Annotated in this window: 427 protein-coding genes, 2 tRNA genes, 1 other RNA gene, 8 pseudogenes and 3 CRISPR repeat arrays (2 of these 441 running past the window's edge); of the genes and pseudogenes, 267 read left to right on the top strand and 171 right to left on the bottom strand. The window is 71.7% G+C overall.

Translation table 11 applies throughout. The annotated features are described in order from the left end of the window. Positions 1 to 158, top strand: the 3' portion of a protein-coding gene (locus O7627_RS28820; RefSeq protein ID WP_278096597.1) for a hypothetical protein. 664 nt of this gene lie to the left of the window's left edge; the window shows 158 of its 822 coding nt (coding positions 665-822); the start codon falls outside the window, past its left edge; it ends in the stop codon at positions 156 to 158. Positions 159 to 184: 26 nt separating this feature from the next. Here O7627_RS28820 and O7627_RS28815 read toward each other — a convergent pair whose 3' ends face one another. Next, entirely contained in the window at positions 185 to 424 is a 240-nt protein-coding gene (locus tag O7627_RS28815) for an exodeoxyribonuclease VII small subunit (protein WP_278096596.1), read from the bottom strand. Between the two features lie 117 nt (positions 425 to 541). Continuing rightward, complete coding sequence (gene xseA, locus O7627_RS28810; protein WP_278096595.1) at positions 542 to 1,768, bottom strand: exodeoxyribonuclease VII large subunit; 1,227 nt, start codon at positions 1,766 to 1,768, stop codon at positions 542 to 544. A gap of 44 nt (positions 1,769 to 1,812) precedes the next feature. Here xseA and O7627_RS28805 point away from each other — a divergent pair, with 44 nt between their 5' ends. Further along, positions 1,813 to 2,832: a 4-hydroxy-3-methylbut-2-enyl diphosphate reductase gene (locus O7627_RS28805; protein WP_278096594.1), complete on the top strand. Its 1,020-nt coding sequence runs from the start codon at positions 1,813 to 1,815 to the stop codon at positions 2,830 to 2,832. After that, positions 2,829 to 3,275: a hypothetical protein gene (locus tag O7627_RS28800; protein ID WP_278096593.1), complete on the top strand. Its 447-nt coding sequence runs from the start codon at positions 2,829 to 2,831 to the stop codon at positions 3,273 to 3,275. Before O7627_RS28805 ends, O7627_RS28800 begins: the two co-directional genes overlap by 4 nt. Positions 3,276 to 3,362: 87 nt before the next feature. Here O7627_RS28800 and O7627_RS28795 read toward each other — a convergent pair whose 3' ends face one another. Further along, the gene (locus O7627_RS28795) at positions 3,363 to 6,626 is read right to left on the bottom strand and encodes a S8 family serine peptidase (protein ID WP_278096592.1); all 3,264 of its coding nucleotides are present in this window, start codon (positions 6,624 to 6,626) and stop codon (positions 3,363 to 3,365) included. Between the two features lie 165 nt (positions 6,627 to 6,791). Then, the gene (locus tag O7627_RS28790) at positions 6,792 to 7,973 is read right to left on the bottom strand and encodes a DNA recombination protein RmuC (protein WP_278096591.1); all 1,182 of its coding nucleotides are present in this window, start codon (positions 7,971 to 7,973) and stop codon (positions 6,792 to 6,794) included. A gap of 53 nt (positions 7,974 to 8,026) precedes the next feature. Between O7627_RS28790 and O7627_RS28785 the strand changes: the two genes are divergently transcribed. From O7627_RS28785 to O7627_RS28775, 3 genes are all read left to right on the top strand, one after another. Next, a complete protein-coding gene (locus tag O7627_RS28785) occupies positions 8,027 to 8,764 on the top strand; it encodes a hypothetical protein (RefSeq protein ID WP_278096590.1) in 738 nt (245 codons plus the stop codon). A gap of 46 nt (positions 8,765 to 8,810) precedes the next feature. Next, complete coding sequence (locus tag O7627_RS28780; protein WP_278096589.1) at positions 8,811 to 9,011, top strand: hypothetical protein; 201 nt, start codon at positions 8,811 to 8,813, stop codon at positions 9,009 to 9,011. 203 nt (positions 9,012 to 9,214) lie between these two features. Next, positions 9,215 to 9,865 (top strand): hypothetical protein, encoded by a 651-nt coding sequence (locus O7627_RS28775; RefSeq protein WP_278096588.1) that lies wholly within the window; start codon positions 9,215 to 9,217, stop codon positions 9,863 to 9,865. 27 nt (positions 9,866 to 9,892) lie between these two features. On the opposite strand, the gene O7627_RS28770 is transcribed toward O7627_RS28775, so the two are convergent. Continuing rightward, entirely contained in the window at positions 9,893 to 10,612 is a 720-nt protein-coding gene (locus O7627_RS28770; RefSeq protein WP_278096587.1) for a GntR family transcriptional regulator, read from the bottom strand. Positions 10,613 to 10,738: 126 nt separating this feature from the next. On the opposite strand from O7627_RS28770, the gene O7627_RS28765 reads away from it, so the two are divergent. The 6 genes from O7627_RS28765 to O7627_RS28740 are packed head-to-tail and all read left to right on the top strand — an operon-like array spanning position 10,739 to position 16,326. Next, complete coding sequence (locus tag O7627_RS28765) at positions 10,739 to 12,025, top strand: ABC transporter substrate-binding protein (RefSeq protein ID WP_278096586.1); 1,287 nt, start codon at positions 10,739 to 10,741, stop codon at positions 12,023 to 12,025. Next, positions 12,015 to 12,920 (top strand): sugar ABC transporter permease, encoded by a 906-nt coding sequence (locus tag O7627_RS28760; protein WP_278096585.1) that lies wholly within the window; start codon positions 12,015 to 12,017, stop codon positions 12,918 to 12,920. Before O7627_RS28765 ends, O7627_RS28760 begins: the two co-directional genes overlap by 11 nt. Next, positions 12,913 to 13,734, top strand: coding sequence for a carbohydrate ABC transporter permease (locus O7627_RS28755; protein ID WP_278096584.1), 822 nt, complete (start codon positions 12,913 to 12,915; stop codon positions 13,732 to 13,734). Before O7627_RS28760 ends, O7627_RS28755 begins: the two co-directional genes overlap by 8 nt. A gap of 32 nt (positions 13,735 to 13,766) precedes the next feature. After that, the gene (locus O7627_RS28750) at positions 13,767 to 14,705 is read left to right on the top strand and encodes a DUF4434 domain-containing protein (protein WP_278096583.1); all 939 of its coding nucleotides are present in this window, start codon (positions 13,767 to 13,769) and stop codon (positions 14,703 to 14,705) included. Further along, positions 14,702 to 15,400, top strand: coding sequence for a putative N-acetylmannosamine-6-phosphate 2-epimerase (locus tag O7627_RS28745; RefSeq protein WP_278096582.1), 699 nt, complete (start codon positions 14,702 to 14,704; stop codon positions 15,398 to 15,400). The genes O7627_RS28750 and O7627_RS28745 overlap by 4 nt, the downstream gene beginning before the upstream one ends. Then, on the top strand, positions 15,400 to 16,326 hold the full coding sequence (locus tag O7627_RS28740; protein WP_278096581.1) for an ROK family protein: 927 nt from the start codon (positions 15,400 to 15,402) through the stop codon (positions 16,324 to 16,326). The genes O7627_RS28745 and O7627_RS28740 overlap by 1 nt, the downstream gene beginning before the upstream one ends. Before the next feature lie 111 nt (positions 16,327 to 16,437). On the opposite strand, the gene O7627_RS28735 is transcribed toward O7627_RS28740, so the two are convergent. The 5 genes and pseudogenes from O7627_RS28735 to O7627_RS28715 form a co-directional block, all read right to left on the bottom strand. After that, positions 16,438 to 18,006, bottom strand: a complete 1,569-nt coding sequence (locus O7627_RS28735) for a trypsin-like serine protease (protein ID WP_278096580.1) — start codon at positions 18,004 to 18,006, stop codon at positions 16,438 to 16,440. A gap of 77 nt (positions 18,007 to 18,083) precedes the next feature. Next, positions 18,084 to 19,946, bottom strand: coding sequence for an ABC transporter ATP-binding protein (locus O7627_RS28730; RefSeq protein WP_278096579.1), 1,863 nt, complete (start codon positions 19,944 to 19,946; stop codon positions 18,084 to 18,086). Next, entirely contained in the window at positions 19,946 to 21,703 is a 1,758-nt protein-coding gene (locus O7627_RS28725; protein WP_278098473.1) for an ABC transporter ATP-binding protein, read from the bottom strand. Before O7627_RS28725 ends, O7627_RS28730 begins: the two co-directional genes overlap by 1 nt. 143 nt (positions 21,704 to 21,846) lie before the next feature. Beyond that, complete coding sequence (locus tag O7627_RS28720) at positions 21,847 to 22,350, bottom strand: methylated-DNA--[protein]-cysteine S-methyltransferase (protein WP_278096578.1); 504 nt, start codon at positions 22,348 to 22,350, stop codon at positions 21,847 to 21,849. A gap of 152 nt (positions 22,351 to 22,502) precedes the next feature. Continuing rightward, a pseudogene (locus O7627_RS28715) lies at positions 22,503 to 23,963 on the bottom strand (AlkA N-terminal domain-containing protein); the annotation flags it as partial. A 79-nt stretch (positions 23,964 to 24,042) separates the two neighbouring features. On the opposite strand from O7627_RS28715, the gene ychF reads away from it, so the two are divergent. After that, entirely contained in the window at positions 24,043 to 25,128 is a 1,086-nt protein-coding gene (ychF, locus tag O7627_RS28710) for a redox-regulated ATPase YchF (RefSeq protein WP_278096577.1), read from the top strand. 86 nt (positions 25,129 to 25,214) lie between these two features. Here ychF and O7627_RS28705 read toward each other — a convergent pair whose 3' ends face one another. After that, on the bottom strand, positions 25,215 to 25,406 hold the full coding sequence (locus O7627_RS28705) for a hypothetical protein (RefSeq protein ID WP_278096576.1): 192 nt from the start codon (positions 25,404 to 25,406) through the stop codon (positions 25,215 to 25,217). A gap of 267 nt (positions 25,407 to 25,673) precedes the next feature. Between O7627_RS28705 and O7627_RS28700 the strand changes: the two genes are divergently transcribed. Further along, positions 25,674 to 25,919 carry a winged helix-turn-helix domain-containing protein gene (locus O7627_RS28700; protein WP_278096575.1) on the top strand — a complete coding sequence of 82 codons (246 nt, stop codon included), beginning with the start codon at positions 25,674 to 25,676 and terminating at the stop codon, positions 25,917 to 25,919. A gap of 102 nt (positions 25,920 to 26,021) precedes the next feature. Here the strand turns inward: O7627_RS28700 and O7627_RS28695 are convergent, their stop codons facing one another. Both O7627_RS28695 and O7627_RS28690 read right to left on the bottom strand, forming a co-directional pair. After that, positions 26,022 to 26,603, bottom strand: a complete 582-nt coding sequence (locus tag O7627_RS28695) for a Uma2 family endonuclease (RefSeq protein ID WP_278096574.1) — start codon at positions 26,601 to 26,603, stop codon at positions 26,022 to 26,024. A 134-nt stretch (positions 26,604 to 26,737) separates the two neighbouring features. After that, complete coding sequence (locus tag O7627_RS28690; RefSeq protein WP_278096573.1) at positions 26,738 to 27,316, bottom strand: hypothetical protein; 579 nt, start codon at positions 27,314 to 27,316, stop codon at positions 26,738 to 26,740. Between O7627_RS28690 and O7627_RS28685 the strand changes: the two genes are divergently transcribed. Next, a complete protein-coding gene (locus tag O7627_RS28685; protein ID WP_347404684.1) occupies positions 27,315 to 29,930 on the top strand; it encodes a helix-turn-helix domain-containing protein in 2,616 nt (871 codons plus the stop codon). The genes O7627_RS28690 and O7627_RS28685 overlap by 2 nt on opposite strands. Before the next feature lie 55 nt (positions 29,931 to 29,985). Here the strand turns inward: O7627_RS28685 and O7627_RS28680 are convergent, their stop codons facing one another. Further along, complete coding sequence (locus O7627_RS28680; RefSeq protein ID WP_278096571.1) at positions 29,986 to 31,491, bottom strand: cellulose binding domain-containing protein; 1,506 nt, start codon at positions 31,489 to 31,491, stop codon at positions 29,986 to 29,988. A 110-nt stretch (positions 31,492 to 31,601) separates the two neighbouring features. Here O7627_RS28680 and O7627_RS28675 point away from each other — a divergent pair, with 110 nt between their 5' ends. Continuing rightward, on the top strand, positions 31,602 to 33,050 hold the full coding sequence (locus tag O7627_RS28675; RefSeq protein ID WP_278096570.1) for a nitrilase-related carbon-nitrogen hydrolase: 1,449 nt from the start codon (positions 31,602 to 31,604) through the stop codon (positions 33,048 to 33,050). A 330-nt stretch (positions 33,051 to 33,380) separates the two neighbouring features. Here the strand turns inward: O7627_RS28675 and O7627_RS28670 are convergent, their stop codons facing one another. From O7627_RS28670 to O7627_RS28655, 4 genes are all read right to left on the bottom strand, one after another. Beyond that, complete coding sequence (locus O7627_RS28670) at positions 33,381 to 33,674, bottom strand: hypothetical protein (RefSeq protein ID WP_278096569.1); 294 nt, start codon at positions 33,672 to 33,674, stop codon at positions 33,381 to 33,383. After that, a complete protein-coding gene (locus O7627_RS28665) occupies positions 33,667 to 34,257 on the bottom strand; it encodes a type II toxin-antitoxin system antitoxin SocA domain-containing protein (protein WP_278096568.1) in 591 nt (196 codons plus the stop codon). Before O7627_RS28665 ends, O7627_RS28670 begins: the two co-directional genes overlap by 8 nt. Before the next feature lie 146 nt (positions 34,258 to 34,403). Beyond that, positions 34,404 to 34,769, bottom strand: a complete 366-nt coding sequence (locus O7627_RS28660; RefSeq protein ID WP_278096567.1) for a PH domain-containing protein — start codon at positions 34,767 to 34,769, stop codon at positions 34,404 to 34,406. Positions 34,770 to 34,807: 38 nt separating this feature from the next. Continuing rightward, positions 34,808 to 35,119: a 4a-hydroxytetrahydrobiopterin dehydratase gene (locus O7627_RS28655; protein ID WP_278096566.1), complete on the bottom strand. Its 312-nt coding sequence runs from the start codon at positions 35,117 to 35,119 to the stop codon at positions 34,808 to 34,810. Positions 35,120 to 35,302: 183 nt separating this feature from the next. Between O7627_RS28655 and O7627_RS28650 the strand changes: the two genes are divergently transcribed. Further along, complete coding sequence (locus O7627_RS28650) at positions 35,303 to 35,758, top strand: (deoxy)nucleoside triphosphate pyrophosphohydrolase (protein ID WP_347404683.1); 456 nt, start codon at positions 35,303 to 35,305, stop codon at positions 35,756 to 35,758. 19 nt (positions 35,759 to 35,777) lie between these two features. On the opposite strand, the gene O7627_RS28645 is transcribed toward O7627_RS28650, so the two are convergent. From O7627_RS28645 to O7627_RS28620, 6 genes are all read right to left on the bottom strand, one after another. After that, on the bottom strand, positions 35,778 to 36,866 hold the full coding sequence (locus O7627_RS28645) for a succinate dehydrogenase/fumarate reductase iron-sulfur subunit (protein WP_278096565.1): 1,089 nt from the start codon (positions 36,864 to 36,866) through the stop codon (positions 35,778 to 35,780). Then, positions 36,866 to 38,785 (bottom strand): fumarate reductase/succinate dehydrogenase flavoprotein subunit, encoded by a 1,920-nt coding sequence (locus O7627_RS28640; RefSeq protein ID WP_278096564.1) that lies wholly within the window; start codon positions 38,783 to 38,785, stop codon positions 36,866 to 36,868. The genes O7627_RS28645 and O7627_RS28640 overlap by 1 nt, the downstream gene beginning before the upstream one ends. Positions 38,786 to 38,794: 9 nt before the next feature. Next, complete coding sequence (locus O7627_RS28635; RefSeq protein ID WP_278096563.1) at positions 38,795 to 39,619, bottom strand: hypothetical protein; 825 nt, start codon at positions 39,617 to 39,619, stop codon at positions 38,795 to 38,797. Positions 39,620 to 39,903: 284 nt separating this feature from the next. Beyond that, the gene (locus O7627_RS28630) at positions 39,904 to 40,539 is read right to left on the bottom strand and encodes a hypothetical protein (protein ID WP_278096562.1); all 636 of its coding nucleotides are present in this window, start codon (positions 40,537 to 40,539) and stop codon (positions 39,904 to 39,906) included. Positions 40,540 to 40,584: 45 nt separating this feature from the next. After that, complete coding sequence (locus O7627_RS28625; RefSeq protein WP_278096561.1) at positions 40,585 to 41,973, bottom strand: metallopeptidase TldD-related protein; 1,389 nt, start codon at positions 41,971 to 41,973, stop codon at positions 40,585 to 40,587. Then, positions 41,970 to 43,436 carry a TldD/PmbA family protein gene (locus O7627_RS28620; RefSeq protein ID WP_278096560.1) on the bottom strand — a complete coding sequence of 489 codons (1,467 nt, stop codon included), beginning with the start codon at positions 43,434 to 43,436 and terminating at the stop codon, positions 41,970 to 41,972. Before O7627_RS28620 ends, O7627_RS28625 begins: the two co-directional genes overlap by 4 nt. Positions 43,437 to 43,606: 170 nt before the next feature. On the opposite strand from O7627_RS28620, the gene O7627_RS28615 reads away from it, so the two are divergent. The 5 genes from O7627_RS28615 (at position 43,607) to O7627_RS28595 (ending at position 49,469) form a co-directional block, all read left to right on the top strand. Beyond that, positions 43,607 to 44,611, top strand: coding sequence for an ABC transporter ATP-binding protein (locus O7627_RS28615; RefSeq protein ID WP_278098471.1), 1,005 nt, complete (start codon positions 43,607 to 43,609; stop codon positions 44,609 to 44,611). After that, positions 44,608 to 45,612 (top strand): ABC transporter ATP-binding protein, encoded by a 1,005-nt coding sequence (locus O7627_RS28610; protein ID WP_278096559.1) that lies wholly within the window; start codon positions 44,608 to 44,610, stop codon positions 45,610 to 45,612. Before O7627_RS28615 ends, O7627_RS28610 begins: the two co-directional genes overlap by 4 nt. Next, positions 45,609 to 46,628: an ABC transporter permease gene (locus tag O7627_RS28605; protein ID WP_278096558.1), complete on the top strand. Its 1,020-nt coding sequence runs from the start codon at positions 45,609 to 45,611 to the stop codon at positions 46,626 to 46,628. Before O7627_RS28610 ends, O7627_RS28605 begins: the two co-directional genes overlap by 4 nt. Beyond that, positions 46,585 to 47,634, top strand: coding sequence for an ABC transporter permease (locus O7627_RS28600; protein WP_347404682.1), 1,050 nt, complete (start codon positions 46,585 to 46,587; stop codon positions 47,632 to 47,634). The genes O7627_RS28605 and O7627_RS28600 overlap by 44 nt, the downstream gene beginning before the upstream one ends. Positions 47,635 to 47,702: 68 nt before the next feature. Then, a complete protein-coding gene (locus O7627_RS28595; protein WP_278096557.1) occupies positions 47,703 to 49,469 on the top strand; it encodes an ABC transporter substrate-binding protein in 1,767 nt (588 codons plus the stop codon). A 10-nt stretch (positions 49,470 to 49,479) separates the two neighbouring features. Here the strand turns inward: O7627_RS28595 and O7627_RS28590 are convergent, their stop codons facing one another. Then, positions 49,480 to 51,651, bottom strand: coding sequence for a prolyl oligopeptidase family serine peptidase (locus O7627_RS28590; RefSeq protein WP_278096556.1), 2,172 nt, complete (start codon positions 51,649 to 51,651; stop codon positions 49,480 to 49,482). A 194-nt stretch (positions 51,652 to 51,845) separates the two neighbouring features. Here O7627_RS28590 and mshB point away from each other — a divergent pair, with 194 nt between their 5' ends. The 3 genes from mshB (at position 51,846) to O7627_RS28575 (ending at position 53,959) form a co-directional block, all read left to right on the top strand. Further along, positions 51,846 to 52,796 carry an N-acetyl-1-D-myo-inositol-2-amino-2-deoxy-alpha-D-glucopyranoside deacetylase gene (gene mshB, locus O7627_RS28585; protein WP_278098469.1) on the top strand — a complete coding sequence of 317 codons (951 nt, stop codon included), beginning with the start codon at positions 51,846 to 51,848 and terminating at the stop codon, positions 52,794 to 52,796. Between the two features lie 107 nt (positions 52,797 to 52,903). After that, positions 52,904 to 53,371, top strand: coding sequence for a hypothetical protein (locus tag O7627_RS28580; protein WP_278096555.1), 468 nt, complete (start codon positions 52,904 to 52,906; stop codon positions 53,369 to 53,371). A gap of 123 nt (positions 53,372 to 53,494) precedes the next feature. Beyond that, positions 53,495 to 53,959, top strand: coding sequence for a hypothetical protein (locus O7627_RS28575; protein WP_278096554.1), 465 nt, complete (start codon positions 53,495 to 53,497; stop codon positions 53,957 to 53,959). Positions 53,960 to 53,978: 19 nt separating this feature from the next. Here O7627_RS28575 and O7627_RS28570 read toward each other — a convergent pair whose 3' ends face one another. Further along, positions 53,979 to 54,998: a GNAT family N-acetyltransferase gene (locus O7627_RS28570; protein WP_278096553.1), complete on the bottom strand. Its 1,020-nt coding sequence runs from the start codon at positions 54,996 to 54,998 to the stop codon at positions 53,979 to 53,981. 80 nt (positions 54,999 to 55,078) lie between these two features. Between O7627_RS28570 and fdxA the strand changes: the two genes are divergently transcribed. The 5 genes from fdxA (at position 55,079) to O7627_RS28545 (ending at position 61,243) form a co-directional block, all read left to right on the top strand. Continuing rightward, complete coding sequence (fdxA, locus tag O7627_RS28565; protein ID WP_278096552.1) at positions 55,079 to 55,405, top strand: ferredoxin; 327 nt, start codon at positions 55,079 to 55,081, stop codon at positions 55,403 to 55,405. A 5-nt stretch (positions 55,406 to 55,410) separates the two neighbouring features. After that, a complete protein-coding gene (dapC, locus tag O7627_RS28560) occupies positions 55,411 to 56,502 on the top strand; it encodes a succinyldiaminopimelate transaminase (protein ID WP_278096551.1) in 1,092 nt (363 codons plus the stop codon). Between the two features lie 24 nt (positions 56,503 to 56,526). Further along, entirely contained in the window at positions 56,527 to 57,177 is a 651-nt protein-coding gene (locus O7627_RS28555) for an SIMPL domain-containing protein (protein WP_278096550.1), read from the top strand. Further along, entirely contained in the window at positions 57,174 to 57,839 is a 666-nt protein-coding gene (locus tag O7627_RS28550) for a nucleoside/nucleotide kinase family protein (protein WP_278098468.1), read from the top strand. The genes O7627_RS28555 and O7627_RS28550 overlap by 4 nt, the downstream gene beginning before the upstream one ends. A 128-nt stretch (positions 57,840 to 57,967) precedes the next feature. Then, complete coding sequence (locus tag O7627_RS28545) at positions 57,968 to 61,243, top strand: EAL domain-containing protein (RefSeq protein ID WP_278096549.1); 3,276 nt, start codon at positions 57,968 to 57,970, stop codon at positions 61,241 to 61,243. Positions 61,244 to 61,336: 93 nt separating this feature from the next. Here the strand turns inward: O7627_RS28545 and O7627_RS28540 are convergent, their stop codons facing one another. Next, entirely contained in the window at positions 61,337 to 62,065 is a 729-nt protein-coding gene (locus tag O7627_RS28540) for an SDR family oxidoreductase (protein WP_278096548.1), read from the bottom strand. Positions 62,066 to 62,154: 89 nt separating this feature from the next. Between O7627_RS28540 and O7627_RS28535 the strand changes: the two genes are divergently transcribed. Further along, positions 62,155 to 62,727 carry a TetR/AcrR family transcriptional regulator gene (locus O7627_RS28535; protein ID WP_278096547.1) on the top strand — a complete coding sequence of 191 codons (573 nt, stop codon included), beginning with the start codon at positions 62,155 to 62,157 and terminating at the stop codon, positions 62,725 to 62,727. A 24-nt stretch (positions 62,728 to 62,751) separates the two neighbouring features. Here O7627_RS28535 and O7627_RS28530 read toward each other — a convergent pair whose 3' ends face one another. From O7627_RS28530 to dapD, 8 genes are all read right to left on the bottom strand, one after another. Continuing rightward, entirely contained in the window at positions 62,752 to 63,648 is an 897-nt protein-coding gene (locus O7627_RS28530; RefSeq protein ID WP_278096546.1) for a hypothetical protein, read from the bottom strand. Positions 63,649 to 63,847: 199 nt separating this feature from the next. Next, positions 63,848 to 64,051, bottom strand: a complete 204-nt coding sequence (locus O7627_RS28525) for a DUF397 domain-containing protein (protein WP_278096545.1) — start codon at positions 64,049 to 64,051, stop codon at positions 63,848 to 63,850. A gap of 15 nt (positions 64,052 to 64,066) precedes the next feature. Then, positions 64,067 to 64,951 (bottom strand): helix-turn-helix transcriptional regulator, encoded by an 885-nt coding sequence (locus O7627_RS28520; RefSeq protein ID WP_278096544.1) that lies wholly within the window; start codon positions 64,949 to 64,951, stop codon positions 64,067 to 64,069. 115 nt (positions 64,952 to 65,066) lie between these two features. Beyond that, a complete protein-coding gene (locus O7627_RS28515; protein ID WP_278096543.1) occupies positions 65,067 to 65,480 on the bottom strand; it encodes a hypothetical protein in 414 nt (137 codons plus the stop codon). Next, a complete protein-coding gene (locus O7627_RS28510; RefSeq protein ID WP_278096542.1) occupies positions 65,477 to 65,740 on the bottom strand; it encodes a hypothetical protein in 264 nt (87 codons plus the stop codon). The genes O7627_RS28515 and O7627_RS28510 overlap by 4 nt, the downstream gene beginning before the upstream one ends. Positions 65,741 to 65,750: 10 nt before the next feature. After that, positions 65,751 to 66,317, bottom strand: coding sequence for a GNAT family N-acetyltransferase (locus O7627_RS28505; RefSeq protein WP_278096541.1), 567 nt, complete (start codon positions 66,315 to 66,317; stop codon positions 65,751 to 65,753). A 40-nt stretch (positions 66,318 to 66,357) separates the two neighbouring features. Beyond that, complete coding sequence (locus O7627_RS28500; protein WP_278096540.1) at positions 66,358 to 66,960, bottom strand: sugar O-acetyltransferase; 603 nt, start codon at positions 66,958 to 66,960, stop codon at positions 66,358 to 66,360. A gap of 7 nt (positions 66,961 to 66,967) precedes the next feature. Continuing rightward, positions 66,968 to 67,927 carry a 2,3,4,5-tetrahydropyridine-2,6-dicarboxylate N-succinyltransferase gene (dapD, locus tag O7627_RS28495; protein ID WP_278096539.1) on the bottom strand — a complete coding sequence of 320 codons (960 nt, stop codon included), beginning with the start codon at positions 67,925 to 67,927 and terminating at the stop codon, positions 66,968 to 66,970. Between the two features lie 49 nt (positions 67,928 to 67,976). Here dapD and dapE point away from each other — a divergent pair, with 49 nt between their 5' ends. Further along, complete coding sequence (gene dapE / locus O7627_RS28490; RefSeq protein ID WP_278096538.1) at positions 67,977 to 69,050, top strand: succinyl-diaminopimelate desuccinylase; 1,074 nt, start codon at positions 67,977 to 67,979, stop codon at positions 69,048 to 69,050. 91 nt (positions 69,051 to 69,141) lie between these two features. Here dapE and O7627_RS28485 read toward each other — a convergent pair whose 3' ends face one another. Further along, complete coding sequence (locus tag O7627_RS28485; protein ID WP_278096537.1) at positions 69,142 to 69,312, bottom strand: hypothetical protein; 171 nt, start codon at positions 69,310 to 69,312, stop codon at positions 69,142 to 69,144. Positions 69,313 to 69,486: 174 nt separating this feature from the next. Between O7627_RS28485 and O7627_RS28480 the strand changes: the two genes are divergently transcribed. From O7627_RS28480 to O7627_RS28455, 6 genes are all read left to right on the top strand, one after another. Beyond that, a complete protein-coding gene (locus tag O7627_RS28480) occupies positions 69,487 to 70,413 on the top strand; it encodes a TIGR00730 family Rossman fold protein (protein WP_278096536.1) in 927 nt (308 codons plus the stop codon). A gap of 22 nt (positions 70,414 to 70,435) precedes the next feature. Next, the gene (locus O7627_RS28475; RefSeq protein ID WP_278096535.1) at positions 70,436 to 70,981 is read left to right on the top strand and encodes a TIGR00730 family Rossman fold protein; all 546 of its coding nucleotides are present in this window, start codon (positions 70,436 to 70,438) and stop codon (positions 70,979 to 70,981) included. A gap of 123 nt (positions 70,982 to 71,104) precedes the next feature. Continuing rightward, positions 71,105 to 74,893 (top strand): ATP-dependent DNA helicase, encoded by a 3,789-nt coding sequence (locus tag O7627_RS28470; RefSeq protein WP_278096534.1) that lies wholly within the window; start codon positions 71,105 to 71,107, stop codon positions 74,891 to 74,893. After that, entirely contained in the window at positions 74,890 to 78,288 is a 3,399-nt protein-coding gene (locus tag O7627_RS28465) for a UvrD-helicase domain-containing protein (protein WP_278096533.1), read from the top strand. Before O7627_RS28470 ends, O7627_RS28465 begins: the two co-directional genes overlap by 4 nt. A gap of 242 nt (positions 78,289 to 78,530) precedes the next feature. Further along, positions 78,531 to 78,734 carry a cold-shock protein gene (locus O7627_RS28460; protein ID WP_007464836.1) on the top strand — a complete coding sequence of 68 codons (204 nt, stop codon included), beginning with the start codon at positions 78,531 to 78,533 and terminating at the stop codon, positions 78,732 to 78,734. Positions 78,735 to 78,996: 262 nt separating this feature from the next. Then, positions 78,997 to 80,265, top strand: a complete 1,269-nt coding sequence (locus O7627_RS28455; RefSeq protein WP_278098467.1) for a DEAD/DEAH box helicase — start codon at positions 78,997 to 78,999, stop codon at positions 80,263 to 80,265. A gap of 100 nt (positions 80,266 to 80,365) precedes the next feature. Here the strand turns inward: O7627_RS28455 and O7627_RS28450 are convergent, their stop codons facing one another. Beyond that, positions 80,366 to 80,767 (bottom strand): pilus assembly protein CpaE, encoded by a 402-nt coding sequence (locus O7627_RS28450; RefSeq protein ID WP_278096532.1) that lies wholly within the window; start codon positions 80,765 to 80,767, stop codon positions 80,366 to 80,368. A gap of 302 nt (positions 80,768 to 81,069) precedes the next feature. On the opposite strand from O7627_RS28450, the gene O7627_RS28445 reads away from it, so the two are divergent. The 5 genes from O7627_RS28445 to nudC all read left to right on the top strand — a co-directional run bounded on the left by O7627_RS28445 (position 81,070) and on the right by nudC (position 85,923). Next, positions 81,070 to 81,273, top strand: coding sequence for a hypothetical protein (locus O7627_RS28445; RefSeq protein ID WP_278096531.1), 204 nt, complete (start codon positions 81,070 to 81,072; stop codon positions 81,271 to 81,273). A 38-nt stretch (positions 81,274 to 81,311) separates the two neighbouring features. Continuing rightward, positions 81,312 to 82,229, top strand: a complete 918-nt coding sequence (locus O7627_RS28440; protein ID WP_278096530.1) for a hypothetical protein — start codon at positions 81,312 to 81,314, stop codon at positions 82,227 to 82,229. 87 nt (positions 82,230 to 82,316) lie between these two features. Then, positions 82,317 to 83,627, top strand: a complete 1,311-nt coding sequence (locus O7627_RS28435; protein ID WP_278096529.1) for a pitrilysin family protein — start codon at positions 82,317 to 82,319, stop codon at positions 83,625 to 83,627. Next, positions 83,624 to 84,967, top strand: coding sequence for a pitrilysin family protein (locus O7627_RS28430; protein WP_278096528.1), 1,344 nt, complete (start codon positions 83,624 to 83,626; stop codon positions 84,965 to 84,967). Before O7627_RS28435 ends, O7627_RS28430 begins: the two co-directional genes overlap by 4 nt. Then, a complete protein-coding gene (nudC, locus tag O7627_RS28425; protein WP_278096527.1) occupies positions 84,964 to 85,923 on the top strand; it encodes an NAD(+) diphosphatase in 960 nt (319 codons plus the stop codon). The genes O7627_RS28430 and nudC overlap by 4 nt, the downstream gene beginning before the upstream one ends. Positions 85,924 to 86,041: 118 nt before the next feature. On the opposite strand, the gene O7627_RS28420 is transcribed toward nudC, so the two are convergent. The 3 genes from O7627_RS28420 to O7627_RS28410 form a co-directional block, all read right to left on the bottom strand. Next, entirely contained in the window at positions 86,042 to 86,305 is a 264-nt protein-coding gene (locus O7627_RS28420) for a hypothetical protein (protein ID WP_278096526.1), read from the bottom strand. A 200-nt stretch (positions 86,306 to 86,505) separates the two neighbouring features. After that, positions 86,506 to 86,751, bottom strand: a complete 246-nt coding sequence (locus O7627_RS28415) for a DUF397 domain-containing protein (protein ID WP_278096525.1) — start codon at positions 86,749 to 86,751, stop codon at positions 86,506 to 86,508. Next, complete coding sequence (locus O7627_RS28410) at positions 86,748 to 87,779, bottom strand: helix-turn-helix transcriptional regulator (RefSeq protein WP_278096524.1); 1,032 nt, start codon at positions 87,777 to 87,779, stop codon at positions 86,748 to 86,750. The genes O7627_RS28415 and O7627_RS28410 overlap by 4 nt, the downstream gene beginning before the upstream one ends. Positions 87,780 to 87,932: 153 nt before the next feature. On the opposite strand from O7627_RS28410, the gene O7627_RS28405 reads away from it, so the two are divergent. Continuing rightward, the gene (locus O7627_RS28405) at positions 87,933 to 89,249 is read left to right on the top strand and encodes an MFS transporter (RefSeq protein ID WP_278096523.1); all 1,317 of its coding nucleotides are present in this window, start codon (positions 87,933 to 87,935) and stop codon (positions 89,247 to 89,249) included. Here O7627_RS28405 and O7627_RS28400 read toward each other — a convergent pair. Further along, complete coding sequence (locus tag O7627_RS28400) at positions 89,215 to 89,460, bottom strand: mycoredoxin (RefSeq protein WP_278096522.1); 246 nt, start codon at positions 89,458 to 89,460, stop codon at positions 89,215 to 89,217. The two genes, O7627_RS28405 and O7627_RS28400, sit on opposite strands and share 35 nt — an antisense overlap. 101 nt (positions 89,461 to 89,561) lie before the next feature. On the opposite strand from O7627_RS28400, the gene O7627_RS28395 reads away from it, so the two are divergent. The 3 genes from O7627_RS28395 (at position 89,562) to O7627_RS28385 (ending at position 92,678) form a co-directional block, all read left to right on the top strand. After that, complete coding sequence (locus O7627_RS28395; protein ID WP_278096521.1) at positions 89,562 to 91,784, top strand: ATP-dependent DNA helicase UvrD2; 2,223 nt, start codon at positions 89,562 to 89,564, stop codon at positions 91,782 to 91,784. A 93-nt stretch (positions 91,785 to 91,877) separates the two neighbouring features. Then, complete coding sequence (locus O7627_RS28390) at positions 91,878 to 92,135, top strand: hypothetical protein (RefSeq protein ID WP_278096520.1); 258 nt, start codon at positions 91,878 to 91,880, stop codon at positions 92,133 to 92,135. Positions 92,136 to 92,294: 159 nt separating this feature from the next. After that, positions 92,295 to 92,678 carry a WhiB family transcriptional regulator gene (locus O7627_RS28385; protein ID WP_278096519.1) on the top strand — a complete coding sequence of 128 codons (384 nt, stop codon included), beginning with the start codon at positions 92,295 to 92,297 and terminating at the stop codon, positions 92,676 to 92,678. 332 nt (positions 92,679 to 93,010) lie between these two features. Here O7627_RS28385 and O7627_RS28380 read toward each other — a convergent pair whose 3' ends face one another. From O7627_RS28380 to O7627_RS28365, 4 genes are all read right to left on the bottom strand, one after another. Next, entirely contained in the window at positions 93,011 to 94,366 is a 1,356-nt protein-coding gene (locus O7627_RS28380) for an AarF/ABC1/UbiB kinase family protein (RefSeq protein ID WP_278096518.1), read from the bottom strand. 182 nt (positions 94,367 to 94,548) lie between these two features. After that, complete coding sequence (locus O7627_RS28375) at positions 94,549 to 95,658, bottom strand: hypothetical protein (RefSeq protein ID WP_278096517.1); 1,110 nt, start codon at positions 95,656 to 95,658, stop codon at positions 94,549 to 94,551. 194 nt (positions 95,659 to 95,852) lie between these two features. Beyond that, positions 95,853 to 96,020 (bottom strand): DUF5679 domain-containing protein, encoded by a 168-nt coding sequence (locus O7627_RS28370; protein WP_012014940.1) that lies wholly within the window; start codon positions 96,018 to 96,020, stop codon positions 95,853 to 95,855. 149 nt (positions 96,021 to 96,169) lie between these two features. After that, complete coding sequence (locus tag O7627_RS28365) at positions 96,170 to 96,481, bottom strand: hypothetical protein (protein WP_278096516.1); 312 nt, start codon at positions 96,479 to 96,481, stop codon at positions 96,170 to 96,172. A 142-nt stretch (positions 96,482 to 96,623) separates the two neighbouring features. Between O7627_RS28365 and O7627_RS28360 the strand changes: the two genes are divergently transcribed. Next, a complete protein-coding gene (locus tag O7627_RS28360) occupies positions 96,624 to 97,148 on the top strand; it encodes a M48 family metallopeptidase (RefSeq protein ID WP_278096515.1) in 525 nt (174 codons plus the stop codon). 33 nt (positions 97,149 to 97,181) lie between these two features. Next, positions 97,182 to 97,778, top strand: a complete 597-nt coding sequence (locus O7627_RS28355) for a hypothetical protein (RefSeq protein ID WP_278096514.1) — start codon at positions 97,182 to 97,184, stop codon at positions 97,776 to 97,778. A gap of 2 nt (positions 97,779 to 97,780) precedes the next feature. Here the strand turns inward: O7627_RS28355 and O7627_RS28350 are convergent, their stop codons facing one another. Continuing rightward, positions 97,781 to 98,998 (bottom strand): zinc-dependent metalloprotease, encoded by a 1,218-nt coding sequence (locus O7627_RS28350; protein ID WP_278098466.1) that lies wholly within the window; start codon positions 98,996 to 98,998, stop codon positions 97,781 to 97,783. A gap of 214 nt (positions 98,999 to 99,212) precedes the next feature. On the opposite strand from O7627_RS28350, the gene O7627_RS28345 reads away from it, so the two are divergent. The 5 genes from O7627_RS28345 (at position 99,213) to O7627_RS28325 (ending at position 105,014) form a co-directional block, all read left to right on the top strand. Then, positions 99,213 to 100,226 (top strand): PDZ domain-containing protein, encoded by a 1,014-nt coding sequence (locus tag O7627_RS28345; RefSeq protein ID WP_278096513.1) that lies wholly within the window; start codon positions 99,213 to 99,215, stop codon positions 100,224 to 100,226. Between the two features lie 129 nt (positions 100,227 to 100,355). Then, positions 100,356 to 103,346: a UPF0182 family protein gene (locus tag O7627_RS28340; protein ID WP_278096512.1), complete on the top strand. Its 2,991-nt coding sequence runs from the start codon at positions 100,356 to 100,358 to the stop codon at positions 103,344 to 103,346. A 166-nt stretch (positions 103,347 to 103,512) separates the two neighbouring features. Next, positions 103,513 to 103,589: transfer RNA gene (locus O7627_RS28335), tRNA-Met, on the top strand. A gap of 229 nt (positions 103,590 to 103,818) precedes the next feature. After that, entirely contained in the window at positions 103,819 to 104,697 is an 879-nt protein-coding gene (locus O7627_RS28330) for a helix-turn-helix transcriptional regulator (RefSeq protein ID WP_278096511.1), read from the top strand. Positions 104,698 to 104,768: 71 nt separating this feature from the next. Further along, on the top strand, positions 104,769 to 105,014 hold the full coding sequence (locus tag O7627_RS28325) for a hypothetical protein (RefSeq protein WP_278096510.1): 246 nt from the start codon (positions 104,769 to 104,771) through the stop codon (positions 105,012 to 105,014). A gap of 24 nt (positions 105,015 to 105,038) precedes the next feature. Here O7627_RS28325 and O7627_RS28320 read toward each other — a convergent pair whose 3' ends face one another. After that, positions 105,039 to 106,361, bottom strand: a complete 1,323-nt coding sequence (locus tag O7627_RS28320; protein ID WP_278096509.1) for an extracellular solute-binding protein — start codon at positions 106,359 to 106,361, stop codon at positions 105,039 to 105,041. A 126-nt stretch (positions 106,362 to 106,487) separates the two neighbouring features. On the opposite strand from O7627_RS28320, the gene O7627_RS28315 reads away from it, so the two are divergent. Next, entirely contained in the window at positions 106,488 to 107,318 is an 831-nt protein-coding gene (locus tag O7627_RS28315; RefSeq protein ID WP_278096508.1) for a phosphoribosylaminoimidazolesuccinocarboxamide synthase, read from the top strand. A 58-nt stretch (positions 107,319 to 107,376) separates the two neighbouring features. Here the strand turns inward: O7627_RS28315 and O7627_RS28310 are convergent, their stop codons facing one another. From O7627_RS28310 to O7627_RS28300, 3 genes are read right to left on the bottom strand one after another with little or no spacing between them, the layout of a single operon-like run. After that, the gene (locus O7627_RS28310) at positions 107,377 to 107,742 is read right to left on the bottom strand and encodes a PIN domain-containing protein (protein WP_278096507.1); all 366 of its coding nucleotides are present in this window, start codon (positions 107,740 to 107,742) and stop codon (positions 107,377 to 107,379) included. A gap of 45 nt (positions 107,743 to 107,787) precedes the next feature. Beyond that, a complete protein-coding gene (locus O7627_RS28305; protein WP_278096506.1) occupies positions 107,788 to 107,934 on the bottom strand; it encodes a hypothetical protein in 147 nt (48 codons plus the stop codon). Positions 107,935 to 107,938: 4 nt separating this feature from the next. Continuing rightward, entirely contained in the window at positions 107,939 to 108,415 is a 477-nt protein-coding gene (locus O7627_RS28300; RefSeq protein WP_278096505.1) for an excisionase family DNA-binding protein, read from the bottom strand. Positions 108,416 to 108,493: 78 nt separating this feature from the next. On the opposite strand from O7627_RS28300, the pseudogene O7627_RS28295 reads away from it, so the two are divergent. After that, positions 108,494 to 108,796 (top strand): annotated as a pseudogene (locus O7627_RS28295) (phosphoribosylaminoimidazolesuccinocarboxamide synthase); the annotation flags it as partial. Positions 108,797 to 108,854: 58 nt separating this feature from the next. Here O7627_RS28295 and O7627_RS28290 read toward each other — a convergent pair. Further along, the gene (locus O7627_RS28290) at positions 108,855 to 109,034 is read right to left on the bottom strand and encodes a hypothetical protein (RefSeq protein ID WP_278096504.1); all 180 of its coding nucleotides are present in this window, start codon (positions 109,032 to 109,034) and stop codon (positions 108,855 to 108,857) included. A gap of 310 nt (positions 109,035 to 109,344) precedes the next feature. Between O7627_RS28290 and O7627_RS28285 the strand changes: the two genes are divergently transcribed. Further along, a complete protein-coding gene (locus O7627_RS28285; protein WP_278096503.1) occupies positions 109,345 to 110,442 on the top strand; it encodes a hypothetical protein in 1,098 nt (365 codons plus the stop codon). A 61-nt stretch (positions 110,443 to 110,503) separates the two neighbouring features. Here O7627_RS28285 and O7627_RS28280 read toward each other — a convergent pair whose 3' ends face one another. From O7627_RS28280 to O7627_RS28260, 5 genes are read right to left on the bottom strand one after another with little or no spacing between them, the layout of a single operon-like run. Further along, entirely contained in the window at positions 110,504 to 110,932 is a 429-nt protein-coding gene (locus O7627_RS28280; protein ID WP_278096502.1) for a nitroreductase family deazaflavin-dependent oxidoreductase, read from the bottom strand. A 20-nt stretch (positions 110,933 to 110,952) separates the two neighbouring features. Beyond that, positions 110,953 to 112,071 (bottom strand): AAA family ATPase, encoded by a 1,119-nt coding sequence (locus O7627_RS28275; RefSeq protein WP_278096501.1) that lies wholly within the window; start codon positions 112,069 to 112,071, stop codon positions 110,953 to 110,955. A gap of 27 nt (positions 112,072 to 112,098) precedes the next feature. After that, positions 112,099 to 112,755, bottom strand: coding sequence for a nicotinamide riboside transporter PnuC (gene pnuC, locus O7627_RS28270; protein WP_278096500.1), 657 nt, complete (start codon positions 112,753 to 112,755; stop codon positions 112,099 to 112,101). 3 nt (positions 112,756 to 112,758) lie between these two features. Next, positions 112,759 to 114,249: a glycerol kinase GlpK gene (glpK, locus tag O7627_RS28265; protein ID WP_278096499.1), complete on the bottom strand. Its 1,491-nt coding sequence runs from the start codon at positions 114,247 to 114,249 to the stop codon at positions 112,759 to 112,761. 26 nt (positions 114,250 to 114,275) lie between these two features. Further along, positions 114,276 to 114,746, bottom strand: coding sequence for an ATP-binding protein (locus O7627_RS28260; protein ID WP_278096498.1), 471 nt, complete (start codon positions 114,744 to 114,746; stop codon positions 114,276 to 114,278). A gap of 57 nt (positions 114,747 to 114,803) precedes the next feature. Between O7627_RS28260 and O7627_RS28255 the strand changes: the two genes are divergently transcribed. Beyond that, entirely contained in the window at positions 114,804 to 116,075 is a 1,272-nt protein-coding gene (locus O7627_RS28255) for a DUF5931 domain-containing protein (protein WP_278096497.1), read from the top strand. A 115-nt stretch (positions 116,076 to 116,190) separates the two neighbouring features. Further along, positions 116,191 to 116,826, top strand: coding sequence for a response regulator transcription factor (locus tag O7627_RS28250; protein WP_278098465.1), 636 nt, complete (start codon positions 116,191 to 116,193; stop codon positions 116,824 to 116,826). Between the two features lie 10 nt (positions 116,827 to 116,836). On the opposite strand, the gene O7627_RS28245 is transcribed toward O7627_RS28250, so the two are convergent. Together O7627_RS28245 and O7627_RS28240 are read right to left on the bottom strand one after the other, a co-directional pair. Continuing rightward, complete coding sequence (locus O7627_RS28245; RefSeq protein ID WP_278096496.1) at positions 116,837 to 117,427, bottom strand: DUF5709 domain-containing protein; 591 nt, start codon at positions 117,425 to 117,427, stop codon at positions 116,837 to 116,839. A 37-nt stretch (positions 117,428 to 117,464) separates the two neighbouring features. Continuing rightward, positions 117,465 to 118,136 (bottom strand): ATP-binding protein, encoded by a 672-nt coding sequence (locus tag O7627_RS28240; protein ID WP_278096495.1) that lies wholly within the window; start codon positions 118,134 to 118,136, stop codon positions 117,465 to 117,467. A 258-nt stretch (positions 118,137 to 118,394) separates the two neighbouring features. On the opposite strand from O7627_RS28240, the gene O7627_RS28235 reads away from it, so the two are divergent. Then, positions 118,395 to 119,675: a glycosyltransferase gene (locus O7627_RS28235; RefSeq protein ID WP_278096494.1), complete on the top strand. Its 1,281-nt coding sequence runs from the start codon at positions 118,395 to 118,397 to the stop codon at positions 119,673 to 119,675. Here O7627_RS28235 and O7627_RS28230 read toward each other — a convergent pair. The 4 genes from O7627_RS28230 to aroA form a co-directional block, all read right to left on the bottom strand. Beyond that, on the bottom strand, positions 119,594 to 120,556 hold the full coding sequence (locus tag O7627_RS28230) for a hypothetical protein (RefSeq protein WP_347404722.1): 963 nt from the start codon (positions 120,554 to 120,556) through the stop codon (positions 119,594 to 119,596). The two genes, O7627_RS28235 and O7627_RS28230, sit on opposite strands and share 82 nt — an antisense overlap. Before the next feature lie 75 nt (positions 120,557 to 120,631). Then, a complete protein-coding gene (gene hisN / locus O7627_RS28225) occupies positions 120,632 to 121,423 on the bottom strand; it encodes a histidinol-phosphatase (RefSeq protein ID WP_278096493.1) in 792 nt (263 codons plus the stop codon). 46 nt (positions 121,424 to 121,469) lie between these two features. Then, entirely contained in the window at positions 121,470 to 122,396 is a 927-nt protein-coding gene (rsgA, locus tag O7627_RS28220) for a ribosome small subunit-dependent GTPase A (protein ID WP_278098464.1), read from the bottom strand. 169 nt (positions 122,397 to 122,565) lie between these two features. Continuing rightward, on the bottom strand, positions 122,566 to 123,876 hold the full coding sequence (gene aroA / locus O7627_RS28215; protein ID WP_278096492.1) for a 3-phosphoshikimate 1-carboxyvinyltransferase: 1,311 nt from the start codon (positions 123,874 to 123,876) through the stop codon (positions 122,566 to 122,568). A gap of 100 nt (positions 123,877 to 123,976) precedes the next feature. Here aroA and O7627_RS28210 point away from each other — a divergent pair, with 100 nt between their 5' ends. The 7 genes and pseudogenes from O7627_RS28210 to O7627_RS28180 form a co-directional block, all read left to right on the top strand. Beyond that, the gene (locus O7627_RS28210) at positions 123,977 to 124,696 is read left to right on the top strand and encodes an SOS response-associated peptidase (protein WP_278096491.1); all 720 of its coding nucleotides are present in this window, start codon (positions 123,977 to 123,979) and stop codon (positions 124,694 to 124,696) included. Between the two features lie 194 nt (positions 124,697 to 124,890). Continuing rightward, positions 124,891 to 125,292: a WhiB family transcriptional regulator gene (locus O7627_RS28205; protein WP_278096490.1), complete on the top strand. Its 402-nt coding sequence runs from the start codon at positions 124,891 to 124,893 to the stop codon at positions 125,290 to 125,292. 125 nt (positions 125,293 to 125,417) lie between these two features. After that, on the top strand, positions 125,418 to 126,047 hold the full coding sequence (locus O7627_RS28200) for an alpha/beta family hydrolase (RefSeq protein WP_278096489.1): 630 nt from the start codon (positions 125,418 to 125,420) through the stop codon (positions 126,045 to 126,047). A 509-nt stretch (positions 126,048 to 126,556) separates the two neighbouring features. Beyond that, positions 126,557 to 127,195 (top strand): annotated as a pseudogene (locus tag O7627_RS28195) (sigma-70 family RNA polymerase sigma factor); the annotation flags it as partial. 6 nt (positions 127,196 to 127,201) lie between these two features. Further along, positions 127,202 to 127,486: a mycothiol system anti-sigma-R factor gene (gene rsrA, locus O7627_RS28190; RefSeq protein ID WP_278096488.1), complete on the top strand. Its 285-nt coding sequence runs from the start codon at positions 127,202 to 127,204 to the stop codon at positions 127,484 to 127,486. A 272-nt stretch (positions 127,487 to 127,758) separates the two neighbouring features. After that, positions 127,759 to 127,974: a biotin/lipoyl-binding carrier protein gene (locus tag O7627_RS28185; RefSeq protein ID WP_278096487.1), complete on the top strand. Its 216-nt coding sequence runs from the start codon at positions 127,759 to 127,761 to the stop codon at positions 127,972 to 127,974. Continuing rightward, a pseudogene (locus O7627_RS28180) lies at positions 127,971 to 128,480 on the top strand (GNAT family N-acetyltransferase); the annotation flags it as partial. The gene O7627_RS28185 and the pseudogene O7627_RS28180, both read left to right, overlap by 4 nt. On the opposite strand, the gene O7627_RS28175 reads toward O7627_RS28180, so the two are convergent. After that, positions 128,476 to 129,051: a TetR/AcrR family transcriptional regulator gene (locus O7627_RS28175; RefSeq protein ID WP_278096486.1), complete on the bottom strand. Its 576-nt coding sequence runs from the start codon at positions 129,049 to 129,051 to the stop codon at positions 128,476 to 128,478. The pseudogene O7627_RS28180 and the gene O7627_RS28175 sit on opposite strands and share 5 nt — an antisense overlap. Positions 129,052 to 129,166: 115 nt before the next feature. On the opposite strand from O7627_RS28175, the gene O7627_RS28170 reads away from it, so the two are divergent. After that, positions 129,167 to 130,753 carry an MDR family MFS transporter gene (locus O7627_RS28170; RefSeq protein ID WP_278096485.1) on the top strand — a complete coding sequence of 529 codons (1,587 nt, stop codon included), beginning with the start codon at positions 129,167 to 129,169 and terminating at the stop codon, positions 130,751 to 130,753. Positions 130,754 to 130,767: 14 nt separating this feature from the next. On the opposite strand, the gene O7627_RS28165 is transcribed toward O7627_RS28170, so the two are convergent. Then, on the bottom strand, positions 130,768 to 132,606 hold the full coding sequence (locus tag O7627_RS28165; RefSeq protein ID WP_278096484.1) for a tetratricopeptide repeat protein: 1,839 nt from the start codon (positions 132,604 to 132,606) through the stop codon (positions 130,768 to 130,770). Positions 132,607 to 132,758: 152 nt separating this feature from the next. Between O7627_RS28165 and O7627_RS28160 the strand changes: the two genes are divergently transcribed. Beyond that, complete coding sequence (locus tag O7627_RS28160; RefSeq protein WP_278096483.1) at positions 132,759 to 134,309, top strand: PAS domain-containing sensor histidine kinase; 1,551 nt, start codon at positions 132,759 to 132,761, stop codon at positions 134,307 to 134,309. Between the two features lie 54 nt (positions 134,310 to 134,363). Here the strand turns inward: O7627_RS28160 and O7627_RS28155 are convergent, their stop codons facing one another. Continuing rightward, entirely contained in the window at positions 134,364 to 135,761 is a 1,398-nt protein-coding gene (locus O7627_RS28155; RefSeq protein WP_278098463.1) for a glycosyltransferase family 39 protein, read from the bottom strand. Between the two features lie 430 nt (positions 135,762 to 136,191). On the opposite strand from O7627_RS28155, the gene O7627_RS28150 reads away from it, so the two are divergent. From O7627_RS28150 to O7627_RS28135, 4 genes are read left to right on the top strand one after another with little or no spacing between them, the layout of a single operon-like run. Further along, the gene (locus O7627_RS28150; RefSeq protein ID WP_278096482.1) at positions 136,192 to 137,880 is read left to right on the top strand and encodes a nitrite/sulfite reductase; all 1,689 of its coding nucleotides are present in this window, start codon (positions 136,192 to 136,194) and stop codon (positions 137,878 to 137,880) included. After that, positions 137,877 to 138,035, top strand: coding sequence for a hypothetical protein (locus tag O7627_RS28145; protein ID WP_278096481.1), 159 nt, complete (start codon positions 137,877 to 137,879; stop codon positions 138,033 to 138,035). The genes O7627_RS28150 and O7627_RS28145 overlap by 4 nt, the downstream gene beginning before the upstream one ends. Continuing rightward, a complete protein-coding gene (locus tag O7627_RS28140; protein WP_278096480.1) occupies positions 138,032 to 138,805 on the top strand; it encodes a phosphoadenylyl-sulfate reductase in 774 nt (257 codons plus the stop codon). Before O7627_RS28145 ends, O7627_RS28140 begins: the two co-directional genes overlap by 4 nt. Then, on the top strand, positions 138,787 to 139,611 hold the full coding sequence (locus O7627_RS28135; protein WP_278096479.1) for a CbiX/SirB N-terminal domain-containing protein: 825 nt from the start codon (positions 138,787 to 138,789) through the stop codon (positions 139,609 to 139,611). The genes O7627_RS28140 and O7627_RS28135 overlap by 19 nt, the downstream gene beginning before the upstream one ends. Positions 139,612 to 139,740: 129 nt before the next feature. Here the strand turns inward: O7627_RS28135 and O7627_RS28130 are convergent, their stop codons facing one another. Both O7627_RS28130 and O7627_RS28125 read right to left on the bottom strand, forming a co-directional pair. After that, positions 139,741 to 139,998 carry a WhiB family transcriptional regulator gene (locus tag O7627_RS28130; protein WP_278096478.1) on the bottom strand — a complete coding sequence of 86 codons (258 nt, stop codon included), beginning with the start codon at positions 139,996 to 139,998 and terminating at the stop codon, positions 139,741 to 139,743. 428 nt (positions 139,999 to 140,426) lie between these two features. After that, positions 140,427 to 141,377 (bottom strand): diacylglycerol kinase family protein, encoded by a 951-nt coding sequence (locus O7627_RS28125; protein WP_278096477.1) that lies wholly within the window; start codon positions 141,375 to 141,377, stop codon positions 140,427 to 140,429. Here O7627_RS28125 and O7627_RS28120 point away from each other — a divergent pair. Next, positions 141,376 to 141,822, top strand: coding sequence for a hypothetical protein (locus tag O7627_RS28120; protein WP_278096476.1), 447 nt, complete (start codon positions 141,376 to 141,378; stop codon positions 141,820 to 141,822). The genes O7627_RS28125 and O7627_RS28120 overlap by 2 nt on opposite strands. 12 nt (positions 141,823 to 141,834) lie before the next feature. Here the strand turns inward: O7627_RS28120 and O7627_RS28115 are convergent, their stop codons facing one another. Continuing rightward, complete coding sequence (locus tag O7627_RS28115) at positions 141,835 to 142,242, bottom strand: ATP-binding protein (protein WP_278096475.1); 408 nt, start codon at positions 142,240 to 142,242, stop codon at positions 141,835 to 141,837. Between the two features lie 99 nt (positions 142,243 to 142,341). Further along, positions 142,342 to 142,749 carry a superoxide dismutase, Ni gene (sodN, locus tag O7627_RS28110; RefSeq protein WP_278096474.1) on the bottom strand — a complete coding sequence of 136 codons (408 nt, stop codon included), beginning with the start codon at positions 142,747 to 142,749 and terminating at the stop codon, positions 142,342 to 142,344. 83 nt (positions 142,750 to 142,832) lie between these two features. Here sodN and O7627_RS28105 point away from each other — a divergent pair, with 83 nt between their 5' ends. The 4 genes from O7627_RS28105 (at position 142,833) to O7627_RS28090 (ending at position 147,230) form a co-directional block, all read left to right on the top strand. After that, complete coding sequence (locus O7627_RS28105) at positions 142,833 to 143,186, top strand: S24/S26 family peptidase (protein ID WP_278096473.1); 354 nt, start codon at positions 142,833 to 142,835, stop codon at positions 143,184 to 143,186. Positions 143,187 to 143,326: 140 nt separating this feature from the next. Continuing rightward, positions 143,327 to 144,505, top strand: coding sequence for an NADP-dependent malic enzyme (locus O7627_RS28100; protein WP_278096472.1), 1,179 nt, complete (start codon positions 143,327 to 143,329; stop codon positions 144,503 to 144,505). Between the two features lie 148 nt (positions 144,506 to 144,653). Then, positions 144,654 to 145,607, top strand: a complete 954-nt coding sequence (locus O7627_RS28095; protein WP_278096471.1) for a zinc-binding dehydrogenase — start codon at positions 144,654 to 144,656, stop codon at positions 145,605 to 145,607. 366 nt (positions 145,608 to 145,973) lie between these two features. Continuing rightward, entirely contained in the window at positions 145,974 to 147,230 is a 1,257-nt protein-coding gene (locus O7627_RS28090; RefSeq protein ID WP_278096470.1) for a hypothetical protein, read from the top strand. A gap of 93 nt (positions 147,231 to 147,323) precedes the next feature. Here the strand turns inward: O7627_RS28090 and O7627_RS28085 are convergent, their stop codons facing one another. Continuing rightward, positions 147,324 to 148,301, bottom strand: coding sequence for a chlorophyllase (locus tag O7627_RS28085; protein WP_278096469.1), 978 nt, complete (start codon positions 148,299 to 148,301; stop codon positions 147,324 to 147,326). A 76-nt stretch (positions 148,302 to 148,377) separates the two neighbouring features. On the opposite strand from O7627_RS28085, the gene O7627_RS28080 reads away from it, so the two are divergent. Beyond that, positions 148,378 to 148,548 (top strand): hypothetical protein, encoded by a 171-nt coding sequence (locus tag O7627_RS28080; protein ID WP_278096468.1) that lies wholly within the window; start codon positions 148,378 to 148,380, stop codon positions 148,546 to 148,548. A gap of 57 nt (positions 148,549 to 148,605) precedes the next feature. Here O7627_RS28080 and O7627_RS28075 read toward each other — a convergent pair whose 3' ends face one another. The 7 genes from O7627_RS28075 to O7627_RS28045 form a co-directional block, all read right to left on the bottom strand. Next, positions 148,606 to 149,745, bottom strand: a complete 1,140-nt coding sequence (locus tag O7627_RS28075; RefSeq protein ID WP_278096467.1) for an acetate kinase — start codon at positions 149,743 to 149,745, stop codon at positions 148,606 to 148,608. Next, complete coding sequence (pta, locus tag O7627_RS28070; protein WP_278096466.1) at positions 149,742 to 151,814, bottom strand: phosphate acetyltransferase; 2,073 nt, start codon at positions 151,812 to 151,814, stop codon at positions 149,742 to 149,744. Before pta ends, O7627_RS28075 begins: the two co-directional genes overlap by 4 nt. Before the next feature lie 52 nt (positions 151,815 to 151,866). Then, positions 151,867 to 152,046 carry a DUF6104 family protein gene (locus O7627_RS28065; RefSeq protein WP_278096465.1) on the bottom strand — a complete coding sequence of 60 codons (180 nt, stop codon included), beginning with the start codon at positions 152,044 to 152,046 and terminating at the stop codon, positions 151,867 to 151,869. Positions 152,047 to 152,066: 20 nt separating this feature from the next. Then, entirely contained in the window at positions 152,067 to 155,948 is a 3,882-nt protein-coding gene (locus O7627_RS28060) for a multifunctional oxoglutarate decarboxylase/oxoglutarate dehydrogenase thiamine pyrophosphate-binding subunit/dihydrolipoyllysine-residue succinyltransferase subunit (RefSeq protein ID WP_278096464.1), read from the bottom strand. A gap of 221 nt (positions 155,949 to 156,169) precedes the next feature. Next, positions 156,170 to 157,006 (bottom strand): ABC transporter permease, encoded by an 837-nt coding sequence (locus O7627_RS28055; protein WP_278096463.1) that lies wholly within the window; start codon positions 157,004 to 157,006, stop codon positions 156,170 to 156,172. Further along, positions 157,003 to 157,941, bottom strand: coding sequence for an ATP-binding cassette domain-containing protein (locus O7627_RS28050; RefSeq protein ID WP_278096462.1), 939 nt, complete (start codon positions 157,939 to 157,941; stop codon positions 157,003 to 157,005). The genes O7627_RS28055 and O7627_RS28050 overlap by 4 nt, the downstream gene beginning before the upstream one ends. A 94-nt stretch (positions 157,942 to 158,035) precedes the next feature. Further along, the gene (locus tag O7627_RS28045; protein ID WP_278096461.1) at positions 158,036 to 158,761 is read right to left on the bottom strand and encodes a hypothetical protein; all 726 of its coding nucleotides are present in this window, start codon (positions 158,759 to 158,761) and stop codon (positions 158,036 to 158,038) included. Between the two features lie 125 nt (positions 158,762 to 158,886). Between O7627_RS28045 and O7627_RS28040 the strand changes: the two genes are divergently transcribed. From O7627_RS28040 to O7627_RS27990, 11 genes are all read left to right on the top strand, one after another. Further along, on the top strand, positions 158,887 to 159,690 hold the full coding sequence (locus tag O7627_RS28040) for a GNAT family N-acyltransferase (protein WP_278096460.1): 804 nt from the start codon (positions 158,887 to 158,889) through the stop codon (positions 159,688 to 159,690). Between the two features lie 233 nt (positions 159,691 to 159,923). Beyond that, a complete protein-coding gene (locus tag O7627_RS28035; RefSeq protein ID WP_347404721.1) occupies positions 159,924 to 160,823 on the top strand; it encodes a lysophospholipid acyltransferase family protein in 900 nt (299 codons plus the stop codon). 77 nt (positions 160,824 to 160,900) lie between these two features. Further along, positions 160,901 to 161,602 carry a response regulator transcription factor gene (locus O7627_RS28030; protein ID WP_278096458.1) on the top strand — a complete coding sequence of 234 codons (702 nt, stop codon included), beginning with the start codon at positions 160,901 to 160,903 and terminating at the stop codon, positions 161,600 to 161,602. Positions 161,603 to 161,610: 8 nt separating this feature from the next. Next, positions 161,611 to 163,161, top strand: a complete 1,551-nt coding sequence (locus O7627_RS28025) for a HAMP domain-containing sensor histidine kinase (protein WP_278096457.1) — start codon at positions 161,611 to 161,613, stop codon at positions 163,159 to 163,161. A gap of 63 nt (positions 163,162 to 163,224) precedes the next feature. Continuing rightward, on the top strand, positions 163,225 to 164,871 hold the full coding sequence (locus tag O7627_RS28020) for a trypsin-like peptidase domain-containing protein (RefSeq protein ID WP_278096456.1): 1,647 nt from the start codon (positions 163,225 to 163,227) through the stop codon (positions 164,869 to 164,871). Between the two features lie 273 nt (positions 164,872 to 165,144). Then, the gene (locus O7627_RS28015) at positions 165,145 to 166,236 is read left to right on the top strand and encodes a glycosyltransferase family 4 protein (RefSeq protein WP_278098462.1); all 1,092 of its coding nucleotides are present in this window, start codon (positions 165,145 to 165,147) and stop codon (positions 166,234 to 166,236) included. A 164-nt stretch (positions 166,237 to 166,400) separates the two neighbouring features. Next, positions 166,401 to 169,892 carry a cyclic nucleotide-binding protein gene (locus O7627_RS28010; RefSeq protein ID WP_278096455.1) on the top strand — a complete coding sequence of 1,164 codons (3,492 nt, stop codon included), beginning with the start codon at positions 166,401 to 166,403 and terminating at the stop codon, positions 169,890 to 169,892. 11 nt (positions 169,893 to 169,903) lie between these two features. Then, entirely contained in the window at positions 169,904 to 170,119 is a 216-nt protein-coding gene (locus tag O7627_RS28005; RefSeq protein ID WP_278096454.1) for a hypothetical protein, read from the top strand. Between the two features lie 76 nt (positions 170,120 to 170,195). Then, a complete protein-coding gene (locus O7627_RS28000) occupies positions 170,196 to 171,203 on the top strand; it encodes a hypothetical protein (protein WP_278096453.1) in 1,008 nt (335 codons plus the stop codon). Positions 171,204 to 171,249: 46 nt separating this feature from the next. Then, positions 171,250 to 172,572, top strand: a complete 1,323-nt coding sequence (locus O7627_RS27995) for an ABC transporter ATP-binding protein (protein ID WP_278096452.1) — start codon at positions 171,250 to 171,252, stop codon at positions 172,570 to 172,572. 120 nt (positions 172,573 to 172,692) lie between these two features. After that, a complete protein-coding gene (locus O7627_RS27990; protein WP_278096451.1) occupies positions 172,693 to 174,225 on the top strand; it encodes a cellulose binding domain-containing protein in 1,533 nt (510 codons plus the stop codon). 58 nt (positions 174,226 to 174,283) lie between these two features. On the opposite strand, the gene O7627_RS27985 is transcribed toward O7627_RS27990, so the two are convergent. Next, on the bottom strand, positions 174,284 to 175,975 hold the full coding sequence (locus O7627_RS27985) for a serine/threonine-protein kinase (RefSeq protein WP_278096450.1): 1,692 nt from the start codon (positions 175,973 to 175,975) through the stop codon (positions 174,284 to 174,286). A gap of 413 nt (positions 175,976 to 176,388) precedes the next feature. Here O7627_RS27985 and O7627_RS27980 point away from each other — a divergent pair, with 413 nt between their 5' ends. From O7627_RS27980 to O7627_RS27950, 7 genes are all read left to right on the top strand, one after another. Then, complete coding sequence (locus tag O7627_RS27980) at positions 176,389 to 177,225, top strand: patatin-like phospholipase family protein (protein ID WP_278098461.1); 837 nt, start codon at positions 176,389 to 176,391, stop codon at positions 177,223 to 177,225. Next, a complete protein-coding gene (locus tag O7627_RS27975; RefSeq protein ID WP_278096449.1) occupies positions 177,225 to 178,229 on the top strand; it encodes a 1-acyl-sn-glycerol-3-phosphate acyltransferase in 1,005 nt (334 codons plus the stop codon). Before O7627_RS27980 ends, O7627_RS27975 begins: the two co-directional genes overlap by 1 nt. A gap of 27 nt (positions 178,230 to 178,256) precedes the next feature. After that, positions 178,257 to 178,577: a divalent-cation tolerance protein CutA gene (cutA, locus tag O7627_RS27970; RefSeq protein ID WP_278096448.1), complete on the top strand. Its 321-nt coding sequence runs from the start codon at positions 178,257 to 178,259 to the stop codon at positions 178,575 to 178,577. Positions 178,578 to 178,647: 70 nt separating this feature from the next. Then, positions 178,648 to 182,436: a hypothetical protein gene (locus O7627_RS27965; protein WP_278096447.1), complete on the top strand. Its 3,789-nt coding sequence runs from the start codon at positions 178,648 to 178,650 to the stop codon at positions 182,434 to 182,436. 235 nt (positions 182,437 to 182,671) lie between these two features. Then, positions 182,672 to 183,721, top strand: a complete 1,050-nt coding sequence (locus tag O7627_RS27960) for an acyl-CoA desaturase (protein WP_278096446.1) — start codon at positions 182,672 to 182,674, stop codon at positions 183,719 to 183,721. A gap of 91 nt (positions 183,722 to 183,812) precedes the next feature. Further along, entirely contained in the window at positions 183,813 to 184,106 is a 294-nt protein-coding gene (locus tag O7627_RS27955; RefSeq protein WP_278096445.1) for a 4a-hydroxytetrahydrobiopterin dehydratase, read from the top strand. Continuing rightward, positions 184,103 to 185,251, top strand: coding sequence for an FHA domain-containing protein (locus O7627_RS27950; protein ID WP_278096444.1), 1,149 nt, complete (start codon positions 184,103 to 184,105; stop codon positions 185,249 to 185,251). The genes O7627_RS27955 and O7627_RS27950 overlap by 4 nt, the downstream gene beginning before the upstream one ends. 69 nt (positions 185,252 to 185,320) lie before the next feature. On the opposite strand, the gene O7627_RS27945 is transcribed toward O7627_RS27950, so the two are convergent. Both O7627_RS27945 and cofD read right to left on the bottom strand, forming a co-directional pair. After that, on the bottom strand, positions 185,321 to 186,499 hold the full coding sequence (locus tag O7627_RS27945) for a coenzyme F420-0:L-glutamate ligase (RefSeq protein WP_278096443.1): 1,179 nt from the start codon (positions 186,497 to 186,499) through the stop codon (positions 185,321 to 185,323). Next, the gene (gene cofD / locus O7627_RS27940) at positions 186,496 to 187,488 is read right to left on the bottom strand and encodes a 2-phospho-L-lactate transferase (RefSeq protein ID WP_278096442.1); all 993 of its coding nucleotides are present in this window, start codon (positions 187,486 to 187,488) and stop codon (positions 186,496 to 186,498) included. Before cofD ends, O7627_RS27945 begins: the two co-directional genes overlap by 4 nt. Positions 187,489 to 187,587: 99 nt before the next feature. Here cofD and O7627_RS27935 point away from each other — a divergent pair, with 99 nt between their 5' ends. The 6 genes from O7627_RS27935 to O7627_RS27910 all read left to right on the top strand — a co-directional run bounded on the left by O7627_RS27935 (position 187,588) and on the right by O7627_RS27910 (position 194,552). After that, positions 187,588 to 188,835, top strand: coding sequence for a hypothetical protein (locus O7627_RS27935; RefSeq protein WP_278096441.1), 1,248 nt, complete (start codon positions 187,588 to 187,590; stop codon positions 188,833 to 188,835). A 123-nt stretch (positions 188,836 to 188,958) separates the two neighbouring features. Next, positions 188,959 to 191,571, top strand: a complete 2,613-nt coding sequence (locus tag O7627_RS27930) for a bifunctional FO biosynthesis protein CofGH (RefSeq protein ID WP_278096440.1) — start codon at positions 188,959 to 188,961, stop codon at positions 191,569 to 191,571. Between the two features lie 184 nt (positions 191,572 to 191,755). Next, a complete protein-coding gene (locus tag O7627_RS27925; RefSeq protein ID WP_278096439.1) occupies positions 191,756 to 192,046 on the top strand; it encodes a hypothetical protein in 291 nt (96 codons plus the stop codon). Between the two features lie 36 nt (positions 192,047 to 192,082). Then, positions 192,083 to 193,471, top strand: coding sequence for a DUF4331 domain-containing protein (locus O7627_RS27920; RefSeq protein ID WP_278096438.1), 1,389 nt, complete (start codon positions 192,083 to 192,085; stop codon positions 193,469 to 193,471). Positions 193,472 to 193,481: 10 nt separating this feature from the next. Then, a complete protein-coding gene (locus O7627_RS27915; protein WP_278096437.1) occupies positions 193,482 to 193,808 on the top strand; it encodes a phospholipase in 327 nt (108 codons plus the stop codon). Between the two features lie 486 nt (positions 193,809 to 194,294). Continuing rightward, positions 194,295 to 194,552 carry a WhiB family transcriptional regulator gene (locus tag O7627_RS27910; protein WP_278096436.1) on the top strand — a complete coding sequence of 86 codons (258 nt, stop codon included), beginning with the start codon at positions 194,295 to 194,297 and terminating at the stop codon, positions 194,550 to 194,552. Between the two features lie 112 nt (positions 194,553 to 194,664). Here the strand turns inward: O7627_RS27910 and O7627_RS27905 are convergent, their stop codons facing one another. Then, the gene (locus tag O7627_RS27905) at positions 194,665 to 195,114 is read right to left on the bottom strand and encodes a metallopeptidase family protein (protein WP_278096435.1); all 450 of its coding nucleotides are present in this window, start codon (positions 195,112 to 195,114) and stop codon (positions 194,665 to 194,667) included. 200 nt (positions 195,115 to 195,314) lie between these two features. Between O7627_RS27905 and O7627_RS27900 the strand changes: the two genes are divergently transcribed. From O7627_RS27900 to O7627_RS27890, 3 genes are all read left to right on the top strand, one after another. Next, complete coding sequence (locus O7627_RS27900) at positions 195,315 to 195,680, top strand: DUF3499 domain-containing protein (RefSeq protein WP_278096434.1); 366 nt, start codon at positions 195,315 to 195,317, stop codon at positions 195,678 to 195,680. 711 nt (positions 195,681 to 196,391) lie between these two features. Next, positions 196,392 to 197,159, top strand: coding sequence for a Scr1 family TA system antitoxin-like transcriptional regulator (locus tag O7627_RS27895; RefSeq protein WP_278096433.1), 768 nt, complete (start codon positions 196,392 to 196,394; stop codon positions 197,157 to 197,159). Further along, positions 197,150 to 197,350 carry a DUF397 domain-containing protein gene (locus O7627_RS27890; RefSeq protein ID WP_278096432.1) on the top strand — a complete coding sequence of 67 codons (201 nt, stop codon included), beginning with the start codon at positions 197,150 to 197,152 and terminating at the stop codon, positions 197,348 to 197,350. Before O7627_RS27895 ends, O7627_RS27890 begins: the two co-directional genes overlap by 10 nt. A gap of 40 nt (positions 197,351 to 197,390) precedes the next feature. Here the strand turns inward: O7627_RS27890 and O7627_RS27885 are convergent, their stop codons facing one another. The 3 genes from O7627_RS27885 to O7627_RS27875 all read right to left on the bottom strand — a co-directional run bounded on the left by O7627_RS27885 (position 197,391) and on the right by O7627_RS27875 (position 199,252). After that, positions 197,391 to 197,633 (bottom strand): hypothetical protein, encoded by a 243-nt coding sequence (locus tag O7627_RS27885; RefSeq protein ID WP_278096431.1) that lies wholly within the window; start codon positions 197,631 to 197,633, stop codon positions 197,391 to 197,393. Positions 197,634 to 197,721: 88 nt separating this feature from the next. Next, positions 197,722 to 198,324, bottom strand: coding sequence for a hypothetical protein (locus O7627_RS27880; protein ID WP_278096430.1), 603 nt, complete (start codon positions 198,322 to 198,324; stop codon positions 197,722 to 197,724). A 19-nt stretch (positions 198,325 to 198,343) separates the two neighbouring features. After that, a complete protein-coding gene (locus O7627_RS27875; RefSeq protein WP_278096429.1) occupies positions 198,344 to 199,252 on the bottom strand; it encodes an SPFH domain-containing protein in 909 nt (302 codons plus the stop codon). 238 nt (positions 199,253 to 199,490) lie between these two features. On the opposite strand from O7627_RS27875, the gene O7627_RS27870 reads away from it, so the two are divergent. The 18 genes from O7627_RS27870 (at position 199,491) to O7627_RS27785 (ending at position 220,838) form a co-directional block, all read left to right on the top strand. Next, the gene (locus tag O7627_RS27870; protein WP_278096428.1) at positions 199,491 to 202,139 is read left to right on the top strand and encodes a hypothetical protein; all 2,649 of its coding nucleotides are present in this window, start codon (positions 199,491 to 199,493) and stop codon (positions 202,137 to 202,139) included. 5 nt (positions 202,140 to 202,144) lie between these two features. Next, complete coding sequence (locus O7627_RS27865) at positions 202,145 to 202,852, top strand: hypothetical protein (protein ID WP_278096427.1); 708 nt, start codon at positions 202,145 to 202,147, stop codon at positions 202,850 to 202,852. Between the two features lie 157 nt (positions 202,853 to 203,009). Further along, positions 203,010 to 204,095, top strand: a complete 1,086-nt coding sequence (locus O7627_RS27860; RefSeq protein WP_278096426.1) for a sialidase family protein — start codon at positions 203,010 to 203,012, stop codon at positions 204,093 to 204,095. Positions 204,096 to 204,099: 4 nt separating this feature from the next. After that, complete coding sequence (locus O7627_RS27855) at positions 204,100 to 204,372, top strand: MoaD/ThiS family protein (protein ID WP_278096425.1); 273 nt, start codon at positions 204,100 to 204,102, stop codon at positions 204,370 to 204,372. A 36-nt stretch (positions 204,373 to 204,408) separates the two neighbouring features. Then, positions 204,409 to 205,893 (top strand): aldehyde dehydrogenase family protein, encoded by a 1,485-nt coding sequence (locus O7627_RS27850; protein ID WP_278096424.1) that lies wholly within the window; start codon positions 204,409 to 204,411, stop codon positions 205,891 to 205,893. 18 nt (positions 205,894 to 205,911) lie between these two features. Continuing rightward, complete coding sequence (locus O7627_RS27845; RefSeq protein ID WP_278096423.1) at positions 205,912 to 206,703, top strand: hypothetical protein; 792 nt, start codon at positions 205,912 to 205,914, stop codon at positions 206,701 to 206,703. A 119-nt stretch (positions 206,704 to 206,822) separates the two neighbouring features. Further along, complete coding sequence (locus O7627_RS27840) at positions 206,823 to 208,205, top strand: phosphomannomutase/phosphoglucomutase (protein WP_278096422.1); 1,383 nt, start codon at positions 206,823 to 206,825, stop codon at positions 208,203 to 208,205. A gap of 52 nt (positions 208,206 to 208,257) precedes the next feature. After that, entirely contained in the window at positions 208,258 to 208,446 is a 189-nt protein-coding gene (locus O7627_RS27835) for a Trm112 family protein (RefSeq protein ID WP_278096421.1), read from the top strand. Positions 208,447 to 208,501: 55 nt separating this feature from the next. After that, a complete protein-coding gene (locus O7627_RS27830; protein ID WP_278096420.1) occupies positions 208,502 to 209,704 on the top strand; it encodes an SIS domain-containing protein in 1,203 nt (400 codons plus the stop codon). Further along, on the top strand, positions 209,701 to 210,627 hold the full coding sequence (locus O7627_RS27825) for a cation diffusion facilitator family transporter (protein ID WP_278096419.1): 927 nt from the start codon (positions 209,701 to 209,703) through the stop codon (positions 210,625 to 210,627). Before O7627_RS27830 ends, O7627_RS27825 begins: the two co-directional genes overlap by 4 nt. 1 nt (position 210,628) lies before the next feature. Further along, a complete protein-coding gene (manA, locus tag O7627_RS27820) occupies positions 210,629 to 211,846 on the top strand; it encodes a mannose-6-phosphate isomerase, class I (RefSeq protein ID WP_278096418.1) in 1,218 nt (405 codons plus the stop codon). Positions 211,847 to 212,143: 297 nt separating this feature from the next. Further along, entirely contained in the window at positions 212,144 to 213,643 is a 1,500-nt protein-coding gene (gene ahcY, locus O7627_RS27815) for an adenosylhomocysteinase (RefSeq protein ID WP_278096417.1), read from the top strand. A 216-nt stretch (positions 213,644 to 213,859) separates the two neighbouring features. After that, a complete protein-coding gene (gene mtrA / locus O7627_RS27810) occupies positions 213,860 to 214,549 on the top strand; it encodes an MtrAB system response regulator MtrA (RefSeq protein WP_278096416.1) in 690 nt (229 codons plus the stop codon). Positions 214,550 to 214,661: 112 nt separating this feature from the next. Beyond that, positions 214,662 to 216,404: an MtrAB system histidine kinase MtrB gene (mtrB, locus tag O7627_RS27805; protein ID WP_278098460.1), complete on the top strand. Its 1,743-nt coding sequence runs from the start codon at positions 214,662 to 214,664 to the stop codon at positions 216,402 to 216,404. Continuing rightward, positions 216,404 to 218,245 carry an LpqB family beta-propeller domain-containing protein gene (locus tag O7627_RS27800; RefSeq protein WP_278096415.1) on the top strand — a complete coding sequence of 614 codons (1,842 nt, stop codon included), beginning with the start codon at positions 216,404 to 216,406 and terminating at the stop codon, positions 218,243 to 218,245. The genes mtrB and O7627_RS27800 overlap by 1 nt, the downstream gene beginning before the upstream one ends. A 5-nt stretch (positions 218,246 to 218,250) precedes the next feature. Next, complete coding sequence (locus O7627_RS27795) at positions 218,251 to 219,000, top strand: ComF family protein (RefSeq protein ID WP_278096414.1); 750 nt, start codon at positions 218,251 to 218,253, stop codon at positions 218,998 to 219,000. A 333-nt stretch (positions 219,001 to 219,333) separates the two neighbouring features. Beyond that, positions 219,334 to 220,023 carry a ribosome-associated translation inhibitor RaiA gene (raiA, locus tag O7627_RS27790; protein ID WP_278096413.1) on the top strand — a complete coding sequence of 230 codons (690 nt, stop codon included), beginning with the start codon at positions 219,334 to 219,336 and terminating at the stop codon, positions 220,021 to 220,023. Between the two features lie 587 nt (positions 220,024 to 220,610). Further along, positions 220,611 to 220,838 carry a winged helix-turn-helix domain-containing protein gene (locus O7627_RS27785; RefSeq protein ID WP_278096412.1) on the top strand — a complete coding sequence of 76 codons (228 nt, stop codon included), beginning with the start codon at positions 220,611 to 220,613 and terminating at the stop codon, positions 220,836 to 220,838. A gap of 69 nt (positions 220,839 to 220,907) precedes the next feature. Here O7627_RS27785 and O7627_RS27780 read toward each other — a convergent pair whose 3' ends face one another. Together O7627_RS27780 and O7627_RS27775 are read right to left on the bottom strand one after the other, a co-directional pair. Continuing rightward, on the bottom strand, positions 220,908 to 222,020 hold the full coding sequence (locus O7627_RS27780; RefSeq protein WP_278096411.1) for a GNAT family N-acetyltransferase: 1,113 nt from the start codon (positions 222,018 to 222,020) through the stop codon (positions 220,908 to 220,910). A 71-nt stretch (positions 222,021 to 222,091) separates the two neighbouring features. Further along, entirely contained in the window at positions 222,092 to 223,495 is a 1,404-nt protein-coding gene (locus tag O7627_RS27775) for a GNAT family N-acetyltransferase (RefSeq protein ID WP_278096410.1), read from the bottom strand. Positions 223,496 to 223,666: 171 nt separating this feature from the next. Here O7627_RS27775 and secA point away from each other — a divergent pair, with 171 nt between their 5' ends. Continuing rightward, positions 223,667 to 226,528, top strand: coding sequence for a preprotein translocase subunit SecA (gene secA, locus O7627_RS27770; protein ID WP_278096409.1), 2,862 nt, complete (start codon positions 223,667 to 223,669; stop codon positions 226,526 to 226,528). A gap of 170 nt (positions 226,529 to 226,698) precedes the next feature. On the opposite strand, the gene O7627_RS27765 is transcribed toward secA, so the two are convergent. The 3 genes from O7627_RS27765 to O7627_RS27755 form a co-directional block, all read right to left on the bottom strand. Continuing rightward, entirely contained in the window at positions 226,699 to 227,523 is an 825-nt protein-coding gene (locus O7627_RS27765) for an Rv3235 family protein (protein WP_278096408.1), read from the bottom strand. Between the two features lie 223 nt (positions 227,524 to 227,746). Continuing rightward, the gene (locus O7627_RS27760) at positions 227,747 to 227,980 is read right to left on the bottom strand and encodes a helix-turn-helix domain-containing protein (RefSeq protein WP_278096407.1); all 234 of its coding nucleotides are present in this window, start codon (positions 227,978 to 227,980) and stop codon (positions 227,747 to 227,749) included. Between the two features lie 79 nt (positions 227,981 to 228,059). Then, positions 228,060 to 228,539 carry an Lrp/AsnC family transcriptional regulator gene (locus O7627_RS27755; protein ID WP_278096406.1) on the bottom strand — a complete coding sequence of 160 codons (480 nt, stop codon included), beginning with the start codon at positions 228,537 to 228,539 and terminating at the stop codon, positions 228,060 to 228,062. A gap of 93 nt (positions 228,540 to 228,632) precedes the next feature. Between O7627_RS27755 and O7627_RS27750 the strand changes: the two genes are divergently transcribed. Next, positions 228,633 to 229,121: a rhodanese-like domain-containing protein gene (locus O7627_RS27750; RefSeq protein ID WP_278096405.1), complete on the top strand. Its 489-nt coding sequence runs from the start codon at positions 228,633 to 228,635 to the stop codon at positions 229,119 to 229,121. Positions 229,122 to 229,273: 152 nt separating this feature from the next. Then, complete coding sequence (locus tag O7627_RS27745) at positions 229,274 to 229,774, top strand: hypothetical protein (protein WP_278096404.1); 501 nt, start codon at positions 229,274 to 229,276, stop codon at positions 229,772 to 229,774. On the opposite strand, the gene O7627_RS27740 is transcribed toward O7627_RS27745, so the two are convergent. Next, a complete protein-coding gene (locus tag O7627_RS27740) occupies positions 229,726 to 231,072 on the bottom strand; it encodes a hypothetical protein (RefSeq protein ID WP_278096403.1) in 1,347 nt (448 codons plus the stop codon). The genes O7627_RS27745 and O7627_RS27740 overlap by 49 nt on opposite strands. 253 nt (positions 231,073 to 231,325) lie before the next feature. On the opposite strand from O7627_RS27740, the gene pruA reads away from it, so the two are divergent. The 9 genes from pruA to O7627_RS27695 all read left to right on the top strand — a co-directional run bounded on the left by pruA (position 231,326) and on the right by O7627_RS27695 (position 240,624). After that, entirely contained in the window at positions 231,326 to 232,954 is a 1,629-nt protein-coding gene (gene pruA / locus O7627_RS27735) for an L-glutamate gamma-semialdehyde dehydrogenase (RefSeq protein ID WP_278096402.1), read from the top strand. A gap of 114 nt (positions 232,955 to 233,068) precedes the next feature. Next, positions 233,069 to 234,592, top strand: a complete 1,524-nt coding sequence (locus O7627_RS27730; RefSeq protein ID WP_278096401.1) for a serine/threonine-protein kinase — start codon at positions 233,069 to 233,071, stop codon at positions 234,590 to 234,592. 265 nt (positions 234,593 to 234,857) lie between these two features. Continuing rightward, positions 234,858 to 235,373, top strand: a complete 516-nt coding sequence (locus O7627_RS27725) for a helix-turn-helix transcriptional regulator (RefSeq protein WP_278096400.1) — start codon at positions 234,858 to 234,860, stop codon at positions 235,371 to 235,373. A gap of 177 nt (positions 235,374 to 235,550) precedes the next feature. Further along, complete coding sequence (gene prfB / locus O7627_RS27720; RefSeq protein ID WP_278096399.1) at positions 235,551 to 236,666, top strand: peptide chain release factor 2; 1,116 nt, start codon at positions 235,551 to 235,553, stop codon at positions 236,664 to 236,666. Positions 236,667 to 236,874: 208 nt separating this feature from the next. Then, the gene (gene ftsE / locus O7627_RS27715; RefSeq protein ID WP_278096398.1) at positions 236,875 to 237,555 is read left to right on the top strand and encodes a cell division ATP-binding protein FtsE; all 681 of its coding nucleotides are present in this window, start codon (positions 236,875 to 236,877) and stop codon (positions 237,553 to 237,555) included. Positions 237,556 to 237,639: 84 nt separating this feature from the next. Continuing rightward, positions 237,640 to 238,515, top strand: coding sequence for a permease-like cell division protein FtsX (gene ftsX / locus O7627_RS27710; protein ID WP_278096397.1), 876 nt, complete (start codon positions 237,640 to 237,642; stop codon positions 238,513 to 238,515). 110 nt (positions 238,516 to 238,625) lie between these two features. Next, positions 238,626 to 239,102 (top strand): SsrA-binding protein SmpB, encoded by a 477-nt coding sequence (gene smpB / locus O7627_RS27705; RefSeq protein WP_278096396.1) that lies wholly within the window; start codon positions 238,626 to 238,628, stop codon positions 239,100 to 239,102. Between the two features lie 85 nt (positions 239,103 to 239,187). Beyond that, positions 239,188 to 239,563: a transfer-messenger RNA gene (gene ssrA, locus O7627_RS27700) on the top strand. Positions 239,564 to 239,670: 107 nt separating this feature from the next. Next, positions 239,671 to 240,624 carry a hypothetical protein gene (locus O7627_RS27695; protein WP_278096395.1) on the top strand — a complete coding sequence of 318 codons (954 nt, stop codon included), beginning with the start codon at positions 239,671 to 239,673 and terminating at the stop codon, positions 240,622 to 240,624. 10 nt (positions 240,625 to 240,634) lie between these two features. Here the strand turns inward: O7627_RS27695 and O7627_RS27690 are convergent, their stop codons facing one another. Further along, complete coding sequence (locus O7627_RS27690; RefSeq protein ID WP_278096394.1) at positions 240,635 to 241,438, bottom strand: S-methyl-5'-thioadenosine phosphorylase; 804 nt, start codon at positions 241,436 to 241,438, stop codon at positions 240,635 to 240,637. Positions 241,439 to 241,670: 232 nt separating this feature from the next. Between O7627_RS27690 and O7627_RS27685 the strand changes: the two genes are divergently transcribed. From O7627_RS27685 to O7627_RS27660, 6 genes are all read left to right on the top strand, one after another. Continuing rightward, positions 241,671 to 242,225: a YqgE/AlgH family protein gene (locus tag O7627_RS27685; protein WP_278098459.1), complete on the top strand. Its 555-nt coding sequence runs from the start codon at positions 241,671 to 241,673 to the stop codon at positions 242,223 to 242,225. A gap of 383 nt (positions 242,226 to 242,608) precedes the next feature. Then, positions 242,609 to 242,884, top strand: coding sequence for a BON domain-containing protein (locus O7627_RS27680; protein ID WP_278096393.1), 276 nt, complete (start codon positions 242,609 to 242,611; stop codon positions 242,882 to 242,884). 96 nt (positions 242,885 to 242,980) lie between these two features. After that, on the top strand, positions 242,981 to 243,496 hold the full coding sequence (locus O7627_RS27675; RefSeq protein ID WP_278096392.1) for a YetF domain-containing protein: 516 nt from the start codon (positions 242,981 to 242,983) through the stop codon (positions 243,494 to 243,496). Positions 243,497 to 243,661: 165 nt separating this feature from the next. Continuing rightward, on the top strand, positions 243,662 to 244,096 hold the full coding sequence (locus tag O7627_RS27670; RefSeq protein WP_278096391.1) for a ChaB family protein: 435 nt from the start codon (positions 243,662 to 243,664) through the stop codon (positions 244,094 to 244,096). 289 nt (positions 244,097 to 244,385) lie between these two features. Beyond that, positions 244,386 to 244,458, top strand: a tRNA-Ala gene (locus O7627_RS27665). 447 nt (positions 244,459 to 244,905) lie between these two features. After that, complete coding sequence (locus tag O7627_RS27660) at positions 244,906 to 246,045, top strand: site-specific integrase (protein WP_278096390.1); 1,140 nt, start codon at positions 244,906 to 244,908, stop codon at positions 246,043 to 246,045. Positions 246,046 to 246,155: 110 nt separating this feature from the next. Here the strand turns inward: O7627_RS27660 and O7627_RS27655 are convergent, their stop codons facing one another. Together O7627_RS27655 and O7627_RS27650 are read right to left on the bottom strand one after the other, a co-directional pair. Further along, entirely contained in the window at positions 246,156 to 247,259 is a 1,104-nt protein-coding gene (locus tag O7627_RS27655; protein WP_278098458.1) for a relaxase/mobilization nuclease domain-containing protein, read from the bottom strand. Positions 247,260 to 247,558: 299 nt separating this feature from the next. Then, on the bottom strand, positions 247,559 to 247,993 hold the full coding sequence (locus O7627_RS27650; protein ID WP_278096389.1) for a hypothetical protein: 435 nt from the start codon (positions 247,991 to 247,993) through the stop codon (positions 247,559 to 247,561). Positions 247,994 to 248,298: 305 nt separating this feature from the next. On the opposite strand from O7627_RS27650, the gene O7627_RS27645 reads away from it, so the two are divergent. The 4 genes from O7627_RS27645 to O7627_RS27630 are packed head-to-tail and all read left to right on the top strand — an operon-like array spanning position 248,299 to position 250,141. Beyond that, a complete protein-coding gene (locus O7627_RS27645) occupies positions 248,299 to 248,538 on the top strand; it encodes a hypothetical protein (RefSeq protein WP_278096388.1) in 240 nt (79 codons plus the stop codon). A gap of 16 nt (positions 248,539 to 248,554) precedes the next feature. Further along, positions 248,555 to 248,827, top strand: a complete 273-nt coding sequence (locus tag O7627_RS27640; RefSeq protein ID WP_278096387.1) for a hypothetical protein — start codon at positions 248,555 to 248,557, stop codon at positions 248,825 to 248,827. Beyond that, the gene (locus O7627_RS27635; RefSeq protein ID WP_278096386.1) at positions 248,827 to 249,135 is read left to right on the top strand and encodes a hypothetical protein; all 309 of its coding nucleotides are present in this window, start codon (positions 248,827 to 248,829) and stop codon (positions 249,133 to 249,135) included. The genes O7627_RS27640 and O7627_RS27635 overlap by 1 nt, the downstream gene beginning before the upstream one ends. A 49-nt stretch (positions 249,136 to 249,184) precedes the next feature. Then, positions 249,185 to 250,141: a hypothetical protein gene (locus tag O7627_RS27630; protein WP_278096385.1), complete on the top strand. Its 957-nt coding sequence runs from the start codon at positions 249,185 to 249,187 to the stop codon at positions 250,139 to 250,141. Between the two features lie 216 nt (positions 250,142 to 250,357). On the opposite strand, the gene O7627_RS27625 is transcribed toward O7627_RS27630, so the two are convergent. The 3 genes from O7627_RS27625 to O7627_RS27615 all read right to left on the bottom strand — a co-directional run bounded on the left by O7627_RS27625 (position 250,358) and on the right by O7627_RS27615 (position 252,576). Further along, on the bottom strand, positions 250,358 to 251,650 hold the full coding sequence (locus O7627_RS27625; RefSeq protein ID WP_278096384.1) for a hypothetical protein: 1,293 nt from the start codon (positions 251,648 to 251,650) through the stop codon (positions 250,358 to 250,360). After that, positions 251,650 to 252,234 carry a sigma-70 family RNA polymerase sigma factor gene (locus O7627_RS27620; RefSeq protein WP_278096383.1) on the bottom strand — a complete coding sequence of 195 codons (585 nt, stop codon included), beginning with the start codon at positions 252,232 to 252,234 and terminating at the stop codon, positions 251,650 to 251,652. The genes O7627_RS27625 and O7627_RS27620 overlap by 1 nt, the downstream gene beginning before the upstream one ends. 132 nt (positions 252,235 to 252,366) lie before the next feature. After that, on the bottom strand, positions 252,367 to 252,576 hold the full coding sequence (locus O7627_RS27615) for a hypothetical protein (RefSeq protein ID WP_278096382.1): 210 nt from the start codon (positions 252,574 to 252,576) through the stop codon (positions 252,367 to 252,369). A gap of 439 nt (positions 252,577 to 253,015) precedes the next feature. Here O7627_RS27615 and O7627_RS27610 point away from each other — a divergent pair, with 439 nt between their 5' ends. From O7627_RS27610 to O7627_RS27600, 3 genes are all read left to right on the top strand, one after another. Next, complete coding sequence (locus O7627_RS27610; protein WP_278096381.1) at positions 253,016 to 253,678, top strand: hypothetical protein; 663 nt, start codon at positions 253,016 to 253,018, stop codon at positions 253,676 to 253,678. A 112-nt stretch (positions 253,679 to 253,790) separates the two neighbouring features. Continuing rightward, on the top strand, positions 253,791 to 255,533 hold the full coding sequence (locus O7627_RS27605) for a P-loop NTPase fold protein (protein ID WP_278096380.1): 1,743 nt from the start codon (positions 253,791 to 253,793) through the stop codon (positions 255,531 to 255,533). Positions 255,534 to 256,052: 519 nt separating this feature from the next. Beyond that, positions 256,053 to 256,568 carry a hypothetical protein gene (locus O7627_RS27600; protein WP_278096379.1) on the top strand — a complete coding sequence of 172 codons (516 nt, stop codon included), beginning with the start codon at positions 256,053 to 256,055 and terminating at the stop codon, positions 256,566 to 256,568. Positions 256,569 to 256,575: 7 nt separating this feature from the next. On the opposite strand, the gene O7627_RS27595 is transcribed toward O7627_RS27600, so the two are convergent. Then, entirely contained in the window at positions 256,576 to 257,334 is a 759-nt protein-coding gene (locus tag O7627_RS27595) for a transposase family protein (protein WP_278094068.1), read from the bottom strand. Positions 257,335 to 258,269: 935 nt separating this feature from the next. Here O7627_RS27595 and O7627_RS27590 point away from each other — a divergent pair. Continuing rightward, positions 258,270 to 258,398: a hypothetical protein gene (locus tag O7627_RS27590; protein WP_278096378.1), complete on the top strand. Its 129-nt coding sequence runs from the start codon at positions 258,270 to 258,272 to the stop codon at positions 258,396 to 258,398. Between the two features lie 252 nt (positions 258,399 to 258,650). Continuing rightward, the gene (locus tag O7627_RS27585) at positions 258,651 to 258,881 is read left to right on the top strand and encodes a helix-turn-helix domain-containing protein (RefSeq protein ID WP_278096377.1); all 231 of its coding nucleotides are present in this window, start codon (positions 258,651 to 258,653) and stop codon (positions 258,879 to 258,881) included. Positions 258,882 to 260,301: 1,420 nt separating this feature from the next. On the opposite strand, the gene O7627_RS27580 is transcribed toward O7627_RS27585, so the two are convergent. The 4 genes from O7627_RS27580 to O7627_RS27565 all read right to left on the bottom strand — a co-directional run bounded on the left by O7627_RS27580 (position 260,302) and on the right by O7627_RS27565 (position 263,595). Continuing rightward, the gene (locus tag O7627_RS27580) at positions 260,302 to 260,796 is read right to left on the bottom strand and encodes a hypothetical protein (RefSeq protein ID WP_278096376.1); all 495 of its coding nucleotides are present in this window, start codon (positions 260,794 to 260,796) and stop codon (positions 260,302 to 260,304) included. 745 nt (positions 260,797 to 261,541) lie between these two features. Beyond that, a complete protein-coding gene (locus tag O7627_RS27575) occupies positions 261,542 to 262,141 on the bottom strand; it encodes a hypothetical protein (protein ID WP_278096375.1) in 600 nt (199 codons plus the stop codon). A gap of 345 nt (positions 262,142 to 262,486) precedes the next feature. Continuing rightward, positions 262,487 to 262,750, bottom strand: coding sequence for a DUF1883 domain-containing protein (locus tag O7627_RS27570; RefSeq protein ID WP_278096374.1), 264 nt, complete (start codon positions 262,748 to 262,750; stop codon positions 262,487 to 262,489). Between the two features lie 323 nt (positions 262,751 to 263,073). Then, positions 263,074 to 263,595 (bottom strand): hypothetical protein, encoded by a 522-nt coding sequence (locus O7627_RS27565; RefSeq protein ID WP_278096373.1) that lies wholly within the window; start codon positions 263,593 to 263,595, stop codon positions 263,074 to 263,076. A 201-nt stretch (positions 263,596 to 263,796) separates the two neighbouring features. On the opposite strand from O7627_RS27565, the gene O7627_RS27560 reads away from it, so the two are divergent. From O7627_RS27560 to O7627_RS27550, 3 genes are read left to right on the top strand one after another with little or no spacing between them, the layout of a single operon-like run. Continuing rightward, positions 263,797 to 264,744: a hypothetical protein gene (locus tag O7627_RS27560; RefSeq protein WP_278096372.1), complete on the top strand. Its 948-nt coding sequence runs from the start codon at positions 263,797 to 263,799 to the stop codon at positions 264,742 to 264,744. Further along, positions 264,741 to 265,322 (top strand): DUF4913 domain-containing protein, encoded by a 582-nt coding sequence (locus tag O7627_RS27555; RefSeq protein ID WP_278096371.1) that lies wholly within the window; start codon positions 264,741 to 264,743, stop codon positions 265,320 to 265,322. The genes O7627_RS27560 and O7627_RS27555 overlap by 4 nt, the downstream gene beginning before the upstream one ends. Further along, positions 265,315 to 265,635, top strand: coding sequence for a hypothetical protein (locus tag O7627_RS27550; RefSeq protein WP_278096370.1), 321 nt, complete (start codon positions 265,315 to 265,317; stop codon positions 265,633 to 265,635). The genes O7627_RS27555 and O7627_RS27550 overlap by 8 nt, the downstream gene beginning before the upstream one ends. Positions 265,636 to 265,724: 89 nt before the next feature. Here O7627_RS27550 and O7627_RS27545 read toward each other — a convergent pair whose 3' ends face one another. From O7627_RS27545 to O7627_RS27515, 7 genes are all read right to left on the bottom strand, one after another. Then, positions 265,725 to 267,800, bottom strand: a complete 2,076-nt coding sequence (locus O7627_RS27545; protein ID WP_278096369.1) for a toprim domain-containing protein — start codon at positions 267,798 to 267,800, stop codon at positions 265,725 to 265,727. Positions 267,801 to 267,959: 159 nt separating this feature from the next. Further along, complete coding sequence (locus O7627_RS27540) at positions 267,960 to 269,786, bottom strand: type IV secretory system conjugative DNA transfer family protein (RefSeq protein ID WP_278096368.1); 1,827 nt, start codon at positions 269,784 to 269,786, stop codon at positions 267,960 to 267,962. Next, on the bottom strand, positions 269,783 to 271,231 hold the full coding sequence (locus O7627_RS27535) for a hypothetical protein (RefSeq protein WP_278096367.1): 1,449 nt from the start codon (positions 271,229 to 271,231) through the stop codon (positions 269,783 to 269,785). Before O7627_RS27535 ends, O7627_RS27540 begins: the two co-directional genes overlap by 4 nt. A 29-nt stretch (positions 271,232 to 271,260) precedes the next feature. Beyond that, positions 271,261 to 272,757, bottom strand: a complete 1,497-nt coding sequence (locus O7627_RS27530) for an SCO6880 family protein (RefSeq protein ID WP_278096366.1) — start codon at positions 272,755 to 272,757, stop codon at positions 271,261 to 271,263. After that, a complete protein-coding gene (locus O7627_RS27525) occupies positions 272,754 to 274,037 on the bottom strand; it encodes a hypothetical protein (protein ID WP_278096365.1) in 1,284 nt (427 codons plus the stop codon). The genes O7627_RS27530 and O7627_RS27525 overlap by 4 nt, the downstream gene beginning before the upstream one ends. A 2-nt stretch (positions 274,038 to 274,039) precedes the next feature. Continuing rightward, positions 274,040 to 274,816, bottom strand: a complete 777-nt coding sequence (locus O7627_RS27520; RefSeq protein ID WP_278096364.1) for a hypothetical protein — start codon at positions 274,814 to 274,816, stop codon at positions 274,040 to 274,042. Beyond that, positions 274,813 to 275,133, bottom strand: coding sequence for a hypothetical protein (locus tag O7627_RS27515; RefSeq protein ID WP_278096363.1), 321 nt, complete (start codon positions 275,131 to 275,133; stop codon positions 274,813 to 274,815). Before O7627_RS27515 ends, O7627_RS27520 begins: the two co-directional genes overlap by 4 nt. Before the next feature lie 192 nt (positions 275,134 to 275,325). On the opposite strand from O7627_RS27515, the gene O7627_RS27510 reads away from it, so the two are divergent. The 9 genes from O7627_RS27510 to O7627_RS27470 all read left to right on the top strand — a co-directional run bounded on the left by O7627_RS27510 (position 275,326) and on the right by O7627_RS27470 (position 285,195). After that, a complete protein-coding gene (locus tag O7627_RS27510; protein WP_278096362.1) occupies positions 275,326 to 275,871 on the top strand; it encodes a hypothetical protein in 546 nt (181 codons plus the stop codon). Between the two features lie 5 nt (positions 275,872 to 275,876). Further along, positions 275,877 to 276,998 carry a M23 family metallopeptidase gene (locus O7627_RS27505; RefSeq protein WP_278096361.1) on the top strand — a complete coding sequence of 374 codons (1,122 nt, stop codon included), beginning with the start codon at positions 275,877 to 275,879 and terminating at the stop codon, positions 276,996 to 276,998. A gap of 527 nt (positions 276,999 to 277,525) precedes the next feature. Further along, positions 277,526 to 278,179 (top strand): hypothetical protein, encoded by a 654-nt coding sequence (locus O7627_RS27500; protein ID WP_278096360.1) that lies wholly within the window; start codon positions 277,526 to 277,528, stop codon positions 278,177 to 278,179. A 325-nt stretch (positions 278,180 to 278,504) separates the two neighbouring features. Continuing rightward, a complete protein-coding gene (locus O7627_RS27495; protein ID WP_278096359.1) occupies positions 278,505 to 279,374 on the top strand; it encodes a hypothetical protein in 870 nt (289 codons plus the stop codon). 152 nt (positions 279,375 to 279,526) lie between these two features. After that, positions 279,527 to 280,666, top strand: coding sequence for a hypothetical protein (locus O7627_RS27490; RefSeq protein WP_278096358.1), 1,140 nt, complete (start codon positions 279,527 to 279,529; stop codon positions 280,664 to 280,666). A 339-nt stretch (positions 280,667 to 281,005) separates the two neighbouring features. Beyond that, positions 281,006 to 281,764: a transposase family protein gene (locus O7627_RS27485; protein ID WP_278094068.1), complete on the top strand. Its 759-nt coding sequence runs from the start codon at positions 281,006 to 281,008 to the stop codon at positions 281,762 to 281,764. Between the two features lie 287 nt (positions 281,765 to 282,051). Continuing rightward, positions 282,052 to 283,290 (top strand): IS701 family transposase, encoded by a 1,239-nt coding sequence (locus O7627_RS27480; RefSeq protein ID WP_278093545.1) that lies wholly within the window; start codon positions 282,052 to 282,054, stop codon positions 283,288 to 283,290. A 305-nt stretch (positions 283,291 to 283,595) separates the two neighbouring features. Beyond that, positions 283,596 to 284,222 carry a hypothetical protein gene (locus O7627_RS27475; RefSeq protein ID WP_278096357.1) on the top strand — a complete coding sequence of 209 codons (627 nt, stop codon included), beginning with the start codon at positions 283,596 to 283,598 and terminating at the stop codon, positions 284,220 to 284,222. A gap of 280 nt (positions 284,223 to 284,502) precedes the next feature. After that, positions 284,503 to 285,195: a hypothetical protein gene (locus O7627_RS27470; RefSeq protein ID WP_278096356.1), complete on the top strand. Its 693-nt coding sequence runs from the start codon at positions 284,503 to 284,505 to the stop codon at positions 285,193 to 285,195. 19 nt (positions 285,196 to 285,214) lie between these two features. On the opposite strand, the gene O7627_RS27465 is transcribed toward O7627_RS27470, so the two are convergent. Both O7627_RS27465 and O7627_RS27460 read right to left on the bottom strand, forming a co-directional pair. Beyond that, a complete protein-coding gene (locus tag O7627_RS27465; RefSeq protein WP_278096355.1) occupies positions 285,215 to 285,511 on the bottom strand; it encodes a hypothetical protein in 297 nt (98 codons plus the stop codon). A gap of 225 nt (positions 285,512 to 285,736) precedes the next feature. Continuing rightward, positions 285,737 to 287,038, bottom strand: a complete 1,302-nt coding sequence (locus O7627_RS27460; RefSeq protein WP_278091974.1) for an IS701 family transposase — start codon at positions 287,036 to 287,038, stop codon at positions 285,737 to 285,739. A 423-nt stretch (positions 287,039 to 287,461) separates the two neighbouring features. Between O7627_RS27460 and O7627_RS27455 the strand changes: the two genes are divergently transcribed. The 15 genes and pseudogenes from O7627_RS27455 to O7627_RS37220 form a co-directional block, all read left to right on the top strand. Further along, positions 287,462 to 288,004, top strand: coding sequence for a hypothetical protein (locus O7627_RS27455; RefSeq protein WP_278096354.1), 543 nt, complete (start codon positions 287,462 to 287,464; stop codon positions 288,002 to 288,004). Next, entirely contained in the window at positions 287,998 to 288,912 is a 915-nt protein-coding gene (locus tag O7627_RS27450) for a hypothetical protein (protein ID WP_278096353.1), read from the top strand. The genes O7627_RS27455 and O7627_RS27450 overlap by 7 nt, the downstream gene beginning before the upstream one ends. Then, entirely contained in the window at positions 288,909 to 289,574 is a 666-nt protein-coding gene (locus O7627_RS27445; protein ID WP_278096352.1) for an SAF domain-containing protein, read from the top strand. Before O7627_RS27450 ends, O7627_RS27445 begins: the two co-directional genes overlap by 4 nt. A gap of 43 nt (positions 289,575 to 289,617) precedes the next feature. Beyond that, positions 289,618 to 290,388, top strand: coding sequence for a ParA family protein (locus O7627_RS27440; protein ID WP_278096351.1), 771 nt, complete (start codon positions 289,618 to 289,620; stop codon positions 290,386 to 290,388). After that, positions 290,375 to 291,949, top strand: coding sequence for a CpaF/VirB11 family protein (locus O7627_RS27435; protein WP_278096350.1), 1,575 nt, complete (start codon positions 290,375 to 290,377; stop codon positions 291,947 to 291,949). Before O7627_RS27440 ends, O7627_RS27435 begins: the two co-directional genes overlap by 14 nt. Then, a complete protein-coding gene (locus tag O7627_RS27430) occupies positions 291,946 to 292,842 on the top strand; it encodes a type II secretion system F family protein (RefSeq protein WP_278096349.1) in 897 nt (298 codons plus the stop codon). Before O7627_RS27435 ends, O7627_RS27430 begins: the two co-directional genes overlap by 4 nt. After that, positions 292,839 to 293,717: a type II secretion system F family protein gene (locus O7627_RS27425; protein ID WP_278096348.1), complete on the top strand. Its 879-nt coding sequence runs from the start codon at positions 292,839 to 292,841 to the stop codon at positions 293,715 to 293,717. Before O7627_RS27430 ends, O7627_RS27425 begins: the two co-directional genes overlap by 4 nt. 45 nt (positions 293,718 to 293,762) lie before the next feature. Next, complete coding sequence (locus O7627_RS27420) at positions 293,763 to 293,933, top strand: hypothetical protein (protein WP_278096347.1); 171 nt, start codon at positions 293,763 to 293,765, stop codon at positions 293,931 to 293,933. Continuing rightward, positions 293,930 to 294,352 (top strand): TadE family protein, encoded by a 423-nt coding sequence (locus O7627_RS27415; protein ID WP_278096346.1) that lies wholly within the window; start codon positions 293,930 to 293,932, stop codon positions 294,350 to 294,352. The genes O7627_RS27420 and O7627_RS27415 overlap by 4 nt, the downstream gene beginning before the upstream one ends. Then, positions 294,349 to 294,771 (top strand): TadE/TadG family type IV pilus assembly protein, encoded by a 423-nt coding sequence (locus tag O7627_RS27410; RefSeq protein WP_278096345.1) that lies wholly within the window; start codon positions 294,349 to 294,351, stop codon positions 294,769 to 294,771. The genes O7627_RS27415 and O7627_RS27410 overlap by 4 nt, the downstream gene beginning before the upstream one ends. Further along, positions 294,768 to 295,199, top strand: coding sequence for a pilus assembly protein TadG-related protein (locus O7627_RS27405; protein WP_278096344.1), 432 nt, complete (start codon positions 294,768 to 294,770; stop codon positions 295,197 to 295,199). Before O7627_RS27410 ends, O7627_RS27405 begins: the two co-directional genes overlap by 4 nt. A gap of 6 nt (positions 295,200 to 295,205) precedes the next feature. Beyond that, complete coding sequence (locus tag O7627_RS27400) at positions 295,206 to 298,229, top strand: peptidoglycan-binding protein (RefSeq protein ID WP_278096343.1); 3,024 nt, start codon at positions 295,206 to 295,208, stop codon at positions 298,227 to 298,229. 17 nt (positions 298,230 to 298,246) lie between these two features. Continuing rightward, positions 298,247 to 298,666: a hypothetical protein gene (locus O7627_RS27395; protein ID WP_278096342.1), complete on the top strand. Its 420-nt coding sequence runs from the start codon at positions 298,247 to 298,249 to the stop codon at positions 298,664 to 298,666. Beyond that, complete coding sequence (locus O7627_RS27390; RefSeq protein ID WP_278096341.1) at positions 298,663 to 300,078, top strand: hypothetical protein; 1,416 nt, start codon at positions 298,663 to 298,665, stop codon at positions 300,076 to 300,078. Before O7627_RS27395 ends, O7627_RS27390 begins: the two co-directional genes overlap by 4 nt. A gap of 1,180 nt (positions 300,079 to 301,258) precedes the next feature. Next, a pseudogene (locus O7627_RS37220) lies at positions 301,259 to 301,553 on the top strand (single-stranded DNA-binding protein); the annotation flags it as partial. A 253-nt stretch (positions 301,554 to 301,806) separates the two neighbouring features. Here O7627_RS37220 and O7627_RS27380 read toward each other — a convergent pair. Further along, entirely contained in the window at positions 301,807 to 302,979 is a 1,173-nt protein-coding gene (locus O7627_RS27380; RefSeq protein ID WP_278096339.1) for a helix-turn-helix transcriptional regulator, read from the bottom strand. After that, positions 302,976 to 303,512: a flavoprotein gene (locus O7627_RS27375; RefSeq protein ID WP_278096338.1), complete on the bottom strand. Its 537-nt coding sequence runs from the start codon at positions 303,510 to 303,512 to the stop codon at positions 302,976 to 302,978. The genes O7627_RS27380 and O7627_RS27375 overlap by 4 nt, the downstream gene beginning before the upstream one ends. A gap of 461 nt (positions 303,513 to 303,973) precedes the next feature. Between O7627_RS27375 and O7627_RS27370 the strand changes: the two genes are divergently transcribed. The 9 genes from O7627_RS27370 to O7627_RS27330 all read left to right on the top strand — a co-directional run bounded on the left by O7627_RS27370 (position 303,974) and on the right by O7627_RS27330 (position 314,034). Continuing rightward, a complete protein-coding gene (locus O7627_RS27370; RefSeq protein ID WP_278096337.1) occupies positions 303,974 to 304,153 on the top strand; it encodes a hypothetical protein in 180 nt (59 codons plus the stop codon). 45 nt (positions 304,154 to 304,198) lie between these two features. Further along, positions 304,199 to 304,822: a GPP34 family phosphoprotein gene (locus O7627_RS27365; protein WP_278096336.1), complete on the top strand. Its 624-nt coding sequence runs from the start codon at positions 304,199 to 304,201 to the stop codon at positions 304,820 to 304,822. A gap of 23 nt (positions 304,823 to 304,845) precedes the next feature. Further along, on the top strand, positions 304,846 to 306,351 hold the full coding sequence (locus tag O7627_RS27360; protein WP_278096335.1) for an APC family permease: 1,506 nt from the start codon (positions 304,846 to 304,848) through the stop codon (positions 306,349 to 306,351). A 93-nt stretch (positions 306,352 to 306,444) separates the two neighbouring features. Beyond that, on the top strand, positions 306,445 to 306,672 hold the full coding sequence (locus tag O7627_RS27355; protein WP_278096334.1) for a helix-turn-helix domain-containing protein: 228 nt from the start codon (positions 306,445 to 306,447) through the stop codon (positions 306,670 to 306,672). Beyond that, complete coding sequence (locus O7627_RS27350; RefSeq protein WP_278096333.1) at positions 306,669 to 308,462, top strand: glycoside hydrolase family 3 N-terminal domain-containing protein; 1,794 nt, start codon at positions 306,669 to 306,671, stop codon at positions 308,460 to 308,462. The genes O7627_RS27355 and O7627_RS27350 overlap by 4 nt, the downstream gene beginning before the upstream one ends. Beyond that, positions 308,459 to 309,523 carry an Ldh family oxidoreductase gene (locus tag O7627_RS27345; protein ID WP_278096332.1) on the top strand — a complete coding sequence of 355 codons (1,065 nt, stop codon included), beginning with the start codon at positions 308,459 to 308,461 and terminating at the stop codon, positions 309,521 to 309,523. The genes O7627_RS27350 and O7627_RS27345 overlap by 4 nt, the downstream gene beginning before the upstream one ends. Positions 309,524 to 309,547: 24 nt before the next feature. Further along, positions 309,548 to 311,122 carry a hypothetical protein gene (locus O7627_RS27340; RefSeq protein ID WP_278096331.1) on the top strand — a complete coding sequence of 525 codons (1,575 nt, stop codon included), beginning with the start codon at positions 309,548 to 309,550 and terminating at the stop codon, positions 311,120 to 311,122. After that, a complete protein-coding gene (locus O7627_RS27335) occupies positions 311,119 to 313,107 on the top strand; it encodes a hypothetical protein (protein ID WP_278096330.1) in 1,989 nt (662 codons plus the stop codon). The genes O7627_RS27340 and O7627_RS27335 overlap by 4 nt, the downstream gene beginning before the upstream one ends. 84 nt (positions 313,108 to 313,191) lie before the next feature. Then, entirely contained in the window at positions 313,192 to 314,034 is an 843-nt protein-coding gene (locus O7627_RS27330) for a sugar phosphate nucleotidyltransferase (RefSeq protein WP_278096329.1), read from the top strand. Positions 314,035 to 314,346: 312 nt separating this feature from the next. Further along, positions 314,347 to 314,750: a CRISPR direct-repeat array (repeat unit 36 nt; unit sequence GCCGCAGCTCCCGTCGGAGCTGCCCTTCATTGAGGG). Between the two features lie 496 nt (positions 314,751 to 315,246). On the opposite strand, the gene O7627_RS27325 is transcribed toward O7627_RS27330, so the two are convergent. Then, complete coding sequence (locus O7627_RS27325) at positions 315,247 to 317,451, bottom strand: tetratricopeptide repeat protein (protein WP_278096328.1); 2,205 nt, start codon at positions 317,449 to 317,451, stop codon at positions 315,247 to 315,249. A gap of 599 nt (positions 317,452 to 318,050) precedes the next feature. Here O7627_RS27325 and cas7u point away from each other — a divergent pair. The 8 genes and pseudogenes from cas7u (at position 318,051) to cas2 (ending at position 326,501) form a co-directional block, all read left to right on the top strand. Further along, entirely contained in the window at positions 318,051 to 319,286 is a 1,236-nt protein-coding gene (gene cas7u / locus O7627_RS27320; RefSeq protein ID WP_278096327.1) for a type I-U CRISPR-associated RAMP protein Csb1/Cas7u, read from the top strand. Next, complete coding sequence (gene csb2 / locus O7627_RS27315; RefSeq protein ID WP_278096326.1) at positions 319,283 to 320,800, top strand: type I-U CRISPR-associated protein Csb2; 1,518 nt, start codon at positions 319,283 to 319,285, stop codon at positions 320,798 to 320,800. The genes cas7u and csb2 overlap by 4 nt, the downstream gene beginning before the upstream one ends. After that, positions 320,797 to 323,568, top strand: coding sequence for a type I-U CRISPR-associated helicase/endonuclease Cas3 (cas3u, locus tag O7627_RS27310; RefSeq protein ID WP_278096325.1), 2,772 nt, complete (start codon positions 320,797 to 320,799; stop codon positions 323,566 to 323,568). Before csb2 ends, cas3u begins: the two co-directional genes overlap by 4 nt. Then, entirely contained in the window at positions 323,565 to 324,611 is a 1,047-nt protein-coding gene (locus tag O7627_RS27305; protein ID WP_278096324.1) for a hypothetical protein, read from the top strand. The genes cas3u and O7627_RS27305 overlap by 4 nt, the downstream gene beginning before the upstream one ends. An 89-nt stretch (positions 324,612 to 324,700) precedes the next feature. Then, positions 324,701 to 325,576, top strand: coding sequence for a CRISPR-associated endonuclease Cas1 (locus O7627_RS27300; protein WP_347404681.1), 876 nt, complete (start codon positions 324,701 to 324,703; stop codon positions 325,574 to 325,576). Continuing rightward, a pseudogene (locus tag O7627_RS27295) lies at positions 325,527 to 325,703 on the top strand (CRISPR-associated endonuclease Cas1); the annotation flags it as partial. The gene O7627_RS27300 and the pseudogene O7627_RS27295, both read left to right, overlap by 50 nt. A gap of 85 nt (positions 325,704 to 325,788) precedes the next feature. Next, complete coding sequence (cas1, locus tag O7627_RS27290) at positions 325,789 to 326,202, top strand: CRISPR-associated endonuclease Cas1 (RefSeq protein WP_347404720.1); 414 nt, start codon at positions 325,789 to 325,791, stop codon at positions 326,200 to 326,202. Then, entirely contained in the window at positions 326,199 to 326,501 is a 303-nt protein-coding gene (cas2, locus tag O7627_RS27285; protein WP_278098456.1) for a CRISPR-associated endonuclease Cas2, read from the top strand. The genes cas1 and cas2 overlap by 4 nt, the downstream gene beginning before the upstream one ends. A gap of 184 nt (positions 326,502 to 326,685) precedes the next feature. Beyond that, positions 326,686 to 327,975: direct repeats of the CRISPR family, unit length 36 nt; unit sequence GCCGCAGCTCCCGACGGAGCTGCCCTTCATTGAGGC. A gap of 125 nt (positions 327,976 to 328,100) precedes the next feature. Here the strand turns inward: cas2 and O7627_RS27280 are convergent. Then, positions 328,101 to 328,538: a pentapeptide repeat-containing protein gene (locus O7627_RS27280; protein ID WP_278098455.1), complete on the bottom strand. Its 438-nt coding sequence runs from the start codon at positions 328,536 to 328,538 to the stop codon at positions 328,101 to 328,103. A gap of 670 nt (positions 328,539 to 329,208) precedes the next feature. On the opposite strand from O7627_RS27280, the gene O7627_RS27275 reads away from it, so the two are divergent. Together O7627_RS27275 and O7627_RS27270 are read left to right on the top strand one after the other, a co-directional pair. Beyond that, a complete protein-coding gene (locus tag O7627_RS27275; RefSeq protein WP_278096322.1) occupies positions 329,209 to 330,225 on the top strand; it encodes a hypothetical protein in 1,017 nt (338 codons plus the stop codon). A gap of 280 nt (positions 330,226 to 330,505) precedes the next feature. Then, positions 330,506 to 331,279: a hypothetical protein gene (locus tag O7627_RS27270; protein WP_278096321.1), complete on the top strand. Its 774-nt coding sequence runs from the start codon at positions 330,506 to 330,508 to the stop codon at positions 331,277 to 331,279. Between the two features lie 121 nt (positions 331,280 to 331,400). Next, positions 331,401 to 331,939: a CRISPR direct-repeat array (repeat unit 36 nt; unit sequence GCCGCAGCTCCCGACGGAGCTGCCCTTCATTGAGGC). Positions 331,940 to 332,522: 583 nt separating this feature from the next. Here the strand turns inward: O7627_RS27270 and O7627_RS27265 are convergent. Beyond that, complete coding sequence (locus O7627_RS27265) at positions 332,523 to 333,305, bottom strand: methyltransferase domain-containing protein (RefSeq protein ID WP_278096320.1); 783 nt, start codon at positions 333,303 to 333,305, stop codon at positions 332,523 to 332,525. Beyond that, complete coding sequence (locus O7627_RS27260; protein WP_278096319.1) at positions 333,306 to 333,713, bottom strand: hypothetical protein; 408 nt, start codon at positions 333,711 to 333,713, stop codon at positions 333,306 to 333,308. A gap of 157 nt (positions 333,714 to 333,870) precedes the next feature. Between O7627_RS27260 and O7627_RS27255 the strand changes: the two genes are divergently transcribed. Beyond that, positions 333,871 to 334,344, top strand: coding sequence for an SDR family NAD(P)-dependent oxidoreductase (locus tag O7627_RS27255; RefSeq protein ID WP_278096318.1), 474 nt, complete (start codon positions 333,871 to 333,873; stop codon positions 334,342 to 334,344). A 61-nt stretch (positions 334,345 to 334,405) separates the two neighbouring features. Here O7627_RS27255 and O7627_RS27250 read toward each other — a convergent pair whose 3' ends face one another. Next, complete coding sequence (locus O7627_RS27250) at positions 334,406 to 334,792, bottom strand: VOC family protein (RefSeq protein ID WP_347404719.1); 387 nt, start codon at positions 334,790 to 334,792, stop codon at positions 334,406 to 334,408. Here O7627_RS27250 and O7627_RS27245 point away from each other — a divergent pair. The 14 genes from O7627_RS27245 (at position 334,775) to O7627_RS27180 (ending at position 347,867) form a co-directional block, all read left to right on the top strand. Then, the gene (locus tag O7627_RS27245) at positions 334,775 to 335,011 is read left to right on the top strand and encodes a hypothetical protein (protein ID WP_347404680.1); all 237 of its coding nucleotides are present in this window, start codon (positions 334,775 to 334,777) and stop codon (positions 335,009 to 335,011) included. The genes O7627_RS27250 and O7627_RS27245 overlap by 18 nt on opposite strands. Positions 335,012 to 335,204: 193 nt before the next feature. Beyond that, positions 335,205 to 336,008 carry a TIGR02452 family protein gene (locus O7627_RS27240; protein WP_278096317.1) on the top strand — a complete coding sequence of 268 codons (804 nt, stop codon included), beginning with the start codon at positions 335,205 to 335,207 and terminating at the stop codon, positions 336,006 to 336,008. A 217-nt stretch (positions 336,009 to 336,225) separates the two neighbouring features. Continuing rightward, positions 336,226 to 336,975, top strand: coding sequence for a class I SAM-dependent methyltransferase (locus O7627_RS27235; protein WP_278096316.1), 750 nt, complete (start codon positions 336,226 to 336,228; stop codon positions 336,973 to 336,975). 120 nt (positions 336,976 to 337,095) lie between these two features. After that, positions 337,096 to 337,332, top strand: coding sequence for a 50S ribosomal protein L28 (rpmB, locus tag O7627_RS27230; RefSeq protein WP_278096315.1), 237 nt, complete (start codon positions 337,096 to 337,098; stop codon positions 337,330 to 337,332). Beyond that, on the top strand, positions 337,332 to 337,499 hold the full coding sequence (rpmG, locus tag O7627_RS27225; RefSeq protein WP_278096314.1) for a 50S ribosomal protein L33: 168 nt from the start codon (positions 337,332 to 337,334) through the stop codon (positions 337,497 to 337,499). The genes rpmB and rpmG overlap by 1 nt, the downstream gene beginning before the upstream one ends. 71 nt (positions 337,500 to 337,570) lie before the next feature. Beyond that, complete coding sequence (locus O7627_RS27220; RefSeq protein ID WP_278096313.1) at positions 337,571 to 339,046, top strand: choice-of-anchor M domain-containing protein; 1,476 nt, start codon at positions 337,571 to 337,573, stop codon at positions 339,044 to 339,046. 163 nt (positions 339,047 to 339,209) lie between these two features. Beyond that, positions 339,210 to 340,322 carry a DUF916 domain-containing protein gene (locus O7627_RS27215; protein ID WP_278098453.1) on the top strand — a complete coding sequence of 371 codons (1,113 nt, stop codon included), beginning with the start codon at positions 339,210 to 339,212 and terminating at the stop codon, positions 340,320 to 340,322. Positions 340,323 to 340,425: 103 nt separating this feature from the next. Beyond that, positions 340,426 to 342,048, top strand: a complete 1,623-nt coding sequence (locus O7627_RS27210) for a TIGR03773 family transporter-associated surface protein (protein ID WP_278096312.1) — start codon at positions 340,426 to 340,428, stop codon at positions 342,046 to 342,048. 36 nt (positions 342,049 to 342,084) lie between these two features. Next, the gene (locus O7627_RS27205; RefSeq protein ID WP_278096311.1) at positions 342,085 to 342,750 is read left to right on the top strand and encodes a choice-of-anchor M domain-containing protein; all 666 of its coding nucleotides are present in this window, start codon (positions 342,085 to 342,087) and stop codon (positions 342,748 to 342,750) included. A 5-nt stretch (positions 342,751 to 342,755) separates the two neighbouring features. Then, positions 342,756 to 343,400, top strand: a complete 645-nt coding sequence (locus O7627_RS27200) for a choice-of-anchor M domain-containing protein (RefSeq protein WP_278098452.1) — start codon at positions 342,756 to 342,758, stop codon at positions 343,398 to 343,400. Positions 343,401 to 343,712: 312 nt separating this feature from the next. Continuing rightward, positions 343,713 to 345,248: an anchored repeat ABC transporter, substrate-binding protein gene (locus O7627_RS27195; RefSeq protein ID WP_278098451.1), complete on the top strand. Its 1,536-nt coding sequence runs from the start codon at positions 343,713 to 343,715 to the stop codon at positions 345,246 to 345,248. A 56-nt stretch (positions 345,249 to 345,304) separates the two neighbouring features. Then, the gene (locus O7627_RS27190) at positions 345,305 to 346,198 is read left to right on the top strand and encodes a choice-of-anchor M domain-containing protein (RefSeq protein WP_278098450.1); all 894 of its coding nucleotides are present in this window, start codon (positions 345,305 to 345,307) and stop codon (positions 346,196 to 346,198) included. Then, the gene (locus O7627_RS27185) at positions 346,195 to 346,938 is read left to right on the top strand and encodes an anchored repeat-type ABC transporter ATP-binding subunit (RefSeq protein ID WP_278096310.1); all 744 of its coding nucleotides are present in this window, start codon (positions 346,195 to 346,197) and stop codon (positions 346,936 to 346,938) included. The genes O7627_RS27190 and O7627_RS27185 overlap by 4 nt, the downstream gene beginning before the upstream one ends. Beyond that, the gene (locus tag O7627_RS27180) at positions 346,938 to 347,867 is read left to right on the top strand and encodes an anchored repeat-type ABC transporter permease subunit (protein WP_347404679.1); all 930 of its coding nucleotides are present in this window, start codon (positions 346,938 to 346,940) and stop codon (positions 347,865 to 347,867) included. Before O7627_RS27185 ends, O7627_RS27180 begins: the two co-directional genes overlap by 1 nt. On the opposite strand, the gene O7627_RS27175 is transcribed toward O7627_RS27180, so the two are convergent. Further along, positions 347,857 to 348,420, bottom strand: coding sequence for a winged helix-turn-helix domain-containing protein (locus O7627_RS27175; protein ID WP_278096309.1), 564 nt, complete (start codon positions 348,418 to 348,420; stop codon positions 347,857 to 347,859). The two genes, O7627_RS27180 and O7627_RS27175, sit on opposite strands and share 11 nt — an antisense overlap. A gap of 182 nt (positions 348,421 to 348,602) precedes the next feature. Here O7627_RS27175 and O7627_RS27170 point away from each other — a divergent pair, with 182 nt between their 5' ends. Together O7627_RS27170 and O7627_RS27165 are read left to right on the top strand one after the other, a co-directional pair. Further along, a complete protein-coding gene (locus O7627_RS27170) occupies positions 348,603 to 349,841 on the top strand; it encodes a GTP-binding protein (RefSeq protein WP_278096308.1) in 1,239 nt (412 codons plus the stop codon). Positions 349,842 to 349,954: 113 nt separating this feature from the next. Continuing rightward, positions 349,955 to 350,182 (top strand): annotated as a pseudogene (locus O7627_RS27165) (methyltransferase domain-containing protein); the annotation flags it as partial. Positions 350,183 to 350,192: 10 nt separating this feature from the next. On the opposite strand, the gene O7627_RS27160 reads toward O7627_RS27165, so the two are convergent. The 10 genes from O7627_RS27160 to O7627_RS27115 all read right to left on the bottom strand — a co-directional run bounded on the left by O7627_RS27160 (position 350,193) and on the right by O7627_RS27115 (position 358,545). Next, positions 350,193 to 350,615 (bottom strand): Fur family transcriptional regulator, encoded by a 423-nt coding sequence (locus O7627_RS27160; RefSeq protein ID WP_278096307.1) that lies wholly within the window; start codon positions 350,613 to 350,615, stop codon positions 350,193 to 350,195. 82 nt (positions 350,616 to 350,697) lie between these two features. Then, positions 350,698 to 350,958, bottom strand: a complete 261-nt coding sequence (locus O7627_RS27155) for a type B 50S ribosomal protein L31 (RefSeq protein WP_278096306.1) — start codon at positions 350,956 to 350,958, stop codon at positions 350,698 to 350,700. Continuing rightward, on the bottom strand, positions 350,955 to 352,247 hold the full coding sequence (locus tag O7627_RS27150; protein ID WP_278096305.1) for a GTP-binding protein: 1,293 nt from the start codon (positions 352,245 to 352,247) through the stop codon (positions 350,955 to 350,957). Before O7627_RS27150 ends, O7627_RS27155 begins: the two co-directional genes overlap by 4 nt. A gap of 80 nt (positions 352,248 to 352,327) precedes the next feature. Beyond that, positions 352,328 to 352,957 carry a response regulator transcription factor gene (locus O7627_RS27145; RefSeq protein WP_278096304.1) on the bottom strand — a complete coding sequence of 210 codons (630 nt, stop codon included), beginning with the start codon at positions 352,955 to 352,957 and terminating at the stop codon, positions 352,328 to 352,330. Then, positions 352,954 to 354,234, bottom strand: coding sequence for a sensor histidine kinase (locus O7627_RS27140; protein ID WP_278096303.1), 1,281 nt, complete (start codon positions 354,232 to 354,234; stop codon positions 352,954 to 352,956). Before O7627_RS27140 ends, O7627_RS27145 begins: the two co-directional genes overlap by 4 nt. Positions 354,235 to 354,237: 3 nt before the next feature. Beyond that, positions 354,238 to 354,978 (bottom strand): ABC transporter permease, encoded by a 741-nt coding sequence (locus O7627_RS27135; RefSeq protein WP_278096302.1) that lies wholly within the window; start codon positions 354,976 to 354,978, stop codon positions 354,238 to 354,240. Between the two features lie 10 nt (positions 354,979 to 354,988). Next, on the bottom strand, positions 354,989 to 355,897 hold the full coding sequence (locus O7627_RS27130; protein ID WP_278096301.1) for an ABC transporter ATP-binding protein: 909 nt from the start codon (positions 355,895 to 355,897) through the stop codon (positions 354,989 to 354,991). A 121-nt stretch (positions 355,898 to 356,018) separates the two neighbouring features. Then, entirely contained in the window at positions 356,019 to 356,603 is a 585-nt protein-coding gene (locus O7627_RS27125; RefSeq protein ID WP_278096300.1) for a copper resistance CopC family protein, read from the bottom strand. A 110-nt stretch (positions 356,604 to 356,713) separates the two neighbouring features. Beyond that, complete coding sequence (locus tag O7627_RS27120) at positions 356,714 to 357,934, bottom strand: Dyp-type peroxidase (RefSeq protein WP_278098449.1); 1,221 nt, start codon at positions 357,932 to 357,934, stop codon at positions 356,714 to 356,716. Between the two features lie 23 nt (positions 357,935 to 357,957). Then, complete coding sequence (locus O7627_RS27115) at positions 357,958 to 358,545, bottom strand: copper chaperone PCu(A)C (RefSeq protein ID WP_278096299.1); 588 nt, start codon at positions 358,543 to 358,545, stop codon at positions 357,958 to 357,960. 199 nt (positions 358,546 to 358,744) lie between these two features. On the opposite strand from O7627_RS27115, the gene O7627_RS27110 reads away from it, so the two are divergent. The 5 genes from O7627_RS27110 to O7627_RS27090 all read left to right on the top strand — a co-directional run bounded on the left by O7627_RS27110 (position 358,745) and on the right by O7627_RS27090 (position 364,469). Next, complete coding sequence (locus O7627_RS27110; RefSeq protein ID WP_278096298.1) at positions 358,745 to 359,896, top strand: histidine kinase; 1,152 nt, start codon at positions 358,745 to 358,747, stop codon at positions 359,894 to 359,896. After that, positions 359,893 to 360,495, top strand: a complete 603-nt coding sequence (locus O7627_RS27105) for a response regulator transcription factor (RefSeq protein ID WP_278096297.1) — start codon at positions 359,893 to 359,895, stop codon at positions 360,493 to 360,495. The genes O7627_RS27110 and O7627_RS27105 overlap by 4 nt, the downstream gene beginning before the upstream one ends. A gap of 140 nt (positions 360,496 to 360,635) precedes the next feature. Continuing rightward, complete coding sequence (locus tag O7627_RS27100) at positions 360,636 to 361,442, top strand: SAM-dependent methyltransferase (protein WP_278096296.1); 807 nt, start codon at positions 360,636 to 360,638, stop codon at positions 361,440 to 361,442. Beyond that, a complete protein-coding gene (locus O7627_RS27095; protein ID WP_278096295.1) occupies positions 361,439 to 363,226 on the top strand; it encodes a bifunctional diguanylate cyclase/phosphodiesterase in 1,788 nt (595 codons plus the stop codon). Before O7627_RS27100 ends, O7627_RS27095 begins: the two co-directional genes overlap by 4 nt. Before the next feature lie 175 nt (positions 363,227 to 363,401). Beyond that, positions 363,402 to 364,469 (top strand): lytic polysaccharide monooxygenase, encoded by a 1,068-nt coding sequence (locus tag O7627_RS27090; protein ID WP_278096294.1) that lies wholly within the window; start codon positions 363,402 to 363,404, stop codon positions 364,467 to 364,469. A 73-nt stretch (positions 364,470 to 364,542) separates the two neighbouring features. Here O7627_RS27090 and O7627_RS27085 read toward each other — a convergent pair whose 3' ends face one another. Continuing rightward, positions 364,543 to 365,475 carry a DMT family transporter gene (locus O7627_RS27085; protein ID WP_278096293.1) on the bottom strand — a complete coding sequence of 311 codons (933 nt, stop codon included), beginning with the start codon at positions 365,473 to 365,475 and terminating at the stop codon, positions 364,543 to 364,545. Here O7627_RS27085 and O7627_RS27080 point away from each other — a divergent pair. Together O7627_RS27080 and O7627_RS27075 are read left to right on the top strand one after the other, a co-directional pair. Then, entirely contained in the window at positions 365,474 to 366,895 is a 1,422-nt protein-coding gene (locus tag O7627_RS27080) for a PLP-dependent aminotransferase family protein (RefSeq protein ID WP_278096292.1), read from the top strand. The genes O7627_RS27085 and O7627_RS27080 overlap by 2 nt on opposite strands. A gap of 56 nt (positions 366,896 to 366,951) precedes the next feature. After that, a complete protein-coding gene (locus O7627_RS27075) occupies positions 366,952 to 367,173 on the top strand; it encodes a DUF2188 domain-containing protein (RefSeq protein ID WP_278096291.1) in 222 nt (73 codons plus the stop codon). A 99-nt stretch (positions 367,174 to 367,272) separates the two neighbouring features. On the opposite strand, the gene O7627_RS27070 is transcribed toward O7627_RS27075, so the two are convergent. Together O7627_RS27070 and O7627_RS27065 are read right to left on the bottom strand one after the other, a co-directional pair. Beyond that, a complete protein-coding gene (locus O7627_RS27070; protein WP_278096290.1) occupies positions 367,273 to 369,642 on the bottom strand; it encodes a hypothetical protein in 2,370 nt (789 codons plus the stop codon). A gap of 142 nt (positions 369,643 to 369,784) precedes the next feature. Further along, positions 369,785 to 370,375, bottom strand: coding sequence for a helix-turn-helix domain-containing protein (locus O7627_RS27065; RefSeq protein WP_278096289.1), 591 nt, complete (start codon positions 370,373 to 370,375; stop codon positions 369,785 to 369,787). 38 nt (positions 370,376 to 370,413) lie between these two features. Here O7627_RS27065 and O7627_RS27060 point away from each other — a divergent pair, with 38 nt between their 5' ends. Next, on the top strand, positions 370,414 to 370,839 hold the full coding sequence (locus tag O7627_RS27060; protein ID WP_278096288.1) for an SRPBCC family protein: 426 nt from the start codon (positions 370,414 to 370,416) through the stop codon (positions 370,837 to 370,839). A 104-nt stretch (positions 370,840 to 370,943) separates the two neighbouring features. Here O7627_RS27060 and O7627_RS27055 read toward each other — a convergent pair whose 3' ends face one another. Further along, a complete protein-coding gene (locus tag O7627_RS27055; protein WP_278096287.1) occupies positions 370,944 to 371,663 on the bottom strand; it encodes a DUF4190 domain-containing protein in 720 nt (239 codons plus the stop codon). 316 nt (positions 371,664 to 371,979) lie between these two features. On the opposite strand from O7627_RS27055, the gene O7627_RS27050 reads away from it, so the two are divergent. Next, positions 371,980 to 372,942, top strand: coding sequence for an alpha/beta hydrolase (locus O7627_RS27050; protein WP_278096286.1), 963 nt, complete (start codon positions 371,980 to 371,982; stop codon positions 372,940 to 372,942). Between the two features lie 73 nt (positions 372,943 to 373,015). Here O7627_RS27050 and O7627_RS27045 read toward each other — a convergent pair whose 3' ends face one another. Both O7627_RS27045 and O7627_RS27040 read right to left on the bottom strand, forming a co-directional pair. After that, positions 373,016 to 373,639, bottom strand: a complete 624-nt coding sequence (locus O7627_RS27045) for a QsdR family transcriptional regulator (RefSeq protein WP_278096285.1) — start codon at positions 373,637 to 373,639, stop codon at positions 373,016 to 373,018. Between the two features lie 104 nt (positions 373,640 to 373,743). Continuing rightward, complete coding sequence (locus tag O7627_RS27040; protein ID WP_278096284.1) at positions 373,744 to 374,394, bottom strand: DUF4360 domain-containing protein; 651 nt, start codon at positions 374,392 to 374,394, stop codon at positions 373,744 to 373,746. Positions 374,395 to 374,873: 479 nt separating this feature from the next. Here O7627_RS27040 and O7627_RS27035 point away from each other — a divergent pair, with 479 nt between their 5' ends. Further along, positions 374,874 to 375,530, top strand: a complete 657-nt coding sequence (locus tag O7627_RS27035) for a DUF4360 domain-containing protein (RefSeq protein ID WP_278096283.1) — start codon at positions 374,874 to 374,876, stop codon at positions 375,528 to 375,530. Positions 375,531 to 375,620: 90 nt separating this feature from the next. Here O7627_RS27035 and O7627_RS27030 read toward each other — a convergent pair whose 3' ends face one another. Further along, complete coding sequence (locus tag O7627_RS27030) at positions 375,621 to 376,169, bottom strand: sigma-70 family RNA polymerase sigma factor (RefSeq protein ID WP_278096282.1); 549 nt, start codon at positions 376,167 to 376,169, stop codon at positions 375,621 to 375,623. A gap of 66 nt (positions 376,170 to 376,235) precedes the next feature. Between O7627_RS27030 and O7627_RS27025 the strand changes: the two genes are divergently transcribed. Then, complete coding sequence (locus O7627_RS27025; protein ID WP_278096281.1) at positions 376,236 to 377,651, top strand: serine/threonine-protein kinase; 1,416 nt, start codon at positions 376,236 to 376,238, stop codon at positions 377,649 to 377,651. A gap of 55 nt (positions 377,652 to 377,706) precedes the next feature. On the opposite strand, the gene O7627_RS27020 is transcribed toward O7627_RS27025, so the two are convergent. Beyond that, complete coding sequence (locus O7627_RS27020) at positions 377,707 to 378,387, bottom strand: hypothetical protein (protein ID WP_278096280.1); 681 nt, start codon at positions 378,385 to 378,387, stop codon at positions 377,707 to 377,709. 152 nt (positions 378,388 to 378,539) lie between these two features. On the opposite strand from O7627_RS27020, the gene O7627_RS27015 reads away from it, so the two are divergent. Then, positions 378,540 to 380,294 carry a phospholipid carrier-dependent glycosyltransferase gene (locus O7627_RS27015; RefSeq protein ID WP_278096279.1) on the top strand — a complete coding sequence of 585 codons (1,755 nt, stop codon included), beginning with the start codon at positions 378,540 to 378,542 and terminating at the stop codon, positions 380,292 to 380,294. Between the two features lie 82 nt (positions 380,295 to 380,376). Here O7627_RS27015 and O7627_RS27010 read toward each other — a convergent pair whose 3' ends face one another. From O7627_RS27010 to O7627_RS26990, 5 genes are all read right to left on the bottom strand, one after another. After that, the gene (locus O7627_RS27010) at positions 380,377 to 381,027 is read right to left on the bottom strand and encodes a DUF4360 domain-containing protein (protein WP_278096278.1); all 651 of its coding nucleotides are present in this window, start codon (positions 381,025 to 381,027) and stop codon (positions 380,377 to 380,379) included. Between the two features lie 76 nt (positions 381,028 to 381,103). Then, complete coding sequence (locus O7627_RS27005) at positions 381,104 to 381,736, bottom strand: hypothetical protein (protein ID WP_278096277.1); 633 nt, start codon at positions 381,734 to 381,736, stop codon at positions 381,104 to 381,106. A 90-nt stretch (positions 381,737 to 381,826) separates the two neighbouring features. Further along, complete coding sequence (locus O7627_RS27000) at positions 381,827 to 382,315, bottom strand: MarR family transcriptional regulator (RefSeq protein ID WP_278096276.1); 489 nt, start codon at positions 382,313 to 382,315, stop codon at positions 381,827 to 381,829. An 8-nt stretch (positions 382,316 to 382,323) separates the two neighbouring features. Further along, positions 382,324 to 383,571 (bottom strand): NAD(P)/FAD-dependent oxidoreductase, encoded by a 1,248-nt coding sequence (locus O7627_RS26995; RefSeq protein ID WP_278096275.1) that lies wholly within the window; start codon positions 383,569 to 383,571, stop codon positions 382,324 to 382,326. A 77-nt stretch (positions 383,572 to 383,648) separates the two neighbouring features. After that, positions 383,649 to 384,623 (bottom strand): WYL domain-containing protein, encoded by a 975-nt coding sequence (locus O7627_RS26990; RefSeq protein ID WP_278096274.1) that lies wholly within the window; start codon positions 384,621 to 384,623, stop codon positions 383,649 to 383,651. Positions 384,624 to 384,729: 106 nt separating this feature from the next. On the opposite strand from O7627_RS26990, the gene O7627_RS26985 reads away from it, so the two are divergent. The 3 genes and pseudogenes from O7627_RS26985 to O7627_RS26975 form a co-directional block, all read left to right on the top strand. Further along, entirely contained in the window at positions 384,730 to 385,191 is a 462-nt protein-coding gene (locus O7627_RS26985) for a VOC family protein (protein ID WP_278096273.1), read from the top strand. 375 nt (positions 385,192 to 385,566) lie between these two features. Then, positions 385,567 to 385,800: a hypothetical protein gene (locus tag O7627_RS26980; RefSeq protein ID WP_278096272.1), complete on the top strand. Its 234-nt coding sequence runs from the start codon at positions 385,567 to 385,569 to the stop codon at positions 385,798 to 385,800. A 13-nt stretch (positions 385,801 to 385,813) separates the two neighbouring features. Then, positions 385,814 to 386,032: pseudogene (locus O7627_RS26975) on the top strand (NUDIX domain-containing protein); the annotation flags it as partial. On the opposite strand, the gene O7627_RS26970 reads toward O7627_RS26975, so the two are convergent. Then, positions 386,031 to 386,654 carry an NUDIX domain-containing protein gene (locus tag O7627_RS26970; RefSeq protein WP_278096271.1) on the bottom strand — a complete coding sequence of 208 codons (624 nt, stop codon included), beginning with the start codon at positions 386,652 to 386,654 and terminating at the stop codon, positions 386,031 to 386,033. The pseudogene O7627_RS26975 and the gene O7627_RS26970 overlap by 2 nt on opposite strands. A gap of 245 nt (positions 386,655 to 386,899) precedes the next feature. Here O7627_RS26970 and O7627_RS26965 point away from each other — a divergent pair, with 245 nt between their 5' ends. After that, entirely contained in the window at positions 386,900 to 387,202 is a 303-nt protein-coding gene (locus tag O7627_RS26965; RefSeq protein WP_278096270.1) for a hypothetical protein, read from the top strand. 107 nt (positions 387,203 to 387,309) lie between these two features. Here O7627_RS26965 and O7627_RS26960 read toward each other — a convergent pair whose 3' ends face one another. Then, on the bottom strand, positions 387,310 to 388,554 hold the full coding sequence (locus tag O7627_RS26960) for an MFS transporter (RefSeq protein ID WP_278096269.1): 1,245 nt from the start codon (positions 388,552 to 388,554) through the stop codon (positions 387,310 to 387,312). 214 nt (positions 388,555 to 388,768) lie between these two features. Beyond that, on the bottom strand, positions 388,769 to 389,377 hold the full coding sequence (locus O7627_RS26955) for a TetR/AcrR family transcriptional regulator (protein WP_278096268.1): 609 nt from the start codon (positions 389,375 to 389,377) through the stop codon (positions 388,769 to 388,771). Positions 389,378 to 389,500: 123 nt separating this feature from the next. Here O7627_RS26955 and O7627_RS26950 point away from each other — a divergent pair, with 123 nt between their 5' ends. Further along, positions 389,501 to 390,187 (top strand): SDR family NAD(P)-dependent oxidoreductase, encoded by a 687-nt coding sequence (locus O7627_RS26950; protein ID WP_278096267.1) that lies wholly within the window; start codon positions 389,501 to 389,503, stop codon positions 390,185 to 390,187. 254 nt (positions 390,188 to 390,441) lie between these two features. Here O7627_RS26950 and O7627_RS26945 read toward each other — a convergent pair whose 3' ends face one another. From O7627_RS26945 to O7627_RS26935, 3 genes are all read right to left on the bottom strand, one after another. Then, positions 390,442 to 390,879: a hypothetical protein gene (locus O7627_RS26945; protein ID WP_278096266.1), complete on the bottom strand. Its 438-nt coding sequence runs from the start codon at positions 390,877 to 390,879 to the stop codon at positions 390,442 to 390,444. Then, on the bottom strand, positions 390,876 to 391,559 hold the full coding sequence (locus O7627_RS26940; RefSeq protein ID WP_278096265.1) for a DUF433 domain-containing protein: 684 nt from the start codon (positions 391,557 to 391,559) through the stop codon (positions 390,876 to 390,878). The genes O7627_RS26945 and O7627_RS26940 overlap by 4 nt, the downstream gene beginning before the upstream one ends. Before the next feature lie 62 nt (positions 391,560 to 391,621). Beyond that, positions 391,622 to 391,945, bottom strand: a complete 324-nt coding sequence (locus O7627_RS26935; protein WP_278096264.1) for a hypothetical protein — start codon at positions 391,943 to 391,945, stop codon at positions 391,622 to 391,624. Between the two features lie 181 nt (positions 391,946 to 392,126). Here O7627_RS26935 and O7627_RS26930 point away from each other — a divergent pair, with 181 nt between their 5' ends. From O7627_RS26930 to O7627_RS26895, 8 genes are all read left to right on the top strand, one after another. Continuing rightward, the gene (locus O7627_RS26930; RefSeq protein WP_278096263.1) at positions 392,127 to 392,987 is read left to right on the top strand and encodes a helix-turn-helix transcriptional regulator; all 861 of its coding nucleotides are present in this window, start codon (positions 392,127 to 392,129) and stop codon (positions 392,985 to 392,987) included. After that, a complete protein-coding gene (locus O7627_RS26925; protein WP_278096262.1) occupies positions 392,984 to 393,193 on the top strand; it encodes a DUF397 domain-containing protein in 210 nt (69 codons plus the stop codon). The genes O7627_RS26930 and O7627_RS26925 overlap by 4 nt, the downstream gene beginning before the upstream one ends. Positions 393,194 to 393,534: 341 nt before the next feature. Further along, positions 393,535 to 394,242 (top strand): Crp/Fnr family transcriptional regulator, encoded by a 708-nt coding sequence (locus O7627_RS26920; protein WP_278096261.1) that lies wholly within the window; start codon positions 393,535 to 393,537, stop codon positions 394,240 to 394,242. A gap of 29 nt (positions 394,243 to 394,271) precedes the next feature. Continuing rightward, complete coding sequence (locus O7627_RS26915) at positions 394,272 to 395,063, top strand: hypothetical protein (RefSeq protein ID WP_278096260.1); 792 nt, start codon at positions 394,272 to 394,274, stop codon at positions 395,061 to 395,063. Beyond that, complete coding sequence (locus O7627_RS26910; RefSeq protein WP_278096259.1) at positions 395,060 to 397,093, top strand: hypothetical protein; 2,034 nt, start codon at positions 395,060 to 395,062, stop codon at positions 397,091 to 397,093. The genes O7627_RS26915 and O7627_RS26910 overlap by 4 nt, the downstream gene beginning before the upstream one ends. Further along, complete coding sequence (locus O7627_RS26905) at positions 397,090 to 397,764, top strand: hypothetical protein (RefSeq protein WP_278096258.1); 675 nt, start codon at positions 397,090 to 397,092, stop codon at positions 397,762 to 397,764. Before O7627_RS26910 ends, O7627_RS26905 begins: the two co-directional genes overlap by 4 nt. Beyond that, complete coding sequence (locus O7627_RS26900; RefSeq protein WP_278096257.1) at positions 397,761 to 398,219, top strand: Pycsar system effector family protein; 459 nt, start codon at positions 397,761 to 397,763, stop codon at positions 398,217 to 398,219. The genes O7627_RS26905 and O7627_RS26900 overlap by 4 nt, the downstream gene beginning before the upstream one ends. Position 398,220: 1 nt before the next feature. After that, on the top strand, positions 398,221 to 398,364 hold the full coding sequence (locus O7627_RS26895; RefSeq protein ID WP_278096256.1) for a hypothetical protein: 144 nt from the start codon (positions 398,221 to 398,223) through the stop codon (positions 398,362 to 398,364). A gap of 425 nt (positions 398,365 to 398,789) precedes the next feature. Here the strand turns inward: O7627_RS26895 and O7627_RS26890 are convergent, their stop codons facing one another. Both O7627_RS26890 and O7627_RS26885 read right to left on the bottom strand, forming a co-directional pair. Then, complete coding sequence (locus O7627_RS26890; protein ID WP_278096255.1) at positions 398,790 to 398,990, bottom strand: hypothetical protein; 201 nt, start codon at positions 398,988 to 398,990, stop codon at positions 398,790 to 398,792. 198 nt (positions 398,991 to 399,188) lie between these two features. Beyond that, the gene (locus O7627_RS26885; RefSeq protein WP_278096254.1) at positions 399,189 to 399,836 is read right to left on the bottom strand and encodes a hypothetical protein; all 648 of its coding nucleotides are present in this window, start codon (positions 399,834 to 399,836) and stop codon (positions 399,189 to 399,191) included. Positions 399,837 to 400,002: 166 nt separating this feature from the next. Here O7627_RS26885 and O7627_RS26880 point away from each other — a divergent pair, with 166 nt between their 5' ends. Both O7627_RS26880 and O7627_RS26875 read left to right on the top strand, forming a co-directional pair. Further along, a complete protein-coding gene (locus O7627_RS26880) occupies positions 400,003 to 400,761 on the top strand; it encodes a helix-turn-helix domain-containing protein (RefSeq protein WP_278098448.1) in 759 nt (252 codons plus the stop codon). A gap of 197 nt (positions 400,762 to 400,958) precedes the next feature. After that, positions 400,959 to 401,891, top strand: a complete 933-nt coding sequence (locus O7627_RS26875) for an alpha/beta hydrolase (protein WP_347404718.1) — start codon at positions 400,959 to 400,961, stop codon at positions 401,889 to 401,891. On the opposite strand, the gene O7627_RS26870 is transcribed toward O7627_RS26875, so the two are convergent. Together O7627_RS26870 and O7627_RS26865 are read right to left on the bottom strand one after the other, a co-directional pair. Continuing rightward, a complete protein-coding gene (locus tag O7627_RS26870) occupies positions 401,859 to 402,584 on the bottom strand; it encodes a glycoside hydrolase family 11 protein (RefSeq protein WP_278096252.1) in 726 nt (241 codons plus the stop codon). The two genes, O7627_RS26875 and O7627_RS26870, sit on opposite strands and share 33 nt — an antisense overlap. A gap of 61 nt (positions 402,585 to 402,645) precedes the next feature. Then, complete coding sequence (locus O7627_RS26865) at positions 402,646 to 403,635, bottom strand: saccharopine dehydrogenase (RefSeq protein WP_278096251.1); 990 nt, start codon at positions 403,633 to 403,635, stop codon at positions 402,646 to 402,648. Positions 403,636 to 403,705: 70 nt separating this feature from the next. Here O7627_RS26865 and O7627_RS26860 point away from each other — a divergent pair, with 70 nt between their 5' ends. Continuing rightward, positions 403,706 to 404,647, top strand: coding sequence for a helix-turn-helix domain-containing protein (locus O7627_RS26860; protein WP_278096250.1), 942 nt, complete (start codon positions 403,706 to 403,708; stop codon positions 404,645 to 404,647). Positions 404,648 to 404,701: 54 nt separating this feature from the next. Then, positions 404,702 to 405,103 carry a hypothetical protein gene (locus O7627_RS26855; protein WP_278096249.1) on the top strand — a complete coding sequence of 134 codons (402 nt, stop codon included), beginning with the start codon at positions 404,702 to 404,704 and terminating at the stop codon, positions 405,101 to 405,103. A gap of 66 nt (positions 405,104 to 405,169) precedes the next feature. Here O7627_RS26855 and O7627_RS26850 read toward each other — a convergent pair whose 3' ends face one another. After that, positions 405,170 to 406,087, bottom strand: coding sequence for an NmrA family NAD(P)-binding protein (locus tag O7627_RS26850; protein WP_278096248.1), 918 nt, complete (start codon positions 406,085 to 406,087; stop codon positions 405,170 to 405,172). Then, the gene (locus tag O7627_RS26845; protein ID WP_347404678.1) at positions 406,084 to 406,815 is read right to left on the bottom strand and encodes a hypothetical protein; all 732 of its coding nucleotides are present in this window, start codon (positions 406,813 to 406,815) and stop codon (positions 406,084 to 406,086) included. Before O7627_RS26845 ends, O7627_RS26850 begins: the two co-directional genes overlap by 4 nt. 173 nt (positions 406,816 to 406,988) lie before the next feature. Here O7627_RS26845 and O7627_RS26840 point away from each other — a divergent pair, with 173 nt between their 5' ends. After that, positions 406,989 to 407,999: a DUF5954 family protein gene (locus O7627_RS26840; RefSeq protein ID WP_278096246.1), complete on the top strand. Its 1,011-nt coding sequence runs from the start codon at positions 406,989 to 406,991 to the stop codon at positions 407,997 to 407,999. Positions 408,000 to 408,040: 41 nt separating this feature from the next. On the opposite strand, the gene O7627_RS26835 is transcribed toward O7627_RS26840, so the two are convergent. Beyond that, positions 408,041 to 408,541, bottom strand: coding sequence for a hypothetical protein (locus O7627_RS26835; protein ID WP_278096245.1), 501 nt, complete (start codon positions 408,539 to 408,541; stop codon positions 408,041 to 408,043). A 356-nt stretch (positions 408,542 to 408,897) separates the two neighbouring features. Continuing rightward, on the bottom strand, positions 408,898 to 410,652 hold the full coding sequence (locus tag O7627_RS26830) for a helix-turn-helix domain-containing protein (RefSeq protein WP_278096244.1): 1,755 nt from the start codon (positions 410,650 to 410,652) through the stop codon (positions 408,898 to 408,900). 1,219 nt (positions 410,653 to 411,871) lie between these two features. On the opposite strand from O7627_RS26830, the gene O7627_RS26825 reads away from it, so the two are divergent. From O7627_RS26825 to O7627_RS26810, 4 genes are all read left to right on the top strand, one after another. After that, complete coding sequence (locus O7627_RS26825; RefSeq protein WP_278096243.1) at positions 411,872 to 412,330, top strand: cold shock domain-containing protein; 459 nt, start codon at positions 411,872 to 411,874, stop codon at positions 412,328 to 412,330. Positions 412,331 to 412,504: 174 nt separating this feature from the next. Then, the gene (locus tag O7627_RS26820) at positions 412,505 to 414,832 is read left to right on the top strand and encodes a rhamnogalacturonan lyase (RefSeq protein ID WP_278096242.1); all 2,328 of its coding nucleotides are present in this window, start codon (positions 412,505 to 412,507) and stop codon (positions 414,830 to 414,832) included. Between the two features lie 197 nt (positions 414,833 to 415,029). Continuing rightward, positions 415,030 to 416,133: a CapA family protein gene (locus O7627_RS26815; RefSeq protein ID WP_278096241.1), complete on the top strand. Its 1,104-nt coding sequence runs from the start codon at positions 415,030 to 415,032 to the stop codon at positions 416,131 to 416,133. A gap of 186 nt (positions 416,134 to 416,319) precedes the next feature. Then, entirely contained in the window at positions 416,320 to 416,562 is a 243-nt protein-coding gene (locus O7627_RS26810) for an ATP-binding protein (RefSeq protein ID WP_278098447.1), read from the top strand. A 29-nt stretch (positions 416,563 to 416,591) separates the two neighbouring features. Here O7627_RS26810 and O7627_RS26805 read toward each other — a convergent pair whose 3' ends face one another. Both O7627_RS26805 and O7627_RS26800 read right to left on the bottom strand, forming a co-directional pair. After that, the gene (locus tag O7627_RS26805; protein ID WP_278096240.1) at positions 416,592 to 417,683 is read right to left on the bottom strand and encodes a hypothetical protein; all 1,092 of its coding nucleotides are present in this window, start codon (positions 417,681 to 417,683) and stop codon (positions 416,592 to 416,594) included. Between the two features lie 28 nt (positions 417,684 to 417,711). Beyond that, on the bottom strand, positions 417,712 to 418,806 hold the full coding sequence (locus O7627_RS26800) for an LLM class flavin-dependent oxidoreductase (protein ID WP_278096239.1): 1,095 nt from the start codon (positions 418,804 to 418,806) through the stop codon (positions 417,712 to 417,714). A 114-nt stretch (positions 418,807 to 418,920) separates the two neighbouring features. Between O7627_RS26800 and O7627_RS26795 the strand changes: the two genes are divergently transcribed. Then, positions 418,921 to 420,198, top strand: a complete 1,278-nt coding sequence (locus O7627_RS26795; RefSeq protein WP_278096238.1) for a histidine kinase — start codon at positions 418,921 to 418,923, stop codon at positions 420,196 to 420,198. Next, a complete protein-coding gene (locus tag O7627_RS26790) occupies positions 420,195 to 420,863 on the top strand; it encodes a response regulator transcription factor (RefSeq protein WP_278096237.1) in 669 nt (222 codons plus the stop codon). The genes O7627_RS26795 and O7627_RS26790 overlap by 4 nt, the downstream gene beginning before the upstream one ends. Here the strand turns inward: O7627_RS26790 and O7627_RS26785 are convergent. Beyond that, positions 420,860 to 421,345: a dCMP deaminase gene (locus O7627_RS26785; protein WP_278096236.1), complete on the bottom strand. Its 486-nt coding sequence runs from the start codon at positions 421,343 to 421,345 to the stop codon at positions 420,860 to 420,862. The genes O7627_RS26790 and O7627_RS26785 overlap by 4 nt on opposite strands. A gap of 159 nt (positions 421,346 to 421,504) precedes the next feature. Here O7627_RS26785 and O7627_RS26780 point away from each other — a divergent pair, with 159 nt between their 5' ends. The 3 genes from O7627_RS26780 to O7627_RS26770 all read left to right on the top strand — a co-directional run bounded on the left by O7627_RS26780 (position 421,505) and on the right by O7627_RS26770 (position 426,300). Continuing rightward, positions 421,505 to 422,593 carry a hypothetical protein gene (locus O7627_RS26780; protein WP_278096235.1) on the top strand — a complete coding sequence of 363 codons (1,089 nt, stop codon included), beginning with the start codon at positions 421,505 to 421,507 and terminating at the stop codon, positions 422,591 to 422,593. A 171-nt stretch (positions 422,594 to 422,764) separates the two neighbouring features. Then, positions 422,765 to 424,312 (top strand): sigma 54-interacting transcriptional regulator, encoded by a 1,548-nt coding sequence (locus tag O7627_RS26775; RefSeq protein WP_278096234.1) that lies wholly within the window; start codon positions 422,765 to 422,767, stop codon positions 424,310 to 424,312. A gap of 2 nt (positions 424,313 to 424,314) precedes the next feature. Next, complete coding sequence (locus tag O7627_RS26770) at positions 424,315 to 426,300, top strand: hypothetical protein (RefSeq protein WP_278096233.1); 1,986 nt, start codon at positions 424,315 to 424,317, stop codon at positions 426,298 to 426,300. Positions 426,301 to 426,322: 22 nt separating this feature from the next. On the opposite strand, the gene O7627_RS26765 is transcribed toward O7627_RS26770, so the two are convergent. Together O7627_RS26765 and O7627_RS26760 are read right to left on the bottom strand one after the other, a co-directional pair. Next, positions 426,323 to 426,691: a VOC family protein gene (locus O7627_RS26765; RefSeq protein ID WP_278096232.1), complete on the bottom strand. Its 369-nt coding sequence runs from the start codon at positions 426,689 to 426,691 to the stop codon at positions 426,323 to 426,325. Positions 426,692 to 426,735: 44 nt separating this feature from the next. Beyond that, entirely contained in the window at positions 426,736 to 427,563 is an 828-nt protein-coding gene (locus O7627_RS26760) for an SAM-dependent methyltransferase (RefSeq protein ID WP_278096231.1), read from the bottom strand. 225 nt (positions 427,564 to 427,788) lie between these two features. Between O7627_RS26760 and O7627_RS26755 the strand changes: the two genes are divergently transcribed. Then, positions 427,789 to 429,366, top strand: a complete 1,578-nt coding sequence (locus tag O7627_RS26755) for a PQQ-dependent sugar dehydrogenase (RefSeq protein ID WP_278096230.1) — start codon at positions 427,789 to 427,791, stop codon at positions 429,364 to 429,366. Between the two features lie 130 nt (positions 429,367 to 429,496). Here O7627_RS26755 and O7627_RS26750 read toward each other — a convergent pair whose 3' ends face one another. Continuing rightward, entirely contained in the window at positions 429,497 to 430,285 is a 789-nt protein-coding gene (locus O7627_RS26750) for an RICIN domain-containing protein (protein WP_278096229.1), read from the bottom strand. Between the two features lie 143 nt (positions 430,286 to 430,428). On the opposite strand from O7627_RS26750, the gene O7627_RS26745 reads away from it, so the two are divergent. The 5 genes from O7627_RS26745 to O7627_RS26725 all read left to right on the top strand — a co-directional run bounded on the left by O7627_RS26745 (position 430,429) and on the right by O7627_RS26725 (position 437,563). Next, a complete protein-coding gene (locus O7627_RS26745; protein WP_278096228.1) occupies positions 430,429 to 430,833 on the top strand; it encodes a hypothetical protein in 405 nt (134 codons plus the stop codon). Further along, complete coding sequence (gene groEL, locus O7627_RS26740; protein ID WP_278096227.1) at positions 430,823 to 433,192, top strand: chaperonin GroEL; 2,370 nt, start codon at positions 430,823 to 430,825, stop codon at positions 433,190 to 433,192. The genes O7627_RS26745 and groEL overlap by 11 nt, the downstream gene beginning before the upstream one ends. 425 nt (positions 433,193 to 433,617) lie before the next feature. Beyond that, on the top strand, positions 433,618 to 434,472 hold the full coding sequence (locus O7627_RS26735) for a hypothetical protein (RefSeq protein ID WP_278096226.1): 855 nt from the start codon (positions 433,618 to 433,620) through the stop codon (positions 434,470 to 434,472). Further along, on the top strand, positions 434,469 to 436,757 hold the full coding sequence (locus tag O7627_RS26730; protein ID WP_278096225.1) for an EAL domain-containing protein: 2,289 nt from the start codon (positions 434,469 to 434,471) through the stop codon (positions 436,755 to 436,757). Before O7627_RS26735 ends, O7627_RS26730 begins: the two co-directional genes overlap by 4 nt. A gap of 155 nt (positions 436,758 to 436,912) precedes the next feature. Then, entirely contained in the window at positions 436,913 to 437,563 is a 651-nt protein-coding gene (locus tag O7627_RS26725) for a hypothetical protein (RefSeq protein WP_278096224.1), read from the top strand. Between the two features lie 16 nt (positions 437,564 to 437,579). On the opposite strand, the gene O7627_RS26720 is transcribed toward O7627_RS26725, so the two are convergent. Further along, positions 437,580 to 438,377, bottom strand: coding sequence for a potassium channel family protein (locus O7627_RS26720; protein WP_278096223.1), 798 nt, complete (start codon positions 438,375 to 438,377; stop codon positions 437,580 to 437,582). A gap of 190 nt (positions 438,378 to 438,567) precedes the next feature. Between O7627_RS26720 and O7627_RS26715 the strand changes: the two genes are divergently transcribed. From O7627_RS26715 to O7627_RS26705, 3 genes are all read left to right on the top strand, one after another. Continuing rightward, positions 438,568 to 440,013: an amidase gene (locus O7627_RS26715; protein ID WP_278096222.1), complete on the top strand. Its 1,446-nt coding sequence runs from the start codon at positions 438,568 to 438,570 to the stop codon at positions 440,011 to 440,013. A gap of 90 nt (positions 440,014 to 440,103) precedes the next feature. Continuing rightward, complete coding sequence (locus tag O7627_RS26710) at positions 440,104 to 440,403, top strand: hypothetical protein (RefSeq protein ID WP_278098446.1); 300 nt, start codon at positions 440,104 to 440,106, stop codon at positions 440,401 to 440,403. Positions 440,404 to 440,464: 61 nt separating this feature from the next. After that, entirely contained in the window at positions 440,465 to 440,845 is a 381-nt protein-coding gene (locus O7627_RS26705) for a DUF5130 family protein (RefSeq protein WP_278098445.1), read from the top strand. A gap of 79 nt (positions 440,846 to 440,924) precedes the next feature. Here O7627_RS26705 and O7627_RS26700 read toward each other — a convergent pair whose 3' ends face one another. Together O7627_RS26700 and pepN are read right to left on the bottom strand one after the other, a co-directional pair. Then, complete coding sequence (locus O7627_RS26700) at positions 440,925 to 441,488, bottom strand: Uma2 family endonuclease (RefSeq protein WP_278096221.1); 564 nt, start codon at positions 441,486 to 441,488, stop codon at positions 440,925 to 440,927. A gap of 69 nt (positions 441,489 to 441,557) precedes the next feature. Further along, entirely contained in the window at positions 441,558 to 444,149 is a 2,592-nt protein-coding gene (gene pepN, locus O7627_RS26695; protein WP_278096220.1) for an aminopeptidase N, read from the bottom strand. A gap of 207 nt (positions 444,150 to 444,356) precedes the next feature. Between pepN and O7627_RS26690 the strand changes: the two genes are divergently transcribed. The 3 genes from O7627_RS26690 (at position 444,357) to O7627_RS26680 (ending at position 446,931) form a co-directional block, all read left to right on the top strand. Next, the gene (locus tag O7627_RS26690; RefSeq protein WP_278096219.1) at positions 444,357 to 444,980 is read left to right on the top strand and encodes a DsbA family protein; all 624 of its coding nucleotides are present in this window, start codon (positions 444,357 to 444,359) and stop codon (positions 444,978 to 444,980) included. 178 nt (positions 444,981 to 445,158) lie between these two features. Next, the gene (locus O7627_RS26685) at positions 445,159 to 446,394 is read left to right on the top strand and encodes a DUF1015 family protein (protein WP_278096218.1); all 1,236 of its coding nucleotides are present in this window, start codon (positions 445,159 to 445,161) and stop codon (positions 446,392 to 446,394) included. 69 nt (positions 446,395 to 446,463) lie between these two features. Then, positions 446,464 to 446,931 (top strand): ribose-5-phosphate isomerase, encoded by a 468-nt coding sequence (locus O7627_RS26680; RefSeq protein ID WP_278096217.1) that lies wholly within the window; start codon positions 446,464 to 446,466, stop codon positions 446,929 to 446,931. 19 nt (positions 446,932 to 446,950) lie between these two features. Here O7627_RS26680 and O7627_RS26675 read toward each other — a convergent pair whose 3' ends face one another. Both O7627_RS26675 and O7627_RS26670 read right to left on the bottom strand, forming a co-directional pair. Beyond that, on the bottom strand, positions 446,951 to 447,196 hold the full coding sequence (locus tag O7627_RS26675; RefSeq protein ID WP_347404677.1) for a hypothetical protein: 246 nt from the start codon (positions 447,194 to 447,196) through the stop codon (positions 446,951 to 446,953). Positions 447,197 to 447,572: 376 nt separating this feature from the next. After that, positions 447,573 to 448,799: a GNAT family N-acetyltransferase gene (locus tag O7627_RS26670; RefSeq protein ID WP_278096216.1), complete on the bottom strand. Its 1,227-nt coding sequence runs from the start codon at positions 448,797 to 448,799 to the stop codon at positions 447,573 to 447,575. A 112-nt stretch (positions 448,800 to 448,911) separates the two neighbouring features. Here O7627_RS26670 and O7627_RS26665 point away from each other — a divergent pair, with 112 nt between their 5' ends. Beyond that, on the top strand, positions 448,912 to 449,571 hold the full coding sequence (locus tag O7627_RS26665; RefSeq protein ID WP_278096215.1) for a hypothetical protein: 660 nt from the start codon (positions 448,912 to 448,914) through the stop codon (positions 449,569 to 449,571). Positions 449,572 to 449,592: 21 nt separating this feature from the next. Here O7627_RS26665 and O7627_RS26660 read toward each other — a convergent pair whose 3' ends face one another. From O7627_RS26660 to O7627_RS26640, 5 genes are all read right to left on the bottom strand, one after another. Then, positions 449,593 to 450,519 (bottom strand): acetamidase/formamidase family protein, encoded by a 927-nt coding sequence (locus tag O7627_RS26660; RefSeq protein WP_278096214.1) that lies wholly within the window; start codon positions 450,517 to 450,519, stop codon positions 449,593 to 449,595. Positions 450,520 to 450,569: 50 nt separating this feature from the next. After that, positions 450,570 to 451,226 carry an acVLRF1 family peptidyl-tRNA hydrolase gene (locus tag O7627_RS26655; protein ID WP_278096213.1) on the bottom strand — a complete coding sequence of 219 codons (657 nt, stop codon included), beginning with the start codon at positions 451,224 to 451,226 and terminating at the stop codon, positions 450,570 to 450,572. 24 nt (positions 451,227 to 451,250) lie between these two features. Beyond that, complete coding sequence (locus tag O7627_RS26650; RefSeq protein ID WP_278096212.1) at positions 451,251 to 452,078, bottom strand: carbohydrate ABC transporter permease; 828 nt, start codon at positions 452,076 to 452,078, stop codon at positions 451,251 to 451,253. Beyond that, the gene (locus O7627_RS26645) at positions 452,075 to 452,998 is read right to left on the bottom strand and encodes a sugar ABC transporter permease (protein ID WP_278096211.1); all 924 of its coding nucleotides are present in this window, start codon (positions 452,996 to 452,998) and stop codon (positions 452,075 to 452,077) included. Before O7627_RS26645 ends, O7627_RS26650 begins: the two co-directional genes overlap by 4 nt. Before the next feature lie 73 nt (positions 452,999 to 453,071). Continuing rightward, the gene (locus O7627_RS26640) at positions 453,072 to 454,361 is read right to left on the bottom strand and encodes an extracellular solute-binding protein (protein WP_278096210.1); all 1,290 of its coding nucleotides are present in this window, start codon (positions 454,359 to 454,361) and stop codon (positions 453,072 to 453,074) included. A 286-nt stretch (positions 454,362 to 454,647) separates the two neighbouring features. On the opposite strand from O7627_RS26640, the gene O7627_RS26635 reads away from it, so the two are divergent. Continuing rightward, positions 454,648 to 454,693: the 5' portion of a glycoside hydrolase family 43 protein gene (locus tag O7627_RS26635; RefSeq protein WP_278096209.1), read on the top strand. Its footprint extends 1,619 nt past the window's final position; the window shows 46 of its 1,665 coding nt (coding positions 1-46); its start codon is at positions 454,648 to 454,650; the stop codon falls past the right edge of the window.

Below are 454,693 nucleotides of genomic sequence, written 5' to 3'. Positions count from 1 at the left end.
GGCTCACCGAACTGGCACTGCAGATCCCCGCCGCCGGCGGGAGCGAGGCCCGCGAGTTGAAGGTCACCTACGGGTACGACGAGGCGGCGCCGGCCCAGGCGCCGCCGGCCAGCGAGGTCGTCGAGGCGACCGACGACATGTACGAGATGTTCGAGTAGCCGCGAGCGCGGGCTGGCCGGGCAGGTCAGCCCGCCGAAGATCGGTCGCGCGCCTGCCGGGCCGCGTCGAGGCGGTCGCGGGCGCCGTCCAGCCAGCCCTGGCAGATCTCGGCCAGCCGCTCGCCGCGTTCCCACAGCGCCAGCGACTCCTCCAGTGACGTACCGCCGGCCTCCAGCCGCTCGACCACCGACGCCAGCTCGGCCCGGGCCTGCTCGTAGCTGGGCCGCTCGTCGTCCGGTCCGGCACCGTTGCGCTTGTCAGTCATAGCCTCTCGCCACTCGTCGGGGTTTCATCTCAGCACACCGCAGCGGCCCGCCCGTGCGGGCCCGCCGGGCGGCGGTCGCGGGCCGTCGCCAGCCGGCTGCTGACCGCCGGCGGACGATCAGCCGTCCACCGTGACAGAGATCTCGCCGGCGCCGAGGCGTACCCGCAGCGGGTCGCCGCCGCCCACCTCGTCGGCCGCCCGCACCACGTGGCCGTCGGCGCGCCGCACGATGGCGTACCCGCGGTCCAGGGTCGCGGCCGGCGACAGCGCGCGGAGCCGGGCCACCGTGTGGCGCAGCTCACCGGCGGCGGTGGCCAGCCGGTGGTCCAGGCAGCGGGTGGCCCGGTCCCGCAGTGCCACCAGGTCGGAGGCCCGCTGGTCGAGCATCACCTCGGGGCGGGCCAGCACCGGACGGGACCGGATCGCGTCGATCCGGTGGGACTCGCGGTCGAGCAGGCCGAGCACCGCCCGGTCGAGCCGGTGCCGGGCCTGCCGGATCAGCTGGATCTCCTCGGCCAGATCCGGCACGATCCGCTTGGCCGCGTCGGTCGGGGTGGAGGCGCGCAGGTCGGCCACGTAGTCGACGAGCGGCGCGTCGGTCTCGTGCCCGATCGCGCTCACCACCGGCGTACGGCAGGCGAAGACCGCCCGGCACAGCGCCTCGTCGGAGAAGGGCAGCAGGTCCTCGATGCCGCCGCCGCCGCGGGCCAGCACGATCACGTCGACCGCCGGGTCGGCGTCCAGCACCTTCAACGCGTCGATGATCTGGGGTACGGCGGTCGGCCCCTGCACGGCGACGTTCACCGTCCGGAAGTCGACCGCCGGCCAGCGGCGCCGGGCGTTGGTGAGCACATCCCGCTCGGCCGCCGACGCCCGGCCGGTGATCAGGCCGACCCGGTTCGGCAGGAACGGCGGGCGGCGCTTGCGCGCCCGGTCGAACAACCCCTCGGCGGCGAGCAGCTTCTTGAGCTTCTCCAGCCGGGCCAGCAGCTCGCCGAGCCCGACCTGCCGGATCTCGTCCGCGCGCAGGCTCAGCGTGCCCCGGGCCGGATAGAACTCGGGCTTCGCGCGGACCACCACCCGGGCCCCCTCGGCCAACTCCGGAGCCCCGAGGTCCAGCACGTCACGGTTGGTGGTGACGGTGAGGCTCAGGTCGGCGGACGGGTCACGCAGAGTGAGAAAGACGGTGGCCGCGCCGGGGCGACGGCTGATCTGGGCCACCTGGCCGTCCACCCAGACCCAGCCGAGCTTGGCGATCCAGGCGCTGATCTTCCGGCTGACCACCCGCACCGGCCACGGCTCGTCCGAGCTGCTCCGCTGCCCTTCCACCCCTGCCTCGGCCACCCGCACACCCTATGGCCTGCCGGGGCGCGACGTAGACTGGCCGGGTGATCGAGGCTGAGGCGACAACCCCGACCCGTAAGCGCGTACTGCTGGCGAATCCCCGTGGCTACTGCGCCGGTGTGGACCGCGCCGTGCAGACCGTGGAGGAGGCGCTCAAGCTCTACGGCTCGCCGATCTACGTGCGCAAGCAGATCGTGCACAACAAGCACGTGGTGTCGACGCTGGAACGGCGGGGCGCGATCTTCGTCGAGGAGAACGAGGAGGTGCCCGAGGGGGCCACCGTGGTCTTCTCGGCGCACGGCGTCGCGCCGGAGGTCCACGAGCAGGCCCGCGAGCGGTCGCTGCGGGCCATCGACGCCACCTGCCCGCTGGTCACCAAGGTGCATCACGAGGCGCGCCGGTTCGCCGCCGACGACTACGACATCCTGCTCATCGGCCACGAGGGCCACGAGGAGGTGATCGGCACCTCCGGTGAGGCGCCGGCCCACATCCAACTGGTGGACGGGCCGGAGGACGCCGACAGGGTGACCGTCCGGGACCCGTCGAAGGTGGTGTGGTTGTCGCAGACCACGCTCTCGGTCGACGAGACGATGGAGACCGTGGCGCGGCTCAAGCGCCGGCTGCCGCTGCTGCAGTCGCCGCCGAGCGACGACATCTGCTACGCCACCCAGAACCGCCAGCACGTGGTCAAGGAGATCGCCCCCGACTGCGACGTGGTGCTCGTCGTCGGCTCGCGCAACTCGTCCAACTCGGTGCGCCTGGTCGAGGTGGCGCTCGACGCCGGAGCGCGCGCCGGTTACCTGATCGACTACGCCTCGGAGATCGCCGACGAGTGGCTGGAAGGTGCCACCACGGTCGGGCTGACCTCCGGCGCGAGCGTCCCCGACGACCTGGTGACCGAGGTGCTCGACCACCTCGCCGCGCGCGGGTTCGCCGACGTCAACGTGATCACCACCGCCGACGAGAAGCTCACCTTCGCGCTGCCGCCGGAGCTGCGGCGCGACATGAAGGCCGCCGTGGCGGCCGGGAACGGCTCGGCCGGCCCTCGCGTCGAAGGAGTATGAGAAAGTTCCGGATCGCCGCCGCGACCCTGCTCACCTGCCTGGCCCTGGCCGGCTGCGGAGCGCGGGACGCCGGCCAGGAGCCGGACGAGCCGGGAGGAACCGTGACGTCGCCCGCCGAACCGACCAATCCCTCCGTTCCCGGCGTCCCGACCGCTCCCGGTGACCCGCCGGTCGTGCCGCCCACGGCGGGGCCCGGCAAGTCGCTGACCCCCGGTCCACCCGGCGCGGTCAGGCCCAGCGGCACCATCACGATCAGCGGCACCATCGTCGCCGGAGTCGAGGTCGGCTGCCTGCTGCTCAACGACTACCTGCTGGTCGGCGGCGACAAGACGCTGCTGCGCTCCGGCGCCCGGGTGACCGTCACCGGCGAGCTCCAGCCGGACCTGATGACCACCTGCCAGCAGGGCACCCCGCTCCTGGTACGCAGCGCCCGACCCGCCTGAGTCCCCCACGACCGGAGCCCGCCCCCCGAAGGGGACGGGCTCCGCCTGTTCTCACTGCTCAGTGGGCTTCAGCCCACCGAGCCCGTTTCAGCTCACCGAACCGATCAGGACGTTGCCGCGGCCGACGATCGCGCCCTCGTCGGTCACGACGACCATCTCGCCGAAGAGCTGCCGGCCGGCGGCCGGTGCGGCCTCGGCGGTGACCGAGCCGCTGACGGTGGCGGTGGCCCCGTTGGCGAGCGTCACCGACGTAGCCGGGACCGAGACCGAGCCGAGCGCCGCCGAGTAGAACACGTCCCGGTAGTCGTACTCGGTGGTGCCGGCCGGCACGGAGTAGCCGTCCACCTCGATGGTGTAGACGCCCGGCACCGGGTTGACAAGCGAGACCGACTCCTCCGAGTCGCCGTCGGCGGACTGCCCGACCAGCACGCCGCTGCGCCGGACGAAGAGGTCCAGGTCGGCGGCGAGGTCGCTGGTGTTGCCGATCGCGACGTCCAGCCTGGTGGCACCCTCCGGCACGGTCACCTCGTAGGTCTGCACCTCGTGGTTGCCGATCGTCGGCCGGTCCACCGCCGCGCTGCCGAGCGGACCGCCCTGCCCGGTGACGGTGACCGGACCGAAGGTGTTGGTCAGCTTCCAGGTGACCGGGGTGGGTTCACCCGCGGTGACGCTGGGCAGCTCCACCACGGCCGGCTCGACCTTGACGCCCTGCACCCGGGCGGTCAACTCGAACGGGTTCCCCAACGCCGGCGAGGTACGCCGCGACTCCACCTGGATCTCCCAGACCCCGGGCAGCGGGTTCTGGTAGTCCCGCTCCTGCGGCTTGCAGCCGGCCGGGTCGGAGAAGTTGGTGTAGCAGACCAGGCTGGAGGTGCTCTCCATCGGAACGCCGTACGGGTTGTAGGCGATGAACCGGGTGTGCGAGCCGGTGGCGATGCCGGAGAGGTTGACCTGCAACGCCGAGGCGCCCTCGGGCACCGTGACGAAGAAGGACTTGAACGAGTTGCGGTCCACGTTGCCGGTGGTGCTGAACGCGTACCCCGGGGCCTTGGCGTCGGTGGAGACGATGACCGTGTTCAGGAACTCGAAGTCGACCGCCGGGGTGTTCGGGTCGTCCACCCGCAGGATCGCGCTGTGCACGCCCGCGTCCGCCCGGACCTTCACCGGCACGGTGACGGTCTCGTTGAGCTGCAGGCCGACCTGCTGCCGGATCGAGGTGAAGGCGCCGTCGTTGCCGACCAACTCCAGGTCGTGGATGATCCGGCCGGCCGGGCCGCTGGTCCGGGTCAGCTTGACCTGGTAGGTCTTCGCCTGCCCGGCCCGCTGGCCGCCCTCGGCCGCCGGGCACCGGTTGTAGACGCCGGTACCCCGGTTGGGGGTGGCGAGGAACTCGGAGATCGCGGTGCAGACCGGCGCGTCGACCGTGTAGGCGCGGGTCTCCACCCCGACGCGCAGCAGCTGCCAGGCGCCGTTGACGTTGAAACGGCCGTTGCCCTGGCCGTGCGCGGGCACGCCGTCGATCCACCGGGCCGAGCTGTAGATGGCCCGGCGCAGTGCGGCCGGCGAGACGCCCCGGTCGGTGGCCTTGGCCGCCGAGAGCAGCAGCGCGGCCGCCCCGGTCGCCTGCGGCGAGGACATCGAGGTGCCGTTCTGCATCTGGTAGCCGGGCGCCAGCGGGTAGCCGGCCTCGGGAACCGGGTTGCCCGCCATCCACAGCGGCGTGGTCGAGATGGCGGCACCCGGAGCCGTGATGTTCGGCTTGAAGCCGCCGTCCTCGCGCGGCCCCCGGGACGAGAAGTTGAACAGGTTGTAGCGCTCCCGCACCGTCGAGCCGTAGTTGGCCTGCCAGGTGTCCTTGCTGACCGCGGCGGCGACGCTGACCACGTCGGAGGCGACCGACGGGTCACCGACGGAGTTGACACCCGGACCGGAGTTGCCGGCCGAGATGAACAGCTGTACGCCGTAGTCGTTGATCAGCCGGTTGTAGAGCTGGGCGCGGGCGTTGTTGCCGTCGTTCAGGGCCGGCAGGCCGCCGATCGACATGTTCACCACGTCGACGCCGCGGTTGACGACCAGCTCGACCATGCCGTCGGTGAGCGCGGCGGCGGTGCAGCCGCCGCCCCACGAGCAGGCGCGGGCGGAGACCAGCTTGGCACCCGGCGCGGCGCCGTCGAAGACGCTGTTGCCGAACATGTCGTTGGCGGCGGTGATGCCGGCGACGTGCGAGCCGTGCGCGCTCTCCACGATGCCGATGTTGACGAAGTCGGCGGTCTGCCCGACGTACTGCCCGCCGTACGGGCTCAGGTCCACGTCCTCGCGGTACTCGACGACGAACGGCATCTGCTCGCGTACGGCGGTGGCGGTGTTGTCGGTGCCGAAGTGGCCCACGTCGAAGCGCTCGCCGTACGGGCGCATGACGGCGTCGTCGGTGAAGTCGCGGTTGAGGTTGGCGTCCACCCGGATGTCACCGTTGGCCGGGTTGTAGAGGATGCCGAACCGGTCGGTGGTGTCACCGTCCCGGTTGACGTCGCCGCTGGGCGCACTGGCCCCGGTGATGGACTCGGAGAACTGGTTGACCCGCCAGGTGCCGGCCGGGGCGGTCCAGGTGGCGCCGGAGTACGTGAAGGTGGGGCCGGTGACCTCGGTGAGCATCGCCCGCCAGGTGCCGTCGTTGTCGAAGATCGGGTCGGTGGCGGTGAACCAGTCGACGATCTTGCGCTCACCGGTGGTGGTGGTCTGCAGCGCCGGGTGGTCCAGGTCGACGCCGGAGTCCATGATGCCGATCGTCACGCCCCGGCCGTCCCACTCGGGGTGGGCCGTCTTGAAGGCGACCGCCCCGGTCTCGTGCGTCGGCAGGTACGGGTTGACGGCCGGGGTGTCCGGGCCGGGCGCGGCCGCGGCGGCGGTGGAGCGGGCGGCGCCGGTCGACTCCGGCTCGGGGTCCGGCAGCGGGATCGACTCGTCCAGGTCGATCGCGGCCACGCCGGGCAGCTTGGCGGCCCGGACGACGGACCCGGTCGGCACCTGGGCGCGGACGTAACCGACCTCGTTCACCTGCCGGGCGATCTGGCCACCCAGCTTGCGCAGCTCGGCGGCGACGTCGGCGGTCTCGCCCTTGTCGGTGGCGACGATGAGCATGACCTCCTTCTCGCCCTCGGCCTCGGCCTCGGCGAGCAGTTCGAGGTCGTGCGAGCCCAACGTGTCGGCAGGGGTCTCCTTGAGCACGTCGGCCTCGGTCGACGGGTTGGCGCTCGCGGTGGCGCCGCCCGTCACGGTCATGGCGCCGGCCGCCACGACGGACGCGAGGAGCGCGGCGGAGGTACGCCGGCTCCAGATGCGGGGTCTACTCACGTTCTCGTCCTCCGAGAGAACAGGGCCCTGGTGGTAGGGCACGGTGATCGGAATCCTTCGCGTTACGAATGAGGCTGTCGATACCGAAGTGGCCCTTGTGACCTGCCCGTGACCTGGCGGCGCCCGTCTCCCGCCCGTCTTCTGCCCGTTTTCCGCCGGCTCCGGTCAGGAACCGGCTGCCGGCGAGCCGGTGACCGGCGGCGGATCGGTGGGTGCGAGCAGCTCGGGTGCCTGCGGCTGGCGGGGGGCCAGCTCCACCTGGGCGGGCGCCGGCAGCTCGTCGTCGGAGACCCCCAGCTCGGCGAGGCGCCGGGCGCTGACCAGCACCCGGGCCTCCAGCGAGCCGACCGCCCGGTTGTACGCGGTGACCGCCGCGCCGAGCGATCCACCCAGCTTGGAGACGTGGTCCCCGAGGGTGGCCAGCCGGCCGTACAGCTCCCGGGCCAGCTCGTGCACGGCCAGCGCGTTGCGGGCCAGCGCCTCCTGCCGCCACGCGTACGCGACGGTGCGCAGCAGGGCAACCAGGGTGGCCGGGGTGGCCAGCACGATGTTGCGGGCGAAGGCGTACTCCAGCAGCGTCGGGTCGCGCTGCAACGCCACGTCGAGGAACGGGTCGGCGGGCACGAAGAGCACCACGAACTCCGGCGTCTGCGCGAACGCCGACCAGTACGACTTGGCGGCCAGCCCGTCCACATGGGCGCGCAGGTGCCGGGCGTGCGCGTCCAGATGACCGTCCCGGGTCCGCTCGTCGCGGGCCTCCATCGCGGTCAGGTAGGCGTCGAACGGCGCCTTCGCGTCGACCACCACCGTCCGCCCGCCCTGCAGCCGCACCACCAGGTCGGGCCGGACGGTCTGCCGGTCGGTGGCGGCGGTGACCTGCTCGTCGAAGTCGCAGTGCTCCAGCATGCCGGCGGCCTCGATGATGCGGCGCAGCTGGTGCTCGCCCCACCGTCCCCGAACCTGCGGCGCCCGCAGCGCGGCCACCAGTTGCTTGGTCTCGGTACGCAGCTCGCCGGAGACCGCGCTCATCGAACGGACCTGCTCGCGCAGCTCGGCGTACGCGTCCACCCGGTCGTGTTCCAGCTCGGCCACCCGCTGCTCGTAGCGGCGCAGCGTCTCGTGCAGCGGGGCCACCGCGCGGGCCACCGCCTCCTGGGACTGGGCCGTCGCCTCGTAGCTCAGCGCCCGCATCGACTGCTCCAGCCGGCCCTCGCCGTCCCGGGTGGCGGTGAGCGTCGCGTCCAGCCGGGCGATCTCGGCCGCCGCCCGGGCGCGGGCGGCGAGCCACCCCACCGCGCCGCCGGCGACCAGGCAGACGACCACCACGGCCAGCGTCGCGACATCCATCCCGGCAGCATGCCAAACGGGTACCCGAGCCAGGGGTGGGTACCGTTCGTGTCATGAGAGGGATTTGGTTTCTGCTGCTCGTGGCGCTGCTGATCGCCGGCTTCGTCTGGTGGCGGCGGGAGAGCGCGGCCCGGCGCGAGCGCGAACTGGCCGACGCCCGGGCCGAGGCCACCCGCTGGTACGAGCGGCTCGGCGGCCAGGTGATGAACCTGCACGGCGACGAGCCGGCGGTCCGGCAGGCGCTCGCCGACGCGGGGGAGCGGTACACCGCGGCCGGCAGCCAGCTGGAACAGGCCCGCACCGCGAAGCAGTACGAACTGGCCCGGGAGACCGCCCTGGAAGGGCTGACCTACATCCGGGCGGCCCGCACGGCGCTCGGCATCGACCCCGGTCCCGAGCTGCCGCAGCTCGCCGCCGCCCGGGGAGCCGGCGCGTTGACCATGGAACGCGAGGTGAACGTCCAGGGGCAGACCTTCCGGGCCGGCCCGCAGCCGGGCGCCGGCACGCCCTACTACTACCCCGGTGGCCGGATGCAGGGCCGGCCGGTGCCGGCCGGCTGGTATTCCACGCCCTGGTGGAAGACCGGCCTGGCGGCCGGCGCCGGGGTGATCGGCGGGATGCTGATCGCCGACGCTCTCTTCTCCCCGGCGTTCGGCGACCCCGGCTACGACGCCGGCTACGCCGACGGAATGGACGCGGGCGACGGCGGTGCCGACGGCTTCGACGACGGCGGCGGTGACTTTGGCGGGGGCGATTTCGGCGGCGGCGATTTCGGGGGCGGCGACTTCTGATCTGGGGAACCCGGCGGGCTGGCGAGGGCTTCCTACCCTTCAAGGCATGCCAGCGGAATTGATAATTGTCGTCATCATCGGCCTGGTGCTCGTGAGCGTGCTGTTCGGAGTCCGGGTGAGTCGACGCAACCGCCGCCGGGGCCGTCGCGGCAGTGGGTACCCGGGTTCGGGCGGCGACTCGGGCGGCGGCTTCTGGGGCGGCGGCGACAGCGACGGTGGGGACGGCGGCGGTGGCGGCGGCGACTGAGTTGGCTGTCGGCCCTGCGCGCCGGCCGGACGCCCGGGCGACCGGGCCAGCCGTCGCCGGGGGCACCCGCCGTCGCCCGGTTCGGGGCGTACGGCATGCTGTCCGCGCGTCCGGTTACCCGGAAGGGCGACGGTAGGGCTGGCGGGATGGTCGGCCGCGGCCGCACGGGGCAGAGTCTGGGGAGTGAGCACGGAGACGGCGTGGTGAGCACCGACCTTGGCCGGCTGCCCCCGGGCGGGCTCGGCACCGGCACCGCCTGGCTGGGCAGCGTCGCGGTCGCCGGCCTGGCGGTCGCCGCCATCACCATCACCGCCCAGTCGGTCGACCGGTTCCACTGGTGGGCCGGGTTCGTCCTGGTCCCCGGCGCCCTGATCGCGGCCAGCGGCGGGCCGCTGCTGGTCCGCGGCGGCGGCCGGGCCTTCGCCGGGTACGTGGTGGCCTGCCTCGGCGGACTCGTCTTCGCCGTGGGCGCGCTGCTGATGTTCGGGGCGATGGCCTGGGGCTGGCCGTTCATGATCACGCTGCCGGCCCTGGCGGTGGCCGGCACCTACCTGTGGCACCTGGCCCATCCGCTCGTCCGCGGCCTGCACCGGACCATCGCCATGCTGGCCCTGAGCGGCGCCGCCCTCGGCGTGACGCTGCAGCTGATCAACGCCGACTGGCTCGACTTCGGCGAGGTGGCCTGGTGGGGCGGGTTCATGATGCTCGCCGGAGTCATCGTCTTCGGCAACGCGGTCGAGCTGACCCGGCACCGCATCGCCTACCGGCTGCAGGCGATCACCCTGCTGCTCGGACCCGCCGTGATCACCTTCCTGATCGGCCTGCGCTTCCTGCGCGGCGACTGGCCGTACTGAGGGCGGCCCGGGCTCCTCGTTCTCCATCTACTGGGTGCCGTTGGTCGGGCGGACCACCTCGATCTGGAAGGCGTAGCGGTCGCCCCGGTAGGTCGAGGTGGCCCGTTCCACCGGCCGGTCCCGTTGGTCGTAGGTCGTCCGCTCGACCAGCAGGGCCGGACTGAACGGGGGCACCTGCAGCAGGCCGGCCGTCTCCTCCTCCAGGACCGTGGCCCGAATGGACTGTTCGGCCCGCACGAGTCGAATGTGGTAGAGGTCCCGGAGCAGGTCGTAGAGCGAGCCGTCGAACGGCTGGTCCAGCAGCCCCGGAACGACGGCGGCGGACAGGTAGGTGTGCTCGACGCACATCGGCACCCCGTCGGCGGTGCGGACCCGCTCCAGGTGCACGACCTCGTGTGATGGGCTAAGCCCCAGCGCGAAGCCGACGCTCGCGCCGGCCGGCACCGACTCGGCGGTGCGCAGGTGGGACCCGGGCTGCAGGCCGCGACGGCGCATGTCGTCGCTGAACGAGGTGAGCTCGATGCTCTTCGTGATGGCGGGTCGAGCAACGAAGGTGCCCGCGCCGCGCACCCGGTAGACCAGCCGCTCGTTTTCCAGGCGTTCGAGTGCCTGGCGCACGGTCATCCGACTCACGCCGAACTCCTGGGCCAGATCGCGCTCGGTGGGCAACCGCTCGTGCGGGGCGAGCTGCCGCTCGATGAGGTTCTGCAGATGGCTGCGGAGCTGTTCGTGCTTGGTCGCGGTCATCTGAGGTGTCAGCTCCAGAGGGGTCGCTGGTCTAAACCAAAATGATACTAGCGCTCCTTCGTCTGCCGATCTACGCTACCGGGACCAACAATTGGACTAGACCAAAGATGATCTTTGGAGGTGCATGTGAGACGGGAAGCTTTCCGGCGGGTGGCCGCCGCGGCCATGGCCGGCGCGCTCGCCACGGTGCTCGGCGCCTGTAGCGGGTCGGACAGCGGGGACGACAAGGTCGAGGTGGTCTTCTCCTACCTGTGGGCCGGCGAGGAGGCGGCCGCGCTGGAGCGGGTCATCGCGGACTTCAACGCCAGCCAGGACGAGATCAGGGTCCGGGGTGTCTCCAACCCTGACTTCCAGAAGCAGCTGACGTCGATGTCCGGCGCGGAGGGCAGCTTCGACATCTCCGACCACTTCGGCAACGGCGTCGGGGCCTGGGCCAGCAAGGGCATCCTCGCCCCGCTGGACGACTTCATCGCCGCCGACGGGTTCGACACCGCCGACTTCGTCCCCGCGGCGATGTCCCAGATGAGGTACGAGGGCAAGACGTACTCGATGCCGATCGCGCTGCACGCGCAGATGCTGCTGTACAACAAGAAGCTCTACGCCGAGGCCGGTCTCGACGGGCCGCCGGTCACCACCGAGGAGTGGGCGGAGCAGATCGCCAAGCTCACCAAGCGTGGTGCCGACGGCACGATCACCCAGCTCGGCTACGCCAACGCCGAGATCAACACCTCGTTCACCACGCTCGGCTTCATGTTCGGCGGTGCCTGGGACGACCAGTCCGGCCGACCCACCCCAGCCGACCCCGGCAACGTCGCCGGTCTGGAGTTCTACACCGACAACATCCCCGGCGAGTACGGCGTGGAGGAGGTCCGCAAGTTCACCTCGGGCTTCGGCGAGTACGCCTCCGCACAGAACCCGTTCTACGTCGACAAGGTCGCCACGATGATCGACGGCGAGTGGCAGTCGGTGTTCATCGACAAGTTCGCGCCCAACCTGGAGTGGGGCGTGGCGCCGTTGCCGTACCCGTCGGACCGGCCGGGCCTCGCCGGCACGACCCAGGTGACCACCAGCACGCTGTTCATCCCGCGCAACGCCAAGCACCCCGAGGAGGCGTGGGAGTTCATGAAGTACCTGCTGTCCGAGGATGCCATGGTCCAGTTCACCCTGGCGCTGGGCAACCTGCCGGCCCGTACGTCGTTGCTCGACGACTCGCGGTACAACTCGCTCCCGCAGTTCTCGACCTGGCTCGACGCACTCCGTAGCCCGAACGCCAAGTCGCTGGCCAGCATGCCGTGGTCCGCCGAGTACACCAGCGACCTCGGTCAGGCGTTCGACGACATCGCCGAGCAACGCTCGTCGCCCGCCCAGGGCCTCGCCGCCGTGGCAGAGAAGGCGACCTCTTATGCACCGTAGGTCCACCAGCTCGCGACGCCAGCTCCGGCTGGGGCTGGCGTTCGCGAGTCCATGGCTGCTGGGCTTCGCCGCACTGGTCCTCGGGCCGATCGTCGCGTCGGGGTACTACAGCTTCACCGACTTCAACCTGTTCCAGTCGCCGACCTACGTCGGCATCGACAACTACCGGGCACTGGCCGCTGACGACAGGTTCGCCACGGCACTGTTCAACACGCTGTACCTGACCGTCGTCGGCGTGCCGCTGGCGCTGGGGCTGTCGTTGGTGTTCGCGCTGGCGCTGAACACCCGGGTACGCGGACTGCCGTTGTACCGCGCCATCGTCTACCTGCCGACGATCGTCCCGATCGTGGTCAGCGTGTACGTCTGGCGCTGGCTGCTCAACGCGCAGTACGGGTACTTCAACCGGATCCTCGGCCTGTTGCACCTACCGCAGCCGAGCTGGCTGGAGGACCCGGCGTTCACCAAGCCCGCGGTCGTGCTCATCGGGCTGTGGATGGTCGGCGGCACGACCGTCATCTACCTGGCCGCGCTCAAGGACGTGCCGAGCGAGACCTACGAGGCGGCGCTCGTCGACGGGGCGGGGCCGTGGCAGCGGTTCCGCGCGGTGACCTGGCCGGCGATCAGCCCGGTGACGCTGTTCCAGCTCATCGTCGGGCTCATCACCAGCCTGCAGCTGTTCACCCAGCCCTACCTGCTGGCGCAGACCCGACTCAACGCCGCCGCCGGCGGTCCCGACGACTCACTGCTGACCTACGGGATGTACGTGTACCAGAACGCCTTCGTGTTCCTGAAGATGGGCTACGCCTCGGCCCTGGCCTGGGTGCTGTTCCTGATCACGCTCGCCTTCACGGCGGTGCTGATGCTCACCTCCCGCCGGTGGGTGCACTATGGATAGACAGGCCCGCGCTGCCGGCCGCTACGCCCTCGTCTGGGCGATCGCGCTCGGCATGCTGTTCCCGTTCATGATCATGCTGGGCACCGCCCTGAAACCACCGGACGAGGTGTTCTCGCTGCCGCCCCGGGTGCTGCCCGAGCAGTGGGAGTTCGGCAACTTCGAGGCGGCCCTGTCGGCGATGCCGTTCTGGCGCTACCTCGGCAACACCCTGCTGGTGTCCGGGCTCTGCGTGCTCGGCAGCCTGATCTCGTGTCCGCTGGTGGCGTACTCGTTGGCGAAGCTGCACTGGCCCGGCCGCAACCTCCTGTTGGCGCTCGTCCTCGGCTCGATGATGCTGCCCCCACAGGTGACCCTCGTCCCGCTGTACCTGCTGTGGAACAAGATCGGTCTGGTCGGCACCTACTTCCCGCTCATCGTGCCCAGCTTCCTCGGCACCCCCTTCCTCATCTTCATGCTCCGCCAGTTCCTCGTCGGGATCCCGGACGCGCTGCTCGACGCCGCCCGGATCGACGGCGCCTCGGAGCTTCGGGTGTACTGGCGGATCGTCCTCCCGCTGGCCCGGCCCGCGCTCGCCACCGTGGCGGTGTTCCAGTTCGTGTGGACCTGGACGGATTTCCTCAACCCGCTCATCTACCTGAGCGACAGCAGCCAGTACACGCTCTCGATCGGGTTGTACGCGTTCTTCTCCGAGCGCGGCGTCGACTGGGGTCCGCTGATGGCGGCCAGCGTCATGTTCACGCTGCCCGCACTGATCATCTTCCTGCTCGGCCAGCGTTACTTCGTCGAGGGCATCGCGACGAAGGGCCTGAAGTGACAGGAATCCTGCAAACCGCGAAAGGAACGTCCATGCCGTACCAGGCGATCAGCGGCACCTTCCTCGACGAGATAAGCGTCGACATTCCGTCCCAGAACTGGGGCGAACGGGAGTGGGCCCGCGAGTTCGACACGTTCGTCGCCGCCGGGATCGACACCGTCGTGCTGATCCGGCTCGGCCTGGGCGAGCGGCTGGCCTGCCCGAGCCGGGCGGTCAGCGACCGGATGCCCGCGCTGCCCGTCCACGTCGACCTGGTCCGGCTCTTCCTCGACCTCGCCGCCGAACGGAACATCGACTTTTTCCTCGGCCTCTACGACTCGCACCATCACTGGTACCGCTACGACTGGCAGACCGAGGTCGAGGTCAACCTCGCCGTCATCGACGAGGTGTGGGACCGCTACGGCGGGTCCCCGGCGCTGCGCGGCTGGTACCTGCCGCACGAGACGACCGACACCAGCCTGCGCATCCTCGACATCAACACCACCCTCGCGGCCCGGCTGCGCGAGGTCAGCGACCTGCCGATCCTCGTCTCGCCGTTCTTCCACGGCCGCGCCGACATGGCCACCAGCACCGACCCCCGCCAGCGGCCCCGCTCGCCCGAGGAGCACGTGCGGATCTGGGAGGAGATCTTCCAGCGGTACGCCGGGCTCGTCGACTTCTGCGCCTTCCAGGACGGCACCGTGGAGCTGGCCCGGTCGGCCGAGTACTTCGCCGCCACCGCGGAGGCCGCGAGCCGGCACGGGATCGTCTCGTGGGCCAACATCGAGACCTTCGACCGGGACATGCCGATCCGGTTCCCCCCGACCGACTGGCGCAAGCTCGCCCACAAGCTGGACGCCGTCCAGCCGTACGTCGAGAAAATCATCACCTTCGAGTTCTCCCACTTTCTCAGCCCCAACTCGGTGTGGCCGGCGGCCCGCAACCTCTACGACCGCTACGGCGAGTTCCTGACCAGCAGGGGTGCCCGATGAGTGCGCCGGCTGGCGCCGTGACCGCGATCGCCGGCGGCCTGGTGGTCTCCTGTCAGGCGCCCGAGGGGCATCCGCTGCGGACGCCGGCGGTCATCGCCCGGCTCGCCGCCTGCGCGGCCCTCGGCGGTGCCGCCGCGGTGCGCGTCAACCACCCTGACGACGTGCGCGCCGTGAAGTCCGCCGTGGCCCTGCCGGTGATCGGGCTGCACAAGGTACGGGCCGCCGACCGCGACCTCATCACCCCACGCTGGGATCTCGCCGCGGATCTCGCCGCGGCCGGCGCCGACATCGTCGCCGTCGAGGCCACCGGCCGGGGTGAACTGCCGATCGGCGAGTTCGTCGCGCGCATCCACGGGCAGCTCGGACTGCCCGTCATGGCGGACGTGGCGACCCTCGTCCAGGGCACCGCGGCCTGGGCGGCCGGAGCTGATCTGGTGGCCACGACGCTGTCCGGGTACACCGAGGACAGCCCGCGTCAGTCGGCACCGGACCTCGCCCTCGTCGCGGCGCTCACCGCCGCCGGTGTTCGGACCGTCGCCGAGGGGCGGCTCGGCACCGCCGACCAGGTGCGCGCCGCGTTCGCCTCCGGCGCGTTCGCGGCCGTGGTGGGAACGGCGATCACCGATCCGGTCGCGCTGACCCGCGGCCTCGCCGCGGCCGTCCCGCGCGCCGTCAGCCCGGTCGGGCAGGGCTGATGGACGGTGCCACGATCGGCCTCGACATCGGGGGGACGAAGATCGCCGCCGCGCTCGTCGGCGCCGACGGCACCGTCGGGCCGGTGCGTCGCGCGCCGACCCCGGCCACCCGGGGCCCGGACGCGGTGGTCGCCGCAGCCGTCGACCTGGCGGACCGGGTGCGGCGGGAGGCGGCGGAGGCACCGGTGGCGTGCGGGGTGGGTACCGCCGGCGCCGTCGATGCGACCGGCCGCATCACGCACGCCACCGACACCCTGCCCGGCTGGCCGGGCACCGAACTGCGGGCCGTGCTCGCCGCCGCGCTCGACCTGCCGGTGGTGGTGGCCAACGACGTGCAGGCGATGGCGGCCGGCGAGGCGTGGCACGGCGCCGCCGCCGAGGCGCGCGACGCGCTCGTCGTCGCCGCCGGCACCGGCATCGGCGGCGCGATCGTGATCGGCGGCGAGGTGATCGTGGGCCGGCACGGCTTCGCCGGCAGCGTCGGCCACCTGCCGGCCACCCGGCGCCTCGGCCGGCGCTGCGGCTGCGGCGCCACCGACCACGTCGAGGCGTACGCGGCCGGACCGGCGATCGCCGCCGAGTACGCGGCCCGGACGGGCCGTGCCGCGGCCCCACCGCTGGAGGCGGTCGCGGCGGCGGCCGCCGCCGGCGACCAGGTGGCGGTGCAGGTGATCGACGCGGCGGCCCGGGTACTGGGCGACGGCCTGGCCGCCGCCGCGAACCTGCTCGATCCCGAGGTGGTGGTCCTCGGCGGCGGCGTCCTCGGGCTCGGTGAACCGTTCGTCACCGCGGTCGGCGCCGCACTGCGCGCGGCGGCGCTGCCCGGGGTGGACGGGTTGCCGGTGCGCACCGCCCGGCTCGGCGCCGCCGCCGTGCTGGCCGGCGCCGCACTGCTCGCGCGCCGCGCCGTGGCGGGCGCCGGGTGACGTACGCTGGGATCGAGGTCAGCCCGCGGAGCCGGACCCGCGAGGTTCACCTGGCCATGATCAGAAAATGGCGTTGAGGACGAGCTCGGCGGCGGGGTCGGCGGTGCGGTTTCAGCCGCGCGGCGGCGGGGGGAGCCGGGGCGGGCTGGTGGCCAGCTTCAGGTCGAGCGCGCCCCCGGTACGCGAGTTGGCCCGGTCGAGGATCGCCGAGACCGGCACGTACTGGTTCTGCTCGGCGGCGTTGGTGCAGGCCCCGGAGCCGGGGTCACCGTTGGAGAGGATGCCCAGCGCCTTGCCGTCGGCCTCGGTGAACAGCGGCCCGCCGCTGTCGCCGAACCGGGCGCAGATCCGCACGTTGATGGTGCTGGTGACGCTGTTGACGGTGCCGCAGCGGGTGCCGGGGGTGTAGCCGGCGCCGGCGCCGGAGTCGATGTACTGCTCACCGGCGGCCGGGGTGTAGCCGGAGCCGGTGGCGCAGACCACCCAGCCGACCTGCACCTGGGCCGGCGGCACCAGCCCGGTGATCCGGATGGTCTTGCCGCGGGTCGCACCCGGCGGCCAGTAGTTGACCGTCGCGTCCGACCAGGTCGGCTTCCGGCCCGGCGTGGTCGGGAACCAGAAGCCCTCCGCGCCGGCCTGGAACGGCATGATCGCGTAGTCGTTCGGGAACGCGTTCTCGGCGAGGCCGGCGTTGGTGTCCTCGATCGTCACCGGCCGCCGTGGGCCGAGGTACTGGTGCCACAGCTCGTTGCGGTGGGTGTGCCGGGCGCCGATCACGCAGTGTCCGGCGGTGAGCAGGTAGCGGGCGCCGGTGCTGCCGGAGCGGAGGTTGAAGCCGCTGGTGCAGCCGCCGACGGTGCCGTCGTTGCGGGGGACGTCGAGCCGGATCCCGCCGCGCATCGGCGGCTGATCGCAGTAGCGCGGGTCGCACGCCTTCGGCACCGCACCGGCGGCCACCCGGGGCCGGGTCGTCACCGGCACCCCGGCGGCGGCGATGGCGCCGGCCAGCCGGGCGTCCCCGGCCGGCACCGCGTCGCCGGTGAGCACCACCAGGGTGTTGCCGGGCTGGTCCACCACCACGTCGGTGCCGGCCAGCGCACCCAGGGTCGCCGCCAGCTCGGTCGCCGCGGAGTTGAGCCGGCTCAGCGGGTGGGTCACCGGCACCACCCGGAGGTGGTCGGCGTCGGGCAGGTCGGCGAGCGCCGGCCGGATCCGCTCCGCGTCGGTCGCCGCGATGGTGAGCACACCGCCGGCGGTCTGGTCCAGCCACATGCCGCCGTACTCGGCGGGGAACTGCCGGGCCAGCCGGTCGGCCAGCTCACCGGCGGTCTGCTGCAGGGCGAGTCGGCGGGCGGCCTCGTCGGCCGGCACCCCGTACCGCTGGCGCAGGTGGGTGATCGAGGCCGGGGCGGCGGCGGCCACCTCGGCCGGGTCCGGGGCGGCCAGCGGTTCGACGCGGGCCGGTTCGCCGGCCGGTGGCGCGGGCGCCGGGGTGTCCGCCCCGGCGGCCGGGTCGCCGGCCGGGTCGGCGGTTGACGCGCCGGCCAGCGACCCGCTGGCGCCGGTGAAGGTGGCCACCGGCGTCTCCGGCCGGTCGGCGGCGGCGGCGTACACCGTCACCCCGAGTACGCAGGCGGCGGCGGTCAGGCCGGCGATCAGGATGCGACGTCTTCTGGGCACGTCATGTCCTCCCCGTGAGGCGAAGCGGCGGGTGGTCCGGGACCGGACCGGCTTCCATCGACCGCCGCCGACGGAGTCTAGACCAGCGAGTCCCGCCACTGTTGATGCAGCGCCGCGTACCGGCCGCCCGCGCTGGTCAGGGCCGCGGGGGTGCCGTCCTCGACGATTCGGCCACCGTCGAGCACCAGCACCCGGTCCGCGATCTCCACCGTGGAGAGCCGGTGCGCGATGACGAGCGCGGTCCGGTCGGCCAGGATGGTCCGCAGCGCCCGCTGCACCAGCCGTTCGCTCGGAATGTCCAGGGACGAGGTCGCCTCGTCGAGAATCAGCACCGTCGGGTCGGCCAGGAACGCCCGCGCGAACGCCACCAGTTGGCGCTGGCCGGCCGAGAGCCGGCAGCCGCGTCGGTGCACGTCGGTCCCGTATCCCTCGGGCAGGGCGTCGATGAAATCGTGCGCGCCGATGGCGCGGGCGGCGGCCACCACCTCGGCGTCGGTGGCGTCCGGGCGGCCGAACCGGATGTTGTCGGCGACGGTGCCGCTGAAGAGGTGGTTCTCCTGGGTCACCACCACCACCGCGCGGCGCAGCTCCGGGTCGGCGACCCGCCGCAGGTCCACCCCACCGAGCGTGACCGCCCCGGCCGTCGGGTCGTAGAAGCGGGCGACCAGCTTGGCCAGCGTCGACTTGCCGGCCCCGGTCGCGCCGACCAGCGCCACCGTCTGCCCGGCCGGGATCCGCAGGTCGAGGCCGGGCAGCACCACGGTGCCGTCCCGGTAGCCGAAGCTGACCGAGCGGAACTCGACGGTGCCGCGGTCCGACCCGTCGGGCAGCGGCGTGGGCCGCTCCGGCTCCGCCACCGAAGGCCGCTCGTCGAGTACGCCGGTGAGCTTCTCCAACGCCGCGGTGGCCGACTGCAGCGCGTTGTAGAACTGGCTCAGATCCTGCATCGGCTCGAAGAACCGCCGCAGGTAGAGCAGGAACGCGGCCAGCACGCCGACCTCGGCGTGCCCGTCCAGCACCCGCAGGCCGCCGTAGGTGAGCACCACCGCGATCGTCACGTTGCCGATCACCTTGATCGCCGGCGAGTAGACGGCGATCAGCCGGAACGCCCGCAGGTTGGCCCGCCGGTAGTCGTCGTTCACCGCGTTGAAGATCTGCTGGTTGCGCCGTTCCCGCCGGAACGCCTGCACCGCGCGGATGCCGCCCAGCGACTCCACGAAGTGGACGATCACCAGCGAGACCGCCTCCCGGGTCCGGCGGTAGGCGTACCCGGAGGCGCGGGCGAACCAGCGCGACAACAGCAGCAGGAACGGGAACGCCAGCAGGGTCACCAGGGCCAGCGGCGGGTCCAGCCAGAGCAGGATGCCGGCCACCGAGGCGATGGAGAGCACCGCCAGCACCAGGTCGTCCAGGCCGCCGTCGACCAGTTCGGCGATCGAGTCCATGTCGCTGGTGAGCCGGGCCACCACCCGGCCGGAGGTGTAACGCTCGTGGAAGCCGACGGAGAGTCGCAGGAAGTGCTGGTAGACCCGCTGCCGCAGGTCGAACAGGATCGCCTGGCCGATCCGGCTGGAGAGGGTGAGGAAGCCGCGTTTGCCGGCGTACTCCAGCAGCGTGGCGCCGGCGAAGGCGGCGCCGATGCCGATCAGCAGGGTCGGGTCGCCGGCCGCCAGCGGCTCGATCGCCCGGTCGATGCCGAGCATGACCAGGTACGGGCCGGCCATCCCGGCCGCGTTCTGCAGCAGCAGCAGGGCCACGGCCACCGCGAGCAGCCGGCGGTGCGGCCGGACCAGCGAGCCGAGCAGCCCTCGGCTGCGGGTCCGCAGCCGGGCGATGGCGGCCAGCGTCTCGCTCTCCGCGGCGGTGCGGTCGGCCTCCGGGTCGACCGCCCGCCCGCGCCAGCGGGCCAGGTCGAGCGCGCTCGGTGGCGGCCGGGTCATCAGGACCGGACCAGGCCGAGACCGGGCGCGGCGTCGACGCCGGCCGCCGGCTCGGTCGCGGTGGCGGCCAGAATCATCCGGTACGCGGGCACCGTCGCCAGCAGTTCGGAGTGGGTGCCGACGGCGGTCACCCGGCCGCCGTCGAGCAGCGCGACCCGATCGGCGAGTGCGACCGTCGACGGCCGGTGCACCACCACCAGCGCGGTGGTTCCGCGCAGCACCCGGGCCAGCGCGCGCTCCACAAGCGCCTCGGTGTGTACGTCGAGGGCCGACAGCGGGTCGTCGAGGACCAGCAGCCGGGGCCGGCCGAGCACCGCCCGGGCCAGGGCGAGCCGCTGCCGCTGGCCGCCGGAGAGGGAGAGCCCCTGTTCCCCGATCCGGGTGGCGAGCCCCCAGGGCAGGTCGTGCACGAAGTCGGCCTGCGCGACGGTGAGGGCGGCCCGGACGTCCTGTTCGTCGGCGTCCGGCCGGCCCAGGGTCAGGTTCTCCCAGACCGACATGGAGAAGAGGGTGGGTTCCTCGAACGCCACGCCGACCACCTGCCGCAGCGAGGCCAGTTGCAGGTCGCGGATGTCCTGGCCGTCGAGGGTGACCCGCCCGCCGGTGACGTCGTGCAGCCGGGGGACCAGCGAGAGCAGGCTGGTCTTGCCGCTGCCGGTGGCGCCGACCACCGCCATCGTCTCGCCGGGCCGCAGCTCCAGGTCGACGCCGCGCAGCACCGGGGTGGGGGATCCCGGATAGCTGAAGGTGACCCCCTCGAACCGTAGGTGTCCCCGGACCGCCGACCGGCACACCGGGACGGCGCCGGGTCGATCCATGATGGACGGCTCGGTGTCGAGCACCTCGTAGATCCGGTCGGCGGCCGTCTTCGCCTCCTGGGCGTGGGCGATGATCCAGCCCAGCGACTCGATCGGCCAGATCAGCATCAGCTGCAGCGTCACGAACGCCACCAGCTCGCCGATGGTGAGCGCGCCCCGGGCGGCGGCGACCGTGCCGGCCACCAGCACGGCCACCAGGGTCAGGTTCGGCACCAGGTCGAACTGGGCCGACGCCCCGGCCAGCAGCCGGCCCTTGCCGACCGCCGTGTCGTGCAGCCGGCGGGTGCCGGCCCGGAAGCTGGTCGCCATCAACGGCTGCCGGCCGTACGCCTTGACCGTCCGCACCCCGCGCGCCGACTCCTCCACCAGCGTGGCCACGTCACCCTGCTCGTCCTGGACCCGCCGCGAGACGGCCAGGTACGCGCGGGTGAACCGGCGGCTGACCAGGAACAGCGGCAACGAGCTGGCCGCCACCAGCAGCCCGAGCTGCCAGTGCAGCCCGATCAGCAGGGCGATCACCGCCAGGTAGGTGGCGAGGTTGACGATCAGGAACATCAGCCCGAACGACAGGAACCGGCGCAGCACCGACAGGTCACTCGTCACCCGGGAGAGCAGTTGACCGGACTGCCAGCGGTCGTGGAAGGAGACCGGCAGCTGCTGCAGGTGGGCGTAGAGGTCCTCCCGGATGCTGGCCTCCAGCCCGACCGCCGAGGACGACTGGACCCAGCGCCGGACGAAGATAAGTGCCGCCTCGGCGAGGCCGAGCAGCAGCGCGAGCCCGCCGAGGCGGAGCAGCCCGCCCGGGTCACGGTTCGCGACCGGCCCGTCGACCACCTCCCGGATGACCATCGGCACGGCGAGGCCGGCGCCGGTGGCGGCGAACGCGGCGGCCAGCAGCCAGGCGAGCTGGCCGGCGTACGGCCGGACGTAACGGCGCAGCCGCCAGAGACTGTTGCCGGCCCGCCGGTCGGGTCGGTGCCGGTCGGTTCCCGGGCGGGGGGCGTCGACACCGTCCGGGGGCACTACTCGAAGGTATCGGCAAATCTTGATACGGGAAGAGTCGGCTTCCCGTCACCTGCCGGTCACCGGCGTTCGTGTCCGAGAAGCCATTTCTTCACCTCCAGCCCCCACCGGTAGCCGCCGAGCCCGCCGTCGGTGCGGACCACCCGGTGGCAGGGGACGAAGAGCGCCACGGCGTTGCGGGCGCACGCCGCGGCGGCGGCCCGGATCGCGGCGGGCCGGCCGGCCAGCTCGGCGAAGCCGGTGTAGGTGACGGGTTCGCCCGCCTTCACCCCGCGCAGCACCTGCCAGGCGTGCGGCAGGAACACGCCCCCGGTGCGCTGGGCGACCGGGACCTCGTCGATGGCGGCCAGGTCGCCGTCGAGGTAGCGCCGGACGGCGTCGCTGACCGGACCCAACTCCGGCCGGGTCCGCACCGGCCCGCGCAGGTCCGGGTGGACCAGGGTCAGCAGCGGCTCCACCTCGGCGGTGAAACCGGCGGCCCGGACCGCCCCGTCCGGGCCGGCGACCACGGTCAGCGGGCCGGCGGGCGTATCTGTGGTGCTGGCGTAGAGGGTGTCGGTCACCGGTTTCTCCATCTGTTTCGGCGGGTCGGGTCGTTCTCGTGGGTCGGGTCGGTCTCGTGCGTCGGGTCGTTCTCGTGGGTCGGGTCGGTCTCGTGCGTCGGGTCGGTCTGGTGCCCCGGGTCGGTTTCGTGCGCAGTGGCGGGTGGCGCCCCCGCCGTCCAGAGCCGGATCACCGCGTACGAGCGCCAGGGGCGCCAGCGGGCGGCGTATCCGGTCAGGGCCGCCGGGTCGTCGGGCAGGCCGAGCGCCGCCGCCCCCCGGCGCACCGCTAGGTCGGTGCCGAGGAACACGTCCGGGTCGCCGGCTCCGCGCATCGCCACGTAACCGGCCGTCCAGGCGCCGATCCCGGGCAGTGCCGTGAGCCGGCGGACCAGCTCCTGCCGGTCGGTGCCCGGGTCCAGGTCGAGCGAGCCGTCGGCGACCGCGCGGGCCAGCGCCCGCAGCGTCTCCCGCCGGGCGACCGGCATCCCGAACGCCTCGTCCGGCAACCCGAGCAGGTCGTCGGCCGACGGAAACGCCCGCAGCCCGCCGGCAGCCGGCCCGGGGCACGGCGCGCCGTCGGCGTCGCCGGGCGGGTCGGTTGCGGCGGCGAGGCGGGACAGGACGGTGCGGGCGGCGGAGACCGAGATCTGCTGGCCGACCACGGCCCGGACCGCCATCTCGAAGCCGTCGACCGCGCGCGGGACGCGTACCCCCGGGTCTTTGGCGACCGGGACGGCGAGTGCCGGGTCGGCGGCGAGGGTGGCGTCGATGGCCTCGGGGTCGGCGTCCAGGTCCAGCAGTCGGCGGCTGCGGGCCACCGCCGGCGCCAGGTCGCGCAGGTCGGTCAGGTGCAGCGTCGCGGCGACGTGGCCGGGCAGCGGGGTGAGCGTGATCTCGGCCGGCCCGTGCGGCAGCCGCAGCCCGCGCCGGTAGGTGCCGCCGTCGACCTGCTCGACGCCGGGTATGGCCCGCAGCGCCAGGAAGTCCAGCAGCGCGCCGGTGTGCAGCGGCGGCCGGTAGGCGAGCCGGAGGCTCACCACGCCCGCGCCGACTGGCCGGTCCGCGCGGCGGTGCGCGGCCGCGCGCAGCTCGGACGGGGTGGTCGCGAAGACCTCGCGGAGCGTGTCGTTGAACTGTCGGACGCTGCCGAACCCGGCCGCGAACGCGATCTCCGCCAGCCCCAGCTCGGTCGTCTCCACCAGGATCCGGGCGGTCTGCGCCCGCTGGGCCCGGGCCAGCGCGAGCGGACCCGCGCCGAGCTGCGCGGTGAGCATCCGGTGCAGGTGCCGTTCGGTGTAACCCAGCCGGGCGGCCAGCCCGGGCACCCCGTCGCGGTCCACCACCCCGTCGGCGATCAGCCGCATCGCCCGGCCGACCGCGTCGGCCCGCACGTCCCAGTCCGGCGACCCGGGTGCGGCGTCCGGTCGGCACCGCCGGCAGGCCCGCAGCCCGGCGCGCTGGGCGGCGGCCGCCGACGGGAAGAACCGGACATTGGCCCGCTTCGGGGTCAACGCCGGACAGGACGGCCGGCAGTAGATCCCGGTCGAGGTCACGCCGGTGTAGAACTGGCCGTCGAACCGTTGGTCCCGGCTGTCGACGGCCCGGTAGCACCGCTCGAAATCTAACTCCACGGGTTCGATGGTGCCCCCTGCGCCGCCGATTGACTGGCGGAAATCGGACCTCGCCGCCCGGCGCGTAAGCTGGCCTCCCGTGAGCCTTTCCATCGGCATCGTCGGCCTGCCCAACGTCGGCAAGAGCACCCTGTTCAACGCGCTGACCAAGAACCAGGTGCTCGCCGCGAACTATCCGTTCGCCACCATCGAGCCCAACGTCGGGGTGGTCGGCCTGCCGGACGAGCGGCTGCACAAACTCGCCGAGATCTTCGACTCGCAGAAGGTGCTGCCGGCGCCGGTCTCGTTCGTCGACATCGCCGGCCTGGTCCGGGGCGCCTCCAAGGGCCAGGGCCGGGGCAACGCGTTCCTGGCCAACATCCGCGACGCGGCCGCCATCTGCCAGGTGGTGCGGGCCTTCTCCGACCCGAATGTGGTGCACGTCGACGGCAAGGTGTCCCCGGCCGACGACATCGAGACGATCAACACCGAGCTGATCCTGGCCGACCTGCAGACCGTCGAGAAGGCGCTGCCCCGGCTGGAGAAGGAGGCCAAGCTTCGCAAGGACCGGGCCCCCGTCGTCACCGCCGCCAAGGCCGCCGGCGAGCTGCTGAACACCGGCGTCACCCTGTACGCCGGAGCGGCCGCCGCCGGCATCGAGCTGGCCGACCTGCGCGAGCTGCACCTGCTCACCACCAAACCCTTCCTCTACGTCTTCAACGTCGACGAGGACGAGCTGGCCAACCCCGATTTCCTCGACGAGCTGCGGGCCCTGGTCGCCCCGGCCGAGGCGGTCTTCATGGACGCCAAGGTCGAGTCCGAGCTGATCGATCTGCCCGCCGACGAGGCCCGGGAGCTGCTGGAGTCGATCGGGCAGGCCGAGCCGGGGCTGGACCAGTTGATCCGGGTCGGGTTCCGCACCCTCGGGCTGCAGACGTACCTGACCGCCGGGCCGAAGGAGGCGCGGGCCTGGACCATTCCGGTCGGGGCGACCGCCCCGGAGGCCGCCGGGGTGATCCACTCCGACTTCCAGCGCGGCTTCATCAAGGCCGAGATCGTCTCGTACGACGACCTGGTCGCGGCCGGCTCGATGGCGGCGGCCAAGGCGGCCGGCCGGGTCCGCATCGAGGGCAAGGACTACGTGATGCGCGACGGCGACGTGGTGGAGTTCAGATTCAACGTCTGATCCGGCGGGACCGACGAGGCGGAGCCGGCGGCGGAGCCCTTGAGCGTGTCGCGCAAGGGCTCCGCCGCGCCTACCAGATGAATGGGTCAGTCCTGGCAGTCGTTCGATTCGTACACATACAGCGCCGTCGAACCTTCTCCCCGGTCAAGATCGGAGAGGGTCAGCCGCCGCACGGGAACCGTCAGCCGTTGTCCGGTCCAGCCGCTACCGGCGTCAAACCACACCTCGACTGTTTCCGTTCTTGGCAGCTCACGCGGACCGACCGCGAGGACCGTCACGAGGCACACCTCCCGTTCGCGGCAGTGGTACCCGTGCTGGGCGGGTGGAGCGCCAACAGCCGGCTGGGCGCCGGCTTGTCCGGTGGGACAGGGAAACTGTTCATCGGGTCGGACCTCCCATGTCCGATCAAGGCCCCGGGTTGGCGTGTCCGCGCCGCTCGGGGCCGCCATCTAGCCCGACATTACCGCCGACCGGCCTAGGTTGCCTAGGGTGCCCTGGGTGCCGTTATTGCCGTAGGTGCTCGTTCTGCATCCGATGATGAAGCCATGACGGCAGAGATCGACCCGATGTCGCCGGTACCGCGGTACCGGCAGCTCTCGGCGATCCTGCGTGCGGCGATCGAGGCCGGGGAGTACCCGCCGGGTAGCCGGCTCCCGTCCGAGAAGACCCTCACTCAGACCCACGGAGTAGCCAGGGAGACCGCCTCGAAAGCGATGGACGCGCTGGCGGCCGACGGCTTGGCGGTCATGGTGCCCGGCATCGGGTGGCACGTCCCGCTTGAAAGTTCTTGACTAGCGTGGACAGCAGGCCGTGCTGGTTGAGAGTTCGATGGCATGATCGACCCGTGGTCGCCGCGCTCATTCGCTGAACAGTTGGCCGACGCGCGTTGACGGTCAGCGTTTGCGGGCCGGAAGCAGCCTGTTCAGGTCGAGCTTGATCGCGAACGGTGTAGGACTGCGCAGCTCGTGGCGGTGGATCCCGGCGGGCGCATACAACCGGGTGGGGCCGTCGAGTTCATAGGTGTGGACGACCGGCAGCCCGTCCTCTTCCTCGACGCGCCAGTAGTTCGCGATTCCGGCCTCAGCGTACTTGCGTAGCTTGACTGCCCGATCGCGGTGCGCCGACTCCGGCGAGACCACTTCGACAACCATGAGCACCTGGTCGGGCGTGTAGTAGGTGCGGTCCGGAGCGTAGGGCGCCGTGGTGACAAGAAGGTCTGGCTCGGGACGATTTCGATTGTCCAGTCGGATCGTCATCTCCCGCTCGACTTCAATGCCTGCCGGCGCCTGTTCCGAGAGGGAGAGCACCAGTGCGGTGACGAGCCGGGCATGCCAGGCCCGCTGGGGGGACATCATGAAGACGAGGGCTCCATCGATCAACTCGGTGTGACGCGGCGCTTCGGGAAGGTGGTCGAGGTCGTCGGCGAACCACCCCTCAACGCGGGGCGGGTGCATCCACTCGGGCACCGCGGTCATGTTGTCACCGTAGCATTGAGTAAACGTTGGCCTGGACCATCGCGCTGCCGGGGAAGCGAAGATCAAATGATGAAAACGGCTGTGGTGGAGGGCTATGGCGGCCCTTTTCATCATTTGATCTTGGAGATCTGCGCTCAGGTGGTGGCGAGGCGGTCGGCCAGGTCGGCGGCGAAGGCGTGGACCTGTTCGTCGGAGCTGTCCTGTAGCGGGTAGACCACGACGCCTACCACCAGGTTGCTCACCCGGAAGAAGACGTCCCGGTTGCGGACGTACGCCTCCTCGCCGATGCCCGGCAGCGGCTGGAAGCTGGTCCCGAGGTCCTTGAGTAGGCGGCTGGCCGCATCCGGCGCGTCCTCGCGCCGCGGCGTCGCGACGTACAACTGGATGTTGATCTTCGGGTGTGGGATGTAGTCCGGGTGGTCCGGCGGATACAACAACTCGCAGTTGTTGGCCCCGGTCTGCTTGGCGTCGTAGTCCGTCCCGAGCAGCGGCAGGCTGGCCTCCACGGTCGCGCAGGCCGGCGGCTCGGCGGCGAACCGGCCGTCCTCGTGGAAGCCCCCGGCCAGATAGGTGACCGCCACCGCCGTCAGCAGGACGAACAGCAGCGCGGCCGCGATCAGGATCGGCATCCGGCGCCGCCGACGGCGGGCCGGGGTCGACCCGCTGACCTCGGCAGGTAGGTCGGAGACTCGCGCCTGACTCCGGGAATCCATGGCCGTGAACTATAGCCCGCCGGATGGCTCCCGGATCCCGGTGACTCGTCACGGATTGGCCATGGTGGTACTCACACTCCGTACGCAACAGATACCGGTTCCGGTCTGCGGCATGCGAGCATTGACACCGTTACGTGAGTGCGTGCGTCGGGGTGGTTGGGGGAGCATGCCCACAGGTCAGGTGCAGCGTGACCAGTTCGGAGATCTACTCAGGACCCTCCGGTTGGAGCGGAGGCTGACCCAGGAGGAGCTTGCCGAAGCGGCCGGCTCCAGCGTCCGCGGCATCCGGGAAATGGAACGGGGACGGGTACGCAGCCCGCAACGGCGCACCGTGGCACTGCTCGCCGACGCCCTGCGGTTGGTCGGGGCAGACCGCGACCGCTTCGTCGAACTGGCCCGGGTGGACCGGGACCGCTCCATAGAACCGGCCAGGGCGGACCGGGACCGCGCCGAGTCGACCAGCGGGGACCGGCAACCGAACGACCGGGCGGCTGTCGCCGTACCCGGGGAACTGCCGGCCGCCGTCCCGGACCTGGCGGGGCGGTCGGAGATCCTGGAACTGCTCGCCACGCTGGCCGCGAAGATCACGGCCGGGCGGACCGACACCGCCTCGGTGGTGGTGCTGCACGGCCCGCCCGGGATCGGCAAGACCAGCCTCGCCGTCACGGCCGGACAGCGGGTCAGCCCGGCCTTCACCGGCGGGCAGCTCTTCGTCGACCTGCAGGGTGCCGCGCCGGACGGACCCCTCGACCCGGCCGAGGCGCTGGCCGCGATGCTGCGGTCGCTCGGGGTCCCGGAGAACCGGATACCGGTGTCGCCGGCCGACCGGGGCGGCCTGTTCCGCACCCTGACCCGGGACCGGTCGCTGCTGGTGGTGCTGGACAACGCCGCCGACGAGGCCCAGATCCGCCCGCTGCTGCCGGCCGGGCGGGGCTGCCTGGCGCTCGTCACCAGCCGGCGCCCACTCGCCGGACTCGCCGGTACGGTCCGCCAACAGCTCGACCTGCTCACCCCGGCGGCCGGACGGCTGCTGCTGGCCGCGATCGTCGGGACCGACCGGGTCACCGCCGAACCGGCCGCCGCCGACCAGATCGTCAAGCTCTGCGGCCGGCTGCCGCTGGCCGTCCGGATCGCCGGCAACCGGCTCGCCAGCCGGCCACAGTGGTCGGTCCAGTGGCTGGCGGACCTGCTGCGCGACCAGCGTCGCCGGCTCACCGTGCTGACCGCCGGAGACCTGGGGGTGCGGGCCGCGTTCGAGGTGTCGTACCGGCAGTTGGAGCCGGTGGCCGCCGGGGTGTTCCGGCGGGCCTCGCTGATTCCCGGCACCGACTTCGAACCCGCGCTGGTCGCCGCCGTCGCCGGCACCGACACCGAGACCGCCGCGGCGGCTCTGGAGGAGCTGGTCGAGGCCGGCATCCTGCTCACCCTGGGGGACCGGTACCAGTTCCACGACCTGGTCCGGCTCTACGCCCAGGAACGCCTCGACGTCGAGGAACAACCGGCCTGCCGGGCGGTGGCGCACGACCAGATGGTCGGCTGGCTGCTGCGGCGTACCCGGCAGGCCGGGGCGATGTTCGAACCGGTCGCCTGCCGGGCCGACTGCCCGTTCGACGACGACCGGGCGGCGGCACACTGGCTGGACCGGGAATCGGCCAACTGGTTGGCGGCGCTTCGCGACGCGGCCCGACGCGGCCGGCACGCCGAGGTCGTCGCGGTCGCCCGCGCCCTGCACTGGTACTCCGACGCGAACACCCACCGGCACTCCTGGGACGAGATCTTCTCGCTGGGGGTGTCCGCCGCGCAGGCCGTCGGCAGCCCGCGCGACGAAGCCGTACTCCTGAATTTTCTGGGTTGGGCCCGGTATTTCTGCCGGGACCGCAACGCCGACGGGCTGGCCGCACTGGACCGGGCGCTGGAGCTGGCCCGGCGGATCGGGGACCGCCGGGAGGAGGCGTGGGCGCTCACCTACTCCGCCGCGATCCTCATCCGGACCGGCCGCGCCGGCTCCGCCATCGACCACTGCCGCCGGGCCGTGGGGCTCTTCCGCGAGATCGGGTACGCCCTCGGCGAGTACGGCGCGGTGAGCATGCAGGGCGGCGCGCTCGCCGCGCTCGGGCGGTTCGCCGAGGCGGCCGAACTGCACCGTGAGGTGTTGGCGTTCTACTGCCGAGGCAACGGCCTCAGCCGCACCGGCGCGGCGGTGGCCCAGGCCGGCGCGATGATGTCGCTCGGCGCCGCCCTGGCCGGGCTGGGCCGCTGGCGGGAAGCCGCCGACGAGTACACCCGCGCCCGGCTGATCTTCAACCGGTGCGGCGCGACGTTCAGCGAGGCAACCGCAACCCACCGGTACGGCCTCGCACTGCAGGCGTTGGGCGAGGCCGGCGCGGCGGCCGAGGCGCTGCGCGAGGCGCTGGCGTTGTTCTCCGCACTCTCCTGCCCGTGGTGGGAGGCGCAGACCCTGCACGGGCTCGCCGCGCTGGCCGGCGCGGATCCGGGCCGGGTGACCGACGCCCGGCTGCTGCTCCGGCAGGCGCTCGACCGGTGCGGCGAGCTGGACGCCCCGGAGGTCCGGACGCTGCGGGCCACCCTCTGGCGGGAACTCGCCGAGTCCTGACCGGACAGACCGGGCCCCGTCGCAGACGCGAGGGACCCGGTGCGGGTGGAGAGGGTCAGTTGCAGACGGTGCCGTTGAGGGTGAACGGTGCCGGCGAAGCCGGGGAGCCGTTCGCCGTGAAGCCGAAGCTGACGGCGCCGCCGGTCGGGATGGCGGCGTTGTAGTTCTCGTTGCCGACGGTCACCGCCGAGCCGGTCTGCTGGAATACCCCGTTCCAGTGGCCCTGGATGGTCTGACCGCCAGGGAAGGCCCAACCCAGCGACCAGCCGTTGATGGCCGGGCCGTCGTTGTAGACGGTGACACTTGCGGTGTAGCCGGTGCTCCACGAGTCGGTCACCACGAAGGAGACCCGGCAGGAGCTGGCGATCGCCGTCGCCGGCACGATGTCGCCGTAGTCGTCGCGGGCGGTGGCGAAGTCCTGGAACCCGAAGCCCGGGCCGAGTGAGCGGGTGGTGGTGCCGGCCGCGAGCACGGTGCCGTCGGCGTTGACGGCGTAGACCGGGCCGCCGCTGTCGCCGCCCCGGGCCGACTCATCGCCGTCGAGCTGGGTGGCCTCGACCAGGTCCTCGAAGTCGGTGTAGTGGTAGTCGACCCGCAGGTTGCAGATCGGGCCGCCGAGCACGCCGGCCGAGGTGTAGCCGGACTGGCACAGCAGCTGGCCGGGGTAGACCTCGGTCCAGCCGACCACCTGGGCGCGGACCTCGTCGTGCTGACCGCCGACGTAGATGTGGTCGCCGGGCGCCGACGTGCCGATGAGCATCGTGTCGTGGTCGTCGTTGCTGGCGACCGCGTACCCGACGAGCGTCCCGCTGTTGGTTGTCGAGTTCCAGCCGACGTGCCAGGGCGAGCCGACCGCCCCGCAGTGCTCGGCGGTGAGAACGTAGCCCGCGCCGGTGCTCAGGTTGCGGACGCCGAAGCCGGCGGTGCAGCCGGGAGTGGTGAAACCGATCCCCGACCCGCCGTCGAACGGCGCCGCGTCGTCGGCCCGCGACCGCTCGACCATCCGGTCGCTCTCGACGATCGTGGTACGCACAGCGGTGGCCGGCAGCTTCGGCAGCTTCGCGCCGGCGGTGTCGTCGACGGCGACCTCGATCCCGGCGCCGTCGGTGCGCAGCCGGACCGCGTGGCTGGCGTCCGCCGGGTCGGCGTCCACCAGCGGGCTGAGCTTGGCCGCCGCCCTGCGCAGCTCGGCGCGGGAGTAGGTCGCCTCGGCCACCTCGACGGGCGCGGTGCGCCGGGCGGCGTTCACGGCCGCGGCGATGTCGGCGGGCAGTGCACCCTTCCACCAGAGGGTGACGTGGTCATCGACCAGACCGATGCCGGCATAGCCGCGGACCGGCGCGCTGTCCACGGCGGTGCGGATGACGTTCGCCGCGTCGACCAAGGGGACCTGGGCGACCATCTGCTCCACGGTCGGCGCCGGGATGACGTCGAGGATGGACCCGGCAGCCTCCGGTTGCGCGGATTCCGCGTACGCCGGAGCGGGGCCGACGAACGCCATCGAGCCGACCAGGCCGCCCGCGACCATCGCACGGCTGATCACTTTCCAGAGTGGTGTCATGGCTATGAGTCAAGCGACGGCGGAGTTGCGGGGACAGGCAGGACGTCCGGCAGGAGTCATTCTGCCGGCGGTCCTGCCGGCCGGCGGCCTGCGTGGGTTAGGTTCGCCCGATGTCCGCTGTGGAGATGGCCGTTACCGGCATCGGCGTGGCGCTGTTGTCCGGCGCGTGCTTTCACCGGGGCACCGGCCTGCGGCCGGTGCCGCTGGCGACCTGGGCGGCACCGCTTCCCCTGCTGGTGTACGCCCCCAGAGCATCGTGGCAGCTGGCGGTCGGAGTGGCGGCGGTCGCGTGGCTGGTCGGCCAGCTCGGCCTCTGGTCGTACTTCACCAAGGACCTGCGCGTTCCGCGCCCACTGGTCGCCGCCCACATCTCGGGTGGGGCGCTGCTGGTCGCCGCCGTCGTCGGCCTGACCCGGGTCCACCTGGTCGACGGCCAGTTGCTGGCGGCAGCGTGGGCGCTGCCGCTGGCCTGGGCGGCGATGGAGTTCCTGGTGTCGGTGAAGTCGCCGCACGGCGCCTGGTGGAGCATCGCCTACTCGCAGGCCGACCGGCCGGGGGTGGTCGGTGTCGCCGCGTTGACCGGAGTGTGGGGCGTGTCCGCGCTTGTCGTAACGCCGGCCGCGGCGGTGGCCGCCGCCATCGCACCGGTCGGCACGTTCGGTCAACGGCTCGCCGCGCTACTGGTCGGGACGATTCTGCCGTTGGTGGCGTACGGGTACGGGCGGACGCGACGAGCCCGCGTCGGTGCCGGTGCTCCGGTGCGGGTCGGGCTGGCGGTCGTCCCGCAGGCCGGGCTGCCGGTGCCGATCGAGTCGGCCGAGGGCGCGGCACTGCTCACCGGCTACGTCGGGCTGGTGCGCCGGCTGGCCGGTCGGGGCGTGCAGGCTGTCGTCCTGCCCGAGGCGGTCTTCGTCATCGCGGAGTCCGGGTTCACCGACGGGCTCCGGCCGCTCGGTGCGGTGGCGGCGGAACTTGGCGTACCGGTGGTGGTCGGGGCGGTCCGGCACGGTGGCCCGGACGGTTCGGCGAACGTCGCCGCGGTCCTGCGGGACGCGGGAGGTCCGCCCGAGTGCTACGCGAAGCGGCATCTGCTGCCGGGCCTGGAGGCGGCGTACCGGCCGGGGCGCAAATCGCTGTTCGTGTCGGTCGGTGCCGCCCGGGCCGGCGTCGCCGTCTGCAAGGACCTCGACTTCGCTCCGCTGGTCCGGTCGTACCGGCGGGGCGGGGCGGGGCTACTGCTTGCGCCGGCCTGGGATTTCGAGAGAGACGATTGGCTGCACAGCCGGATGGCCGTGCTGCGCGGCGTCGAGTCGGGCATCCCGGTGGCCCGCGCGGCGCGCGGTGGTCGGGCCACCGTCAGCGACGCCTTCGGCCGGATCGTCGCGGAGGTCTCCACCGTGCCGGCCGATGCCGATGCCGGAGAGGGTGTCGCCATCGACGCGGCGGTGACACCGGCCGCCGGCCAGACCAACTACGCGCGATTCGGCGACTGGTTCGCCTGGTCCTGCCTGGTCGCGACAATCCTGCTGGCCGTCCCGATAGACAGAATCACAACCTGAGGTACGCCGGAGTCCGCCTGCCGTCTGGTTGCCGAACGAGCTCAGGTCAGATGCGCCGCACCACCGGGTCCAGAACCTCGACCAGAAGCTTCGTGTCGGCGGTCAACAGATTAGCCCGGCAGGCCCGGATGTTGTCCTCCTGGCTGAGCTCTGACCAGTCGAGATGGAATCCGGCTGCGGCGGCGAGCTGTCGGAGGAACGCGCGCAGGGTCCTGCCGTTCCCCTCGCGAAACGGGTGTCTGGCGTTCAGCTCCCCGTAGTAGTAGGCGAGCGACTGGACGAAGGCGGATCGGTTATATCCGATAAGCCGGCCGTCGTTGGCGAGCCCGGTCAGGACGGCGCTCGCCTCGTCGTCGACAAAGCGCCAGTGGCAGAGCGGGATCCTGGCTTGGAAATGTCCACCCGCCGGGTCTCACCTGCCCAGTCGTAGACATCCCCGAACAGGGCGCCGTGGAAGGACTTGAGGTGTTGCAGGTTGTAGTCGCCTGGGATGGTCTCTCGCGAGACCTCCACCTCACGGACGCTGACGATCCTCGCTTCGAGGGCGGCAAGCCGCTCCGGCTCGCGGATACCTAGCTTGTTGCGCAGGCAGTCGGTGCCCGGCCAGGAGTAGGGGTCAGACACCGTTGGAGCGAGCGATTTCGTCGGCGATCAACTGGTCGGCGCTGATGACGCCCGAGGCGACGTCTCTGAGGCGGTCCTGCCACTCGACGTCCAGATCGACGCCTTCCAGGGCTGCGCTAGCCGTGGCCAGTGTGACAGCCGACTCCGCGCCGACACGCTGGCGGGAGTAGTACGTGGCCATGATGTCCCGGCGGATCTCGTTGGTCGAGTTGGCGCTGTCCGGCAGGTCGGCGCGGGCCGCACGCCACGGCAACTCATGGTGCGTCATGTCGGAGAGTTCGGTGGCGGAGTAGGCGCCGTACTTCGTGGCCACCCATTCGACGGTCGCTCGGGCCTCGTCGTTGAGTCGGGACGCCTGGCCGTTCGGCCATGCGGCGATCTTGTACTGCTGGCGATGCAGACGGTACAGCGCGGGCACGACGGGTCCCTCCCGCCACGCTTGGATCTGTTCGTCGTAGAGGACATGCTCAAATTTGACGAGATGCCAACACTGGCAGTAGTACACGAGCTTCTCCAGCTTCATCGCCGTCATCTCGCCCAGCCGATCGATCAGCGCGGCGGCGACATCGTGCACCGAAACCATCTGGCACCCCCTCTCCAGTCACTCTAGATCCGCATCGTCGACCTGCCGTGCGGTTGCCCCTGGCGTGACGTGGCGGTTTGCTGCCCATCCTAGCGGATCCGGAAGAAGCAATCGAACTTATGTTCGATTGCTGACTTCGGTGGCGTTCACGAGATGTAGTGGAGGATGACGTTATGTACGTGGTGGCTCTTCTGGTCGCCGCGGAACTCGACCTCGTAGGTGTGGGTGCCGACGTGGATGGCGATGGCGCCGGTGGAGAAGAACGAGCCGCCCCACGACTTGTTGCTGACCACGCTCACGCTGGTGATCTTCGAGTACGGGATGCTGGTGATGGCGAACTTCTTGCCGACGAACGACTTGTCCTGGATGATCACCCGGCGGTTGGTGAGGCCGATGAAGCCGGTGCCGGTGCCGATCGCGTCGTAGACCGCGATCACCTGCTCGCCGTCGAGCAGACCGCTCTGGATCTGCTGGTACTGCTCCCGCCGGTCGTACGTGACGTTGTTGGCCATGATCCCGAGGGTAGAGAGTGCCCGCTACCGGCGCCCGGTCACTGGGCGCCGGTGACCGCGCGGTACGCGTCCTCGATCCGGGCGGCAAGGGTGACCTCGCGCTCCGTGATCCCGGTGCCGTCCCGACAGCCGACCCGGACCTGGGTGTGCCCGTCAAGGCGGCGGATCTCGGGTCGCAGATGCAACGCATCAGCGACGACCTTGATACGTTCCGTGAGTGCGGCGTGCTGGGAGTCGTCCAGGGTGAGCGTGCGCTTTATCTGGGGCCCCTCGCGGGTCCAGCCAGACAGTAGGGTGAGTGCATCGCTCAGGTAGTCGCGCTCTGCTCGGCTGCGCCAGAGAGCACGCATCGGCACACCTCCCAGGCGTCGTTGCCGGCTTGTGGCCAAATCGTCGCCGTCCCGTGTCTTAGTTGGTGCCCCTAGTCTGTCGCTGGATGGCTGGTGTGTCCACGTCCACATTTCCGTCTTCTGGTGTACGACGGGACGGCTCAGGCACCCGAATTACCGATTGATCTGGCACCCTGGACGCCCGTGCAGACCGAACGGGCAGATCGGAGCCGCGAGATCAAGATTATCGTGGGCGCGGCCATCGTGATGGCCGGTCGGGTGTTGGCCTGCGCCCGATCCGCCCCGCCCGAGCTCGCCGGCCGGTGGGAGTTTCCCGGCGGCAAGGTCGAGCCCGGCGAGAGCGAGGTGGCGGCGCTGGTTCGCGAGTGCGCCGAGGAGCTGGGCGTCCGGGTGGAGATCGGCGACCGGATCGGCCGGAATGTCCGGATGGCGCATGGGCGTTCCGTACTGAAGATCTACCTGGCCCGACTGGTCGGCCACGACGAGCCGCGGGCGCTGGAGCACTCCGAGCTTCGCTGGTTGGCGGCCGACGAGCTGGACAGCGTGGAGTGGCTGCCGGCCGACGCCCCGATCGTGGCGGCCCTGCGGCCGCTGCTGGCCGCCGCTACGGCGACGGGGGCGCCACCGGAACGCCGGTGACACCCCCGCCGCCTGGGCCTCAGTGCTTGTCGCGTTCCGGGTCGGGCTGGTCCTGCTTCGGGTGGGCGTAGTTCAGCTCGTCCGGCGGCAGCGGGAAGGTCACGTCGTCGCCGAACGGTGACGGCGCGGCCGGGCGGTCGAAGGTGAGCTCGCTGAGCGGCAGCTTGCCGCGCTCGTCCACCGGTGCACCCTGGGGCTGCGGCACCTGCCGGTGCCAGTTGACACCCCGCTCGGCCTCCGCCTCGGCGGCCGGGTCGCCGGAGCCACCGGCGTGCGAGTGCACCACGCCCAGGGTCGGGTCGGGGGCGGCCTGGTCACCCTGGCCGCGCCGGAAAATCTTGCTACCGAGCCACACCAGGGGATCGTACCGCCGGTCGACGACGCGTTCCTTCATCGGGATGATCGCGTTGTCGGTGATCTTGATGTGCTCGGGGCAGACCTCGGTGCAGCACTTGGTGATGTTGCAGAAGCCGAGGCCCTGCGACGCCTGCGCGTACTCCTTGCGGTCGGTCCTGTCGTCGAGCGGGTGCATGTCCAGCTCGGCGGCGCGGATGAAGTAGCGCGGGCCGGAGAACGCCTTCTTGTTGTCCTCGTGGTCGCGGACCACGTGGCAGACGTTCTGGCACAGGAAGCACTCGATGCACTTGCGGAACTCCTGGGACCGCTCCACGTCCACCTGCTGCATCCGGTACTCGCCCGGGGCGAGGTCCGGCGGCGGCGCGAAGGCCGGCGTCTCCCGGGCCTTTTCGTAGTTGAACGAGACGTCCGTGACCAGGTCCCGGATGATCGGGAACGTCCGCAGCGGGGTGACGCTGACGGTCTCGTCCTCCTCGAAGGTCGACATCCGGGTCATGCAGCTCAGCCGCGGCTTGCCGTTGATCTCCATCGAGCAGGAGCCGCACTTGCCGGCCTTGCAGTTCCACCGGCAGGCCAGGTCGGGGGCCTCGGTGGCCTGCAGCCGGTGCAGCACGTCGAGGACCACCTCGCCCTCGTTCACCTCGATCTGGTAATCCTGCAGGTCGCCGCCGTCGGCGTCGCCCCGCCAGACCTTGAAGTGGCGGGTCGAGCCGGCCTTGCCGGCCTCGCCGGGCGAGTTCTGCCTGCCCATTACCTCTCCGTCCTTTCAGCGTCGCCGGCGAGGGCGTCGAAGTCCGCCATCTCCTCGTCGGTCAGGTACTTGCCCAGCTCGGCGCGGTCGAAGAGCTGGATCAGCTCGCCGCGCATCTTCGGCACCGGCTTGTGCTCCAGCCGCACCTTGTCGCCGTCCAGCGAGCAGACCAGGTTCACCGTGCGCCACTGGGGCGCCATGGTCGGGAAGTCCTCGCGGGTGTGCCCGCCGCGGGACTCCTCCCGCTCCAGCGCCGCCTTCGCGGTGCACTCCGAGACGACGAGCATGTTGCGCAGGTCCAGCGCCAGATGCCAGCCCGGGTTGTAGCGCCGGCCGCCGGCCGCGCTCACCTTCGCCACCCGCTCCCGCAGCTCCGCCAGCCGGACCAGCGACTCCTCCAGCTCACCCTTGCGGCGGATGATGCCGACCAGGTCGCCCATCACCGCCTGCAGGTCCTGCTGCAGGGTGTACGGGTTCTCGCCGGTGTCCCGGGACAGCGGGGCCAGCGCCTCCTCGACCGCCTCCTGCACCGCCACCGTGGCGACCTTCGGCCGGGCCGGCAGCGCGTCGACGTACTCGGCCGCGTGCTGGCCGGCCCGCTTGCCGAAGACCAGCAGGTCCGACAGGGAGTTGCCGCCCAGCCGGTTCGAGCCGTGCATGCCGCCGGAGACCTCACCGGCCGCGAAGAGCCCGCGGACGTGACCGACCGCCGCGCCGCTGTCCGGGTCGACCTCGACGCCGCCCATCACGTAGTGGCAGGTCGGACCGACCTCCATCGGCTGCTTCGTGATGTCGACGTCGGCCAGCTCCTTGAACTGGTGGTACATCGACGGCAGCCGCTTACGGATCTCCTCGGCCGGCAGCCGGCTCGCGATGTCCAGGAAGACCCCGCCGGCCGGCGTACCGCGACCGGCCTTGACCTCGCTGTTGATCGCGCGCGCGACCTCGTCGCGGGGCAGCAGCTCCGGCGGGCGCCGGTTGTTGTCCGGGTCGGTGTACCAGCGGTCCGCCTCCTCCTCGGTCTCGGCGTACTGCTTGCGGAACACGTCCGGGACGTAGTCGAACATGAACCGCTTGCCGTCGGAGTTCTTCAGCACCCCGCCGTCACCGCGGACCGACTCGGTGACCAGGATGCCCTTCACCGACGGCGGCCAGACCATCCCGGTCGGGTGGAACTGCAGGAACTCCATGTTGATCAGGTTGGCGCCCGACCGCAGCGCCAGCGCGTGCCCGTCGCCGGTGTACTCCCAGGAGTTCGAGGTCACCTTGTACGACTTGCCGACCCCGCCGGTGGCCAGCACCACGGCCGGCGCCTCGAAGAGCACGAACCCGCCGGACTCCCGGTAGTAGCCGAACGCCCCGGCGACCCGGTCGCCGTCTTCGAGCAGCTCGGTGATGGTGGTCTCGGCGAAGACCTTGATCCGGGCCTCGAAGTCGCCGTACTCCCGCTTGTCCTCCTGCTGCAGCGAGACGATCTTCTGCTGCAGGGTCCGGATCAGCTCCAGGCCGGTCCGGTCGCCGACGTGCGCCAGCCGGGGGTACTCGTGGCCGCCGAAGTTGCGCTGCGAGATCTTCCCGTCCTTGGTGCGGTCGAAGAGCGCCCCGTAGGTCTCCAGCTCCCAGATCCGCTGCGGCGACTCCTTGGCGTGCAGCTCGGCCATCCGGAAGTTGTTCAGGAACTTGCCGCCGCGCATGGTGTCGCGGAAGTGCACCATCCAGCTGTCGCGGCTGTTCACGTTCCCCATCGCGGCCGCCGCGCCGCCCTCGGCCATCACCGTGTGCGCCTTGCCGAACAGCGACTTGGAGATGATCGCGGTCCGCTTGCCGGCCAGCCGGGCCTCGATCGCCGCCCGCAGCCCCGCGCCGCCGGCCCCGATGACCACGACGTCGTAGTGGTGTCGTTCGATTCGCTCAGTCATGTCAGGCCCTCAGTTGATGAACCGCAGGTCGCCGAACCAGCCGGCCGACAGCGCCATGATGTAGAAGTCGGTGAACGCCAGGGTGCCCAGCGTGATCCAGGCGAGCTGCATGTGCCGGCCGTTGAGCGCCGAGACGAACCCCCAGGCCCGGTACCGGACCGGGTGCTTGGAGAAGTGCTTGAGCCGGCCGCCGACGATGTGCCGGCAGGAGTGGCAGGAGATCGTGTACGCCCAGAGCGCCACCACGTTGCCGAGCAGGATCAGGTTGCCCAGCCCGAGGCCGAAGCCGTTCTCCCCGTTGAAGGCCAGGATGGCGTCCCAGGAGTTGATCAGCGAGATGACGACCGCGGCGTAGAAGGTGTAGCGGTGGGCGTTCTGGAACAGCAGCGGGAAGCGGGTCTCGCCGGAGTAGCTCTGGTGGCCGTCCGGAACCGCGCAGGCCGGCGGCGACAGCCAGAACGACCGGTAGTACGCCTTCCGGTAGTAGTAGCAGGTCAGCCGGAACAGCAGCAGGAACGGCAGGGTCAGGGCGGCGTCCGGGATGATCCACCAGCCCGGCAGGATACGGCCGAAGTGGGCCGCCTCCGGAATACACGCCTGGGTGACGCACGGCGAATAGAACGGGGTCAGGTAGTGGTACTCCTGCACCCAGTAGAAGTCGTGCATGAAGACCCGGACGGTGGCGTAGGTGACCCACGCGCCGAGACCGATGACCGTGATCACCGGAGCGAACCACCAGCGATCCGTACGCAACGTCTTGGCCGCGATCGCGGCGCGCTCCCGCGCACCGCCCGCCGGTCTTGGGGCCGTGGTAGTGGCCGACCTCGTTGTCATGAACCTATGTCTCCCTGACGGGGCCCGGTCTGGCTGACGGGCGCGAATGGTGTTCCGGCCGAGCGCGCGGGGGCAGGAGAGGACCGCCGCGCCAGCGGTACCTGCCGAACCCGCGCCCGGGGGTGCCCGGCGCAGTTCGGTGCACACGTTACGCCGCGCGTACTCCGCCACATGCGCAAGGGAGTCTCGCGTGTGTCCCGCCGGTTACGAAAGTCCTGCCGGCGGATCTGCCGGCGGATGTGCACAACTTCACTGGCCGGCGGCCTGTTTGCCGGCGGCCGGGGTCACAGGTCGGGTGCGGCCAGCCGCCGGGCCGGGCCGGCACACTCGTGCGGCCCGCGTTCCAGCCGGTCCAGCAGCGGCCGGCCGCGCCGGTCCTGCGGGGCGATGAAGAACGCCGGTTCACCGTTCGTCACCTGCCGGTCGAGCGCGTCGGCGTAGCTGGTCCGCGCGTTCACCAGCTCCCGCCAGCCGTCGGCCCAGCCCCGGCCGGTTCCGATCCGGTCGCCGTCGTCCTCGTCGTCGAGCCAGTGGCCGCGCAACTGGTCGACCTCGGACAGGAACGGCTGCACCGCGGCGTTCTCGTCCCGGATCGCCGCCGCCCGCCGGCCCGGGTCGCCGGCCGAACCGGGCGGGGCCAGACGGTTCAGCCGCCGCTCCAGGGCCAGGCAGGCCGCCTCGGCCCGACTCTGTGCCTGCTTGGCGTCGTCGGCGTGCCGGACCAGCCGTCCGACCCCGGCGGCCAGCGCGCCGAAGCCGGTGCAGACCACCAGGACGACGACCGCAGCCACGGCCAACCCGATCCACAGCAACCGCCGTCGCCGCGCCCGCCGCTCCGGCTCATTCGCCGGCGCGCCGGTCTCGGCCTCGGCCTGCCGGGGGTGGTCCTCGCCGTCGGGGGTGTGCGCGTGGTCGGTCACGTCACCTAGTCAAACACCGATCTGTCGATGTCGGCGACCCGGCGGTCAGCCGGACGCGCCGCCGGTGAAGTTCCAGGACGCCAGCCGCAGGGCCGGCCCGGTCCACCAGGCACCGGCCCAGCCGTCCGGCTGTCGGACCGGGAACCGGCCCACCCCCAGCACCGACCCCGGCGCGAGGGCCTGCGGGTAGGACTGGGTGAAGCGCAGGTTCCGGACCGCGGTGGTGATCTCGCCGTCTTCGATCAGCCACACTCCGTTGCGGGTCAGACCGGTCAGCACCAGGCTCTTCGGGTCGAGCACCCGGGTGTACCAGAGGTCGGTGACGAGCAGGCCGTGTCGGACCTGGGCCACCAGGGCGGCGGTGTCGGAGTCCACGATCGGGCCGGCCACCTCGGTCGGCCCGGCCGCATCCGCCGCACCGGGGCCGGGAGCGAAGCCGAGACTTGTCGGCATCGGCCCCCAGGTGGCGCTGTTCGTCGTGCCGTGCCCGGTGGACGACGACCCGGCCTCGGCGGCGGTCCGCCGATCGTGCGCCACGCCCCGGGTCACCCCGGCGTCCACCAGGGTCAGCCGCCGCCGCGGGGTGCCCTCCACGTCGAACGGCAGCGCCGGCACCGCCCGCGGGTCGTCGACCAGGGTGATGGCCGGGTCGAACTGCGCCGACCCGGGTTCGACGAACGACCGCCGCTCGTTGTACGCCTTGCCGTTGAAGCCGTACATCGCCAGGTTGCTGAGCAGGTCGGCCACCGCGGTCGGCTCCAGCACCACCTCGTACGGCCGGGGTGGCACCTCGACCGGGGCGGCGCCGGCACGGGCCTTGACCGCCGCCCGGTGGCCCAGGACCGCGCCGTCCAGGTCGCCGAGCCGGTCGGCGGCGACCCGGGCCATCCCGTCCGCGCCGTCGACCCGGGCGATGCCGTCCATCGCCGCCTCCGCGCTCTCGCCCTCGACCGACTGCCCGGCGGTGTTGGCGAAGCTGCCCGAGTAGTAGGTCGTGCGGCAGTAGCCGGCGGTCTCCAACCCGTCGGCCGCCTCGACGAAGGCCCGGATCCGCCCGGCCCGCTCGGCCGGGGTGGCCTGCGCGGTCGGCTCGTCGCAGCGGCCGGTGCCGACGGTCGGCGCGGGTGGGGCCAACCCCGGCCAGTGCGGGTCCGGCGGGCAGTGCCGGGCCGCCGCCACCGTCCGCTCGACGAGCGCCCGCAGCCCGTCGCCGCCGGTCACGGTGGTCGAACCGGCGGCGGTACGGCCGTCCAGGTGCAGCCGGAGCCGGACCGTGGTGGTCGCCTCGGCGACGTTCTGGTGGATGAACGAGTTGGCGAACCTGGTGAGCGCGAGCGCCTGGTGGGTCGCCGACACCTCCGCCTGCGCCCGCGGACCGGCCACCTGCCGGACCAGCTCGACGACCCGGCCGGCGAGATCGATGTTCGAGGTCACCCGCGTACTCCTACCCGGACGTTGCGGAACCGGGCCGGGGCGGCCGGGTGCCCGGTGTGCCCGATCTGGCCCGGCTGGCCCTTGCCACAGTTGGGGGTGCCCCACGCGACGCTCTCGCCGGAGAGCATGTCCATGGAACGCCAGAAGAGCGGCCCGATCCCGGTGTAGGTCGGGTTGCGCAGCATCCGCCCCCGCCGGCCGTTCTTGACCTCCCAGCCGACCTCGCAGCCGAACTGGAAGTTGAGCCGCTGGTCGTCGATGGACCAGGACCGGTTGATGTCCATCAGCACGCCGTCGTCGGTGGCGTCGATGATCTCGTCGAGGGTGTGCGGTCCGGGCTCCAGGCCGACGTTCGTCATCCGCACCATCGGCAACCGGGCCCAGCCGTCGGACCGGACGCTGCCGGCGTAGTCCAGGCCGGCCACCGCGGCCGAGTCGCGGCCGGCGAGCACCCCGACCCAGCGCCCCTCCCGGACCGCGTCGCGTTTCCGCGCCGGGGTGCCCTCGTCGTCGAAGCCGAAGCTGCCGAGCGCGCCGGGGATGGTCGGGTCGATGGTGATGTTCATCAGTTCGGAGCCGTACTGCAGGCTGCCGAGCTGGTCCAGGTCGAGCCAGGAGGTGCCGGCGAAGGCGGCCTCCCAGCCGAGGATCCGGTCCAGCTCGATGGCGTGCCCGACCGACTCGTGGATCTGCAGGGCGAGCTGCTCGCCGCCGAGGATCAGGGTGGTCTCGCCGGCCGGGCAGAGCGGCGCGGTGACCAGCTGCCGGGCCTCCTCGGCGATCCGCGCCGCGTGGGCGGTCAGGTCGAGCGATTCGACCAGCTCCCAGCCCTGGGTGCCGTACTGCCCCCGGTAGCTGGGGTAGGAGCGGCGCTGGGTCTCGTCGTCGCCGACCACGGTGGCGGAGATGCCGCCGCCGCACTCGCGGATGTGCTGGTCGATGCGGTGACCCTCGCTGGAGACGAACCACTTGCGGGTGTCCCAGATCTGGTAGAGCCCTTCGGCCAGGTCCGCGCCGTGGTCGCGGGCGGTGGCGGTGGCGGTGGCCAGCAGGTCTCCCTTGTCGGAGAGCCCCACCGAGAGCGGGTCGATCAGGCAGGTCGAGGCCCAGGAGGCGGTGCCGGCACCGACCGGCACCAGGGCCGCCTCGCCCGCCGTCCCCCGGCGGCCGGCACCGACCCGGTTGGGGACCAGGGCGCTGGCCGCCGCGATGCCCGCGGCCCGCTGCCCGACCGCCCGCGCCGCGGCCGGCGAAAGATCGGGTACGGCGTAGAAGCCCCACCCCGAGCCGACCAGCGCCCGGACGCCGATGCCGGCGTTCTCGTCCTGGGTCAGCTCTTCGACCGCACCGTTGCGGGCCGACATCGACTCGTAGCGGCGGTGCATCACCCGCGCGTCGGCGTAGCGGGCGCCCGCGTCGAGCGCCGCCTGCACCGCGGCGGTCGCCGCCTCGAAGTGGGTCATGACGCCGACCCTAATCGAGGCCGCCGACGGTTTTCGAGATCCGGCCGGCTGGCCGGGCGGCCAGCGGAAGGCTGTTGTAGGTTCCAACCGGGGAGGAGGGCCGGCGAGCGGACGGCGCGGACGGCACTGTGGACGACGCGGAACCGCCCTACCTGCGGGTCCGCGATCTGATGGTGCGGTTCGACACCTCTGCCGGGGCGCTGCCCGCGGTCGACGGGGTCTCCTTCTCCGCCCGGCGCGGCCGGATTCTCGGGCTGGTGGGCGAGTCGGGCTCCGGCAAGAGCGCCACCGGGCTGGCGTTGCTCGGCCTGCACGATCCACAGCGGAGCACGGTCACCGGCCGGATCGAGGTCGGCGGCCGCGACCTGGTGGGTCGGCCCGAGGCGCAGCTGCGCCGGCTACGCGGCCGGGAGCTGTCGATGATCTTCCAGGATCCGCTCGCCGCGCTGCACCCGCACCACCGGGTCGGACGACAGGTCGCCGAGGCTTACCGGGTGCACCATCCCGGTGCCGGCCGGCGGGCCGCCCGGCGGCGCGCGGTCGAGATGCTCGGGCGGGTCGGGGTGCCGCAGCCCGCCCGGCGGGCCGACCAGTATCCGCACGAACTCTCCGGTGGTCTGCGGCAGCGGGTGATGATCGCGATGGCCCTGGTCAACGGTCCCGGGCTGCTGGTCGCCGACGAGCCGACCAGCGCCCTGGACGTCACCGTGCAGGCCCGGGTGCTGGAGCTGCTCGCCGAGCTGCGCGCCGAACTGGCCATGACGGTGGTGCTGATCAGCCACGACCTCGGGGCGGTCAGCCAGGTCGCCGACGACGTGGTGGTGATGTACGCCGGTCGGGTGGTGGAAAGCGGCGGCGTCGACCAGGTGCTGCGGCGTGCCCGGCACCCGTACACCTGGGGGTTGTTGGCCAGCGCGCCGTCGCTGGCCGGGCCGGCGGAGGGTGACCTGGTGCCGATCCCGGGCAACCCGCCGAACCCGTTCGACCGGCCGGCCGGCTGCGCGTTCCGGCCGCGCTGCCGGTACGCGCACCTGGCCGGCCCGGAGACCGCCCGGCAGGCGCCCCGGTTGCTGCCGGCGACCGGCCCCGGCCACCTGGTCGCCTGCCACCTGCCCGAGGCCGAGCGGCGGCGCATCCACGCCGCGCTGCCCGACGAGCCGGGAGCGCCCCGGTGACCGGGGGCGGGCCGCTGCTGCGGGTGACCGGACTGACCCGGGACTTTCCGGCGCTCCGCCGGTTCGGCGCCGGCCGCCGGGGCGCGGTGGTGCGGGCCGTCGACGGGCTCGACTTCGAGGTCCGGGCCGGCGAGGCGTTCGGCCTGGTGGGGGAGTCGGGCTGCGGCAAGACCACCACCGGCCGGCTGCTGGTGCGGCTGCTGGAGCCGACCGCCGGCCGGATCGTCTTCGACGGGCGGGACATCACCCGGTTGTCCCGCCGGGACCTGCGGCCGCTGCGCCGGGACCTGCAGATCGTCTTCCAGGATCCGTCCGCGGCGCTGAATCCCCGGCACAGCGTGGGCCGGATCGTCGGGTTGCCGCTGCGGGCCAACCGGATCCGCCCGCCGGGTGGCGTCGAGGCCCGGGTGCGGGAGCTGCTGGAACTGGTCGGGCTCGGACCCGAGCACTACCACCGCTACCCGCACGAGTTCTCCGGCGGCCAGCGGCAGCGGATCGGCATCGCCCGCGCCCTCGCCGCCAACCCCCGCCTGATCGTCGCGGACGAACCACTCTCGGCGCTGGACGTGTCGATCCAGGCCCAGCTGGTCAACCTGCTCCGCGATCTGCGGCGCGACCTGGGGGTGGCGCTGGTCTTCATCGCCCACGACCTGGCCGTGGTGCGGCAGGTGTGCCAGCGGGTCGCGGTTATGTACCTCGGTCGGATCGTCGAGCTCGGCGACCGGGACGACATCTACCGCCGCCCCCGCCACCCCTACACCCGGGCGCTGCTCTCGGCGGTGCCGGACCTGCGGCGTCCGGGCGGCGGCGCCGGCCGGATCCGGCTGACCGGCGAGCCGGCCGACCCGCTCGATCCGCCGTCCGGCTGCCGGTTCCGGACCCGCTGCTGGAAGGCCCGCGAGATCTGCGTGGCCGAGGAGCCGACATTGACCCACCGGCCCGGCACCACCCACGCCGCAGCCTGCCACTTCCCGGAGCAGGACGAGGTGCCGGCCGGATGACCGGGCTGGGCGGGACCGGGGCGGAACCGGCGGGCGCGGAACGGGCGGGCGCGGAACGGGCGGGCGCGGGCGGCGGGTACCTGGCCCGGGCTGGTGCGGGCCGGTCGCCGGGTCGGCTGGCCTGGGGGCGGCTGCGGCGGGACCGGCTGGCCCTGGTCAGCGCCGCCACGCTGGCCTTCCTCGCCCTGCTGGCGGCCGCCGCGCCGCTGGTGGCCCGGCTGTACGGGACGGGTCCGACGGACCGGTTCCCGGAGCGCCTGGACCGCAACGGTTTCCCGCTCGGGTACGCCGGCGTCGACGGCGCCCACTGGTTCGGCATCCAGCCCGGCAACGGCCGCGACGTCTTCATCCAGGTGGTGTACGGGCTGCGTACCTCGCTCGTGATCGCCGTCACCGCGGCGGTGCTGGCGGTCGCCCTCGGCGCGGCCGTCGGCCTCCTGGCCGGGTACGCCGGCGGCTGGCTGGACGCGGTGGTGACCTGGCTGATCGACCTCGCCCTCGCCTTCCCGTTCTACCTCTTCTGCCTCGCCCTGGTGCCGATCGCCGTGCACCGGTTCTACGGCGTACGCGACGAGGAGGCGACCTGGTTCCGGCCGCTCCTGCTGGTGTTGATCTTCGTGTTGTTCAACTGGCCGGGGGTGGCCCGACTGGTCCGGGGCCAGGTGCTCTCGCTGCGGGAGCGGGAGTTCGTGGCGGCGGCGCGGGCCGCCGGGGCCGGCCCCGGCCACATCCTCTTCCGCGAGCTGCTGCCCAACCTCTGGGCGCCGATCCTGGTCGCCCTCTCGCTGACCGTGCCGGTCCTGATCACCGCCGAGGCGGCCCTGTCCTTCCTCGGCCTGGGGGTGCTGGAACCCACCCCGGACCTGGGCCGGCTGCTCAACGAGAGCATCCGCTACCTGCGCGACGTGCCCAGCTTCACGATCATCGGCGGCGGCACGCTGTTCCTGCTGGTGCTCGCCAGCAACCTGCTCGGTGACGCGGTACGCGACGCCCTCGATCCGCGGTCCGGCGGGTGACGCCGCCATGCTGCGGTTCGTGGTCCGGAAGCTGCTGCTCGCGGCGAGCACCCTGCTCGCGGTGAGCGTGCTCACCTTCGGGCTCTTCTTCGTGCTGCCGAGCAACCCGGCCGAGCTGATGTGCGGGGAGAGCAAGACCGTCTGCGGGCCGGAGCGGATCGCCATGATCGAGTCCCGGATGGGGCTGGACCGACCCATCCCGCACCAGTACGCCGACTTCATGCGCGGCCTGTTCGCCGGTCGGACGATCGGCACCGGATTGACCGCCCGGGACTGCCCGGCGCCCTGCCTGGGCTACTCGTTCCGCACCGACGAACCGGTCACCGACATCGTCGCCCGGACGTTGCCGGTGACCGTGAGCATCGTCGCCGGGGGTGCGGTGTTCTGGCTGTTGGCCGGCGTCGCGGTCGGCGCCCTGGCGGCGCTGCGCCGGGGCACGCTCGTCGACCGGCTGGCGGTGGGCGCCTCGCTGGTCGGTGCCGCGATGCCGATGCTGCTGCTCGGGCCGCTGCTGCTGCTCGGGCTGGTCTACCAGACCGGCCTGCTGAGCTACCCGCGCTATACGCCGCTGACCGAGGACCCGCTGGCCTGGGCGTCCGCGCTGATCCTGCCCTGGCTGGCGCTGGGTCTGGTGAACGCCGCGACCTACGCCCGGTTGACCCGGGCGCAGCTGCTGGAGACGCTCGGCGAGGACTTCGTCCGCACCGCCCGGGCCAAGGGCCTGCCGCGCCGGGCGGTTCACGGCCGGCACGCGCTGCGCGCCGCGATCACCCCGGTGCTCACCATGGCCGGCCTCGACGTCGGCGCCCACCTCGGGGGTGTGGTGGTCACCGAGACCGTGTTCGGCTTCACCGGGCTGGGCCGGACCGCGTTGACCGCCGCGGTCAACCTGGACATGCCGATCGTGCTGGCGACCGTCCTGCTCGGCGCGGTCTTCGTGGTCACCGCCAACCTGCTGGTGGACGTCGGCTACGCCGTGATCGACCCGAGAATCCGGCTCGGCTGAGCCGGCCGGGACGCGGACCACCCGCACCAGAACCACACCGGATCATCCGGACCAGACCAGGAGGAGCGATGCGAACGAGGCTCAGGGCCGCAGTGCCGGCGGGTCGGCTGGCGGCCGGGGTGACCCTCACCCTGACGGCCGGGGTGCTGACCGGCTGCACCGAGAACACCGGCGGATTCGGCGGACCGACCGGCGAGGCCCGGCAGTTCACCAGCGCCATCGCCACCGACCCGGCCGACTCGCAGGGCCCGGCGGAACCGGTCTCCGGCGCCGAGCCCGGCGGCACCCTGCGCCTGATCACCCAGGCCGACTTCGAGCACCTGGACCCGCAGCGGACGTACACCTTCGCGGCGATGGCGCTGCAGCAGACCTTCCTGCGTACGCTCACCGTCTTCGCCGAGGACGGGGCGGGCAAGGTGCTGCTCGTCGGCGACCTGGCCGAGAACCCCGGGGTGGACGTCGACGGCGACTGCCGCACCTGGGAGTACCGGCTCAAGGACGGGGTCCGGTTCGCCGACGGCACCCCGATCCGGGCCGCCGACGTCGCGTACGGGATCGCCCGGTCGTTCGAGGAGACCATCGACGGTGGGCCGACCTACCTGCAGGAGTGGCTGGCCGACGACCCGGCCTACAACAGCCGCTACTCCGGCCCGTACACCTCGGGCTCCGACACCGTCCCCGGCCTGACCGTGCGCGACGAGCGCACGCTGGTCTTCAGCTTCGCGCGGCCGCGCTGCGACCTGCCGTACGCGCTCTCGCTGCCCACCTCCGTCCCGGTGCCGAAGGCGGCGGACACCCGGACCGGGTACGACCGGTCGGTGGTCGCCTCCGGCCCGTACCGGATCCGGGAGTACCTCCGGGACAGCCGGCTGGTGCTGGAGCGCAACCCGCACTGGGACCCGGCCACCGACCCGCTGCGGCACGCCTACCCCGACTCGATCGAGGTGGAGATCGGCCCGGACAACCTGGCCGCCACCGAGCGGGTGCTGGCCGGTGCCGGCCCCGACGCCGCCGCGCTGGCCTGGGACGGCGTGCCGCAGCCGCTGGTCAACCGGGTGCTCGGCGACCCCGGGCTGGGCGGGCGGGTGCTGCACCGGGAGGCGCCGTCGCAGTGGTACCTGAGCATCAACAACGAGCGGATCACCGACGTCGACGTGCGGCGGGCCATCGCGTACGCCGTCGACCGGCAGGGGCTGCTGGCCACCCAGGGCGGGGAGGCCGCCGGGCGGCCCACCCACACCCTGCTGGCGAACACCACGATCGGCTGGACCGACTATCCCAACCCGTACGACGGCGGCCCCACCGGTGACCCGGAGGCCGCGCGGGAACTGCTCGGCGGTGAGCGGGTCCGACTGGTTTACCTGTCCCGGTCCACCGCGTTCGGCCAAGCCACCGCGCCGGTCGTCGAGCAGAGCCTGGAACGGGCCGGGTTCGACGTCACCGTGCGCTACGTCGACGACCACAACCCGACCGTCCGGACCAGGGGCAACGAGTACGACATCTACCTGTCCAACTGGGCGGCGGACTGGCCCAGCGCGGTGTCGACCATCCCGGTGCTCTGGGACGGCCGCAAGCTCGGCCCGCTGGGCAACTCCAACGTCTCGTACTTCAACGCCGACGACGTCAACGCGGAGATCGACCGGATCAGCGCCCTACCGGCCGCCGAGGCCGGGCCGCAGTGGGCGAAGTTGGATCAGATGATCATGGAGAGGTACTGCCCGGTGGTGCCGATCTACCAGGACAGGACCTTCGTGGTCGGCGGCGACCGGGTCGCCGGCGTCTTCATCTCCGAGCAGTTCGGTACCCCGGTCTTCTACCGCGCCCACCTGCGGTGACGGCAGGCCGCTAGGCCAGATTGCGGCGGATGAAGTCGAGCTCGAGCCGGAGCAGGCGTTCGGCGATGCCGCCGGCGGCCATGTGGGTGGCGCCGGTCAGCGGGATCACCGAGTGCGGCCGGCCGGCGGCCAGCAGCGCGGCGGAGAACCGCAGGGTGTGCGCCACCACCACGTTGTCGTCGGCCAGCCCGTGGATCAGCAGCAGCGGACGGGCCTGGTCCGGGTCGGTGACCGGCTCACCGGCCAGCTCCACCAGCGAGTGGTGGGCGTACACCTCGGCGCCCTCCTCGGGCAGCCCGAGATACCGCTCGGTGTACGCGGTGTCGTAGAGCGTCCAGTCGGTCACCGGCGCCCCGACCACCGCGCACCGGAACAGCTCCGGCCGGCGCAGCGCCGCCAGCCCGGCCAGCCAGCCGCCGAACGACCAGCCCCGCACCGCCACCCGATCCAGGTCCAGGTCCGGGTGCTTGCCGGCCAGCGCGGTCAGCGCGTCGACCTGGTCGCCGAGGATCACGTCGGCGAACCGGCGGTGGATCACCTTCTCGAACGACGGCGCCACGCCCGGCGTACCCCGGTTGTCGATCGTCACCACCGCGAAGCCGGCGTCGGCCCACCACTGCCGCTCCAACCACATCGAGCGGGCGGCCAGCACCTCCTGGTGCCCGGGGCCGCCGTAGATGTCCACCAGCACCGGCAGCCGGCGGCCGGTGACGTGCTCGCGCGGGTACAGCACCGCGGCCGGCAGCCGGCGGTCGGTGACCCGGTCCAGCGCCGGGCGCGGCGCGTACGGCGGGGTCGCCGCCAGCGACTCGATGGTGGCCACCTCGCGGTCGCCCTGCCGCACCGACCACCGGGTGCCGGCGTGATCCAGCGAGGCGCTGCCGATCACCAGCACGTCCCCGCCGACCGCGCCGACGTGCCAGCCGGGGTCCGGGGTCAGCCGGCGGGCGTCCACCCCGCCACCGCCGATCGCGGTCCGGACCCGGTAGAGATGCTGCTGGCTCGGCTCGCCGTCGCTGGCCTCGACGATCAGCTCCGGCGGCCCGGAGCCGCCCGGCAACTGGCCGAGCACCCGGCGCACGTAGAGCGACGGCGGGGTGAGCAGGGTGCCGTCGGCGAAGAGGCAGCGGGCGTCGTACCCGTCGTGGGCCAGTTCGCCGCCGACCAGCACCCGGCCGTCGGGCAGGTGCCGGGGGGTGCCGGCGATCGGTTCCACCCAGCGCGGGTCGGCCAGCTCGGCGTGCACCTGGGTCTCCCCGGTGCGCGGGTCGACGGCGAGCACCAGGCCGTGCTGCTGCAACCGGCGCAGCACGGTGATCAGCGGACCGGCCTCGCCCCAGTGCACCGAGACCAGGTACGGGTAGGTCTCCCGGTCCCAGTGCACGTCGACCCAGCCGCCGTCGAGATCCAGCAGATGCAGGCTGACCTCGGCGTTCGGGCCACCGGCCCGGGGATAGCCGACCGGCTGGCTGGCGGTGGCCGGATCACCGGCGTCGTGCAGGTGCCAGCGCGGCAGCCGGGAGTCGTCCACCCGGGCGGCCAGGATCGACCGGCCGTCCGGCGCCCACCAGTAGCCCCGGTGCCGGTCGAACTCCTCGGCGGCGATGAACTCGGCCAGCCCCCAGGTCACCCCGGCGTCCTCGCCGGCCAGCAGCGAGTCGGTGCCGTCGATGTCGACCACCCGCAGCTCACCGCGACGGCGTTCGCCGCCGGATCGGGTGCCGCCGGCCTGGGTGCCGTCCGCGTCGGTGATGTACGCCAGCCGCCGGCCGGTCGGGTCGGGCTGGGGGTCGATCACCGGCCCGGTCCCGGGCACCTCGACCACGTCGCCGTGCTCCAGGTCGGCCCGGAACAGCCGGCCACCGAGGGCGAAGACCGCCACCCGGGCGAGCGGGTCGGTGGCGTACCCGCCGATCCCGCCGGCGCTGAGCCGGCGCCGCTCCCGGGCGGCGCGTTCCCCCGGGGCGAGCGGGCCGGTCTCCGCGCCGACCAGGTTGGCCGGGTCGGCGACCAGGCGTTCGGTGCCCGACGCGACGTCGAGCAGCCAGAGCGCGTCGCAGGGGTCCTCCGGCCCGGTCGAGCGCAGGAAGACCACCCGCGAGCCGTCGCCGGCCACCGTCACCGCCCGCGGCGCTCCGCACCGGAAGCGGCGGGTCCGGGCGGCGAGATCGGGATAGTCCACCTTCGGATCGTAGATCGGCTCGCGCGGCGATGGGGCCGAGCCGGACATCGGGTATCCGTCCGTGGTCCCTGGCATCCGCCGGTGGCCCCGGGCATCCGTACGTGGCCCCGGGTCCGGTCGGCGGTTGGGACGGAGCGGGCCGCGGCCGGCGGGAATGATCAGTCCGGCCGCGTAGAGTGACCGGCGTGACGAAGCTGCCCGTTCCCGCCGGCCCCCGGCCCGGAGACCAGGACCGCGCCGCGCCGCCACCCGGCCGCCGGCTGCTGCTGGTGCACGCCCACCCCGACGACGAGGCGATCGGCACCGGCGCGACGATGGCGCACTACGCCGCCGAGGGCGCGCAGGTGACGCTGGTGACCTGCACGCTCGGCGAGGAGGGCGAGATCCACCGGCCGGAGCTGGCCCAGCTCGCCGCCGCCGAGGCGGACCAGCTCGGCGGCTACCGGATCGGTGAGCTGGCCGCCGCCTGCGCGGCCCTCGGCGTGACCGACCACCGGTTTCTCGGCGGCGCCGGCCGGTACCGCGACTCCGGGATGATGGGGCTGCCCACCAACGACCATCCGCGGGCGTTCTGGCGGGCCGACCTGGACGAGGCCGCCGGGCACCTGGTGGAGATCATGCGCGAGGTCCGCCCGCAGGTCCTGATCACCTACGACCCGAACGGCTTCTACGGGCACCCCGACCACATCCAGGCGCACCGGGTCGCGATGCGCGCGGCGGAGCTGGCCACCGCGGCGGGCTTCGGACCGGCCAAGATCTACTGGACGGCGATCCCGAAGAGCGTGCTGGCGGGCGGGCTGACCGCCTTCGTCGACGCGCCGGACAACCCGTTCGACGGCATCGACAGCGTCGACCAGTTGCCGTTCGGCACCCCCGACGACCAGATCGCCGCCCGCATCGACGGCACCGACCGGCACGCCGCGAAGGAGGCGGCCCTGCGCGCCCACGCCACCCAGATCCCGGCCGACTCCTGGCTCTACTCGATCGCGGGCAACTTCGGCGGCGAGTTCATGGGCATGGAGTACTACACCCTCGCCGCCGGCACCCAGGGACCCGGCTCGGGCCGGTACGGCTGGGAGGACGACCTCTTCGCCGGCCTCGCCGCGCCGGTCGCCGGGGCGCCCGCGGAGGCCGGCGCCCGGTGACGCTGCCGAGTCCGCCCGTGCCGAGCCCGCCCGATCCGCTACCGAGGACGCCCGGTCCCGGTGATCCGCCAGTCCTGTCGGATCCGGCGGCCGCCCCCGGGTCCGGAATGCCGGGCGAGCGCACGGGTGAGGCGTCGGGCTGGCGTCGGCTGGCCGACTCGCCGGGTTGGCGCCGGCTGGCCGGCCCGGTGGACCTGGCGCTGCGGATCACCGGCGGGGTGCTCGCCGTGCTCGCCGCCGCGCTGACCGCGGTCCTGGAACTGCTGCTCGCCACGCTGCGGGTGGGCGGTCACCTGATCGGCGTCTCCGCCCTGCTCGCGGTCGTCGCGAACGTCGCGCTGAGCTGGTTCGCCCGGCGGGCGGTCGGCCGCGGCTGGGCGGTCGCGCTGCCCGCGGTCACCTGGTTCGCGTTCATGGTGGTCGCCGCCGGCGGGACGACCGAGGGCGACATCCTGCTGGCCGGCAACAACTGGGTCGGGCTGGCCATGATCGTCGCCGGGTCGATGGCGTTCGCGGTGATGGCATTCCGGATCATCGTCGCGCCGCGTCCCGGACCAGGCCCCGGGATCCGCTGACGGTACATTCGGCCGCCACCGCCCGCCCGGCGTGGGATGGAAACTCCCAGGTACGGATGGTAAGTAGATGGGACTGGCTGAAAAGTGCCGTAAATGGCTGACATGATTCGGGAGGAACACGCGATGAGGGATCGTTGGCTGCCGGTCGGTGTGCTCGCGGGCGTGCTGTTCGCGGTCAATGTGGTGGCCCGGCTCGTCACCAGATTCGGCTTCGACGGCGACACCGAAATGTCGGACCGGATCTCGCTGGGCATGTTCGCCGTCATCGGTGTGATCCTCGCGGTCGTCGCCTTCGTCTGGGGGCGGCCCCACCCGGCCGCCCGCTGGGGCGGGGACGTCGCGGTGGCCATCCTGGTCGCGATGGCGCTCACCATCTTCGTCGGCCCGTTCATCAGCGGCAGCCACCCGTTCGCCGAGGGCGCCGGCTCGTTCTTCGCCCAGATCTGGCTCTACGGCGGCTTCGCCGCCGGCGGCACCCTGGTCGGCTACCTGGTGCTCATCGCGACCGGCCTGGACTACCGGTCGCAGTCGCTCAAGCGGTACGCCGAGACCAGGCAGGCCAAGCCGCGCCGGGTCGTGCGCCGCTGACGCGCGCGTCGGTGGCCGGTCACCGGTGGCCGGGCGCCACCCGGGTCAGGTAGGTGTGGTGGGTCCGGAAGCCCAGCTTCCGGTAGAGCGCGACGGCGCCCGTGTTGCGCTCCTCGACCTGCAGGAAGGCGTCCGTCGCGCCCCGTTCGGCGGCCCACTCGGCGAGCGCCCGGATCAGCAGCCCGGCCAGTCCGCGGCGCCGGGCCGCGGGCTCCACCTCGATCAGCGAGATCCCCAGCCACCGGCCGGCGCCGGTGACCGTACCCCGGGCGATGGCCAGCAACTCGCCTCCGCCGGACCGGGGACCGCGCTCGGCGTACAGGTGGGCGAAGCGGACCGTGCCCACGGCGGTGAGCACGTGTCGGGCGGTGGCCGGCAGCGTCCGGTCCTCCCGCCCGCTGCTGCGGGCCGCCTTCCCGGCACCGGCCAGCGCCAGCCACCCGGGACTCGGCTCGGCCGCCAACTCGGGCACCCCGACCTGCAGTGCGGCGCCGGCTGGTGCGGTGGTCAGCAGCGTGGTCAGTGGGGCGGTCTGCACCAGGGTCAGCGGCCGGGCGCCCCAACCGCGCTCGTCGAGCGCCACCCCGACCGGTGCCGCCAACGGCAGCGGTACGTTGATCATGGCGGGCTGGCCGTGCTCGGCGTACCAGGCGACCACCGCGTCGATCGCGGCTTCCAGCGGCCGGTCCGGGTCGCCGATCGGCAGCGCGGAGTTGGCCCGGCCGGTCCAGCCGCCGGCCGTCCGCAGCAGCCAGCCACCCATCCGCTCCTGAACCGGCGCCGGCCACGACTCGTTGGCGGCCCGCTCCAGCTCCACCACCGCCGACGCCATCGGCCGCCGGGCCGGCGGGACCCGCTTCGCGCGGTGCACCTCGGTGAGCGGGACCTGGACCACACCGCGGGCGGTGGCGATGGTGAGATGGGTCTCGGTCAACTCGACCAGCTCGCCGAGCGCGTCGGAGAACAGGGTGCGACCGTACCGAACCCCCACAATCCGGCGTACCACAATTCGGTGTCCCACATCCTGCTGTCGGAGCACGATCAACCCCCTCTCCGGCGAGATACTAGGCTCTTACCGTCGCGGGTGATCGCGGCGTGGATTGCGGAGGAGAAGAGTCGGTGACCTACATCATCGCCGAGCCGTGCGTTGATCTGCTCGACAAGGCGTGCATCGAGGAGTGCCCGGTCGACTGCATCTACGAGGGCAACCGGATGCTCTACATCCACCCCGACGAGTGCGTCGACTGCGGGGCGTGTGAGCCCGTCTGCCCGGTGGAAGCGATCTTCTACGAGGACGACGTGCCGGAGCAGTGGAAGGACTACACCACGGCCAACTACGAATTCTTCGAGGACCTCGGGTCGCCGGGCGGGGCCTCCAAGATCGGTAAGGTCGAGAAGGACACCCCCTTCGTCGCGGCCCAGCCGCCCCGCGCGGCCGAACACTGACCGCGATGGTGGCCGGCGGGCTGCCCGACTTCCCGTGGGACCTGCTGGAGCCGGCCAAAGTCGCCGCCGCCCGGCACCCCGACGGCATCGTCGACCTCTCCGTCGGCACCCCGGTCGACCCGGTTCCGGAGTCGATCCGGGCGGCGCTGGGCGCGGCGACGGACACGCCGGGCTACCCGCTCACCGCCGGCACGGCCGCCCTGCGTACGGCGCTGGCCGGGTGGGTCGGTCGGGCCTGCGGCGCTGACCCGGCCACCGTCGGGGTGCTGCCGACGATCGGCTCGAAGGAGCTGGTCGCCTGGCTGCCCACCCTGCTCGGCATCGGCCCCGGGGACGTGGTGGTCATCCCGCAGGTCTGCTACCCCACCTACGAGGTGGGCGCCCGGCTTGCCGGGGCGACCGTGGTCCGGGCCGACTCGCTCACCGCCGTCGGCCCGACCTCCCGGGTCAAGCTGGTCTGGGTCAACTCGCCGGGCAACCCGACCGGCCGGGTGCTGCCCGCCGCCCACCTGCGCAAGGTGGTCGACTGGGCACGGGAACGCGGTGCGGTGGTCGCCAGCGACGAGTGCTACCTCTCGCTCGGCTGGGAGGAGTCCCCCGTCTCGGTCCTGCACCCCGAGGTCTGCGACGGCTCGTACGCCGGCCTGCTCGCCGTGCACTCGCTCTCCAAACGGTCGAACCTGGCCGGCTACCGGGCCGGCTTCGTGGCCGGTGACCCGGAGCTGGTCGACGCGTTGCTGACGGTCCGCAAACACGCCGGGATGATCATGCCGGCGCCGGTCCAGGCGGCGATGGTCGCGGCGCTCGGCGACGAGTCCCACGTGCGGGCGCAACGTGACCGGTACGCCGCCCGCCGGACGGCGCTGCGGGCCGCGCTGCAGGCCACCGGCTTCGAGATCGTCGACTCCGGCGCCGGGCTCTACCTCTGGGCCACCCGCGACGAGGACTGCTGGGCCACCGTCGGCTGGTTCGCCGAACGCGGCATCCTGGTCGCACCGGGCGCCTTCTACGGCCCCGCCGGACAGCGGCACGTCCGGGTCGCGCTCACCGCCACCGACGAACGGGTCGCGGCGGCGGTCGACCGCCTCGCCGCCTGACCTACCGGCCGATAGGGTGGCCGCATGGTCGATGCTCCGATCGTCGCCGTCCGGGGCGAGGTCGTCCGGGAGGTGCCGCCGGAGATCGCGCGGTTCTCGGTCACCGTCGCCGCCCGTCAGGGTGACCGGCCGGCGACCCTGGCCCGGCTCACCGAACGGGCGGAGGCGATCCGTGGCCTGCTCGACCGCTACGGGCCTGCGATCGAACGCCGCGACACCGCCGACCTGTCGGTCCGGCCCGAGGTCAAGGGCTCCCGGGAGCGGGTCGTGGCGTACCACGGCCGGGTCACCACCACCGTCACCGTGACCGACTTCGAGGTGCTCGGCGAGCTGATGCTCCGGCTCGCCGACCAGGACCAGACCAGCGTCTCGGGCCCCTGGTGGGCGCTGCGGCCCGGCAGCCCGGTCCACCGGGACGCCCGCCGGGACGCGATCGCCGAGGCGGTCGGCCGGGCCCGGGAGTACGCCGGCGCCCTCGGTGCCCGGGTGCTCTCGCTGGTCGAGCTGGCCGACACCGGGATGACGGCCCAACCGGTGACGATGACCCGGATGTCGTACGGGATGGCCAGACACGACGCCGGCGGCGCCGGGCCGGAGCTGGACCTCGATCCGCAGCCGCAGACCGTGCACGCCAGCGTCGAGGCGCGGTTCACGATCAGCGAGCCGGAACTCTGAGCGCGGACCCCCGCGCGCTGACGCTGGCTCAGCTGGTGGCCCGGGCCCGCAACCTCGCCGACACCGGACCGCGCCGGCTGCTCGGCATCGCCGGGGCGCCCGGTGCCGGCAAGTCCACCCTGGCCGCGTCGCTGGTGGCCGAGCTCGGGCCGACCGCGGCACTGGTGCCGATGGACGGTTTCCACCTGGCCGAGGTCGAGCTGCGCCGACTCGGCCGGCGCGACCGCAAGGGCGCACCGGACACCTTCGACGCGGCCGGCTACGTCGCGCTGCTGCACCGGCTGCGCAACCCCGGACCGCTGCCGGTGTACGCGCCCGAGTTCCACCGCGACATCGAGGAACCGGTCGCCGGCGCGATCCCGGTACCGCCCGACGTCCGGCTGGTGGTGACCGAGGGGAACTACCTGCTGATGCCGGAGCACCCCTGGGGCGAGCTGCGGGACCTGTTCGACGAGGTCTGGTACCTCGACCTCGACCAGCGGGAGCGGCTGCGCCGGCTCACCGACCGGCACATCGCGTACGGCCGCGACCCGGTCGAGGCGGCCGCCCGCGCCCGCGGCACCGACCAGGTGAACGCGGAACTGATCGCCGCCACCGCCGGCCGGGCCGACCTGATGGTGCGGCTGTCCGCATCGGACCACCGGTGCGACCACAGTCGTTGATCGTCCGCATCGGCACCCGGCGAGGCGATAGCGAAGCGCATCGGATACTGGTAAACCGGCGACAAGCACTTTCGCGACGGCGGCTACCGGCATCGGGTACGGCCATAGTGGCAATTGACGGGAGACGGGTGTCAGTTCGACGGGTGATGGCCGGCTACACCGCGGGAATGACGGTGCTGATCGGCTGCTTCTACGCCGCGCCGGGCCAGCGCGTCCCGGTGACCGCCGCGATCGGGCTGCTCAGCGTCGCCGCCCTCGGCTACGGCATCCGTCGGCACCGGCCGCACCGGGGGTACGCGTGGTGGCTGCTCGCCGCCGGGGTGCTGGCCTTCTCGATCGGCGACGTGCTCTATCTCGCCGTCGTAGCCGGCTCGGCCGACCAGTACGACTCCGCCGCCGGGTCCGCTTCCGACGTCTTCTATCTGCTGATGTTTCCGCTCATCGGGGCCGGCCTGCTCGGATTGACCAGGGCCAACGCCGGTGCCCGGGACCGCTCCGGGCTGCTCGACTTCCTCGTATTCAGCACCGCCGCGCTGTTTCTGCTCTGGGTTTTCCTGATCCACCCCTTCGTGGTGACTCCCGGACCCGCCTCCTTCGAACGGTCGGCGCTCTCCGCGTACACGCTGGCGGACGCGCTGGTGGTCGCGGCCACCGTGCGGCTGCTGCTGACCGACCGCCGCAACCCGGCCGCGATGCTGCTGGTGGCCGGCGCGACCGGGATGCTCGCGGCCGACCTGACCTACAGCGTCGCGGTGCTCAACGACTACTGGCAGGCCGGCGGCGTGGTCGAGCTGGGCTGGTTCCTGTTCTACTTCGGCTGGAGCGCCGCCGCGCTGCACCCCGGGATGGCCGCGCTCACCGAGCGCGCCGACCCGCCGCAGCGCGAGGTCGGTCGGACCAGGCTGGTGCTGCTCGGGTTCGCGGCGCTGCTGGCCCCGGCGGTGCTGCTGCTGCAGGCGCTGCTGGGCGACGTCCGCGACGGCGCGGTGATCGCGGTCGCCTCCGGCATCTCGTTCGTGCTGGTGCTGCACCGGCTCTCGGACGCGGCCGACGCGCACCGGGTGGCGGTGGCGCGGGAACGCACCCTGCGGGTAGCCGGCGCGGCGCTGGTGGCGGCCCGGGACGCCCGGGAGGTCGAGCGGGCGACCCGGACCGCGATCGGCCAACTGCTGCCGGGCACCCCGCACCGGGTGGTCTTCTCGGTGAACCGGACCGCCGGCGTGCCGGCCGCCGCGACGAGCATCTGGGGGCCGGCCGTCGCGGCACCCTCGGCCTACTATCCGCCGCCGACCGTGGCCGCGGCCCGCCGAACCCGGCTGTTGCGGGTCGGCACCCTCCAACCGGCGCTGGCCGAGCAGTTGCGCGCGTTCGAGAGCGCGATGCTCTGCCCGCTGGTCCTCGACGAGCGCGCGACCGGCGTACCCCGGGTCGGTGCGCTGCTGGTTGGCGCGGACCCGAAGGTGCTGCGTCCGATGCGCGACTCGCTGGAGGTGCTGGCCGCCCAGGTAGCCCTCACCCTGGAGCGGATCAGCCTGAACGAGGAGATCAGCCGCCGGGTCAGCGAGGAGTACTTCCGGAGCCTGGTGCAGCACACCGCCGACGTGATCCTGATCGTCGGGGACGACCACCGGATCCGGTACGCCAGTCCGTCGGTCGCCGCGGTGCTCGGCGTCGAACCGGCCGACTGCGGCGACCTGCCGTCGGTCGTACATCCCGACGACGTACCCGGGCTGCGCGCTCTCCTGACCGCCGAGCTGCCGCTCGCTGGCGCGGGGGCTGCCGAGCGGTCGGTTGCCGGTGTGCTGGCTGCCGATGTGCTGGCTGCCGGACCACCGGGATCGGGCGGGGGGCAGTGGCGCGAGTGGAGTCCGCGGCGCTGTGACGGGACGCGTGTGCACCTGGAGGTGAGCTGCCGGGATCTGCGCCGGGACCGGGCGGTCGGGGGCTTCGTCCTCACCATGCGCGATGTCACCGAGCGGCGCCGGTTGCAGCGGGAGCTGAGTCACCAGGCGGTTCGGGACGCGCTGACCGGGCTGGCGAACCGGGCTTCCTACCAGGACCAGGTGCACGAGGCGGTGCAACGGGCCAGGGTCGGCGGTGGAACGGTCGGCGCGCTCTCGATCGATCTCGACGAGTTCACCACGATCAACGACAGCCATGGCCAGGCGGTCGGCGACGCGCTGCTGGTCGCGGCCGGCCAGCGCCTCTGCGAGCTGGTCGGCGGCGAGCCGGATGACCCGGATGGCGCGGTGGTGGCCCGGCTGGGCGGCGACGAGTTCGCCGTCCTGGTGCCGACCGCGGCCGGCCCCGAGCAGGTCGAGCGGATCGCCGAGCGGATCGTCACCGCCTTCGCCGAACCACTCACCGTGACCGTCGACGCGACCGGCTCGGCTGGTGTGGCCGGCTCGGCCGACGCCGTGGACCCGGTCGACGAGGTGTTGATCACCGGGTCGGTGAGTGTCGGCGTGGCGACCAGCGCCGACGCGACCGGGGCCGGGGAGCTGCTACAACGCGCCGACCTGGCGCTCTACGTGGCCAAGCGGGCCGGCAAGGGACGCTGGTGCCGGTACGAGTCCGAGCTGCACGCCGCGATCATTGAGCGGCTGGAGCTGCGGACCGCGCTGGTGGACGCGGTCCGCCGGCTCAGCTTCACCGTCGAGTACCAGCCGATCGTCGACCTGCGGCTCGGCACGGCGGTCGGCTTCGAGGCGCTGGTGCGGTGGCAGCACCCGGCCCGGGGCGCCGTGCCGCCGGAGCAGTTCATCGCGCTCGCCGAGGAGGCCGGCCTGATCGAGCCGCTCGGTGAGTGGGTGCTGCGGGAGGCGCTGGCCGCGGCGGCCCGCTGGCAGTCGGCGGCGGGCAACGGCGCCGCGCCGTACGTGAGCGTCAACGTCTCGGCCCGGCAACTGCGCATCGCCGGTTTCGTCGCGAAGGTGCGTGCGGCCATCGACGACGCCGGACTGCCGCCGGCCCGGGTGATGTTGGAGATCACCGAGAGCCTGCTGCTGCGTGATCAGGAACCGGTCTGGGCGGAGCTGAACGAGTTGCGGGCGCTCGGGCTGCGGGTGGCGATCGACGACTTCGGCACCGGCTTCTCGTCGCTGAGCTACCTGCAGCAGACGCCGGCCGACGTGATCAAACTGGACCGTTCGTTCGCCGAGACGGTGGCCACCTCCCGGCGGCAGCGGCTGCTGGTCGAGGGGGTGCTCCGGCTGGCCGCCACCCTCGGCTTGGAGATCATCGCCGAGGGGGTGGAGACCGAGGTGGAGCGGGCCGTGCTGATGGACATGGGTTGTGCGTACGCCCAGGGTTATCTCTTCTCCCGCCCGGTGCGGGAGCCGGAACTTGCGTCCTGGCTGCCCGACCAGCGACAGCCCGAGCCGATCGCCCGGCTACGCGGGTGAGCGGGCCGCCTGCCGGTCAGCCGGGCATTTCAGGACCTGCGCAACGATCAGGGCGCCGGCGTGCGTGTGCCAGCCGAGGGGTGCTGCGTCAGATCAGATGGCGGCGCGGCCGCCATCGGTGGCAATCGTCGCGCCGGTCATGAAGCTCGCCTTGTCGCTGGCGACGAACGCAACGACCTCGGCGACCTCGGACGGGTCGGCCGAGCGGCGCATCGGCACCGCCTGCCCCAGGCCGCCGAGGTCCGGGCCCAGCGCGCCGACCAGCTTGGAGGTGTGCATCGGGCCGGGCCGGACGGCATTGACCCGCACGTTCCCTCCGACGAACTCGGCTGCCCAGGCACGCGTCAAGGCCTCTATGGCGGCCTTCGTCGCGCTGTAGACGGTCATGCCGGGCTCGGCCTTCGCAGCGGCGGTCGACGAGATGTTGACGATGCTGCCGCCGCCGTTCGCGACCATCTTCGGGGCCAGTGTGGCGGTGAGCACGAACGGCGCCCGGACGTTGACGGCGAACGCCGCGTCGTACTCGTCGAGGTCCTGCTCCACCGTTGGCGCCATCGTGTAAGCCACCGCGTTGTTGACCAGAATGTCGACCGGGCCGGCTTCGTCTGCCAAGCGGCGCACCTCGTCGATGCTACTCAGATCGACCGTCAGGAAGCGGGCGTCTCCGCCGAGGTCGGCGACGACCTCGGCGCCGCGCGCCCGGTCGACCCCGGTGAGGATGACGGTGGCGCCGCGGGCGACGAATATCTTCGCGATCGCGTGGCCGAGGCCGCCGATCGCGCCGGATCCGGTGACCATGGCGGTCTTGCCGATGAAGTCCATCCGTGGCTCGCTCTCCTAGGTGATGGGACCCTGGTCCTATCACCGTAACACATGATCGGACCGGGGTCCCATCACCTAGGATGACGTCCATGGGCAGATGGGAACCGGACACTCGCGAACGCCTGCAGAATGCTGCCCTGGAACTGTTCGAGCGCGGCTACGACAACACCACGGCGGCGGAGATCGCCGAGCGCGCCGGCACGGCGAAAAGCACGTTCTTCCGGCACTTCGCCGACAAGCGAGAGGTACTGTTCGCTGGCACTGGCTTGATCGCCGACCGGGCCGTGGCTGCGATCGCCGACGCCCCGCCCGCCACCACGCCCCTCGGCCTGGTCGACGAGGTCCTGCGCGGGATCCTGCCGATCTTCGACCCGGCCAAGCGGCTGTGGTACGCGCGGCGTCAGGCAGTCGTCGCCGACAACCCCGAACTGCGCGAGCGCGACCTGCTCAAACAGCAGGCCCAGACTGCGGCGATCACCGACGCCCTGCGCGAGCGGGGGCTGACCGGCCTGACCGCGGACCTGGTCGCCGCGCTGATCGGGCTAGCCTTCCACGTGACCTACACCCGCTGGCTCGAGGCCACCGCCGACGACCAGGACGTCGCCACCCTGGCCGCCGACGTGCTCGCCGAGTTGCGCACCGCCGCAACCGCACTGACCTAACTGGAATCTGGGCGTCGAGCCGGGTCAGGGGGCTGCGTTGTGCAGGTAGGTCGCGGCGGCTCGTAGGCTCCAGCAGCGCGGGGTGAGGCAGAGCTGGCAGCTGCCGTTGGTGCCGGGCCAGTGGACGTGCACCGCTGTCCGGGCCTGTCCCACCAACCAGCGCTGCAGGCCGGCGGGGGAGAGCAGCAGCGGATCGACGGGTACGGCGAGCCACCGCTCGACCCAGCCGGTGAACCGCTCGGTCAGCTCGGCTTCGGGAATACCAGCGACCGGGGTCGCCTGGACGAGTAGCCGCCCCATCAGATCGGCCAGCCCGAGCGGATCACCCGCGTACGCCTCGGTCAGTTCGATCCGGGCCGGCGGACACGGCCAGGGCGCCGCGCACTGTGAGCAGTCCCAGCGGTACCGGTCGAGTTGGTGCCGGCAGTGCCGGGCCGGATCGGTCGACCAGGGCAGGAACCGGTGCCGGAGCGCATCGGGCGGCACGCCGACATCGGCGGCGGCCTGCCGGAGCAGCCGCTCGAACGTCTGCTCCGTCCACTTCGGATCGCGGCGAAATTCGGCCTCGATCTCCTCGGCGAGAGCGATGCACGGCCAGGGCTGACCACAGCCGCATCGCCACGACGGCGGCTCGGGCGCGTGCTCGGCGCCACCCTCACCGTCCGCCCCAATCGACCGCCGCCGCCAGCCCGGCCGCGGCTGCTGCTCGGCAGGTTGGATCGGCTGTTCGGGGTCGTCGCCGGGCTCGTCCGGGCTGGGCGGCGGTGCTGGTTCCGAATGCGGCTGGTCGTCGACCGATTCGCCGTCGGGCGTCGGCCCGTGAGGCGTCGGACCGTGCGCCGCTGGCCGCGCCTGGTAAGGACGTTGGTTGTAAGTATTCAGCTCACGTTTGGTCCGGCTCTCCCTGTGCTCCGCGTTCATCTGCGGCCACCTCTCGCCGTGGATGGATCACGTCAAGTAGCATGTGTGCACAGTGGCAGGTTGTCACATAGACAAGCTAGATCACAAGCGAGTGTGCCGCCGACCTCGCGTACGGCATTAGTGGTGGCTAGCCGGAAAGGCTCAGAGCCGGCACCGTCGTCGGTGGCCGGCCCTGGTAACGGTTCGGTCGGTTGGTCGATCAGTCGATGTGCAGGGCGCTCCGGCGAGCACCGTCGATGAAGCGCGTCCACTGTTTCAGCGAGAACGCCAGCATCGGTCCGGATCTGTCCTTCGTGTCCCGCACCGCGACTCGTCCGGTACCGAGCCCCGCAGCCACCTCGACGCAGTTCTCGCCGCCATCCGAGCGCGACGACTTGCGCCACTCGACGAACTCCTCGGACACCTGATGCCTCCCGCTTCAGACCTCGGTGGACAGCTGCTTGGCTGTCCGCTTGATGAGCTCGATGCTGTCCCGCTCGGAAAGGGCCGCCCGCCGCAGCCGGTCGAACATCAACACGTAGCGCTCGGACTCAGCAGGGTCGGCCATGATCAGATCGGTGGTCACGGTGTCCGCCGCCACGATGGTCGGATCGTCCTCGTCGGGGTAGGCATAGATGGCGAACGGCGACCGGGGCACCCGACCGTCAACAAGGCGAGCATCGACAGGCAGGACGCGGACGGAGACGTTTGGCCTGCCGGCCAGGATGAGTAGGTGGCGGAGCTGGTCCGCCATGACCGCCACCGGCACCACCACCCGGCGGACTGCCGGCTCATCGAGGACGAGGTCGTAAGCGCAGTTGTCCGGCTGGTCGATCTGCTGTTGACGGCGCATCCTCGCCCGGACGGTGGCTTCCGGGTCGAAGGTTGCCCCGTCGGCGAGCGCGATCAGTCCGCGGTGGTGCGCGAAGTCCGCGGTCTGGACGAGTCCGGGCAGCATCGACGGCTGGTACTCCCGGATCGACACCGCCCCGCACTCCAGGTCGGCTGTCCGAGCCTGCCGTTCACCCATCCCGGCGTACTCGGTGGTCTCCCACCAACCACGCTCCGCCGCGTCCCGCGCAATGCGGACAATGGCTCGGTAGCGCTCGTCGGTTTCCGCGACCGGGAGCGCGTCGAGGAGCTTCAGCACGGTGTTCAGGTTCGGGCGGCGGTCACCCGTCTCCAGCTTCGACACCATGGTGCGGTCGACACCGGCCTTGACCGCGAGCTGCGTCCCGCTGAGACCAGCCTCGTCCCGCAACCGCCGAAGGCAGTTCGCCAGCCGGGTGCGCCGCGCGTACGGGCTGATCACTGGTGTTCCCACCTCCGAGGGTGAAGGCGTGCGCCTTCATGATGACCAGTTGCGAGGGTACGCGTCTCCCACCCGCCGGCCCGATCTCGGTCGCGGGGCTTCGTGTGGAGGCCGTCAGGCTTATGGCTTAGAGCTTCATCACCAATGCTCGGCCCTGGCAGAGTGCAGACAGGTCCACCGGGTCCGAGGTGAGGACCGTCACCGGCTTCTCTGCCGCCAGGGCGGTCGCGGCCAGCGTCGCATCCAGCGCGTGCCGGTGCCCGTGCATGCCAGCGTCTGCGAGCAGTTCGGTCGCATGACGGGCGATGGACTCTGTGACGGGCTCGACGACGAGCCGCGACAGGGTCCAGGCGAGCGCCGGACGGGATATTCGTGGGTGAACGACCTCCACCAGTGTCGCGGCACTGGTTACTACCCGGATGTCGTCAGCTCGGGCGAGCGCCAGCCAGGTATTGACATCGCGATCGCGTTGGACCGCCAAGGCGAGTCCCTCGCTGTCGAGAACGAGCGTGCCGCCGGTCAACGTGGCCTGCCCGATCACGCGGCGTTGCCGGAGCGGTCGCTCTGCTCGTGCCGCGCGCGGCGCAGGATCTCCCGCTTTCGCTGGATCTGTTCGTCGGTGACCGGGCCGTGCTCGGCTTCTCCGACTGCGATCAACTCGGCGAGGTTGTCCCGCTCGACCTGCCTCGCCACCGCGGCCGACACGTAGGAAGACAGGCCCGAGCGTCCGCTGCGCGCCCGCGCGGCTTCAGCGAGATCTCGGGGCATCGAGATCGAGTACTTCTGGGTGGGCTCACTCATGACACAAATGCTACCGGCTATGCCACTGGTCGCGGGTGATGGCGTACTCGACCTCGCCGTGCTCGCTGCCGGGCAGCGGGTCGTCGAAGTCCAGGTGGAAGGTGCGTACGTAGGTCAGCCCGACCGAGGCCATCGTGGCCCGGGACGCCAGGTTCACCGCCATCGTCTCCGCGAAGATGCGACGCAGGCCCAGGTCCTCGAAGCCGTGCCGGAGCAGTTCGCGGGCGCCCTCGCTGGCCAGTCCCCGACGCCAGTACCGCCGCAGCAGCCGGTAGCCCAGCTCCGCCTGGCCGTCGACCGGACCCTGGTCGGCCCGCTCCGGGGGTTCCAGAATCCACCAGCCGACGAACGAGCCGTCGACCAGCCCGGCCCAGAAACCGAGCCCGGGAACCCGGGCGGCTGCGGCCAGCCGCTGCCGGTGCGCCCGCTCCACCTGCGCCCGCTGGCGCGGCCGGCCCAGATAGCGCATGACCTCCGGGTCCGCGTCGAGCTCGACCTCCCCCTCAAGATGGTCGTCGGACAACGGCACGAGCTGGATTCGCGCGGTTCGCAGCGTCGCCTGGGCCACGACCGGCATGCTCCCCGAGACCGGTATGCCGCCTCAACCGATTTCGGGACTACGGGTCGCGCGGCTCGTCCGGCACGACCTGGCGGACGGGCCGCGCCGGGTTGCCGACCGCCAGGACCCCGGGGGGAAGGTCGCGGGTGACCACCGCGCCCGCCCCGACCACCGTGTCGGCGCCGATCGTCACCCCGGGCAGCACGATCGCGCCGCCGCCGAGCCAGACGTTGTCGCCGATGACGATCGGCTTCGCCGCCTCCCACTTGGCCCGGCGCGGTTCCGGCTCGACCGGGTGGGTGGGGGTCAGCAGTTGCACGTTGGGGCCGATCTGCACGTCCGCGCCGATGGTGATCGGGGCGACGTCGAGCAGCACCGCCCCGTAGTTGACGAACGTGCCGGCACCGACGCTGACGTGATAGCCGTAGTCGACGTAGACCGGCGGCCGGACCACCACCCCGGCGCCGACCGCGCCGAACAGCTCGCGCAGCAGCCGGTCCCGGGCGTCCCCGTCCGCCACCGAGCTGGCGTTGTACCGCTCCATCAGCAGGGCGGCCCGGAGCAGGTCCGCGGCGAGTTCCGGGTCGTCGGCCTGGTACGGCTCGCCGGCGAGCATCCGCTCCTTCTGCGAGGACTGCGGCGAGGACCGCTGGGAGGACATCGCCGGCTCAGTCGTTCGCGTGCAGGGCCGCGTTCAGCTCGATGCCCTTGCCGGTGCGCGGCCGGGCCTCCAGCGCGCCCGTCACCGAGTTGCGCCAGAACAGCAACCCGTCGACCCCGGACAGCTCCCGCGCCTTCACCACCCGCCCGTCCGGCAGGCTGATCTTGGAACCGGCGGTGATGTAGCAGCCGGCCTCGACGACGCAGTCGTCACCGAGCGAGATGCCGATCCCGGCGTTCGCGCCGAGCAGGCTCCGCTCGCCGATGCGTACCTTCTCCTTGCCGCCGCCGGAGAGGGTGCCCATGATCGACGCGCCGGCGCCGACGTCCGAGCCGTCGCCGACCACCACGCCGGCCACGATCCGGCCCTCGACCATGGAGGCGCCAAGCGTGCCGGCGTTGAAGTTGCAGAATCCCTCGTGCATGACGGTGGTGCCGGCGGCCAGGTGCGCGCCGAGCCGGACCCGGTCGGCGTCGGCGATCCGCACCCCGGACGGCACCACGTAGTCGGTCATCCGGGGAAACTTGTCCACCCCGTAGACGGCCAGGTGCCGGCCGGCGGCCCGTTCCAGCACCCGCAGCTCGTCCACCCGCTCCGGTGGGCACGGCCCGGCGGAGGTCCAGGCCACGTTCGCCAGAACCCCGAAGATGCCGTCCAGGTTGAGCTCGTTGGGCCGCACCAGGCGGTGGGAGAGCAAATGCAACCGGAGGTACGCGTCGGAGGCGTCCTTGATCGGGTCGGCCAGCGACCCGATCTCGGTCACCACCACCGTGGTACGCAGACCAGGCAGCGACCGTTCGCCGAGCGCGGTTGGCGGCAGGTCGAGCACGTCCGCCTGCTCCTCGCCGGGGACCAGCGGCAGTTCGCCGAGACCCAGTTTCCCGGTCGGATACCAGGTGTCGAGCACCTGTCCGTCGGCGGTGCCGGTGGCCAGTCCGATGCCCCAGGCGGGCTGCGTGTTCGTCACCGGCTCACCATATCGCCCACCACAGTTCGGCCCGGTAGCGTCTGCGGGCATGGTGAACCCGCTTACCCCCGAGGTGCTGGCCGATCCGGTGGCGCTGACGCGCGCCTTGGTCGACATCGAATCCGTCTCACTGAATGAGAAGGAGATCACCGACTGCGTCGAGGAGGTGCTGCGGGCGGCGCCGCACCTGTCCGTGCGGCGGTTCGGCAACACGGTGATGGCCCGGACCGAGCTGGGCCGGGCGCAGCGGGTGGTGCTCGCCGGCCATCTGGACACCGTGCCGCTCAACAACAACTTCCCGTCCAGCCAGCGCGGCGACGAGCTCTGGGGCTGCGGCACCTCGGACATGAAGTCCGGCGTCGCGTACGCGCTCCAACTCGCGGTGAGCCTGCCCGATCCCCGGTACGACATCACCTACTTCTTCTACGAGGCGGAGGAGATCGAGTCCCGCTACAACGGTCTGTTCCTGGTGTCGCAGGCGCACCCGGAGTGGCTGCGGGCCGACTTCGCGGTGCTGCTCGAACCGACCCACGGGGTGGTCGAGGCCGGTTGTCAGGGGACCATGCGGGCGACCGTGACGACGACCGGCCGCCGCGCCCACTCGGCCCGGTCCTGGCACGGGGTGAACGCCATCCACGCGGCCGCCGAGGTGCTGCGCCGGTTGGCGACCTACCAGGGCCGCACGGTCGTGCTGGACGGCTGCACGTACCGGGAGGGGTTGAACGCGGTCCGGATCAACGGCGGGGTGGCCGGCAACGTGGTGCCGGACCGCTGCGAGGTGCAGGTGAACTACCGGTTCGCGCCGGACCGGTCGCCGGAGCTGGCCCAGGCGCATGTCGAGGAGGTATTCGCCGGGTTCGAGGTGACCGTGACGGACCTGGCGCCGGGCGCGCTGCCGAGCCTGACCGCCCCGCCGGCCCGTGAGTTCCTTGCGGCGGTCGGGTCGGCACCGGTCGGCAAGCTGGGCTGGACGGATGTGGCGAGGTTCGCGGCGCTGGGCATCCCGGCGCTGAACTTCGGGCCGGGCGACCCGAATCTGGCCCACGCCCAGGACGAGCGGGTGGAGATCGGCAAACTGCTCGACGGCGCCCGGACGCTGCGCCGCTGGCTGACCACCCCCTGACCCGGCCGGCCCCTGACCCGGCCGGGCAGCGCCGAACCGGCGGCCCCGGCGGCGGTCACCCCCTGATCGCCGCCGGGGCACTACTGCCGGATCAGCCCCCGATCAGAGCCCCCTCGCTCTGCTGCGACGCGTGTTGCGGCGTCGCTCCCGCCGGTTCCCCGGCGGTGATCTGGTGCTGCCGGGCGAGCCGCCGCTCGGCGACGACCTCCCGGATCCGCAGGTGCATCTGACGCCGGAGCCGGACGATCTCGTTGCTGGTCATCACGACTTCCCCTCCCCCCGAAGGCCCGGTGCATTGGGCCGGGCCTCCTACATACGCGGTATGTGAATAGTAAGACGCCCGGGCGACACTTTTGGTTGCATCACGGCCGGCGCTCTTTTCCGACAGGTCCGGGTGCACGCTCCGGCGGCCTGCGGCAGCACTACCGTGGGGTTCATGACCCAGAGCAACGGCCGCACCCAGGGCGACCGCCGCGACGGCGGTCGGGCCCCCGGACCGGAACGGCACCGGGGCGCGGTCACCCTGCGCCGGGAGGCCATCCCGGCCAGCACGGCCGACCAGCGTCTGCTCGACTCCCGCAGCCGAGGCGACTGGAAGACCAAGGACGCGTGGCGGGCGTTGCGGATCCTCTCCGAGTTCGTCGAGGGCTTCGACACCCTGGCCGACCTGCCGCCCGCGGTGAGCGTCTTCGGCTCCGCCCGCAGCACGCCGGACAGCCCCGAGTGCCGGTTGGCCGAGGAGTTGGGCGCCGCGCTGGCCCGGGCCGGCTACGCGGTGATCACCGGGGGTGGACCGGGCGTGATGGAGGCGACGAACCGTGGCGCCACCGACGCGGGCGGCCTCTCCGTCGGGCTCGGCATCGAGCTGCCGTTCGAACAGGGCATCAACGACTGGGTCGACCTGGCGATCGACTTCCGGTACTTCTTCGCCCGCAAGACCATGTTCGTCAAGTACGCGCAGGCGTTCGTCGTGCTGCCCGGCGGCTTCGGCACCCTCGACGAGCTCTTCGAGGCGCTGACCCTGGTGCAGACCGGCAAGGTCACCCGCTTCCCGGTGGTGCTGATGGGCGCCGACTACTGGCGCGGACTGCTGGACTGGCTGCGGGACACGCTGGCCGCGGATGGCAAGATCGGGCCGGCGGATCTCGACCTGATCTGCGTCACCGACGACGTGGCGTCCGCGGTGGCGCACATCGTGGACGCCGACGCGGCGCTCGCCGCCGAGCAGGAGGCCCTGCTGGAGACCGCGGCGGCCCAGTCAGCGGCGGCGGCCCAGTCAACGGGGACGGTCCAGTCAACGGGGCAGCCGGCGGGCGAGGGCGAGGCCCGAGGGCGTCCGGCCGGGCGCCGCGGGGCGGATTGAACTGCGGGGAGGTGTTGAGCCGATGGCGGCCATCTGTGTGTTCTGCGCGTCGTCCAACTCGCTGGAGCGGCGCTGGCTGGAGCTGGCCACCGAGACCGGCCGGGCGATCGCCAACCGTGGTCACACGCTCGTCTCCGGCGGCGGCTGCGTCGGCATGATGGGCGCGCTGGCCGACGGCGCCCGGTCCGCCGCCGGCCACACCTTCGGCGTGATCCCGCAGTCGCTGGTCGACCTGGAGGTCGCCGACGTGCACTCCGACGAGCTGGTGATCACCGACGGGATGGCCAGCCGCAAAACCGTCATGATTGACAAGTCGGACGCCTTCCTGACCCTGCCGGGCGGACTCGGCACTCTGGACGAACTCTTCGAGGTGTGGACCACCGCCACCCTGGCGCTGCACCGCAAGCCGATCGTGCTGGTCGACGTGGACGGCTTCTACCAGGGACTCATCGCCTGGCTGGCCGGCCTGGGCGACACCGAGTTCGTCCGCCGCCCGGCGCTGGACCTGCTGATCGTGGCCGACTCGGTCGACGCCGCGCTCGACGAGATCGAGGCCCGGCTGGGCTGACCCGACCGGCGCCGGCCGTACCGGCCGTGTTGATCCGAGGAGTCCGACGGCCGTACCGACCGTGCTGATCTGGCTCGTCCGACGGGCGTACCGTCCGTCGGTCGGCGGCGCGGGCATGGTGAGATGATCCGCGTGCAGGCGTACCGGCTGGTCCGTCGGCCGGCGCAGCAGTCGCCGGCCCGGCTCACCGACCCCGCCCAGTCGGCCGTCGTGTCGCACACCGACGGGCCGTTGCTGGTCCTCGGCGGACCCGGCACCGGCAAGACCGCCACCCTTGTGGAGGCCGTCGCGGCCCGGGTGGCCGAGGGCATCGACCCGGAGCGCATCCTGGTGCTCACCTTCGGTCGGCGGGCCGCCACCGCGCTGCGGCACCGGATCGAGGCCCGGATCGCCGGTGCGGACCGCCGGGTGGTGCACGAACCTCTGGTCAGGACCTTTCCCGGGTACGCCTTCGGGCTGCTGCGCCGGGCCGCCGCGGAACGCGGTGAGCCGTCGCCCCGGCTGCTCACCGGCCCGGAGCAGGATCTCATCATCCGCGAGCTGCTGGGCACCATCGGCGAGGAGGACGCCGACGCGTCCCGGGTCACCGGCCCGGGTGGCGACTCCCCGGACGCCGCCGCCGACCAGATCGGCTGGCCGGCCGATCTGCGACCGGCGCTGCGTACCCGGGCATTCGCCGCCCAGCTGCGCGACCTGCTGTTGCGGGCCGCCGAGCGCGGCGTCGGACCGGTCGAGTTGGCCAGGCTGGGCGAGCGGCTCGGCCGGGCGGACTGGCCCGCCGCCGCCCGCTTCCTCCGCGAGTACGTCGCGGTCCTCGCGCTGCGCGACGCCACCGGCCGGGGCGCCGTCGCCTACGACAACGCCGAACTGGTCCGGGCGGCGGCCGGGCTGCTCACCGACGACCCCGACCTGCTGGCCGCGGAGCGCCGCCGACTGGCCTTCGTGTACGTCGACGAGCTGGCCGACACCGACCCGGCCCAACTCGACCTGCTCGCCCTGGTGGCCGGCGGCGGCACCCCGCTGGTGAGCTTCGCCGACCCGGACTCGTCGACGTTCGCCTTCCGGGGCGCCGACCCGGCCGGGGTCGCCACCTTCCCGCACCGGTTCCGCACCGTCTCCGGGGCGGTGGCCCGCACCATCACCCTGCGTACGTCGTACCGGACCGGGGCCGGCCTGCTCGCGGCCACCGGCCGGGTGGCCCGCCGGTTGCGCGGCCCGGTGGCCCACCGCGACCTGCGCCCGCTGCCCGACGCCGAACCCGGGACCGTGCAGGTACGCACCTTCCGGTCGGGCACCAGCGAGGCGGCCTACCTGGCGCACGCGCTGCGGTCCGCGCACCTGCTCGACGGGGTGCCCTGGTCGCGGATGGCGGTCGTGGTCCGCTCCACGGCGCTGCAGCTGCCGCCGCTGCAGCGGGCCCTGCACACCACCGGGGTACCGACCGTGGTGCACGCCGAGGACCTGCCGCTGCACCTGCAGCCGGCCGTGGCGCCGCTGCTGCTCCTGCTGCGCTGCGCGCTGGAACCGGACCGGCTGGACGAGGAGGCGGCCGTCGCGCTGTTGCACTCGCCGCTCGGCGGGGCGGACCCGCTGGCCGAGCGGCGGCTCCGGCAGGGGCTGCGGGCGCTGGCGCTGGCCGGCGGTGACCGACGACCCTCCGGCGACCTGCTGGCCGACGCGCTGCGCGATCCGGCCGAGCTGGCCGCGGTGGAGCGGCGCTGGGCGGCGCCGGCCCAGTCGGTGGCCCGGCTGCTCGCCACCGCCCGGGAGGCGGCGGCACGTCCCGGCGCCACCGTGGAGGATGTGCTCTGGGCGGTCTGGCGGGCCAGCGGCCTGGCCGAGCGGTGGGCCGGCGCGATCACCAGGCCGGGCGTGGCAGCGGGCGGCGACAGCGGCCAACGGTGGCGGGCGGTGGCCGCCGACCGGGACCTGGACGCGGTGGTGGTGCTCTTCGACGCCGCGGCCCGGTTCGTCGACCGGCTGCCGGGCGCCCGAACCGAGGTCTTCCTCGACCACGTGCTGGGCCAGCAGTTGCCGGCCGACACCCTGGCACCCAGCGCCGACCGGGGGGAGGCGGTCCGACTGCTCACCGCGCACGCGGCCAAGGGCCTGGAGTGGGACGTGGTCGCGGTGGCCGGCGTACAGGAGGGGATCTGGCCGGACCTGCGGCTGCGCGGCAGCCTGCTCGGCTCGGAGCGGCTGGTGGACGTGCTGGCCGGCCGGGGGGAGGGCGCCGGCCGGGTGGCCACGCTCGTCGGCCAGACCTCGGCGCTGCTCGACGAGGAACGCCGGCTCTTCTACGTGGCCGCCACCCGGGCCCGGCACCGGCTGCTGGTCAGCGCGGTCGCCTCCGCCGCGGTCGGCGGCACCGACCACGAGGAGCAGCCGAGCCGCTTCCTGCACGAAATAGCCGGCCCGGCCCGGAACCCGGAACCGCCGGCAGCGCCGCCCCCGACCGGCCCGGACGGTACGGACCCGGACGACCCTGGCCCGGATGGCTCCAGCTCCGATGGCTCCCGCCTGAACGGTCCCGCCCCGGACGATGCCGGCCCGGATGGTCCCGCCCCGGACGATGCCGCCCCGGACGATGCCGCCCCGGACGATGCCGGCCCGGATGGTCCTGGTCCGGATGGTGTCGGCTCGGACTCGGCCGTCCCGGACGCGGCCGTCCCGGACCGGGCCGCCCTGGCCGATGCTGGGTCTGATGATGCCCCGCTGGACGGGGACGGGCTGGCTGACGTCGGGGCGGACGGGGACGGGCTCGGGGAGCTGCCGGTCGGGCGGCCGCCGCGGGCGCTCACCCTGTCGGCGCTGGTGGCGGAGCTGCGTACCGCCGTGGCCGACCCGGAGGCGGAGCTCGACCGGCGGCGCGCCGCGGCGGCCGAGCTGGCCCGGCTCGCCGCCGCCGGGGTGCCCGGCGCGCACCCGGACGAGTGGTGGGGGCTGCGCGGCCTCTCCGACGACCGGCCGCTCGTCGACGAGGGCGAGCCGGTGAAGGTCACCCCGTCCAGCATGGAGAGCGCCCTGCGGTGCAGCCTGCGCTGGCTGCTGGAGCGGCACGGCGGGGCGGCGCCGGCCAGCGCCGCGCAGGGGGTCGGCAACCTGGTGCACGCGGCGGCGATGCTCGCCGAGGACGCCAACGCCGACCGGACCCGACTGCTGGAGTACGTCGCCGGGCGGTTCGACGTGATCGAACTCGCCGCCCGCTGGATGGCCGGGCCGGAACAGGAACGCGCCCAGGCGATGGTCGACAAGCTGCTGCGCTGGCTGGCCGGCAACCCGCGCCGGCTGCTCGCCATCGAGCACGAGTTCGCGGTCCGGCTGGACGATCCGGTCCACCCGGTCGAGCTGACCGGGCGGGTGGACCGGTTGGAGGTGGACGCCGACGGCCGGCTCGTCGTCGTCGACCTGAAGACCGGCAAGTCGACCACCGTCACCTCGGCCGAGGTGGCCGAGCATCCGCAGCTCGGGGCCTACCAGGCGGCGGTCGAGGCGGGCGCGTTCGCCGACTACGGCGACGAGTCCGGCGGCGCCGCGCTGGTGCAGCTCGGCACCACCGCCAAGGACGCCAAGGAGCAGAACCAGCCGCCGGTCGGCACCGGCGAGGAGGCCGGCTGGGCCCGCGCGATGGTACGCCGCACCGCCGAGACGATGGCCGCCTCGACCTTCGCCGCGGTGGCCAACTCGAAGTGCCGGGTCTGCCCGGTCCGGACCAGCTGCCCGATCTCCGGCAAGGGCCGCCAGGTGGTGGAGCCGCCCACCATGCTCGAACCGCCGGCCGTGCTCGAACCGCCGGCCGTGCTCGAACCGCCGACCGTGCTGGAGCCGCCGGCGGGGTCGGGTCCGGCGGCCGGGCCGGGTTCGACGCGGAGCGGGCCGCCGGCCCAGCGGCAGACCCCGGAGGACGGATGACGCAGACCCAGCCCTCCCTGTTCGCCGAGGAGACCAGGCCCCGGCGCGCGGCCGACGCCGGCCCCCGCTACACCCCGATCGAGCTGGCCAAGCTGCTCCGGCTGCCCGCCCCCACCCTGGAACAGGCCGCGATCGTCGCCGCGCCGGTGGAACCGCTGCTGGTGGTGGCCGGCGCCGGCTCCGGCAAGACCGAGACGATGGCCGCCCGGGTGGTCTGGCTGGTCGCCAACGGCTACGCCCGACCCGAACAGATCCTCGGCCTCACCTTCACCCGCAAGGCCGCCGGGGAGCTGGGGCACCGGATCCGGACCCGGCTGGACCAACTCGTCCGGCGGCTCGGCCGGGACGGCCGGGACCCGCTCGGCGACCTGCTCAGCGGCGAACCCACCGTGCTGACCTACCACTCGTACGCCGGCCGGGTCGTCACCGAGCACGGGCTGCGGGCCGGCTACGAACCCTCCACCCGGCTGCTCACCGAGGCGGCCCGCTGGCAGATCGTCGACCTGCTGGTACGCAACTACGACGGCGACATGTCCGGGGTGGACCGGATGCCCAGCACGGTCACCGACGCGGTGCTGGCGCTCGCCGCCGAGCTGGCCGAGCACCTGGTCGAGCCGGACGACCTGGCAGCCTGGACCGGCCGGTTCTTCGCCGCCGTGCAGTCCCGGCCCGGCAAGGTCTACGCCGACGTCCGCAAGGTGCTCGGCATCCAGCACGGCCGGCTCCGGCTGCTGCCCCTGGTCCGCGCCTACGACCAGCGCAAACACGACTTCGAGGCGATGGACTTCGGCGACCAGGTGGCCCGCGCCGCCCGGGTCGCCCGCGACCACCCGGAGGTCGGCGCGATCGAACGGGCCCGCTACCGGGTGATCCTGCTCGACGAGTACCAGGACACCAGCCACGCCCAGGCGGTCCTGCTGCGCGCGCTCTACGGCGACGGGCATCCGGTCACCGCGGTCGGCGACCCGTGCCAGTCCATCTACGGCTGGCGGGGCGCCAGCGCCGGCACCCTGGACCGCTTCCCCGGCCAGTTCACCCGCTCCCCGACCGAGCCGGCCCCGGTACTGACCCTCACCACCAGCTGGCGCAACCGGCCGGAGATCCTGGGGGTGGCCAACCGGCTCTCCGCCCCGCTGCGAGCAGCCGGTGCCCAGGTCGCCGAACTCGCCGCCGCGTTCCGGGTGGCCGACCCGATCCCGGGCCGGACCCCGGGCGGGTCGGCCGCCGGCACCGTGCACTGCGCCCTGCTGCCCACGTACGCCGACGAGGCGGGGTGGATCGCGCAGAGCATGCTCAGCGGGTGGCGGGGCGCGGCCGGCATGCCCGACGCGCTGCCCGAACAGATTCCGCTGGAACGCCGCCCGACCAGCGCCGTGCTGGTCCGGCTGCGCAGCCAGATCCCGGCCATCGAGGCGGCCCTGCGGGCGCGCGGGCTGCCGGTCGAGGTGGTCGGCCTCGGCGGGCTGCTGGACACCCCGGAGGTCCGGGACGTGGTCTGCACCCTGCGGGTGCTGGCCGACCCGACCGACGGCGCCTCGCTGCTGCGGTTGCTGACCGGCGCCCGGTGGCGGATCGGCCCCCGGGACCTGGTGGCCCTGCACAGGCGGGCGGTGGCGATCGCCCGGGCCCGCCGGGAACTGCCCCGCTCCGCCGACGGCGACGACGAACCGGAGATCGCCCCCGACGTGCTCGACGAGGCGACCCTGGTCGAGGCGCTGGCTGACCTCGGCGCGGCGCAGGCGTACTCGGCCGAGGGTTATGCCCGGCTGCGCGCGTACGGCCGGGAACTCGGCCTGCTGCGGCACCGGCTGGACCAGCCGCTGCCGGACCTGGTCGCGGACGTCGAGCGGACCACCGGGCTGGACGTCGAGGTGGCGGTACGCGCCGGTCGGGACGGCCGGGGCGGCGACGGCGGTCTCGCCCGGGGCCACCTGGACGCGCTCGGCGACGTGGCCGCCCGGTTCGCCAACGAGTCGGGCAGCGCCTCGCTCGCCAGCTTCCTGGCCTTCCTGGCCGCCGCCGAGGACGAGGAACGCGGCCTGACCCCGGGCGAGGTCGAGGTGGTCGAGGGCGCGGTGCAGGTGCTGACCGCGCACGCCGCCAAGGGGCTGGAGTGGGACGTGGTGGCGGTGGCCGGGCTGACCCGCGGGGTGTGGCCGGGGCTGGTTCGGGGCTCGGACCACTACCTGCAGGGGCTCGGCGTGCTGCCGTTCCCGCTGCGCGGCGACGCCGCCGGGCTGCCGGTGCTCGATCTGGACCCGGCGGACGACCAGAAGGGGGTGGCCCGCGCGCTGGCCGCCTTCACCGGCCAGTGGCGGGCCCACGACGAGCGGGAGGAGCGGCGGCTGGCGTACGTGGCGGTGACCCGGCCCCGGCGGCTGCTGCTCTGCTCCGGCTACTGGTGGGGCGACGGGGTGAAGCAGCCGCGCGGCCCCTCGGTCTTCCTGCGCGAGATCTACGACCACTGCCTCGCCGCCACGCCGACCGGCGGGTCCGGCCAGCCGGCCGGCCTGGTGATCGACGTCTGGGCGTCCGAACCGGCCGGGGACACCGGCAATCCGATGGCGCAGCTGGTGCCGCGCGCCGAGTGGCCGGCGGACCCGCTGGGTCCCCGCCGACCGGTGATGGCCGAGGCGGCGGCCCTGGTCCGCCAGGCGATCGCCGACGTCCCGGCGGTCCCGGACCCACCCGCGACAACGGGGGATGCCTGGCGGTGGCGGCGGGAGGCGGAGCTGCTGCTCGCGGAGCGGGAGCGGCAGGGCCGACCCGCCGGCCCGGTCGAGGTGGCCCTGCCCGGCCAGCTCTCCGTCTCGCAGCTGGTCGCGCTGCGGCGTGACCCGGTCGGGCTCGCCCGGACGCTGCGCCGCCCGCTGCCGGCCCGCCCGGACCCGTACGCCCGCCGTGGCACCGCCTTCCACGCCTGGTTGGAGCAGCGGTTCGGCGCCGGCCGGCTGCTCGACGTGGACGAGCTGCCCGGCGCCGCCGACGAGAACGCCGCGCCGGACGACACCCTCGCCGAGCTGCAGGAGCGGTTCCTGGCCAGCGAGTGGGCCGACCGGGTGCCGGTGGAGGTGGAGGTGCCGTTCGCCACGATGGTGGCCGGGGTGGTGGTGCGGGGCCGGATGGACGCGGTGTTCGCCGGCCCGGCCGGCCGCTACGACGTGGTCGACTGGAAGACCGGTCGGCGGCCCGCCGGTGACGAGGCGAGCGCCGCCGCGGTGCAGCTCGCCGCGTACCGGCTGGCCTGGGCGGAGCTCGCCGGGGTGCCGGTCGAGCAGGTCCGGGCCGCCTTCCACTACGTGCGGGAGGGGGCCACCGTCCGGCCGGCCGACCTGCTCGACGCCGACGGGCTGGCCGCGCTGGTGGCCGGTCTGCCCGAGGCCGCGACGGACTGAGTCGACCGGTACGAGATCAGCTGTGCTATGGTTGCCGCGTTGCAGTTTTGGTTCCCAGGGACAGTTTTGCTTCCCAGACACTCTGTGTGCGCCTGTGGGATTGTGACCACAGGCGCTCTTTGTTGTGTCCGGAGTTCTCCGGGCGGGGCGACCAGGGCGACACCGATCCGCGGAAACCCGCGGAGAGATTTTCGGTCCGCAGCAGGTGCGGGTCCGAGCGTTCCGTCAAGGAGACGAAACACATGGCAATTGGCACCGTGAAGTGGTTCAACGCCGACAAGGGCTTCGGCTTCATCACCCCGGACGGCGGCGGCGCTGACGTCTTCGCCCACTTCTCCGCGATCCAGTCCTCCGGCTACCGCAGCCTGGACGAGAACCAGCGGGTCGAGTTCGAGGTGACCCAGGGCCAGAAGGGCCCGCAGGCGGAGAACATCCGCCCGCTCTGATTCCACCCCACGCCCGTCGGGCGTGGCGACGCGGTCGGCCCGCGCCGCAGCAGCGGCGCGGGCCGACGCCCGCGTACTTCTTCCGGTCCGTGCTTGCGACCGCCGGCGGCAACCCGCCCGCGGCAGCGCCGCCGGTGGCCACTGGCCGCCGGGCGCCTTCCTCGACACGTGCCGCTGGCGAGGAAAGGCACCACCCGTGACCCGTGCCCGTAGCTCCACCGTTTCCCGGACTCCCGGTTCCCGGACTCCCGGCGCGCCGCCGATCGAGTCGTTCGCCGACGCGCCGCTCGCCCCCGGCCTGCACGCCGCGTTGGCGGCCAACGGGATCAGCGCGCCGTTCCCGATCCAGGCGGCCACCCTGCCGGACTCGCTCGCCGGGCGGGACGTGCTGGGCCGCGGGAGGACCGGCTCCGGCAAGACGCTCGCCTTCGGCCTGCCGCTGCTGTCCCGCACCGCCGGCCAGCGCGGCCGACCGGGTCGGCCGCTGGCCCTGGTGCTGGTCCCGACCCGGGAACTGGCCCAGCAGGTGACAAGCGCGCTCGCCCCGTACGCCCGGGCGGTGAACCTGCGCTGCGCAACCGTCGTCGGCGGTCTCTCGCTGCAGCGGCAGGCGGACGCCCTGCGGGCCGGCGCCGAGGTGGTGGTCGCCACCCCGGGCCGGCTGCACGATCTGATCAACCGGGGCGACTGCCGGCTGGACCAGGTGGCCGTGACCGTGCTGGACGAGGCCGACCAGATGGCCGACATGGGTTTCCTGCCGCAGGTCACCACCCTGCTGGAGCAGGTGGCGGCGGGCGGGCAGCGGATGCTCTTCTCGGCCACTCTGGACCGTGGGGTCGATCGGCTGGTCCGGCGGTTCCTGACCGACCCGGTGTCGCACTCGGTCGACCCGACCACCGCCACGGTGACCGCCATGACCCACCACGTGTTGCATGTGGAGGCGGCCGACAAGCCGGCCGCGCTGACCCAGATCGCGGCCCGCGACGGCCGGACCATCCTGTTCATGGGCACCAAGCACCGGGCCGACCGGCTGGCCCGCCAACTGCTCGCCAGCGGGGTACGCGCGGCGGCCCTGCACGGCGGCAAGTCGCAGCCGCAGCGGTCCCGGATCCTGGAGCAGTTCCGCACCGGGCAGGTGACCGCCCTGGTCGCCACCGACGTGGCGGCCCGGGGCATCCACGTGGACGGCCTCGACATGGTGGTCAACGTCGACCCGCCGACCGAGGCGAAGGACTACCTGCACCGGGGCGGCCGGACCGCCCGAGCCGGCGAGGCCGGTGCGGTGGTCACCCTGGTCCTGCCCGACCAGCGGCGGGACGTCGCCCGGCTGATGCGGATCGCCGGGATCGAGCCGGAACTCGCCCGGGTCCGCCCGGGCGACGAGGAACTGGTCCGGATGACCGGTGCCCGGGTGCCGTCCGGCGTGCCGGTGACGGTCGCCGCCCCGGCGCCGCCGGCCGCCGGCCGGCCGGCCCACCGGGCCTCCGGGCGGCCGCGCCGCCCGCGCCGGCCCCGCCGGCAGCCGGCCTGATCGCCGTAGCTGACTCGCCGCCGCGCCGTCGCCCCGACCGGGGCGACGGCGCGGTCTCGTTTGCCGACCGGCGGCGAGCCGACCCGGCGGTCGGGCGTCGTCAGTGCGTGCGCTGGATGAGCAGGAGCAGCCCTTCGCCGTACGCCTCCGCCGGGCTGGCCGCGGTGGTCTCGGCCGGGCCGTCGGGCAGGTGGAGCAGCAGCCGGTAGCCGTCCCGGTGGCGTTCCAGCCGCTGGAAGGTGCCACCGAGCAGGGTGCGTAGCTGATCCTCCCGGGGCAGCCAGAGCGCCTCCTCCTGAGCGAGGTCGTCGAGCGCCCACTCGGTGGTGCCGTTGAAGCCGAGTACCGGGCCGTCCGGCAGGTCGTGCAGCTCGACTGTCATGTCGCTGAGCACGAACACGTCGTCCAGGTCCCGGTCCGGGACGGTGAACTGGTCGCCGGAGGCCGGCTTCCAGACCAGGCCGGCGTCGCGGAGCCGGCTGGCCAGGTCGCGGGAGATCACCCGTCCATGGTGCCGGCCGGCGCGGCGGGCCACCAGTCGAACGGGGCCACCGGTCGATATCTGGACCGGTGGCCGGGCCGACGCAACGACCCGCCGGCTGTGCGGCCCATGAGTCGCAGCCATCAGTTCACCTCATTGGGTCCGAAGGGCGACTGTGTCGGGACCGGCGGTGCGGAATCCTTATACCGCCGGGACCGGTGGGGGGAACCCCGGGCCCGGCGGGGGTACCGCGATCGATGAAGGTTGCGGTAAATCGGGGCCGACGGCCGGCGTACGGCCGATGGCGGTTGGGGGAGGTCGGCATGGTGGTTCGCGCTGCCCCGGGGACGGCGCGGGAGCTCCTGGTGGTGCTCGCCCTGGCCGCCACCGGCCTGCTGCTGGCCCTGATCGCGGTCTTCGCCCCCTGGTACGACGGCACCGCCGAGCCGCGCCGGCCGACGGTGCTGGAGATGCGCGCCCCGGTGCCCGAGCCGCCCGTCGGCGAGCCGGTCTCGACCGGTAGCTGACCGCTCGCCGACCGCGGCGGTGGTGTTCACTGGTGGGGATGTCCGAGTCATTGCCGCCCCCGCGATCCCGGCCCACGGCCGGGTCGGCGTGGGCGGCCGGGCCGGTCACCAGGTTGACCACCCCCGAACCGGCGCCGACCGGCCACCCCGGTCCGCCGCCGCCGCCACCGCCGCCGGACCGGTCGGCGCGGGATCGGCGGCTGCTGTGGTGGTTCGGTGGCGCGGCCGGGGCGCTGCTCGCCGCCGGGCTGGTAGTGGTTCTCGCGCTGGTGCTCGGTGGTGACGTCGACCCGTTCCGCGACCGTCCCGACCGGCCGGTCGACGTCCGGCCGCCACTGGCCCGGCTGTGCCCGCCGCCGAACACCCCGCCGGGGGCACCCGCACCTGACCGAACCGCGCCGGCCCCGCCCCGGTCCGGGCCGGTGCCGCCGGCCGGATCCCGGACCGTGGACGCCGAGGCGGGCATCTCCTACGCCGCGTACGGCCCGCCCTGGCAGGACTGGAACCGGGTCTGGAACGCCGGCAGCCTGCAGGTGCCGTACAAGGTGGGGCAGCACTTCGTCACCGAGGCCGCCTACAACGGGTACAGCGACTACCACGCCTCGATCCTGTCGGCGGCTGTGCCGGCCGCCACCAACGACGCGTTCGTGCTGGACCTGGAGTGCGTCGGTCGCCGGGTCGCCGGCGACGTGCGCGGCGAGTACTACCCGCAGCCGAACCGGATGGACCTGCTCCGCGACGAGTTGACCACACTGGCCGGTCGGCCGGCCTGGGTGACCGTCTTCCGGCTGCACTTCAGCCTGCCGGGGTTGCGAGCCACCAGCGAGCTGGCCGGGGTCGCCTGCATCGACATGGGCGGCCCGAACGCGGCGATCCTCTACATCTCGATCCCGGACACCCACGGCCACCTCGACCACCTCGTCGCGGACACCCTCGCCTCGGTCCGTCCGGCCTGACCGGATGGCTGGGGCGGATGGTGAATCCGCAGGCCGCAGTCTCGCGGGGTGGCACCGGGGATGCGGCGACGCGCTAGGGTCGTCACCGTGGCGGCCCGGAGATCCAGAATTCCAGCGACCAAGTACGCGGTCGAACGGTTCACCCTCGACAACGGCCTACGGGTGGTCCTGACACCCGATCGCAGTGCCCCGGTCATCGGGGTGGCCGTCGTCTACGACGTCGGCATCCGCTCGGAACCGGAGGGGCGCACCGGCTTCGCGCACCTCTTCGAGCACCTGATGTTCCAGGGCTCGGAGAACCTGGAGAAGCTGGCCCACTTCCGGTACGTGCAGGGGGCCGGCGGGACCTTCAACGGCTCCACCCACCTGGACTACACCGACTACTTCGAGACGCTGCCGAGCAACGCCCTGGAGCGGGCGCTGTTCCTGGAGGCGGACCGGATGCGCGGCCCCCGGCTGACCGAGGAGAACCTGCGCAACCAGGTCGACGTGGTCAAGGAGGAGATCCGGGTGAACGTGCTCAACCGCCCGTACGGCGGGTTCCCCTGGCTGAACCTGCCACCGGTGCTCTTCGGCACCTTCCCGAACGCGCACGACGGGTACGGCTCCTTCGACGACCTGGAAGGCGCCACGGTGGCGGACGCCACCGACTTCTTCGACCGCTACTACGCCTGCGGCAACGCGGTGTTGTCGGTCGGCGGCGACCTCGACGTGGCCGGCACGATGGCGCTCATCGAGCGGCACTTCGGTGACGTGCCGGCCCGACCGGCGCCGGCCCGGCCCGACTTCGCCGAGCCCGACCTGACCACCGAACGCCGGGCGACGATCACCGACCGGCTGGCGCCGCTGCCGGCCGTGGCCAGCGCCTGGCGGGTGCCGGACCCGATCGGCGCGTTCGCGGACTACCTGCCGTACGTGGTGCTGGCCGAGGTGCTCACCGACGGCGAGGCGTCCCGGCTGGTCGAGCGCCTGGTGCAGCGGGACCGGGTGGTGACGAGCATCGGCGGGTACGTCGGCTTCATGGGCGACCCGTTCGACGTGCGGGACCCGACCGCCCTGCTCCTGCAGGCGCATCTGCCGCCGGGCGGCGACGCGGAGAAGGTGCTCGGCACGGTCGCCGAGGAGCTGGACCGGCTCGCCACCGAGGGGCTCACCGAGGGTGAGCTGGCCCGGACCCAGGCCCGGATGGCGACCCACCTGCTGCGCGACACCGACGCGGTGCTCGGCCGGGTCCTGCAGATGGCGGTCCTGGAACAGCAGCGCGGCGAACCAGGACTGATCAACGAGCTGCCCCGGCTGGTCGGTGAGGTAACCGAGGCGCAGATCCGGGCCGCCGCGGCGACGCTGCTGCCCCACCGCCGGGCCGCCGTCGAGATCATCCCGGGAGGCGCCCGATGAGCACGGCAACCCTGCCCGACAACCGGGTGCTGCCTCCGCTGGGGCCGAACAAGAAGGTCAAGCCGCCGAAGGAGGCGGAGCGGACGCTTGCCAACGGGTTGACCGTGATCGCGGTCCGCCGGCCGGCCGTGCCGCTCGTCGAGATCCGGCTCTGGATGCCGTTCGCCCGCGCCCACCTGGCCCGGGCCGCGTTGCTGTCGCAGACCATCCTGGCCGGCACCGCCACCATGTCGAGCGTGACGATCGCCGCCGAGCTGCAGAAGGTGGGTGGTGGACTGGCCGCCGCCACCGACCCGGACCGGCTGTTGATCTCCGGCAACGGGCTGGTCAGCGGGTTGGAGCGGATTCTGGAGCTGCTCGCCTCGGTGCTCACCGACGCCGCGTACCCGAACGAGGAGGTCGGCACCGAACGGGACCGGCTGGTCGACCGGATCCAGGTGGCGCAGAGCCAGCCGGGCCACCTGGCCCGGGCGGCGCTGCTGCGCCAGATGTACGGCCGGCACCCGTACGCGGTGCAGACCCCGACCGCCGAGCAGGTCCGGGGCGTCCGCCCGGCCCAGCTGCGGGCGCTGCACGCCGAGCGGGTGCACCCGGCCGGCGCCTGTCTGGTCCTGGTCGGCGACGTGCAGCCGGCCAAGGCGCTGGACCTGGCCGAGCGGGCGCTCGGCGACTGGCGGGGCGCCGGTCGGCAGCTCGAACTGCCGGCGGTGCCGCCGCTGCCGGACGAGCCGCTGCTGCTTGTCGACCGGCCGGAGTCGGTGCAGTCCTCGCTGCGGATGGCGCTGCCGGCGGTCGGCCGCCGGCATCCCGACCACGCCGCCCTGCAGCTGGCCAACATGCTCTTCGGGGGCTACTTCTCGTCCCGCTGGGTGGAGAACATCCGGGAGGACAAGGGCTACACCTATGGGCCGCACTCGGGGGTGGAGCACTCGGTCGCCGGGTCCGCCCTGGTGGTCGCCGCCGACGTCGCCACCGAGGTGACCGGCCCGGCGCTGCTGGAGACGATCTACGAGCTGGGCCGGCTGGCGTCCCTGCCGCCCAAGCCCGACGAGCTGGAGCAGGCCCGGCAGTACGCCCTGGGCACGCTGCAGCTCGGCGCCTCCACCCAGTCCGGGCTGGCGGCGCTGGCCAGCGCGTACGCCGGGTCGGGGCTGCGGTTGGACTTCCTCGGTGAGTACTCGGCGCAGCTCGCCGCCGTGACCCGGGACGACGTCGCGGCGGCCGCGGCCACCTACCTGGCGCCGACCCGGGCGGTGACCGTGGTGCTCGGCGATGCCGACCGGATCGAGGGGCAGCTGACCCCGCTGACCCCGGTGCGGCGTGCGGCGCCGGCACCATGACCGGGCCGGGTAGGCCCGCTCCGCCGCTGGCCCGCTCCACCCTCGATCGGGCCGCGCACCGGCGGGCCGACCGGGAGTGGCTGGACGCCGCCTGGCCGACCGCGCGGGTGCTGGTGGTCGACGTGGCCGGTGGGGGGCGGGCCCTGGTCACCACCGCGCCGGACCACCCCCGGCTGGTGTTGCTGGAGCCCAAGGTGGCGCCGGACACCACGGCGGACCGGCGGCTGTTTCTCGGGGTCGAGCCGGACGGGGTGGCGGTCTTCGCGGTGGACGCCCCGCTGCCGGAGGTCCCGGACACCCGGGGCGCCAACCTGCGCCAGGTCGGCCATCTGCTCTCCGACCGGGACGCCGGGCTGCTCACCACCGCCGTGGCGCTGGCCAACTGGCACGCGCTGCACGCGTACTCGTCGCTGAACGGATTGCCCACGACGGTGAGCGACGGCGGGTGGACCCGGTTGGACGACGGCGGCCGGCAGGTCTGGCCGCGCACCGACCCGGCGATGATCGTGCTGCTCAACGACGGCGTGCCGGGGCCGGACGGGCGGTGCCTGCTGGCCAACAACGCGGCCTGGCCGCCGGCTGGCGATGGTCGGCGGTTCTCCTGCCTGGCCGGTTACGTCGAGCCGGGGGAGTCGGCCGAGGCGGCCGTGATCCGCGAGGTGGACGAGGAGGTCGGGCTGCCGGTCAGCGGGATCGAGTATCAGGGCAGCCAGGCGTGGCCGTTCCCCGGGTCGTTGATGCTCGGCTTCCACGCCCGCGCCGATCCGGCCAGGGCGATGCGGCTGGACCCGGCGGAGATCGCGGCGGCGCGTTGGTTCACCCGGCCGGAGATCGCGGCCGTGTTGGCCGGGGAGCAGGTGTCCGTCGGCGACGGCCGGCTGGTGCTGCCGCCCCCGTCGTCGATCGCCTACTTCCTGGTGCGGCGCTGGCTGGACGGAACCAATCTTGGCCCGTGACCGTCGTTGCCGCGATCGGTCACGGGCCAAGATCTCAATCCGTCGTCGCCGGCTGAGGCGGGTGCCTGGCGGGGGAGCCGGTCCGGCGCGACGGGGGTCTGGCGGGGCGTAGCGGTCGCTAACGGAACCCCGGGCGGTTGCGGCGGCCTGGTTCGTCGATCGGGAGCACCTTGACCCGTTGCCGACCGGACCGCACGGCGCCCACTGTGGACAGTGCCCGGGCCAGCAGCAGCGCGGCGTCCCGGTCCTCGGCGCGGACGATCTGCCGGCGCTCCTCCGGGGCGATCTGTTCATCCCGGAGCCAGCCCCGGTCGGCCCAGGCCGCAGCCAGATCGGCATCGGCGGCGGTGCGGATGTCGGTGCGGACGATCAGGAACCGCATGGCTGTCTCCGGAGTGAACCGTGACTGATAATGATCGCTTAGTTACCTTGTGAAGTCTGAGTGTGGAACTTCCACGAAAGTTCCCTTGTCATATTCGCCCATTGATGGGTGCATCGGCAAGGGAAACGCGTTGATCGTCCCGCGGAGTCGCCCGTTCGGGTGACGAGTGCTGGTTGGTCCGCTTCCCGCGGACCCGCGGATCAGGCCGGACCCGGCCGGCCGCGGAATTCGCCCAGTTTGGCGCCAGCCAGGAAACCGAGCCAGCCGGGCCGGTCGAAGACCAGGATCGGGCCGCCGCGGTCCTTGCTGTCCCGCAGCGCCACCGGGCCGGATCGGGCGTCGCCGAGCCGGGCGACCTCCACGCAGTTGGAGGTCTGGCTGCGCGAGCTGGACCGCCAGCCGGTGCCGGGCGCCGGATGCGCGGCCTGGGGGCGGGGCCGGCTCACGGTTCCGTCAGACGTCCGGTCCGGGGGGTGCGTTGGGAAGGTGGCATCACCGGGCCGCGGCCACCCGCGACCGGCGCGGCCACCGGCGGCGCCGGTCGCGTCGGGGACACCGGTTGCGCCGGCCCGCCCGGTGGGCGGATCCGGCCCGCGTCGGCCAGCCAGGAGAGGGTCTCCTCCGGGGAGAGCGCCGCCGTCTGCAACCACTCGAACAGGATCGTGTACCGCCTGAGCTCATCCCGGTCGGTCAGCACCAGATTCGTGGAGAGTCCCTCGATCGCCAGGGTCTCCGGGTCCTGCGGATCGGCGAACCGGTAGATCGAGAAGGCGGTGTGCGGGAGATACCAGTTCGCGATCGTGGTCTCCCGGGGCAGCACCTGGATCGTGACGTTGGGCAGGACGGCCAGCTTGCGCAACTGGGCGAGCTGGCCACGCAGCACGTCCGGCGGCCCGGCCCGGCCGGCGAGCGTCGCCTCCTCCAGCACCGCGGTGTAGCGGGGCGGCTCGACCTCCCGGGTGAGCAGCGACTGGCGCGCCAACCGCGCCGCGACCTCGGTCTCCGGATCCTCGGTGGTGGCCCGCTCGGGGGCCTGCGGGTCGGTCATCAGCGGTCGCGACGACACGATCCGGACCCGGGCGTACCCCGGGGTCTGCAGCAGACCGGGCACGATCACCGGGCTGTACTCCCGGATGTCGGCGCACCCGGCCTCCAACTCCGCGTAGGCGCGCTGGTGCTGGGTCATCACCGGGTACGACCGCAGCCAGCCCCGCATGTCGCCGGCCTCGCCGGTGATCGCGGTCAGCTCGTCCCGCTGCGCCCCGGTCACCTGATAGACGTCCAGCAGATCGAGCACGTCGCGCAGGTCCGGCCGGCTACGGCCGTTCTCCAGTCGGGACAGCTTCGACGCCGAGGCCCAACCGACCCGCTCGATCACCTGGTCGCCGGTCAGACCGGCGGCCTCGCGTAGCCGGCGAAGCTCGGCGCCGAGTCGGCGGCGCCTGAAGATGGGGCTGGGCTGCGCAGGAGGCACCTGGTCCTCTCTCTCGATCGGGTCCGGCGTCGCCGCACGTGACTGTTCTGGAACTGGTCCCCCACGGTGAGTATGCCGTCCGGTTTCCACCCTCGCCGCCCCGTTAGGCGGTGTGTCATACAAAAGATTGCTTTCGAAATTTACTCTGCAGCTATGCGCACGATCCTGCGCCGCCCGGATTTTCTTCTTCTCTTCAGCGGTCTGGTCGCCAGCAGGATCGCCGAATCGGTCATGCTGCTCGCCCTGGCCATCTGGGTGAAGGACCTGACCGGCTCGAACGCGATGGCCGGCGCCACCATCTTCGCGATGGCGGCCCCGATGCTCGTCGCACCGGTCATCGGTTGGCTTGTCGACCGGTTCCGCCGCCGGCCGTTCTTCATCGTCGCGAACCTGCTGACGGCGCTGTTCCTCACCCCGCTCTACGCGGTGCGCGACCGGTCCGACGTGTGGATCATCTACCTGGTCGGCATCCTGTACGGGGTTGCCTACATCGCCCTCGGCGGTGCCGTGAACGGGCTGCTCAAACAGATCGTCCCCGGCGAGTTGCTGGCCGAGGCGAACGGTGCAGTGCAGACGGTGAAGCAGGGGCTGCGGCTGGTCGGCCCACTGGCCGGCGCGGCGCTCTACGCCGCCGTCGGCGGCTGGCCGCTGGCCACCGTCGGGGTGCTCGGTTTCACCACCGCGGCCCTGGCCGCGGCCGCGATGCGGGTCCGGGAGTCCGCGCCCGAACCGGCGGGGCTGCGTTGGGCGACCGAGGTCAGCGCCGGCGTACGGCACCTGGTGGGGGAGCCGGCGCTGCGCCGGGTCGCGCTGGGGGCCGGCCTGGCGGTCCTGGTGATGGGCTTCACCGAGGCGCTGATCTTCGCGTACGTCGACCAGGGGCTCGGCCAGCCACCGGCCTTCGTCGGGGTGCTGGTGACCGTGCAGGGCGTCGGCGGGCTGGTCGGCGGGCTGGTCTCCGCGGCCGTGGTGCGCCGACTCGGCGAGATCGGCGCGCTGGCCACCGCGATCGCGGCCTTCGCCCCGGCCGCGCTCGCGCTGGCCCACCCCGACCTCCGGCTCGGCTTCGCGGCGATGATCTGCGCCGGCTTCGGCCTGCCGATCATCTTCGTGTCGCTGCACACCCTGATCCAGCGACGTACCCCGGCCCGGCTGCTGGGGCGGGTGGTCGCCGCCTCGGACGCGTTGATCAGCGGACCGCAGGCGGTCTCCATCGGGGCCGGGGCGGTGCTGGTCGGCGTCGTCGACTACCGGCTGCTCTTCGTGGCGATGGGGGTGGTGACCCTGGCGGCGGCCGGCTACCTGTGGCGGGGCCGGCGGCTCTCGCCACCGACCCCGCCCGGACCGCCGCCGATCACATCCGGGCCGGCGGTCCGGGTGCCGGCGCCGCGTCGGCCGCTCGACCCGGTGCCGGCCGCCGTCGAGGCGCCGCCGGTCAGCCCTGGGCGAGTGCCGCCAGGCGCTGCTTGACCTGGACGATCGACGGATTGGTCAAGGCCGTCCCGTCCGGAAAGCGCACCGTCGGGACGGTCTGGTTCCCGCCGTTGACGCTCATCACGTACTCGGCCGCCGCCAGATCCTGCTCGATGTCCACCACCTGGTAGCCGATGCCTTCCCGGTCGAACTGCGACTTGAGGCGGTGGCAGTAGCCGCACCACGGCGTCGAGTACATCGTCAGCATCGTCAGGTCCTCCGGTTCGGGGCGGGTGGGGTGCCGGGGCAGTCTGTTCGGACACGCTAGCCCGTGCAACGTCGGGGGATGCTGCCATGATTCCTGCTGTGGTGGCTGACTCAACCGGCCGGACCGGGGCCGGCTCGCCGGGCGGTGTCCTGGCCGGGCTCGATCCCGAACAGCTCAGCGCCGTGACCGCCCCCGCCGGCCCGGTCTGCGTGCTGGCCGGTGCCGGCACCGGCAAGACCCGGGCCATCACCCACCGGATCGCGCACCGGGTCGGCACCGGCGAGATCGCCGCCCGGCACGTGCTGGCGGTGACCTTCACCGCGCGGGCCGCCGCCGAGCTGCGTGCCCGGCTGGCCGGGCTCGGGGCCGGCGGGGTGCAGGCCCGCACCTTCCACGCCGCCGCGCTGCGCCAGGTCCGCTATTTCGCGCCCCGGCTGCTGGCCGGACGGGCGATGCCCGAACTGCTGGACAGCAAGGTCCGGCTGGTCACCCTCGCCGCCGCCCGGGTCGGGCTGCGCACCGACCGGGCCGCCGCCCGGGACCTGGCCGGCGAGATCGAGTGGGCCAAGTCCAGCCTGGTCGAGCCGGGCGAGTACCTGGTCGCGGCGGCGAAGGCCGCCCGCGACACCCCGCACGAGGCGGCGAAGGTGGCCGAGGTGTTCGCCGCGTACGAGCAGCTCAAGCGCGGCAACGGGGTGATCGACTTCGAGGACCTGCTGCGGGCCGCGGTCTGGGGCATCGAGGAGCACCCGGACGTCGGCGACCAGGTACGCGCCCAGTACCGGCACTTCGTGGTCGACGAGTACCAGGACGTCAACCCGCTGCAGCAGCGCCTGCTGGAGGCCTGGCTGGGCGGCCGGGACGACCTGACCGTGGTCGGCGACGCCAGCCAGACGATCTACTCGTTCACCGGGGCGACCTCGGCGTACCTGATCGACTTTCCGCGTCAGCGGCCCGGCGCGGTGGTGGTCCGGCTGGTGCGCGACTACCGGTCCACCCCCCAGGTGGTCGGGCTGGCCAACGCGGTCATCGGGCAGGCCCGGGGGAGCGCCGCCCGGCTCCGGCTGGAGCTGGTCGGGCAGCGGCCGGCCGGCGCCGAACCGGACCTGCGGATCTTCGCCGACGAGCCGGCCGAGGCGGCGGCCGTGGCGGCCCGCTGCCGGCAGCTGATCGCGGCCGGCACCCCGGCCCGCGAGATCGCCGTGCTGTTCCGGACCAACGCCCAGTCCGAGGCGTACGAGAAGGCGCTGGCCGAGGCGGAGGTGCCGTACGTGGTGCAGGGCGCCGAGCGGTTCTTCGAGCGCCCCGAGGTCCGGCAGGCCGTGCTGACCCTCCGGGCGGCCACCCGCTCCACCCCGGGGGAGACGCCGCTGGTGCCGGCCGTGGTGGAGGCGCTCACGGCGGTGGGCTGGTCGCCGGCCGGCGCCCCGCCCGGCGGCGCCGCCCGGGAGCGCTGGGAGGCGTTGGCGGCGCTGGTCCAGCTCGCCGAGGAGTTCGCCGCCGAGCCGCGGATGCTGCCGATCGGCGACGCCGCGACCGTCGAGCGGGCGCCGTCGCTTGCCGACTTCTGCGCCGAGCTGGCGCGGCGCGCCGCGCAGCAGCACGTACCGACCCTGGAAGGGGTGACGCTGGCCTCGCTGCACTCGGCCAAGGGGCTGGAGTGGGACGCGGTGTTCCTGGTCGGCCTCTCCGACGGCACGTTGCCGACCGGCTACGCCCGATCGGCCGAGCAGATCGAGGAGGAGCGCCGGCTGCTCTACGTCGGGGTGACCCGGGCCCGGGAATGGCTCTGGCTGTCGTACGCCGCCGCCCGGTCGCCCGGCGGACGGGCCCGCCGGCCGTGCCGGTTCCTGCCGCAGTTCGAGCGGGGCGGCGGGCAGCGGTCCGCCCCCGCCGCCGGCGGCGGTGCGGCGGGTCGGAAACCCGACCGGGTCCGGACCCGGACGATCTCCTGCCGGATCTGCGGGACCACCCTGCTGGCCGGCGCGGACCGCAAGCTGGGGCGGTGCCAGGACTGCCCGTCGGACCTGGACGAGGAGCTGTACGAGCGGCTGATCCAGTGGCGGGTCCGGGTCGCCGGCGCACAGAAAGTGCCTGCGTACGTCGTGTTCACCGATGCCACCCTGGTGGCGTTGGCGGAGCGGCGGCCGACCCGGCCGGCCGACCTGCTGGCGATCGCCGGGATCGGCCCGCGCAAGGTCGGCCTCTACGGCGACGCGGTGCTGGCTCTGGTGGGTGGCGCGGCGGTCGATGATCTGGCCCCGGAAAAAACTTCTGAAAGAGAGCCGAAAAACCGTTTGCCCTCCCGCCCAGGAGAGGCATAGCCTCAGGACACACCTCGCGAGCGGCGCTCTTCGCGCTGTTCAACAGGGGCGAGACCAACATTGGTGACGAGTGTGAGACAGGAGGTGGCACCGATGGAGATCTATCTGACTGAGCGACCGGGGGCGCCGCTTGCTGCCCTCGCTCCGATGCCGGTCGTCCGGGTGATCCCGGGCGCTGGCGTTCCGTCGCGTCCGCAGGCGCACCAGGTCACGGTCCAGGCCGAGCTGGTCCGGGTGCCCGCCTCCGCCGGAAACGACGGGACCAATGGGTTCGCGGGCAAGGACGTCCTGACCAGCACGAAGCAGCGGATGGACGTCCGCGGTGTTCCACCTCGAGGTAGACCGGTCTGACAGACAGACCAGCCGGCTCACCTCGAGGCCGCGGAACCCGCAAACCGGGATCCGCGGCCTCAGTTTTTTGTACCGCCACTTGGCGGCGCCGAAGTGGCTCCGCCGAATGTTCGCCGGAAGCGATCTACGAGATCGATGTGAGAGAGAGGTGACCGGGTGATGAGTCTGTCGTTGGCTCCACTCGACCGGGGCTTGGAAAGTCCCGACCGGCAGGAGGTTGAGGCGAACCTGCCCTGCCGGAAGTTCGACCCCGACCTGTGGTTCGCCGACTCGCCCACCGACCTGGAACTGGCCAAGTCGCTCTGCGGGGACTGCCCGCTGCGCGTCGAGTGCCTGGCCGGTGCGGTGGATCGGGCCGAGCCCTGGGGCGTCTGGGGCGGCGAGATCTTCGAGCGTGGCGCGGTGGTTCCGCGGAAGCGGCCCCGTGGCCGTCCACGCAAGGCCGACCTCGCCCGGGACGCGATCCTGCGGGTCGAGGCCGAGGCCCGGTTGGTGGCCGACGGGCTGGCCGAGTCGCGAGCCGCGGTTCGGCTGGTGGCCTGACATGAACCCGATCCGACTGTCCGCCGGAGTCGTTCCGGCACCCGAACCCGAGGTACCAGCGGCGTCGCTGACGCGCTGGAACGCCGTACTGCCCGCTCTGAACGGAGTCAGCAAGATGTATCTCATCCACGAAGTGTTGTCCCGGGCGCGAATGCGATCGCCTCAGGCCGGTCGTACCACCACGCGCACTGAGGCACCCCGATCCGCCCGTACCGTAGCTGCAGAGGCCCGCCGCCGGGCAGCCCGCGAGGCCGGCCTCCCGTAATACGGCGCACCGATCGAGGCAGGGACCTGTCGTCGCCGACAGGTCCCTGCCTCGCGTGTCCGGCCCGTCAGGCGACGGGGGCGAAGCCGGGTAGCCAGCGTTCCAGGATGCTCCGGTACGCGGCCCGCGCCTCCAACTGGCAGAGCACCCCGATCGAGCCGAGGGTGACCCGGTGGATCAGCAGGTAGGACGGCGGCAGGTTGAGCTGCCGGCTCAGTTGGAACGCGGGTGACCTGGGGCTGCCCAGCCGGGCGGCCTCGGCCCGCAGCCAGGCCCGGGTGAACTGGAATTCGGGCACCGCGATGGGCTCCAGCATGGGCAGCAGGAATTCGAGTACGGCCGGCGCGTCGATCGGTTCGTCCGGCTTGATGAAGCCCTCAGCCCGCAGCCCGGCCACCACCTCGTCGGCGTCGCCAGCCAGGGCCAACCGGACCAGCCGGCCGATCGGCTCCGGGTGGCCGCCCGGCAGCCGGGCCACGGCCCCGAAGTCGATCACGCCGAGCCGGCCGTCCGGCAGCAGCCGGAAGTTGCCCGGATGCGGATCGGCGTGCAGCAGCCCGGCCCGGGTGGGCGCAGAGAAGTGCAGGGTCGCCATCAGCCGCCCGGCCCGGTCCCGCTCCTCCGCCGTGCCGCCGCTGATGATCTCGGAGAGCGGCTTGCCCTCGATCCACTCGGTGATCAACACCCGGGGCGCGGCGGCGACCACCTCGGGCACCAGGATGTCCGGGTCACCGGCGTACGCGGCCGCGAAGGTCCGCTGGGTCTCGGCCTCCAGCTCGTAGTCGAGCTCCTCGGTGATCCGGGCCCGCAGCTCGGCCAGTAGTGGCTTGATGTCCAGGCCGGGCTGGATCGCCCGGAACATCCCGCCCAGCCGGGAGAGCTGTTTGAGGTCGCTGAGCAGGGCGTCCCCGGCGCCCGGGTACTGGATCTTGACAGCCACGGGCCGGCCGGCTTTCGTCGTCCGGCGGCGGCGGGTGCCGGCGGGTGTGGTCCTCCAGATCGCCCGATGCACCTGGCCGATGCTCGCGGCGGCGGCGGGCTTGTCGTCGAACTCGTCGAACAGCTCCCGCCAGTCGGGGCCGAGCTGTTCTTCGAGCACCTTGTGCACGCTGGCCGCGGGGAGCGGCGGGGCCGCCTCCTGGAGCTTGGTCAGCGCCTGCCGGTACGGCGCGGCGACCTCTTCGGGCAGGGCCGCCTCGAATACCGACAGGGCCTGCCCGAACTTCATCGCGCCGCCCTTGAGCTGCCCGAGGACGCTGAAGAGCTGCTCGGCGGTGCGTTGTTGGATCTCGGCGGAGATGACATCCGACGCCAGCCCGGTGACGCGCTTGCCGACGCCGAGTACGGTCCGCCCGGCGAAGCCGAGCGGCAGTGCGGCGAGCTTGGCGGTCCGGGACACGGCCCGGCGCGGGATGTCGGTCACCCGATCATTGTTACCGACCTGCGCCGATCCTGACTGCTGTGCCGGGGTGGCCCAGGCCACGTCCGCTCCATTAGCTGGCTGGTCAACCCGCTGGCGGCGAGGACCGGCGATACCCCTGCCGGGTAATTTCCGGTCAGATCCGCCCGACCGGTGAGCAGCTGCGAACGGGGCGATCTGCCGCCTCAGGCGGCGGTTGGGGTTGTTCGGGGACGGCGTCGGCGACGACCGCACGGACAACCGGGGTGCGGTGGCCAGCTCCGGCGGCGCAGCTGTCCCGGGGCGCTGATCTCGGTGGCGCCGCCGACGGTCTCCGGCGTCCCGCCGTCGAGGAAGGTGAGCACCTCGGCCGCGGCGTAGCCGGCGGCGGCGATCAGGGTCGGTGCCGCGCACGGCTCTGGCGGGCCGCCGGCCGCCAGTTGCGCGGCGATCGCGGGCCAACCCGGATCCCGGTCCTGCCGGTGCAGGTCGAGGCAGTTCAGGCAGGGCACGCCGGGACCGGACACGAGCGGACCGACGACGGCGGTACCGTCCCGCAGGCCGACCAGCAGGTGGGCCTGGCGGCGCTCGGCGTAGCCGGCGGCGAGCAGGCCGGCTGGCCGGTCCATGCCGACCTGGACCACGAGGCTGGCCAGTTGACGGGCGATCGGTCGGGTCCGGGTGCCCGGCGCGCTCCGGGTGATGGCGTCCGCCACCGCGGCGGCCCGGGGTCGGCCCAGGTCGGCCGGGGCGAGCCAGGAACCGACCACGTCGACCGGGGACACCTCGCCGGTCAGGTCGGGAACCACGTGTCCGACGCCGGCCTGGGCGAGGGTGACCGCCACCGGGGCGGCGAGCCGCCCCTGCCCGGTCACGACCACCCGGGCGGCCCAGCGCCGTCGGAGCACCTGGGCGGGGCTGGCCGGCGCCTCCGCTCCCCGCAGCGCGATCGCGGCCGCCTCGGCGGCGAGCCGGCGCCGGGCCGGCTCGGGTAGCTCGCCGGGGAACAGGCTCTGCGCGCCGACCACCAGACCGGCGTCGCGCAGGATGTCGAGCAGCTCGCGGGCGTCGTCCCTGGCGACGGCGATCCGGCTGGCGTGCTCCAGCACGGCCCGTTCGCTGCGGGTGCCGTCGAGCAGGTCGAGCAGCCGGACGGCGGCCGGGTCCGCGACTTCGAGGACGACCGCGCGGGCCGGGTCGAGCCCCAGCTGCAGGGTGTGCCGGGTGCGCCAGAGTCGGGCCAGGCCGGGCAGCAGGGTCGGCCGGGGCAGCGCCGAGCCGCTCCGGACGCGGCCGGGCTGAGAAATCTTCGCCATGGGCGACAGGCTGTCATCAACCGGCCGCCGTCCGTCGAGGATATCCACAGGCGGGCCAAGCGATGCACTGGTCTATCCACAGAATCCGTCGAGTTATCAACAACTGGCCGGTAGTAATCGGGGTGCCGTTCCGGGAACGCGGGAAGGGGCGGCCGGATGGCCGCCCCTTCCCGCGTTGTGCGGACCGGATCCCGTCAGACCTTCGCCTTACCCAGGATCCGGTTGACTGTTGTTCCACACACGGGACACTTGCCCTTGGCCATGTTCATGCCCGTCTTGGACACCTCGACCCTGCCCTCGAAATCACGCTTCTCCTTGCACTTCACGCAGTAACCGTTGTAGGTCTGTGCCTGATCGGCCACGGTGCCCTCCTCGTTCTCGTTCGCCAGGGTCCCGAGACTCCGACGTGCGCCCGGCGGCGGGCCACGAGGGCGCCGGCGCTGGGGTTTCTCCGCGGCCACCGCTGTGACCGCCGGTCCGCGGACCCTACCCAGGTACGGGCGGTTCCATGTCAGTAATGCGTCGACACTGTGAGGAAGCCGACGACGAGAGTGTGCATGCCGGAATAGGTCGGATAAGTCAGTTTCGCAGGGACACGCCGGATGAACCCGCTCAGAGTGCCCCGGAAACCGGTCAGCGGCGTGGTTTCGGGGGCGTCGCGCCGCGCCTGCCCCGCGGCGTCGCGCTCGGGCGGGGGGCGGCGCAGGCCCGAGCTGAGCGTGCTGCCAAGATCGGCTCGGGCCTCGTGGTCCGGCTGCTGGTCGCGGGTCGCCCGGGCGGTGATCCGCGTTCGTGACAGTGGGCGCGCGGAACCGATTACCATGATCGGGTCAAGAATTTTCCGGACGGGCCGGCCTCAATCATCATTTTTCCGGCGCGTGTCGCTGCGTTGACTCTTGCGGTCCCCTGGTCAGTACGCATTAGTTTGCCATCGTGACCGAAATTCGGGGCTGCGCGAGCCGCTAATGGCTGGCGTACGCAAGCCCGTCGTCGAGGTGCGGCGCAGTCAGCGCCGACGCCGGACGGTGTCCGCCTACCGGGACGGTGAGCGGGTGGTTGTGCTCATCCCCGACCAGTTCTCCCGGGCCGAGGAGAGCGAGTGGGTCGACCGGATGCTGGCCCGGCTCGCCGCCCGGGAGGGCCGCTGTGAACGCTCCGACGCCGAACTGCTGGCCCGGGCCCGCAACCTGATCGGCCGGTACCTCAGCGAGCACGACCGGGTCGCGGTGCCGGCCAGCGTCCGCTGGGTCACCAACCAGAACGGCCGCTGGGGCTCCTGCACCCCGGCGGACCGGACGATCCGCATCTCCCACCGGATCCAGGAGATGCCGGACTGGGTGATCGACTACGTCCTGCTGCACGAGTTGGCCCACCTCGTGGTGCCGAGTCACAACGCCCGGTTCTGGGCGCTCGTCGGGCGGTACCCCAAGGCCGAACGCGCCCGCGGCTACCTGGAGGGTGTCGCCGCCGCGTCCGCCGCCCCGGGCTGAGCACCCCGGGCAGCGGGCGGTTAGGGTTCCCGAGTGGCGAAACGCGTGCTGGTGGCCCTGCTCGGCCCGGTTCCGTGGGCACCGCCCGGCACCGATCCGGAGAGCTGGCGGGCCGCGCTCGCCGAGGATGTCGTCGACCTGATCGCCACCCTCAGCGAGGTGGAACCCGCCATCGCGGCGACCGCCGACGACCTGCCGCTGGCCGAGGCGGTGGCCTGGCCGGGCATGCCGATCTACCGGCTGCCGACCCGGAGCGTCGGCGCGGCGCTGGCCGCCGCCCAGGCCGACGGATACGACCAGGCGGCCGTCATCGCCGCCGACGCTCCGGACGTACCAGGTCTGATCCTGGGCAAACTGCTCCGCCCGCTGACCACCCGGCCGGTCGCGGTGGCGCCCGGCGCCCCCGGCGGCGGATTGCTCGGGGTGGCCGCGCGGTTGCCCGCCCCGGACTGGCTGCCCGAGATCGACCTCGACACCGCGGCCGCGCCGGCGATCCGCGCCGCCGCGCCGCAGCCTGGCGAGGTCTCGATCACCCCGGCCTGGCGGCGGCTGCGCGGCCCCGCCGACCTGGCGACCCTCGACCCGGCCGTGGAGGGCTGGGACACCACCCGGGTCCTCCTCGGCGGCTGAGGTCAGTCCCGGTCGGGCCCGGCGGAGCCATCGGCCGGCGGTCCGTCCGCTGACGGTCCGTCCGCCGGCGGGGCGTCGAAATCGAACCCCTCCAGCTCCCCGGCGTCGAACTGGGAGCGGGCGTACGCCTGCGGGTCGGCGAAGTCCTCGTCGGAGGGGAGCAGGTCCGGGTGGCCCCACAGCGCGTCCCGCCCGGCGATGCCCCGGTGCTCGGTGAGCGCGGCCCACAGCGCCGCCGCCTCCCGCAGCCGCCGGGGCCGCAGTTCCAGCCCGACCAGGGCCGCGAAGGTCTGCTCGGCCGGCCCACCGGCCGCCCGACGACGGCGGAACGCCTCCCCGAGCCGGACCACGTTCGGCAGCCGGTCCGCGGCCGCCGAATCGACCACGTGGCAGACCCACCCCTCGACCAGCGCCAGGGCGGTCTCCAGCCGGGCCAGCGACGCCTTCTGGGCCGGGGTGTCGTCCGGGGTGAAGATCCCCTCCAGGGCGATCGCCTGCATCGACTCCGGGTTGCCCGGATCGATCCGGCCCATCGCCTCCTCGATCGCCTCCCGGTTCACCGTGATCCCCGAGGCGTACATCTCCACCGCGGTCAGGATGTGCCCGCGCAGCCACGGTACGTGCTCGAAGAGCCGCTGGTGGGCGGCCTCCCGCAGCGCCACGTAGAGGCGTACCTCGTCCTCCGGCAGCTCCAGGCCCTCGCCGTACGCCCGGATGTTGGCCGGCACCAACGCGGCCGTGCCGGCCGGTCCGAGCGGAAGCCCGATGTCGCCGGCCGAGAGCACCTCGGCGGCGAGCGAGCCGAGCGCCTGCCCGAGCTGGCCGCCGAAGAGCGCGCCACCGAGCGTGGTCACCATCGACTGCATCGGGCCCAGCTGGGCCCGGGCCTCCGGCGGCACCAGGTCACCCATCGCGTTGACCATCCGCCCGGCGACCGGGTCGCAGAGCTTGCGCCACACGTCGAGGGTCCGGTAGATCCACTCGTTGCGGTTCCACGCGACCGAGGACCGGATCCCGGAGGGCAGCGCGCTGGCCGGCTCCAGCCAGAGGTCGGCCAGCCGGAGCGCCTCCTCCACCGCGTTGCGCTCGAACGGGCTGACGGCGGGGTCGCCGGCCGAGGCGAGTTGACTGGCCGCCACCTGGCGGGCGAGGTCCCAGTTGACCGGGCCGCTGGTCGGACCGGCCAGCAGCTGCTGCAGCTGCACCATGAACTGCTGCATCTGCTGCGGGTCGTTGGGGTCGGGCGGCTGGCCACCCGGAAGCGCGAAGCCGAACGGAATATCAGGCACGGGTCCACGGTACGCGCGCGGCGGTACCGGATGCCGCCGCCGGCGTTGCGCCCAGCGAGAACTCAGCGAACTGCCAGGAACGCCGACGCCGCGAAACCGGGCTGGGACGGCGGGTCGGCGAGCGCCGCTCGGTACGCTCTGGCCCATGAGACGTCGCGGTGTCACGGTTCTGCTCGGCGCGCTGATCACCGCACTGCTCAGCGTCGGTGTCCTTGCCGCCCCGATTCCGTACGTGGTGCTGGGCCCGGGACCGACCGTCAACACGTTGGGCGAGGAGGACGGGACCGAGGTGATCCAGATCTCCGGCCGGGAGACCTCGACCTCGGCCGGGCAGCTCCGCCTGACCACCGTCGGGGTGCAGCCCGACGTGAAGCTGCTCTCCGCCATCGCCGGCTGGTTCTCCGACGACCAGGCCGTGGTGCCGTACGAGCTGATCTACCCGCCGGGGCAGTCCGAGGAGCAGGTCGACGAGCGCAACGCCGAGGACTTCGCCGCCTCGCAGACCAGCGCGGAGACGGCCGCGCTGCGCAAGCTCGGCTACCCGGTGCAGGTGGTGGTGAAGGCGGTCCGACCGGACGGGCCGGCGGCCGGGGTGCTGCAGGTCGGCGACGTGATCACCTCGGTCGACGGGGCACCGCTGCCGACCGCCGGCAAGCTGACCGAGCTGATCCGGGCCGAGCCGGCCGGGACGGCGCTGACCATCGGCTACACCCGGGCGGGCGCCGCCGCCACCGCCGAGATCACCAGCCGCGAATCCGACGGGGTGCCGAGGATCGGGGTGGAGATCGAGCAGCAGCAGCCAAAACCCTTCGAGTTGAAGATCGACCTGAACGACATCGGCGGGCCGAGTGCCGGTCTGATGTTCGCGCTCGGCATCATCGACAAGATCGAACCCGACGACCTGACCGGCGGGAAGATCATCGCCGGCACCGGCACCATCGACGAGGAGGGGCGGGTCGGCCCGATCGGCGGCATTCCGCAGAAGCTCGTCGGAGCCAAGGCCGCCGACGCGGTCGCGTTTCTGGTCCCGGCGGACAACTGCGCCGAGGCGGTGCGCAACGCCCAGCCCGACCTGCCGCTGGTCCGGGTCGGCACCCTCGACGAGGCGCTGACCGCCCTGGAAACGCTCCGCGCCGGCGGTGACCCGGTCCGCTGCTGACCGGCCGGGCGGCCGGCCCGGCGGGACTATTCGGCAACGGTTCAGAGGTGGGCCGATTACGTTCAGGATCACCCCGTAGTGTAGGTGCCTGGTCGGACCGGCGGCATCTGAGCGTGCGGAGAGTCAACAGTGGTCATGAGAAGCGGTCCCCTGCCGAGGATGAGTCGGCGCGGGCGCGTCACGGTCGGCGTACTCCTCGGGGTCTTCCTGCTCTTCACACTGCTGGGCTGGGGCGTCCAGGCGTGGACGGACTGGCTCTGGTTCGGTGAGGTCGACTACACCCAGGTCTTCACCGGCGTGCTGACGACCAGACTGCTGCTCTTCGTCGCCGGGGCGGTCGCGATGGCCGCGGTGATCGGCGGCAACCTGTGGCTGGCCTACCGGCTGCGGCCGATGCTGCGGCCGCACTCGCCGGAGCAGGCGACGCTGGACCGCTACAGGATGCTGCTGGCGCCGCGGATCGGTGCCTGGATCGCCGCCGTGGCGATCGTCGTCGGGTTCTTCGCCGGGCTCTCCGCGCAGGGCCGGTGGAGCCAGTGGCTGCTGTTCCGCAACGCCCAGGACTTCGGAGTGGACGACCCGGAGTTCGGCATCGACATCGGCTTCTACGTCTTCCAGTTCCCGTTCTGGCGCTACCTGCTCGGGCTCGGCTTCACCGCCGTCGTGCTCGCCGTGATCGGCGCGCTGGCCGTGCACTACATCTTCGGCGGGGTGCGGCTGCAGGGCGTCGGCGACCGGATGACCACCGCCGCGCGGGCACACCTGACCAGCCTGGTGGCCGTCTTCGTGCTCCTCAAGGCGGTTGCGTACGTGCTGGACCGGCGGGCCATGCTGCTGGAGTTCAACGACGGGGTCAATCTCTACGGCGCCGGGTACACCGGCATCAACGCGCTGCTGCCGGCGAAGGAGATCCTGGCCTACATCTCGATCGTGGTGGCGCTGGCGATCATCATCTTCTCCAACGCGGTGATGCGGAACCTGGTCTGGCCGGGCATCTCGCTGGCCCTGTTGGGGATCTCCGCGGTGGCCATCGGTGGCATCTACCCGTGGGCCGTGCAGACCTTCGAGGTACGCCCCAGCGTGCTGAGCAAGGAAGCGCCGTACATCGAACGCAGCATCAATGCGACCCGGGCGGCGTTCGGGCTGGCCGACAGCAAGACGACGCCGTATCCGGCCAGCAACCTGCGACCGCCGGAGAGCCTCGCCACCGACGAGGCGGTGGTCCCGAACATCCGGCTGCTCGACCCGCAACTGGTCTCCGAGACCTACACCCAGCTCCAGCAGGTGCGTGGCTTCTACGACTTCGGTCCCAAGCTGGACATCGACCGGTACACCGTCGGGGCCGAGACCCAGGACTACGTGGTCGGCATGCGGGAGATCAACTACGGCGAGCTCACCACCCAGCAGAGCAACTGGATCAACCGCCACACCGTCTTCACCCACGGGTACGGGATGGTCAGCGCCCCCGCGAACCAGGTGGTCTGCGGCGGCCAGCCGTTCTTCGTCTCGGGCTTCCTCGGCGACCAGGCCGCCCAGGAGGCGTGCTCGTCGTCGACCGAGGAGATCCCGGCCGAGCAGCCGCGGATCTACTTCGGCGAGCAGATGGACGGCAGCGACTACGTGATCGTGGGGCAGTCCGACCCGGAGCGCAACGTCGAGTTCGACCGGCCGACCGCGGCCGGCGGCGAGCAGTACTACACCTACACCGGCTCGGGTGGTGTCGAGGTCGGCTCGTTCCCGCGCCGGCTGGTCTACGCCATCAAGGAGCAGGAGCCGAACTTCCTGCTCTCCGACGCGCTGAACGACGCCTCCAAGCTGCTCTACGTGCGTAACCCCCGGGACCGGGTGGAGAAGATCGCCCCGTTCCTGACCCTGGACGGCGACCCGTACCCGGCGATCGTCGACGGCCGGATCCAGTGGATCGTGGACGGCTACACCACCGCCGCGACCTACCCCTACGCCGAGCAGGTCAACCTGCAGGAGCAGACCGCCGACGAGCTGACCGGGCTGGGCACCTTCCAGCTCGCCCGGGAGAACGTGAACTACATCCGCAACTCGGTGAAGGCCACCGTCGACGCGTACGACGGCACTGTGAAGCTCTACGAGTTCGACGAGACCGACCCGGTGCTCAAGGCGTGGAACAAGGCGTTCGGCGGCGACCTGGTGGTGCCGAAGGCCGAGACCCCGGCCAGCCTGGTGGCGCACTTCCGCTACCCGGCCGACCTGTTCAAGGTGCAGCGCAACCTGCTGTCCCGGTTCCACGTCACCGATCCGTCGGAGTTCTTCTCCGGGCAGGACTTCTGGGAGGTGCCGAACGTTCCGGACGCGCCGGACAGCGGCACCAAGCAGCCGCCGTACTACCTCTACACCCAGCTCCCCGAGCAGTCCGAGCCGCGCTTCCAGCTCACCTCGGCGGTGACCCCGGCCGGTCGGCAGAACCTCGCCGCCCTGATCAGCGGGTCGTATGTGGACGGACGTCCACAGTTGCAGGTGCTGGAGCTGCCGGACGAGACCGCGGTGGCCGGTCCGGTGCAGGTCCACCAACGGATGACGAACACCAACGCGACGATCCGGCAGCAGCTGAACCTGCTCTCCTCGAACCAGGCCCAGGTGCAGTACGGCAACCTGCTGTCGCTGCCGTTCGAAGACGGCATGCTCTACGTCGAGCCGGTGTACGTGAAGAGCAACCAGACAAACGCCTATCCGCTGCTGCAGCGGGTGCTGCTCTCCTACGGCGACGGCGGCGAGTACGTGGTGCTCGCCAACACCATCGAGGAGGGCATCGCCGAACTGGTCAGGCAGGGCCAGGAGGGTGGTACCGGCACCCCGGCACCACCGCCGGATCCCGGTGGCGAGGAGCCACCGCCGTCGGCCACCCCGGAGCCGTCGCCAACCGTGACGGCGCCGCCGGCCGTCCCCGGCGACCTCGCCGCCGCGGCGGAGAAGGTGCGGCTGGCGATCGAGGAGGTCAAGGCGGCCCAGGCCTCCGGCGACTTCGAGCGGTACGGCCGGGCGCTGCAGGCGCTGGACGTGGCGATGGACGAGTTCCAGGCCGCCCAGCGGGCGGCTCCCGGGGCGGCGCCACCGCCGCAGACCCCGGCACCCACGCCGGGCGGCTAGCGGGGCGGCTGGCGGATGCTGACCGGGGCGGCGGATCGGACGACGATCCGCCGCCCCGCCGCATTCCCGCCGTGAACCCGACTTCCCAGCTCAGGGGTGATGTTCCGGGGCGTAGGCCCCCCGTTTTGCGGGTCGGCGGGCGGGTGCGCTAGTGTTAACGAGTCAACGCGGGGTGGAGCAGCTCGGTAGCTCGCTGGGCTCATAACCCAGAGGTCGCAGGTTCAAATCCTGTCCCCGCTACCACCGAAAAGGCCCGCCAGATAATTATCTGGCGGGCCTTTTCACCTGCCGGCCCGACTGGCGTTCCGCTGATCGACAAGTATTGTGGCGACTGGTGAAGCGGTCCCCACCGCCCGGCCCCGGGTATCCGGAGTCGGGCATTCGGTGGATCTGGTTTCGCCGTCGACCATGGCACGCTCACGGGCGGAACTACGACGACGTTGTTCCTGTGGATGGCAACCGGAGGTCCGCGGTGAGCAGTGCTCATCAGGATGGCGGTTCGATAGGCGGGCCGACGGTCCGCAGGATGCAGCTGGGCGCCCGGCTGCGCCGGTTGCGGGAGGCCAACCAGGTCACCCGCGAGACGGCCGGCTACCTGATCCGGGCCTCCGAGTCCAAGATCAGCCGGATGGAGCTGGGCCGGGTCGGCTTCAAGGAGCGCGACGTCGCCGACCTGCTCAAGCTCTACGGAGTCACCGATGAGGCGGAGCGTTCGGAGCTGCTCTCCGTCGTCCGCGAGGCCAACCAGCCCGGCTGGTGGCACCGCTTCGGCGACCTGCTGCCCACCTGGTTCCAGTACTACCTGGACCTGGAGGCCGCGGCCAGCCTGATCCGTACCTACGAGGTCCAGTTCGTCCCCGGCCTGCTGCAGACCGAGGAGTACGCCCGCAGCGTCATCATGCTCGGCTACGGCGAATCCGGTGGCGAGGAGGTGGACCGTCGGGTCGAGCTCCGGATGATCCGCAAGCAGGTGCTGGACCGGTCCGACAACTCCCGGCTGTGGGCGGTGGTCGACGAGGCGGTGCTCCGCCGGCCGATCGGCGGTCGCAAGGTGATGCGTGGCCAGTTGGAGTCGTTGCTGGAGGCCACCGAGCTACCCGGCGTACGGCTGCAGGTGATCCCGTTCACCGCCGGTGGACACGCGGCCGCCGGTGGCGCGTTCACCATCCTGCGCTTCCCCGACGAGGAACTGCCGGATGTCGTCTACTTCGAGTACCTGACCAACGCCCTCTACATCGAGAAGCGCGACGAGGTGGACCGGTACGCGGCGGCGGTGAGCCGACTGTTCATCGAGGCGGAGCCGCCGACCAGCACGCCGGACATCCTGCGCCGCATGCTGCGCGAGCTCTAGCGCCGTCGATGATCGGCCGCCTACCGGTGTGGCGACCGGCCGGGGTTGCGCCCGACTAGCACCATGTAGCCATGGCATTTCTACGACGATGGGGCGCCCGGCTGGGCGCGATCCTGACCGCGGTGTCGCTGGCGGTCTTCGTACCGGTGGCGGCGTGGGCGGCGTCCGGTCCCGGCGAACTGGCGGTGGAGGCGGCCCGCCGCCGGCCGCGAGGCGGTTTCGGCATCTTCGGGGCGCTCTGCTGCCTGGTGGTGATCGGGGTGATAGTCCTGATCGTGTTGCTGATCATGCGCGGTCGGCGGTCCGGTCGGCGGTAGCCCCGAGCCGGGCTCGGGAAGGGTTCATCCGGCGGTGAGCGCGGCGTTGGCCTGGGCGATGAACCGGGCCGCCGCGTCCCGGGTGGTGGCCCGGCCGAACTGGGCGTCCTCGGCCGCGGTCAGCAGCAGGGCGCGGACCCGGGCGTGCCCCTTGGGCGGCGGCACCGGAGCGGGACCGAACCGCTCGGCCATCCCGGTCTCGAAGACCGCGGAGCGTCGCATGCTCTCGTCGGTGAGCGACTCCTGGACCGCGGCCCGCACGTCGAGGTTCGCGCTCAGCCCGCGTTCCGTACCGAGGATCCGACCGGCCGCCACATCGTTGGTCAGAAAGTTGATCACGTCAATGACGATCTCGGGATGCCGGGTGCCCCGGAACGCGGCCCAGTACATCGAGGCCCGCGCCCACTGGGCCTCCGGTGCCCCCGGGTAGGTGACGACGGCGAGCTCGTCCTCGGTCAGCTTCTGCAGCTCGGGTAGCTGGTTGGACCACATGAACGACGTCGCGGCCTGCCCGGTGGCGACCAGTTGCCGGGTCACGTCACCGCTGTTCGCCTGGGTGATGACGGCCGGTTCGGGGGTGGCCTGCGCCGCGCGGGCGCGCTGCCACAGGTCGAACCAGCGGGTCAGGTCCTCGACCGTGAAGCCGACCTGCCGGCCCTGATAGAGCTCCTTGCCCTCCGACCGCAGCCAGAGCCAGAGCGCCTTGTAGTCGGCGGACGGGTCCATCGTGCCGGCGGTCTCACCGTCGGTGCGCTCGGTCACGGCGACCGCCCAGTCGATGAACTCCTCGTACGTCATGCCGATCCGCGGTTCGGGCAGGCCGAGCCGCTCCAACAGCGACTTGTTGTAGATCATGCCGGGGGTGTTCTCGGCGGCGGCCACCCCCATCGTGCGGCCACCGATCTGGCCGTACTGGGCGAGGCTGCTCGGCAGGTTCGTCAGGTTGAGGCGGTTGTCGTTGACGTAGTCGGTCAGGTCCAGGGTGATGCCGCGTTCGGCGTACTCGGTGAGGTAGTTGTCGTCGATCTGGAACAGGTCGGGGGCGTTGCCGCTGGCCGCCTCGGTGGAGAGCCGGTCGTAGTAACCGGTGTTGCCCTGCCAGGTGACCCGGAAGGTGACCTCGGGGTGCCGTTCGGTGTAGAGGTTCAGCGCCTGCTCGGTCAGCTCGGCCCGGCGCTCCGCGCCCCACCAGAAGATCGAGAGCTGGACCCGCTCGTCGACCGGCCCGTCGTCCTCGCCGCCGCAGGCGGTGAGGACGGTCAACGCGAGCAGGGCGGCGAGCGCGGCACCGAACAGGCGCCGGGCACCGGGCCGGCGCGGCGCCGGGGAGGGCAGGCAAGGGGGCACGACAGCTCCTGACGGCACCGGTCAACTCAGCGGTGATCGGGACTATTTACACAGGTCACGCGGCCGGGTGTCAACGTCCGTCCGGTCCGTCCCGGCGGTTGTCGCGGCACATGGTCTACTGGGCCGGTGGAACTGCTGCATTCCGGCAAGGTCCGGGACGTGTACGCCGACGGCGACGACCTGATCCTGGTCGCCTCGGACCGGATCTCGGTCTACGACGTGGTGCTGCCCACCCCGATCCCGGACAAGGGCCGGCTGCTCACCGCGCTGTCGCTGTGGTGGTTCGACCAGCTCGCCGACCTGGTGCCCAACCACGTCATCTCCGCCACCGACGTGCCGGCCGAGTTCGCCGGCCGGGCGGTGCGCTGCCGCCGGCTGGAGATGGTCCCGGTCGAGTGCATCGCGCGCGGCTACCTGACCGGGCTGGGCCTGCGGGAGTACCAGCGCGACGGTGCCGTCTCCGGGGTCGAGCTGCCGCGCGGCCTGGTGGAGGCGTCGATCCTGCCGGCACCGATCTTCACCCCGACCACCAAGGCACCGGTGGGCGAGCACGATGAGTTCATGACCTTCGCCGAGGTGGCGGCGAAGGTGGGGGCCGAGACCGCCGAGCGACTGCGGGAGACGACCCTGGCGGTCTACCGGCGGGGCGCCGAGCTGGCCGCCGAGCGGGGGATTCTGGTGGCCGACACCAAGCTGGAGTTCGGCTGGGCGCCGGACGGCATGCTGCTGCTCGCCGACGAGGTGCTCACCTCGGACTCGTCCCGGTTCTGGCCGGCGGACGCGTACCAGCCGGGCCGGACCCAGTTCTCCTTCGACAAGCAGTACGTGCGGGACTGGGCGGCCGGCAGCGGCTGGGACAAGACCCCACCCGCGCCGCAGGTGCCGGCCGAGGTCGTCGAGGCGACCCGGTCCCGCTACGTCGAGGTGTACGAGCGCCTCACCGGCCACACCTGGTGACCCGCCGGTCCCCAGCTTGACGACGCTGGCCCGACAGTCCGGTGGAGAAACTGCCGGCTCAGCCTCCGGCCCGCAACTCGGCGACGCTGACGCCGAGACCAGATCGTTCGAGGCGGTCCAGCACATCCTCGACGCTGCCCGGTGGATTCCGCCATGAATTGGCGATCTGCTGGACAGCGGCGTACACCGTGCTGCGATCCAGGCTTATCTGATCGCGGACGAACTCGTCCGGGGACACTGCCTCAATGTCCCAGGACCGCAGTTCATCGGCGGGAAAGTGACGGAGGTTGGAGGTGACGATGATCTGGGCGCGTGCGCGGATGGCGGCGGCGAGCACATGCCGGTCGTCGGGATCGGGCAGCTTCAGAGAGTCGATGAGGCGCTCATGGCCGCTGACCCGCCAGTCTCGCGCGGCGGTGCCCATGAGCGCGCGGGTGCGGGCCAGCTTGGCGGTGTCGAGATCGGGCCGTTATCGACGCAGCGCGGAGAACACTTCGTCGAGTATCTGCTCGGTCCACTTGGCGTCCACGAGGCCGGACTGGGCGATTCGGAGTAGAAGGTCACGCAGGGTGCTCGGGTAGAGAACGCTGGCGTCGTAGACGGCTACGAAGGTCATGGCGTCAGGTCAGATCCATCTCTTGCGCGAGCTGCGTCAGTTCGTCGGCCGCTGCGCGACGTCGTGCGTCGTCCTGGTGCTTGTAGGCCAGGAGCGAACCGGCCATGACACGTCGATGGGTACCGACCTTCCGGTATTCGATCTCGCCGGCGTCCAATAAGCCGATCAGGTATGGCCGGGAGACGTTGAGCAGCTCTGCGGCCTGCTGGGTGGTCAGCTCGGCGTGTGCCGGCACGACTGAAACGCTGTGCCCGTTGGCCATATGCGCGAGCACCCGGGCGAGCAGCTCAACGGCGCCACGGGGGACCACGAGCTGACCGCCGTCCTCATCGTCGATCAGCCGGACGGTGGCTGAACTGTCCTGGTGGGTTCGGAGGTACGCCTGGACGCGAGGAAGCGCCTCGGCCGCGACCGCAACCGACTGTGGGTCGGGTGCGACCGGGCTTACTGCCAGAGCCATGACCACCACCTCATCTGCCATCCGCATTATTCGAAGCAAGTGTAACAAGCGAAACGCCCGCCGTCCTGTCCGTCGTGGTACGCGGTCACGTGTCCCCACCGGGGCGCCGAGCGGGGCATTCTGATGGCCGACACGAAGCTGGAGTTCGGGTGGGCGCCGGACGGCATGCTGCTGCTCGCCGACGAGGTGCTCACCTCGGACTCGTCCCGGTTCTGGCCGGCGGACGCGTACCAGCCGGGCCGGACCCAGTTCTCCTTCGACAAGCAGTACGTGCGGGACTGGGCGGCCGGCAGCGGCTGGGACAAGACCCCGCCCGCGCCGCAGGTGCCGGCCGAGGTCGTCGAGGCGACCCGGTCCCGCTACGTCGAGGTGTACGAGCGCCTCACCGGCCACACCTGGTGACCCGCCGGTCCCCAGCTTGACGACGCTGGCCCGACAGTCCGGTGGAGAAACTGCCGGCTCAGCCTCCGGCCCGCAACTCGGCGACGCTGACGCCGAGACCAGATCGTTCGAGGCGGTCCAGCACATCCTCGACGCTGCCCGGTGGATTCCGCCATGAATTGGCGATCTGCTGGACAGCGGCGTACACCGTGCTGCGATCCAGGCTTATCTGATCGCGGACGAACTCGTCCGGGGACACTGCCTCAATGTCCCAGGACCGCAGCTCATCTCGTGCACGTCCTGCGCGCCGCAGGCCAGATCGCCGATGATCCCGTCGTCGACACCCCGGGTCAGGCAGCGCCTCGAGCGCTGGATCGGCATGTACACCCGGTAGAGGAACAACGGCAGCAGCGTTGCTACGGCTGCCTACCGCCCATGGTGTCGGGCGGCTGACTCGTCGTGCCCATCGCTTGCCCACTGGCCGCCCAGGGGTCTCCCGCAGGGTGTTGGTTGCCGGTCCGCCACCGCGGCCCGGCGACACCAACCAACACCCACTGGAGGAACCCGCGATGCGACGTACCGTTCGCGTCCTGCTCACCACGGCGCTGGCCGCCGGTCTGAGTTTGCTCACCGCCGGCCCGGCACTGGCCGCGCCCGCCGGCGACGTCGGGGCGGCGGCGACCGCACCCGAGTACGGCTTCGTCTTCGCCGACCAGCCGACCAACCCGTCGTACACCCCGAACCCCCGGATGTCGGCGAACTCGAAGGGCTTCACCAACACCGTCACCCGGCACGGCACCGGCCGCTACACAGTCCGGATGCCGCTGCTCGGCCTCTTCGTCGGCGGCAACGTCCAGGTGACCGCGTACGGCGAGCACAGCAACCGCTGCAAGTCGGACACCTTCGAGGTGAACGGCGGCGACGCACACGTCGGGGTGCGCTGCACCACGGCCGGCGGCGCGCTCGTCGACAGCCAGTTCGTGGCCCAGTACCACCGGGCCGGCTCGGCCAACCCGCACCAGAGCGCGTACCTCTTCGCCGACCGGCCGGGCACCTCGTCCTACACCGCCGACCCCGACCACTCGTACAACTCGAAGGGCGGCACCAACGGGATCACCCGGACCTCGGTCGGGGTCTACCGGGTCTCCTTCGGCGGGTTCAGCCAGCTCGGCGGGCTGGTGCACGTGACCGCCGCCGGCTTCAACGGCAACCACTGCAACGTGCGGGGCTGGGCGGCGAGCACCGCCGACGTGCGCTGCTACACGCCGGCCGGCCAGCTGGTGGACGAGAAGTGGTGGCTGCGCTACCACGACCAGCACGTCGCCAACGACGGCGTCGAGCACGGCGGGTACGTCTGGGCCGACGACTTCGACGCGCCGCTGGGCACCGACTACGAGCCGAACGCGCTGCACTCGTTCAACTCGCAGTTCGAGACCAACGAGGTTCGCCGGATCGCGACCGGCCGCTACCAGGTCAGGCTGACCCGGGTACCGGCCTTCGACGCCGGCTCGCCGATGGCGACCGCGCACCACACCCCCGGGGTCGCCTGCAAGGTGACCGAGCTCTTCTCCAGCGGCTCCGGGTCCCGGGTGGACGTCGACTGCCGCAACTCCGCGGGCGCCCTGGTGAACGCCCGGTTCACGGTGAGCCAGACCACCAACCGCTGACCGCCGGTCGGCACCGCCGACCCGGCGCCCGCGATCCCGGGCGCCGGGTCGGCCCGTCGGCTCAGCCGGCGACCCGGTCCAGGGCGAGCACCGGGATGGTCCGGATGCCCCGCGTCTTCTCGGCGTACTCGCCGAAGTTCGGGAACCGGCTGGCCTGCTCGGCGTAGACCCGGTCGCGTTCCTCGCCGGTCAGCTCGGTGACGGTGACCGGGAACGTCTCGGTGCCGACCTCGACTGTCGACCTGCCGGCGGCCACCAGGTTGGCGTACCACTGGGGGTGGACCGGGGCGCCGGCGAACGATGCGAAGACGTGGATCCGGCCGTCGTCGCCGGGCAGGTACACCGCCGGCGTCACATACTGTTTGCCGCTGCGGCGGCCGGTGTGGTGCATCAGCACCATCGGGGCGCCCTCGAAGATGCCGCCGACCTTCCCTCCGTTCGCCCGGAACTCCGCGATCACCTTGTCGTTCCACGACCCGGCTTCTGCCATGGTTCCTCCTGCTCTCGTTGCTACCGTCCCAAATGGAACTGAACCCGGTCCGGCGGTCCGGCATTCCCGCTACCGGGGCCGGCCCGCGCTTCCAGCGGTGGGGCCAACCCCCAACCCCGGGCCAGCAGGTCGTCGCAGGCCGCGAGCGCGGCCGCCAGCCGGGTCCGCGGCCGACCGGTCACTTCCCGCACGGGTACGCCGGCAGCGCCCAACACCTCGCGGAACCGTCCGGTCATCCACTCTCGCAGGTGTTCCCCGTCGCGCAACCCGTCGTCGTCGAACGGCACGCCCGCATGGTCGGTGAGCAGGTACAGGTCGGGCAGTCGGGCGGCGGCGACCGTGGCCGGCGAGGCGGCGCCCAGATAGCGTTCCTGCCAGACCTGGGTGACCCGGGAGTCGGTGTCGCAGACCAGGATCGGGGCGCCGTCGCGCGCCGCGTCGTCCTCGGCCCGGTTCTGGGCGCGCGCGACCGCGACGAAGTCCTCCGGTGACCACTCGACGTCGGAGACCGTCGCCGCCGGGTCGACGGCCCGCAGCGCGGCCAGCTTCTGCGCGGTCAACTCCCGGCCGTACTCCGGAACCCAGCGGGTGTTCGACCAGACCCCGCCGCGGCGGCGCAGCGCGGCGGCCAGGTCGCGGGCCAGCGTGGTGGTGCCGGTGGACTCGGCGCCGGCCACCACGACCCGGCGGGTGAACCAGGCCCGGACCGGCGGGGCCAGGTGCGGCCAGTGCGCGACCGGGTCGGCGCGGATGGCGGTCCCGGAGACCGGCACGGTGGCCCGGTCCGGGTCGACGCAGACGTGCACGGCCGAGAACCGCCGGGCCAACTCGTCGCCGTACGCCTCGGAGCTGTAGACGGCGTCGACCGGGTCGCCGGCGGCGGACCGGAACAGCGCGCAGTGCGCGTCCCAGATCGCCGGGTCGTGGTAGTCGACCGGGGTGTCGTCGAGCACCCCGACGAACCGTACCCAGGGCGTCGCCGCGTGCGTCTCGCGCAGCCAGGCCAGCCGCAGCTCCAGTGGGATCGACTCCACCCGGGACGGGGCCACCACCACGGTCACCCGTTCGCAGCCGGCCGCCGCCGCGTCGATCAGCCGGTGGTGACCGGCGTGCGGCGGATAGAACTTGCCGACCACCATTCCGTGCGGGTATCGACGCGGCATGGCTCAGGCGGGGACCGGGGCGGGGACCGGGGTCGACCCGGTCGGGTTGCGCAGCTCGGCCCGCCAGGCCCGCAGACCCAGCACGCACAGCGCCAGGAAGGCGAGGTACAGGATCGCGGTCAGCCACAGGTCCTTGTAGCCGTAGAGCGGGATGTAGATCAGGTCGGCGGTGATCCAGAGCCACCAGCTCTGCACCAGCTTGCGGGCCTGGCCGTAGGTGGCCAACAGCGACAGCGCCGTGGTGAGGGCGTCCGGCAGCGGCACCGTGGAGCCGGTGTGGTGCGCCAGCACGTACCAGATCGCCCCGGTCAGGGCGAGCCCGGCGGCGGCCAGGCCGACCCACTCGCGCCCGGTGGTGGAGCGCACCCGCAGGGTCGAGCGGTTCGCCCCGCCGTACGCCCACTGCCACCAGCCGTAGCCGCCGAGCAGCACGTAGACGACCTGCAGCCAGGCGTCGGCGTAGAGGCCGGCGGTCCAGAAGACCACCATCAGCAGCAGCACGTTCAGGATGCCTATCGGCCAGTTGGCGATGTGTTGCCGCACGACGAGCGCCACGCAGAGCAGGCCGGTGCCGAAGCCGAGCAGCTCCGCCCAGCTGGTCGGGGTGCCGAAGGCGGTCACCGCCGTGGAGTTGAGCCAGTCCAGCACCGCGCCGCCCACCCGTCAGTCCTCGTCGACCCAGTCGAGCGAGCGTTGCACGGCCTTGCGCCACTGGCGCAGCTCCCGGTCGCGGTGCGCCGGCTCCATCGCCGGTTGCCACTGCGCGTCCGAGCGCCACTTGGCCCGCAGCGTCTGCTGGTCCGGCCAGAACCCGACCGCCAGGCCGGCCGCGTACGCGGCGCCGAGGCAGGTCGTCTCGGCCACCGTCGGGCGGACCACCGGTACGTCGAGCACGTCGGCGAGGAACTGCATGAGCAGCTCGTTGGCGGTCATTCCGCCGTCCACCCGCAGCCGGCGCAGCGCCACGTCGGAGTCGGCGTTCATCGCGTCGACCACCTCGCGGGTCTGCCATGCCGACGCCTCCAGCGCCGCCCGGGCCAGGTGGCCCTTGGTGATGTAGCCGGTCAGGCCGGCGATCACCCCTCGGGCGTCGCCGCGCCAGTGCGGCGCGAACAACCCGGAGAACGCCGGTACGAAGTAGCAGCCGCCGTTGTCGTCGACGGTGCGGGCCAGCTCCTCCACCTCGGCGGCCGTCGCGATCAGGCCGAGGTTGTCGCGCAGCCACTGCACCAGCGACCCGGTGACCGCGATCGCCCCCTCCAACGCGTACGCGGGCGGCTGGTCGCCGATCCGGTAGCCGACGGTGGTGAGCAGCCCGTGTTCCGAGGTGACCGGGGTGGCGCCGGTGTTCATCAGCAGGAAGCTGCCGGTGCCGTAGGTGCACTTCGCCTCGCCGGGCTGGAAGCAGGTCTGGCCGAACAGCGCCGCCTGCTGGTCACCGAGGGCGCTGGCCACCGGTACGCCGGACAGCGCCCCGCGGGCCGGGCCGTACACCTCGGCCGAGGACCTGATCTCGGGCAGCATCGCCGCCGGGATGCCCATCGCGGCCAGCAGCTCCGGATCCCAGTCGAGCGTGCCGAGGTCCATCAGCAGGGTCCGGCTGGCGTTCGTCACGTCGGTGACGTGCCGGCCGGTGAGGTTCCAGATCAGCCAGGAGTCCATGGTGCCGAAGAGCACCTCGCCGCGTTCGGCCCTGGCCCGCAGTCCGTCGACGGTTGCCAGCATCCACTGGAGCTTCGGACCGGCGAAGTAGGTGGCCAGCGGCAGCCCGGTGGTCCGGCGGAACCGCTGCTCGCCGAGGTCGCGGTCCAGTTCCCGCAGCAGCCCGGTGGTGCGGGTGTCCTGCCAGACGATCGCGTTGCCGACCGGCTCGCCGGTGGCCCGGTCCCAGACGACGGTGGTCTCCCGCTGGTTGGTGATGCCGACCGCGGCGAGCTGCGCCGGCTCGATGGACGCGGCGGCCAGCGCCTCGCCGACCACGGCCTGGACGGCGGCCCAGATCTCGGCCGCGTCGTGCTCGACCCAGCCGGGCCGGGGGAAGATCTGCCGGTGTTCCCGCTGGGCCACCGACACGACGCCGCCGTCGGCGTCGAAGACGATGCACCGGGAGGAGGTGGTGCCCTGATCGATCGCGGCGACGTGGTGACCGGTCATCGGAGCACCGTACCGTGACCCGGGCCTCAGTCCACCTGCTCCGTGGCCGGGCTGGGCGCGACGCGGCCGAGCGCGGCGCTGACCCGTACCGTCGTCCCGGCCGGTCCGGTCCGGACCGCCATCTCGTCGGCGAGGTTGCGGGCCAGCCAGAGACCCCAGCCACCGGCGGTGCCGGGGGTGGGTCGGTCCCGGTCGGCGAGCCGATCGGCCGCAATGCCCGCGCCGTCGTCGGAGACCTCGCAGACCACCTCCCGCGGCTCCTGCCACATCCGCAGGTGTCCGCGCCCCCCGCCGTGCCGGACGGCATTGGTGATCAACTCGTTGACGGCGAGCACGAAGTCGTCCAGCCGCTGGCCGGCCAGACCCGTCGCCGCGGCGCAGGAGGTGACCGAGTGGCGCAGCTCGGTGACCTGGCCCCGGTTGAAGGTCTGGGTGAGAAGGGGGGAGACGTCGATGGGCACAACCGTACGCGGTGCGATGTCGTCTGCGTCGGTCATGGTCCGCCCCGCCACTGATCGTCGGTGATTCGCGGCTTTCTCACCCTACGTCAGGAAATGCGGCTACGCACCACCGCGGTCGTCCCGGCCGGTGGTGTCGGCGCCACCGGCCCGGTGTGGCAGGGTCGGCGGGTGCCACCGTCGTCGTCGGGTCCGGGCCGGACCGGGGACCCGCCGGGCAGCTTCCAACTGCCGCTCTGGCGGGCCATCGCCGTCTTCCGGTTCGCCGCGCTCGGCTACGTCGTCGTCCTCGCCGTCCGCAACCTGTCCCAGTTCGCCCGGCCCGGGGCGGCCGCCGTCGTACTGGTGGCGATGGCCGGCTGGACGGTGCTCACGGCGTACGCCTACGCCCGGCCCGACCGGCGACGGTGGCCGCTGCTCAGCGCGGACCTGGCCGTCGCCCTGGCCGCCCTGCTGGTCTCGCCCTGGGTCATCGGCCGGTCGGCGCTGGCCGCCGGGGTGCCGACGCTCGGCGTGGCCTGGCTGGCCGCACCGGTGCTGACCTGGGCGGTCTCCGGAGGGCGGCGGCGCGGCCTGGCCGCCGCGCTGGTACTCGCCGCCGCAGACCTGGCGGTCCGGGTCCGGATCACCGGGTCGAGCTTCACCGGCGGCATCCTGATGGTGCTGGCGGGATTCACCGTCGGCCACGTGACCCGGCTGGCCGCGTCCGCGGAAGAACGCCTGCAGCGGGCCGTCGAGCTGGAGGCCGCGACCCGGGAGCGGGAGCGGCTCGCCCGGGGCATCCACGACTCGGTGCTGCAGGTCCTCGCGATGGTCCAGCGACGCGGTGCCCAGCTCGGCGGGGAGGCGGGCGAGCTGGCCCGGCTGGCCGGCGAGCAGGAGGCCGCGCTGCGCTCCCTGATCGCCACCGGGCCGGCCCAACCCGCCGAGCGCACGACCGGCGGGCCGGCCGGCGCCGGGCGGACCGGGGGGCCGGCGGGTGGGGACGAACTCGATCTGCGGGTGCTGCTCGGCGGCTACTCCTCGCCGACGGTGTCGATGGCGATGCCGGCGACCCCGATCCGGCTGCCCGCCCCGGTGGCCCGGGAACTCGCGGCGGCCGTCAAGGCAGCCCTGGACAACGCCGCGCAGCACGGCGGCGGGCGGGCCTGGGTGCTGGTCGAGGAGGAGGACGAGGCGGTGACCGTGTCGATCCGCGACGACGGGCCGGGCATCCCGCCCGGCCGGCTGGAGGCGGCGGCCGGGCAGGGCCGGCTGGGCGTCGCCCAGTCGATCCAGGGGCGGATCACCGACCTGGGCGGTTCGGCGAAGATCAGCTCGGCGCCGGGGGAGGGGACCGAGGTCGAGCTCCGGCTACCCCGACGATGACCGGCCACCCGGCCGGCGACCTAGGGTGGACCGCGGACGACCTGGGGCGGGCAGCGGACGACCAGGACGCACCGCGAGGACGATGCTGGGGAGGGCAGGCGTGTCGATCCGGGTGATGGTGGTCGACGACCATCCGATGTGGCGGGAGGGCGTCGCCCGTGACCTGACCGAGGCCGGGCACACCGTGGTCGCCGCCGTCGGCGAGGGCCGCCAGGCGGTCCGGGTGGCCGCCGCCGCCCGACCGGAGGTGGTCGTACTCGATCTGCAGTTGCCCGACATCTCCGGGGTGGAGGTGATCCGCGGCCTGCGCGAGGTGCTCCCCGGCGTCCGGGTCCTGATGCTCTCCGCCAGCGGTGAGCAGCAGAGCGTGCTCGACGCCGTGAAGGCGGGCGCGGCCGGCTACCTGGTCAAGTCGGCCGGCCCGGCGGAGTTCCTGGCGGCGGTGCGGCGGACCGCCGCCGGGGAGGCGGTCTTCACCCCCGGGCTGGCCGGCCTGGTGCTGGGCGAGTACCGGCGCCTGGCCACCGAACCGGCCGGCGGCGGTGCCGAGGATCAGCCGCGACTCACCGATCGCGAGACCGAGGTGTTGCGGCTGGTGGCCAAGGGGCTGTCGTACAAGCAGATCGCGGCCCGGCTGGGGCTGTCGCACCGGACGGTGCAGAACCACGTCCAGAACACGCTGGGCAAGCTGCAACTGCACAACCGGGTGGAGCTCACCCGGTACGCGATCGAACGCGGACTCGACGAGTGAGCCCGCCCGCTCAGTCGGGCAGCGGGGTGTTACCGGTCGAGTCCGGGGGCGGGGTCTCGTTCACGGCCAGCTCCTCGGCGCTGGCGCCGCCGCCGGCCGGGCCGGCGTCGAAGGCCACCGAGTCGGTCTGGTCGTCGTACCGGGCACCCTCGTCCGGCTCCACGATGCGGCCCACCGGATCGCCGGTCGAGCCGTCCAGGTTGCCGTGGTCGTAGATCGACACCGGCGAGTCCGGATCCGAGGTGGGACCCGGGTCGAGCACGTCGGCGTCGAGCTGGGCCTCGGCCGCGGCCTCGTCGCTGTCCGCCTCCAACCCCAACCGGTGGTCGGCGGGCGCGGAAAGCGGGTCGTTCACCGGAACGTCGGACCGTTCCCGATCGATCTTGTAGTCCAGGGGTTCGCCGTCGAGCTGCTCCTCCGGGGTGGTGCCGAACCGGTCCACCGCCACCGGCCGGTCAGCCGGCAGGGGCGCGGGGTCGTATCCGTCCGCCTCCCGACCGCTCTCGGCCGGATCGTCGGCGCTGGTGTCGTCGTCCGCGGTGTCGGGTAGCCCTTCGGCCTCGGGGTCGGACACCGGCGTCGGGTACTCGTGATCGCGCATGACTCGTCACTACCCACTGCCTCCCGGCAGTAACCGGTTACCCGAGGGCGGGCTCGTCCTGCGGGTACAGGACCGCCCAGACGACCTTTCCGTCGGTCAGGCCGGTGGCACCCCAGCGGCGTACCGCGCTCTCGATCAGGAGCAGCCCACGGCCGCCCGGCGAGGTCGGGGGGGCCGGTCCGACCGGGTTCGGGTGCCGGGTCGAGTAGTCCCGGACCGCGAGGCGCAGGGCGCCGGCCCGCCAGGCCAGCCGGACGGTCATCCGGGTCCGGGCGTGGACCACCACGTTGTTCACCAGCTCGGTCACCGCCAGGCAGGCCGAGTCGGTGAGTTGCCGCAACCCCCAGCGCGTGCAACCCTCCGTGATCAGCTCCCGGGCGGCCCGGGCGGCGCCCACCACCGGCGCCAGCTCGGCACTGAGTCGCCGGGCCGGCGGGAGGTCGGCGCCGAGCCGGGCGAGGTCCCGGTCGCCGACCGGACGGTACGACAGCAGCGGCCGGCCGGTCGGCCACTCCGCCGCCTCCTCGACCACCTCGGCGAAGAGGCCGAGCACGGCCGGCTCGGCGACCCGCAGGCCGGAGATGTCGATCGCGACCGCGGTCGGTTGGTCAGCCAGCTGGGTCAACAGCTCGTCACGTACGGTAGCCGTCGCCGGTTGGTCGAGGACCCCGATGAGGCGGAGCAGGGTGTGTAGTTCGTCCCTTTCCACCGTAAAACGTACGTCGGTCGACATGATCGTTCCATTGTGCCCTCGTCTCCGCCCGTCCGCATCCGGCCGGTCTGTCGGAAGATCCGCCCCGGCCGGCCGTCCGGCGCCGTGGCAGTTGACACGTTTCGGCTCGGCGCGGGCGGGTTAATGGGAGCCTCTGATCGGAAGACCTTTCCCCGCCGGAGTCAGCCGCCCCGGAGGGCAGCCGCTCTCCCCGGAGGGAAAGCACCCGCTCGTCGACCCAGCCGGAGGTGGTCCATGCGCGTCGGCCTGGTCTGTGCTCACACCGGAGCGCTCGGACACCTCGGGTCGGACCCCGCCGACCAGCATGATCCTGCGACCGACCAGCATGATCGTCGGTCCGATCGGCGGCGCGGCGGCGGCCGGCCGGCCGAGCAGGTCGGCACCCACCAGCACATCGCCCAGGTCGCCGCCGAGCTGACCGCCCGCGGCCACGACGTACGGGTGTACGAACGCCGCGACCACCCGGACCTGTCACCGGCCACCGAGGTCGCCGGCTACCGGGTGGAACGGGTTCCGGTCGGCCCGGCCGACCGCATCCCCACCGGGGAACTGGTGCCCTACGTGCCGGAGATCGGCCGCTGGCTCACCGACCGGTGGGCCGGCGAGTGGGCCCCGGAGGTGGTGCACGGGCACTTCTGGGTCGGCGGCCTGGCGGCGGCCAACGCCGTCCGCGAGACCGACATCCCGGTGGTGCAGACCTTCCACTCCCTCGGCGTCGAACAGCTCCGCCACCTCGGCGACGCGTACTCGGGCCCGGGGGAGCGGATCCCGCTGGAACTCGCGCTGACCCGGGCGGTCGACATGGCGGTCGCCCAGTGCACCGACGAGGTGGACGAGTTGACCCGGATGGGCCTGCAACGCGCCGCCGTGGCCGTGGTGCCGGCCGGCGTCGACACCGCCCGGTTCACCCCCGAGGGGGAGGCCGAGGAGCGCGGCCGGCGACCCCGCATCCTCTCCGTCGGCGGGCTCGCCCCCGGCCACGGCCAGGACGACCTGATCCGCGCGATGCGGCTGGTCAGCGACGCCGAGCTGGTGATCGCGGGCGGCCCGGCCGAGGCCAGCCTGGCCGACCACGCCGAGGCGCGGCGGCTCCGCCAGCTCGCCGACCGGGCCGGGGTGGCCGGCCAGGTCCGGATCGTCGGCGGCGTCCCACACGATCAACTGCCCTCCTGGTACCGCTCGGCCGACCTGGTCGCCTGCACCCCCCGGTACGCCTCGGCCGGCCGGATCCCGCTGGAGGCGATGGCCTGCGGCGTACCGGTGGTCGGCTACTCGCTCGGCGGGATCACCGACACCGTCGTGGACGAGGTGACCGGGCGGCTGGTCCCGCCGGGCGACGTGCACGGCCTCGGGGTGACCCTGCGCCGGCTGCTGGCCAACGACGCGGAGCGGTTCGCGTACGGGCACGCGGCCGTGGACCGGGTCCGGTGCAGCTACACCTGGGACCGGACGGCCGGCGCATTGGAGCGGCTGTACGAGCGGGTGGTGCGCCGCCGCCGGCCGGTGGAGGTCTGACCGGCCGGTACCAGCGCCGGATCGGCCGGCGTCGGTTCGGCCGCTGTCGGATCGGCCGCTGTCGGTCGGGGGCCGGCGGCGGGTTGGTGCTGCGGCGCGGCGTACCTGGTCAGACCGAGCACGGCGGCCAGGGTGACCAGGAAGCCCACCGCGGCCAGCCACTCCCGGCCGGGCCAGATCTTGTCGTTGAGCAGGAGCAGGCCGACGATCGCCGCGGGCACCGCGCCGGCGGCGTCCATGGCCGCCACCGCGGCCGTCGTCGAGCCGCGCTGCATCGCCAGCCCGAGCAGGAGCTGACCCACCAGGGAGTGGGCGATCAGCAGGTAGAGCAGCGGGTCGCGCAGGAACGCGTCGAACGAGGGCGCCGAGGCGAGCGGGCGGGCGGCCACCGCCGCGGCGGAGAAGGCCAGGCCGGCCAGCGCGCCGAGGGCGACCGAGCCGGGCGCGCCGTGCAGGCGTACCGCGAAGGCGCCGGCGGCGCCGATCACCGCGAGCGTCCCGGTCAGCGCCACCAGACCGGCGGTGCCGAGCTGCGCGGCGGCCGCCGGCCGGGCGGCCAGCACCAGCGCGGTGACGCCGACCAGCAGCAGGATCAGCAGGGCCACCTCGGCCGCCGGCAGCCGCCACTTGAGCACCACCACGCCGAGCACGGCGGTCACCCCGAGCCCGGCCGCCACGCTGGCCTGGACCAGGAACAGCGGCAGGTCCCGGCGGGCCAGGAAGGCGAGCCCGAAGCCGAGCACCTGACAGGCCACCCCGACCAGGTAGCTACGGTGTCCGGCCAGCCGCAGCAGCAGCCCGGGGTCGAACGTGTGGTGTACCCAGGTGCGGGTCGCGGCGACCGACTGGAGCAGATTGGCTACCCCGTAGGCGACGATCATCGCCGCCAGGAAGCACCAACTCGTCGACACCACCCGGCGAGGATAGAGGTTGCCCGGGCCGGCCGCGCGCGATGGTCATCCGAGCCGGTGCAGCAGCTCCTCCTGCAGCCTGCCGTTGCTGGCCACGGCGCTGCCGCCGCCCGGTCCGGGCCGCCCGGCCAGGTCGGTGAAGGCGCCGCCGGCCTCGGTGACGATGGGGATCAGCGCGGCCATGTCCCACAGGGACAGTTCCGGTTCGACCATCATGTCCACCGCGCCCTCGGCGACCAGCATGTAGCCGTAGAAGTCGCCGTACGCCCGGCTGCGCCAGCACTGCCGGATGAGGTCCAGGACCGCCGGCAGCCGGCCGTTCTCCTCCCAACCGGTGAGCGAGGAGTAGCAGAAGCTCGCGTCGCCGAGCCGGCTCACCCCGGAGACCCGGATCGGGGTGGCGGCGGCGGTGTGCCGGCCGGCGTATGCGCCGTGGCCGGTCGCGGCCCACCAGCGGCGGCCGAGCGCGGGCGCCGACACCAGGCCGACCACCGGCTGGTCGTCCTCGAGCAGCGCGATCAGGGTGGCCCAGATCGGCACCCCGCGGACGAAGTTCTTGGTGCCGTCGATCGGGTCGACCACCCACTGCCGGCCACCCCGGCCGGCCGCCGCCTCGGCGGCGCCGAACTCCTCGCCGAGCACCCCGTCGCGGGGGCGGGTCCGGGCCAGGGTGGCCCGGATGGCCCGCTCGACGGCGGTGTCCGCGTCGGAGACCGGGGTCAGGTCCGGCTTGGCCTCGACCCGCAGGTCGGTGGCCCGGAAGCGGGTCATCGAGATCGAGTCGGCCGTGTCGGCCAGCACGTGCGCGAGGGAGAGGTCGTCGGCGTAGCGGGCCATGGCGGAAACGTAACGGATCGCCGCGTCCCCGGTCCGCGACGGGGGGTCACTGCGCTTCCGTGTCGCCGGCCCGGGAGGCCAGCAGCCGCCGGTACGACTCCAGCCGACGCTGGTCGGCGTTGCCGGCGGCCACCCAGGCACTCAGCGCGCAGTCGTCCTCCCCGGTGGTGTGCTCGCAGTTGGGCGGGCACTCAAGCGTCCCCTCGACGAGGTCGGGGAAGCCGTGCAGCAGGCTGTCGGCCGAGACGTGGGCGAGCCCGAAACTGCGTACCCCCGGGGTGTCGATGATCCACCCCGGACCGCCGTCGGCCGCCCGGTCCGCGGGCAGCGGCAGCGCGACGACGCTTGTCGAGGTGTGCCGGCCCCGGCCGATCGCGCTGACCACCCCGACTGCCCGGTCGGCGTCCGGCACCAGCCGGTTGACCAGCGTCGACTTGCCCACCCCGGAGTGCCCGACCAGGACCGAGACCCGGCCGGTGAGGATGGCCCGCAGGTCGGTCAGGTCGGCGTCCGGGCCGACCAGCACGTGCCGCAGGTCCAACTCGGCGTAGTAGCCCAGGACCTGCTCCGGCCCGGCCAGATCGGACTTGGTCAGGCAGAGCAGCGGCTCGATCCCGGCGTCGTACGCGGCCACCAGGCAGCGGTCGATGAACCCGGTCCGGGGCGGCGGGTCGGCCAGCGAGTTGACGATGACGAGCTGGTCGGCGTTGGCCACCACCACCCGTTCCAGCCGTCCCTCCGGGGTGCTGTCGTCGTCGTCGGCGGTGCGGCGCAGCACCGAGCTGCGTTCGGCGATCCGGACGATCCGGGCCAGCGCGCCGCTGGCCCCGGAGGTGTCGCCGACCAGCCAGACCCGGTCACCCACCACCACGGACCTGCGCCCGAGTTCGCGGGCCCGCATCGCGGTGACCGGCTCGTCCGCGGCGTCGGCCGGCAGCAGCACGCAGGTGTAGCGGCCCCGGTCGACGGCGATGACGAAGCCCTCGACCGCGTCGGCGTGCCGGGGCCGGGTCCGGGTACGCGGCCGGGACGACCGGCCGGGCCGGACCCGTACGTCGTCCTCGTCGTACTCGCGTCGCCTGCCGGCCAGCTCGGCTCCCTCTAGTCCGGGGAGCGGCCGGTGGTGCCACGTAGCCGCGGCACTACCGGTGATCGCTCCCGCCGGTCACCATCGCTGACCATAGTGCCGGGAACTCGGGCAGGGTCTTCGAGGTACACGCCACGTCGGTCAGGCTGATTCCGGGCACGGCCAGCCCGAGGACCGCGCCGGCGTGCGCCATCCGGTGGTCGTCGTAGGTGGCGAACTGCCCGCCGTGCAGCGGTCGGGGCCGGATCTCCAGCCCGTCCGGCGACTCGATGACCTCGGCGCCGAGGCCGGTCAGCTCGCGGGTGAGGGCGGCCAGCCGGTCGGTCTCGTGGCCCCGGATGTGGGCCACCCCGCGCAGCCGGGACGGCGAGTCGGCCAGCGCCGCGAGGGCCGCCAGCACCGGGGTCAGCTCACTGACGTCGGAGAGGTCGGCGTCCAGCCCGTGTACGACGCCGGTGCCGCGTACCGTCAGCCCCTCGGTGTCCAGAGACAGCTCCCCGCCGAGCTGGCCGAGCAGCTCACGCAGCCGGTCGACGGGTTGCAGGCTGCTGGGCGGCCAGCCGGCCAGGGTCACCCGGCCGCCGGTGACCAGCGCCGCGGCGAAGAACGGCAGCGCGCCGGAGAGGTCCGGTTCGATGTCCCAGCCGCGGCCGGTGAGCCGGCCCGGCTCCACCACCCAGACGTCCGGGGTGGTGTCGTCGATGCCGGCGCCGGCCGCCCGCAGCATCTGGACGGTCATCCGCAGGTGCGGCGCGGACGGCACCGGCGGGCCGACGTGCCGCAGCACGACGCCCCGCTCGAACCGGGGCGCGGCCAGCAGCAGCGCGGAGACGAACTGGCTGGAGCCCGAGGCGTCGATGACGACCTCGCCGCCGGTGACCCGGCCGGTGCCCCGGACGGTGAGCGGCAGGCTGCCGGCGCCCGGCGCGTCGATCCGTACCCCGATCGAGCGCAGCGCGGCGATCAGCGGGCCGAGCGGGCGGGTCCGGGCGACGGGGTCGCCGTCGAAGGTGACCGGCCCGTCGGCGAGGCCGGCGATCGGCGGTACGAAACGCATCACGGTGCCGGCGAGGCCGACGTCGACGTGGCTCGGCCCGCGCAGCGGGTGCGGCCGCAGCAGCCAGCGTTCGTCGTCCACGATGGAGACGTGGGCACCCATGGCGCGCAGGCCGCCGGCCATCAGTTCGGTGTCCCGGGCGCGCAGCGGGCGGCGCAGGGTGGACGGGCCGGTGGCGATCGCGCTGAGGATCAGGGCCCGGGCCGTCATCGACTTGGAGCCCGGCAGGCGCAGCGTGGTGCCGACCGGGTCGGACGCGGTCGGCGCCTGCCACGGTTGCGGTGGGCGGGTCGCGGTGAGGTTCGCCACCGGACCAGTCTGCCGGTCCCGGTCGGCGTCCGGGCGGTGCGGTCGGCGGCTCCCGCTTCGCGGGACGCGGGCTGTCGGTCCCCCGCGCTAGCGTTGCCCCATGTGCGGCCGGTACGCGACCACCAGGAGCGCGGTGGACCTGAGCGCGCTCTTCGAGGCGTACGACGACACCGGCGGCCGGTTGACCGCCGACTACAACGTCGCGCCGACCGATCCGGTGCCGATCGTGCGGGTCTCCGCCCGGTTGGGCGGTTCGGCGCTGTCGGTGGCCCGCTGGGGGCTGCTGCCGTCCTGGGCGCGGGACGCCCGGGGCGCCGCCCGGATGATCAACGCGCGGGCCGAGACGGTCGCCACCACGGCCGGCTACGCCCGGTCGTTCGCGCGGCGCCGGTGCCTGGTGCCGGCCGACGGCTGGTACGAGTGGGTCCGCCGGGACGGCGCCGCCAAACAGCCGTACTTCATGACCCGTGCCGACGGCGGGGTGCTCGCCTTCGCCGGTCTCTGGTCGGTCTGGAGCGGTGCCGGCGAGCCGGTCCTGACCTGCAGCGTGGTGACCACCGAGGCGGTCGGGGACCTGGCCCTGGTGCACGACCGGATGCCGCTGGTGCTGCCGCCCCGGCACTGGGCCGGCTGGCTCGGTGACTCCGCCGCCGAGCTGCTCGCGCCGCCGGAGCCGGCGGACCTCACCGGGATCGAGCTGCGCCCGGTCGGCCCGGCCGTGGGGGACGTCCGCAACGACGGTCCGGGTCTGGTCGCCCGGGTGGCCGCCGCGCCACTCGGGGCGCCGCCCGAGGAGCCCGCGGAGCTGACGCTTTTCTGAGCCGGCGGGCATTGGCGCGTACTAATTTGTCGGCTTTGGAGCTGAATCGCCACCAAGACTTTTCGGCAGCTTCGTGAAGCCTCTTGTCTCCGGGCCGGTTTCTGCGATAGAACACAGCGCCGGCAGTGGGTGTCGATTCGCACCGTGCGGACGAGTCCCACTGATGTTGCCGGCCCCACGGGGGAGGTGGGTTGATGACACGGGCGCGGATGCCACGCCCGCACGAGGTTGCCGCGGCACGGCGGGACCCGAGGTTGGTTCGGGCCCTCAGCGAGCGGCATCTCGACGATGCCTGGCGCACCCGGGGCGTGTGCCAGAACGTGGACCCGGAGACGTTCTTCCCGGCGCCCAGCGAGCCGGCGGATGCCGCGGTCGCGCTCTGCCGGACCTGCGACGTTGCGGGACCCTGCCTGGCCTGGGCGTTGGAGGTGGGGGACTGCCACGGGGTCTGGGGCGGCACCACCCCGCGCGAGCGGCGGGCGATGCTCGTCGCCTGGCGCGGACAGGTCCGGCGGGATCCGGAGGCCGGCGACGACGCCGGTCCGCCGGTGCGGGACCGGCTGCTCACCCTGGTGCCGTTGCGGGCCGACGCCTGACGCCGGTTCCGGCCGCGCCCGGTCATTACCCGACCGCCGGCCGTAATCGGGGCCGTGCGGTTGGTCATCGCTCGATTCCGCGCGGTCGCCAATCGTCGGACGCCGTCGGCCGGCACAATTGTCGAATGCGCCGGACCAGCGAGATCAGCACGCCGAGGGGACCTGCCCGGGTCACGTACGACCGGCCCGACGGTGACCCGGTCAGCCTGTTGGTGCTCGGTCACGGGGCCGGCGGCGACGTGGACGCGCCCGATCTGGTCGCGGTGCGGGACGCGGCGATTGCGGCCGGCGTGGCGGTCGCCCGGGTGACCCAGCCCTACCGGGTGGCCGGGCGGCGAGCGCCGGCACCGGCCGGACAGCTCGACGAGGCATGGGCGGCCGTCCTCGCCGCGCTGCGGGCCGACGTCGCCGGTCCGTTGGTGGTCGGTGGACGTTCCAGCGGCGCCCGGGTGGCCTGCCGGACCGCGTCGGCGGTCGGCGCCGTCGGGATCGTCGCGCTGGCCTTCCCGCTGCATCCGCCGGGCCGTCCGGAACGGTCCCGGGCCGCCGAGCTGGCCACCGGGCTGCCCACCCTGGTGGTCAACGGGGACCGGGACCCGTTCGGGTTGCCGCCCGGCGGCGGGCCGGTCCAGGTGGTCGTCCGCCCCGGCGAGCGGCACGACCTGCGGCGGGACCCGGCGGGGGTGGCGGCGGTCGTGGTGGGCTGGCTGTGCGGGCACGGCTGGGCGGATCGCGGCCCGTGTCCACCGGCGTAGGCGGTCGTTGCATTTCTTGATGCCGGACGGCTTGCCGGGTCCGTGCCGGGCCCGGCGGGAGCGGCGTCATCCTCCCAGGCCCTTCCTGGTCCCAGCGGTGGGCTCGCCCATGGCCGGGGCCAGGTTGGGGCGGGACCGCCGGAATTCTCCGGCCGTCGCGCAGCGTTACAACCTCCGGAAGCTCACGATGGCGAGGGGGTTGGCCGGTGCCGACGCAGACGAGGAGTCCAGATCGGGGCGGTCGACGACCGTGGCCGGCCGGCCCGGTGGCCGGTCCCGCCTGGCCGCCGACCGGCTGGGCCGGCGCGACCGGAGCATCACCCGGGGTGACCGGTCTGCCCTGGGTGAGTGGCGGCACAGCCCCCGGAACGTCCGGTACCGCGTCCACTTTCCGCGTATCCTCGGCGGGACAGTCCACCGGTTTTCTGGCGTCGACGACGCCGGCGGATCCGGTGGCGCGCTCCGCGGGCCGCCGGGTTGCCGGCGGGCCGTCGACCGGGGCGCGATCGAGCCGAGGGGACGTGCGGTTGACCCGACCGGAGAGAACGGAGGACCGGCGCGCGCGTTTCGAACGTGACGCGTTGCCCTTCGTCGACCAGCTGTACGCGGCGGGCCTGCGGATGACCCGCAACCCCGCCGACGCCGAGGACCTGGTGCAGGAGACCTTCCTGAAGGCGTTCGCCGCCTTCCACCAGTTCGAGGAGGGCACGAACCTCAAGGCGTGGCTCTACCGCATCCTGACCAACACCTACATCAACTCCTACCGGCGGCGGCAGCGGCAACCCGTCCAGGCGCCGACCGAGGAGATCACCGACTGGCAGCTGGCCGAGGCGGAGTCGCACACCTCCAGCGGGCTGCGCTCGGCCGAGACCGAGGCCTTGGACCGGCTGCCGGACAGCGACGTGAAGGCCGCGTTGCAGCAGCTGCCGGAGGACTTCCGGCTCGCCGTCTACCTCGCCGATGTCGAGGGCTTCTCCTACAAGGAGGTGGCCGACATCATGGGGACGCCGATCGGCACGGTCATGTCGCGGTTGCACCGCGGCCGGCGGAACCTACGCAAGCTGCTGGAGCGCTACGCTGCCGAGCGGGGTTTCAGGTCCACCCCGTCGCCGTCGACCAAGTCCGCCGCAGCCGGCCGGGAGGTGTGAGGCACCATGAGTTGCGGTGAACCCCACGAGACGGACTGCCGCGAGGTACTGGCTGAGGTCTACCTCTACCTCGACCTGGAGTGCGCCGACGAACGCCGGTTCCTGATCCGCCACCACCTCGACGAGTGCTCGCCGTGTCTGCGTGAGTACGGCATCGAGCGGGAGGTCAAGGAGCTGGTCGCCCGCTGCTGCGGCAACGAGACCGCACCGGTCGAGCTGCGCGAGCGACTGCGGGCCCGCCTCACCGAACTGGTCTTCGAGACCGACTCCCGGGAGTACCTGCCGGACTGACCCGGCCCGGCCGACGGCCGGGTCCGGGCGGGTCCGCGACCGGTGGACCGGTCAGGAGTTGGGGCGCTTGCCGTGGTTGGCGGCGCTCTTCTTCCGGGCCTTCTTCTTGCGCGACTTCTTCGCCATGGCTGGCTGCCTCCCGTTCGGACACGTTCTCCCTCGGTCGGGAGTTGACCCGATGATGCTAGTCCGTCGGGTGCGCACACCGGACGGGCCGCCACGTGGTTGGATACCGTCGCAGGGCACACGCGTCGACGAGGGAGGGCGGGATCGTGGCCGACGAGATCCGGGCCGAGATGGTGGCGAACGTCTGGAAGGTCGTCGTCTCGACCGGTGACTCCGTCTCCGAGGGCGACACGCTTGTCATCCTCGAGTCGATGAAGATGGAGATCCCGGTTGTCGCCGAGTCGGACGGCGTGGTCGAGCGGCTGGCGGTGAACGAGGGGGACGTGGTCTCCGACGGCGACCTGATCGCCGTCATCGGGTGACCACCGGCCACCGGCTTCGGGTCCGCCCCGCCGAGCCGGCGGACCACGCCGCGATCGCCCGGCTCACCGTGGCCGCGTACGAGGCCGACGGGCAGCTGCGGGGCGAGCACGGTTACGCCGCCGTGCTGGCGGACGTGCCGGCCCGGGCGGCGGCCGGCGAGGTGCTGGTGGCCGTCGACGAGCCGACCGGCGAACTGCTCGGCTCGGTGACGTTCGTGCTGCCCGGTTCGGCGTACGCGGAGCTGTCCAGGGCGGGTGAGGCGGAGTTCCGGATGCTCGCGGTGGACCCGGCGGCGCAGGGCCGGGGAGCCGGCGAGGCGCTGGTCCGGGCCTGCGTCGACCGCGCGGTGGGCCTGGGCTGCCGGGCCCTGGTGATCTCCGCCCGGAGTTTCTCCGCGCCGGCGCACCGGCTCTACGCCCGGCTCGGCTTCCGGCGGGTCCCCGAGCTGGACTGGTCACCGGCGCCCGGCGTGGAGTTGGTCGCGCTGCGGCTCGAGCTGGCTAGCGCGGCGGATCGGGGACCCGGTCGAGCAGTTCGTCCCCGATCTCCAGGGCGATCCGCCGCCGCTCCGCCAGGCTGACCGCCGAGTCGCGGATCGCGAACAGCGAGCTGTGCACGGCGAAGATGGCCATCGCCGCGCGGACCTGGGCGGTGGGTGCGGCGTCCGGACCGGCCAGCAGGCTGGCGATCCGCATCAACCGCTCCCGCATCATCTGTCCGGCGGCCAGGCTCTTGAGCACGGTCTGGTTCTGCTCGAAGAACTGCATCACCGTGTGGTGTTCGTCGCCGAACAGCTCGTCGGCGTAGCGGCGCAGCACCGCCCGCCGGCCGGCGGCGTCCAGCGGCTGGTCCTCGGCCCACTTGACCAGCTCGTCCAGCCGGCTGATCCGGTCCGAGACGAAGCTGTTGACGATGTCGTCCTTGCTCTTGAAGTGGTAGTAGAGCGCGGCCTTGGTCACCCCCAGCCGCTCGGCGATCTCCCGGAGCGAGGTCTTCTCGTACCCCTGCTCGGTGAAGAGCTCCAGCGCGATGGCCTGGATGCGCGACCTGGTGTTGCCGGGTGTGCCGCTGGTCACCGTCCCCACTCCCCAATTCCGCTTGACGTCCGCCGACCGCAAGCTTACCGTCCGGCTAGTAAGTAGACTAGCCGGACGGCAAGTAAGTGGGTCACAGCTCAGGGGGAGCCTACCGATGACCGATACCCAGCGGGCGGCGGCGCCGCCGAACATCAGGGTGGTGCTGGCCGGCCTGATGATCGCCATGATGCTGGCGATGCTCGACAACATGATCGTCAGCACCGCGCTGCCCCGGATCGTCGGCGAGTTCGGGGGACTGAACCACTTCACCTGGGTGGTCACCGCCTACGTGCTCGGCACCACGGTGTCGACCCCGATCTGGGGCAAGCTCGGCGACCTGTACGGCCGCAAGGCGGTCTTCCTCACCTCGATCGGGATCTTCCTGCTCGGATCGGCGCTGTGCGGCATGGCCGGCTCGGAGCTGCTCGGCGGACCCGGCGACGGCATGATCCAGCTGATCGCGTTCCGGGCGCTGCAAGGCCTCGGCGCCGGCGGTCTGATGGTCGGCGTCATGGCGATCATCGGCGACCTGGTGCCGCCCCGCGAGCGCGGGCGCTACCAGGGCATGATCGCCGGAATCATGGCCATCGCCATGGTCGCCGGACCGCTGACCGGCGGCTTCATCACCGACAACCTCTCCTGGCGCTGGGCGTTCTACATCAACCTGCCGCTCGGCGGGGCGGCGCTGGTGCTGCTGGCCACGAGGATGCACCTGCCGCGCTACCGCACCGAGCACCGCATCGACTGGCTCGGGGCGAGCCTGCTCTCCACCGCCATCACCGCGCTCGTGCTGATCACCACCTGGGGCGGCAACGAGTACGCCTGGGCGTCGGCACAGATCTTCGGCCTGGTCGCGCTGACCGTGCTCAGCACGGGCGCGTTCGTCCTGGTCGAGCGGCGGGCACCCGAACCCATCCTGCCGTTGGGCCTGTTCGCCAACCGCAACTTCGCGGTCATCTCGGCGGTCGGCTTCCTGCTCGGCTTCGCGATGTTCGGCGCGATGAACTTCCTGCCGCTGTTCCAGCAGACCGTGCAGGGCGCCACCGCCACCGAGAGCGGGCTGCTGCTGCTGCCACTGATGTTCGGGATGCTGGCCACGTCGATCGTCGCCGGCCGGACGATCACCCGCACCGGCCGCTACCGGATCTTCCCGATCATCGGCGGCGTGTTCCTGACCGCCGGCATGGTCCTGTTCACGCTGCTGGACGCCGGGACCAGTCGGGTCGAGTCGGCGCTCTACATGATCGTGCTCGGCGTCGGGATGGGCTTCCTGATGCAGACCTCGATGCTGATCGCGCAGAACAGCGTGGAGCAGCGCGACCTCGGGGCGGCCAGCGGCGCGGCCACCTTCTTCCGGTCGATCGGCGGCTCGCTCGGCATCTCGCTGTTCGGCGCGGTCTTCAACAGCCGCCTGCAGTCCTCGCCCGCCGGCGAGTACATCGCCGGCGGTGGCGGCGAGACCGGCGTCGATCCGGCCGCGCTGCGGGAACTGCCCGCGCAACTGCGGGAGACCGTGCTGGGCGGGTTGGCCGGCTCGATCGCCGGGGTCTTCGTGTGGGCGGTGCTGTTCGCGGTCGCGGTCCCGGTGCTCGCCTGGTTCATCAAGGAAATCCCGCTGCGGTCGACGAACAACGTGCCGACCGACCGCCAGACGCCGGAGGAGCAGGCCGAGGTGGCGCTCAGCAAGGCCCCGGTGGCCTGACTGGCGTGGGTCGGTCAGCGGTGCGCCGTCGACCGACCACGCCGGCGACCGGTCAGCCAGTTGACCAACCGGGTGAACCAGCCGGCGCGACCGGCCGGTGGGTCGGTCGCGGCCAGCAACTGCCGGGCCGCATCCCTCGCCGCGTCGGACATCCCCGGGGTGGCCAGCGCGAGCTGGGCCACCGACCGGGCGATCGAGACCGGCCGGTGCCGGGCCACCTCGGCCGCGTCGGCCAGCCGCTCGGCGACGATCCCCGCCACGTCCGACCGGGCCGCCGGGTCGACCCAGCCGGCGGTCACCAGTGCGAAGAGGGCGGCTTCCGTGGTCCAGTCCTCGATCCCCCAGACCAGGTCGAGCAGCACCCGCCGCCGGGTCGAGTCGGGCCACGGCTCGTCGGCCCGGTGATGCAGCAGGCCGAGGCACGCCCAGACCTGCACCGACCGCACCCAGAGGGTGGGATCGTGCTCGGTGAGCGTCCGACCCAGCGGGGTGGCCGGCGGCTCCGGCGGGTGCACCAGCAGGCCGAGCAGATCGTCCAGGTCGACGGTGGCGAGCCCCACCGCGGCGTCGTACACGGCCGGCGGGTGCGGCCAGGCGGGGTGGGCGAGCTGCCGGATCCGCTCGACGGCCGACGCGGACGGTACCGGCGCCGCCGGCACAGCGGTGGTGCCGTGGTACCGCCACAGCCGGCGCACCGGGGACCGGCGCGGTTCCCGCAGGTCCGGTTCGGCGACCTCGGCGACGGTGACGGCCAGGTCGGGGAAGGTGGCCGCCAGCGCGCGCATCGCGCTCGGCGGCTCCAGCCCGGTCAACCGCAGCCGTCCGCCGGCCGGTGAGGCGTCGGTGGCGAGCACCCGACGCAGCACCGCCACCACCGCCTCGCTGGCCGCCGGAAGCTGGCTGAGCCACGGTTGCCCGTGGCAGCACTCGGCCAGGTCGCTGTGCTCGTGCGAGTCGTCCGGGTGGTCGCGCTGGAAGTCGGCGAGCGCGACCAGGTGCGCCAGCGCGCCGTCCCGCCGGTACCGCAGCCGGTGCGCGGTGTGCACCGCACAGTCGAACGTCGGGTTGCGGGCCAACGCCCGGTCGGTCCAGCGCAGCGCCTCGTCGAGTCGGCCGTTGTCGGCGAGCGTGCCGGCGATGTCGGCGTACACGGAGAGGTCGTCGGGGTCGTGCTCGACGGCGCGGTGCAGGGCGGCGAGCGCCTCACCGGTCCGGCCCGCACTGCGGTACGCGTACCCGAGCCAGACCTCGGCGAGCTTCGACGGCCAGTGCCGCACCCCCCGCCGCGCCCAGTCCACGGCGACGTCGATCTCACCGGCCCGACGGGCCAGCGCGGAACCGGCGCCGAGCAGCAGGCCGCTGTGCGGGTACGCCTCGATCGCGTGCTCGGCCAGCCGCAGGTAGGGCCGCAGCGGACCCCGGTCGGACTCCGGCACCGGATCGGGCACCCCGGCGCAGATCTGCATCAGCACCCGGGCCAGCCGCTCCGGGTCCAGCCGGCCCGGCAGGTCCGGCGCACCCACCCACGGCACCCCGGCCCAGTCCGCGACCGGGGCGTGGCCGGTGGCGGCGGCCAGCAGCTCCAGGCCCTCGGCGGGCTGGCCGGCGGCGGCCAGCAGGTGGGCGCGGGCCACCACGGTGCCGATGAACGGGTGGTGGTCGAGCGGGAAGAGGTCCAGGCCGCCGCCGGTGCGGGCGGCGAGCTGGGCGAGCACCTCGTGCACCTCGGGCATGGTCGGGGCGTACGCGATCGCGCCGGAGAGGTGGCCGGCGGCGTGGGTCAGGTCGCCCTCGTCCAGCGCCAGCCGGGCCAGCGCCAGCTCCCCTTCGGCCGACAGTCGTGGATCGTCCATTCCCTCGGACACGATGTCGACCTTTCACGAAGTTCCCTGGGTTGCGCAGCCTAGAGCACGTGGATCGGGCCGCCTAGAGCGGTTGGGTCGGAGGTCGCCACCCGCGCGGGTCGCCGGTCCCGCCCGGGGCCGGAACGTGGCAGGCTTGCCGGGTGTCCACGCTGCGCGATCTCGCCGAGGAGCACACCCGGCTGCGTCCGGTCGACATCGACCACCTGCACCGGGTGGCCGGCGACTGGCAACTCCTCTCCGACCTCTCCTTCGCCGACCTGCTGCTCTGGGTGCCGGTCAGCGGCGACGAGTCGTTCGTCTGCGTGGCCCAGGTGCGGCCGACCACCGCGCCGACGGCGTACCAGGACGACCAGGTCGGCCGGATCTTCGGCGGGCCGGAGGTGGCGCACCTGACCATCGCGTACCACCAGGGCCGGATCTGGCGGGAGGGCGACCCGGTCTGGTATGGCGACACGCCGGCCCGGCACGAGGCGATCCCGGTCCGGTTGCGGGCCGCCGGCGGGGAGCCCGGCGAGGTGATCGCGGTGGTCGGCCGGGACACCAACCTCTCCACCGCGCGGACCCCGAGCCAGCTCGAACTCAACTATCTGACCACCGCCGACGACCTGGCCCAGATGGTCGCCGACGGCACCTTCCCGCCGCTGCGGCATCCCGGCGAGACCACCAGCGCGCCCCGGGTCGGCGACGGGCTGATCCGGCTGGACGCGAACGGCAAGGTCACCTATGCCAGCCCGAACGCGCAGTCGGCGTACCGCCGGCTCGGCTTCGCCGCGCACCTGGTCGGCGAGGACCTCGCCGCGCTCAACGGCCGGCTCGCCGCCGACCCGCTGGAGGGGACCGAGGCCGCCAACCGGGTGCTGGCCGCGCTGCGCGGTGAGGCGCCGCCGCGCCGGGAGATCGAGGCCCGCGGGGCGATCGTGCTGACCCGGGCGCTGCCGTTGATGCCGGCGGGGGTGCCGATCGGCGCGCTGGTGCTGGTCCGGGACATGACCGAGGTGCGCCGCCGGGACCGCGCGCTGATCACCAAGGACGCCACCATCCGGGAGATCCACCACCGGGTGAAGAACAACCTGCAGACGGTGGCCGCCCTGCTGCGGCTGCAGGCCCGTCGGGTCGGCATCCCGGCGGCCCGGTCGGCGCTGGAGGAGTCGGTCCGCCGGGTCGCCTCGATCGCGCTGGTCCACGAGACGCTCTCGATGTCCTCCGACGAGGCGGTCGAGTTCGACGGGATCGTGGACCGGGTGGCGGTGGCGGCGGCCGAGGTGTCGGTGGCCGACGCGACGATCCGGATGCGCCGGCAGGGCAGCTTCGGGGTGCTGCCGGCCGAGATCGCCACCTCGCTGGTGATGGTCCTCAACGAGCTGCTGCTCAACGCCGTCGAGCACGGCTTCCCGCCGGTGGAGGAGGACGACCCGGCGACCGCGGACGGTGGTGCCGCCGAGAACGGCCGGGTGGCCGGCTCGCCGGAGGTGGTGGTGACGGCCCGCCGGCTGCGCAAGCAGTTGCAGGTGGTGGTCGCCGACAACGGCCGGGGCCTGCCGTCGGAGTTCGACGCGGAGAGCGGCGGCCGGCTCGGCCTGCAGATCGTCCGGGCGCTCGCCACCGGCGAACTGCGCGGCACAATCGAGCTGCGCAACCGTGCCGAGGGCGGCACCGAGGCGGTGCTGTCGGTGCCGCTGGAGCGCCGCTGACAGCGGCAACCGGCGGCCGGCGGGGTGCCGGCGGCCGGCGGGGTGCCGGCGGGATCAGCGGGTAAGCAGCGCGACGGTCAGCCCGGGCACGGTCCAGACCCGGTCCACGCCGAAGCCGTCCCGTAACGCGGCGGCCTGCGCCGCCGGCAGGACGGCGAGCGGGTCGGACCGTTCGCCGGTGACCAGCAGCCAGACCCGGTCGGTGCCGGCCAGACAGCGGGCCGGCTCCTTGCAGGGGGTCACCCAGAAGTCCGCCCGGTCGCGCTGGTCGCGTACCGCCAGCAGGTCGCGGGGTTGGTCGCCGCGCAGGTGGTACGCCGTGGCGACGTCGAGCAGGGCCCAGCCGTCGCGGGGGGCGTAGACGATGCCGTCGTCGGGCTGGCGGTGCGCGCCGATGATCCGCGCGGCGGCCGGGTGGTCGATCGGCGCCGACCGGGGTGATTCGTGGGTCCGCCGCAGGGCCGCCTGGTCCGGCGCGCCGAGCAGGCCGACGAGCGCCACGATCGGCAGGGCGGCCGCCGTCCGGAGCCGGCCGAGCGCCGCGGCGGCCAGCAGGCATCCGAACGGTACGACGAAGATCAGGTAGCGGGGCACCCACAGCGGGGTGAGCAGCCCACCGGCGAACAGCAGCGCCGCCGGCAGTAGGACGCACCCGGCCAGCGCCGCGCCGCGCCGGCCCCGGGTGGCGGCACCGAGCGCGGCCAGCCCGAGCAGCAGCCCGCCGACCGGCCCGGACTGGGCGACGGCGCCGGGCAGCGTGGCGAGGTCCAGCAGGGTCGGCGGGTCGACCCAGGCCAGTTGCCGGTCCTGCTGGGCCCGGCCCAGCGCGGCCAGCGGGGCGAGCAGCAGGGCGGCCGGCAGCAGGGCGAGCGGCCAGCGCAGCAGCCGGCGGTCCCGGCCGGCCCGCCAGCCGAGCAGGACCGCCACCGCGTGGCCGGCCAGCAGGGTCAGCGCGACCAGATGGGCCAGCCCGAGCCCGACCACCGTGGCGGCGTAGTCCAGCCAGCGCCGGCCGGTGGGCCGGTCCAGGACCCGCCGCAGCGCCAGGGTGGCGAGCAGGGCGAAGAGGGTGGCCAGCGCGTACGGGCGGGCCTCCTGGCCGTACCGGGAGGTGCTCGGCACCAGGGCGAAGAGCAGTCCGGCGAGCAGGCCGGTGCGGGGGTCGAAGAGCCGGCTGCCGAGCAGGGCGGTCAGCCCGGCGGCGGCCGCCATGCAGAGCGCGGCCGGCAGCCGCAGGGCCGGTGCCGAGTCGCCGAACAGCCGGATCCAACCGTGCATGAGCAGGTAGTACGCCGCGGCCACGCCGTCGATGTTGCCGGCCATCCGGAGCAGGTCGGCCGGTGGTCGGCTGGCGGCGCTCCAGGTGGCCAGTTCGTCGCGCCACAGCGGGGCCCGGCCGAGCTGGTGGCCGGTGATCAGGAGGGTGAGCAGGGCCGGTGCCAGCACGACCAGCGGACCGGGCCAGGCCCGGCGTACCCTGAATGCGGGATTAACAACGATAAAGGGATTAGTCCGAATAATGACGATGCTAGCGTGAGCCCGGGCACAGCGGGTCCGTCATGCGGGATCAGCGCCGATGACTGTGGTCCGGGGCGGGTCGGTGTGGGAACATTGCTGACATGACCGCCGCCGAGCGCCGCTTCGTGACCGTGGGACTCACGTCCCGCCGGCACGTCGACTACGGCCGCGTCCGCAGCGCGATCTGTCCGGCCCACTGACGCCCCAGGGACCCTTCCGTCCCGGGCGCGCGCCGCGCCGGCTCTCCGACATCGACGTCTCCGAGCCCCGATGAACCCGGGGCCGCCGCCGCGCCCCGCGCCTCCCGCCGAAGCAGCTCGTCACCGCAGCCGCTCGTCTGAGCAGACAACGGAGGAACGCCGACATGGCGGTCAGCAGCACCCAGCCCGGAGCCCGGCCGGCCCGCCGTCCGCGCGGTGAGGGCCAGTGGGCGCTCGGGCACCGTGAGCCGCTCAACCCGAACGAGCGGACCAAGCGGGACGACAATCCGCTCAACGTCCGGGCCCGGATCGAGAACATCTACGCCCACCGCGGCTTCGCCTCCATCGACCCGGCCGACCTGCGCGGGCGGTTCCGCTGGTGGGGGCTCTACACCCAGCGCAAGGCCGGCATCGACGGTGGCCGTACCGCCGTCCTCGAACCGCACGAGCTCGAAGACGAGTACTTCATGCTCCGGGTCCGGGTCGACGGCGGGCAGCTCAACCTGGCCCAGCTGCGGGCCATCGCCGACATCTCGCAGCGCTACGCCCGCGACACCGCCGACGTCACCGACCGGCAGAACATCCAGCTGCACTGGATCCGGGTCGAGGACATGCCGGCCATCTGGCGGCAGTTGGAGGACGTCGGGCTGTACACCACCGAGGCGTGCGGCGACTGCCCCCGGATCATCCTCGGCAGCCCGGTCGCCGGGGTCGCCGGGACCGAGAAGATCGACGCCACGCCGGCGATCGACGAGATCGTCCGTCGCTACATCGGCATTCCGGAGCTGTCCAACCTGCCCCGCAAGTTCAAGTCCTCGATCTCCTGGCTGGCCGACACACCGTACGAGGCGAACGACATCTCCTTCCTCGGCGTCGAGCACCCCGACTACGGCCCCGGCTTCGACGTCTGGGTTGGCGGCGGGCTGAGCACCAACCCCATGCTCGCCAAGCGGCTCGGGGTCTGGGTGCCGCTGGACGAGGTACCGGACGTCTGGGCCGGGGTGGTCTCCATCTTCCGCGACTACGGCTACCGCCGGCTGCGCAACCGCGCCCGGCTGAAGTTCCTGGTCGCCGACTGGGGGGTGGAGAAGTTCCGGGAGGTGCTGGAGAAGGAGTACCTCGGCCGCACCCTGCTCGACGGGCCGCCGCCGCAGCTGCCGGAGAAGCCGATCGACCACATCGGCGTGCACCCGCAGCTGGACGGGCGTAACTACGTCGGGGTGGCGCCGGTGGTCGGCCGGGTCTCCGGCAGCCAGCTCGGCGCGCTCGCCGACGCGGCCCAGGCACACGGCAGCGATCGGGTGCGGCTCACCCCGTACCAGAAGCTGTTGGTTCTGGACGTGCCGCCGGAGCGGACCGGATCGCTCGTCACCGCGCTGCGCGGGATCGGGCTGGAGGCCGAGCCGTCGAGCTGGCGACGCGGCACGATGGCCTGCACCGGCATCGAGTTCTGCAAGCTGGCCATCGTCGAGACGAAGGCCCGGGGCGAGGAGCTGGTTGCCCGGCTGGAGGAGCGGCTGCGCGAGTTCGACGCGGACATCTCGATCCACATCAACGGCTGCCCGAACGCCTGCGCCCGCACCCAGACCGCCGACATCGGACTCAAGGGCCAGCTCGTGATGGGACCGGACGGGCGCCAGGTGGAGGGTTTCCAGGTGCACCTCGGCGGCGGCCTGGGGATGGCCCAGGGCCAGACCGCCGGTTTCGGCCGCAAGCTGCGCGGCCTCAAGACCACAGCAGAGGAACTTCCCGAGTACGTCGAGCGGCTGGCCCGCCGATACCTGGCCGGTCGGACCGAGGGCGAGCCGTTCGCCCAGTGGGTCATCAGGGTTGACGAGGAGGAACTGCGATGAGCGAGAACCGCGCCGCACCTCTGTACTGCCCCTATTGCGGGGAAGAGGACCTGCGGCCCAACGAGCAGGCGCACGGCGCCTGGGAGTGCCACGCCTGTGCCCGCGTCTTCACCGTCAAGTTCACCGGCCTGCTGTCCCGGGCGGTGACCCGATGAGCCCGGTCTCCGCCGCCGGCCTCAACCTGGTCCGGCTCGGCCCCGAACCGACGATCACCACCACGATCGCGCCGGGCCGGCGAAGTCCGGAGCAGCTGCGGGCGCTCGCCGAGGAGGCCGGTCGCGAGCTGGAAGGCGCGCCGGCGCACGAGATCGCGGCCTGGGCCGCTCGGACCTTCGGCGACCGGTTCTGCGTCACCAGCTCGATGGCCGACGGCGTACTGGCGCACGTGGTTTCCCGGGTGGCGCCCGGGGTCGACGTGGTCTTCCTCGACACCGGGCTGCACTTCCCGGAGACCCTGCGGGTGCGCGACACGGTGGCCCGGACGCTGCCGGTGAACGTCCGGTCCATCCGCCCCCGGCAGACGGTCGGCCAGCAGGACGGCGAGTACGGTCCCCGGCTCTTCTCGAAGGCGCCGGACGAGTGCTGCGCGCTGCGCAAGGTCGAGCCGCTGGAACGGGCGCTCGCCGACTACGACGCGTGGGCGGCCGGGCTGCGCCGGGACGAGTCGCCGACCCGGGCCAACACGCCGGTGGTCAGCTTCGACCCGCGCCGCGGCAAGGTCAAGGTGAACCCGATCGCGGCCTGGACCCAGGCCGATGTGGACGCCTACATCTCCCGGTGGAACGTGCCGGTGAACGAGCTGTTCAAGCAGGGCTACACGTCGATCGGTTGCTGGCCGTGCACGCGGCGGACCAAGGCCGGCGAGGACCCCCGGGCCGGGCGCTGGGCGATGTTCGAGAAGACCGAGTGCGGCCTGCACGTGTGACGGCTGCCCCGGCGCCGACCGGCGCCGGGGCGACGCCGCCGATCGTGCTGGTGGCGCACGGCAGCCGCGATCCGCGGGCCGCCGCCGCCACCCGGGCGCTGACCCGCGCGGTGGCGGCGGCCGGTTCGGGTACGCCGGTCTTCGCCAGCTATCTCGACCACAGCGCCCCGCACCCGGGGCAGGTGCTGCGGGCCGTTGCGGACGGCGGCCACCGGTCCGTGGTCGTGGTGCCGCTGCTGCTCACCGCCGCGTACCACCGGCGGGTCGATCTGCCCGAGGTGATCGCCGACGCCCGGGCGGCCGGGCTGCGGATTCCGGTGCGGCTGACCGAGGTGCTCGGTCCAGCCGGGGGAGTCGTCGACGACCTGCTCCTGGCCGGCCTGCGCCGCCGGCTGGACGAGGCCGCCTGGCGGCCCGACGCGGTGGTGCTGGCCGCCGCCGGGACCCGGGACGCCCGGGCTCGGTTGACCGTGGACGAGGTCGCCGACGCGCTCGGTGCCTCGCTGGGGGTTCCGTGTCTGACCGCGTACGCCTCGGCGGCCGGGCCGGACGCGGGGACCGCGGTGGCGACGCTGCGGGCCGGGGGCGCCCGGCGGGTCGCGGTGGCGTCCTACTTCCTCGCTCCCGGCCGGCTCTACGAGACGGCGGTACACGCGGCCCGCCGGGCGGGTGCGGTGGCGGTGGCCGCACCACTGTGGGCCGCGCCGGAGCTGGCCGCCCTCGTGCTACGCCGCGCCGTGGAACCCACGGTCGAGTCCGCCGCGGTGACCGGCGCCGGGCCGGCCGGAAACTCCCAGGCCGCCTGACCACTCCGCCGCCCGGTGGCGGGTTCTTCGGCGCGGTGTCCGGTCGGGCGGTGTTCGGGTGGTCCGTAACAGCGGAACGCCCCGGGGCGGTGCCCCGGGGCGTTGACGCTTGTCGGTTGTGCGGGTGGGTCAGGCAGAGTGAGCGCGCAGGACCCGCAGGCCGCCGCGACGCTTGACGGCACGCCGTTCTTCCTCGCTCATTCCACCCCAGACGCCGGCATCCTGACCGGATTCGAGCGCCCACTGCAGGCACTCATCGGTCACGGAGCAGCGCCGGCAGACGGCCTTGGCCTGCTCGACCTGCAGCAACGCCGGCCCGGACGTCCCGATCGGGAAGAACAGCTCCGGGTCCTCGTCGCGGCAGGCAGCATGGTGACGCCAGTCCATGGCGGCAACACTCCTCAATCTGGGTGGGTGGTCGTGCTTGCTTGGTGCTATTTCCCTATATGCGTCCGCGGTGTCGGTCGTGATGGTGTACACCCATCGGTCCGACAGCGCGTGAGCAGGCTGTGACCCGCGGAACCTGCCCCACCCTGCCGCTCGCGGGGCAGTTCGGGGCAATGTTCCGGTAACTCAAGTTCGCTTGTGAATACTTTCACGAACTCCCGCGATGTCAAGGGTAGCCGTCGGAAAAAGTCTGAGCGGGTGAGCTAGCTCACGACCCTTTTGTCCCGGTTCGGCGGCCTGCTTGCACCCCGGGTGCCACAGCCACGGATCAATATAGTACTGCGCGCGGGATATTGCTGACATTTCCGGCACCTGTTCCCTCGTCGGCTCGTCCAGCGATCGCCGTCGGGAACGCTGTACCCCCAGGGTCAGCAGATTACTCTAAGTGCGGCAGTTACGGATGTGAAACGCACCTTCTCTCGCGGGCCGAGATAGTCGCCGTCGAGCTGGAACGCCTGCGGACGCTCCGACACCAGGGTGAACTCCGCAACGTCATGGAGTCGTAGCACTTGGCGTCCACGTGGATCGGGGCGGCGGGACAGGATCTGGGTGACCGTGCGTGTTGTGCTAGGGACGCGCAGTCTACGCAGTGCCAGCACATCCAGACCCAGGTCGAACGACGCCTCCGGATTCGGGTTCACCGGGCGCTCGCCCAGGTACGTCCAGGGCGCCGTGTTCTGGATGATCACGGTGGCCAGCTCGTCCTCGGTCAGCTCGCCGGGCCGCTCCAGCGCGATCGCCGGGTGGCTCCGGTCGCTGCCGAGGAAGTACTGGCTCAGCGTGGCCCGAAGATAGAGGGACGGGGTGGAGACCCGGCCCTTCCGGCGGGCCCGCTCGACCCGGTCGATCACGGCGGCGTCCAGGCCGAAGCCGGCGCAGAAGGTGAAGTAGCGGTCGTCGGCCAGCCCCAGGCCCACCGTGCGGGTCCGACCGAGGCGCAGCGCCTCCAGGATCACGCTGGTGCCCTCGGGCCACTCCCGCGGCAGCCCGAGCGCGCGCGCGAAGACGTTCGTCGACCCCCCGGGCACCACCGCGAGGGCCGGCAACCGGTCGGCCGGCGGCTGTGCCGGATCGAGGGTCGGTGACTCGGCCGTCATCAGACCGTTCACCACCTCGTTCACCGTGCCGTCGCCACCGAGGGTCACCACCAGCTCGAAGCCCTCGGCGACGGCGGTGCGGGCCAGCGCCACCGCGTGGCCGCGCCGGCGGGTGTACGCCACGGTGAGGTCGACCTCGCTGCGCAACGCGCGGACGAGCACGTCCCGGCTGCGCTGGCTGGTGGTGGTGGCCTTCGGGTTGACCACCAGGATGGCCCGCATGGGCGGCACTGTACCGCGACCCGGCGCGGGTATCGTGTCGCCCGTGACCGACGTCCCGCCACCACCGTCGGGGCCGGCGCCCGGCCCGCTGCGCGCCGCGATCTGGCTGCTGTGGGCGCAGGCGGCAGCCCTCGGCCTGCTCGCCGCGTACCTGGTCTATCAGGATTTCACCGCGACCGCGACGGACCTGGCCTCGGCGCTTGTCGTCACCGCGTTCGCGCTGGGTGGCGCCGTGCTGCTCTGGGGGCTGGGCGCGGCCCTGCGCCGGCGTCGGGCCGGCGCGCGGGCGCCGGCGATCGTCCTGCAGCTCATGCTGCTGCCGATCGGCTACTACATGGTGCAGGGCGGATTGGGCTGGCTCGGCGTACCGCTGGCGGCTCTGGGTCTGCTGGTCTGCGCCCTGCTGGTCAGCCCGCCCACCACCCGGGCGCTCGGGGTGGGCTGACGGGCCGGTCGGTCAGGCCGCCCCGGCGCGGCGGGTGAGCAGCGCGATGGTCGCCCGCCCGTCGGCGAGCGTGGCGGAGGCCGACGTGGTGAGCGCGGTGAGCACCTTCCAGGCGAACGACGACTCGGCCGGCAGTCGCGCGCCGGCCACCGTCGGCACGGTCACCCGGACGGTGAGGGCGTCGTCGGTGACGGTGAACTGGCACTCCACCTCGGCGCTCGGCACGGCCACCGCGAGCAGCATGGCGCACGCCTCGTCGACGGCGATCCGCAGGTCCTCGATCTCGTCCAGGGCGAAGTGCAGCCGGGCGGCGAGCCCGGCCGTCGCGGTGCGCAGCACGCCGAGATAGCCGCCGTCGGCGGGCACCGTCAGCAGGACGACATCGTCCTCGGTCGTCGGTCCGGTTGTCGCATGAGTCACCGTCGGCACCCCCGGCGCGGACTCTACCGGCCGGCGGTGGCCCGACGCGGGGGAGGGCTGGGCGGATCCACGGATCCGCCCAGCCCTCGCGTGGTGAGCTCAGGCCTGCTTGGTCTCCCAGAAGATCTTCGCGATCTCGTCGATCTTCTGCAGCAGCTCGTCGGCCTTGGCCGGATCGGTGGAGGCCTTGGTGCCGCCACCGCCACCGGCGAGCTTGGTGGCCTCGTTGAAGAGCTGGTGGAGCTGGGGGTACTTCTCGAAGTGCGGGGGCTTGAAGTAGTCGGTCCAGAGCACCCAGAGGTGGTGCTTGACCAGCTCGGCGCGCTGCTCCTTGATGAGCAGCGCCCGGGTGCGGAACTCCGGGTCGGTGTTGGCCTGGTACTTCTCGGCGATCGCCTTGACCGACTCGGCCTCGATCCGGGCCTGGGCCGGGTCGTAGACGCCGCACGGCAGGTCGCAATGGGCGTGGGCGACCAGGCGCGGCGTGAGAATACGTGGAAGTCGCATCAGGACCCTCCGTGAATGTTTGCGATGATCCGGGTTGACACTACTCCTGGAAGACGTCCCCGACGGGGCGGAGGTGAAACCTGGTGCCCGTTCGGTGGCGCCACCGCAACGGTGGTCGGGCGGGGCGGTGGCTGTTCGCCGTACTCGTGTCGGGGCCGTCGATGGCGCCGACCCTGCGCCACGGCGACGCGTTGCTGGTGCGCGGGACGGGCCGGGCGGTCCGCCCGGGCGACCTGGTGGTGGCGACCTTCCGGAGCCGGCCGGGCCTGCTGGTCGTCAAGCGCGCGGTCCGACCCTGCGACGGCGGCTGGTGGGTACGCGGCGACAACGACCTGGCCACCGACGACTCCCGCAGCTACGGGGTGGCCGAGGTCCGGGGCCGGGTGGTGCTGCGGTACTGGCCGGCGCCGAGGTGGTTCGGTTACCGGCGGGTATGACCCTGCTCACATCCTGGACCGCAAGCCGGCACTATGCTCGAAGTCCGTGCTCGGGTGACCCCCGCACCGTACCGCCGGCAATCGATGATCTCGCGTCAGGCCGGCTGGTCCATCTGCTTCACGCATCCTGGAGTCACCAAATGTCTGCGTCTATTGTGGATCCTGGCGATCCTGTTTTTGATCTTCATCGGGGCGGCAAGCTGGCCGTCGTCTCGACCGTCCCGCTGACCAGCCGCGAGGACCTCTCCCTGGCCTACACGCCCGGCGTCGCGCAGGTCTGCGAGGCGATCGCCGCCGATCCCGCGCTGCTCGGCGACTACACCTGGACCTCGCACACCGTCGCCGTGGTCACCGACGGTAGCGCCGTGCTCGGGCTGGGCAACATCGGCCCCCGCGCCGCGATGCCGGTGATGGAGGGCAAGGCGGTGCTCTTCAAACAGTTCGGCGGTGTCGACGCCGTGCCGATCTGCCTCGACACCCAGGACACCGAGGAGATCATCTCGGTGGTCACCGCGCTGGCCCCGTCGTTCGGCGGGATCAACCTGGAGGACATCAGCGCGCCGCGCTGCTTCGAGATCGAACGCCGGCTGGCCGACGCGCTGCCGATCCCGGTCTTCCACGACGACCAGCACGGTACGGCGATCGTGGTGCTGGCCGCCCTGCGCAACGCCGCCGCCCTGCTCGACCGGAAGCTCGGCGACCTGCGGGTGGTGGTCAGCGGGGCCGGCGCGGCCGGGGTCGCGGTGACCCGGATGCTGGTGGCCGGCGGGGTCGACCCGGCCGAGGTGCTGGTCTGCGACTCCCGCGGCATCCTGCACCCGGACCGCCCCGACCTGACCGCCACCAAGGCGGAACTGGCCGCGCTGACGAACGCCGCCGGGCTGACCGGCGGTGTGGTCGAGGCGCTGCGCGGTGCCGATGTGCTGATCGGCGTCTCCGGCGGCCAGATCGCCGCGGACGCGGTGGCCGCCATGGCACCCGACGGGGTGATCTTCGCGCTCGCGAACCCGACGCCGGAGGTGCATCCGCAGGTGGCCGCCCGGCACGCGGCGGTCGTCGCCACCGGACGCAGCGACTTCCCGAACCAGATCAACAACGTGCTCGCGTTCCCGGGGATCTTCCGCGGCGCGCTGGACGCCCGCGCGGTGCGGATCACCGACGGCATGAAGGTCGCCGCCGCCGACGCGATCTCGGCGGTGGTCGCCGACTCGCTCACCGCCGACGCGATCGTGCCGTCGCCGCTCGACCCCCGGGTCGCCCCGGCGGTGGCCGAGGCGGTCGCCGAGGCCGCCCGGCGCGACGGCGTGGCCCGCGGCTGAGCCGATGGTGGGGCCGGCTTCCGCTGTCCGGGCCGGTCCCGCCGCCGGGTCCGCCGCCGGGTCCGGTGGTCGCCGTTGCCGGGTCCGGCGGTTCCGCTGGTCGGGCCGGTCCCGCTGGTCGGTCGGGGGACGCTGTTAGCGTCGGTTCATGGATGCCGCCTACGCCGCCGGAATCGACCCCGACAACCCGCTCGCCGCACTCGTCGTCGGTGACCGGCCCGAGCCGGTCCACCCGAACGAGGACTGGGTGACCGTCGAGGTCCGGGCCAGCTCGTTGAACCATCACGACCTGTGGTCGCTGCGCGGGGTGGGACTGGCGCCGGACCGGCTGCCGATGATCCTCGGCTGCGACGCCGCCGGGGTCGACCCGGACGGCAACGAGGTGGTGCTCTACCCGGTGGTCGCCGACCCGGCCGACCCGCGCGGCGTCTCCATCCTCTCCGAACACCACCAGGGGACCTTCGCCGAACGGGTGGCGGTGCCCCGGGCCAACCTCATCCGCAAGCCGGCGGACCTCTCCTTCGCCGACGCGGCCTGCCTGCCGACGGCCTGGCTGACCGCGTACCGGATGCTGACCGCCCGGGGGCGGGTGGCGGAGGCCGACTCGGTGCTGGTCCAGGGCGCCGGGGGCGGGGTGGCCACCGCCGCCGTGGTGCTCGCCGTCTCGCTCGGCAAGCGGGTGTACGCGACCAGCCGGGATCCGGTCAAGCGGGAGCGGATCGCCGAGCTCGGCGCGACCGCGGTCGAGCCGGGCGCCCGGCTCCCGGAGCGCGTCGACGTGGTGATCGAGACCGTCGGGGCGGCGACCTTCGACCATTCGCTGAAGGTGGCCGCTCCCGGCGCGCGGATCGTGGTCTCCGGGGCGACCAGCGGGCATCTGCCGACCGTCAACCTGCGTCGGGTCTTCGCCATGCACCTGGAGATCCTGGGCACCTCGATGGGGACCGCCGACGAACTCGCCGAGCTGATGGAGCTCTGCGTGGCCCGGCGGATCCGGCCGGTGGTGGACGGAGTGCACAGCTTCTCCGCCGTCCGGGGGGCGTTCGAGCGGCTGGCGTCGGGCGAGGTCTTCGGCAAGCTGGTGCTCGACCACACCCGCTGAGGAGCTGGTAGCAGGCTGCGGTTGTACGAACACGCTGAGTCCGCATACTGAAAATCCGGACTTTTCTCCGTCGGGAAACGGACACTCGGGCAGCTTGGGTATGACAACGAATGCCCGACACAGTCGACGCAAAGGTGTACTTCAAGAAAACCACAGGTTCCGTTCGGTACCGTTCCGGCGTCGAACTACGACCCTCCCATCGACCGCTACAGTCATGCCGTCCTGCATCGCTGATTGTGGACAGTCGTGGTAAGAAAGGGTCCGATCTTGAGTTTCCTGGCGGCCTATAAAGGCAATCGACGGGCACCGCGAATCGTACGGGTGGGTCACGGAAAGCGGCGCAGCCTGCCGCGTACTCTGCTCGTCGTGCTGACGAGCCTGGGTATGGTCGGGGTGGGGATCAGTACCGCCATGGCCGACGGTTCGGCCGGTTCGGTCACCGTGACCAGGGACGGGACGGTGCTGGACGGTCGACACGTCAATGGCTACATACACATCAAGGCAAACAACGTCACGGTCAGGAACCTCACCGTCCGATATCACGGGGACTACTCGATCCGGGTCTTCGACGGCTTTTCCGGTGCCCTCATCGAGAACACCCGCATCTACTGCACCGCGGCCAAGACAAACGGCATCGTGTTCGGCAACTACACCGCCCGCGGCGTACACCTCTTTGGTTGTGTCAAGGGTTTCATCTATTCGGATGAAGCGCCGGCAACAATTGTCGGGTCCTCCTGGAACGGCCGGCCGGTGACATTCCGGCCGCCGGTCGCCGAGGCGCCGGCCGACGAGCGCGAGGCCGAACCGGAACCGGAAGCGGAACCGGTCGCCGAGGCCGACGCACCCCCGGCCGGATCGGCGACCGACGTCGACGCGTCCGCGGTGCCCAGTGGTTTCCCCGGCCCGGGCAACACCGGTGTGCCGGCCGGAACCCGGCTGCGGGCGGCCGGCTCGGTGAACGTGACCACCGACGGCCAGGTGCTCGACGGCCTGGACATCAACGGGTGTGTCCTGGTCAGCGCCGCGAACGTGGTGATCCGCAACACCCGGATCAGGTGCGGCGTGACCTACGGCATCCGGACGCTGAACGCCCGGAACCTGCTCGTCGAGGACTCCGAGGTCGATGGGATGGGCCGCATCCAGGTGGCGGTCTGCTGCGGTGACTACACCCTGCGCCGGGTGGAGATCACGAACGCCATCGACGGCCCCCGGCTGGGCACCAACACGGTGGTGGAGGACTCCTGGATCCACCACCTCAAGCGGCTGCCCGGGTCGCACAACGACACGCTGCAGACCACCGGGGCGTCGAACATCGTGGTCCGCGGCAACACGCTGGAGTCGTACAACCCGGCCACCCGCGACCCGATGAACGCCTGCCTCATGATCGGTTCGACCACCGGCCCGATCGTGTCGAACCTGCTCTTCGAGCGGAACTACTGCAACGGCGGCAACTACTCGATCGGCATCCGGACCGACCTCAACGCGGCCGGCATCAGAATCCGGGGGAACGTCTTCGGCCGCGACCACCGGTACGGCGTGGTCGCCCGGGTGACCCAGTCCGGCATCACCTGGGACAAACCGACGAACGTGTACGCGGACAGCCTTCAACCAGTGGTCAACTAGCCCGCCCACCCCGCCCCGGCCAGGGCGGGCCGGCTGATCACGGGACCGTCGCCCGGAGAGACCTCCGGGCGACGGTTCCCGTTCGGGCCCAGGTCAGAGGTTGTCGTCCAGGGTTGCCAGGCCACCCCGGGCGGCGGCGGCCGGCAGCCGGCCCTTCGCCGCCGGGTCGCCGTAGAGCGACCAGCGGAGGAACTCGACAGTGGTCTCGGCCACCACCCGCAGCGCCGGGTCGCCGGACCGGGAGAGCGACCCGCCGTGGTCGCCGTCCGGCAGGCTCAGCATCGCCTTCGGCCAGGGAACCCGGTCGTACGCCGCCAGCCCCGACTGGTACGACACCACCTCGTCCAGTTCGCCGTGGATGAACAGCTGCGGCGCCGACGCCCCGCTGAACGCGGTACCCACCCCGAGCGCGCTGCCGGCCAGCACGATGCCGGCGTCCAGCCGGTCGTCGCGGCCGGCGGTGAAGAGCCCGATGGTGGTCACCCCGCCGGCCGAATGCCCGGCGGCGGCCACCCGCTCCGGGTCCAGATGGCCCTGGAACGGGTCGCCGGCCCGATCGTCGAGGGCCAGCAGCCCGGTCAGCACGTGGGACGCGTCGGCCGGCTGGTTGATCACATCCAGGAGCTGGAAGTCGGCGACGCCCCGGCTGGTGTGCGGGTAGCTTGGCGCGGCCACCACGAAGCCGGCCGCCGCCCAGCCGCTCAGCAGCGTCCGGTAGTCGGCGGGCCGACCGCCCAGGCCGTGACTGAACAGCACCACCGGGAAGCGACCGCGGGCCACGTCGCCGCCGACGCCGACCGGGTACCAGACGGTGACGTCCAGCGGACGGTTCTCGCCGCGGGTGAACTCGAGCTGCCGGGTCGCCGTGTCGAAGCGTTCCGCCGGTGCGCGGCCGGCCGGCGGGGTGGCCGGGCCGGTCGACGGGGTGGCCGGACCGGCGGTGCCGGTCGGTGCGGCGGTGGTCGGGCCGGTGCCGTTCGGCGACCGGTCCGGGGCCGGCGAACAGCCCGCGACCGCCAGGCCGAGGGCGATCAGGGCTGCCGCCGCCACGGCGGTGGGGTGTCGGCGCATCACCCGATTGTGCCTCGCCGACCAGGCCGGGAGTGCGGGACAGCCGCGCCGGGAGGCTTTCGCTAAGGTCTTGCGCATGTCTGACGAGTACCGGGACACGAGCGGCAACACCGAGGCATTTCGGGTGTTCGCCCAGAAACCCGATCCGGCCGCCAATCAGGCGCCGTCGCGGCTGCCGTTGCTGATCGGCGCGGCCGTCGCCGCTGTCGTCGTGGTCGCCCTGATCGCCTGGGTCGCCCTCGGCTGACCCGGCGCCGCCGACCGACCCAGCGCCGCCCGGCCCCGCCCAGCGCCGCCGACCGGCTCAGTCGGGTTGAGCTGATCCGCCTGACCGGCGGATCAACAGCCGCGTCTGGCGGGCGATCTCGGCTTCCTCGTCGGTGCCGACCACCCAGACCGTGACCTCGCCCCCCGGCGGGGAGATCGGCCGGTCGCCACCGGCCGCCTCGTTGCGCCCCGGATCGACCACGATGCCCAGCCGCGCCAACCCGCTCAACGCGGCGGCCCGGACCGGGGCGGCGTGTTCGCCGACCCCGGCGGTGAAGGTGATCGCGTCCAGCCGGCCCAGGATCGCGTAGTAGGCGCCGACGTAGGACCGGATCCGCCGGCAGTAGACGTCGAAGGCGAGCGTCGCGGCCGGGTCGCCGGCGGCCCGGCGGCGCAGCACCTCGCGCATGTCGTTCGCCCCGCAGAGCCCGCGCAGGCCGCCGCGCTGGTTGAGCAGCCGGTCGATGTCGTCGACCGAGAAGTTCCCGGTCCGCTGCAGGTCCAGGATGATGGCCGGGTCGAGGTCACCGCTGCGGGTGCCCATCACCAGCCCCTCCAGCGGGGACATTCCCATCGAGGTGGCGACGCTGCGGCCGCCGGCGACCGCGCACGCGCTGGCGCCGTTGCCCAGGTGCAGCGAGATGAGATTGACCTCGGCTGGGTCCCGCCCCAGCAGCTCGGCGGTGCGCCGGGTCACGTACTCGTGCGAGGTGCCGTGGAAGCCGTACCGGCGGATGCCGTACTCCTGCGCGACCTGGCGGTCGATCGCGTAGCTGGCCGCCTCCGGCGGCAGCGTGCGGTGGAACGCGGTGTCGAAGACCGCGACCTGCGGTACGCCCGGCAGCAGCCGGCGGGCGACCTCGATGCCGGCCAGGTTCGGTGGGTTGTGCAGCGGCGCCAGCGGCACCAGCGCGGCGATCCCGGCGACCACCTCGTCGTCGATGAGCACCGGCTCGGTGAACCGCACCCCGCCGTGCACCACCCGGTGCCCGACGGCGGCCAGCCCGGCCAGGTCGAGTCCGGCCAGCACGTCGGCCAGCGCGGCGGCGTGGTCGGCCGGTCCGCCGTCCGGCTCGCCGATCCGCTCGACGGTGCCGCCGGCCACCGCGTCGGCGCCCTGGTAGAGGCGGTACTTCAGCGACGACGAACCGGTGTTGACGACCAGGATCCGGCTCATCCGGCGGCCTGGATGGCGGTGATGGCGACCGTGTTGACGATGTCCGGCACCGTCGCGCCCCGGGACAGGTCGTTTATCGGCCGGCGCAGGCCCTGCATGACCGGTCCGACCGCGACGGCGCCGGCCGAGCGCTGCACCGCCTTGTAGGTGTTGTTGCCGGTGTTCAGGTCGGGGAAGACGAAGACGGTCGCCCGACCCGCCACCGAACTGCCCGGCAGCTTGGTGGCCGCCACCGCCGGGTCGATCGCGGCGTCGTACTGGATGGGGCCCTCGACCAGCAGGTCTGGCCGGCGCTGGCGGACCAGTTCGGTGGCCGCCGCGACCTTCTCCACGTCGGCGCCGCTGCCGGAGGTGCCGGTCGAGTAGGAGAGCATCGCCACCCTCGGCTCGACGCCGAACCGGGCGGCCGTGTCGGCCGAGGAGACGGCGATGTCGGCGAGCTGCGCCGCGTCCGGATCGGGGTTGATGGCACAGTCGCCGTAGACCAGCACCCGGTCGGCGAGGAGCATGAAGAAGACGCTGGAGGCGACCGAGACGCCCGGCACGGTCTTGATGATCTCGAACGCCGGTCGGATGGTCGCCGCCGTGGTCCGGGTGGCGCCGGAGACCATCCCGTCGACCCGCCCGGTGTGCACCATCAGGGTGCCGAAGTAGTTCGGGTCGCCGACCACGTCCCGGGCCAGGTCCAGGGTGACGCCCCGGTGGGCGCGCAGCCCGGCGTACTCGACCGCGAACTCCTCCCGCCACGGGCTGTCGGCCGGATCGACGATGGTGGCGCCCTCGACGTCCACCCCCAGCTCGCGGGCCTTGCGGCCGATCTCGGCCGGGTCGCCGAGCAGGGTCAGCTCGGCGACGCCCCGGCGCAGCAGGATCTCGGTGGCGCGCAGGATCCGCTCCGCCGGCCCCTCGGGCAGCACCAGGTGCCGGCGCTGGGCGCGGGCGCGGTCGATCAGGTCGTACTCGAACATCAGCGGGGTGACCCGGACCGACCGGGTGACCCGCAGCCGGCGGGAGAGCTCTGCGGTGTCCACCGTGGACTCGAAAGCCCCGAGGGCGGCCTCCACCTTGCGCGGGCTGGCGCTGCTGGGCCGCCCCTCGATCCGGCTGGAGGCGGCCACCGTGTGGTAGCTGTCGGTCGGCACGCAGAGCACCGCCAACCCGCTGTGCAGCCGCTCCAGCAGCCGCATCACCCGCTCGTCCGGGCGTTCACCGAGGGTCAATACCAGCCCGGCGACCGAGACCTGGCCGGCCACGTGCGCCGCGCTGGCGGCCAGCAGCAGATCGGCCCGGTCGCCGGGGGTGATCACCAGGCAGCCGTCGGTGAGATGGTCCAGCAGCGTCGGCACGTGGGCGGCCCCGACCACGTAGTCGAGCACGTCGCGGTCCAGCGCGGAGTCGTCGCCGGCCAGCCGGGTGGCGCCGAGCGCCGCGGCGACCTCGGCCACCGTCGGCGCCGACACGGTCGGCACCTCCGGAATCGCGTACGCCGGGACCGGCAGTTCCGGCAGCGTCATCTCGTGCGGCACCCGGTTGGCGATCACCGCGAGCACGGTCGCGCCGAGGTCGGTCAGTTCGTGGTACGCCCCCCGGGCGGCCCCGGCGATCGCCTTCTCGTCCTGCTCGAACCCGTCGATGACGGCCACCACCACGCTGCCGAACTCGGTCGCCAGCCGGGCGTTGAAGGCCAGCTCCCGGGACATCCCGCCGGCGTTCTCCTCGGCGTCGTCGAAGTCGCTGCCGATCACCACCACGGCGGGGCAGCGGCGCTCCACCGAGCGGTACCGCTCGACGATCCGCGAGATCAGCTCCTCCCGGCGCCCGTCACCGACGAGCGCGGCGGCCTCCGGGTAGCCGGCGCCGGAGAGCTCGGCCAGCGGGAGTTCGACGCGGTAGCGGTCGTGCAGCAGCGCGAGAATCGGATCCGGACCGGTGGTCGGCACCAGCGGCCGGAAGGCGGCGATCCGGCCGACCTGCCGGGAAAGCAGCTCGGCCAGGCCGAGCGCGATCGTCGACTTGCCGCCGCCGGGGCCCAGACTTGCGATGAAGACACTGCGCGCGGCCACGCCCACAACCTATCGAACCGGAGGGACCGGACGGAGGGCCGTTGGTCCCGACCGGTCCTCACTCGTCGTCGGGGTCGTCGAGGCGGGCCAGCCAGGTGGCGAGCCGCTCGACGGGCGTCTCGAACTCGGGGTTGAGGTCGACGAAGTCGCGCAACCGCTCACCCAGCCACTCCAGGGTGACGCTCTCGTCGCCCCGGCGTTCGACCAGCTCCTCGATGCCCCGGTCGGTGAAGTACACCCGTTCCTCCAAGTGTCCGGTCAGGGCTGGGGGAGGACGGCCGCGAGCAGGTCGGTCTGCTCGTTCTCGTGCAGCTTCATCGAGCCGACCGCCGGGGCGGCGGCGGCCGGCCGGGAGATCCGGCGCAGTCGCAGCCCTTCCAGGTGCTCCAGCAGGTTGAGCGCGATGAACGACCAGGCACCCTGGTTGGCCGGCTCCTCCTGCACCCAGACGAAGTCCTCGGCGTTCGGGTAGCCGGCAAGCGCCGCCCGCACCTCCTCCACCGGCAGCGGGTAGAGCTGCTCCATCCGCAGCAGCGCGGTGTCGGTGATGCCGCGATCCCTACGGGCCTGCAGCAGGTCGTAGTAGATCTTGCCGGTGCAGAGCAGGACCCGCTTCACCGACTCCGGGTTCGGGCTCTCGCTGTCCGGCAGGACGGGCTGGAAGGTGCCGGTGGTGAAGTCCTGCACGCCGGAGACGCAGAGCTTGTGCCGCAGCAGCGACTTTGGGGTGAAGACCACCAGCGGCTTGCGCTTCTCCGACAGCGCCTGCCGGCGAAGCAGGTGGAAGTAGTTCGCCGGGGTGGTCGGGATCGCCACCCGCATGTTGTCCTCGGCGCACATCTGCAGGAACCGCTCCGGGCGGCCGGAGGTGTGGTCCGGCCCCTGCCCCTCGTGGCCGTGCGGCAGCAGCAGGGTCAGCGAGGAACGCTGCGCCCACTTGACCTCGCCGGAGGAGACGAACTCGTCCACCACGGTCTGCGCGCCGTTGCCGAAGTCGCCGAACTGCGCCTCCCAGAGCACCAGCGCCTCGGTGTTCTCCACCGAGTAGCCGTACTCGAAGCCCATCGCCGCGTACTCGGACAGCAGCGAGTCGTGCACGAAGAACCGGGCCTGCTCACTGGTGAGCGCCGACAGCGGCAGGTGCTCGGTGCCGGTCCGGCCGTCGACGATCACGGCGTGCCGCTGGACGAAGGTGCCGCGCCGGGAGTCCTGGCCGGCCAGCCGGACCGTCACCCCGTCGTGCAGCAGCGAACCGAACGCGATGATCTCGCCGAAGCCCCAGTCGATGCCGCCCTCGGTGGCCATCTTCGCCCGCCGCTCCAGCAGTTGCTGGATCCGCTTGTGCGGGGTGAAACCCTCGGGCAGCGCCAGGTGCGCCTCGCCCACCGCGCGCAGCACGGAGGCGTCCACGGCGGTGGTCACCTCCGGCTCGTTCTCCTGCTGCCGGGGCGGGCGGGTGAGCTGCCGGGGCGGCACGGCGGCCGCGTCCCGGGTGGCCTTGAAGACCCGCTCCAGCTGCGCCTGGAAGTCGCGGAGCAGCTCCTCGGCGTCCTCCAGGGTGATGTCGCCCCGACCGATCAGCTCCTCGGTGTAGAGCTTGCGGACCGACCGCTTCGAGTCGATGATCTTGTACATCTGCGGGTTGGACATCGACGGGTCGTCGCCCTCGTTGTGCCCGCGCCGGCGGTAGCAGACCATGTCGATCACGACGTCCTTGTTGAACGCCTGGCGGTACTCGAAGGCCAACCGGGCGACCCGCACGACCGCCTCCGGGTCGTCGCCGTTGACGTGGAAGATCGGCGCCTGGATCATCCGGGCCACGTCGGTGCTGTAGAGGCTGGAGCGGGAGTACTCCGGGGCGGTGGTGAAGCCGACCTGGTTGTTGACCACCACGTGCACCGTGCCGCCGGTGCGGTAGCCGCGCAGCTGCGAGAGGTTGAGCGTCTCGGCCACCACGCCCTGGCCGGCGAACGCGGCGTCGCCGTGCACGGCGAGCGGCAGCACCGTGTAGCCCTCCAGCTTGAGGTCGATCCGGTCCTGCTTGGCCCGGACGATGCCCTCCAGCACCGGGTCGACCGCCTCCAGGTGCGACGGGTTCGCCGTCACCGAGACCTTGATCGAGTGCTCCCCGTCCGGGGTGGTGAACTTGCCGGCCTGACCGAGGTGGTACTTCACGTCGCCGGAGCCCTGCGTCGAGCGTGGGTCCAGGTGCCCCTCGAACTCGGAGAAGATCTTCTCGTACGGCTTGCCGACGATGTTGGCCAGCACGTTGAGCCGACCCCGGTGCGCCATCCCGATCACGACCTCGTCGAGATCGGCCTCGGCCGAGGCTTCCAGCACCTCGCCGAGCAGCGGAATCAGCGACTCGCCACCCTCCAGCGAGAAGCGCTTCTGGCCGACGTACTTGGTCTGCAGGAAGGTCTCGAACGCCTCGGCGGCGTTCAACCGGTTGAGCACGTGCTTCTGCTCGTCCGCCGAGGGCTTCTCGTACCGCAGCTCGATCCGCTCCTGGATCCAGCGGCGCTCCTCGGGGTCCTGGATGTGCATGTACTCCACGCCGACCCGGCGGCAGTACGAATCCCGCAGCACCCCGAGGATGTCGCGCAGCTTCATCCGCTGCTTGCCGGCGAAGCCGCCCACCGGGAAGTTGCGGTCCAGGTCCCACAGGGTCAGCCCGTGCTGGAGAACGTCCAGGTCCGGGTGCTTGCGGATCTTGAATTCCAGCGGGTCGGTGTCGGCCATCAGGTGACCCCGGACCCGGTACGCGTGGATCAGCTCGTGCACCCGGGCGGTCTTGTTGATCTGCCCCTCGGAGCTGACCGCCACGTCGCGCATCCAGCGCACCGGCTCGTACGGGATCCGCAGCGAGGTGAAGATCTGGTCGTAGAAGCCGTGCTCGCCGAGGACCAGCTCGTGGATGCTCTTGAGGAACTCGCCGGACTGCGCGCCCTGGATGATCCGGTGGTCGTAGGTGCTGGTCAGCGTGATGATCTTGCTGACGGCGAGCTCGGCGAGGGTCTCCTCGGACATCCCGGCGTAGTGCGCCGGGTATTCCATCGCGCCGACGCCGACGATGGTGCCCTGCCCGACCATCAGCCGGGGCTGCGAGTGCACCGTGCCGATGCCGCCCGGATTGGTGAGCGAGATCGTGGTGCCCCCGTAGTCCTCCATGGTCAGCTCGTTGCGCCGGGCCCGCCGGACCACGTCCTCGTACGCCTGCCAGAACTGGCGGAAGTCCATCTGCTCGCAGCCCTTGATGGAGGGCACCACCAGGTTGCGCGAACCGTCCGGCTTCACCAGGTCGATGGCGATGCCCAGGTTGACGTGCTCCGGCTTGACCACGGCCGGCTTGCCGTCCACCGACGTGTAGGAGTTGTTCATCTCCGGGCGCTCGGCGAGGGCGCGGACCAGGGCGAAGCCGATCAGGTGGGTGAAGCTGACCTTGCCGCCCCGCCCCCGGGCCAGGTGGTTGTTGATCACGATGCGGTTGTCGACGAGCAGCTTCGCCGGCACCGCCCGCACGCTGGTGGCGGTCGGTACGGCGAGCGAGGCGTCCATGTTCTGGACGATCCGGGCCGCCACGCCGCGCAGCGGGGTGGTCGCGGCGGCGCCGGCGCCCGCGTCGTCGGCGGCCTTGCCGGTTGCGGGCTTGGCCGCGGTCGACTTGGCCGGGGCGGCCTGGCCGGCGGTGGCCTTGCCGCCGGTCGTCGTGGACTTCTGCGCCGGTGCGCCTGCGGACTTCTCCGCGGGCTTGCCGGCCGGGGCGGTGGCTGATTTGGCGGCTGGTCCGCCCGACTTGGCGGCGGCACCCTGCTTCGCCGTACCGGTGGTCTGCCGGCCGTCGGCGGCCGGCGCGGTGCCGGTCTGTCGACCGGTGCCGCGCCCGCCGCCGTCGCCTGTCTTTCCCGCGGTGCCGGCGGCCGCGTCCTTGCCGCCCGCCGACCGGTCCGCGCCGCTCGCCCCGGACGTCGCCGGTGCGGTGCCGTCGCCGGGCGGGCGGTAGTCGGCGAAGAAGTCGTGCCAGGCCGAGTCAACGCTGTTCGGGTCGGCGAGGTAGCGCTGGTACATCTCCTCGACGATCCACTCGTTCGGGCCGAAACCCGCCAGTGGGTTCTCCTGCGACGTCTGCTGGGTTGACACGGCCGGTAATCGCCTCTTTCACGCGGGTCGTTCGTCTTCGCGCGGTTCGTCCGTCGCGCGCTTGGTTCGGTCGCACGCGGTTGCCACGCGCGCGGGCTCCACCGCCACTGAAGGCCGGTTCAGGAGTCGGGATCAAGGCTACGCCGTGCGATGACGGTCGGCATTGCCACGTCCGGCCCGTGTCCGGTTTCACACTTCAGAATGGCATCTTGAGGTTTCTGTCATGAAATGTCCCGAGTCCGCATGATCAGTGAGCCGACCGTGCCCGTCACCAGGGCGTAGCCGATCAGCACCACCGCGCCCACCCACTGTGGTGGACTGCCGGGTAGCTCCGTCCCACTGATCATCAGCGACGAGGCGATCGACGGGACGAGCACCTGCAACTCGCCGATCCACTCCGCGTCGAACCGGTCCTGCAGCACCGCGAAGAGGATGCCCGCCGCCGTGGTACCGAGCAGGTAGAGCACCACCGCCGTGATGGTGGCACCGATCTGGCTGCGGATCAGCACCCCGAAGCCCACCCCGAAAATGCCCCACAGCGTGTACGCGAGCAGGTTGAGCAGCAGCGCGCGGGTGATCGGCCAGTCGCCGAAGTGGTTGTCCACCCCCTTGCTGGCCAGGAAGACCATCGTCGCCGGGATGGTCAACGCGGTCGTGACCAGCCAGAACGCCGCCCCGAGCAGGGTCGCCACCACCAGCTTGGCCAACACCACCGCGGTACGGTGCGGCGCGGTCAGGAAGGTCGTGGTCGCGGTCTGGTGATAGAACTCGTTCGTCACCAGGATGATGCCGAGCAGCATCACGAAGAGCAGGCCGAAGAACTGGCCCGAGGTGTAGAGGTTCGCCGCCTGGAAGACGACATCGGACTGGGCCACCACCTGCTCCGCCTGCTCCGGCGAGAGCCCCTCGGTGCTGGTGTCGGGGTTGTCCAGGGCGAAGTTGGCGAAGAGCATGTTGTAGAGGAACGCCAGCACCAGCATCAGGAAGGCGCCGCCGGCAAAGAGCCACCAGGTGTTCGTGGTACGGATCTTGACCAGCTCGGAGCGGATCAGTCTCATCGGATTCCCGCCTTTCCGGAGGTCAGTTCGAGGAAGACCCGTTCCAGGTCGGGGCGCTCCGCGGTCAGCTCGTGCAGCTCCACCCCGGCCGCCAACGCGGTCCGCCCGACGGTCGGCGCGTCCACCCCGGCAACCAGCAGCTCGCCGTCCTGGCCCCGGGTCACCGTGGCATTCTGCTGGCCCAACGCGGTGGTCAGCTTCTCCGCGTCGGGGGTGCGTACCCGGATCTGGGCGCCGTGCGTCATCGAGCCCATCACCTCGGCCACCGGCCCCTGCCGGATCAGCTTGCCGGCCGCGATGATCACCACGTCGTCGGCGAGCAGCTGCATCTCCGACAGCAGGTGGCTGGAGACCAGCACCGTGCGGCCCTCGGCGGCGAGCGTCTTGAGGAACCCGCGCATCCACCGGATGCCCTCCGGGTCCAAACCGTTGGCCGGCTCGTCGAGCAGCAGCACCTTCGGATCGCCGAGCATGGCGGCGGCGATGCCGAGCCGCTGCTTCATGCCCAGCGAGTAACCCTTGAACTTGCGCTTCGCCGCCGGGGTCAGACCGACCATGGCCAGCGCCTCGTCGGCCCGGGACTTCGGCAGACCGGCAGCCGCGCAGATCACCCGCAGGTGGTTGACCCCGGTCCGCCCCTTGTGGGCGCTGGACGCCTCCAGCACCGCACCGACGTGTTTCGCCGGCTCCGGCAGGTCGGCGTAGCGCTGACCGCTGATCGTGGCGCCACCGGCGGTCGGCGTGACCAGGTTCAGCAACATCCGCAGCGTGGTGGTCTTGCCCGCGCCGTTCGGCCCGAGGAAGCCGGTCACCCGGCCCGGCTCGACGCTGAACGACAGATTGTCGACCGCGCGCATCTTGCCGTACTGCTTGGTCAGGCCGGACACCTCGATCCTGCCGGTCCCGACCGTGGGGCTCCGCTGCCCGTCGGACATGTCTCTCCTCCCGTGGGTGCGCGGCCAGGCCGGCGCGCGCCGCACAGCGTGGCGGCTTGCCACGGTGCGAGTCAATCCGGGTCAGTATCCGCCATCACGCCCGGGTTGCGATCCAGGTGGCCCGCGCGTACGCCAGTAGGGCGCCGTCCGGGCCGTAGAGCGTGGAGTGGACCAGCGCCTTGCGCCCCTCGGCGCGGACGGCGGCGCCGAGGACGACGCAGCGGTCACCGGGCGTCGGCAGCGCGGTCACCACCGCGGCGATCCGCCCCAACACGTACGGCCGGTTGCCGGCCGGCTCCGGATGGTCCCCGGCCGCCGGCCCCGGTAGGTCGGGCGCGATCACCGACCAGCCACCCGGGCAGTCCAACGCGGCCCAGACCGTCGCCGGCCCGACGTCGGCGGGAACCTCGAACGGCGCGGCCGTCCGCCCGTCCGGCAGCCGACCCGGAAAGATCCGCAGCCCGTCGGTGCGCTCCGGCCCGCAGACGTAGCAGCGGGGGAACGGGTGGTCGCGGTGGCCGGCGTAGTCGGCCGCCGCCGCCGTCGCGGTCTGCCAACCGACCGGCGGTACGACGGCTGAGAACGGCTCGACCCGCTCGACCTCGGCCACCAGCGCGCCGTCCGGGGCGTTGATCCGGGCGCCCGATCCGGTCCGGGCGACCGTCAACGGGGTCGCCAGTGGCGGCGGCCGCCGCAACGTCACCTCGACCGGGTCCGATCCACCACCGGTGACCGCCCCGGCCCAGCCCGCGAAGCTCCCGGCCGCGTACCCGCCGTTGGCCGATCCGTCCGGCCCGCTGAACCGCTCACCCAGCCGCATCCCGCGCCTCCTCAGCCAACCCGATCCGCTGCCATCCGTTCACCCGGCCATCCGTTCATTGGAATGACACCCGATACTCCAGCGGGGGATACGTCGTTGGCAGCCGGTCACCTTACACAGAGACCATGGCCGTTCTCCTCACCGCCGCCGCACCGGCCGGCACCAGCGGTTACACCCTGCTGATCGCGGACACCCCGGAGCAGGTCGCCGCCGCGCAGCGGCTGCGCCACGCGGTCTTCGCCGCCGAACTCGGCGTTGACCTCCCCACCGCCGACACGGGACTCGACGCCGACGAGTTCGATCCACACTGCGACCACCTGATCGTCCGCGACGACCGGACCGGGGCGGTGGTCGGCACCTACCGGATGCTGCCACCGCAGCGCGTCGGCCGGGTCGGCCGGCGCTACGCCGAGGGCGAGTTCGACCTGCGGGGGCTGGCGCCGCTGCGCGACGACCTGGTCGAGATCGGCCGCTCCTGCGTCGACCCGGCCCACCGCTCCGGCGCCGTGATCAACCTGATGTGGGCGGGCATCGCCCGCTACCTGCACCTGCGCGGGCTGCGCTGGCTCGGTGGTTGCGCCTCGGTGCCGCTGCGCGACGGCGGTGCCACCGCCCTGGCGGTCTGGCACGAAGTGGCCCGGCAGAACCTCTGCCCCCCGCCGCTGCGGGTCCACCCGCACCGCCCGTGGCTCGCCGAGCCGGCCGCGATCGCCGCCGCGGCGACACCGCCGGTCAACGGTCGGGCGGCCATGCCGCCGCTGCTGCGCGGCTACCTGCGGCTGGGGGCCTGGGTGTGCGGCGAGCCCGGGTACGACCCGGAGTTCGACGTGGCAGACCTGTACGTGCTGCTCTCGATGGACCGGATGCACCCGCGTTACCGTCGGCACTTCCTCGGCGAAGCCGCGGCCGACCCGGGAGCGACCGGATGACCGGCCCGACGACCCCCACCACGAACCGGCCCACCTCGGCCACCCCGCCGCAAACGGCCCCGGCCCGCCGGCCCGCGCCGGTCGCCCGACCCGCGCCCGCTGCCCGACCCGCGCCTGCTGCCCGACCCGCGCCGGCCGTCCGACCCGCGCCGGCCGTCCGACCCGCCGGAGCGCCGTCGGGGCGCCGGACCGAATCGCTCTGGCAGCCGCAATCCGACTGTGGACCCGACTGCCTGCCGGGTCCCGGGCGGACCCCGACGGTCTCCGCCGGGCGGCAGGTCGCCCGGTTCGTCGCGCTGCTCGGCACCCTGCTGCTCGGCATGCTGCTGGTGCCCGTACTCCCGCTGTTGGCCGACGCCGGCCGCCGCGCCGCCGGACGGCTCTGGGCGCGGGCGGTGCTCGCGGCCCTGGGGGTGCGGCTGCGGGTCGCCGGCCGGCTGCCCGACCGCCGGGCGCTGCTGGTCGCCAACCACGTCTCCTGGCTCGACGTCCTGGCGCTGCTGGCCGGCGCCCCGACCCAACTGCTGGCCAAACGGGAGGTCCGGGGCTGGCCGCTGATCGGATCGCTGGCCGCCGCCGGTGGCACCATCTTCGTCCGCCGGGACCGCCCCCGCAGCCTGCCGGAGACCGTCGGCCAGGTGGCGACGGCGCTGCGGGCCGGCGGGGTGGTCGCGGTCTTCCCCGAGGGGACCACCTGGTGCGGTACGCCGGCCCGGTGCGGCGGGATGGGCCGGTTCCGGCCGGCGATGTTCCAGGCGGCGATCGACGCCGGCACCCCGGTGGTACCGCTCTCCGTGCGGTACCGGGCCGGTGCCGCGCCAGGGGTGACCACCGCCGCCGCGTTCCTGGGCCGGGACAGCCTCTGGGCCTCGGTACGGCGGGTGCTCGCGGTCCGCGACCTGGTGATCTCGCTGACCGTGGCGGGGACCCTGCGCTCGGACGCCGGCGCCGACCGCCGCCAACTCGCCCGCGCCGCCGAGTCGCTGGTGCACCGACCCGGCCTGGCCGCCGGGCGCCGGTGGTCCCGCGGCCCCGCGCGCGCCACCTCCGGGGCACTGCCCGGCCCCGCCACCGGCCCGGCGGCGTCGGCGTCGGCGGCGGATCCGGCGACCGGGCTCGAACTGGCCGCCTGAGCGCGCCCGGCGGAGCTCTCAGCGAGTTCTCAGGGTTTACCAAGGCGGATCGCAGAGCGGAGCCGCATGATTGCGGCATGGCCGCACCGCAGACCGAGGCACGCCTCCTTGTCGTCGAAGATGATCCGAATATCCTGGAGTTGCTCTCCGCCAGTCTGCGCTTCGCCGGGTTCGACGTGGCCACCGCGACCAGCGGCAGCGCCGCCGTCAGCGCGGCCAAGGGGCACCGCCCCGACCTGGTCGTCCTGGACGTGATGCTGCCCGACCTGGACGGCTTCGAGGTGATCCGGCTGCTGCGGGAGGGCGGCACCCGTACCCCGGTGGTGTTCCTGACCGCCCGGGACGCGACCGACGACAAGATCCGGGGACTGACCCTGGGCGGCGACGACTACGTCACCAAGCCGTTCAGCCTGGAGGAGCTGACCGCCCGGATCCGGGCGGTGCTGCGCCGCACCGCCACCGGCGAGCAGACCCCGTCCCGGCTGACCTTCGCCGACCTGGAGCTGGACGAGGAGACCCACGAGGTGCACCGGGCCGGCCAGCGGGTGCAGCTCTCGCCGACCGAGTTCAAGCTGCTGCGCTACCTGATGCTCAACGCCAACCGGGTGCTCTCCAAGGCGCAGATCCTCGACCACGTCTGGAACTACGACTTCCGGGGCGACGACAACATCGTCGAGTCCTACATCTCCTACCTGCGGCGCAAGGTCGACAACAGCCAGCCCCGTCTGATCCACACCCTCCGCGGGGTCGGGTACGTCCTGCGCAAACCGGCGGCATGATCTCGCCGGTGCCGCTCAGTGGCCGGCTCCGCAGCGTCCCGTTGCGGATCAAACTGGTCGCGGCGGTGCTCGTGCTGGTGGCCGCCGCGCTGGTGGTGATCAGCGTGACCACCACCTTCTTCCTGCGCAGCTATCTGGTCGACAAGGTCGACGGGGAGCTGTCCGGCTATCTGAACCGGGCGATGAAGACCACCCCGAGCCAGGCCGCCGGTGGCCTGATGCCGACCGACTACGTCTACGTCCGGGGCAACGTGGACCTGCTGCCCGGCACCCCCGAGTTCGACCGGGCCTGGGACCAGGCGATGCCGTCGACCAGCCTGCCGGACGGGCTCAACGACGCCGAGTGGTACCGCGAGCACGCCGACGGCAAGGCGTTCACCACCAACTCCGAGGACCGCCGGCTCCGCTGGCGGATGATCATCGTCAAGGTCGCCGACCAGGACTACATCGCGGTCGGGCAGCACCTCGGCGATGTCGACCTGGCGGTGCGCCGGCTGGTCTGGGCCGACATCCTGGTCGGCAGCGCCGTCATGGTCACCCTCGCCGCCCTGGGCGCGGCGATCGTGCGTACCAGCCTCCGGCCGCTGGTGGAGATCGAGCAGACGGCGGCGGCCATCGCCGAGGGCGACCTGAGCCGGCGGGTGCCCGACCCCGAGCCCAGCGACGGTGAGGCCAGAACCGAGCTGGGCCGGCTGTCGCGGGCGCTCAACGCGATGCTCAACCAGATCGAAGCCGCCTTCACCGCCCGGGCGGCGTCGGAGTACGCGGCCCGGTCGGCGGAGATGGCCGCCCGCGACGCCGCCATCGCCGCCCAGGCGTCCGAGTCGCGGGCCCGCCGCTCCGAGGAGCGGATGCGGCAGTTCGTCGCCGACGCCTCGCACGAGCTGCGCACCCCGCTCACCACCATCCGGGGCTTCGCCGAGCTGTACCGGCAGGGGGCGGCGTCCCGGCCGGACCAGGTCGCGCCGCTGCTGCGCCGGATCGAGGACGAGGCCGCCCGGATGGGGCTGCTCGTCGAGGACCTGCTGCTGCTGGCCCGGCTGGACCGGGAACGCCCGCTGGTGCTGGCGCCGGTGGAGCTGCCGGTGCTGGCCACCGAGGCGGTCGAGGCGGCCCGCGCGGTCGCGCCCGAGCGGGACGTCAGCCTTGATGTCCAACCCGGCGCCGGAACGCTCGTGGTGCTCGGCGACGACGCCCGGCTGCGCCAGATCCTCGGCAACCTGATGACCAACGCGCTGACCCACACCCCGGCCAGCGCCTCGGTCAGCCTGCGGCTGAGCCGGGGGCCGGGCGACCGGGCGGTGATCGAGGTGGTCGACACCGGGCCGGGGCTCACCGCCGAACAGGCCGAGCGGGTCTTCGAACGCTTCTACCGGGCCGACGCGGCGCGGACCCGGCACGGCACCGGCGGCGCCACCAGCACCGGGCTGGGGCTGGCCATCGTCGCGGCGCTGGTGGCGGCCCACGACGGCACGGTGCAGTTCGTCGAGACACCCGGCGGGGGAGCCACCTTCCGGGTCGAACTGCCGCTTGCCCCGCCCGACGACGAAGCGGTCTGACTCACAGCTAACCTCCAGCCCAATCCCAGGCGCAACGCAGTGCGACCGGGCAAGCTGATAGACATGAACGAGTACGAGACCGACCCGCAGCGGCCGCCGGCCAACGCCGACGCCGAGCAGCCGCACCACGCCGCCGAGCTGCCGAGCGCCGACCGTGGGTCGGCCGGGCCCTACCCGCCCAACCCGTGGCAGGCACCGCCGGCCGGCAGCCCACCGCCGGCCCGGCCGGGTGATCCGACGCCCGGCGGCGAACCGCAGCAGGCAGCTCCGCAGTACGGCGGACACCCCGGCCAGTACGCCGGTGGCCCGTACCCGTATCCGGGTGGTCAACCGACCTCGCCCTACCAGGCCGGCCCGGCGAACCAGCCGGCCGCCCAGGCGAACCAGCAACCGGCCGGCCACCAGGCGCAGCCGGGCCACCCCGGCCATCAGACCCAGCCGGGCCACCCCGGCCACCAGGCGCAGCCGGGCCACCCCGGCCACCAGGCGCAGCCGGGCCACCCCGGCCAGCAGGCGGCGGCTGGGCAGGCCGGCTATCCGGTCGCCGGGTACCCGGGGCAGGCCGGTTACCCGAGCTATCCCGGCTACCCCGGTCAGCAGTCCGGCCCCGCCGGCCAGCACCCCTGGCACCGGCCGCTCGACGGCGGCCAGCCACCCGCCCGGCCGAGCCGGGTCGGCCGGGCGGCGGCATTGGGCGTCGCGGCCCTGGTCCTGATGGCCGGCTCCGGCATCGCCGGCGGCGTGGTGGCGCTCGCCTTCGACGACCCGGGCGGTTCCGGGAACCGGACCTTCACCGCCGCGCCGATCATCAGCGAGGCCGACCTGCCCGGCATCGCCGCCTCGGTGGAGAACAGCGTGCTCTCGGTGAACACCGGCAGCGGCGAGGGCTCCGGGGTGGTGCTCACCGCGGACGGCTTCGTGTTGACCAACAACCACGTGGTCGCCGGCGCCGACGGCCAGACCGTCCGGTTGATCTTCGCCGACGGCACGTCGGCGAACGCTGAGATCGTCGGCACCGACCCGAAGACCGACCTGGCCGTCCTCAAGGCCGACGGGGTGAGCGATCTGACCCCGGCCACCTTCGGCGACAGCGACGGCATGCGGGTCGGCGACACCGTCCTGGCCCTCGGCAGCCCGCTCGGGCTGCAGGGCTCGGTGACCGCCGGCATCATCAGCTCGCTGAACCGCACCATCCAGGCCGGCGGCAACGACCAGTCCGACCCGAGCCGGGGTGCCAGCTCGATCTCCGGGCTGCTGCAGACCGACGCCCCGATCAATCCGGGCAACTCCGGCGGCGCGCTCGTCAACACCCGCGGCGAGGTGATCGGCATCAACACCGCGATCGCCACCGACGGGCAGAGCAACGGCAACATCGGGGTGGGCTTCGCCATCCCGAGCAACAAGGCCAAGACGGTCGCCGAGACGTTGCAGCGCGGCGAGAAGGTGAGCCACCCGTACCTGGGGGTCGAGGTCACCACCTCCGCCGAGGGCGGGGCCGTGGTGGGCAACGTGACCCCGGACAGTCCGGCCGCCCAGGCCGGCCTGCAGCGCGGCGACGTGGTGACCCGGTTCGGCGACCAGCCGGTGAACGAGTCGAACGACCTCGTCTCCGCCGTGCAGGCCGGAAAGGTGGGCGACCGGGTCGAGGTGACCTACACCCGAAACGGAGTCGAAAAGACGGCAACCGTGACGCTCGCTGAGACGTCCTAACAGGGAGACACCCGCGAGACTTGAGGCGGCGACCCTTTCGTAGCCGGAAGACGCATCCTCCCTCCAGCGGCGGGCGGTGTGACCAAGGGGGTTGGTCACACCGCCCGCCGCTCCCTCGTGCCCGGTTCACCCCCACCGGGTGAGGGCCGCTCACCCCGGGTCGGGCGACGATCGGCAGAACCAGGACCGCGCCGATGGCCATCGGGGAGGCTCGTGACCGACATCCCAGCGGACCGAGACGACTCGGCCGAACACCCGGGACCCGCGCGACCGATGCGGATCGCGATGATCGTCCCGCCCTGGTACGAGGTCCCGCCGCCCGGCTACGGCGGGTTGGAGCAGGTCTGCGCGGCGCTCGTCGACGGCCTGGTCGAACTCGGCCAGGAGGTGACCCTCTTCGGCGCCGGATCGTGGTCCGGCACCCGGGCCCGCTACGTCGCCACCTCGCCCGAGCTGCAGAACGACCGACTCGGCCACCTGCTCCCGGAGCTGGCCCACCTGGCCCGGGTCAACGCGCTGCTCACCCCGGAGTCGTTCGACGTGGTGCACGACCACACCACGGTCGGGCCGCTGCTGGCGCCGCAGCGGCCGGTCCCCACCGTGGCCACCGTGCACGGCAACCCGACCGGGGAACTCGGCGACATCCTGCGCGACGTCGACCCGTCGGTCGGCCTGGTCGCCATCTCGCAGGCGCAGCGCCGGCTCGCCGACCACGTGCCGTGGATCGCGACCGTCCACAACGGGATCCAGACCGGCGGGCTGCCGCGCAAGTCCCGGCCGGGCACCGGCCCGGTGGTGTGGCTGGCGCGGTTCAGTGCCGACAAGGGGCCGGAGCTGGCGATCCGGGCCTGCCGCGAGGCCGGCCTGCCGCTGGTGCTGGTCGGCAAGTGCGACGAGGCGGTCGAACAGCGCCACCTCGCCGAGGTCATCGAACCGATGCTCGGACCGGATGTGACCCTGATCCGCAACGCCGACCGGGACACCTCCCTCCGGCTGCTGCTCGCGGCCCGCTGCCTGATCATGCCGATCCGGTGGGAGGAGCCGTTCGGCATGGTGATGGTGGAGGCGATGGGGACCGGCACCCCGGTGGTGGCGCTGCGGCGGGGCGCCGTACCGGAGCTGATCCGCCCCGGCGAGACCGGGCTGATCTGCGACGACCCGGCGGAGTTGCCGGCCGCCCTGCGGGCCGTCACCGACCTCGACCCGGCGGCCTGCGTGGCCCAGGTCGAGCGGAACTTCTCGGCCCGCCGGATGGCCGAGAACTACCTGCCGGTCTACCGGGCCTGGGCTACCGGGCACCGGGGTCCGCAGCCGCGGCAGGAGCCGGCCGACCGGTCGCCCCAGCCGGCCCGCGCCGTCCGCTGACGGCATTAGGTACGCCCAGCCTGACGGCATTCGGTACGGGCAGCGTTGTCAGTTTGCCGGAACGGGACTAGCCTCACGCCGCCGTCGCGTCCTACTCTGCATGCCGCGATCACATGCGTGCTGCCTGCTGATCGCTGCGATCAGGTGCGGAGGGGCGGGACACAGTGGCGGTCGTCGAAACGCGGGTCAGTGTGTGGGAGGCGCTGGCCGGTCGGGCGCCCGGCCAGCCGCTCGGCCCGGCCGAACCGGGCCTGTGGCACGCCGTCGTCGAACGGCTCAATCCGGCCCGGGCCAAGCCGGTGCTGCGACCCGGCATCGAGTCGGCCGAGCTGGTCTCGGTACGCGGCGTCCCGTACGTGATGCTCCGCTCGCCCGACGACCGGGGCGGCGCCTGCTACCTGCGGCTCTCCGTCGAGGAATGGCGGCTGGCCCAGTTGATGGACGGCAGCCGGACGGTGGCCCGGCTGGTCGCCGACTTCGCCCGGATCGCCGGCCGGCTCGCCCCGGACCAGGTGACCCGGATCGTCGCCGACCTGGCCGGCAACCGGATGCTCGCCGAGTTGCCGGTGGACGCGTTCCGCCGGCTGGACCGGGTGCACCGCCGGCCGTGGCCGGTCCGGCTGGGCCGGACGCTGCTGGCCGCCGCGAAGGGCCAGCGGATGGTGCTGGCGAACATCGACCCCCTGGTCGACCTGCTCTACCGGGCCGGCGGGCGGCTGCTGTTCACCCGGGTCGCGGCGGCGCTGCTGGCCGCCGTGGTGGCGATCGGCCTGGGGCTGTTCGTCTGGACCTGGTGGCGGGCCGAGCAGTCGCTGTTCCTGACCAACGGCTCGTACACCGCTGGCGCGGCCGTCCTGCTCGGCCTCAACGTGCTGGCGTTGGCCTGCCACGAGCTGGGGCACGCTTTGGCGACCCGGCACGCCGGGCGGCGGGTGCCGGCGGCCGGATTCCTGGTCTACTTCGGCATTCCGTCGGTATTCGTGGACACCACCGACGTCTGGATGGCCGGCCGGCGGGCGCGGATGCTCGCCACGCTGGCCGGACCGGCGGCCGGTCTGATCCTCGCCGGGCTGGCCCAGATCGTCGGCGTGCTGGTGCCGGAGACCGCGCCGTGGGCCTTCAAGCTCGCCTTCGCCTGGTATCTCAACGCGCTGTTCAACCTGAACCCGTTCCTGGCCCTGGACGGCTACTACCTGCTGATGGACTGGTTGGAGATCCCCAACCTGCGGGCTCGCGGGCTGGCCTTCGTGCTGGCCCGGCTGCGCCGCCGGCCACCCCGCTGGGCGCAGCTGGACCGGGAGGGCCGGCTGGTCGCCCTCTACGGCACGCTCGCGGTTCTCTGGCTGGTGATCGCGGTAAACCTCGGCTGGCGGATCTGGACCGACCGGGTCGCCGGGCTGGTGCTCGGGCTGTGGCGGTCCGGCTGGCCGGCCCGGCTGCTGCTGGCCGCGGTGATCGCCGGCCTGGCGGCCCCGCTGGTCTATCTGCTGATCGGCTGGCTGGCCACGCTGATCAAGCGGTTCCGGCAGGACTGGGCGGAGCGCCGGTCGCAGTCCGACCTGCCCCGCCGGATCGCCGTGCTGCGGCACTCGCCGCTGGGCCGGTTGCCGGGCCCGGCCCTCGCCGAGCTGGCCGCGCGGGCCAGCTGGCTGCGCCCACGTACCGGTCAGCCGTTGGTCTTCGCCGGGGCCGCGCAGCCGGCCGTCTACCTGGTCGCCGACGGCGCGGTCGAGGGGCGCCGACCGGGCGACCCGGGCGGCATCGTCCGGCAGCGGGTCGGCGCCGGCGGCGTCGTGGGCCTGGCCAATGCCCTCACCGGTACGCCGGCCACGCTCTCCTGGCACACGGCCGGTACCACCCTGCTGGCCATCCCGTCGGCGGTCGTGGTGAGCACGGTGGGTCCGCTGCCCGGCCCGCCGCCCGCCGACCGGGCCGAGGCCGAGGCGCTCTTCGCCGAGACCCCGGCCCTGCACGGGTTGAGCGCCGAGGACCGGATGGGGCTGATCGCCGCCGCCCGGCCGGTGGCGTTGGCGCCCGGTGATCCGGTGGTGCTGGAGGCCGGCAGCGACACGGTGATCGTGGAATCCGGGGTGGTCGCCCTGCCGGACGGCACCGAGCTGCGGCGCGGCACCATGATCGGGCCGATGGGGGAGGTGGGGCCGGGTGCCGTCGCGACGGCCCGTACCCCGGTCCGGCTCTGGGTGGTGCCGGCGGTGTCCGGCCTGCCGCTGCTCTTCGGCGCCCCCGGCGGCGGCCTGCTCGCCCCGCCCGCGGCGGGTTCGACCGGTGGCGCGCCGACGGCGGGGGTCCACCCCGGCGTCGACTACCCGCCGCTGGCCGCGCCGCCCGGGCCGCCCCCGCCCGGCCTGGACGACAGCGTCGACCGGGGGTTCGAACGCCGGCTCTGGTGGCTGGTGCTGCTGCTGTTGCTGCTCGCGTTGCTGGCCACCGGCGCCAACCTGGTGCCGGCGCCGGCCTGGGCGGAGATGCCGGCCGACCGGGCGTTGCTGACCTCGCAGCGGGGCCGGGTCGAGGTGGTCACCGGGGAGCGGCTGGTGGTGCTGCGCGCGGGCGGGAAGATCTACGTCGGCGAGGGTGACCGGGTCCGGGTGGCGCCCCGGTCGACCGGGGAGCTGACCTTCCGCGGCGGTTCGTCGGCGCTGCTCTGCGCCGGCACCCGACTCGGGATGGGCCAGCTCTGGAGCTCCGGTGACCGGCCGGTCGCCCCGAACGGTCGGCTCACCCTGGACACCGGCCGGCTGGTCGCCGACACGGACGCCACCAGCGGCGCCTTCGCCCCGATCGCGCTCACCGTCGAGCGGGACACCAGCACGGTGGCCAGCGCCGGTGCGGCCCGGTACGTGGTGGCGGGCGGGGTGGCGGTCGCCGAGGGTGAGGTGCTAGTGGACGGGATCCGTCAGCCCACCCGGCAGGTCCGGTTGGACTGCGGCGACGGCGGCGGCGTGGCCGCCGGACCGACCGGTTCCGCCCCGACGGGGCCGGCGACGCTGGTCCCGGGCACGGTGCCGACCGCGTCGCCGCCCGGCCCGTCGCCGACGCCGTCGGCCAGCCCCGGCCCGACCCGGCCGACGGGTCCGTTCCCGGGCCTGGTGCCGAACGACCCGGCCGTCCCGCCCGGCGGTCCGGGCAACCCCGGTGGTCCCGGCGATCCGGGCGGTCCCGGCACCCCGGGTACGCCCGGCCAGACCACCGGCCCGCCAACCTCCCCGTCCTCGTCCCCGAGCCCAACCGCCACGCCGAGCCCGAGCGGCAGTCCGACGCCGACCAACCGGGCTCCGGTGATCCGGTGGGTCACGGACCCGGGTGGGACGATCGCCCAGGAGATCGATGGCGAGCCGTGCCAGTCGAACTTCCGGACTCAGGCGTTCCCGGTGGTGAACGTGCAGGACGATCGGGACAGCGGCGACGGGCTGACGGTCACGGTGCGGTGGAGCGGGTTCGCCGGCGGCTCGGACCGGATGTCGCCGGACGGGAACTACTACGGCTCGATCGGGCCGGTTCCCTACCCGGGCCGATCGAACGATGGTGGCACCCTGCAGATTGTGGTCACCGCGACCGACAGCGATGGCGCCACCTCGCAGATCCAGGGTTCCCCGATTGCCGTCGATCCGTGTAGAACGGTTGAAGTTTCCTGAGGAGTGACTAGGTGCTCTGTTGGTTCTGTCCGAAGGCGGCGCGGGGTGGCTGCCGGTTCTGTGGGCGCGGGCTCTGCGAGGATCACGCCAAGTTCGGCCCGTACCTGTTGCAGGTGCACCGGTCGGAGCGCCGGTCCCGGGCCGAGGGACTGGTGGTGGAGGACGCGTTGCAGTGCGGTACCTGCCGCCCGCGCCCGCAGCCCGTACCAATGCCGGAGCTGGATTGACGATGGTCTCGCCGGTCCGGGCTAACCTGTAGGTGCGCCGGCCCGACGTCGAGCCAGCCGGCGGGGGAGCCTGACGATGAGCGACTTCGACGCGGTCCTGGAGCGGCTGCTCGCCGAGCCGGCGTTCGCCGCCGCGCTCGCCGCCGACCCGGCCGGCACGCTCGCCGGCTACCAGCTCGACCCGGACGAGGTGGCGCTGCTGCACACCCAGGTCGGTGGCGACCCGGGTGGGCAGAGCGGCGTCGAGGTACGCGCCAACCAGTCCAGCCTGTTCGGCATGCTCTCGCCCCTGACCGGTCTGGCCGGGGCGCTGCCCGGCCTCTTCGAGCCGGGCGACGGCAGCGGCGGCACGGCCGGCGCCGGCCCTGGTTCGGCCGAGGTCGGCCGCTCGGGTCTCGGCCCGGCCGGCTCCGCCGGGGTGGCCGGGACGGGCCCGGCTGGCTCTGCGGGGATGGGGCCGGCCGGTTCTGCCGGGGTGGCCGGGATGGGGCCGGCTGGCTCTGCCGGAATCGCCGGGATGGGGCCGGCCGACGACGGGGTGGCCGGGATCGGGCCGCGCGACCCGATCCAGGGCATCGGTTCGCGTACCGAGCCGATCCAGGGCATCGGGCCGGCGGCGCCGCCGGCGGCGGGCGCGGCGGGTTCCGGCGGGCCGGCGGCCGGGGCGTTCCCGGGTGGGTTGGCCGAGCCGCTGGGGGCGGCGGCCGCTCCCGGGCCGGTCGGCAACGGGCTGGCCGGCGTGCTGGCCGGTTCGGAGCCGGGGCTCGGCCCGGCCGAGGCGCCCGTGGTGGTGCCACCGGTCGCGCCGCCCGACCCGGTCGTTCCCGATGGTTACCGGACCCGGGTCGACGCCGACGGCGACGGCAGGTGGGACCGGCACGACCTGCGCGGCCGCGCCGACGGCGGGGTGGACATCCTGGTCGACCGGGACGGCGACGGGCGGGTCGACTTCGTGGGGCACGACCTGGACGCCGACGGGCTTGTCGACATCAGCGAGTACGACCGGGACGGCGACGGGGTCTTCGAGCGGCGCATGTACGACGACGACGGTGACGGTTGGATGGACAGATCGACCGGGGCCTAGCCATATCAGGCCGCAACCCTGACCATGTGGTCAGGAGGTGGTCGTCGTGGTCAGCATCGCCACCGACCGGCTGACGAAGGTCTTCGATGACGGCACGGTCGCGGTCGACGAGGTGAGCATCGAGGTCTCGTCCGGCGAGTTCGTGGCGCTGCTCGGGCCGACGGGCTGCGGGAAGTCGACGATCCTGCGCCTGGTCGCGGGTCTGGAGGATCCGACCAGCGGGCATGTTCTGCTCGACGGCCGGGTCGTCGACGACACCTCGGTACGGGACCGGCGGGTGGCGATGGTCTTCCAGGACTACGCGCTCTACCCGCACCTGACGGTGGCTCAGAACATCGGGTTTCCGGTCCGGCTGGCCCCGGCGGCGGTGGCCGCCGGCCCGGACCGGGTGACCGAGGTCGCCGAGCAGCTCGGGATCACCGACCTGCTGCACCGGATGCCGAGCCACCTCTCCGGCGGGCAGCGGCAGCGGGTGGCGATGGCCCGGGCGATCGTCCGGAAGCCCGACGCCTTCCTGCTCGACGAGCCACTGTCCAACCTGGACGCCGGGTTGCGGGCGGAGCTGCGGACTGAGGTGGCGGCCCTGGCGCGGCGGTTGGCCGTGACCACGCTCTACGTCACCCACGACCAGGTCGAGGCGATGACGATGGCCGACCGGGTGGCGGTGCTGCGCCGGGGGGTGCTGCAGCAGATCGGCCCGCCCAGCGAGGTGTACGGGGATCCGGCCACGGTGTTCGTGGCGGCCTTCCTCGGTACGCCGAGGACGAACCTGTTTCAGGGCGCGATCTACGCGGACGCCGGCCGGGTCCTGGTGGACCTCGGCAGCCAGGTGATCGAGTTCCCGGCGGGCGACCCGAGGGGCCGGCGGCTGGTGGAGCGGCACACCGAGCGGGTCACCGTGGCGCTGCGGGCCGACGCGCTGACGCCGGTGCCGGATTCGACGCCCGGCCCGGTACTGCGGGGCACGGTCCGGTTCGTGGAGAACCTCGGGCACGAGGCGTTGGTCCGGCTGGACACCGGGAGTGTCCCGACCTCGCTGGCCGAGTCCCGGCTGGAGCATCCGGAGGCCGGCCAGCACCTGTCCGAACTGCTCGCCGAGGAGCTGCCGCCGGGGCACCCGGTCCGGCACACCCTGGCGCGGATGCTGCCGTCGGCCCGCCACCCGGCCCCGCCGGCCACCGCCCGCACCGAGTACGGCTTCTACCCGGTCTACGACCCGGAGCTCTCCGACGAGCCGCCGCTCTCCTCGGATCTGGTGGTCCGGGTGCCGGCGCTGGCGATGCCCCGGATCGGCGAGCCGATGGCGCTCGCGGTCGATCTGGACCGGCTGCTGCTCTTCGACCGGTCGGGTGACCGGATCAGACAGTGACCGACCGGGGGCACTGATCGCGGGTGACCGGCGGTCCCGGCCGAGGTCTGGACAGAAACAGTTAACAGTCCTAATAATTGGGGATCTGTCGATGACGGGGGTTGCTGGGCGGAGGTTGGGATGGGACGTCGGTCGCGGTTACTCAGTTCGACACTGGTCGGAGTGCTGGCGGCGGTGCTGGTGGGTTGGCTGGCCACCCCGGCATCCGCGGCCGGCCCGTCGGCGACGTTCGTCCGGACCGCGGACTGGGGTTCGGGGTGGGAGGGGCGGCTGACGGTGTCCAACGGCGGGCCGTCCGCGCTCCCGTCCTGGACCGTGGCGTTCGACCTGCCGGCCGGATCGACGATCAGTTCGTACTGGGACGCCACGCTGGCGGTCTCGGGTAACCGCTACACCTTCTCGAACCGGTCCTGGAACGGGACGGTGCCGGTCGGCGGGTCGGTTTCGTTCGGGTTCCTGGGGTCGGGTCCGGGACTGCCGGCGAACTGTGTGGTGAACGGAGCCGCCTGCGCGGGCGGTCAGCCGCCGACCACGCCCCCGCCGACGACGACCCCGCCGACCACCGCCCCACCCACCACCGTCCCACCGACGACGAATCCACCGACCACTCCGCCGCCGGCCTCCGGGCTGCCGAGACACGCGCTGATCGGCTACCTGCACGCCAGCTTCGCCAACGGATCGGGCTACCTGCGGATGGCCGACGTGCCGGCCGACTGGGACATCGTCAACATCGCCTTCGGCGAGCCGACCACCGTCACCTCCGGCGACATCCGGTTCAGCCTCTGCCCGGTCAGCGAGTGCCCCAACGTGGAGACCGAGGCGGAGTTCACCGCCGCCATCCGGGCCCGGCAGCAACGGGGCGGGAAGGTGCTGATCAGCATCGGCGGGCAGAACGGTCAGGTCCAGCTCGCCAGCACCGCCGCCCGGGACGCCTTCGTCCGCTCCGTGGCCGCGATCATCGACCGGTACGGCCTGGACGGGCTGGACATCGACTTCGAGGGCCACTCCCTGTCGCTCAACCCCGGCGACACCGACTTCCGCAACCCGACCACGCCGACAATCGTCAACCTGATCTCCGCGGTCCGCGCGCTCAGGCAGCGGTACGGCTCCCGCTTCGTCCTCACCATGGCGCCGGAGACCTTCTTCGTGCAGCTCGGCTACCAGTACTACGGATCGGGGCCGTTCGGCGGGCAGGACCCGCGGGCCGGCGCGTACCTGCCGGTGATTCACGCGCTGCGGGACGACCTGACCGTGCTGCACGTCCAGAACTACAACTCCGGGCCGATCATGGGCCTGGACAACCAGTACCACACCATGGGCGGCGCGGACTTCCACATCGCGATGACCGACATGCTGCTGGCCGGCTTCCCGGTGGCCGGCAACGCCGGCAACGTCTTTCCCGCGCTGCGCGAGGAGCAGGTGGCGTTCGGCGCGCCGGCCGCCGTCAGCGCCGGCAACGGGTACGTGGCACCGGCGGGTGTCCAGGCCGCCCTCACCTGCCTGGTCCGCGGCACCGGCTGTGCCGGCTACACCCCGCGCAGCGGGACCAACCCGAACCTGCGCGGCCTGATGACCTGGTCGATCAACTGGGATCGCTACTACGGGTGGGAGTTCCGCAACAGCCACCGGCCGTTCCTGAACGCCCTACCCTGACCCGGCCGGCGGGCGGCCGTCAACGGCGACGGCCGTCCCGTCCCGGCGGGGGTGGTCCTCAGACGACAGCGGTGGAGAGCTGGACGAGCGCGGCGTCCAGCTCACTGGCGTACGCCCGGCTTATCGTGCCCTCGTTGGCGCGGACCGCGACCTTGTCCCGCAGCTCCTGGGATCGGGCCGCCAGGTCCACCGGGCCGGAGACCAGGGCGTCGCGCAGGTTGCGGACGTAGTTGCGCAGGTCGGTCGCGACGTGGTCCTCGATGTCGTCGGAGGCGAGGCCGTCGTCGATGACCTGATCCAGGCGGGCCACCGCCTCGCTCACCGTCGGGGAGGCGGCCGCGGTCGGGGCGGGCGTGCCGGCGGTCCGGAACGGCATCGAGCTGGGCGACGGCGCCGGTTGCTGCCGGTCCGGCTCGACGGTGTCCAGATCGCTGGGCGGCCCACCGGCGGTCGGCAGGGTGCGCGGCTCGGTCCGCGGCTCGCCGAGCGAGGAAGCGACCAGGGCCAGCGTGGTGAGCGTGATGACGGCGATCGCGGCCAGCGCGGCGGTCCGGGCCGGAGACCAACCGCCGGCCGACCGCGAGTCATGCCGGTGGGCCGGTGCCACCCCGCTACCGCCGTCCGGCCGCCCGTCGGCCTGGTGGGCAGCGGCCTGGTGGGCAGCGGGATCCGCCGGTGTCTCCGCCCCGCCGGCCCCGATCGGTGCGGCAGCGGCGTCGGCCCCGACCGGTGCGGCCTCCCGGTCGGCCCCGACCCGTGCGGCAGCGGCGCCGGCCCCGACCGGCAGGGCCGGTGCGCCGGTTTCGGCCCCGGGCTCCGGCGAGGACTCCGGTTCCGGTGCGGCTGCGCCCGTGGCGGCCACGATGGCTGGCAGGGTGACGGTCGGCGAGAGCATGGTGGCGGCCTGCGGGTCGGCCGGCTGCAACTGGCCGCGCAGCGCCAACCCCACCTGGTGCGCGGTCGGGCGGGCGTACGGGTCCCGGGCCAGGCAGCGCATGCAGATGTCGGAGACCACCAGCGGCAGATTCGGTACGCCCTCCAGCGGTGGTGGCTGCGCCTCGTCGGCCAGCGCGTCGGTGAGGTCCTCCCAGGTCGTGGCGGGGAACGGAACCCGACCGGTGAGGGTCTCGTAGAGGAGAACGCCGAGCGAGTAGATGTCGGTGGCGGGCTGCGCCGGGGTGCCGTCCAGCCGCTCCGGCGCGACGTACGCCGGGGTGCCGAAGGTCTCGCCGTCCTCGTCCTCGTCCGGCGCCCCGACGTGGGTGGCGATGCCGAAGTCGAGCACCTTGGCGCCGACCGAGGTCATCATGATGTTGGCCGGGGTGATGTCGCGGTGCACGATGCCGAGCCGGTGCGCTGCGGCCAGCGCCTCGGCCACCTGGGCGCAGATCTCGACGGCCTCCGGCCAGGGCAGCGGGCCGGCGGTGAGGCGGGCCTCCAACTCCTCCCCGGCGAGCAGCTCCATCACCACGAACGCGGTCACGCTGCCGTCCGGTGCGACCGTCTCGCCGTAGTCGTGCACCGAGGTCACGTGCGGGTGGACGAGCTGCGCGGCGGCGCGGGCCTCCTCGCGTACCATCTCGCGGAATTTGGCGTCGGCCGCCAGCGAGGCGGCGAGCACCTTGATCGCCACGACCCGGTCGAGCACCTCGTCGCGGGCCCGCCAGATGACGGACATGCCACCGGCGCCGATCTGATCGATGAGACGGTACCTGCGGGCGAGCAGGGCGCCCGCGTGCAGAGATGCCATCGTGTTCGCACCTGCCTGAGAGTGGAGGGGTCGTATCAGGCTCCGCGAATGACAACCTCCTGTCAACGGCTGGTTAACGCCCGGAGCAATTGCCGCTTATCCGGACACTCCATCCAGCGATCATGAAGCAACTGACCGTCATCGAATCGACGGGGCGCGCCCCCGTCGGCCCATCCGTCCACTCGGGACGACACCCGTTGATCAAATGATGGAAGGTCCCGCAATGCACCGCCGGAACGGGACTTTCCCTCACCTGATCAGGGGATTCTCCAAGATCCTCAGGACATCTGGCAGGCGAATTGGGCTCAGGGCGTGCTGGATGTCCTGTGGATCTTGATCTGGGTGGTCGGGTTACGGCCGCGGGCGCGGGAGGGCGGGTGGGTTACTACCGGGGGCATGCCAGGATGAAGGGCATGGTCGGCGGCCCGGTGGCGTTCGTCCTCGGTGGCGGTGGGGTGCTCGGCGCCGTCGAGGTCGGGATGCTGCGTGCGCTGTTCCGCGCCGGCATCCGCCCCGATCTGGTGCTCGGCACCTCCATCGGGGCGGTGAACGGCGCCCTGGTCGCCGCCGACCCGACCGAGGCGGTCACCAACCGGCTGGTCCGGCTCTGGGCCTCGCCCGAGGCCAGCGAGGTGTACGGCGACTCGGTCGCCCGCCAACTCCGCCGGTTCGCCGCCCGTACCCACCTGCACTCGCCGCGCCCGCTGCGCCGGCTGCTGGAGACCGAACTCGGCGAGCACACCACCTTCGCGGACCTCAAGGTGCCGTTCCACTGCTGTGCGGCAAGCATCGAACGCGCCGCCGAGCACTGGTTCAGCGACGGCCCGCTGGTGCCGGCGGTGCTCGCCTCGGCCTCGGTGCCCGGCCTGCTCCCACCGGCCCAGATCGACGGAGAGCACTTCATCGACGGCGGGATCGTCAACTCCATCCCGATCGGCGCGGCGGTCGATCGCGGCGCCGGCCAGATCTTCGTACTCCAGGTGGGCCGGATCGAACGGCCGCTGACGCCGCCCCGGCGGCCCTGGGAAATCGCGCAGGTCGCGTTCGAGATCGCCCGCCGGCACCGGTTCGCCCGGGAGCTGGCGGCGCTGCCGGCCGACGTCGAGGTGCACGTGCTACCGACCGGGGGGCTCGACCCGCGCGACGACAGCCCGTGGGCGTACCGGGACATGGCAGCCATCGGCCGGCGGATCAGCCGCGCCTACGTCGCCTCCCGCCGCTACCTCGCGGACCGGGTGGAGGGTGCCTGATGCCGCTTCCGCCCAGGTGGCTGCGTCGGCTCATCCTCGCCCCGGGGATCATCGTGCTCGCGGTGCTCGTGGTGTCGACAATCCCGCTCTGGCTGGTGATCGCCGCCGCGGCCTCGCCATTCGTGCCCGGCTACCTGCGCCCGCTGCGGGTGCTGTGGCTGTTGATCATCTATCTGCTCTGGGACGCCGCCGCCCTGGTCGCGCTCTTCGGACTCTGGGTGGCGAGCGGCTTCGGCTGGAAGAAACGCGCGCCGGCCGTGCAACGGGCGCACTACGTGCTCGCCGGCTGGTGGCTCACCTTCCTGTTCTGGCAGGCCCGCTGGACGCTGCGGCTGCGCATCGACGTGGTCGGCACCGACCCCGACACCGCGCTGCCCGGCCGGCCGGAGCTGGTGCTCAGCCGACACGCCGGACCGGGCGACTCGTTCATCCTGATCCACGCCCTGGTCAACTGGTTCGACCGGGAACCCCGGATCGTCCTCAAGGACACCCTGCAGTGGGACCCGGCGATCGACGTCCTGCTGAACCGGCTCCCGAACCGTTTCATCGCCCCGCCCGACGACCGGCAGGAGTCGGTGACCGAACAGATCGGGCACCTGGCGACCGGCCTCGACCACAACGACGCCTTCGTGATCTTCCCCGAGGGCGGCAACTTCACCCCCGGCCGCCGGGCCCGGGGAATCGAGCGGCTGCGCGCCCTCGGGCTGGAGCGGATGGCGGCCAAGGCCGAATCCATGCGGCACGTCCTCGCGCCGCGCCCCGGTGGGGTGCTCGCCGCGTTGGACGCCGCGCCCGACGCCGGGGTCATCTTCGTCGCCCACACCGGCCTGGACCGGATGCTCACCGCCGTCGACATCTGGCGAGAACTACCGATGGACAAGCGGATCGTGATGCGGTTCTGGTCCGTGCCACCGGAGGAGGTGCCGACCGGCCGGCAGGAACGCATCGACTGGCTCTTCGACTGGTGGGCGCGAATCGATCGATGGGTCGACGAACACCGCTGAGGTCGGCCAGGCAGTAGGGTGCCCGGCGTGGACCAGATCTGCGTCGTGATGACGGTGGTTGACTCCCGTTCGGTGGCCGATGTCCTCGCCGCCGCGGCGGTCGCCGGACGCCTGGCGGCCTGCGCGCAGGTCGGCGGCCCGGTGGACAGCACGTACTGGTGGCAGTCGCGGATGGAGACCACCAGGGAGTGGTCGGTGCAGTTCAAGACCGCCCCGGACCGGGTGGAGGCACTTGTCGCCCAGATCCGAGGCAACCATCCGTACGAGGTGCCGGAGATCATCGTCAACTGGGTCGAGGTCGGCAATCCGGACTACTCGGCCTGGGTGCACGACCAGACCCGATCCTGATCCTCCCGCCGCGGGATTATTGAGTACGCGCACTCTGTGCGCGGCGCCGACCAGGCGAAACTATGTCCTCGTGACGGTTTCAGCGAACGCGTACCCGTGTCCGGCCTGCGGCGGCCCGGCCAGCCTGGCCGCCGGTTGCCCGCGCTGCCGGCGGCCGCCGGACCCGGCCGCGGCGGAGGTGGTCCGGCTCGACGCCGAGATCGTCGGGCTGACCGGTCGGGTCGAGCAGGCCCGGCAGGCGTACGCGGCGCTGGCCGCGACCCTGCGGGACACCCAGCGGCGCCGCGACGAACTGGCCGCCCAGGTACGCGCCGCCGTCCTCGCCAGCCGATCGGCCGCTCGCACCCAGCCGGAGCCGGCGCAAACGGGTATCCCGGCGTCGGTGCCCGCGCCCGTGGCCGGGCGGACCACCGCGCCGGCTCCCGGTTCCGGTCCCGGTTCCGGTGCGGCGGCTACCGTCCGGCCCGAGGCGTCGACCCGCACCGTGCAGAACGTGCTGTTCATCCTCGGCGGCCTGCTGGTCGGCGTCGCCGCCATCATCTTCACGGTGGTCGCCTGGTCCACGGTGGGGATCGCCGGCCGGGCCACCATCCTCGCCGTCCTCACCGCGCTCGCTCTGGCCGCGCCGCTGCTGGCCCGGTGGCGAGGGCTCACCGCCACTGCCGAGACCTTCGCGGCCCTCGGGCTGCTCCTGGTGGTCCTCGACGGCTACGCCGTCTGGAGCGTCGACCTGTTCGGGGTGGCCGACTGGCCGGGCACCCGCTACGCCGCGCTGGCCGGGGGGGCCAGCGCGGCGATAGCGGGTGGCTACGGCCTGGCGACCCGGCTGGCCACCCCGTGGTTCGCCGCCTTCCTTGCCGCGCAGCCGGTGCTGCCGCTGCTGGTGGTGGAGCTGGACCCGGGGGTGTCCGGCTGGGCGCTGGTCTTCGCGGCGGTCGCCGCGGCAGACCTGGCGGTCGTCGGTCTGCTGCGCCGCCGCCCGGCCGGCCCGGTGATGGGGGAACCGGGACCGCCGCCCGAGACGGTGGCTCCGGAGCCGACGACCGCGCAGGACCCGGCCGTCGCCGGGCAACCGCGCGGGATACGACTCGCCCGACAGGCCGTGGCCTGGTCCGGCCACGGGTTGGCGCTGCTGGTGGCCGGCGCCTACGGACTGGTCGCCCTGTTGGTCGCCGCCGGACCCGGTCCGGCGGCGATACTCAGCGGCGGACCGCTGCTGCTTGTCGTCCTGCTGATCCTGGCTGGAGCCGTGCTGGTTCGGCAGCCCGTGCCGCAGGCCATCGCCGGTGCGCTGCTGGTGATCACCCTGGGCGCGGCAGCGATCCGGCCGGTCGCCGAGACGGACTGGCCCCTGCTGGTCGCCGCCGCGGCGATCGTCGCCCTGCTCGCGGCGGCGGTGGCCGGGGCGGCTCCGCTGCTCCCCGCCGCGATCCGACCCGGCCACCGGGCCGGCGGGCTGCTGCTCGCCAGCCCGTTGGCGGTCACCGTCGGCGCGATGGCGTTGGCCGTCGCCGCCGTGGTGGCCGTCCGGTCGCTGCCGGCCGGCCGGGCGGCGACCGACCCGGTGGACCTCTTCGACTGGCAGCTGACCGTGGCGGTGCCGCTGGTGGCCACCGCGTTCGTGCTCCTCCTGCCGGCCGCCGGCCGGTTGCCGACGGCACTGGTCGGCGGGGCGATGACCGTGCTGGCCGTACCGGCCGCCGTGGCGCTGCCGTTCTGGGCGCTGGCCGCGCTGGAGTTCGCGCTGGCCGTCCCGCTGGTGCTCGGCGCGGCCCGGCACCCCGGCCGGCGGTCGCTGCTGCCGGTGCTGGCCGCGGTGACCGGTGCGGCACTGGCCGGGCACGCGGTGCTGGTGGCGTTCGCCCGCCCGGCGGCCGCCACCGTGGCACTGGCGGCGCTGAGCCTGCTCGGCCTCGCTGCCGCCGCGCTCGCCGGCCAGGGCCGCCAGATCCCCGTCGCCCTGGCCACCTCCGGCCCGGCCGTTCCCGCTCCGGCCGTTCCCGCTCCGGTCGGCTCTGGTCCGGCAGGCTCTGCTGCGGTCGGTCCCGCGTCGGTCGGCTCTGCTCCGGTCGGTCCCGCGTCGGTCGGGGCGGCCCATGCTGGGACGGCTGATGGGCGGCGGCGGGTCATCGGCGGGGTCTGGCTGGGCGTCGCGTTCACCGCCGCGCCGGCCGTGGCGGTGGCCGCGCTGCACACCGGCGGCGCGGCCCCCTGGTGGCAGAGCCGGGCCGCGCTCACCGCCGCGATGCTGCTGGTCGGCGCGCTGGTCGCCGTCCGTCGCTGGTGGCCGGCCTACCGGTCGTACGCGGGCGCGGCCGTCGCGCTCTGCGCGCTTGTCACCGGCCTGGCGCCCAGCGCGGCCGGGCTGGCCGAGCCGGCCGGCAGCTACGCGGCCGTCGGGCTGCTCGCGGTCGCCGTGGCGCTGCTAGTGGTCGGCCCGCACCGGTCGACCAGACCGATCGTGTCCGGCACGACTTCGCCGATCGAGGCCGGCGGGGTGCTGCTGTTCGCGGCCGGGGTCGGGCTGCTGCTGCGGGTCGCCTTCGTGGTCGTACCGGCGGCCGCCGGACTGCTGCTGGCGCCGTACGGATGGCTGGGCGAGATCTGGGCCGGGGCGCCGGAGGGGGTCGGCCTGGCGCCCATCGTGGTGCCGATCCGGGCCGACGCGGCGGCCGCGCTCGGCATCCTGACCGTGGTGGCCGGCGTCGCCGGCTGGCTCGCGCGGCGTACCCGGATCGGGGTCGGCCTGGCGGCGTTGCCGGTTGGTCTGGTGGCGGTGCTGGCCGGGCTGGCCGCGCTCGGTGCCGGCTGGCCGACGGTGCCGGCGGTGGCCCTCGCCAGCGGCCTCGGCTGCCTGTTCGCCGCGACGGTGCCGGCCCGCGGCGCCCGGACCGCGCCGGTGACCGTGCCGCTCGGCCTGGCGCTGGTCGGCGGCGGGCTGGCCGGCCTGCAGGCCACCCCGGCGAGCAGCCTGACCGCGCTCGGGGCGGCGGTCGCGGTCACCGCGACCATCGGCGCCGCCGCCCGGACCGGACTCGCCCGGGTCGCCGGCGCTCTGGCGGCGGCCGCCGCCGGGATGCTGCTCGCGGTCGCCGCGAGCCGGGCGGCGGACCTGCCGCTGCGGGTGGCCGCCCTGGCGGTGCTCGCCGTCGCCGCCGTCGTGCTGGCCGCCGGGACCGCCCTGCGCAGTCGCCGGCCGGTGGAGGCCACCGCGCTGGCGGCCGCCGGCCACGCCGGAGCGGTGGTCGCGCTGCTGCTGACCACCGGACACCTGCGGTACGCCGCCGTCATCTGCACCCTCTGGGGAGTGGCGCTCGGGCTCAGCGCGCTGCGGCCGGGGGAGTCGGCCGGCCGACGCTGGGTCTTCGCGGCCGTCGCCGCCGGCGCCGAGCTGGCCGGCGCGTGGCTGCTGCTCGCCGCCGGTGACGTCGCGGTGCTGGAGGCGTACACCCTGCCGGCCGCCGGGCTGGGGCTGCTGGCCGGCTGGTTCGCGGTCCGGACCTGGCCTGGGTTGAACAGCTGGATCGGGTACGGGCCAGGGCTGGCGGCCGCGCTGTTGCCGAGCCTCGCCTCGGTGCTCGCGGCGGGGGAGCAGCCGTGGCGGCGGCTGCTGCTGGGTGCCGGCGCGCTGGTCGCGGTGCTGCTCGGGGCCCGCTGGCGGCGCCAGGCGCCGGTCGTGCTGGCCGGCGGGACCCTGGCCGTGCTGGCCTGCTACGAGCTGGTCATCGTCTGGGACCGGCTGCCCCGGTGGGCGTTCCTGGCGGCCGGCGGGTTCGCGTTGATCGGGCTGGCGACCACCTACGAGCGCCGCCGCCGGGACGTGGCCCGGCTGCGTTCGGCGGTCGGCCGGATGACCTGATCCGACGACCTCCGACGGTCGCCCCACGCCGCTGGGGGGCGGCGGACCGTCGGACGCATCCCGCGGGGGGAGCGGGGTGCCCGAAGCGGGGTAGGGCCAGCCCTACCCCGCTTCGGGGGGCGTCCAGGGTTACTGACAGCTACCCCGCTCCGGAGACTTGGAGATCACGGCGCGCGTCTGGTGCGCGGTGAAAATGCGGGAGAAGTCGGTCAGGCGCCGGCGGAATCGAGGAGCGATGACTGTCAGCGCGGTTGCCGAACCCGAGGTACGGCGAGGAAGTGACTACGCACAGTTGTCGCGGCGCGTCGCGGGGGCGGGGCTGCTGCAACGCCGGCCGGGCTGGTACGCGGCGAAGATCGTGCTGACCGGCGGGCTGTTCGCCGCCGGCTGGACCGCCTTCGCCCTGGTCGGGGACTCCTGGTGGCAGACGCTCGTCGCCGTCTTCCTCGCCGTCGCCACCACCCAGGTGGCCTTCCTCGGCCACGACGCCGGCCACCGCCAGATGTTCCGCAGCCGGCGGACCAGCGAGATCGCCGGGATGCTCGCCGGCAACCTCGCCGTCGGGCTCAGCTACGGCTGGTGGATCGACAAGCACAACCGGCACCACGCCAACCCCAACCACGAGGACGAGGACCCGGACGTCGGAGCCGGGGTGCTGGTCTGGACCCGTGAGCAGGCCGAGGAGACCCGCGGTTTCATCCGCCGGCTGGCCAGCCGGCAGGCGTACCTGTTCTTCCCGCTGTTGCTGCTGGAAGGGATCGCGCTGCACGTGGCGAGCGTTCAGGCGCTCGTCACCCGGGAGCCGGGCGGCGGGTTCCGGACCCCGGTGCGGCACCGCGCGATCGAGGCCATCCTGCTGGTGGCGCACGCGGTCGGCTACCTCGGGGTGATCTTCGCGCTGCTCTCGCCGGTCAAGGCGATCGCCTTCATCGCCATCCACCAGGGGCTCTGGGGCCTCTACATGGGGCTGTCGTTCGCGCCGAACCACAAGGGCATGCCGATGCCGACCGAGGACGACGACTGGGACTTCCTGCGCAAGCAGGTCCTCACCTCGCGCAACATCCGGGGCGGCCGGCTGGTCGACTTCGCGCTCGGCGGGCTGAACTACCAGATCGAACACCACCTCTTCCCGAGCATGCCGCGCAACAACCTGCGCCTGGCCCAGCCGCTGGTCAAGCAGTACTGCGCGGAACAGGGCATCCCGTACGAGGAGACCGGGCTCGTCGACTCCTACCGGGAGGCGCTACGGCACCTGCACACCGTCAGCGCCCCGCTGCGCGGCTGACCGGCTGGTGCCGTCGCGTGGCTGGCCAGGGGGTGCGTCGGAGGGCTGGCCAGGCGGCGCGGCCGGGTGGGCCGGCGGTAGGGTTTCGACCATGGCAGACGTGCTCACGGCGGAGACCGTGCGGAGCGAGCTGGCCGGGTTGACCGACTGGACCGGCGACCAGGCCAGCATCAGCCGCACCGTGGAACTCGGCAGCTTCCCCGCGGCGATCGCGGTCGTCGACCGGGTCGCGGTCGTCGCCGAGGAGCTCGACCACCACCCCGACATCGACATCCGTTGGCGCACCGTCACCTTCCGGTGCGCGACCCATTCGGCCGGGGGCACCACCCGGCGGGATCTGGAACTGGCCCGCCGGATCGACGAGATCGTGCGGGCGGCGTCGTGAGATTCGAGATCAGCAAGGTCCTCGACGCGATCGAGGACCGGGTCTGCACCGACCCGGCACTGGCTCGGGCCGTGCTGGACCTGGCCGAGGTGGTCCGCTTCGCCGACCTGGACGGCGGTCGGCCCGCCAGCATGTTGCGGCTGGGCATCGTCATCGACGCGCTCGGCCGGTTGCTGGAGGAGGACGGCGTCGTGGTCTACCCGGTGGTGCACCGGGCGCTGCTCTCCGACGCCGACCTCACCTCGAACGAGCGGATGGTCGTCCGCCGCTGGGCCGACGACGGGCTGGTCGAGGTCCTCACCAACCCGGCGGACCGGGCGCTGGAACTGGCCGACCTGCTCGGCCTGCCGATGATCACCCGGGGTCGCTTCGACGGGATGCGGGACCGGTTCGGATGGCTGGCCAGTCAACCCGGCCGGCTACTGGCCCCGGTGCTCTCCGCCGGCGGCCCGGCCCTGGTCCCCCGTGGCGGTGGACCGCTGCCACCCGCCGAGCCGTCCGCAAACGGGCTGCGCCTGCTCGCCCGGGTGTGGCACTGCCCCGAGTCGGGCTGCACGCACTACGGCGGGGGCGGCGGCGGTGGGGCCTTCGCCGACCTGGCCCGGGTCGAACGCCGGGACAGCGGGCAGCCGCCACCCACGTTGCGCACCGGTGCGCCCGCCTGCCCCCGGCACGACGCCCGGCTCACCGACGCCGGGCCGCGCCCCCGCACCGAGGTGCTCTCGGTGCGGGTCGGTGGTCAGATACGGCGCCGGTTCGTGGTCGCCGCCGACCAGGCGGTGGTGGTGGGCCGGGCACCCGAGCGCGGCGACGGCATCATGCTCGGCCAGTGGCTCACCGACGAGGCCCGGCGCTGGATCAGCCGCAGCCACGTCCGGTTCGAACTGCGCGGCCGGGATCTGGTGGCGCAGGACGTCAGCACCAACGGCTCCGGGGTCCGGCCGCAGGGTTCGATGGAGGAGTCCGAGCGGTTGCCGCTCGCCGACCAGAAGTCGCGGGTGATCAAGCCCGGTGACATCGTCGAGCTCTATCCGGGCGTGCAGGTCGGCTGGGCCGGCACCTGGAGTTCCGGTGGCGTGCCGAACCCGACCTCGGTGATGGCCGAGGCGCCGACCATGGCGATGCGCCTGGTCGACCGCCCCTGACCGACACGGACCAGCCCGACGCGATCAGCCCGGCGCGCACGGACGGTTGGGCCGGCGCCGCCGGCGGGATCAGCCGGCGAAAAGGGCCAGGGCGGTGACGGCGGGGGTGGTCAGCACCGCCGAGGGCAGGCCCTCGGCGGCCAGGGCCGCGCGTAGGCGGTGCAGGTCCGCGCCGAACCGGATCAGCTCGGCCGGAGACGCGGCCGGGCCGTCCGGCGACTGCTGAGTCGGCGGCTGCGGAGTCGGCGGCTGCGGAGTCGGCGGCTGCTCGGCGGCCGACGGTGGCGTGCAGCGGAGCAGGCCCGTCGCGCCGGCGGGCCAGCCGGGCAGGTGGCGGATCAGCTCTTCGCGTACCGCCGGGTTGGTGATCGGGGTGAACAGCGTGCCGGGCGCCACTGCCCCGGCCACGGCGGCGATCGCCCGGTGCACGGCCACCGGTTGGTCGAGGACGGCCGGTGCGGGGCCGGTCCCGGCCGCGGGCGACTCGGGGAGGGTGGCGGCGGCTCGCAGGCCCTCGGCCCGCGCCTCCGCCGTGCCAAGCGAGAAGAGGTCCAGCTCCGCGTCCCGGATCAGGGCGCGCGCCCCGGTGCCGTCGTCCGGTCCGGCCGCGCCGCGGTAGCCGCGGACCACCGCCACCGGCACCCCGTCCTTCTTCCCCTTCACCAGCTCCGCCGCGCCGGCCAGCTCGTCGACCACCGCCATCTGGGTGACGTGCAGTTCGTTGCCGTACGGGTCGACCTCGCCCCGGTGGTCGCGGATCGCCGGCATCCCGGCCACCCCGAGGGCGACGTCGGTGAGGCCGGTACGCCACGGGCGGCCCATCGTGTCCGAGATGATGACCGCCACGTCGACGCCGGGCCGCTGGCGCAGGCCGGCGCGCAGCGCCCGGGCCGACGCGTCCGGGTCCTTCGGCAGCAGCACCAGGTGGGCGCGGTCGACGTTGGAGTTGTCGATGCCGGCCGAGGCCATCACGAAGCCGTGCTGGGTCTGCACGATCCGGGTCCCGCCGCGCCGGGCCACCGGGCGGGCGGTCTCCGCGGTGAGGATCTCCTCGCGGGCCGCGTCGCGTTCCGGCCCGTCCGGCGGAATCGGCACCAGCCGCCCCTCGGCCTTCGAGACGATCTTGCTGGTCACCACCAGCACGTCGCCGTCGCGCAGCCACGGCGCCGCGGTCGCGATCACGGCCGCCAGGTCGTCGCCCGCGACGATCTCCCCGATCCCGGGGACCGGCAGCACCTCCAGCCTCACGCCGACCTCCCGCCGTCGGTGGCCAACTCGACGGCCGCCCGGACCATCGCCACCGTGGCCGCCTCGTCGGTCATCCAGAGCGGCGCCGGCCGGACGGTCACCCCCGGCACCGCGCTCTGGGCGTCCGTCTCGTCGACCAGCCAACCGTCCAGGATCCCGCCGTCGGCCCGCGCGCCGTAGAGGCCGGCCACGCCGGCCGCCGTGCAGGGCACCTCAAGCACCGCCAGGCACCGGTCGGCCATCCCCCGGACCGGCGCGCCGTCGATGATCGGCGACACCCCCACCACCGGCGCCGGGCCGGACACCAGGGCATCCCGCAACTCGGCGACCGCCAGGATCGGGGCGATGCTCACCACCGGGTTGCTCGGCGCCAGCAGCACCAGGTCCGCGCCGGCCAGCGCGTCGAGTACGCCGGGCGCCGGCTTCGCCGCGTCGGCGCCGACGAAGACGAACCGGTGGGTGGGCAGGGCGCCGCGGTGCCGGATCCACCACTCCTGGAAGTGGATGGCCCGCTGCGCCGCCCCGTCGTCAGCGCGCTCCGCCTCGGGCACCGTCACCACCGCATGGGTCTCCAGCCGGTCGTCGGTCGCCGGCAGCAGCCGGACCCCCGGTTGCCAGCGGGTGGCCAGCGCCTCGGTCACCGCCGAGAGCGGATAGCCGGCGGAGAGCATCGTGGTACGCACCAGATGGGTGGCGACATCCCGGTCACCCAGGCCGAACCAGGTCGGTTCGGCGCCGTACGCGGCCAACTCCCCGCTGACCGTCCAGGTCTCGCCGGCCCGCCCCCAGCCACGCTCCGGATCCGCGCCGCCGCCCAGGGTGTACATCACGCTGTCCAGATCGGGGCAGATCCGCAGCCCGTGCAGGATCACGTCGTCGCCGACATTCACCACGGCGGTGACGTCGGCGCCCGCCGTCCGGGCGTACGCCCGCACGCCGGCCAGGAAGCGAGCGCCGCCGATGCCGCCGCTGAGTACCACGATGCGCATACCTGCCATCCTCGCCTACACCCCGCCGTGCGCTGCCGACCGGTGGGCGTGAGACTAGGCTCACCGTCGCCATCGTCCGCAACCGACACAGGGGGAGCCTTGACCAGCCAGCCCGAGCCCGCACCGCCCGGTGCGCCGCAGGCCAGCCAGATAACGAAACCGCTGCGCGAGCTCGCCGCCCTGGTGCTGCTGGGAGCGAACGCCCTGCTGCTCTTCGTCGGGATGATCAACCTGTTCATCCCGTACTCGGACACCAGCACGTTCACCCAGCGGGCCGCCGGCGGCTTCTTCGACTTCCTCGGCCTCGACGCGATACTGCTGCCGTTCCTGGCGGTGCTGCTGGCCACCCACATCTCGCCGCCGGTCGGGCGGGCCAAGCTGATCACCATGATCGCGTTGATCGAGTACGCGGTCTCGGTGTTCTTCGGTGTGATCGCGATGCTCGGCTGGCTGTTCAACCGGATGGCCGAGGGCGAGTTCCGGGACGCCTTCACCGGCCTGCTGGTGCGGGTCGCCTTCCTGGCGATCTTCGCGGTGGCCGCGTTCGCGGTGTTCAAGCTCTGGCGAACCCTCTACTACGTGCCGAAGCCGAAGCCCCAGCCGGGCGTCTACGGTCACCCCCAGCCCTACGGCCAGCCCGGCTACCCGCCGGCCGGCTACGGCCAGCCGGGCCAGTACGGCCAGCCGGGTGGCTACGGCCAGTACGGCCAGCCCGGCGGCTACGGCCAGCCCGGCCAGCCAGGTCAGCCCTACGGCCAGCCGGGCCAGTTCGGCCAGCCGGGATACCCGGCCCCGCCGACCTCGGCCCCGCCGACCTCCGGCCCGCCCGCTTCCGGTCCGCCGTTCCAGGGGGCGCCGTCCTCGGCGCCACCCGCCTCGGCCTACCCTGCCCCGGCGTACCCTGCTTCGGCCCCGCCGACCTCGGCGCCGCCCGGGTCGCCGTCGTACCCGGTGCCGGAGTACTCGGTGACCCCGACGTCCGAGCCGGTCGACCCGTACCCGGTCTCACCGGCCTCCGCCCCGCCGGCTCCGGACCGGGCGCCGGACCAGGACCGGGCGTCGACTCCGGCCGACGCCCCGGCGCCGTCCGACCAGACCCAGGTCATCTCGGGTGCGCCCCCGGCCGGTGAACCGGATGCCGAGGGAGGCTCGGCGGGGGAACCGACCGAGCGGACCCAGGTGATCCCCCGCCCCGGTTCGACCGGCGACGTATCCCCGGCCGCCGGGACGCCGGAGGCGACCGAACGGACCCAGTTGATCAATCCGGCCAGCCAGCAGCCGTCCGCCGGCGGCCGACCGCCGGCCCCCGAGATCGGCGACGACCCGACCGAGCCGCACCAGCGCTGATCGGCCCCGGGGCGGAACCGTGGCCACCCGGCCCGGTCCCGCCCCGGCGCGCCGCCTCGGCTCCGTTCGATCGTGTGAGCGGGGCCACGCGGTAAGGACCGCGCTACGGCCTAGGCTGCACAGGTGGCTGATCGCATCGAGACCCCGCCGACCACCGCGAGCATCCGCCGCGCCCTGCGCCGGGCCGCGGACGGCCGGGCGCTCGACGCCGACGAGGCGGTTGCCCTGCTCGCCGCCCGCGGCGAGCTGCTCGGGGAGCTGCTCGCCATCGCGGGCTCGGTCCGCGACGCCGGGCTGCGGGAGGCGGGCCGGCCGGGGGTGGTCACCTTCTCCAAGAAGGTCTTCATCCCGCTCACCCGGCTCTGCCAGGACCGCTGCCACTACTGCACCTTCGCCACCGTGCCGCATCGGCTGCCGGCCGCCTACCTGGACCGGGACGAGGTTCTGGCGATCGCCCGCGCGGGCGCGGCGCAGGGCTGCAAGGAGGCGCTCTTCACGCTGGGGGACCGGCCGGAGCGGCGCTGGCCGGCGGCCCGGCAGTGGCTCGACGAGCGCGGCTACGAGTCCACGGTGGACTATCTGCGGGCCAGTGCGGTGGCGGTGCTGGAGGAGACCGGCCTGCTTCCGCACCTGAACCCGGGGGTGCTGAGCTGGGCGGAGTTGCAGCGGCTCAAGCCGGTGGCGCCGAGCATGGGCATGATGCTGGAGACCACCGCGACCCGGCTCTGGTCGGAGCCGGGCGGGCCGCACCACGGTTCGCCGGACAAGGAGCCGGCGGTCCGGCTGCGGGTCCTCGACGACGCGGGCCGGGTGAACGTGCCGTTCACCACCGGCATCCTGATCGGCATCGGGGAGACCCCGGCCGAACGGGTCGACTCGATCTTCGCGATCCGGCGGGCCCACCGGGAGTACGGCCACATCCAGGAAGTCATCGTGCAGAACTTCCGCGCCAAGCCGGACACCGCGATGCGCCAGATGCCCGACGCGGAGCTGCACGACCTGGCCGCCACGGTGGCGGTGACCCGGATCCTGCTCGGCCCCCGGGCCCGGGTGCAGGCCCCGCCGAACCTGATCGCCGGCGAGTACGACCTCCTGCTGTCCGCCGGCATCGACGACTGGGGCGGGGTCTCCCCGGTCACCCCGGACCACGTGAACCCGGAGCGCCCGTGGCCGGCGCTCGACGATCTGGCCAGCCGTTCTTCGGCGGCCGGCTTCACGCTGCGGGAACGGCTGACGGTCTATCCCGAGTACGTCCGGCGCCCCGATCCGTGGCTCGATCCGCGCCTCGCCCCGCACCTGGCGGCGCTGGCCGATCCGGCGACCGGGCTGGCCGTCGAGAGCGCGATCGCGGTCGGCCGGCCGTGGCAGGAGCCGGACGAGGCGTTCGTGCCGGGCGGCCGGACGGACCTGCACGAGACCATCGACACCACCGGCCGCACCACGGACCGCCGGGGCGACTTCGACAGCGTGTACGGCGACTGGGCGGAACTGGCCACCCGGCTCCCGACCGACGCCCCGACAACTGCCCCGGCCGACGGGGGCGGGTCGGGGTCGGTCGGAGCCGGGCCCGGCGGCGTCTCGGGACCCGGACCCGGCGGTGGGTCCGGTGGGCGCCCCGGCCCGGCGCCCGGCAGTGACCTGCTGGCCGGGCTGCGGCTGGCGGCCGACGATCCGGCCGCGTTGCTGGAGCCCCGCCACGAGGCCGCCGCGTTGGCGCTCTTCGCGGCCGACGGCGCGGCGCTGGACGAGCTCTGCCGGCTCGCCGACGACGCCCGTCGCGCGGCGGTGGGCGACGACATCACGTACGTGGTGAACCGCAACATCAACTTCAGCAACGTCTGCTACGTGGGCTGCCGGTTCTGCGCCTTCGCCCAGCGGGAGCGGGACGCCGACGCGTTCCGGCTCTCCGTCGAGCAGGTCGCCGACCGGGCCGAGCAGGCGTGGCAGGCGGGCGCCACCGAGGTCTGCATGCAGGGCGGCATCGACCCGAAGCTGCCGGTGACGGCGTACGCGGATCTGGTGCGCGCGGTGAAGGCCCGGGTGCCGGGCATGCACGTGCATGCCTTCTCGCCGATGGAGATCGTCACCGCGGCGGCGAAGGCCGGGGTCGGGGTGCGCGACTGGCTGACCCTGCTGCGCGACGCCGGCCTGGACACCATTCCGGGCACCGCGGCGGAGATCCTCGACGACGAGGTGCGGTGGGTGCTGACCAAGGGCAAACTGCCGGCCGCCGCCTGGGTCGAGGTGGTGAGCACGGCGCACGAGCTGGGCATCCGGTCCAGCTCCACGATGATGTACGGCCACGTCGACCATCCGCGCCAGTGGCTCGGCCACTTCCGGGTGCTGGCCGGCATCCAGGACCGCACCGGCGGGTTCACCGAGTTCGTGGCGTTGCCGTTCGTGCACACCAACGCGCCGATCTACCTGGCCGGCATCGCCCGGCCCGGCCCGACCTGGCGGGAGAACCGGGTGGTGCACGCGATGGCCCGGCTGCTGCTGTTCGGCCGGATCGACAACATCCAGTGCTCCTGGGTGAAGCTCGGTGACGAGGGCACCGTCCAGATGCTGCGCGGCGGCTGCAACGACCTGGGCGGCACCCTGATGGAGGAGACCATCTCCCGGATGGCCGGCTCGGAGAACGGCTCCGCGCGGACCGAGGAGCAGCTCCGCGAGCTGGCGGCGGCGGCCGGGCGGCCGGCCCGGCGGCGGACCACCGCGTACGGCCATCTGGGTTGAGCCGGTCGGCGTGGTAGCCGGCGGCCCGGGTCGGTCCTGAGCGTTTCTCGCCGGCCGGCGAACCACCCCGTGGTGTCGTGCGTATAGACCAGTACCGACCACGGACCGGGCCCAGGACCGCGGCGGTCGGAGTCCCTTCACGACAGAGTGGGACGGCTTCGCCGTCCCACGGGAAAGGCTGCCCATGAGAAGCGAGTACCGGGGTCGGTCGCGACCCAAGGTCTCCCGCCGGCAGGTACTGACCATCGCCGCGAGCGCCGGGGTCGGCGCCGCCGCGGTCGGCGTGACCGGCCTGTCGTTCGCCACCGACGGCCTGGTCGGCGGCGGGGGCGCCGGGGACGGCCAGCCCATCGTGGTGCACCTGCGGGACGCGGCCTCGGGCACTCTGGACATCTTCGTCGGTGAGGCCCGCATCGAGGTGAAGGACCGCGACCTGGCGGCCCGCCTGCAGAAGGCGGCCGCCCGCAAGCGCTGAGCCCAGTTCTTCCTAGTCTTGTGAGGTAGGTTCGCCATGTCTTCGCACCGCGAGGCACCGGAGATATCCAAGGACCCGGTCGCCGACAGCACCGATCTGTACGCCTTCGTCAGCCCGGACCGTCCCGACACGGTCACGCTGATCGCCAACTACCTGCCGTTCCAGCTGCCGTCCGGTGGGCCGAACTTCTTCGAGTTCGGCGACGACGTGCTCTATGAGATCCACATCGACACGGACGGTGACGGTCATCCCAACCTGACCTACCAGTTCCGCTTCGAAACGAAGATCACGAACGAGAACACGTTCCTCTACAACACCGGTCCGATCGACTCGCTCGACAGCGAGAACTGGAACCGCAAGCAGTTCTACAGCGTGACGAAGGTGGAGGCGAGCGGGCGGGCGCAGACCCTGGCCCGCAACATCCCCTGCCCGCCGTCGAACGTGGGTCCACTGTCCACACCGGACTACGCCGCGCTGGCGCAGCAGGCGACGGTGAAGCTCAAGAGCGGGGAGCGGGTCTTCGCCGGGCAGCGGGCGGAGGGCTTCTTCGTCGATCTCGGCTCGATCTTCGACCTGGGCACGCTGCGCCCGTTCCAGCAGCTGCACGTGGCGGGGAAGAACATCTTCGCCGAGGCCGACGACGGGGTGAACGCCACCGACCGGATGAACGTGCAGAGCATCGCGCTGCAGATCCCGCTGGACCACCTGCGCCGGCCGAGCACCTCGTACGGGGTGAAGGACCAGCGGTCGGTGATCGGGGTCTGGACCAGCGCGGGCCGCCGGCAGGTCCGGGTGTTGCAGGGCGCCAAGAACTCCGACGTGTACGTCGGCCCGTTCGCGCAGGTGTCCCGGCTCGGCAACCCGTTGTTCAACGAGGTGATCGTGCCGATGTCGCAGAAGGACCTGTGGAACACGCTGTCGCCGGCCGAGGACAAGCGGTTCGCCGGGTTCGTGGAGCAGCCGGAGATGGCGGCGCTGCTGCCGGCGCTCTATCCCGACGTGTTCCCGAGGCTGGAGAAGCTGGTGAAGGCGAAGACGCCCCGGGCGGACCTGGTGGCGATCCTGCTCACCGGCATCCCCGCCGGGCTGATCGACGGCTTCCAGAACAACACCGGCGACGTGCAGTCCGACATGCTCCGGCTGAACACCGCCATCCCGCCCGCCAAGCGGCCGAACCGGTTCGGCGTGCTCGGCGGTGACCTGGCCGGCTATCCGAACGGGCGGCGGGTCACCGACGACGTGGTGACCATCTCGCTGCGGGCCATCGCCGGGCTCACCTTCCCGCTGATCGACGCGAAGTTCACCCCGGACGACGCGGCCGGCGCCGTCGAGCAGGGACTCAGCGCGGCCGACGTGACCGCGCCGTTCCTCAAGCGGTTCCCCTATCTCGGGGTGCCCTACGACGGCTTCAACAACCCGGTCTGAGGGGGCGGCGATGCATCAGCACACCCATGAGGCGTCGGTCACCGGCAGTGTGGTGCTGGAACTCGGTGGCGACACCGGCGCACTGATCATCTACACCGGCCGGGAGTGGCACGGCCGGGAGATCGACATCAGCCCGGTGGAGCCGGCGGGTGCGGCGCGTACCCATTCGGCCGTCCGGGAGCGGCGGGTACGCGACGGCGTCTTCTTCAGCGCGGTGTACCCGGAGCTGCCGGCGGGCACGTACACGGTCTGGGCTGATCCGGTTACGCCGGTAGGCGAGGTGACCGTCCTCGGCGGCGTGGTGGTGGAGTTCGCCTGGCCGGGCCGGCCGGGATGACAGTGGCGGCAACATTTGTCCTATTTAGGCGATAAGCTTGTTTTAACCCTTTCTGCATAGAGCATCAACCTGTGCCCTGTCCGCCGTCGCGGGCAGGGCACGGTCGCGTCTGTGGGCGGCCGGGAGCGGTCAGGTGGTGGGGGTGGGGGCGACCAACTAACGTGGACACCACCAAGATCAGTGATCTTGCGGAGAGGCGGCGCCACGCCGAATTCCACGGCGACTCGCCGGACGACGCGTTACCCCTGCCGGGCCTGAATCGATAGGGCAGGTTGCGAGACCGGACGGGTTCGTGAGTCGTCCAGGAGCGCGGAGAGGATGGCCCCATCTATCAGGTTTGTCTTGACGGCGCACGCATTACACGCGTGTAATTTCAGTGGGGTCGTTCGAACGGACCGGGCAAAAGGCCCGCCTAACGGACAAAACACGCCTTCCGCGTGGGGGGTTACACCGGCTAGCTGTCGGTGGACGTAAAGGAGGCAATGCATGGACGGCCAGCTCGAGGTGGCCGACCTGCTCGGCAACGCACCGGAGTGGCAGGAGCGGGCGCTCTGCTCGCAGACCGACCCGGAGGCGTTCTTTCCCGAGAAGGGCGGCTCGACCCGCGAGGCGAAGCGGATCTGCTCCCGCTGCGAGGTCAAGGTCGAGTGCCTGGAGTACGCACTCGGCCACGACGAGCGGTTCGGCATCTGGGGTGGACTCTCCGAACGGGAACGGCGCAAGCTGAAGCGCCGGGTCGCCTGACGGTGCCTTCTGCGGCGATCGGGGCCGGCTGGGCCGGGTGGTCGGGGGGCCGCCCGCCCAGAGGGCCGGGGAACGGGCGAGGCCGGCCGGACCGGGCCTGCGGCCGGAGAGGTCAGGCGAGTTCGTCCGGGTCCACGCCGAGCAGATTGGCCACCTGCTCGATGATCACGTCGTGGACCAGGTCCGCCAGATCCTCCCGGTCCATCGCCCGGAACTCCAACGGCCGGCGGTAGAGCACGATCCGGGGCGGCACCTCCTGCTGTCCCGGCCGGCCGGGGAGCAGCCGGGCCAACGGCACCTCGCCGTCCTCCAGGACGTCGGAGTCGTAGACGTTCAGATCCGGCGGCACGTCCTCGACCGCGAACTCGACGCCGGCCAGCTCCTTGGCGAACCGCCGCTCCAGGGTCTCGACCGTGTCCAGCACGAGGTCGTCGAAAATCTCCGATTTGGTCCGCGCCAGCGGCACCGTCGCCGGCACCAGCCGGCCACGCAGGCCGCGTCCGTGCCGGTCCCGGCGGGTGCGGCGGCCGGCGCCCGGCCGGCGGTGCTCCGGACTGGTCATCTGCAACCCCGATTCGCCGCCCCGATCCACTACCTCAGGGTAGACCCGACCGGGCGCCGGCCTGTCGGTGGTCGCGGGTCGTGTCGGACCACAGCCAGCCGGGTGTCGGACCCACCACCGGCCGGATTGTGATCACTACTGTCGGCGTGTCGGATCCGCATCCGTGGCCGGGAAGCCGGTAATGGAGATACCGTGCCGCCGTGAGGTCCCCACGGCGTTGCTCCCGTAACGGCTGCCCCCGCTTGGCCGTCGCAACGCTGACCTATGTCTACAACGAGTCGACCGCCGTCGTCGGCCCGTTGGCGGCCTTCGCCGAGCCGCACACCTACGACCTCTGCGAGCCGCACGCCCGGAGTCTGACCGCTCCCCGGGGCTGGGACGTGGTCCGGCACGAGGGCGAGTTCGACCCGCCGCCGCCGACCACCGACGACCTGGTCGCCCTCGCCGAGGCCGTCCGCGAGGCGGCCCGCCCGGTGCAGCGCACCGAGGATATCGACCCCGATCAGCACGGCAACCCGCAGACCGGCCGCCGCGGCCACCTGCGTGTCATCCCGCCTTCCCACTGATCACCCCCAGTCCCGCAGGCCAGCCCGCATCCCCCAGTCCCGCAGGCCAGCCCGCATCCCCCAGCCCCGCAGGCCAGCCCCGCACCCCCCAGCCCCGCGGGCCCCAGCCCTCGCATCCCTGGGACCCACCCCCGGAACCCCCGGGGCCCCACCCCTGGCACTGCCGGGCGCCCCGCCCCCGGCGCCCCCGGGCCCCGCCTTCCCCAGCAGGCCCCGGGCATCCGCACGACCGTCTCCATGGTCGTCGCGACCTCCCTGAGCGGCCGTCATGCAGTCATCATCCGGTTCTCGATGTGATTATCGTGCGGCTTCCTCTACGGTTCTTGAGCGCGCCAAGACGGGCCGGTGGCCCCGTCGAACACGATGCGTTACGTATAGGTCGGCAATATCGCGATGCGCATTATGCCTCTCCGTCATAATTATTCCACCGAGTCATAATGCGTGAACGGTGTCTGGCGTCCGGGTCCTAAGTGGCGGTGGCCAGGCCACCCTGAGCTGTGGTTTCCTGCGGCGCCTGGAGAGTCGGGCGCGAAGCGTGTGGGCTCCCGGCGCGTGGCAGGGCGGGGCCGATCGCGGGCCGGTGTCCGGCAGTGTCGGTCAGCGCCGGGACGGAACAAGGGCATTTCAAAGGCATTAGGCGTACGCGGAAATTGTCCTTGATTGTTCCGGCCCTCTGCTGTGGACTGGTTTCACATCCGAAGGGGGAGTCGAATGAACGAGGCATTGCGAATCGCCATCGCGCAGGCCGGGGAAACTGCCGAATCGCTGGCGCTACGGGTGAACGTCGATCCGAAGACGGTGGGCCGATGGGTGAGCGAAGATCGCATCCCGCATCCGCGCAGCCGGGCGGCGGTCGCCAAGGCCCTCGGCCGGGACCCGGCCGAGTTCTGGCCCGCGCCGTTCCGGCGGCGCACCGGCTGGTTCCGGCCCTGGCAGCAGATCGAGGCCCAGGCCACCGCACTGCGTTCCTATCAGCCGCTGGCCGTCCCGGGCCTGCTGCAGACCGAGGAGTACGCCCGCGAGATGCTGCGGGTCGGTGCCGTGCACACCCCCGACGAGGTGGAGGCGATCCTCGCCGACCGGCTGGCCCGGCAGTCGATCCTGGCCCGCGACCGGCCGCCGTACCTGGTTGCCGTCATGGACGAGGTGGTGCTGCGGCGGCTGCTCGGCGACCGGACGGTGATGCGCGACCAGGCGCTGCACCTGATCGAGATCGCCCGCCGCCACCCGCACGTCCAGATCCGGGTGATCCCCTCGACGGTCCCCTGGCACACCGGCCTGTCGGGTTCGTTCGTCCTGGCCCGGCTGGCCGACGCCACCGAGCTGGCCTATGTGGACGGCCAGTTGCGCGGCGACATCTACGCCGACCCGGCCGACATTGCCACCCTCGGCCGGCGGTGGGACAGTATCTGCGGGGAGTCCCTCACCCGGCAGGCGTCCCTCGATCTGATCGAAGAGGTGGCTAGGACATGGAGCTGACCGGCGCCCGGTGGCGCACCGCCACCCGGAGCACGAACAATGGCGGAGACTGCGTCGAGGTGGCGGACAACCTGCCCGGCCGGGTCCTGGTCCGCGACTCCAAGGACCGCACCACCGCCACCCTCACCTTCACCCCCACCGCCTGGCGCGCCTTCATCACCGGCGCAAAGCACTCGGCGGACCAGTCGTAGACGCTGCGGTAGCCGACGGCCGGTCTGCCCTCGCGGAGGATCAGGTCACCCTGCTTCGACGCCGCTCCAACTCGGCACGCACCTCGTCCGCCGAGAACGTGTCACCGGCCGCGAAATCCGCTCGCGACCGGCGGAGGTCGGCGATGGCCTCGTCGTCGGAGAGCAGATCGAGCGTTTCCCGCATCGACTCGCACTCGGTCAACCTCGACCTTGGCGCGGCCTCGCCGGATCGGTCGGCCAGCAGTGCGTCGATCTCGTTGGGATTGACGCCGAAGGATTCCATGCCGCACAGTGTCCCGCACTACCATTCGCCAGCTTGGGACGGCTGCCTGGAAGTCCAGCGTCGGGCGGGGGCCGGGCCGGGGTCCGCGTCAGTCGCCGGAATCGCCGCCGAAATCCGTGCCGGAACCTCCCCCGAAGTCCTGACCCGCATCGCCCGCCAGCGGATCTCCGAGCTCGCCACCCGGTGCCGGCCTCCAGGGCGGGAGCAGGCTGCGTCCGTTGAGCCGGAGGTAGGTCACCGACGCAATCCCGAGGCAGACCAGCCCGGCCACCGGAAAGATGATCCACCGCCAGGCGGTGCTTTCCGCCACACCCAGCCCGGTCGCTGCCCGGCCCAGGGGAATGGCCACCAACCAACCGAGCACCAGGCCCACGGGACTCAGGACGAACAGTGCTCCCGGTAGGCGTGCGACCACTACATCGAACGCCCCCTCAAGGTCCTCGCCGATGATCCTGGCAACGATGGTGAGGAATACCATCGCCAGCAACGTGAGCACGGGCACGGCCACCACCACCCAGGTTGTCGCGGTGAGATACGCCGAGTCGTCATCGGGAAGCCCGAACAGCATGCCGCAGGCAAACATGAAGAGGGCACCGTACATAGCCATCAGGACCATTGCCCAGATAGGCATCAAGGGCATGAAGATGCGGTCGAACAGGTCGTCGTCCGCTGCCCGCCGTTTCCTAGGCATCGTCGTCTCCGGTCCAGCGTCAGGTGGCGGCTGGGGCTGGGGCCGGGCCGGGGACGTTGATGTTGCCGCCCTCGGGGACGGGCAGGAACGTCGGACAGCCCTTGGCGGTCTCGCTGACCAGGCACCGCTGCATGGCGTCGTAGAGGACGTAGCCGTACGGGCCGAGCACCGCGACGAGCTTGCGGATCTGCTTCAGCTTCTCGTCGACCGTGGCGTTCTGCTCGATCACCGCCTGCCGCTCGGTGATCGCCACCTGCACGGCCGCCAGCCCGTCGACCAGTTCCTGGCGCGGCGTCGGCTTCTGCAAGGTCAGGTTGAAGTCGAGGAAGTACGCCTTGCCGCCGGTGGTGGCCTTCACGGAGTTGCCCAGGCTGGCGTTGATCGCCGACTCGAACGAGGCCCGGGTCTGCGGGTCGTTGTAGAGGGCCAGCCAGTCGTACTTCTGCGCCTCGGTGGTAAGCGCCTTGTTCAGCGGCTGGCCGATATAGAAGCGCAGCAGTTCGAGCCAGTTGTCGGTGTACCTGCCGTCGTCGTCGAGGATCGGCTGGAACTTGAGCCCGATCTCCTCGTGGAACTCGCGCAGCATCCCGCCGTCGGGCTCACACGACGTGTCCAGGTGGAAGGTCAGACCTCCAGACACCGACAGTTCCTGGTTGTCCTTCGAGACCACCGTGTAGGGCGGCACCTCCGCGTCGTCGTTGCCGCTGAAGTCGAAGGTCCGCTGGCCGGCGGGATAGGTGAAGTACTTCTCGCCCGGCCCGTCCCAGGTGCGGTTGTTCTCCGTTACGCACTCCTGGTAGGTGGTGCTGGAAAAGGCGCCCGCGTCGTAGTGCAGCGACACCTGGTCCGACTCGGTGCTGACCGTGCTGCACCCGGTCACCAGCACCAGCAACGCCCCGATCCCCACGGTGATCCCCAGTCGGCGCATTCTTGCCTCCATCCGTCGTCTCCCCGCTCCGACGGTAGAAATCGGGGTCAATGTCCAGCCCGAGCCGGGCGGCGGCGGCCCCCGTCGTTCGGGTGGCGGGCGCACCGTACGCACGGCCCCCGCCCGGCCGCTGATAGCCGGATTCCGGCCGTTGACCAGCGCCGGCATAGTGGGAGACGGCGGTGGATCATGGTCGGCCGCCGGCCGCGTCCACCGACCCCCTCGGAGCTTGCCCGTGGTGCCAGCCGAGTCCCCAACGCAGACTTCCGACCCGATCTCCAGCCCGATCTCCGACCTGATCGGGGCGCTCGACGACGGTGACGAGCGGCCGCTGCGGCAGTGGCTGGCCGACCGGCTCATCGCGCCCGCCGGCCCCCTCGACGAGCAGCACCTGCGGCGCATCGACGGACTGCCGCTGTGGAACGCCGAGGAGAACCGGCTCACCGGCCAGGCGCCCGTCCTGGAATCCGTCCAGCGCCTGCTGGCCACCGCCGCCACCGTCCCCGACGCCGCGCCGCTGTTCGTGCTCTACCTCAAGCACTGGTGCGACGAGGCATGGGAGAGCGCCTGGTACGTCGAACCGGTGCTCAACGTGATGCGGCACGCCGGGCGGTGCTGGGCCGGGCTGGCCGGCTCGGCCAAGCCGGCCGACCCGGAGCTGACCGGCCTGGCGGTGCGCCTGCTGGAGGTCCTCGACGGCGAGATGGCCACCTTCAACGCCGGCAGCTGCGGATCACTCGCCGAGTGGGGACGGCTCGCCTCGCGTACCGCCGAACTGGCCTCGGCGCTCGAGGCCGACGCCGCCGCGTTCACCGAGACCCCGGTCGGCGCCGCGATCGCTGGCCAGGCCGGCGACGACGCCGCCTACTACCGGGCGCTGGCCGGCGGGGCCTATGCCGTACACCGGCACTTCGCCGGCCCGCCCGCGGACCCGGCGGCCGACGACGGTGCGGCCAGCGACGGTGCGGCCAGCGACGGTGCGGTCGGCGGGAGTGCTGCTGAGCTGGCGCGGGCGGTGGCGGCGCTGCGGGCGGCGGAGGAGCGGCTACCCGACGGGGTGGCCCGCAGCGAACTGCGGGCCCACCGGTACAACGTCGAGGCGCTGGCCGCCGCCGCCGACCGGCCGTGGCTGCGGCTGGACCACGGCAAGGTCGTCTACCTCTATCCGTTCGGGCTCTACGCCGACACCTCCGGCGACCGGGACAACGGAGTACCCGACACCCGCGATCTCGACGCGGTACCCGACTTCGCCGAGCAGATGGTCGACGCGGCCTGCCGCACCGCCCACCGGTGGACCGTCGCCGGCTGGCGGATCGCCGACCAGCCGCACCTGGTGGTGGAGGAGTTGCTGCTCGACGACATCTGGAAGGGCGACGACCCGCTCGGCCGGCAGTACAGCGGGATGGCGGTCGCCCTGCCCGACCTGACCACCACCGACGTGGACCGGCCCGGCGCCGCACCGGCGACCATCCGGGCCGAGCTGCGCCTGTCCCGGCTCGGCAACCACTACCTGCGGCTGGAATGCGAGCTCTCCGAGGCGACCCCACCCGAGGTGTACGCGGCCATGCTGCGCGCCGCGCCCGAATTCGGCGACCTCGTGCAACTCGGCACCCCGCTGCGCCCGGCGGACGACCCGGCCGGCTCCGACCGAGCCTGGCGGCGCCTCTCCGACTTCGCCACCGAGGTGATCGGCGACGCCGCCGGGCAGCTCGCCACCCACTCCGGACTTGAGGTACGCGCCAGCGTCCGGCCCGGCATGTACCACGTTCTGGTCTCGGTGGACCGGGGCGCGCTGGTGCCGACGGACGGCGGCGACCCGGTGCCGACCGCCACCGCGTACGACGCGGCCGGCGCGATCGGCGCCCAGCAGCTCTGCCACCCGGTCCGGCACGGCTTCAGCTCGCTGGCCGAGTGGCTGCGCTACCCGGTGCAGCCGGGCACGCTGCCGGTGGTCGACGTGCCGGAGTTCGCCGGCGACCTGCTGCTGCGGACCTGCAACACCACCCTGGTGGTCACCCCCGGCACCCCGGACTACATGCTCGGCACCATCGAGGAGACGGCCGAGTTCGTGGCCAGCCTGGACGGGATGTTCGCCGGCTGGCAGGACCAGGTGGCCGAGTACTACTCCGACGTCAAGCGCCACCTCGCCCGGATGGTGGCCCGGCTGGAGCAGGGCGAGTCACCCCCCGACCCGGCCGACCTCGCCTCGGCGGCGTACGAGCGGGACACCCGGGAACTGGTCGAGATGCAGGGCCGACTGGAGGCCCAGCAACTGCGGCTGCACCAGTTCGTGATGGCCAGCCGGCTCAGCCTGATGTTCGTCACCTCACCCGCCCTGGTCACCTCGCCGGTGGTGCGCACCACCATCGACAAGCTGCTGGAGGCGGCGAAGTTCGACGCCCTGCGCCGCGACTTCGAAGGCATGATCGACCAGGTGCTCGGCGACCGGATCGGCACCCTGGTCGACGCCTCGGTCCGCCGCCAGCAGGAGCGCAACGACGCGATGGCGCGGGCGTTGCGCGAGGAGGCGGCCCGGGAGGCCGACCGGGTCCGGCGCGAGGAGGAGCACCAGGCCCGGCTGCGGGCCGAACGGGAACGGATCGCCGACCAGCAGCGGGAGATCCGGGAACGGTCCAACCGGCGGCGCAACGATGTCCTGCTCGGCGGCATCGCCGCGGTCGGTCTCTCCGGCGTGATGCAGATCGTGCAGGCCGGCTACAGCCTGGAGAACCTCGCCGCGGCGTTGCTCGCCGTGCTCGTCCTGGTCGCCGCCATCGGATTCAGCTGGGTGCTCGCGCTGATCCATCCGGACCGGACCTACGCTGTTGCCGAACGCCGGAAGGAGTCAGCCCCGGCGGTCGGATCGGCCGGACGAGGGGACGCGTAACCAGCGTGAGGATTGTCGAGCTTGCCGTCGGCGAACTGGCCGACCGGGTCTTCCACGAGGTGCTGGCGCCGGCCTTCCCGCCGGCCGAGCTGGTCACCCTCGACGAGTTCCAGGCCGGGCTGCGCGACGGCGGGATGGAGGGCTCGGCGGTCCTCGGCGACGACGACCGGGTGCTCGGCGCCGCTGTCGGCGAATGGTCACCGGCCAGCCGGGTGCTGCTGCTCGGCTACCTGGCCGTCACGGCCGGCTCCCGGGCCGGCGGGATCGGCTCCCGGCTGCACCTGCACCAGCTCGACCGGTGGCGGGCGAAGTACCGGCCGTGCCTGATGCTCGCCGAGGTCGAACGGCCGGACGCCCACCAGGCCAGCGAGGCGTACGGCGACCCGACCGCCCGGCTGCGCTTCTACGGCCGGCACGGGGCGCGGGCGCTGGATCTGCCGTATTTCCAGCCGGCGCTAGGCGGCGGCCGGCCCCGGGTGCCGGGGATGCTGCTGCTCGCCCTGCACGTCGATACCGAGCTGGCCGGGCCGGGCGGACCGGAGACGGTGGCCGCCGAGCCGGTGCGGACCTACCTGACCGAGTACCTGACCCTGACCGAGGGGCAGGTCGCCGACGACCCTGCCACCGTCGCGATGCTGGCGCCCCTGGACCACCCCGACGGGGTACGCCTGCTGCCCGTCGACCGCTACGCCGAGATCCCGGCCAGCTCCTGACCGGTCGCGCTGGCCGGTCTCGCTCGCCGGGCCGCTGACCGGTCCGGCCCGCGGGATCGCCGGCCGGCCGGCGGGCCTGGTCGGGCGGGCATTTGTCGGTGGTCGGGTCGATACTGGCCGGCGGATGCGACGACGCCATCGGACCGGAGGATTGACCATGACAGTGTTGCTCGCGATCGGCACCGCCAAGGGCCTGTTCCTGGCCACCAGCACCGACGACCGGGTCAGTTGGCAGCTGAGCGGGCCGCACTTCCCGATGACCGCCGTCTACGCGGTCGGGATCGACCGCCGCCGGGCCACCCCCCGGCTGCTGGCCAGCACCACCAGCTCGCACTTCGGCCCGAGCGTGGCCACCAGCGACGACCTGGGCGCCTCCTGGCGGGAGCCGGAGTCGGCGCCGGTGGCGTTCCCGGTCGACACCGACGCCAGCCTGGGCCGGGTCTGGCAGTTCGCCCCCGGCCCGGCGTCCGAGCCGGACGTCGTCTACGCCGGCACCGAACCCTCCGCCCTGTTCCGGTCCACCGATGGCGGCATCACCTACGAACTGGTCCGGGCGCTCTGGGACCACCCGCACCGTCCGGAGTGGGGCGCCGGCTACGGCGGCCAGGCGATCCACACCGTGCTGCCGCACCCCGACGACCCGGCCCGGCTCCTGGTCGCGATGTCCTCCGGCGGGGTCTACCGGACCGCCGACGGCGGCGCGACCTGGACCCCCGGCAACACCGGCATCCGGGCCTACTTCCTGCCGGACGAGTGGCCCGAGTTCGGCCAGTGCGTGCACAAGGTGGCCCGCGACCCGGCCGACCCCGAGCGGCTGTACGCCCAGAACCACCACGGCGTCTACCGCTCCGACGACGGCGGCGAGCGGTGGTCCTCGATCGCCGACGGCCTGCCGGCCGACTTCGGGTTCCCGATGGTGGCCCACCCGCACCGGTCCGGGGTGATCTACAACTTCCCGCTGGTCGCCGACGGCGAGCGCTTCCCGCCGGACCGCCGGTGCCGGGTCTATCGCTCCACCGACGCGGGAACCAGCTGGGAGGCCCTGAGCAAGGGTCTGCCGGCCGAGCCGTTCTACCCGGCGGTGCTGCGGGACGCGATGTCGGTCGACGACGCGCCGACCGCCGGGGTCTACTTCGGCACCCGGTCCGGCGAGGTCTACGCCAGCCGGGACGAGGGCGACTCCTGGTCCCAGGTGGCCGCCCACCTGCCGGACGTGCTCTGCGTGCGGGCCGCGGTGGTGTGAGGTGGTGACCGTACTCGTGCCCAGCGCGTTGCGACCCGACGCGGCCGGGCAGAGCCGGCTGCCGATCGCCGCCGACGGTGACCTGCGGGCGGTGCTGGACGAGGTCGCCGACCGGTGGCCGCGACTCGCCCGGCGGATCCGCGACGAGCGCGGCGAGCTGCGCCGCTACGTCAACGTCTACGTCGACGGGGAGGACTGCCGCCGCCACGGCGGCCTCGCCGCGCCCGTCCCGGCGGGCGCGGAGGTGCAGGTGCTCCCGTCGATCGCCGGCGGCTGACCCGGCCCGGCCCGGATCCCGACTAGGCTCCCGGGTGTGGAACCAGTCCCGTTCTACGTCGCCGGTGAGCCGACCAGCAGCGACGACGTGGCCGTCGTGCGGCACCCGTACGACGGCCGGGAGATCGGGCGGACCAGCCTGGCCACCCCCGATCAGGTGGAGCGTGCGGTGGCCGCCGCCGCGGCGGTCGCCGCCGAGGCCGCCGCGACCCCGGCGCACGTACGGGCTGGTGCGCTCGACCACGTCGCCCGCCGGCTCACCGAGCGGGCCGACGAGGTCGCTCACCTGATCACCGCCGAGAGCGGCAAGCCGCTGAAGTGGTCGCGGGTCGAGGCAGCCCGGGCGGCCAGCACCTTCCGGTGGGCGGCCGAGGAGGCCCGCCGGTTCTCCGGCGAGCTGCAGCGGCTCGACACCGAACCGGCGTCGACCGGCCGGCTGGCCCTGGTCCGCCGGGTGCCGAAGGGGCCGGTGCTCGGCATCACACCGTTCAACTTCCCGCTCAACCTGGTCGCCCACAAGGTCGCCCCGGCGCTCGCGGTGGGCGCGCCGATCGTGGTCAAACCGGCGCCCACCACCCCGCTGACCGCGCTGCTGCTCGGCGAGCTGCTGGCCGAGGCGACCGCGCCGGGCGGCAGCCTGCCGGGTGGTGGCCTGCCGGGCGATGGCCTGCCGGCCGGGATGTTCTCGGTGCTCCCGCTGCCGAACGATCGGGCCGCCGCGCTTGTCGACGACCCGCGACTGCCGGTGGTCTCGTTCACCGGGTCCGGGCCGGTCGGCGCCGCCATCCGGCGGTCCGCGCCGGACAAGCACGTCACTCTGGAACTCGGCGGCAACGCCGCCGCGGTGATCTGCTCCGACTGGGCCGCCGACGAGGAACTCACCTGGGCCGCCCGGCGGATCGCCACCTTCGGCAACTACCAGGCCGGGCAGAGCTGCATCGCGGTGCAGCGGGTGTTCGTACACGAATGGCTCTTCGACGGGTTCCTGCCCAGGCTGGTGGAGGCGGTGACGCAGCTCTGCACCGGCGACCCGTTCGACGAGACGACCGACGTCGGCCCGCTCATCGACGTCGCCGCCGCGGAACGCGTCGAGCACTGGGTGGACGAGGCGGTGCGGGCCGGCGCGACAGTGGTCACCGGCGGTCGCCGCGACGGCGCGTCCTACCTGCCGACGGTGCTCACCGGGGTGCCGGCCGACGCCCGGGTCCGGACCGAGGAGGTGTTCGGACCGGTGCTGGTGGTCGAGTCGGTCGCCGACGAACCGGCCGCCTTCGCCGCCGTCAACGACTCCGTGTACGGCCTGCAGGCGGGGGTCTTCACCCACAACCTGAAGACCGCCTTCGAGGCCGATCGGACGCTGCGGGTCGGTGGGGTGATCATCGGCGACGTCCCGTCCTACCGGGCCGACCAGATGCCCTACGGCGGGATGAAGGGCAGCGGGGTGGGCCGGGAGGGGCTGCGCAGCGCGATGGACGACTACACCGAGCCCCGGGTGCTGGTCCTGACCGGGATCGAGCTCTAGGCGGTGCGGGGGGTGCGGATGCGGCGGACGGCCACGGCCGGGGTCCTGCTCGTCGGTCTGGTCGGCGCCGGCGTGCTGGTGGCCGGGGCCCCGGCGGCGGCGCAGGAGGATCAGGTCCGGCTGCGGGTGTCGAGCGGGTTCACCGCCGGCGGCCGGGCCGGTACGGCAAACCTCGCCGCGAACCGGCGCGGGCCGGGCTGCGTGGCGGTGCGGACCGAGCTCTCGATCGGGCTGCCCGGGCTGACGCCCGACCAGGTGCTGGTGCAGGTGGACGCGGGGGGCGGAGAGCGGCGCACGGTCGACGTGGTCAGCGGCGGTGACGGACTGGTGGTCGCCCGGCGGATCGTGCCGGACCGGGCCGAGTTGTGTCCACGCCGCGGGGTCGCGGTCCGGTACCGGGTGACCTTCCTGGCCACCGCGCCGGCCGGTCGGGCGGCCTTCGTCGGCGAGGTGTTTACGGCGGGCGGCCGGTCGCTCGGCGCGGACACCGACCAGGCCAGGGTCGCTTCCCGCAACGGCCCGGCGAGCCCGACCCGCTCGGCCACCCCGACCCCGACCCCGACGCCGAGCCCGACCTCGGAGCCGACGGAACCGGGCGGGGATGAGCCGACGCCGGCCACCTCGCCGGTGGCCGGCGGGGTGGCCGGACCGGTCGCCGAGGAGTCCGGCTGGTTCGGCCTGAGCACCGTGGTGATGCTCTTCGGGTTGGTCCTGGTCGGGGTCGGCGCGGCGCTGATCGTGCTGCTGGTCCGCCGGGGACGGCCCCGCGACGACGGGGCGACCCAGGTCCTGCCGCGCGTGCCGCGCTGAGCGGCGCTGCCGTGGGGGCGCGGCATGCAGTTGAGCGGCCCTCGTCTTGTCCGCTGGTGCGGCCATCCGCTCCGATACGCTCAGGCCGTCACCCGTGGTCGAGTCTAGGAGCGAGTTCGTTGTCTGATTTGTCCCAGATCGTTAAGGCGTACGACGTTCGCGGTCTGGTCCCCGGACAGTGGGACGAGCGGGCGGCCGCGGCGCTCGGCGCGGCCTTCGCGGAGGTGCTCGGGACGTCCGGGGAGCGCCGCGACACCGTGGTCATCGCGCACGACATGCGGGACTCCTCACCCGGTCTGGCCGCGGCCTTCGCCACCGGGGTACGCGCCGAAGGGCTGTCCGTGCTGGACATCGGCCTCGGCTCCACCGACCTGCTCTACTACGCCTCCGGCGCGCTGGACCTGCCGGGCGCGATGTTCACCGCCAGCCACAACCCGGCCGGTTACAACGGCATCAAGATGTGCCGGGCCGGCGCCCGGCCGATCGGCCAGGACAGCGGTCTGGCCGAGATCAGGGATCGGGCCCAGGCCCGGCTGGACAAGAACGAACCGGACCCGCCGGCCGGCACCGGCGAGCTCACCCGCCGGGACCTGCTCGCCGACTACGCGGCGCACCTGCGCGGCCTGGTCGACCTGTCCGGCATCCGACCGCTGAAAGTGGTGATCGACGCCGGCAACGGGATGGCCGGGCACACCGTGCCGGCGGTCCTCGGCGACCAGGCGCTGGCGGCGCTCCCGCTGGACATCGTGCCGCTCTACTTCGAGCTGGACGGCACCTTCCCCAACCACGAGGCCAACCCGCTGGACCCGGCGAACCTGCGGGATCTGCAGGCGGCCGTCCGCGCGCACGGCGCCGACGTGGGGTTGGCGTTCGACGGTGACGCGGACCGCTGCTTCGTGGTCGACGAGCGGGGCGAGCCGGTCTCCCCGTCGGCGATCACCGCGCTGGTGGCGGTCCGCGAGCTGACCCGGCACCCGGGCTCCGTGGTGATCCACAACCTGATCACCTCGCGGGCGGTCCCGGAGATCGTCCGCGAGCACGGCGGGGAACCGGTCTGCAGCCGGGTCGGGCACTCGTTCATCAAGGCCGACATGGCGCGTACCAACGCGGTCTTCGGCGGTGAACACTCCGCGCACTACTACTTCCGGGACTTCTGGTTCGCCGACACCGGCATGCTCGCCGCCATGCACCTGCTCGCCGCGCTCGGCGGCCAGGACCGGCCGCTGTCGGAGCTGGGCCGCGAATACGAGCGGTACGTCGCCTCCGGCGAGATCAACTCCACCGTCGGGGACCAGGCCGGCAAGCTGACCGAGGTCCGCGCCAGCTACCCGGAGGCGGAGACCGACGAGACCGACGGCCTCACGCTGCGGTTCGCCGACGGCTCCTGGTGCAACCTGCGGCCGTCCAACACCGAACCGTTGCTGCGACTCAACGTGGAGGCGCCGACCGCGGAGCGGATGGCCGCCCTCCGCGACGAGGTGCTCGACCTGGTCCGCCGATAAGATCCCTGCGCGCCGGTGAGAGCCGGCCGCATCACGTGGAAGGAGCCGCACGATGGCCCTGGATCCGCAGTTGTTGGAGATTCTCGCCTGCCCGGACACGCACCACGCTCCGCTCGACCACGACCCGGTGGCGCAGACCCTGACCTGCACGGAATGCGGCCGGATCTTCGAGATCCGCGACGACGTCCCGGTGCTGCTGCTGGACGAGGCGCGCGGCGGCCCCGCGCAGGAGGTCAAGTGAACGAGCACGTCGGGTTGTCGGCCGCCGGACCGGTGGCCGACCGGGGAGGACGGCGATGATGGAAGGAACCGCGGGGGTGAGCGGGCGGCGGGTCGCGGACGAGGAGCTGCTCGACGACGCGAACGCGCTCGTCGAACTCGACCCGGGTGGAATGCTGCGGCACACCGCCTCGGCGGGCGCCCAGGTCCGCGAGTCGGCGTCGCTGGCGGCCGAGGCCAATCTGGCCGCGCTCGCCGACGAGGGGCGCCCCCGGGCCGTGGTGATCGCCGGGATCGGCACCGCCGGGCGGACCGGGGAGGTGCTGACCACGGTCGCCGGCCCGCGCTGTCCGGTGCCGGTCATCCCGCACCGCAGCGCCGGCGTACCCGGCTGGGTCGGCGCCGCCGACGTGGTCATCGCGGTCAGCGCGTCCGGCCGTAGCCCGGAGGCACTCGGTGCCGCCGAGGCCGCCGCCCGGCGCGGCGCCCGGCTGGTCGCCATCGGCCCGCCCGACTCGCGGCTGCAGTCGATCGCGGAGTCCGCCCGGGCGCCGTACATTCCGGTGCCCCGGCGTGCCCCGGCCCGGGCCAGCCTCTGGGCGCTCACGGTGCCGGTGCTGCTCGCCGCCCGGGCGCTCGGCATGGTCAAGGTCAACGAGGCGGACCTGGCGGAGACGGCGGCCCGCCTGGACTCGGACGCGGACCGCTGCCGGACCAGCGCCGAGTCGTTCGTCAATCCGGCCAAGTCGCTCGCGCTCGGCCTGGCCGGCTCGATCCCGATCGTCTGGGGGTCGTCGCCACTGGCCACGGTGGCCGCCCGCCGGTTCGCCGACACGCTGTCGGCGAACGCCCGCTACCCGGTGGTGGCCGGCGCGCTCGGCGAGGCCGGGCGGGGCCGGGTCGGTCTGCTGGACGGGGTCTTCGGCGGCCTGGTCGAGTCGGCCCGGGACATCTTCGCCGACCCGGACGATGACGACGAGGAGGCGGCCCAGACCCGGCTGCGGGTGGTGCTGCTGCGCGACGGCGGGCTCAACGCCGAGGACGACACCGACGAGCCGCTGGCGGTCGAGGAGCGCCGCGCCGACGCGGTGCAGACCCTGGCCGAGCGGCGCGGGGTGCGCTGCGACGTGGTCACCGCGGAGGGCGGATCGGCGCTGGAGCGGCTGGCGTCGCTGGTCGCGGTGCCGGACTTCGCCTCGATCTACCTGGCCCTGGCGCACGGCCTCGACCCGATGGCGGTGCCGGCGATCACCGAGATGAAGGAACTGTCGAACCAGTGAGTGCCAGCGGGGGAACACGGGCCATCATCGCGGCGCTGCTGGCCAACGTCGGCATCGCGATCACGAAGTTCATCGCGTACCTGCTCACCTCCTCGTCGTCGATGCTGGCCGAGTCGATCCACTCGGTGGCCGACTCGGGCAACCAGGCGCTGCTGCTGCTCGGCGGCCGGCGGGCCCGCCGCGACGCCACCCCCCAACACCCCTTCGGGTACGGGCGGGAGCGGTACATCTACGCCTTCATCGTCTCGATCGTGCTGTTCAGCCTGGGCGGGCTGTTCGCGCTCTACGAGGCGTGGCACAAGCTCGCGGATCCACACGGCATCGAGAGCTGGCAGTGGGTGCCGGTGACGGTCCTGGTGGTCGCGATCGTGATGGAGTCGTTCTCGTTCCGGACCGCGATCCAGGAGTCCAACCACGTCCGGGGCAACGCGTCCTGGGTCGAGTTCGTCCGCCGGGCCAAGGCACCGGAGCTACCGGTGGTGCTGCTGGAGGACCTGGGCGCGCTGGTCGGTCTGGTCTTCGCCCTGTTCGGCGTCGGGATGACGCTGATCACCGGCAACGGCTACTGGGACGCGGCCGGCACCGCGATGATCGGCCTGCTGCTGGTGGCGATCGCCATCGTGCTGGCGATCGAGACCAAGAGCCTGCTGCTGGGGGAGGCGGGCAGCGTCGCCGACCTCGCCCGGATCGAACAGGCGATCACCGGCGGCCCGGAGGTGGAGCGGATCATCCACATGAAGACCCTGCACCTCGGCCCGGACGAGCTGCTGGTGGCGGCGAAGATCGCGGTACGGCCGACGGAGGCCGCCGACGAGCTCTCGGACGGCATCGACGCGGTGGAGGCCCGAATCCGGGATGCCGTGCCGATCGCCCGGGTGATCTATCTGGAGCCGGACATCTACCGCCCGCCGGCGGAGCGGTGAGGTGCGGCCGCTGCGGGGGGTGATCCGCGACTACGCCTGGGGGTCGCGGACCGTCATCGCCGATCTGCAGGGGCGGCCGGTGCCCAGCCCCGGGCCGGAGGCGGAGCTGTGGCTCGGCGCCCACCCGGACGCACCGTCGGAGCTGTCGCCTGCTGCCGGTGCCGGTGCCGGTGCCGGTGCTGGTGCTGGTGCTGGTGCTGGTGGCAGCCTGCTGGACGCCCTGCTGGCCGAGCCGGACCGGTGGCTGTCCGGGCCGGTGGCGGCCCGGTTCGGCCACCGGCTGCCGTACCTGTTGAAGGTGCTCGCCGCGCAGGCGCCGCTGTCGCTGCAGGCGCACCCGGACCCGGAGCAGGCCCGGCTCGGCCACGCGGCCGAGCGGGCCGGCCCAACCGGCGCGCACCGCAACTACGCCGACCCGCACCACAAGCCGGAGATGCTTGTCGCGCTCTCGCCGTTCGACGCGCTCTGCGGGTTCCGCGACCCGCGGGTGTCGGCCGCGGCGATCGACGCCTTCGGCGTCGCCGCGCTGGCCCCGGTGACCGCCGCCCTGCGGGCCGGCGACGAAGGGCTGCGGTCGGCCGTCCGGTTGTTGCTGACCTGGCCGGAGCCGGACCGGGCCGGTCTGGTCGAGGCGGTGGCCGCGGCGGAGGTGCCGGCCGGGTTCGCCGCGGACGCCGGGCTGGCCCGGCAGCTGGCCGGGCACTATCCCGGCGACCCCGGGGTGCTGGTCGCGCTGCTGCTCAACCACGTCCGGCTGGCCCCGGGCGAGGCGATCTGGATGCCGGCCGGGAACCTGCACGCCTACCTGTGCGGTGCCGGGGTGGAGCTGATGGCGGCCAGCGACAACGTGCTGCGCGGTGGCCTGACGCCCAAGCACGTCGACGTGCCGGAGTTGTTGCGGGTGTTGCGGTTCGACGTGCTCGCGGATCCGCGGCTGCCGGCCGTGCCGGTCGCGCCCGGCGTGATCACCTGGCCGGTACCGATCGCGGACTTCGCGCTGCACCGGGTCCGGCTCGATCCGGCGGTGCCGCGGGCCGGGCTGGACCTGACCGGGCCGCGACTGGTGCTCTGCGTCACGGGTGGGGTCCGGGTGGCGGACGGGTCCGCCGGGGTGGATCTGACGCCCGGTACGGCGGCGATCGGTCCGGCGGACGGTGGGTCGATCGAGCTGTCCGGTACGGGAGAGGTCTTCGTCGCCTCGGTCGGCATGCTCAACTAGTCGCGAAATATCGTGATCTGCTTGACGAACCCGTAGCCCTAGGTAATGTGTGAACTGCGCAGGGTAATTGCGAATCGAGATTCGCTGGGCCTGCGGAGAGCCAAACCGGGGGGATGCGCGGGGCGGTCGGGTAGCGAGTGGAAAGTCCGCTCAAGACCCGCCGCCCCGCGCGCTGCCTGCCCCCGCCGGCCCGAGACGTGTCCCGCCGCCCCGCCGGCCGTCGCCCGTGCACGGCGTCGGGCGGGGACGCGCGTAAGGTGAAGGGTCGCGCAGCAGACCCGTTTGACAGGAGCTTTTATGACCAGCACCCTCCCCGCGCCATCCGACGGCGCGTCGACCGCGGCCCGACCCGGCACGCTCGTCGAGGGCGACTACAAGGTGGCGGATCTGTCGCTCGCCGCGTTCGGTCGGAAGGAGATCCAGCTCGCCGAGCACGAGATGCCCGGCCTGATGTCGCTCCGGCGCGAGTTCGCCGCCGCCCAGCCGTTGCGTGGCGCCCGGATCACCGGCTCGCTGCACATGACCATCCAGACCGCCGTGCTGATCGAGACGCTTGTCGCGCTCGGCGCCGAGGTGCGCTGGGCGTCCTGCAACATCTTCTCGACCCAGGACCACGCGGCGGCCGCCGTCGTGGTCGGCCCGGAGGGCAGCGTCGACGCGCCGGCCGGCGTCCCGGTGTACGCCTGGAAGGGCGAGACCCTCGAAGAATACTGGTGGTGCACCGAGCGGGTGCTGCTCTGGCCGGACGGCCAGGGCCCCAACATGATCCTCGACGACGGCGGCGACGCCACCCTGCTGGTGCACCGTGGCGCCCAGTTCGAGAAGGCCGGCGCGGTGCCGCCGGTGGAGAGCGCCGACTCCGAGGAGTACGCCGTGATCCTCGGCGTGCTGCACCGCTCGCTCGCCGAGGACAACCAGCGCTGGACCCGGGTCGCCGCCGGGATCAAGGGCGTCACCGAGGAGACCACCACCGGTGTGCACCGGCTCTACGAGATGCAGCAGGCGGGCAACCTGCTCTTCCCGGCGATCAACGTCAACGACTCGGTGACCAAGAGCAAGTTCGACAACAAGTACGGCTGCCGGCACTCGCTCATCGACGGCATCAACCGCGCCACCGACGTGCTGATCGGTGGCAAGGTGGCCGTGGTGCTCGGCTACGGCGACGTCGGCAAGGGTTGCGCCGAGTCGCTGCGCGGCCAGGGCGCCCGGGTCGTGGTCACCGAGGTCGACCCGATCTGCGCGCTGCAGGCGGCGATGGACGGCTACCAGGTGGCCACCCTGGACGACGTGGTGGAGACGGCCGACATCTTCATCACCGCCACCGGCTGCTACGACGTGATCACCAACGAGCACATGGCCCGGATGAAGCACCAGGCCATCGTGGGCAACATCGGCCACTTCGACAACGAGATCGACATGGCCGGGCTGGCGAAGCGGTCGGATGTCACCCGGCTCAACATCAAGCCGCAGGTCGACGTCTGGCAGTTCGAGGACGGCCACTCGATCATCGTGCTCTCCGAGGGCCGGCTGCTGAACCTGGGCAACGCCACCGGACACCCGAGCTTCGTGATGTCCAACTCGTTCGCCAACCAGACGATCGCCCAGATCGAGCTCTTCACCAAGAACGACGAGTACCCGATCGGCGTCTACACGCTGCCCAAGCACCTGGACGAGAAGGTCGCCCGGCTGCACCTGGACGCGCTCGGCGCCAAGCTGACCACGCTCAGCAAGGAGCAGGCCAGCTACCTCGGCGTCCCGGTCGAGGGCCCGTACAAGCCGGATCACTACCGGTACTGATCGGCAACCGCCGGCTGCTGCCGGCCTGATCGGCAACCGCCGGCGCGCTGCCGGCCGGAAGGTCAGTCGGATCGCCTCCGGCCCCTCGGGGTCGGAGGCGATCTGCGGCTTTGGGGCCGGATCGCGGGCGTTCGAGGTCCGCCGAAGCCGGGCTCGCCGGGCCGGACCGGAGGGAGCGGGTCCCCCCGCCCGGGACGGGGATGGAATATTGGTGCCATGAGAGCCCGGGTTCTGGTGGTCGATGACGACCCCGCGCTGGCCGAGATGCTCGGAATCGTGCTGCGCAGCGAGGGCTTCCTGCCCTCCTTCGTGGCGGACGGGGAGCGGGCGCTGGCGGCGTTCCGGGACAGTCGTCCCGACATCGTCCTGCTCGACCTGATGCTGCCCGGCATGAGCGGCATCGACGTGGCCAGGGCGATCCGCGCCGAGTCCGGCATCCCCATCGTCATGCTGACCGCCAAGAGCGACACCGTGGACGTCGTGCTCGGGCTGGAGTCCGGCGCCGACGACTACGTGGTGAAGCCGTTCAAGCCGAAGGAGCTGGTGGCCCGGATGCGGGCCCGGCTGCGTCGGGGCGAGGACGTCGCCCCGGAGATGTTGACCATCGGTCCGCCCGGCAACCAGATCAACATCGACGTGCCGGCGCACACCGTCAGCCGGGACGGCGAAGAGGTGAAGCTGACCCCGCTGGAGTTCGACCTGCTGGTGGCACTCGCCCGCAAGCCCCGCCAGGTGTTCACCCGCGAGGTGCTGCTGGAACAGGTCTGGGGATACCGGCACGCCGCCGACACCCGGCTGGTGAACGTGCACGTCCAGCGGCTGCGGGCCAAGATCGAACCCGATCCGGAGCGACCGGAAATCATCCTCACCGTGCGGGGCGTGGGTTACAAGGCGGGTACCGGATAGCCTGGGCTGCACTGTGGCCCGTTCTCCGCTCCCCACCCCGCTGCGCACCGACCGCGTGCTCGACACCGCGCGCGGTCTGTGGACCGCCGCCCGCGACCTGTGGGGGGCCGCGCTGCAGCGCGCCGCGGTGACCGCCGCCGCCCTGCACCGCACCTGGCGCCGGTCGCTGCAGGTCCGGGTGGTCACCATCACCCTCGTCCTCTCCAGCGTCCTGGTGGGCGGTTTCGCCTACCTGGTGGCGACCCGGATCACGAACATCCTGCTGGACAACGCCACCTCCGACGTCAAGGAGCGGCTGGTGGACGGCCGGGACTACGCGTACGAGCAGATCGGCGTCCACAACCAGGCGGTCGAGCCGCAGCTGAAGAACACCTTCGAGTCCACCGCCGGCTACCTGGCCGGCGGCGACCCGGCCCAGATGGGCGGTGTCGTGGTGGCGCTGGAGACGTACGGTTATCCGGTCTCCGCGACGTCGCCGGCGGTGGACGTGCGCGGGGTGCTCGACGCCGCGCTGCGCCAGCGGGTCGTCGACGGCGACGTGGCGCACCAGATCCGCACCGGTGACCTCGGTGACGGCCCGACCAAGTACCTGGTCTACGGGTCGCCGGTGCCGACCAAGTGGGGGCAGGCCGAGCTCTACTACTTCGTCCCCCTCACCCGGTGGGACGAGATCGCCAGCGAGGCGCGGGCCACCGTGCTGGCCACCGGGTTCGCCCTGGTCCTGCTGCTCGGGCTGCTGGCCGCCCTGGTCACCCGGCTGGTGGTGAATCCGGTCCGGGTGGCCGCCCGGACCGCCCAGCGGCTCTCCGCCGGCCTGCTCGACCAGCGGATGGTGGTCAACGGGGAGGACGACCTCGCCCTGCTGGCGGCCTCGTTCAACCAGATGGCGACGAACCTGCAACGACAGATCGTCCGGCTGGAGGAGATGTCCCGCCTGCAGCGCCGGTTCACCTCGGACGTCTCGCACGAGTTGCGTACCCCGTTGACCACGGTACGGATGGCCGCCGATCTGATCTTCGCCGAACGGGACGACTTCGATCCCGCCGTCGCCCGCAGCGCCGAGCTGCTCCAGAACGAGCTGGACCGGTTCGAGAGCCTGCTCACCGACCTGTTGGAGATCAGCCGGTTCGACGCGGGCTTCGCGATGCTGGACTCCGAACCGACCGACCTGGTCCCGGTGGTGCATCGGGTGGTGGAACGGCTCGAACCGCTGGCCGACCGGCTCGGGGTGCCGCTGCGGCTCACCGCCCCGGACCCGCCGGTGATCGCCGAGGTGGACCCGCGGCGGGTCGAGCGGATCCTGCGCAACCTGGTCGGCAACGCCGTCGAGCACGGCGAGGGCCGCCCGGTGGAGGTGACCGTCGGCGTCGACGACGGCGCCGTGGCGATCACCGTCCGGGACCGGGGCGTCGGCCTGCGTCCGGGCGAGGAGAAGCTGGTCTTCAACCGGTTCTGGCGGGCCGACCCGTCCCGCGCCCGGCAGACCGGCGGCACCGGGCTGGGCCTGTCGATAAGCGTGGAGGACGCCCGGTTGCACGGCGGCTGGCTGGAGGCGTGGGGCGCCCCGGGTCGGGGTGCCCAGTTCCGGCTGACCCTGCCGGTCCGGGCCGGCGACCGGCTGACCTCCTCGCCGCTGCGTCTGGTCCCCGCCGACGAGGCGGTCCTGCTGGGCCAGGTCGTCGCCGCCGACCGGGACGGGGCCGATGGCCGGGCCACCAGGAGCGGGGCGACAAGCGACGGGGACGCTGCCGGCGGGCCGGCCGGTCCGGGGTCCGCCCCGGCCACCACGGGCGCCGGTGGGCCGGAGCCGGCGCCCGCCCAGCGGGACACCCGAGCCGAGGTGGAGGTCATCTGATGAGCGCTCCGAGGACGCGCATCGGGGGCCGGCTCGTCGCCGCGCTGGCCGCGGCGAGCCTGGCCGTCGGGCTCGCCGGCTGCGGCATCCCCGACCAGACCGACGTGCAGATCGACGGGCGGGGCCCGGAGCCGGGCACCGGCGCCGGCGACGGCACCGGCTCGGCGCCACCCGGCCGGCTCGACGCCGGGGACGAGGTGGGGCAGTTCGCGGTCAACTTCCTGGCCGCCGCCGCGGGCGAGGCCAGTGGGGCGTACGAGCGGGTCAACGCCTATCTGCCCGAGGGGCGGCGACACAAGCCGAAGCCGGTCAACGAGGTGGCCATCAACGTCGTCCGGCTGATCGACGGGGCGCCCCGGTTCACCGACAGCGCCGACGGCCCCAGCACGGTCACCATCCGGGTGGCCCAGGTCGGGGTGCTGCGGGCCGACGGCGCCATCACCGAACCGAAGCTTTCCGACACCGAGTACACCTTCACCGTCGGCCGGATCGAGGCCGACCCGGACCGGCCCGGGTCCGGCAGCGGTCTCTACGTACTCGACCCGCCGCCGGTGCTGCTGATGAGCACCGACGCGCTGGGCAGCTACTACCTGGGACGGACCATCTACTTCTGGAACGCCGACCGGACCGCGCTCGTGCCCGACCTGCGCTACATGCCGGTCGCCGTACCGTCGGCCCGCCAGCCCACCGAGGTGCTCAACTGGCTCACCGGCGGCCCTTCGGAGTGGCTGGCGGGCACCGCCGTCCAGCTGCCGGAGGGCAGCAACCTGATCGGCAACGTGACGGTGGCCGAATCCGGTGGTCGGGCCGAGGTCAACCTCTCGGTCAACGCCGGGGAGCTCGACGACGAGGCCGAACTGGACCAGCTCTACAACCAACTCGCCTGGTCGTTGCGGGAGAACCTGCGGGGTGACCTCGAACTCAAGATTCAGGGCCAGCAGCGCAAGGTCGCCGACATCGCGGACCACCTCGACGCCAATCCGCTGTACCGGGTGACCCGCACCCCGGAACCCTTCTGCGTCTACGCCGGAGAACTGCATCCCCTGGCGCGGCCCGGGGTGGCCAGCACGGTCCCGGTGGCGGACGAGGCGAACCGGAACATCCGGTCGGCCGCGCTGGCCCGCGACGGCGACCAGGTGTGGGCGGCCCTGGTCACGCCGGCCGGCGACCGGTGGCGGTTGCGCGCCGGGGCCGGCACCGGCAACGTGTCGAGCTTTGTGGACAGCACCACCACCTTCGCCACCATGGGCCGCCCGGTCTGGTTGAAGGGCTCCGACCCGACGGATCCGACCGGCCTGGTGGTGGCCGACGGGCGGCTCTACCGGTTCGGCCTGGACGCGGTGTTCACCGAGGTCCGGCTCCCCAACGCGGCCGGTGCGGTGACCGCGGTCGGGGCGGCGTTGGACGGTCACCGGATCGCGTTCGTCGCCGGCAACAAGTTGTACGTCGCGTCGCTGTCCACCGAGGGCGACACGGTCACCGCCGGCCGGGCCCGCCGGTTGGCCAGCACCCCCCGGGAGATCACCGGGGTGGACTGGAACGGCGAGAACAGCCTGGAACTGGCCGGCGTGAACGATGACCAGACGTCCATCTACCAGACCACCACCGACGGGGCGAGCGAGCGGGCGATCATCCCCCGGGTGCAGGTCGCCGGCGTCACGCACGTCGCCGCGTACCCGAACAATCCGGTGGTGCTCAGCCCTGGGGGCAGCCCGATGTACGAGGGCAGCGGCATCGCCTACTCCGCCGGCGACCGGATCACCGCCGAAGAGGTGACCGGCGAGACGGAGAACCCGGACGGGGACGAGGGGAACCCGACCGCGCCGTTCTTCCTCTACTGACCGCGATGACCGCGACCGGGAGGCCGGACCCCGCGGGGTGGTGGGCGGTGCTGGCCGATCTCGTCCTGCCGGTCGGGTGCGCCGGCTGCCGGGCCGAGCGGGTACCGCTGACCCAGGGCGTCTGCGCCGACTGCGTGGCGATGCTACGGGCCCTGCGACCGGCGCCGGCCGCACCGACCCCGGCGCCACCGGGGATGCCGGACTGCTTCGCACTGGGGGCGTACCAGGCGCCGTTGCGGGAGACGCTGTTGGCGTACAAGGAAAGGGGTCGGCACGGGTTGGCCTGGCCGCTGGGGTCGCTGCTCGCCGAGGTGGTGGCGGCGGCGGTCGGCGGGCCGCGCCCGGTGGTGCTGGTGCCCGTCCCGGCCACCGCGCGGGCCGCGCGGGCCCGGCACGGGGATCACCTGCGACGGCTGACCCGGCAGGCCGCCGGCCGGCTGCGCCGGGCCGGCTGGCCGGTGCTGGTGGCCCACCCGCTGCGGGCCCTGCCGCGGCCCGACTCCGCCGACCTGGACAGCGCCGGCCGGGCGCAGGCGGCGGCCACCGCGTTCCGGGTACGCGGCGGATCCTTCCGGGTACCCGGCGGACTGGACCGGCTGCGCCAGGCCGCCGTCGAGCATCCGGTCGTGCTGCTCGACGACATCGTCACCACCGGTGCGACGCTGGCCGCGGTGACCCGGTTGCTGGCCGCCAACGGCATTCCGGTGGCGGTCGCCGCCGTGCTCGCCGCAACGATCCGACGCCGCCTCGGGTGACTCAACGTATCGACCTTTCACCCGATCGTGCCCGCATTGTGAATCTTCTTGAAGCGTTCTTGGCAACGGGGGGTGACTGGCGGGACGGCAGGGGTTAGCGTCATCTTTACCGGGGGTACGAGAGGTGTTTCATCGCCCTCGCAGTGCCGGAAGGAGGCGAGCCGCTACCGAACCGGTCCACGCCGCAGCGGGCCTTCCCCCGCGAGGAGCCCGACCACCGCGGCCGACCGGAGTTTCCGTCACCGCCGTCGTCCGCCGTCGCAGCCATTCACAACGCCGGATGCGCTGTCGAGCACGGGACACCGGGCGACCACTGACATCAGGAGGTCACGCGTGGACATCGTGGTCAAGGGCCGCAACGTCGAAGTGCCGGACCATTACCGGGTTCATGTAGCCGACAAGCTCGCGAAGATCGAGCGGTACGACCATAAGCTCATCCGGGTCGACGTCGAGTTGTTCCACGAGCGCAACCCGAGACAGTCCGACCACTGCCAGCGGGTCGAGATCACCTGTGTATCGCGCGGCCCGGTGGTCCGCGCGGAAGCCTGTGCCAAGGACTTCTACAGCGCCCTGGACGCCGCGATCGCCAAGCTCGACACCCGCCTGCGCCGCGCCGCCGACCGGCGCCGGGTGCACCGGGGCCGGCACGCGCCGGTTTCGGTGGCCGCCGCGACGGCCGGCCTTCCGGTCGCCGACCTCGCCTCCGCGCCCCTGGCCACCCTGACCCGACCGGCGCCCTCCACGGTGGAGGAGCTGGACCCGGCCGCGTTCGACAATCCCCAGGACGGCCGGTCCCCGGGCCACACGCACGGCGAGGTCGACGAGTACGACGACGGCCAACCGTGGCACATCGCCCGGGAGAAGGTGCACCCGTCCACCCCGATGACCATCGACGACGCGCTGTTCCAGATGGAGCTCGTCGGCCACGACTTTTACCTGTTCCTGAACAAGGAGTCGGGCCGGCCGAGCGTCGTCTACCGGCGCAAGGGCTACGACTACGGGATCATCGCGCTCGGCGAGTGACCGGTGCGGTTCGCGCTGGGCCGGCCCGCCGGCCGCGCCCAGCGCGCCGTTGCGCTGATTGCCTCCGGTTCAGGCCGCCTGAGCCGGGACCGGATCGACTTGGCGAAGTAACCGGCTAGACATCTCCGCCAGGCGGCGGGACTGGGTGAGGCCGATCGGCCAGCGACTGACCTCGGAGCCGACGGAGAGTTCAAGCAGAAGACCGGAAGGCGGCTTCGGTCCGACATCCATCCGCCACAGCCCAAGCTGTACCTGGATCACCTCGTCGCCTCGGTCCGTCAATCTCACGAGCGGGGACAGGTGCAGGTCGCTCGGAGGGATGCAGTCGCCGCCGCGCAGGCACCAGGGCGGGTGGACGGGATTCGGTAGTTTCCTTATGGGCCGGGGCTCCTTCCCGGTCAAGGCTCGGGAGTGGAGTGCCACCTCCACCCCGGGCCGCTCCAGCTTGCGATCACGACCTGCCACGGTCGTCCAGCCCTGAATCTAAGATTACCTGTCATGTCAGGTCAAGCCCTATTCCCTCTTGACATTGACGGCATCGGGATGCTCGTGATCACATGGGCGTACCTGCCACGGAAGTCATGCCCATGCCTGCGTACACCAAGAAACAGAAACTCATCGACGCGCTGACGCAGCGGATCCAGTCCGGGACCTATCCACCGGGTACGAAACTGCCCTCCGGAACGGAACTGTGCGCCGAGTTCGACGTGTCGCGTCAGGTCGTCCGCGCTGCCATCGACTGGTTGAAGGCCCGGGGACTGGTGGACGGAGCGCCCGGTGCCGGCGTTTTCGTCCGCGACCCGTCGGATCGCTGACCGATCAGCTCAGCATTGCGCGACCGGCCAGCGTTCTCCGAACTGCCAACGCTGCCCGACCGGTCAGTGTCAGCCAGGGAGGTCGGTGGGGAGTAGGGCGTACAGGATGTCGTCGACGCGGGTGCCGGCGATTCCGGGCAGCCGGCCGCGTAGGTGGCCCTCCCGCTGGAAGCCGGCCTTCTCCAACACCCGCTGGGAGCCGGTGTTCTCCGGCAGGGTGCCGGCGATGAGGCGGGCGATGCCGGTGGCGTCGAACGCCCACCGGGCCAGCAGCCGGGCGGCCCGGGTCGGGTAGCCGCGCCCGCGCCAGGCTGGCAGCATCGCGTAGCCGATCATCGCCTGCCCGGTCGGCGGCTCCTGGTAGTACAGGCCGATCTCGCCCGCCGGCTCGCCGCTGGCGGCGTCGAGGATGACCAGATCGGCGCGGCTGCCGGCGAGCCAACTGCTCTCCGCCCCGGCGCACTTGGCGGCGATGGCGCTCCGCTCCGGGGCCAACGGCGGAACGCTCGTCGCCACCACCTCGGGGAGTCGCTGCAGGGCGAAGAGGAAGTCGGTGTCGGCCGCCGCCAGCGGGCGCAGCACCACCACCCCGTCGGTCAGCCGCCCGCCGGGCAGGTCGGGCAGGGTCCGGGGGGTCGGGCCGGCCGGGTCGCCCGCCAACCGGGCCCAGCCGAGCAGGTCGCGGCGGCCCCCGCCGCGCCCCGGTCCGGCGCCCCGCCGGACCCCCTCCCGCTGGAAGCCGGCGGCGAGCGCGACCCGCTGGCTCGGCCCGTTGTCCAGGTGGGTGAGCAGTTCCAGCCGGGTGAACCCCGTCGCGAACGCCCGGTCGACGAGGGCGGTCACGGCGGCCGTGGCAACACCCTGACGCCGGGCCCACGGCGCCACCCAGTAGCCCACCTCGCCCTGGCCGCGCAGCCGCTGCACGTTGCCGATCCCGATGCCGCCCAGCAGCCGGTCGCTGCCCGGGTCGGCGATGGCGTACGCCGCGCCACCGGCGGCCCACTCGGCACCCGATCCGTCGGCGATCCACCACCGGGCGTCGATCTCGGTGTACGGGTCGGGCAGAGCCGGCAGGAACCGCCGGGTGAGCGGATCGCCGCAGCCGGCCATCAGGTCCGCGATGTCGGTCTCCTGGTAACGCCGCAGCCGCACCCGGTCGGTCTCGATGGTCTCCGGCCGCACCCGTCGTTCTCCTGTCAGTCAGTTCTTCCGTCAGTCGGAGGCGATGCTCTCCCGGCAGCCGGCGGCGGTTGTCAGCCGGCGGCGGTTTCCCCGGCGCCCCGCGCCACCGGTGCCGATCCGGCCGCCCCGGGTACGCCGGCCGCCCCGGGTACGCCGGCCGCCCCGGGGACGCCGGCCGCCCCGGGGACGCCGGCCGCCCCGGGGACGCCGGCCGCCTCGGGCACGAACGCGCCGAGCCAGGCGTCGCGGCGGCTTCCCCGGTGACTCAGGCCGCCCCGGGCCACCCCCTCGATGACGAAGCCGGCCCGCTCGGCGGCCCGCCGGGACGCCAGGTTACCGACCTGCGCCTTCCACTCGATCCGGGCCAGCCCCAGCGTGGTGCAGCCCCAGGCGCAGACCGCGGCGAGTGCCGCCGCACAGTGGCCCCGCCCCCGGGCGTGCGGCGCGACGAGTACGCCGACGTCGGCGACGGCGGGGTCCGCCGGTGACAGGCGCAGCGCGATGGTGCCCGCGTACCGGTCGGAGTGGTCGGCGATGGTGAAGACCGCGCCGTCGCCGCCGGCCCACAGGGTCGGGGCGTACCCGGTCACGAAGCCCTCGGCGTCGCTGGCCAGGTAGGGGTCCGGCAGGTCGACCCAGCGGACCGTCTCCGGATCCCGGCAGGCGGTCACGATCTCCGGCACGTCCTTCGGCTCCGGTGCGCGCAGTCTGATCTCCCCGGCCGGCTCCGGCTGGCCCGGGGTGCCCGCCGGCCGGGCGGTGGCGAAGAGAACCGGTTGGTCGTGGCCGAAGACGGCGGCCCGCCGGGCCAGCATCGAGCCCCGCCCGGCGAACGGGGTCCGCCGCCCGGTCATCGCCCCGCCGCCCGGACGTTGCCGTGGCTCCGGGCCCGGGTGGTGACCGGGCTGGTCGCGGGGCTCCGCGTCCGGGGGCGCGGCCAGGTCGGCCGGGAGCAGCGAGCCGATCCAGCCGTCCGGCGGCTCTCCGGGCCGGGTGTCAGCCCGTCGGAGCCGGCCCTCGACCCGGAAGCCGGCCCGCAGGGCGACCAGCCGGGAGGCGTGGTTGCCCAGCGCCGCCTGCCAGATGATCCGCCGCAGGCCGAGCTGCTCGAACGCCCACCGGCACACGGCCCGGGTCGCCCGGACGGTCACCCCCCGCCCGCGGGCCCAGGGCGCCGTCCAGTAGCCGATCTCGCCGGATTTCAGCCGGGGGTCGATCGTGACCAGTCCGCAGGAGCCGAGCAGCTCACCGGTGGCGGCGTCGCAGACCGCGAACGGGGCGCTGTGCCCGTGGGTCCAAGCGTCGGCGGCGCGCACGGTCACGAAGTCGATGGCGTGTTCGCGCAGGTAGGGGGTGGGCACGGAGGTCCAGCGCTGGATGTCCGGATCCTGGCAGGCCCGGTGGACGGCCGCCGCGTCGGGCGCCGCCCAGGGCCGCAGCAGCAGACCACCCTCGTTGATCTCCACCCGCTCCATCTGGCCATCGTGCCGGAGGGTTCGCGCACGGCGTAACCGGATTCTTCGCGCTGTTCGCAGATTGCTGGGGGTTTTGTCCGCTTCCCGGCCGCCAGCCTGCGCCGTGGCTCACGGTTGCGGCGACGATGCGCCTACGATGGTTCGGCAGACCGTCTAGGGGAGCGTTGATCCGTGTCGATTCTCGAAAAGTTCCTCCGCGCTGGCGAAGGCCGCATGGTGCGGCGGCTCAAGGCCGTCGCGAACGCCGTCAACTCGATCGAGGACGACTATGTCGACCTCTCCGACGAGGACCTGCGCGGCCTGACCGAGCAGTTCCGGGAGCGGATCGCGGACGGCGAGTCCCTCGACGACCTGCTGCCGGAGGCGTTCGCCGTGGCCCGGGAGGCGGCCGCCCGGGTGCTCGGCCAGCGCCCGTACGACGTCCAGGTGATGGGTGGCGCGGCGCTGCACTTCGGCAACATCGCCGAGATGAAGACCGGTGAGGGCAAGACCCTGACCTCGGTCATGCCGGCCTACCTGAACGCGCTCTCCGGCAAGGGCGTGCACATCGTCACGGTGAACGACTACCTGGCCGAGCGGGACGCCGCCTGGATGGGGCGGGTGCACGAGTTCCTCGGCCTGACCGTCGGCGTGATCCTGCCGAACCGGCCGTCCGCCGAGCACCGGGCCGCGTACCAGGCCGACATCACCTACGGCACCAACAACGAGTTCGGCTTCGACTACCTGCGCGACAACATGTCCTGGTCAAAGGATGAGCTGGTGCAGCGCGGGCACAACTTCGCGATCGTCGACGAAGTCGACTCGATCCTGATCGACGAGGCCCGTACGCCGTTGATCATCTCCGGCCCGGCCGAGCACTCGGCCCGCTGGTACGGCGAGTTCGCCGGCGTGGTGGCCCGGCTGCAGCCCGGCAAGGACGGCTCCGGCGACTACGAGGTCGACTACGCCAAGCGCACCATCGCGGTCACCGAGCGCGGCGTCGCCAAGGTCGAGGACCGGCTCGGCATCGACAACCTCTACGAGTCGGTGAACACGCCGCTGGTGGGCTACCTGAACAACGCGATCAAGGCCAAGGAGCTCTACAAGCGCGACAAGGACTACATCGTCAGCGACGGCGAGGTGCTGATCGTCGACGAGTTCACCGGCCGCATCCTGCACGGCCGGCGGTACAACGAGGGCATGCACCAGGCCATCGAGGCCAAAGAGGGCGTGGAGATCAAGCAGGAGAACCAGACGCTGGCCACGATCACCCTGCAGAACTACTTCCGCCTCTACAGCAAGCTCTCCGGCATGACCGGTACCGCCCAGACCGAGGCCGGCGAGTTCAACAAGGTCTACAAGGTGGGCGTGGTGACCATCCCCACCCACCGCCCGATGGTCCGGATGGACATGCCCGACGTGATCTACAAGACCGAGAAGGCGAAGTTCAACGCCGTGGTCGAGGACATCGCGGAGCGGCACGCGGTCGGCCAGCCGGTGCTGGTCGGCACGGTGTCGGTGGAGAACTCGGAGATCCTGTCCCAGCTGCTGCGTCGCCGGGGCATCCCACACGCCGTGCTGAACGCCAAGTTCCACGCGAAGGAAGCCGAGATCATCGCGCAGGCGGGTCGCAAGGGCGGGGTCACGGTCGCCACGAACATGGCCGGCCGGGGCACCGACATCCTGCTCGGCGGCAACCCGGAATACCTGGCGGCAAGCGAGCTGCGCCAGCGCGGCCTCGACCCGGTCGAGCACGCCGACGACTACACCAAGGCACTCGAAGAGCTGATGCCGCGCTGGAAGCAGGCGTGTGACACCGAGGCCGAGGAGGTCTCCTCGGTTGGTGGGCTCTACGTGCTCGGCACCGAGCGGCACGAGTCGCGACGCATCGACAACCAGCTCCGCGGCCGGTCCGGGCGCCAGGGTGACCCCGGCGAATCCCGCTTCTACCTGTCGCTGCAGGACGAGCTGATGCGGCGGTTCCGGGCGGGTGCGGTCGAGGCGGTGATGGAGCGCTTCAACATCCCCGAGGACGTGCCGATCGAGTCGAAGATGGTCACCCGGCAGATCAAGAGCGCGCAGGCGCAGATCGAGGGCCAGAACGCCGAGATCCGCAAGAACGTCCTGAAGTACGACGAGGTGCTCAACAAGCAACGCCAGGTCGTGTACGCCGAGCGCAAGCGGGTGCTCGACGGCGAGGACCTGCACGACCAGGTCCAGCACATGATCGACGACGTGGTCACCGCCTACGTGACCGGCGCGACAAGCGAGGGGTACGCCGAGGACTGGGATCTCGACCAGCTCTGGTCCAGCCTCAAGCAGCTCTACCCGATCAGCGTCACCATCGAGGACCTTGAGGACGAGGTGGGCGGCGAGCGCAACAACTTCGACGCCGACTTCCTGCTCGCCCGGCTCAAGGAGGACGCGCACGCCGCGTACGAGCGGCGCGAGGCCGAGCTCGGCACCGAGGCGCTGCGGCAGCTGGAACGGATGGTGCTGCTGCAGGTCATCGACCGGAAGTGGCGCGAGCACCTCTACGAGATGGACTACCTGCAGGAGGGGATCAGCCTGCGGGCGTACGCCCAGCGGGACCCGGTGGTGGAGTACCAGCGTGAGGGCTTCGCGATGTTCGCCACCATGATGGACGGCATCAAGGAGGAGACCGTCGGCTTCCTCTACAACGTGGAGGTCCAGGTAGAGGAGCCGCAGACCGCCCCGCAGGGCGCGGCCCCGGTGGTGCTCAACCAGCCGCCGGTCGAGATCAAGGCCAAGGGTCTCGGCCGGGCGCCCCGTCCGCAGGGGTTGCAGTACTCCGCCCCGACGATCGACGGCGCGGCCGGTGGCGGCGGAGTCGCCGTCGAACGGCAGGAACCGCAGGCACCGGCGCTGGGTGTGGGCGGTCCGCCGCCGTCGCCGGCCCGGGCGGGTGCCGCCCGCCGCCCGGCCCCCGGGCAGGCCGTGAGCAGCAACGGTCCGTCCCGCAACGCGCCGTGCCCGTGCGGGTCCGGACGCAAGTACAAGCGGTGCCACGGCGCTCCCGGCGGCGGCGCCTGACCCCGACACCCGGCTGATCCTGGGATCGGGTCCTCCGCGCGGGGGCCGATCCCGGAATCGGGGTCCTCTGCACGGCGGCCGATCCTGGGAGAGGGGTCCCCTGCACGGCGGCCGGTCATGAGATGGGGTCCTCGGCACGCGGTGACTCACCGGTCGAAGCTGGTCCCCGGTCAGCAGGTGCGGCCGGTCCCGGGGTCCGTCGCGCCGCGGACGCGGTGCGCCCAGACCTGCGCCGTGGTGCCCAGCCAGCTACCGCGCCGGCGTTCCAGCCGGAAGGCCATCGCCCAGGTGCGGCCGGCGACCCCGAGTGCGGCAGCCGTCTCGGCGACGCCGGCCGCCGGCTCGCACACCCGAAACCTCCTGAGCCGGACCGGGTCGGCCGAGCCCGCGGGGCGTGCGCCGGGCGGCGTTCCGGGGCGGCCCCGCGGGCGGGCCGGGACCAGCCCGGTCGCCAGCACCAGGTGCTCGATCATGGTGGCGGCGCCGGCCGGAGCGAGCAACGGCCGCAGCTGTGCCGCCGGCCGGTACCCGTTGAGCACCTCCAGGCAACAGCCCAGGAACCGCCGGGCGGCCCGCTCCGCCTCCGGCGTCGCCGTGGCCAGCGCCGCGACGGGCGTCACCGTGCCCGATGCCGCGCCGGGTGTCGCCACGCCCGGTGCCGCCGTGCCTGCTGCCGCGCCGGGTGTCGCCGCGCCCGATGGTGCTGGAGCGGTTGCCGTGGCCAGTGCCGCCAGTGGTGTCGAGGTGGTCGGTGCCGCGACGGTGTCGCGCCGGCCGTCCGGTGGCGGCGGTCCGGGCATGGCGATGCCGGTCGCGTCGGAGGCCACAGACAGCTGCAACGCGAGTTGCCCGGGGTCGAATCGCGCGCCGTCGGGGCCGAACGACCACCGGACCGGGTCCGTCTCGTCCTCGTAGGGCGGATCGAGTGCCGGTACGGCCCGCAACAGCACCCGGGGTCGGACGGGCTGTCGGGCCCGCGCGGTCGTTGCCACCATCCGATCCTCCAAGATCCTGGATGATTGATCTTGCGTTTGCTTTCGTTTGCCTTCAGCTGACTCCAGTTTGGCCCGATGAAAGGCAGCCGTCAATGCCTCCGGGCGTGATCCAGCGCCGCCGGGCGGGAGAGGGGAGCCCGGCGGCTGAGGGAAACGAACGGCGAGAGGGGAGAACGAGCGGGGAGAGGGGGGAACGAGCGGGGAACGAGGGGAGGCGGGGCCGCTATCCGGCGTCCGGCTCGCGGTCGGCGAGCGGGTTCTCGCGGACCCACTGGGCGGTCTCGGCGTACTTGTGCTGGATGTACTCCTCCAGCCTGGCCCGCTCGACCCGCCACTGCCCCCGGCCGCCGATCTTTATCGCGGGCAGTTCGCCGCTGCGGACCATGTGGTAGACCTGCGAGTCGGAGACGTTGAGCTCGTTGGCCACCTCGGAAAGCTGCAGGAACCTGGGCTCCACGCGGAACTCCCACCGCTAGTCGGGCCGACCCGGGGATCGAGGGCCACCGGGAGCCGGCTCCCGGTGATCACCGTTTGCTTCAGTTTGCCGCCGGCTGCCCGCCATTCTCCACTGCCAGGTCCCGGCCGACCAGCGGGCTGGAGTACACCACGCTGGTGGTCACCCCACCGAGCCCGCTGATCCGGCCGGTGACCTCCTCCAGATGACGCATCGACCGGGCGACGACCTTGAGGATGAAGCAGTCCTCCCCGGTCACGTGATGTGCCTCGATGATCTCGGGGGTGGAGTCCAGCAGCGCGGTGAAGGGACGGTAGTTGCCGGTCGGGTACCGGAGCCGGACGAAGGCCATGATCTGCAGCCCGACTCGTTCGGGGACCACCACCGCCCGGTAGCCGGCGATCACGCCGCTCTCCTCCAGCCGCCGGACCCGCTCGGTGACCGCGCTCGGTGACATCGCCACCAGCCGCGCCAGGTCGGCGAAGCTCAACCGCCCGTCGCGCTGTAGCGCGGCGAGGATCCGCCAGTCGATTGAATCGAGTACAGGGGATTCAGCGGGCATTCCCGCAATCTACCGTCAGATTCGTGGTGCAGGCGCGGAAGTGCCGTTGATCCGCCGTTCCGTCGCGCCGCTGTCGCTCGTACCGTCGACGTCATGACGACGCCACCGTGCCACCCGGCGCTGGCCCCGCCGCCGGCCGCCCCCGACCACGCCGCGGCCTGGTTCGCGGCGAAGCTGGCCGCGCAGACCGACGTCTCCGACGTCCGGGCCGCGCTCGCCTCCGGCGACCCCGGCTTCCAGCTGGTCGACAGCCGCACCCTGCCCGGCTGGCGGCAGGGACACATCCCGGGGGCGATCCACCTGCCCACCTCGGTGATCCCGGTCCGCGCGGCGCAGCTGCTGGACCCGGCCGTGCCGGTGGTCACCTACTGCTGGGGACCGGGGTGCGACGGCGCCACCCGGGCCGCCCATGCACTGGCCAGCCGGGGCTTCCGGGTCAAGGAGATGATCGGCGGCATCGAGTACTGGATCCGGGAGGGCTTCCCGGTCGTTACCGGGGATGGCCGGCACAGCCGGCCGGCCGACCCGCTGACCGCGCCGGTCGGACCAGCCGAACCGTCGATCACGCCGGACCGCCCCTGACCGCGCCGCCCGGGTTGGCGGCCCGGGTCGAAAACACCGGGCCGGCTACTTCCCCCCGGCGCCCAGCGGGTGTACTACAGGGACGGCGCCGTACGCGGTCGGCGTCTCGGCCGTCGGCGTCGCGCGCCGACGCGAGCGGGGGAGATCGTACGGTGCCAGTCGAGGTCGTCCGGGTCTACATTGCGGCCACCGTGCCGATCCTCTCCGAACTACGCAAACGCGGCGAGATCGAGGCGGCCGAGGCGCACGCGGTCACCCCCGCGTTGCGCGAGTGGTACGTGGAGGGCGACGAGGAGGAGTTGGAGTACGTTGCCTTCACCCGGGCCGCCCAGGAGGCGCTCCGGCTGCTGCGGGCCGATCCCGCGGCGCCCCGCCGCCGGGTGGTCGTCTCCGCCGATCTGCCGTCCAGTCAGGTCGGCCGGGGCGCGCAGGAGCTCGGCTCAAGCACCGTCCCGCTGACCGGCGTGGTCCCGATCGCGGCCGTCGCCGCGATCCACACCGACGCGGCCGACGCGGCCGACGACATCGACGCGGCCGCGACGGTGGTCGAGGAGGCGTTGGCCGGCGACCCGGACGCGCAGTTCGTCGTGGACGGGGCGGAGGATCACGACCTGGAGTGGTACGACGTGTCGGAGCTGGGCGAGATCTGCTGACCCGGAGCGGCCGGTGGCTGTGCTCCGGCCGCCTGCGGCTCGGCTCCGGCCGCGTCGATGTCGGCGGCGGGTCGGGCGCTGGCGGGTGGCAGGGTCCGGCCGAGAATGATGATCGCGGTGAGGGCGCCGACGAAGAGCACGAGCAGCGCGTGATCGACCCGGGAGACCCCCAGCATGCTCTGCGCCACGGCGTCGGCCTCGCTGAGTCCGCCGGCCAGGTCCAGCACCCGCGCACCCCCGGTCCAGATGATCACCTCGGCCACCAGGAGCAGCAGCCCGGGTCCGGCACCGGCCAACAGGTAGTGCGACCAGCGTGGCCGGCTGCCCGCACCGGAAGTCCGTCGCCCGGCCCGGCGCAGATAGGCGAAGGCGACACCGCCGGCGGCCAGTCCGCCGCAGAGCGAGGCGGTCCGGGCCGACCAGCGCAGGGCGTTCGACTGCGACGCGGCGGACTCGCCGGCACCGTAGAGATCGAGCAGCGGGTCGCGGAAGAGCTCCACCGCGAAGCTGACGGCGAAGACAGCCAGCGCGGCGGCGACCAGGGCGCCGACCACCTGGATGGCCCGGACCCCACCGGCGATCCCGCCCACCGTGGCGGCCGCCGCCGTGGTGGCGGCCAGCAGCATCTCGGCGGAGCCGGCGCCCGAGCCGGGGCCGACCGCCAGGGCGGCCAGCACCCCGGTGAGCAGGCCGGCGCCGACGGCCGCCGCGAACCGCGCGCTGGCACCGGGTACGCCCCGGCGGCTGAGCAGGTTCGCCACCAGCAGACTCACCGCGGCGCCGCCGACCAGGCCGGCCGAGATCACCCCTGGCAACGCGTACGCGGTGGTCGTGATCGCGATCGAGTGGGCACCGGAGAAGGAGATGCTACGCTGCGCCGCCCAGAGCATCGCGGCGAGCCAGGCGACCGAGAGCAGGGCGAGCCAGATCGCCCCGGGCGCGAACCGGGACCGGTCCCGGCTGCGTTCGCCGTCACCCGGCCGGTCCGCACCGGTAGCCGCCGCCCCGCCGGCCCCGTCGCCGTCGACCGACCCGTCCTCGACCGACCCGTCCTCGACCGACCCGTCCTCGACCGACCCGTCCTCGACCGACCCGTCCTCGGGCGACCCGTTATCGGCGGACCCGCCGTCGGCCGGCTCGTCGACCGGGCTGCCGCTGTCGGTCGGGTTGCGGTCGGGTGACTCGCCGGCCTGGTCGGCCGGTCCGGTGCGGTCGGCCGGCTCGACGTCGCCGGCCGGCCGGTCGTTGCCGGCCTGACCCGGGGTCGAGACCGTCGTGGTACCGGGTGGTTTCGTCATCGTCTCCCCTTCAGCGGGTGCCCGACCGCGCTGCTGGGCGGCCTGAAGCGGGGGTGCGGCGGTGGCGGGCCGCCGGTCTCACAGGGTACGCGGGACGTCCGACCCGGGTCCGCGCCACCGTGCGAGGATTGCGCCAGGTCCCGCCCCCCGGTACCCGGCACTTCCGGGACCGTGGGCGACGGTGTCCGGCCGACCGGCCGGCGCCAGCGGGTCCGCTGCCGCCAACGCTGTCGAGTCGACCCAGGAGCATGCGATGGACGCCGTCTTTGCCGTACCCGAGCCCCGTAACGAGCCGGTCCGCGACTATTCGCCGGGCAGCGCCGAGCGCGACAGCCTGCGCCGCCGGCTCGACGAGCTGGCCGCCGAGCGGCTGGACCTGCCGATGACCATCGGCGGGCGGGAACGGATGGGCGGAGGTGCCGCGATCGACGTCGTAGCGCCGCACCGGCACCAGCATGTGCTGGGGGTCACCCACAACGCAACCAACGCCGATGCGCGGGCGGCGGTGACGGCCGCCAAGGAAGCCGCGCCGATGTGGCGTGATTTGTCCTTCGAAGACCGGGCTGCGGTCTTTCTCCGGGCGGCCGACCTGCTCGCCGGGCCGTGGCGGGACACCCTCAACGCGGCGACCATGCTCGGCCAGTCCAAGACCGTGGTCCAGGCCGAGATCGACGCGGCCTGCGAGCTGATCGACTTTCTGCGGTTCAACGTGCACTTCGCCCGTCGGCTCCTGGCCGAGCAGCCGATCTCCTCGCCGGGCGTCTGGAACCGGTTCGACCACCGGCCGCTGGAGGGTTTCGTCTACGCGATCACCCCGTTCAACTTCACCGCGATCGCGGCGAACCTGCCGGCCGCCCCCGCCCTGGTCGGCAACACCGTGGTCTGGAAGCCGGCACCGACCCAGCAGTTCGCGGCGCACTTCACGATGCGGCTGTTCGCGGCCGCCGGCCTGCCGCCCGGGGTGATCAACCTGGTCACCGGGCACGGGATCGAGGTGAGCGAGGTGGTGCTGGCCGATCCCGACCTGGCCGGAATCCACTTCACCGGCTCGACGAAGGTGTTCCAGCACCTGTGGCGGACGGTGGGGGAGAACATCGCCGGCTACCGCAGCTACCCGCGGCTGGTGGGGGAGACCGGTGGTAAGGACTTCGTCATCGCCCACCCCAGCGCCGACGTGGACGCCCTGCACACCGCCCTGGTCCGGGGCGCCTACGAATACCAGGGCCAGAAGTGCTCGGCGGCCTCGCGGGCGTACCTGCCGCGGTCGCTGTGGACGGGCGGGCTGCGGGACCGGCTGGCGGCGACCGCCGACGGGCTGCGGTACGGCGACGTGACCGACTTCGCCAACTTCGGCGGGGCGGTCATCGACGCCCGGGCGTTCGCCCGGCACACCGCCGCCCTCGACATGATCAAGAATGCGGCGAGCTGCCGGGTGGTGGCCGGCGGCAGCGCCGACGACTCGGTCGGCTGGTTCGTCCGTCCCACCGTGGTGGAGTGCGACGATCCCGCGCACGAGGTCTTCACCACCGAGTACTTCGGACCGATCCTCGGCGTACACGTCTTCGACGACGACCGGTTCGACGAGGTGGTGGCGCAGGCCGAGGCCATCGCCCCGTACGCCCTGACCGGCTCGATCTTCGCGACCGACCGGCGGGTGATCGAGCGGGCGAGCGCCACCCTGCGGTACGCGGCCGGCAACTTCTACGTCAACGACAAGCCGACCGGTGCCGTGGTCGGCCAGCAGCCGTTCGGCGGTGCCCGGGCCAGCGGCACGAACGACAAGGCCGGCTCCTGGCACAACATCGCCCGGTGGATGTCGCCTCGCACGATCAAGGAGACCTTCGTGCCGGCCACCGACCACCGGTACCCGCACATGGACTGATCCCCGTCCGGTCCCGGTCGACCCCTCCCGGGTTCGTGCCAAGGCCGGTCCGACCCGGGGTTGCGGCCCTCCCCCCGCACCTAACCTGAGCGCCAGGTGCGAGGGGAGGCCGCCATGCAGACCACAGCCGTCGGGCAGACCACAGCGGAGCCGGCGAACCGGTACGAGCCGGAGCGGGAGATCGCCCAGGGTGCGATCGGGTCGGTCTGGCGGGCCGTCGACCGGCGTACCGGTGCCCGGGTGGCGATGAAGGTGCTCCGCCCCGAGGCGGCGGCCCAGCCGGACCTGGTGGCGGCGTTCGCCGCCGAGGGGGCGATCCTGGCGGACCTGGACCATCCGGGGGTGGTCCGCTGGCTGGACAGCGTCGAGTACGACGGTCGCCGCGCCCTGGTGCTCGAATTCATCGAGGGCGAGGACCTGCGGAACCGGCTGCGCCGCCGTGGCCCGGTCCCGCCGGCCGTGGCGGCCGATGTGATCGCCCAGGCCGCGGAGACGCTCGCGTACCTGCACGGCCGGGGGGTGGTGCACGGTGACGTCAAGCCCGGCAACCTGCTGATCCCGCACCGCGGTCCGGTCCGGCTGATCGACTTCGGAGCCGCCCGCCGGACCGGTGTGGTCAGCCAGACCTGGGCGACCCAGGCCACCCCGGAGTACGTGGCACCGGAGGTGGTGGCGGGGGAGCGGCCGACGCCGGCCACCGACGTGTACGCGCTCGGCATCGTGCTGTTCGAACTGCTCGCCGGCCGTAGCCCGTACCGGGGCGGCTCGCCGGCGGAGGTGCTGAGCCGGCACGGGCGCTGCGCGCCGGTGCCGGTGCCGGGCCTGCCGCCGGTGCTCTGGACGGCGATCGAGGACTGCATGTCGGCGGAGCCCGGCCGCCGCCCACCCGCCGGGGTGATCGCCGCCCGGATGCGGGCCGCGGAGGCCGCGCTCGACGGGTTGCCGGCGTTGCCGGCCAGTCCGGCCGACGAGGTGACCTGGTGGCCGCGGGCCGGCGCGCCGGCCGCCGCCCGGGTCCGGGTCGCGCCCGAAGGTGTGATCGGTGCCGGCACCGTGACCTGGATGCGGTTGCCGGACGCGGCCGATCCGGGGGCGCGGATGGTCGCCCGGCGGGCATCCCGGCGGGTCGGGCGGCGGTCTCGGCTGGTCGCGGCCTCGGTCGTGCCGATCGGGTTGCTGGCGGCGGCCGCCGCGACGGTGCTGGCGCTCACCGGTGGTCCGGACGGGACCGGCCCGGGGCCGGGTCGCCCGGAGGCGAAGTTCGCCGGCCCCGGGCCGGGAGCCACCGCACCGGCCACGACGGACCCCGGGGCGGGGCTGGTGCCGTCCGAACCGGCCAGCTCGGTCGAGGTCCGGCCCGGACCGTCGGCCGGTCCGGACGGCGGTCCGGCGGCGGCCGGGTCGACCGTCGGTGACCGGTCCGGTTCGGAGTCCGCGGCGGGATCTGGCAGCGCCGGGGCGGGATCCGGTGCCGGATCGGGCGCCGACGGTCCAGCCGGGAGCGCCGGATCGGGCGGTACCCGGGCCGAGCAGGGCGGGTCCGGCGAGAGCGGCATACCATCAGAAATCAACCAGCCGGCCACCGGCTGGCTCCCTGGCGTCGGCGAGCCGATGCCCACTTCGGGACCGATGCCGTGATTCAAGATCACAATCCGGTCTGCCGGAAATGACACTCGAAGAGGGATATAACCGGAAAACCCTGCGAGACGGCATGATCCGCATGCATGATGACCGGCGAGTCTAACTGACCGTGCTCGCTGACCTGCTGTCAGCTATTTCCGGCCCAAGAGATTGATCATCCTCAATAGACAGTCCGGCACGGACAGTTCACTATGGAACACCCTCCGCTGCCGATAGTGGCAAATCCTGGACGCGACGCCAACAAAGTGGCAGCGTAGAGGGCATGGCGGATTCTGGAATCAATCCCACGGCGGCGGCCCTGCTGGGCCTCCTCCACGAAGGACCGATGACGGGCGGGCAGTTGATGGCTGCCGCCGATCGGCGCCTCGCACCGTACTGGTCGATGACACGGAGTCAGGTTTACCGGGAGCTACCGGTCCTGGCCGAGCAGGGACTCGTCCGGCTCGGCAAGCCAGGCCCCCGGTCGAGTCAGCCCTACGCGATCACGGCGGCCGGAAAGCGGACATTTGCCCGCTGGCTCGCCGAGACGCCCGGGCGGGACACCGTACGCAACCCGGTAGCCCTCCGGGTCGCGTTCGGTGAACAGCACTCGGCACCGCAGTTGCGCACCCTGGTCACCGGGGCCAACGAGTACCACACCGAGGCGCTCGCCTCGGCGCGGGAACAGGCCAAGGAGGCCAAGAAGGCCGGCGACTCGTACGGGGCCGCGGCCCTGGAGTTCGCGGTCGCGTACCACAAGGCGGCGCTGAGCTGGCTCAAGGCGGCACCGGTCGGCTGAGCCCGGGATCGGCTCGTCGACCCGCCTTTGCGGGACGGCGGGCAGCACGGTTCCGGGCCTCCGCCGAGCGGTGGTAGTGCCCTCCCCGGGTCGGGTGCCGAGACCCGGGGGGCCGGCCGAGGCTCGGCGGCCCGGCAGGTGACCGGCGTCGGCGGTGGCAACGTACTCTTGACTGTTGTGACCACTGCCGACTTCGCCGATCAGCTCAAAGATCTTGACGCCACGCTCCGCAACATCGAGGCCGTCCTCGATGTCGACCGGCTGCGCCGGGACAAGGCGAAGCTGGAGGAGGCGGCCTCCGCGCCCGACCTCTGGGACGACCAGGCTCGGGCCCAGGACGTCACCTCCAAGCTCTCCTACGTCAACGGCGAGATCGCCAAGCTGGAAAGCCTGCGCCAGCGGCTCGACGACGCGCACGTGCTGCGCGAACTGGCCGAGGCCGAGTCCGACTCGGGAGCGCTCGCCGAGGTCGAGACCGAGATCGGCGGGCTCACCAAGGCGATCGAGGAGATGGAGGTCCGCACCCTGCTCTCCGGTGAGTACGACTCCCGGGAGGCGCTGGTGGCGATCCGGGCCGGCGCGGGTGGGGTGGACGCGGCCGACTTCGCGGAGATGCTGCTGCGGATGTACCTGCGCTGGGCCGAGCGGCACGGCTACCCGACCGAGGTCTACGAAACCTCGTACGCCGAGGAGGCGGGCCTCAAGTCGGCCACCTTCGCGGTGAAGGTGCCGTACGCCTACGGCACGCTCAGCGTCGAGTCGGGCACCCACCGGCTGGTGCGGATCAGCCCGTTCGATAACCAGGGGCGCCGGCAGACCAGCTTCGCCGGGGTCGAGGTGCTGCCGGTCACCGAGCAGACCGACCACATCGAGATCCCCGAGAACGAGCTGCGTTTCGACGTCTACCGGTCGTCCGGGCCGGGCGGGCAGAGCGTGAACACCACCGACTCCGCGGTCCGGATCACCCACATCCCGACCGGGATCGTGGTCACCTGCCAGAACGAGAAGTCGCAGCTGCAGAACAAGGCGTCGGCGATGCGGGTGCTGCAGGCCCGGCTGCTGGAGCGCAAGCGGCAGGAGGAGCAGGCCAAGATCGACGGCCTGAAGACCGACGCCGCCGGCTCCTGGGGCGACCAGATGCGCTCGTACGTGCTGCACCCGTACCAGATGGTGAAGGACCTGCGCACCGAGCGTGAGACCGGCAACCCGAGCGCGGTCTTCGACGGCGACCTGGACAGCTTCATCGAGGCCGGCATCCGGTGGCGCAAGCAGCAGCAGATTAGCGCAGAGTAATAACCGAGGAGCTAGCTCCCATCGACGGAGAGTGACGGCGCCGTCGGGTTGTGATGGATGCAACCCGGCTCGCCCCTCGCTGCAGGTGAGCGCGGGTTCAGCGGCGCGTGAGCTTCGGGCCGGCCGACTACTCCTTTCCGACAAATGCTGGCGGAATTGGTCCCCGGTGGACTTGGCGTTTCGGTGACGACGCGTAGACTCACCACCCGTGATTCAGCTTGAGCAAGTGACGAAGACGTACCCGAAGGCGTCCCGGCCGTCGCTCGACGACGTGTCCGTCGGCATCGAGAAGGGTGAGTTCGTCTTCTTCATCGGCCCATCCGGCTCCGGGAAGTCGACGATCATCAAGCTGCTGCTGCACGAGGTGACCCCCAACAAGGGCCGGGTCATGGTCAACAGCAAGGACGTCACCTCGATGCGGTCCTGGAAGATCCCCCACTTCCGGCGCTCGATCGGCTGCGTCTTCCAGGACTTCCGGCTGCTGCCGAACCGGACGGCGTACGAGAACGTCGCCTTCGCCCTGGAGGTCATCGGCAAGACCAAGGCGGTGGCCCGCCGGGTCGTGCCCGAGGTGTTGGAGCTGGTCGGGCTCGGTGGCAAGGAGCACCGCTACCCGCACGAGCTCTCCGGCGGTGAGCAGCAGCGGGTCGCGGTGGCCCGGGCCTTCGTCAACCGGCCGTTGATCCTGCTGGCCGACGAGCCCACCGGAAACCTCGACCCGGACACCTCCATCGAGATCATGCGCCTGCTGGACCGGATCAACCGGACCGGCACGACGGTCGTGATGGTCACGCACGACTCCAACATCGTGAACCAGATGCGTCGCCGCGTCATCGAGATCGAGAGCGGTCGCATCGTGCGCGACCAGGCGCGCGGTGTGTACGGCTGAACCGGCCGGCCCCCGCGGCCACGCGGACGAGCCCCGACCTGACGACGAGCGACCCCCAGCGGAGATCCGGAAGGAACGCCCCCGATGCGTCTGAAATACGTCCTGTCCGAGGTGATGGTCGGACTCTGGCGCAACGTGACCATGACCATCGCGATGATCATCACGATGGCCGTGTCGCTCACCATGCTGGGCGCCAGCGGTCTGATGTACCTGCAGGTCGACAGCATGAAGGACCGGTACTACGAGGACATCGAGGTGTCGATCTTCCTCGACGGTGAGGTCTCCGAGGAGCAGCGCGCCGGCCTCGACGCCGCGTTGAAGAGCGACCCGCTGGTCCGGGACGTGATCTACGAGTCCAAGGACGACGCGTACACCCGCTTCAAGGAGATGTGGCAGGACGCGCCGGACCTGGTCAACGCGGTGAACCCGGACCAGCTCCCGGAGTCGTTCCGGGTCCGCCTGATCAACCCCGAGCAGTACGACCAGATCTTCGAGAAGTACAAGGACACCGAGGGCATCGACGAGATCGTCGACCAGCGCCGTCTGCTGGAGAAGATCTTCGACATCCTCGGCGCCGTGCAGACGATGGCGCTGGCCGCCGCGTCGGTGATGGCGATCGCCGCCCTGCTCCTGGTCGGTAACACCATCCAGGTCGCCGCCTACAGCAAGCGGCGCGAGGTCGCGGTCATGAAGCTGGTCGGCGCCTCCAACTGGTTCATCCAGGCCCCGTTCGTGCTGGAGGCGGTGGTCGCCGGCCTGATCGGCGCGATCCTCGGCTTCGGCGCGCTGGCCCTGGGGAAGGTCTTCCTGCTCGACGGCTCGCTGCGGGACCTGACCGACCTGCTGACCCCGATCGAGTGGAGCAGCGTACTGCTGATGTTCCCGGTGATGGCCGGCGTCGGTGGTCTGGTCAGCGCGATCACCGCGTGGGTCACGCTCCGGTTCTACCTCCGGGTCTAGTCGCACGGGCGAGGGTTAACCGTTCCGGAGATCGGGCGGACAGCGGGTAGCATTGGCCGGCTGTCCGCCCGATTCCGGCGCGGGCCGCCCAGAGAGAGGGAGGTGGACTGGTGCCACGGGAGAAGGGGCGCAAGGTCGTCGCCTCCAACCGCAAGGCCCGGCACGACTACGCCATCCTCGACACGTACGAGGCGGGGCTGGCACTGACCGGCACCGAGGTCAAGTCGCTACGGGCCGGGCACGCGTCGCTCGTCGACGCGTTCGCCCAGGAGCGCGACGGCGAGCTCTTCCTGCACGGCATGCACATCCCCGAGTACGCCCGCGGCACCTGGACCAACCACGAGCCCCGGCGGACCCGCAAGCTGCTGCTCAACCGGCAGGAGATCACCCGGCTGGTCGGCAAGCTCCAGGAGAGCGGGCTGACCCTGGTGCCGCTGTCGCTGTACTTCTCCGACGGCTGGGCCAAGGTCGAGATCGGCCTGGCAAAGGGCAAGAAGTCGTATGATAAGCGACAAGACCTCGCAAAGCGGGACGCTGAGCGGGAGATCCGCCGGGCCGCCGGCCGGCGCAGCAAGGGGATGGACTAGCCGGCCGGCCGGGCGGTATCCGGAATGATTCCGGCGCCGGGACGCGTTAGGCTTGGGGTGACCGCCTCACCGGCGGTCCCGTCGAGGGGGTGACTGGTTTCGACTTTGTACGTTGCGTCAGGGGAAGCGAGCCGAGGAAGCCGACGTCGTCTCGTGAATCGGTCGTCGGAAAACAATAAGCGCCAAGCAGAATCGCGCTGACTTCGCTCTCGCCGCCTGAGGCGGGTAGCAAGTCTGTCGGCCTGGGAGTGCCTTCGACCCAGCTAGCCGGCATCAGCTAGGAGGCTGGCCAATCGGACCCGGTCGCGGGGTCCGTGCGGCGAGATTAATCAGCGACTGGGCCCGTCACACCGACTCGCTCGCGTGATCGGAGGGGCCGAGCAGAGACACAGCGAGCTGCGCTCGGAGAAGTCCTGACAAGACGGCGAAGGACCCGGGTTCGATTCCCGGCACCTCCACTGGTGGGTCCCCGGAGCGGCGGTAGCCGCTCCGGGGATTTTCTCTATCAGGCCGAAAACTACGCCGAGGCGGGTGGGAACCGGAGGAGCATCGGCGGCGTCTGACCGACATGCGCCACTTTTCCGCCCTGTTGGGTATCCCGGTGATCTTGATGCTGGCCGCGTGTGCACAAGGCGGGGGTCAGGCCACGGACGGCTCCACCGCCGCCCCCGACCCCCACCGGGAGGCGTTCGAGCAGCGCGCCAACCAGGTCGCCGCAGCGTGGCAGGAGAAGACCGACCAAGGGGCGTGGCAGACCGGGTTCGTCCCGTTGCAGGACCTGACCGTGGTCGGCGACGACGCGCAGTTCACCGACGCCACCAAGCAGGCGTTCGCCGCCGGCTGGTACCGCGACCAGGTCCGACCACCGACGAAGCAGCCGACCGACGGCACCATCACATTCGCCGACGGCAACCTCGACGTGCCACTGGTGAGCGCCGCGCAGGCGTACCAGGAAATCGACCACGGCGACCCACCACCCTGCCCGGGGCGCCCCGCGGCGCCGCCACCGGCACCCACCGGCGGCCCCGACGACCCGACCAGCTCGGGCACCTCCGACGCCTGCATACCGCTCACCGTCACCGCCATCGAACTCGGCAGCACCACGCTCCGCACCAGCCGCGGCGAGGCCACCGTCCCCGCCTGGCTCTTCACGATCGAGGAACTGGGCGCGCAGGTGGCCCGGGTGGCCGTCGAGCCGAGCGCGGTGACCGCCGTGCCCGAGCCGTCACCGCCGGCCGAGACGGCCGAACCGGAGCTGGTGGCCGCGCAGGACCTGACCGCCGTCGACGGCGCCGAGCTGACCTACCGGCTGGGCGTCGGCGCCTGCGACGAGAACATCACCCCGCTGGTGCAGGAACGCGACGACGTGGTGCTGGTCGGCGGCGCGGTGACCAGATCCAGCGAGGTCTGCACCGACCAGCTCCTGATCGAACCGGTTACCGTCACCCTCGACGAACCGCTCGGCGAACGACCGGTCCTCGACGCGCTCACCGGCCAGGTGCTGATCCTCACCAACGGCTGACCGCCGGCTGTCAGGGCAGGTCGAACGGCAGCGTGATGCCGTCCAGGCTCTGTGGACAGGGACAGGTCCGCTCGGCCGGCAGCCCGGCGACCGCGTCCAGCAGCAGCCCGCGCAGCCGCTCGGTGTTCTCACCGAACACCCGGAACACCTCCTCCTGGGTGACCCCGTGCCCGCTCTCCACCCCCGCGTCCAGGTCGGTGACGAGCGCGATCGCGGTGTAGCAGAGGGCCAGCTCGCGGGCCAGGACCGCCTCCGGGTGGCCGGTCATGTTGATGACCGAGCCGCCCATCGCGGTGTACCAGCGCGACTCCGCGCGGGTGGAGAAACGCGGCCCCTCGACCACCACCATCGTGCCGCCGTCACGCGCCCCGATGCCGCGCCCCTCGGCCGCCGCCAGCAGCCCGGCCCGCCCGGTCGGGCAGTACGGATCGGCGAACGAGACGTGCACCGCACCCCGGTCGTAGAACGTCTGCGCCCGCCCGCTGGTGCGGTCGATGAGCTGGTCGGGCACGACGAAGGTGCCCGGCCCCAACTCCGGCCGCAACCCACCGACCGCACACGGCGCCAGGATCTGGCGTACGCCCACCGACCGCAACGCCCAGACATTGGCCCGGTACGGGATCAGGTGCGGTGGGTGCCGATGATCCCGGCCGTGCCGCGGCAGGAACGCGACGGAGCGGCCGGCCACCTCGGCGATCGTGATCGGGTCGGATGGCGGTCCGTACGGTGTCTGGACGGTGTGCTCCGTGGCACCCTCCAGTAAGGCGTAGAGACCCGAACCGCCAATGACGGCGAGCTCCGCACGTGGCTGCACCCGGTCATCCCCTCGTTCGTCGCGTACGGGACGGGCGGCGGGCCGCGAAAGGCGCTCACGTCCGTTGTCCCACTGGCCATCCAGACCTTAACCAGCCCCCGGAACGCAAGCTATGGTGCCAGGCATGGCGTTGACTGCACACGGGGTCCCGGACGCACCCACAAACGTCCCGGGGGTGGGGTAGCGGGTGGCTGGGGCGCACGGTGAGGGGCAGGCGATCGGGGGGCGGTTCATGGAGTCGATGACCGGACAGTTGCTGGTCGCGACGCCATCCCTCAAGGATCCGAACTTCGACCGCACCGTGGTGCTGCTGGTCGCGCACGAACCCGGGGGTGCGCTCGGGGTGGTGCTCAACCGGGCCACCGAGGTCCCGGTCGCCGAGGTGCTCGGCCCGTGGGCGGGGCTGGCCGGTGACCCCGCGGTGCTCTTCGAGGGCGGCCCGGTGCAGCCCGAGTCGGCAATCTGTCTCGCCCGGATGCGGACCCCGGTGCAGCGGGTCAAGGGCATCCACCAGGTCTCCGGCGCGGTCGGCACGGTCGACCTGTCGGTGGACCCGGACCGGCTCCGGGATGCCGTCACCGGCATCCGGGTCTTCGCCGGCTACTCGGGGTGGTCGCCGGGGCAGTTGGAGCGGGAGATCTCGGGTGGCTCCTGGTTCGTGCTCGACGCGCTGCCCGGCGACGCGTTCATGGACCGCCCCGATGATCTCTGGCCGATGGTGCTGCGCCGGCAGGGCGGGATGATGGCGGCGGTGGCGCACTTCCCGCCCGACGTGACGCTGAACTGACCCGGCCGTACCCTCCCGGCCGGGATGCGGATTGTGCGGCGTAAGTGTGCCGTACGGTTTGTTTCGCCCCTTTTGCCTGTTCAGGCTGCGGTGGAGGTGCCGTTACCCATCCGGCCGGAGACGCCGTCGGATCGCCGGCAGGTGGGCGTCGTAGGTGGGGTGGAGACAGCGAGCGGGAGATCGGGCAGCCGCTCGCTGCCGCTGGCCTGGAGTGCGGCGAGCACCACCACGGCGAAGTAGAAGACTCCCGGGCGCCGAACGTCGGAGTGCCGTCGGTCGCGGGACGGTAACCGGGGTCGGCGGGAATCCTGGTCGTACGGGGTGTTCTTCTGCGGAGGTACGGGGTAGGGCAGTTGGATCAGACCCGTCCCGAGGAGTCGGCAATGACCAATCCCTGGTTCTTCCCGCACGATCTGCCGGCGTTGTTCCACGCCGAGCCCACCAGCGAGGACGGCCGGCTGGCTTGCCAGTTGGCCGAGCGTATGCAACGACATCCGTCATTGCGCCGCGAACGCATCTGCATCGAGGTGCAGAACCGGGTGGTGATCCTCGATGGCCCCGTGAGTTCGGCCGAGTTGAGCGCCGAGGCTCGTGCGGTCGCCTGGCACACGCCCGGAGTGCACGACGTCAGCAACCGGCTCCGCCAACTGCCCGGGTGACCGAGCCGACGATCCGGCCGGTGGGGCCAGGACGCTGGTGGACAGCGGAGTCGCCGCCGGCCTTTTGAGGTCCCGGTGTCTGGGTACGTCATCGTCATGGTTTTGGACAACCCTGCCGATCTGGTGCGCCTGCTCGTGATCGCGGCGATCATCTACCCGGCGCTGGTGATGATCCTGCGGGTGTCCGGGAAGCGGACGCTGTCCAAGCTGAACGCCTTCGACTTCGTCGTCACGGTGGCGTTGGGGTCGACGCTGGCGACGATCCTGCTGTCGCGGAACGTCTCGCTGCTGGAGGGGATTCTTGCCCTGTCCCTGCTGGTCGCGTTGCAGTACGCCGCGGCACTACTGGCTGTGCGCTGGCCGCCGTCGCAGCAGCTGTTGAAGGCCCGGCCGACCATGCTGCTGCGGAACGGTCAGCTGCGGAAGCAGACCCTACGTTCCGCCCGGGTCGCGGAGAGCGAGATCCGGCAGGCCGCCCGCAGCCAGGGCGCCGGCGACCTCGGCGACCTGGCGGCCGTGGTCCTGGAAACGGACGGCAGCCTCAGCGTCATCACCCGAAGTCAACTCGGCGACGGCAGCACCCTCTCCGACGTCCGCGACGAGGGGCGGTAACCGGGCTCGGCCGAGCCCGTCGCGGCCGGTCCTCGGGGCCGCCTCCGGCTCGTGGCGTGTTTCCCTCTCCACACGCCGGGCATGCCCATAGGGAAATCGGACAGCAATTCACCGGTTCCGGCGCGGTATCCACCGCACCGTCACCACCAGGGAGAGGAGTCGGCCATGTCCGACAAGCACGAGCAGGCCGAGGAGATGCGCGACGATGTGCCGTCGACAATCGCGCGTTCGGACGACAAGGCGGTCCGGACCTACAAGAAGACGCTCGAGTCGGCCGAGGAGTCCTACGGCGACGGCGAGCGGGCACACCGCACCGCGTACGCCTCGCTGAAGCACACCCATGAGAAGATCGGGGACCACTGGGAGCCCAAGGAGCACAAGGGACCTTCAGATCCGCAGGCCGAGCAGGGCACGCCAGAGTCCGCGCGGGGACAGCGCGACACCGCCCAGGGAGTCGACGCCAACGCCAGCAAGGCACACCTCGACGACGTCGCCCGCCGGGTCGGCGTTGATCAGCCGGAGAACCTGAACAAGGACGACGAGGTACGGGCGATCGAGAAGGCCAACGCCCGCGCCACCGCTCGGGCTCGCCGGAAGTAGAACCGAAGACGACGACTCACGGTGATCGACCCGCCACGACAGGCGTACTGCTCTCTTTGATGTTGATTATGACAACGGTTTTCGTCTAGTCCAGTGGGGCCACCGGGGGCGGCGCGGCGTTGGCCGAGTCCGGATGATCTCTAGCCGATGGTGCCGCGCCGGCCGGGCGGGGTAATGGCCGCGGTGGCGCACCTCCCGCCCGACGCGACGCTGAACTGACCCCTGCCATGCGCCTCCCGCCGGGGTGTGTACTATTGCGCGGGTGCCCGGGAGACCGGGTGACAACCAGGGGGCCGTGGCGCAGCTGGTAGCGCACCACACTGGCAGTGTGGGGGTCAGGGGTTCGAGTCCCCTCGGCTCCACCCTTGTTTTAGCAGGTCAGAGGCGATGGCCCATCGATGCAGATCGGTGGGCCATGATCTTGTGCTAACCATCGTGCTAACAGAGATCCGATACGCTGAGTCTCATCGCGTTCAGGTGTTAGCACGGGGAGGGCCGATGGCAATCTGCCTGTCGTGCCGGCACCGGTCACGGGATAGATCAGATCTGAAGCGCTCGGCGACCGAGATCGGTCTCGGCTGATCCGTCGGGGGTAGCGCTTCCGGCAACTCAGGTTCGTCACGATGGCAGACGGCGGGATCGCCGTCTGCGGATGGTGCGCGCCTGCAGTTTCAGGGCGGCCCCGGTCACGTGCTCCACCACGTGGCCGGGGCCTTGATCGGACGCAGGAGGTCCAACCCATGAAAGACTCTAGCCGTCAGCGCATGCCGTCGTTCCCAGCCCGAGCCTCAGCGTGAGCGGGCCCGGTCATGACCGTTCATCGTGACCCCAAGCGGAAGACCTGGTACTACGTCCTCGACCTGCCCCGTGGCGATGACCGGAAGCGCAGGCAGAAGTGGTGCCGGGGCTTTTCGTCGGAGACGCTGGCGAAGCGGGCCGAGGAACTGGCCCGCAAACAGTTCGGCCAGGCGGAGCTGGCAGCCGACGGGACGGTGGCCGCCGAGCTCCTCAAGTGGCTGGAGGAGCGCGAGCTCGACGTCGCGCTGACGACCCTGGCCAACTACCGCCACGCGGTCATGAAGTACGTCATCCCGTACCTCGGCGCCCGGCAGCTCTACGACCTGGACAAGCGGGCGATCAACGACCTGTACCGCACGCTGCTCAAGCGGGGCGGCAGGAAGGGCGAAGGGCTTTCCGCCGAGACCGTCCGGCACGTCCACCGCACGCTGATGAAGGCACTCAAGGATCTGGGGGTCGCCGTCGAGGGGGTCCGTCAGCCGCGGCCGGCCGACCGCGAGACACACGGCCGCAAAGGGGTGTGGACAGCGGCGCAGTGCGCCACCTTCCTCGCCCACGCCGCCGGCGACCGGCTCTACGCGGCCTGGGTGCTGGTCGTCGTGTGCGGCATGCGCCGGGGGGAGATCGCCGGGTTGAAGTGGCCGAAGGTCGACCTGGACAAGAGGCTGATCCACATCCACTGGCAGCGCGCCGTGGCCAGCGGCGAGGTCGCGGGCGGCATCGTCGAGAAGGAGCCGAAGGGCAAGAGCAAGCGTTCCATCTTCGTGGGTACGGCGCTGGCCAGGGTGCTGTCGGACCATTCGGACCAGCAGGGCAAGGAGATCGCGGCGGCCGGCGTCGCCTACCAGGAGCTCGGGTACGTCTTCTGCAAGGAGGACGGGACGCCCTACCACCCGAAGTACTTCACCGACCGGTTCCGGGCGCTGTGCCTGGCGGCCGGTGTGCCGGTCATCGTGCTGCACGACGGGCGGCACACCTCCGCGACCGTCGGGGCTGATCACGGGGTGCCCCGGCACGCGATGCAGAAGCGGCTGGGGCATGCGCGGGCGACGATGACCGACGAGGTGTACACGCACGTCCTGCCGGAGTCGGAGCGTCGTGCCGCCGAGATCATGGAGGAGGCGATCCTGGGCAGCCCGCCTGCCGAGTGATCAGCACTGCCGTTGCGGGAGTAAGGGCCGTCCACCCGACGAGGTGGGCAGCCCTCACGCCCGTACTCCGTTGTGTTGACCCGGCGCCCGCTCGTCTGGTCCGCGGTGGTCTACCGCGACGGTGGCTGGCGTCCGGAGCCCGGCCGCGCGTCGGCTGGCATCCCTGTCGGCGAAGGATGGCGGTGTTCGCCGGGCCAGCGGGGTTGGGTAGTTCGGTTTGCTTCAACGTAGTCGCGTAGGCGGGCCGCGGCCGATCGTGCGGCTCTGGCCTGATGCAGTCGTCGACGGGCGTCGTGCAGGTCGGCGAGGCTGTCGGCCAGCTTGGCTATCTGGAGTAGAAGCTGGAGGGCGGCCGCTGTTTCGCGGTCGGTATGCCGGCTGGCGAGGTGGAGGAGTCGGCTGAGGGCTCGAAGGTGATTGTGCTGGGTGCCCGGCCGGTGGGATCGGATGGAGCGGTCGAGGAGGTCGGCGGCGTCGGTGAGGGGCCCGCCGTTGGGTCGTTCGGTGGCGTGGGCGATCGATGCGAGCAGGTCCGCTGCGGCGTGGGCGCTGTCGAGTAGTCCCTCCGGGTCCCCGTGGCCTTGGTTGCTTCGTTGGGATCCGGAGTGGATGGTGGCTGCGGCGTCTCTCATCTGGTCGTACCGCGATTTGTAGGTCGATGCGTCGTTCGTCCATTGGCGGCGGAGTCGGGGGAGGGTGAGGTCGGGGGCGAGGCGGCCGCCGCCGTACCAGATGGGGTTGCCGCCGGCGGTGTGGTGGTCGGGGAGGGCGACGGCGTAGCCGGTGATCTGGTCGGGGTGGGTGGTGCTGTGGCGGAGCCGGACCAGGACGCCCGCGCGCTCGAGCAGGGTGCGGAAGTCGTCCTCGTCGGTGGCGGCTGCGGCGGCGGCGCGGACTTCGTGGCGGAGCCGGTCGCGCGGGGTTTGTGGGCGTGCCTGGCGGTGGGCTTTGTGGTGCTCGGCGAGGCTGGGGCGTCGGTGGGTGGTGCGGCCGGGCGGTCCGAGACGGTGGAGGCCGTAGCGTTGTTCGAGGTCGCGAGCGGCTGCTTGGGCTTTGTGGCGTTCGTTCCAGGCCCAGACGGTGTCGCCGTCCTGGCGGACGAGGGTGGCGACGATGTGGATGTGGTCGGGGGCGTGGCGGATGGCGACCCAGCGGACGGCGTCGGGGTCGTTGTGGGGAGCGAGGCCGACGGCGGCGAGCATCTCGGCGGCGATGTGGGCCCACTGCTGGTCGGTGAGGGTGCGGTCGGTGGGGTGGTTGCGGATGGAGGCGTGCCAGACGGGGGTGGCGGGTGGGTTGCGGCCGGCGCAGATGGGTTGTTCGAGGAGGTTGGCCAGCTGGCGTACGTCGTAGTGGTCGGGGCCGGTGGGGGTTGGTTCGAGGTTTTGGAGTGGGCCGGCGCTGGTCCAGGCGGCGACGAGGTGGGGGTTGCGGTGTTCCTCGCGTTTGCCGGGGCCGTAGAGGTAGCGGAGCAGTCCGGCGACGCGTTTGCCGCGGCGATGGATGGCGGGGATCAGCGCAGTCGCCGGTGGATGTCGGCAATGAGGGTGTCGAGGTGTGCCCGGGTGCGGTCGCAGCGGGTGACGGCGTGGCCGAGCCAGACGGGGGCCTCGCCGGTGGCGTTGAGGGTGGCGACGGCCTGGTTGAGGTTGGTGCCGATGCGTACGAGTGCGGTGCGGGCGGCGAACAGTTCGCGTTGCAGTTCGGCGAGCTCGGTGCGGGTGATTCCGGCGATGGGTGCGCCGGGGGCGGTGGTGCCTCGGGCGGCGGCCAGTGCCGCGTCGGCGGAGAACCCTGCCGGCGTACGGCCTGCGCGTGCGGCGGCCTGGACGACGGACTGGTGTTCGTCGTGGTCGAGCCGGAGGTTGATCCGTTGCTGGCGTCCAGGGAACTGGTGCTGCCGGTCCGAACCTCGCCTGGCTCGCTCCGGCTCTGGTGACCGCTCCACGTCCCTGCCCCTCCTCGGCCGCGTCGTCTGTCAGCGCCAGCGTCGGCGAGAGAGGTTGCCGTCGGTGCTACCTCGGGGATTGGGGCCGGAGCTTGGTTGGGCCGTTGGCGAGAACCCCGTCGGTTGTCGGATGTGCTGACCGCGCTCGGTCAGCACATCCGGTAACCGGTGCTACAACTTGCCTCGCTCGCTCGCTCGCCTCGCCTCGCCTCGCCTCGCCTCGCTCGCCTCGCCTCGCCTCGCTCGCCTTCGCCGAGCTGCTGCGCGCCACCGCGGCCGGCGCCACGCAGCTAGAGTCGGCCTGGTTGTTCCCCGGTGTGTTCGCTGGCCAGCCGATCAGCTACTCCACCGTCGCCAAGCGGCTACGCGAGCTCGGGTTCCCGCTCAGGCAGGCCAGGGTCGTCACGATCCGCCAGCTCGTCCAGCAGGCACCCGCGCCCGTCGTCGCCGAGGCGCTCGGCTTCCACCACACCAGCACGACTCGCCAGGTCGCCAACGCGGGTGGCAACTGGAGCCGCTACGCAACGAGTCGCACCGACCACTAACCGGCATACTTCGACCATGTCCTATGAGGAGTACGACGTCACCAGCTGGGCCGAGGCCGTCGCAAATCTGCACACCAACACCGCCCACGACCCCGGTGATGCCCGCCGCGCGTACGAGGCGATGGCCAACGTCTGGTCGGCCTACGGCTTCCAGGACGCCCCTATCGAGGTGCTGCGGATGCTGGTCAACGCCAGCGAGGTCGGCTACATGGCGGCCCTCAACGACATCCGCGACGGCGACCTCGACAGCGAGATCGAGATGTGGCGACCCGACCTCGGCGAGCATTGATGCATTGGCTGCCGCGCCGCTGGCGCGGCCAGCCCGCGTTCCCGATGACAATCGTCGGACACGGCCGAATCCGTCATCGCGACCTGCCCGAGCAATCCCGGCGCAGCCTGCAATGCTTCATCGACCCCGCGCCGGACGAGTGGGGCCTGCTGTTCGTCCGCGACGGCCGTGATCGACGCTGGACGCTCTACTCCGCCGACCCGCAGTACACGACGATGTTCGCGCCGGCCGCCCACACCCTGAAACTGACGTTCGACATTTTCAGCACGAAGTTCCCCTGCTGGAACACCGGCTGGCAGGTCAGCTGATCTTCGCCGCTGGTGAAGTTGTCGTACCCGTACGTCACCATCGATGGTTATGACGACGACGACGACGGCTCGGCCGGGCGGGCGCAACCCGGATCATCTGTGGCTGGCCGACGACGAGGAGAAGCTCGTCGTGTCTGTGCTGGCCCCCGAGGTTGCCGGCGACGCCGGGCACGACAAGGCTGGGCCGATCACCATCGTCAGCCCGTGCCCGGTGACCGTGACCGGCCCAGGTGGGATGCGCGACAGCCGCCCAGCCGAGGTAGGCCTGCACACCCCACGCACCGGCGGCGCCCGGATCGGCTGGGCCGGCGCCGCGGGCTCGGTGGCCGTCGCCGCCGGAGGTGCCTGGGCCGCCGGCCCGTGGGCCGGGCTCGCCGTTGCGACGGCCGGGGTGGCCGTCACCGCCTGGCAGGCACTACGCCGCTACACCCGTACGGCCCAGCACTGGACCGAAGGCCACGTGGTGGTGGGTCACTACGACGACCGCGATGTCATCCGGCGTGCCGCGCAGAACGTCCGGGCCACCGCCGCGGCCTGGCCGAGGCTACGCGCACACGTCGCCCTCGACGATCCGTCGCCGGTCCTGGTGACCCAGCTGTGGGATCTCGCCCTGGTCGTCGCCAACCGCGGCATCGCCCGTCACCTGCGACACGAGCTAACCGTCTCCGGTGCTGGCGTCCCAACCGGCTCGGCAACCGCGCTCGAGCTCACCGACCGGATCGCCGCCGTCGAGCAGGACCTCGCGCAGCTCGACGAAGACATCCGGCAACGCCAGACGTACCTGTGGCAGCTGGCCCACAAGGTCCGGGCCTTCGTCGACGAACAAGAAGCCCTCGCCCGCGCCCGGGTCACCATCCAGCACGCCGACCAGCAAGCCGGCATCTCCGTGACCGATCCAGCCGTGAACGCCGCCAGCGACCTCGCCGAGCATACCTCCGCCGTGCTCGCCGCCTACCGCGAGCTCACGAACCAACCCGCGGTCAATGCGACGCAGCCAGGGCAGTGAGGTTCAGCCAGCTCCGAGCGTCGTAAAGAGGCATGACCTTCCTGCGCTACGCCGACCGGTTCGACCCCATTACCGTCGTCATACTGTTCGAGGTGCTCGCACTTCGTGGCACCCCGCTGCCGCTGAGCGCCTGCGCCCCGCCGCATGGCCGAAATCGGAAGGGGAGATGTCCCACGAGCTTGGCGGAACACCTCCCCTTCTCATGTGAGGCCTGTATCAGTCTTGGGCGTTGACTGGCTCCTCTCTGTCGCAAAGCGATCCGTGAGCCAAGCTCCCGGTCTCCGGCTCGGGTAGATCAACGACCAGATCAGCGACGGTCAGGCACCGGTCGCTGTCGCCAGCCAGCCACAGCGATTGTCTCCGGTACACCAGCACGAGGATGTGCCCGAACTGATAGAGCGGCGCCGACTCAGGTAATTCCGACTCGGGTCCGGCTGCGCTCGTGACCGGTGCTGTCTGCTCGTGCCCGCACAGCCGGGGAACCGCGAAGGCCCTGCGCATCGCTGACCGCAACGCCGCCCACGACCATCGGCCCGACGAGGAACTGGGTTCTGTTGAGCCTTCCCGCTCAACGTCGGCGGCCGCGAACACCGCCGACATGCTCCCCCACTCGTCTGTCAGCGGCTCGTGCCGGAACGCTTCGAGATGCAGCCATCCGGCCAGCGCGGGTAGATGCGCTTGCTGCGTCACGAGCGGGCGCAGCAGAGTTGACTTGCCCAGACTTCCGCTACTGATGAGCAGGATCTGGCCCGGGCCGACCGAACTGCCCGCGATCCGCTCCGTAGCCGCACGCCGATCGATCAGGCAAGAGGAGAGCCCCGCGACCAGGCCACCGGCGCGTACCGCTGGCGATAGCTCGTCGCTGTCCCATCCTGACAGCAGATCCGGCGCACCAGGCAACCTCCTGGGCAGGGGAACCCCGCAATCAAAACTGAGAGTCGAAAGGTCCGAGGCCGGCCGGTGTGCGGCCGCCGCGGTGATCTCCTCAGCCTGGCGTCGGGCATCGGCGACGATCTGCTCGGCGTCCGCCCGCGCCCGGTCGAGGATTTCCTGAGCCCGGTCCAATGCGGTATCGACATACGCCTCGGCGCCGACAGCCGCCCCCTGTGCCCTGTCCTGAGCTTCCGCCGCGCGCAGCTCGGCCGCGTCCGCGGCGTCGACGGCGTCATGCAGCCGGGCCATCTCGCGGCGACGAGCGCGGCGAGCGGCCGCCACCTCAATCCGCAGTCTGTCCAGCTCCGCGTTGGTCGCGCGAAGCTCACATTCCAGGTCCGTGGCCTCAATGGTGTCCGGCAGCGCGGCGAGCTCGAACTCGGCCATCCGAAGATCCGGCTGTGCGACCACAGGCGGCGGGCCGTAACCGGCACGGGCGAGCACGGCGGCGAGATCGGCTTCGACGTCCGCGTCGGTGATGGCATCAACGGCCTGGTCAACGAGCTCGAGGTACTCGCGAAGGTCGTCGCCGACAGGGGTCGGTTCCTGCGGCGAGGTCGGGTCGGGATGGGTCATCAGGACTCCTTCCTCATGGATGCGGCGACCTGGTGGGCCGCCTCGTCCTCTTCGAGGGCTTGCTTGAGCCGGGTGCGGGCTTCCCGCAGGTTCTGCCGGACCGCTTCGGCCGAGCGGCCCAGCAGCGCGGCGATCTCGCTGGGCTCGAACCCGTCCACGACCAGCGCCATCGCTTCCCGTTGCTTGGCAGGCAGCGAGTCCAGCAGCTGGCACACCCACTGCTTGTCCTCCCAGGCCGTGAGGTTCTGGTCGAGTCGTGCCTCCGGCGTGCCGGCACCGTGCCGGACCTGCTTGATCCGGAGCCGGTCGAGGCCGTCCCTTCTGGCCTTGAAGAAGCAGCTGAGCACGGCTTGTCGTGCGTAGGCCACCGGATTGGCGATGTCGTCCCACCGCCTCAGGACATCCGTCATGGCGTCCTGCGCGGCGAGCCGGGCTTCCATGCGGGTGGCGCCGGCATACATCGCGGTGTGGACCAAAGACGGGTGGTGCTCCCGGAAGAACGCGGTGAATCCGGTCGGCGGATGCATCCGTGAGGCTTCGGGCGGCGCGGCGGTGGCCTGGGCCACGGCGTTGTCGGCTTCCACTCCGGCCTGCCTCCTGTCATCAGGCTCGTGGCGGCTCATCGGTTGGCCGCGTCATAGAGATAGGTCCGCGGGCAACCGCCAGCGTGAGGTGACACCTTCAAGATTTTTCGGCGGACTCTCGCCGGGCATCGCTCACAAGCGATTACAGAGTAGAGCGACGACACTCACCACAGCGGCGAACGCTGCGATGATGGCTGCGACCTGCACCGAACCCGATGCCAGGAACGCAGCGACCACCGCCGCGGCGGCGCTCTCGATCAACAGCACGAGCGCGGCCGGCCTTCTCCCCGACGGCGTCGGGGAACCGCTGTCGGCGGGAGGCTCGATAGTGGTGCCGCTCATGGGCGTTTTCCTTCCGTCGAAGCCCGTCACTGGTTCTTCACTCGGAAAGGTCCACCGGGCCACGCCTCCGTGAGGTCCAGCCGCCACTTAGTTCTCGGAGACGCGCCCGGTGCCTCCCACTCCGAAGTCACGCTCCGTGCACGGGCCGAACGTCTTTGACGGAGGAACTCGTGCTCCTCGAACACGCGACGCTGCCAGTAAGCCAATGCGGGTGCAGTCGGATACTTACTCGTCCTGTAGGCGATGGCCCGTACGCTGCCAGCCGTGCGCGCGCTGCAGCCGACCGGCGTTCCGATGGATCTCGGCAATCTGCCCGACCTCTGGGCGGCACTCGCCGGCCAGTTCCAGACGCTTGAGAACCTGCCGTCGCTGGCCGAAGGGAGGCTGCTGTCGGCCCGCGCTTTTCGACGTGGCCCAGCACGCCGGGCACCGAACGTACATGGGGGTCCAGCGGTATCTGGGTGTCGCCCGGGATAACCATGAGGCGCTGCTTGCACTGCTGGAACATCACGGTGCAACGTTGTCGGCGCCTTGGAGCTTGCTCCGACCGGTCTTCGAGGCGTCGTTCTTCGCGTCATGGATCCTGGACCCCGGTACAGTACGCGACCGTCGCCTGCGAGGGTTGCGCTGTGAAGTCCTGGACTGCTACCAGCAGCGGGCGCATCGAGCCGCGTTCAAGAAGCTGCCAGAGGCGCGCCGACTGATCGAGGATGCCGAACGACAGCAGGAGCAGGAGTCGCTGGCCATGTACCGCGCCGAAGCCGCGGCGCTCGCCGAGCCCTTCGACCGGGTGCACCAGAAAAGCAAAATCGTCGCTGAGCTGCCGAAGTTGAGCTTCGCCAGGGGCCGGGGCCACTTTGCCGCGTTCCTCGAGCGCACCTGGCGGTTGTTGTCGGGGTTTGAACACGGCCTCGGCTGGGCCCTGCTGCGGGGCGCGGACCGGGGCGAGGGAACCGAGATTCCAGGCGGCATGGGAATGGTCTTGTCGATCAAGGACGAGGAGTTCGTTCTCGCCGCCAGACGACGTACGCACTGTTGGCCAACGCATGCCGACTGTTCAAGACCCGCCATTTGGAGCCGTCGGCTGTCTTCTTGCCAATGACAGTCGGCTTCGGCTCTCCCTTACGGCGACGGCTGCGCCGCCTGTCGCTGCCGACCGCCCCTCCGCTTGGTAGTGTTCCCACCCGCGGCTGATGGTTTGATGGGAGTGCCGGATGGAGTTCAGTCTCATCCCTGACCAAGCGATCGGTGAGGCCGATACCCGCAACGACGACGGGCTCGGCTTCGACACGTACTCCCGAATCCTCGCCAGCGCCGCAACCAACACACGCGGCCCGTTCACGATCGGCGTCTTCGGCGAGTGGGGCACCGGCAAGACGAGCCTGATGCGACTGATCGAGCGCCGGCTCGACGATGATCCGAACGTGGTCACCGTGTGGTTCAACGCCTGGCGATACGAGCAGGAAGAACACCCGATCATCCCGCTTGTCGGCACGATTGTGCGAGCGCTGGAGCAACACAAAGGATTCTCGGCCACCTTCGGGGTGGCCGGCAAGCGCCTCGTCCGGTCGTTGCGGGCGATCGCGTACGGGTTCTCGGCTAAGTCGAAGGTGAAGGTGCCGGGCTTCGCCGAGGTGGAGGCGTCGTTCGTCGCCAAGGACATGATCGAGCGTGATGAGCGGCTTACGCCCGACCCGCTGCTCGACCGAAGCCTCTACTTCGGCGCCTTCAACAGCCTCGACAAGACGAAGCTGAAAGACACGCTGCGGGTGGTCGTGCTCATCGACGATCTCGACCGTTGCTTTCCGGACCAGGCGATCCGGCTACTCGAGAGCATCAAGCTGGTCCTCGCACAGCCCGGCTTCATCTTTGTCCTAGGCGTCGCGCGTAAGGTGATCGAGGGCTATCTGCAGCACCGGTACACCAATGATTACGGCATTGCGGACTTCAAGGGCGAGCTCTATCTTGACAAGATCGTCCAACTGCCGTTCCACATCCCGCCGTCCAGAGGTCGGATGGGCGACTTTTGCAAGCTGCTGCTGGCCGACCAGCCGGCGGCGGTCGCTGTAGAGCTCGACCCGGTGCTGCCGGTGGTGGCACAAGCGCTGGGAGGCAACCCGCGAGCACTGATCCGGTTTGTCAACAACATCCTCATCGACTACGCCATCAGCCAGGACCTCGCAGGCTTCGCCGAACAGGGCGGTATTCCGATCCGGTTCTTCGCCGTGACCCGCTGCCTGGAGCACCGTTGGCCAGAGGTCTTCGATGCGCTGACCACATCGGATGAGGTCGCCGCAGCGGTGGAGACCTGGACCCCCAACACGTACGCGAAGCACGCAGAAGGCACTGGCCCGGCCGCAACGGTGGCGACCCAGCTGCTTTCCGACCCCGAACTGCGGCTGTTGCTGGAGGGCGCGCATGGCCGCGAGTGGCTGACCGATCCAGTACTGCGGGGGGCGAGCGTGAGCTTCCTCTTCACTCAGCAGCGGCTCTCGCAGCTGGACACGTCCGAGGTCAGCGTCAAGTACGACGCCTTCGTGTCGTATCAGGCCGACAACCGCCGCGACGCGATCCAGATCGTCGATGGGCTCTCCCAGGCCGGCCTACGGATCTTCTTCGACCAGCACATCAGGCCCGGCGCCGACTGGCAGGAGACGCTGGATGGCGCTCTGAGTTCGTCGGGCGTGGTGATCTATTGCGTCGGGCCGCACACCTTCGAGTCGCGAGGACAGATGTTGGAGTGGGATCGCGTAATCGACCGCTCGGACGTCTTGATCATCCCCGTCCTGCTCGCTGGCGCGGATCCCTCCGCCCTTCCCGACCTCGTCCAACGCCGGCAGTGGGTAGACATGCGCGACGGCGTCTCCGAGGAGGGCGTGATGCAGCTGGTTCGGGCCCTCAAGTACCGGCGCCGACGTAGCAGTGGGCGTGCGATAAAGGATCGCCTGCTGGCGTAGACGATGATGTGGGTGGGGTACCAGGGCTCTGACGCACGCGGTGCCGATGCTCGCCACCGCCACGCCGCAGCTGCCTACTCCACGGGGTCCCTCTGCCTGGTCCGCCGCCATTGCGAAGTACGCGGATGGACGGCACTCCTTCCGGCGGTCGAGTTCATACCGGTTGTGCTGGCCTTGTAGGCCGACCGCGACCAGGTATGGAGGCTCGGCGGGCGCGAGCAGGCTGGGCGCGGACGGCTACGCGCGAGAGCGGGCGGATCTACGCCGGCGTCTATCCCGCGATGCCCGGGCCCATGCCTCGGCCAAGCACGGTAGCGGGGCGGCGCTACTGGTAGCGCTGCCAACGACCGCCGTTCCGCAGCATAGAGCGTTGACGATCACCGCTTGTCGCGCGACGGACGTGGTGATCCAAAGGGCGATGTCGCCGCTTGTGCCGATCGTGATCGAGCGGAGGTTTAGGTCATGGCTGACCCTGGCAGGGCTGCGTCTGGATCCGCTGGTGCCCGAACGGGTCTGGAGGTGGCTTCGTCGGAGGAGGGCGCGCCGGATCGGCGTACGCGGCGGAAGGTGGCGCTGGCGGAGCAGCAGCGGGTTTCGGCTGATGCGGATGTGGAGCGGCGGCGTCGGGCGGCGTTGGCGGAGTTGGAGGTGGAGGAGCGTCGTGCTGAGGTGGCGCTTCGGGTGCGGGAGGCGGATCAGCGGGCGAAGGCGGGGCGGCGGAAGGCGCGGCGGAGTTCGCGGGCGGCGCGGCGGGCCCGGTTGCGGGCGGCGGCGCCGGTCTGGGTGGATCGAGCGTTGTTCGTGGGGCCGATCGGGTTCCCGATGGCGGTCGCCTGGGTGGGGCAGATCCAGTTCGCGCAGGACGTGATGCGGTGGCCGTTGGCGGGGGCGGTGGTGTTCGCGGCGGGATTCGAGCTGTCGACGGCCTACGTTGCGCGGTTGGACTGGAAGGCTCGGGCGGAGGGCGACGGGACGGCGTTGTTCCGGGCGGCGACATGGTTGTTCGCGGCGGGCGCTGCGGCGATGAACTACTGACGTGATCTCAGCAAGGATGCGGTAGGTATCGGTATTCGAAGTGTGTGAGGTGGATAGCGGCGCGGACGATATCGCCGAGGCTTCGTGGGCTGGCGGTGGTGTGACGAAGCGTCCGCCAGCGGCCGGTCAGGATTGCGAAGCCGCGTTCTCCGAGGCACCGCAGGGATCGAAGGATCGCGTTGTGGGTTCGGTTGCCGACGGCGAGGCGGTGGCTGTCGGTGGGTTGCTTGTATGGGGTGTGGATGCCCTGGCCAGCGCCTTCGTAGCCGGAGTCGGCCAGGGTCGGCAGGTCCAGGGTTGACGCGGCCCAGTAGAGCGCGCCGGTGATGTCCAGGTCCTGGGCGCAGGTCAGGTCGTGCAGGTGCGCGGGCATCGCCTCGGACGTCCAGATCGGTAGCCCGTCGGGCCGCATGATCGCTTGGATGTTCGCGCCGAAGCCACGGTGTTTCCCGGAGTACCAGGCATCGATCGTTTCGCCTTTGACACTGGTGGTGGTCTCGCCGAGCCGGTCGGTGTCGAACAGTTTCCCGTCCAGGATCACGTGCGACCAGCCGTCCGCGGCCACCCGGGCGAGGGCGTCGTGCAGGGTTGGTGTCTGCGCCGCGAGGACCCGCACGGCCTCGGCGACATACCGGTACGCGGTGGCCCGTGACACCCCGAACCCGGCCCCGAGGGTGGTCTTGTCCTCACCCTTGCGGAACCACACCAACACCAGCAGCGCCTGGTAGAAGCACGTCAACGCCCTCGTGCGGCGGCGGGTACCCACCGCCGCACGCTCGGCGCGAAGCAGACCCGCCACGTGACGCACGAGTTCCCTGGGCACGTCAAGCCTGGCAGAATAGGTGATCACGTGGAGCCCTCTCGGAGACCGATTCCGTCGCAAGAACCTGTCTACCGATGGCTCCACGTCCATATCCCAGCATGTCCGCTACGGGCGCTACGTCCGTGTCATCCCGAACCGCTCCCGAATCCTTGCTGAGATCACCTCACTGGCATGCGGCGGATCCGGGGTTCGGCCCAAATGGGGTGGCGGTGTCGTACGGGGCGATGTCGTTGACCGGGGTGGTGTTGTGGGAGTTGCTGTCGACGTACCGGCATCGGGGGTTGTTGCGGCGGGAGGGGAAGTTGCCGCCACCGCGGCCGCGGTTTGGTCTGGCGCGGCGGTTGTGGTTTCCGCGGGTGACTCACCTGGCGCATCTGTTGGTGCTCCGGGATGGTCACACGACGACGGAGCAGGCGTGGCGGGCGGCGTTGTCGCAGGTCCAGGAGCATGGTTCGGTCCGGCGAGCGGTTGCCGCGCTTCGTGGTCGATCCGGGAGCGCCGGGAGCCGGGCCGCGCGTGCGGGTGAGCAGGGCGAGCGGGCCGGTGAGCTAGGGCAGGGCCGGCGTGGTCGCCGGTCCGGAGATGCGGCAGTCGCGCCGAATCCCGGCGCCGGTTCTGGCGTACGACGAGGCTTTGGTCTTTCTGGCCGACGGGTTGCCGGTCCTGATGGGCAGGGGGCAGTCCCGGCTGGCGGCAATGGAAGAGTCGAGACGGGACCGGCGGTCTCGGAGACGGAATCGTCGTCGGCTACGGGGCAGGGGCGGGTTGTCGGGGGTGTCGCCGGTGAGACGCCGGCTGTAGGTGGGTCTCTTCGTCGGCGGGGTCGAGACGAGTCGGGCCGTGTTGAGGCGTCGTCTCCGGGCGGGGTCAAGGCCGCGATGATCGCGTACGCGCATGAGCGCATCGCGGCGGGTCAGACGGTGACCGGGGCCGACCTCGATCGGCTGTTCGGCACCTCGAACTACGGCTCGCGGGTCCTGCGGCACTCCGGCCTGCGTCGGCGGTGACCGTTCCGGTCGAGACCCGGTAGTGGAGACGCAGGGGTTGGTGTCTCGAGACAGGTGATTGGATTCGTGGCGAGATCGGTCGCGACGGCGGTCGTTAAGCGGCAGCCGCACCGGCCGGTGCCGAGACCTACTCGTAGGGCGTCGGTTCTCAGTCAGAGTTTCGGTAGCGGTGCCGGCGGCTGTGGTGGTGGAGCGTGGCGGTCGGGGCTGGCGGACGATCTGGCAGCCGGAGGCAGGGGTAGGGAGCATCTGATGACGATCATCTCCACCGCGGACTCGTCGAAGCGGGCCTGGACAGAGCAAGCGGTACGGGGCCTAGGGTTGACCACCGACGTGGTGACGGCAGCGTCGATCCTCGGCATCGGTCGGACAAAGGCCTATCAGTTGGTCCAGGCCGGCGAGTTCCCGGTCAAGGTGCTACGCGTCGGACGGCGCTACCTGGTGCCGGTGCCCGCGATCCTGGAATCGCTCGGCTGCGGCTAAACCACCCGGTGACCGTCACCTGATGCCCGAGGCGGCGAGATACCGGTGGCGCGCGTGCTCCCGGTGTTGCGCGACATTCAAATCAAAATGGACGCGGCGCTCATGATGTCCGACGATGATCCGAACACCCGGTGGGCCGGGCTGCCGGATCGCTGAGGTGCCGGGAATGCCGGTCCTATGCGTCCAGCAACGGGCTTCGCGTACTCGGCGGGTGTTCGTCAGAACCTGCGCCTTGTGGATCACGGACAAGTCTCGATCGCCATCGACCGCAGCGCCGCATCACTCTCCGTAGAAGCTGATTGCTGCCGCTGGCATCCGGGCGGTGCGCTGATTTTGCCGATGAGTGCGCGAAACTATAGTCCGTGACGTGCTTTAAGTCGCCGCGCCTTGGTGCTCGGAGTCGCTCATCGCCTACCGGGCAACGGCGGCGGCGAGATGTCCTCGAATGCACGCGACATTGAAGCAAATGCGGGATTCCTCCATGGATAGTCGGACAAGATTGGCGAAATCGTGCGCGGCCTGTGTGACTGTGTGGGGCGAGCGAGCTGCGTCGGATACCCAGCAAGGTATCGTACGGTTATCCATGACCGCTTCGAATCCATCACCACCGCTGGCCGCCACTCTTCACTTGCCCACGCCCACACAGGATCCTTCGTGTCATAATCTGTCGACGGCCGATATGCGCCCACGTGGGTGAAACCCCGGAATCCGGGCGGAATGCCGATGCCGCCGGCTATACGTACAGCCTGACCGGGCGTTAGCGTCGGAACCAGATCAAAGGGCTGCCAGTCTGGATCCCGAGCCACCAATTCGACGTAGCCAGCGTGCCACAACCCGTAACTGGGAGTGCCTTCCGGGATTTCCCTGTGCCGAACCTCTTCGGAGCCAGGGAGGTAAAACGCGATCTTGACGGCGTCCTCGTCTTGACCGACTACCCGTCCTGACGACGGGTGCCTGCGACCTCGATTGTCAAACCAGGTCATCCGGACCTTATCTCCGCGCCGATACTGGCGAACCTTGCCCTCCACGGCGAACCCTTCCTGTGCTCTCTGCTGTCATCAGGAAAGGTAGGCCCGATTTCCCCGACTGTCACGTGTGCGCAATTGTCCTTACAGCAAATCCAGCAAATGGGTAGGAATCGGAAATTTGCACGGTGTCGAGGGACGCGTTCTGGTCGACCTTGGCATAAGTCGACGTCTACAACTGGCTGCGGTGCCGAAGACCCTCGACCCACCCGAGGCTGCCGGCAGGGTGTGGTTCGGGATCGAAGTCCGATCGCGACGTCGACCGCTGCCGCTGGGCCACCGAAGCCGACGTCCGCCGCAACGTGTTCCAATGGATCGCCTTTTACAAACCACCGACGCCGCCACTCCGCGCCGCCGGCGAGCAGAATCCATGCGTACTCGTCGAGAGCCGTCCTTCACGAGAAACGAACGTAGATGCGTCCAGACTGGTCGCGAGCGGCGAACTGAATCTCGGTAAGTTGCGGGACCCCGCCATGTGTTTCGAAGAAGAGTGTGGCCCTCGCCGCTTCTCCTGCCTTCAACTCGTTTCTCTCGAATGTGGCTCTCGTAAGCTTGAAGTACTGGCCGTTCATGACCGCTGCTACGGCATACTCTTGCCCATCCAACTCCGGGTCGAGGCCATAAAAGAAGGTCACCCGCTTGGGCCCGATGGTGCCGAATGAGCGCTGGTCGATGTGTTGCTCTTCCCCGCTGACGTTACGAAACTCAACGAATGCCAGGCAATGCGGCTCGCCTTCGGGGTCCCGTCCACAGGCTGGTTCTTGCAAGACAGTGGTCTCATATACGCCGTTGAGGTCAAAGGGGCGCCCGACGGCGGTGATTCCGGATCTGGATGACCACCAAGTGTAACTGCCGACGATGATTCCGAGCGCTACAGCAACGAGCAGCATTCCTCGCCACCCGAGTCGTCGCCGGCGCGACCTGACGAGAAGAGAAGCCTCCGACTGCTTTAGGAGGCCGGCAGCCACCGCAGCGGCCGCACCGGCCGCAATCCCCTGTGCAGCGAACGCACGTCGAAGATGGCGATGTCGAGCCGCCGTGCCTACATAGGAACTCATCCTAATAACTGGCGATATGAGTCGGGTCTGTTGCTGGGCAGGTGTGAGTCTATTAAGTAGGTCAAAGATGCCGGGCAGGGCGCATAGGACGGCAATGACCGCTGGCAACCACCGCGGCGGCGAACCGAGGAGAGACGGGCTCGCTGTCGTCGCAGCCGACACTACGAAGACGATCGTTAGTACTATTTTTATCGAGACGACGGATCGGTTGCTGGCCCGCATCCCAGCCAACCTCGCCTGTGCAACAAGGTCATTCTCAGACTCCACGTGTGCCGACGATAGCAGCGGTCCGCTACGACTTGAAACCCCCTTCGAAGCTCAAACATGCGTGCCTGTGGGTCGGAAAAGGTAGCATTTCCGCCGATCCGCCACTCGCCGGGAGCGTGACGCTCATCCGCACATGCCGCAGAGAACGGGTGCTGGGTCTCCGTCGTAGCCTGCGCCCAGCCCGCTGGCCGGCACGCATCGCAGTCACCCCTTATGGCGCACCGCCCTCGTCCGCAGCGACGCCTCGGTGAAACAGGAGGTTAAACGACAAGTTCAGTAACTGAGCTTGAACTGGCATTGCTGCCTTCAGTCAAATTTCGCGCGTTGGGTGGTGGCCGTCGTAGCGGGCCGGATCGAAGCGCCTTTTAGCCTTGAGGCGGCGACTTTCGAGGCGGATGTCGCGTCGTTGATCGTCGCGCGTCATCTCCAGTCCATGGATGCTAATCCCGTCGTCGTAGTCCTCGCCGCTGTAGTAGCGAGAGGTGATCTCGTGCTCAGTCTGGCCCAATCTCTCCTCCCATACGGCCAGCCGGGCATCGTCGCTTTCGTACTCGTCGCCGTCAGGTGGGGCGGGCAACCGGGACAGAACGTAGTCGAGCACTTCGGCGTCGCTCTCGGCCTCCACGGCGAGCCGAGTGTCGGTTTCCCTCAAGTCCTTCAGCGCCTTCTTCAGCAAGTCGAGACGCTCGTAGAGTTTCGGGTCGGGCCAGAGGACGGTGCCCTCGCGCCAGTTGAGGTTGGGCATGGAACCGATGGCAGCCACGGTGACCATCAGCAGGCCGAAGACCAGCACGATCATGGGGGTACCCAAGGGCCACTCGGAGAGCAAACCGACGACGCCCACTGTGGCCACGCCGAGGCCGAGCAGGATCAGCAGGACACGGGTGCTGACTGGCAGACGCATCAGCACAGAGTAGAGGCTATCGGCGAAGAGGCGAGGCAGGGTGCAACCACCAGCTGAACAGATCCAAGTGGAAACCCGGCCGTGAACCATGCCAAATTGGTTCACAGCAGACGCACAACGATTAAGCACCACCGCGCCGTTTCGGCCTCCGCGAACGCCCTGTTTGGCGCGGAGCGGGTGCGGTGACAGGGCTGTCTCAAGTCACAGCGGGTGAGGGGTTCTGTCTGACGTCCGGCGCGCGGTCCTGCCTGGGTGATGCGGTCGATCGTGGCGCTTGAAGCGGCCAGCTGCTTTGGGCGGTGCCCTGGCGTCTTGTGCGTCGTCGAGACAGACAGGCCAGCCGAGTTCACATCAGTCGAAGATTTCCTCGTACTTGACCTTGATTCGTCCGTGGTAGCTGTCGACGACCAGGAACCAGTCGTCGTCATACGGCACTTCGAGGACCACGGGGCTGACGTCGAAGAAGCCGCCGTGGTACTCGTACTCGTCACCGTCGAGATACGCCTGGTACTCATCGGCGTCCATGAGGCACGCTCGCGCGGACGAGCCGCGCAGCTGTACCTCGAGCTGAGTGCCGCCTGCGCAGCCACCGAGGTCGAACCACAGGTGCTCCATAGGCGATTACTAGCGGACAGCACGGCCAACGTAAAGCTCGCCATCCGTCTGCGGACACGTCACCCTGCTTCCAAGGCTCGAATCAGCCTTGAGCAGGCGGCGCTCAGATGCCGCTCCGTGGGACTGGCGTTCATCTCCGGTAGCGACGCACGGTGATGTATGACTGCGTCTCCTGATTCCGCCTTCAGCGCCGCATCTGCCGATGCGGCGCGTTCCCGCCAGCTGCCGTGTCGTCTTCAGCCATGGGACAAGGATTGCGGCCAGCGTGGGCACACTCCGCCTGTGTGCCGTCCGGGACGTTGTCTTGCGCCGCGGACATCCCGCTACTGACTGTTGCCTGGTTCGGATCGGTGGGGTCGGTCGTGATCGAACCACGGCAGGGTCCAGAGTCCGATTCGCCGCAGGCGTAGGGCGGGATCGTCGGACTGGACCAGACATAGCAGGCGTCGGCCCACCAGGGCAGCGGGCCATGCTCGCTCGGCAATCACCTCCAGCAGAATGTGTGCGTCCTCAAGGTGATGCCGCGCGAAGACGTCGAAGCCGGTTAGGACGAGCGCGAACCCTGTCGTCTGGTTCCATGACTCGGCCAAAGCCTCGTCGAGGCCCTCACCGAGGCAGTGCCACTGGTCGTGACACACGAACCCTAAGGCTGAGCCGAGATCGCGAAACATGTGCGCGGTGATCAACCATGAGGCATCGACAACCACGACGTGGTAGCCGTGCCGCCGTAACCACGCCACTGCGGTATCCAGGAGCGCCCGGTCGTGCACCAACCGCACGGGCGCGTGCACCATCAACTGGTAGTCGAGCCGCGTGAGGTCGGTCTCGCGGTTGAAGGCCGCCACCTGAGCAGCATGCACCATCGAAGCTCCAGCGAGACGTCTCTAGAGGCCGAAGCACCAAGGTCTGCGCGCGCCAAACCGCCGCCGCCATGTCTGTACCGCTTGTGTCGCAGACGCCCGACGAATGTGTCACGTTGGCGGACCCGCGCCCCGGCTGGTTAGCGGTAACGCCGGCGGCAACGGGCGAGGTGCACGGTGGCGGGTATGGAAGCCGATCATCATGATCCGTGGGGCGAGGGGACCCAGCGCGGGCTGGAGCGGTTGATGGCGTTGGGTGTGCTCGCCGAGGCCGGTTCCCGGCTGGTTGCGGAAAATGCCCGGGCCAGGGCGCAGCGGGCCGAGCAAGATGTCCGGGACCGGACGGCCGCCGACCGGAACGCTGCGCGGGAGCGACGACGGGCGGCTGCGGCTGATACCCGTCGCGCACGGCAGTGGGCGCGGTTCGCGGGCAACAGGCAACGGCTGCGGGAGTACGTGAGTGGGCTGACCCTCGTGGACCTGGCCGCGCATTGGGGACACGCCGATGCGCAGGCCGACACCGACCCGACGGCGGCTGCCGTGCTGGAGGCGGCGGAGTCGGAGCTGCGGCGTCGATGGCCCGGCTTGGCCGACCTCTACGACCGGCGACGCGATAGCGGGGCTGCCCGACACGAGGCGATGGCCGACGCAGTGAACGGAGTCTGGTTCGGCGGAGCTGGTACCGCCCGCGCCCACGGCGGTCGGCCGCCCACGGCGGGCGCGTTGCCGGTTCTGGGAGAGGAACTCGCCCGGGAGGTCGTCGCACTGGCCGGCGAGCTCGACGCGGTGGGAGCGGCCCGGCTGCGGCACAACCTGGCAGACGCCGGCTGGTCCCCGCACGCCCTGGCCCAGGTCGACGTACTGCTACAGCGCACAGCGGCCGGTCGCGAGGCTGCTGAGGCTGCGGGTGATCCGACCGCCATTGAGCGGTCGCCCGGCTCGGTGCCCGAAGCCGCTGGTGGTCGGGCGTCGGACGCCGGGCCCGCGACCGCGACGGCCACCACTCCGGGTACGGCCGCTCGCTCGGCGGCTGAATCCTTCCCCGTCCCCGCCGGACAAGCATTGACCAGCCCTTCCGCGACTGGCCCAATGCCAGTGACCACCTCACGACCGACGTTGAGGAGGACCAGGTGAACGGCGTATCCGATGCCGACCGAGACCTGCTCGGCGAACTTCGTAGCGGGCCGGACGAACTCAGCGGGCGCACCGAGGACCTGCCGGCGTCGGAGAAGCGTGAGGCGCAACTGCGGTTCCCCGAGGTGGAGGCGTGGGTGAACGAGCTGTTCCTGCCTATGTTCAGCTGGCGGGTCGACGGGCAGCGGTGGCACTGGTGCCCGCAGTGGTGGCGGCACGCCGACGCCATCTGGCGTCTGGAGCTGCTGTGGCGTTCGTGGGAGGTTGCCCGGTTACAGTCGACCGGGATGTCCGCCTGGTCCGTCGAGCTCGACCGTCACCTACCCGAACTGCTCGGCAACGACGGACCACTGCGCCAATGCCGTACCGCCGACCAGGACCGCCCGGCCCGGCACACCGACGTCCCGGCTGCGACAGCGGACCCGGCCCCAGCCGGCTGGTGGGGGGCTGACGTCCAATCGGGAGCACTGCATGATCCAGAAATGGCCAGCGGCTGGGCCAGGCGGTCCGGCCGCCTCGTCTCCCGTTCGAGGTTCGAGTCGCTGAGACCGGTTGGATCACACTTGTGCGATGAGTGACGTGCTCCGCCTTCCGATCGCGGACCTTCGCCGGGCTCTCGGCCTCGTTCTTGACGAGGTCGAACGGCGCCACGGTGCGATGGTTGACCTCGATGCGGACTACTACTGGGAGCTGGACCGTCAGGCCATGTATCGGTTCGACGATGCGCGACGACCAGGGCTGACGGTCGGACAACTCAGCGACGACCTCGACAGCCTGCGCCAACTTCTGGACGGCGGGATCGAACAGCAGGTTGTCATCTGGCACGATCTGGCACATTTGATCGGCCTGCTCAACCGTGTCGTGGCTCTCGATGAACGCCGCCACGAGTAGGTGTGGACTGGCAGGCGATTGACGTTGGCGACGTCACTGCGTCGTTGCTATGGCCGGCCGCAGTGCCGGTTTGCGGGCTCGGGCTGCCGTTAAAGCCGGAATCTGACTGGAAGTGGGCTCCTTGTGAGGAGACCGGCAGCACCTTCGTCATGAGCCCTTGCCCGGGCCGCTGTCGGAGATTGGGGGTAAGAGGACCGAGCTAAATCCGGCATTCTGGACTTCGCGCGCCGGCCGAGAGCCGGGCTGACGAGTGCAGAAGGGGCGTCGCGAGGAAGGACCAGCAGAAGGCGTGTTTCGGCGTCGTTGTGGTGGTTGGCGGCCGCGGTGATGATCCGTTGGACGCTAGTCAGGACGTCGGTGATGCTGGCGAGTTCGGTCGCGAGGAGCCGTTCGCCGACCTGGCGGTGGACGGTGGCTGTGCAGAGCAGGAGCGGACCGTTGGGCAGAGAGCAGGTTCCGATGGGGCCGGTGCGAATGCTGGAGGTGAGGATCCGGTCGGCTATGCCTTCCGGCCTGGCCGATGGACCGGCCTCCGTCTGGCGGCGAGCCGCGGTGGTGTGGTCGGTGGTGAGCTGGTGGAGGCCGTGGCCGTTGACGGTGTAGGCGCGGCAGTCGCCGGTCCAGGCGATCTCGTAGTGGACTCCGTATCGGGCGGTCGGGTCCGGTCGTGCGATGACGATGAGCAGCGAGGCGTCGCCGGCGTCGTCCGGCGGGTGGGCCTGGTAGTGGGCGTTGACCGCGGAGCGGGCGGCGGTCAGGGCATCGGCGGCCGAGGTTCCCAGAGCTGCGGTGACCGCGCTTTCACATGCCATGGTGGCTGCGGCGGAAGCTTCGGGCGGATCGCCGATGCCGTCGGCAAGCGCCCAAGCCGTGACCCCGGTGGTGGCGTCGTGGCGATCCGCTGCGGCGGTGGTGGCGATCGCCTGGCGGCCTCTGCTGAATGCGCCAGCGAAGACGCTGGTACGGGTGTCGCCGGCTTGGTCGGACCCGTTGCGTGCGGCGGAGAGCAGGCTAGTACCACCCCGTGGGCGAGGCTTCCGCTCGGACGCATGCTCTGGCGACCCGCCGTCGGCAGGGAGGTCGGCCTCGGACCGGGCGAGGATGATGTCCATGATTCCCCGAGCAACCTCGGCCTCGCCGAGGCCGAGGAGTCGGGCGGCGTCGGCGGCGAGCTGCCGGTGCAGCCCGGGATTGTCGACGAAGAAGTCGACAACGGCGCGGAAGGCCAGGACGCGGTCCTCGGCGTACGCGGTGGGGTTGGTGATGTGTCCGGAGTCCTTCAGCCGCTGTAGGACGTGGCTCATCGCGATCTGCGCCAGCGGCAGAGCTGCCGCGAGCAGCTCGCCGAGTGCGTCTAAGGGACCGACGGTTGCGAGCCTGCTGGCCGGGTCGTGACCGGCAGGCAGCCTGGTGCCGAGGACCTGACCGGGCCATCGTCTGGTGAGAAGGTAGGTCCGGTCGAGGGCTCGTTCGCCGGCGGGGTCGCTGTCGAAGGCGAGGATGAGTCTTGCGCCGGGCAGTGCCTGGTGAAGCAGGTCGAGGTGCCCGCTGGTGAGGTGGGTGCCGCAGGGCGCCACCGCGTACAGCGGCGATGTCCCAGCGGGCGCACCCCGCACGTTGGCCATCAGTCGGACGGCAAGGACGTCGGCTGCGCCTTCGACGATGACGACATCGGGAGTTCCCTCGCCGGGCAGCCGGCCGACCAGCTGCTGACCGAGGCCGTAGAGCAGCTTGCTCTTCTGGTAGATCGGAGTCTCGGGGGTGTTGATCCATTTTGCTCGGGCGTTGCCGGAGAGGTCGCGGGCGGTGAAGCCGACGACGCGGTTCTGGTGGTCGGTGACGGGGAACATGATCCGGTCCCGGAAGCGGTCGAGCAGGTTGCCGGTGGCGCGATGGACGAATGCCAGTCCAGCACCCTGGATTTCCGGATCGGTGAAGCCGCAACCCCTGATGTGGTCGACCAGGCCAGTCCACGGGCTCGGGGCGTAGCCGACCGCCCACGGCTCGTTCTCGGCAAGGACTTTGGCGATGCCGTGCTGGCGGGCGTACCGCAAAACGGCAGGTGAGGCGGCGATGCGTCGTCTGTAGTACCGGGCAGCCTCGGCATTGGCGGCATAGAGCCGTTCAACCGCCGGCGACGGGGCGTGGACCGGCCGGTCAGCCATCGCCGCGGTCCTGGTCTGGATGCGGCCCATCACGGTCCGCCCGCGTCGCGGCGCATGCATGCCCGGGGCAGCCGCCGCAAGGGAGCGCGTCCAACCGGTCGGTGAGGACATCGATCTGGCGCTGCAGGTCGGCAAAGACAGCCTCCACCCAGGACTCGGTCATGCCGTACCGCCGAAGATGTCCCCGTCGAAGGTGGCACGAGCGTTCCGGGTGATCGCGTCGACGCTGGCGGCGGTGTCGGCGGTGATGGTGTCGGCGTGCGGGCCGGCGTACCACGGCATCAGCTCGATCATGGCGGCCCGAGCGCCGGTCGCGAGCAGGATGGCCCGGCCTCGGGGGAGGGAGCGCAGGTCGCCGGGTTCCAGGATCCGGCGACGGTGCGGGCTGGTGGAGTAGCTGCGGTGGCCGTTGCCGTCCCTGCTGACCGAGGTGGTGGCGACGTCGTGGTCGCCGATGAGCCGGGAGATGTCGTCGGCGTGGCGCGCGTCGTCGAGGCCGGCGCCGATGAGCTTGATGGTGGCGGCCGACCAGAGGGCGGCCATGCCGCGTTCGCCCCAGACGCCCTGGCCCTGGGCAAGGTTCTGGATGATGGTGATCGGGATGATGGCCCGGCCGCCGAGATGGCTGTAGAGCTGCGGCAGGTCGGAGATCTTGCAGATGTTCGCGGCCTCGTCGAGGACGGCGAGCAGCGGCGGGTCGATCCGGCCGCCGGCAGCTTCGGCCCGGGCGACGCCGGCGCGGAAAACGGTGTCGGTGAGAGCGGCGACGAGCGGCGCGGCGGCGCCGGAGCCTTCCTTGCTGAGCAGGTAGAGGGTGTCCCGGCTGGCGGGCAGCGCCGCTGCCTGCAGGGCGGGTAGGCCAGGGCTGGGGGTTACCCACGCCATGATGTCGGGGTCGGCGAGGCAGCGGGCGGCGGTGCGCGCGGTCTCGTAGACGCCGTCGCGGGTTTCCGGGGCGCCGGCCTGCCGCCCGGCCAATGACCGGGCGGCCTGGGGATAGCCGGCGGCCCGGAGCAGGGTGACGGGCTCGCGGTTGGCGACGTCGGTGAGCCACGCCTGCACGTCGGCCAACGTTCCGCCGGTGCCCGCGGCGGCGAGGAAGAGGCAGGTGAGCAGATCACCGGCGGCCAGTGGCCAGAACGGGTCGGACGATCCGGTGCCGCGGATCTCCTGGATGAAGTGGTCGGCGAGGCGTCCGGCCTCTTCGGCGCCGCTGATGCCGGCGAGCGGGTCCCACCAGAGCCGCTGGGGTTGGCGGGTGATGTTCTGCGGGTCGAACAGCCAGACGGTGCCGACTCGGGCCCGCGCCCGGTTCGTGGTGGCCCAGACATCGGAGCGATTCGAGGTGGCCAGTACCGCGCCGGGTGCGTCCAGGACCGGCGGTACGGCGAGCGCGGTGGTCTTGCCAGCCCGGGGCGCCATGATGGCGAGCAGGACATCCTCCCAGCTCGACCGGAGCACCGGCCTCTGTCGGCGGTGCCTGGTGACGAGCCGCCCAAGGGCCACGCCGACCGCCGTGGGCGGGACTGCGTCGGCGGCGAGGCCGGCGAGCCCGGGCCGCAGCCGTTGGGCCCGGCGGACCGCCGCAGCTCCGGTGAGCTCGCCGAGGTCGCGGGCGTCGGCAAGCGACGGCAGCGGGTCGTCGGCCCGGGGCCGGCGAGCCTGCCACCACACCCAACCCCACCCCACGGGTACGACCACAGCGGCGAGCAGCAGCACGAAAACCACCCCGACCCGCACCGGCGGCACCCCGGGCCACAGCCGCTCCCACCGCCGATGGAACAGGTCACCGGTGAACTCCCACCCGAACCCGGGACCGACCCAGTCGTCTCCAGACAGGACGATGGCCACGCGCCCGGCGAGCCAGGCGAGCCACAGCAGGGCGCCGCCGCCGGCGAAGCCGGTGAGGATCAGCCAGGGAGCGAGCGGGTATCCGCCGGCGGCGCTGCCGGGCTGGACCGGCCGCTGGCCGTGGAGGCCGGTCATCGGGCACCCGCCCGGACCGCCATGTCGGTGTCGTAGAGGGCGTGCTCGTCGCCGACGAGGTGCAGCGCGACCGGCGTACCGGCGCGTTCTCCGGTCTTGATCAGGTAGCGGCCCCGTCCGGGGTGGGTGGCGGCGGGAACCAGGGCTTCCGGTGCGGCCCAGGAGCTGACCATGTCCCGTTCGGGTCCGGTGAGGCGGACGATCCGGCCGACCCGGTCGAGTTCGCGGGCCGGCAGGGCGGCGAGGACCTTGATGGCGCACCGTTCGGCCATGCCCCGGCCCTTGGCCCGGTCGGCGTCGCTGGCCAGGGCCTCCAGGTCGTCGAGGCTGTGGGTGAGCATGATCTGCGCGACGCCGAGGTTGCGGGACAGCCGGGTCAGCGCATCGGCCGGTTCGACCAGGCCGGGTGCGCCGCGTAGGGCTCGCCAGAGTTCGTCCATCACGGCGAGGAACCGGCGCCGGGGGGCGAGCCGGTGTTCGGCGAGCACGGCGGCGGCGTCGATGACGGCGTACCCGTAGGACCAGGTGGAGAGCATGGCGGCGGCTACCAGGCGGTCTCCGGCGGCGGCGACCCGGGAGATGTCGACGCTGACCGCTGGTGCCGCCAGGTCGATCGGGGTGGAGGTGGCGGCGTCGAATACTCCGGCGAGGGTGCCGTCGCAGAGCAGCCGCAGGGTGGCGACCAGGTCGTCGACCCGGCGCCGGTAGTCGGCCTGGCCGGTGGCGCGGGCGGCGGCCCGTATCCGATCGGGGCCCTGTTCGAGCAGGGCGAGTACGTCGGGGATGACCGGGTCGGTGGGTTGCCGTTCGGCGAGCAGGTCGACCGCCCGGCCGAGGATGACCTCTTCGGCATTGCTGACCCGGCCGCCGTCGCGGACCAGGGTGCACAACGCGACGAGCAGGGTGAGCCGGCGTCCGCGTACCTCCAGTCGGAGCTGGTCCGCGTCGGGGCCGCTCATCCGGGTCAGGGCGGCGCCGAGCGGGCCGGCGTCGAGCGGGTTGATCCGGTCCAGACCGCGGCCGACCCGGATGACCTGCCCGCCGAGTCTCCGTACCAGTGGGGTGTAGTCGGGTTTGGTGTCGCCGAGGATGAGGGCCTGGGCGCCGGTGCCGGTCATCCCGGTGACCAGGCGCTTGGCCAGTGCCGATTTGCCGGCGCCGGGTTGGCCGAGGACGAACATGCCGGTGTTGGTGATCAGGCCGGCGGTCAGCCACTCGAACGGGTCGAGCAGCACGGACTCGCCCCACAACTGGTGCCGCCCGATGGGCACGCCGAGCAGCGGGGAGCCGCTGCCGGCGGTGAACGGGTACAGGCCGGCGGCCTGCGCGGTGGTGGCCTGGTATTCGACGCCGGCGGCGACGTGCACGGCTCGGCCGGCGCCTCGGTGGCGCCAGCCCCACGCCGGCGGCACCGGCCCAGGGGGGTCTACAGGGGAAATACGCATGGGAGGGCACTCCTTCGGAAAAGAACCGGTCAGTGCGGCCAGTGGCCGGCGAGCACCGGCGGGCATATGCCAGCGGGGAGGGTGACGGCGAACCCAGTGGACTGCGAGGCCCAGAGGCGGCGGAGCCGGATCTTGCAGGTGTCCGCGCGGGCCTCGACGTCGGCGACGGCCCGACCCAGGTCGGCCGGGTCGAGCACGGTGCTGGTCACCCAAAGGCTCACCAGTCCGACGCCGGCGCCGAGCGCCTCCTCCCGGGCCGCCGCGACCGCCTGTTCCTGGTCGGCGACGTCCCGAGCGGTGGGGTCGAGCCGGCGGGCCCGCCGGTACGCGGCCCGGAACTGCGCCGCGTTGACCTGCCGCTCCACCTCCGCAGCCGCCTGCCCGGCGGTCAGCGGCCGGTAGAGCAGGCTGACCCGGCGCGGAAACTGGCCGGGCGCGAGCAGCCGGGCCAGGACGTCGTGGGTGACGGGTTGCCGGGGCGCCTCGTGCCACGCCCAGCTCACACTGACCGCGCCGTCGTGCTCGTACCGGTCGCGATGTTCGTCGGCGGCGACCGGGCCGGCGTTCTCCCAGCCGAGCAGGTCCCCGGCGGTGGCGATGTCGAGCAGGCGGCCGATCTCGGCGCGAGACGCCGGGTCGAAGGCGCCGCGGACCATTCCGGCGAGCTGGGTGGCGCTGGCGGTGCCGAGGACGGTCAGGCCGCAGCCGGCGAGCGAATCGCGCAGCCCCGGCAGCGCCTGGTCTACCTCGGCGAGCCGGTCCGGCATGGTCCTCGGTCGGGACGCGGACATCCCCGGGTCGAAGGTGATGGACACCGTGGTCTGGACGTCCGCGGCGGCGCGCGGCGCCGTCGCCACAAGCTGTTCCAGCACACGTACGGCGGCAGCTGGCCCATCCGGCGCCAGCCGACCGTGCACATAGTCGGACAACCGGCGGCCCGAGTCGGGGGCGGTGTCCACCGTGACGGCCACCCAACGCACGATCGGTACGTGGCCGAGACCGGCGAGCCAGCCACCCCAGTTGGCCACCCAGGCGTTCGCGGCGTCCGGGTCGGCCAGCCAGGTCGACTGGGCGGCGCAGCGCAGCGTCACGGTCATCGTTCCGATCCGGCGGTGCCACACCACCCCGTACCGTTCGCCGCGCTCGTCCTCGACGTCGAGCAACACGGTCGGGGCGAGCACCCCAGGAAGCTGCCAGGCGTGCTCGCCGACAGCCATCACCCCGCCGCGAAAGCTGGTCTGGCCGCGCCCGACGCCGGCCGTCCACCGCGACCAGCGCAGCAGCGCCTGCGCGAGGGAAACCCCATCCCACCGTACGAGGTTCCCGGCGGCCACCGCGAGGCAGAGCGGCCCGACGACGATGAGCGCCTTGAGGTTCACCGTGACGGTGATCAGTGCGGCGATGACGGCGGCGAGTACGCCCATGGTCTGGCCGAAGCCGAGCCCCATCAGCCCCATCCCACGGGCCCGCCGCCAGCCTCCGTAGCTGCGCGGCTCGGCCGTCGCGTTCGGCGTCACGGCGTTCACCCGCCCTCGGTGGCCCGCGTCGCGGCACCACCGGCGGACCGGGTGGAACTGGTGACGACCTTGCCGGCCACCACGGCGCCGGCGACAACCGCACCGGCGGGTCCTGCCGCCGCTGCTCCTGAGCTTGCGGCCGCGCCAGCGGCGGCTGACGTCGACGCCGTCGTGCTCGCCGTCGAGGCGGCAGTGGTGGATGTGCTGGAGGCCGTCGCCGGGGCCGGCACGGGACCGGTGAAGACCGGCGGCGTCGACCGGGCCGACCCGGGTCCCGACCCGGTCCCGGCAGCGGCCGGTCGGTGGGCGTCCAGGTCGCGGGCGTAGTCGATGGCGCCCAACCCGCCCACGCCGCGCCGGGACGCGATCGCGTGCATCCCGGCCGCGCCGGCAGCGGCGACCATCCCCGCCGAGTTGCCCGAGATCTGCACGGAACCCACGGTCCAGTTGAAGAATCGCATCATCGCCGGCAACGCCACCAGCGACAGCCCAAGCATCCCGACCCCGGTGAACCAGGTCGCGATGTCGGTGTTCTCCCGGTCGCCGATCAGCATGAACCCGACCGCGTAACAGGTGGCCGCGAACGGCTCGTAGAACACCAGCGCCAGCAGCCAGCCGAGCACCCGCCGGAGCCAGTTCGATGTGGCCGCCGTGAACGTGCCGCTCGCGGCGAGCTGTAACAGCCCGGCGAGGATCAGGATGGCCCCGCTGCGGAACAGCAGCAGGATCGCCTGCGTCACCGTGGCGGCCAGCACCACCATCCCGACGGTGACGATCAGGATGCTGGCGAGGTTCGGACCGGCGGGTGCGAGCATTATCTGCATCCGCCCGGCCAGGGCGTCGGTCTTGCACTCGGCGTCCTGCCCGAGGCCCGGGTCGCAGCCCAGGCCGTGGGTGAGCACCCACTCCGTGTACGCCTCACCGCCCTGCAGCAGCAGGTGGACGCCGGTCACGCTCACCGCGCCCCAGATCACGGTGGTGAACAGCCCTTTGACCACGGCGATCAGTGGCTCGCCCCGGCGGCTCAGGATCAGCATCAGGGACTGCCAGAGCGTGCCGCCGACTGCGATCACCAGGGCGAACGGCAGCATCCACTCCTGCAGCGTCCGCACGGCGGGCGCGGCTTCGACGTCGACCGGCGGCAGTTGCAGCCACCAGGTGATAGTCGACGTGATGAGGGCCGATTGCGCGTCGGCGATCATGTCGGCGAGCCGGCCGACCACGGAGTCGGCGACCTCCTCGGCGGCTCGTTCCCGAACTGGACAACCCAGGTCCCAGATCTCGCACACGACTACCTCCCCGGTATCGGCGGGTAGTCGCCCACCCGGTCGGCGGGTACCGGAGCGCGCACCGTCGACCAGTCGCCCTGTGGCGGCGCGACCAGCTTCCAGTCGCCGCCCGACCAGGCGACCTGCACGACCGTCGCCGCCCGTTCGATCCCGCCGTCCCGGCCGGGTGCCTCGATCAGCAGCCGCAACGACGCGGCATCATCGGAGTACGAGTCGACGCGTAACCCGGTGATCGAGCCGTAGATCCGGCCCAGCGGTTCACCGGGCGGCAGCAGGAGTTGCTCCCGCTGCGCCTCGTAGTCCCCGTGCACCGCTTCGGCGTACGAGGCGGCGTCCGGTCCGACGACCTGCTCGCGCAGCGTCGGTCCGAACACGGCCGGACCCACCTGCGGGCTGGTCCGTACGACCAGGTGCACCACGGCCAACATCGCGCCGGCCTGCCCGATGGCGAACCCCCGTGCCCGTCCACCGGAGAGGTCCCGCGGGCCGACCGTCGCCGAGACCGGCAACGGCAGACCCGCGACGGCGGTCCAGCGCAGGTCCGCCGGCCAGCCAACCGGTTCCCGAGCCGGCCCGGTGGCGGTCGCGGACATGGCCGACGGTGGCGGGATCTCCACGACCACCGCCGTGCCCGCCCGGTCCGCCGGCCCGCCGGAACTGCGCCCCGCCGACCTCGCCACCAACAGAGCTGCGACCAGCAGGGCGCACACCACGACCACGATCAGCACGATCACGCCGCGGCGGCGAGGCGCGCGCCGACGACCCCGGTAGCCCTTCATGACAGCACCACCCCGGCGATCCCCGCCGCCAGCGTCGTCAACGCCAGACCGGCGAGCACCCACGGCACCCCCGCCGCCCCGTCGACCGCCGTCTGCGACCGGTTCCGCCGGCCGATGATCATCATGCCGGCGCAGATCATGAAGCCGAGCACCCCGGCCACCATCAACGTCCACTTGCCCCAGCTCAGGAAGGTGGTCGACACCTCGTCCATGCCGGGCGGCACGACCGGCGGCGGATTCAGATCCACCACACCGGAAGAAGGTTCGGGCGTGGGCGCGACGAGCACCTGCGCCGCGACGAACAGCTTGACCAGCATCTCGCGCTCCAATCAGGAAGACGCGGCCACCCGGGGAGGGTGGCCGCTGCACGCGACGCTCGCGGGCCGGCGGCACCGCTACCGGTGCCGAACCCGTTGCCGCCCCCGCTACGGGCGCTACGGCAACGCCGCCGCCAACCAGCCGGCCCGACCGTGACCCGTATGACCTCAGCCCAACGCGGACCAGTGGCCATGCTCATCGCAGCCGTGGTCGTCGTGCTCCTCGCCGCAGGTGGCGTCCTGCTCGCCGCAACCGGCGAGCCCTCGTCGCCGATGCAGGCCGTCTCGTCGCGGCCTCGGGTCGTCGAGACACCGAGACCGGTTGCCGACCAGAAGATCGACTATCGCGATCCCGACGCGGTCTGCCGGGCCTTCGCCGAGACGGTGCACACCGTCGACACGACAACCGACGCCGGACCCACGGATGCCTACCGGCGGGCGATCGCCTATCTCGACGAGACGCTCACCGGGGCCGTCGCCGACGTCTCCACCCACCGGCCGAGTCCCCGGTGGCAGCGGTGGACCCAACACCAGGTCCGCACGCAGGTGCGTCTCCATCCGTACGCCGGAGACGCGCTTGGCCCCGACGGCGACCAGGAGACCCACCGTGCCGTGCTCGTCTCCGCCTCGCCGGTCGGCCGCGACGGCTGGCGCGACACCGAGACGCACCACACCGTCTACTGCACCCTGCGTCTCGTCGCGGACGGCTGGCGTCTCAGCGGCTACAGCATCGAGTGACCGTCATGGCTGACCGTCTCGAACCTCGGGCCAGAAGCGCTGTCGTACCCGCGATCTTCATCGTTTTGGCCGCGCTGGTCGCCCTGCCGCTCGCACTGGTCGTCATCATCAGCTCGGGCCTGGCGGCCAATCTCGCCGCTGTTCCCGGCTCGTCGAGCCAGCTCAACATCGACGCGATCCCGGAGCACGCCCGGCACCTCGCGCCGTGGGTGGTCCGCGCCGGCGGCATCTGTCCCGAGGTCATCTCACCGATGATCGCCGCGCAGCTCGACGTGGAGAGCAGTTGGCGGCTCGACGCCGTGGCACACAATCCAGCGGATCACGGCGGCGACGCCGTCGGTATCGCCCAGTTCCAGCTCGGCACCTGGCGAACCTGGGGCGACGACTACGACCGCGACCGCCGCGACGGGCCGGACGATCCGGAAGACGCGATCTACGCCATGGGCCGGCTGATCTGCGCCAACGTCGACTGGGCAGGACGGGCGGTCCGCGCTGGCAGGTTGCGCGGCGACGCCCTCGATCTGGCATGGGCTGCCTACTTCTGCGGCCGCGGCTGCATCGAGAACGCCGGCGGCGTACCCGCAGCAGGCCTGGCCCACGACTACCCGCAGCGGGTCCGGAGCCGGATCTCGACGTACACGCTCTCCGCTGGCGGAACGGGTTCATGGCGGCTACCGTTGCCCGCCGGCAGCTACCGGCTCGTCAGCGGGTTCCGTCCGCCCAACCGGCCGACCCATGACGGCGTCGACCTCGCTGCTCCGACCAGCACTCCCATCTACGCCGTCGCCGCCGGAACGGTCCTCGACGCCGGCTGCAGCAGCCCATACTGCAACCGCCCCGGCAACCCTGAACTATCCGGCTGTGGGCTACGCATCAACATCAACCACGGCAACGGCATCGCCACGCGCTACTGCCACGCGGTCCGTCTCAACGTCCGACCCGGCGCCCAGGTCCAAGCCGGCCAGCTCATCGCCTGGGTCGGCTCAACCGGCAGATCCAGCGGCCCACACCTCCATTTCGAGCTCCACCGCAACGCCCCACCTCTGAACTCAGCCACCGCGACCGATCCGGTCCCCTTCTTCTATGCCCAGGGAGTCAGCCTTCGCGAGGAGCATCAGCCCGGGTGACCGGAGCCTGACTGGAGATGTGAGTCAGTCTGTCCCCGCCGCCGCCTGAACTGAAGTTTGCGGCGTCGCCGTAGGTGGAGTTTGCCGCGATGGCGCCGGAGTGCCGGTCAGGAACGCCTCGGCCACGTTCGAAGATGTCGCGACCAGAGCGCGGCGAGCTACGACGGATGGAGCGCATGGCGGCCCGCGCGGCAGCCGCTTTCTCCTCGACGGTCTGGGGCCGACCACGTCTGCGTTGAACTATCAGCAACGTGATGCCTGCGACGAGCCCGACGTCAACGAGTAGGAGACACCACCGCGTAACGTTACGGTAGATGACCTTGGCGCCCGGACCGGCTACCCGAGTAACCCGCCGATCGGCCTACAGCGCGTGATCATGCGATGAAACGCGGTTGACCTCAACCAGATCCTCTTCCGCTCATGGCAACGAGATCAACGGCGCGGCGCGGTGTTGCTGGTGTGGTACAAAGGAAACGGCCATGGAATTCGCCCTTTGACCTCCTGTCATGCATCCTGAGGAGCCACCCGTGTCCGATACGATCGGCCCCGACGATTCCGCAGGCTCGGCGAGTGGATCACGTCTCCGGTTGTTCTTCACGAGCCTCCCCGGATTGATCACGGCGATAGCCGCGCTGCTCACCGCCGTGGTCGGGGCTGTTGTCGTTCTAGGTGGCAGCGGCGGCGAGGGGCAGTCCGACGCCGCGGTTGCCAGCACAGCACCGTCGAGTCCGCGAAATGGGCTGATTGGATCAACCCCGCCGCCCGGACCTGGCACCAATACTGGGTCCCAAGACGCCGGAACCGCCGAGCTAGAGGGGACCCTTGCGGCGCAAGACAGGGACTGGGTAAACCTCTCCAAGGGATACCTCGTGGATTCGTTCGACGGTCGCGCTGACTTCCGCGTCGTCAAGGACCTGAATGACGGAGTGATCACACTCCTGGGCGACACTCTCCTTATCGGTCAGCTCGCCCAGTTTGCAGTGATCGATGACGAGATCACCAAACAGAACTGTTACGCCGGACTGCGCTCTCGCAGACAGGGTACCTACGACGTGGCACCCGGGCTGGAAGGCGAATGGATCTGCGTCCAAACAACCGACGAAAGCATCGCCGCCATTAGGATTGACCGCGTGGACGTACTTGAGGGAGCCCTTGACCTAAGTTACGTCGTGTGGAAATAGGCTCCTTTTCGGAGGTTAAGATACCGCGAGGTGAGAGTTTTATCCTGGGTGGCGGCGGGTCCGGGAAGTGAATGCTCCCAAAGAGCCGGATGGGGGATGCGGCCGGCCACGCTGGAGTCAGTTGTCGTACCCTGTTGTCCTCTCGGGCCCGCCGCCACGGCCGCTGTGGAGTCGTTTGACCTTGCACCGGTGGCTCTGGCGTGGCGGAGGTTCGACGGTGGTCGTGGTTCGGCTGGGTTGGCCGCGGCGTCACTTGATGCCAGAGCAACGTGACAGCAGCGCTCGAGTACGCGGTGGTCGTGCCGCGTCAGTATCCTGGCCGGTTGTGGAGCATTACGAGCCTGGGTACCCAGTCGATAACCGGACCGACGGCATGCGCCGTCGAGCCTTCCAGAGCCACTTGGGGGACTTCGAGTTGGCGGCTGCTCGGGTGGTCGCGCGCCTAACCGGGGAGCGTGTCGTACTACAGGACGACAACAGCGCCCCCGCGATGGTCGATATTCGTATCGACTATCCAGATCGATCTCCCGGCTACGTCGAAGTCGTCACCGATATCGACAGGTCCTACGCTGCGATGGCCAGCGCGATACGAGGACAGGTCCAAGTGCCAACCCCGGAACTTGGGCGGGTCTGGTATGTCACCGTGTCACCGGCGGCCAACATCAAGCAGTTGAAGCGGGAGTTGCCAGACCGGCTGGCCAATGTCCAGCTGTCCGGCGCGCTATTCGAGACGGTCGCCTGGGAACAGCATCTCAACCTGCATGATGTAGAGGCGGTACGCGCACTGGCCGCGTCGGGTGTCGTAAGACTAGCCTCGCGTCCCGTTGTGACAGACGAAGAGGGCAAGGCCATTATGTATGGGAAGGGCGCTGGCGGGCCCGCTGGTCAGAACTGGGACGCCTTCAACGATTGGCTCGCGACCTTTCTGCACGATCCGCGGCAGGTCGACGTGCGCGCCAAACTCGCGGCCACGGACGCGGTGGACCGGCACGCGTTCATCGGGATGTCCTTTAGCACGCCTTGGGCTGCGTACCATACCCTCAGCGATGACTACCAAGGACTACCCAGCCGACCGCCTAAGGTGCCGGCCGAGGTCACACACGTTTGGGTATGGTCCTACCCAATCGGCCGGTGCATCGCCTGGTTTCCCGAGACCGGCTGGTTCGATCCCAGCACTCGCTGGGCCACCGCATAGACCTGAGCTTGCCCGCGTGTGGTCGCTGGCTTGCAACGGCTACTGGCCACAGCCTTGTCCGATCCGACCTGAATCCGTCAGGCAAATCCAACACTTCGGATAATACGGGTCGACAAGACGACACGACCCGCCGTCCGCTATCGTTGCGGACCGTGTTTGATGCCCCTGACTACGAATTGGCCTGGCCGCGTGATCTCTTCGTGGCCGAGGCGTCCGCATTGATCGCCAGCGGGCACGCCACCGACGAGGACAGGGTTGGGTGCCTTCTGGAGGAAGCCTTCACGAGTTCGGGGCCGTGGGACGATTTCACTGCCGCTGGCTCCACCACCTTCGATGACCCGTGGGCGGTGCCGCTTGGCGCTGCCGAGATCGAGGCCGCCGGGACTCCGTCGGCTATGAAAGATCAATTCCTCGCCACATTGGTCAAGAACGCCGATTCCCTGCGTGAAGCATCAACCCCACGCCCGTACTGGCCGGAGCGCGTGGCGGCACAGTCTGCCGCGCACCAGCTTGAGCCCGATCTTCACGCGGCAAAGCGACGCTTCGTCCAGCTCATCAACCAGTTCAGCCGGGACGGCTACCTTGAGCGTGTCTTCCCGCGGGAGTGTGTTGACGGCCCGTTTGATGTGGCCGTTGACGAGTCGGCCAGGCTCCAGGAGCATCTAGGTGTGCCGAACCTTTGGCCGCTCCGCCCCGCCGAATGGGACGATGACATCTTCTACGGCTTGGTGGAAGTTTTCCACGACCTCGTTGCCCGGCCGCGGAATCGCCACTACCACAGCTGGAACCAGTGCGGCTGGCACTACTCCTCGTACGCCATCGCGCCCGCGCGGGCGCTGTACCGCCGGCGGGTCAACAAGCTGCTTGAGGTGGCGGCGCTCGAGCTGCGCCTTGCCGAGGAGGGCGAGGACACCGGCCGCCTGGTCCACCTCATCGATGACGAACGGCGAGCGCTGGTGGAACAGGTCTTGCGATCACCCGACCCCAAAGCGGGCGACCAGGTCGAGCACGCCATCGCCTTGTTTCGTGGCCGCACCTCGACGCTTCAAGAGAAGCGGTCGGCGGTCGTCGCTCTGGCGCATGTTCTCGAGAGCCGCCGTGCATTGCTCAAGACGGAGCTGCTTCGTGGCGACGAGGGCGCGCTCTTCCACATCGCCAACGGGTTCGCCATCCGCCACGAGAGCGAGAGCCAGAAGGCAGACTACGATCCAGTGTTTCTGGACTGGGTGTTCTGGTGGTACCTGGCGACGATTGAGTTGTCGGATCGGTTGTTGGCCAGGGCAAACAAGTGACGACGCAAGCGCCACGACGCTGAAGGCGGTCGTACCGGTCCAGACCATCGGTGCGTGCCGCCGTACCGGCACGCACCGACATCCCACCCAGATGTCGGCGTCGAATGCCCGTTCAGCGAGGTGATCTCAGCAAGGATTCGGGAGCGGTTCGGGATGACACGGACGTAGCGCCCGTAGCGGACATGCTGGGATATGGACGTGGAGCCATCGGTAGACAGGTTCTTGCGACGGAATCGGTCTCCGAGAGGGCTCCACGTGATCACCTATTCTGCCAGGCTTGACGTGCCCAGGGAACTCGTGCGTCACGTGGCGGGTCTGCTTCGCGCCGAGCGTGCGGCGGTGGGTACCCGCCGCCGCACGAGGGCGTTGACGTGCTTCTACCAGGCGCTGCTGGTGTTGGTGTGGTTCCGCAAGGGTGAGGACAAGACCACCCTCGGGGCCGGGTTCGGGGTGTCACGGGCCACCGCGTACCGGTATGTCGCCGAGGCCGTGCGGGTCCTCGCGGCGCAGACACCAACCCTGCACGACGCCCTCGCCCGGGTGGCCGCGGACGGCTGGTCGCACGTGATCCTGGACGGGAAACTGTTCGACACCGACCGGCTCGGCGAGACCACCACCAGTGTCAAAGGCGAAACGATCGATGCCTGGTACTCCGGGAAACACCGTGGCTTCGGCGCGAACATCCAAGCGATCATGCGGCCCGACGGGCTACCGATCTGGACGTCCGAGGCGATGCCCGCGCACCTGCACGACCTGACCTGCGCCCAGGACCTGGACATCACCGGCGCGCTCTACTGGGCCGCGTCAACCCTGGACCTGCCGACCCTGGCCGACTCCGGCTACGAAGGCGCTGGCCAGGGCATCCACACCCCATACAAGCAACCCACCGACAGCCACCGCCTCGCCGTCGGCAACCGAACCCACAACGCGATCCTTCGATCCCTGCGGTGCCTCGGAGAACGCGGCTTCGCAATCCTGACCGGCCGCTGGCGGACGCTTCGTCACACCACCGCCAGCCCACGAAGCCTCGGCGATATCGTCCGCGCCGCTATCCACCTCACACACTTCGAATACCGATACCTACCGCATCCTTGCTGAGATCACGTCAGCAGATCGACGTACTGCCGCGACGGGATCATCGCCGCTGACAGCCACAGCGGTAGGGTTCGGCAGTGCCTGCCGGCGTCGGCCGATGTTGATCTTGGTCGACTTCGACGGCGTTCTAATACTCCAACGTCAGTTGGCTTCGGCGTTGGGCGTGGCGCGGGCATGAGGACGGCCACTGTGTTGATCATCGATGGTTTGTGAGGACAACCGAAGATCGTGCAGTGGCCGCGTGCCACAGCGTAGACCCCGCCCGGTGGCGGCTCATCTTGGACGAGGCGGTGACGCGTGTCGCTGACCGGTTCGTGCGGGCCGAGCCGCGGGCGACGGCTGGGCAGTTCGTGGAAGGGCTGCTGTCAGACACCGAGCGGAAGACCTGCTGGTCGCTTGCGGAACGGGCGGGGCACACTGATCCGCAGGCGATGCAGCGGCTGCTGCGTACGGCGGTGTGGGACGCCGATGCCGTCCGCGACGACGTGCGTTCGTGGCTGGTCGAGCAGCTCGGCCACCCCGACGCCGTGCTGGTCTGCGATGAGACCGGGTTCTTGAAGAAGGGTGTGTGCTCGGTCGGGGTGCAGCGGCAGTACACCGGCACCGCCGGCCGTGTCGAGAACAGTCAGGTCGGGGTGTTCCTGGCCTACGTCACTCCGCACGGGCGGGCGCTGATCGATCGTCGGCTTTACCTGCCGGAGGCGACCTGGTGTGACCAGCCCGACCGGCTGGCCGTCGCCGGCGTCCCCGACCAGGTCGGGTTCGCCACGAAGCCTGCCCTGGCTCGGCAGATGATCGCCGCCGCGGTCGAGGCTGGTGTCCCGGTGGGGTGGGTGACCGGTGACGAGGTCTACGGCGCCGACCCTGGCCTGCGCGCTGACCTGGAACACCGCGAGATCGGCTACGTCCTGGCGGTCGGCTGCGACCGGCGTGTGACCGTTAACGACGGTCGGACTCTGATCCGCGTCGACGACCTCGCTGGGCGGATCCCCACCCGCGAGTGGCAGCAGCACAGCTGCGGTCCCGGGGCGAAAGGTCCCCGCGACTACCTGTGGGCGTGGATCACCACCGCCACCCGGCCAGACGAGCACCGGTGGCTGCTCATTCGCCGCAACCGCACCACCGGCGAAATGGCCTTCTACCTGTGCTGGTCACCCCGCCCAGTGTCGCTGCACACCCTCGTCACCGTCGCCGGCTCCCGTTGGAGCATCGAAGAGCTGTTCCAGACCGGCAAAGGCCAAGTCGGCCTCGACCACTACCAGGTCCGCGGCTGGACCGGCTGGCACCGGCACATCACCCTGGCCATGCTCGCCCTGGCCGTCCTGACCATCCTCGCCGCACAACAGCCCGACCCCGACCCCAATCCGAAGATCATCGCATTGACGGTCGCCGAGATCCGCCGACTCCTCAACGCCTTCCTCCTCGCCACATCGCTACCGTCAGCGCACACCCTGCACTGGTCGATCTGGCGACGAACATCCCAAGCCCGCGCCCGACGAGCCCACTACCAGCGCAGACAAGCCAAATGACGTTGGAGTACTAATTCCGCTCCCATCGCAGGTGATGGTCCCGACCGCGACGAGGACCGCTCGCCAATATTGCGGTCGTCGATCCGGGAGAGCCGCGGGCGACGAGAACGTTGATGCCGCTACTGGTAGCGCTGGCGGGAACACCAGTTCGTCAGCGTGGCGGTCATGTCCGAAGCGAGTGAGCGCGAGGAGCGGCGGCGCGGCGCCGGCTCCGGGGATCAGCGGGGACCCGGTTGTGGTGCACCGAGCAGGTCGCCGCTGCCCAGCGCGGTAGCCGCAGACCGGCGCCGCAGCCTCCCTGCTCGGTGTCGGTGCTGGGGGTCGAGATGATCCTGAGCGCGTACGACACGTTGTCGGCTCGGCGGCTCGCGGGGGCGATTTCGGCCGGGACCGGCGGACCGCGTGGCCGGGGGCAGTTCGCCGACGCGCGGGTTCTGGACGCCGGCTCCGGCTGGTACGTCAACGACTGGCGGGACCGGGTCCGGCGTCTCGCCGACCGGGGTGCCGTGGCCGTCCTCGGTGTGCGGACCCTGCCGGCAGAGCGGCTCCTGCCGGACGCGGACTGGCGGCAAATCCTCAACGACCTGACCCGGCGGCCGCCGCTGGCCGGTCACCCCTGGGTGGCCGCACGAACCGGCGTTCTCTCGGTTGCGTTGATCGCCGGTGTCGAGCTGGACCCGTACGCCGTGGAGTCGCTGCGGGAATTCGTGCGCTCGCTGGATGTCGGTCGACGGTCCTCCAACGACCCGCAGCCTGCCGCCGAGCGCGATCCGGCGGACACCTCGAACGGACAGGGCCAGGACCAGGAGCAGTCGCCGGCCGAGGTCGCAGACCTGAACTTCGGGGGGACACCTGAGGCCGGTCCCGGTCCGCAGCCACCTACCAACACCCAACCGGCCAGGTCACGTCTCGGCCGGCGGCGCTCCATCTGAACGGAAGGAGCATCGTGAGCATTCACGAGACAGTTGCCTCAGGACCGCTGTGCGGCCCGAGGATCACCGTCCGGTCGAGCCGTAGAGCCGGCGCCCAGCAGCGAATCGCAGAGCGAGGGACGGCGACACTCCCGCGACGCCGGAGCCGGACATGACCGGGCGCGGCACGGTCGACGCGCTGATTGAGGAGTTGACCGAGCGGGCGGCCGGGATCGCAGGCCCGATGCCGGTGGACGAGATCGCCCGGCTCTCCGCCCAGGCGTGGTCCGGCGGGGTCGAGATGGACGAACCGACCGTGCAGAACCGTCGGCGGGCTGCCGTCGCGGTGGTTTCGGCCGTCTACCCGCGCGCTCTCGCAGCAGGGCGCCGATCCGGGACCGCCGCCGTTGCCGAGTACGTCAGCACCGCGACCCGGCGCGCGATCGATGACCTCGGCGACGAAGTCGACCCCGATCGGACCGTCCGGGATCTGCTGGACCGGCTCGTCGTCGCCGCACAGGAGGAATCGTTGCGGGCTCGGCGGCCTGGGCCGGGCGGTGTGGCCGACACGCCGTTGCCGAGGACGTACCTCGCCGCCTGCCGCACCCGTGGGCACCGCCACGACGTCGACCGGGTCGCCCACGCGGCGGTGACGGCCTGGAGCCACGGCTACCGGGACGGTTGGGGCGAGGCATACGGGGCAACCGACCGCATCATCAACGCCATCCGCCATGACGAGCTCGCCGCAACGACCGCCCTGGCCGGTACGCCGACGCTCAGGTGGCTCGATCGCCTTGCGACTTCGGCCCACCGGATCGCTGATTCAGATCCTCAGAATCACCCCAACCGGCTGGCCCAACTCGCAGGACCTGACGGGTTAGCGACTGAGCTGCCCATTGCATCCAGGGAGCAGGGTTCGACAACCGATCCGGCAGTCGAGAGCGGGCCGGAGAATCAGCCTGGACGAGATCAGCATGGACACCGGCGGGGCTGACCGGCGCAGTGCGCCCCGGTTATGTGCGCAGAGCCTTGACCAGGGCCGACACCGTCGTGAGGTAGCTGCGGCCCTTCGGTGTGAGCGTGAGAAGCCGGGGACCGGCGCTGTGGGCATCCTCCACCAGACCTCTCTCCTCCAAGCGGTGCAGGGTGCGGGTGATCTCGCCGTCGCTGATCCGGCTGCCGATCCAGCCGGACATCGCGCTGCCGAGCTCGCCGTACCGCATCGGCCGGTTGCCGAGGCACACTACGGCGGCGACGACGTGTTGGTGCTTCAGCAGCTCACGGATCTCCTGCAGGTCGCTGAACTTCACCCCGTCTACCCCCATGGCGGTTGGCAGGTTGCCCACAGTGTCTGTCAGGCATCCGACAGTGCGGCGTCTATGGGACCGGTGCTGAGGGTTTCGTGTCAAGTGCTTTGGGTGATTCTGCCGGTCTTTGGTGGCCGCCCTAGGGAAGCGCACAACAGTGACGATCGTGAATATTTTGGGGTGGAGTGGCGATCGCTCGGCGGTTTCGGGCGGCTTAGTACTCCAACGTCATTTGGCTTGTCTGCGCTGGTAGTGGGCTCGTCGGGCGCGGGCTTGGGATGTTCGTCGCCAGATTGACCAGTGCAGGGTGTGCGCTGATGGTGGCGATGTGGCGAGGAGGAAGGCGTTGAGGAGTCGGCGGATCTCGGCGACGGTCAACGCGATGATCTTCGGATCGGGGTCAGGGTCGGGGTCGGGCTGTTGTGCGGCGAGGATGGTCAGGATGGCCAAGGCGAGCATGGCCAGGGTGACGTGGCGGTGCCAGCCCGTCCAACCGCGGACCTGGTAGTGGTCGAGGCCGACCTGGCCTTTGCCGGTCTGGAACAGCTCTTCGATGCTCCATCGGGAGCCGGCCACTCGCACAAGTGTGTGCAGCGGGACGGGGCGGGGTGACCAGCACAGGTAGAAGGCCAGCTCACCGGTGGTGCGGTTGCGGCGGATCAGCAGCCACCGGTACTCGTCTGGCCTGGTGGCGGTGGTGATCCAGGCCCACAGGTACTCGCGTGGTCCTTTGGCCCCGGGGCCGCAGCTGTGCGGCTGCCACTCGCGGGTGGGGACCCGGTCGGCGAGGTCGTCGACGCGGATCAGGGTGCGGCCGTCGTTGACGGCCACGCGTCGGTCGCAGCCGACCGCCAGGACGTAGCCGATCTCGCGTTGTTCCAGCTCAGCGCGCAGGCCCGGGTCGGCGCCGTAGACCTCGTCGCCGGTCACCCACCCGCATGGGACACCAGCGGCGATCGCGGCGACGATCATCTGCCGGGCCAGGGCAGGCTTCGTGGCGAACCCGACCTGGTCGGGGACGCCGGCGAGGGCCAGGCGGTCGGGACGGTCGCACCAGGTCGTCTCCGGCAGGTAGAGCCGACGGTCGATCATCGCCCGCCCGCGCGGGGTGACGTAGGCCAGGAACACCCCGACCTGACTGTTCTCGACACGGCCGGCGGTGCCGGTGTACTGCCGCTGCACCCCGACCGAGCACACCCCTTTCTTCAGGAACCCGGTCTCATCGGCGACCAGCACCGCGTCGGGGTGGCCGAGCTGTTCGATCAACCAGGAACGCACATCGTCGCGGACGGCGTCGGCGTCCCACACCGCTGTGCGCAGTAGCCGCTGCATCGCCTGCGGATCAGCGTTACCCGCCCGTTCCGCAAGCGACCAGCACGTCTTCCGTTCGGTGTCTGACAGCAGCCCTTCCACGAACTGCCCGGCCGTCGCCCGCGGCTCGGCCCGCACGAACCGATCAGCAACACGCGTCACCGCCTCATCCAGGATGACCCGCCACCGGGCGGGGTCTACGCTGTGGCCCACGGCCATCGCGCGATCTTCGGTTGTCCTCACAAACCATCGATGATCAACGCGGTGGCCGCCCTCATCCCCACGCCACGCCCAACGCCGAAGCCAAGTGACGTTGGAGTATTAGCGCACTTGGAGGTGCGCACTTGAGGAGCCGTACTCCCGTGTCACGTCTCGCTGGTCTGATCCTGACGGAGCGTAGCGGGCTGACTGCTCGTTCCGGTAAGACCGTAGCTGGGGCTGGCAGTGGAACTTCCACCAGAAGGGAGCATCCCAAGAGGGCAAGAGACGACCGGAGTCGGGGATGGACGTTCCGGTCGGCGCAGCGCACTGCTGGAACAGCAGCGGCGGGACCTCGCCGCAAGGGCCAAGCTGGAAACGCGGACGAGACCACGTCGTCCGGCTTTGCCAGACCAACGGGCCCTACTGCGAGGAGGCGGCGACATGGGGAGGATCCGGGCGACGATGACGGTCATCGCGATGGCAATGGCGGTGGGCCTGATCGGCTGCAACGGCGATGGCGAGCCGGAGCCATCGCCGGACGGCAGCCAGGTCACGTCGCAGCCGAGCCCGACCGGCAACCCGGCGGAGGACGAGGCGCGGACGAAGATCCTCGCCACATACGACGGCTACCTGGAGGCGTACATCGCCGCCTCGGCGAAGGCCGACTACCGCACGAAGGACCTCGCCGAATGGGTGGCCGAGCCACTCCTCGGCCAGTTGCTCAACAACCTGCAACTGATGTCGAACAACGGCGTCCGCAACGTCGGCCGTCCCCGATGGAGCCCCACGGTGACCGAGCTGCGGCTGGAGGCGAACGACGCGGTGATCGAGGACTGCTTCGACTCCACCGACTGGAACGCGGTCGGCGGTCGGCCGGCCCCGACCGCTCAGGCCAGGAAGTATCCGGTGGTCGCGAAGGTGAAGCGCGTCGGCGAGCGGTGGTACGTCTACGAATCGAACCCGCGCCGGGACGTCGCATGCTGAACCGCATCACCGCCTGGGTCGGGCTCGCCGCGGCCGTCGTCGCCTGCGCGCTGGCGCCGGCGGCGCCAGCGCAGGCCGACTACTGGGTCTGCCCGCCGATCGGCGACTGCTACGTGGTGGTGGAGACCCCACCCGCTGGCGGAACCGAGGAGCCGGGCGACGGCGGCGGAGGTGGCGGCGACCCGCAGTGCATCTGGAGAGGGCAGCCGGTGGCCTGCTGGCAGGCCGGATACGGACATTTCAACTCGTCGGACGGTTGCTACTACATCCTCGAATCGCCGCAGCCCGCCGCCGGAGATCCTGCCTGGGCGGGCCACGAACCAGGCGACGGCGCCGTCTATCGGGCCCGGTGCAACGGCGATGTGATCGGCGACCTGGTCTGGCGGGCCACCCCGCCACCGGGTACGCCGGGCGGCCTCACCCCGGCCCAACTGGCGGCCCGGGCGATCGAAGACCTTCCGATGCGGGGCGCCACGATCGGACTGCGACCCGACCCGGACGGCGCCGGATTGGTCGGCCTGCCGATCTGGATGTGGACCGAGGTGACACCGCAGACCTGGGGGCCGATCACGGCGACGGCCTCGGTGCCCGGCCTCTCGGTGACCGCACGCGGCAACGCCACCCGGATCACCTGGGACATGGGCGACGGCAGCAGGAAGGTCTGCCACAACCCTGGCACCGCGTACGACCGCGGCCGGCACGGCGCGGCGGCCTCCCCGACGTGCGGCTACGACGGCTACCAGCGGTCGAGCCGGAACCAGCCGGGCGGGCGCTATCAGGTCACCGCCGTCACCACCTGGCACGTCGAGTGGTGGATGGTCGGTGGCGGCACCACCGGAACGGAAACCATCACCCGAACCGCGACCACCTCGATCGACATCGACGAACTGCAGGTGGTGACCGAATGACCCGGGTGACGCCGACCGCTCCGACGCAGGCCGGCCCGCACGCCATTCCCAGGCCGCGGGTGGTCCGCGAGCGCAGCGTACGACCGGGTCGCCTCGGCATCGCGGTGGCGCTGATGGCCGTCTGCGCGCTGGCTGCGGTCGCGCTCTTCGGCTACGTCAGCCGAACCCAGCCCTACCTGGCGCTCGCCCGCGACATCCCGGCCGGTACCCAGCTGACCGCCACCGATCTCGTCACCGTCCACCTGAACCCAGACCCGGCGCTCAAGCCGATCCCCGCCGACCAATCCGGCAGCGTGGTCGGGAAACACGCGGCGATTCCGTTGCTCTCCGGGATGCTCCTCTCCGAGGGCGCCCTGGTCGACCAGCCCTTCCCCGCGCCGGGGGAACAGGTGGTGGGACTGGCACTCAAGGCCGGTCAGATCCCGTCAGCCCCGGTACGTACCGGCGCCCGGGTGCTCCTGGTCTCCACCGAGGAACAGACCTCCGGAACGGACGCACCGCCGGTCGCGGCGCCTTCGGTGCCGGGCACCGTCGTGCACATCATCGCCGGCAGTCGGGAGGGGACCGCGACCGTCTCGGTCGCCGTCCGGGACAGCGACGGACCGCTGGTCGCCCGGCTTGCCGCGCAGGGCCGGCTCGTTCTAACCCTGGTCGGCTCCTGATATGGCCGTCATCGCCCTGACCAGCGCGAAAGGGTCGCCCGGCGTGACCACCGCGGCCCTCGCCATGCTGCTGACCTGGTCGCGGCCGTTGCTCCTGGCCGAGTGCGACCCGGCCGGCGGCGACATCCGGGCCGGCTTCCTGCGGAACCTGGAGCTCCCCGCCGACCAGGGCCTGATGCGCCTCGTCGTCGCCGAGCGGCGCGGCCAGGCCGACGAACACCTCTGGGAACAGCTCATCGACCTCGATCCGCCCGACCAACGGCGGCTACTGCTCCCCGGGATCGCGACGCCGACCCAGGCCGCGAGCCTCGATCCGAGCTGGCACCAGTTGGGAATCTTCTTCTCGTCGCTGGCCCGGGGCGTGCCAGGGTACGACGTCCTCGTTGACTGCGGGCGGCTGATCGCCCCGCACGCTCCCTGGCCGCTGCTGAACCGCGCCGACCTGGTGCTGCTCGTCGTCCGACCGACGCTCGCCTCGCTGGTGCCGGCCAGGGCGGCCCTCGACGCACTGCGCTCCGCCGTTGGCGGGGCGGACCCGGGGGATCGGCTCGGTCTGCTGGTGGTCGGTGACGGCGACTACGACGCCGGCACGGTCGCGGCCCGCCTCGGCACGCCGATCGCACCCACCCTGCCGACGGACGTGCCGTCCGCGCGGGCGCTGGCCCGGGGCGGAACGGTACGCACCGGCCGGCCGCTGCTGCGGGCCGCGGCCGCCGCCGAAGGTCCACTGATCGAAGCGGTACGCCAGCGGCAGGCGCGGCTGCGCCGGCCGAGCCCGTACCCCCGTCCGGAGGTGACCGGTGCCGTCGTTTGAGACCCCGGTCTGGCGGGATCCGACCGCCGAACCAGCCCGGGCGCCGATGCCGAGGGACGGCGGTGGGCGTACCGGATCGGCGCTGGCTCCGGCGGTCTCCCGCCGCCCGCTGACAAACGGTGCCGGCGACGGACCTGGCAATGGCCGAAACCTACCGGCGCCGCGCCCGCCGGTGTACGTCGCTCCCGACTACGGGGTGGTCCGCGAGCTACAGGTGGCCGTCAGCGAGGAGCTCTCCCGGCTGCTGGCCGAACGGGAGTACGTGCCCGAGCCGGAGCGGCGGGCGGAGGGCCGCCGGATCGCCGGCCAGCGGGTACGGGAGTACGTCGACCGGCAGCGAGCCGCCGGGCATCCGCTCACCGACGACCAGGAGCAGCAGCTACTGGACGCGGTGCTGGCGGCGCTGCTCGGGCTTGGCCGGCTGGACCGGCTGCTGCGCGAGCCCTTCGACACCATCACGATCCTCGGCCACGACCAGGTCCGCATCGAACGACCGGACGGCCGCATCGACCTCTCGACGCCGGTCGCCGACAGTGACGAGGACCTGGTCCTGCTGCTGCAGGCGCTCGCCCGCCGGGCCGGCGGCACCGAGCGGGCGCTGTCAAAGGACAAGCCGACGTTGAGCATGGAACTGCCCGGCGGGCAGCGACTCGCCGCGACGTACCTGGTCACCCAGCGGCCGGTGGCCGTCATCCGCAATCATCAGATCCTCGATGTCGACCTGGACGCGCTGGTGCACCTGGACCGGGCCGACCCGCACAAGAGCGCCATGATCGACCCGCTGCTCCGGGACTTCCTGCGGGCCGCCATGCGAGCCGGCCTCAACATCATGGTCGCCGGCGTGCCGGGCAGCGGGAAGACGTCACTACTGCGCGCGCTGGCCAGCGAGATCCCGGCCGACGAGTGGTACGTGACCATGGAGGAGGCCCGGGAGCTGGCCCTGCACCGGACCGGGCGGCACCCGTGGGCGGTGTCGATGGAGACCCGGGAAGGCCACGGCGACCGGGGACCCGACGGCCGCCCGGCCGGCGAGGTCACGCTCGACGATCTGATCCCGATCGGGCTGCAGCTCAACGCCCGTCGGATCATCGTCGGTGAGGTCCGCTCGCGGGAGATCGTCGCGATGCTGCAGGCGATGGGCACCACGAACGGCTCGCTCTGCACCATCCACGCCCGGGGCCCGCACCTGGTCTTCGACCGGGTGGTCGAGCTGGCGCTGAGCCACCGCGACGAGCGATCCGACCGGCGCGCCTACCTGCAGGTGGCCAACGCCCTCGACCTGATCGTCTACGTCAGCCTGGTGGACGAGAGCGCGCTCGGCGGCCGCAAACACCGGTTCGTCAGCCACGTCCTGGAGGTCGGCGGCCTGGTCGAGAACGACCGGCCGCAGACCACCCAGATCTTCGGCCCGGGCCCGGACGGGCGGGCCGTGCCGCTGCACCAACCCGAGCGGCTGCGCCACCCCCTCCTCCTGGCCGGATACGACCCGGCCGTCCTCGCCTCGCACGCCGGTCGCGGAGCCTGGCCGAGGCCGCTGCCAAGTCTGGGAGCCTGGCGATGAACCCGGCTCTGATCGCGGCATTGATCGGCGCGGGACTCGCCGGCAGCCTCGTCCTGGGCATCTCCGCCGTCGCCGGCCCGGCCGGCCCGGCGCGACCGCCGTCACCCTGGGCCGCCCAGCTACGGCGGCTCTGGCACGGATCCGGCACCACCCGCCGGGACCGCCGCCGTCGCCGGTTCTGGCTGGCCGGTGCGGTAGCCGGTGGGGTGGTCGCGTGGGCGCTCACCTCGGTACCGGTGGCCGGGCTGCTGGTGGCCGTCGCCATTCCGGGCGTGCCGTGGCTGCTCTCCGCCGGCCGCGAGGAGGCGCGGGCCATCGCCCGGGTCGAGGCCGTGGAGATGTGGGTACGCCGACTGCGCGACGTCGAGGACGCCGGCGTCGGCCTGCAGGAGGCGATCGTGGACGCCGCCCAGACCACGCCGAAGGCCATCGCCGCTGACGTGCACCTGCTCGCCGCCCGGATCCAGGCCGGCTGGGACCCGGAGTCCGCCCTCTACGCCTTCGCGGAGGCGGTGCGCGATCCGATCGGCGACCAGGTCGTCGCCGCGCTCGCCCTGCACCTGTCCGACCGGGGAGCCCGGCTGGCCGACGCGCTCACCGGCATCGCCGAGGCGGCGGCCGAGGAGGTCGCGATGCGGCGGGAGATGATGTCCCGCCGGGCCCGCGCCCGGTTCCAGATCCGCTTCCTGACCGGCGGATCGATGCTGCTCATCGTCGCGGGGTTGGGGAGTCCGGAGTACACCGCGCCCTACTCGGAGCCGCGCGGCCAGGTGGTCCTGGCGATCCTGGCCGCCGGGTTCGTCGGCTGCCTCTGGTGGGCCCGGTCGCTGAGCCTTCCGCCGCCCGTGATCCGGCTGGTCGCGCCGGCCGCCCCGGACCGGGTCGAGCCGTGACCCCCGCCTGGCTCGCCCTCGTCACCGTCGTCGGTGCCGGTTTCGGCCTCGGGCTGTTCCTCACCGTCCACGAGCTCCTGCCGGCCAGCCCGGCCCTCGGCCCGGCCCTGGCACGTCTGCAACCCCAGCCCGGCGAGGTGCCCGGCCGGCGGACGGCGTGGCAGCGGCTCACCTCCCGGGCACATCCGATCGTGCCGGCGACGGACCTGCGGCTGCTCGGCCGTACGCCGGAGGAGTTCGTGACCAGCCTGGCCGTGGTCACGTTGATCGGGCTGGCGCTGCCGTCGACCTTGCTCGGCCTGCTGGCCCTGATCGGGCGAGGATTCGGGCCTGGCGTACCGGTGATCGCGGCGCTGATCTGCGCCGCTTTCCTCGTCGCGCTCCTCTACCGCGATGTCGCCAGCAAGGCGGCCGAGGCGCGGCGGGAGTGCCGCCGGGCCGTTTGCCTCTTCATCGACCTGGCGGCGCTGCAACGCGCCGCTGGCCGGGGCACCGAGGAGTCGCTACGTCGGGCCGCCAGCAAAGGCAGCGGCTGGGTCTTCACCCGGATCCGGCAGGCGTTGCTCCGGGCCGAGCTGGAGGTCACACCGCCGTGGACCGGGCTGCACCGGCTGGGCGCCGACATGGGCGTACCCGAGCTGGGCGACCTCGGCGACATCATGCAGTCCGCCGGGGTGTCCGGAGCTCAGGTCTACCGGACGCTGCGGGCCCGCGCGGCGTCGCTGCGTGGCCAGATCCGCGCTGACGAGCTGGCCCGCGCCGAGCTGCGTACCTCTCAGCTGGAGATCCCCGGCGCGCTGCTGCTCATCGTCCTGATGTTGCTCGCGCTCTACCCGTTTCTCGCCCGGCTGCTCGCCGGCCCACAGGTGAACTGACCAGGAGGTTGTCTGATGCCCGAACGCCGTACCTGGTGGCCACGGATGAGACGCCGACTGGTGGTCGCGATCCGCGACGATCGTGGCGAGGTGATCCCGAACGCCATCATCTACGCGATCGCCGCGATCATCGCGGTCGCGCTGCTCACGGCCGCCGGCGACTACGTCACGGGGTGGATCGGGATCTGGCCAGAGGTCGGGGAGCCGGCGCCGTGAGACCGGGCCGGCCGAGCGGCCACGGGCGGCGGCCGGACCAGGGCTCGGCCTCGATAGAGCTGGCCATCCTCTTCCCGATCTTCGTGGTGCTGATCATGCTCGGCGTCCAGGTCGCACTGGTCTTCTCGGGACGGAACGTCGCGTTGGCAGCCGCGCAGCTCGGGGCCGCGGCCGAGTCGGCCTACGGTGCCGAGCCGGGTGCGGGGGAGTCCCGCGCGGCGGGCTACCTGAATCGGATGGGCGACCTGCTCACCGACTGGGAGATCGCCGTGACGCCGGTCGCCGAGGACGGCGACGAGCCGACGGCCGTCCGGGTCACCGTCACGGGCGACGCGCTGAGCTGGTTCGGGCTGGACCTGACCGTCAGCCAGACCGCGTACGCGGGCCTGGAACGCTTCACCACGGAGGACGAGCCGTGAGGCGCCAGGGTGGCTCGGTCACCATCGAGCTGGCGATCCTCGCGCCGAGCCTGATGCTCGTGGCCAGCCTCGCCGTCTTCGTCGGCCGGGTCAGCTTCGCCTGGGCGGCGGTCGACTCCGCCGCCTACTCGGCCGCGCGGGTCGCCTCGCTCGCCCGCGACCCGGATACCGCCCGCACCCGAGCCCGCGACTCAGCCATCGAAACGCTCGCCGGACAGGGTCTGACCTGCCAGACCCTGGACGTCACCGTCGACACGAGCCAGTTCGCGTACGCGATCGGTGAGCCCGCGGCGGTCACCGTCGCGATCGCCTGCCAGGTCTCCCTGGCCGACGCGGCGCTGCCTGGCATACCCCCGACCCACTGGGTGAGCGCGCAGTACAGCTCCCCACTCGACCTCTATCGGAGTAGGACCGGATGACGCCACCGACGCTCAGCCGCCGGGCCGCTCTCGACAGCGGCCGGATCGGCCTGTTCTACGCCATCGTCATGCCCGGGCTCATCGCCCTGATCGGCCTGGCCGGTGACGGCGCCGGCTACATCCGGACGAGCCAGCGGGCGGAGAACATCGCCGCCGAGGCAGCCCGGGCCGGCGGCCAGGCGATCCGGTTGCCGGACGCGATCGACGGCGGCGAGAAGACGGTCGACCCGGAGCTGGCGGCGGACGCCGTACGGCACTACCTGACCACCGCCGGCGTGACCGATTGGAACATGGAGGTCGCACCCGACGGGCAGCAGGTCACCGTCACGGTGACCATCGGCTACGACCCGCTGATGGTCGACGCGATCCCCGGCGTTCCGCCGCTGGAGGGCACCGCCACCGTCACCGCCAACCTGCTGGTCGGGTGAACCGGGATGACGAACTGGACGACCAGCCCGGCCGGCTCCACCGGCCGTCGTGCCACCACCAGCCTCGCCGGCACCGCCGCCATCCTCGTGCTACTGGTCGGCATCCCGTACGCGCTCTACCGCCTTGCCGGCAACCCGCTGCCCGAAAGCCTGCCCGACTGGTCGACCGTGGTGGCGGCGCTGACCAGCCGCGACGACGGCAGCGTCTTCCTGACCGGAATCACCCTGGCCGGCTGGCTCGGCTGGGCCTCGTTCGCCGTACCCCTGCTGGTGGAGATCCCGTTCCAGCTGCTGCGGCGCCGCCCGCCCCGGTTGTTCGGCCTGGCCTGGCAGCAACGCCGGGCCGCAGTCCTCGTCGCCGCCGCGCTGGCGATCATCGCTTCCCCTGCCGCCGCGAACGCGAGTGCGGCCGCGGCAGCGGTGGCCGCTCCGGCGATCGGCCAGCCCGTCATCCACGGCCCGGCCACCGGGTTCGCCGCTACGACCTTCCGGGCCGCCGGACCGCAGACCGGACCGGTGTACGCGATCGAGCACGACGACTGGCTCTTCCACGTCGCCGAGCGCTACCTCGGCGACGGCGACCGCTACCGGGAGATCGCCCGGATCAACCCCGAGCTGCGCCGCGCCGATCCCCGCTTCCCCGACCACATCCAGAAGGGACAACGGGTACGCCTTCCCGCCGACGCCCACGACCGGGGCCCCCGCGCCCACGCCACCGGAGACGTGCTTCCCGGGACCGGAGCCGAGCGGCGTAGCCCGAACGAACGACCGCGCCCGTCCCCCCGCCCGACCACATCACCGTCGGCGGACCCGGCGCCAACTCCGAGCCCCAGCGCGGTGGCCGATCCCGACCCGACCGCTTCCGTTGACCAGGAACCCGCCCCAGCCGATGACGACGAGCTCGTCAACCAGTTGCTTCCGGTGGCGGCCGTCTTCGCCACCGCCGGGATGTTGACCGCGCTGCTGCTGGTCCGGTTGGCGCAGCGGCGGCAACGGCAGCGGCAGTTCCGCCGCCCGAACCGCCGCATCATCCAGCCAGCCGACCCGAAGACCGAGGTACGTGCCCGGGCCGCCGCCAGGCCGACCGACATCAACCGGCTCGACGTCGCGCTGCGCGGTCTCGCCGCCGGCTTGCGGGATCGGGAGGGCACACTGCCCGACATCGCCGCCGCCTGGATGGCCGAAGACGAGCTTCACCTGGTCCTCGCCTCCCCGGACCATCGCCCACCGGCCCCGTACCGGGTCGGCGATGGCGGCCGGAGCTGGAACCTGGACGCCAAGGCGGAGTTGCCCGAGGCCGACGACCTGCTCGCACCGGTGCCCGCCCTCGCCACCATCGCCTCCCGGCCGGGTGGCGAGCACCTCCTCGTCGACCTGGAGCGCACCGGCGTCCTGAGCGTCGGTGGTTCTCCGGAACGATCCGCCGACCTGCTGCGCTACCTTGCCGCGGAGCTGGCCACCGCGCAGTGGAGCGACGACGTTGAGATCCTGCTCGCCGGCTTCGACCCCGCCGACGCGGAGAACCTCGCCGCACTCAGCGAGGACCGGGTCCGGATCGCCTCGTCCGTGACCGACGCCATCAGCCGGGTCCGCCGGCGCGCAACGGGCAACGCCACCGCGCTCGCCGACCGCGAACTCGTCGACGCCTTCGAAGGCCGAGTCCGCGACGTCGGCGCGGACGCCTGGATGCCGCTGGTCCTACTCATCGCCGACCCCCAAGCCGACGGCGACTCCACCGACGAGGTGACGGCCCTTGAGGGCCAGCTCCGGATCACCGGCAGGTGCGGAGTGGCGGCGGTGGTGGCGACGCCAACGCCGGCCGAGTGGCACATCGAGGTAGCCGCAGACGGCACCCTCGGAGTCGACTGGCTCAGCATCACCAGCGCCACCGGCGTACGCCTGCCTTCGGACCAGCTCGCCCAGCTCGCCGCCGCGATGCGTACCGCCCGGGCCGCCGCCACCGGCGAGGAGCCGGCCGACGAGCCCGTACCGCCGGCGCCGGAACCCGAACGATGGGCGGCCGGCACCGACGCCCACGGCCACCTGCTCGATCCCGCCCATTCCACCGAACCGGAACCGGCGGACAGCGGCCGGGCGCAGACCAACTCGACCGACGCGCGCGACGACGACGCGGAACAGGAGAGGAGGCCGGTGGTGCCCGACCCCACGCAGCGCGTACCGGCACTGCCCGAGGACCCGGAGCTCGACGCGGACCTGGCGGCCTGGCGGACGGGCGACCCCGACCGGCCGCGCATCGCCATCCTCGGCCCTGTGCTGGTCGAAGCGCCCGGCGAGCCACCGGAGGAGCGCCGCCGCTTCTACTCCGAGATCATCGTCTACCTGGCCCAGCGGGGCCGCACCGGCGCGACCGGTGAGCAGATTGACGACGCGTTGTGGCCCGGGACGATGGTCAACGCCCGCAGCCGGCGGGTCGCCATCAGCAAGGCCCGACGCTGGCTCGGCGAGACCCCCGACGGCGCCCAGTGGCTCCCACCGAACTCCGGCGTGGACCGCCGTTACCGGTTGACGCCGGGATACCTGCTCGACTGGCAGCTGTTCCGCAGGCTGCGGGCCCGTGGCGAGCGGTGTGGTCCGGCCGGCGCCGACGATCTGCGGCAAGCCCTTGATCTGGTACGCGGAGAGCCGCTCGCGGGGGCGGAGCTGCCGTACTCGTCGGGGTACCGTAATCCCTACACCTGGCTGCCGGACAGCACGATTCAGCCGCACAACCTCGCCTCGGCGGTGGTCGACACCGCCCACCAGCTGGCGGAACACTGTCTGGCCCAGGGGGACACCGCGGGGGCGCGGTGGGCGGTTGAACGAGCGTGGCAGGCCGACCCGGCGCGAGTGGATGACCATCCGTGGATCGACGCGATGCGCGCCGCCCACGCCGATGGCCGCACCGCCGAACTGCGCACCCTGCTCGACGACCTGGTCAGGATTCGGGAGGTGGAGGTTCCCGAGGAGCTGGCGGTTGGCACGTACGCGGCGATCCACCGCCTGGTCGGTGACCTGCTGCGGACCGGATGACGGAGAGGAGACCTCCGATGACGACTTCGGACCCCGACATCACTCTCGACTACGTCGCTGCGCTGCAGTGGGCCCAGGCCGATGTGCGGCTGACCTTGGAGTCGGACGGCGCTGTGCGGGTGGCGCTGGAACTGGTCCGATTCGGGTGGCAGACCCAGCCGGCTCCCGCCGACGTGGGCGAGATGCTGGCCTGGGACGCGATGGGTACGGCGGCCCAGAGTGTCGCGGACGATCTCTACGGAGACCTTCGTCCGCTCAGCCTGAGCGTGAGCCCGTTGGTCGGGCAGGATTTCGTGGCGGAGACCCGGGCGTTGCTGGAGGCGGTGGTGGACCGGCTGGACCGGGCCGCCGCCGATCCGGCTCAGCCCGCCGATCAGCGATGGGCGTGGGCGGCGGCGTCAGGCCGGCTGGGGACGGCGCTGAACGGTTCGCGATGAACCTCGGCGAGTGCCTGGTGCGGGCTGCTGACCTGATCGGCCAGGCAGCCGACCATGCCACCTCGGGCGGCTGCACCAGCCACGGACAGGCGGCTCACGCCCTCGCCGCCCGTGACAGGACGTACCGCGGGCTACGTCATTTGGTGGACCTGCTGGCGTTCCCGGACGAGCCGGTCCAGCGGCAGCCGATCGAGCAACTCGTCGATGGCGGTGGCCGGCTCGACAAGCTTCAGGCAATCGCGTGGCTCCGGGGCGCTGTGGACCGGCAGATTCAGCCGTCGCCGCCACCGGTCTCCCGGGTTTCGTCGCCCAGTCCGATCGTCGGAGTTCTGCGGGGAGCCGGCGACTCCGTGCTGGTGGCGGGGGACATCCTCGCCAGCCACGTCGGCGATCAGCGGCCGGCGACACCGGAAGGGATCGCGATCCGCAACGGTGCAGGCAGGGCCGGCGCGCTTGCCGACCTGGCAACTCTTGCCCTGGCCGCGCGGATGCTCGACGAACGCCTCGCCCGGTGGCTCGGGGCCGGCACCCGAGATCGGACCATCGGGGCGCTCTACGCCCAGCAGGTGGCCTACCTCCGGAGGCAAGACGATCGGGACCTCGACGCGGGGCTCCGCCGGATCGCCGCGACCCCGGGGCACCGGCTGCTGCACCTCCTGCAGGTCGCGCCGGCACCAGCCCCGGACGCATACGTACCGGTCGCCACTCTGCAGGACGTGACCGGTGTCATCTCCGCTGTCCGTGCCTTGGGAGTTCGTGATCCGCGGAGGCTGGATCTCGCGCACGCCACCGAGGCCGCCCGGCTCGCCGTACTCGTCGCCGGGGCGGCAACGTTCACCTGGTCAGGAGCGCAGAAAGACGAATCGGACGGCGCCGTCGCCGCGTTGGCGAAGTGGCGGGAGGTCGCGACCGTCCTCGGCAACCTCGGACCTCGTACGGCACGCCGATCCGACCCCACCCTGCAGCGCCTACTACACTCGGCGGACATCGTTCGCTCCACCCTCGGTCGGCCGTCCGCGCTGATTCACGTGCCGACCCGGCAGGTGCTGGACGAGCAGGCGCGGCTCCTCCCCGGCCTGGCCCACTCGGTCCTGGAAGTGACCAGATCGCTCACCGAACGACGTCTCCTGTGCGTCACCGAGAAACAACTCGCTAGCACGTCTCGCGGCGGCATCTTCTACGCCACCGAGGCCTGGACCAGAGCCGGACCGGCACACTCGGCGATCGCCACCATCGTCCGCGGCCTCAACGAACTACGGCGCCACAACTTCATCATGGCCCTCGGCGTCGGCGCCCGGAGTCCGACAGCCACGGTGACGATGTCGTTCGATGGTGGCTCGGCGCCCCAGACCGAAGCTACCGCAGTTGAACACCGCAGGCCGACCGACACGGCGCCGAGGCCGCGACGCTGAACCTCGCGCGACGGCATCAAGCCGACCGCATCTGCGGCATCCGGGTCTGCCGCGCCGGTAGGTGACATCTCAGATGGCTCGGCCTGTGGGCGGCCTGGTGCGGGGCGTTGTGTTCCTCGCTCGACACCAGCGGCACATGTTCTGGGAAGACCAGTCAGGGTGTCCGGGCGGGCAGCGGGCGGCCGGCATGTCCGGCCTTACCCCCCGCCAGAGCGGTCGGCCCCAGGTCAGGCCCCATGGGTCCGCGTTCCGGTCGGTGCGGTGACGTGTCTCGTGGCGGCGTCCGGGGGCGCCCCGGTGACCGCATTGGGCGCCCCGCCTCCGACAACGGGTGGCCGATGGTGGATGTTCTCGGCAAGAAGTTTCGGCACCAGCATCCCAAGTTCTTTCTGCCCACTCGTCGTGTGACAACCGCATCTGGCCTGGGAGTTCTTGAGGGTCGCCCTCCGTTGCAGAGGCGGCCGGCCAGCCCGGACGACGGCCTCAGGACGCCTGGATGGGTCTCGCCTAGGACGGCGACACGCCCAGACGTGTCGCGGGCGAGGTCGTCGGGTCCGGCCACTACAGTGACGGCTTGGCGCACCAGCCCGGAAACCGATTCGCGGAGGGAGAGGGAAGGTCGAGCTGTTCGCCTCGACGTACGGGAGGCGAATGCCTTCTGTCTCGATCGAGGAGAGGTTGCCTGGATGGCGCGTCGGGAACGGCCTACCGGCCGTAGAAGGAGCCTGCGAACCAAGACCGATCGGTGGCGGCAAGCAGGCGAGGTGACAGCACTCGTGCTGAAGATCCTCATCTACGCCGTGGCGCTGGCAGGGATGCTGGCGTCCGGAAACGGGTGCGGGCTCACCTGACCTCCAGGGTCAGATGAGCCCCCAGCCGGGTGGGAGGGCCTCCGCCTCGGGCTTCGGAACCATTGGGGCGGGGGTCTTCCCTGCTTTCATTGCAGTGCAGAGCATCGCACAGTGATGCACGGACGCAACAGCATCCCGCTCGGCGCGTTACTTTCTCACTCAGCACGTCAGCCGGTCTCTGAGCGACTTAGGTTCATGTGCAGAGCGTGAGCTGTGGCGTCCGCTGCGGGCCGTCCGGCGCGCCTCGGCGGGTGTGCTCGCACGGTCTTCTTGAGGCACGCCCCACCGGTGTGTGGGCCGGAAACGCTCAGATGGGGCTGCCTCACAACCGGGTGCGGTGCAACTGTTGGCGGAAGCTGGCCGTGGGGGTGGGCGCCTCGGTCGGGGTCAGCGACCCGGTGGTGGTGTTCGGGCGGATGTACACCCGGGACTGGACCGACGAGGCGGGCAACCACTGCACTCTCAACGAGATGGAGGCGGTGGCGGTCGGCCACGAACTGTCCAGGGGGGCGGGCGCGGTTCCTGCACAACCGGCTGAACGTGACAAGCATCGCCGAGGCCGACGCCCGGGCGAACGGTGAGCGCACCGAGCCGGTCCCGGACCACGAGGTGCCGGCCCGCCGGACGGCCGCGCGTTCGAGGACGACTTCGACCTGCCGGTGCCGCCGGCCGGGTCCGCGAGATTGAGCGGGACAGCTGGGTGCTGCTCGACCGATTGGCGACTCTTCCCAAGACCTTGCGGGACAACTGAGAAATTGCAGGCTCATGTGCCAATCCTGCGGCGACGGCTTGCCCCGAGATAGGACCGGCCGCATGTGCTGCAAAGTGGTGGAGACGAGGTGGCTCGAGTCTCGGCTGGTCAACCTGGGTCGTGCCGTCAGACCGTCCCGAGACGTCGGGCGAGGGTGTGTAGTTCGCGCCCACCGGCGGTCGCTCTAGCCCTACGAAGCATGGCGCCGACGGTCTCCCGTACCTGGGGAGACAATCTCACCCGCTGCGGCGCGATCGACTCGGCACGCAGCAGGGCGGCGAGTGCTCGGGGTTCGTTCCCCTTTGACTGGGCGAGCGAGCGGCCCATGTCGGCGTAGTAGGTGGCCTGGCGGTTCAACGAGCCGAGACGGGTCGGGTCGATCTCCGGTATGGCGCTGACCCGGTCACCCTCACCGAGCTCGGCGTACACACCCATCCGCCAGATGACGACATTCGTGGGACCGAACCACATCTGTGCGAAGTTGCGTTCGCCGACGCGCTGCGCTACTTGCTCGGCCTCGTTGAGGTGTGCGTGGGCGGCATCGGTGCGGCCGGTGATGGCGGACGACATCGCTGCGGTCAGGTGGAGCATTCCGTAAACCTGGGCCGCCCTTGTGTCGCCTGCGGCGGCCTCGGTGCGGTCGAGTGCCGCGGCAGTGTGTCGCTGGGCCACGTCCTTCGCTTCCGGGGGGAGTGCGTGGAGGGCGGCGAACTCCGCGACCGCCAGCCAGGCCGGATCGGCGAGGGTGGGAGCGATCGTTCGACACTGTTGGGCGGCGAGCATGGAGAGGTCGACGTAGCCCAGGTACTTGGCCGCGAAGGTGGTGGCGTATGAGATCCAGACCAGCATGGTGGCTGCTTCGGGATTGTCTCGGTGGGCGTGGAGGTCCAATAGCAGGGCGGGGAGTATCGGTAGGAGCCGGTCGTACCGGCACGTGTTGTGCAATTCAACCGCGTTGTCGAAGACCGCACGGAGTTGATCGAGGCCCCGGGCGGCGGTGTGCCGGTCGTCGAGCGATATCGCCATCAGCGCTCCCCGGAGGGCGGGCAACGCGGTGGCCGCGACGGAGTGCTCGATGCTCTGGGGATCGTATGGCTGCCCGGTCAGGTCGGCCACCGAGACCTGTAGCGCCTGGGCGAGCGATACCTGCGAGCTGCGCTTGTCCAGGGGCGAGGTGCCGGCCTCTATCTGCGCGATGTAGCCCTGGGTAAATCCGGCCAGCTCCGCGAGCGCCCGCTGAGACAGCCCTCGCTTGAGCCGCCAGTGCCGTACGCGGACGCCAATGTGATTCGCGCTCATGGCAATCTCCCTCGGATCGCTACCAGTTCGGTCCGCAGCGCCTCCCAGGGGAAGAGATCGGCCGCCGGTGGCCCCATGTTCGGAGTTGGCAGGGGGAACCGCCTCGGGTCGAACATCACCTGTATCCCCCAGCTGCGAAGGGTCGCGACGCTTGCAGGGAACGCTGGGTGTCGCGCGAGAGCCGCATTGGGCGTGGGAACCGCCACCATCGGCAAGCCCAGGCCGATCGCCTCGTTCAAGATTCCAAGAGCCAGGGTGTCACTGTTGCCGCTCACCATCTTGTTGATGGTGTTGAAGGTGGCTGGGGCGATCACAACAGCGTCGGCGGGCGGCAACGCATCAGGTTCGTCCGGCTGCTTGTAGGCGAAGCGAACGACGTGCCCCGAGACCTGCTGTAGCTTCTCGCGATCAATGAAGTTCGTGCCCATCGGCGTGGCGATTACGCAGGTCCGCCAGCCGTCGGCCTGCCAGTCGGGCAGGTGGTCAACGAGCTGTGCGGCGGACCGGCCACCGCAGGCGACGACGTAGAGCACAGGTGAGTTCCTCAAGGTTCCTCCAGCCGCATCCGATCCTCATGCTCTCACCCGTACGTCATGGACTGCATCTGGGAACGGCTGGGATCAGTAGTGGTTCCCGTCTGGCCCCGCGCGAGAGGGATGTATCAGTGATCAACCAGTTGTATTAGGAACAGTAATGCTCTTGCGCGTAGAGCCACTTACGGTGATTCAACTCACGACGGCATCTGTCATCGTGCGGCCCGTTCAGCACAACGAGGCGTTGTCCAGATGGGAGAACCGCAATGGTCGAAGACCGAGTTGCGTCTCAGCCGCTGGATCATCGAACTCGCCCACGCTGTTCGGGGGCAATGGAGTCCGTCCCCTCGCAGATCTTCCCGCTTTGCGGGGTGTTGGTCTGCGGCGGTTGTGATCTGCGGTTGGCGCCGTTGCTGTCGGCTGATGGGCGGCGGTGTTACCGGTCGCCCTGCGGTTGTCGGTTGGGTCCGGTCGACGCCGGGGTGGCGGAGCGGCTGATCTACGACGTGCTGGATGAGCGGCGGCTGGTGCCGGCGGACGGTGTGCGGGTCGAGGACTGGCCGGATCTGTTTCGGCGGGTGCTGGCCGTGGTGCGTGTCGGTGCGATGTCGCAGGAGCTGGAGCTGGTCGTTCGGACCTGACCGGCGGTCGACAACTTCGGGAGGTGGCGGACGGTGGAGATGGCCTTGGCTGATCAGTTCTATCTGCTCGGTCACGATGACCGTACAGGGCGGGCCAGGTTGGCGTCGCGGGTCTGCGGGCTCGGGCTCGGTGCGGCGTTGCTCGCGGAGTTGGTCTACTCCCGGCATCTGTGGGTGCAGGGTGGTCGGCTGCGGCTGCTCCGCCGGCCGGTGCCGGTGGACGCGCTGGCGCACACCGTGCTGGATCAGCTCGCGGCGCAACCGGAGCGCACGGATGTTCGGACGTGGGTGCGCTTCTTCGCCGGCAATACGACGGATCTTGTCGCGGAACGGTTGTGGCGGACCGGTTATCTGCGGCCGCGGACGATGCGTCGACGGCTCATCAGCACGTCGGTGGTGTATGTGCCTACCGACACGAACCGGGCCGCGATGCCATGGGCGTTGCTGTCGATGAAGCTGCGGTGCCGCGCGTCGCTGGCACAGGACGAGGTGTTCCTCGCGGGGCTCTGCGCGGCGACCGGTCTGGACCGTTTCCTGCTGGACGGGCTTCCTGCGGGCAGCCGGTCGTATTTCGAGCAGGCGGTCGGTGCGGTGTGGCAGCCGGCGTACGAGCTGGTGGCGGCGGCCCGGACCGCGGTGGGGGACGCGGTCCTGGCGGCCCGGTCCTGACTTTGGCCTGGGAGGCGTTCCTGATGGTCAGACAGTTTCTTCCGGTGGGGTCGGATCTGGTGTCGACACGGTTGGCGGCGGACCGGCTCGGCGTGCCGGCGGTGCTGGTCTTCGTGCTGAGCGCGGCTACGCCCTTGACGGTCGTGGTGGGGGTGGTGACGACCGGGTACGCGACCACGGGGCTGATCGGTATTCCGGTGGCGTTCGCGGCGGTCGGGGTCCTGCTGGCGGTGTTCGCGGTCGGGTTCGTGGCGATGGGCCGGCAGATGGCCAACGCGGGCGCCTTCTACCCCTACGTCGCCCACGGCATCGGCCGGCCGGCCGGGGTGGGCGCGGCGTGGGTCGCGCTGGTGGCGTACAACCTGTTGCAGGTCGGCCTGTACGGCGCGGTCGGTGCGGCGGCCGGCCCGCTGCTGGGCTCCTGGTTCGGTTGGTCGTTGTCGTGGTGGGTGATCGCGCTCGCCGCGTGGTCGGTGACCGCCGTCCTGGGGCTGTCGCGGGTGGAGCTCAACGGGCGGGTGCTGGCGGTGCTGCTGCTGGCGGAGGTCGCGGTGATCGTGGTCTACAGCCTGGCCAGCCTCGCCCATCCCGCCGGTGGTGTCGTGTCGGTGCAGGCGTTGGCGCCGCAGAACCTGATCGGTCCGGGTGCCGGGGCGCTGCTGGTGCTGGCGCTGCTCGGGTTCGTCGGGTTCGAGAGCAGCGTGGTGTTCAGCGAGGAGTCGAAGGATCCGCGCCGGACCGTGCCGGCCGCCACGTACCTCGCGGTGGGGATCACCGCGCTGCTCTACGTCCTCGCGTCCTGGGCTGTCACGGTGGCCACCGGGCCGGGGCAGGTGGTGGACCGGTCCCGGGACGAGTCGACCGGGCTGGTGTTCAACCTGGCCGGTGCTCACCTGGGCGGTGAGCTGGTGGCGGTCGGGCAGCTCCTGTTCGTGACGTCGATCGTGGCGGCGTTGATCTCGTTCCACAACACGGTGGCGCGGTACATGTTCGCCCTCGGCCGGGAAGGGGTCCTGCCCGCCAGGCTCGGCTGGACGACGATGCACGGCAACGCGCCCGCGAACGCGTCCCTGGTCCAGTCCGGGCTCGGCCTGGCGGTGATCGTCGGCTACGCGGCCGGTGGTCACGATCCGCTGGTGCACCTGTTCTTCTGGGCGGGCACCAGCGGCGGCCTCGGGGTGCTGTTCCTGATCACCACTACCGCCGTCGCGGTCGTCGGTTTCTTTGCCCGTCGGCCGTCGGGGGAGAGCCGGTGGCGGCGGGTGGTGGCCCCGGTCATCGCGTTGGCGGCGCTGCTGGTGGTCGTCGCGCTCGCGGTGACGAACTTCGGGTTGCTGCTCGGCGTACCCGAAGGTCATGTCCTTGGTTGGGGCGTGCCCGCCGGCTACGTCGGGGTCGGCGTCGCCGGCACGCTCTGGGGCCTGCGGCTACGGGCTCGGCGCCCTGAGGTGTACGCGGCTATCGGCCGGGGCGCGAAGGCCGCTATCCCCGTGCTGGGGGCTCCACCGCTCGGACGGTGGCCGACCTGACGAACAGCCCGGCGCCCCATTGCGGTCCGGCCCGAGGCACGCCGGTCGGGGCCGTGGGAATCCCCACCCTTATTGAAGGAGAGCGACAAGGCGATGGAACCCCTCTCGAGTCCGCCCAACCGCCGGATCGTCGGTGAACAGCGCCAGGCCTGGACCGCAGCCGTCACGGACAGATACCGGTCAGGTGAGTCGATCCGCACGATCATGCGCAGCACCGGCCGCTCGTACGGCTTCGTGCGGGCGCTGCTCGCCGAGGGCGGCGTGACTTTCCGACCGAGGGGCGGCTCCCATCGCCGCCGGGCCCGACGCGAGCAGCCATGAGCGACCTTGGTACGCAGGCAGAGATCGTGCACCGTTACCTGGCCGGGGAGCCGATGCAGCGGATCGCTGCCGAGTTGGGCTTCTCCTACAGCGTGGTGCAGCGGCAGCTGCACCTGGCCGGGGTCGCCGTCCGGTCCAGCGTCGCCGGTCGGGCCGAGGGCCTGCGGGCCGCGCGGCCGGCGGTGCGGACGGCGATTCTGGCGGGTTCCCCGCTGGGCTCGCTGGTGCGGGAGCTGGTGCGGCCCGGGTTCCGGTCGCTGCACGGCGACGCCGAGGACCACCGGGTCGGGCTCTGGTTCGGTGGGGGAGCGGGCCGGTTGAGCAAGCGGACCGCGACCAGCGGTGCCGTGCTGCGCCGGCTGCTGGCCCGCACGATCGAGAACGAGGGTGGCTGCGCGCTGACGGTCAACCAGGAGGGCGGCCGGCTCGACGCGCTCGACTGGCCGGACGTGACGACGCTGCCGGGGGCGATGGCGATCGGCGCGACCGACGATCCGCGGCTGGCCGAGCAGGCCGGCGCGGCGGTCGGTCGGCAGCTGCGCGCGTTGGGCGTGACCTGGAACCTGGCCCCGGTCTGCGACCTTTACCACCTGAACCCGGCGGTGGGGACCCGCAGCTTCGGCGACGACCCCGGCCGGGTGGCGGTGCTCGCCACCGCCTATGTCCGTGGACTGCAGTCGGTCGGGGTGGCCGCGACCGCGAAGCACTTCCCGGGGCTGGGCGGTGCCAGCGGCGACCCGCACCGGGGCGTGTCGACACTGGACCGGCTTCCCGAAGGCGCGCTGCAGCCGTTCGCCGCCGCGATCGAGGCAGGGGCCGCCGCCGTGATGGTGGGCAGCCACGTCGTCACGGACCTCGACGATGCGTCGGCGGTCTTCTCCCCGGCGATCGTGCAGGGGCTGCTGCGTGACCGGCTCGGCTTCGTCGGCGTGATCGTGACGGAGAACCTGTCCATTCCGGCGGTGACCCGGCAGGCCGGCAGCATCGGGGAGGCGGCGGTGCGGGCGATGCTGGCCGGGGCCGACCTGCTGATGGTCGACTCGGAGATCTCCCGGTCGACGTCCCCGGGGGCGATCCGCCGGGCGAACACGATGACCGGGATGCGGCGGGCCGCGGTGATCGCCGCTGTCGTGGAGGCCGTCGAGTCCGGCCGGCTCAGCCAGGAGCGGGTGGTCGAGTCTGCCGGCCGGGTCCGGGCCCTGACGCGGCGGTTCGGCGTCGACGACCGCGCCGCCCTGCTCGACGACGACGGCTACGAGGTGGTCGATCGGGCGGCGGCGGCCACCGCCCGCCGGTTGGCGCGGTCGGCGGTGACCGTCGTACGCGACGACGAACGGCTGCTGCCGCTGCGGCCGGCGGCGGCCGACCTGCTCGGCGTTGTCCGGATGCCCCCGGCGGGACGGCTGCGCGCCGACAGTTCCTGGCAGACGCCGTTCACGCTGCCGGATCTGCTGCGTCGCCACCACGGACAGATCCAGGTCATTGACCTGTCGGCGGTGTGCGGCGGTCCGCCGCTGCTGCCCTGCCCGTTCGCGGCGGTGGTTGTGGTGACGCACAACGCCTGCCACAGCGGGTCGAACCACCGGCGGGTCATCGCCGGATTCGAAGCGGCCGGTGTCCCGACCGTTCACCTCGCGACGGGAGATCCGGCGGACCTGGACGGCACGCCGGCGCAGGTCGCGGTGGCCACCTACAGCCCATACGAGGCGAGCGTCGCCGCCGCCGTCGAGGTCCTGTTCGGGGTACGGCGACCGCGCGGCGCCGTACCCGTCGAATGGGGTCGGCGGTGACGCGGCCCGGCGGATTCGTGGTGGCTCGGGTGCCGGCCGGACCGCTGGTCGAGTACCTGGCGGCCTGCTACCGGGCGGTGGGGGTGGCGGACCGGCCGGCGCGGCGGGTGGCCCGGGTTCAGGTCGACACCGACCGGCGGGGGATCCTGTCGCACGGCAGCCGACTCGCCGGCCGGTACCTGACGAAGCTCGCCGACGGGCGGCTCAACCCGCGACCCCGGATCCGCACCGTGTTCCGGGGCGGCGTCTGCCGCCGGCTCGACGCCGACGGTGCCCTCGGGCCCTGGGCGGCGGACGTGGCGGTTCGGCACGCCGCCGCCATCGCCCGCCGGATGGGTGCCGGCGTGGTAGCCGTGAGCGGCTGCGGACACATCGGGGCGGCCGGCTCGTCGGCGATCAGTGGCGCCGCCGCCGACATGCTGACCCTCGTCATCGGGCAGACCGGCGCGGCGAGCGTCGCCCCGGACGGCTCGGTGTCGCCGGTGCTCGGCAACACCCCGGTCGCTGTCGCCGTACCGCGCGGCGGCCACCCGCCGATCGTCGCCGACCTCGCCTGCGGCGCGATGTCCTGGGGCGCCGTCTCCGAACATCGCACCGCCGGCCGGCCGCTGCCCGGCGACGTCGCGTACGACGATGCGGGTCTGCCCACCCGCGACGCCGGCCGGGCGGCCGTGCTGCGGCCGTTCGGTGGGGCCAAGGGCTCCGCGTTGGCGGTGATCGCCGAGATCCTCGCCGGCACCTTCACCGGCTCCGCCGCCCTGCCGTCGGGCGAGCGGCGCGGACTGCTCACCGTGGCGATCCACCCCCGCGGCCTCGGGGTCGCTGTCGGGCAGGTCGAACACCTCGCCGCCGCGGTGCGCGACGCGGTGCCCGTTGCCGGCATCGCGGGAGCCCGGCTCCCCGGCGACCGGGGCTGGGAGGCGGCCGCCGTCGCCGACCGGGACGGCATCGGCCTGGACGCCGCGCACCTGCGCTGCCTGACCGACGCCGGCCGCCGGTACGGCGTCGACCCCACCACGCTGACCGACCACCTCATCACCGTCCATGCCGCAGGTTCCTGATCCGCCCGACGCTTGGAGGAAACGATGAACGCACGTGCCACCTACGGTCTGCACGATCCGAGCCTGCGGGACCAGTTGGCCGCCCGGCTGCACCGGCTGCGACCGCTGACCGACCCGTACCTGGCCGTCACCACCGCCCGACTCGCCCACGTCGGAGCCACCACCGGACGGCAACCGACCAAACTGCCGGAGGCGCTGCGGGTCCTCACCGCCGACCGGATGCTGCACGAACCGACCGGACGCAGGGTGCCCCTGACCGAGACCCCGGCCCGGCTCATCGAGCCGCTGCAGCGCGCATACCGCCTCGAACCGGCCGACGTCGACGCGCTCCGCTTCTCGATCAACCTCACCTACGAGTACCCCGGCATCGTCGGCAGCCCCACCGCGCCGCTGGCGCTCAAGGCCCGACCCGACCCCGGCTACCGGCCGGCCATGACCGCCGACGAGATCCTGCGGTCGCAGCAGGACGCCGGACCCGACGGGCTGAACACCAGCTACCTCGTGTCGCAGATGAAGGGCGGGATGAGCGTCGACTTCGGCATCGGCTGCCCGCTGATGTGCGCCTACTGCTACCGCCGCGAAGGCGACACCGTCGACGGCTACCTCGGCTCGTGGCAGCCTACCGAATTCCTCGACGCCGACCAGGCCATCGACCGGCTGCTGGCCCACCCCTGGTTCACCCCGCACATCACCCCGATCGGCCTGCACATGTCGACCTCCGAGGCGTTCATCCCGCAACTGTGGCCCCGGACCCTCGCGGCGTTGCGCCGCCTCGACGACCTCGGACTGACCAACCGGGTCAGCTGCATCACCAAGTACGGACTCAGCGACGAGCAGATCACCGCCCTGGAAGAGCTCCGCAACGTCGACCTCGACATCAACGTCTGCTACGCGGCCATGCCCAGCACCGTCGAACCCCCGAACGTGGCCAAGCGGATCGACTTCCTGCGCCGCGCCCTGCGGTCCGAACGGCTGAACGTCATCGCCTACTACCGGCCCATCGCCGAGGGGATCAACACCACCGACACGCACATCCGTACCGTCTGGGAGACCTTCAAGACCGCCGGTGCCCGCGTCGTCGTCCTCGGCGGGCTCAAGTTCGGCGACGACCACCTCACCAGCTTCATGACCTACGGCCTCCCGCTGCCGGCCGGCACCTTCACCCCCGGCAAGAAGCTACTCACCCCCGACACCGAACGCCGCATCATGACCATCTACGACCAGGTGTACGCCGACATCGAACCTGAAAGGCGGCCGGTCGTGGTGCGGCGCTCCTCCTGCGGACGGGTCATCGTCCGGGGCAGCCACCAGCCCGACTACAACGGACACTACGACACCCCGCAGAGCAACTGCCTGCTGCGCTGCCCGCTCGACCAGCACGCGGTCTGCGCGGCCGCGACCCCACCGACCAAGGAGCAGGTCCGGCACCTGCTCGCCCGGATCCCTAAACCCGACGCGGCCTTCAGCATCACCGGCCACACGGTGGTCGTACACCCTGAGCTGACCCCGTTCGAACGGACATTCCTGCGGCAGAACCTCGTCTTCCCGGTACACACCGCCCGCGAAGCTGCGGTCGGCATCGTGAAGGCCCTGTCGTGAACGACCAGCAGGCGGCCAGCCCGTTGCTACTGCGGCGTCCGCTGGAGTCCGACCACCTGCGGCTGGCCGTCTTCATGGCCATCACGTCGAACGATCCGGCTGTGCTGCACCGCCTCGTGCAGGTCAACAGGCCCGCCGTCGCAGCCGGGATCGCCCACGCGCTCGACGGGCGCGAGGACCTGCCGACCGGAGTGCTCGCCCACCTGGTCGCGGTTCACGCGGATCTGCGGGCGAGCACGAGCCGGCTGCGTACCCGTCTGTTCGGGAACGACGCCGGCTGCCATCGGGTCACCCGTACCGTCGCGTTCCTGGAACATCGGCCCGCCGGCGTCGACCTCGACTTCGTTGCCAGCGCCCGGTTCACCAACACCATCGTCAAGGCGGACGGGGCGGTCCTGGCCGAGATCCTGGCCCGGACGCTCGCGGCCGAGGTGATTGACGAGGGTCGGCTTCCGACACTGAGCCGCGTCCTGACCGCCCGTGACGCACTGGAGGTCGACGAGTTCGCCCGGAAGGCCGCGGCGGCGCTCGCCCGTACGGAACGGGCCCGGCGCGTTCAATCGGTGGCGGCACCTCTCGCGGGGGTGCGGGAGACTCTGGCGGACTCTACGCGTCAGCTCACCCGTGCCACCGATCTCCTGGTCGGCGAGCTGCGGGAGACGGCGGCCTGTGGCGACGACGCCGAGGCGGCGATCGCCCGCGTCGCCGGGGTTCCTGCCGCGCTTCCGGCTGCGGCGCGGCCCGTCATGCACCATCGGCACCGTCAGACCGGACTCGTGTCGGCCCGGGCAGGCAGCGACCCTGACGGCTTCGGGGCGTTGTGGGAGACCACCTGGGCGGCGCACGCCACGACGCCGGACGGATCCACCTGGGATGCGTGCCAGCGGCCGCTCGTCGTCGCGTACCACCTGCTCGCCGCGAACGCCCGGACCGCGACCGGCGCCACCCCGGACCGCTGTTGGGCGACCGACCCCGCCGGTCGGCGCCTGCTCCACGCCGTCGCCGACCGGCTCACCGGGTATCGGCACATCCAGTCCCTCGACCGGTTCTCCGACGACGCCGTCCTGCGGTCGTTCGCCCAGCACCTCGCTCGGCAGCAGGGCGACCGGGTCGCGAGCCTGCACGTCACCGGGTTCGTCGCCGCGGTCAAGGCCGCTCGATCCAAGAGCCACCTCATCGACCATGCGGGGCGGTTGCGTCTCGGCGTCGTCATTCCGATGCGCGCCGAGCAGGCGCGGCTGCGCGTACCCGATGATGTTCATCCGGGCGGCCAGGACGCGGTACGGGTCAAGATAGAGCAGTTGGGGTGGCTCCTCGACAGCCACCCGGACGCGCTGGTGGAGGTGCTCTTCGTCGACGACGACCCCGCCGGCCCCACCGCCCGGGAGGTCGCTGACATCCTCGCGGTCCTCGACCCGGTCCCGGGGCTGACCGTGGCGGTCGCCGCCCGGCCCGACGGGTCGGCCTCGGCCAAGGGCGGCGCTGTGCTGTACGGGCTCGGGCAGCTGGCCAGCCATCGGTATCTGCTCTACACGGACCTCGACCTGACCTACCCGCTCAACCAGGCCGGGCTCCTGCTGCACCCACTCATCAGCGGGCAGGCCGACGTGGTGATCGGCTCGCGTCGCCTGGCCGACTCACACGGCTACTACCCGCCCGTCGGACCGAACGCCGCCGCCCGCCGGTACCAGCAGGCCGTCACCGAACTGCTCCGGCTGCCCATGGTCACCGACCCGCAGGCTGGCTTCAAAGCCTTCAGCGGTGACCTTCTGCGGCGGATCCTGCCCGCCGTCCGCGACCGTCAGCTCAGCTTCGACTCCGAACTCCTGCTGCTCGCCCGCCTCGCCGAGGCCACGATCACGGAGGTCGGGGTGTGCGCGCTGCATCAGTACTCCGACGGGTACGTCGGCACTCCCCGTGACTACCCCGCCATGCTCGAACGCGTCCGCCAGCAGGCCCGCGATCACGAACCCGACGGCGCGTAGCCCTCGGCGATCCCCGTCGCTGCCGGTCGACCGCTGCGTAGAATCTGGGCGGTCGACAGGACAGAAAGCGAAGGGGAATCGTACGTGCCCACGAAAGCCGTGATCGCCGTGGCCGGCTTCGGCACGCGATTCTTCCCTGTCGCCAAGACGCTCAACAAATGCATGCTTCCGATCCTCACCAAGCCGGTCGTCCAATACGCGGTCGAGGACTGCGTCCGGGCCGGAATCACCGACATCGCCATCGTCACAGCCCCCGGCCAGGCCGGCAGCCAGGTCCGCCACTACTTCACCGCCGACCCGGACACCGAGGCGTACTTCCACGACCGAGGCTGGGACGACAAGTGGCGACCGGCTGCCCACCTGCAGGACCTGGCCACCTTCACGTTCCTCGAACAACCCCGGGACCAGCGGTACGGCACCGCCGTACCGGCCATGGTCGCCCGGGACTTCATCGCGGGCGAGGACTTCGTACTGCTCGCGGGCGATGACCTGCTCCTTCGGGCTGACGGCGGGTCTGACATCGCTGATCTTGTCGATCGGGCGTGGCAGGCGGGGGTGTCCGCCGCGCTCGCGGCCGCCACGGTCGACGGCACGCAGGCCTACCGGTACGGGGTGCTGTCCACAGCCAACCGTGACGCCGATACGCACATCTTCACGGGCATCGTCGAGAAGCCCCGCGACTGGCAGAAACCCACCTGCTTCGTCAACATCAGCCGCTACTACCTGCCGGCAGACATCACCGGGTACTTCGATCGGCTCCGGCCGGATCCGAGCACCGGCGAATACCAGACGACCGATGTCATCGAGGCGTACGCCACCGACCACGAAACCCTCGTCTCGCCCATCACCGGCACCTACTACGACTGCGGAAACATCAACGGCTGGCTCGCCGCCAACAACGCCGCCGCCGGGCTGGCCGACCGGTAGCTGGCAGGCGACCTTCTCAGTCCGAGAGGCTGCTCAATTGGTGAGAAGCCCGATAGGCTGCCGATCGACGGCCTGATGTCGGGCCGTCCTGACGCTCCGCATCTCGACGTAAGCCGCCCACTGTGGAAGCCTGGCGAAGCCTCCGTCATCCCGCCCGTGAGCGTGGACCCGTCGCCAGGTTGTTTGGCCAGGTCAACCGCCATGATTGACGAGCGCAATCGGTCCCGTGGGGTGTCACTCAGCCGACGAGGGTAGGACCCTTCGCAGCGGACCGGATCCAGCCCAGCTCAAGACAGTTAGAATCTGCACCCTGCCGCAGCTCCCGTCGGAGCTGCCCTTCATTGAGGGGCGCAAGCCGTCGCCCGGCACTCCGGGCAGGGGCTCCCGAGCCGCAGCTCCCGTCGGAGCTGCCCTTCATTGAGGGTGTCCGGGGCGTTCGATCGGCCCGGAGATCAGCACCCCGGCCGCAGCTCCCGTCGGAGCTGCCCTTCATTGAGGGGCGGCGGCCGAGCGGGTTCGTGGTTGGCGATGGCGCCGCAGCTCCCGTCGGAGCTGCCCTTCATTGAGGGGCCCGCTACGCCGAGGGCCTGGACTCGTGGGCGCCCGGGCCGCAGCTCCCGTCGGAGCTGCCCTTCATTGAGGGAGGCGCAAGTTGTCGCGCGGCAGAGTGATGCGACCGAGCCGCAGTTCCCGTCGGAGCTGCCCTTCATTGAGGCAGCACCAGCAGCCGCTCCAGGTGCCGCCGCGGCCGCAGCTGCCCTTCATGAGGGAACCGCATGGAGCTGGCCCGCAGAGACGTCTTGGTCGAGCCGCAGCTCCCGTCGGAGCTGCCTTTCATTAAGGCATGGTCCTCGGTTACGTGTCCGTCATCGCCGACATGCCGCAGCTCCCGTCGGAGCTGCCCTTCATTGAGGCCCGATCCAGGCGGGCAAGCCGGTCAAGAACCCGATCGCCGGCCGCAGCTCCCTCGGAGCTGCCCTTCATTGAGGCCTCGGCGACGCCACCGGCTCGACGCCTCTGACAGTGCCGCAACTCCCGTCGAAGCTGCCCTGGTTGACCCGTCTGGGCGACCGTCACCAAGAGGTCAGCCGCAGCCCCTCGCCGTCGGCCGCGGACAGATCGGTGTCGCACGATGATCCGTTGAGAGGGCGGACCGAGCGGAGTTCTGCGCGAGTCATAGGAGTGATTCGGTGGCGGGGGCGACCGGGGCCGTCAGCGGTTGACGGTCTGCGCAAGATGCTCTGCGAAGCGGCTTAACGGATGTTGATCACCCAGGGCGGCGACGCATGCCCGACGTGCTTCGTCCAGCGTGGCTGACGCAAGCTGTGACTCGCCTACGTCGGCGAGGAACCTAGCGTGCTGGAGCCTGGACCCGATGGTGCGGGCATGGTCGGGCCCAAGGATGCGTACGCGGTCGTTCACGAGCTCGGCGAACAGCCGAACTGCAGTGGCCGGGTCTCCGGTCTCCCCAAGGAACCGGGCGAGCTGGTGGCGGGTGCTCAGCACGCGGGGGTGCCGGGGGCCGAGAATCCGTTGCTGGTCGGCGATCAGCTCGGTGAGCAGGGCGATGGCCTTTCGTGGTTCGCCTGCATCGCCCACGGCGCGGGCGTACTCGTATCGCGTGCTCAACGAGTACGGGGTGTCGGGACCGAACAGTCCACGTATCTCGGTCAACAATTCGGCGAGGTGACGAGCGGCCTCCTCGGAACGCCCCGCCTTAGCGGTGTAACGGGCGATGTCGATGCGGACCAGCAGTGTGTCGACGTGACTGTCACCCAGTATCCGGCGGCGCTGCTCGGCCGTCTCGGTGAGCATTCGTATTGCAGACTCGGAGTCACCGGAACGGCCGACGAATTTGGCCTCGTACCCTTTTGAAGTGAGCGTGTGTGGGTTATCTGGCCCGAGCACTGCGGCACGTCGATCGCCGACATGGCGAAGGATTCGCGCGGCCTGGGCGGCGCTACCCGCCTCGCCGAGGTAGCGGGCATGGTCGTGCTGTGCCTGCAAGGTGTCGGGGTGGTCTGGGCCCAATCGTACTTCCCGGTCCGCTGCGATCGTGCGTAGCTGCTCGGCGGCGGCCACCGCTTGCCCCGCGTTACCCCAGGCCAGGACGTAGGCGTAGTCGGCGTTGGCGACATGGTGCCGGCGGGCTTGCTCGAACGCGGAGATCGCGTGGTCCGGCCGTTGAACATCGATCGCTGCCCATCCGACGTCATATGCCTCGGCGGGTGTGACGTGTCCCAGCAGTGTGGTCCAACTCGGTTCGGGCACGGCAGGGAGGAATGGCTGGTCAATCAGGTAGTCGAATGCGAGATATCCGCGGTCGCCGACTTCGGTGAGAAGGCTGCTGGACGCGTACGTTATGGTCGTTGCCCAGCGAATGGCCTGCTCCACGCTTTCGAGATGCAGGCGGTTCGCGCTCTCAATGAGATACGTTGCGTGCAGCGACAGCAGGAGCTCAAGCGGGATGGGGCGGTGTACACCTATACGGCGACAATCGACGGCTGCGGCAACCAGTGCTGCGCCGCGCGGGTGGTCGCCCACGGTTGCCGCGCGCTGCCAGTCCGCCACTAGCTCAGGGCCTGCGGCCAGGAACTCCGCGACTCCGTACTGATGCGCCTGGGCGACGGCCTTGACCACCCTGCGGTCCGTAGTGGTACTTCGTGCGCGATTCAGCTCGCTCGCCGACCACGCACGCGGCAGCTCCAGTGGGTTGCGGGCGAGCAGCAACACGTCTCGGCCTGCCCGCCATACCGCCGCATCGGATGCATCCCGGTGGCGGGCGCTGTACCGGTCATACTCGCGCACTCGCATCGTCGCCAAGATCACCACATGTCGAGACGGATGCTGCGCCAGCAGACGATCGACGGCGTCGACCGTTAGGCCACCAGCGCCAAGGTACAGATCCAATTCGTCCAGCCAGACCACATGTTGGCGTCCCGAGCCCACCGCTGCGCAGACACCGTCGAAGCCCTGCCCCGGTGTAGGCCGGTGGAACCGGTGCTCTGGCAGTTCGTCGCGCATCGCCTCGAACGCCAGGCGGGACTTACCAGCGGTCGACTCGCCGATCAACAGGACAAACCCGCCCTCCCGGAGCCGTTCACGCAGCTCTGCGTACGCGTCGCGGTGCACGAACTCCGGCACTCGGTTGCTGTCATTGGTACCTCGCACGGTTGCCGCTGGGTGGACGCCGAGAACGATGGGATCGGTCAGATCGCGCACGCTGCGCCGACGTTCGGGCTCTCGACTTGCCGCGCGGTTGATGCTGTCCTGCGCTCTCGCACTGAAGATGCCCGCGATGCCCGCGCCCGCCGTACCGAGAGCGGCCGCCGCCCACGGTGGTAGCCAAACGGCCGTCAGTACGCCAACCGCACCCCCGCTGATCGACGCGGCGAGCAGGGTCAGCCATGGCCGCATCTTCCTCCACACGCGTAACACCCCAATCGCGAACGGTCCGGCTGGTCCATCGTCCTGGGTGCGCGCAAGTGGATTGCGGTGGGGGCAAAGCCTGAGACGAGGTGCCTACCGGTTCCACAGCTGCAAACCGTCGGTCATTAGATCTTGATCCTGGGCCTGGTGCTCGGGACTGGATCTTTCCGAGCCTGTTGCCTGTTGCGACTTGGCGCGATGTACTCGGTGGCTGTGTCCGAACTGCGCAGATCCGAGCGAATCCGCTTCATCTTTCGACTCATGGCGAAAGATTGATGGAAGTGCAACTTGCCCGGTGAGACGCATTGCTGAGGCGATCTCGCGTTCGAGCCTATGCCGAATCCTGCTTGATCGGAAAGTCACGCGTTGGTTCAAGAGCCCGTCAGGAGTTAGCGGTGTGACCTGTCGGCCGTAGAAAGTGTCGGTCCTACCGCCTATGGTCTCCCGCGTGCTGACGGAACCCCCCGGGCAATGACCGGGTTTCGCGAAGCAGGAGGCACTGCCAGCACTTGCGGCTTGGAGCGCAGTGCCTGGCACTCCGACCGCGACAGTTGACTTGCTCGTGCACGTTCCTGGAAGGACTTTGAATGCGTTCGTTGGATCTTGCTGCGTTGCTTGCCGCTGGGTCACCCGGTGGGTCGAGTTGTCTGACGTCGACGACGGCGCTGGAGCCGGCCGGCGGGCGGCACGCGTCGGTTGCGCCGGCCAAGTTCGCTGAGCGGAACAAGAAAGGCGGGGTGTACGCGTACGAGCAGCGTTTTCTCGGTGACGAGAGCCGGTACGCGGTGGTGATCGACTCGAAGCAGTCGCAGCTCAACCGGGCCGAGCAGACGCTGGCCCAAGCCGTTGAGGACGGTCACCCGCTGCTGTCGCGGGTTCCGCACGTGCGGGTCACCTACGAGCGGGACGGGGGAGTCGAGCACTATTACGACCTCACGCTGCCGCACCGGGTGTTCGATGGGCACATTCGTGCCGGCTCGATCGATGGCGTGCCGACCACGCAGACGCCGGCGTACCGGGCGGTCCGGGACGCGAGCCCGGCCAACGCTCGGGCGCTGCTGGAGACGAGCCCGGTGACGCTGGTCTTCGGCGGCTGGGACTCAAGCCGGCGCAGCCGCCAGGGCCGGTGGCGCAGCGCGCTTGTCGGGGAGATCGTCGGCTTCGTCTCCGCAGGCCGGGACCAGACCGGTGCGCTGGTGAAGCCGGAGCCCGGCCTGCGAGGCGGCGCCCGGGTCGACCCGGTCGGTATGCAGATCAACCTCGGCAAGAAGGCGATGACCGAGACGGCGACCCGGCAGCAAGACGAACTGAGTCGTGCCACGTACGACAAGATCGTCAAGGCGGCGAACGCGATCAAGCCCGGCGCCGGGGAATCGGCGTCCGCGCTCGGCCTCGGCGGTATCCCACCGACGCTCGACCAACTGGCCGGGGTTGCCTGCGACACCATCATCCGCACACATGTGCTCTCCTTCGCCACCCTTCGGCAGATGCGATTCGGTGCCGGGGTCGAGGGCGACGCCGCCTGCCGGGCGTTACTGGCCGCGTTGGCGCTCAACGCGCTCGCCCGATCCGATGCCGAGCTCTCCCTGCGGGCCAACTGCGACCTGGTTGAGGCGGAAATGCCGACGGTACGGCTTGACCAGCGGGGAGGTGCGTTCCTGGACGTCGAGCCGCTCAGCATCGACGCCGCCGACCTGCTGCTTGGGGAGGCGCTCGCGCACGCCGAGAAGGTTGCCGATGTCGCGTGGTCGGGTCTGGCGATGCGGGTCATTGGCAACCCGGATATCGTCTCCGGCGCGGTCGAGGCGGACGAGAAGGAATGAGTTTCGCGATCGTCGCCGAGCCGCTCCTCGGCGTCTACAAGGGGCACGTGGGCAGTGGCCAGCTTGATCCGCTGCCGTCACCGGCCCGCCTGCACGCCGCCCTGCTCTGCGCGGCGGCCCAGGGGGTGCGGGCGGTCGCCGACGGCGACGGGCTACGACCGTCCGACGCGGATCGCGAGGCGTTGCGCTGGCTGGAGGCCAATCCGCCGGACGGCGTTGCCGTACCGGAGACGCTGCGCAACGACGGCCCTGAGACGGCGTACCGGAAGGAAGGTCTGGTCGTCAAGGAAGGCAGCAGCCCGTTGTCGGAGAAGCTGGTCGGCAAGCCGGCGGTGAACGGTGTGGCGGTGACCGGGCGGTTCGCCTGGACGTGGGAGCAGGAGCCGCCCGAGCCGGTGGCCGCGGCGCTGGCCGACCTCTGCCCCGAGGTGCCGTACCTGGGGACCAGTGAGTCACCGGTGCGGCTCGCGGTGGCCGTCGCCGAGCCGACCCATCGTCTCGACCGGGAAGCGGATCTGTTCACCGGTGATGGGCTTGACCTCGCGGTCGCCACCATCGGGCGGGCGGAGGCACTGGAAGCGGCGCACCGAGAGACGTCGGTGGCGCCGCGGCTGAAGGCCGACGCCCACCGGTCGAGCGAGAAGACCACGCCGCCGCCGCTGGTGACGACCGGTCTGGAACTCGGCCGGTACGCGCGGCCGGTGCCGCCACCGCCGCCGACGCCGTGGACGTCGGTGCTGCTCTTCCGGCTCGCCGCGTCGATCCCGGCGGAGCGGCGGGTGCGGCACGCGGTCGCCGTGCACCGCGCGCTCGTCGGGCTCGTCGGTGACGGCGCGCCCGCGATCCTGACCGGCGTATACGAGCCAGGGGCGCCCCGGCCAGCGAACCGGTGCGCGATCCAGTTCCTCGGCAACGACGCGCCGCACGTTGGCGGACCCGCGCTGGCGTTGCTGCTGCCGAGGGAGGCGAGCGACGTCGACCTCACCCTGATCCGGATGGCGGTGCAGCGGCTGCGGCATGTCAAGGTCGCCACCGGCCCGTTCACGGTCCAGCCGCCGGTGGAGGTGCTCGCCGACGAGTTCTGGCCGGAGCCGGCGGCCGGTACCGAGCGATGGTGGCAGACCGAGCCGGTCGCCGTACCCGACAGCCGTCCGCCCCGCGGCGGACGCTGGTCCCTTGCCGACGCCGCCGCGCTGTCGGTCGCGCTGGTCTGGCGGCACGAGATCTCCGCGCCGGGCCGGGGCGACGCGCGTTACCGGGCGTTGGCCGAGGCGGCCGCCGGGCGCGGAGTCCGGGTCGAGTCCGCGGTACGGGTGATGGATGGTGGCGTGGGCCGTTACGTGCACAAGGTGAATCCGGAGACGGTGATCCAGCCGTACCGGGCCGTGCTGAGCCTTGGTGATCTGACCGGCTCCCGGACGATCGCCGCCATCGGGCAGAGCCGGCACGTGGGCGGCGGGCTGCTGGTGCCACGGGATCTGCCGTCCGAAATCGTCCGGAGGTTCGCCCGGTGAGCGTCGATCGCGCAGACTTCGGCGCCTTCTTCGCCGCAGTCCGCGGTGGGCAACGACCGTTCCGGTGGCAGGAGCGGCTGCTTGACCACATCCTGCGTACCGGGCGGTGGCCCGACCAGCTCGTGGCCCCTACCGGGTCGGGCAAGACGAGTGTCGTCGACGTACACGTGTTCGCGGTGGCGCTGATGGCCTCCGGTCACCCGGTCCGGGTGCCGCGCCGGCTGGCGCTGATCGTTGATCGGCGGGCTCTCGTCGACGACCAGCACGAGCACGCGACGTCGATCGCGGACCAGCTCGCGGAAGCTCGGGGAGGTAGAACCGTCCTCGCACGTATGGCCGAGACGCTGCAGTCGCTGCGTACCGGCCGTAAAGACCCGGCTGAGCGGCCGTTGTCGATTGCGCTACTACGAGGTGGTGCACCGCCGTCACGGGAATGGCTAGACGACCCGCTGAGCTGCGCGGTGCTCTGCGCCACGCCCGACATGTGGGGGTCGCGGCTACTGCTGTCCGGCTACGGGTCTCGGGCGCAGGCCTGGCCGCGCGAGGCCGGTTTACTCGCGTACGACACAGTAGCCGTCGTCGACGAGGCACACCTGTCCCGGCAACTGGTGACCACGGCCCGCCGGGTCGCGGAACTGGCCACCGTCGCGGAGGAACCGATCGGAGTGCCGATACTGCAGGTGGTCGAGACCACCGCTACCCCGCACGCCGACGCCGGGGTGGCGGTCGGCGTCGAACCGAACGACCTGGCCGTGGACGAGGTACTGCGGAAACGGCTGACCGCCCCGAAACCGGTCGCCCTGCTGCCGCTGCCGTCCTGGCCGATTCCGCGCAGCGGCCCGGCACGCAAGGCGGGCATCACCGCCTTGACCGAGGAGGCGATGCGGCTGCATCAGAGGCACAAGTCGACGGTCGGCTGCTTCGTCAACACCGTCGCGGTCGCCGCCGCTGTCGCCGGGGAACTGCGGGCACGGGGCCTGAAAACCGAGCTGATCTGCGGTCGGCTGCGGCCGTACGATGTCGACCGCCTCCGGCCGCCGAAGTCAAAGCTGCTCACCATTCTCGGTGACCCGAACGTCGACGTCCTGGTGAGCACCCAGAGCCTGGAAGTCGGAGTCGACCTCGACCTGGCCGCGGCGGTGACGGAACTGGCACCCGGCGGCGCCATCGCCCAGCGGGCCGGCCGGGTCAACCGGCTCGGTCGGCGCCAGACGGAGATCACCGTGATAGTGCCGGCCGCCGACCTGCCCACCGGGTCCAAGTCCGGGCCGTACCAGCGGGACGACCTCGCGGCGGCCCACGAATGGCTGGTGGGCCGGGCCGCCGACCCGGCTGGCCTGGCGCCGTGGGCACTGCGGGAGCCCCGACCACCGGCCCCGGCGCTGCGGCGGGACCTGTTGCAGCGGCTGGAGCTGGCCCAGAGCTGGCACCTTGCCCGGACCAGCGACGACCTCGCCGCACCGCAGGACGACCTCGACCTATGGCTGTCGGACGACCTCGACGAACCCGACCACGAGTTCGGCATCGTCGTGCGGCGGGCATTGCCGACCGACGAAGCCGACGCCGTCCCGCTGTTGGAGAGCCTTCCGCCCCGCGAGCACGAGGTGTTCCCGGTGTCGATCCGGTGGGAGAAGGAGATCCGGTTTCGGGTGAAACCGGGCTCGGTGCTGGTCCGGCCCGGTGACGGCAGGCCACGCGCGCTGACCGATGACGAACGTCTGCACCCTGGCCGGGTTCTCCGCCCCGGCGACCAACTCGTAGTCGACGACACCACCGAGCTGTTCATCGCCGGGGTCGTCGACGTGGACGGCAACGATCGGGTCGACGACGTGCTCGACGCCCTCGACAATCCTGGCCGGGGTGACGTTGTGCTCCGGATCGAGCGGGACACCGCCGCGCACCGACGGTTTCTCGACGCCATCGCCGCCACGACCGTCGACCCGGACGAGCCGGCCGTGGTCGAACCGGAGCTGAGCGAGATCGCCCGGTTGTTGCGGGCGCACCGCGATGAGCTGACACCGCGCCCGATGGTGGTGGCGGCGACCGGTCTGCTCGACCAGCCGGACACTGAGCCGGCCGGGGCCGAGGTGATCCTGCACTGGCAGGACTCCGCCGACGGTGAGCTGGAACTTTGCCGGCTGATCGTTGTCGACCTCCGCAACGCTACCGTCGACGACGAGCTGCGCCAGACGTGGACTCCGCGCCGCCGACGGGTGCCGCTCCGCCGGCACGCCGACGCGGTAGCGCAACGGGTCGGAGCCGTCGCCGGTCGGCTCGGGCTCGCCGCTGAATTGGTGGACGTGCTGCGCCGCGCGGGGCTGCACCACGACGACGGCAAGGCCGACGAACGATTTCAACGACTGTTGAACGCCGACCCAGACCAGGCCGAGCCGCTGGCTAAGAGCGGCGTACGCGACGCGCGTCGGATGAGGACACTTCGAACCTCCTCCGGGTTGCCAACCGGCTGGCGGCACGAGCAACTCTCCGTGGTCCGCGCCTGGCCCGCATTGTCGGCTCTCGAAGACGATCATCGGGATCTGGCGGCCCGGCTGGTCGGCACCAGTCACGGGCACGGCCGGCACGGGTTCCCGCACACCAGCGAGCACCTGGTCGGCAAGCACGACGAGGTCGCGGCCACGCTGTTCGACGAGGGCCGGTGGGACGAGCTGATCGAACGCACACACATCCGTTGGGGGGTGTGGGGCTGCGCATACCTGGAAGCGTTGCTCCGTGCGGCCGACGGACAGGTCTCCGCGGAGGGATCATGACCGACTTCGTACTGGCGACCGCTGAATCGACGACGATGCTGTCGCACATGGCACTCTATGGCCTTGCCGCGATCGTCGAGGACTGCGGCTTGGAAGAGGTCCGGCTGTCGTGGACCGGGGGAATGACTCCCCGACCGGTGCTGAGCGCACCGCAGGCCACCCCCGAGAAGATCGGCGAGATCGTACGCCGGCACGCGGCCGAGCACGACAACCCAGAGAGCTGGCCAAGTCGGCAGCTCAGCGAGGGTGAGCAACGCGCGCTGATGAGCCCCCGTATCAGCCTCATCGCCGACGGCGATAGTTGGCGTGACCTGCAAAACCGCAGACACGCTGTGCTCGACCAGCTCACCGACGCGCGAGCGCTGCTGGACCTCCGGCTGATAGCCGCGCTCGGTGAGCCGAGCTACTGGAGCCGGAATCGGCAGGGCCAGCGGTTGCAGGACGACGGCGCCAGCCGGCTGGAGATGCAGCCGCGCAACCAGGGATCGGAGTTCGTCGGGAACCGGATCCGTCCGCTCGCTGCAGCCGTCGCCGCCCGAACGGCCGCCGCTGTCAGCGATGGGCTGCTCGGCAGTAGCGTCCGCGACGAGATCGGCAAGGACCAGCCAGCCAGCCGTACGCCCACCGGATTCGCCGCACCCGGACCCACGGACAACGCGCTGGCCTGGTGCGCGCTTTGGGGCATCTCGCAGTTCCCCATTGCCCAGCGCAACAACGACCGCGCCAGCACCACCGGCCACATCGGACCGGGGATAGCAGGCTACTTCTACGTACCCGTCTGGAAGGACCGGTGGCGCACGGCCCGGCACCGGACGATCACCGCGAGTGGGCAGATGTCCCGCTTCGCGACCACCGGACTCACGGCGAAAAACCTCGGGCGGGCGTCGGACGACGACGCGGCCCGGCGCGAGGCGGATCAACAGTGGTTGGCGAACCGGGGCGTCACCGCGGTCGTGCGCTTCCCGGTACAGCGTTTTGGCAGCGACAACGCGCCCGAACGCCGGGCCATGCTCGGCGAACTGCTCAAGACCGAGCGTCGCTGATGCCCGAGCTGATCCCTATCAGCCTGGTGGCGCACCGGGCGTTCTGCCCCCGCCGGGCCTGGCTGGAGGCGGTGGGGGAGGCCACCGACATGCACCAGATGGCGATCGGCACCCAAGCCCACACTCCCGCCGACGACCCGTCCGGGTCGCGGTCCAACCGCTACGGGGCAGTCGACGTGATCAGCCACGATCTCGGCGTGATCGGGCGCTGCGACACCGTCGAGCTCGACGACAACGCCGCGATGACCGTCGTCGAGCACAAGGCCACCCCGGTGCGCCGCCGGCCCGAAGTCACCGAACCGATGCGAATTCAGGTCGCGCTCCGGCCCGGCGCGCTGGCCGACATGGGCTACCAGGTGGCCGGGCAGGCGATCTACTTCACGAACCACCACACACGCGTGGACGTACCTCTGTCCCAGCCGACAAGGCGCTCGCGCGGGACATGGTGGCCGAGACCGCGCGTACCCTCGCCGCCGAGGAGGCGCCGCCTCCGCTGGAGGATGATCGGCGCTGCTCACGCTGCTCGCACATCACCGTCTGCTTCCCGACGACGCCACCTCGCGCCGGTGACCCGCCGGATCGTCGTGGCCGACCCGGACACGCAGGTTCTGCACCTGACCACACCAGGCTCTCGGGCGTACGTCGCCCGAGGCCGGATCGAGGTCAGCAAGAGCGGCGAGAAGCTCGGCACCTTCCCGATCGAACGCGTGCAAGGCGTCGTGGTGCACGGCAACGTCGATCTATCCAGCGGCCTCATCCGGGAGGTGCTGTGGCGCAGCCTCTCCCTGGTGTGGTGCACCAGCTCGGGTCGGGTCACCGGATGGGCCAGGGCAGCCCAAGGACCCAACGGCGGGCCGCGACTGCGCCAACACGTCGCCTCCCACAACGGGCCGTATCGACCTGGCCCGACAGTTCGTGGCCGCGAAGGTTGCCAACCAGGCGACGTTGCTGCGTCGCCACGGTGATGCCCTGGCAGCGGTGACACGACTGCGGGAACTGCAGCGGGACGCCCTCGACGCACCGTCGCTGACTGACCTCTTCGGCATCGAGGGCGACGCCGCGGCGCGGTACTTCGAGCACTTCCTCACCATGTTCCGGCCCAAAGTGGTGGCGGCCGAGGAGCTGACCTCTTCCGTACGGACGAGGCGGTCCCGCCCGAGACCCGGTCAACGCCGCGCTGAACCTCTGCTACGGACTGCTGACCGCGGACACCCTGCGGGCCGTCGTCGCCTGCGGGCTCGACCCCCACGCCGGGTTCCTGCACAGCAGCGGACGCAACAAACCGGCCCTCGCCCTCGACCTGGTCGAAGAGTTCCGTGCCCCGGTCGCCGACTCCGTAGTCATCCACGCCTTCAACAACGGCGAGCTTCGTACCAGGGACTTCTCCACGGTGCTCGGCACCACGCGCATCGGCGAGCGTGGACGCAGGGCCCTCGTCGCCGGCTACGAACGCCGCGTCACCGGCACCTTTCGCCACCCGATATTCGGGTACGACGTGACGTGGCGGCGCGCGATGGGGATCCAGGCACGACTCGTCCTCGGAGTGATCGACGGAACGCAGTCCCGATACCAGGGCATCAAGATCCGATGAGCCTGGGAGACGTACGGCGCTACCTCATTGCGTATTACGTCTCGGACGACGTCCGCCGAACGAAGGTGGCCAAGAAGCTCGAATCCTACGGTGACAGCGTCCAGTACAGCGTCTTCATCGTGGATGCCCGCCCGGCAAAGCTCCTGCGGCTCCGTTCCCAGCTCATCGACATGATCGACGAAGGCTCGGATTCCATCCTGTTCTGTAACCTGGGTACCCTTCGAGACAACCAGCGCCGAACGCTCGACGTGATCGGCCGCAGCCAAACCATCACGGGCCACGGACCAGCGATTCTGTAGCCCACCGCGAAGCCTCCGTCGTCCCGGCCGTGAGCGCGGACCCCTCGCAGCGATGTTTGACCAGTTCACGCCACCTGGTGAGTGGCGCCGTGGTGGCCTTGCGTGCGTCGGATCGACCACGCGGAGCGGACCCTTCGCAGCGACCGGCTCAACCGCAGCTCAGGACGGCTAGAATTTCGGCCCTGCCGCAGCTCCCGACGGAGCTGCCCTTCATTGAGGCACCACCAGGGCCGAATAGTCGACCTGCTCGATCCGAGCCGCAGCTCCCGACGGAGCTGCCCTTCATTGAGGCCAGAGGCCCCAGATGCCGGCGGCGCCGTGCCGCTCGGCGAGCCGCAGCTCCCGACGGAGCTGCCCTTCATTGAGGCCGGGTCACGTCGCCCGCGTCGATCCGCATGCCCATCAGCGCCGCAGCTCCCGACGGAGCTGCCCTTCATTGAGGCACTAGGGAGTGTGGTCAGCGGGTACAGATTCGCACGTCAGCCGCAGCTCCCGACGGAGCTGCCCTTCATTGAGGCGACTACCTCGTGAAACTTGGAGCGCTGAACAGCAACCCCGCCGCAGCTCCCGACGGAGCTGCCCTTCATTGAGGCTCGGAGGCCGCGACGGCGATCCGGTCGACGCGCTCACCGGCCGCAGCTCCCGACGGAGCTGCCCTTCATTGAGGCACCCCGCCCGCGTCGCGGGTGCCCAGCTCGCCGACGAGCCGCAGCTCCCGACGGAGCTGCCCTTCATTGAGGCAGCCCGGCCACCGTCGCCCGGCTGCTGCGCCGGTGACCGAGCCGCAGCTCCCGACGGAGCTGCCCATCATTGAGGCGACCACCACCGCACCCCGGCCGAGCTGCAGACCTCGACCAGCCGCAGTTCCCGACGGAGCTGCCCTTCATTGAGGCCAGCTCGTGCAGGTCGTCCACTCCACCCGCCCCGGTGGCCGCAGCTCCCGACGGAGCTACCCTTCATTGAGGCGAGGTCCGGCGAATCTACCGCCGCCGCGGCGACCGGCGCCGCAGCTCCCGACGGAGCTGCCCTTCATTGAGGCTGCTACGACCTCGTCGAACGCCGTGTCTACCTCAACGCCGCAGCTCCCGACGGAGCCGCCCTTCACTGAGGCGAGGTGACCCCGGCCGATCTACTGGGCGCTTCGTCGCGTGCCGCAGGTCCCGATGGAGCTGCCCTTCATTGAGGCACGCCTGCCAGGTTCTTCGTGAACGCGTGATTTGACCGCAGCTCCCGACGGAGCTGCCCTTCATTGAGGCGTGCGCTGGCCGGTGTGGTTGGTGATCACGTGCCCGTGCCGCAGCTCCCGACGGAGCTGCCCTTCATAGAGGCCGGATCGGGGCGCAGCCCAACGTCGGCCCCGAGGGCATGGCCGCAGCTCCCGACGGACTGCCCTTCATTGAGGCCCGGAGGCCACCTACAACTACCTTGCGCTGCTGGCCGCAGCTCCCCGTCGGAGCTGCCCTTCACTGAGGGATCCACCCGGGCGAGCGGCCGGAAATCGGGCAGACCGTGGCTGTGGGCGGTGCGTAGGAGTGGCCGGACTTTCCACGCCAATTAACGTGGCCAGTCGGTATTGAGTGCAACAGCTCATCGACGGGTCTATCGGTGACAGCTTTCAGCTGTGCCGGCGGGCAGGGGTACGCCGTAGAAAGTGCGGCTAAGTTCTCGGCCCGGTTTGCGGTCTCCGAAGTCGGCGCCGGTAACCCGGATTCCGGTCAGCTCGGCGCCTTCGAGGTCGACGTCGCGTAGACATGCGCCGGAGAGGTCCGCGCCGCGGAGGTCCGCACCCCGGAGTACCGCGCCGGTGAGATTGGCATGGCGCAAAGAGGCGCCTGCCGCCGCGGCGCCAGATAGGTCGCGTCCGGTGAGGACCGCCCTATCGAGGTCGGCCCCCGTCAGATGTGCTCCTCGAAGGTCAAGGTCGCGGAGCTGAGGCGCCGAGGGGCGGGATCCGCGTAGGTCGGCGGGTCCCGGAGTTCTGGGAGGCGCACCGCGCGGCCAGTGGGCGGCTGGAGCGATTTGCCATAGCAACAACACGACTGTGGCAGTCCCGACCACGACCGCTGCCAGGGCCGCCGACACCGGTCGACCTGGGCGGAGTCGGAGGCTGCCCACGAATGCGAGGGTAGAAACGAGCTGTGCGGCGACGATCAAGGCTCCTGCGGTGCCGAAGCGGTATCCCGCGAGCGCCAGACATCCGATGGCGGCTACGGGCCAGAGCCACACCCCTCTTCCTTGGACACTCTCGTCTACCAGAAGCCTCACGCGAGCGGGGTCGGTCGTTGCCGGCTCCGTCTCCGCCTCGGCAGGCGAGTCGGCCGACTTCGTGGGGGCGGGTTGGGACGGGGTTTCCGGACGCACGCGCTGATCCTGTCATTCTTCCGTCAGGTGACGGGTATCCGCTGCGCCGTCGGCCGCCATAGGATGCCCACCGGGAGGGGCCTATGACGTCCGCGCGGTTGCGGTCCCGCGGTACGCGCCAGGGTGGGCGCCCCGGCCTCGTGATCCTCGCTCTGGTCGTGTCCAGTCTCTGTTCGATCAACCCGCCGCCTGACCTGCCAGGCTGGAACCCGGCACCAAGTTCTCGGGTCAAATGCCCCCGCTGTAGACAGGACACGACCCGGCTGCGCGACGGCCGCCGTCGATGCCCGAACCGGCACCTGCTGCGGCATGAGGAGGGCGTCTGGAAGCTGGTTGAGGAGTCCACGTGACAGCCCCAGTCGCCGGAATTGTGGCCGACGTCCGGCAGGGGGTCGGCCGCTACTTCAGCATGATCAGTGTCTTACCGTCGGCCCTGCTGGTGATATACCTCTGGCTGCTCATCGGCAGTGGCGCCTGGCACGGTAGCCCGAATTGGACCAGTGCTGCCCGTGGCATCAGTAGCCTTGGGATCCGCGGAGCCGCGCTGGTGGCGATCCTGGGCATCACGTTGGGCTTGGTGCTGCACCCGCTGCAGTTCACCATGGTTCAGCTGTTGGAAGGCTACTGGGGCACCGGGCAGATTGCCCAGGAGGTACGGGCCCGATCTATCCGCCGGCACCGGCGGCGTCTTCAGGCGCTGAACGAGCTGGTGGACGAGGCGGGCGAACTCGCCGAGAGCAGCCCGGAGCACAGCCTGAGTCGGGACCGCCTGCGCTCTCTGGCGCACGAGGCACAGCGTGCCCGGCAGGCGTATCCCGCGTATCTGGAGGAGGTCATGCCGACCCGGCTCGGGAATATGCTTCGGCGATACGAGGTCGGTGTTGGTCGACCGTACGGGGCAAACCTTCCGGAGATTACGCCGATGTTGGCGGTGGTCGCGCCGCCAGCGCACATGGCCTACGTGAACGATCAGCGGGCCACTATGGATCTGACGGTCCGCATATGCCTCGTGTCCCTCATCGCCTGCGTGGCGACGGTGGTCTTCCTGTGGGATGACGGTACGTGGTTGCTGCTCGCCCTGGTCCCGTATGGCGTTGTCTATCTGTCATATCGAGGTGCGGTCATCACGGCGAGCCATTACGGGTCAGCGCTGGTCACCCTAATGGCATTGAACCGGTTCACCCTGTACGAGCGGTTGCGGCTCAAGGCTCCAGAAGACAGCGCGGAGGAGGCGGAGCTGCACATCGGGATCGGGCTCATGGTCTCAGACTTTGAGCGGCCGGATCCACCGCTGCGCTACAAGCATCCTGAGGATCAGTGCCAGTCGACCATGCCTCCAGGCGAGGGCGCAACCGAGAGCTAACGAACTGCGCCAACGATCTGGCCCGCTTGCACGGGCGGGCTTTTCGAGCATCCAAGTGTCCCGGCGGGCGTAGGAGTCGGTCGGTGCCTGGCGCGCGAGGGGTCGGCGAGCTGGACAAACTTACCTACAAAGTTTAGGGTCGAAATCGACCCCTAAATTTGGAGGTACAGTGCTACCAGGTCTCGATCCAGGCGATCTCCTTCCTCGTCGGGAGGTCCATGCGCGCTTCGGTGGGCGCAGGCAGGGCGGGATCTCGCCGTCCCGCGAAGTACCGGCGGTCATGTTCTTTACCGATCCGCGGACCGGGCATCAGCATGGCTACTACGACGGCTGGGACGACGACGGCCTGTTCAACTACGTCGGCGAGGGCCAAACGGGCGACCAGCGCTTCGTCCAAGGCAACAAGTCGATCTTGCGGCATCGAGAGGAAGGACGCACCCTCGAAGGTTTTAAGGCTCATGGCTCAGAGGTTCGGTACCTCGGCGAGTTCGAGCTGGTCGACACCTACTGGCGTGACGCCCACGAGACCGGCGACGAGAACACTATCCGGCAGGTGATCGTCTTCCGCCTTCGTCCCCGCGCTGGCGTACCGGTCGATCTACCTCATACGCCTGTCACGCCACGTAGCCAGACGACGGTTGACCAGGTGCCCGTCGAGGAGCAACACACCGAACGGGGCTTCGTCACCCCCAACCGCGACCTGTATGGGTTCGAGCGGACGGAGGCCGCCCTGGTACAGCGCTACCGACGACACCTCCAAAGCTCTGGCCATGTAGTTAGCCGGCTGCGGGTAGTACCGGCAGGTGAAGGCGCGCCTCTCTACAGTGACTTGTGGGATGACACAACCGGTGAACTTGTCGAGGCCAAGGGCAACGTCACCCGCGACCAACTTCGCCACGCCGTCGGACAGCTCTTCGATTACGGCCGATTCGTCGATGCCAAGACTCGAACGATCCTCGTCCCCTCTTGCCCCAGACCAGACCTGCTCGCCTACACCCGATCGGTCGGCATCGACGTGGTCTACCCCGACGGCGACGGCTGGGCACGAAAGTGAACACCAGGCACACTGCCCACACCGCGGTGGCGACCGAACCGGGTTTGGTGCGACGCTACGCCGAACTGCGAGACCAAGCGGGCGGAATCGCAAGATCGGTGCGGGGCATGCGGCTCAACCAGCCGCAGCTCCCGACGGAGTTGCGCTTCATTGAGGCGTGGCGGTCCACCCGGCGGTGATGCAGCCGACGGCGCCGCAGCTCCCGACGGAGCTGCCCTTCATTGAGGCGCGGTACGCAGCGGCAGGCCACGGACAATGAGACTGCCGCAGCTCCTGACGGAGCTGCCCTTCATTGAGGCCGGGTCGCCGGGGTCAGGCACTGCTCCAGGCCCACGCCGGCCGCAGCTCCCGACGGAGCTGCCCTTCATTGAGGCTGGCCGGTCTGAGATGGCGGGTTCGTGGGCGAGACAGCGGCCGTAGCTCCCGATGGAGCTGCCCTTCATTGAGGCGGGCCGGAGTCGATCGACCTGATGGCCCGGGCGGGCCGGGCCGCAGCTCCCGACGGAGCTGCCCTTCATTGAGGCGTCGCATTCCGCGTACCGGCCACGAGCCGCAGCTCCCGACGGAGCTGCCCTTCATTGAGGCATGCAGGCCGACGTGGAAGAGGACGCGGTTTTCGATGCGGCCGCAGCTCCCGATGGAGCTGCCCTTCATTGAGGCGGCCGGCCATCAGCGCCAGCCGCCTCGGCCGCTGCAGTTTCCTACAGTGCAGATGCGCGCTCTTGCGGTTCCGTTGACGGTCCCGCACAAGGCTCCCACATTTTTCGTGCTCACAAGTGTGCTCACACATCAAGATCGAATGGACCGGATTGGTTAGCCCTGGGTGGGAGTAGCTGACATTAGGATCGGCCTGTTTTCCCTGTTCAAGAGAGAGATCGACATCTCCCGATACTGCGTGATGAAACCGTTACCTTACTGGCAGTGTGGGGGTCAGGGGTTCGAGTCCCCTCGGCTCCACCCTTGTTTTGGCAGTTCAGGCTGTATGGCCCATCGACTAACGTCGGTGGGCCATCGTGTTGTGATCACATCCGTGCTCACAAAGATCCGGTCTGACGGCGAAGTGCATAGGCGTGGATCACGCGGACCGTGGGATCGGCGCTCTCGGGTGTGCGCAGCCGGTCGGTCAAGAGGAAATCGGGCAAGCTGAACCCAGCCGCGTGCTCCTGCTCAGACCGCGACGCCGACCGCCCGCCAATATTGCTGGCGGAAACGCCATCGCCTGTGCGGCTCCGTGTGCCGCCGGCTAGCTGTAATCGGTGGGGACGCGGCCGGTGGTGGTGAAGAACGTGACGGCGGCCAGGAACGGGCCGGTGGTCAGGCTGGTGAGCCAGGTCCGGGTGGTGTTCTCGTCGAGAGCTCCGGACTGCCACGCCTGTTCGGCTACTGCCGGCATTCGGAGGATGGCGTTCGCGGTGTGGTAGTCGCGGAACAGGGCGACGGTGGGCTCGATGGAGGTGACTTCGAAGCCGGCGTCGGTGAGGAGCCGGCCGAGTTGTCGTCCGATGTCGGCGTTGCGTACCACCTCGCTGACGATGTAGCGGGTGTAGGCCCGGCTGGTTGCGGTGTCGGTGGCGTCGATGGCGAGGGTGTCCCAGTCGGGTTCGGCGAGTGCGACCAGGCCGCCGGGGCGTACCACCCGTCGCAGTTCGGCGAGTGCCCGGCGGGGGTCGGCGAGGTGTTGCAGTACCCGGTCGGTGCGGGCGCGGTCGACGCTGGCGTCGTCGAGGGGCAGGGCGTGGGCGTCGCCGGGGCGCACGGTGACGTGTGGGTGGGCCGCGGTGCGGTGCCGGGCCTGCTCCAACATCGCGGGGTCGTGATCGATGCCGATGACGGCTCCGCCGGTTCCGACCGTGGCGGCCATCGCGGCCAGGTCGATCCCGGGTCCGCATCCGACGTCGAGCACGACGTGGCCTGGGTGCAGGTCCAGCGCTGTCAGCAGGTGCTGCTTGTATCGGCGTCCCGGAGCACTGGCCGCCGCCTGGTCGAGGTAGGCGATCTGGTCGGCGGCGTTCACGGGCGGAGTCATCTACCGTACGGCGTCCAGGTCATCGTACGACCCGGTTTCGTAGAAGACCCGTACGATGCGGAGCGCCTTGTCGATATCGGTGACGATATTGCGCTTCGCGCAGAAATAGCCCTGGCCACTTTGCCAGAGGCGTACCTCGTCGGGGGAGCCGTCCGGGTCGACGTACTGCCACTCGCCCGTCTGGTGGAACAGCGCATAGGAGCCCAGGCCCCCGATGACGTTGAAGATCGCGTCATCATCATCATGTTCGGTGCGGTTGAGCTGAACGACGGGATAGCAGTAGTCGTCCATGCGCCGGATCGCCTCGGCGACGCTCGACCAGGATGGCGAGAGAATTTCCTCCGTCGCCGAGGGTCGGCCGTCGCGTTGGTAACAGACGGCAGTCAAGTGGTGGATGGCTGAACTCACCGGAGGTCCCTCGGATGCCAGGTCGACTACGAGCGCTCGCAAGGTACCAGGATCGGCCGTGGGTCTTCCGCGCGTACTGATGGTGTTGGGGTTGTCATGAACGCGGCGTCCGATCACCGCCAGACGGCTGGCCTTCCGTCGACCAGGCTTCCTGGCCATGAACAAGGAGTTGAACGGCAAGGTGGCTCTGGTCACCGGTGGTGGTCGTGGCATTGGCGCTGCGGTGGCGTTGCGCCTGGCCGGGGAGGGCGCCGATGTGGCGCTGACGTTCCAGCGGAATCAGCAGCGCGCCGACGAGGTGGTGGACCAGATCAAGGCCGCGGGACGGCGGGCGATCGCCGTGCGGGCGGACAGCGCCGACCCGGCGGCGGTGGTCGACGCGGTCGACCGGGTCGCCGGTGAGCTGGGTCGGCTGGACATTCTGGTCAACAACGCTGGCGTGTTCCTGCTCGGTCCGTTGGAGGGTTTGAGTCTGGATGAGTTCGAACAGACCGTCGCGGTCAACGTGCGGGCGCCGTTCGTGGCCTCCCAGGCCGCCGACGTGGCCGCCGCGGTGGCGTTCCTCGCCGGCCCGGATGGGCGTTACATCACCGGCGCGACGGTAAACGTCGACGGCGGCTTCACCATCTGATCACCGCTCGTGACCAGCGGGTCGGCTCTCCTGTCGATCGGGCCGGGAGAGCCGACGCTCACTATGACGGCAACTCGAACAGTTCCAGCTGGATGCCGTCGGGGTCGCGCAGGTAGAGGATCTTCGTGCCGGCCAACGGTCCCGCCTCGACGCCGTCGCCGTCCTGGAGTACGACCGGATCGGCGTTGACGTGCACGCCCCGCTCCACCAGGTCGCGGTGCGCCGCGTCGAGGTCGCCGACCTCGAAACACAGGTGCATGACCCCGTCGCAGTTGCGACCGGTGAAGGGCTTCGGCTGCGGGCTGTCGTACTGAACCTGGCGGGACCGTGTCGACCCGGCCGCTGCCGTCTCGCGAACGCGTTCCCCCGCCGGGTCGCGGGGCTCCGACGCGGCGAGCTGGCGACCCCGGCCGGCATATCCGCCGAGTACGTGGCCCGCCTCGAACAGGGCCGGGCGTACTTCGAGCAGTCGTTGGTGTCCGACCTGCGTGCCATCAGCGCCCGCTCTCCGAACGACCCGGACGTGGCGGCGCTGGTCTCGCGGCTGGCGGGGAACGAGCGATTCCGTCGCCTCTGGGCGCTACGGGCGGTGGCCGTCCACGAGAGCGCGCACAAGACCGCCATCCACCGGAGGTGGGCGCCATCCCGCTGGACGCCAACGTCCTGACCACTCAGAACACCGACCTTCGCGTCGTGGCCCTGACGGCTCGGCCCGGCACCGCCGCTCGCGAAAAGCTGGACCGCCTGAGCTGACCTGCTGACACCCGAGGGAGACCGGCGTGGGGCGGCACCGGCACGACGATGACAGCCCGGCCGATTTCAGTCGCGGAATGCGGGGCCGGACCGCGATGATGCCGGTTGTGAGTAGTCGACTACGGGCGATCGCCCAGGAGACGGTCCAGATCACCGAGCGCGGCGCCTACCGTGCCGCCGATGGGGGCGCGGTGGTCATCGGCGAGCAGGTCGCTCGGGCGGTGGCCGGTACCCGCCTGTACGCACCCGAAGACGACCTGGCAGCACCCGTTCCGGTTGACGCGCCGTTGGCGGTCGAGGTGACAAATGAGTCGAGTCTGGTCGCGACCCGCCGGCTCGGCGGGGACCTCGCGTGTCTGGTGTTCGCGTCGGCGCGCAACCCCGGCGGTGGTTTCCTCAACGGCGCCCAAGCGCAGGAGGAGAGTCTGGCCCGCAGCTCGGCGCTCTATCCGTGCCTGCGGGCGGCCGGTGACTTCTACTCCCATCACCGGTCCCATCCGGAGCTGCTCTACAGCGACCGGGTGATCTACTCCCCGCACGTACCGGTGTTCCGCGACGACCAGGGGCGGCTGCTGCCGCGGGCGTACCCGGTGTCGTTTCTGACCTCAGCCGCGCCGAACCGGGCGGCGATCACCCGCGGCCGGCCGCAACACCTGCCGGACCTACCGGCGGTGCTGGCCCACCGCGCCGAACGCGTGCTTCGGGTGGCCGCCGCCCACGGTCACCGCCGGCTGGTGCTCGGCGCATGGGGCTGCGGCGTGTTCGGCAACGACCCGGCCACCGTCGCCGCCGCGTTCGCCACCGTACTGCGCCACAGCCCATGGTTCGACCAGGTGGTGTTCGCCGTCCTGGACCGCCAACCCGCCACCGCGACCTACACCGCGTTCGCCAACGCCTTCACCCGAGACTGACTTCGCTTTGGCCTTGGGAGCGTGCCTGAGTGGCGGACAGGTCCTTCCGAATGTCTGAGACTGACCTAAGTCTTTCCGATCGACTACGTTCCCGGAGCTCGCGGTCACGAGATCCTCGCAGTCGGTCGTGGTAGCGACCTGACGGGGCCAGTTTTGAGGCTCGCCGGCGCCGGCTGCCGACGATGATTATCATAACGGTTTCCGTTAAGTTGGCCGCATGGTCTTTCATGATGACTACGCGGTCTCCGGCGAGTACCTGCACGTCCTGAGTCTCGATGCGTGGCAGGTGCTGCGGGCGCCGGCGGCCACCGCGCTGCGGGGGGCGCGGCCTGACGCCGGGCCGCTCGTCGAGGTTGGCGCGGGCACCGGGCTGGGCACCGAGGTGCTGGCGGGGATGGCTGCTGACGCCGAGGTCCTGGCCGCGGAGCCGTCGGCGATGCTGCGCGCCGTGCTGCTGGCCCGGGTCGCGGGTGACGCGGACCTTCGTCAGCGGGTGAGCGTGCTCGAAGCGGACGCGCTCTCGATCGATCTGCCGGGCCGCGTCGGCGCGTTGCTGGCGATGAACATGATCGGTCACCTCGCGCCGGCGGAGCGGATCCGGTTCTGGGCGCGGATCCGTCAGCGGCTGGTCCCCGGGGCGCCGCTCGTGGTCAACATCCAGCCCCCGGAGGTGCCGACCGTCATCCCCGACAGTCCGTTCGCCTCGATCCGGATCGGCCGGTACACGTACCAGGGCAGCGGCGGAGCCTACCCGGCGGGGCCGGACGCGGTCCGCTGGCGGATGCGCTATCGCACCCTTGACGAACGGAATGCCGTACTGCGAGAGCAGACCGTCAACTATCGCTGGCACGTGGTCTCCCCGGTCGCCCTGCTCGCCGAGCTGACGAGGGCCGGGTTCGCCGCTGAGGTCGGGGAATCCGGGGTCGTCCGGGCGACCGTGTCGGTGGAGCGGATGCCCGGTAGCTGACCGTGGGGCGGCCGCCCGGCTGGCGGGTGAGGGCGGGTGGCCACCGAGATCACAGCGGGACACCTCTCGACTTTAATGAAAACCGTTGTCATTATAGTCTGGCGTGAAGGAGGAACTTCCATGTCCAGACGATGTGATGTCACCGGCGCCGCCCCCGGCTTCGGCAATGCCGTCTCGCACTCCCACCGGCGGACCCGCCGCCGGTGGAACCCCAACCTGCAGAGCCACCGCTACTGGCTGCCGTCCCAGCGGCGCTGGATCACCCTGCGGCTGACGACGAAGGCGCTGCGGACCATCGACCGCAAGGGAATCGAGAAGGTCGTGGCCGAGATGCGGACCCGCGGGGTGAAGGTCTGATGGCCCGGCAGACCGACGTCCGCCCGATCGTCAAGCTGCGTAGCACCGCTGGTACCGGCTACACGTACGTGACCAGGAAGAACCGGCGCAACGACCCGGACCGGCTGGTGCTGCGCAAGTACGACCCACTGGTCCGCCGACACGTCGACTTCCGCGAGGAGCGCTGACCGCGCGCAGCCCGCGAGCAACCGACAGGCGTGTTGGCCACTGATTGTCGAAAATGGATGAAAGGGGAGGAATGAATAACAGAACCAGGGCCCGAACATTCGGGTCCGCGCTTGCCGGGGCGGTGTTACTGGCCGGCGTCGTGCTGGCTCCGCCGGCTGCCTCGGCGCAGGACCGGGTGGTGCTCACCAAGGGGCACACCGACGCGGTGGACGTGCACTACGCCGACGGCGAGTTGTCGCTGAAGGTGCATGACGACACGGTCAGCCCGGCCGTCATCCGCGACCCGGCGGACGTGACGTTCCAGGTGCTGCCGCAGGCCGCCATCGAGGTGCCGGCCGATCCGCGCTACAGCTTCCTCGGCGCGGTCGGCGCCACCGTCTGGGTGCTGCCGCAGACCCAGGATCCGGACCTGCTCTGGCCGGGTTGGAACACCACCACCCTCAACTCGGGCGTGTTCACCGGCGACAAGGTCAAGCTCAGCCTGGTCGGCGTCGACGGCCCGGGCAACGTCACGCTGTTCGGGGTCAACGCGTTCGGCGACCCGCTGATCAGGTTCCGCAGCGACGACGGCCTGCCGGACGCCATCGACGTACCGGTGCACACCCACGCACACGCGAGCTGGGCCTTCAGCGCGGAGGGCAGCTACACGCTGAAGTTCCAGGCCGACGCCACGCTCACCAACGGTACGGCGTTGACCACCGGCCCGGTCGACTACACGTTCGTGGTCGGCGAACTGCCGGCGACCGGACCGGACGTCAGCCTGTCGATCTCCGGGATGGCCGACGAGTACCAGCCCGGCGACACGGTGACCCTGAACGCGGTGCAGTCGCCGCAGACCGAGCTGGACCACTACCACTGGTTCAGCAGGTGCCAGGGGGCGGACGACTTCGCCGTCGTACCCGGGGAGGCGGGTGCGAGCTACAGCTTCACCGCGACCCGGGAGCTGAACGCCTGCGAGTACGTCGCCAAGCTCTACGACGACGACCACAACGTCGTCGCGGCGAGCGAGCCGGTCTCGCTCTGGGTGGCCTTCCCGCCGGATCCGGTCGGGCCGTCCCAGACGATCACCGCCACCATCGACGAGAGCCAGGGCGCGCTGGTGGTCAGCGTCAACCCGGACGACCGCTCCGTGGTGCTGCCGCCGGCCCAGCTCTCGACCGGCGGCGACCGGTGGGAGAGCAACGGTGAGCTGCGCCCGGTGACGGTCACCGACACCCGCGCCGGACAGCCGGGTTGGAGTGTGTCGGGCCAGATCCCCGGCGACTTCACCAGCTCCGGGGGGCAGAGCTTCAGCAGCAGCTTCCTCGGCTGGACCCCGCAGGTCACCAGCCAGGGGACCGGGCAGGGCGCGGTCGCCGGGCCGCCGGTGGCACCGTACTTGGTCGGCACCCCGGGCACCGGGCTGGCGACCAGCAACCTGCTGGCGTCGGCACCGAACGGAGCCGGGCGGGGGACCGCCCAGCTTTCCGCCGGACTGGCGCTCAGCCTGCCCACCGAGACCGCCGCGGGCACCTACACCGCGACGCTCACCCTGACCGCCATCTGACGGCGACCAACCGGCTGTGGACGGGCCGCCGACCGGCGGTCCGTCCACACTGCCCTCCGCACCACCGATCCAACCGAACGGACCCCCAGTCGTCATGCGCCTGTCCGAATCCACCCGCCTGGTCGACGCCGCCCGTCCGCGCGCCGCGACCGCCCTCGTCGCCATGCTCCTGGCCGTCCCCGGCGTACCGGCGGCCCTGCTCGGCCCGTCACCGGCGCACGCGGCGGCGGCCCAACAGCCGGGCGCCGTCACCTGGGGCGTGGCGCCGTCGAGTCCGAAGGGACCGACCGGGCGGTCCGCGTTCGACTACAAGCTCGACCCCGGTGCCACGCTCACCGACTACGTCGCGGTCACCAACCACTCCAGCCAGCCGCTCACCCTGGCGGTCTACGCCAGCGACGCCTTCACCACCGCGCAGGGCGGGTTCGACCTGCTCGCTGGCGACCGGGCGCCCACCGACGTCGGCTCCTGGGTCCAGTTCGCCACCCGGACCGTCACCGTCCCGTCCACCTCCCGGCTGGACATCCCGTTCCGGATCGTGGTGCCCGAGAACGCCACACCGGGCGATCACGCGGGCGGCATCGTCGCCGCGCTCGCCGCCGCCGGCGCCGACGCGCAGGGCAACCAGGTCGCGGTCGACCACCGGGTCGGGGCCCGGATCTACCTGCGGGTCACCGGCGAGTTGCGGCCCGAGTTCACCATCACAGACCTTCGGGTACGCCACGACTCGGCGGCCAACCCGTTCACTGGCGGGAGGGTGACGGCCACCTTCACCGTTCGCAACACCGGCAACGTCCGGCTCACCGGGGAGCCGTCCCTGCGGGTCGCCGGTCCGGTCGGGCTGGCCCGCCGGACGGAGCGGACCGATGCCCTGCCGGAGATCCTGCCCGGCAACGAACTCGCGGTCACCGTACGAGTCCGGGGCGTACCGCCGTTGTTCCGCCTGGCCGTGACGGCGCAGGTGCGGCCGGCCGCCGTCGGTGACCAGGTGCTCGATCCGGCGCCGGTGCCGGTAACCGCGGAGGCGGGCGTCTGGGCGGTGCCGTGGCTCCAGCTGGCGCTGCTGGTAGTGCTCGCCGCTGCCGTCTGGTCGTACCTGTTGATGCGCCGGCGGCGGCGTCGCCGGGCGGCCCGGGACCTGGCGCGGGCAGTGATCGCCGCCCGGGCCGAGGGACGCGCGGAGGCCGCCGCCAGCGCGGGCAAGGTCGATCCAGGCGAGGAGCCGGCTGACGGTGATCCGGAGCCGGCGACCCCGAACGGAAAGGTCCCGCGGTGAGATCGCCGGCCGGTCGGCGCCGAAGTCCCGGGAAGTACGCCATTACCTGTGTCGAGATGACCCGACCGACGGCGACCAGCCGTCGGGTCGGCTTGGGGGAACGATGAGGAAACCGAGGACCAACGTCCGGCGGACCGTCGCGGCCGGGGTCGCGCTGGCGGTCCTCGCCGTGGTGACAGGCGCCGCGCCCGCTCAGGCCGAGCCGGCGGCGCTGCGGGCCGCCGGCGCGGACCTGATGGCGGTCTCGGTGATCGCGGACGGTGCGCTGTCGCTGCGGATCCGCGACGCCGGGCAGGCGGCCCGGGGCGAGGCGGGCCATGAGCCGGCTGACGTGCTGCTCGGACCCGAGGGCGGGCTGGCCGGGCGGGTACCGGCGACCCCCGAGTTCAGCTTCCTCGGCTCACCTGGCCAGCCGGTCTGGTCGCTCACCAGCGGCGACCGGGCATTCCCGGCGTTGGACGCGACCGGCGTCCCGCGCGGTGCCGTGGTTGACGACGCGGTCACCTTGACGCTGCGTGAGACGACAGGGCCGGGCTCCTTTGCCGCCTACACCCTGTCCGGCCTGGGCGTTCCGAAGCCGTTGATCGGCTCAGCCGCCGGACTGCCGGACAGCGTACGGATGCCGGCCGGTGGTCGGACCGAGGTGGTCTGGGTCTTCACCGCCGCCGGCGAGTACCGGCTGACGTTCGCGGCGTCCGCCACCCTCGGCTTGGGCCGGGTGGCGGCTGCCGAGGCAACGTATCAGGTGCGGGTACCGGAGATCACGCCGTCGAGCGCGGTGCCGCCGCAGGCACCGGCGGTGCCCGCCGAGCCCCCAACACAGAGATCGGACAATGCGGCCGCCCGGAGTCAGGTGCTCGTGGCGCCCGAGGCCGCACCCGCCCCCGAGGCCGCTCCGCCGCCGGAGGCGGCACCGCTGGCGAAGACGGCACAGTCCGGTTCCCGGAAGGTGATCGCCGACGGCCACGTGGACATGGGCCCGGTGATGTCGGGTGACAGCTGGACGATCCGGATCAAGGACGACACGGTGAGTCCGGCGGTCTGGCGCGAGCTGGCCGACACGGTGCTGCACGTGGTGGACCAGGCGAAGATTTCGGTGCCGGCCGGCCCGGACTACGCGTTCCTGGGCGATCAGGGGGAGACCGTCTGGCTGTTGCCGCAGGCGCAGCAGTCGGGAATCGTCTGGCCCGGGTGGAACACGCAGCACGAGTCGGTGATCAACGGCACGAGCGGCGCGGTCACCTGGACCCTCAAGGGAGTCAGCGGGCCGGGCCAGTTCAAACTCTTCCTGACCGGCTCGTTCGGTAAGCCCGAGGTGCTGTTCGATTCGGCGGAGAAGCTGCCCCAGCAGCTGAGCATTCCGCCGAACACCCACGCCCATGGCAACTGGGCCTTCACCAGGGCGGGCATCTACCGGTTGGCGGTCGAGATGACCGGCACCACCAAGGCCGGCAAGAAGGTCACCGACACCCGCACCCTCGCGGTGGCGGTCGGCGGCGGCACCGACCCGAACGCCGGCTTCGGCCCCGGATCCGGCAACGGCAACGGCGGGGACAGGAACGGTGGCCCACTTCCCCGGACCGGTACGTCCTGGGTGATCCCAGTGGTCGGCGGTGGTCTGCTGCTGGTCAGCACTGGTCTGTTGCTGCTGCTTATCTCCCGGCGGCGACAGACGTGGACAGAGCCCCTTCCGGATAGAGATGAAAACGACTATCGTTTTCGTTAGTCGGTCCAACCCGGACCGTTGGGAGGAGAACCTTTCGTGCGTATCACCACCCGTCTCATGCTGGCCGCGGGTGCCACCGCGGCGGCGCTGATCGTGTCGGCGGTGCCGGCCCAGGCGACCGGCACCTACACCCCGCCGGTCCTGCTCAGTGTTGGCCACGTCGACGCGGTCGAGGTGGAATTCGAGGACGGCGAACTCGAGCTCGGCGTCCACGACGACACCGTCGAGCCCGGTGTCCACCGTGACCACGACGACGTGATCTTCGTGGTCAAGCGGCAGGCGAAGACGACCGTGCCGGGCGATCCCGCGTTCGGTTTCCTCGGCGCTCCCGGGGCACCGGTCTGGATCCTGCCCGAGATCGAGAACCCGGACCTGCTTTGGGCCGGCATCGCCACCGAGGAGATCGCCGACGGCGTCTTCCAGGACGACACGGTCAACCTGCGGGTGCAGAAGGTCATCGGCTCCGGCCAGGTGGCCCTCTACACCGAGAACGCGGTAGGCCTGCCCAACGTGCTGGCCGACAGCGGCGACGGCCTGCCGGACACCATCGCCCTGGCCGCCGGTAACCACCTGCACCTCAACTGGGCGTTCGACCGGGCCGGCGTCTACCAGGTCACGGTGAAGGCCACCGGGACACTGGCCGACACCGGTGCCACCGTCTCGTCCGAGCCGGCACACCTGCGCTTCGTGGTCCTGCCATGACCGGTATCGGCACCCGATTCCGGCTCCGTCACCTGGCCGGTGCCACGATGGTGGCCGCGCTGCTGGTGGCCGGCACGGTCGGCCCCGCCCAGGCGGCTCCGGTGGTGCTCACCAGCGGACACGTTGACGTGCTCGACGTCGACTACGCCGGTGGCGTGCTCACCGTCAGCGTGTTGGACGCCGCCGGGACCGAACTGCCGCCGGCCGACGTCACCTTCCAGGTGCCGGCGGCCGCGAAGGTGACCGTCCCGGCGGGTGCCGCCTGGTCCTTCCTGGGTACGGGCGGGCAGGCCTGGGTGTTGCCGCAGAGCAACACCGCCGGTCTGCTCTGGGCCGGCTGGAACACCACCGAGGTGCCCAGCGGGCAACTGCAGAACAACCGGGTGACGTTCAACCTGACGAGCGTCAGCGGTCCCGGCGGATTCAGCGTCTACACCGTTTCCGGCGGGACTCCGACGGTGCTCTTCGACAGCGGGAACGGGCTGCCGGACAGCCTCAACGTCAACCGGAACGCCCACGCCCATCCGAACTGGGGCTTCGACGCGGCCGGCAGCTACGCGGTCACCTTCACGGTGACCGCCAGGCTGGCCAGTACCGGGGCCACCATCACCTCGGGTCCGCAGACCTTCACCTTCGAGGTCCTGCCCTGAGCGCCGCGGCCGGTGTGACCCGCCGCCCCCGAGGCGTGGTCACGCCGGCCGCGGTTTCGGGCCGGGTACGCCGGATTCCACCCAGATCGTCAGTCGACCGATGTGACGGACGACTACTTGACAACCGTTTTCATTTGCATGATATCGTCCCGCCCGTCAGACAAGAGCGGTAGGAGACAGGGGAGGGGTCCGGGTATGCCCACCGCATGCCATCGTCGGGACGCGGCCCCGGTCGCCGGCCCGACCCGGCCCCATCGGCGGCCACGACCGCAACGGGTGCTGGTCGTGCTGCCGTCACTGGTCGCGCTTCTGATGACGGGCTGCTACGCGCAACCCGCGTTGACCGCGCACGACGGGCGGGTCCAGGTGATCACCACCACCGGGATACTCCAGGACCTGGTACGGCAGGTGGGCGGTGACCGGGTCAACGTCAGCTCGCTGGTTCCCGATGGGGCCGACCCGCACAGCTACGAGCCGTCGCTGCGGGATGTGCGTGACGTGGTCTACGCCGACGTGGCGTTCAGCAACTACCTGCTGCTGGAGGAGCACGCCGTCATCAAGGCACTGGACGCCAACCTGCGCGACGGGGTGCCGAACATCTCGCTCGCCGAAGGGGCGGTGAAGTACGCCGCCGAGATCATTCCGCTGGTGGAGAACGTCTCGCTGGACACCATCTGGCTAGGCATGCGGGTACGCGGCACCGGCGCGGCACACGGTGCCACCCGGGCGTCCGACGTGCTGCTCAGTGCCACCGCGGTCGCCGGACCCGGGACGATGGTCGCGTACCTGACCGAGGCGTTCGGGAATCCGTCCTTCTACGTCAACTCGGCCGACGGCTTCGACCCGGCCGACGGCTACCGGGACGACACCGCGCTGCTGCCTCCGGACGCGCACACCCACATGAGCTGGGCGTTCACCGAACCGGGAAGCTACCGGCTGACGATGCGGGCGCAGCTCGCGGTCACCCCGCAGGACCGGCCCGTGCCGATGGGCGAGCAGACCTTCACCTTCGCGGTCGGCGTCGACCCGCATTCGGTGCCCGGCATGTCCGGCGCCACCGTGCTCAACTCCGGGCACGCCGACCTCACCGTCGACATGGACGCCGGGCAGCTCTACCTGTTCGCCGACCCGCACGGCGGCGGTGAGACGAACCAGGAGGTGCACGATCCGGCGCGCACCGTCATCGAGGTGCCGAACAAGGCGCTGCTCGAGGTGCCCGGTGACCGCAGGTTCCGGTTCCTCGGCCGGTCCGGCACCCAGGTGTACCAGCTGCCACAGGCGGTGCTGGGCAAGCACGTGCACGGTGAGATCGACCCGCACCTGTGGCAGAACGTCCGTAACGCCATCTCCTATGTGGAGCTGATCCGCGACACGCTGATCGAGATCGACCCGGCGGGGGCCGCCGCGTACCGTTCCAACGCGACCGGCTACATCGCGGAGCTGGAGCGCCTTGACGGCTTCGTCCGCGAGACGATCGCGCGGATCCCCCAGTCCCGGCGTCATCTGGTCACCACACACGACGCCTTCGGCTACCTCGGGGCCGCGTACGGCGTGCAGATCTCCGGCTTCGTCACACCGAATCCGGCCACGGAACCGAGCCTGGCCGACCGCCGCCGGCTCACCGAGACCGTCCGCAACCTCGACATCCCGGCGGTGTTCCTGGAGCCCAACCTGGCGGCACGGTCCTCGACGCTCACCGAGGTGGCCAGGGAAGAGGGCCTGCAAATCTGCGCCATCTACGGAGACGCCTTCGACGATGACGTGACCAGCTATGTCGAGATGATGCGGTTCAACGCGGAGTCGCTCCGCACCTGCCTGACCGGACCGAAGCGGGAGAAAACCAGATGACGACAGGCCGGCAGTGGTGGGCTGCCCTGGTCGCCGGGACGATCGGGGCGCTGGTGATGACATCGGGCGGGTCGGCCCTCGCTCAGGACCCGGACCCGGACCTGGACCAGTCGATCGCCCCCGGCCAGCCCGTCGCCACCGGCCGGGCGGTGCTCCGGACGGGCCACGTGGACATCGGTCCCCGGTACGTCGACGGGCAGTGGCGGCTGCTGATCCACGACGACGCGGCGGCGCCCGTGTGGCGCAGCCCGGACGAGACCGTGCTGCAGGTGACCGACGCCGCCCTGCAGGAGGTTCCGGACGACCCGGCGTACGCCTTCCTCGATCTGGAGGCGGGTCGGCGGGTGCATGTGGTGCCGCAGACCCAGAACCAGGATGTGGTCTGGGTCGGGTGGAACACCCAGGATCCGCAGGTGTTGGCGACCATCGACCGGGGTGCCACGCTGAGCCTGCTCGGCGTGCGCGGTCCCGGCACCGTGACGATGTTCCTCCAGTCCGGCAACCTCTCCCCGCCGGAGGTACTGTGGCGCTCCACCGAGAGCGCCGAGCAGCCGGTCTGGGTGGACGTGAACACCCACACCCACGCGAACTGGGTCTTCAGCGAGCCCGGCGTCTACCTGGTGACGGTCCGGGTCTCGGCCGATCTGATCACCGGTGAGAAGGTCTCCGACAGCCGGCTGCTGCGGTTCGCGGTCGGTGACGCGACCGACACCGAGGCGGCGTTCGCCGCGCGCCCCGACGAGCTCGCGACGCCAGCGGGCGGTACGCCACCGGCCGACACCCCGGCCGCGACCGGAGAGGACACCGACGGCGGTTCGCGGACGATGCTGGTCGCCGGGGCCGCCGTGGTCGCGGTCCTGCTCGCGATCGCTCTCATCGGGGTGTTGTTGCACGGCCGCAGCGTGAAGCGCCGGGCCGAATCGGACGCGGCGCGGGGGGACGGCGTATGAGGTCGTTGGCAGTCGAAGGGCTCAACGTGGACCTCGGCGGCCGGCCGGTGCTGCGGGACGTGGGGTTGCATGTCGACGAGGGCGAACTGGTCGGGCTGCTCGGTCCCAACGGGGCGGGCAAGACGACCCTGCTGCGCGCCATCCTGTCGCTGACCCGGGTTCGGACCGGCCGGATTCTGCTCGACGGACGGCCGGGCCGACCGGGTCGGGCGTCGATCGGGTATGTGCCGCAGCGACACGAGTTCGCCTGGGACTTCCCGATCTCCGTCGAGCAGGCGGTGCTGACCGGCCGGACCGGCCGGATCGGATTCCTGCGCCGGCCGGGCGTGGCGGACTGGCGGGCGGTCGGGGAGGCGATCGACCGGGTCGGCCTCGGCGCGCTGCGCCGCCGGCCGGTGGGGGAACTCTCCGGCGGTCAGCGCCAGCGGGTGCTGGTGGCCAGGGCGCTGGCGGTGGCGCCACGCATCCTGCTGCTCGACGAGCCCTTCACCGGGCTGGACCTGCCCACCCAGGAGCTGCTGGACGACCTCTTCACCGGCCTGGCCGGCGAAGGGCGGGCACTGTTGCTCACCACCCACGACCTGGTCGCGGCGATGAGTTCCTGCTCCCGCCTGGTGCTGCTCAACGGCGGCGTCGTCGCCGAGGGCCGACCGGACGAGCTGCGCGATCCCGAGGTGTGGATGCGTACGTTCGGTGTGGGTGACCGGTCTCCGCTGCTGAAGATCCTGACGGCGGCCTGATGTCGATCACCGATTTCCTCACCGACCTGACCAACCCCGATCTGGCCTTCCTGCCCAAGGCGCTGGCGATCGCCGTGATGTCCAGCGTGGTCTGCGGCGTGGTCGGCTGTTACGTCGTGCTGCGCGGGATGGCCTTCATCGGCGACGCCGTCGCCCACGCGGTCTTCCCGGGGCTGGCGGTGGCGTTCGTCCTGCAGGGCAGCCTGGTGCTCGGCGGCGCGGTCGCCGGCATCGCCACCGCGCTGCTGGTCGCGATCTTCGCCCAGAACCGGCGGGTCCGGGAGGACTCGCTGATCGGCGTCTTCCTGGTCGCCTCCTTCGCCCTCGGCATCGTGATCATCTCCCGGGCGCCTGGGTATGCGGGCTCACTGCAACAGTTCCTGTTCGGCTCGATCACCGGCATCCCGGACGAGGACCTCTACGTTGTCGGCATCACCGGCCTGGTCATCCTCGGCCTGGTGTTCCTCCTGCACAAGGAGCTGGTCTCGGTGAGCCTGGACCGGGAGATGTCCCGGGCGGTCGGCCTGCCGGTCTTCTGGCTGGACATCCTGCTCTACGTCCTGGTCACCCTCGCCGTGGTGATCTCCCTGCAGACCATCGGGAACATCCTGGTGCTGGCGCTGCTGATCACCCCGGCCGCCGCCGCCCGCCTGCTGACTGATCAGCTCGGCGTGATGATGCTGCTCGCCCCGCTGATGGGCGGCGGCTCCGCGCTGGTCGGGCTCTACCTGTCCTGGAGCTACGACACCCCGGTCGGCGGCACCATCGTACTGGTCGCCACGGCGCTTTTCCTGACCGCCTGGTTGCTCGCCCCCCGGCACGGACTGCTCGCCAGACGCTGGCGCCGAGATCGGGGAACGGTGGCGATTGGCACGGGCGGGGCCATCAGCGCGCCCGTGGACGCTGGCGGCGGCGGAGTCAGCGCATAGCTGGTGCCCCACCGCGTCCTTCTCGTCTGCCGGTCGCGCCCCGGTGCGGGGCGAGCCGTTGTACCAGGACCGATACGTCGTCGTCGAGGCGATAACCGACACCGTGGACCGTGCGGATGATCGGTAGGCCGACCTTGACGCGGAGGCGGCGGATGTGCACGTCCACGCTGCGGTGGCCGGTGTATGGGTGTCCCCATGCCTGGGAGATCAGCTGGGCCCGCGACAGGACCTGCTGGGGATGATCTGCCAGGCAGAGGAGCAGGTCGAACTCTCTGCGGGTGAGTTGGATCTCGGCGGAGCCGCGGTACACGGTCCGCGAGTCCGGAAGTATGCGTAGCGCCGGTGGGTCGGTGGATTGGGGTTCGACGGTGGTTTCGATGACGGGGGCCAGGCCGCCGGTGAGTTGTTGCAGCAGCTCGACGACCCGGGCCGCCCCCGGATCGTCCGGGTCGTCGAGTCGCAGCCGCAGCGAGACGACCAACGTGGCTGGGCTGTCGCGCGCCGATCGTGGGTCGTTCGAGGGCGGAGCAAGGCTGAGGGCTGCAGAGGTCATGGACCAATAATGACAACCATTTTCATATAAGTCGAGGGTCTGCCGTCGTTGGTGACGGAACCGGGTCGCTATCGGAAATGACAACCGATAGCGTTAAGGTGTTGGCTGACCTCTCGTGAAGGAGATCTTGTGGACGAACCGAACCGTGGTCTGTACGAGGGCCGCCGGTTGGCGGATCAGCCGTGACCGGTCGGCTGCCGGTGACCGTGCTCTCCGGCTTCCTCGGTGCCGGCAAGACCAGCCTGCTCAATCACGTCCTCGCCAACCGGGACGGTCTGCGGGTGGCGGTGATCGTCAACGACATGAGTGAGGTCAACATCGACGCCGCGCTGGTCCGCGACGGTGGGGCGCTGTCGCGGACCGACGAGCGACTGGTCGAGCTGACCAACGGCTGCATCTGCTGCACCCTCCGCGATGACCTGCTGCAGGAGGTGAGCCGGCTGGCACGGCAGGGCCGATTCGATTACCTGCTGATCGAGTCGAGCGGCATCTCCGAGCCGATGCCGGTGGCCGCCACCTTCGCCTTCGGTGTCGAGGACGGGCAGGTGCTCGACGACCTGGCCCGGCTGGACACCTGCGTCAGCGTCGTCGACGCGGCGGGTCTGCTGGCCATGATCGAGGCGGGCGAGACCCTGGAGGCCCGTGGCCTGGCGGCGTACGAAGGGGATGACCGGGGGATCGCCGACCTGCTCGTCGACCAGATCGAGTTCGCTGACGTGTTGGTGGTCAACAAGACCGACCTGATCGCTCCGACCGACCTGACGGTGGTGGAGGCGCTGCTGACCCGCCTCAATCCGGCCGCCCGGCAGGTCCGCGCCGTGCACGGCCGGGTGGCTCCGGTGGAGATCCTGCACACCGGCCGGTTCGACCTCGAACGCGCCGAGACCGCGCCGGGCTGGGTCACCGAACTAAACGGGGGGCACGTGCCGGAGACCGAGGAGTACGGCATCTCCAGCATCGTGTTCCGCGACCACCGGCCGTTCCACCCGCAGCGGCTGTGGGAGCTGCTGGCGGCCGGCCTCGACGCGTTCGGTGTGGTGCGTTCCAAGGGGTTCCTGTGGCTGGCCAGCCGCCCGGATGTGCAGGCCCTCTGGTCACAGGCCGGCCCGTCGGGGCGCTGTGACCCGGTCGGCGTGCCCGTCGTGGTGTCCGGGCAGTGGCCGCCGGATTCCGAGGAACGCGCCGAACTGGAGTCTCGCTGGCATCCCGTCTTCGGTGACCGGCAGCAGGAACTCGTGCTCATCGGCATCGGCCTGGACGGTGACGGCCTGCGGGCGGCGTTGGGCGGCTGCCTGCTCACCGAAAGCGAGTGCGCCGCCGGACAGGACGCCTGGCGGAGACTGCCCGACCCGTTCCCCGAGTGGGACCTCGGCGATCTGCACGACCAGGACCACGACCACCCCGAGCCGGTTGCGGTCTGACGATGTCGCTGACTGCGGAGAACGACGACGCGGCCCGAGGCGAGGGCGCCGCGACCGGGAAACAACCGTCGCGGTGTTTCGAGCAGGCCGCCGCGAGCTACGACCGGACCGGCGTGCCCTTCTTCGGGCCGTCCGGCGATGAACTGGTTCGCCGGGCCGGCATTCGGCCGGGCGACCGGGTGCTTGATGTCGGCTGCGGCCGGGGAGCCGTCCTGTTCCCCGCGGCGGAGGCCACCGGGTCTACGGGCCATGTCATCGGCATCGACCTCGCGCCGACCATGGTGGCGCTCACCGCCCGAGACGTCGCCCAGGCCGGTCTGGCTCATGTCGACGTACGGGTCCGGCCCGTTCCTACCTGTCGGCGCAGGCCGCGCAGGTACCCCGGATGTCGAGTCGGTCGGGGTGCGGGCTGAAGCCGGTGTGTTGCTGCAGGCCGCTGAGCCAACTCGTCACGATGTCGGGTGGGCACTCGATCACCAGGTCGCACCGGGTGCAGATCAGATGCTGGTGGGGTGCTGCGCCGCAGTGGCGGTAGGAGCGTTGTCCGTCCAGGTCGAACGTGTGCAGCAGGCCCGCGTCGGCGAGCCTGTGCAGCACACGGTAGACGGTGGTCAGGCCGATGTGCCGGACGGTGCGGTTGAGTTCGGCGTGTACCTCCCGGGCGGTGAGCGGGCGGGAGTGTCCGATCACCAGTGTCAGGACGGCCCGGCGCTGTGCGGTGGCTGTCAGCCCCGCGGCCCGTAGCTGCTCGTCCGGCACGAGTGGCGTGGTCACGGGCTCAGGGTCGTACGCCGAGGTGCACGCCGCGGGCGAAGAGCCGGAACAGGTCGTCGCGGTGCGCCGAGAGCCTCGGCGTTCATCCGCCCTGGGGTCCGCGCCGGGCGTACTTGTTGCGGAACTTCTCGATCCGGCCGGCGGTGTCGAGCACGCGCTGCGTGCCGGTCCAGAACGGGTGGCTGGCTGACGAGATCTGGACGTCGATCACCGGGTAGGTGTTGCCGTCGGTCCACTCGATCGTCTGCCTGCTGGTGGCGGTGGATCGGGTCAGGAAGGCGAAGTCTGCGCCCTTGTCGCGGTAGACGACGGGTCGGTACTCGGGGTGGATTCCGGGCTTCATGCGGGTCGTGCTCCTTCGGGGTCAGCGTCGGTCAGTTCCTCCGGATGCAGGGGGAAACAACCGGCGAAGGGGTCGGGATAGGTGCGCCAGGTCTGCTCGCCGTCGGCGAGTTCGGCGTCGGTGAGCAGGCAGCTGGTGAGGGTGCGGTCCAGTTCGGCGGGGTCGAAGTCGAGGCCGATGAAGACCAGGTGCTGGTGCCGGTCGCCGTAGTAGGGGTCCCACTCCATCGCGGCGGCGAGCCGGCGATGGTCGTCGACCTGTTCCCAGCGGTCGGTGGGCAGGCTGACCAGCCAGTGTCCGAGCGACCCCATGCCCAGACCGCCGCCGGCGAACTCCCAGGCCACCACGGTGTCGGGTTGGCTGGCCAGCCAGAGATGGCCGCGCGAGCGGACCATCTCGGCGTTGACGTCTTCGAGTACGTCGTGCAGGCGCTGCGGATGGAACGGGCGGCGGGCGCGGAAGACGGCGGAGACGACTCCGCAGTCGGGCTCCGGGGCGTGCGTGCCCAGCGGATAGCCCCGCAGACCCCGGACGAGCACCCCCGGAGTCTCCGGCCGGTGTCGACGGGTGCGGCGCAGTTGGCGGGTCAGTGCGCTGGCGTCGACGAGGTCTCCGTCGAGGCGGAGCTGGGTCGCCCACGGCGCCATCCGCCGCAGCAGGACCGACAGCCGGCCGGTGTCGAAGGCGCCCTCCCGGGACTGCCCCCACAGCACCAGGGTGTCGGCGTACTCGATCTGGCGGACCACCACGTCTGCGAGCGCGCGGTGGTCGTCCTCGGCGGCCTGGATGCCGAGTTCGGTGAGGTCGTCTGTGCTGGCCAGGCCGTCGAGCAGGTGTTCGGCGTCGACGACGGTGACATAGGAGTCGATGCGGATGAGTTCGGTGATCGGTGCGCCGTCGACCAGGCAGTGGGTGCAGGCGGCGGCGACCGCCTCGGGTTCCACCACCTCGGGCAGCATCAGCACCAGGTCCCGGCCGGGCTGGCTGCGGGTGAGCCGGACCAGGGTGGGCAGCACGTCCTCGCGCAGGGTGCAGGAGGCGCAGCCGTGTCTCAGCTCGATTCGTACGTCCTCGACGATCCCGGCGCCGGAACGGACCACCCGACGGACGACCCCGTCCCGGATCCCGGCCAGGTCGTGCCGTACCAGCAGCAGCGACGGGTCGGCCGCGAGCATGGTCCGGGCGACGGCGAAGGTCGCCGCCGGCCAGAACCCGGACAGCACGGTCAGTGACGGGCGGGAGCCAGTATCGGCTGTCACCGCATGGGGTGTGGCCTGTGGTGCCGACATCGAGATCCTCTCCATCAACCTGAAAACGATTGTCATTATATGCCAACCTGGCTGGTGAAGCGAATGCCGTGTCGGAGGCGTCAGCTGGGTGGGGTCAGGTAGCCGCGGTGGAAGGCGGCCGCGACGGCCGCCGCCCGGTCGTTGACCCCTAGCTTCGCGTACGCGTGCAGTAGGTGGGTCTTGACGGTGGCCTCGCTGATGAACAGCTGTCGGGCGGCCTCGCGGTTGGTCGAGCCCTGGGCGATCAGCGTCAGCACCTCCAGCTCACGTTGCGACAGCGGCTCCGAGGCCGGCTGCCGCATCTGACCCATCAGCCTGGTCGCGACCGCGGGGGAGAGGACCGCCTGCCCACGCGCGGCCGCCTCCACCGCCCGGAACAGCTCTTCCCTGGGCGCGTCCTTCAGCAGATAGCCGGTGGCGCCGGCCTCGATGGCGGGCAGCACGTCGCGATCCGAGTCGTAGGTGGTGAGCACCAGCACCCTGGCCGGCACCCCGCGGTCGGCCAGTTCCCTGATGGCCGTGACGCCGTCGATGCGCGGCATCCGCAGATCCATCAGGATCACGTCGGGTCGCAATCGGTCCGCGACCGCGATCGCCTCCGCGCCGTCACCGGCCTCGCCGAGCACCTCGAACCGCGGGTCGGCACTGAACATCCCCCGCAACCCGTCCCGGACCACCGGGTGGTCGTCGACGATCAGCACCGAGATCATTGTCCGCCTCCGGCCGGTATCGCCGGCACGGTGGCCGAGATCGCGGTGCCGCCGCCCGGCTCCGACTCGATGTCGAGCCGACCCGCGAGGCGCTGCACCCGTTGTCGCATGCCGGCCAGCCCGAACCCGCCGTTCGCGGAACCATTGGCGCGCTTGGCGTCGGGCTCGAAACCCACACCGTCGTCCCGTACGTCCAGGGTCACCAGATCCTCCATGTACGACAGGGTCAGGCCGACCCGGCTGGCGTTCGCGTGCTTGGCCACGTTGGCGAGCGCCTCCTGCGCGGCCCGCAGCAGTGTCACCTCGACGTCGGTGTGCATCGGTCGAGGGTCGCCGGTGGTGGTCAGCACCGCGTCGATGTGGTGCACCTCCGACCAGCGCCGGGTTACGTCGCTTATCGCGTCCGGCAGCCGGGCCTTGGCGAGCACCTCCGGCTCCACCGCGTGGACCGTCCGGCGGGCCTCGACCAGGCCCTCCCGGGCCAGGTCCATCGCGTTCGTCAGGTGCCGGCGCCAGGTCGCGGGCTCGTCCGGCTTCTGCTCGGCGGCCTGGAGCTGGGTCAGGATGCCGGCCAGGCCCTGGGCCAGGGTGTCGTGGATCTCCCGCGCCATCCGTTGCCGCTCGTCCAGCACCCCGGCCTCGCGAGCCTGGACGAGCAATTGTGCGTGCAGACCGGCGTTCTCCCGCAGCGCCCCTTCGAGCTTGCGGTTGGCCTCGTGCAGCTCGGCGAGCGCCTGCTTCTGTTTGAGGTTGCGTTGGTCGGCCAGCTCGACGAAGTACGAGGAGATCCAGGCCAGCACCGTGCTGATCAGGCTGATGGCGGCCCACGCCCACCAGAAGCCGGCGATGATGGTGGCCACCCCGCCCAGGTATGACACCGCCATGATCATGGATGTGACGGCGGCGCCGGCGTACCGCCACCGGCCTTTCAGGTATTGGAACGCCTGGGGGTAGCCGACGAACGCGAAGAGGCCGTACCAGGGTGCGATCGCCACCAGGCCGGCGGCCAGCACCATCAGCACCGTGTAGTACAGGCCCGTCAGCGCAGCGTTGCGGAGCCATCCCCGGTGCAGGGTATGGAACCAGAGCAGCCAGCTCGCGGTCGCGAGCGTGAGCCCCAACACCGCCGGCAGGGGCAGCGACACCTTCCAGAACGGCAGCAGCAGCGCGACGACGGTGCAGATCGCCAGGAGAAAGTACGGGAGGACCTGGAAGGCGGCGATCTCCCTGCGCTGCCAGCGGTCGTACTCCGCGCGCAGTTCGGCCTCGATGCTCACGACCTACTCCCAGCGGAAGTATCGGGCGGCCAACCCGCCGGCCACGACTGTCCACCCCAGCATGACAGCCAGCTGCAGCGGCTGCGGCCAGTGACCGGCGGTGGCGTCCTGAAGGGACTGCACGCCGGCACCGAGCGGGGTGAGGTCGCTGATCGTCCGCAGCACGTCGTTCATGCTGTCGCGGGGGATCCAGAGGCCGGCGAAGAAGACGAGCGGAAAGAACAGCAGCGTCCCGATCGCGCCGGCGCTCTTGCCGGTCGACGCGAGCGAGGCGACGAGCAGACCGATGGCGAACATCGCCAATGCGGTCAGCACAAAGCCCAACAGGTACGCCGGCAGCAGCCTGGGTAGCCGCACGTCGAACACCAGCCGGCCGGTGGCGAGTACGACAACCGTCGTCACCACCGACAGGATGGTGGCCATCAGCAGCTGCGCGCCGAGCATCACCCCCGGCTTGACCGGAGTGGTGCGCATGCGGCGCAGCACACCCTTCTCGCGGTAGCTGGCGAAGAGCTGGGCCAGGGCGTTGAGAGCGAACAGGGCGATGCCCATCGCGACGACGATCGGCGCGTACCGGTCGATGACCCGCAGCCCGCCGAGGGTCTCCCCGGGCTCCCGGAACGACGGGATCGAGCCGAGGATGACGAGCAGGATCGGCGGGAACCCGAGCGCGAAGAACACGATCATCGGCTCGCGGAAGAAGAGCCTGGTCTCGACGACGGTGAGCCGGGCGAGTGCGGACATGGCGGTCTCCTCAGGTGTCGATGCGGCGGCCGGTGAGCGCGACGAAGGCGTCGTCCAGCGAGGTCTGCTCGACCCGCAGGTCGCCGACGGTGACCTGCTGGCGGGCGAGCACGGTGGCCACGGCGAGCAGCAGGTTTCCGGTGCCGGTCACCACGAGCTGGCGGCCGGCCCGTTCGACCGAGGTGACCTCCGGCAACGCGGTAAGCAGGGCGTGGTCCAGCGGCGCGGACGGCCGGAACCGGATCCGCTGCCAGTCACCGACCCTGGCGACCAGCCCGGCCGGGGAGTCGACGGCGACGAGACGGCCGGCGTCGATCACCGCGAGCCGGTCACAGAGCCGTTCCGCCTCCGCCATGAAGTGCGTGACAAGCACGATCGTGACGCCCTGGTCGCGAATGTCCTCGATGAGATCCCACACGTCGCGGCGCGCCTGCGGATCGAGGCCGGTGGTGAGCTCGTCGAGCACCGCGACCTTCGGGTTGCCGACCAGCGCCAGCGCGATCGACAACCGCTGCCTCTGCCCGCCGGAGAGCCGGCGGAACTGGGTTCCGAGTTTCCCGGTGAGGTTGAGGGTGTCGGCCAGCCCGCGCCAGTCGACCGGCGCGCGGTAGAAGGAGCTGTAGAGCTGCATCGCCTCGCCGACTGTGATCTTCTCGGGGAGTTCGCTCTCCTGGAGTTGAGCGCCGAGCAGGTGCCGCAGCTCGCCGGTGTCGCGCTGCGGATCGATGCCGCCGACCCGGATGGTCCCGCCGTCCGGCCTGCGCAATCCCTCGATGCACTCGACTGTGGTCGTCTTGCCGGCCCCGTTCGGACCCAGGATGCCGAAGATCTCGCCCGGCTCGACCGCGAAGCTCACCCCGTCCACGACGGTGTGGTCGCCGTACCGTTTGACGAGGTTCTCCACCTCGATGATTGCCATACCAGAACTGTGCCGTTCACCGCCCGGGGCCGAATCGACCACGCAGCCACGGCCGGCGAGGGGCGAGATGGGTCCGCCGATCAACCGATCGGTGGATGCCGGGTCAGCCGCGACCCGGCAGTCAGCGGGCAGCAGGCCGCCGGCGTCGCCGTAGCAGAACCAGCCCGGCGCAGGCCAGCCCGGCGCAGGCCAGCGCGAGACCGGCCGCCCACCGCCCGACCCCGCCGCCGGGGTGCCTGTTCGTCGCCGAAACCGCGGGCGACATCGAGGGGTGACCGGCGGTTGCCGGCGCTCCGGTCGGTGCGCCGGCGGGCTCCAGCGCCGGCGGCAGCGCGACGGTGAAGCGGAACTGTCCCTGGATCGGGTGCCCGTCGGCGGAGACCACCCGGTAGGCGACCCGGTAGTCGCCGGACCGGACCGGCTCGACGGGCAGGCGTACCTGTTTGTCGACCGCCTCCGGCGGGCCGGTGGTGTGCCGGGCGCCGTCCGGTCCGGTGACGACGACGGTGCTGAAGTCGCCCCGGACCAGTTCGCTGAAGGTGAGGGTGATCTGGTCGATCTGGGTGGTCACGGTCGAGTCGGCCCGGGGATCGCTGGCCTGTAGTTGGGCGTGCGCGGCTGCCGGCCGGGCGCCCAGCAGCCCGCCACCCGTTGCGGTGAGCGCGAGCGCGGCCAACGCGGTCAGTCCCATTGCGATGCGTCGCACCTGCCGTCCTTCCTTGTCGTCCCCGGCACGGTGGCGGGCTTCCCGGCGGCTCTGCGCCGTGGCGGGCTGCGCTGCGCCGCGCCGGGGCGGTTCCTCAGCGTCCGAGGCGGTCAGCCCAGCACCTGTTCGCCGATCCAGCCGTCGGGTTCGCAGCCGGGCGGGATGGCGAAGACGGCGGAGCCGATTGGGGTGATCCAGTCGTTGAGCAGGTCCCGTTCCGCGAGGCGGCGTTGGATCGGCAGGTACTGCCGGGCGATGTCGGCCTGATAGGCAGCGAAGATCAGCCCGCTGTCCGCCCGCCCGGCGGCGTCCGGCGCCCCGTCGTAGTTGTAGGGCCGGCGCAGGATCCGGAGCCGGTCGTCGGTGACCTTGGCCCGGGTGACGTGCGCGAAGTCCGGCATGACCGGCAGCCCGGCCTCGTTCAGCGCCGAGAAGTCGGGCTCGTCCTGCTCGTGCTGACCGGTCAGCGGCGCCCCGCTGTCCAGCCGCCGGCCGACCGCGAGTTCCTTGTCGGTCCGGCCCAGCTTGTCCCAGGTCTCCAGCTCGGCGCGGATCCGGCGCACCACCAGGGTGCTGCCGTCGCGCAGCCAGTCCGGGCCGTCGCCGACCCAGACGGACTGTTCGAAGGCGGCGGTGCCGGGGCGGGGATTGGCGGTGCCGTCGAGCTGCCCCATCACGTTGCGTTGGGTGTGCCCGTCGGCCTGCGCACCCCGGCTGCGCCGGAATCCGCGCTGCACCCAGCGGACGGTGGCGAACGGCCGGGCGTCCTTGACCAGCATTCGCTGCGCGTGGGTGACGGTCAGCGGATCGTCGGCGCAGATCTGCAGCAGCAGGTCACCGCCGGACCAGGCCGGCTGCAGCCGGTCGATGTCGAAGCGGGGCAACGGGGCGACCGACGGTGGTCGGCGGTCGTCCCGGCCGGCGGCCGCGTACAGGTCGGGACCGAACCCGAAGGTGATGGTGAGTCGGGCCGGCAGGACGGCGAGTTCCGGCTCGGTGTCGGCCAGCGGGGCCCGGCCCTCGGCCAGCCGGGCGGCGTCGTCGGTCAGCAACCGCAGCAACCGGCCCAGCGCCGCCCGGTCGACTCCCCGTCGCAGGGTGAACGCGACGAACGACGCGTGTGCCTGCGGTTCCGTGGCGATGCCGGCCTGCCGCCGACCGTGGAACGGCACGACATCGGTGCCGACGCCGGTCGCGGCACCTGGATCGACCGGCGCCGGTGCCGGTGGCGGTGACTGCCGGCCGGCGGTCGCGGCGACACCGGCCGCGGCTCCGGCGACCGCGCCGCCGATGCCCAGGGCACCACCGGTGAGCAGGCGGCGCCTGCTCACCGGACGGATCTCGGGGTGGTCGGTCACGGGGCCGGGCTCATCGTCATTCCCGGCCCGGGACTCATCGGCATGCCCGAACTCGGGTCGTAGCTCTCCTCGGCGCCGGTGAACGGCTTCGCCACCGCCGTGAACTCGGCGGTGGCGCCGTCGGCGAAGGTGAGGGTGAAGGTCAGCTCGTCGCCGGCCCGAACCGGGCTGTTCAGGTCCATCAGCATGAAGTGGTCACCGCCGGGTTCCAGCACGTGACTCGCGCCGGCCTTGATCGTGATGCCGTCCGCCTTCGGCCGCATCACCATCCTGCCGTCCTGCATGGCCATCTCGTGCACCTCCATCGGCGAGACGGTGGTGCTCACGCCGGTGATGGTGACATCGGCGTCGGTGTTGTTGACCAGGGTGCCGAATGCGGCGGTCATGCCCTCGTCGGCCGCCTTGATCCACGGATCACGGACCATGAACGTGCTGCCGTCGGCGCTCGCTGACGGAACCGGGCTCGGGGCGGCCCCCGACGTGTCGTCGGTCGCGCCACAGCCCGCCGTGGCGAACACCGCCACCGCGGTGACGGCGAAGGTGGCCGCCCAGCCCCGCTTGCCCGTTGATACCGACCTGCGCATCCGCGTTCCTCCGCTTCTCACGTCCAGCGCTACTACTACTGGTCGTCGTGAAACGGCACCGGGTTCCAGCCGATGCAGTGAATCTTGCGACCGGTGGTGCCGCGGCGGGGCGTCCTTCGACGACTCCGGCGCTCCGCCGCCCGGCCGGTGGTGACGTGGTGTCACTGTTCGGGGCCGGTAACGGACGGATACTGGGGTGGTGACCGCAAGATCGGAGCGCTTCACCGAGTCGACGCAGGGACGCCTGCGCCGGCTCAATCTCGTGACGTCGCTGCCGCCGATCGTGATCGTCGCGGTGATCCTGCTCTTCATCGACTCACGTACCTGGTGGCACGTCGTCATCCTGGCGCCTGGGGCCGCGGCCGCCCTGGTGGCCTTCGAGCGGTGGACCGCCAACGATCTCGCCCGGGTGGCGCTGCCCTGCGTGCTCGTCGCGGCGGCGGTCTGGCCGCTGGGGGTGCTGGTGACCGGCAGCCCGAACGCGTACTGGGGCTTCTGCGCCGTGGGGTCGCTGGCCCTGCGCGAGGTGAAGCGGCGTCGGGGGCTGGCGGTGGCCGGGCTGTTCTCGTACGTCGCGGTGGTCGGCGCGGCCCGGCTGCTGGTGCAACCCGACGACGTACGTGAGGTCCTGACCAGCTACGTCGTCGTCCCGACGGTGATCACCATCGTGGTGACGGTCATGACGATCGTCGGCGAGCGGTTCTACGACCTGATCCGGGAGCTCGAACAGACCCGCGAGCGCGAAGCCGAGCTGGCCGTCGTGCGGGAACGGGTCCGGTTCGCCAGCGACCTGCACGACATCCAGGGCCACACCCTGCACGTGGTCAAGTTGAAGATCGCGCTGGCGCAGAAGCTGTTGCGCACCGACGCCGGCCAGGCGGAGAAGGAGCTCAATGAGACGTACGCCCTGGTCAGCGACACCATCACCCAGACCAAGGAACTCGCGTACGCGCAGCGGCAGCTCAACCTCTCGGCGGAGATCGAGAACGCCAGGAACCTGTTCGAGGCGGCCGGCATCCGGGTCCGGGTGACCCGCGAAGCCGAGGTCGACGCCCGCGCCAGCCAGCTGCTCGGCCAGGTGCTGCGCGAGACCACCACGAACATCCTGCGGCACGCGCAGGCCACCCAGGTGCAGATCACCCTCGCCGAGTCGAGCATCACCATCGTCAACGACGGCGTGACCTCCGACGAACCCGCCGAGCTCCGAGGTCTGTCCGCGTTGCGGCAACGGGTCACGGGCGACGGCGGGGAACTGACCGTGGAACAGCGGGCGGGACGGTTCCGGACCGCCGCGACCTTCCCGCCCGTCCGGGCCGGCGCGGCCCCAGCGGTGAGGGGGGATGGCCGATGACCACCATCGTGCTCGCCGACGACGAGGCGCTGCTGCGCACCGCGCTGACCGCGTTGCTGCCGATGGAGGGCGACATCACCGTCCTCGCCGAGGCGCACGACGGCGCGACGGCCGTCGAGGCCACCCTGCGGCACCAGCCCGACGTGCTCGTCATCGACCTGGAGATGCCGGGCGTCGACGGCCTGGATGCGGTCGCGGAGATCCGCCGGGTCCGGCCGGAACAGGTGATCCTCATGCTGACCCGGCACGCCCGGCCCGGTGTCCTGCGCAAGGCGCTGCGGCTCGGCGTGCAGGGCTTCGTCAGCAAGTCGGCCGAGCCGGCCCACATCACCTCGGTCGTCGCCACCCTGCACGCCGGCAAGCGCTGGATCGACCCGGACGTGTCCGCGCTCGCCGTCGTCGACGACTGCCCCCTCACCGACCGTGAGCTCGACGTCCTGCGGGAGACCGGGTCGGGCTACTCGGTCGTCGACATCGCCGCCCGGCTGCACCTCGCCCCGGGCACGGTCCGCAACTACCTCTCCAACGCGATGCAGAAGACCCAGACCCACACCCGCCACGAGGCGGCCCGCTACGCCCGCGAACACGACTGGCTCTGATCGCGGCCGCGATCCGGTGGGTTTCACCATCCCCGCCGGAGTATTAGTGTGGATTCTTCGCGATCCCGGCGCTGTCGGCCCACCCGGATCTCCGCGGTGCCCACGGTGGACGGATCGTCCGCTGACGAGGAAGGGCGGCAATGGAGCGGCCGGACTGGGCACCAGACAACATCGACCTGAGCCGGCCGAGCGTGGCCAGGGCGTACGACTACTGGCTCGGCGGTTCGCACAACTTCGAGGTGGACCGGGAGTTCGCCCGGCAGGCGATGGCGGCGGTGCCGGACCTGCGCCTGGTGGCACGGGCCAACCGCGAGTTCCTGCACCGGGCCGTCCGGTTCATGCTCGACCAGGGGATCCGGCAGTTCCTGGACATCGGCTCCGGCATCCCGACGGTGGGCAACGTGCACGAGATCGCGGAGCGGGTCGACCCCGACGCGCGGGTGGTCTACGTGGACATCGATCCGGTCGCGGTGGCGCACAGCGAGCAGATCCTGGCGGACCGGCCGAACGCGGTGGCGCTACTGGAGGACCTGCGCCATCCGGAGGCGATCCTCGACCACCCGGAGACCCGCCGGCTGCTGGACCTCGACCAGCCGGTCGGGCTGCTGCTCGTCTCGGTGGTGCACGCCATCCCGGACCAGGACGATCCGTACGGCCTGGTCAAGCGTTTGTGGACGGCGCTGGCGCCCGGCAGTTGCGTGGCGATCAGCCACGTCACCACCGACAGCCGGCCGGACGAGATGGGCGCGGGTGCCCGACTCAGCGGCCGGACCCAGACGCCGGTCACCGCCCGTACCCGATCCGAGGTGGCGGCCTTCTTCACGGGCCTGGACCTGGTGGAGCCCGGCCTGGTCTGGTCGCCGTTGTGGCGTCCGGAGTCCCCGGCCGACGTCGGTGAGCACCCCGAGCGGATGAGCTTCTACGTCGGAGTCGGGCGCCGGACGTGACCGACGGGCCCGCGCGGCACCGCCACGGTGTTGAGGAGTTCGCGGCGGCCTGGACCGCCGCGCTGCACCGCGCCCACTACGTGCCGATCGGCGCCAGCGAACGGCGGCACATCGTGGCCGGGCTGACGGACCGCCTGGTCGCGGCCGTCCGGGCCGACCGGTTGGACCCCGATTCCGGTCACCGGATCGGCGCCGACCTGGTCGCGGCCGGCTTCGCCTCGCCCGAGGCGCTCGGCCGGACGATCGCGATCGTGAACTCCCGGCTGCTCTGGGCCGCCGGCCTGCCGGCCGACCCGGCGGTCAGTGCCCGGCTCACCGGGCTGCTGGCGGGGCTCGCCGCCGGCTTCGCCTCGGCCGCCCACGACCGCAGCCTGCGGGCGCAGGACACCGTCCGATTGGCCGCGCTGGCCGCGCGCACCCGGGCCGAGGAGGCGCTGCGGGTGACCGAGGCCCGGTTCCGCCGCTTCGCCAGCCACGACCGGCTGACCGGGTTGCCCAACCTCACGCTCTTCACGGAGCGGTTGGGTCGGCTCGTCGCCGCCGGTCCGCAGCCCGGTCGGGCGGGGGTCTGCTGCCTGGACATCGACGACTTCGGTTCCGTGAACGACGTACTCGGTCATCAGGTGGGCGACCGGTTGTTGCGGGAGATCGCCAGCCGGCTCGGCGCGGTCACCGACCGCCCGGCCGACCTGGTGGCCCGGCTGGACAGCGACCGGTTCGCCATTCTGGTCGCCGACACCACCTGCGCCGAGGACGCGATAAAGATCGCCGATCGGGCGCTGGCCGCGCTGGCCGAGCCGTTCCAGGTGGCCGGGACCGAGGTACCGCTGACCGCCAGCGTGGGAGTCGCCGAGGGACCGGTCCGCGACGGCGGGGCGGCGGGGCTGCTGCGGGCCAGCGAGATCGCGCTGCACTGGGCGAAGGCGGACGGCAAGGCGACCTGGCGGCAGTTCGACGGCGACCGCAGCGCCGCCGACGCCGCGCGGTACCGGCTGTCGGCGGCCCTGCCAGGCGCCCTGCGCCGCGGCGAGTTCACGCTCGCCTACCAGCCGGTCGTGGATCTGGGATCTGGGCGGATGACCGGGGTGGAGGCGCTGGCCCGCTGGCGCCATCCCCGGCACGGGCTGCTCGGCGCCGCCCGGTTCGTCGAGAGCGCCGAACGGACCGGCCAGATCGTGGCCCTGGGCCAGCACCTGCTGGAGCAGGCGTGCCACCAGGTCAGCCGGTGGCAGCGGCAGCGGCCGGGCCTGTTCGTCAACGTCAACGTCGCGGTACGCGAACTCCAGCAGGTCGGGATGGCCGCCGCGGTCGCGCAGGTCCTCGACCGGACCGGCCTGCCGCCGCACCTGCTCCAGATCGAGATCACCGAGCAGGCCGTGATCAGGTTGACCCCGGCGGTGACCGACACCCTCTCCGCGTTGCTGGAGCTCGGCGTCCGGATTCTCATCGACGACTTCGGGGTCGGTTACTCGAATCTCGCGAACCTGCGTGCCCTGCCGTTGCACGGGCTCAAGCTCGACGCCAGCCTGACCCACCCGCCGCCGCCCGCGTTCCGGCCGGTGCCCGGCCGCCGGCGGACAACGACGGACGACGACTTCCTGGCCACCGTCGTTTCGCTCGGCCACCAACTCGGCTTGGCGGTCACCGCGGAGGGCATCGAGACCGCGGCGCAGGCCGACCGGATGCGGACGGTCGGCTGCGACAACGGACAGGGCTGGCACTTCGGCCGCCCGATGCCAGCCGAGGAGATCACCCGTCTGCTCACCGGGCCGCCCCAGCACTAAAATTTGTGCATGTCTATATCGATGGTAGTGTCGTTCCGGGAGCCACCAGGCCATCCCTGGTAGCAGGCCGTTCCGGCCGCGCTGCCGAGGTCCTCATGTTGATCGGCGCGTGCTTCCTCGCGGGCGTGGGCATCCCGGCGGGTGACGCGGGCGCCGGCGGAACGCTGGAGCTTTGATGAGAGTTTCACTGACAGCCCGCCGTCTGGTACTCGGGGTGGTCGCGATCGTCGCCACCGGGTTCACGATGGTCGTCCTCCACCAGCCCGAGCCCGCCTCGGCGCACGGATCGGTCACCAACCCGCCGACCCGCAACTACGGCTGCTGGGAGCGCTGGGGTGACGACCACCTGAACCCCAATATGGCCCAGACCGATCCGATGTGCGCCCAGGCCTGGCAGGCCAACCCGAACGCGATGTGGAACTGGAACGGCCTGTACCGCGAGAACGTCGGCGGCAACCACCAGGCGGCGGTGCCGGACGGGCAGCTGTGCAGCGGCGGTCGCACCCAGGGCGGACTGTACGGCGCGATGGACACCGTCGGCGCGTGGGTCGCGAAGCCGATGCCGAACAACTTCACCCTGACGCTCACCGACGGCGCCCGGCACGGGGCCGACTACCTGCTGATCTACATCACCAAGCAGGGCTTCAACCCGGCCACCCAGCCGCTCACCTGGGGCAGCCTGGACCTGGTACTGCGCACCGGCAGCTACCCGACCACCGGGCTGTACGAGGCCCAGGTGAACGCCGGCAACCGCACCGGCCGGCACGTCGTCTACACGATCTGGCAGGCGAGCCACCTCGACCAGCCGTACTACCTCTGCAGTGACGTGACCTTCGGCGGCGGCGGCACGCCGACCACCGCGCCGCCCACCACCGGGCCGACCACCCCGCCGCCGAGCGTCCCGCCGACCACCCCGCCGGCCACCACCCCGCCGGCCGGCAACGGCGGCTGCACCGCGACCTACACCCGGACCAGTGAGTGGTCCGGTGGCTTCGGCGCCCAGGTCACGGTCCGGGCCGGCAACGCGTCCATCTCCGGATGGACGGTGAACTGGACCTGGCCCAGTGGCCAGTCGATCACCAGTTCGTGGAACGCGTCGATAACCTCGAGCGGGTCGTCGGTCACCGCCACGAACGTCGGATACAACGGCGCGTTGAGCGCCAACGGCACCACCAGCTTCGGATTCAACGGATCATTCAGCGGTACGAACACCGCACCGACCCTGACCTGCACGGCCAGGTAGGAACCGCGGTCCCGGGGGTGGCACCGAAGTCGGTGCCACCCCCGTTTCCGTCCGTCCACCCCCGGCACCCGCATCACCCCGGCACCCGCGCCCGGGGTCGGGCGGCGGATCCGCTGCCGCGGGCGCGTTGGGTGCCGATGACGCAGGCGAGGACCAGTAACGCGGCGCCGATCGCCGCCGGGGTGACCGGTTCGGCCAGCAGCGCCGCCGACCAGCCCAGGGTGAGCACCGGCTGGGCGAGCTGGAGCTGGCCGACCTGGGCTATGCCGCCCCGCGCCAGGCCCGCGTACCAGGCGAAGAAGCCGAGGAACATCGACACCACGGTGACGTAGCCGAAGCCGAGCCAGGCCACGCCACCGGCGTCCGGCGACCGTGCGACGGTAACGGCGGTGGTGATCGGTACGGTCACCGGCAGGGACCCGACGAGCGCCCAGCAGATCGTCCGGGCGCCGCCGAGATCGCGGGCCAACGCGCCGCCCTCCGCATAGCCGAGGCCGCAGAGCACGACGGCCACCAGCAGGAACAGATCGGCCGGCTCGACGGCACCCGAGGCGCTGCCGCTGGCCGCGAGGAAGACCAGCACCGCGCCGAGGCCGGCGCCGCTGGCCGCCCAGAACGCCGGCGGCGGGCGTTCCCCGGCGCGCAGCACGGCGAAGACGGCGGTGATGGCCGGTAGCACGGCGATCACCACCGCGCCGTGGACCGCCGTCTGGGTGGTGAGCGCGAGCGAAGTGAACAGCGGGAAGCCGACCACCACCCCGGCGGCGACGACGACGAGCCGCCACCACTGCGCCGCGGTCGGCCGGGGCGCTCGGACCAGCCGGAGATAGGCGGCGGCCAGCAGCCCGGCGCCGACCGCGCGGCCGAAGGCGACCAGCCACGGGTCCAACTCGCCGACGGCGACCTGGGTGGCGGGCAGCGACAGGCTGAAGGCGAGCACCCCGAGCGCGCCCAGCGCGCTCCCCGTTATCCGGTCGGCCGCGATAGCGTTACCATGCTCTTTCATGAATGACGATAACGCAGCCGACCGCGTTATCCAAGATCTTCGTCGGCTGGCCGCCGCGGCGGGTCCCGGTGCCCGGCTGCCGTCGGTGCGGGAGTTGACGGCCCGGCATCAGGCGTCGCCGGTAACCGTCGCGAGGGCGATCCGCCGGCTGGTGGCCGAGGACCTGATCGAGGCGCGGCCGGGCAGCGGCACCTTCGTGGCCGGCCGCCCAGCCCAGCATCCGACGCCACCCGACCTCTCCTGGCAGGCCGTGGCGCTGGGACCGGGAATCGCGGGGGCGGAGGTGATGCAGGCGCTGCTCGCCATCCCCGACCCCGGCGCGATACCACTATCCGGCGGCTACCTCGACCCCGACCTGCAACCCGCGACCGCCCTCGGCGCGGCGCTGGCCCGCGCCGCCCGCCACCCCAGCGCCTGGCAGCGCGGCCCGGTCCAGGGCCGCGAGGAGCTGCGCGCCTGGTTCGCCCGCGAGGCCGGGGGTGCGCTGCGCGCCGACGACATGGTGATCTGCCCGGGCGGACAGGCCGCGCTGGCCACCGCGTTCCGCGCGCTCGCCGCGCCCGGCGAGTCGGTCCTGGTGGAATCGCCGACCTACCTGGGGGCGCTCGCGGCCGCCCGGGCGGCGGGGCTGCGCGTGGTGCCGGTCCCCGCCGACTCCGACGGCGTCCGGCCGGACCTGCTCGCGGCCGCCCTGGCCCGCAGCGGAGCCCGGCTCTTCTACTGCCAACCGCTCTACGCCAACCCGCACGGCGCCACGCTGGCCGAACAGCGGCGCCCCGCGGTGCTGGCGGCGGTCCGCGCCGCCGGGGCGTTCCTGCTGGCGGACGAGTACGCCCGCGACCTGACCATCGACGGCACCCCACCGCCGCCGTTGGCCGCCGACGACCCGGACGGACACGTGGTCCACCTCCGGTCGCTGACGAAGTCGACCGCGCCCGGCCTGCGGGTGGCGGCCATCGGCGCCCGGGGCGCCGCCGGAGCCCGGCTGCGCTCGGCCCGCACCCTCGACGACTTCTTCGTCGCCGGCCCGCTGCAACAGGCCGCGCTCGACTTCGTCACCGCGCCGGCCTGGCCGCGGCACCGGCGGGCACTGCGGACGGCGCTGCGCGACCGCCGGGACGCGCTGCTCACCGCCCTGCGCCGGCACCTACCGGATCTGCTCCCGACCACCGTGCCGCGCGGTGGACTGCACCTGTGGGTACGCCTGCCGGACGGGCTCGACGATGTCGAGGTCACCACCGCCGCGGCCGCCGAACAGGTCGTCGTCTTCCCCGGGCGCCCCTGGTACGCGGCCGAGCCGGCGGCCGCGTATCTGCGCCTGACCTACGCCGCCGCGCCGCCGGCCCTGCTCGACGAAGGCGTACGCCGGCTCGCCCGCGCCCTGCGGCGCCGGCCGTTTGGGCGGGGGGAGCCGGGGTAGGGGATCTGCGGGATGGTTCAGAGTGGACCAGCCGCACGGCGCGAGAGGAGCAGCCCGTGACCCGCAACGAGTATCACGTCGTCCCGGCCGGTGACGGCTGGAAGGTCGAGAAGGGCTCGGAGGTGTTCGGTTCCTACCCGACCAAGAGTGAGGCGATCACCCAGGGCCGGAAGGTGGCGCACGCCAACGAGCCCAGCCAACTGGTCGTGCACACCGCCGACGGCAAGATCGAGAACGAGTCGACGTACCGGGACGACCCGTACCCGCCGGCCGGCTGACGCCGGTCCGATCACCGTCCGCGACGACTCGGACCACACGTGGGAGAGTGCCCCGGAGCTACCGGGGTGCCCTCCCACGTGTGGTCCGCGGATATCACCTCACGCGTCGTCGTCCTGGACGGTGAGCTGGCCGTAGGCGTCACCGATAGCGACACCCTGGATGGCCTTCACCGCGACGAGATAGGTCCGGCCGTCGCCCGGCTGGGTGTTGCCGGTGACCGGGATCGGAATCGGAACCGTGGTGCTGCCCGATCCGATGGTGACCACGCTGGCGGTGGCGACCATCGTCACCGGGTCCACCACGAAGACCCGGACCTGACCCGTGCCGCTGCCGGCGACCTGCGCCGGGACCTGGTAGGTGACCGTGCCCGAGTCGCCCTCCTGGACGGTCCGCTCGCCCAGGTCGACGCGGGGCAGCGACACCGGCTGCGGCGACGGCGTACCGGGCCGCCAGCCCCAGGCGTCGACAAGCCAGATCCGGGCCCACACCTCGCCGGCCCGGGGGACCAGCTCCAGGGTCGCGATCTGGGTGAGGTTCAACCCGGCCGCGACGGCGTTCGTCAGCGGCATCCGGACCTCCTGGCCCCAGTCGTACGACGTCTGAGTCGGCGCCGGCAGCGGGTCGAGCGTGCTGGTGCCGAGGACGGCCCGCCGGCCGGCGGAGTCGGTGATGGCGACGTCGAACTGCGTACCGGGGGAGCCCGCTGGGACGACGACCCGCAACGCCACCGACTGGGCGGCCGACAGCGAGGCCGGGGCCGCCGGCCGGATGCTGACCGGGGTGCCCGGTGAGCTCCAGTCCACGAAGACCGCGTGCCGCCCCTGTTCGGGGCGGACCGGGTCGAACGGCACGAAGTGCGGGGATCGCACGTTGTCGCAGGAGGTCGGGGAGTTGCCGGTCGCTACCTGCAGGCAGAGCCGGCCGCCCGCGCCGGTCACCACCGTCGACGCGTCCGGCACCACCAGCCGGGTCCGGTTGCCGCCGACCGCGTGGCTGAGCACCGTGGCCGGGTCGGCCGACGGCGCCCGGAAGCCCGAGCCGTCCAGCAGCGGGCGTACCTGGTCGTTTCCGGCCACGAAGAGAGCCGCCGCGGCGGCCACGTAGGTGGCGCCGACATTCTGCTGCTGGTCGGGCGTCAGCCGCATGGTCGAGGCCGACCGGCAGACCGGATCGTGCGGGCTGGGGTAGTCGTCCCAGGACTTCGCGGCGGAGAGTCCGGGCGTCCATTCGGTGTTGAAGTAGTTGTGGTTGGCGCCGATGGCGAAGACCGCGCTGTGCAGGGCGTATCCGCGTCCCACCCCGCGGGTGGCGTCCAGGTACTGCTCACCGGGCAGGTCGGAGAGGTCGCCGTCGCAGCTCGGCAGGATGGTGACCGACGGGACGTCGGGGCTGGGGTTGTGGCTGTAGATGGAGGGGGCGATCAGGGCCAGGCCGCGGATCTGCCAGCGCACCGTCCCCGGGTAGCCGTCCTGGGCGGCCGGCGGTCGGCGGAGGCTGTCGACGGCGGCCCGGCTGACGCCCTCGCCGCCGCGGGAGTGACCGACCAGCAGCACGTTCGACATGTTCGGCACCGGAGCGGCGCGCACCACGTCCGGTGCGGTGGAGCGGCCGCTGCCCGCCCAGTCCGCCCACCGGCCCAGATGCGTCCGGACCAGCGACGAGCGGGCCTGCGCACCCGCGTCCTGCGGCGGCAGGCCGGCGCCGTCCTGGGCGTTGACGCCGTTCGCCGAGATGGAGACGGTGACGTATCCCTGCGTGGCGAGCCGTTGTTGGATCCGTTCGTAACCCCGATGACTCGGCAGCGCGGTCCAGCCGCTGGGGCAGGGCCAGACCGTGGTCGGCTCGGCCGTGCCCTGGTAGCAGGTGGGGTGCCGGCCGTGCAGGAGCAGCACCAACGGCCGCTGGCCGGAGGTGCCCTGCGGGGCCACCACATAGCCGCGCATCTCCACCGGTACCGGGAAGCCCGGCAACTGCACGTCGGGTAGGACGTACTCGCCGGTCAGTGTCGAGTATGGACCAGGCAGGCCCGGGTCGACCGGGTTGGCGGGCAGCTGGGTGACGGCCGCCGGGGCGGCCGATCCGGCGCGGGGTGCGGTCGCGTCCGGTTCGGCGTCGAGGCGCCGACCGCCGGCCCGCACCTGCAGATCGGTCAGGTTCCCCGCGGTGACCTCGTCGATGGGCAGGTGGAAGGTGCGCTGGCCGGGGGCTGCTCCGGGGCGGCCGAGCAGCCGCTCGCCGGCGTAGAACTCGACCGCGGCGCCACCGACCCGGACGAGCTGCTCCGGGCGCCAGCTGAGTTCGTATCCGGTGGCCGTGGTGGTCAACGTCCAGCCGTCCGGCAACCGCTGCTCGGTGGCGCTGACAGGTCTGCCGCCAGTGGCCTCGGGTTCCGCCCACGCGGCGCCGCCGCCGCTGAGAATCACAGTGATCGTTACCGCAGCAGACAGCGCCGCTCTACCGACACGCATGTAGCCGTCCTCCCCGTTGGTTCGGCTGGCGGTGGGCGGCGCTCGACAGCGCTCCGGTCCGCCGGCGCCAGCCTAGGCGCCGGACCGACATCGATCAATGTGGTCGGTGATACACCAGTACGGGCACTGTGGACGACGATTCTCAGGTATGTCGTGCGGCCGGCGTCGCGGTCTCCAGCAGGTCCACGAAGAGCGCCATAGCGGCGTCCGCGGCGGGCAGGTCCCGGGTGATCAGTACGTCGTGCAGCAGTCCCCGGGCCACGGCCAGCCCCAGCCGGGCGTGCACCCGGGCGGCGGCCGGATCATGGCCGGCCCACGTCATGAGTTCGGCGAGTGGTTCGAGCCAGGGCTCGACCAGGCCGTCGCGTACCCCGGGCACGTGCGGTTGGCCCTGCATCACGTGTGCGGAGAGTTCGAAGAAGAGCGGGCCGTACCGCAGGGCCGGGCCGACGACCAGCGACCAGAAGCGCAGGGCGACCTCGCGCGGGGACGCGTCGGGGGTCTCGGCCAGGGTGGCCAGCACCTGCCGCTGCTGTCGTTCGAGCTCGCTCACCACGGCGGCGAGCAGGCCGTCCCGCGAGCCGAAGTGGTAGATCAGCATCCGGTGGCTGGTGCCGATCGCGGTCGCGAGCGTACGCAGGCTCTGGTTGTTGACCCCGTGGTCGGCGAAGTGCTCGATCAGGGCGTCCAGCAACTGCTCCCGGCCGGTGGAGGTCTGCCCGTCCCGCGTCATGTACCATATGGTACAAGATCTTTCGGGGAGGAAGCGCGATGGAGTTCTGGACCGAAGCGGACGTCGACGCCCCGCCGGCCGCGCTGTGGGCGGTGCTGACGAATCCAACCGACTGGCCGCGATGGACCGACTCGATCACCTCGGTCGAGCTGCTCGACCCGACCCTGACCACGGGCGCCCGGGTCCGGGTCAGCCAGCCCGGCCTGCGGCCGATGGTCTGGACCGTCACGGAGTTCACCGAGGGAACGGGGTTCGCCTGGACCGCCGTCGCCGGCGGAGTCACCACCATCGGGGACCACCGGGTCGCGCCGCTCGACGGCGGCCGGCGCAGCCGGCTCGTGCTCGGCCTGCGCCAGCGCGGGCTGCTCGCGCCCCTGCTCAACCTGATGATCGGCGGCCGGGTCCGCCGGTACGTCGAACTCGAGGCCGCCGGTCTGCAGGCGGCGGCCGAAAAGTCCGCCTGAGACCTTCCCGAAGGCTCCGGAGGTCCCCCCGGCCACCCGGAGCGGGGCGCCGGTGCGGGTGGCTCCCACCCGCACCGGCGTCCGCCGGTCGACCCGGGTCTCGCTCAGTCCTTCAGCGAGCCGGTGCGCTGCCCACTGGGGTCGTTGGCGATGCAGACCACCTCACGGTCGCCCTGGGCCCACGACTCCGAGGTGGGGTGCAGGAAGAACAGCTCCAGGCTGTCGTCGTCGGCCGCGGCCGGTGCGTACTGCGCGAGGCGGTCGGTGCAACCCTCCTCGGCCTGGCTGCTGATCGCGGTGTTGCCGGGGAACGAGTCGCCGGTCACCGTGAAGGTGCCGAACACCTCGCCCTCGTGCGGCTGGGAGCACGGCACCGCTGGCAGGCTGGTGATGCTGGCGCTCTCCTTCAACCCGTTGAGGCAGTCGCCGGTGGCGAGGTCGAAGGAGGAGACCGACCCGCCCTCGGTGATCTCACCGGCGTCGTTGCGGGTCGCGCCGTCGGCCAGGGCCACCACGATGAGCACGGCGATACCCGCCGCCCACAGCCCGGAGAAGACGAGACCGGTGACGGCCAGGCCCCGGCCGCCCTGACCTCGGCGCTTGATCTGGGTGAGCGCGATGATGCCGAAGATGACGCTGAACAGGATGCCGCCGATGATGCCGAAGATCAGCGAGGCGATGGCGAAGCCGTTGGTGCCCTGCTTCACCGGCGGCGCGGCGGGCTGCTGCTGCCAGGCCGCGGCCGGGTCGCCACCGTGGACACCAGCCGGTTGAGTTTGGACAGTGCCCGGGTACTGGCCGGGCTGTTCGGACTGCGAAGTCATGGCGGGGAATGCTAATGGTCGGGCCGGCCGGCGTCCGACCCGATGGGTCACGGTCTGATTCCGGCCCTGTGACCATGGACTCACCGGCCGGGTGACCGCGGGCTCGGCGGGCCGTGCGACTGCGGTCTCACGATGGCCGTCCGGCCTGGTCAACGGGGTTGAGCCCGGCCTATGGTCCGAACAGGGGCCGACATCCCCGACGGCCCCGGCACCGATGGTGACGCGCCCGGCCACCGACCGTCCACCTACCGCACCGGCCGACCCTCGGCCGGTGCGCGAAGCCGTGCGGTCACCACCCGACCAAGCGGGAGCGCCAATGAAGTCGTCGTCCGTACCACCGCCGTACCCCTCGTCCCGGTCCCACCGGCACGCCGCCGGATCGCACCGTCGTATCCCGGTCGGATCCGGCCGGGCCTCGCGTGGACTGGCCCTCACCTTCGTCGCGGGTCTGCTCGCCGTCGCGGGTGTCGTGCTCGTGCCGAACGCCAACGCCGCGGAGAATCCGTTCGAGCGCGGTCCGGCACCCACCGCGGCGAGCATCGCCGCCACCCGGGGGCCGTTCGCGGTCTCCGAGACCACCGTGTCATCGCTGAGCGCCAGCGGCTTCGGCGGCGGCACCATCTATTTCCCGACCAGCACCAGTGCGGGCACTTTCGGCGCGGTGGCCATCGCGCCCGGCTACACGGCGAGCCGGTCGAGCATGGCGTGGCTGGGGCCGAGGCTGGCCTCGCAGGGCTTCGTCGTCTTCAACATCGACACCAACAGCCGGTACGACCAACCGGCCAGCCGTGGCCGGCAACTGCTGGCCGCGCTGGACTTCCTGACCGAGCGCAGCTCGGTGCGTAGCCGGGTGGACGCCGACCGGCTCAGCGTGATGGGGCACTCGATGGGCGGCGGCGGGACCCTGGAAGCGGCGGAGGATCGCCCGCAGTTGCAGGCGGCGATCCCGCTGACGCCGTGGAACCTGACCAAGAACTGGTCGCGGGTGCAGGTGCCGACGCTCGTCATCGGCGCCGAGAACGACTCGATCGCCTCGGTGCGCAGTCACTCCGAGCCGTTCTTCACCAGCCTGCCGGCCAGCCTCGACAAGGCGTATCTGGAGCTCAACGGCGCCAGCCACTTCGCGCCGAACACTCCGGACACCACCATCGCCTCGACCAGCATCTCGTGGCTCAAGCGGTTCGTCGACAACGACCTGCGGTACGAGCAGTTCCTCTGCCCGGCACCCACCGGCCGCGAGATCGAGGAGTACCGGGACACCTGCCCGCACTCCTCGTGACCGGCGTCCGGACGCCGGCCGGTGGCCCCACACCACCGGCCGGCGTCCGGCGGGCGGCAGGGGTCGGTCCGGCTCAGGTCGGTGGTGGGTCGGTCTCCGGCGAGGTGAGCAGCGCGCGCAGCGCCCGTTCGGCCAGTTCCAGGTCGGGTGGTTGTCCGCTGAGCAGCTCGGCGTAGATCGCCGACTCGACGATCCGGACGTAGAGGTACGCGAGCCGGTTCGGGTCGCCGGGCAGCCAGGAGGTGTCCGCCCCGCCGACCTCCCGGAAGATGTGGGCCTGGGCGCGTACCGCCCGGCGGTGCACCCGGCCGGGGACGGCGAAGAGCACCCGGGCGGCGACCTCGGGTTCCTGGGCCAGGAACGCGCGGAAGGCGGTCGCCTGTTCCACCGCCTCGGCGAAGCGCCGGGTCACCTCCACGATGCCGGCCACCCCGTCCTGCCGCCGGGCGGCGCGGGCCGCCGCCAGCAGGTAGTCGGCCATGTACCAGAAGACCTCGCCGAGCAGCCGGTCGCGGCTGCCCTCGACGCGGTACAGCGTTGCCCGGCTGACCGCGAGGGTGCTGGCGAGATCGTCCATGTCGATCGTCGCGTGGGCGAGGAAGTAGTCGATGGCGCCGCGTACCACCGCCGGGTGGTCGATGACCCGCCGCGGCGCCGCCGGATCCGTCCGGGCGGTGCGGACTCTGGCCGACCCCATACCACATGGTACGGCCGGTGGCGGCCAGGCGTTCAACGCGAACGCGGCGGAGGGTGGCCGGCGACGCCGGCCACCCTCCGGTGCTGCGGGGACGGAGACTCAGATCACCGGGGGCAGGGCTGCCACGCGAGGTGGTACATCGTCTCGATGCTGCCGTCCGTTGAGTCCATGGTCAGGAAGCTGGTTCCCGACGAACTGCCCCGGCTCAGCCGCAACTCGGTGTTGATGTTGAGGTTGCGCTGCTCGCCGCAGGGATGCCAGACCACCGACGCGATGGGTACCTCGTCGCTGACCATCCAGTTGTCGTCGAGCGGAGCGGCGATGCTGTGGTTGCTGTACGTGCTCTGGGTCATGCCCTGGAAGTAGTAGTTGGCCCGCTGCGAGGCGATGGCGCCCCGGTTGAGCAGCCCGTACCCGCGGTAGTCGACCTTCACGATCGCGAAGGTGTAGCCCGCCGGTGCGTGGACCAGCACGTTGAGCTGACAGTTCCGGCGGCCGTCGAGGACCGAGATGCCCGGGCCGGCCTGGACCAGGTACTCGCTGTAGATGGTGGTGAAGGCGGTGTTGTCCGGAGAGACCGCGACATCCGCGGTGCCGGGGCGGCACCCGGAACCGGCCATCGCGACCAGGTCGATCACGACCTGGTCGTCGGGCGGGTTGTCCATGATGCCCTTGGCGGACGCGGCTGTCCCCCCGACCAACGTCGAAGCGAGCAGCACAAGTACCACGCCGCCACGCGTCAGCAGTTTACGCATGAAACCTCCTTCGTTTGTGACACGACGCTGCATGCGCGAGAATTTACTTAAGACATAGACGACTGTCAACGTCTTTGAATTCGGATCGATGTCGGTATGCAATTGCTTCGCATTCAACTATCTGGCGCACCTTTGGGGTATGCGTCAGAAAAGACAGAACGGTATGGGTTGTCTCAAAGCGGCCATCCCGCCCTCGGTTGCCCGTCAGTGGATCACCCGATACCGGGCAGATCGCTACCGGTTCCTGCCGCTGAGCTGGTAAATTGGTATCGATCAATGGCAATCATATCGACCTGGGTGGATGCTTGCGTACATCCTTTAGCGTCGATATCCTGCTCTCGCAGGACGCCACATGGGCGGCCGGCCAATCTCTCGTGACCTCTCATTTGGGCCTGCGCGCGAAGAGCCTCGGCGGGCTGCTCGGCGACGTAAGCACGTGTCGTATCCGGTCGATATCTGCCGCAGCAAAGGAGAACGGAATGACGAAAAGGCTCATCGGTACGAGACACGGGGTCCTCGCCGTACTCGGCACGGTTCTCGCGCTGTCCCTGTCCGCGCCCGCCCACGCGGTCCCCGCCGGGTCCGCCGACCTGATGTCTGCCCCGGACGAGATCACCGTCGAGGTGGTGGCCGCCAACGGCTCGGGCTGCTCGCCCGGCACGGCCAGGGTGGCCGCGTACCCCGACAAGACCGGCTTCCGGGTCCGGTACTACGACTTCGTCGCCACCGCCGGCAACGGCGTCGACGTGACGTCCAGCCGGAAGAACTGTCAGCTCGGCGTGCTCGTCAAGGTGCCGGCTGGCTGGACCTTCGCGGTCGCCGCGGCCGACTACCGGGGCCGGGCCCGGGTCCCCGCCGGCGCGACCGGTCGGCAGCGCACCAACTACTACTGGCAGGGCTCCTCCGACAACAGCCGGACCGAGGAGACGTTCGGCGGCCCGTACAACGGCTTCTGGGCCACCCTCGATGCCGCGCCGGTGCTGGTCTACGTGCCCTGCGGCCAGCAGCGGGTGCTGAACATCAACACCGAGCTGCGGGTGGACGCCGGCTCCTCGGGCGAGCGGGCCAGCATGTCGATGACGACGACCGAGGGCGACGTCGACACCCTCTTCAACCTCGAATGGCAACGGTGCTGACCTGCTGACCGTTCCGACAACCGGATCGTGTCGTCCCGGTTGCGGCGGCCCAGTCGGGCCGCCGCAACCGGAAGCGCCGAAGCGACCTCGTCAGACCCCTTCCAGCCAGCCGCGGACCTGCTGTCGGGCCCGGTGGACCTGCGCCTTGGCGGTGCCGACCGGGATCCCGAGCTGCTCGGCGATCTCGTCGTAGGCGAGCTGGCACAGGTCCCGCAGGACGAAGGGCGCCACCAGACCCGGCCGGTGGGCCTCCAGCCGTTCCAGCGCGTCCAGCAGGTCCAGCCGGGAACCGGCTATCACGCTCGTGGTCCGCGGATCGGGGCGGCTGGTCAGCAGTTCGGCCTCCGATCGTTCGACCGAGCGCCGCTTCAGCGAGCGGTACGTCTGCCGGGCACAGTTGGCCACCACGACATGCAGCCAGGTCGAGAACCTGGACCGGCCCTCGAACCGGGTGATGCGGCGCGCCACCTGCAGCAACGCGTCCTGGCACGCTTCCTCGGCATCCTGGAGGCAGGGCAGGAACCGCCCGCACTGGCGCAGCACATCCGGTGCGATCCGCGCCAGCAGCGCGTCGAGCGCGGCGGCGTCGCCGGTCGCGGCCTGTCGCGCCAGTGCCTCGGTCTCAGCGTCGTATGCCACAGTGTGCCCAGCTCCCCGACCGCCGCGAACAGGTTGGCACTGGTGACGGCGGTCTATAGTACGGCGGTGTCGGTGCCCGAACGAATAGGACGGTATCGGGTCCGTCGCCGCCTCGGTTCGGGCGCCTTCGCCACCGTGTGGCTCGCCGACGACGAGGCCCTGCAGACCTCGGTAGCGGTGAAGGTGCTCGCCGACAACTGGACCCACCAGCTCGACGTCCGGACCCGGTTCACCGAGGAGGCGCGCATCCTGCGCCGTGCCGAGTCGGATCGACTGGTCCGCGTCCTCGACGTGGGTGAGCTCGCGGATGGGCGACCCTACCTGGTGATGACGTACGCGACCGGCGGCACCCTCGCCGAACGGCTCGGCACCGGGCCGCTGTCGGTCGCGCACGCGCTGCGCACCGCGGCGGAACTCGCGCGCGGCGTCGCCGTCCTGCACGATCTCGGCATCATCCACCGCGACCTCAAACCGTCCAATGTGCTCTTCGCTGGAACCGGCGGGGACGAACGGGCGGTCATCGGCGACCTGGGTCTGGCGAAAGCCCTCGCGCACGCCTCCGGCTTCACCATCATCGCCGGATCACCGGGTTACATGGCACCGGAACAGGCTCGGCTCGGTGCCGGTCTGGACGCGCGCGCGGACGTCTACGCCCTCGGTGCGCTGGCGTACCACATGCTCACCGGGCGACCGCCCAGCCTGCCCGCGTCGGTCCAGGCCGTCGCGGCCGCCGCCGCGCAGCCCGTGGTACGCCCGACGAAGCTCCGACCGGGCATCCCGCCCTCGGTGGACGCGGTGCTGCTGCGGGCGTTGCACCCCAACCCGGAACGGCGGTGGCCGTCGGCCGACGCGTTCGCCGCCGCCCTGGACGCCGCCGCGCTGGCCGCCGCGGCGCGGCCGGTCCGGCGGCCCGTCCCCGGCTGGCGACTGGCGGCCGTGTCGGTGCTGACGGCCGCGGCCGTGCTCGCCGGCACCGCGTCGGACGCCGGGCCGCCTGCCGGGGGCCGCTGGGCGCGGGTGGTCGACGCCTCCGGCGGGCTCTCGGTGGCGGTGCCGGCAGCCTGGGCCAAGCAGATCCGCGACGCCGGCTGGAACCCGGAGTCGATCCGCCTGCCGGCCGGTCGCACCCCCGGCCTGGTGGTCGGGACCGATCTGACGGCCTGGTCGGACCCGAACACCGCCGTGCCGGGGGTGTTCGTCGGCGCGAGCAGGGCGTTGACCGAGGTCACGCCGGCCCTGCCCGACCACTCGGGGTGCGCTCGGGAACCCGTCCGGCGGTACGACCTGGATTCCTGGACCGTCGTGGCGCAACGGTGGACCGGTTGCGGCGGCACCGCCATCTCGTTCACCGAGGCGTTGCTGACCCCGGTGACCGGCGACTACGGCCTCTACGTACAGATCCGGCAGGTCGACGGCACCGACCACACCGAGGAGATCCTGCGCGGCGTGCGGACCACCGACACGCTCGCGCCGGCGGTCTAGAAGGCCGGTGCCGATCCAACGGCGGCGATTCCGGACCGCTGGCGGCAGCGCCCCTTCAGCCGCCGGTGCCCTCGGCCGCCCCGTCCGGGGTGAGGGCACCCTCGGCCTCGCCGCCGGTTTCGAGGAAGACATGCTGGTGGCCCTGCCCGGCATCGATGTTGATCTGGTCGAGCTGGGACGCCGCCACCGACCAGGTGACGACGGCGAGGTCCACCTGCCGCGCCGCCAGCGCCACCTGGCCGGTGGCACCGGCGGCGTCTCCGGCCGCCGCCAGGGCGACCAGGTCGATCGCGACGGCGGCCTGGTCCACGGCGCTGCGCAGGCCACCCCGGGCGACGTTCGTCGCGGTGGTGCCGGACGGCGGATCGGCGAACTGGGCGGTCAGCTGGCCGAGGGTCTGCTGCCACTGCTCGACCTGGGCCGGCTCGGGGGTGCGGCCGGCGTCGGCGGCCTCCCGCACCGCCGTCAGGATCGGCGAGAGCTGCTCGGCCGTCCGGCGCGCCATCGCCGTCAGCTCGATGATCTGCTCGACGTCCCGCTCGACCTCCGCCTCGCGCAGCTGCGCGATGGTCCGCTCGGTCGCGTCCGGCCGACCCACCACGTACCCGATCAGGCCGCCGACAAGTGCCACCACCACCGTCGCGACGACCGCCCCGGCGATCTGGGCGGAGACCCGTCCCTGCTGCTGGGCGGGGGGCTTGGTGAGGTGGGACGGGCGTCCGGTTCGCCGGGACATGGCATCCCCTCGCATCGATAGCGGTATCTTCCGACGAGGAGATCCTAAACGGTCAGGTGCCCGTACCCGATCGACGATCTTGTCGCGGGTGCGGTTGCTATGTGCCATGTCGGTGTTTGCCCGAAACGCGCCGCCGGCATAGCCTGCCGCCAGTGAGTTCCCTACTCGGGCGACCGCGTGCCCTCGCCCAGAACACGCCGCCGGCCCCGGGCGACCCGCCAGCCTCGGCTGCGGGTCCGCTCGGTTGGCTTCGGCGCAACCGGCGCTGGTGGTATCCGCTGGTGGTGGTGACGCTGCTGGCGCAGCTGGCGGTCGCGATGGTGGTCGCGGCGATGGCGCAGTCCCCGACCATCGACGAGCCGGTCTACGTGGGTGCGGCGGCGCACTACTGGCAGCAGCACAGCCTCTGGTACAACCCGGAGCACCCGCCGCTCGGCAAACTGATCATCGGGGTGGGGCTGGCGGTCGCCGAGCCGCGGCTGGACCCCCAGTTCAACGGCAACCAGTCGGAGCTCGGCCGACACGTGCTGTACGAGGCCGGCAACGACGCCGACCAGCTGATGTTGCTGGCCCGGCTGCCGATGATCGTGCTGACCCTCGGGTTCGGGCTCGTCGTGTTCGGGTTCGCCAGGGAGCTGACCGGGCCGGGCGGCGCGCTGGCCGCCCTGGCCCTCTACGCGTTCTCGCCCGACGTGATCGCGCACGGCTCGCTGGCCACCCTCGACGTGGCGACCGCCGGCTTCCTGTTGACCTCGGTCTGGCTGCTGTGGCGGGCCCGGCGTCGGCCCTGGCGCTATCTGCCGCTGGCCGGGCTGACGCTCGGTGCGGCGCTGGCCACCAAGATGAGCACCCTGGCGGTGGTGCCGGTCCTGCTGATCCTGGCGGCCTGGTCGGTCTGGCACGCCCGCACACCGGCCCGGCCCGCAGCCGCGCCTCTGCCGCCGTCCTCGCCCGCGCCTGCGTCCCGGCTGCGGCGGGTGGCGGTCGCGGGCGGGGCGGCGGTCGCGCTCGGGTTGCTGGTGGTGCTGACCGTGTGGGTGGTCTACCTCGCGGTCGACCCGCGGCTGCGGGCGGCGCCGGCCGCGGCGCCGGCGGTGGACGGCGTACGCGGATTCCTGCTCGACCTGCTGCCGTTCCCGACCTCGTTCCGCAACGGCATGCTGATCCAGTTCGCCTTCGAGGACGGGGTCTGGGGCGGCTACCTGTTCGGTGAGCGGTACACCGGTTCCCGCTGGTACTACCTGCCGGCCGCGCTGCTGGTGAAGACGCCGCTCGGGGCGCTGGTGCTCTGGCTGGCCGGGGTGGTCGCGATGCTGGCGGTGCCGCGATTGCGCGCGGCGGCCGGGTATCTGCTGCTCCCGGCGGCGGTGTTGCTGATCGTCGCGATGACCGGCTCGCGCAACCTGGGTGTCCGGTACGCGATCTTCCTGCCGATCTTCCTCGCCGTGGCGGCGGCCGCCGTGACGGCTGTGCCGTGGCGGCGGCCAAGCGTAGCCCGGGCCGGCGTGCTGGCCCTCGTCGCGCTGGTCGCGATCAGTTCACTGCGCGCCTTTCCGTTCTATCTCCCGTACGCCAACGAGGCGTTCGGGGGTCCGGCCCGGACCCATCAGCACCTGCATGATTCCAATGTGGACTGGGGGCAGGATCTGCCCCGGCTGGCGGACCGGCTGCGGGAGCGGTATCCGGACGAGCGGGTGTGGCTGGCGTACAAGGGGGCCGGGGTGCCGGCGTACTACGGCATCCAGGCGGCCGATCCGCTGCAGGCGCCACCGGCTGAGGTACGCGGCCTGCTGGTGGTGTCGAACAGTTGGGTGGCGACGGTCGGTGGCCCGCTCCGGGAGCTGATCGACAGCAGCGAGCCGATCGATCACGTCGGTCACTCGATGACCATCTACCGCCGCCGGTAGCGGCGACCTGCCGGGACCGGCGGGGCGAGGGCGACCGGCGCTGGCCGGTCGCCCTCGCGCCGTCGGGGACGGGGGAGTCGGGTCAGGACGGGCAGGGCTGCCAGGCGAGGTGGTAGACGGTCTCGATGCTGCCGTCGGTGGAGTCCATGGCGAGGAAGCTGGTCTGGGTGGACGTGCCCTGGCTCAGCCGAAGCTCAGTGTTGATGTTGAGGTTGCGCTGCTCACCGCAGGGAGCCCAGACGACGGAGGCGATCGGCACCTCCTCGCTGATGATCCAGATGTCGTCGAGCGGGGTGGGGAACGAGAAGTTGCTGGTGGTGCTCTCCGCCATCCCCTGGAAGTAGTAGTTGGCGCGATGCGAGGCGATGGCGCCCGCATCCAGCAGCCCGTAGCCGCGGTAGTCCACCTTCACGACCGCGAAGGTGTGGCCCGCCGGGGCGTGCACGAGCACGTTGAGCTGGCAGTTCCGGCGGCCGTCGACGGACGAGATGCCGGGTCCGGCCTGGACCACGAAGTCGCTGTAGATGGTGGTGAAGGCGGTGTTGTCCGGGGAGACCGCGACATCCGCCGTGCCGGGCAGACATCCGGAGCCGGCCATCGCGACCAGGTCGATGACCACCTGGTCATCGGGCGGGTCGTCCATGACCCCCCTGGCGGACGCGGGTGCGCCCGCGACAAACGTCGAAGCGAGCAGCAGCAGCACCACTCCGCCACGCACCAGCAGTTTTCGCATGGAACCTCCTCGCTGTGTGTTACGGCATCGTTACGCCACAATCTAGGTAGTTCCATTGAAGTACGTCAATGTTTTCTCATTTCGAGCCCTTGTCTCCCGGTCGGGATTGGCGGCGTGCCGCGTTCCAGAGCAGGTCGAAGACGATGACCACGGCGAGTACGCCGAGGCCGCCCAGCCACCACCTGGTGAGCAGCGGCGCGAACCGGCGCTCTTCGTCGCAGGCGGGCGAGAGCGGCGGCACCCAGCCGAGCGGATCCACGTCGACCTGCACCTCGGCCCCGATCCGGCCACCGGCACCGCAGAGCCGGGTCCAGCCAAGGTCCTCACCGCCGGCGCCCGCCAGACGGTAGTGGGTACTGCAGCCCGGGGAGTTGTGACCGCACACCAGCCGGCTGTCGGTGATCTCGGCGGTGACCCGCTCGCCGAACCACACCTGATGGTTGGTGCCGTAGCCGAAGCCGGAGACCATCCCGAGACCACCGACCAGCAGGCCCAGCACCGCCCGTACGACCATTGTGGATGACCACGGGCGGGGCCAACGCCGGTCAGGGTCGTCACGCAGCGGCCAGACGGCGGCGACCACGTGCGCGGCCACCCCCGCGAGGGCGAACGGAAGCCCGACGAAGAAGAAGAACCCGGACTCCCGGCCCTGCAGGAAACCACCGATCAGCGCCAGCAGCGCGGCTCCGCCCAACCAGACCAATGCCATTCCTCGATCGTCCGCCGAGGACGCAAGCCATCGTGACCACGACCGAGTCGCGGTAGCCGCCATCTGCGCGCGGCCGACCGGTGGGGCGCCTCAGGCGGGCTGCCCAGCGGTGTCGATGTCGCGGAGGCGGTCCAGCTCGGCGCGGTACATCGCCTGCAGGCGGTCGTTGTGCCGGACCAGCAGCATGACCTCCTCGACGCTGTAGCCCTCGATGAGCTGCTCCGCCCGCTCGGCGAACCGCTCGTACGGCCGCTCCAGCTCGGCGACCCGCTCCGGCCGCAGGGTGACGATCACCCGGCGCCGGTCCGCCGGATCGCGCTCGGCCGTCACGTAGCCCGCCTGCTGCAGCCGGCGGAGCATGCTGGTCACCGCCCCGGTGGTGAGATTGGTCCGCTCGGCGACCTGCCCCGCGGTGGCGGATCCGACGTCCGCCAGGTAGTCCAGGCACTCCAGGTCGCTGACGGTGAGGCCGAGCCGCTCCGCGATGGCGTACCGGAAGACCATCGACAGGCGCGACGTCTCCCTGCCGGCGCGCATCAGGTCGGCGATCGCGGACGCGCGGGTCGGCTCGTGGGGCATGCCCGCAATCATGCCTCCGGCACGGTGACCCGGTGCAACCGAGGTAACACGCGGGTCAGCACCCAGTGCGGTGCGGCCGCGCTCCCGGTGAGGCGGCGCATCAGTCCGGCGGCGGTGTCGACGGCGCGGAAGGCGTAGGGCACCATCTCGTCCTGGTAGCGGGCGATGGCCTCCTCCACCGACATGCCGCCCGCCCGGGCCTCGACCAGCTGCTGGCCGAGCAGGGCGGCGTCGCGCAGTGCGGTGTTGCCGCCCTGCGCGCCGAACGGCGGCATGGCGTGTACGGCGTCGCCCATCATCGTGGCCCGGGGCACCGTCCACTGGCGTGGGCGCCGGCCGGTGGCGAAGACGTTGAGCACCGTGGCGTCGAGCTCGGACGAGGTGACCAGCCGCCGGATGAGCGGGTGGAAGTCCGTACTCTTCTGGGCGGCCAGTTCCCACAGCGCCCGCAGGTCCTCGCGGATCTCGGTGGGCACCTCCTCCTGCCGCAGCAGCAACCCCCACATGACGTAGTCGTCGCCGGTGGGCGCGTAGCTGCCCGGGGCCAGCCGCGCGAACGCCTGCGGCGGGCGCTCGCCGAACCGCATGGAGGTGAAGAAGAATGCCCGGCCCGGCCGGTCGGCGATGGCCAGGACCCCACTGGTACGCAGCGCGTCCGGGATGACGCTGACGCCGTCGGGCCGCAGCAGCGTCCGGCCGTAGATGCCCACCATCGGGGTTCTGGTCGGGTTCGCGTCCGGCATGAGTTGCGGGCGCAGCGCCGAGCCGACGCCGTCCGCGCCCACCACGACGGTCGCCGCGGCGACCGTGCCGTCGGAGAACCGTAGCCGCAGCTTCGCCCCGCCGCTGTCCACCGCGACGGCGGCTTTGCCGTAGTGGATGCGCCCGTCCAGCCCGGACTGCAGGATCGACCGCAGGGTCAGCCGATCGACCTGGCGGGTCGCGTGCTGCTGCTCGTCCTTGAAGTGGATGGTGAAGGCGTCCCGCAGCCGGGCGTCGGTGAAGCGCAGGTGCCCGCCGGGCTCGTCGCCGGTGGCCAGCGCCAGGCGGTACAGCGGGCGGGGCAGGCTCTCGCGCAGCGCCGCCAGCCCGTGCCGGTCGAGGATGATCCGGTAGCCCTGCCGCCGGACGAAGGGTCCCGGGTCCCGCTCGTAGACGTGCACGTCGACGCCGGCGCGCCGCAGGTACTGGGCGAGGCAGAGGCCGGAGAGGCCGGCCCCGGCGATCGCCACGGAGAAGTCAGTCGATATGCCCATACGATTATCTTAACGACTAAGATGATTAGAGCAAGGCGGCGCCCGCACCGGTACAGGACGCGATGATGGCGGCGTGGTTACCCGGCCGCTGCCCTGGCGTACCGGCGGGCGAGTTCGGCGAAGGCGGCCCTGAGTTCCGCCGGCTGGATGACCTCGATGTCGGCGCCGTAGCGGCCGAGGGCGGCGGCCAGGCTGGTCCAGGACCAGGAGCCCAGTTCGAGCTTGCAGCGGTCGGGGCCGAGGTCTTCGATCGACCCGTCGCGGGTGTAGGTGGCGACGACAGCGGCGGGAAGGTGGAGGATCACCTCGCCGACGCACGGCCAGTCCGAGGCTGTCTCGGAGCCGCGGAACCGGCCGGCGACGAAGGTGGCCACGTCAGGGGCGGGTAGCTGCCGCGGGGTGAAACGCGGCCCGGTCGGGGTACGCGGGTTGATGCGGTCGGCGCGGTAGGTGCGCCAGTCGCCGCGGTCGAGGTCCCAGGCGACGAGATACCAGCGTCCGTTCCAGGTGATGAGGTGGTGGGGTTCCACCCGGCGCGGTGCGTCGGCGTGCGGCGCGGCGCCGGCTGGGGCGTAGTCGAACCGCAGTACCTCGCGGGCCTGCACGGCGGCCCCGACGGCCGTCAGCACCGCTGTGCTGACCGGTTCCTCCGGTCGGGTGGTGGGTTGTTCGACGACGGTGATCCGCATCATGTCGAGGCGGTGCCGGAGCCGGGCGGGCATCACCTGCCGGAGGGTGGTCAGCGCCCGGGCCGCGCCCTCCTGGACGCCTGCGCCGGAGCCGGTGACGAGTTGGAGGGCGACCGCGATGGCGATGGCCTGGTCGTCGTCGAAGAGCAGCGGGGGCAGCTGGGCTCCGGCGTCGAGCCGGTACCCGCCGTCCGGGCCTTTCACGGTCCGGATCGGGTAGCCGAGTTCGCGCAGCCGATCGACGTCGCGCCGCACGGTACGCAGGCTGATCTCCAGGCGGTCGGCCAGCGCCGTGCCGGACCAGTCGCGGCGGGCCTGCAGCAGCGACAGTAGGGCCAGAAGTCGGGCAGAGGTCTTCGGCACGGATCCGATTCTGCCTGGCATAGGTGACACTCCCTGGCACTTACTGCTGCGAAGGTTCACCTGCGCCGGTCACCGGCATCATTCCGATCGATGAGGAGTCACCCGCATGGCCATCTCCACCACGACCCACCTGAACTTCCACGGCGACGCGCGCGCGGCCCTGGAGTTCTACCAGGCTGTGTTCGGCGGTCGGCTCACGGTCGTCGCGTACGGCGACTTCGGCATGCCGAAGGAACTGCCCGACGCCGACAAGGTCGTCTTCGGTCAGGTCACGGCCGACAACGGCTTCCGCATCATGGCCTACGACGTGCCGGGCCAGGCCGCTGCCACCGCCGCTCCGGCCGCCACCACCCGGGAGAACGGCATGACGGTGACCGGGGAGCGGTTCTTCGTCTCCGTCCGGGGCGACAACGCCGAGGAGGTCGGCGCGCTCTGGGACAAGCTCGCCGACGGCGCCGAGGTGATCGAGAAGTACGGCCCGTCGCAGTGGGCTCCGGGGTTCGGGATGCTCAAGGATCGCTTCGGTGTCACCTGGATCCTCGACGTCGCCGCCCCGTACGCCGGCTGAACCGCGTCGACCCGTCGAGCGAACAGCTACGACAGCCTTTGCAGCGGGCCGGTAGGGGGAGCCGTCAGGGCGGCGAAGTGTGCGACCAGGCGGCTCACCTCTTCCGGATCCCCGCAGCACGACGCCGACTTCGAGGTTGTCGGAGAGCGCCCGGTCGATGAGGTTGGCGCTGCTGACCAGCGCGGTGTGGGTTGTCGGCTTTACGACGACGCCGCACTGCCCGCCGGGAGCGACGTCCAGTGGCTCGTCAACCTCGTCGGGTAGGAGCTGACTCGGGCCGGACAGGCTGGCTACCGAGGCTCCGGCGCGGACCTGCTGGAGTCGGTCTTCTCCGGACATCCGGATCGGCTGCTGCGCCCGCACACGGTCGAGGGCGTGTGGCGGGACGCCGAGCTCATTCTGCTCCGCACCGACGGCTTCGCTCGGCTGGTCACCGACTACGGGAAGTACGACCAGTGGGTCGATCTTGTGGCGGACGCGCGGGAGCGGGGAATGGCGTACCTGGAGAAGCTGATCCGTGACGTCGAGAGCGACCCGCCCGACGGGGTGACCCGGTTCAAGCGGGCCGACGACGTGGTGGCGGTCCTGCTCACTCGTGATCCCGGATAGGAGCCCTGTTCGCATGACCGACCGGCCGCCGTACCTGGTTGAGCGCAACACCGGCTACTTCGAGTACCAGCTTCCGATCTCGGTCAAGCTGGTGGTCGACTACCACGGCGCAGTTCCGCTGCTACGCAACGAGCGCGACGAGTGGGAGCTTCCCGGCGGCAAGCTGGAGGTTGGCGAGTCGCCCGAGGAGGGCGTCTGCCGGGAGGTCGCCGAGGAACTCGGGCTGACCATCACCGCGACATCTCCGAACGTGCCGAGGAGATCATCCGCAGCGAGACTACTTGACCTCGGATAACCCGCATCGCGACCTTGTCGAGGAAGCGTCGCAGGTGGGGGTCGAAGCGGGTGGGGTCGGCTGAGCGGAGTTGCTCCAGTGACCACCACCGGGCCTCGCGGAACTCGCCGTGGTTCGGGACGAGCGGGACGTCCGGGTCGACGATGACCGGAAACCAGAGGCTCACGTCCGTGTGCCCGGCCATCGCTCTGACAGTGGGAGTGACGGTCAGAAAGGCGGGCCGGAAGGTGGTGGCCGGACCGACCGCGACGCCCAACTCCTCATGGAGTTCGCGGCGGGCGGTCGCCGCCGGGTGCTCGTCGGGATCGACGTGACCGCCGGGCGGCAGCCACAACCCGGCCTTGAGATGATCGACCAGAAGGAGAGCGCCGTCGGTCGGATCCACTGGTACGACGTACGACACGAGGTGTTGTGGTGGCTCGGCCGGCTTGGCGCGCCGGTAGACGTCGTCGGTGGACTCCAGCCAGCGCCGGGCCGCGGACCGGTGCTCGGCCTCAAGCTGGTCTCCTGGTAGCAGGCCGGTGACCAGTTCATGTACTGCCGCGACCGAGGAACGCATCCGCTCATCATCGCAGTCAGGGCCGCCCCGTGGCGGCTGCTGGCGGCCTCAGCCTTGTCGTGGCGTTATACGGTGATCCAAGTCCTCGAATATTGAGGGACGCTGTGCATGAGGGCGTGGGTGATCATGTTCTGGTTCGCGGTTGTGGCTGTCTACGGCTACGTGATCGTCCTGTCGTGGTGGGCGATGCGGGTGCAGCGCAACGCGGCCATGGCGCCTCATCACCCCCCCGCGATCATCCCGCGATGCAGCACGCTGTCGAGCGAAACGTGCACCGGGACATCGTCCGGGTCCTTGTGACCTCGCTCCTTACCCGGATCATCCAGTTGTCCGGCGAGGTCACGCCCTGGCTGGTCGTTCCGCTGACGATCGTGGTGGCACTGCTGACGGTGCGGGTGCTGACCTGGGTGTGGCGGATGGCCAGCGAGGATCTCCACAACTGGAACATCGTGTCGCTCAACCGGCTGAAGACGACCGTCCTGCTCGTGTGCGCCGCCGCACTCCTGCTCGACCAGGTGTGGCGCGTCGTGACCCTCTTCTGGTTCTGAACCTCGGCTACACCGGTGGAGATCGTCGCCGTGGTCCGCCGCGACTACCAGTTCCATCGTCAGCGGCGTGGCCGTTCGGGCTGAACGCAGCCATGACGGTGGTGTCCTCACACCGATGTGACCGGGTGCTCGTGCGTTGAACGTAGTGGTGAGAGCAGCGCGGGTAGGAACGCGGCGGTCATCCCGGCCGCACCGATCCAGAGCACGGCTGGTGCGCCGAGCAGCCCACCGAGTAGTCCGCCGAGCAGGCCCGCGATCGGCATGCTGCCCCACTGGACGAAGCGAACGGTGGCGCTCATCCGGCCGAGCAGCCGGTCCGGTGTGGCGTTCTGTTGCAGGCCCACCTGCGCGATCAGCCGAAACACCCCACCCGTGGAGAGTAGGGCAAGGCCGGCGACGGCGAGCCAGAGCGGCCAGCCCGCCCGGGCCAGCGGCATCAGGCCGGCGGCGGGCGCCGTACACAATGGGGCCAGCCAGACGGTCGGACCGGGACCGATCCAGGCGATCACCCGGCGGGCCAGTAGTGCGCCGGTGAACCCGCCGCAAGCCATCACGGAGAGCACCAGGCCGATGCCGAACGAGCCCAGGCCCAGGTGCCGCGCGAGAAACACCAAGAGCATCGTCTGGTACATGATGAGGAAGAGGCTGAAGATGCCATCGGTGAACAGCATCGGCCGCAGCAGCGGGTGGTCGAGCACGAACCGCAACCCTTCGGCGACCTCCCGCGCCAGATGCCGATCGGCGGCGGCCGGTGGCCGGGGTTCCGGCTTGCGGATCCGCAGCACCCCCAGCGCGGAGAGCAACATCCCGGCCGAGCTGGCGACCAACGTCAACGGCGCGCCCAGCCAGGCGACCAGCGGCCCGGCCACACCGGGACCGCTGATGCTGACGGCGGAACGGACGGCCGCGATCTTCGCGTTGCCCTCGATCAGGTGCTCCCGCCCGACCAACGCAGGCAGGTAGCTGGTGTAGCCGACCTCGAACAGGACGGTCAACAGACCGTGGGCGAGCGCGACCCCGAACAGCAGCCAGATCGTCAGGGCGTCCGCCCACCAGGCCAGCGGTACGACCAACAGCAGCGCTGCCCGCGCCAGATCCGTGTTGACCATGACCGGGCGCTTGCGCCAGCGGTCGACCCAGGCGCCGGCCGGCAGGCCGATCAGTAACGATCCCGCCGTCGTCATCGCAGTCAGGACGCCCACCTCGAACTCGTTCGCGTCCAGCCAGACGATCGCCACCAGTGGCAACGCGAGGAACACAAACCGGTCGGAGAGCTGACCGGCCACGGTCGCACCGAAGAAACGGCGGAAATCGGGCTCGCGGAGCAGACCAAGCCGAGACGAGGGAGACATGCTCCCATGAAACCTTGTCTCGACTTCGAGACCCCGCGAGCCAGACCACCCAACGGGCTCAACACACCCTGCACGTCCTCGAAGGCGATGCCGCCGAAGGCAGGAGTAGGTCAAACACCGGCGCCACCGCGCCGACGAGAGACTCGCCAAGTTCAGGAGCGCCACCCGGGACCGTTCGACTGAACGACCGAAATCACGGCTGATGCGGACGGGCTCAGGGTTGGAGTGCGACGGCTCGTAGGGCGACGTCAATCGAGGCGTGAAGGTCTTCGCGGCTCGCGCCGGCGGCGGCGTGGACGGCGTGGCCCTCGCTGAGCGCCATCACGAACCGTGCCAATGCCCGGGCGTCCACGCCGTCCGGGAGGTCTCCCTCCTTCGCCGCGCGGGAGAGTCGTTCCTCGAGGGCGGACTCGGTGGCGGCCCGGCCGGCGGCCAGCATCTCGGAGATGCGGCTGTTCTCCGGCGAGCAGGCCAGGCCGCCCTGGATGGAGAGGCAGCCCGCAGGGTGATCATCGGCGGTGAGGCCGTCGGCGCTGGAGCGGAGAAAAGCTTCAATCGCGGCGTACGCGGTGGGCTGTTCTAGTGCGGCGCGAGCGCTGGTCACCTGGGTCTCGTGGTAACGGGCGAAGGCGCGCTGGAACAGTTGTTCCTTGCTGCCGAACGTGGCGTACAGGCTGGGCCGGTTGATGCCCATCGCCCGGGTGAGGACGCTCAGCGAGGCGCCCTCGTAGCCGTGGCGCCAGAAGACCTCGGCGGCGCGGCCGAGGACCGTCTCCTCGTCAAAGGCCCGAGGTCGTCCCGTGGTGGGCAGCTCAGTGCTCATGGCCTAAGCCTACCGCTCGGTACAGAACGTGACCCGGCTCACCGACCGATCAGTACAAAACCTGTTACGGTGGCTTCCGAACCGAACGGTACAAAAGGTCGCCCCCATACCTGGAGAAGGCGCATGACCATCACACTGATCACCGGCGGGAACAAGGGCATCGGTTTCGAGACCGCCAAGCAGCTCCTTGACCTGGGCCACATCGTGTACATCGGCGCCCGCGACGTTGAGCGGGGCAAACAGGCCGCGGCGGCGCTGGGCGCACGATTCGTGCAGCTCGACGTCACCGATGACGCGTCGGTGATCGACGCGCTGGCAACCATCGACTCGGAGGAGGGCCGACTCGACGTACTGGTGAACAACGCCGGCATCCTCGGAGCCGGAGTCATCGACGGACCGACGGCCCTGCGCGTGTTCGACACCAACGCGGTGGGGATCGTCCGAGTCACGGAGGCGGCCCTGCCCCTGCTGCGGAAGTCCGCAAACCCGACCGTGGTCACGCTGTCAAGCAGCATGGGATCCTTCTGGGCGGTGACCAATCCCGACCGGCCGGAGTTCGCCATGCCGCTCGCGCTCTACGCGGCGTCCAAGTCAGCAGCCACCATGCTCACCGTCCAGTACGCCAAGGCCCACCCGGGCATCAAGTTCAACGCACTCGAACCCGGCACCACCGCCACTGACATGACCGCCGCCTACGGCGTCGGCAGGCCGGTGACGGACAGCGCCAAGACCGTCGTACGCCTGGCCACGCTCGGCCCGGACGGCCCGACCGGAACCTTCACCGACGAATTCGGGGAGCTGAGCTGGTAGGCGTAGCCGAGGTCCCGGTCAGCCTCAGCGGGGGTCGCGAGTACCCGTTGGTCCTCGGCTGGCGGTGCGCGCTCCCAGTCCTCGATGAGCGAGGTCACCCGGCCGCAGCCCGAGTTCGGTGCGGAGGGTTGCCAGGGGGATGGGCTGCTCGCCCGCTTCGATGCGGGCCAGGGCCTCGCAGGCGGCGGCGACATCGGCGTCCTCGGCGCGTTCGATCTTCCCGGGCGGCAAGGACTCGGTGGGTTGATAGGAGGTCACATCGGTACCGGTTCGAAGGTGGATCGGGTTGCGGTGTAGATGAAAGGGCCGGGCTGATCGAGGCACTTGGTGATGTCCCGCCAGCGGCACATCACCACCTCAAGCTGGCTGAAGGTGTTTGTTGCGTCGGCTCCGGTGAGCGCGACCATCCGCGCGTTGTTCTCCCGGACGGCGGCGATCTCGCGGGGACGGCTGCGGATCTTCCTGTCCCTGGTGATGATCAGCCAGTCCTGCTTCGACACGATGGGGATCCAGACATCGTCCAGCGTCGCCACATCGCTCACGACACACGGCGGCCTGACCCGCTTGTGGACCTCCCCGCCGGGATCGCCGGGGTAGGTGACGTCTGGGCGGATCCCCGACAGCAGGATCCCGAGGCCGCGGATGTCGGCGTCGAAGTAGAAGCGGACATCCGCGGGTTTGGCCCGGGTCACGCCGCCGAGCTGCTGGCGCGGACCGAGTACTCGTACGCAAGAGCCCAGGCGACATCGCTCGGTTCCAGGGCGTACATCTCGGCGATGGCCTCGTCGTCCTCGCCCGCGTCGTGTTGCTCGCCGATGACGTCGGTGCTCACTCCCTTGATCGACGGTTTGCCGAAGCGCATGTCCGGCTGTATCCGGACGGGTGACTCGGGGTTGGCGTCCGGGCTGTAGCCGACCGCGATGTTGTCAGCCCAGTCGACGCGCCGGTTGAAGGCGTCGGCCGGGGTGGTGAGCATGAGTTGATCGGCGGCCACGGTGACCATCCAGTAGTCCACGCCCAGCCTGGCGGTGGTCTGCGCGTCGTAGACAAGGTTCCGGCCAGAGACGAAGGGGCGCCGGTCGGCCAGGGGATACGGGACGCCGAAGCCTTCCCGGAGCAGTTCGATGAACTTCCGCAGCTCCGGCATCGGGACCTTGTGGGTCTGGCGGTATTCCCGAAGGAAGCCGGCTTCGACGAACTCGGCCCAGGTCACGGTACGGCTGCCGCGCGCCCTGTCGCGCAAGATCGGCTTGTAGTGCCGCTGGCCGCGCTGTGATCCTTCGAGCCAGTAGTGCAGCGTCGACTGGCGGACCCGCAGCAGCCGGGCAGCCTCGGCCTCGGTGTACATCTCGCGGTCCAGGACGCTGGTCATGGCGCCATTCTGACATCCCGCACCCGCCAGGAGAGCTCGGCGAGACGGGATCAACGTGCTGGTCATTCGGCGGGGCGTAGGGCGGCGGTGCCGGACCAGTCGATGTTCTCGTGGGTGATGTCCTGGTACGGCTCGCCGTCCTCGTCGAGGGTGCCGAACGCGGCGTGGTAGCGGCCGAAGCCGTACCCGCCGTGGGTCAGGGTGGCGAGCGCCCACGACCGCAACCCGTCGGCGGGGAGGTTCGGCGCGCGTCGATCGACGGGAACCTCGATGGTGCCGAGCAGGTCGTACCGCTCGTCGGCGGTGCCGGCGTCGACGATCCGGCACAGCGAGTACGCGTGCACGGTCTTCGCCTCGTGGTAGACCCACCGTCCCTCGTTCAGCATCTCGACTCCCTAATCTGATCATGACATCGAACGTAATCCAGAATGATGCACGAGAAGCTTGATATCAAGCGTCTCCGGATGGATACTTGGCGTGTTCGGTCAGGAAGTTCGATGGGTCGAAGGAGCCGACGTGTCGCCCACGTCTTCGGCACAATCCAGAACGAGCAAGTCGTCATCAGCGTTGGGCTCGTCGCCCATCGTCCAAGCCTGGGAGCTGGGCATCCGGCTGCGCCAGCGTCGCGAGGAGATCGGCCTCACCGCTGCCGCCGCCGGCCGCGCGATCGGCATCATCCAGGCGTATGTGTCCGGAGTGGAGGCGGGGAGAGTCAAGCTGCCGGCCCGCCGGCTCGCCCAGATGATCGAGATCTACGAACTGGATCCCGACGATGCGGCCGAGCTTGAGGAACTCCGCGTAGGCGCGGCCCGACGCGGCTGGTGGCAGGAGTACTCGCAGCTCTTCCCCGCAGAGTTCCTCCGCTTCCTTGGCTACGAGGCCGGCGCGGAGCAGATCCACTGCTACGACAGCGAGCTGTTGCACGGGCTGTTGCAGACCGAGGAGTACGCCCGTGCGGTGATCAGGGGCGGTCGCACCGTCATTCGGCTGACCGAGGTGGACCGGCGGGTCGCCGCGCGGATGGCCCGGAAGACAAGGCTGACCGCCACCCAGAACCCGATCCGGATCAGCGCGGTGGTCGGCGAGGGTGCGTTGCGGCAGCAGGTCGGGGGTCCCGCGGTGATGCGCGCCCAGCTCGAACACCTGGCAGCCCTGATGACCGAGCGGCCCGATCAGATCGAGATCCGGGTGCTCCCGTTTAGCGTCGGGGCGCATCCCGCGCTCAGCGGCCCGTTCCAGGTCCTCTCCTTCCCCTCGCCACGGCTGCACGACCTTGTCTGGCAGGAGATCCTGACGTCGATCGACATCATCGACCAGTCCGTCCGGGTCACCGACTACGTCGTGACCTTCGGGGAGACGCGGGAGTGCGCGTTAAGCTCGGGAGACTCGCTCGCCCTGATCCAGCGGATCGCCAAGGAGATGACGTGACCCCCCTCGATAGCGCCCCCGACCGGGACTGGTTCAAGTCCTCCCGCAGCTCCAACAACGCCAGTTGCGTCGAGGTCCGGTTCGCCGGGGGCGGGGTGGGCATACGCGACTCAAAGGACCGCACCGGCCCCACCCTCGCCTTCGACGGCGCCGGATGGACCAGCTTCCTGACCACGCTCAAGGCCGCCCCGACCTCGCCTTCCTGAGCAGATTCCGTCGCCACCGCAGCCATCCATCGTTGATGCCCGGCCCGCGATCCGGGCATCAACGATTGCGGGCCATCGGAGGCGATTCGCGCCGAAGTTTGGCGCACCGTTCCCCGCTGACATCCGCAGCCCGGTGTTGCCGGCGGGGCACCAACCCTCGCGCCGGGCCGGCGAGGGTGTCTGCCTGCAACGATCTGCTACCCGTTGAACGCCCTGACGCGGCTCCCCTCAAAATTCCGACCACGCGGCGACGTCGCAGGCGATTGAGCGGGACCGCGCCAGCCCCAACCACGCTGCAATGCTCCGGCTCTGGACGCGGCTATAGACGATACATTCTGTGTATGCGTGACGACGGTGAGTCTGGACTTGTCGCTCATCTTTCGCAGGACGAGTGGCACCGAGTGCAGAACACTGGAATCCCCGTTCGCTTCGAGCCCCGCGACGTGCTGCTACGCCAAGGCGACACGACCCAGCATGTCCACGTGCTTCTGGCCGGCTGCGTCAAGATCGTACGGTCGGAGAATGACGGGAGCTGCGCGATCCTGACGCTGCGGGCCGCTGGCGATGTCGTCGGCGACCTGGCCGCCGTCGATTTACAACCCCGCTCGGCCACAGTCACCGCCCTCACCACCACGGTCACCCGGCTGCTGACCGGCCCGCAGTTCCGGCGTTTTCTAACCAGACCCGCGTTTGCCATGGGCTTCGCCAGCTACACAGTGAACCGGCTGCGCGCCTCGGACGCCCAGCGCACGGCGCTGGCCGTGCTGCCCGTGCGTGAGCGGCTGGCCCGGGCGTTGATTCAGCTTGATCAGGCGAGCCGGCGTGCAGACGGTCGCTCGGCGATCCGGCTCTCCCAGGCGGAACTCGCCGAACTGGTCGGCGCCTCGCGCAACGCGGTCGTCGCCGAGCTGACCGCCCTGCGCGAGGCCGGCATCGTCGCCACCGGACGGCGCGAAGTCACGATCGTGGACCCGACGGCACTGAGCGTCCGGTCACACGGTTTTCGCCCAGAACTGGGCAGAGAGTGGCGTGGTCCCGGCCGACTCTGAGGGGGTCCCGTCCTCGAGAAAGGACTCCCGTGGAACACACTCCCTTCGCACGCTCGATCGATCTGCCGCCATACCGGGCGATCCTGGCGGTCGACGCCAAGAGTTTCACCGCCGAACCGGGCAGCACGCACGAGGCGGTCAGCAAGAACCTGCTCGACCTCGTGGGCGAGGCTCTGGACGGCGCCGGGCTACGGACCGAGTGGGAACGCCCAGCGTTCCTCGGCCCGACTGGCGACGGCTTCGCCGTCGGGCTCCCGACGCGCATCCTGTCCTACCTGGTGGACCCATTTCCGCGCCTGCTCCAGGAACGACTGGCCGAACACAACCGCCATGCCCGGGCACGCCTGCAGTTGCGGGTCAGTCTGCACATCGGGCCGTTGCCAGCCGATCCGGAAAATCCTCACTGGACCGGCAATGGTGACCCGCGTAACGACACCCACCGCCTGCTCGATTCCGTCCCGGTTAAGGCCATGCTCGCTGCGGCCAGCCCGCGTGTGACATTCGTGGCCTGCATCTTCTCCGACCGCGTTTTCGAGGACGTCATCGCGGCCGGGTACGCCGGAATGCATCCCGACCGCTGCCTTCCGGTCACAGCGGTGGTGGACGGCAAGGCGTTCAGCCGGCAGGCGTGGCTCTACCTCCCGGAGGTCTCCGGCAACCTAATTGGCCTGTTGCCGGCCACGTCGCCTCGTCCGTCGCCACCCTCGACGACCGGGAAGCCCGTAGGGCCAAGGATCTCCGGGCCGCAGGTGAAGCGGAACGACGGCCAGGTCGCCACCACGGTCGAGAGCATGACGCAGCACCGGGGCGGTGACCGATGACGACCGGCCCGATCGAGCCCATGGACCCAGATATCGACGAGTCCTACGCCGAGGACATCGACGACGGACCCAGCGTCGAGGAGAACAATGGCCAGGTCGCCAGGCATGTCGGCCGCGACATGGTGCAGAACATCCACAACTGGCTATGGCGCTACCAGGCAGCCCGGGAACTCTCCGACGCCTTCGTGCGGGAGACAATCGAGAACTTTGTGAGGCGCGTCTATGGCCCGGGCGAGATGTCCAGGGAAGCGGCGGCCAGGATCCTGCGGGAGCAGCGCCACGTCCTGTTGGTGGCCGACCCCGGCACTGGCCGGCGGACCGCCGCAGTCGGGCTGCTCGGCGCCGCTCCCTCGCCTCGGCGGGAGATCCCGATCGACGATGATGAGCAGCGGATCCTGCCTGTCGACGAGGTGCCTTGGTCGTCATACGGCCGTTCCGCTTACCTGCTCACGGTGCCGCCCGGATGCCGGAACGGGCGGTTGCGGGAGTTGCTCATCGCCTATCGAGAGATCGTGGAGAAGTGGGACTCGTACCTCGTCGTCTTGGTCGACCAGAAGAGCCTCGAAAGGCCCGAGGATGTTCCGGGCTTCGCTGTACTCACGGTCACCGCACCCGTACGCGAGGAACTGCTGAGCCGACTCCTGGATGATCAACGCGCCCGGCTGGACGTGGACACGCTGATCAGGACGCCGCCGCTGCCGGCTATGCTGGAGGGCGCCACCCCGGCCCAGATCGCGAGGCTGTCCCGTCGGATCAGGGCTGCTGCGAACGATCCGCGGGAATCGTTGGCTGAGATCGCCCGTAATTCGGTCCATGCCTACCAGAACTGGGACGAAGAACTCGTCGCCTGGTTCGAGAAGAACGTCGATCCGCGAACCCGACTCTTCCTGATCACCTTGGCCTTCCTCCAAGGTGGGCAAGCGACCAACGTCCTGTACGCCATGGAGAAACTCGCCGAGAAACTGGCGGAACCGGCGAATGTACGCGGCGGCATCGGCACCCCGGGGATCCGTCAACTTGCCAAGAACATCAATGCTCGGATCGACGACGAGCACCGGATCTTCTTCACCCTGCCGTCCTATGGCGTCGCGGTCCTTCGTTACGTGCACGGCGACCAGTCCAAGGCATTCCGTACGCGCCTCTGGAGCTGGGCGTCCGATCTGCCGATGCGTCGCGGCGGATCCCCGAACCCACGCATCGCCGGACAGGTGGCCTCGGCCATGCTCGCCGTGACCTTGGCGCTGCCCGTGTCCGACGCGCCCGAAGTGCGTACCTTGACCGAACGGTGGTGGGGTTACCAGACCCTCCGGCCCCTTGTGGTCGGCCTGATGACGGCGGTGGCGATGAGCCCCGAGGCCGGGGCGGCGATGCGCGGCCGGCTCAACCAGTGGGCCGTGCAGTCGGGAAGCGTGCCATTGCTCTGCGCGGTGGCCGCAGTCTGCGGCGGGGCGCTGGCAGACGCGTATCCGCAGGCGGTGTTGACCCGACTGAACAACCTCGCAGGGCGGGGGATCGACGCCGTCACTGATGGGGTCGTAGAGGCCGTGCGGTCGCTCTGGGACCGACCGCTGCACCGCCAGGCGACGCTGCGCAGGATCGTCGACTGGGCGGCCGGGCAGGACCAGCGGCACGACGCGGGGCTGCGCGCCCTGGCTGCGATCTCCGAAACCCCGGGCCGGGCCGGGCTCCTCCTCGCCGAGATGACTGGCGACGGGGAGCTACAAACCGGACTGGTACACGCCTTCATGCTCCTGTTCGCGGGCGAAGGGCCGCAGGGTGAATTCCGTGAGGCGCTCCTTCGCTGGCTGGACGCTGCGGCCGAGGAACCCGCGTACGAGGACCTGATCACCAACCTGATGGTCAGCGCTGGCGGCACCGGCCAGGGCGCCAGCAGCCGCTTCGCCCGTATGTCCGACCTGCTGTACGACTGGCAGCCGTTGGCTCGCGATGCCGAAGCGCCGGCCGCCCGTGACGTGCGTGACCGGTTCAACGAGCGGCTGCACCGCGCGAACCCGCTGGCCGCCAAATGAGTGAGAACTGGCGCAGTCGTCTGTCGGGTATTTGGGCGAGACCCGAGGAACCCCCAAAACCGATCACATTTTGCGCCGAGCTGCGTAGCTGCCATCCGCACGTCGCGTTCGACGCCACCTTCCAGTCCTGGCGGCCTGGCAGCGACCAGGCCACCCTCTGGACGGCACGGCAGAAGATCACGGAGTGGGCCGACCAGGTGACCGCCCAATATTGCGTCACCCAGGCCGGCAATGCCGAGAACGAGATCAACACTCGCATCGCCAACATCGCCCGCGTGCAGCTGGCAGTCAGTCCGCAGGCCCGCGCCGCCGCGGAAGCCATCCTGGAGATCGACCGACAGGCCGCCATCGAAACCCTGAGGCAGCGGGCCGAGCTGGAGCGGATCCGTTTCCTGCGAGAGAACGTTTACTCCCGCCCCGACGTCGCGCGCAGCTACTGGCTTTACCACCATCCGGACCAGCTGAACGCGATGCTGGACCTCGACTTCGAGCGGATAGCCGAGAAGTTCGGGGACGCCGAGGAGTCACGGTTCCTGTTGATCGCCAAGCTGATCGGTGACTTCCTCGGGCGGATCGAGGACAGCGACCGCCGATATCTGGTCGGGCAACTCGGGCAGTTCTTCTCCTCGTACGACCGGCCCGACCTGACGGAACGGCTGGAAGCCTCATGAGGGAAGCGGAACAAGCCTCCCTCCAACAGGCGAACGAGATGATCCGCTTCGCGGACGTGAAGGCGGCCGTCGTCCTGGCCGCTGCCGGAGTCCTGGCCGGGCAGATGCCGTCCGCCCACGGCTCCTGGGCTAAGGGCGTCCTGCTCGTCGCCGGCGTCTGCGTCGTGCTCAGCGCACTGCTGGCGCTCTATACGCTGGCGCCGCGGCAGCAGGTGACGGCCGCGTGGTCGCTGCACTACTACAACAACGTCGCCCAGCTGTACGGCGACGACCGCGAAGGCTTCGTCGACGCCTGGCTAGAAGCGGCGGCCGACGAGGACGCGTTCGAGCGCGCGGTCGCAGGGCAGATCTGGGCGGCGAACATGGTGGCGTACCGTAAGTTCACCCGGATTACCTGGTCCATCCGCGCCTTGGTAACCGGCGTCGTGGCCCTCGCGGCCGTGGCCCTGACCTGAGATGCTCCTGCTGATCCTGATGGTCGCCCTCGCCACCGTGGTCCTGATCAGTTTCTTCGGCAGCGGCCGGACCTCAAACCGTACGGTTTGGATAGTCGCAGGCGCCTTCCTCCTGGTCGGCCTGCTTCTCGCGGTCGGCGCGTAAGCCGGCTGATGATCGCCCCGGCGGGATTGTTACCCGCCGGGGCACGCAGGATCGGACCGCAGCGAATTCTCCCGGACTCTTCGACCCGGAACTCGCCGACACGCTCGAAGCGATGGCCGGGCAGATGCCGGTCTCGATCACTCCCGACCTGCTGCCGCTGATCCGCCAGACCGAGGCGGCGCCTGCTGCGCGGCAGCGTTGGCCTTGCCCTGCTGCTTTGGGTCTGTCGGCCGCTCCTGTTCAGGTCATCGTCGATGCCGGCTCACCCCGGGTTGCAGGCTCATCGGGATCGCAACCGGCGCCTATCGGCAAGGAGCGGCGATGTCGTCATACGAGGTAACATCGAGGCGCTCGGATCCCTGGTGGCGCTCGTGCGTAAGAGGTTCCAGTCGCGACCGCCGGATCGTGATCTAGTCGAGCGCTCCCTAGCCGGGTCGGCGGAGCTGACGCGGGCAGCGCTCCTCGCCGAACTGCTGCAACGCGAAGCCGAACACGATCCCGAGTTCGCAAGGCGGGTGCCCCTGCTCTGGAGCTCGATAACGGCGCAGGCTGGAGATGATCGGGCCGTGGTGAACTCGGTGCTCGGGAACATTGACGGTACGGTCATCCAGGCTCGCGATGTCCATGGCGGCATCACTATCCGGCGTGAACCGGACTGAGGTAGTTGGCTGAGGCTCGGCGGCCGCATTAACTGCGATACCTCCGGATCAGGCGCAAGAAGTTGCGAAGTTCCTTGCGTAGCCGTATGGGCATTGGTAGCCGCGCTTGGGCGACCGAAGTTGTCGACGGGTTGCGGCACAGCCCGGCCTCAAGCCGGATCGGCCTCAGGCCGGGCCGGTGACGTACCGGTCGACGGTCTTGGCGCGGTGGTCGATCGTCATGGTGGAGTACATCCGCTTCGGGACGTCGCCGCCGCCGAGCGTCACCAGCCCCGGTGGGCAGAAGTCCGCCTGGAAGGTCTCCCGCCCCACCCGCTCGCCGGTGTCCAGGGCGAAGACGTCGATGGTGAAGCGCTGCCCCTCCACCTCAACGCTCTTCGTGCCGCTGTCGGTCTGGTACCGGCAGGTGCCGACCCGCTTGCCGGTCTTCGCCCCGGTGATGCAGGCCAGCAGCGAGACGTCCGCCGGGTCCTCCGGGTCGAACGCGGCCTCGTCGCGGCTCACCAGGTAGTCCCGCTGGTAGTCGACGTGGTCGGCGTCCTTGCCGAAGACGACGATCGGGTGCGGCCCGGGCCCGGCGTACGGCCGGGAGGGCGTTGCCCGGTGCTCGTCGGAGCCGCACAGCTCTCCGAAGTCGTTGACCTCCTCGGCGGTGAACGGTGGCGGGGCGGTGCTCGCCGCGACCGTCGGCGAGGGGGCGGCCGGCGGGGTGGACACGGCCGACGATCCGGACCCGGGTTCCTCGCCGCCGCACGCCGCGAGCAGCGCCGTGATGAACAGAGCTGTGCCGACTCGGGTTACGGATCTCGCCATCGCGGGGCCTCCGAGCGTCCGGTTAGGAGTGCGACCGCAATGGTAGGAGAGAACCCCAGCGGCCGACGCCCCGTACCATCGTCGGGTGCAACCCGTGCGGGCGGACGGTGGGCCGGCCTGGGAGATCGCGGTGCCGGCGCGGTCCGGCCGGCCGGCGGGGATCACCATGGCCGGGTTCAGTGACCGGGCCGATGACCCGGTCGAGGTCGAGGTCGTGCCGCATCCCGCGTTGATGCTGCTCTTCGACCTCGGCGACCGGCCCCTCGTCGTCGACGACGGCGGTGGTCGGCAGCACCGGGGGTCCGTCGCCGCCGGGCTCGCGCCGCCCCCCGGCGCCCGCGGGCGAGGCCAGGCCGGCAGCTTCGAGTGCCTACAGGTGCGATTGTCACCCATTTTCGCGTACGCCGTCCTCGGCGCGGCGCCGGAGCTGAGCGGAACGGTGACGACCCTCGGCGACCTCTGGGGGCGCGACGCCGCCCGGATCGACGAGCGGCTGCGCGCGGCCCGGTCCTGGGACGAGCGGTTCGCGATCGCCGGGACGGAGCTGGCCCGGCGGTACGAGACGGGCCGTGCGGTCGATCCGGAGGTCGGCCACTGCTGGCGGCGGATGGTGGCCGGCCGGGGGCAGGTGCGGGTCGACCGGCTGGCGGCCGAGGTCGGGTGGAGCCGCAAACGGCTCTGGTCCCGGTTCCGGTCGCAGGTGGGTCTCACCCCCAAGCGCGCCGCCCAGCTCATCCGGTTCGACAACGCGGCGCACCGCCTGGCCGCCGGCCACCCCGCCGCGGCGGTGGCGGCGGAGAGCGGGTACGCCGACCAGTCCCACCTGCACCGCGAGGTGATGACCTTCACCGGCGCCACGCCGACCAGGGTGGCCCGCGCGCCGTTCCTCGCCGTCGACGACGTCGCCTGGCCGGGGCGTCCGTGACGCCGGACCGGCGCGCCGGCCACACCCGACGCTCGTCCGATCGCCTGCCGACCCGGGCCGGCGGCTGACATTCGTCCAAGCCGCCGGTCGGCCCCGCGCGGGACAGTGCTCTCATCGCCTGCACCCCGGAGGAGAGCATGAGAGGCAAGGCGCCACTTCGTACCCGGATCCTGCGGGACTCCCAGGACTGGGCGGCCATGACCGACGACCAGGTGATCGCCGCGCGGGACCGGGCCAACCGGGCGGCGTCCTCGCCCGCCGCGCGGATCATCACCGGTCGGCCGGACCGCTGGACGCGCATCGAGGAGACCGCGATCGACCTGCCGGGTCGTCGGCTGACGCTGCGCGTACACCGTCCGAAGCATGTGCGGCGCGACCTGCCGCTGGTGGTCTCGTTCCATGGTGGTGGGTTTTTCGCGGGCACCGCCGCTCAGAACGACTGGCTCAACAGCCACCTGGCGGCCCGGTGCCCGGCGGTGGTGGTCTCGGTGGAGTACCGCCTGGCCCCGGAACACCCGCTGCCCCTACCGGTCGAGGACGGCTACGACACCGTGGCCCGGCTCGTCGACGACGCCGCCGGCTGGGGTGTTGATCCCACGGCCGTCGCGGTCCTGGGCGAGAGCGCGGGTGGCACGATCGCCGCGCTCGTCGCGCTGCGTGCGCGGAAGGACGGACCGTCGCTGCGCGCCCAGGCGCTGCTCTACCCGGGTACGGACTGGACCGAGAGCATGACCGGGTACGCCTCGATGACGGAGAACGCCGACAATCCCACCCTGCCGATGTCCCGGCTGCTGGCGACCCGCAAGCTGAGCCTGCCGCCCGGCCTCGACCCGCGCGATGTCTCCCCGATCAAGTTCGACAGCCTGGCCGGGCTGCCCCCGGCGCTGGTGGTCACCGCCGCGCTGGACCCGCTGGCCGACCAGGGCAGCCGGTACGCCGACCGGCTCCGCGCCGAGGGGGTCGACGCGCGGCTGTCCTGCTATGAGAAGGCCACCCACACCTTCCTGAGTACGCCGGGTCTGGTGCCGGCGGCCCGACCGGCGCGGCGGGAGGTGGCCGCCTTCCTGCGCGACCACCTCCATCCGGCCCGATCCGGGCTACCTGGGGGATCCGTACACCCAGACGTTTGACGATCCGCTGCTCTGATAGCCCTCGGTCGCCATGATCATGTAGCCCATCTTGGCGCCGAAGGTCATGCCGGCGTCGGCCCACGCGTCGAAGTGGGCGCCGGTGTCGATGGAGCCGCTGGTCCGCTTCTGCTGCCGGATGTTGTAGTACTGGTAGTGGATCGGGGCGCCGGGCGGGCCGTAGCGCATCGCGCGGTAGATGTCGTATACGCCGCCGTCGGTGACGACGGTTCCCATCAGGGTGCCGGTCGGCCGGTAGATGCCCCAGCTCTCCATGATGTAGTACTCGACGAGCGGGTCCGTCATGTACCCGTAGAGGGCGAGGTACGCGGTGCCGTTCGGGTTGAAGGTGCTGCGGTAGTGCACGGTCCGCCGGTCGCCGGTCGCCCAGCCCTTGCCGCCGAACCAGTTGTTGGTGGAGGTGTTCCAGGCGGAGCTGTACTGGCCGCCCGGACCGAGTGTCATGGCGGCGTCGCCGCTGTCCTTCCAGAAGGCGTAGAAGTAGCCGCCGTGCTCACCGGTCTGGTTGGTGTTGATCACCGGGCGGGTCGGGTGCGTCTCGGCGTGGGCGGCCGGGGCCGACGCGGTCACCGTGATCGCCAACAGCGTCGCGCAGGCGGCTCCCACCGCCAGCCGGACCCGGCCGCGTCGGTCGCGCCGGCTGACCGGCGATCCGATGTCGGGTGTCTCGCTCATCGCGGCCCTCCTCCCGGCCGCCCGCTCGATAGGCAATCGACGGCCATCGATAATTGTTCGGTCAAGTGTCGGCCGGACCCCGGGAGACTGTCAACGATGTCGGATGCGTAGCCGGCCGACCGAAGGTCAGGTGCCGTGGGCTCAGTGAGCCGAGGAAGTCCACCGGGTCGAAGCGCGCGCCCACCGACGCGACCCCCGGGGCGTCGCCCGAACCGGCCAGGATCCGGGCGGCCGCCTCCACCACCAGCGGCGCGGTGACCGCGTAGATGTCGCGGCCGCTCGCCACCGCGCGCCGCTCGCCACCGCCCGACCGCGCGACGACCTCGACCAGGAAGGTCTGCGCCGAGCGACCCCGCGCGTCGACCGCCACCGGACCCGACGGGTCGGGGGAGCGGAGATCGTCGACGGCGTTGCGGGACATGAACGTGGCGATCTCCGGCGTCTCCAGATGCGTCGGGATCGTGACGCTGTCCGCCGTGGTGAACTCGCCGACCACCGGCCGGGTACCCACCGGCGCGGGGAAGGCCCATTCGGTGTACGGCGCGTCGCCGTCGCGGTGCCGCAGCCCACCGCCGGCGTGGACGATCCGCCGACCGCCGCGCCGCTGCGCGGAGACCCGGCCGGTCGCCCGGGTGCCGGGCGTGGGGCGCCAACCACTGAGGGCGTACGCGATGGTCAGGTTGTCGGCGGCCGACCAGTCGCGCATCGCGGCGGTGGCGAGCAGGTCCGCCAGCCCGCCGTAGAACCCGACCGCCGGCACGATGGGCACACCGGCCCCGGCCCGGCCGGCGAACGTCTCCGCCACCACCTCGACCTCCGCGGTCACGTCGAGGTACGGAATCCCGGCGCGGACCGCGGCTTCGATCGTCGGTGCGGCGGTGACCGCGAACGGGCCGGCGCAGTTGATCACCGCGTCGGCGTGGCGGAACGTGGCACCCAGGTCGGTACCGCGACCGCAGGGGACCGGCGTCATACCCCGCCGCCGAAGCTCGGACACCACGAAGCCCCCCGTGTGGCCCGTGGCGCCCAACACCGCAACCCGCTCGTTCATGGGCACAGCGTGCCCCGCCCTGATCGACACAACCAGCGTCCACAACGACGGCTCCCGTACAGTTTCGGACATGGCCACCGTCGCGCTGGCCGTCCTGGACGGCACCCCGCTCTTCGAGCTCGCCGCCGCCTGCGAGGTCTTCGGCGTCGACCGAGGGCTCGCCGACCCCTGGTACGACCTCGTCCTCTGCGGCGAGGACGGTGCGCGGGTCGGCGGCTGGCTGCGGGCGGCTGTCCGGCCCGGCCTGGCGGCGCTCACCAGCGCCCACACCGTCATCGTCCCGTCCTGCCGCGACCCCGCCGACCCGCCGGCACCGGCGCTTGTGGACGCGGTGCGCACCGCCCACCGGGCCGGCGCCCGGGTGGCGTCGCTCTGCACCGGCGCCTTCGTGCTGGCCGAGGCGGGACTGCTCGACGGCCGGCGGGCGACCACCCACTGGGCACACACCGCGCTGCTGCACGACCGGTACCCGGCGGTGCGCGTCGACGCCGATGTGCTCTACATCGACGACGGCGACGTGCTGACCTCCGCCGGCAAGGCCGCCGGCATGGACCTCTGCCTGCATCTGGTCCGCACCGACCACGGGACGGCGGTGGCCAACGCCCTCGCGCGCAGCCTCGTGGTCCCCCCGCATCGCCCCGGGGGCCAGGCGCAGTTCATCCCCGCCGCCGTCGGGTACGGTCCCGACCATGTGCTCGCCGACCTGCTGCCCTGGGCGCTGGAACGCGTCGAGCACCCCTTGACCGTGCGGGATCTCGCGGCCCGCGCCGGGATGAGCCCCCGCAACCTCGCCCGGCACTTCAACGCGGTCACCGGGATGAGCCCGCTGCGCTGGCTGCTGACCCAGCGGGTGCGCCGCGCGCAGGAGCTGCTGGAGACCTCCGACCTCAGCGTCGAGCAGATCGCGGCGCGCACCGGCATGGGCACCGCCACCACGCTGCGCCGCCACTTCAGCCAGCAGCTCGGCGTCCCACCCGACACCTACCGCCGGACCTTCCGCCGGCCGACGTAACCGACCGCCGGCTCCGGTCAGGACTGTCGCCCGGCGGCACTATCGTGCGCGATCATGGGATACGCATTCAGCTTCGACCCGCCGATCGACGGAAGCTACGCCAGCACGCCGTGCGCGTTCAACAGCGAGCAGATGACCTACGTCCGACTGATCATGATCGAGGCCGGGGTGCTGGCCGGCGACGGCTACCAGCAGGTGCTGGAGACCCCCGGCCTGGAGACCACCGACCTGACCCTGCCGGCGCGGCGCTTCCAGTTCAACGAGGGCCACATCACGGCGGCCGAGTCGGCGTTCGTCGCCCGGCGGCTGCGCGCCGCGCTCGAGACCGACGTCGTGGGTGAGTTGCTCTCCTTCTACGACGAGCATCCGGGCGAGGACCAGGTCACCGCGTGGGTCGGGCAGTTCGCGGCCTTCAACGAGCAGGCCGCCCAGCAGCACGGCTACCACATCTGCTGATCCGACCAGGTGACCCGGACGTCTGCGCGGGCAGACCATCGGGCCACCCGACGATGTCGAAGGGCTTCAGCCGGGATCGCTGGTCGGGACCGCCGACCATCGGCGCCATGGCTGGGCCGCGACCCAGCTGGCGATCGGCGTCGCCGCCACGCCGAATGTCTCGGATAGAACCGTCGGATCCAGGTCGAACAGGTGCCGCCCGGCGTCGGTACCTGCGAACCGGTAGAGCCCGGTGACGGCGTCGGCGGCCTCGGCGCCGAGCGCCTGGCTCAGGCCCTGCTCGAAGGCGTCGACTTCGAGTGGAAGATACCGGACCTCCCGCCCGAGCGATGCGGAGAAGTGCCCGGCCAGCTCCGGACCGGTGACCACCTCGGCCCCGCCGACGTCGACAGTCGAGCCGGCCAGCTCGGGACGGTCCAGAGCCGCGACGACGGCGCCCGCCAGGTCGGCATGGGTGAGCCAGGCCACCCGGCGGTCCGCCGGCAGTGGGTACGCCAGCACGCCCTGGCTCATCAACGCCCCGCCGACCCCCGGATTGAACAGATTCTCCAGGTAGACCGGCGGGCGCAACACCACCATCGGTACCCCACCGGCCCGGAGAATGTCCTCGGCGACCCGGCGGGTCTCGAGGGCGGGGTATTCGGTGCGGACTGGTGGCAGCGGCGTGTTGGTGTTGTAGACGAGTTGACGTACCTCGGCCGTTCGGGCCGCGTCGGCGATCACGTTGGCGAAGGTGGCCACCCGCTCTGGGTCGTAGACCAGTGGCAGTGTCACCGCGGCATGGGTGATTCCCTCGAATGCCCGACCTACGGCGGTCGGGTCGGCGAGGTCACCGGTGGCAAGGGGCACGAGTGCCCTGGCCGACCTTCGGGCAGCGAAGCCCCGGACGGACTTGCCCTGCATGGACAGCGCCCGGGCGATCGCCCCGCCCTGCTTGCCGGTCGCGCCGAACACCAGGTACCGGCTGGGTTTCCCGTGGGTCATTGCGCATCTCCCTCTCGAACTGGCTGCCCCGGTCCTGCCGTTGGCACCGTCGCGCCCTCAACGGAGGTCAGTGGCCGTTTGCTCGGTTGCGGGGCGGGCGCGTCACGCAGCCGAGCCGCCACTGCTGCGGCGAACAGTCCCACCACCGCGCCGACCAGAAACGCCAACCTGATGCCGTCGGTCAATGCCGCCGGGTCTGCGGTGCCCCTGGTGTCCACCGGAGAGCCGGCCCGGGTGGCCACCACGCCGGCCATGACCGCCACACCCAACACCGCCCCGAACTGTTGACTTGTGTTGATCAGTCCAGCGACCAGGCCCGTCTCCGCCGGCCCGCTCTCAGCGGTCGCTGCCACGTTGGTGCTGATGGAAAGCAGTGGGAGCCCCACTGCCAGCACAAGGCTCGGCCCGAGTACTCCGGAGACGAAACCACCACGGGCGGAGAGAGCGGCAGCGAGCCAGGTCATCCCGGTTGCCACCAGAACGAATCCGGCAACCATGACGGCACGCAGACCCAGCCGACCGATCACCCGGTCGGCCGCCCCGGCGATCGTGATGACCAGGAGAGAGAGCGGGAGCAGGCCCGGGCCGGCGCCGAGCGGTGAATGTCCGACCACGTCCTGCAGGTAGATACTGACGAAGAAGAACATCGGGAAGAGCGTGAACTGGCCCAGTGCGGCGAGGATGTTGGCGGTGCGCAAGGTCTGTCGGCGCAGCACGCTGGGCGGCATCAGCGGACTGCCGGTCCGACGCTTTCGCAAGGCGCTGGACGAGCCACCCGGCAGGTATCGGCAGCTGCGACGGGTCGGCCCGGAAACCGCCCGCAAGAGAGGTGGGCGCCGCCCGGCCAATTGAGGTCGTGGCGGGGCTGCGGTTTGGGTGGTGGAGGGAACACCATGGGTACATGGTCTATCACCACGACGACGTGCCCGATCACCTGCTGATCAAGATAGAGCACCGGGACGACCCGGTGTCGGCGGTGTCCGAGCAGGACGCTGCGCACCGCTCGATCGCCTACCCGACCATCATGTGGAGTGCCCCGACCTACGGCTTCGCGGCGGAGGTCGCCGGCCGGTGGCGGATCGGGCGGCTCGACGCCGACTCGCCGCAGCACGCCCGCGACGGCCTCGCCTCGCACTTCCGCCGGCTGCACAGCGAGACCCCGGAGACCGCCGAGCACACCGCCGAGCGGGCGGAGTACGAGCGGATCTACGAGCTGCTCGACTGGGAAGCCATCGACGAGACCATCGTCAACGGGCGCCGCTACCGGATCATCCGGGCCCAGCCGTTCATCCGGATGGGGCCGGACGGACCGGAGCCGCCCCGGCCCACCGATCCGGACCCGTACCCGCCGGGCCAGCGGAGGCCGTACACCGACCGGATGGAGGGATTCGTCATCGACCCGGCCGCCGGCACCGGGCTCACCGACGGACTCGCCCGGATGGAGATGGTCTCCGCCTCCTACCGGCCGAAGAGCGTGGCCGACGACGTGTACGCGGACTCCCGCCGGGCGTTGCGCAGCCACCCGAACGTGGTGCTGCTCCCGGTCGGCTACACCATCGGGCGGTACGTCGAGGGCAGTTGGCGGCCCCGGTCGTCCGAGACGTATCCGACGCCGCAGGCCGCCCGGGACGCGGGCTCGTTCGCCATGCCCGAGTTCGTGCCGGACGAGGACACCACGATGGAGGACTTCCAGGCGGTCTACCAGCGGGCCCGCGCGGCCCACCGGCCGCCGCGTACCGACGACTTCGAGGTGAAGGGCGTGCGGTGCCGGGTCACCCGGGTCGAGACCTTCATTCGGGTCGGTCCGGACGGCCCGGAGGGACCTCGCCCGTCGGACCCGGACTCGCACCTGCCGCCCGCGCGTCTCATGCAGGAGTTCGGCGACCAGGACGAGGAGTCTGATCAGGACTGACGACGGTCCCGACCGATCTCCAGCTGGCGTGGTTCCGCCGGTCAGCAGATCCGGTTCACCCGGTCGGCGTAGTTGCGGTAGGGGGCCACGTTCGAGATCGTCCGCCGGGCCGGGCTGATCTCGAACAGCCACTGGTTGCCGTAGTAGAAGGCGGTCCGGCCGGAGGACATGTTGTAGTGCACCGACTCGGTCCGGTACTGCCAGGCCCAGTTCGCCAGGTGCTGCCAGCCGCAGTCGGAGAGCCGGCCCCGGGGGTAGCCGTACCCGGTCCGGTCGTAGAAGCAGAACCAGCCGGACGGGCAGTCCGGGATCAGGTACCCGCTGTGCGACGGCCGGACAAGGGTCACGATGAACACCCCGCCGCCGTAGCTGATCTCGTTGTCGTTGATCGGCACGCCGCCCGGATGGGCGGCCAGGTAGTCGGCCATCAGCGTGCCGGCCGGCGCCGGCGCCGCGCCGGCCGGACTCACCACCGAAAACCCAGCGAGTACGCACACCGCGCTGACGGCCACAGCGAGCCGCCACGATGATGGGAATGCCATTGTTTACCTCACCTGATCCGTTTGCCGACAGGGCCACGCGGCTGCCCGAAAGGGCGACGGACAATACGCGATCCACTGTGATCGCGTGACGACTATCCGTAATGGCCGCTGGTTGTCAGGGTAGGAATCAGGTGCTAGTGATCGCCATGACGCATCAGGCAACGGTTTCCGCCGGCTGCCGAATGACCGTAAAAAGTGGTCGCTGGCGCCTATACTCGTAGGCCCGGTCGGCGCGGTCGCCGGTTCTGGGAAACCGACTTGGGTGCTTTTGTGGCGGGCGACGGTCCGCACGCCGGGCGCTCAGCGTCGATTCCAGGTGACCTGACGGATGGTGAGGATTCGTCGAAACTGGACGGTCAGCGGTCCCGGTCGGTGCGGCTCTGCTCAACGAAGAGGACGTAGCTGTCCGGCCCGTCCGGTGCCGGCCCCGGCCCGGCCTCGGTGTCGATGTCGACGGCGACCGGTTGCCCGGGGAGCAGCACCCGTTCGTGGCTGAGCGCGGCTCCGGTTTCGGCATCGAAGATGACGGTGTCCTGGGCGCCGGGCTGTCCCGGCCGGCCCGGCGTGTCGATGCTGACCGCGATCCCGGCCCGTCCCATCCGGTCGAGGCGCATGCCCTGGTACGCGAGCCCGGGCAGCCCGGCGATCAGGCGCAGCACCGCCGCCCGCTGGGCCGGGTTCAGCACGTGGTCGTGGTAGGGGCCGATTGCCTGCCGCAGCCACTCGGCCGGTTCGGCGTCCGGTCGCAGCCGCCCGGCGAGCTGGTTGCGGAACGCGCTCGGATCGGGCGCCGGGGCCGGGTCGGGCAGCCACTCGCCCCGGTCGAGAGTGACCACCCGCCGTTGCGGGCCGTCTGCTCGGTCGACCGTGTAGACCCGCCGGCCGGACCCGTCGGCGGCCCACCAGAACTGGTCGTCCTGCCTGGTCTCGGGCGTCTCGGTCCCGGTCCCGATCCGGGTGGTGTCCCGGGACCAGGTTCGCACGTGGATGTAGGTGAAGCGGCCGAGCTGCGGCGGTTCGGAGCGGGCGACGACGCGGCCGGCCACCCCGGTCAGCTTCTCGGCGGCGGCGATGCCGAGGCCCGGGTCGGCCGGACCGGGAACCATCGACGGATCGGTCCGCGCCGGATCGGTCCGCGCCGGATCGGTCCGCGTCGGGGCGGACCCGGCGGGTCGCTCCCCGTCGGCCCCGCGGCCGTCGTCGGACCACCAGGTCAGCCTGCCGGCGACCCCGGCGCCAACCAGCAGGGCGGCGAGCACCACCACGGCCACTCCGGCCGGGGTCCGGCGCCGGGCCACCCGACCCGGCTCACCGAGCCGCAGGACCTCGCCGGTCTGCAGCGCGGTGATGATCGGCGGAGATCCCGTTGCCGAACGACCGGCCGGATCGGCGGCGGCCGGACCGGAGGTGGTGGCTGGCCCGCTGGTGGCCGACGCGCCGGGGTCCGGCTGGGCCAGGACGGGCGGTGATCCACCGATCACCTGGGCGTCCCCGGCGAGCCGCCGCAGGTGCCGGGACCAGTGGGCGATGTCCTTGGCTGATCCGCCGGCCGCGAAGAGCAGGTTGTCGAGGTGTCCTCCGGGGAGCGGCCGGCGATGATCGAGCACGGCGGCGATCTCGTCAGCAGGCAGCGGCACGACCCGCAGCCGCCCGATCTGTTGGCCGTCGTTGGCGGCCAGTCGCTGGCTCAGGATGTCGGGATCGAGCGGCGGATCCAGCTGTTCGGTCAGCAGCGTGGCGAGCCTCGCGACCAGTTCGGCGACGGTGGTGACCCCGTCCAGGTCCGGCCGGAACGCGCGGGTCGCCTCCTCGGCGGCGCGGAGGCGACGCTCCCAGTTCCGCCGCTCGCCGGGGTCGGTCACGCCGCAGGCGTCGATGATCCGCCGCAGGAGATCCCAATTGGGTAGCTTCTGGCCGTTCAAGGCACCGGAGATGACCGACGGTGGACGGCCGGCCCTCTTGGCGACCTCCCGCTGGATGAGGCCGGCGGCACTTATCAACTCGCGGAGCTGGCGGGCCAGTTGCGCCGCCGGTTCGTACCCCACGATCGGCTTTGGCCGGCGGCCACGGGCGCCGCTCGGCCGGGCGGGTTGCGCGTTCTCGTGCGACACCTCGCGGCCCTTCGGGAGGTGACGGCGTCCGGGTCCCGGACGCCGTCCAGCGGGTTCAGCGACGCTTGCGGATCCTGTCGGGGGGAGGTTCCGCCCGATGGTTGCAGCCAGCGGGCAATCCGAGCACACCTGGATAGTGCCATTCGGCATCGGCGGTAGGCCAGGCAGTTTGACAAAGCTTTGGACACAACGTGTCAGTAACCGGAATCACAACCGTTGGTTGTCCACAACGGAACGACTCGTGGTTGAATTTTCGGACTCTTCACCGATGGTTGAGTCAACTATCGGGTGGTCAGCCGATGGGCGACCGCGTGGTACTGTGTGCACTCAATGTAGTCGTGGGGTAACAGGTCTCCCGATTCGGCCTTTGAGGGTTCAGCGGGATCGGGGAGGGGGTCTCCCGTTGCAGCGGGAGACCCCCGTTCTGTCAGCTATCGGCTGGTCGGTCGCCCGCGTCGGCCAAGGGTGGGTCGAGGACCGGTCGCCACCGTCCATCAGGGGGCAGCGTGTCGTTGCGGGCGGCGGGAGTCACCCGGTCGTCGAGGTCCGGTGCCGGGATGACAAGCATCCGGATGACCTGCATGACAGGTCGCCAGACAGCCGGCCGGGCCGTGCGCCTGGTCCGGTGGTGGTCGTCGATGGAGTCGGGTCCGTCGCGATCGTGGTCGCCATTCATGGTGTCTGCCGTCCTTACAAGCGGGGCCACCGGGGTGGCCGAGGGTTCGGCCGATCGGACGATTCCGGAGGAATTGCAGCACCCGATCGGTCTCGCTATAGATCATTGGAGCCCACGCGGCGGTGGTCAAGCGTGTGGTGATAGTGGAACCTGGGGCGCATACCGACGGCTCGCGCAATGTGGCCGACGCTCGTTCCGAGCAATTCACGATCTGTCGAACAATTCGCTGACCAGGGTGAACGTCCGGTGAATAACGGCGCGGTGGGGGCGATCGCGGACGATTGTTCATTGGTCGACGCAACGACGAATGTCGATCATGCTCACCATCCGCAATTGGCTGGCCACGCATGGCGGGAGAAATCGGCCCAGAAGGGTTAACAAAGCGGTCGGGTGAGCGGCCTGCGGCACTCGACAGCCGTTGCGTACGGTGCCGCTCAGCCTACCTTGCGTGGTTGAGCGGATGGCCTGGCGCACGGACGGGAAGCCAGCGTGGTAGACCATCTGTCGTAACGGCTGGGTAGTGGATGCGAGGGGAGTCGGTGGGTGCCAACCGGAAGAGTGCTGCGGTTCGACGAGGCCAGGGGTTATGGCTTCATCGCGCCCGACATGGGTGGCGAGGATGTGTTTCTGCACGCCAACGACCTGGGCTCGGAGAAGTATCTGATCCGGCCCGGGGTGGCGGTCGAGTTCGACCTGGAGGCGGGCGAGCGGGGTCTGAAGGCGTCGGCCGTGCGGGTGCTGGGCGCGGCCGGTGGCCCCGGGGTGGCGGTGGAGGTCCGACGGCGGACGGTGGCGCCGAGCCGGTCGGCGGCCGGTCGGGAGCCCGGTGGGGCCGACGATGACGAGGATGTGCTCTGCGACGTGCTCTCGGCGGGGGAGCTGCGCCAGGAGCTGACCGAGGCGCTGCTCAAGGAGGTGCCCACCCTGACCGGCGGGCAGATCGCCGCCGTTCGGGAGAGCGTGCTCCGGTTGGCCGGACTGCACGGGTGGACCGAGTCCTGAGCAGGGTGGACCGGGTCTTGGCCGGCTGAGCTTCCCTTGACAACGAGGTAGGCCATTCATAGCCTTCTCGCTATTGGATCGTTTCAGTAGCCAGTTCGAACGTTAGCGATTGGATCGTTTCAAGCGCCTCGCCCGCGCGTGCGCCACCCACGCCCACGAACCGAGGAGACCGACTTGAGTTCGCGCCGCTTACCCCGTACCCGAACGGCGACCTCGACCGCCCGCGTCGCCGCCGCCTGCCTGACCACCCTGGCCCTCGTCGCGGCCGGCGCCCCCGCCGTCGCCACCCCCGGCGGCGGCGGACACCACCATCCCGGCCGGGGTGGGGTCCAGCTCGAACACCTCGACCGCGGGCTGGTCGCCGCCACCACCGCACAGGGGGTGTTCCTGAGCTGGCGACTGCTCGGCCACGAGGTGTCCCGCCCCGGCGCCACCGGCATGATCGGCGTCAACTTCCGGGTCTACCGCGACGGCCGGCCGATCGCCACCGTCACCGACAGCACCAACTACCACGACCCGGCCGGCACGGCCACCGCGAAGTACCGGGTCGCCGCGCTCGTACGCGGGATCGAGGTGGACCGCAGCGCACCCGCCTCCCCCTGGTCGGACGGCTACCTCGACCTGCCGCTGCGCCGGCCCGCCGACGGCGTCACCCCGGCCGGCGAGGCGTACACCTACTCGGCAAACGACATGAGCGTCGGCGACGTCGACGGCGACGGGCAGTACGAGTACGTCGTCAAATGGGACCCGTCGAACTCCAAGGACGTCTCCCAGGTCGGCTACACCGGACCGGTCTACCTCGACACCTACGAGCTGGACGGCACCCTGCTGCACCGCCTCGACCTGGGCGTCAACATCCGGGCCGGCGCCCACTACACCCAGTTCCTGGTCTACGACTTCGACGGCGACGGCCGCTCGGAGCTGATGCTCAAGACCGCCCCCGGCACCAAGACCGTCCGGTACGACAGGGCCGGCAACGTCGTCTCCGAGCGCCACATCACCATGCCCCGCGAGGACCGCCGGGCCGGCTACTCGCACGCCGACGACTACCGGATGAGCGCGGCCGACTACTACGAGCACGTCGTCGAGATGTTCCGCGGCTGGCACGCCCACCCGGAGGTGGTGGCGGGGAACTGGCCGGCCACCCTGGAGGCCGCCTTCGGTATCGAGCCGACCTACCGGTACCCGCTGTCGGACGCCGACGCGCGGGCCCTGGCCGACCACTTCATCGACGTGTACGCGCCGTCGCGCAGCGCCCGCAACGCACTGCGCAACTTCGCCGGCTTCATCGTCGACGGGCCGGAATACCTGACCGTCTTCGCCGGCGACACCGGTCGCGAACTGCAGACCATCCGCTACCGGCCCGGCCGGCACGACGACGGGCTGATGAGGGGCGACTACGCGATGTCCCGGATCGAACCCGGCAACCGGGTCGACCGGTTCCTCGCCACCGTCTCCTACCTGGACGGCCGTCGTCCGTCGGCGGTCTTCGCCCGCGGCTACTACACCCGCTCCACCCTCGTCGCCTACGACTGGGACGGGCGCCGGCTCCACCAGCGCTGGTACGTCGACAGCGGCTGGACGCCGATGACCAACCCGTTCAACGACGGACCGCACGGCCGGGACGGCACCGACCCCGAGTTCAAGACCCTGACCACGCAGGGTTTCCACTCGCTCAGCACCGCCGACGTGGACGGCGACGGCAAACAGGAGATCGTCTACGGGTCGGCCACCATCGACCACGACGGCAGCCTGCTCTACAGCTCGTTCGCCGAGATGCCGCCACAGAGCGCCAACCCCGGCAGCGTCGACCGGCTCGGCCACGGCGACGCCATGCACGTCGCCGACATCGACCCGACCCGACCCGGCCTGGAGATCCACACCGTGCACGAGGGCGGTGCCTGGGCGCCGTACGGCTACGCGCTGCGCGACGCCGCCACCGGCGAGGTGCTCTTCGGCGGCTACACCGGGGCGGACACCGGCCGCGGCATGGTCGGCGACATCCGGCCCGACCACCCCGGCCTGGAGACCTGGGCGGTGAGCGGCACCGGGCTGCGCACCGCGACCGGCGAGCTGATCCAGACCGCCATCCCCGGCACCAACCAGAGCATCCGGTGGGCGGCCGACATGTCCACCCAGATCGTCGACGGCGCCATCGACGTGACCCCGTCGATCGAGGACTGGCAGCGCGGCCGGCTGCTCACCGCCGAGGGCACCCGCACCAACAACTACACGAAGGGCAACCCGAGCCTGGTCGCCGACATCTTCGGCGACTGGCGGGAGGAGTTGCTGCTGCGCACCGTGGACAGCGACGCGATCCGGATCTACCTGAGCACCGAGGTGACCGACCGCAAGCTCTACACGCTGATGCACGACCCGCAGTACCGGGCCGAGGTGGCCCGCCAGCAGACCACCTACAACCAGCCGTCGTACCCCAGCTTCCACCTCGGCACGGACCTCGACTGGGCGACGGTGCCGGTGCCCGCCCGGCCGAGGCGGTGACCACCACCCCGCCCTGACCCGACATCCCGTCACCCGGGGAGGGCCAACCACATCGGCCCTCCCCGACTGCTGTTCCGCGGTGCGTTGAGACGCTGCGATGTCGCCAGGGCGACCACAAATCGTCCCAACGCCACCGCTTGTGAGAGCGCCCGTCGCGCGGGGGCGGTCGTAGGCTCTGGGGTGTGGGTGCGGTTACGGTGCGAACACGTCGGGTCGACCAGGTGGGGATCGCTGGTCGGGTTTCGGTGGCGGCCGGGGTCGGCGTGACGCTGCTGGTCGGATGTGCCGGTGAGCCGAGCGGAGGCGGGCCGAGCTGGCACGACCCCGGTGCCGCTGCTACGCCGGCCGCGTCCGTCACCACGGTGTCACCGAGCCCGCCGGCCGAGCTGCGGCTGGTCTTCGCCGGGGACGTGCACTTCACCGGTCGTACGCTCGGGCTGCTCGACGAGCCGGCGACGGCGTTCGGGCCGATCGCGGCGCAGCTGCGCGACGCCGACCTGACCCTGGTGAACCTGGAGACGGCGGTGACCGACCGGGGCAGCCCGGAGCCCAAGCGCTACCTGTTCCGGGCACCGGACACCGCGTACGCCGCGCTGCGGGCCGCCGGGGTGGACGCCGCGTCGTTGGCCAACAACCACGCCCTCGACTACGGGCAGGTCGGGTTGCGGGACACCCTGGCCGCCGCGTCGGCCGCCGACTTCCCGGTCTTCGGTGCCGGCCGCGACGCCGACGCCGCGTACGCCCCCTGGCTGACCACCGTGCGCGGCACCCGGATCGCGGCGCTCGGCATGTCCCAGGTGCACGAGCTGGCCGACCGCTGGAAGCCGACCGACTCCCGGCCGGGGGTCGCGATGTCCCACGACGCCGGTCGGGCCGTGGCCGCGGTCCGGGCGGCCCGGCAGCAGGCCGACCTGGTGATCGTCTTCATGCACTGGGGGATCGAGGGCTCGAACTGCCCGAGCGGCGAGATGACATCGTTCGCTAAGCGGCTGGCCCGGGCCGGCGCCGACATCGTGGTCGGCACGCACGCGCACACCCTGCTCGCCGACGGCTGGCTCGACGACACGTACGTGCACTACGGGCTCGGCAACTTCCTCTGGTACAGCACCTCGCACAGCACCGACTCCGGGGTGCTGCGGCTGACCGTGCGGGGCCGCGCGGTGGTCGACAACGAGTTCCTGCCGGCCACCGTCTCGGACACCGGCCAGCCGGTGCTCGTCACCGGCCGCGCCCGCGACCGGATCTCCGACCGGATCGCCACAGCGGCCCGCTGCTCCGGGCTGGCCGCCGCACCGAACTGATTCCGCGCCTTCGGTTCTCTTTCGGTCCGGTTGGTCTGATGACCTCACGGACGCCCGGCACCGGCACCTCTTCCGCCGGGTCGGGCGTCCCGACCGACCGACGGAGGGGACGCGAGATCATGCGAATCACGACAATCGCGGGGCTGGGGATCGCGGCGGCGGCCACCGCCGCGTTCGCCGCCGGATATCGCGGCCGGCGACAAGCAGCGGGTCTTCGACCGGTTCTGGCGGCGGGCACCGGAGAGCCGGGACGGCCGGACCGGTCTCGGGCTGGCCATCGTCCGGCAGATCATCGAGTCGCACCGCGGTCAGCTGGCGGTCTTCTCGGCGCTCGGCGAGGGCGCCACGTTCGTGCTCTGGCTGCCGGCCGGCGACCGCACCGACGACGACCCGCCGCCGACCACCTCGCCGCTGACCGCCAGCGGGTGACCGGCCCGCCGGTTCAGGGCGCGGCCGGTTCAGGGCGCGGCTGGTTCTGCCGGCCGGCCGAGCGGGGTCCGCACCAGCAGGCCGGCCAGCAGCAGGCCGATCAGCCCGCCGACCAGCGGCATTCCGGTCCACATCTCGACCACCGGTGGCACGTCGCCGACGACGGCCATCGCCACCGCGAAGTACAGCACCCAGGTGAGCAGCGCGGTGAGCCCGCCGAACGCCCAGTACGCGCCGGGCCGGTCCGCCGCCGGGCGCAGCCAGCGGGCCAACAGGTCGGCACCGAAGCCGGCGGCGATCAGCGCGGCGACCGTGGAGAGGTTGCCGAACGCCGTGATGGCCGCGCAGAGCCCACCGATGATCGTGAAGATCACGGTGCCGGTGCCGAACGGCAACCGCCAGTCCCGCGCCAGCAGCAGCAGCGGCCCGACCAGCATCGGGGTCGTCACCACCAGGTAGTTGGTGAGCAGCTCGGTGAAGAGCGGCGAATTGTCGCGGTCGAAGGTGAGCGCCCGGATGATGTCCGGCGCGGCCAGCGCCATCGCGTTGCCGTACTGCAGGAAGAGCAGGACCAGTGCGGCGGTGAAGCCGGTCGACAGCACCGCCGGCAGCAGTTGGCGTGCGGTCGGTGCCGCCGGCAGCGCCGGGTTGGCCCGGGCGGCGCGCAGCGGGCTGGCCAGGATCAGCACCATCGACGTGATCAGCAGCAGGTGGGTCGGGCTGAACAGGATGACGAGGTTCTGCTCGATGCCGAACAGCTCGTGCCAGAGGTAGTCGCCGGCGCCGGCGAGGGCGAAGACCGGCAATGCGAGCACGGCGGGGCCGTAGCCGACCGGCACGGCGTCCATTCCGCGCCGGCCGGCCTGGACGTTTTTCCAGACCAGCCAGGAGATCCAGGCCGCCGTGGCGGTGAAGCCCGAGTAGAAGACGGCGTGCCAGGGGGTGAGGAACGACTCCAGCTCGGCGAGGTTGTTGTGCGCCCAGGCGTCGAGGAAGAGCCCCAGCGCGAACCAGACCCCGAAGCCGATGGTGAAGAGGTTCTCGCGGTAGGTCGGGTGTGGCCGGAGGGTGGACACTGTGGTCGGCTGCTCCTGCTGCCTGACGTCGAACCGGCTGGTCACGATGGTGGCCCCTCTCGTCGTACCCCCGTCAGGGTCCGCCGCGTGCCGTCGTCGGGGCAGGGGCGGTCCCCGGACCACGGTACGGGTTCACCGCACCCGTCCGGATCGCCGGCAGCACCTCGGCGCCGAGCCGGGCGATGTTCGCCAGCGTCCGCTGCCGATCCCCGGCCGCCTCCACCATGAGCAGCAGGTCGCGGACTCCGGTCCGGGCCACCGTCTCGCCGAGACGGTCGAGGCAACGCCGCTCACCGCCGACCGGATGCAGGTCCAGCAGCCGTTCCAGGTATCGGTCCCGGTCCGGCCGGCTGCGGGCCGAACCGTCGATCCGGACGTAGCCGTCGGTGCCGGCGAGCAGCCCCGGTAGGCCGGCGCGGACCGTCTCGACGGCCTCGGCGTCGGAGTCCGCCAGGTAGGCGAGGTGGGCGCTGGCGTGCTCGATCGCCGCCGGGTCGTGGCCGTGCGCGGCGGCGGTGCGGGCGTACCCGGCCAGCAGCTCCGCCTTCTCCTCGTCGTCGGCCTGCATGCCGAGCAGCAACGGCAGGCCCCGCCGGGCCGCCAGCTCCACGGTGGATGGTGAGGTGGCGGCGATCCAGAGCGGCACCGGCCGGCGTGGACGCGGCACGACGGGCACCGGACGGAAGGTGAATTCCGGTCCGGCACCGCCGACGGTCTCGGCGCCGGAGAGCCAGGACCGCAGCAGGTCGACCGACTCCGCGAAACCGGTGGCGTAGCGGTCCAGGCCGGTGCCGAAGACCTCCAGGTCGACCCAGGGTCCGCCCCGGCCGACGCCGAGCGCGAACCGGCCGCCGGAGAGCTCGTCCAGCAGCACGGCCTCCTCGGCCAGCGCGACCGGGTGCCGGTTGGAGAGCACGCAGGCGGCGGTGCCGACCGTGATCCGGCTGGTGGTGCCGAGCAGGTGGCCGGCGAAGGCGACGGCGGACGGGCAGACCCCGTACGAGATGAAGTGGTGCTCGGCGATCCACACCCCGGCGAAGCCGGCGCGCTCGGCGGCCAGGGCGTAGTCGTGGGCGGCGGCGAGAGTCTGCGCGTGGCTGGTGCCGGGAAACTGCCCGGCGAGGAGGAACGCGTGTACGCGGGGGACGGACCCGGCGGGTGCGGGCATGGGCACTCCTTAAGCGGGCGGCACCTCAGCTCGAAGAAACGACAACCGTTCCCATGTTCATCCTAGGGGTGTGGGCGGGTCAGCGGGCGACCGACGGGCGGCGACAATGGAGAAATGACGCTGCGCGCGGTGCTGGCGCCACTGGTGCGGGCCTCGACCTATCGCCGGGGCGTCTTCCTGCTGCTCGGCGGCGTGATCCTGCTGCCCTACGTGCTGCTCGGTGTGGCGTTCACCCAGCTGCTGACCACCACCACCTCGCGCGGGGTGGCCGCCCTGCTGCTGGCCGTCGCGGTGGTGATCGCCGCGACCCCGGCCTTCCTGCGCGGCACCCGCTCGCTGGAGATCGCCGCGGCCCGCAACCTGCTCGACGTGGACCTGCCCGAGCCCGCCGCCTCGGCCCGGCTGGACCGGGAGACCCGGCTACGTTCCGCGCTCTGGATCGCCCTGCACATCATCTCCGGCGGCCTGGTGGTGACCGCCCTCTTCGTCCTGGTACCGATGGCGACGGTCCTGATCGCCCAACTGTTCGGGATCGGTCGGCGGGAGCTGTCCGCGGAGCGGTTCGGGCCGTTCGACGGCGGCGACACCGCCTACCTGCTGCTGATCGGCCTGCTGGCGCTCGCCGTGATCGGCTATCTGGTGGCCGGGCTCGGCGCGTTGGCCGTGTCGATGGCGCCGGTGCTGCTCGGCCCGTCGCAGACCGAGCGGGAAGCGGCGCTGCAGGCCCGGGCGACCCGGCTCGCGGAGCGCAACCGGCTCGCCCGCGAACTGCACGACTCGGTGGGCCACGCCCTGACCGTCGCCACCGTGCAGGCCGGCGCCGCCCGCGAGGTGCTGGAGACCGATCCGGAGTTCACCCGGCGGGCGCTGGTCGCCATCGAGGAGACCAGCCGGGCCGCGATGGCGGATCTGGATCATGTGCTCGGCCTGCTCCGGGAGCGCGATCCCGCCGTCGACCCCGACCCGCCGGTGGACGACGGCGCGAACCGGGCGCCGCTGCGCACCCTCGGGGACCTGGATCGGCTGGTCGCCGACACCCGCGCCACCGGGCTGCCGGTCATGGTCGAGGTCAGTGGAGACCCCACCCGGTTGCCGGCCGTGGTCTCCCGCGAGGGCTACCGGATCGTGCAGGAGGCGCTCACCAACGCGGTCCGCCACGGCGCCCGACGGCCGGTCACGCTCCGGATCGGCGTACCGGCCGGCGGGTTGGAGATCGACCTGGTGAATCCGCTGCCCGCCGGTCAGCACGGCTCCGGACCACGGTCGGGGCGCGGGCTGGCCGGCATCGGGGAGCGGGTCCGGCTGCTCGGCGGCGAGCTGACCGCCGGCCCGGACGACGGACGCTGGCGGGTCCGGGTCCGGCTCCCCACCGACGAGGAGGAACGGCGGTGACCGAACCCATCGGCGTACTCATCGTCGACGACGAGGAGCTGATCCGGGTCGGACTGCGGGCCATCATCGACGCGCAGCCGGACCTGACGGTGCTCGGCGAGGCCGCCGACGGGGCCGAGGTCCCGCCGCTGGTGGCCAGGCTCCGCCCGGACGTCGTCCTGATGGACGTCCGGATGCCGGCCATCGACGGCATCCAGGCCACCCGCCGGCTGGTCGCCGGCGCACCCTCCGCGCCGCGGGTCCTGGTGATCACCACCTTCGAGAACGACGAGTACGTCTACGAGGCGCTGCGCGCCGGCGCCAGCGGATTCCTGCTCAAGCGGGCCCGCCCGGCCGAGGTGGTGCAGGCGGTCCGGGTGGTCGCCCGGGGCGACTCGCTGCTCTTCCCGGCCGCGGTCCGCCGGCTGGTCGGGGCGTACGGCCGGCGCGCCGGTGACCGGCTGGGCCGGGCCGGGCTGACCGACCGGGAGGCCGCGGTACTGCGGCTGATGGCGGCCGGGATGTCCAATCAGGAGGTCGCCGCGGAGCTGGTGGTGGGGGTGGAGACGGTCAAGACCCACGTCGGGAACGTACTGGCCAAGCTGGGCGCCCGGGACCGGACCCAGGCGGTCATCGCCGCCTACGAGTCCGGCTTCGTGGCCCCCTCCGGCGGGGCGGCCCACTAGCAGCGTTCGTCGATGTATCCCGGGGTCAGCACCCGCGCATTGACCTCCCGGACCAGTGGCGCCAACTCGGGCATCTCGATCACCTCCACGCCAGCTGCCCGGAGCAGCTCGACGCCCTGACAATCCACGAAGACGGGCGGCTCCAGCAGCGCGAACACCACCCGGCGGAGGCCGGCGGCGAGGATCATCTGGGTGCAGGTCCGGGAACCGGACAACCGGTCGCTGCACGGTTCCAGCGAGCTGTAGATGGTCGCCCCCGCGAGATCCGGCGCCGGCCGGCGAACCGCCAGCCTGGCCAGTGCCGACTCCTCCGCGTGGATGCGCGGGCCGACGTCCCGGGAGTAGCCCTCGGCCAGCAGGGCGCCGTCGGCGCCCACCACGACCGCCCCGACGGAGAACGCGCTGTCCGTCGGCGGGCACCGGCGTGACAGGTCCACCGCCCTACCCAGCCAGTGGAGGTCGTAGCTGGTCCCCGTGGTCACCCGGCGATGCTACCGCCGGTCCGCAACCCGGGCCGCCGCCAGCCGACCCGGCCGCTCCCTCTGCCGGGGGAGCGGAACCACTCCCGGCGGGGAGGTCTCGGCGGGCTCCGCTCGCGATGGTGGTGGTGAACCCGCCAGCTGTCGACCGGGAGGCACCCGATGACCGAAACCACCTACGTGACCGATCGAACCCGGCCACCCGCCGCCGAGACCTGGTGGACGGAGCGGGTCGGCTACCTCGCCGCCGGGTGGGCGGCGCTCTACGGCGCGCTCGCGCTGGTCTGGACGATCACCGGGGACGGCTACCCGTTCGCCCACGATCTCAGCCACGGAGTCAGCCTGCTGCGGGTCCTGCCGGTCGGCGTCGGGGCGCCGCTGTTCGCGGCGGTGCTGCTGACGACCGCGGCGGCGGCGCTCGCGATGGCCGGGCCGCTCGCGGTACGGCCACCAGGAATCCTCCGCACCCTGCTGCTCGGCTACGGCTGGCTGGTGGCGGCCGCCCTGCTGCTGGTCGTGCCGGACTACGAGGTGCTGGCGGTCGCCGGCTACGCACCGATGCTGCTGCTCAGCGTGCCACTCGGCTGGCCGGTCGAGTATGCCGAGGTTTTCGACTGGACGCTGGCCAACAAGGTGTTCGCCGTGTTCGGCGGCGTGCTGCTGGCCCGGGCGGTGCTGACCTGGCAGTTGCGTACCGCGCCGGCCTGCCCGTGGTGCGGGCGCCGCGCCGGCGGTGCGAGCTGGACCTCGGCGGCGTCCGCCGCCCGGTGGGGACGGTGGGCGGTGGTGGTGGCGGCGATCATCCCGGTGCTCTACTCGATCACCCGGTTCGCCTGGCTGGCCGGAATCCCGCTCGGGATCAGCGCGGACTCCCTCGCCGAGCTGCAGGAGTCCGGGGCGGTCTGGGCCGGGGCCGGGCTCGGAGCGTTCGGAGTCGTCGGAGCGGTGCTCACCGTCGGTCTGGTCCGGCCCTGGGGAGAGAGATTCCCGCGCTGGATGATCGGCCTGGCCGGTCGGCGGGTGCCGGTGAAGCTCGCCGTCGTGCCGGCGAGCCTGGTCGCCGTGGCGGTGACCGCCGCCGGCCTGGCCCTGCTCAGCCAGCCGCTCCTCTGGGACGGGCTGACCAGCTTCAACCTCAGCATCATGCCGATGGCCCTCTGGCCGGTGTGGGGGATCGCACTCGGCGCGGCGGCGCTCGCCTACCACCTGCGCCGCAGGGGCGGTTGCGCACGCTGCGGCCGGGCCGGCTGAGCTGCTCCGGGCTGCCGGGCCTCGGATCGAGCGGGGTCGGATCGAGCGGGGTCGGATCGGGCTGGGCCGAGTCGGGGCGGTCGGGCCGGTCGGGCGGCGGTGAGCGGTATCGGGGGCCGCCGCCCGGCCGGTCCGGGCCGCCCCGCCCTCGGGCGCGCTAGCGTGTGGGGGGTGACTGTGAATTCCCAGGCGCCGGTCATCGCGCCCGTCCCGCCGGCCGGACTACCCGGCACGCTCGGCGAGCTGCGGGCCGCCGGCCACACCTACCGCACCGTCAAGCAGGAGCTGCGCGACAACCTGCTGGCCCGGATGCGCGCCGGCGGCGACCGGTTCCCCGGGGTCGTCGGCTACCAGGACACCGTGCTGCCGGAGGTGGAGCGGGCGCTGCTGGCCGGGCACGACCTGGTGCTGCTCGGGGAGCGCGGGCAGGGCAAGACCCGGCTGATCCGCTCCCTGGTGGGGCTGCTCGACGAGTGGACGCCGGTGATCGCGGGATCGGTGCTCAACGAGCACCCGATGCGCCCGCTCACCCCGGGATCGCGGGCGGCCGCCGAGGAGGCCGGCGACGACCTGAAGGTCGGCTGGCTGCACCGGTCGATGCGGTACGGCGAGAAGCTGGCCACCCCGGACACCGGGGTCGGCGACCTGATCGGCGACGTGGACCCGATCCGGGTCGCCCAGGGCCGCACCCTCGGCGACCCGGAGACCATTCACTTCGGGCTGGTGCCGCGCACCAACCGGGGGATCTTCGCGGTCAACGAGCTGCCCGACCTGGCCGAGCGGATCCAGGTGGCGCTGCTCAACGTGCTTGAGGAGCGCGACATCCAGGTCCGCGGCTACCAGCTCCGACTGCCGCTGGACCTGCTCCTGGTGGCCAGTGCCAACCCGGAGGACTACACCAACCGGGGGCGGATCATCACCCCGCTCAAGGACCGCTTCGGCGCCGAGATCCGCACCCACTACCCGCTCGACCTGGCGCTGGAGCTGGCGCTGATCCGGCAGGAGGCGGAGCTGGTCGCCGCCGTCCCGGAGCACGTGCTGGAGGTGCTGGCCCGGTTCGCCCGCGCGGTGCGCGAGTCGCCGTCGGTGGACCCTCGGTCGGGTGTCTCGGCCCGGTTCGCGATCGCCGCCGCCGAGACCGTCGCCGCCGCCGCGCTGCGACGCGAGGCCCTGCTGGCCGGCGGCTCCGAGGCGGGCGGCTCGGGCGCGGGCGGGTTCGACGCGGGCCGCGCCGGCACGGACGGCGCACCCTCCGGTGCCGGGCCGGTGGCCCGGGTCGGCGACGCGGTGTCGGTGACCAGCACCCTGCGCGGCAAGGTCGAGTTCGAGAGCGGCGAGGAGGGGCGGGAGGCGGAGATCCTGGCCCACCTGCTGCGGACCGCGACCGCCGAGACATTCCGGGCCAGGCTGGCCGGGCTGGACCTCTCCGGCTTCACCGCGCTGGTCGCCGATGGCCGGGTGATCGAGACCGGCGAGCTGGTCGGCGCCGCCGACCTGCTCGGCCAGGTGGGGACCGTGCCCGGCCTGGCGAAGGCGCTCGACCGGCTCGGGCTCGGCGACGCGCCGACCGCGGGGGAGGCGGCCGCCGGGGTGGAGTTCGTCCTCGAAGGGTTGCACCTGACCCGGCGGCTGGCCAAGGACGTGACGGACGAGGGCCGTACCCGCTACGGCGGCCGGGACCCCGACGGCGGCCGGCCGTCGGGCGGCGGCCGGGGCTGACCGTGCCGTCGACACCCGGCTCCGCCGGAAACCGCCGCTTCCGGTACGGCTCCTGGCGCGGCGGACCCGATCCGCTGGCCCCGCCGTACGACGTGCGGGCCGCCGTCGACGAGGTCGGCGCCGAGGTGCTGGCCGGCGGCAGCCTGCGCGACGCGCTGCGCAACCTGCTGCGCCGCGGTCCGGGCGGTCGCGGTGGGCTGGAGGACCTGGCCGCCCGCGCCCGCCGGCTGCGCCGGGAGGCGATGCGCCGCGGCGACCTGGACGGCGCGGTCACCCGGTCCCGGGCGCTGCTCGACCAGGCGCTCGCGGCCGAACGCGACGAGCTGCGCGCCCGCGACGACGACGCGGCCCGGTTCGCCGAGGCGGTGCTGGACAACCTGCCCACCTCCACCGCGCGGGCGGTCCAGGAGCTGTCCGGGTACGACTGGGTCAGCGACGACGCGCGCCGGGCGTACCAGCAGATTCTCGACGGACTCCGCAACGAGGTGCTGGAGCAGCGGTTCACCGGGCTGCGGGACGCGCTGCGCGCCTCCGGCTCGGACCCGGCGGCCCAGCGCCGGCTGACCGAGCTGATGAGCGACCTGAACGCCCTGCTGGCGCGGCACGCCCGGGGGGAGGACACCACCGACGCGTTCGCCGAGTTCATGCGCCGGCACGGCGAATTCTTCCCGGAGCGGCCCACCTCCACCGACGAGCTGATCGACGTGCTCGCCCGGCGGGCGGCCGCCGCCGAGCGGCTGATGAACTCGCTCTCGGACCGGCAACGCGAGGAGCTGGCCGGGCTGATGGAGGCGGCGCTCGGCAGCAGCGGACTGGCCCGGGAAATGGCGGCGCTGGACGCCAACCTGCGCACGCTGCGGCCGGACCTGGCCTGGGACCGGCGGGACCGGGTCCGGGGCGAGCAGCCGCTGGGCTACGGCGAGGCGACCGGGGCGCTGGGCGAGATCGCCGACCTGGACGACCTGCTGGACCAGCTGGGCCAGGAGCATCCCGGGGCCACCCTCGACGACGTCGACGTGGAGGCGGTGCGGCGCACACTGGGGCGCGGCGCGGCCGACGACGTCCGGCGGCTGCGCGAGCTGGAGCGCGAGCTGCGCCGGCAGGGCTGGGTGGAGCGCGGCGCCGACGGGCTGACGCTGAGCCCGAAGGCGCTGCGGCGGCTGGGCGGCACGGCGCTGCGCCGGATCTTCGCGGACCTGTCCGGCGGCCGGCGTGGCCAGCACGACCTGCGGGACGCCGGCGCGGCGGGGGAGGTGACCGGGGCGTCGCGGCCCTGGGAGTTCGGCGACGAGCAGCCGATCGACGTGGTCCGCACGGTGGCCCGGGCGGTCCGCCGGTCCGGAACGCGGGTGCCGGTGGCGCTCGCGGTCGAGGACTTCGAGGTGGTGGAGACGGAGCGACGGGCGTCGGCGGCGGTGGCGCTCTGCGTGGACCTCTCCTTCTCGATGGTCTCCGAGGGCCGGTGGGGTCCGATGAAGCAGACCGCGCTGGCCCTGTCGCACCTGGTGGCGACCAGGTTCCCGCAGGACGCGCTGCAGATCGTCGGGTTCGGCCTGGAGGCGATGCCGCTGAGCCAGCGGGAGCTGGCGGCGGCCGAGCCGGAGCTGGTGCAGGGCACCAACCTGCAGCACGCGCTCCGGCTGGCCGGTCGGCACCTGCGGCGGCACCCCGGGTCGGAGCCGGTGGTGCTGGTGGTCACCGACGGCGAGCCGACCGCCCACCTGGACGCCGACGGCGTCGGGGTCTTCAACTGGCCGCCACTGCGGGAGACCGTCGAGGCGACGGTCGCGGAGGTGGACACGCTCAGCCGGTACGGAGCGACGATCAACCTGTTCATGCTGGGCGAGGATCCGGGCCTGCGCCGGTTCGTGGACGCGATCGCCCGGCGCTGCGGCGGCCGGGTGCTCACCCCGGAGGCCGCCGACCTGGGCAGCTACGTGGTCTCCGACTATCTGCGCGCCCGCCGCGGCAGCCGCGCCCGCCGGTGACCGGCCGGCCAGCCGGCCGCGCTCAGGCGTCCGGCCGGCGCTCCCAGTAGACCTCGACCCGCCAGCCGTCCGGGTCGAGGCACTTGATCGAGACCAGGTCCGGCTCGTCGTCGCGTTCGACGACCGGCACGCCGTCGGCCGCCAGTCGCGCGGCCAGCGTCCGGACCGTGTCGGCGTCGGCCACGGCGAAGCCGAAGTGCAGGAAGTACGGCGCCGAGGTCGGCTCGGTCGCCGGGTGCAGGGCCAGGTCGAAGCCGTCGGCGTTGCGCACGATCACCGTGCCGTCCGGGTACGACTGGGCGGTGGCCGGGTCGAACCCGAAGTACGTCGCGTAGAACCGCAGGCTGCGCTCGTGGTCGAGCACGGGCAGTCCGAGATGGAGAAGGCGCACGTTCTGGTTCTACTACCCGGCGGCGGCTTCGCCAAGCGGGTGGGTCAGGGCTTGCGCCCCACCACGCCGTACTGCGGCACCCGGGCCGGCGGGGAGCCGTCCGGGTTGGGCTCGGCCCGCCACATCGCACACGACACCAGGCCCGGCTCGACCAGCTCCAGTTGCTCGACGAACCGTCCGATCTCCGCGCCGGTGCGGGCGCAGATCTTCGGGGTGGCGTGCTCGTTGTAGAACTTCATCGCCTCGACGTTGCCCTCCCCACCCAGCTCGGTCGTCGGGTGGGTGAGCGCGAGGTAGCTGCCGGCGGGCACCGCGGCCAGCAGCCGGTCGATGATGGTCTGGGCCTGCCCGGTGTCCGGGATGAAGTTGACGACGCCGAGCAGCATGATCGCGATCGGTTTGTCGAAGTCGAGGGTCCGGGCGGCCTGGGAGAGGATCTTCTCGGGTTCGCGCAGGTCGGCCTCGATGTAGTCGGTGGCGCCCTCGGGGTTGCTGGTCAGCAGCGCTCGGGCGTGCACCAGCACCAGCGGGTCGTTGTCGACGTAGACGATGCGGGATTCGGGCGCGGTCGCCTGGGCGACCTCGTGGGTGTTGTTGGCGGTCGGCAGCCCGGTGCCGATGTCGAGGAACTGGCGGATGCCGGCCTCGCCGGCCAGGAAGCGGGTGGCCCGGGCCAGGAAGGCCCGGTCCGCGCGGGCCACCGCATCGATGTGCGGCACCATCTGCCGGATCCGCTCGCCGATCTCGCGGTCGATCTGGTAGTTGTCCTTGCCGCCCAGCCAGAAGTCCCAGACCCGGGCGTTGTGCGCGACGGTCGTGTCGATCCCGGACTGGGTCCGACCGCCGTCGTTGACGCGGTGGCTCTGCGACACGCGTGACTCCTCTGGGGAGGTTGGCAGCTGTGCCCGGCAGCTTAGCGCTCCCCGGCCGGACGCGCCGACACCGCGGCGGCGGCACCGCACGGAGCCACCCGGCGGCCCCGGACGGGCCTGGTCCCGGCCCGGCGAGCTGCCGTGGGAGCGCGCCCACGATTCGGGACGGCTGGTTGGCGAGTCAGCCGCCCGGCATTACGTTCCTGTGAACAGATAGGAGCGAATATGTCGCGACATCGATTTCTTCGCCGGTTCGGCGCGGTTGCCGGCCTGGCTCTGCTGATTCCGATCGCAGTTACCGTCCCGCCGGCGGCGGCGGAGCCGCAGGGCGGCCCGACCGCCGACCGGGTGGTCGCGGCGCAGGCCGGGGTGCCGCTGGACCGGCTCTCGGTAAGCACCACGCAGGTCGCGTTCGGGCTGCAGCGGCCGACGGCGATCATCGCGCCGGACGACGGGAGCGGCCGGCTGCTGATCACCGAGAAGGGCGGCACGGTCCGGACCTACCACCCGGACACCGGTCTGGCCAGCGCGCCGCTGCTGGACATCAGCGCCCGGGTGGACACCTCCGGTAACGAGCGCGGCCTGCTCGGCATCGCGACCACGCCGGACTTCGCCACCACCCGCACCATCTATGTCGTCTACACGGCGCTGCCCGACGGCGCGGTGACGCTGTCCCGGTTCCAGCTCTCCAGCGCCGACCAGAACCCGGTTCCGGCGACCGGCGAGCAGGTCGTGCTGAGCCAGCCGCACGCCGAGTACTCCAACCACAACGGTGGGCACATCGCCTTCGGCCCCGACGGCTACCTCTACTGGGGCATCGGCGACGGCGGCGGCTCCGACGACGTCCTGAACACCGGCCAGAACCTCGACACCCTGCTCGGCAAGATCCTCCGGTTGGACGTCAACCGGTCCTGCGGGGAGAACAGCTACTGCGTACCGGCCGACAACCCGTTCGTGGAGACCGCGGGGGCGCGCGCCGAGATCTGGGCGTACGGGCTGCGCAACCCCTGGAAGTTCTCGCTGAACCAGGCGGACGGCTCGCTCTGGATCGCCGACGTCGGGCAGGGCACCTACGAGGAGATCAACCACCTGCGCGACGGCGGTGCCGGGGCGAACCTGGGCTGGTCGTGCCGGGAGGGACCGCAGGTCTTCGACCCGGCCCGCTGCCAGGCCGGCGCCGACTACATCGAGCCGGTGTACCACTACCAGACCTCCGTGGACGGCTGTGCGGTGGTCGGCGGGTACGTCTACCGGGGCCGGGAGTTCGCCGACATCGCGACCGGCACCTACCTCGCCACCGACTACTGCTCCGGCACCGCCTTCGCGGTCCGGCCGACGGAGGACGGCAGCGGCTACGAGACCCGGGCGCTGGCGGAACTGACCATCCAGCCGACCAGCCTCGGGGAGGACGAGAACGGCGAGCTCTACCTGGTCAACGACCTGCCGGGTCAGCTGCACAAGATCTCATTCGAGGCCGAGCCGGCGCCGGCCGCCTGCTCGGTCAGCTACCGGGTGGACAGCCAGTGGGGCACCGGTTTCACCACCACCGTCCAGCTGACCAACACCGGCTCGCAGCCGGTGAACGGCTGGACCGTCGGTTGGACGTTCGCCGGCACCCAGCGGGCCACCCAGTGGTGGAACGCGGTCGGCAGCCAGCAGGGGACGGCGGTGACCGCCCGCAACGCGGCCTGGAACGCCGCGATCCCCGCCGGCGGGACCGTCTCCTTCGGCTTCCTCGCCTCGTCCAGCGGCGCCAACCCGGCGCCCACCGCGTTCACTCTCAACGGTTCAGCCTGCGGCTGACCTGGGCGGAATCGGGTGCCCGCCGGTCCACGGACCGGCGGGCACCGACGCGTCGGGCCGGCGGGACACCCATGAGTCGGGCCGGTGCCGGCCGGGGCAGCCGATGGCCGCCCGGTTCGGGCCGAGTTGTTCAGGCAGGCGGTTGTTCGGCCCAGCGCTGCGTCGCCGTGCCGTCGCAGCCGAACTGGTGCACCTTGGTGCCGGTCCCGGCGTTCGGATCGGCAAGCGCCACGCACTTGCCGCTGTGGACGTTCACCAGCGCGACGGCCCCGGCCTCCTGGGCGAACCGCCAGTGCTGGTTCTCGCCGCCGTTGCAGGACCACTGCTGGATCGGCGCACCGTCGTCGACGCTGAAGTTGTCGACGTCGAGGCACTTGCCGCTGGCCACGTTGGTCAACGTGAAGGCATCCCCACCGACCGGGGTGGGCTGCCACTGCTGAGCGGGTGCGCCGGTGCAGGCCGCCTGGAGCAGGTCGGCGCCCTCCGGGTCCTCACCCGGGGCGAGGTCGAGGCAGAGCGCGGACGCCGTCGACCGGAAGATCCGGAGCTGATCCGGCCCGAGGGTGGCCGGTGGGGTGGCGGTCGGTGAGGCGGCCACGGTCGGGGCCGGCGTGGTGGGTGCCGGGACGTCGCTGCCGGCCGCGGCTCCGGCCGGCCTGACCGGTCCGTCGGCCCACTGGGCGCTGTCGTCCGGCCCGCCGCCGGAGAGGACACCGGTGGCGAAGAGCAACCCGACGAGTACCCCTCCGGCCGCGACGGCCAGCGAGATCCGGATGGTCCGGTCCGGCCGCGGCCGGTCGGTGGTTGACCGGCCGTAGACGGTGCCGCCGGTAGGCTGCCCCGGCCCGGTAGCCCGGCCCGGCCCGCCGGTCGGCTGCCCCGGCCCGGCCGGCGGAGGGCTCGCGTCGTAGGTGGGCATACGGGCATGGTGACCTACTCGACGCCCGACGGGCCAGTCGGCCCGCCGGCCGGACGGCCGAACCGGACGGCCGAGCGGAAAGCGCCGCCCTACTGTCAGGTATCTGACAAGCTGATTACCCAAAGTTACGAGATGATTACTACATGAAGTGCATCGTGTTCCTCGTGCAGGTCTCCGGGCCGGTGCCGGGGAGCGCGCGGAGCGCTGCCGTGGCGGCAACTGCCCTGGTCAAGGAGCTGCGGACCCGGGGTGGCGTCGATGCCACCCCGGCCGGCCGCGGTGCCGGCGGACCGGGCGGCAGCAAGGCGGCCGACGGCGGGTCGCTCGCCGAGTTGGTCGTGGCCGGCCTGCTCGCCGGCAGCACGATGACCGCCTTCGCCCGGATCGCCGTCGCCTTCCTCCAACGCGGCGCGGCCCGCCGGATCGTGCTGCGCGACGGGGAGCGCAGCCTCACGGTCTGCGACCCCTCGGACGACACCGAGCGCGCCGTCGTGGACTGGCTGGCCGGGGTACGAACCCAGAGCGGTGCCGATTCCGGTGCGGCCTGACCCGCCGGCCGGCCGGTACGCGCTGCTGATCGCGGTGGGGGAGTACGACGACCCGTCGCTGCACCAGTTGCGGGCCCCCGCCCAGGACGTGCACGGCCTGGCCGCCGTTCTGGAGGACCCCGGGGTGGGCAACTTCACGGTCCGCACCATGCAGGACCCGGCGGACCCGGAGGTGCGGCGCGAGATCGAGGAGCTGCTGGCCGACCGGGTCGACGACGACCTGGTGCTGCTCTACTTCTCCTGCCACGGCATCGTGGATCCCTTCCACCGGCTCTACTTCGCCGCGAGCAACACCAACCTCACCCGGCCGGCCAGCACCGCGATCTCCCGGTCCTTCGTCAACGACCAGCTGGAGGCGTGCCGGGCCGCCGCCAAGGTGCTGGTGCTGGACTGCTGCTTCGCCGGCGCGTTCGCCGAGGGGTTCAAGGCCGCCCAGCAGGGCGCGCTGGACGGCCAGGTCGGCCGCGGCTACGTGGTCATCAGCGCCTGCGACAGCTACGAGTACGCCTTCGAGTCCGAGGGCCTGGTGGAGTCCGCCCCCCGCGGTTCGATCTTCACCGACGTACTGCTGGAGGGGCTGGCGACCGGGGCGGCCGACCTGGACGGCGACGGTCGGATCAGCGCCGACGAGCTGTTCCGCTACGTCCACGACGGCGTGGTGCGTCGCCGCCCGGACCAGAAACCGAAGTGGAGCGCGTACAACGCCGAACCCCACATCTACCTGGCACAGGTGCCCCGGTATCCCGGTCGGCCGCAGGTCCCGGCGGCCCGGACCCGGTCCGGCCCGGCCAAGTCCGGCCCGGTCGGGTCGGCGCCCGTCCAGTGCACCTACAACCGGCACCAGGCCCTGGTCGCCAGGGGCTTCCGCACCGCGGCCGACCTGGTCCGCCGCACCTTCGGCCCGCTGGGCCGCCGGGTGCTGGTGGAGGACGAGGACGGTACCTACCACGAACTGGGGGACGCGGCGAGCATCGTGCGCCGGCTCTCCTGCCGCGACCACCGGGACACCATCGGGGTCAGCTACGTCAAGGAGCTGGTGGAGGGGGTCCGGCACCGGGTCGGCGACGGTGCGACGACCACCGTGGTACTCGCCCAGGCCATGCTCGACGGCGCGTCGGCCGCGCTACGGGCCGGCGCGAACCCGGTGGCGCTGCGGCGCGGGGTGGAGACCGCCGCCCTCGACGTGCTCACCGAGATCGCCGCCCTCGCCGTGCCGCTGGAGACGAAGGAGCAGCTCAAGGCCTTCACCGCGACCGTCTCGGGTGATCCCGGCATCGGCGACCTGCTCGCCGACGCGATGGACCGGGTGGGCAAGGACGGGGTGATAACCGTCGAGGAGAGCAACCTCTTCGGGCTGGAACTCGAACTCACCGAGGGGATGCGGCTGCCGGCCGGGCACGTGTCGCCGTACTTCGTCACCGAACCGGAGGGCGCGGAGGCGGTGCTCGACGACCCGTACGTCCTCGTCGTCGACCAGCGGCTGGCCCAGGCGAGCGACCTGATGCCGATCCTCGCGCAGGCGATGGAGCAGGACCGGCCGCTGGCGGTGTTCGCCGACGACGTTCGCGACTCGGCGCTCGCCGTACTCGTCGTCAACAAGATCCGTGAGACATTCCGGTCGGTGGCGGTCCGGATGTCCTGGCCGGACGAGATCCGCCGACCGCTGATGCAGGACCTCGCCGTCCTCACCGGGGGAACGGTGATCGAGACCGGGGTCGGCGGCGGGCTGCCGGCGGCCACCCTGCCGATGCTCGGCCGGGCTCGCCGGGTGATCACCACCCGGGCCGACAGCACCGTGGTGGACGGCCTGGGCGACCCGGCGGCCATCCGGGACCGGGTCGCGACGATCCGGGCCGAGCTGGCGCGCCACGGCGACGCGTCGGGAGCCGGCCAGGTCCTCGCCGAACGGCTGGCCCGGCTGGCCGGCGGGGTGGCGGTACTGCGGGTGGGCGAGACGAGCGACCCCGATCTCTGGACCCGGAGACGGCAGATCGACGACGCGGTACGCAGCGCGAAGGCCGCCGTCGGGTGGGGCCTGGTGCCCGGCGGCGGGGTGGCGCTGCTGACCGTGGCGGCGCGGCTGGCCGACCGCCGGCCGGTCGACGCCGACGAGGCGCTGGGGTACGCGGTGGTCGTCGACTCGCTCGGAGCGCCGTTCGAGGAGCTGATGCGCAACGCCGGGCGGAACCCGGCGGCCCGCGCCGACCTGCGCGAGCGGGGCCCGGCCGTCGCCTTCGACGTGGTGTCGGGCCGGTACGTGGTGGCGATGGAGGCGGGCATCATCGACGCCGCCGCGACCCTGCGGGAAGCGGTGCTGGCCGCGTCCAACGCCCTCACCCGCTATCTGATGGTGGCCTGACGGGCAGAGTCGGATAGGCGTCACGTCAGATGCAACTTGCATGTTTGCGTGCGATCCTGCAGATTAGGACGGCTCGTTGACCTGCTGCGCGTCGGCACCACGTCGCAGCACGGGCCGGGGTCGGCACCGGGATCCGTCCCGGTGCCGACCTTCGGTACCCAGCCGCCCCCCATCCCCCGGCACCCGGCCGATCCCCAGCGCGCACCCCTGCGGGCCGCGGTGGGGCGGGCGCCCGGAGCTGACGCCGGGTCGGTCTGTCGGGTGGGGACGGTCGGCCGTCCGGAGGGTGGTCCCGTCGTTCCGGAACCGATCCCGGCCCGACCGGACCTCCATTCGGGACATTCATCCCCGGTAGTGTCCGTCGCATTACCGGACGAACACCTCGGCGTATTGCTGGGAAATATTGGGACTTGTACCGTGCTCAGATGGCCGACACCCCGGAGGATTTCGAACGCCGCATCGCCGAGCTGCGGGCGGCGGTGCGGCGCTCGTTGCGCTCCGGTGACCGCGCCCGTGCCGAGTCGCTCCGGGCCGAACTGCGGGCCGCCGAACACGGCTGGGACCAGGCGGTCGGGCTGTCGACCGGCCGCCGGCCCGGCTCGCTGGTGCCCCTGCGCGAACAGGTGCAACACGCCCTGACCCTGCTCTCCGTGCCGGCCGCGCCGAAGCTGATCGTCGAAGTGCACACGGCGTTCCTCGGCTCCGGCGGTGCCGAGATCACCGGCGCGCAGCTGACCCATCTGCGCCGCGACGAGGAAAGATCATTCCGATCGGCGCCGCAGGCCCGACCGTACTATCTCTGCTCGGCGCTGACCGCCGAGCACCTCACTCCGGTCCGCGGCCTGCTCGCGGTCTCCACCTGGCCGCTGGACCGGCGGATGGTCGGCCCGCTCAGCCCGCGCGTCCACTTCCTCACCGCCGCCATCCGGATCGCCGAGCAGGCCGCCGGCCCGGCCGGCCAGCGCGCTCCCGGCGCCCGGTCCGACCCGCCGCCGGCGGTCGCCCGGCTGCTGTGGCGGTTCGCCGTCAACATTCCCGGTGCGCTGGACCGGTCCGGCCCGCTGACCCCGGCCGCGCTGGCCGACGCCGCCCGGGCCGAGCTGGCCGCGCAGGCCGACGCCGATCGGTCGCATCGGGCCGCCGGCGCCGAGCTGGCCCGGTCCCGCCTCGACAGCGCCGGTCAACTCTTCGGCCGCCGCCCGGAACCGGGCGGGCGAGCCGACCGGGGGGCCGCGCGGGTGCGCTTCGACGCGGCGCCCAGCCACCCGGCCAGCCGGTGAGGGCGGCCGGCACGCGGGCGGCACCGGTCGGGGTGCTCGACCGGATCGTCGAAGGCGGACCGGCCCGGCTGGCGGTGCCGCTGGCCGGCGCGGCGGTAGGCGTCGAGGCGGGCTGGCTGATCCTCGGCCTACCCGACGCCGCGCTCGTCAGCGACCTGGGAGCGATCGTGGTGGCGTCGCTGGCCGCGGTGGCGTGCGCCAGCACGGTACACCGCCATCCGGCCGGGCTGCGCCGGTTCTGGACCCTGCTCGCCGTGACGATGGCGCTCGCGGCGATCGGCCGGATCGTCTGGACCGCCAGTCGCCTCATCACCGGCGGACTGCCGAACAATCCGCTGGTCGGGACCCTCTTCTTCGCCGGCATCGTCACCGGCACGGCCGCGCTGCTGAGCTTCCTGACCGCCCCCCGCAGCGCGGTGGCCCGGGCCCGGACCGTGCTGGACGGCGTGATCGTCGGCCTCTCCCTCGTACCGGTCGGGTGGATCGTGGTGTTCCGCGACGTGACGGCCGCCGAACTGAACGACCCGCTACGGGCGCTGGGCCTGCTCTACCCGATGTTCGACCTGATCCAGTTGACGATCCTGGTGGCGGTCGCCGGCCCGGCCCGGCCGCGGTGGCGGCCACTCGCCATCATCGGCGTCAGCCTCGCCATCCGGGCCGCGGCCGACACCGTGTACGTCTCCCTGATCGTGCAGGAGATGTACTTCCCCGGCCATCCGATCGACGTCTGCTGGCCGCTCACCTACCTGCTGGTCGCGGTCGCCTCCCGGCACCGGCCACCGCCGGACCACGGCACCGTCGACGGCGCCGAGGCGCAGCCCGTCCCGTGGTGGCGGATCGGGCTGCCCTACCTGCCCATCGCGGCCGCCATCGCGGCCATCGTGCTGGCCCGCGACGCGGCCGGTTACACCCCACCGCTGATCTTCACCACCGGCATGTGCCTGCTGGCCGCCCTCGGCGTCCGGCAGACACTCGCGGCGACCGAGAACAGCCGGCTGGCCGACGGGCTGAGCCGGCTGGCCTACTCCGACCAGCTCACCGGCCTGCCGAACCGGCTGCTCTTCTCCCGGCGGCTGCGGCAGGCCATCCGCGCCGACCAACCGGTCGCGGTGCTGCTCCTCGACCTCGACGGGTTCAAGCAGGTCAACGACCGGTTCGGGCACGCCACCGGGGACGCCCTGCTCGGTCGGATCGCCAGCCACATGCGGACCGTGGTCGGTGCCGACGGCACCATCGCCCGGCTCGGCGGCGACGAGTTCGCCGTCCTGGTCGACGGCGACCGTCAGGTACGCCCGGAGGACCTCGCCGACCGGCTGCTCACCGCGCTGCGCTCGACCACCCTCGGCGAGGACCTCGGGGTGCGCTCGTCGGCCAGCATCGGCATCGCCGAGTACGGTCCCCAGCACGCGGGCGACGCCGACCTGCTCCGCGACGCCGACATCGCCATGTACGCGGCCAAGGCGGCCGGCAAGTCCGCGTACCGGATCTGCACGCCCGGCCTGCGGGAGGCCGCGGTGACCCGGGCCGAACTGATCGGTGACCTGCGTCGCGCCGTCGACGAAGGCGACCAGCTCGAGCTGCGGTTCCAACCCATCGTGGACGTCGTCACCGGTTCGGTGCACAGCGCCGAGGCGCTGGTGCGCTGGCGGCACCCGAGCCGCGGGCTGCTGCCCCCGGCCCGCTTCCTGCCGTTGGCCGAGGAGACCGGGCTGATCCTGCCGATCGACCGCTGGGTGCTCGCCGAGGCGTGCCGGGCCGCCGCCACCTGGCGGGAGCTCTCGCCCGCCACCACGGTCGCCGTCAACATCGCCTCCATGCACCTGCGCCGGCCGGAGATCACCGCCACCGTCGAGGCGGCGGCGCGGGCGGCCGGGCTGCCGCCGCAGGCACTGACCCTGGAGCTGACCGAGACCGCGCTCATCGACGGCACCGACGCCGTCCTGACCAGACTCTGCCAGCTGCGCGAGCTGGGCGTCAGGATCGCGATCGACGACTTCGGCACCGGGTACTCGTCACTGAGCTACCTGCACCGGATCCCCGCCTCCGAGCTGAAGATCGACCGTACCTTCGTCGCCCGGCTCGGCGACAACAGCCAGGCGTACGCCACAGTGGACATGGTGACCAAGCTCGCGTCCGCGTACGGGATGCTGGTGGTCGCCGAAGGGGTGGAGACCGACGCGCAGCACGCCGTGGTGCGCGCCATCGGCTGCCCGCGCGGGCAGGGCTACCGGTACGGCCGACCCGGCTCCCTGGCCGAGCTGCGCGAGTCGATCCTGGCCCGGTGACCGGGGCTGGCCCACCGGGGCCGGTCCACCGGGCCGAAGGTCCCATCGACCGGGGGACTTCTTCTCTGCCGGCGGGCGGCCGCACCGGCGAGCATTTCCTCAGTGCTCGACGAGTAGCAGCCACCGGCGGGAGCCGGCCGACCATAGGAGTCACCATGCAGCGCCGGACCCTCGACCTCTTCTTCAGCATCGGCGGTCTCGCCCTCGCCGTCCTGCTGCTGGTCATCGGCATCGTGCTCACCAGCAACGCGAACTTCGCCAACGACTACGTCCGCGACCAGCTCGGCCAGCAGAACATCACCTTCAAGCCGGCCGACGCGCTGACCGAGGAGGAACGCGCGGCCGACTGCCTGGTCGAGTACGCCGGCCAGCAGCTGACCACCGGCAAGCAGGCCGAGTGCTACGCCAACGAGTTCATCGGCCTGCACCTGAAGTCGACCGCCGACGGCCAGACCTACGCCGACCTGGGCGAGCCGCAGAGCGCGCTGCGGGCTCAGGTCGCCCAGGCCGAGCAGAACAACGACCCCGCCCTGGCCGACCTGCAGGCCCAGCTCGCCGAGGTGACCGCCCAGCGGGACACCGTCTTCAAGGGCGAGACGCTGCGCGGACTGCTGCTGACCTCGTACGGGTTCAGCGAGTTCGGGGTGAAGGCGGGCCAGGCCGCCACCGTCGCCTACCTGGCCGCCGGGCTGCTCCTACTGCTCTCGATCGCCGGCCTGGTGCACGCCTTCCGGACCCCGCCGACCGTCGCCTTCGCCGCCCCGCAGGCACCCGCCGACCAGGCCACCGAGCCGGTCCGGGGCTGAGCCGGCCCGGCTTGGCTCAGCTGGTCGTTCGGCCGGGATCCCGCTGCGGGCGGGGTCCCGGCCCGGTGTCGTGCGCCGCGGAGTCTCCGGAAGCGTTCAGGGCCGCGCGCAGGGCGGCGATCTCGGACCGCAGCGCGTCGATGTCCGCCACGGTGGCCTGGGCCGCCTTGTCCGGCGAGACCCGCTCCACGATCCAGGTCGCCAGCGAACCGGTGACGAAACCGATCAGGCCGATGCCGCCGACCATCAGGCCGAGGGCCACGAACCGGCCGGCGTCGGTGACCGGGTAGTGGTCGCCGTAGCCGACGGTGGTGATGGTGACCGCCGACCACCACAGCGCGTCGCCGAAGTCGGTGATGTTCGCCTCCGGCGCCCCCCGCTCCGCGTCCAGCGCGGCCAGGCCGGCCACGAAGACCAGCAGCGCCGTCGTCGTCCCCACGTAGACCGCCAGCCGGCCGCGGGCCCAGGTCTCGGTCCGTCGACTGATCATGAGGACGGCCAGGATCAGCCGCATCGCCCGCAGCGGCCGCAGCATCGGCAGCAGGAGCACGGCCACGTCGAACAGGTGCCGGCGCAGGAACGTCCAGCGGTCGGTCGCCAGGACCAACCGGGCGGCGAAGTCCAGCCAGAACAGCACCCAGATCACCGAGGAGGTCAGCGTGCAGGCGGTGCGCCAGCCGGCCGGCAGGTCCGGCCGCAGGATCGGCACCGCGTACGCGGCCAGGAACACCACCGCCAGGGTGGTCAGCGGGATCGCCGTGCGGCGCTCCCAGTCCAGCACCCGGTCCCCACCGGGCCACTCCCGCTCCGTCATCCGTACCACCTCCCGGGCTGCCCGCCGTGGCCGGCGGCTCATTGGCGGGACTCTAGACCGGCAGGTCAACCGGGCGGGTCGCAGGGCACCGACGCGCGGCGGGGGTCGCCGATCGCCCGGCCGTCACATCCGATCCGGTCCGGTGCCCCCGTCGCGCCGGTCGGCCGGCTCCGGCGGGCAAGATAGCCGGATGGCAACCGAGCTGCATGACCTGACCGCCGTCGACCAGGCCGCCGCGATCCGCCGGGGCGAGCTGAGCAGCACCGAACTGGTCGGGCACTACCTGTCCCGGGTGGCCGCGCACGGGGCGACGGTGGGGGCCTTCGTGACTGTCACCGCGGAGCTGGCCCGGACCCAGGCGGCCGCCGCCGATGCCGCGCCGCCGGCCGGCCGGGGTCCGCTGCACGGGGTGCCGACCGCGATCAAGGACCTGACGCTGACCGCCGGGGTGCGTACCACCTTCGGCTCGGCGGCCTTCGCCGACTACGTCCCGCCGGTGGACGCCGACGTGGTCCGGGCGCTGCGCGCGGCGGGCATGATCAGCCTGGGCAAGACCACCACCTCCGAGCTGGGCAGCTCGCTCTACTCGGAGGGGCTGGTCGCGCCGCCGGCCCGTAACCCGTGGCACCTCGCGTACACGGCCGGCGGGTCCAGCGGCGGGGCCGCTGCCGCGGTCGCCGCGGGCCTGGTGCCGGTGGCGCAGGGCTCCGACGGCGGCGGCTCGGTCCGCATCCCCGCGGCGCTCTGCGGTCTGGTGGGCTACAAGCCCAGCCGGGGGGTGATCTCCGGCGGGCCACTCGGCTCCGGCGCGTTCGGGCTGCCGACCCACGGCCCGATCGGCCGGACCGTCGGTGACGTGGCGGCGATGCTCGACGCGATGGCCGGCCGGGTGCCGGGGGAGCCGTTCCTGGCCCCGCCGCTGCCCGAGGGGGGTTACCTGGCCACGGCCCGGCGGGCGGCGCCGGGCCGGCTGCGGATCGGCCGGTTCACCGCGCCGATGCTCGCCGACGAGCCGGTCGACCCCGCCTGCCTGGCGGCGGTGGACGGCGCCGCCGAGGCGTTGGCGGCGGCCGGGCACGAGGTGGTCGAGGTGGCGGCGCCGCTGCGGCCCGAGGTGTGGCCGCTCTTCGAGACCATCTGGTACGTGCTGGCGCTCGCCCCGGTGCCGCCGGAGCGGGAGGAGTCGCTGCTGCCGCTGACCCGGCTGATGCGCCAGCGGGGGGCGGCGATCTCGGCCGGGACGCTGAGCGCCACCCTGGCCGAGCTGCAGAGCCTGGTCCGGGCGGGGCTGCGGGCGACCGACCACTGCGACCTGCTGCTCTGCCCGACGCTGGCGACCCCGCAGGCGCCGGTCGGCTGGTTCGCCGAGACCGGCGACCCGGACGACGACTTCGACCGGCAGCGCCGCTTCTCGCCGTACTGCGCGATCTTCAACGTGACCGGGCAGCCGTCGGTGTCGCTGCCGGTCGCGACCACGCCGGACGGCCTGCCGGTGGGGGTCCTGCTGACCGGCCGGTACGGCGAGGACGAGCGGGTGGTGGCCGCCGCCGCCGAGCTGGAACGCGTCACCGGGGGCTGGGATCGCCACCCCGCGATCTGGACAGCCCCGGCCTCCGCTAACGTGAACAACGCCTGAGTAGGGACGACCGGCGCCGCCGGCCGCCCCGAACCGGGCCCGGTGTCCACTTTCCGCCTGGGGGCGTTGAGGTTGTCTGTTACCGAGACGTTGCTGATCTTCGTCGCCGTCCCGGCCGGGATCGTGCTGGTGATCTCCGGGCTGGCGCTCGCCGGCGGCGGTGGTCGCCGGGATCGCCGCTACCGGCCGGGCCGACCGTTCGAGTTCACGCCGGTCTGGTTCCTCTCCTCCCCGGAGCAGCTCAGCGAGCCCGCGCGGGAGCGGTTGACCGGCCCCGGCCGGGCCGTCGGCTCCGGCGCCACCCCCCGCGCACTGCCCGCGGGGGAGATCGAGACCACGGGTACGCGGCCGCGTGCCGGCGCGACGGGAGGCGCAAGTGACCGCTGGTGAGCTCGAAGCCACCCGGACCGAGCCGGCCGGGTCCGACCCCGAGCCGGGTCAGACCGCCGGCGTGACCGGCCGGCCGGCGGTGCTGGACGGGCCGTTCTCCACCCGGCAGCTGCTCCGGATCGACGAGGCGATGCGGGTGGCCGACCAGTCCACCGGGCTCACCTTCAGCGTCTACGTCGGCGACCTCGACGACCCGGCCCGCGCGCACGCGGAGCAGCTGCACGGCCAGCTCGCCGACCCGGACCAGTCGGTGCTGATCGCGGTCTCGCCGAACCAGCGGCTGCTGGAGGTGGTGACCGGCGCCCAGGCGCGCAAGCGGATCCGGGACCGGGACGCCAAACTCGCCGCGCTCTCCATGGTGGCCGCCTTCGGCGGCGGCGACCTGGCCGGCGGCGTGATCAGCGGCCTGGACCAGCTCGCCACCCACGCCGGCCGCTCCTGACCTGGTCCGTACCGGCCCCCTGGCGCGGCGCGGCTGGTCGGTCCGGCGCCGGCCCTGCCGGCTGGTAAGTCCAGACCGGCTAGTAGGTCCAGGCGCCCGGGGCGACCTCGGCCGGGAACGGCAGATCGACCTTGAGCGTCTCGTCGGGGCCGATCGACCCGAGCAGCTCGTAGTGCTCCGGCGCGGCCCGCCGGTAGAGGTGGGCCACCGGGCCGTGGACGGTTCGCTCGATCCGCCAGTACGACTCGATGCCGGCCTCGGCGTAGAGGGCGGGCTTGGTGAACCGGTCGTGCCGGCGGCTGCTCGGCGACTCCACCTCGACCACCAGCACCACATCCGCAGGCTGGTGCCAGGCGACCCCGCGGGGGGCTTCCGGCCGCAACACGGTCACATCCGAGATGACGTTTCCAGCCGGCACCCGCAGACCGATCTCCCTGATCACTCGCCAACCCCGGGGAGCCGCCAGCCGGAGCATGCCCCGGACCTCGTCAGCCAGCTCGTGGTGATCGTCGTCCGCCGGTGGCGTCATCAGCAGGGTCCCGTCGATGATCTCGTAGCGGTGCCCATCCGCGGGCAGACTGGCCAGATCGCGCTCGTTCCACGCCCGATCCGGTAGCTGCCAGTCAAACTCTGGCTGTGCCATCGCTACACCTCCGGACGCCACGCTACCGCCTGCCTAGGTCGGCCCGCCGCATTGAAGCGAGGGTACCCATCAGGCCGCCGCGGCGGCGTCCTTCGCGCGGGCGGTCAGGGCCCGGATGACGCCGTCGCGGCCCTCGGCGACCAGCCGGCGCAGCGGGGCCGGGTGGCCCGACTCGGCCAGCCAGGCGTCGGTGGCCGCGACCGTCGCGTCGCTGATCTGGTACGACGGGTACGCCAGGATCACGAACTCCTGGGCGGACTCGTTGTCCCGGCTGGCCCAGACCTGACCGACCGTGGCGAAGAACCGTTCCGCGTACGGGGCGACCAGGTCGACCTGGGTGGGGTGCTGGAAGCCCTGCAGCAGCGACCGGTGCCGCCAGTTCGGCAGTGCGGCCGCCCCGGTGAGCGCGTCCCACACGTCCGCCTTGTTCTCCGCGGTCGGCAGCAGGGCCCGCACGTACGCGGCCTCCCGCTCGCCGCTGGCGGTCCGGTCACCGGCCAGCTCCGCGTCGATCGCGGCCGGCTCGGCGGCGCCCTTGGCCACCAGCGAGGCCAGCACCGACCAGCGCAGCTCGGTGTCGATGACCAGGCCGGCCGGCACCCCGACGCCGTCCAGCCAGCCGCGCAGGGCGGCCAGGTCGGCGTCGGACCGGGCCGCCGAGGCGTACGCGCGGGCCCAGGCGAGTTGCAACCCGCTGCCGGGCTCGGCGGCCAGCAGCACGTCCCGGGCGGTGCGGGCCAGGTCGGCCCAGCCGGTCGGCGCCCAGCCCGGATCGGCGTACGAGATCAGGGTCGCGCTGGCCTGGCGGAGCGTCTGGGTGACCAGGTTGATGTCGGACTCGGCCGGCAGCCCGGCCAGCACCAGGGCCAGGTAGTCGCGGGCGGCCAGTTCGGCGTCGCGGACCATGTCCCACGCCGCCGACCAGCACAGCGCCCGGGCGAGCGCGGAGTCGAACGCGCTGATGTGCCGGACGACGCCTGCCATCGACCGGTCGTCGAGCCGCAGCTTGGCGTAGGTCAGGTCCTCGTCGTTGAGCAGCAGCACGTCCGGCGCCGGCACCCCGCGCAGGGCGGCGAGTTCGGTCCGCTCACCGGTGACGTCCAGCTCGATCCGGTCCCGCCGCACCAGCACGCCGTCGCGCAGGTCGTAGAGGCCGACCCCGATCCGGTGGGTACGCAGCGTCGGGTGGTCGGCGGGGGCGTCCTGGCGGACCGTCACCGACTCGTAGTTGCCGTCGCCGTCGATCGAGACCTCCGGCCGCAGCGTGTTGACCTGCGCGGTCTCCAGCCACTGGGCGGCGAACTTGCGCAGTTCGCGGCCGGACGCGGCCTCCAACTCCGACAGCAGGTCGTCGAAGGTCGCGTTGCCCCAGGCGTACCGGGTGAAGTAGGTCCGTAGGCCGGTCCGGAACGGCTCGATCCCCACGTACGCGACGAGTTGCTTGATGACGCTGGCGCCCTTGGCGTAGGTGATGCCGTCGAAGTTGACCTCGACGGCGGCCAGGTCCGGCATCTCGCAGTAGACCGGATGGGTGGAGGAGAGCTGGTCCTGCCGGTAGCCCCAGTTCTTCCGGATGGACAGGAAGGTGGTCCAGGCGTCGGTGAACCGGGTGGCCTGGCTGTTGGCCCAGTGGCTGGCCCACTCGGCGAACGACTCGTTGAGCCAGAGGTCGTTCCACCAGCGCATCGTGACCAGGTTGCCGAACCACATGTGCGCCAGCTCGTGCAGGATCGTGTTGGCCCGCTGCTCGTACTCGAAGTCGGTGACCTGGGAGCGGAACAGGTAGTGCGACTCGGCGTGGGTGACGCAGCCGAAGTTCTCCATCGCCCCGGCGTTGAAGTCGGGCACCCAGAGCTGGTCGTACTTGGGCAGCGGGTAGCGGACGCCGAACTGCTCGTGGAAGAAGTCGAAGCCCTGCCTGGTGATGAGCAGGATGTCGTCGGCGTCGAGGTGCCGGGCCATCGAGGCCCGGCAGTACACGCCCAGGTCGACGCCGTCGTGCCGGTCCCGGACCTCGTGGTACGGGCCGGCGCAGAGCGCGGTGATGTAGGCGCTCATCCGGACCGACTCGGCGAAGTGCACGGTCTTCACCTCGGCCTGCTCGGCACCGGCCGGTCCGCCGACGAAGCCGGTCGGCTCCTCGCGCTCGGCGGGCATGTTCGACACCACCCGCCAGTGCGCCGGCACGGTGGCGTGCCAGGTGTAGACGCTCTTCAGATCCGGCTGGTCGAAGCAGGCGAAGACCCGCTGCGCGTCGGCCGTCTCGAACTGGCTGTAGAGGTAGGTCTCGCCGTCCTCGGGGTCGACACTGCGGTGCATGCCCTGACCGCTCGCCGAGTAGGGGAAGTCGGCGTCCACCACGAGGGTGTTCTCGGCGGCCAGATCGGGCAGGGTGAGCCCGGCCTCGGCCGACCAGCCGGAGAGGTCCACCGGCTCGCCGTTGAGCGTGGCGGCGCGGACCGAGTCGGCGGCGACCTCGATGAAGGTGGAGCTGCCGGGTTCGGCACAGCGGAACCGGACCTCGGTCACCGACCGGAACGTCGGATTGCCGGTGGCGTGACCGGCCGAGGAGAGGTCTAGGCTGATGTCGTATCCGATGACCTCGATCAGGCGGGACCGTTGGGTCGCCTCGGTCTGAGTGAGGTTGCGCGTACCTGGCACGTGAAATCTCCATCCCGATCTCGCCCGCTGCCCCCGGCGACAGCGCTGAGCCACCTGCCGGCGACTCTGAGTTGAGTGTTTCACGCGTACGGGAGTGCCGGGCTGGTGCTCCACGTCACGGTCTCATCCCACTGCGGGTAGGCCGTCGCCGGGGTGAAGATCTGAGTACCGGACGATGTCCGACCCGCTACCTGGAGAGGAACCGCCGTGTCCGAGCGTACGACCGTCGAAATGTGGTTCGACCCGGCCTGTCCGTGGGCCTGGATCACCTCCCGCTGGCTGCTGGAGGTGGAACGGGTCCGACCGGTGGATGTCCGGTTCCGGGTGATGAGCCTCGCCGTGCTGAACGAGGGACGGGACGACCTGCCGGCGGAGTACAAAGAAATGCTGGCGCAGGCGTGGGGCCCGGTCCGGGTCTGCATCGCGGTGGAGAACGAGCACGGCCAGCAGGCCGTACGCGACCTCTACACCGCGCTCGGCACCCGCATCCACCTGCGGGGCGACCGCGGGCCGCAGCTGCTGACGGAGGCGCTGACCGAGGTCGGGCTCGACCCGGCGCTCGCCGAGGCGGCCACCTCCACCGACCACGACAAGGCGCTGCGGGCCAGCCACGACGCGGGCATGAAGCCGGTCGGCACCGACGTGGGCACCCCGGTGATCCACGCCCCGGGTCCGACGGGTGAGCCGATCGCCTTCTTCGGCCCGGTGATCACCCCGGCGCCCAAGGGCGAGGCCGCCGGCCGGCTCTGGGACGGTGTCCTGCTGGTGGCCGGCACCCCGGGCTTCTACGAGCTGAAGCGCACCCGGGACCTGGACCCGATCTTCGACTGACGCCCGGACCGGGCCGCGGGTGTGACCGGGGTCGCCCCGGCGGTGAGTTCGCCCACTCGCGACCCGCCCCGGCGGCGGCCGCGGCGGCCGTTGCGGGACGGCGATGCTGGTCACAGTGGGTGCGAGCCCGCCGGGTCGCCGCCGTCCGGCGGTCCCGGTGACGGTAGCGTCACCGGTCATGACGGTCGTGCATCCGATCGCCCGGGCCTGGATCACCACTGGCGGCACCGGCGCGCAGAACTACGACGAGTTCGCCGATGACGCGGAGATCACCGCGATCATCGCGGCCAATCCACACAGCGCCCTCGCCATCGAGATGCCGCACCGGGCACCGGAGAGCCTCGGGCGGTCGTTCCTCGACACCCTGCCGGCCGCCGCGGCCCGGCTCACCGAGGCGAAGGCCGACGGCAGCTACACCCCGGCCGGGCAGGTGATCGTCCTGTACCGGATCACCGAGCCGGCCAGCGACGCCGCCGCGTACGGGATGTTCGTCATGGTCGACACCGACCAGATCTCCACCAGCGCGGACGAGCCCGGCCTGGTGATCCGCAACGAGGATGTCTTCCTCGCCAAGGTGCGGGAGCGGGTCGCCCTCGCCGAGGCGGTCGGACACCTGCTCTCGCCGGTGCTGCTGCTGCAGACCGGCGCGGGCGCGGAGCTGCACGCCGCCCTGGCCGCCGCCACCGACGCCGCCGGGGTGCCGGCCGCCACCGACATCGACCAGGCCGGCCGCACCCACGCCATCTGGCCGCTCGGCCCCGGCGAGCGGCAGCGGGAGTTGCTGGCGCTGGCCGGCGGCGGGGAGCTGGTGGTGGCCGATGGCAACCACCGCAGTCTCGCCGCCCAGACCGGCGGCCTGCCCCGCTTCCTCGCGGTCGTCACCACGCCCGACTCGGTCGCCATCCAGCCGTACAACCGGTTGGTCAGCGAGTTGACCACCGCCTCGTCCGGGCTGGGCCGGCCGGCGGCGGAGCTGGCCGACGAGCTGATCGAACGGCTCCGGGCGGCCGGTGCCGCCGTCGAGCCGCTGGCCGGACCGCCGTCCGGGCCGGCCGCCGGCGGCACCGTCCAGATCTACGCCGCCGGGCGCGGTTGGGCGGTCACCCTGCCCGCCGGGGCCGGCAGCCGGGTCGACAACCTCGACCACGCCCTGGTCGAGCGGGTGCTGCTGCGCGACGTGCTCGGGCTCGACCCGGGTGACAAGCGGATCTCGTACGTCGGGGGCGACTACCCGGCGACCTGGCTGGTCGGCGAGGTGGACGCCGGCCGGGCGGAGCTGGCCATCCTGATCGCGCCGGTGACGGTCGACGACTTCGTGGCGGTCAACCTGGCCCGGGAGAAGCTGCCCCGCAAGAGCACCTGGTTCACCCCGAAGGCACGCGGCGGCCTGGTCCTGGCCGAGCTGGACCGGTGACGACCGGTGCCGAGCGGTGCCGGCCGCCCCGCTGCGGCCGGCCCGGCCGGGGCTGACAGACTGCGGCATATGCGCGTCTATCTGGGATCCGACCACGCCGGGTACGAGCTGAAGGTGCACCTGGCGAACCACCTGGCCAAGCAGGGCTACGACCTGGTCGACATCGGTCCGAAGGGCTTCGACCCGGACGACGACTATCCGCCGTTCTGCCTGCACGCCGGCGCCGGGGTGGTGGCCGACCCGGGTTCGCTCGGGGTGGTGATCGGCGGTTCCGGCAACGGCGAGCAGATCGCCGCGAACAAGGTCGCCGGGGTACGCGCGGCGCTGGCCTGGAGCGTGGAGACCGCGCAGCTCGGCCGGCAGCACAACGACGCGAACGTCGTCGCGATCGGGGCCCGGCAGCACACCCTGGACGAGGCGACCGCGATCGTCGAGGCGTTCCTGACCACGCCGTTCTCCGGCAACGACCGGCACGCCCGGCGGATCGCCCAGGTCGGCGAGTACGAGCGCACCCGCACCCTCCCCGACCTCCCCTGACCCCGACCGCCCGGTCCGGTTACCGGCCGGAGCGGGGCAGGTCCTCGCGGGGGACCCAGTTGCGGCGGATGATGACCAGCCGCTCCTCCGCCTCCGCGAGGTCCGCCTCGGTCGGCCGGGTGGCGTCCCTGGCCCGCAGCGCGGCGCCGACGCTGACCTGGGAGGCGCCCGAGCCGATCAGTCCGCGCAGCCCGCGTTCGCCATCGCGGTCCTCGGACGTCGGCCCGGACTGCTCGGACCCGCGCCGTCCGCCGGCCGACTCCACCCGACCGGTCCGGCCGCCCGGGCTCGGCGTGGGCCCCTTGACCGGAGCCTGGTGGGCAGCTGGGCCGGCCGGGGCTGCCGGGCTTCTCGGAGCGCCCTTCCCGGCTTGACCTCCCGCCGTTGCCGGGGCCGCCGCGCGACGGTGGTCGGGTCGACGATCGGACGGGCTGCCAACGGCTTCGGCGCTGCCCGCCTCGACACGGTCGGAGCCGCCGCTGGCGTCGGCGGGGTGGTCAGCTCCGACACCGTCGGGCCCGGTGTCGTCCGGGGCGCCGTCGGTGCGGCGGTTGACGCCGGAGCCGTTTCGCAGCCGGCGACGCCGACGCTCGGGATACGCCATCCGCCGACGGTACCCGGTAGCCGCGCCGGCTTCGAGGTCAGAACACCTCGATGCTGGCCGGCGCGCGGTGCCAACCGAATGCCGGGCCGGCCGCCGCCACCGCCCCCGGCCGCAGTTCGCGTACCCGCCCGGCGGCGGCGAGCGCGGACAGCCCCGGGCCGCCGAGGAACACGGCGCCGAGGTCGGCTATCCCGCAGGACAGGTCGGCCGGATCGGCGGTACGCGCGCAGGCCGCGCCGGTGCCGTCGCCGGTGAGCCGCCAGCGGCCGGCGTTCTCGCCGAGCAGCGGGTCGGTCACCTCGAGCACGACGTCCACCGGGGTGGCGTACCGGCGGGCGGCGAGTGCGGCGCCGACGTCCACGACCCGGACCCACAGTCCGTCGAGGACCTGGGTGTGCAGTGCCCGTGGGTCGGCGACCAGGTGCTGCAACGGCTCGTCCACGGTGCCGTTCTGGTAGCTCGTCGTCCGGGTCAGGTCGATCGTGAGCAGGAAGCGCCAGAGCTGCGCGTACGCCTCCGGCGTGCCGGCGGCCACCTCATCGACCTGGACCTGGCCCCGCGGGCTCCAGTTGTCCCAGTGGTTCCTGGCCCGGTACAGGGCGTAGCCGGCCACCCCGTCGGCGTCCTCGTAGAGCACGGCGTGCCGGGCGGCCGCGCCGTGCCGCTGGGCGGGCGGGTCGTCGAGCAGCCGCCGCCACCACCGGGCGTCCCGGCTCGACCAACCGGGTCGTCCGGCGCGCAGCCGGTCGTAGACGCCGACCAGCGCCTCGTGCAGAGGGCCGGCCTCGCCCATCCGGAGCCGGGGCTCGCCGCCCGGCGGCAGCCCGACCGACCGGGTGTCGATCTCCATCGTCAGCCGCTGGGCGGCCATGCCGTACCCGAACCGCGGGTAGATCGCCGATTCACTGGCCCACAGCACCGCGATGGACTCCCCACCGGCCCTGATGTCCTGCAACTGCTTGCGCATCAGCCGGGTCAGCAGGCCACGCCGGCGGTGGGTGGGGGCGACCCCGACCTGGGTGACGTGCCCGGCGGACAGGACCGCGCCGGGCACGGTCAACTCCCGGGTGAACGCTCCGGCGTGCGCCACCACCACCCCACGGTCGCGGACCAGCAGGGACCGGGCCGGCTCGTAGGTCGCCCGGTTGAGCTCCCGGGCCTCGTCGTTGCGTACGTCGTGGAAGACCACGTTGAGCAGGTCGGCCACGCCGTCCCAGTCCGCGGGCGTCTTCCCGGTCTCGATCGGCGGTTCGGCGTCCGTCACCCGTTCTGTCTAGCCGACCGGCCGGCGTTCGGCGACCGGTTTACCGGCTGGCTACTCTCGGAAGGGGGCGGGGTGTCGACCCGGGTCGCCCGGGATCAATGGGGGAGGACAAATGCCAGACCGTTCGCAGCCGTGGTCCGAGCGGACGCAGCAGTGGCCGGATCAGGTCGACCCGTGGGCGGAGCCGACCCAGCCGGGCCACTCGGCACAGCCGGGCCACCCCGGCCACTCGACACAGCCGGGCCACCCGGCACCGCCCGGCCAGCCGTGGGCGGAGCGCACCGTCGAGGTTCCACCGCAGCCGGAACCGTTCCGGCGGGGGGTCGCCGCGGTGGGCGCCCGGAAGCCGCGCACCGAACAGTTCCCGGTCGCGCCGCACGAGCCGACCGGCGTCGGCTGGCCGGGCGAGCCTCAGCCGCCGCAGGTGCCGCCGGGTTACCACGCCCGGCAACTGCGCATCGGTGGCGGCTGGAGCGTGCTCGGTGGCCTCTTCGCGTTCGTCTGCTGGGGCATCTGGGCGATCTCGGCGCGCGGCGACCTGACCAGCCCGGTGCTCACCTTCGTGCTGACCCTGCTGGTGGCGGTCGGCCTCTTCGCGCTCGCCCGGCTGCTCGGCCGGCTCATCCTGGAACGGCAGCTCGGTCGGATCCGCCGCAGCGCACGCGGCGCCCACTTCGTCACCGGCGCCTTCCTGGCCGTGGTGGGGGTCGCGTACCTGCGCCAGACGGAATGGGTGATGAGCGTCTGGGACTGGTTCGGAAACAACCTCTGAGCGCGGTGGCGGCGCCCTCGGTCAGCCGAGCGCGCCGTCGCGCAGCACCGCGTGCACGCCGACCACCTGGTTGACGATCTGGGTGACCCGCAGGTCGACCACCACACTGGCCAGCGCGATGGCGTCGGTCCGCGACACTCCGTGCAGCCGTCCCAGCAGCGCGAACATCGACTCCAGCGCCTCGAACGCCGCCTCGTCGAGGGTCGCGCCGAGGCCCATGGTCAGCCAGGCGTCCGCCGTCCGGGCCACCGGCCCGGTCAGCGGGAAGTCGTCACGCAGGTCGACGGTGAGGACGACCCGGTCCATCGGGCATTCGATGGCGATGCCGCTGACCTCGCCGTCGCCCTGGGCGGCGTGCCCGTCGCCGGCGGAGAGGAGCGCCCCGTCGACCGGGATCGGCAGCAGCAGGGTGGAGCCGGCGACCAGGTCCTTGCAGTCGAGGTTCCCGCCGTGCACCCGGGGCGGGATCGTCGAGTGCTCACCCGGCTCGGCCGGCGGCATCCCGAGCACCCCCAGGAAGGGCCGCAACGCCACCGTGTGGCCGAGCTGGTTCCGGCCGGTCAGCGTGGCCGGGTCGAGCTGCCAGCTGTGCACCACCCCGGCCTCCTCGATCCCGTACCGCCGGTTGAGGGCGCTCGGCCAGCCGCCGGCCACCGAGGTGCCCCAGCTGGCGGGGACGACCTCGTCGATCCGGATCGACAGCGTCATCCCGGCCCGCGCGCCGCGCACCGCCACCGGGCCGACCAGGGCGTGGCCGTACTCCGGCCGGTGCTGCGGGACCCGGGGCCGGTCCGCGTGCCGGCCACCGGGGTAGGGACCCGCCGACCACCAGCAGTCCAGGGTCCGCACCGTGATCGTGTCGCCGGGGTCGATGGTCAGCACCGGCGGATACCCCGCCGAGAAGTACCCGTGCAGCGTCCGGTCGTCCGGCTCCAGCGCGTGCTCCATCGACCGACCATACCCAGCCGCGGTCGACGGCCCGGCGGCGCCGGGCGTGGTCAGGGGACCAGGTGGATGTGCACCCGGCGGGCCGCCACCGCCGCCTCCGCCAGCACCGACAGTCGGGGCTCGGCGACGTCGAGCAGGTGCGGGTGCCGGATCGCCAGCAACGGCTCCAGCCGCCGGTCGGCCAGTACCGCGTCGACCAGCTGCCGGTCACCGCCGCCGACCAGGGCGGCGACGGTGTCGGCCGGGTCGGCCCCGCCGCCGGGCGCGTACGGCAGCAGGACCCGGGCGGCGATGTCGGCGGCCCGGCCCGCCGCGGCGTCGGTCTGGTTGGCGCGGCGACGGGCGTACCGGCCCTGGGACCAGCCGCCGGCGGCGGTCCGGCCCTGCACGTAGAAGCGGTCGACCTTCGAGGTGGTGATCGAGGTGCCGTCCACCACGCCCACCGCGACCGCGCCCTTGCGGACCAGCAACAGGGCGATCCGGGGCGGCCGGCGCAACGCCGCCAGCAGGCCGTCGAGGTCGTCGACGCCGGTGATCCCGGGCGGCGGCAGCAGCGTGGCGGTGTCGCCGTTGCTGGTGCCGGTCAGCACGAGCCCCTGCTCGGTGGCGCCGTCGTGGCGGCCGTAGAAGCCGTCGAGCCAACCGCGTACCCGGTCGGGGGAGATCTCCACCCAGCGCCCGCCACCCGCCGCGGGCCGTGCCTTCACGTCGTTGTCACTCCTTGAGCTTTGTCACTCCTTGAGCGAACCGCCGGTCAGGCCGCTGACGATGTGCCGCTCGGCCACCAGGTAGAACAGTAGCGCCGGGATCATCGCCAGCACCACGTAGGCGAGGATGCGCGCGTAGTCCGCGGCGTACTGGGTCTGGAACTGCTGGACTCCCAGCGGCAGCGTCCAGTTCTCCGAGCTGTTCATGACGACCAGCGGGAGCAGGAAGTTGTTCCAGCTCGTGACGATGGCCAGCACCGAGACGGTGGCCAGCGCCGGCCGGGCCATCGGCAGCAGGATCCGCCAGAAGAAGCCGAACGGCGAGCAGCCGTCCAGCGTGGCCGACTCCTCCATCTCGGCCGGGATGGTGCGGAAGAAGCTCCGCAGGATGATGATCGTGATGGGCAGGCCGAAGGCGGCCTGCGGCAGGATGACGCCGAGCGGGTTGTCCAGCAGGCCGAACGAGCGCAGCAGCACGAACAGCGGCAGGATCGCCACCGCGAACGGGAACATCAGCCCGATCGCGAAGAGGGTGAACAGCGTCTCGCGGCCGCGGAAGGCGTACCGGGCGAAGATGAACGCGGCCATCGCCGACACGCCGACGGTGAGCACCACGGTCGCCACCCCGATCAGCGTGCTGTTGAACAGCAGCCGCCAGAAGGCCGACGAGGCGAGCACCTCGGTGTAGTTGCCCGGCTGCCACGGGTCGGGCAGCCCGAACGGGTCGACGGTGAGTTGACCGTTGGTCTTGAACCCACCGAGTACGCCGAAGACGATCGGCACGATCACGATCGCGCCCACCACGATGGCGACGGTGTGCAGTGAGATCAGGCGTCCGGCACCGAGCCTCATCGGCGGCCTCCCATCACGGTGATGGCTCCCTCGACGTCGCGGCGGATCACGTAGCGCTGGTAGATCAGGCCGAAGACCAGGCTGATCAGGAACATGGCGATGCTGATCGCGCTGGCGTAGCCCACCTCGAACTGGCGGAAGCCGACCTGGAACATGCTGATCGCCAGGGTCTCCGAGGAGTGCACCGGACCGCCGCCGGTGAGCACGTAGACCATGTCGAAGAGCTGGACGGTGCCGATGATGGCGAGGAAGACGCTGATCCGGATCGTCGGCCCCAGCAGCGGCAGCGTGACGTGCCGGAAGGTCTGCCAGTGGCCGGCGCCGTCGATCGCCGCCGCCTCGATCACCTCTTCGGGGATGCCCTGCCGGCCGGCCAGGTAGAGGATCATGTGGAAGCCGAAGTACTTCCACGAGATGACCAGGAAGACCGTGTACATCACGATGGACGGCTCGGCCAGCCAGGCGATCGCGAGCGAGTCCAGCCCGACGGAGCCGAGCAGGTGGTTCACCAGGCCGCTCTCCGGCGAGAAGATCATGGAGAACAGCACGCCCGTGATGACCTCGGACAGCACGTACGGCGCGAAGAACACCAGCCGGTAGAAGCGCCGCCCGCGCAGCCGCTGGTTGAGCAGCATCGCCAGGCCGAGTGCCGCCGGCAACTGGAACACCAGGGTGAGCGAGATGATCAGGAACCCGTGCCAGAGATCGTCGAGGAAGATCGGGTCGTCGAGCAACCGTTGGAAGTTGCCGAGCCCGACGAAGTCGGTCGGCGGACCGAACCCGTTCCAGTCGAAGAAGCTGGCGTAGCCGGCGATCAGGATCGGCGCCAGCACCAGCAGGCAGAAGAGCAGCAGTGCGGGCAGCATGAAGAGCACGACGGTCAGCCAGCGGGTCGCCTGCCGCCGGGCGCGGGTGTGCACGGGGGCCGGCTTGCGGTCCCCGTGCACACCCGGAGCGGCCGTTTCGGGCTCCCGTTCGGCTACCGGCGCTTCGCTAGCGCTGGGCGACATTTGTGAGGTCTTCCGTCACCTTTTCCGGGCTGGCCTCGCCCGCCAGGAGCTGCGCGACGCTGTCGTTGACCTGCTGGCCGAGCGCCGGCGGGTAGGCCTGGTCGAGGTAGAGCTGAATGCCGGTCGCCGCGTTGAGAGTTTCCGACACCACCTGCAGGTTCGGGTTGGTCACCGAGCTCTCCGCCCCGGTGATCGCGGGGATGAGCTCGTTGGTGGCCACGATTTCCTGGTACGTGGCGCCGCTGAGCAGGTATTTGACGAAGTCGATGGCGGCCGGCGGGGCGTTGCGGCCCACCGCGATGCCGTTGCCGCCGCCGAACGCGTCGGTCGGGGAGCCCTTGCCGCCGTCGACCGCGGGGAAGGTGAAGAAGCCCAGTTTGTCGCCGAGCCCCTGGGTGCTGGCCGACGAGGTTTCCTGCACGCTCGGGGCCCACTGGCCCATCAGCTCCATCGCGGCCAGTCCGTTGCCCATGCTGGCCGCCTGGCCGTCCGGGGTGTCGTAGGAGGCGCCCAGGAAGCCCTTCTGGAACGGCTGCAGGTCGACCAGGTCCTTCAGGTGCTGACCCGCGGTGACGAAGTCCGGGTTGGCGAACGACTTGTCCTCGGCGGCCTGGTTGAGCGCGTCCGGTCCGGCCACCCGCATCGCGAGGTAGGCCCAGTAGTAGTGGCCGGGCCACTTGTCCTTGCCGGCGAGCGCCAGCGGGGTGGTGCCGGAGGCCTTGAGCGCCCGGACGTTGGCCAGGAACTCGGCCCAGGTGGTCGGCGGCGCGGAGATGCCGGCCTTGGCGAAGAGGTCCTTGTTGTACCAGAAGCCGATCATGCCGACGTCGACCGGGAAGCCGTACGACTTGCCGTCGATGGTGTAGGCGTCCACCGCGTTCGGGATCAGGCTCAGCCCGGAGACCTCCGAGCTGATGTCCTTGACCAGGCCGGCCTCCGCCTGCTGGGCGAGCACACCGCCGCCCCAGGTGTGGAAGAGGTCCGGCGGGTCGCCCGCCTGGTTGACGGTGCCGAGCTTGGTCTTGAACGCGTCGTTCTGCAGCGCCGACACGTTGATCTTGACGTTGGCATTCTCGTCCGAGAACTTCTTGGCCATGTTGGCGAACATGGTCATACCGGGGTCATTGTTGGAGATGTGCCACCACTCGACGGTCTGATTGCCGTCCGAGTCGGTACCGTCGTCGCCCCCGCAGCCGCCGAGCAGTACGGCGCCGGCGCCGACGCCGGCCAAGCGCAGGAGTGATCGACGGGAGAGAATGTCATCTGTTGTCATCGGATTCCTCCCGAATGCCCAACCCCGCGCCTGACGTCCGTCATGGTGGGGTGATTGCTGGTGAGTTGGCAAACTTTCAGACATTGACCGGTATGTTTCGGGCACGCTACGCCCTGCCCCGGGTTAGGTCAAGACTCGTCAGGCGCGCGCACAAGGGTTATCGTGAGGGCCGACTCGCAGTGGGTGGAACGTTCCAATTCTGGAACTTTCCGGAACTGCGGGAGTTCCGGTCGGTGCCGGTCGAGAGTCGCCCGACCGTCTGATCGGAGCGTGACGAAGGGGCGAGATGACCAGCGCGAAGACCACCGTCGCCGAGACAGCGAAGGACGCGG

Source organism: Solwaraspora sp. WMMD1047 (genome assembly GCF_029626155.1).
Taxonomy (GTDB): domain Bacteria; phylum Actinomycetota; class Actinomycetes; order Mycobacteriales; family Micromonosporaceae; genus WMMD1047.
This window is presented reverse-complemented; position numbering and strand designations above follow the sequence as displayed.

Excerpts from the sequence above, each read along its gene's own strand:
- O7627_RS26680 (WP_278096217.1), top strand. The coding sequence starts at position 446,464 with ATGCGCGTCTATCTGGGATCCGACCACGCCGGGTACGAGCTGAAGGTG.
- cas7u (WP_278096327.1), top strand. The coding sequence starts at position 318,051 with ATGCGTTCGTTGGATCTTGCTGCGTTGCTTGCCGCTGGGTCACCCGGT.
- O7627_RS28535 (WP_278096547.1), top strand. The coding sequence starts at position 62,155 with ATGGGCAGATGGGAACCGGACACTCGCGAACGCCTGCAGAATGCTGCC.
- O7627_RS26870 (WP_278096252.1), bottom strand. The coding sequence starts at position 402,584 with ATGAGCGAGACACCCGACATCGGATCGCCGGTCAGCCGGCGCGACCGA.
- O7627_RS26755 (WP_278096230.1), top strand. The coding sequence starts at position 427,789 with ATGTCGCGACATCGATTTCTTCGCCGGTTCGGCGCGGTTGCCGGCCTG.
- O7627_RS28815 (WP_278096596.1), bottom strand. The coding sequence starts at position 424 with ATGACTGACAAGCGCAACGGTGCCGGACCGGACGACGAGCGGCCCAGC.
- O7627_RS27005 (WP_278096277.1), bottom strand. The coding sequence starts at position 381,736 with ATGGCATTGGTCTGGTTGGGCGGAGCCGCGCTGCTGGCGCTGATCGGT.
- O7627_RS27060 (WP_278096288.1), top strand. The coding sequence starts at position 370,414 with ATGGAGTTCTGGACCGAAGCGGACGTCGACGCCCCGCCGGCCGCGCTG.
- O7627_RS28785 (WP_278096590.1), top strand. The coding sequence starts at position 8,027 with ATGAGAGGGATTTGGTTTCTGCTGCTCGTGGCGCTGCTGATCGCCGGC.
- O7627_RS28605 (WP_278096558.1), top strand. The coding sequence starts at position 45,609 with ATGACCGGGCTGGGCGGGACCGGGGCGGAACCGGCGGGCGCGGAACGG.
- O7627_RS28685 (WP_347404684.1), top strand. The coding sequence starts at position 27,315 with ATGGCCGTGAACTATAGCCCGCCGGATGGCTCCCGGATCCCGGTGACT.
- O7627_RS27730 (WP_278096401.1), top strand. The coding sequence starts at position 233,069 with ATGCAGACCACAGCCGTCGGGCAGACCACAGCGGAGCCGGCGAACCGG.
- O7627_RS27505 (WP_278096361.1), top strand. The coding sequence starts at position 275,877 with ATGGCTGACCGTCTCGAACCTCGGGCCAGAAGCGCTGTCGTACCCGCG.
- O7627_RS28130 (WP_278096478.1), bottom strand. The coding sequence starts at position 139,998 with ATGGACTGGCGTCACCATGCTGCCTGCCGCGACGAGGACCCGGAGCTG.
- rpmB (WP_278096315.1), top strand. The coding sequence starts at position 337,096 with ATGTCCAGACGATGTGATGTCACCGGCGCCGCCCCCGGCTTCGGCAAT.
- O7627_RS27795 (WP_278096414.1), top strand. The coding sequence starts at position 218,251 with ATGACCGCGACCGGGAGGCCGGACCCCGCGGGGTGGTGGGCGGTGCTG.
- O7627_RS26725 (WP_278096224.1), top strand. The coding sequence starts at position 436,913 with ATGCAGCGCCGGACCCTCGACCTCTTCTTCAGCATCGGCGGTCTCGCC.
- O7627_RS27055 (WP_278096287.1), bottom strand. The coding sequence starts at position 371,663 with ATGACTTCGCAGTCCGAACAGCCCGGCCAGTACCCGGGCACTGTCCAA.
- rpmG (WP_278096314.1), top strand. The coding sequence starts at position 337,332 with ATGGCCCGGCAGACCGACGTCCGCCCGATCGTCAAGCTGCGTAGCACC.
- O7627_RS28595 (WP_278096557.1), top strand. The coding sequence starts at position 47,703 with ATGCGAACGAGGCTCAGGGCCGCAGTGCCGGCGGGTCGGCTGGCGGCC.
- O7627_RS27880 (WP_278096430.1), bottom strand. The coding sequence starts at position 198,324 with ATGCCTAGGAAACGGCGGGCAGCGGACGACGACCTGTTCGACCGCATC.
- O7627_RS27670 (WP_278096391.1), top strand. The coding sequence starts at position 243,662 with ATGTCCGACAAGCACGAGCAGGCCGAGGAGATGCGCGACGATGTGCCG.
- O7627_RS27355 (WP_278096334.1), top strand. The coding sequence starts at position 306,445 with ATGGAACCCCTCTCGAGTCCGCCCAACCGCCGGATCGTCGGTGAACAG.
- O7627_RS27920 (WP_278096438.1), top strand. The coding sequence starts at position 192,083 with ATGTCTTCGCACCGCGAGGCACCGGAGATATCCAAGGACCCGGTCGCC.
- pruA (WP_278096402.1), top strand. The coding sequence starts at position 231,326 with ATGGACGCCGTCTTTGCCGTACCCGAGCCCCGTAACGAGCCGGTCCGC.
- O7627_RS27835 (WP_278096421.1), top strand. The coding sequence starts at position 208,258 with ATGGCCCTGGATCCGCAGTTGTTGGAGATTCTCGCCTGCCCGGACACG.
- O7627_RS28245 (WP_278096496.1), bottom strand. The coding sequence starts at position 117,427 with ATGCGCGATCACGAGTACCCGACGCCGGTGTCCGACCCCGAGGCCGAA.
- O7627_RS28350 (WP_278098466.1), bottom strand. The coding sequence starts at position 98,998 with ATGCAGCAGTTCATGGTGCAGCTGCAGCAGCTGCTGGCCGGTCCGACC.
- O7627_RS27265 (WP_278096320.1), bottom strand. The coding sequence starts at position 333,305 with ATGACTCCGCCCGTGAACGCCGCCGACCAGATCGCCTACCTCGACCAG.
- O7627_RS27560 (WP_278096372.1), top strand. The coding sequence starts at position 263,797 with ATGGAAGCCGATCATCATGATCCGTGGGGCGAGGGGACCCAGCGCGGG.
- O7627_RS28250 (WP_278098465.1), top strand. The coding sequence starts at position 116,191 with ATGGTGGTCGACGACCATCCGATGTGGCGGGAGGGCGTCGCCCGTGAC.
- O7627_RS26795 (WP_278096238.1), top strand. The coding sequence starts at position 418,921 with ATGACGCTGCGCGCGGTGCTGGCGCCACTGGTGCGGGCCTCGACCTAT.
- O7627_RS28235 (WP_278096494.1), top strand. The coding sequence starts at position 118,395 with ATGCGCGTCGGCCTGGTCTGTGCTCACACCGGAGCGCTCGGACACCTC.
- hisN (WP_278096493.1), bottom strand. The coding sequence starts at position 121,423 with ATGGCCCGCTACGCCGACGACCTCTCCCTCGCGCACGTGCTGGCCGAC.
- O7627_RS27570 (WP_278096374.1), bottom strand. The coding sequence starts at position 262,750 with ATGGAGCACCTGTGGTTCGACCTCGGTGGCTGCGCAGGCGGCACTCAG.
- O7627_RS27100 (WP_278096296.1), top strand. The coding sequence starts at position 360,636 with ATGGAGCGGCCGGACTGGGCACCAGACAACATCGACCTGAGCCGGCCG.
- O7627_RS26840 (WP_278096246.1), top strand. The coding sequence starts at position 406,989 with ATGGTCTATCACCACGACGACGTGCCCGATCACCTGCTGATCAAGATA.
- O7627_RS28345 (WP_278096513.1), top strand. The coding sequence starts at position 99,213 with ATGAGACGTCGCGGTGTCACGGTTCTGCTCGGCGCGCTGATCACCGCA.
- O7627_RS27210 (WP_278096312.1), top strand. The coding sequence starts at position 340,426 with ATGAGGAAACCGAGGACCAACGTCCGGCGGACCGTCGCGGCCGGGGTC.
- O7627_RS26890 (WP_278096255.1), bottom strand. The coding sequence starts at position 398,990 with ATGGACATCGCGAGCCTGGATGACCGTACCGTCAATGTTCCCGAGCAC.
- O7627_RS28305 (WP_278096506.1), bottom strand. The coding sequence starts at position 107,934 with ATGACCTTCGTAGCCGTCTACGACGCCAGCGTTCTCTACCCGAGCACC.
- O7627_RS26900 (WP_278096257.1), top strand. The coding sequence starts at position 397,761 with ATGAGGGAAGCGGAACAAGCCTCCCTCCAACAGGCGAACGAGATGATC.
- O7627_RS27510 (WP_278096362.1), top strand. The coding sequence starts at position 275,326 with ATGCTCATCGCAGCCGTGGTCGTCGTGCTCCTCGCCGCAGGTGGCGTC.
- O7627_RS28360 (WP_278096515.1), top strand. The coding sequence starts at position 96,624 with ATGGCTGGCGTACGCAAGCCCGTCGTCGAGGTGCGGCGCAGTCAGCGC.
- O7627_RS28085 (WP_278096469.1), bottom strand. The coding sequence starts at position 148,301 with ATGCGCCGACACCCCACCGCCGTGGCGGCGGCAGCCCTGATCGCCCTC.
- O7627_RS27660 (WP_278096390.1), top strand. The coding sequence starts at position 244,906 with ATGACCGTTCATCGTGACCCCAAGCGGAAGACCTGGTACTACGTCCTC.
- O7627_RS26895 (WP_278096256.1), top strand. The coding sequence starts at position 398,221 with ATGCTCCTGCTGATCCTGATGGTCGCCCTCGCCACCGTGGTCCTGATC.
- O7627_RS27605 (WP_278096380.1), top strand. The coding sequence starts at position 253,791 with ATGGAGTTCAGTCTCATCCCTGACCAAGCGATCGGTGAGGCCGATACC.
- O7627_RS27585 (WP_278096377.1), top strand. The coding sequence starts at position 258,651 with ATGACGATCATCTCCACCGCGGACTCGTCGAAGCGGGCCTGGACAGAG.
- sodN (WP_278096474.1), bottom strand. The coding sequence starts at position 142,749 with ATGCGACTTCCACGTATTCTCACGCCGCGCCTGGTCGCCCACGCCCAT.
- O7627_RS27045 (WP_278096285.1), bottom strand. The coding sequence starts at position 373,639 with ATGGGGTCGGCCAGAGTCCGCACCGCCCGGACGGATCCGGCGGCGCCG.
- O7627_RS27400 (WP_278096343.1), top strand. The coding sequence starts at position 295,206 with ATGACGAACTGGACGACCAGCCCGGCCGGCTCCACCGGCCGTCGTGCC.
- O7627_RS28510 (WP_278096542.1), bottom strand. The coding sequence starts at position 65,740 with ATGAGTGAGCCCACCCAGAAGTACTCGATCTCGATGCCCCGAGATCTC.
- O7627_RS28120 (WP_278096476.1), top strand. The coding sequence starts at position 141,376 with ATGGGCGGCACTGTACCGCGACCCGGCGCGGGTATCGTGTCGCCCGTG.
- O7627_RS28740 (WP_278096581.1), top strand. The coding sequence starts at position 15,400 with ATGGACGGTGCCACGATCGGCCTCGACATCGGGGGGACGAAGATCGCC.
- O7627_RS26745 (WP_278096228.1), top strand. The coding sequence starts at position 430,429 with ATGAAGTGCATCGTGTTCCTCGTGCAGGTCTCCGGGCCGGTGCCGGGG.
- O7627_RS26750 (WP_278096229.1), bottom strand. The coding sequence starts at position 430,285 with ATGCCCACCTACGACGCGAGCCCTCCGCCGGCCGGGCCGGGGCAGCCG.
- O7627_RS27535 (WP_278096367.1), bottom strand. The coding sequence starts at position 271,231 with ATGCGTATTTCCCCTGTAGACCCCCCTGGGCCGGTGCCGCCGGCGTGG.
- O7627_RS28730 (WP_278096579.1), bottom strand. The coding sequence starts at position 19,946 with ATGACCCGGCCGCCACCGAGCGCGCTCGACCTGGCCCGCTGGCGCGGG.
- O7627_RS27800 (WP_278096415.1), top strand. The coding sequence starts at position 216,404 with ATGAGCGCTCCGAGGACGCGCATCGGGGGCCGGCTCGTCGCCGCGCTG.
- O7627_RS28045 (WP_278096461.1), bottom strand. The coding sequence starts at position 158,761 with ATGCGGCTGGGTGAGCGGTTCAGCGGGCCGGACGGATCGGCCAACGGC.
- dapC (WP_278096551.1), top strand. The coding sequence starts at position 55,411 with ATGGTGGCCGGCGGGCTGCCCGACTTCCCGTGGGACCTGCTGGAGCCG.
- O7627_RS27300 (WP_347404681.1), top strand. The coding sequence starts at position 324,701 with ATGCACCAGATGGCGATCGGCACCCAAGCCCACACTCCCGCCGACGAC.
- O7627_RS28285 (WP_278096503.1), top strand. The coding sequence starts at position 109,345 with ATGCGACGTACCGTTCGCGTCCTGCTCACCACGGCGCTGGCCGCCGGT.
- O7627_RS28770 (WP_278096587.1), bottom strand. The coding sequence starts at position 10,612 with ATGACCGCGACCAAGCACGAACAGCTCCGCAGCCATCTGCAGAACCTC.
- rsrA (WP_278096488.1), top strand. The coding sequence starts at position 127,202 with ATGAGTTGCGGTGAACCCCACGAGACGGACTGCCGCGAGGTACTGGCT.
- O7627_RS27085 (WP_278096293.1), bottom strand. The coding sequence starts at position 365,475 with ATGAAAGAGCATGGTAACGCTATCGCGGCCGACCGGATAACGGGGAGC.
- O7627_RS26985 (WP_278096273.1), top strand. The coding sequence starts at position 384,730 with ATGGCCATCTCCACCACGACCCACCTGAACTTCCACGGCGACGCGCGC.
- O7627_RS28230 (WP_347404722.1), bottom strand. The coding sequence starts at position 120,556 with ATGATCGTCGCCTACGGGGTAGCCAATCTGCTCCAGTCGGTCGCCGCG.
- O7627_RS27395 (WP_278096342.1), top strand. The coding sequence starts at position 298,247 with ATGACGACTTCGGACCCCGACATCACTCTCGACTACGTCGCTGCGCTG.
- O7627_RS28555 (WP_278096550.1), top strand. The coding sequence starts at position 56,527 with ATGGTCGATGCTCCGATCGTCGCCGTCCGGGGCGAGGTCGTCCGGGAG.
- O7627_RS28800 (WP_278096593.1), top strand. The coding sequence starts at position 2,829 with ATGAGAAAGTTCCGGATCGCCGCCGCGACCCTGCTCACCTGCCTGGCC.
- O7627_RS27020 (WP_278096280.1), bottom strand. The coding sequence starts at position 378,387 with ATGTCCCGGCGAACCGGACGCCCGTCCCACCTCACCAAGCCCCCCGCC.
- O7627_RS28465 (WP_278096533.1), top strand. The coding sequence starts at position 74,890 with ATGACGCAGACCCAGCCCTCCCTGTTCGCCGAGGAGACCAGGCCCCGG.
- O7627_RS27615 (WP_278096382.1), bottom strand. The coding sequence starts at position 252,576 with ATGAGCGGCACCACTATCGAGCCTCCCGCCGACAGCGGTTCCCCGACG.
- O7627_RS28530 (WP_278096546.1), bottom strand. The coding sequence starts at position 63,648 with ATGAACGCGGAGCACAGGGAGAGCCGGACCAAACGTGAGCTGAATACT.
- O7627_RS27540 (WP_278096368.1), bottom strand. The coding sequence starts at position 269,786 with ATGACCGGCCTCCACGGCCAGCGGCCGGTCCAGCCCGGCAGCGCCGCC.
- O7627_RS26865 (WP_278096251.1), bottom strand. The coding sequence starts at position 403,635 with ATGAACGAGCGGGTTGCGGTGTTGGGCGCCACGGGCCACACGGGGGGC.
- O7627_RS28645 (WP_278096565.1), bottom strand. The coding sequence starts at position 36,866 with ATGGGCAGGCAGAACTCGCCCGGCGAGGCCGGCAAGGCCGGCTCGACC.
- O7627_RS27680 (WP_278096393.1), top strand. The coding sequence starts at position 242,609 with ATGACCAATCCCTGGTTCTTCCCGCACGATCTGCCGGCGTTGTTCCAC.
- O7627_RS26800 (WP_278096239.1), bottom strand. The coding sequence starts at position 418,806 with ATGCCCGCACCCGCCGGGTCCGTCCCCCGCGTACACGCGTTCCTCCTC.
- O7627_RS27520 (WP_278096364.1), bottom strand. The coding sequence starts at position 274,816 with ATGAAGGGCTACCGGGGTCGTCGGCGCGCGCCTCGCCGCCGCGGCGTG.
- O7627_RS27775 (WP_278096410.1), bottom strand. The coding sequence starts at position 223,495 with ATGGAGCGGGTGGAGATCAACGAGGGTGGTCTGCTGCTGCGGCCCTGG.
- O7627_RS26950 (WP_278096267.1), top strand. The coding sequence starts at position 389,501 with ATGACCATCACACTGATCACCGGCGGGAACAAGGGCATCGGTTTCGAG.
- O7627_RS27235 (WP_278096316.1), top strand. The coding sequence starts at position 336,226 with ATGGTCTTTCATGATGACTACGCGGTCTCCGGCGAGTACCTGCACGTC.
- O7627_RS28080 (WP_278096468.1), top strand. The coding sequence starts at position 148,378 with ATGTCTGACGAGTACCGGGACACGAGCGGCAACACCGAGGCATTTCGG.
- O7627_RS27450 (WP_278096353.1), top strand. The coding sequence starts at position 287,998 with ATGCTGAACCGCATCACCGCCTGGGTCGGGCTCGCCGCGGCCGTCGTC.
- O7627_RS27010 (WP_278096278.1), bottom strand. The coding sequence starts at position 381,027 with ATGCGAAAACTGCTGGTGCGTGGCGGAGTGGTGCTGCTGCTGCTCGCT.
- O7627_RS27725 (WP_278096400.1), top strand. The coding sequence starts at position 234,858 with ATGGCGGATTCTGGAATCAATCCCACGGCGGCGGCCCTGCTGGGCCTC.
- O7627_RS28655 (WP_278096566.1), bottom strand. The coding sequence starts at position 35,119 with ATGCGTGCTCTCTGGCGCAGCCGAGCAGAGCGCGACTACCTGAGCGAT.
- O7627_RS27985 (WP_278096450.1), bottom strand. The coding sequence starts at position 175,975 with ATGGCATCTCTGCACGCGGGCGCCCTGCTCGCCCGCAGGTACCGTCTC.
- O7627_RS27640 (WP_278096387.1), top strand. The coding sequence starts at position 248,555 with ATGTCCTATGAGGAGTACGACGTCACCAGCTGGGCCGAGGCCGTCGCA.
- O7627_RS28445 (WP_278096531.1), top strand. The coding sequence starts at position 81,070 with ATGGTGGTTCGCGCTGCCCCGGGGACGGCGCGGGAGCTCCTGGTGGTG.
- O7627_RS27515 (WP_278096363.1), bottom strand. The coding sequence starts at position 275,133 with ATGCTGGTCAAGCTGTTCGTCGCGGCGCAGGTGCTCGTCGCGCCCACG.
- O7627_RS28145 (WP_278096481.1), top strand. The coding sequence starts at position 137,877 with ATGAGCGAGAACCGCGCCGCACCTCTGTACTGCCCCTATTGCGGGGAA.
- O7627_RS28470 (WP_278096534.1), top strand. The coding sequence starts at position 71,105 with ATGATCCGCGTGCAGGCGTACCGGCTGGTCCGTCGGCCGGCGCAGCAG.
- O7627_RS28680 (WP_278096571.1), bottom strand. The coding sequence starts at position 31,491 with ATGACACCACTCTGGAAAGTGATCAGCCGTGCGATGGTCGCGGGCGGC.
- O7627_RS26910 (WP_278096259.1), top strand. The coding sequence starts at position 395,060 with ATGACGACCGGCCCGATCGAGCCCATGGACCCAGATATCGACGAGTCC.
- O7627_RS27220 (WP_278096313.1), top strand. The coding sequence starts at position 337,571 with ATGAATAACAGAACCAGGGCCCGAACATTCGGGTCCGCGCTTGCCGGG.
- O7627_RS26995 (WP_278096275.1), bottom strand. The coding sequence starts at position 383,571 with ATGGGCATATCGACTGACTTCTCCGTGGCGATCGCCGGGGCCGGCCTC.
- dapE (WP_278096538.1), top strand. The coding sequence starts at position 67,977 with ATGGTGAACCCGCTTACCCCCGAGGTGCTGGCCGATCCGGTGGCGCTG.
- mtrA (WP_278096416.1), top strand. The coding sequence starts at position 213,860 with ATGAGAGCCCGGGTTCTGGTGGTCGATGACGACCCCGCGCTGGCCGAG.
- O7627_RS26780 (WP_278096235.1), top strand. The coding sequence starts at position 421,505 with ATGACCGAAACCACCTACGTGACCGATCGAACCCGGCCACCCGCCGCC.
- O7627_RS28460 (WP_007464836.1), top strand. The coding sequence starts at position 78,531 with ATGGCAATTGGCACCGTGAAGTGGTTCAACGCCGACAAGGGCTTCGGC.
- O7627_RS27765 (WP_278096408.1), bottom strand. The coding sequence starts at position 227,523 with ATGGTGGCAACGACCGCGCGGGCCCGACAGCCCGTCCGACCCCGGGTG.
- O7627_RS26940 (WP_278096265.1), bottom strand. The coding sequence starts at position 391,559 with ATGACCAGCGTCCTGGACCGCGAGATGTACACCGAGGCCGAGGCTGCC.
- O7627_RS27885 (WP_278096431.1), bottom strand. The coding sequence starts at position 197,633 with ATGGAATCCTTCGGCGTCAATCCCAACGAGATCGACGCACTGCTGGCC.
- O7627_RS28660 (WP_278096567.1), bottom strand. The coding sequence starts at position 34,769 with ATGGCCAACAACGTCACGTACGACCGGCGGGAGCAGTACCAGCAGATC.
- O7627_RS28200 (WP_278096489.1), top strand. The coding sequence starts at position 125,418 with ATGCGCCGGACCAGCGAGATCAGCACGCCGAGGGGACCTGCCCGGGTC.
- O7627_RS27155 (WP_278096306.1), bottom strand. The coding sequence starts at position 350,958 with ATGAAGCCCGGAATCCACCCCGAGTACCGACCCGTCGTCTACCGCGAC.
- O7627_RS28690 (WP_278096573.1), bottom strand. The coding sequence starts at position 27,316 with ATGGATTCCCGGAGTCAGGCGCGAGTCTCCGACCTACCTGCCGAGGTC.
- O7627_RS27635 (WP_278096386.1), top strand. The coding sequence starts at position 248,827 with ATGCATTGGCTGCCGCGCCGCTGGCGCGGCCAGCCCGCGTTCCCGATG.
- O7627_RS26965 (WP_278096270.1), top strand. The coding sequence starts at position 386,900 with ATGCAGCACGCTGTCGAGCGAAACGTGCACCGGGACATCGTCCGGGTC.
- O7627_RS26660 (WP_278096214.1), bottom strand. The coding sequence starts at position 450,519 with ATGGAGCACGCGCTGGAGCCGGACGACCGGACGCTGCACGGGTACTTC.
- O7627_RS28015 (WP_278098462.1), top strand. The coding sequence starts at position 165,145 with ATGCGGATCGCGATGATCGTCCCGCCCTGGTACGAGGTCCCGCCGCCC.
- O7627_RS27215 (WP_278098453.1), top strand. The coding sequence starts at position 339,210 with ATGCTCCTGGCCGTCCCCGGCGTACCGGCGGCCCTGCTCGGCCCGTCA.
- O7627_RS27445 (WP_278096352.1), top strand. The coding sequence starts at position 288,909 with ATGACCCGGGTGACGCCGACCGCTCCGACGCAGGCCGGCCCGCACGCC.
- O7627_RS28165 (WP_278096484.1), bottom strand. The coding sequence starts at position 132,606 with ATGGACGATCCACGACTGTCGGCCGAAGGGGAGCTGGCGCTGGCCCGG.
- O7627_RS27035 (WP_278096283.1), top strand. The coding sequence starts at position 374,874 with ATGACGAAAAGGCTCATCGGTACGAGACACGGGGTCCTCGCCGTACTC.
- O7627_RS28760 (WP_278096585.1), top strand. The coding sequence starts at position 12,015 with ATGCACCGTAGGTCCACCAGCTCGCGACGCCAGCTCCGGCTGGGGCTG.
- O7627_RS27340 (WP_278096331.1), top strand. The coding sequence starts at position 309,548 with ATGAACGCACGTGCCACCTACGGTCTGCACGATCCGAGCCTGCGGGAC.
- O7627_RS26700 (WP_278096221.1), bottom strand. The coding sequence starts at position 441,488 with ATGGCACAGCCAGAGTTTGACTGGCAGCTACCGGATCGGGCGTGGAAC.
- O7627_RS28640 (WP_278096564.1), bottom strand. The coding sequence starts at position 38,785 with ATGACTGAGCGAATCGAACGACACCACTACGACGTCGTGGTCATCGGG.
- O7627_RS28695 (WP_278096574.1), bottom strand. The coding sequence starts at position 26,603 with ATGACCGCGGTGCCCGAGTGGATGCACCCGCCCCGCGTTGAGGGGTGG.
- nudC (WP_278096527.1), top strand. The coding sequence starts at position 84,964 with ATGACCGGGCCGGGTAGGCCCGCTCCGCCGCTGGCCCGCTCCACCCTC.
- O7627_RS28260 (WP_278096498.1), bottom strand. The coding sequence starts at position 114,746 with ATGACCGACGCAGACGACATCGCACCGCGTACGGTTGTGCCCATCGAC.
- O7627_RS27105 (WP_278096297.1), top strand. The coding sequence starts at position 359,893 with ATGACCACCATCGTGCTCGCCGACGACGAGGCGCTGCTGCGCACCGCG.
- O7627_RS27090 (WP_278096294.1), top strand. The coding sequence starts at position 363,402 with ATGAGAGTTTCACTGACAGCCCGCCGTCTGGTACTCGGGGTGGTCGCG.
- O7627_RS27470 (WP_278096356.1), top strand. The coding sequence starts at position 284,503 with ATGGACGAACCGACCGTGCAGAACCGTCGGCGGGCTGCCGTCGCGGTG.
- O7627_RS28745 (WP_278096582.1), top strand. The coding sequence starts at position 14,702 with ATGAGTGCGCCGGCTGGCGCCGTGACCGCGATCGCCGGCGGCCTGGTG.
- O7627_RS28150 (WP_278096482.1), top strand. The coding sequence starts at position 136,192 with ATGGCGGTCAGCAGCACCCAGCCCGGAGCCCGGCCGGCCCGCCGTCCG.
- O7627_RS27785 (WP_278096412.1), top strand. The coding sequence starts at position 220,611 with ATGCCTGCGTACACCAAGAAACAGAAACTCATCGACGCGCTGACGCAG.
- O7627_RS27360 (WP_278096335.1), top strand. The coding sequence starts at position 304,846 with ATGGTCAGACAGTTTCTTCCGGTGGGGTCGGATCTGGTGTCGACACGG.
- O7627_RS28140 (WP_278096480.1), top strand. The coding sequence starts at position 138,032 with ATGAGCCCGGTCTCCGCCGCCGGCCTCAACCTGGTCCGGCTCGGCCCC.
- O7627_RS28700 (WP_278096575.1), top strand. The coding sequence starts at position 25,674 with ATGACGGCAGAGATCGACCCGATGTCGCCGGTACCGCGGTACCGGCAG.
- O7627_RS28480 (WP_278096536.1), top strand. The coding sequence starts at position 69,487 with ATGACCCAGAGCAACGGCCGCACCCAGGGCGACCGCCGCGACGGCGGT.
- O7627_RS28505 (WP_278096541.1), bottom strand. The coding sequence starts at position 66,317 with ATGCCGGTCGTGGCCCAGGCGACGCTGCGAACCGCGCGAATCCAGCTC.
- O7627_RS27875 (WP_278096429.1), bottom strand. The coding sequence starts at position 199,252 with ATGCGCCGACTGGGGATCACCGTGGGGATCGGGGCGTTGCTGGTGCTG.
- O7627_RS26860 (WP_278096250.1), top strand. The coding sequence starts at position 403,706 with ATGGCCACCGTCGCGCTGGCCGTCCTGGACGGCACCCCGCTCTTCGAG.
- O7627_RS27685 (WP_278098459.1), top strand. The coding sequence starts at position 241,671 with ATGGAGTCGATGACCGGACAGTTGCTGGTCGCGACGCCATCCCTCAAG.
- O7627_RS27590 (WP_278096378.1), top strand. The coding sequence starts at position 258,270 with ATGATCGCGTACGCGCATGAGCGCATCGCGGCGGGTCAGACGGTGACC.
- O7627_RS26845 (WP_347404678.1), bottom strand. The coding sequence starts at position 406,815 with ATGCCGCCCAGCGTGCTGCGCCGACAGACCTTGCGCACCGCCAACATC.
- O7627_RS27040 (WP_278096284.1), bottom strand. The coding sequence starts at position 374,394 with ATGCGTAAACTGCTGACGCGTGGCGGCGTGGTACTTGTGCTGCTCGCT.
- O7627_RS26960 (WP_278096269.1), bottom strand. The coding sequence starts at position 388,554 with ATGTCTCCCTCGTCTCGGCTTGGTCTGCTCCGCGAGCCCGATTTCCGC.
- O7627_RS27740 (WP_278096403.1), bottom strand. The coding sequence starts at position 231,072 with ATGACGAAACCACCCGGTACCACGACGGTCTCGACCCCGGGTCAGGCC.
- O7627_RS28055 (WP_278096463.1), bottom strand. The coding sequence starts at position 157,006 with ATGAGACTGATCCGCTCCGAGCTGGTCAAGATCCGTACCACGAACACC.
- O7627_RS26850 (WP_278096248.1), bottom strand. The coding sequence starts at position 406,087 with ATGACCCACGGGAAACCCAGCCGGTACCTGGTGTTCGGCGCGACCGGC.
- O7627_RS28440 (WP_278096530.1), top strand. The coding sequence starts at position 81,312 with ATGTCCGAGTCATTGCCGCCCCCGCGATCCCGGCCCACGGCCGGGTCG.
- O7627_RS27890 (WP_278096432.1), top strand. The coding sequence starts at position 197,150 with ATGGAGCTGACCGGCGCCCGGTGGCGCACCGCCACCCGGAGCACGAAC.
- O7627_RS26715 (WP_278096222.1), top strand. The coding sequence starts at position 438,568 with ATGGCAACCGAGCTGCATGACCTGACCGCCGTCGACCAGGCCGCCGCG.
- O7627_RS27625 (WP_278096384.1), bottom strand. The coding sequence starts at position 251,650 with ATGACCCATCCCGACCCGACCTCGCCGCAGGAACCGACCCCTGTCGGC.
- O7627_RS27405 (WP_278096344.1), top strand. The coding sequence starts at position 294,768 with ATGACGCCACCGACGCTCAGCCGCCGGGCCGCTCTCGACAGCGGCCGG.
- O7627_RS26665 (WP_278096215.1), top strand. The coding sequence starts at position 448,912 with ATGCCAGACCGTTCGCAGCCGTGGTCCGAGCGGACGCAGCAGTGGCCG.
- O7627_RS27960 (WP_278096446.1), top strand. The coding sequence starts at position 182,672 with ATGACTGTCAGCGCGGTTGCCGAACCCGAGGTACGGCGAGGAAGTGAC.
- O7627_RS27390 (WP_278096341.1), top strand. The coding sequence starts at position 298,663 with ATGAACCTCGGCGAGTGCCTGGTGCGGGCTGCTGACCTGATCGGCCAG.
- O7627_RS27630 (WP_278096385.1), top strand. The coding sequence starts at position 249,185 with ATGACGACGACGACGACGGCTCGGCCGGGCGGGCGCAACCCGGATCAT.
- O7627_RS26875 (WP_347404718.1), top strand. The coding sequence starts at position 400,959 with ATGACCGACGACCAGGTGATCGCCGCGCGGGACCGGGCCAACCGGGCG.
- O7627_RS26735 (WP_278096226.1), top strand. The coding sequence starts at position 433,618 with ATGGCCGACACCCCGGAGGATTTCGAACGCCGCATCGCCGAGCTGCGG.
- O7627_RS28170 (WP_278096485.1), top strand. The coding sequence starts at position 129,167 with ATGACCGATACCCAGCGGGCGGCGGCGCCGCCGAACATCAGGGTGGTG.
- O7627_RS27955 (WP_278096445.1), top strand. The coding sequence starts at position 183,813 with ATGGCAGACGTGCTCACGGCGGAGACCGTGCGGAGCGAGCTGGCCGGG.
- O7627_RS27580 (WP_278096376.1), bottom strand. The coding sequence starts at position 260,796 with ATGCTGCTCGTTGCTGTAGCGCTCGGAATCATCGTCGGCAGTTACACT.
- O7627_RS27380 (WP_278096339.1), bottom strand. The coding sequence starts at position 302,979 with ATGAGCGCGAATCACATTGGCGTCCGCGTACGGCACTGGCGGCTCAAG.
- O7627_RS27675 (WP_278096392.1), top strand. The coding sequence starts at position 242,981 with ATGGTTTTGGACAACCCTGCCGATCTGGTGCGCCTGCTCGTGATCGCG.
- O7627_RS28575 (WP_278096554.1), top strand. The coding sequence starts at position 53,495 with ATGAGGGATCGTTGGCTGCCGGTCGGTGTGCTCGCGGGCGTGCTGTTC.
- O7627_RS27150 (WP_278096305.1), bottom strand. The coding sequence starts at position 352,247 with ATGTCGGCACCACAGGCCACACCCCATGCGGTGACAGCCGATACTGGC.
- O7627_RS27975 (WP_278096449.1), top strand. The coding sequence starts at position 177,225 with ATGCCGCTTCCGCCCAGGTGGCTGCGTCGGCTCATCCTCGCCCCGGGG.
- O7627_RS27130 (WP_278096301.1), bottom strand. The coding sequence starts at position 355,897 with ATGGCAATCATCGAGGTGGAGAACCTCGTCAAACGGTACGGCGACCAC.
- O7627_RS27305 (WP_278096324.1), top strand. The coding sequence starts at position 323,565 with ATGACCGACTTCGTACTGGCGACCGCTGAATCGACGACGATGCTGTCG.
- O7627_RS26650 (WP_278096212.1), bottom strand. The coding sequence starts at position 452,078 with ATGAGGCTCGGTGCCGGACGCCTGATCTCACTGCACACCGTCGCCATC.
- O7627_RS28280 (WP_278096502.1), bottom strand. The coding sequence starts at position 110,932 with ATGGCAGAAGCCGGGTCGTGGAACGACAAGGTGATCGCGGAGTTCCGG.
- ftsX (WP_278096397.1), top strand. The coding sequence starts at position 237,640 with ATGCGTCTGAAATACGTCCTGTCCGAGGTGATGGTCGGACTCTGGCGC.
- O7627_RS28790 (WP_278096591.1), bottom strand. The coding sequence starts at position 7,973 with ATGGATGTCGCGACGCTGGCCGTGGTGGTCGTCTGCCTGGTCGCCGGC.
- O7627_RS28780 (WP_278096589.1), top strand. The coding sequence starts at position 8,811 with ATGCCAGCGGAATTGATAATTGTCGTCATCATCGGCCTGGTGCTCGTG.
- O7627_RS26935 (WP_278096264.1), bottom strand. The coding sequence starts at position 391,945 with ATGCTGAACGAGGGACGGTGGGTCTACCACGAGGCGAAGACCGTGCAC.
- O7627_RS27755 (WP_278096406.1), bottom strand. The coding sequence starts at position 228,539 with ATGCCCGCTGAATCCCCTGTACTCGATTCAATCGACTGGCGGATCCTC.
- O7627_RS27910 (WP_278096436.1), top strand. The coding sequence starts at position 194,295 with ATGGACGGCCAGCTCGAGGTGGCCGACCTGCTCGGCAACGCACCGGAG.
- O7627_RS27135 (WP_278096302.1), bottom strand. The coding sequence starts at position 354,978 with ATGTCCGCACTCGCCCGGCTCACCGTCGTCGAGACCAGGCTCTTCTTC.
- O7627_RS27190 (WP_278098450.1), top strand. The coding sequence starts at position 345,305 with ATGACATCGGGCGGGTCGGCCCTCGCTCAGGACCCGGACCCGGACCTG.
- O7627_RS27980 (WP_278098461.1), top strand. The coding sequence starts at position 176,389 with ATGGTCGGCGGCCCGGTGGCGTTCGTCCTCGGTGGCGGTGGGGTGCTC.
- O7627_RS27065 (WP_278096289.1), bottom strand. The coding sequence starts at position 370,375 with ATGACGCGGGACGGGCAGACCTCCACCGGCCGGGAGCAGTTGCTGGAC.
- O7627_RS28325 (WP_278096510.1), top strand. The coding sequence starts at position 104,769 with ATGGCATTTCTACGACGATGGGGCGCCCGGCTGGGCGCGATCCTGACC.
- O7627_RS27895 (WP_278096433.1), top strand. The coding sequence starts at position 196,392 with ATGAACGAGGCATTGCGAATCGCCATCGCGCAGGCCGGGGAAACTGCC.
- O7627_RS28390 (WP_278096520.1), top strand. The coding sequence starts at position 91,878 with ATGGAGATCTATCTGACTGAGCGACCGGGGGCGCCGCTTGCTGCCCTC.
- O7627_RS28615 (WP_278098471.1), top strand. The coding sequence starts at position 43,607 with ATGGTGCGGTTCGACACCTCTGCCGGGGCGCTGCCCGCGGTCGACGGG.
- csb2 (WP_278096326.1), top strand. The coding sequence starts at position 319,283 with ATGAGTTTCGCGATCGTCGCCGAGCCGCTCCTCGGCGTCTACAAGGGG.
- O7627_RS28475 (WP_278096535.1), top strand. The coding sequence starts at position 70,436 with ATGGCGGCCATCTGTGTGTTCTGCGCGTCGTCCAACTCGCTGGAGCGG.
- O7627_RS26905 (WP_278096258.1), top strand. The coding sequence starts at position 397,090 with ATGAGTGAGAACTGGCGCAGTCGTCTGTCGGGTATTTGGGCGAGACCC.
- O7627_RS27430 (WP_278096349.1), top strand. The coding sequence starts at position 291,946 with ATGAACCCGGCTCTGATCGCGGCATTGATCGGCGCGGGACTCGCCGGC.
- O7627_RS27925 (WP_278096439.1), top strand. The coding sequence starts at position 191,756 with ATGAGAAGCGAGTACCGGGGTCGGTCGCGACCCAAGGTCTCCCGCCGG.
- O7627_RS26640 (WP_278096210.1), bottom strand. The coding sequence starts at position 454,361 with ATGACAACAGATGACATTCTCTCCCGTCGATCACTCCTGCGCTTGGCC.
- O7627_RS28500 (WP_278096540.1), bottom strand. The coding sequence starts at position 66,960 with ATGTCCTCCCAGCGGTCCTCGCCGCAGTCCTCGCAGAAGGAGCGGATG.
- O7627_RS27175 (WP_278096309.1), bottom strand. The coding sequence starts at position 348,420 with ATGACCTCTGCAGCCCTCAGCCTTGCTCCGCCCTCGAACGACCCACGA.
- O7627_RS28485 (WP_278096537.1), bottom strand. The coding sequence starts at position 69,312 with ATGACCAGCAACGAGATCGTCCGGCTCCGGCGTCAGATGCACCTGCGG.
- O7627_RS26970 (WP_278096271.1), bottom strand. The coding sequence starts at position 386,654 with ATGCGTTCCTCGGTCGCGGCAGTACATGAACTGGTCACCGGCCTGCTA.
- O7627_RS27420 (WP_278096347.1), top strand. The coding sequence starts at position 293,763 with ATGAGACGCCGACTGGTGGTCGCGATCCGCGACGATCGTGGCGAGGTG.
- O7627_RS28375 (WP_278096517.1), bottom strand. The coding sequence starts at position 95,658 with ATGGCGAAGATTTCTCAGCCCGGCCGCGTCCGGAGCGGCTCGGCGCTG.
- O7627_RS27545 (WP_278096369.1), bottom strand. The coding sequence starts at position 267,800 with ATGGCTGACCGGCCGGTCCACGCCCCGTCGCCGGCGGTTGAACGGCTC.
- O7627_RS28255 (WP_278096497.1), top strand. The coding sequence starts at position 114,804 with ATGCGGCTACGCACCACCGCGGTCGTCCCGGCCGGTGGTGTCGGCGCC.
- O7627_RS26835 (WP_278096245.1), bottom strand. The coding sequence starts at position 408,541 with ATGGCATTCCCATCATCGTGGCGGCTCGCTGTGGCCGTCAGCGCGGTG.
- O7627_RS28675 (WP_278096570.1), top strand. The coding sequence starts at position 31,602 with ATGTCCGCTGTGGAGATGGCCGTTACCGGCATCGGCGTGGCGCTGTTG.
- O7627_RS27860 (WP_278096426.1), top strand. The coding sequence starts at position 203,010 with ATGACAGTGTTGCTCGCGATCGGCACCGCCAAGGGCCTGTTCCTGGCC.
- O7627_RS27145 (WP_278096304.1), bottom strand. The coding sequence starts at position 352,957 with ATGATCTCGGTGCTGATCGTCGACGACCACCCGGTGGTCCGGGACGGG.
- O7627_RS28000 (WP_278096453.1), top strand. The coding sequence starts at position 170,196 with ATGAGCGACTTCGACGCGGTCCTGGAGCGGCTGCTCGCCGAGCCGGCG.
- O7627_RS28580 (WP_278096555.1), top strand. The coding sequence starts at position 52,904 with ATGCCGGGCGAGCGCACGGGTGAGGCGTCGGGCTGGCGTCGGCTGGCC.
- O7627_RS27195 (WP_278098451.1), top strand. The coding sequence starts at position 343,713 with ATGACGGGCTGCTACGCGCAACCCGCGTTGACCGCGCACGACGGGCGG.
- O7627_RS27350 (WP_278096333.1), top strand. The coding sequence starts at position 306,669 with ATGAGCGACCTTGGTACGCAGGCAGAGATCGTGCACCGTTACCTGGCC.
- O7627_RS27460 (WP_278091974.1), bottom strand. The coding sequence starts at position 287,038 with ATGGCCGTGGGCCACAGCGTAGACCCCGCCCGGTGGCGGGTCATCCTG.
- O7627_RS26885 (WP_278096254.1), bottom strand. The coding sequence starts at position 399,836 with ATGGCGAGATCCGTAACCCGAGTCGGCACAGCTCTGTTCATCACGGCG.
- O7627_RS28430 (WP_278096528.1), top strand. The coding sequence starts at position 83,624 with ATGAGCACGGCAACCCTGCCCGACAACCGGGTGCTGCCTCCGCTGGGG.
- ahcY (WP_278096417.1), top strand. The coding sequence starts at position 212,144 with ATGACCAGCACCCTCCCCGCGCCATCCGACGGCGCGTCGACCGCGGCC.
- O7627_RS28405 (WP_278096523.1), top strand. The coding sequence starts at position 87,933 with ATGCGCACGATCCTGCGCCGCCCGGATTTTCTTCTTCTCTTCAGCGGT.
- O7627_RS27000 (WP_278096276.1), bottom strand. The coding sequence starts at position 382,315 with ATGCCCCACGAGCCGACCCGCGCGTCCGCGATCGCCGACCTGATGCGC.
- O7627_RS28310 (WP_278096507.1), bottom strand. The coding sequence starts at position 107,742 with ATGGGCACCGCCGCGCGAGACTGGCGGGTCAGCGGCCATGAGCGCCTC.
- O7627_RS27180 (WP_347404679.1), top strand. The coding sequence starts at position 346,938 with ATGTCGATCACCGATTTCCTCACCGACCTGACCAACCCCGATCTGGCC.
- O7627_RS28365 (WP_278096516.1), bottom strand. The coding sequence starts at position 96,481 with ATGGTAATCGGTTCCGCGCGCCCACTGTCACGAACGCGGATCACCGCC.
- O7627_RS28385 (WP_278096519.1), top strand. The coding sequence starts at position 92,295 with ATGAGTCTGTCGTTGGCTCCACTCGACCGGGGCTTGGAAAGTCCCGAC.
- O7627_RS28635 (WP_278096563.1), bottom strand. The coding sequence starts at position 39,619 with ATGACAACGAGGTCGGCCACTACCACGGCCCCAAGACCGGCGGGCGGT.
- O7627_RS28665 (WP_278096568.1), bottom strand. The coding sequence starts at position 34,257 with ATGGTTTCGGTGCACGATGTCGCCGCCGCGCTGATCGATCGGCTGGGC.
- O7627_RS26685 (WP_278096218.1), top strand. The coding sequence starts at position 445,159 with ATGACGGTCGTGCATCCGATCGCCCGGGCCTGGATCACCACTGGCGGC.
- O7627_RS28620 (WP_278096560.1), bottom strand. The coding sequence starts at position 43,436 with ATGACCCACTTCGAGGCGGCGACCGCCGCGGTGCAGGCGGCGCTCGAC.
- O7627_RS26955 (WP_278096268.1), bottom strand. The coding sequence starts at position 389,377 with ATGAGCACTGAGCTGCCCACCACGGGACGACCTCGGGCCTTTGACGAG.
- O7627_RS28100 (WP_278096472.1), top strand. The coding sequence starts at position 143,327 with ATGTCTGCGTCTATTGTGGATCCTGGCGATCCTGTTTTTGATCTTCAT.
- O7627_RS28400 (WP_278096522.1), bottom strand. The coding sequence starts at position 89,460 with ATGCTGACGATGTACTCGACGCCGTGGTGCGGCTACTGCCACCGCCTC.
- O7627_RS26920 (WP_278096261.1), top strand. The coding sequence starts at position 393,535 with ATGCGTGACGACGGTGAGTCTGGACTTGTCGCTCATCTTTCGCAGGAC.
- O7627_RS28040 (WP_278096460.1), top strand. The coding sequence starts at position 158,887 with ATGGCCGTTCTCCTCACCGCCGCCGCACCGGCCGGCACCAGCGGTTAC.
- O7627_RS27990 (WP_278096451.1), top strand. The coding sequence starts at position 172,693 with ATGGGACGTCGGTCGCGGTTACTCAGTTCGACACTGGTCGGAGTGCTG.
- O7627_RS26855 (WP_278096249.1), top strand. The coding sequence starts at position 404,702 with ATGGGATACGCATTCAGCTTCGACCCGCCGATCGACGGAAGCTACGCC.
- O7627_RS28755 (WP_278096584.1), top strand. The coding sequence starts at position 12,913 with ATGGATAGACAGGCCCGCGCTGCCGGCCGCTACGCCCTCGTCTGGGCG.
- O7627_RS28420 (WP_278096526.1), bottom strand. The coding sequence starts at position 86,305 with ATGCGGTTCCTGATCGTCCGCACCGACATCCGCACCGCCGCCGATGCC.
- O7627_RS28750 (WP_278096583.1), top strand. The coding sequence starts at position 13,767 with ATGCCGTACCAGGCGATCAGCGGCACCTTCCTCGACGAGATAAGCGTC.
- O7627_RS28020 (WP_278096456.1), top strand. The coding sequence starts at position 163,225 with ATGAACGAGTACGAGACCGACCCGCAGCGGCCGCCGGCCAACGCCGAC.
- O7627_RS27455 (WP_278096354.1), top strand. The coding sequence starts at position 287,462 with ATGGGGAGGATCCGGGCGACGATGACGGTCATCGCGATGGCAATGGCG.
- O7627_RS27255 (WP_278096318.1), top strand. The coding sequence starts at position 333,871 with ATGAACAAGGAGTTGAACGGCAAGGTGGCTCTGGTCACCGGTGGTGGT.
- O7627_RS27080 (WP_278096292.1), top strand. The coding sequence starts at position 365,474 with ATGAATGACGATAACGCAGCCGACCGCGTTATCCAAGATCTTCGTCGG.
- O7627_RS28030 (WP_278096458.1), top strand. The coding sequence starts at position 160,901 with ATGGCCGCACCGCAGACCGAGGCACGCCTCCTTGTCGTCGAAGATGAT.
- O7627_RS28300 (WP_278096505.1), bottom strand. The coding sequence starts at position 108,415 with ATGGCAGATGAGGTGGTGGTCATGGCTCTGGCAGTAAGCCCGGTCGCA.
- O7627_RS28275 (WP_278096501.1), bottom strand. The coding sequence starts at position 112,071 with ATGGTGGTCGGCAAGTTCTATCCGCCGCACGCCGGTCACCACCGGCTG.
- O7627_RS28540 (WP_278096548.1), bottom strand. The coding sequence starts at position 62,065 with ATGGACTTCATCGGCAAGACCGCCATGGTCACCGGATCCGGCGCGATC.
- O7627_RS27695 (WP_278096395.1), top strand. The coding sequence starts at position 239,671 with ATGCGCCACTTTTCCGCCCTGTTGGGTATCCCGGTGATCTTGATGCTG.
- O7627_RS27830 (WP_278096420.1), top strand. The coding sequence starts at position 208,502 with ATGATGGAAGGAACCGCGGGGGTGAGCGGGCGGCGGGTCGCGGACGAG.
- cas2 (WP_278098456.1), top strand. The coding sequence starts at position 326,199 with ATGAGCCTGGGAGACGTACGGCGCTACCTCATTGCGTATTACGTCTCG.
- O7627_RS27270 (WP_278096321.1), top strand. The coding sequence starts at position 330,506 with ATGTTCTTTACCGATCCGCGGACCGGGCATCAGCATGGCTACTACGAC.
- O7627_RS28210 (WP_278096491.1), top strand. The coding sequence starts at position 123,977 with ATGTGCGGCCGGTACGCGACCACCAGGAGCGCGGTGGACCTGAGCGCG.
- O7627_RS27070 (WP_278096290.1), bottom strand. The coding sequence starts at position 369,642 with ATGCGTGTCGGTAGAGCGGCGCTGTCTGCTGCGGTAACGATCACTGTG.
- cofD (WP_278096442.1), bottom strand. The coding sequence starts at position 187,488 with ATGCGCATCGTGGTACTCAGCGGCGGCATCGGCGGCGCTCGCTTCCTG.
- O7627_RS27845 (WP_278096423.1), top strand. The coding sequence starts at position 205,912 with ATGCGGCGGACGGCCACGGCCGGGGTCCTGCTCGTCGGTCTGGTCGGC.
- O7627_RS27050 (WP_278096286.1), top strand. The coding sequence starts at position 371,980 with ATGAAGTCGTCGTCCGTACCACCGCCGTACCCCTCGTCCCGGTCCCAC.
- O7627_RS26720 (WP_278096223.1), bottom strand. The coding sequence starts at position 438,377 with ATGACGGAGCGGGAGTGGCCCGGTGGGGACCGGGTGCTGGACTGGGAG.
- O7627_RS28205 (WP_278096490.1), top strand. The coding sequence starts at position 124,891 with ATGACACGGGCGCGGATGCCACGCCCGCACGAGGTTGCCGCGGCACGG.
- O7627_RS28075 (WP_278096467.1), bottom strand. The coding sequence starts at position 149,745 with ATGAGCCGGATCCTGGTCGTCAACACCGGTTCGTCGTCGCTGAAGTAC.
- glpK (WP_278096499.1), bottom strand. The coding sequence starts at position 114,249 with ATGACCGGTCACCACGTCGCCGCGATCGATCAGGGCACCACCTCCTCC.
- O7627_RS27115 (WP_278096299.1), bottom strand. The coding sequence starts at position 358,545 with ATGCGCAGGTCGGTATCAACGGGCAAGCGGGGCTGGGCGGCCACCTTC.
- O7627_RS27325 (WP_278096328.1), bottom strand. The coding sequence starts at position 317,451 with ATGCGGCCATGGCTGACCCTGCTCGCCGCGTCGATCAGCGGGGGTGCG.
- O7627_RS27550 (WP_278096370.1), top strand. The coding sequence starts at position 265,315 with ATGAGTGACGTGCTCCGCCTTCCGATCGCGGACCTTCGCCGGGCTCTC.
- O7627_RS28095 (WP_278096471.1), top strand. The coding sequence starts at position 144,654 with ATGGATGCCGCCTACGCCGCCGGAATCGACCCCGACAACCCGCTCGCC.
- O7627_RS27905 (WP_278096435.1), bottom strand. The coding sequence starts at position 195,114 with ATGACCAGTCCGGAGCACCGCCGGCCGGGCGCCGGCCGCCGCACCCGC.
- O7627_RS27185 (WP_278096310.1), top strand. The coding sequence starts at position 346,195 with ATGAGGTCGTTGGCAGTCGAAGGGCTCAACGTGGACCTCGGCGGCCGG.
- O7627_RS27750 (WP_278096405.1), top strand. The coding sequence starts at position 228,633 with ATGACGACGCCACCGTGCCACCCGGCGCTGGCCCCGCCGCCGGCCGCC.
- O7627_RS27610 (WP_278096381.1), top strand. The coding sequence starts at position 253,016 with ATGGGGGTCCAGCGGTATCTGGGTGTCGCCCGGGATAACCATGAGGCG.
- O7627_RS26880 (WP_278098448.1), top strand. The coding sequence starts at position 400,003 with ATGGCCGGGTTCAGTGACCGGGCCGATGACCCGGTCGAGGTCGAGGTC.
- O7627_RS28125 (WP_278096477.1), bottom strand. The coding sequence starts at position 141,377 with ATGCGGGCCATCCTGGTGGTCAACCCGAAGGCCACCACCACCAGCCAG.
- O7627_RS27915 (WP_278096437.1), top strand. The coding sequence starts at position 193,482 with ATGCATCAGCACACCCATGAGGCGTCGGTCACCGGCAGTGTGGTGCTG.
- O7627_RS28050 (WP_278096462.1), bottom strand. The coding sequence starts at position 157,941 with ATGTCCGACGGGCAGCGGAGCCCCACGGTCGGGACCGGCAGGATCGAG.